Source organism: Paenibacillus sedimenti (genome assembly GCF_014534655.1).
Taxonomy (GTDB): Bacteria; Bacillota; Bacilli; order Paenibacillales; family NBRC-103111; genus Paenibacillus_E; species Paenibacillus_E sedimenti.
Map to the genome: position 1 here is coordinate 403,701 of NZ_JACVVD010000002.1, position 460,612 is coordinate 864,312.

426 protein-coding genes, 5 pseudogenes, 7 riboswitches and 3 other annotated features (1 of these 441 running past the window's edge) are annotated in these 460,612 nt (G+C 47.3%); of the genes and pseudogenes, 307 read left to right on the top strand and 124 right to left on the bottom strand.

Features of this window, described 5'->3' with window-relative positions; translation table 11 throughout:
- The 12 genes from ICC18_RS06475 to ICC18_RS06530 all read left to right on the top strand — a co-directional run.
- Window positions 1–536: the 3' portion of a hypothetical protein gene (locus tag ICC18_RS06475; protein WP_188173546.1), read on the top strand. The gene continues 859 nt to the left of window position 1, outside the view; only the last 536 of its 1,395 coding nucleotides appear in the window; its start codon lies beyond the left edge, outside the window; it ends in the stop codon at window positions 534–536.
- 166 nt (window positions 537–702) lie between these two features.
- On the top strand, window positions 703–1,692 hold the full coding sequence (locus ICC18_RS06480; RefSeq protein WP_188173547.1) for an LCP family protein: 990 nt from the start codon (window positions 703–705) through the stop codon (window positions 1,690–1,692).
- A gap of 33 nt (window positions 1,693–1,725) precedes the next feature.
- A complete protein-coding gene (locus ICC18_RS06485; RefSeq protein ID WP_188173548.1) occupies window positions 1,726–2,253 on the top strand; it encodes a site-specific integrase in 528 nt (175 codons plus the stop codon).
- 265 nt (window positions 2,254–2,518) lie between these two features.
- Window positions 2,519–2,719: a hypothetical protein gene (locus ICC18_RS06490; protein WP_188173549.1), complete on the top strand. Its 201-nt coding sequence runs from the start codon at window positions 2,519–2,521 to the stop codon at window positions 2,717–2,719.
- A complete protein-coding gene (locus tag ICC18_RS06495) occupies window positions 2,720–2,884 on the top strand; it encodes a hypothetical protein (protein WP_188173550.1) in 165 nt (54 codons plus the stop codon).
- Window positions 2,885–3,174: 290 nt separating this feature from the next.
- Window positions 3,175–5,724, top strand: coding sequence for a cohesin domain-containing protein (locus tag ICC18_RS06500; RefSeq protein ID WP_188173551.1), 2,550 nt, complete (start codon window positions 3,175–3,177; stop codon window positions 5,722–5,724).
- A gap of 265 nt (window positions 5,725–5,989) precedes the next feature.
- On the top strand, window positions 5,990–8,788 hold the full coding sequence (locus ICC18_RS06505; protein ID WP_188173552.1) for a fibronectin type III domain-containing protein: 2,799 nt from the start codon (window positions 5,990–5,992) through the stop codon (window positions 8,786–8,788).
- Window positions 8,789–9,217: 429 nt separating this feature from the next.
- Complete coding sequence (locus tag ICC18_RS06510) at window positions 9,218–9,874, top strand: CpsD/CapB family tyrosine-protein kinase (protein ID WP_188173553.1); 657 nt, start codon at window positions 9,218–9,220, stop codon at window positions 9,872–9,874.
- A 41-nt stretch (window positions 9,875–9,915) separates the two neighbouring features.
- Window positions 9,916–10,662, top strand: coding sequence for a YveK family protein (locus tag ICC18_RS06515; RefSeq protein WP_188173554.1), 747 nt, complete (start codon window positions 9,916–9,918; stop codon window positions 10,660–10,662).
- Between the two features lie 3 nt (window positions 10,663–10,665).
- Window positions 10,666–12,051: an oligosaccharide flippase family protein gene (locus tag ICC18_RS06520; RefSeq protein WP_188173555.1), complete on the top strand. Its 1,386-nt coding sequence runs from the start codon at window positions 10,666–10,668 to the stop codon at window positions 12,049–12,051.
- A gap of 34 nt (window positions 12,052–12,085) precedes the next feature.
- The gene (locus tag ICC18_RS06525) at window positions 12,086–12,940 is read left to right on the top strand and encodes a glycosyltransferase family 2 protein (RefSeq protein ID WP_188173556.1); all 855 of its coding nucleotides are present in this window, start codon (window positions 12,086–12,088) and stop codon (window positions 12,938–12,940) included.
- Window positions 12,937–14,193: an O-antigen ligase family protein gene (locus ICC18_RS06530; RefSeq protein WP_188173557.1), complete on the top strand. Its 1,257-nt coding sequence runs from the start codon at window positions 12,937–12,939 to the stop codon at window positions 14,191–14,193. The genes ICC18_RS06525 and ICC18_RS06530 overlap by 4 nt, the downstream gene beginning before the upstream one ends.
- 305 nt (window positions 14,194–14,498) lie before the next feature.
- On the opposite strand, the gene ICC18_RS06535 is transcribed toward ICC18_RS06530, so the two are convergent.
- Window positions 14,499–14,870 carry a helix-turn-helix domain-containing protein gene (locus tag ICC18_RS06535; protein WP_188173558.1) on the bottom strand — a complete coding sequence of 124 codons (372 nt, stop codon included), beginning with the start codon at window positions 14,868–14,870 and terminating at the stop codon, window positions 14,499–14,501.
- Window positions 14,871–15,048: 178 nt separating this feature from the next.
- Here ICC18_RS06535 and ICC18_RS06540 point away from each other — a divergent pair, with 178 nt between their 5' ends.
- The 21 genes and pseudogenes from ICC18_RS06540 (at window position 15,049) to ICC18_RS06635 (ending at window position 35,720) form a co-directional block, all read left to right on the top strand.
- Window positions 15,049–15,486, top strand: coding sequence for a hypothetical protein (locus tag ICC18_RS06540; RefSeq protein WP_188173559.1), 438 nt, complete (start codon window positions 15,049–15,051; stop codon window positions 15,484–15,486).
- 17 nt (window positions 15,487–15,503) lie between these two features.
- Complete coding sequence (locus tag ICC18_RS06545) at window positions 15,504–16,283, top strand: tyrosine-protein phosphatase (RefSeq protein WP_188173560.1); 780 nt, start codon at window positions 15,504–15,506, stop codon at window positions 16,281–16,283.
- 197 nt (window positions 16,284–16,480) lie between these two features.
- Entirely contained in the window at window positions 16,481–17,236 is a 756-nt protein-coding gene (locus tag ICC18_RS06550) for a YveK family protein (RefSeq protein ID WP_188173561.1), read from the top strand.
- A complete protein-coding gene (locus tag ICC18_RS06555; protein WP_188173562.1) occupies window positions 17,217–17,918 on the top strand; it encodes a CpsD/CapB family tyrosine-protein kinase in 702 nt (233 codons plus the stop codon). The genes ICC18_RS06550 and ICC18_RS06555 overlap by 20 nt, the downstream gene beginning before the upstream one ends.
- A 243-nt stretch (window positions 17,919–18,161) precedes the next feature.
- Complete coding sequence (galU, locus tag ICC18_RS06560; RefSeq protein ID WP_188173563.1) at window positions 18,162–19,052, top strand: UTP--glucose-1-phosphate uridylyltransferase GalU; 891 nt, start codon at window positions 18,162–18,164, stop codon at window positions 19,050–19,052.
- 12 nt (window positions 19,053–19,064) lie between these two features.
- The gene (locus ICC18_RS06565) at window positions 19,065–19,754 is read left to right on the top strand and encodes a sugar transferase (RefSeq protein WP_188173564.1); all 690 of its coding nucleotides are present in this window, start codon (window positions 19,065–19,067) and stop codon (window positions 19,752–19,754) included.
- Between the two features lie 23 nt (window positions 19,755–19,777).
- Complete coding sequence (fcl, locus tag ICC18_RS06570) at window positions 19,778–20,719, top strand: GDP-L-fucose synthase (RefSeq protein ID WP_188173565.1); 942 nt, start codon at window positions 19,778–19,780, stop codon at window positions 20,717–20,719.
- A gap of 25 nt (window positions 20,720–20,744) precedes the next feature.
- Entirely contained in the window at window positions 20,745–21,731 is a 987-nt protein-coding gene (gene gmd / locus ICC18_RS06575) for a GDP-mannose 4,6-dehydratase (protein ID WP_188173566.1), read from the top strand.
- 82 nt (window positions 21,732–21,813) lie between these two features.
- Window positions 21,814–22,803 (top strand): polysaccharide pyruvyl transferase family protein, encoded by a 990-nt coding sequence (locus tag ICC18_RS06580; RefSeq protein WP_188173567.1) that lies wholly within the window; start codon window positions 21,814–21,816, stop codon window positions 22,801–22,803.
- A 35-nt stretch (window positions 22,804–22,838) separates the two neighbouring features.
- On the top strand, window positions 22,839–24,101 hold the full coding sequence (locus ICC18_RS06585) for a glycosyltransferase family 4 protein (protein ID WP_188173568.1): 1,263 nt from the start codon (window positions 22,839–22,841) through the stop codon (window positions 24,099–24,101).
- Window positions 24,102–24,146: 45 nt separating this feature from the next.
- Window positions 24,147–25,514 (top strand): O-antigen ligase family protein, encoded by a 1,368-nt coding sequence (locus ICC18_RS06590; protein ID WP_188173569.1) that lies wholly within the window; start codon window positions 24,147–24,149, stop codon window positions 25,512–25,514.
- Between the two features lie 10 nt (window positions 25,515–25,524).
- Entirely contained in the window at window positions 25,525–26,619 is a 1,095-nt protein-coding gene (locus tag ICC18_RS06595) for a glycosyltransferase family protein (RefSeq protein ID WP_188173570.1), read from the top strand.
- A gap of 65 nt (window positions 26,620–26,684) precedes the next feature.
- Entirely contained in the window at window positions 26,685–27,818 is a 1,134-nt protein-coding gene (locus ICC18_RS06600) for a glycosyltransferase (protein ID WP_188173571.1), read from the top strand.
- On the top strand, window positions 27,815–28,378 hold the full coding sequence (locus ICC18_RS06605) for a WcaF family extracellular polysaccharide biosynthesis acetyltransferase (RefSeq protein WP_188173572.1): 564 nt from the start codon (window positions 27,815–27,817) through the stop codon (window positions 28,376–28,378). Before ICC18_RS06600 ends, ICC18_RS06605 begins: the two co-directional genes overlap by 4 nt.
- The gene (locus ICC18_RS06610; RefSeq protein ID WP_188173573.1) at window positions 28,378–29,607 is read left to right on the top strand and encodes a glycosyltransferase family 4 protein; all 1,230 of its coding nucleotides are present in this window, start codon (window positions 28,378–28,380) and stop codon (window positions 29,605–29,607) included. Before ICC18_RS06605 ends, ICC18_RS06610 begins: the two co-directional genes overlap by 1 nt.
- 28 nt (window positions 29,608–29,635) lie before the next feature.
- On the top strand, window positions 29,636–31,471 hold the full coding sequence (locus tag ICC18_RS06615) for a right-handed parallel beta-helix repeat-containing protein (protein WP_188173574.1): 1,836 nt from the start codon (window positions 29,636–29,638) through the stop codon (window positions 31,469–31,471).
- 716 nt (window positions 31,472–32,187) lie between these two features.
- Window positions 32,188–32,529, top strand: a pseudogene (locus tag ICC18_RS33625) (glycosyltransferase); the annotation flags it as partial.
- Between the two features lie 99 nt (window positions 32,530–32,628).
- A complete protein-coding gene (locus ICC18_RS33630) occupies window positions 32,629–34,005 on the top strand; it encodes a sugar phosphate nucleotidyltransferase (RefSeq protein ID WP_223192426.1) in 1,377 nt (458 codons plus the stop codon).
- A gap of 119 nt (window positions 34,006–34,124) precedes the next feature.
- Window positions 34,125–34,874: an SGNH/GDSL hydrolase family protein gene (locus tag ICC18_RS06625; RefSeq protein WP_188173576.1), complete on the top strand. Its 750-nt coding sequence runs from the start codon at window positions 34,125–34,127 to the stop codon at window positions 34,872–34,874.
- A 9-nt stretch (window positions 34,875–34,883) separates the two neighbouring features.
- Entirely contained in the window at window positions 34,884–35,408 is a 525-nt protein-coding gene (locus ICC18_RS06630) for a VanZ family protein (RefSeq protein WP_188173577.1), read from the top strand.
- A gap of 96 nt (window positions 35,409–35,504) precedes the next feature.
- Window positions 35,505–35,720, top strand: coding sequence for a hypothetical protein (locus ICC18_RS06635; protein WP_188173578.1), 216 nt, complete (start codon window positions 35,505–35,507; stop codon window positions 35,718–35,720).
- Window positions 35,721–35,814: 94 nt separating this feature from the next.
- On the opposite strand, the gene ICC18_RS06640 is transcribed toward ICC18_RS06635, so the two are convergent.
- Both ICC18_RS06640 and ICC18_RS06645 read right to left on the bottom strand, forming a co-directional pair.
- A complete protein-coding gene (locus tag ICC18_RS06640) occupies window positions 35,815–37,473 on the bottom strand; it encodes a right-handed parallel beta-helix repeat-containing protein (RefSeq protein ID WP_188173579.1) in 1,659 nt (552 codons plus the stop codon).
- Between the two features lie 243 nt (window positions 37,474–37,716).
- On the bottom strand, window positions 37,717–38,145 hold the full coding sequence (locus tag ICC18_RS06645; protein ID WP_188173580.1) for a DUF2621 domain-containing protein: 429 nt from the start codon (window positions 38,143–38,145) through the stop codon (window positions 37,717–37,719).
- Between the two features lie 119 nt (window positions 38,146–38,264).
- Here ICC18_RS06645 and ICC18_RS06650 point away from each other — a divergent pair, with 119 nt between their 5' ends.
- On the top strand, window positions 38,265–39,389 hold the full coding sequence (locus ICC18_RS06650) for a deoxyribonuclease IV (protein ID WP_188173581.1): 1,125 nt from the start codon (window positions 38,265–38,267) through the stop codon (window positions 39,387–39,389).
- Between the two features lie 32 nt (window positions 39,390–39,421).
- The gene (gene purU, locus ICC18_RS06655) at window positions 39,422–40,297 is read left to right on the top strand and encodes a formyltetrahydrofolate deformylase (protein ID WP_312029495.1); all 876 of its coding nucleotides are present in this window, start codon (window positions 39,422–39,424) and stop codon (window positions 40,295–40,297) included.
- A gap of 77 nt (window positions 40,298–40,374) precedes the next feature.
- Here the strand turns inward: purU and ICC18_RS06660 are convergent, their stop codons facing one another.
- Both ICC18_RS06660 and ICC18_RS06665 read right to left on the bottom strand, forming a co-directional pair.
- Window positions 40,375–41,610 carry a DUF1501 domain-containing protein gene (locus ICC18_RS06660; protein ID WP_188173582.1) on the bottom strand — a complete coding sequence of 412 codons (1,236 nt, stop codon included), beginning with the start codon at window positions 41,608–41,610 and terminating at the stop codon, window positions 40,375–40,377.
- A 16-nt stretch (window positions 41,611–41,626) separates the two neighbouring features.
- Complete coding sequence (locus ICC18_RS06665; RefSeq protein WP_188173583.1) at window positions 41,627–42,931, bottom strand: DUF1800 domain-containing protein; 1,305 nt, start codon at window positions 42,929–42,931, stop codon at window positions 41,627–41,629.
- Between the two features lie 263 nt (window positions 42,932–43,194).
- On the opposite strand from ICC18_RS06665, the gene tkt reads away from it, so the two are divergent.
- From tkt to ICC18_RS06710, 9 genes are all read left to right on the top strand, one after another.
- Window positions 43,195–45,216, top strand: a complete 2,022-nt coding sequence (gene tkt, locus ICC18_RS06670; RefSeq protein WP_188173584.1) for a transketolase — start codon at window positions 43,195–43,197, stop codon at window positions 45,214–45,216.
- Between the two features lie 89 nt (window positions 45,217–45,305).
- The gene (ppnP, locus tag ICC18_RS06675; protein WP_188173585.1) at window positions 45,306–45,623 is read left to right on the top strand and encodes a pyrimidine/purine nucleoside phosphorylase; all 318 of its coding nucleotides are present in this window, start codon (window positions 45,306–45,308) and stop codon (window positions 45,621–45,623) included.
- A 341-nt stretch (window positions 45,624–45,964) separates the two neighbouring features.
- Window positions 45,965–46,627, top strand: a complete 663-nt coding sequence (locus ICC18_RS06680; protein ID WP_188173586.1) for a GntR family transcriptional regulator — start codon at window positions 45,965–45,967, stop codon at window positions 46,625–46,627.
- Between the two features lie 38 nt (window positions 46,628–46,665).
- Window positions 46,666–47,580, top strand: a complete 915-nt coding sequence (locus tag ICC18_RS06685) for an ABC transporter permease (RefSeq protein ID WP_188173587.1) — start codon at window positions 46,666–46,668, stop codon at window positions 47,578–47,580.
- A 29-nt stretch (window positions 47,581–47,609) separates the two neighbouring features.
- Window positions 47,610–48,488, top strand: coding sequence for a carbohydrate ABC transporter permease (locus ICC18_RS06690; protein ID WP_188173588.1), 879 nt, complete (start codon window positions 47,610–47,612; stop codon window positions 48,486–48,488).
- A 79-nt stretch (window positions 48,489–48,567) separates the two neighbouring features.
- Window positions 48,568–50,127 carry an extracellular solute-binding protein gene (locus ICC18_RS06695; RefSeq protein ID WP_188173589.1) on the top strand — a complete coding sequence of 520 codons (1,560 nt, stop codon included), beginning with the start codon at window positions 48,568–48,570 and terminating at the stop codon, window positions 50,125–50,127.
- A 32-nt stretch (window positions 50,128–50,159) separates the two neighbouring features.
- The gene (gene dgoD, locus ICC18_RS06700) at window positions 50,160–51,320 is read left to right on the top strand and encodes a galactonate dehydratase (RefSeq protein ID WP_188173590.1); all 1,161 of its coding nucleotides are present in this window, start codon (window positions 50,160–50,162) and stop codon (window positions 51,318–51,320) included.
- A 39-nt stretch (window positions 51,321–51,359) separates the two neighbouring features.
- Window positions 51,360–52,172 (top strand): SDR family NAD(P)-dependent oxidoreductase, encoded by an 813-nt coding sequence (locus ICC18_RS06705; protein ID WP_188173591.1) that lies wholly within the window; start codon window positions 51,360–51,362, stop codon window positions 52,170–52,172.
- A gap of 205 nt (window positions 52,173–52,377) precedes the next feature.
- A complete protein-coding gene (locus ICC18_RS06710; protein WP_188173592.1) occupies window positions 52,378–54,225 on the top strand; it encodes a hypothetical protein in 1,848 nt (615 codons plus the stop codon).
- Between the two features lie 106 nt (window positions 54,226–54,331).
- On the opposite strand, the gene ICC18_RS06715 is transcribed toward ICC18_RS06710, so the two are convergent.
- Complete coding sequence (locus ICC18_RS06715; protein WP_188173593.1) at window positions 54,332–55,624, bottom strand: NAD(P)-binding domain-containing protein; 1,293 nt, start codon at window positions 55,622–55,624, stop codon at window positions 54,332–54,334.
- A gap of 136 nt (window positions 55,625–55,760) precedes the next feature.
- Between ICC18_RS06715 and ICC18_RS06720 the strand changes: the two genes are divergently transcribed.
- The 13 genes from ICC18_RS06720 to ICC18_RS06780 all read left to right on the top strand — a co-directional run bounded on the left by ICC18_RS06720 (window position 55,761) and on the right by ICC18_RS06780 (window position 65,687).
- Window positions 55,761–57,116, top strand: a complete 1,356-nt coding sequence (locus ICC18_RS06720) for a glucose-6-phosphate isomerase (RefSeq protein WP_188173594.1) — start codon at window positions 55,761–55,763, stop codon at window positions 57,114–57,116.
- A 172-nt stretch (window positions 57,117–57,288) separates the two neighbouring features.
- A complete protein-coding gene (locus ICC18_RS06725; RefSeq protein ID WP_188173595.1) occupies window positions 57,289–57,927 on the top strand; it encodes a YigZ family protein in 639 nt (212 codons plus the stop codon).
- Between the two features lie 72 nt (window positions 57,928–57,999).
- Window positions 58,000–58,641: a TetR/AcrR family transcriptional regulator gene (locus tag ICC18_RS06730; protein WP_188173596.1), complete on the top strand. Its 642-nt coding sequence runs from the start codon at window positions 58,000–58,002 to the stop codon at window positions 58,639–58,641.
- A 178-nt stretch (window positions 58,642–58,819) separates the two neighbouring features.
- Window positions 58,820–59,452: a CGNR zinc finger domain-containing protein gene (locus ICC18_RS06735; RefSeq protein WP_188173597.1), complete on the top strand. Its 633-nt coding sequence runs from the start codon at window positions 58,820–58,822 to the stop codon at window positions 59,450–59,452.
- 111 nt (window positions 59,453–59,563) lie between these two features.
- Complete coding sequence (locus ICC18_RS06740; protein ID WP_188173598.1) at window positions 59,564–60,448, top strand: pyridoxamine 5'-phosphate oxidase family protein; 885 nt, start codon at window positions 59,564–59,566, stop codon at window positions 60,446–60,448.
- A 68-nt stretch (window positions 60,449–60,516) separates the two neighbouring features.
- Window positions 60,517–60,882: a hypothetical protein gene (locus ICC18_RS06745; RefSeq protein WP_188173599.1), complete on the top strand. Its 366-nt coding sequence runs from the start codon at window positions 60,517–60,519 to the stop codon at window positions 60,880–60,882.
- A gap of 160 nt (window positions 60,883–61,042) precedes the next feature.
- Complete coding sequence (locus ICC18_RS06750) at window positions 61,043–62,692, top strand: immunoglobulin-like domain-containing protein (RefSeq protein WP_188173600.1); 1,650 nt, start codon at window positions 61,043–61,045, stop codon at window positions 62,690–62,692.
- Between the two features lie 141 nt (window positions 62,693–62,833).
- Complete coding sequence (gene speD / locus ICC18_RS06755) at window positions 62,834–63,640, top strand: adenosylmethionine decarboxylase (protein ID WP_188173601.1); 807 nt, start codon at window positions 62,834–62,836, stop codon at window positions 63,638–63,640.
- Between the two features lie 127 nt (window positions 63,641–63,767).
- Window positions 63,768–63,992 (top strand): DUF1128 domain-containing protein, encoded by a 225-nt coding sequence (locus tag ICC18_RS06760; RefSeq protein ID WP_188173602.1) that lies wholly within the window; start codon window positions 63,768–63,770, stop codon window positions 63,990–63,992.
- 113 nt (window positions 63,993–64,105) lie between these two features.
- Entirely contained in the window at window positions 64,106–64,414 is a 309-nt protein-coding gene (locus ICC18_RS06765; RefSeq protein WP_188173603.1) for a 50S ribosomal protein L33, read from the top strand.
- A gap of 132 nt (window positions 64,415–64,546) precedes the next feature.
- Window positions 64,547–65,026: a S24/S26 family peptidase gene (locus ICC18_RS06770; protein WP_188173604.1), complete on the top strand. Its 480-nt coding sequence runs from the start codon at window positions 64,547–64,549 to the stop codon at window positions 65,024–65,026.
- A 130-nt stretch (window positions 65,027–65,156) separates the two neighbouring features.
- Window positions 65,157–65,399: a spore germination protein gene (locus ICC18_RS06775; protein WP_188173605.1), complete on the top strand. Its 243-nt coding sequence runs from the start codon at window positions 65,157–65,159 to the stop codon at window positions 65,397–65,399.
- A gap of 9 nt (window positions 65,400–65,408) precedes the next feature.
- Window positions 65,409–65,687 (top strand): hypothetical protein, encoded by a 279-nt coding sequence (locus tag ICC18_RS06780; RefSeq protein ID WP_188173606.1) that lies wholly within the window; start codon window positions 65,409–65,411, stop codon window positions 65,685–65,687.
- Here ICC18_RS06780 and ICC18_RS06785 read toward each other — a convergent pair.
- The 10 genes from ICC18_RS06785 to ICC18_RS06825 form a co-directional block, all read right to left on the bottom strand.
- Window positions 65,671–66,045 carry a hypothetical protein gene (locus ICC18_RS06785; RefSeq protein WP_223192370.1) on the bottom strand — a complete coding sequence of 125 codons (375 nt, stop codon included), beginning with the start codon at window positions 66,043–66,045 and terminating at the stop codon, window positions 65,671–65,673. The genes ICC18_RS06780 and ICC18_RS06785 overlap by 17 nt on opposite strands.
- Before the next feature lie 2 nt (window positions 66,046–66,047).
- Window positions 66,048–66,569, bottom strand: a complete 522-nt coding sequence (locus ICC18_RS06790) for a hypothetical protein (protein WP_188173607.1) — start codon at window positions 66,567–66,569, stop codon at window positions 66,048–66,050.
- Between the two features lie 6 nt (window positions 66,570–66,575).
- Window positions 66,576–66,794 carry a hypothetical protein gene (locus ICC18_RS06795; RefSeq protein WP_188173608.1) on the bottom strand — a complete coding sequence of 73 codons (219 nt, stop codon included), beginning with the start codon at window positions 66,792–66,794 and terminating at the stop codon, window positions 66,576–66,578.
- 107 nt (window positions 66,795–66,901) lie between these two features.
- Window positions 66,902–67,345 (bottom strand): Hsp20/alpha crystallin family protein, encoded by a 444-nt coding sequence (locus ICC18_RS06800; protein ID WP_188173609.1) that lies wholly within the window; start codon window positions 67,343–67,345, stop codon window positions 66,902–66,904.
- A gap of 359 nt (window positions 67,346–67,704) precedes the next feature.
- Window positions 67,705–67,998 carry an alpha/beta-type small acid-soluble spore protein gene (locus tag ICC18_RS06805; protein WP_188173610.1) on the bottom strand — a complete coding sequence of 98 codons (294 nt, stop codon included), beginning with the start codon at window positions 67,996–67,998 and terminating at the stop codon, window positions 67,705–67,707.
- A gap of 30 nt (window positions 67,999–68,028) precedes the next feature.
- Complete coding sequence (gene wsfD, locus ICC18_RS06810; RefSeq protein ID WP_188173611.1) at window positions 68,029–69,456, bottom strand: glycan biosynthesis hexose transferase WsfD; 1,428 nt, start codon at window positions 69,454–69,456, stop codon at window positions 68,029–68,031.
- Between the two features lie 40 nt (window positions 69,457–69,496).
- Window positions 69,497–69,916 carry a GtrA family protein gene (locus ICC18_RS06815; RefSeq protein ID WP_188173612.1) on the bottom strand — a complete coding sequence of 140 codons (420 nt, stop codon included), beginning with the start codon at window positions 69,914–69,916 and terminating at the stop codon, window positions 69,497–69,499.
- Window positions 69,904–70,905: a glycosyltransferase family 2 protein gene (locus tag ICC18_RS06820; RefSeq protein WP_312029496.1), complete on the bottom strand. Its 1,002-nt coding sequence runs from the start codon at window positions 70,903–70,905 to the stop codon at window positions 69,904–69,906. The genes ICC18_RS06815 and ICC18_RS06820 overlap by 13 nt, the downstream gene beginning before the upstream one ends.
- 157 nt (window positions 70,906–71,062) lie before the next feature.
- The gene (locus tag ICC18_RS33640) at window positions 71,063–71,167 is read right to left on the bottom strand and encodes a YjcZ family sporulation protein (RefSeq protein ID WP_223192371.1); all 105 of its coding nucleotides are present in this window, start codon (window positions 71,165–71,167) and stop codon (window positions 71,063–71,065) included.
- 158 nt (window positions 71,168–71,325) lie between these two features.
- A complete protein-coding gene (locus ICC18_RS06825; RefSeq protein WP_188173614.1) occupies window positions 71,326–71,631 on the bottom strand; it encodes an ArsR/SmtB family transcription factor in 306 nt (101 codons plus the stop codon).
- A gap of 280 nt (window positions 71,632–71,911) precedes the next feature.
- Here ICC18_RS06825 and ICC18_RS06830 point away from each other — a divergent pair.
- Window positions 71,912–72,211 (top strand): annotated as a pseudogene (locus ICC18_RS06830) (VOC family protein); the annotation flags it as partial.
- A gap of 56 nt (window positions 72,212–72,267) precedes the next feature.
- Here the strand turns inward: ICC18_RS06830 and ICC18_RS06835 are convergent.
- Window positions 72,268–72,870 carry a DUF2087 domain-containing protein gene (locus ICC18_RS06835; RefSeq protein ID WP_188173615.1) on the bottom strand — a complete coding sequence of 201 codons (603 nt, stop codon included), beginning with the start codon at window positions 72,868–72,870 and terminating at the stop codon, window positions 72,268–72,270.
- A gap of 136 nt (window positions 72,871–73,006) precedes the next feature.
- Here ICC18_RS06835 and ICC18_RS06840 point away from each other — a divergent pair, with 136 nt between their 5' ends.
- Together ICC18_RS06840 and ICC18_RS06845 are read left to right on the top strand one after the other, a co-directional pair.
- Window positions 73,007–73,645 (top strand): futalosine hydrolase, encoded by a 639-nt coding sequence (locus ICC18_RS06840; RefSeq protein ID WP_188173616.1) that lies wholly within the window; start codon window positions 73,007–73,009, stop codon window positions 73,643–73,645.
- Between the two features lie 2 nt (window positions 73,646–73,647).
- Window positions 73,648–74,490, top strand: coding sequence for a 1,4-dihydroxy-6-naphtoate synthase (locus ICC18_RS06845; protein ID WP_188173617.1), 843 nt, complete (start codon window positions 73,648–73,650; stop codon window positions 74,488–74,490).
- A gap of 347 nt (window positions 74,491–74,837) precedes the next feature.
- Here the strand turns inward: ICC18_RS06845 and ICC18_RS06850 are convergent, their stop codons facing one another.
- Window positions 74,838–75,776, bottom strand: a complete 939-nt coding sequence (locus ICC18_RS06850; protein ID WP_223192433.1) for an RluA family pseudouridine synthase — start codon at window positions 75,774–75,776, stop codon at window positions 74,838–74,840.
- Window positions 75,777–76,023: 247 nt separating this feature from the next.
- Here ICC18_RS06850 and ICC18_RS06855 point away from each other — a divergent pair, with 247 nt between their 5' ends.
- The 4 genes from ICC18_RS06855 to ICC18_RS06870 all read left to right on the top strand — a co-directional run bounded on the left by ICC18_RS06855 (window position 76,024) and on the right by ICC18_RS06870 (window position 81,994).
- Entirely contained in the window at window positions 76,024–76,248 is a 225-nt protein-coding gene (locus ICC18_RS06855) for a hypothetical protein (RefSeq protein WP_188173619.1), read from the top strand.
- A 92-nt stretch (window positions 76,249–76,340) separates the two neighbouring features.
- Window positions 76,341–78,107, top strand: a complete 1,767-nt coding sequence (locus tag ICC18_RS06860) for a B12-binding domain-containing radical SAM protein (RefSeq protein ID WP_188173620.1) — start codon at window positions 76,341–76,343, stop codon at window positions 78,105–78,107.
- Between the two features lie 123 nt (window positions 78,108–78,230).
- Window positions 78,231–80,327, top strand: a complete 2,097-nt coding sequence (locus ICC18_RS06865; RefSeq protein ID WP_188173621.1) for a stalk domain-containing protein — start codon at window positions 78,231–78,233, stop codon at window positions 80,325–80,327.
- 167 nt (window positions 80,328–80,494) lie between these two features.
- Window positions 80,495–81,994, top strand: coding sequence for an IMP dehydrogenase (locus ICC18_RS06870; protein ID WP_188173622.1), 1,500 nt, complete (start codon window positions 80,495–80,497; stop codon window positions 81,992–81,994).
- 404 nt (window positions 81,995–82,398) lie between these two features.
- On the opposite strand, the gene ICC18_RS06875 is transcribed toward ICC18_RS06870, so the two are convergent.
- From ICC18_RS06875 to mnmL, 4 genes are all read right to left on the bottom strand, one after another.
- The gene (locus ICC18_RS06875; RefSeq protein WP_223192373.1) at window positions 82,399–83,364 is read right to left on the bottom strand and encodes a type I phosphomannose isomerase catalytic subunit; all 966 of its coding nucleotides are present in this window, start codon (window positions 83,362–83,364) and stop codon (window positions 82,399–82,401) included.
- Window positions 83,365–83,452: 88 nt separating this feature from the next.
- Window positions 83,453–84,031 carry a tRNA 5-(aminomethyl)-2-thiouridylate-methyltransferase MnmM gene (gene mnmM / locus ICC18_RS06880; RefSeq protein WP_188173623.1) on the bottom strand — a complete coding sequence of 193 codons (579 nt, stop codon included), beginning with the start codon at window positions 84,029–84,031 and terminating at the stop codon, window positions 83,453–83,455.
- A gap of 26 nt (window positions 84,032–84,057) precedes the next feature.
- Window positions 84,058–84,690, bottom strand: a complete 633-nt coding sequence (locus tag ICC18_RS06885) for a c-type cytochrome (protein ID WP_188173624.1) — start codon at window positions 84,688–84,690, stop codon at window positions 84,058–84,060.
- Window positions 84,691–85,046: 356 nt separating this feature from the next.
- Entirely contained in the window at window positions 85,047–85,997 is a 951-nt protein-coding gene (mnmL, locus tag ICC18_RS06890; RefSeq protein WP_188173625.1) for a tRNA modification radical SAM protein MnmL/YtqA, read from the bottom strand.
- 150 nt (window positions 85,998–86,147) lie between these two features.
- Here mnmL and ICC18_RS06895 point away from each other — a divergent pair, with 150 nt between their 5' ends.
- From ICC18_RS06895 to trmB, 3 genes are all read left to right on the top strand, one after another.
- The gene (locus ICC18_RS06895) at window positions 86,148–86,633 is read left to right on the top strand and encodes a WGxxGxxG family protein (RefSeq protein ID WP_188173626.1); all 486 of its coding nucleotides are present in this window, start codon (window positions 86,148–86,150) and stop codon (window positions 86,631–86,633) included.
- Window positions 86,634–86,757: 124 nt separating this feature from the next.
- Complete coding sequence (locus ICC18_RS06900; RefSeq protein WP_188173627.1) at window positions 86,758–86,958, top strand: hypothetical protein; 201 nt, start codon at window positions 86,758–86,760, stop codon at window positions 86,956–86,958.
- 152 nt (window positions 86,959–87,110) lie between these two features.
- Window positions 87,111–87,848 (top strand): tRNA (guanosine(46)-N7)-methyltransferase TrmB, encoded by a 738-nt coding sequence (gene trmB, locus ICC18_RS06905; RefSeq protein WP_188173628.1) that lies wholly within the window; start codon window positions 87,111–87,113, stop codon window positions 87,846–87,848.
- A 132-nt stretch (window positions 87,849–87,980) separates the two neighbouring features.
- On the opposite strand, the gene ICC18_RS06910 is transcribed toward trmB, so the two are convergent.
- The 3 genes from ICC18_RS06910 to ICC18_RS06920 are packed head-to-tail and all read right to left on the bottom strand — an operon-like array spanning window position 87,981 to window position 89,882.
- Window positions 87,981–88,169 (bottom strand): hypothetical protein, encoded by a 189-nt coding sequence (locus tag ICC18_RS06910; RefSeq protein ID WP_188173629.1) that lies wholly within the window; start codon window positions 88,167–88,169, stop codon window positions 87,981–87,983.
- Between the two features lie 50 nt (window positions 88,170–88,219).
- The gene (locus ICC18_RS06915) at window positions 88,220–89,347 is read right to left on the bottom strand and encodes an MGDG synthase family glycosyltransferase (protein WP_188173630.1); all 1,128 of its coding nucleotides are present in this window, start codon (window positions 89,345–89,347) and stop codon (window positions 88,220–88,222) included.
- A gap of 7 nt (window positions 89,348–89,354) precedes the next feature.
- Window positions 89,355–89,882 carry a phosphatase PAP2 family protein gene (locus tag ICC18_RS06920; RefSeq protein WP_188173631.1) on the bottom strand — a complete coding sequence of 176 codons (528 nt, stop codon included), beginning with the start codon at window positions 89,880–89,882 and terminating at the stop codon, window positions 89,355–89,357.
- Window positions 89,883–90,156: 274 nt separating this feature from the next.
- On the opposite strand from ICC18_RS06920, the gene ICC18_RS06925 reads away from it, so the two are divergent.
- The 5 genes from ICC18_RS06925 to rplT all read left to right on the top strand — a co-directional run bounded on the left by ICC18_RS06925 (window position 90,157) and on the right by rplT (window position 94,354).
- Window positions 90,157–91,335: a glycosyltransferase family 4 protein gene (locus ICC18_RS06925; RefSeq protein ID WP_188173632.1), complete on the top strand. Its 1,179-nt coding sequence runs from the start codon at window positions 90,157–90,159 to the stop codon at window positions 91,333–91,335.
- Between the two features lie 339 nt (window positions 91,336–91,674).
- Window positions 91,675–92,907 (top strand): glycosyltransferase family 2 protein, encoded by a 1,233-nt coding sequence (locus ICC18_RS06930; protein WP_188173633.1) that lies wholly within the window; start codon window positions 91,675–91,677, stop codon window positions 92,905–92,907.
- A 310-nt stretch (window positions 92,908–93,217) separates the two neighbouring features.
- Window positions 93,218–93,718 carry a translation initiation factor IF-3 gene (gene infC, locus ICC18_RS06935; RefSeq protein WP_223192374.1) on the top strand — a complete coding sequence of 167 codons (501 nt, stop codon included), beginning with the start codon at window positions 93,218–93,220 and terminating at the stop codon, window positions 93,716–93,718.
- 31 nt (window positions 93,719–93,749) lie between these two features.
- On the top strand, window positions 93,750–93,950 hold the full coding sequence (rpmI, locus tag ICC18_RS06940; RefSeq protein WP_188173634.1) for a 50S ribosomal protein L35: 201 nt from the start codon (window positions 93,750–93,752) through the stop codon (window positions 93,948–93,950).
- 44 nt (window positions 93,951–93,994) lie between these two features.
- Window positions 93,995–94,354 carry a 50S ribosomal protein L20 gene (gene rplT / locus ICC18_RS06945; protein WP_188173635.1) on the top strand — a complete coding sequence of 120 codons (360 nt, stop codon included), beginning with the start codon at window positions 93,995–93,997 and terminating at the stop codon, window positions 94,352–94,354.
- Between the two features lie 56 nt (window positions 94,355–94,410).
- Here rplT and ICC18_RS34730 read toward each other — a convergent pair whose 3' ends face one another.
- On the bottom strand, window positions 94,411–94,623 hold the full coding sequence (locus ICC18_RS34730; RefSeq protein ID WP_188173977.1) for a GerAB/ArcD/ProY family transporter: 213 nt from the start codon (window positions 94,621–94,623) through the stop codon (window positions 94,411–94,413).
- A 682-nt stretch (window positions 94,624–95,305) separates the two neighbouring features.
- On the opposite strand from ICC18_RS34730, the gene ilvB reads away from it, so the two are divergent.
- From ilvB to ICC18_RS07005, 11 genes are all read left to right on the top strand, one after another.
- Entirely contained in the window at window positions 95,306–97,051 is a 1,746-nt protein-coding gene (ilvB, locus tag ICC18_RS06955) for a biosynthetic-type acetolactate synthase large subunit (RefSeq protein WP_188173636.1), read from the top strand.
- Window positions 97,051–97,539, top strand: a complete 489-nt coding sequence (gene ilvN / locus ICC18_RS06960) for an acetolactate synthase small subunit (RefSeq protein WP_188173978.1) — start codon at window positions 97,051–97,053, stop codon at window positions 97,537–97,539. The genes ilvB and ilvN overlap by 1 nt, the downstream gene beginning before the upstream one ends.
- A gap of 200 nt (window positions 97,540–97,739) precedes the next feature.
- A complete protein-coding gene (gene ilvC / locus ICC18_RS06965; protein WP_188173637.1) occupies window positions 97,740–98,732 on the top strand; it encodes a ketol-acid reductoisomerase in 993 nt (330 codons plus the stop codon).
- A gap of 326 nt (window positions 98,733–99,058) precedes the next feature.
- On the top strand, window positions 99,059–100,606 hold the full coding sequence (locus ICC18_RS06970) for a 2-isopropylmalate synthase (RefSeq protein WP_188173979.1): 1,548 nt from the start codon (window positions 99,059–99,061) through the stop codon (window positions 100,604–100,606).
- Between the two features lie 104 nt (window positions 100,607–100,710).
- Window positions 100,711–101,907 (top strand): aminotransferase-like domain-containing protein, encoded by a 1,197-nt coding sequence (locus ICC18_RS06975; protein WP_188173638.1) that lies wholly within the window; start codon window positions 100,711–100,713, stop codon window positions 101,905–101,907.
- Between the two features lie 110 nt (window positions 101,908–102,017).
- Window positions 102,018–102,281: a hypothetical protein gene (locus ICC18_RS06980; protein WP_188173639.1), complete on the top strand. Its 264-nt coding sequence runs from the start codon at window positions 102,018–102,020 to the stop codon at window positions 102,279–102,281.
- A complete protein-coding gene (locus ICC18_RS06985) occupies window positions 102,278–103,105 on the top strand; it encodes a VanW family protein (protein ID WP_188173640.1) in 828 nt (275 codons plus the stop codon). The genes ICC18_RS06980 and ICC18_RS06985 overlap by 4 nt, the downstream gene beginning before the upstream one ends.
- A 170-nt stretch (window positions 103,106–103,275) precedes the next feature.
- The gene (leuB, locus tag ICC18_RS06990) at window positions 103,276–104,355 is read left to right on the top strand and encodes a 3-isopropylmalate dehydrogenase (protein ID WP_188173641.1); all 1,080 of its coding nucleotides are present in this window, start codon (window positions 103,276–103,278) and stop codon (window positions 104,353–104,355) included.
- A 204-nt stretch (window positions 104,356–104,559) separates the two neighbouring features.
- Window positions 104,560–105,108, top strand: coding sequence for a peroxiredoxin (locus ICC18_RS06995; protein WP_188173642.1), 549 nt, complete (start codon window positions 104,560–104,562; stop codon window positions 105,106–105,108).
- A gap of 84 nt (window positions 105,109–105,192) precedes the next feature.
- Window positions 105,193–105,579 carry a glycine cleavage system protein H gene (locus ICC18_RS07000; protein ID WP_188173643.1) on the top strand — a complete coding sequence of 129 codons (387 nt, stop codon included), beginning with the start codon at window positions 105,193–105,195 and terminating at the stop codon, window positions 105,577–105,579.
- Between the two features lie 119 nt (window positions 105,580–105,698).
- Window positions 105,699–105,836, top strand: a complete 138-nt coding sequence (locus ICC18_RS07005) for a hypothetical protein (protein WP_188173644.1) — start codon at window positions 105,699–105,701, stop codon at window positions 105,834–105,836.
- Between the two features lie 47 nt (window positions 105,837–105,883).
- On the opposite strand, the gene ICC18_RS07010 is transcribed toward ICC18_RS07005, so the two are convergent.
- From ICC18_RS07010 to ICC18_RS07040, 7 genes are all read right to left on the bottom strand, one after another.
- A complete protein-coding gene (locus ICC18_RS07010) occupies window positions 105,884–107,848 on the bottom strand; it encodes a glycoside hydrolase family 15 protein (RefSeq protein ID WP_188173645.1) in 1,965 nt (654 codons plus the stop codon).
- Between the two features lie 221 nt (window positions 107,849–108,069).
- Window positions 108,070–111,096, bottom strand: coding sequence for a 1,4-alpha-glucan branching protein domain-containing protein (locus ICC18_RS07015; protein WP_188173646.1), 3,027 nt, complete (start codon window positions 111,094–111,096; stop codon window positions 108,070–108,072).
- Window positions 111,093–111,719, bottom strand: coding sequence for a DUF4912 domain-containing protein (locus ICC18_RS07020; RefSeq protein WP_188173647.1), 627 nt, complete (start codon window positions 111,717–111,719; stop codon window positions 111,093–111,095). Before ICC18_RS07020 ends, ICC18_RS07015 begins: the two co-directional genes overlap by 4 nt.
- 51 nt (window positions 111,720–111,770) lie before the next feature.
- Window positions 111,771–111,989, bottom strand: a complete 219-nt coding sequence (locus ICC18_RS07025; RefSeq protein WP_188173648.1) for a KTSC domain-containing protein — start codon at window positions 111,987–111,989, stop codon at window positions 111,771–111,773.
- 89 nt (window positions 111,990–112,078) lie between these two features.
- Window positions 112,079–114,481, bottom strand: coding sequence for a sugar phosphate nucleotidyltransferase (locus ICC18_RS07030; protein WP_188173649.1), 2,403 nt, complete (start codon window positions 114,479–114,481; stop codon window positions 112,079–112,081).
- 52 nt (window positions 114,482–114,533) lie between these two features.
- Window positions 114,534–117,437, bottom strand: coding sequence for a 1,4-alpha-glucan branching protein domain-containing protein (locus tag ICC18_RS07035; RefSeq protein WP_188173650.1), 2,904 nt, complete (start codon window positions 117,435–117,437; stop codon window positions 114,534–114,536).
- A gap of 9 nt (window positions 117,438–117,446) precedes the next feature.
- Window positions 117,447–117,953, bottom strand: coding sequence for a DUF4912 domain-containing protein (locus tag ICC18_RS07040; RefSeq protein WP_188173651.1), 507 nt, complete (start codon window positions 117,951–117,953; stop codon window positions 117,447–117,449).
- Window positions 117,954–118,202: 249 nt separating this feature from the next.
- On the opposite strand from ICC18_RS07040, the gene ICC18_RS07045 reads away from it, so the two are divergent.
- Window positions 118,203–118,622, top strand: a complete 420-nt coding sequence (locus tag ICC18_RS07045; RefSeq protein WP_188173652.1) for a hypothetical protein — start codon at window positions 118,203–118,205, stop codon at window positions 118,620–118,622.
- 174 nt (window positions 118,623–118,796) lie between these two features.
- On the opposite strand, the gene ICC18_RS07050 is transcribed toward ICC18_RS07045, so the two are convergent.
- Window positions 118,797–119,756 carry a DMT family transporter gene (locus tag ICC18_RS07050; RefSeq protein ID WP_188173653.1) on the bottom strand — a complete coding sequence of 320 codons (960 nt, stop codon included), beginning with the start codon at window positions 119,754–119,756 and terminating at the stop codon, window positions 118,797–118,799.
- A gap of 179 nt (window positions 119,757–119,935) precedes the next feature.
- On the opposite strand from ICC18_RS07050, the gene ICC18_RS07055 reads away from it, so the two are divergent.
- Window positions 119,936–121,279, top strand: coding sequence for an aminotransferase-like domain-containing protein (locus tag ICC18_RS07055; protein ID WP_188173654.1), 1,344 nt, complete (start codon window positions 119,936–119,938; stop codon window positions 121,277–121,279).
- A gap of 75 nt (window positions 121,280–121,354) precedes the next feature.
- On the opposite strand, the gene ICC18_RS07060 is transcribed toward ICC18_RS07055, so the two are convergent.
- Window positions 121,355–122,131: a LytR/AlgR family response regulator transcription factor gene (locus ICC18_RS07060; protein WP_188173655.1), complete on the bottom strand. Its 777-nt coding sequence runs from the start codon at window positions 122,129–122,131 to the stop codon at window positions 121,355–121,357.
- Between the two features lie 181 nt (window positions 122,132–122,312).
- Here ICC18_RS07060 and ICC18_RS07065 point away from each other — a divergent pair, with 181 nt between their 5' ends.
- On the top strand, window positions 122,313–122,924 hold the full coding sequence (locus ICC18_RS07065; protein ID WP_188173656.1) for a hypothetical protein: 612 nt from the start codon (window positions 122,313–122,315) through the stop codon (window positions 122,922–122,924).
- Here ICC18_RS07065 and ICC18_RS07070 read toward each other — a convergent pair.
- Window positions 122,901–123,542, bottom strand: a complete 642-nt coding sequence (locus ICC18_RS07070) for a helix-turn-helix domain-containing protein (RefSeq protein WP_188173657.1) — start codon at window positions 123,540–123,542, stop codon at window positions 122,901–122,903. The genes ICC18_RS07065 and ICC18_RS07070 overlap by 24 nt on opposite strands.
- 197 nt (window positions 123,543–123,739) lie before the next feature.
- Between ICC18_RS07070 and sigI the strand changes: the two genes are divergently transcribed.
- From sigI to ICC18_RS07090, 4 genes are all read left to right on the top strand, one after another.
- A complete protein-coding gene (gene sigI, locus ICC18_RS07075; RefSeq protein WP_188173658.1) occupies window positions 123,740–124,525 on the top strand; it encodes an RNA polymerase sigma factor SigI in 786 nt (261 codons plus the stop codon).
- Between the two features lie 25 nt (window positions 124,526–124,550).
- A complete protein-coding gene (locus ICC18_RS07080; RefSeq protein WP_188173659.1) occupies window positions 124,551–125,903 on the top strand; it encodes an anti-sigma factor domain-containing protein in 1,353 nt (450 codons plus the stop codon).
- Window positions 125,904–126,425: 522 nt separating this feature from the next.
- The gene (locus ICC18_RS07085) at window positions 126,426–127,439 is read left to right on the top strand and encodes an aldo/keto reductase (protein ID WP_188173660.1); all 1,014 of its coding nucleotides are present in this window, start codon (window positions 126,426–126,428) and stop codon (window positions 127,437–127,439) included.
- 21 nt (window positions 127,440–127,460) lie between these two features.
- A complete protein-coding gene (locus ICC18_RS07090; protein WP_188173661.1) occupies window positions 127,461–128,972 on the top strand; it encodes a leucyl aminopeptidase in 1,512 nt (503 codons plus the stop codon).
- Between the two features lie 46 nt (window positions 128,973–129,018).
- On the opposite strand, the gene ICC18_RS07095 is transcribed toward ICC18_RS07090, so the two are convergent.
- Complete coding sequence (locus ICC18_RS07095; protein ID WP_188173662.1) at window positions 129,019–129,576, bottom strand: hypothetical protein; 558 nt, start codon at window positions 129,574–129,576, stop codon at window positions 129,019–129,021.
- A gap of 129 nt (window positions 129,577–129,705) precedes the next feature.
- Between ICC18_RS07095 and ICC18_RS07100 the strand changes: the two genes are divergently transcribed.
- The 7 genes from ICC18_RS07100 (at window position 129,706) to ICC18_RS07130 (ending at window position 135,659) form a co-directional block, all read left to right on the top strand.
- Window positions 129,706–131,001, top strand: coding sequence for an MFS transporter (locus ICC18_RS07100; protein ID WP_188173663.1), 1,296 nt, complete (start codon window positions 129,706–129,708; stop codon window positions 130,999–131,001).
- A gap of 25 nt (window positions 131,002–131,026) precedes the next feature.
- On the top strand, window positions 131,027–131,950 hold the full coding sequence (locus ICC18_RS07105) for a Gfo/Idh/MocA family protein (protein ID WP_188173664.1): 924 nt from the start codon (window positions 131,027–131,029) through the stop codon (window positions 131,948–131,950).
- Window positions 131,951–131,982: 32 nt separating this feature from the next.
- The gene (locus tag ICC18_RS07110) at window positions 131,983–132,957 is read left to right on the top strand and encodes a helix-turn-helix transcriptional regulator (RefSeq protein ID WP_188173665.1); all 975 of its coding nucleotides are present in this window, start codon (window positions 131,983–131,985) and stop codon (window positions 132,955–132,957) included.
- Between the two features lie 172 nt (window positions 132,958–133,129).
- Window positions 133,130–133,816 (top strand): hypothetical protein, encoded by a 687-nt coding sequence (locus ICC18_RS07115; protein WP_188173666.1) that lies wholly within the window; start codon window positions 133,130–133,132, stop codon window positions 133,814–133,816.
- Between the two features lie 76 nt (window positions 133,817–133,892).
- Window positions 133,893–134,141: a hypothetical protein gene (locus ICC18_RS07120; protein ID WP_188173667.1), complete on the top strand. Its 249-nt coding sequence runs from the start codon at window positions 133,893–133,895 to the stop codon at window positions 134,139–134,141.
- A 44-nt stretch (window positions 134,142–134,185) separates the two neighbouring features.
- Window positions 134,186–134,599, top strand: coding sequence for a DUF2569 family protein (locus tag ICC18_RS07125; protein WP_188173668.1), 414 nt, complete (start codon window positions 134,186–134,188; stop codon window positions 134,597–134,599).
- 418 nt (window positions 134,600–135,017) lie between these two features.
- Entirely contained in the window at window positions 135,018–135,659 is a 642-nt protein-coding gene (locus ICC18_RS07130; RefSeq protein WP_188173669.1) for an HAD family hydrolase, read from the top strand.
- A gap of 83 nt (window positions 135,660–135,742) precedes the next feature.
- On the opposite strand, the pseudogene ICC18_RS07135 reads toward ICC18_RS07130, so the two are convergent.
- The 5 genes and pseudogenes from ICC18_RS07135 to gcvT all read right to left on the bottom strand — a co-directional run.
- Window positions 135,743–136,096, bottom strand: a pseudogene (locus ICC18_RS07135) (MFS transporter); the annotation flags it as partial.
- Window positions 136,097–136,143: 47 nt separating this feature from the next.
- Window positions 136,144–136,557: a hypothetical protein gene (locus ICC18_RS07140; protein ID WP_188173671.1), complete on the bottom strand. Its 414-nt coding sequence runs from the start codon at window positions 136,555–136,557 to the stop codon at window positions 136,144–136,146.
- 14 nt (window positions 136,558–136,571) lie between these two features.
- Window positions 136,572–138,068 (bottom strand): aminomethyl-transferring glycine dehydrogenase subunit GcvPB, encoded by a 1,497-nt coding sequence (gcvPB, locus tag ICC18_RS07145; RefSeq protein WP_188173672.1) that lies wholly within the window; start codon window positions 138,066–138,068, stop codon window positions 136,572–136,574.
- A complete protein-coding gene (gcvPA, locus tag ICC18_RS07150) occupies window positions 138,065–139,420 on the bottom strand; it encodes an aminomethyl-transferring glycine dehydrogenase subunit GcvPA (protein WP_188173673.1) in 1,356 nt (451 codons plus the stop codon). The genes gcvPB and gcvPA overlap by 4 nt, the downstream gene beginning before the upstream one ends.
- Window positions 139,421–139,452: 32 nt before the next feature.
- On the bottom strand, window positions 139,453–140,550 hold the full coding sequence (gene gcvT, locus ICC18_RS07155) for a glycine cleavage system aminomethyltransferase GcvT (RefSeq protein ID WP_188173980.1): 1,098 nt from the start codon (window positions 140,548–140,550) through the stop codon (window positions 139,453–139,455).
- A gap of 96 nt (window positions 140,551–140,646) precedes the next feature.
- Window positions 140,647–140,753: riboswitch (glycine riboswitch) on the bottom strand.
- A 3-nt stretch (window positions 140,754–140,756) separates the two neighbouring features.
- Window positions 140,757–140,852, bottom strand: a riboswitch (glycine riboswitch).
- 195 nt (window positions 140,853–141,047) lie between these two features.
- On the opposite strand from gcvT, the gene gcvH reads away from it, so the two are divergent.
- Both gcvH and ICC18_RS07165 read left to right on the top strand, forming a co-directional pair.
- Window positions 141,048–141,440, top strand: coding sequence for a glycine cleavage system protein GcvH (gcvH, locus tag ICC18_RS07160; protein ID WP_188173674.1), 393 nt, complete (start codon window positions 141,048–141,050; stop codon window positions 141,438–141,440).
- 24 nt (window positions 141,441–141,464) lie between these two features.
- Window positions 141,465–142,058 (top strand): sulfite oxidase-like oxidoreductase, encoded by a 594-nt coding sequence (locus tag ICC18_RS07165; RefSeq protein ID WP_188173675.1) that lies wholly within the window; start codon window positions 141,465–141,467, stop codon window positions 142,056–142,058.
- A 125-nt stretch (window positions 142,059–142,183) separates the two neighbouring features.
- On the opposite strand, the gene ICC18_RS07170 is transcribed toward ICC18_RS07165, so the two are convergent.
- Window positions 142,184–143,356: an RCC1 domain-containing protein gene (locus ICC18_RS07170; RefSeq protein ID WP_188173676.1), complete on the bottom strand. Its 1,173-nt coding sequence runs from the start codon at window positions 143,354–143,356 to the stop codon at window positions 142,184–142,186.
- A 413-nt stretch (window positions 143,357–143,769) separates the two neighbouring features.
- On the opposite strand from ICC18_RS07170, the gene ICC18_RS07175 reads away from it, so the two are divergent.
- From ICC18_RS07175 to ICC18_RS07195, 5 genes are all read left to right on the top strand, one after another.
- Window positions 143,770–144,669 (top strand): LysR family transcriptional regulator, encoded by a 900-nt coding sequence (locus tag ICC18_RS07175; RefSeq protein WP_188173677.1) that lies wholly within the window; start codon window positions 143,770–143,772, stop codon window positions 144,667–144,669.
- 131 nt (window positions 144,670–144,800) lie between these two features.
- A complete protein-coding gene (gene metE, locus ICC18_RS07180; protein ID WP_188173678.1) occupies window positions 144,801–147,089 on the top strand; it encodes a 5-methyltetrahydropteroyltriglutamate--homocysteine S-methyltransferase in 2,289 nt (762 codons plus the stop codon).
- A gap of 28 nt (window positions 147,090–147,117) precedes the next feature.
- On the top strand, window positions 147,118–147,339 hold the full coding sequence (locus ICC18_RS07185) for a DNA-directed RNA polymerase subunit alpha C-terminal domain-containing protein (protein WP_188173679.1): 222 nt from the start codon (window positions 147,118–147,120) through the stop codon (window positions 147,337–147,339).
- A 193-nt stretch (window positions 147,340–147,532) separates the two neighbouring features.
- Window positions 147,533–148,477 (top strand): AraC family transcriptional regulator, encoded by a 945-nt coding sequence (locus ICC18_RS07190; protein WP_188173680.1) that lies wholly within the window; start codon window positions 147,533–147,535, stop codon window positions 148,475–148,477.
- Window positions 148,478–148,503: 26 nt separating this feature from the next.
- The gene (locus ICC18_RS07195; RefSeq protein WP_188173681.1) at window positions 148,504–148,908 is read left to right on the top strand and encodes a DUF1761 domain-containing protein; all 405 of its coding nucleotides are present in this window, start codon (window positions 148,504–148,506) and stop codon (window positions 148,906–148,908) included.
- 110 nt (window positions 148,909–149,018) lie between these two features.
- On the opposite strand, the gene ICC18_RS07200 is transcribed toward ICC18_RS07195, so the two are convergent.
- Window positions 149,019–149,456, bottom strand: a complete 438-nt coding sequence (locus ICC18_RS07200; RefSeq protein WP_188173682.1) for a DUF6376 family protein — start codon at window positions 149,454–149,456, stop codon at window positions 149,019–149,021.
- A gap of 394 nt (window positions 149,457–149,850) precedes the next feature.
- Here ICC18_RS07200 and ICC18_RS07205 point away from each other — a divergent pair, with 394 nt between their 5' ends.
- Window positions 149,851–150,822, top strand: coding sequence for an NAD(P)-dependent alcohol dehydrogenase (locus ICC18_RS07205; RefSeq protein WP_188173683.1), 972 nt, complete (start codon window positions 149,851–149,853; stop codon window positions 150,820–150,822).
- A gap of 5 nt (window positions 150,823–150,827) precedes the next feature.
- Here the strand turns inward: ICC18_RS07205 and ICC18_RS07210 are convergent, their stop codons facing one another.
- Together ICC18_RS07210 and ICC18_RS07215 are read right to left on the bottom strand one after the other, a co-directional pair.
- Entirely contained in the window at window positions 150,828–151,031 is a 204-nt protein-coding gene (locus ICC18_RS07210; RefSeq protein ID WP_188173684.1) for a hypothetical protein, read from the bottom strand.
- 15 nt (window positions 151,032–151,046) lie between these two features.
- Window positions 151,047–152,450: an FAD-dependent oxidoreductase gene (locus ICC18_RS07215; protein ID WP_188173981.1), complete on the bottom strand. Its 1,404-nt coding sequence runs from the start codon at window positions 152,448–152,450 to the stop codon at window positions 151,047–151,049.
- A 166-nt stretch (window positions 152,451–152,616) separates the two neighbouring features.
- On the opposite strand from ICC18_RS07215, the gene ICC18_RS07220 reads away from it, so the two are divergent.
- The 4 genes from ICC18_RS07220 to ICC18_RS07235 all read left to right on the top strand — a co-directional run bounded on the left by ICC18_RS07220 (window position 152,617) and on the right by ICC18_RS07235 (window position 157,675).
- Window positions 152,617–153,657, top strand: coding sequence for a LacI family DNA-binding transcriptional regulator (locus ICC18_RS07220; RefSeq protein ID WP_188173685.1), 1,041 nt, complete (start codon window positions 152,617–152,619; stop codon window positions 153,655–153,657).
- 121 nt (window positions 153,658–153,778) lie between these two features.
- On the top strand, window positions 153,779–154,291 hold the full coding sequence (locus ICC18_RS07225; RefSeq protein ID WP_188173686.1) for a VOC family protein: 513 nt from the start codon (window positions 153,779–153,781) through the stop codon (window positions 154,289–154,291).
- A gap of 192 nt (window positions 154,292–154,483) precedes the next feature.
- Entirely contained in the window at window positions 154,484–156,934 is a 2,451-nt protein-coding gene (locus tag ICC18_RS07230; protein ID WP_223192378.1) for a beta-propeller domain-containing protein, read from the top strand.
- An 81-nt stretch (window positions 156,935–157,015) separates the two neighbouring features.
- Window positions 157,016–157,675: an HAD family hydrolase gene (locus ICC18_RS07235; RefSeq protein WP_188173688.1), complete on the top strand. Its 660-nt coding sequence runs from the start codon at window positions 157,016–157,018 to the stop codon at window positions 157,673–157,675.
- A 133-nt stretch (window positions 157,676–157,808) separates the two neighbouring features.
- Here the strand turns inward: ICC18_RS07235 and ICC18_RS34265 are convergent, their stop codons facing one another.
- Entirely contained in the window at window positions 157,809–157,943 is a 135-nt protein-coding gene (locus ICC18_RS34265; protein ID WP_262495841.1) for a hypothetical protein, read from the bottom strand.
- A gap of 207 nt (window positions 157,944–158,150) precedes the next feature.
- Between ICC18_RS34265 and ICC18_RS07240 the strand changes: the two genes are divergently transcribed.
- Window positions 158,151–158,966 carry an excinuclease ABC subunit UvrA gene (locus tag ICC18_RS07240; RefSeq protein ID WP_188173689.1) on the top strand — a complete coding sequence of 272 codons (816 nt, stop codon included), beginning with the start codon at window positions 158,151–158,153 and terminating at the stop codon, window positions 158,964–158,966.
- A 227-nt stretch (window positions 158,967–159,193) separates the two neighbouring features.
- Here ICC18_RS07240 and ICC18_RS07245 read toward each other — a convergent pair whose 3' ends face one another.
- Window positions 159,194–159,952: an SDR family oxidoreductase gene (locus ICC18_RS07245; RefSeq protein WP_188173690.1), complete on the bottom strand. Its 759-nt coding sequence runs from the start codon at window positions 159,950–159,952 to the stop codon at window positions 159,194–159,196.
- 225 nt (window positions 159,953–160,177) lie between these two features.
- Between ICC18_RS07245 and ICC18_RS07250 the strand changes: the two genes are divergently transcribed.
- The 6 genes from ICC18_RS07250 (at window position 160,178) to metG (ending at window position 166,390) form a co-directional block, all read left to right on the top strand.
- Window positions 160,178–160,786 (top strand): TetR/AcrR family transcriptional regulator, encoded by a 609-nt coding sequence (locus tag ICC18_RS07250; protein ID WP_188173691.1) that lies wholly within the window; start codon window positions 160,178–160,180, stop codon window positions 160,784–160,786.
- A gap of 274 nt (window positions 160,787–161,060) precedes the next feature.
- On the top strand, window positions 161,061–161,576 hold the full coding sequence (locus tag ICC18_RS07255) for an AAA family ATPase (protein WP_188173982.1): 516 nt from the start codon (window positions 161,061–161,063) through the stop codon (window positions 161,574–161,576).
- A gap of 138 nt (window positions 161,577–161,714) precedes the next feature.
- A complete protein-coding gene (locus ICC18_RS07260) occupies window positions 161,715–162,668 on the top strand; it encodes a GNAT family N-acetyltransferase (RefSeq protein ID WP_188173692.1) in 954 nt (317 codons plus the stop codon).
- A 250-nt stretch (window positions 162,669–162,918) separates the two neighbouring features.
- Window positions 162,919–163,152, top strand: coding sequence for a ribbon-helix-helix domain-containing protein (locus ICC18_RS07265; protein WP_188173693.1), 234 nt, complete (start codon window positions 162,919–162,921; stop codon window positions 163,150–163,152).
- A gap of 30 nt (window positions 163,153–163,182) precedes the next feature.
- Window positions 163,183–164,310, top strand: coding sequence for a DNA polymerase III subunit beta (gene dnaN / locus ICC18_RS07270; protein ID WP_188173694.1), 1,128 nt, complete (start codon window positions 163,183–163,185; stop codon window positions 164,308–164,310).
- A 128-nt stretch (window positions 164,311–164,438) separates the two neighbouring features.
- Window positions 164,439–164,707: a binding site (T-box leader), on the top strand.
- A gap of 51 nt (window positions 164,708–164,758) precedes the next feature.
- On the top strand, window positions 164,759–166,390 hold the full coding sequence (gene metG / locus ICC18_RS07275; protein ID WP_188173695.1) for a methionine--tRNA ligase: 1,632 nt from the start codon (window positions 164,759–164,761) through the stop codon (window positions 166,388–166,390).
- Between the two features lie 32 nt (window positions 166,391–166,422).
- On the opposite strand, the gene ICC18_RS07280 is transcribed toward metG, so the two are convergent.
- Entirely contained in the window at window positions 166,423–167,220 is a 798-nt protein-coding gene (locus ICC18_RS07280; RefSeq protein WP_188173696.1) for a CPBP family intramembrane glutamic endopeptidase, read from the bottom strand.
- A gap of 242 nt (window positions 167,221–167,462) precedes the next feature.
- On the opposite strand from ICC18_RS07280, the gene ICC18_RS07285 reads away from it, so the two are divergent.
- Entirely contained in the window at window positions 167,463–168,332 is an 870-nt protein-coding gene (locus tag ICC18_RS07285) for a hypothetical protein (protein ID WP_188173697.1), read from the top strand.
- 45 nt (window positions 168,333–168,377) lie between these two features.
- Here the strand turns inward: ICC18_RS07285 and ICC18_RS07290 are convergent, their stop codons facing one another.
- The gene (locus ICC18_RS07290) at window positions 168,378–169,565 is read right to left on the bottom strand and encodes an ankyrin repeat domain-containing protein (RefSeq protein ID WP_188173698.1); all 1,188 of its coding nucleotides are present in this window, start codon (window positions 169,563–169,565) and stop codon (window positions 168,378–168,380) included.
- A gap of 588 nt (window positions 169,566–170,153) precedes the next feature.
- Between ICC18_RS07290 and ICC18_RS33655 the strand changes: the two genes are divergently transcribed.
- The 9 genes from ICC18_RS33655 (at window position 170,154) to ICC18_RS07330 (ending at window position 183,673) form a co-directional block, all read left to right on the top strand.
- Window positions 170,154–170,984, top strand: a complete 831-nt coding sequence (locus ICC18_RS33655; RefSeq protein WP_223192379.1) for a cache domain-containing protein — start codon at window positions 170,154–170,156, stop codon at window positions 170,982–170,984.
- Window positions 170,985–171,143: 159 nt separating this feature from the next.
- Window positions 171,144–172,415 (top strand): helix-turn-helix transcriptional regulator, encoded by a 1,272-nt coding sequence (locus tag ICC18_RS33660; protein WP_223192380.1) that lies wholly within the window; start codon window positions 171,144–171,146, stop codon window positions 172,413–172,415.
- A gap of 216 nt (window positions 172,416–172,631) precedes the next feature.
- On the top strand, window positions 172,632–174,152 hold the full coding sequence (locus tag ICC18_RS07300) for an ABC transporter substrate-binding protein (protein WP_188173699.1): 1,521 nt from the start codon (window positions 172,632–172,634) through the stop codon (window positions 174,150–174,152).
- Between the two features lie 210 nt (window positions 174,153–174,362).
- The gene (locus ICC18_RS07305) at window positions 174,363–175,283 is read left to right on the top strand and encodes an ABC transporter permease (protein ID WP_188173700.1); all 921 of its coding nucleotides are present in this window, start codon (window positions 174,363–174,365) and stop codon (window positions 175,281–175,283) included.
- Between the two features lie 14 nt (window positions 175,284–175,297).
- Window positions 175,298–176,173 carry a carbohydrate ABC transporter permease gene (locus tag ICC18_RS07310; RefSeq protein ID WP_188173701.1) on the top strand — a complete coding sequence of 292 codons (876 nt, stop codon included), beginning with the start codon at window positions 175,298–175,300 and terminating at the stop codon, window positions 176,171–176,173.
- A 35-nt stretch (window positions 176,174–176,208) separates the two neighbouring features.
- Window positions 176,209–177,873: a DUF8769 domain-containing protein gene (locus tag ICC18_RS07315; protein WP_188173702.1), complete on the top strand. Its 1,665-nt coding sequence runs from the start codon at window positions 176,209–176,211 to the stop codon at window positions 177,871–177,873.
- Between the two features lie 2 nt (window positions 177,874–177,875).
- Complete coding sequence (locus tag ICC18_RS07320) at window positions 177,876–178,922, top strand: glycoside hydrolase family 88/105 protein (RefSeq protein ID WP_188173703.1); 1,047 nt, start codon at window positions 177,876–177,878, stop codon at window positions 178,920–178,922.
- 25 nt (window positions 178,923–178,947) lie between these two features.
- Complete coding sequence (locus ICC18_RS07325; RefSeq protein WP_188173704.1) at window positions 178,948–180,171, top strand: glycoside hydrolase family 130 protein; 1,224 nt, start codon at window positions 178,948–178,950, stop codon at window positions 180,169–180,171.
- A 244-nt stretch (window positions 180,172–180,415) separates the two neighbouring features.
- Window positions 180,416–183,673: a discoidin domain-containing protein gene (locus tag ICC18_RS07330; protein WP_188173705.1), complete on the top strand. Its 3,258-nt coding sequence runs from the start codon at window positions 180,416–180,418 to the stop codon at window positions 183,671–183,673.
- Between the two features lie 71 nt (window positions 183,674–183,744).
- On the opposite strand, the gene ICC18_RS07335 is transcribed toward ICC18_RS07330, so the two are convergent.
- Entirely contained in the window at window positions 183,745–184,812 is a 1,068-nt protein-coding gene (locus ICC18_RS07335; protein ID WP_188173706.1) for an oxygenase MpaB family protein, read from the bottom strand.
- 266 nt (window positions 184,813–185,078) lie between these two features.
- Between ICC18_RS07335 and ICC18_RS07340 the strand changes: the two genes are divergently transcribed.
- Window positions 185,079–186,482 carry a sensor histidine kinase gene (locus tag ICC18_RS07340; protein WP_188173707.1) on the top strand — a complete coding sequence of 468 codons (1,404 nt, stop codon included), beginning with the start codon at window positions 185,079–185,081 and terminating at the stop codon, window positions 186,480–186,482.
- A gap of 3 nt (window positions 186,483–186,485) precedes the next feature.
- Here the strand turns inward: ICC18_RS07340 and ICC18_RS07345 are convergent, their stop codons facing one another.
- Complete coding sequence (locus tag ICC18_RS07345) at window positions 186,486–187,067, bottom strand: response regulator transcription factor (protein ID WP_188173708.1); 582 nt, start codon at window positions 187,065–187,067, stop codon at window positions 186,486–186,488.
- On the bottom strand, window positions 187,064–188,692 hold the full coding sequence (locus ICC18_RS07350; protein WP_188173709.1) for an FAD-dependent oxidoreductase: 1,629 nt from the start codon (window positions 188,690–188,692) through the stop codon (window positions 187,064–187,066). The genes ICC18_RS07345 and ICC18_RS07350 overlap by 4 nt, the downstream gene beginning before the upstream one ends.
- Before the next feature lie 221 nt (window positions 188,693–188,913).
- On the opposite strand from ICC18_RS07350, the gene ICC18_RS07355 reads away from it, so the two are divergent.
- A complete protein-coding gene (locus ICC18_RS07355; protein ID WP_188173710.1) occupies window positions 188,914–189,759 on the top strand; it encodes a hypothetical protein in 846 nt (281 codons plus the stop codon).
- Window positions 189,760–190,140: 381 nt separating this feature from the next.
- Window positions 190,141–192,093 carry an endonuclease MutS2 gene (locus ICC18_RS07360; protein ID WP_188173711.1) on the top strand — a complete coding sequence of 651 codons (1,953 nt, stop codon included), beginning with the start codon at window positions 190,141–190,143 and terminating at the stop codon, window positions 192,091–192,093.
- Window positions 192,094–192,125: 32 nt separating this feature from the next.
- Here the strand turns inward: ICC18_RS07360 and ICC18_RS07365 are convergent, their stop codons facing one another.
- On the bottom strand, window positions 192,126–192,431 hold the full coding sequence (locus ICC18_RS07365) for a WCX domain-containing protein (RefSeq protein WP_188173712.1): 306 nt from the start codon (window positions 192,429–192,431) through the stop codon (window positions 192,126–192,128).
- Between the two features lie 26 nt (window positions 192,432–192,457).
- Between ICC18_RS07365 and ICC18_RS07370 the strand changes: the two genes are divergently transcribed.
- Both ICC18_RS07370 and ICC18_RS07375 read left to right on the top strand, forming a co-directional pair.
- Window positions 192,458–192,697: a hypothetical protein gene (locus tag ICC18_RS07370; RefSeq protein ID WP_223192381.1), complete on the top strand. Its 240-nt coding sequence runs from the start codon at window positions 192,458–192,460 to the stop codon at window positions 192,695–192,697.
- 146 nt (window positions 192,698–192,843) lie between these two features.
- Window positions 192,844–193,086 carry a hypothetical protein gene (locus ICC18_RS07375; protein WP_188173713.1) on the top strand — a complete coding sequence of 81 codons (243 nt, stop codon included), beginning with the start codon at window positions 192,844–192,846 and terminating at the stop codon, window positions 193,084–193,086.
- Between the two features lie 38 nt (window positions 193,087–193,124).
- On the opposite strand, the gene ICC18_RS07380 is transcribed toward ICC18_RS07375, so the two are convergent.
- Together ICC18_RS07380 and ICC18_RS07385 are read right to left on the bottom strand one after the other, a co-directional pair.
- Window positions 193,125–193,427, bottom strand: coding sequence for a hypothetical protein (locus ICC18_RS07380; protein ID WP_188173714.1), 303 nt, complete (start codon window positions 193,425–193,427; stop codon window positions 193,125–193,127).
- 104 nt (window positions 193,428–193,531) lie between these two features.
- Window positions 193,532–193,672, bottom strand: a complete 141-nt coding sequence (locus ICC18_RS07385) for a hypothetical protein (protein WP_188173715.1) — start codon at window positions 193,670–193,672, stop codon at window positions 193,532–193,534.
- Window positions 193,673–193,901: 229 nt separating this feature from the next.
- Here ICC18_RS07385 and ICC18_RS07390 point away from each other — a divergent pair, with 229 nt between their 5' ends.
- Together ICC18_RS07390 and ICC18_RS07395 are read left to right on the top strand one after the other, a co-directional pair.
- On the top strand, window positions 193,902–194,411 hold the full coding sequence (locus ICC18_RS07390) for a GNAT family N-acetyltransferase (protein ID WP_188173716.1): 510 nt from the start codon (window positions 193,902–193,904) through the stop codon (window positions 194,409–194,411).
- A gap of 121 nt (window positions 194,412–194,532) precedes the next feature.
- Complete coding sequence (locus tag ICC18_RS07395) at window positions 194,533–194,973, top strand: NlpC/P60 family protein (RefSeq protein ID WP_223192382.1); 441 nt, start codon at window positions 194,533–194,535, stop codon at window positions 194,971–194,973.
- An 88-nt stretch (window positions 194,974–195,061) separates the two neighbouring features.
- Here the strand turns inward: ICC18_RS07395 and ICC18_RS07400 are convergent, their stop codons facing one another.
- Window positions 195,062–195,508 (bottom strand): GNAT family N-acetyltransferase, encoded by a 447-nt coding sequence (locus ICC18_RS07400; protein ID WP_188173718.1) that lies wholly within the window; start codon window positions 195,506–195,508, stop codon window positions 195,062–195,064.
- Window positions 195,509–195,770: 262 nt separating this feature from the next.
- On the opposite strand from ICC18_RS07400, the gene ICC18_RS07405 reads away from it, so the two are divergent.
- The 3 genes from ICC18_RS07405 to ICC18_RS07415 all read left to right on the top strand — a co-directional run bounded on the left by ICC18_RS07405 (window position 195,771) and on the right by ICC18_RS07415 (window position 199,095).
- The gene (locus tag ICC18_RS07405) at window positions 195,771–196,952 is read left to right on the top strand and encodes an MFS transporter (RefSeq protein ID WP_188173719.1); all 1,182 of its coding nucleotides are present in this window, start codon (window positions 195,771–195,773) and stop codon (window positions 196,950–196,952) included.
- Window positions 196,953–197,133: 181 nt separating this feature from the next.
- Window positions 197,134–198,507 (top strand): sensor histidine kinase, encoded by a 1,374-nt coding sequence (locus ICC18_RS07410; protein WP_188173720.1) that lies wholly within the window; start codon window positions 197,134–197,136, stop codon window positions 198,505–198,507.
- 15 nt (window positions 198,508–198,522) lie between these two features.
- Complete coding sequence (locus tag ICC18_RS07415; RefSeq protein WP_188173721.1) at window positions 198,523–199,095, top strand: response regulator transcription factor; 573 nt, start codon at window positions 198,523–198,525, stop codon at window positions 199,093–199,095.
- Here ICC18_RS07415 and ICC18_RS07420 read toward each other — a convergent pair.
- The 7 genes from ICC18_RS07420 to ICC18_RS07450 form a co-directional block, all read right to left on the bottom strand.
- Window positions 199,042–199,644 carry a hypothetical protein gene (locus tag ICC18_RS07420; RefSeq protein ID WP_188173722.1) on the bottom strand — a complete coding sequence of 201 codons (603 nt, stop codon included), beginning with the start codon at window positions 199,642–199,644 and terminating at the stop codon, window positions 199,042–199,044. The genes ICC18_RS07415 and ICC18_RS07420 overlap by 54 nt on opposite strands.
- A gap of 265 nt (window positions 199,645–199,909) precedes the next feature.
- Window positions 199,910–200,839: a glycosyltransferase gene (locus ICC18_RS07425; RefSeq protein ID WP_188173723.1), complete on the bottom strand. Its 930-nt coding sequence runs from the start codon at window positions 200,837–200,839 to the stop codon at window positions 199,910–199,912.
- Window positions 200,836–201,801 carry a glycosyltransferase gene (locus ICC18_RS07430; protein ID WP_188173724.1) on the bottom strand — a complete coding sequence of 322 codons (966 nt, stop codon included), beginning with the start codon at window positions 201,799–201,801 and terminating at the stop codon, window positions 200,836–200,838. The genes ICC18_RS07425 and ICC18_RS07430 overlap by 4 nt, the downstream gene beginning before the upstream one ends.
- Window positions 201,798–202,643 (bottom strand): beta-keto acid cleavage family enzyme, encoded by an 846-nt coding sequence (locus tag ICC18_RS07435; RefSeq protein ID WP_312029497.1) that lies wholly within the window; start codon window positions 202,641–202,643, stop codon window positions 201,798–201,800. Before ICC18_RS07435 ends, ICC18_RS07430 begins: the two co-directional genes overlap by 4 nt.
- A gap of 1 nt (window position 202,644) precedes the next feature.
- Entirely contained in the window at window positions 202,645–203,298 is a 654-nt protein-coding gene (locus ICC18_RS07440) for an acetyltransferase (protein WP_188173725.1), read from the bottom strand.
- A gap of 6 nt (window positions 203,299–203,304) precedes the next feature.
- Window positions 203,305–204,393: a UDP-N-acetylglucosamine 4,6-dehydratase family protein gene (locus ICC18_RS07445; RefSeq protein ID WP_188173726.1), complete on the bottom strand. Its 1,089-nt coding sequence runs from the start codon at window positions 204,391–204,393 to the stop codon at window positions 203,305–203,307.
- A 37-nt stretch (window positions 204,394–204,430) separates the two neighbouring features.
- Complete coding sequence (locus tag ICC18_RS07450) at window positions 204,431–205,612, bottom strand: DegT/DnrJ/EryC1/StrS family aminotransferase (protein WP_188173727.1); 1,182 nt, start codon at window positions 205,610–205,612, stop codon at window positions 204,431–204,433.
- Between the two features lie 90 nt (window positions 205,613–205,702).
- Between ICC18_RS07450 and ICC18_RS07455 the strand changes: the two genes are divergently transcribed.
- Window positions 205,703–205,978 carry a hypothetical protein gene (locus tag ICC18_RS07455; protein WP_188173728.1) on the top strand — a complete coding sequence of 92 codons (276 nt, stop codon included), beginning with the start codon at window positions 205,703–205,705 and terminating at the stop codon, window positions 205,976–205,978.
- 99 nt (window positions 205,979–206,077) lie between these two features.
- Here ICC18_RS07455 and ICC18_RS07460 read toward each other — a convergent pair whose 3' ends face one another.
- The 5 genes from ICC18_RS07460 to ICC18_RS07480 all read right to left on the bottom strand — a co-directional run bounded on the left by ICC18_RS07460 (window position 206,078) and on the right by ICC18_RS07480 (window position 212,701).
- Window positions 206,078–208,201: a hypothetical protein gene (locus ICC18_RS07460; RefSeq protein ID WP_188173729.1), complete on the bottom strand. Its 2,124-nt coding sequence runs from the start codon at window positions 208,199–208,201 to the stop codon at window positions 206,078–206,080.
- Window positions 208,202–208,246: 45 nt separating this feature from the next.
- Window positions 208,247–209,638, bottom strand: a complete 1,392-nt coding sequence (locus ICC18_RS07465) for an ABC transporter substrate-binding protein (protein WP_188173730.1) — start codon at window positions 209,636–209,638, stop codon at window positions 208,247–208,249.
- Between the two features lie 29 nt (window positions 209,639–209,667).
- Window positions 209,668–210,801 carry an efflux RND transporter periplasmic adaptor subunit gene (locus ICC18_RS07470; RefSeq protein ID WP_188173731.1) on the bottom strand — a complete coding sequence of 378 codons (1,134 nt, stop codon included), beginning with the start codon at window positions 210,799–210,801 and terminating at the stop codon, window positions 209,668–209,670.
- 114 nt (window positions 210,802–210,915) lie between these two features.
- Window positions 210,916–211,773 carry a carbohydrate ABC transporter permease gene (locus ICC18_RS07475; protein WP_188173732.1) on the bottom strand — a complete coding sequence of 286 codons (858 nt, stop codon included), beginning with the start codon at window positions 211,771–211,773 and terminating at the stop codon, window positions 210,916–210,918.
- A gap of 19 nt (window positions 211,774–211,792) precedes the next feature.
- Complete coding sequence (locus ICC18_RS07480) at window positions 211,793–212,701, bottom strand: carbohydrate ABC transporter permease (RefSeq protein ID WP_188173733.1); 909 nt, start codon at window positions 212,699–212,701, stop codon at window positions 211,793–211,795.
- Between the two features lie 135 nt (window positions 212,702–212,836).
- Here ICC18_RS07480 and ICC18_RS07485 point away from each other — a divergent pair, with 135 nt between their 5' ends.
- The 3 genes from ICC18_RS07485 to ICC18_RS07495 all read left to right on the top strand — a co-directional run bounded on the left by ICC18_RS07485 (window position 212,837) and on the right by ICC18_RS07495 (window position 218,096).
- Entirely contained in the window at window positions 212,837–213,517 is a 681-nt protein-coding gene (locus ICC18_RS07485; protein WP_188173734.1) for a response regulator transcription factor, read from the top strand.
- Window positions 213,514–215,100, top strand: coding sequence for a sensor histidine kinase (locus ICC18_RS07490; protein WP_188173735.1), 1,587 nt, complete (start codon window positions 213,514–213,516; stop codon window positions 215,098–215,100). Before ICC18_RS07485 ends, ICC18_RS07490 begins: the two co-directional genes overlap by 4 nt.
- Window positions 215,101–215,198: 98 nt before the next feature.
- Entirely contained in the window at window positions 215,199–218,096 is a 2,898-nt protein-coding gene (locus ICC18_RS07495) for a bifunctional diguanylate cyclase/phosphodiesterase (protein WP_188173736.1), read from the top strand.
- Window positions 218,097–218,198: 102 nt separating this feature from the next.
- Here ICC18_RS07495 and ICC18_RS07500 read toward each other — a convergent pair whose 3' ends face one another.
- Window positions 218,199–218,837, bottom strand: a complete 639-nt coding sequence (locus ICC18_RS07500; protein WP_188173737.1) for a CAP domain-containing protein — start codon at window positions 218,835–218,837, stop codon at window positions 218,199–218,201.
- A 4-nt stretch (window positions 218,838–218,841) separates the two neighbouring features.
- A riboswitch (cyclic di-AMP (ydaO/yuaA leader) is annotated at window positions 218,842–218,979 on the bottom strand.
- Window positions 218,980–219,159: 180 nt separating this feature from the next.
- On the opposite strand from ICC18_RS07500, the pseudogene ICC18_RS07505 reads away from it, so the two are divergent.
- Window positions 219,160–221,606: pseudogene (locus ICC18_RS07505) on the top strand (FAD-dependent oxidoreductase).
- 22 nt (window positions 221,607–221,628) lie between these two features.
- Window positions 221,629–221,889 (top strand): metal-sensitive transcriptional regulator, encoded by a 261-nt coding sequence (locus ICC18_RS07510; protein ID WP_188173738.1) that lies wholly within the window; start codon window positions 221,629–221,631, stop codon window positions 221,887–221,889.
- Window positions 221,890–221,948: 59 nt separating this feature from the next.
- Here ICC18_RS07510 and ICC18_RS07515 read toward each other — a convergent pair whose 3' ends face one another.
- Window positions 221,949–222,644: a response regulator transcription factor gene (locus ICC18_RS07515; RefSeq protein ID WP_188173739.1), complete on the bottom strand. Its 696-nt coding sequence runs from the start codon at window positions 222,642–222,644 to the stop codon at window positions 221,949–221,951.
- A 296-nt stretch (window positions 222,645–222,940) separates the two neighbouring features.
- Here ICC18_RS07515 and ICC18_RS07520 point away from each other — a divergent pair, with 296 nt between their 5' ends.
- From ICC18_RS07520 to ICC18_RS07560, 9 genes are all read left to right on the top strand, one after another.
- Window positions 222,941–223,330 (top strand): response regulator, encoded by a 390-nt coding sequence (locus tag ICC18_RS07520; protein WP_188173740.1) that lies wholly within the window; start codon window positions 222,941–222,943, stop codon window positions 223,328–223,330.
- A 75-nt stretch (window positions 223,331–223,405) separates the two neighbouring features.
- Window positions 223,406–224,182, top strand: a complete 777-nt coding sequence (locus ICC18_RS07525) for a putative bifunctional diguanylate cyclase/phosphodiesterase (RefSeq protein ID WP_188173741.1) — start codon at window positions 223,406–223,408, stop codon at window positions 224,180–224,182.
- A gap of 188 nt (window positions 224,183–224,370) precedes the next feature.
- Window positions 224,371–224,907: a glycerol-3-phosphate responsive antiterminator gene (locus tag ICC18_RS07530; protein ID WP_188173742.1), complete on the top strand. Its 537-nt coding sequence runs from the start codon at window positions 224,371–224,373 to the stop codon at window positions 224,905–224,907.
- Between the two features lie 154 nt (window positions 224,908–225,061).
- Complete coding sequence (locus ICC18_RS07535) at window positions 225,062–225,871, top strand: HAD-IIA family hydrolase (protein WP_188173743.1); 810 nt, start codon at window positions 225,062–225,064, stop codon at window positions 225,869–225,871.
- A gap of 24 nt (window positions 225,872–225,895) precedes the next feature.
- Complete coding sequence (locus ICC18_RS07540; protein WP_188173744.1) at window positions 225,896–226,738, top strand: metallophosphoesterase family protein; 843 nt, start codon at window positions 225,896–225,898, stop codon at window positions 226,736–226,738.
- A gap of 12 nt (window positions 226,739–226,750) precedes the next feature.
- Window positions 226,751–227,824 (top strand): ABC transporter ATP-binding protein, encoded by a 1,074-nt coding sequence (locus ICC18_RS07545; protein ID WP_188173745.1) that lies wholly within the window; start codon window positions 226,751–226,753, stop codon window positions 227,822–227,824.
- The gene (locus tag ICC18_RS07550; protein ID WP_188173746.1) at window positions 227,824–228,696 is read left to right on the top strand and encodes a carbohydrate ABC transporter permease; all 873 of its coding nucleotides are present in this window, start codon (window positions 227,824–227,826) and stop codon (window positions 228,694–228,696) included. The genes ICC18_RS07545 and ICC18_RS07550 overlap by 1 nt, the downstream gene beginning before the upstream one ends.
- 12 nt (window positions 228,697–228,708) lie before the next feature.
- On the top strand, window positions 228,709–229,536 hold the full coding sequence (locus tag ICC18_RS07555) for a carbohydrate ABC transporter permease (protein WP_188173747.1): 828 nt from the start codon (window positions 228,709–228,711) through the stop codon (window positions 229,534–229,536).
- Between the two features lie 30 nt (window positions 229,537–229,566).
- The gene (locus ICC18_RS07560) at window positions 229,567–230,889 is read left to right on the top strand and encodes an ABC transporter substrate-binding protein (RefSeq protein ID WP_188173748.1); all 1,323 of its coding nucleotides are present in this window, start codon (window positions 229,567–229,569) and stop codon (window positions 230,887–230,889) included.
- Window positions 230,890–231,495: 606 nt separating this feature from the next.
- Here the strand turns inward: ICC18_RS07560 and ICC18_RS07565 are convergent.
- The 4 genes from ICC18_RS07565 to ICC18_RS07580 form a co-directional block, all read right to left on the bottom strand.
- Window positions 231,496–232,926: a sugar porter family MFS transporter gene (locus ICC18_RS07565; protein WP_188173984.1), complete on the bottom strand. Its 1,431-nt coding sequence runs from the start codon at window positions 232,924–232,926 to the stop codon at window positions 231,496–231,498.
- Window positions 232,927–233,148: 222 nt separating this feature from the next.
- Window positions 233,149–234,483, bottom strand: a complete 1,335-nt coding sequence (locus ICC18_RS07570) for an AraC family transcriptional regulator (protein ID WP_188173749.1) — start codon at window positions 234,481–234,483, stop codon at window positions 233,149–233,151.
- A complete protein-coding gene (locus ICC18_RS07575; protein ID WP_188173750.1) occupies window positions 234,483–235,919 on the bottom strand; it encodes a sensor histidine kinase in 1,437 nt (478 codons plus the stop codon). Before ICC18_RS07575 ends, ICC18_RS07570 begins: the two co-directional genes overlap by 1 nt.
- Window positions 235,916–236,953 (bottom strand): substrate-binding domain-containing protein, encoded by a 1,038-nt coding sequence (locus ICC18_RS07580; protein ID WP_188173751.1) that lies wholly within the window; start codon window positions 236,951–236,953, stop codon window positions 235,916–235,918. Before ICC18_RS07580 ends, ICC18_RS07575 begins: the two co-directional genes overlap by 4 nt.
- Before the next feature lie 145 nt (window positions 236,954–237,098).
- Here ICC18_RS07580 and ICC18_RS07585 point away from each other — a divergent pair, with 145 nt between their 5' ends.
- Together ICC18_RS07585 and ICC18_RS07590 are read left to right on the top strand one after the other, a co-directional pair.
- On the top strand, window positions 237,099–239,141 hold the full coding sequence (locus tag ICC18_RS07585; RefSeq protein ID WP_188173752.1) for a molybdopterin oxidoreductase family protein: 2,043 nt from the start codon (window positions 237,099–237,101) through the stop codon (window positions 239,139–239,141).
- 183 nt (window positions 239,142–239,324) lie between these two features.
- Window positions 239,325–241,064, top strand: coding sequence for a methyl-accepting chemotaxis protein (locus ICC18_RS07590; RefSeq protein ID WP_188173753.1), 1,740 nt, complete (start codon window positions 239,325–239,327; stop codon window positions 241,062–241,064).
- Between the two features lie 57 nt (window positions 241,065–241,121).
- On the opposite strand, the gene ICC18_RS07595 is transcribed toward ICC18_RS07590, so the two are convergent.
- Complete coding sequence (locus ICC18_RS07595) at window positions 241,122–241,280, bottom strand: hypothetical protein (protein ID WP_188173754.1); 159 nt, start codon at window positions 241,278–241,280, stop codon at window positions 241,122–241,124.
- A gap of 189 nt (window positions 241,281–241,469) precedes the next feature.
- Here ICC18_RS07595 and ICC18_RS07600 point away from each other — a divergent pair, with 189 nt between their 5' ends.
- From ICC18_RS07600 to ICC18_RS07625, 6 genes are all read left to right on the top strand, one after another.
- Window positions 241,470–242,177: a DNA alkylation repair protein gene (locus ICC18_RS07600; protein ID WP_188173755.1), complete on the top strand. Its 708-nt coding sequence runs from the start codon at window positions 241,470–241,472 to the stop codon at window positions 242,175–242,177.
- Window positions 242,178–242,319: 142 nt separating this feature from the next.
- On the top strand, window positions 242,320–242,550 hold the full coding sequence (locus ICC18_RS07605; protein WP_188173756.1) for a hypothetical protein: 231 nt from the start codon (window positions 242,320–242,322) through the stop codon (window positions 242,548–242,550).
- Between the two features lie 24 nt (window positions 242,551–242,574).
- Window positions 242,575–242,904 carry a spore coat protein gene (locus tag ICC18_RS07610; protein WP_188173757.1) on the top strand — a complete coding sequence of 110 codons (330 nt, stop codon included), beginning with the start codon at window positions 242,575–242,577 and terminating at the stop codon, window positions 242,902–242,904.
- Window positions 242,905–243,054: 150 nt separating this feature from the next.
- The gene (locus ICC18_RS07615; RefSeq protein WP_188173758.1) at window positions 243,055–243,567 is read left to right on the top strand and encodes a TetR/AcrR family transcriptional regulator; all 513 of its coding nucleotides are present in this window, start codon (window positions 243,055–243,057) and stop codon (window positions 243,565–243,567) included.
- A 143-nt stretch (window positions 243,568–243,710) separates the two neighbouring features.
- The gene (locus ICC18_RS07620; protein ID WP_188173759.1) at window positions 243,711–244,598 is read left to right on the top strand and encodes a hypothetical protein; all 888 of its coding nucleotides are present in this window, start codon (window positions 243,711–243,713) and stop codon (window positions 244,596–244,598) included.
- A gap of 33 nt (window positions 244,599–244,631) precedes the next feature.
- Window positions 244,632–245,066 carry an ABA4-like family protein gene (locus ICC18_RS07625; protein WP_188173760.1) on the top strand — a complete coding sequence of 145 codons (435 nt, stop codon included), beginning with the start codon at window positions 244,632–244,634 and terminating at the stop codon, window positions 245,064–245,066.
- A 59-nt stretch (window positions 245,067–245,125) separates the two neighbouring features.
- Here the strand turns inward: ICC18_RS07625 and queF are convergent, their stop codons facing one another.
- The 4 genes from queF to ICC18_RS07645 form a co-directional block, all read right to left on the bottom strand.
- Complete coding sequence (gene queF / locus ICC18_RS07630; RefSeq protein WP_188173761.1) at window positions 245,126–245,626, bottom strand: preQ(1) synthase; 501 nt, start codon at window positions 245,624–245,626, stop codon at window positions 245,126–245,128.
- Window positions 245,627–245,705: 79 nt separating this feature from the next.
- Window positions 245,706–245,749: riboswitch (PreQ1 riboswitch) on the bottom strand.
- Window positions 245,750–245,844: 95 nt separating this feature from the next.
- Window positions 245,845–248,505, bottom strand: a complete 2,661-nt coding sequence (locus ICC18_RS07635) for a phosphoenolpyruvate synthase (RefSeq protein WP_188173762.1) — start codon at window positions 248,503–248,505, stop codon at window positions 245,845–245,847.
- A 402-nt stretch (window positions 248,506–248,907) separates the two neighbouring features.
- Window positions 248,908–250,164, bottom strand: coding sequence for an MFS transporter (locus ICC18_RS07640; RefSeq protein ID WP_376745611.1), 1,257 nt, complete (start codon window positions 250,162–250,164; stop codon window positions 248,908–248,910).
- A 35-nt stretch (window positions 250,165–250,199) separates the two neighbouring features.
- Complete coding sequence (locus tag ICC18_RS07645) at window positions 250,200–251,084, bottom strand: LysR family transcriptional regulator (protein ID WP_188173763.1); 885 nt, start codon at window positions 251,082–251,084, stop codon at window positions 250,200–250,202.
- A 144-nt stretch (window positions 251,085–251,228) separates the two neighbouring features.
- Here ICC18_RS07645 and ICC18_RS07650 point away from each other — a divergent pair, with 144 nt between their 5' ends.
- The 11 genes from ICC18_RS07650 to nasC all read left to right on the top strand — a co-directional run bounded on the left by ICC18_RS07650 (window position 251,229) and on the right by nasC (window position 266,751).
- Window positions 251,229–252,611, top strand: coding sequence for a GntP family permease (locus tag ICC18_RS07650; RefSeq protein ID WP_223192383.1), 1,383 nt, complete (start codon window positions 251,229–251,231; stop codon window positions 252,609–252,611).
- 24 nt (window positions 252,612–252,635) lie between these two features.
- Window positions 252,636–253,421, top strand: coding sequence for a 3-hydroxybutyrate dehydrogenase (locus ICC18_RS07655; protein WP_188173764.1), 786 nt, complete (start codon window positions 252,636–252,638; stop codon window positions 253,419–253,421).
- 177 nt (window positions 253,422–253,598) lie between these two features.
- Window positions 253,599–254,309: a CoA transferase subunit A gene (locus ICC18_RS07660; protein ID WP_188173765.1), complete on the top strand. Its 711-nt coding sequence runs from the start codon at window positions 253,599–253,601 to the stop codon at window positions 254,307–254,309.
- Window positions 254,306–254,959, top strand: a complete 654-nt coding sequence (locus ICC18_RS07665) for a CoA transferase subunit B (protein ID WP_188173766.1) — start codon at window positions 254,306–254,308, stop codon at window positions 254,957–254,959. Before ICC18_RS07660 ends, ICC18_RS07665 begins: the two co-directional genes overlap by 4 nt.
- Before the next feature lie 3 nt (window positions 254,960–254,962).
- Window positions 254,963–256,150: an acetyl-CoA C-acetyltransferase gene (locus ICC18_RS07670; protein ID WP_188173767.1), complete on the top strand. Its 1,188-nt coding sequence runs from the start codon at window positions 254,963–254,965 to the stop codon at window positions 256,148–256,150.
- A gap of 944 nt (window positions 256,151–257,094) precedes the next feature.
- On the top strand, window positions 257,095–257,733 hold the full coding sequence (locus tag ICC18_RS07675; protein WP_188173768.1) for a DUF2306 domain-containing protein: 639 nt from the start codon (window positions 257,095–257,097) through the stop codon (window positions 257,731–257,733).
- 452 nt (window positions 257,734–258,185) lie between these two features.
- Window positions 258,186–260,618, top strand: a complete 2,433-nt coding sequence (gene nirB, locus ICC18_RS07680) for a nitrite reductase large subunit NirB (RefSeq protein ID WP_188173769.1) — start codon at window positions 258,186–258,188, stop codon at window positions 260,616–260,618.
- Window positions 260,619–260,632: 14 nt separating this feature from the next.
- Entirely contained in the window at window positions 260,633–260,968 is a 336-nt protein-coding gene (gene nirD / locus ICC18_RS07685; RefSeq protein ID WP_188173770.1) for a nitrite reductase small subunit NirD, read from the top strand.
- 18 nt (window positions 260,969–260,986) lie between these two features.
- On the top strand, window positions 260,987–262,162 hold the full coding sequence (locus ICC18_RS07690) for an MFS transporter (RefSeq protein WP_188173771.1): 1,176 nt from the start codon (window positions 260,987–260,989) through the stop codon (window positions 262,160–262,162).
- 62 nt (window positions 262,163–262,224) lie between these two features.
- Window positions 262,225–264,606, top strand: a complete 2,382-nt coding sequence (nirB, locus tag ICC18_RS07695) for a nitrite reductase large subunit NirB (RefSeq protein WP_188173772.1) — start codon at window positions 262,225–262,227, stop codon at window positions 264,604–264,606.
- 9 nt (window positions 264,607–264,615) lie between these two features.
- Entirely contained in the window at window positions 264,616–266,751 is a 2,136-nt protein-coding gene (gene nasC, locus ICC18_RS07700) for an assimilatory nitrate reductase catalytic subunit NasC (protein ID WP_223192384.1), read from the top strand.
- Window positions 266,752–266,818: 67 nt separating this feature from the next.
- Here the strand turns inward: nasC and ICC18_RS07705 are convergent, their stop codons facing one another.
- The gene (locus ICC18_RS07705) at window positions 266,819–267,835 is read right to left on the bottom strand and encodes a LacI family DNA-binding transcriptional regulator (protein WP_188173773.1); all 1,017 of its coding nucleotides are present in this window, start codon (window positions 267,833–267,835) and stop codon (window positions 266,819–266,821) included.
- A gap of 284 nt (window positions 267,836–268,119) precedes the next feature.
- On the opposite strand from ICC18_RS07705, the gene ICC18_RS07710 reads away from it, so the two are divergent.
- Window positions 268,120–269,934, top strand: a complete 1,815-nt coding sequence (locus tag ICC18_RS07710; RefSeq protein WP_188173774.1) for a PAS domain S-box protein — start codon at window positions 268,120–268,122, stop codon at window positions 269,932–269,934.
- Between the two features lie 76 nt (window positions 269,935–270,010).
- Here the strand turns inward: ICC18_RS07710 and ICC18_RS07715 are convergent, their stop codons facing one another.
- A complete protein-coding gene (locus ICC18_RS07715) occupies window positions 270,011–270,892 on the bottom strand; it encodes an AraC family transcriptional regulator (RefSeq protein ID WP_188173775.1) in 882 nt (293 codons plus the stop codon).
- 134 nt (window positions 270,893–271,026) lie between these two features.
- Between ICC18_RS07715 and ICC18_RS07720 the strand changes: the two genes are divergently transcribed.
- The 11 genes from ICC18_RS07720 to ICC18_RS07770 all read left to right on the top strand — a co-directional run bounded on the left by ICC18_RS07720 (window position 271,027) and on the right by ICC18_RS07770 (window position 282,202).
- Complete coding sequence (locus tag ICC18_RS07720; protein WP_188173776.1) at window positions 271,027–272,526, top strand: L-fucose/L-arabinose isomerase family protein; 1,500 nt, start codon at window positions 271,027–271,029, stop codon at window positions 272,524–272,526.
- Between the two features lie 38 nt (window positions 272,527–272,564).
- Window positions 272,565–272,876, top strand: coding sequence for an L-rhamnose mutarotase (locus ICC18_RS07725; RefSeq protein WP_188173777.1), 312 nt, complete (start codon window positions 272,565–272,567; stop codon window positions 272,874–272,876).
- Window positions 272,877–273,073: 197 nt separating this feature from the next.
- Window positions 273,074–273,847 carry a DeoR/GlpR family DNA-binding transcription regulator gene (locus ICC18_RS07730; RefSeq protein ID WP_188173778.1) on the top strand — a complete coding sequence of 258 codons (774 nt, stop codon included), beginning with the start codon at window positions 273,074–273,076 and terminating at the stop codon, window positions 273,845–273,847.
- Window positions 273,848–273,899: 52 nt separating this feature from the next.
- Entirely contained in the window at window positions 273,900–275,387 is a 1,488-nt protein-coding gene (locus tag ICC18_RS07735) for a sugar ABC transporter ATP-binding protein (protein WP_188173779.1), read from the top strand.
- Between the two features lie 176 nt (window positions 275,388–275,563).
- Window positions 275,564–277,084, top strand: a complete 1,521-nt coding sequence (locus ICC18_RS07740) for a sugar ABC transporter ATP-binding protein (RefSeq protein WP_188173780.1) — start codon at window positions 275,564–275,566, stop codon at window positions 277,082–277,084.
- Window positions 277,085–277,108: 24 nt separating this feature from the next.
- The gene (locus ICC18_RS07745; RefSeq protein ID WP_188173781.1) at window positions 277,109–278,143 is read left to right on the top strand and encodes an ABC transporter permease; all 1,035 of its coding nucleotides are present in this window, start codon (window positions 277,109–277,111) and stop codon (window positions 278,141–278,143) included.
- A 3-nt stretch (window positions 278,144–278,146) separates the two neighbouring features.
- Window positions 278,147–279,130: an ABC transporter permease gene (locus ICC18_RS07750; RefSeq protein WP_188173782.1), complete on the top strand. Its 984-nt coding sequence runs from the start codon at window positions 278,147–278,149 to the stop codon at window positions 279,128–279,130.
- Window positions 279,131–279,356: 226 nt separating this feature from the next.
- On the top strand, window positions 279,357–280,439 hold the full coding sequence (gene rhaS / locus ICC18_RS07755) for a rhamnose ABC transporter substrate-binding protein (protein ID WP_188173783.1): 1,083 nt from the start codon (window positions 279,357–279,359) through the stop codon (window positions 280,437–280,439).
- 178 nt (window positions 280,440–280,617) lie between these two features.
- On the top strand, window positions 280,618–281,412 hold the full coding sequence (gene thyA, locus ICC18_RS07760) for a thymidylate synthase (RefSeq protein ID WP_188173784.1): 795 nt from the start codon (window positions 280,618–280,620) through the stop codon (window positions 281,410–281,412).
- Between the two features lie 34 nt (window positions 281,413–281,446).
- Entirely contained in the window at window positions 281,447–281,935 is a 489-nt protein-coding gene (locus ICC18_RS07765) for a dihydrofolate reductase (RefSeq protein WP_188173785.1), read from the top strand.
- A gap of 3 nt (window positions 281,936–281,938) precedes the next feature.
- Window positions 281,939–282,202, top strand: coding sequence for a YciI family protein (locus tag ICC18_RS07770; protein ID WP_188173786.1), 264 nt, complete (start codon window positions 281,939–281,941; stop codon window positions 282,200–282,202).
- A gap of 73 nt (window positions 282,203–282,275) precedes the next feature.
- Here the strand turns inward: ICC18_RS07770 and ICC18_RS07775 are convergent, their stop codons facing one another.
- The 3 genes from ICC18_RS07775 to ICC18_RS07785 all read right to left on the bottom strand — a co-directional run bounded on the left by ICC18_RS07775 (window position 282,276) and on the right by ICC18_RS07785 (window position 284,517).
- Window positions 282,276–282,899, bottom strand: a complete 624-nt coding sequence (locus tag ICC18_RS07775; RefSeq protein ID WP_188173988.1) for a YcnI family copper-binding membrane protein — start codon at window positions 282,897–282,899, stop codon at window positions 282,276–282,278.
- 133 nt (window positions 282,900–283,032) lie between these two features.
- A complete protein-coding gene (locus tag ICC18_RS07780) occupies window positions 283,033–283,704 on the bottom strand; it encodes a response regulator (protein WP_188173787.1) in 672 nt (223 codons plus the stop codon).
- Window positions 283,705–284,517, bottom strand: coding sequence for a sensor histidine kinase (locus ICC18_RS07785; RefSeq protein ID WP_188173788.1), 813 nt, complete (start codon window positions 284,515–284,517; stop codon window positions 283,705–283,707).
- A gap of 170 nt (window positions 284,518–284,687) precedes the next feature.
- On the opposite strand from ICC18_RS07785, the gene ICC18_RS07790 reads away from it, so the two are divergent.
- The 3 genes from ICC18_RS07790 (at window position 284,688) to phnE (ending at window position 288,230) form a co-directional block, all read left to right on the top strand.
- The gene (locus tag ICC18_RS07790) at window positions 284,688–285,713 is read left to right on the top strand and encodes a HoxN/HupN/NixA family nickel/cobalt transporter (protein ID WP_188173789.1); all 1,026 of its coding nucleotides are present in this window, start codon (window positions 284,688–284,690) and stop codon (window positions 285,711–285,713) included.
- Between the two features lie 172 nt (window positions 285,714–285,885).
- Complete coding sequence (gene phnC / locus ICC18_RS07795; protein ID WP_188173790.1) at window positions 285,886–286,659, top strand: phosphonate ABC transporter ATP-binding protein; 774 nt, start codon at window positions 285,886–285,888, stop codon at window positions 286,657–286,659.
- Window positions 286,656–288,230: a phosphonate ABC transporter, permease protein PhnE gene (gene phnE / locus ICC18_RS34735; RefSeq protein WP_223192385.1), complete on the top strand. Its 1,575-nt coding sequence runs from the start codon at window positions 286,656–286,658 to the stop codon at window positions 288,228–288,230. The genes phnC and phnE overlap by 4 nt, the downstream gene beginning before the upstream one ends.
- A 67-nt stretch (window positions 288,231–288,297) precedes the next feature.
- On the opposite strand, the gene ICC18_RS07810 is transcribed toward phnE, so the two are convergent.
- Together ICC18_RS07810 and ICC18_RS07815 are read right to left on the bottom strand one after the other, a co-directional pair.
- On the bottom strand, window positions 288,298–288,543 hold the full coding sequence (locus ICC18_RS07810; protein ID WP_188173791.1) for a hypothetical protein: 246 nt from the start codon (window positions 288,541–288,543) through the stop codon (window positions 288,298–288,300).
- A 192-nt stretch (window positions 288,544–288,735) separates the two neighbouring features.
- Window positions 288,736–289,698: a phosphate/phosphite/phosphonate ABC transporter substrate-binding protein gene (locus ICC18_RS07815; protein WP_188173792.1), complete on the bottom strand. Its 963-nt coding sequence runs from the start codon at window positions 289,696–289,698 to the stop codon at window positions 288,736–288,738.
- Window positions 289,699–289,844: 146 nt separating this feature from the next.
- Here ICC18_RS07815 and ICC18_RS07820 point away from each other — a divergent pair, with 146 nt between their 5' ends.
- Window positions 289,845–291,443 (top strand): bifunctional metallophosphatase/5'-nucleotidase, encoded by a 1,599-nt coding sequence (locus tag ICC18_RS07820; protein WP_188173793.1) that lies wholly within the window; start codon window positions 289,845–289,847, stop codon window positions 291,441–291,443.
- A gap of 76 nt (window positions 291,444–291,519) precedes the next feature.
- Here the strand turns inward: ICC18_RS07820 and ICC18_RS07825 are convergent, their stop codons facing one another.
- Entirely contained in the window at window positions 291,520–291,765 is a 246-nt protein-coding gene (locus tag ICC18_RS07825; RefSeq protein ID WP_188173794.1) for an HD family phosphohydrolase, read from the bottom strand.
- Window positions 291,762–292,082 carry a YbjQ family protein gene (locus ICC18_RS07830; RefSeq protein ID WP_188173795.1) on the bottom strand — a complete coding sequence of 107 codons (321 nt, stop codon included), beginning with the start codon at window positions 292,080–292,082 and terminating at the stop codon, window positions 291,762–291,764. Before ICC18_RS07830 ends, ICC18_RS07825 begins: the two co-directional genes overlap by 4 nt.
- 109 nt (window positions 292,083–292,191) lie before the next feature.
- Between ICC18_RS07830 and ICC18_RS07835 the strand changes: the two genes are divergently transcribed.
- The 6 genes from ICC18_RS07835 (at window position 292,192) to ICC18_RS07860 (ending at window position 296,946) form a co-directional block, all read left to right on the top strand.
- Window positions 292,192–293,004, top strand: a complete 813-nt coding sequence (locus ICC18_RS07835; RefSeq protein ID WP_188173796.1) for an alpha/beta hydrolase — start codon at window positions 292,192–292,194, stop codon at window positions 293,002–293,004.
- Entirely contained in the window at window positions 293,001–293,762 is a 762-nt protein-coding gene (pxpB, locus tag ICC18_RS07840; RefSeq protein ID WP_188173797.1) for a 5-oxoprolinase subunit PxpB, read from the top strand. Before ICC18_RS07835 ends, pxpB begins: the two co-directional genes overlap by 4 nt.
- The gene (locus ICC18_RS07845; RefSeq protein WP_188173798.1) at window positions 293,752–294,780 is read left to right on the top strand and encodes a 5-oxoprolinase subunit C family protein; all 1,029 of its coding nucleotides are present in this window, start codon (window positions 293,752–293,754) and stop codon (window positions 294,778–294,780) included. Before pxpB ends, ICC18_RS07845 begins: the two co-directional genes overlap by 11 nt.
- Window positions 294,781–294,833: 53 nt before the next feature.
- A complete protein-coding gene (locus tag ICC18_RS07850; RefSeq protein ID WP_188173990.1) occupies window positions 294,834–295,592 on the top strand; it encodes a LamB/YcsF family protein in 759 nt (252 codons plus the stop codon).
- A gap of 585 nt (window positions 295,593–296,177) precedes the next feature.
- Window positions 296,178–296,465 carry a CD3324 family protein gene (locus ICC18_RS07855; protein ID WP_188173799.1) on the top strand — a complete coding sequence of 96 codons (288 nt, stop codon included), beginning with the start codon at window positions 296,178–296,180 and terminating at the stop codon, window positions 296,463–296,465.
- A gap of 88 nt (window positions 296,466–296,553) precedes the next feature.
- A complete protein-coding gene (locus tag ICC18_RS07860) occupies window positions 296,554–296,946 on the top strand; it encodes a gamma-glutamylcyclotransferase family protein (RefSeq protein ID WP_188173800.1) in 393 nt (130 codons plus the stop codon).
- 36 nt (window positions 296,947–296,982) lie between these two features.
- Here the strand turns inward: ICC18_RS07860 and ICC18_RS07865 are convergent, their stop codons facing one another.
- Window positions 296,983–297,651: an MBL fold metallo-hydrolase gene (locus tag ICC18_RS07865; RefSeq protein WP_223192387.1), complete on the bottom strand. Its 669-nt coding sequence runs from the start codon at window positions 297,649–297,651 to the stop codon at window positions 296,983–296,985.
- A 145-nt stretch (window positions 297,652–297,796) separates the two neighbouring features.
- On the opposite strand from ICC18_RS07865, the gene ICC18_RS07870 reads away from it, so the two are divergent.
- The 10 genes from ICC18_RS07870 to ICC18_RS07915 all read left to right on the top strand — a co-directional run bounded on the left by ICC18_RS07870 (window position 297,797) and on the right by ICC18_RS07915 (window position 308,469).
- On the top strand, window positions 297,797–298,171 hold the full coding sequence (locus ICC18_RS07870; protein WP_188173801.1) for a response regulator: 375 nt from the start codon (window positions 297,797–297,799) through the stop codon (window positions 298,169–298,171).
- Between the two features lie 5 nt (window positions 298,172–298,176).
- Entirely contained in the window at window positions 298,177–299,895 is a 1,719-nt protein-coding gene (locus ICC18_RS07875) for a response regulator (protein ID WP_223192388.1), read from the top strand.
- A gap of 221 nt (window positions 299,896–300,116) precedes the next feature.
- Window positions 300,117–300,554 (top strand): nickel-responsive transcriptional regulator NikR, encoded by a 438-nt coding sequence (nikR, locus tag ICC18_RS07880; RefSeq protein WP_188173802.1) that lies wholly within the window; start codon window positions 300,117–300,119, stop codon window positions 300,552–300,554.
- A 66-nt stretch (window positions 300,555–300,620) separates the two neighbouring features.
- Window positions 300,621–302,354 (top strand): sensor domain-containing diguanylate cyclase, encoded by a 1,734-nt coding sequence (locus ICC18_RS07885; RefSeq protein WP_188173803.1) that lies wholly within the window; start codon window positions 300,621–300,623, stop codon window positions 302,352–302,354.
- Between the two features lie 82 nt (window positions 302,355–302,436).
- Entirely contained in the window at window positions 302,437–302,838 is a 402-nt protein-coding gene (locus ICC18_RS07890; RefSeq protein ID WP_188173804.1) for a DUF2203 domain-containing protein, read from the top strand.
- An 11-nt stretch (window positions 302,839–302,849) separates the two neighbouring features.
- Complete coding sequence (locus tag ICC18_RS07895) at window positions 302,850–304,496, top strand: copper resistance CopC/CopD family protein (RefSeq protein ID WP_188173805.1); 1,647 nt, start codon at window positions 302,850–302,852, stop codon at window positions 304,494–304,496.
- Between the two features lie 27 nt (window positions 304,497–304,523).
- Window positions 304,524–304,715 carry a hypothetical protein gene (locus ICC18_RS07900; protein ID WP_188173806.1) on the top strand — a complete coding sequence of 64 codons (192 nt, stop codon included), beginning with the start codon at window positions 304,524–304,526 and terminating at the stop codon, window positions 304,713–304,715.
- 179 nt (window positions 304,716–304,894) lie between these two features.
- Entirely contained in the window at window positions 304,895–306,391 is a 1,497-nt protein-coding gene (locus tag ICC18_RS07905) for a sugar ABC transporter ATP-binding protein (protein WP_188173807.1), read from the top strand.
- 16 nt (window positions 306,392–306,407) lie between these two features.
- Window positions 306,408–307,379: an ABC transporter permease gene (locus ICC18_RS07910; RefSeq protein WP_188173808.1), complete on the top strand. Its 972-nt coding sequence runs from the start codon at window positions 306,408–306,410 to the stop codon at window positions 307,377–307,379.
- A 115-nt stretch (window positions 307,380–307,494) separates the two neighbouring features.
- Window positions 307,495–308,469 (top strand): ABC transporter substrate-binding protein, encoded by a 975-nt coding sequence (locus ICC18_RS07915; RefSeq protein WP_376745614.1) that lies wholly within the window; start codon window positions 307,495–307,497, stop codon window positions 308,467–308,469.
- A gap of 54 nt (window positions 308,470–308,523) precedes the next feature.
- Here ICC18_RS07915 and glsA read toward each other — a convergent pair whose 3' ends face one another.
- The 4 genes and pseudogenes from glsA to ICC18_RS07935 form a co-directional block, all read right to left on the bottom strand.
- Window positions 308,524–309,480 carry a glutaminase A gene (glsA, locus tag ICC18_RS07920; RefSeq protein WP_188173809.1) on the bottom strand — a complete coding sequence of 319 codons (957 nt, stop codon included), beginning with the start codon at window positions 309,478–309,480 and terminating at the stop codon, window positions 308,524–308,526.
- A 27-nt stretch (window positions 309,481–309,507) separates the two neighbouring features.
- Window positions 309,508–310,428 (bottom strand): aldo/keto reductase, encoded by a 921-nt coding sequence (locus ICC18_RS07925; RefSeq protein ID WP_188173810.1) that lies wholly within the window; start codon window positions 310,426–310,428, stop codon window positions 309,508–309,510.
- Between the two features lie 118 nt (window positions 310,429–310,546).
- Window positions 310,547–312,076: pseudogene (locus tag ICC18_RS07930) on the bottom strand (MDR family MFS transporter).
- Between the two features lie 119 nt (window positions 312,077–312,195).
- Entirely contained in the window at window positions 312,196–312,642 is a 447-nt protein-coding gene (locus ICC18_RS07935; protein WP_188173811.1) for a MarR family winged helix-turn-helix transcriptional regulator, read from the bottom strand.
- Between the two features lie 200 nt (window positions 312,643–312,842).
- Window positions 312,843–313,086, top strand: a binding site (T-box leader).
- A gap of 215 nt (window positions 313,087–313,301) precedes the next feature.
- On the opposite strand from ICC18_RS07935, the gene pheS reads away from it, so the two are divergent.
- The 5 genes from pheS to ICC18_RS07960 all read left to right on the top strand — a co-directional run bounded on the left by pheS (window position 313,302) and on the right by ICC18_RS07960 (window position 319,815).
- Window positions 313,302–314,336, top strand: a complete 1,035-nt coding sequence (gene pheS, locus ICC18_RS07940; protein WP_188173812.1) for a phenylalanine--tRNA ligase subunit alpha — start codon at window positions 313,302–313,304, stop codon at window positions 314,334–314,336.
- Window positions 314,337–314,357: 21 nt separating this feature from the next.
- Complete coding sequence (gene pheT, locus ICC18_RS07945; protein WP_188173813.1) at window positions 314,358–316,811, top strand: phenylalanine--tRNA ligase subunit beta; 2,454 nt, start codon at window positions 314,358–314,360, stop codon at window positions 316,809–316,811.
- A 95-nt stretch (window positions 316,812–316,906) separates the two neighbouring features.
- Window positions 316,907–317,818 carry a cell division protein ZapA gene (zapA, locus tag ICC18_RS07950; RefSeq protein ID WP_188173814.1) on the top strand — a complete coding sequence of 304 codons (912 nt, stop codon included), beginning with the start codon at window positions 316,907–316,909 and terminating at the stop codon, window positions 317,816–317,818.
- Window positions 317,819–317,830: 12 nt separating this feature from the next.
- Window positions 317,831–318,379, top strand: coding sequence for a CvpA family protein (locus ICC18_RS07955; protein WP_188173815.1), 549 nt, complete (start codon window positions 317,831–317,833; stop codon window positions 318,377–318,379).
- An 845-nt stretch (window positions 318,380–319,224) separates the two neighbouring features.
- The gene (locus ICC18_RS07960) at window positions 319,225–319,815 is read left to right on the top strand and encodes a transposase (RefSeq protein WP_223192390.1); all 591 of its coding nucleotides are present in this window, start codon (window positions 319,225–319,227) and stop codon (window positions 319,813–319,815) included.
- A gap of 2 nt (window positions 319,816–319,817) precedes the next feature.
- On the opposite strand, the gene ICC18_RS07965 is transcribed toward ICC18_RS07960, so the two are convergent.
- Complete coding sequence (locus tag ICC18_RS07965) at window positions 319,818–320,501, bottom strand: SDR family NAD(P)-dependent oxidoreductase (protein WP_188173817.1); 684 nt, start codon at window positions 320,499–320,501, stop codon at window positions 319,818–319,820.
- Between the two features lie 167 nt (window positions 320,502–320,668).
- Here ICC18_RS07965 and ICC18_RS07970 point away from each other — a divergent pair, with 167 nt between their 5' ends.
- The 4 genes from ICC18_RS07970 (at window position 320,669) to ICC18_RS07985 (ending at window position 323,078) form a co-directional block, all read left to right on the top strand.
- Window positions 320,669–320,929, top strand: coding sequence for a hypothetical protein (locus ICC18_RS07970; RefSeq protein ID WP_188173818.1), 261 nt, complete (start codon window positions 320,669–320,671; stop codon window positions 320,927–320,929).
- Between the two features lie 80 nt (window positions 320,930–321,009).
- Entirely contained in the window at window positions 321,010–321,711 is a 702-nt protein-coding gene (locus ICC18_RS07975) for a helix-turn-helix transcriptional regulator (protein WP_188173819.1), read from the top strand.
- Window positions 321,712–321,798: 87 nt separating this feature from the next.
- Window positions 321,799–322,254 (top strand): DUF2269 family protein, encoded by a 456-nt coding sequence (locus ICC18_RS07980; protein ID WP_188173820.1) that lies wholly within the window; start codon window positions 321,799–321,801, stop codon window positions 322,252–322,254.
- 17 nt (window positions 322,255–322,271) lie between these two features.
- On the top strand, window positions 322,272–323,078 hold the full coding sequence (locus tag ICC18_RS07985; RefSeq protein ID WP_188173821.1) for an arylamine N-acetyltransferase: 807 nt from the start codon (window positions 322,272–322,274) through the stop codon (window positions 323,076–323,078).
- Between the two features lie 55 nt (window positions 323,079–323,133).
- Here ICC18_RS07985 and ICC18_RS07990 read toward each other — a convergent pair whose 3' ends face one another.
- On the bottom strand, window positions 323,134–323,508 hold the full coding sequence (locus ICC18_RS07990; RefSeq protein WP_188173822.1) for a cupredoxin domain-containing protein: 375 nt from the start codon (window positions 323,506–323,508) through the stop codon (window positions 323,134–323,136).
- 152 nt (window positions 323,509–323,660) lie between these two features.
- Window positions 323,661–324,029, bottom strand: a complete 369-nt coding sequence (locus tag ICC18_RS07995) for a phage holin family protein (protein ID WP_188173823.1) — start codon at window positions 324,027–324,029, stop codon at window positions 323,661–323,663.
- Window positions 324,030–324,245: 216 nt separating this feature from the next.
- Between ICC18_RS07995 and ICC18_RS08000 the strand changes: the two genes are divergently transcribed.
- The 22 genes from ICC18_RS08000 to ICC18_RS08105 all read left to right on the top strand — a co-directional run bounded on the left by ICC18_RS08000 (window position 324,246) and on the right by ICC18_RS08105 (window position 345,502).
- Complete coding sequence (locus ICC18_RS08000) at window positions 324,246–326,609, top strand: endonuclease MutS2 (protein ID WP_188173824.1); 2,364 nt, start codon at window positions 324,246–324,248, stop codon at window positions 326,607–326,609.
- Between the two features lie 136 nt (window positions 326,610–326,745).
- Entirely contained in the window at window positions 326,746–327,423 is a 678-nt protein-coding gene (locus tag ICC18_RS08005) for a PspA/IM30 family protein (protein WP_188173825.1), read from the top strand.
- Window positions 327,424–327,544: 121 nt separating this feature from the next.
- Window positions 327,545–327,964, top strand: coding sequence for a DUF350 domain-containing protein (locus ICC18_RS08010; protein WP_188173826.1), 420 nt, complete (start codon window positions 327,545–327,547; stop codon window positions 327,962–327,964).
- Between the two features lie 158 nt (window positions 327,965–328,122).
- Window positions 328,123–328,617, top strand: a complete 495-nt coding sequence (locus tag ICC18_RS08015; RefSeq protein ID WP_188173827.1) for a hypothetical protein — start codon at window positions 328,123–328,125, stop codon at window positions 328,615–328,617.
- Between the two features lie 116 nt (window positions 328,618–328,733).
- Window positions 328,734–330,050, top strand: coding sequence for an MFS transporter (locus tag ICC18_RS08020; protein WP_188173828.1), 1,317 nt, complete (start codon window positions 328,734–328,736; stop codon window positions 330,048–330,050).
- An 80-nt stretch (window positions 330,051–330,130) separates the two neighbouring features.
- Window positions 330,131–331,039, top strand: a complete 909-nt coding sequence (cysK, locus tag ICC18_RS08025; protein WP_188173994.1) for a cysteine synthase A — start codon at window positions 330,131–330,133, stop codon at window positions 331,037–331,039.
- A 93-nt stretch (window positions 331,040–331,132) separates the two neighbouring features.
- Window positions 331,133–331,426: a hypothetical protein gene (locus ICC18_RS08030; RefSeq protein WP_188173829.1), complete on the top strand. Its 294-nt coding sequence runs from the start codon at window positions 331,133–331,135 to the stop codon at window positions 331,424–331,426.
- Between the two features lie 135 nt (window positions 331,427–331,561).
- Window positions 331,562–332,053, top strand: a complete 492-nt coding sequence (locus ICC18_RS08035) for an Lrp/AsnC family transcriptional regulator (RefSeq protein ID WP_188173830.1) — start codon at window positions 331,562–331,564, stop codon at window positions 332,051–332,053.
- 14 nt (window positions 332,054–332,067) lie between these two features.
- Window positions 332,068–333,273 carry an aminotransferase class I/II-fold pyridoxal phosphate-dependent enzyme gene (locus tag ICC18_RS08040; protein ID WP_188173831.1) on the top strand — a complete coding sequence of 402 codons (1,206 nt, stop codon included), beginning with the start codon at window positions 332,068–332,070 and terminating at the stop codon, window positions 333,271–333,273.
- 67 nt (window positions 333,274–333,340) lie between these two features.
- Window positions 333,341–333,607, top strand: coding sequence for an aspartyl-phosphate phosphatase Spo0E family protein (locus ICC18_RS08045; protein WP_188173832.1), 267 nt, complete (start codon window positions 333,341–333,343; stop codon window positions 333,605–333,607).
- Between the two features lie 43 nt (window positions 333,608–333,650).
- Window positions 333,651–334,196 (top strand): hypothetical protein, encoded by a 546-nt coding sequence (locus ICC18_RS08050; RefSeq protein ID WP_223192391.1) that lies wholly within the window; start codon window positions 333,651–333,653, stop codon window positions 334,194–334,196.
- A 56-nt stretch (window positions 334,197–334,252) separates the two neighbouring features.
- Window positions 334,253–334,458: riboswitch (cobalamin riboswitch) on the top strand.
- Window positions 334,459–334,614: 156 nt separating this feature from the next.
- Window positions 334,615–335,634: an ABC transporter substrate-binding protein gene (locus tag ICC18_RS08055; RefSeq protein ID WP_188173996.1), complete on the top strand. Its 1,020-nt coding sequence runs from the start codon at window positions 334,615–334,617 to the stop codon at window positions 335,632–335,634.
- The gene (locus ICC18_RS08060) at window positions 335,635–336,684 is read left to right on the top strand and encodes a FecCD family ABC transporter permease (RefSeq protein ID WP_188173833.1); all 1,050 of its coding nucleotides are present in this window, start codon (window positions 335,635–335,637) and stop codon (window positions 336,682–336,684) included.
- A 110-nt stretch (window positions 336,685–336,794) separates the two neighbouring features.
- Entirely contained in the window at window positions 336,795–337,571 is a 777-nt protein-coding gene (locus ICC18_RS08065; RefSeq protein ID WP_188173834.1) for a heme ABC transporter ATP-binding protein, read from the top strand.
- A 23-nt stretch (window positions 337,572–337,594) separates the two neighbouring features.
- On the top strand, window positions 337,595–338,644 hold the full coding sequence (gene cobT, locus ICC18_RS08070; RefSeq protein WP_188173835.1) for a nicotinate-nucleotide--dimethylbenzimidazole phosphoribosyltransferase: 1,050 nt from the start codon (window positions 337,595–337,597) through the stop codon (window positions 338,642–338,644).
- Window positions 338,645–338,854: 210 nt separating this feature from the next.
- Window positions 338,855–339,421 (top strand): bifunctional adenosylcobinamide kinase/adenosylcobinamide-phosphate guanylyltransferase, encoded by a 567-nt coding sequence (cobU, locus tag ICC18_RS08075; RefSeq protein ID WP_188173836.1) that lies wholly within the window; start codon window positions 338,855–338,857, stop codon window positions 339,419–339,421.
- A gap of 39 nt (window positions 339,422–339,460) precedes the next feature.
- Window positions 339,461–340,456, top strand: a complete 996-nt coding sequence (gene cbiB, locus ICC18_RS08080; protein ID WP_188173837.1) for an adenosylcobinamide-phosphate synthase CbiB — start codon at window positions 339,461–339,463, stop codon at window positions 340,454–340,456.
- On the top strand, window positions 340,429–341,265 hold the full coding sequence (cobS, locus tag ICC18_RS08085) for an adenosylcobinamide-GDP ribazoletransferase (RefSeq protein ID WP_188173838.1): 837 nt from the start codon (window positions 340,429–340,431) through the stop codon (window positions 341,263–341,265). Before cbiB ends, cobS begins: the two co-directional genes overlap by 28 nt.
- A gap of 20 nt (window positions 341,266–341,285) precedes the next feature.
- Window positions 341,286–342,398, top strand: a complete 1,113-nt coding sequence (gene cobD, locus ICC18_RS08090) for a threonine-phosphate decarboxylase CobD (RefSeq protein WP_188173839.1) — start codon at window positions 341,286–341,288, stop codon at window positions 342,396–342,398.
- Window positions 342,391–344,001, top strand: a complete 1,611-nt coding sequence (locus ICC18_RS08095) for a cobyric acid synthase (protein WP_188173840.1) — start codon at window positions 342,391–342,393, stop codon at window positions 343,999–344,001. Before cobD ends, ICC18_RS08095 begins: the two co-directional genes overlap by 8 nt.
- Window positions 343,998–344,567, top strand: a complete 570-nt coding sequence (locus tag ICC18_RS08100; protein ID WP_188173841.1) for a cob(I)yrinic acid a,c-diamide adenosyltransferase — start codon at window positions 343,998–344,000, stop codon at window positions 344,565–344,567. The genes ICC18_RS08095 and ICC18_RS08100 overlap by 4 nt, the downstream gene beginning before the upstream one ends.
- Window positions 344,564–345,502, top strand: a complete 939-nt coding sequence (locus ICC18_RS08105) for an RluA family pseudouridine synthase (protein WP_188173842.1) — start codon at window positions 344,564–344,566, stop codon at window positions 345,500–345,502. The genes ICC18_RS08100 and ICC18_RS08105 overlap by 4 nt, the downstream gene beginning before the upstream one ends.
- Window positions 345,503–345,701: 199 nt before the next feature.
- On the opposite strand, the gene ICC18_RS08110 is transcribed toward ICC18_RS08105, so the two are convergent.
- On the bottom strand, window positions 345,702–346,319 hold the full coding sequence (locus ICC18_RS08110; RefSeq protein ID WP_188173843.1) for a pyridoxamine 5'-phosphate oxidase family protein: 618 nt from the start codon (window positions 346,317–346,319) through the stop codon (window positions 345,702–345,704).
- Between the two features lie 190 nt (window positions 346,320–346,509).
- Between ICC18_RS08110 and ICC18_RS08115 the strand changes: the two genes are divergently transcribed.
- The 7 genes from ICC18_RS08115 (at window position 346,510) to ICC18_RS08145 (ending at window position 353,726) form a co-directional block, all read left to right on the top strand.
- On the top strand, window positions 346,510–346,875 hold the full coding sequence (locus ICC18_RS08115; protein ID WP_188173844.1) for an arsenate reductase family protein: 366 nt from the start codon (window positions 346,510–346,512) through the stop codon (window positions 346,873–346,875).
- 7 nt (window positions 346,876–346,882) lie between these two features.
- Window positions 346,883–347,980 carry a site-2 protease family protein gene (locus ICC18_RS08120; protein WP_188173845.1) on the top strand — a complete coding sequence of 366 codons (1,098 nt, stop codon included), beginning with the start codon at window positions 346,883–346,885 and terminating at the stop codon, window positions 347,978–347,980.
- Between the two features lie 43 nt (window positions 347,981–348,023).
- A complete protein-coding gene (locus tag ICC18_RS08125; protein WP_188173846.1) occupies window positions 348,024–349,199 on the top strand; it encodes an aminotransferase class I/II-fold pyridoxal phosphate-dependent enzyme in 1,176 nt (391 codons plus the stop codon).
- A gap of 93 nt (window positions 349,200–349,292) precedes the next feature.
- Complete coding sequence (locus ICC18_RS08130; RefSeq protein ID WP_188173847.1) at window positions 349,293–350,429, top strand: DNA sulfur modification protein DndB; 1,137 nt, start codon at window positions 349,293–349,295, stop codon at window positions 350,427–350,429.
- Complete coding sequence (locus tag ICC18_RS08135; protein ID WP_188173848.1) at window positions 350,429–351,610, top strand: DNA sulfur modification protein DndB; 1,182 nt, start codon at window positions 350,429–350,431, stop codon at window positions 351,608–351,610. Before ICC18_RS08130 ends, ICC18_RS08135 begins: the two co-directional genes overlap by 1 nt.
- A gap of 290 nt (window positions 351,611–351,900) precedes the next feature.
- Window positions 351,901–352,809 carry an AraC family transcriptional regulator gene (locus tag ICC18_RS34965; RefSeq protein WP_446673938.1) on the top strand — a complete coding sequence of 303 codons (909 nt, stop codon included), beginning with the start codon at window positions 351,901–351,903 and terminating at the stop codon, window positions 352,807–352,809.
- Window positions 352,806–353,726 (top strand): alpha/beta hydrolase family protein, encoded by a 921-nt coding sequence (locus ICC18_RS08145; protein WP_188173849.1) that lies wholly within the window; start codon window positions 352,806–352,808, stop codon window positions 353,724–353,726. Before ICC18_RS34965 ends, ICC18_RS08145 begins: the two co-directional genes overlap by 4 nt.
- A gap of 121 nt (window positions 353,727–353,847) precedes the next feature.
- On the opposite strand, the gene ICC18_RS08150 is transcribed toward ICC18_RS08145, so the two are convergent.
- Both ICC18_RS08150 and ICC18_RS08155 read right to left on the bottom strand, forming a co-directional pair.
- Window positions 353,848–355,812, bottom strand: a complete 1,965-nt coding sequence (locus ICC18_RS08150) for a glycoside hydrolase family 15 protein (RefSeq protein ID WP_188173850.1) — start codon at window positions 355,810–355,812, stop codon at window positions 353,848–353,850.
- A 14-nt stretch (window positions 355,813–355,826) separates the two neighbouring features.
- The gene (locus tag ICC18_RS08155; protein ID WP_188173851.1) at window positions 355,827–356,852 is read right to left on the bottom strand and encodes a LacI family DNA-binding transcriptional regulator; all 1,026 of its coding nucleotides are present in this window, start codon (window positions 356,850–356,852) and stop codon (window positions 355,827–355,829) included.
- A gap of 500 nt (window positions 356,853–357,352) precedes the next feature.
- Between ICC18_RS08155 and ICC18_RS08160 the strand changes: the two genes are divergently transcribed.
- From ICC18_RS08160 to ICC18_RS34280, 5 genes are all read left to right on the top strand, one after another.
- On the top strand, window positions 357,353–358,675 hold the full coding sequence (locus ICC18_RS08160; protein WP_188173852.1) for a sugar ABC transporter substrate-binding protein: 1,323 nt from the start codon (window positions 357,353–357,355) through the stop codon (window positions 358,673–358,675).
- Between the two features lie 92 nt (window positions 358,676–358,767).
- Window positions 358,768–360,126, top strand: coding sequence for a carbohydrate ABC transporter permease (locus tag ICC18_RS08165; RefSeq protein ID WP_188173853.1), 1,359 nt, complete (start codon window positions 358,768–358,770; stop codon window positions 360,124–360,126).
- Window positions 360,123–360,968, top strand: coding sequence for a sugar ABC transporter permease (locus ICC18_RS08170; RefSeq protein ID WP_188173854.1), 846 nt, complete (start codon window positions 360,123–360,125; stop codon window positions 360,966–360,968). The genes ICC18_RS08165 and ICC18_RS08170 overlap by 4 nt, the downstream gene beginning before the upstream one ends.
- Window positions 360,969–361,077: 109 nt before the next feature.
- Window positions 361,078–361,899 (top strand): alpha-amylase family glycosyl hydrolase, encoded by an 822-nt coding sequence (locus ICC18_RS08175; protein ID WP_188173855.1) that lies wholly within the window; start codon window positions 361,078–361,080, stop codon window positions 361,897–361,899.
- The gene (locus ICC18_RS34280; protein ID WP_188173856.1) at window positions 361,806–362,438 is read left to right on the top strand and encodes an alpha-amylase family glycosyl hydrolase; all 633 of its coding nucleotides are present in this window, start codon (window positions 361,806–361,808) and stop codon (window positions 362,436–362,438) included. The genes ICC18_RS08175 and ICC18_RS34280 overlap by 94 nt, the downstream gene beginning before the upstream one ends.
- Window positions 362,439–362,718: 280 nt before the next feature.
- On the opposite strand, the gene ICC18_RS08185 is transcribed toward ICC18_RS34280, so the two are convergent.
- The 3 genes from ICC18_RS08185 to ICC18_RS08195 form a co-directional block, all read right to left on the bottom strand.
- A complete protein-coding gene (locus tag ICC18_RS08185) occupies window positions 362,719–364,467 on the bottom strand; it encodes an alpha-glycosidase (protein WP_188173997.1) in 1,749 nt (582 codons plus the stop codon).
- Between the two features lie 165 nt (window positions 364,468–364,632).
- Window positions 364,633–365,121 carry a cysteine hydrolase family protein gene (locus tag ICC18_RS08190; protein ID WP_188173857.1) on the bottom strand — a complete coding sequence of 163 codons (489 nt, stop codon included), beginning with the start codon at window positions 365,119–365,121 and terminating at the stop codon, window positions 364,633–364,635.
- A 141-nt stretch (window positions 365,122–365,262) separates the two neighbouring features.
- The gene (locus ICC18_RS08195) at window positions 365,263–365,772 is read right to left on the bottom strand and encodes a GNAT family N-acetyltransferase (RefSeq protein WP_188173858.1); all 510 of its coding nucleotides are present in this window, start codon (window positions 365,770–365,772) and stop codon (window positions 365,263–365,265) included.
- A 150-nt stretch (window positions 365,773–365,922) separates the two neighbouring features.
- Between ICC18_RS08195 and ICC18_RS08200 the strand changes: the two genes are divergently transcribed.
- The 12 genes from ICC18_RS08200 (at window position 365,923) to ICC18_RS08255 (ending at window position 382,609) form a co-directional block, all read left to right on the top strand.
- Window positions 365,923–366,150 carry a DUF7667 family protein gene (locus ICC18_RS08200; protein ID WP_188173859.1) on the top strand — a complete coding sequence of 76 codons (228 nt, stop codon included), beginning with the start codon at window positions 365,923–365,925 and terminating at the stop codon, window positions 366,148–366,150.
- Window positions 366,151–366,239: 89 nt separating this feature from the next.
- Window positions 366,240–369,437 (top strand): glycosyltransferase family 39 protein, encoded by a 3,198-nt coding sequence (locus tag ICC18_RS08205; protein WP_188173860.1) that lies wholly within the window; start codon window positions 366,240–366,242, stop codon window positions 369,435–369,437.
- 28 nt (window positions 369,438–369,465) lie between these two features.
- Window positions 369,466–370,014, top strand: a complete 549-nt coding sequence (gene ssuE, locus ICC18_RS08210) for an NADPH-dependent FMN reductase (protein WP_188173861.1) — start codon at window positions 369,466–369,468, stop codon at window positions 370,012–370,014.
- Window positions 370,015–370,331: 317 nt separating this feature from the next.
- The gene (locus ICC18_RS08215; protein WP_376745615.1) at window positions 370,332–371,165 is read left to right on the top strand and encodes a 5'-3' exonuclease; all 834 of its coding nucleotides are present in this window, start codon (window positions 370,332–370,334) and stop codon (window positions 371,163–371,165) included.
- 802 nt (window positions 371,166–371,967) lie between these two features.
- Window positions 371,968–373,656 (top strand): sensor histidine kinase, encoded by a 1,689-nt coding sequence (locus ICC18_RS08220; RefSeq protein WP_188173863.1) that lies wholly within the window; start codon window positions 371,968–371,970, stop codon window positions 373,654–373,656.
- Window positions 373,644–375,110: a response regulator transcription factor gene (locus tag ICC18_RS08225; protein ID WP_188173864.1), complete on the top strand. Its 1,467-nt coding sequence runs from the start codon at window positions 373,644–373,646 to the stop codon at window positions 375,108–375,110. The genes ICC18_RS08220 and ICC18_RS08225 overlap by 13 nt, the downstream gene beginning before the upstream one ends.
- A 96-nt stretch (window positions 375,111–375,206) precedes the next feature.
- Window positions 375,207–377,165 carry an ABC transporter substrate-binding protein gene (locus ICC18_RS08230; protein ID WP_188173865.1) on the top strand — a complete coding sequence of 653 codons (1,959 nt, stop codon included), beginning with the start codon at window positions 375,207–375,209 and terminating at the stop codon, window positions 377,163–377,165.
- A gap of 113 nt (window positions 377,166–377,278) precedes the next feature.
- The gene (locus ICC18_RS08235; RefSeq protein ID WP_312029498.1) at window positions 377,279–378,277 is read left to right on the top strand and encodes an ABC transporter permease; all 999 of its coding nucleotides are present in this window, start codon (window positions 377,279–377,281) and stop codon (window positions 378,275–378,277) included.
- A gap of 22 nt (window positions 378,278–378,299) precedes the next feature.
- The gene (locus ICC18_RS08240) at window positions 378,300–379,124 is read left to right on the top strand and encodes an ABC transporter permease (protein ID WP_188173867.1); all 825 of its coding nucleotides are present in this window, start codon (window positions 378,300–378,302) and stop codon (window positions 379,122–379,124) included.
- 1 nt (window position 379,125) lies between these two features.
- Window positions 379,126–380,118 carry an ABC transporter ATP-binding protein gene (locus ICC18_RS08245; protein ID WP_188173868.1) on the top strand — a complete coding sequence of 331 codons (993 nt, stop codon included), beginning with the start codon at window positions 379,126–379,128 and terminating at the stop codon, window positions 380,116–380,118.
- Window positions 380,108–381,085: an ABC transporter ATP-binding protein gene (locus ICC18_RS08250; RefSeq protein ID WP_188173869.1), complete on the top strand. Its 978-nt coding sequence runs from the start codon at window positions 380,108–380,110 to the stop codon at window positions 381,083–381,085. The genes ICC18_RS08245 and ICC18_RS08250 overlap by 11 nt, the downstream gene beginning before the upstream one ends.
- Window positions 381,086–381,196: 111 nt before the next feature.
- A complete protein-coding gene (locus tag ICC18_RS08255) occupies window positions 381,197–382,609 on the top strand; it encodes a HEAT repeat domain-containing protein (RefSeq protein WP_188173870.1) in 1,413 nt (470 codons plus the stop codon).
- Window positions 382,610–382,622: 13 nt separating this feature from the next.
- On the opposite strand, the gene ICC18_RS08260 is transcribed toward ICC18_RS08255, so the two are convergent.
- Window positions 382,623–383,477: an AraC family transcriptional regulator gene (locus tag ICC18_RS08260; protein ID WP_188173871.1), complete on the bottom strand. Its 855-nt coding sequence runs from the start codon at window positions 383,475–383,477 to the stop codon at window positions 382,623–382,625.
- Between the two features lie 104 nt (window positions 383,478–383,581).
- Here ICC18_RS08260 and ICC18_RS08265 point away from each other — a divergent pair, with 104 nt between their 5' ends.
- From ICC18_RS08265 to ICC18_RS08280, 4 genes are read left to right on the top strand one after another with little or no spacing between them, the layout of a single operon-like run.
- Window positions 383,582–384,355 carry an SDR family NAD(P)-dependent oxidoreductase gene (locus ICC18_RS08265; RefSeq protein ID WP_188173872.1) on the top strand — a complete coding sequence of 258 codons (774 nt, stop codon included), beginning with the start codon at window positions 383,582–383,584 and terminating at the stop codon, window positions 384,353–384,355.
- Window positions 384,356–384,388: 33 nt separating this feature from the next.
- Entirely contained in the window at window positions 384,389–385,291 is a 903-nt protein-coding gene (locus tag ICC18_RS08270; RefSeq protein WP_188173873.1) for a fumarylacetoacetate hydrolase family protein, read from the top strand.
- A gap of 3 nt (window positions 385,292–385,294) precedes the next feature.
- Entirely contained in the window at window positions 385,295–385,651 is a 357-nt protein-coding gene (locus ICC18_RS08275) for a UxaA family hydrolase (RefSeq protein ID WP_312029499.1), read from the top strand.
- Entirely contained in the window at window positions 385,648–386,808 is a 1,161-nt protein-coding gene (locus ICC18_RS08280) for a UxaA family hydrolase (protein ID WP_188173874.1), read from the top strand. The genes ICC18_RS08275 and ICC18_RS08280 overlap by 4 nt, the downstream gene beginning before the upstream one ends.
- A gap of 68 nt (window positions 386,809–386,876) precedes the next feature.
- On the opposite strand, the gene ICC18_RS08285 is transcribed toward ICC18_RS08280, so the two are convergent.
- On the bottom strand, window positions 386,877–387,851 hold the full coding sequence (locus tag ICC18_RS08285) for an aldo/keto reductase family protein (RefSeq protein WP_188173999.1): 975 nt from the start codon (window positions 387,849–387,851) through the stop codon (window positions 386,877–386,879).
- A gap of 99 nt (window positions 387,852–387,950) precedes the next feature.
- A complete protein-coding gene (locus ICC18_RS08290; RefSeq protein ID WP_188173875.1) occupies window positions 387,951–388,796 on the bottom strand; it encodes an AraC family transcriptional regulator in 846 nt (281 codons plus the stop codon).
- A gap of 177 nt (window positions 388,797–388,973) precedes the next feature.
- On the opposite strand from ICC18_RS08290, the gene ICC18_RS08295 reads away from it, so the two are divergent.
- Entirely contained in the window at window positions 388,974–390,458 is a 1,485-nt protein-coding gene (locus ICC18_RS08295; protein ID WP_188173876.1) for a tagaturonate epimerase family protein, read from the top strand.
- A 700-nt stretch (window positions 390,459–391,158) separates the two neighbouring features.
- Here ICC18_RS08295 and ICC18_RS08300 read toward each other — a convergent pair.
- Entirely contained in the window at window positions 391,159–392,070 is a 912-nt protein-coding gene (locus ICC18_RS08300) for an AraC family transcriptional regulator (RefSeq protein ID WP_188173877.1), read from the bottom strand.
- 163 nt (window positions 392,071–392,233) lie between these two features.
- On the opposite strand from ICC18_RS08300, the gene ICC18_RS08305 reads away from it, so the two are divergent.
- The gene (locus ICC18_RS08305; protein ID WP_188173878.1) at window positions 392,234–394,354 is read left to right on the top strand and encodes a glycoside hydrolase family 52 protein; all 2,121 of its coding nucleotides are present in this window, start codon (window positions 392,234–392,236) and stop codon (window positions 394,352–394,354) included.
- Between the two features lie 140 nt (window positions 394,355–394,494).
- On the opposite strand, the gene ICC18_RS08310 is transcribed toward ICC18_RS08305, so the two are convergent.
- Window positions 394,495–394,800 (bottom strand): hypothetical protein, encoded by a 306-nt coding sequence (locus tag ICC18_RS08310; RefSeq protein WP_188173879.1) that lies wholly within the window; start codon window positions 394,798–394,800, stop codon window positions 394,495–394,497.
- A gap of 55 nt (window positions 394,801–394,855) precedes the next feature.
- A complete protein-coding gene (locus tag ICC18_RS08315) occupies window positions 394,856–395,152 on the bottom strand; it encodes a DUF3055 domain-containing protein (protein ID WP_188173880.1) in 297 nt (98 codons plus the stop codon).
- Between the two features lie 195 nt (window positions 395,153–395,347).
- On the opposite strand from ICC18_RS08315, the gene ICC18_RS08320 reads away from it, so the two are divergent.
- Entirely contained in the window at window positions 395,348–396,358 is a 1,011-nt protein-coding gene (locus tag ICC18_RS08320; RefSeq protein ID WP_188173881.1) for an HRDC domain-containing protein, read from the top strand.
- A 52-nt stretch (window positions 396,359–396,410) separates the two neighbouring features.
- Window positions 396,411–396,657: a binding site (T-box leader), on the top strand.
- A gap of 67 nt (window positions 396,658–396,724) precedes the next feature.
- Window positions 396,725–397,984, top strand: a complete 1,260-nt coding sequence (gene tyrS, locus ICC18_RS08325; RefSeq protein ID WP_188173882.1) for a tyrosine--tRNA ligase — start codon at window positions 396,725–396,727, stop codon at window positions 397,982–397,984.
- 65 nt (window positions 397,985–398,049) lie between these two features.
- On the opposite strand, the gene corA is transcribed toward tyrS, so the two are convergent.
- Window positions 398,050–398,988 (bottom strand): magnesium/cobalt transporter CorA, encoded by a 939-nt coding sequence (gene corA / locus ICC18_RS08330; RefSeq protein ID WP_188173883.1) that lies wholly within the window; start codon window positions 398,986–398,988, stop codon window positions 398,050–398,052.
- Between the two features lie 412 nt (window positions 398,989–399,400).
- On the opposite strand from corA, the gene ICC18_RS08335 reads away from it, so the two are divergent.
- Window positions 399,401–399,805: a helix-turn-helix domain-containing protein gene (locus tag ICC18_RS08335; RefSeq protein WP_188173884.1), complete on the top strand. Its 405-nt coding sequence runs from the start codon at window positions 399,401–399,403 to the stop codon at window positions 399,803–399,805.
- Window positions 399,806–399,905: 100 nt separating this feature from the next.
- Window positions 399,906–400,265, top strand: coding sequence for a hypothetical protein (locus ICC18_RS08340; RefSeq protein WP_188173885.1), 360 nt, complete (start codon window positions 399,906–399,908; stop codon window positions 400,263–400,265).
- A 68-nt stretch (window positions 400,266–400,333) separates the two neighbouring features.
- Here ICC18_RS08340 and ICC18_RS08345 read toward each other — a convergent pair whose 3' ends face one another.
- The 3 genes from ICC18_RS08345 to ICC18_RS08355 form a co-directional block, all read right to left on the bottom strand.
- On the bottom strand, window positions 400,334–400,567 hold the full coding sequence (locus tag ICC18_RS08345; protein WP_188173886.1) for a hypothetical protein: 234 nt from the start codon (window positions 400,565–400,567) through the stop codon (window positions 400,334–400,336).
- A gap of 270 nt (window positions 400,568–400,837) precedes the next feature.
- Complete coding sequence (locus ICC18_RS08350; protein WP_188173887.1) at window positions 400,838–401,281, bottom strand: Hsp20/alpha crystallin family protein; 444 nt, start codon at window positions 401,279–401,281, stop codon at window positions 400,838–400,840.
- 72 nt (window positions 401,282–401,353) lie between these two features.
- Complete coding sequence (locus ICC18_RS08355) at window positions 401,354–401,584, bottom strand: hypothetical protein (protein WP_188173888.1); 231 nt, start codon at window positions 401,582–401,584, stop codon at window positions 401,354–401,356.
- A gap of 198 nt (window positions 401,585–401,782) precedes the next feature.
- A riboswitch (SAM riboswitch) is annotated at window positions 401,783–401,913 on the top strand.
- 102 nt (window positions 401,914–402,015) lie between these two features.
- On the opposite strand from ICC18_RS08355, the gene metA reads away from it, so the two are divergent.
- The 4 genes from metA to mqnC all read left to right on the top strand — a co-directional run bounded on the left by metA (window position 402,016) and on the right by mqnC (window position 406,718).
- Window positions 402,016–402,957 (top strand): homoserine O-acetyltransferase MetA, encoded by a 942-nt coding sequence (metA, locus tag ICC18_RS08360; RefSeq protein ID WP_188173889.1) that lies wholly within the window; start codon window positions 402,016–402,018, stop codon window positions 402,955–402,957.
- A 36-nt stretch (window positions 402,958–402,993) separates the two neighbouring features.
- On the top strand, window positions 402,994–404,160 hold the full coding sequence (locus ICC18_RS08365; protein WP_188173890.1) for an aminotransferase class I/II-fold pyridoxal phosphate-dependent enzyme: 1,167 nt from the start codon (window positions 402,994–402,996) through the stop codon (window positions 404,158–404,160).
- The gene (locus tag ICC18_RS08370) at window positions 404,160–405,332 is read left to right on the top strand and encodes a trans-sulfuration enzyme family protein (RefSeq protein ID WP_188173891.1); all 1,173 of its coding nucleotides are present in this window, start codon (window positions 404,160–404,162) and stop codon (window positions 405,330–405,332) included. Before ICC18_RS08365 ends, ICC18_RS08370 begins: the two co-directional genes overlap by 1 nt.
- 249 nt (window positions 405,333–405,581) lie before the next feature.
- Window positions 405,582–406,718 (top strand): cyclic dehypoxanthinyl futalosine synthase, encoded by a 1,137-nt coding sequence (gene mqnC, locus ICC18_RS08375; RefSeq protein WP_188173892.1) that lies wholly within the window; start codon window positions 405,582–405,584, stop codon window positions 406,716–406,718.
- A 73-nt stretch (window positions 406,719–406,791) separates the two neighbouring features.
- Here the strand turns inward: mqnC and ICC18_RS08380 are convergent, their stop codons facing one another.
- The gene (locus tag ICC18_RS08380) at window positions 406,792–407,862 is read right to left on the bottom strand and encodes a GGDEF domain-containing protein (RefSeq protein ID WP_188173893.1); all 1,071 of its coding nucleotides are present in this window, start codon (window positions 407,860–407,862) and stop codon (window positions 406,792–406,794) included.
- A gap of 202 nt (window positions 407,863–408,064) precedes the next feature.
- Between ICC18_RS08380 and ICC18_RS08385 the strand changes: the two genes are divergently transcribed.
- The 5 genes from ICC18_RS08385 (at window position 408,065) to ICC18_RS08405 (ending at window position 414,561) form a co-directional block, all read left to right on the top strand.
- Complete coding sequence (locus ICC18_RS08385) at window positions 408,065–409,006, top strand: putative sporulation protein YtxC (RefSeq protein ID WP_188173894.1); 942 nt, start codon at window positions 408,065–408,067, stop codon at window positions 409,004–409,006.
- A gap of 409 nt (window positions 409,007–409,415) precedes the next feature.
- Window positions 409,416–411,350 carry a threonine--tRNA ligase gene (thrS, locus tag ICC18_RS08390; protein ID WP_188173895.1) on the top strand — a complete coding sequence of 645 codons (1,935 nt, stop codon included), beginning with the start codon at window positions 409,416–409,418 and terminating at the stop codon, window positions 411,348–411,350.
- 181 nt (window positions 411,351–411,531) lie between these two features.
- Entirely contained in the window at window positions 411,532–412,203 is a 672-nt protein-coding gene (locus ICC18_RS34470; RefSeq protein ID WP_188173896.1) for a 3D domain-containing protein, read from the top strand.
- A 381-nt stretch (window positions 412,204–412,584) separates the two neighbouring features.
- Window positions 412,585–414,105: a methyl-accepting chemotaxis protein gene (locus tag ICC18_RS08400; RefSeq protein WP_188173897.1), complete on the top strand. Its 1,521-nt coding sequence runs from the start codon at window positions 412,585–412,587 to the stop codon at window positions 414,103–414,105.
- Window positions 414,106–414,183: 78 nt separating this feature from the next.
- Window positions 414,184–414,561 carry a hypothetical protein gene (locus ICC18_RS08405; protein WP_188173898.1) on the top strand — a complete coding sequence of 126 codons (378 nt, stop codon included), beginning with the start codon at window positions 414,184–414,186 and terminating at the stop codon, window positions 414,559–414,561.
- A gap of 171 nt (window positions 414,562–414,732) precedes the next feature.
- Here ICC18_RS08405 and ICC18_RS08410 read toward each other — a convergent pair whose 3' ends face one another.
- Window positions 414,733–416,022, bottom strand: a complete 1,290-nt coding sequence (locus ICC18_RS08410; RefSeq protein WP_188173899.1) for an ammonium transporter — start codon at window positions 416,020–416,022, stop codon at window positions 414,733–414,735.
- 292 nt (window positions 416,023–416,314) lie between these two features.
- Between ICC18_RS08410 and liaF the strand changes: the two genes are divergently transcribed.
- The 12 genes from liaF to ICC18_RS08470 all read left to right on the top strand — a co-directional run bounded on the left by liaF (window position 416,315) and on the right by ICC18_RS08470 (window position 428,893).
- A complete protein-coding gene (liaF, locus tag ICC18_RS08415; protein WP_188173900.1) occupies window positions 416,315–417,388 on the top strand; it encodes a cell wall-active antibiotics response protein LiaF in 1,074 nt (357 codons plus the stop codon).
- Window positions 417,389–417,396: 8 nt separating this feature from the next.
- A complete protein-coding gene (locus ICC18_RS08420; protein WP_188173901.1) occupies window positions 417,397–418,464 on the top strand; it encodes a HAMP domain-containing sensor histidine kinase in 1,068 nt (355 codons plus the stop codon).
- Window positions 418,454–419,113, top strand: coding sequence for a response regulator (locus ICC18_RS08425; RefSeq protein WP_188173902.1), 660 nt, complete (start codon window positions 418,454–418,456; stop codon window positions 419,111–419,113). The genes ICC18_RS08420 and ICC18_RS08425 overlap by 11 nt, the downstream gene beginning before the upstream one ends.
- 131 nt (window positions 419,114–419,244) lie before the next feature.
- Window positions 419,245–419,658, top strand: a complete 414-nt coding sequence (locus ICC18_RS08430; RefSeq protein ID WP_188173903.1) for a YugN family protein — start codon at window positions 419,245–419,247, stop codon at window positions 419,656–419,658.
- Window positions 419,659–419,845: 187 nt separating this feature from the next.
- On the top strand, window positions 419,846–421,417 hold the full coding sequence (locus tag ICC18_RS08435) for a S1C family serine protease (protein WP_188173904.1): 1,572 nt from the start codon (window positions 419,846–419,848) through the stop codon (window positions 421,415–421,417).
- A 110-nt stretch (window positions 421,418–421,527) separates the two neighbouring features.
- A complete protein-coding gene (locus ICC18_RS08440) occupies window positions 421,528–422,217 on the top strand; it encodes a response regulator transcription factor (RefSeq protein WP_188173905.1) in 690 nt (229 codons plus the stop codon).
- Between the two features lie 2 nt (window positions 422,218–422,219).
- Window positions 422,220–423,698: a sensor histidine kinase gene (locus ICC18_RS08445; RefSeq protein WP_188173906.1), complete on the top strand. Its 1,479-nt coding sequence runs from the start codon at window positions 422,220–422,222 to the stop codon at window positions 423,696–423,698.
- Between the two features lie 56 nt (window positions 423,699–423,754).
- Window positions 423,755–424,711, top strand: coding sequence for a 4-hydroxy-3-methylbut-2-enyl diphosphate reductase (locus ICC18_RS08450; protein ID WP_188173907.1), 957 nt, complete (start codon window positions 423,755–423,757; stop codon window positions 424,709–424,711).
- A gap of 38 nt (window positions 424,712–424,749) precedes the next feature.
- Window positions 424,750–425,289 carry a DUF2062 domain-containing protein gene (locus ICC18_RS08455; protein ID WP_188173908.1) on the top strand — a complete coding sequence of 180 codons (540 nt, stop codon included), beginning with the start codon at window positions 424,750–424,752 and terminating at the stop codon, window positions 425,287–425,289.
- Between the two features lie 135 nt (window positions 425,290–425,424).
- Window positions 425,425–426,468 (top strand): 3-deoxy-7-phosphoheptulonate synthase, encoded by a 1,044-nt coding sequence (aroF, locus tag ICC18_RS08460; protein WP_188173909.1) that lies wholly within the window; start codon window positions 425,425–425,427, stop codon window positions 426,466–426,468.
- Between the two features lie 241 nt (window positions 426,469–426,709).
- Window positions 426,710–428,134, top strand: a complete 1,425-nt coding sequence (gene glnA / locus ICC18_RS08465; RefSeq protein WP_188173910.1) for a type I glutamate--ammonia ligase — start codon at window positions 426,710–426,712, stop codon at window positions 428,132–428,134.
- A gap of 210 nt (window positions 428,135–428,344) precedes the next feature.
- Window positions 428,345–428,893, top strand: coding sequence for an NADPH-dependent FMN reductase (locus ICC18_RS08470; protein WP_188173911.1), 549 nt, complete (start codon window positions 428,345–428,347; stop codon window positions 428,891–428,893).
- Between the two features lie 64 nt (window positions 428,894–428,957).
- Here the strand turns inward: ICC18_RS08470 and ICC18_RS08475 are convergent, their stop codons facing one another.
- Window positions 428,958–429,851 carry a GNAT family N-acetyltransferase gene (locus ICC18_RS08475; RefSeq protein ID WP_188173912.1) on the bottom strand — a complete coding sequence of 298 codons (894 nt, stop codon included), beginning with the start codon at window positions 429,849–429,851 and terminating at the stop codon, window positions 428,958–428,960.
- Between the two features lie 128 nt (window positions 429,852–429,979).
- Between ICC18_RS08475 and ICC18_RS08480 the strand changes: the two genes are divergently transcribed.
- Together ICC18_RS08480 and ICC18_RS08485 are read left to right on the top strand one after the other, a co-directional pair.
- Entirely contained in the window at window positions 429,980–430,501 is a 522-nt protein-coding gene (locus ICC18_RS08480) for a mismatch-specific DNA-glycosylase (protein ID WP_188174000.1), read from the top strand.
- Window positions 430,498–431,118, top strand: a complete 621-nt coding sequence (locus tag ICC18_RS08485; RefSeq protein WP_188173913.1) for an NUDIX hydrolase — start codon at window positions 430,498–430,500, stop codon at window positions 431,116–431,118. The genes ICC18_RS08480 and ICC18_RS08485 overlap by 4 nt, the downstream gene beginning before the upstream one ends.
- Here the strand turns inward: ICC18_RS08485 and thpR are convergent.
- On the bottom strand, window positions 431,115–431,744 hold the full coding sequence (thpR, locus tag ICC18_RS08490) for an RNA 2',3'-cyclic phosphodiesterase (RefSeq protein WP_188173914.1): 630 nt from the start codon (window positions 431,742–431,744) through the stop codon (window positions 431,115–431,117). The two genes, ICC18_RS08485 and thpR, sit on opposite strands and share 4 nt — an antisense overlap.
- A gap of 358 nt (window positions 431,745–432,102) precedes the next feature.
- On the opposite strand from thpR, the gene serC reads away from it, so the two are divergent.
- The 4 genes from serC (at window position 432,103) to nrdF (ending at window position 437,863) form a co-directional block, all read left to right on the top strand.
- Complete coding sequence (serC, locus tag ICC18_RS08495; protein ID WP_188173915.1) at window positions 432,103–433,191, top strand: 3-phosphoserine/phosphohydroxythreonine transaminase; 1,089 nt, start codon at window positions 432,103–432,105, stop codon at window positions 433,189–433,191.
- A gap of 829 nt (window positions 433,192–434,020) precedes the next feature.
- Window positions 434,021–434,228, top strand: a riboswitch (cobalamin riboswitch).
- Window positions 434,229–434,423: 195 nt separating this feature from the next.
- Window positions 434,424–434,783 carry a class Ib ribonucleoside-diphosphate reductase assembly flavoprotein NrdI gene (gene nrdI / locus ICC18_RS08500; protein WP_188173916.1) on the top strand — a complete coding sequence of 120 codons (360 nt, stop codon included), beginning with the start codon at window positions 434,424–434,426 and terminating at the stop codon, window positions 434,781–434,783.
- Window positions 434,770–436,854, top strand: coding sequence for a class 1b ribonucleoside-diphosphate reductase subunit alpha (nrdE, locus tag ICC18_RS08505; protein WP_188173917.1), 2,085 nt, complete (start codon window positions 434,770–434,772; stop codon window positions 436,852–436,854). The genes nrdI and nrdE overlap by 14 nt, the downstream gene beginning before the upstream one ends.
- A 22-nt stretch (window positions 436,855–436,876) precedes the next feature.
- Window positions 436,877–437,863: a class 1b ribonucleoside-diphosphate reductase subunit beta gene (gene nrdF, locus ICC18_RS08510; protein WP_188173918.1), complete on the top strand. Its 987-nt coding sequence runs from the start codon at window positions 436,877–436,879 to the stop codon at window positions 437,861–437,863.
- Between the two features lie 143 nt (window positions 437,864–438,006).
- Here nrdF and ytvI read toward each other — a convergent pair whose 3' ends face one another.
- Complete coding sequence (ytvI, locus tag ICC18_RS08515; RefSeq protein ID WP_188173919.1) at window positions 438,007–439,053, bottom strand: sporulation integral membrane protein YtvI; 1,047 nt, start codon at window positions 439,051–439,053, stop codon at window positions 438,007–438,009.
- A 413-nt stretch (window positions 439,054–439,466) separates the two neighbouring features.
- Between ytvI and ICC18_RS08520 the strand changes: the two genes are divergently transcribed.
- Window positions 439,467–440,243 (top strand): DUF1836 domain-containing protein, encoded by a 777-nt coding sequence (locus ICC18_RS08520; RefSeq protein ID WP_188173920.1) that lies wholly within the window; start codon window positions 439,467–439,469, stop codon window positions 440,241–440,243.
- A gap of 162 nt (window positions 440,244–440,405) precedes the next feature.
- Here the strand turns inward: ICC18_RS08520 and ICC18_RS08525 are convergent, their stop codons facing one another.
- Window positions 440,406–441,119: a response regulator gene (locus tag ICC18_RS08525; RefSeq protein WP_188173921.1), complete on the bottom strand. Its 714-nt coding sequence runs from the start codon at window positions 441,117–441,119 to the stop codon at window positions 440,406–440,408.
- 143 nt (window positions 441,120–441,262) lie between these two features.
- On the opposite strand from ICC18_RS08525, the gene trmL reads away from it, so the two are divergent.
- Both trmL and ICC18_RS08535 read left to right on the top strand, forming a co-directional pair.
- Window positions 441,263–441,727 carry a tRNA (uridine(34)/cytosine(34)/5-carboxymethylaminomethyluridine(34)-2'-O)-methyltransferase TrmL gene (trmL, locus tag ICC18_RS08530; RefSeq protein WP_188173922.1) on the top strand — a complete coding sequence of 155 codons (465 nt, stop codon included), beginning with the start codon at window positions 441,263–441,265 and terminating at the stop codon, window positions 441,725–441,727.
- Window positions 441,728–441,905: 178 nt separating this feature from the next.
- Complete coding sequence (locus ICC18_RS08535; RefSeq protein WP_188174001.1) at window positions 441,906–442,160, top strand: AbrB/MazE/SpoVT family DNA-binding domain-containing protein; 255 nt, start codon at window positions 441,906–441,908, stop codon at window positions 442,158–442,160.
- A gap of 284 nt (window positions 442,161–442,444) precedes the next feature.
- On the opposite strand, the gene ICC18_RS08540 is transcribed toward ICC18_RS08535, so the two are convergent.
- Genes ICC18_RS08540 through ICC18_RS08555 form a run of 4 tightly spaced genes read right to left on the bottom strand, consistent with a single transcriptional unit; the run spans window position 442,445 to window position 447,413 of the window.
- Window positions 442,445–443,512, bottom strand: coding sequence for a phosphodiester glycosidase family protein (locus ICC18_RS08540; RefSeq protein ID WP_188173923.1), 1,068 nt, complete (start codon window positions 443,510–443,512; stop codon window positions 442,445–442,447).
- Window positions 443,512–443,943 carry a hypothetical protein gene (locus ICC18_RS08545; RefSeq protein ID WP_188173924.1) on the bottom strand — a complete coding sequence of 144 codons (432 nt, stop codon included), beginning with the start codon at window positions 443,941–443,943 and terminating at the stop codon, window positions 443,512–443,514. The genes ICC18_RS08540 and ICC18_RS08545 overlap by 1 nt, the downstream gene beginning before the upstream one ends.
- 51 nt (window positions 443,944–443,994) lie before the next feature.
- Window positions 443,995–445,626 carry a response regulator gene (locus ICC18_RS08550; RefSeq protein ID WP_188173925.1) on the bottom strand — a complete coding sequence of 544 codons (1,632 nt, stop codon included), beginning with the start codon at window positions 445,624–445,626 and terminating at the stop codon, window positions 443,995–443,997.
- Window positions 445,623–447,413, bottom strand: coding sequence for a cache domain-containing sensor histidine kinase (locus ICC18_RS08555; protein ID WP_188173926.1), 1,791 nt, complete (start codon window positions 447,411–447,413; stop codon window positions 445,623–445,625). Before ICC18_RS08555 ends, ICC18_RS08550 begins: the two co-directional genes overlap by 4 nt.
- 179 nt (window positions 447,414–447,592) lie before the next feature.
- Here ICC18_RS08555 and ICC18_RS08560 point away from each other — a divergent pair, with 179 nt between their 5' ends.
- From ICC18_RS08560 to ICC18_RS08585, 7 genes are all read left to right on the top strand, one after another.
- Window positions 447,593–448,477, top strand: a complete 885-nt coding sequence (locus ICC18_RS08560) for a carbohydrate ABC transporter permease (RefSeq protein ID WP_188173927.1) — start codon at window positions 447,593–447,595, stop codon at window positions 448,475–448,477.
- Window positions 448,477–449,313, top strand: a complete 837-nt coding sequence (locus ICC18_RS08565; protein ID WP_188173928.1) for a carbohydrate ABC transporter permease — start codon at window positions 448,477–448,479, stop codon at window positions 449,311–449,313. Before ICC18_RS08560 ends, ICC18_RS08565 begins: the two co-directional genes overlap by 1 nt.
- 170 nt (window positions 449,314–449,483) lie before the next feature.
- On the top strand, window positions 449,484–450,797 hold the full coding sequence (locus ICC18_RS08570; protein WP_188173929.1) for an ABC transporter substrate-binding protein: 1,314 nt from the start codon (window positions 449,484–449,486) through the stop codon (window positions 450,795–450,797).
- A gap of 105 nt (window positions 450,798–450,902) precedes the next feature.
- Window positions 450,903–451,898: an MFS transporter gene (locus ICC18_RS08575; protein ID WP_223192395.1), complete on the top strand. Its 996-nt coding sequence runs from the start codon at window positions 450,903–450,905 to the stop codon at window positions 451,896–451,898.
- Window positions 451,899–451,907: 9 nt separating this feature from the next.
- Entirely contained in the window at window positions 451,908–452,132 is a 225-nt protein-coding gene (locus tag ICC18_RS33690; protein WP_223192396.1) for a hypothetical protein, read from the top strand.
- Window positions 452,111–452,338 carry a hypothetical protein gene (locus ICC18_RS08580; protein ID WP_188173930.1) on the top strand — a complete coding sequence of 76 codons (228 nt, stop codon included), beginning with the start codon at window positions 452,111–452,113 and terminating at the stop codon, window positions 452,336–452,338. Before ICC18_RS33690 ends, ICC18_RS08580 begins: the two co-directional genes overlap by 22 nt.
- A 119-nt stretch (window positions 452,339–452,457) precedes the next feature.
- Window positions 452,458–453,405 carry an NAD(P)/FAD-dependent oxidoreductase gene (locus ICC18_RS08585; protein WP_188173931.1) on the top strand — a complete coding sequence of 316 codons (948 nt, stop codon included), beginning with the start codon at window positions 452,458–452,460 and terminating at the stop codon, window positions 453,403–453,405.
- Between the two features lie 10 nt (window positions 453,406–453,415).
- Here ICC18_RS08585 and ICC18_RS08590 read toward each other — a convergent pair whose 3' ends face one another.
- Window positions 453,416–454,156: a DUF2161 domain-containing phosphodiesterase gene (locus ICC18_RS08590; RefSeq protein ID WP_188173932.1), complete on the bottom strand. Its 741-nt coding sequence runs from the start codon at window positions 454,154–454,156 to the stop codon at window positions 453,416–453,418.
- 154 nt (window positions 454,157–454,310) lie between these two features.
- Here ICC18_RS08590 and ICC18_RS08595 point away from each other — a divergent pair, with 154 nt between their 5' ends.
- The 3 genes from ICC18_RS08595 to ICC18_RS08605 all read left to right on the top strand — a co-directional run.
- Window positions 454,311–455,630 carry a sn-glycerol-1-phosphate dehydrogenase gene (locus ICC18_RS08595; RefSeq protein WP_188173933.1) on the top strand — a complete coding sequence of 440 codons (1,320 nt, stop codon included), beginning with the start codon at window positions 454,311–454,313 and terminating at the stop codon, window positions 455,628–455,630.
- A gap of 369 nt (window positions 455,631–455,999) precedes the next feature.
- Window positions 456,000–457,895 carry an ATP-dependent protease PrkA gene (locus ICC18_RS08600; RefSeq protein ID WP_188173934.1) on the top strand — a complete coding sequence of 632 codons (1,896 nt, stop codon included), beginning with the start codon at window positions 456,000–456,002 and terminating at the stop codon, window positions 457,893–457,895.
- 281 nt (window positions 457,896–458,176) lie between these two features.
- A partial coding sequence (locus tag ICC18_RS08605) for an S-layer homology domain-containing protein (protein ID WP_188173935.1) occupies window positions 458,177–460,612 on the top strand: 2,436 nt, incomplete at its 3' end.

Sequence of the window (460,612 nt, forward strand, 5' to 3'; positions counted from 1 at the left end):
ATATCAACATCGAAGGACTCGTCTATAAATGCGATTCCATAGAAAGCAGCGTGAACGTAATTATTAACGACGAGTTCAATCGTGTCCGCATCATGGATTTTACGAATGACTCTTGGCATCAGAACCAAAGAAAACGTCCTATGAAACAGAAAAGCTTTCAGCTTATTACTGACAATTCATTGGACACTGTTGTAACCAAGAGGGATAAGATAGAGCTTGCCTATGGTCAGAATATAAATACGGAATTCTGGCTGCCGACGCCAGGTACCTATGTCGTATCGATTACGGTTACCAGAAATGATTTGAACCATGGCAGTATGGCCTACTATTTGGTGACCTATGACGATAAGGTTTATGATTTTGCGGATGTTCAGAAGATCGGAAACACGGTGAAAAAAGGCGATGCTCCGTTTATCCCGAATTTTAATGTTGCCGTCAACAGTCAGGGTAGAGTTTTTGTTAACGGATCAGGTCCGTCCCCTCAGATTTGGTACCTTTATTATGGTTACTATATGCTTGCGCAAACTACCTATTAACGCTAGAAAAATGCTAAAAGGACTGCCGTACGGGGCAGTCTTTAGCTTTGTCTCATAAATTTAACTAAAAATGTGAGTTTTCACACAATTTCACGCTTCAAGAACTTGTAATTGCACAAATCAAATGATACAATTTGTATCAAAATATAACGAGGATGTGCACTATGTGAAACGCTGGAAGATAGTTGTCTTCAGTTCTACTATTGCCAGTACCTTGTTGTTGGGCAGTTGCGTTTATTGGAGGCTCGAACCGAGCCGTCACTTTGATCAAAGTGAACTGCCTGTTGTTTCCATGCCAGAAGAAATACAAAATGAATCATCAGAAGCGTTAACTCATGATGGTATTCAAAACTCCAGTCTTAGTCCAGCATTCACTCCTTCATCGACGCAATCCTTTAATGTGTTGCTGCTCGGTATCGATGCACGCGGCAACGAGAATTCGCGGTCGGACGTCATCATGGTCATTCATGTCATACCTTCCGATAAAAAAGCCAATGTCCTGTCAGTTCCGAGAGATACGCGAGTTAATCTACGTAATGTGGGCTATACCAAAATTAATCATGCTCATGCACTTGGTGAAGCAAAAGGAGGGAGCCATCAAGGAACGGAAGCAACGATGCAGGCCGTCAGCGATTTTCTAAGAATACCGATTAATTATTATTTGAAAACAGACTTTAAAGGTTTCGAACACTTTATCGATGCAGTCGGCGGCGTTGAGGTCGAACTGAAGCAACAGCTGCATCTTCGCAGCACCCAGAAGGATTTGCCGGCAGGTAAGCAGAGAATAGGAGGTGCTACAGCACTCAGCTTGGTCAGAGAAAGATGGGCCTTCCCTGAGGGGGACTTCGGACGCCAGAATGCACAATATCAAGTTTTGCGAAGTATTGTACAAGAAGCTCTTGCCCCCAAAAACATGAAAAAAACCATTAGTCTTATTGCCGGCATTAAAAAGGATTTGATTGACACCAATTTTCGTGATAGCGATATCATCAGCTTAGCATGGATGTTGGAAGATATGAAAGCGTCTGATTTTCAATATTCGCAAATACCGGGCCGTAGTGGATATGACCTCGATCCGATTGAACATACTCAGTTGTATTACTGGATACCCGACATGGCGGAAGTAAAAGAGATAGTGGAAGAATTATTTTCATGATGAATGTTTACGAAAGTAAAGGAGTGAAGCTTCGTGCAAATCGTTCAACCCATACGAGACCATGAGAAGATAGAAGAGATTCAAGAAATTTTAAAAAGGCATTCAATGCGTGACTGGTTGCTGTTCACTATAGGTATTAATTCCGGCTTGCATCTCAGTGATTTACTGACGTTGAGAGTAAAGGATTTGAAAGATAAGAGCAAGGTAACGATTAGAGAAGAAAAGACAGGTAAAGAAAAGACTTTTTTTATCAATCAGCAGCTCTCCGAGAAAATTAATGAGTACGTCGCTTACATGGATGATGAAGATTTTCTCTTCCCTTCCCAACGTACAGGTAGACCCATAAAACGAATTCGAGTATATCGAATTTTGAATGAAGCGGCAAAGCAAGTAGGGCTTGAAGATATTGGGACGCACACCTTGCGCAAGACATTCGGATATCACTATTATCAAAGAACAAAAAATATATCCGTTCTCCGTGATTTGTTTAATCATTCCGCCCCGTCCGTAACGTTGAAATATATCGGAATCGGCCAGGAAAAGCAAGCATCCAGAGGCTGACTCTATAAATGATGTCGCTTTCATTCCTTGAGGTGTATTCGCTTCTGACACTCCGCCCGAGATCGTTTCTTTTGAACCTGCGGATTATTCTGTGATTACCACGAATACTTTGCATGCGGCAGTGACTTTAACGGACGATCAACCAGGTTCTCGTGTGAAACTGATGCTGCTGGATGAGAATTATCAGCTGGTTGCGGAGACATGAATTGGGGGTGGAATTAGAACCCTTTATCATACTCTGTATGTAGATGCCAACAAACGATTATTGAAACGAAATCAGGTTCCTGGTGTAATTGTCGATTTTGATGAAAATCGGATTCTATATACAGCTTATGATAAAAGGCTCCATCTGTTGGAAGGTTTGGAGGGCCGCGACACTTTGGTGTATGGGAAGACTGATAAAATCGGAGCGAAGCTGACGCCATCCGGTGTTGTGTTCACTGCCGGACTTTATGAGGACGGTTAGGTGCATACCTTGCTTTGGAACCGGGGTGTGACAACAGATACAGGCATGAACTATATCGAATTGTACTGTGATGGGGATGAACGGCTGGAAGTAAAGGGCAGTTATGTGCTTCGGCCGGGTACTCATCGGGTGGATTGGGCGATTCAGCTACGGGCAGGGCATTGAGCTTTTCTATTCAAGACATGTCTTCATACGGGGCTGATCTTAGCCTGAAGGGCGAGTTCATATTCTCCGGGGCTAACCATGGAGAGGAACTGACTGGTATATTCCGTTATACGACAGGGCGCAGCGAGATGATCATCCCGCATCAGAAGCAAGATCTTGAATGGAACTTGGTACAAAGCTGTAGGAGGTACTTTGTTTAAAATCAATGCTGACGTTGGGAAGTGACTCCATGGACAAATGTCCATGGGGTTTTTATATACGTTAATGTAGAAAGGACAAGGTGAGAGGCAATGAAAATAGGTCATCTGAGCTTTTTATTTGCGGTGCTGATCGTATTATTCTTGTCAAAAAGCACGTACGCTGAAGGGGGAATACGCATTAAAGTTTTGTTTCCAAGTGACGGACATCCCGAAGATACGGCCGTGTGGGTCAGCGCAGAGATTGCATCGGACAGTAATTTGAAAGCGGTTACTGCTAGAGTTGAGAGCAAAGAGGCTCAGCTCAAAAAGGAATGCCTGTATGAAGGGTACTGCATATGGTCGGGTTCGATTTCGCTGGAAGGGCTGGAGAAAGGATTAAAGACAGTTACCATCGAAGCGGTGAATCAGACGGATCAAACGGCTCAAGCTTCAAGGTCATTCGTTTACGACTCGCCACCGGTTGTTTCAACAAACTTTGTTAATGGGGCTGTGATTACAGAGAGTCAATTCCCTGCAGCAGTAACAACAACCGATGATAACTCTGTACCGCATATCAACATTAAACTTAAAGATACCCGCATGTATCAGGAATTGGAAAATGTGAATGGAACGGGAAGAATAGAGCATACCTTCGACTTTTCCAAATATGCCGGGCAGCGAATCATGTACGAAGTAAAAGTATCCGATGGATTTAATGATGCTTCAGGCAAACCGATGATAAGGTATAGTACGCGTGGTGAGTTATACATAGAACCCGGAGAAAGGATCAATCCGATCGATCAAGTTACGGGCTCAATCATTGACTTTAATGAAAAATTCCTTCTTTATCTGCATGCTGACGGTACTCTTTTTTCCAAAAACCGGATTTCCGGACAAAGTTCATCCGTATTTAAGTTCGAGTCGGACAAATATATTTTACGGGAAGCAGAGCTGACTTCCGAAGGAGCCGTCATTTGGATTTATGAAGAAGGCGACTCGCCGAAAGGTAGGATTTACCTCTTCAAGGGCGGTTTGTTAACGGATACGGGAATAAGTTTCCCGGATCGATGCTGTTTTGAAGATTACAAGCTCAATCTCATCCAGTCCAAGGGCAAGTATGCTCTGCTCGCATTCAATGAACCGATATGGATAAATACGGAGACCGGTGATACGGACCGGTTGACCGGCGTACAGGCAATTGCCTCGGACAATGCGATTTCAGATGACGGTCAATTTATGTTTGTGAGGGAATATATTGGAAACTCCCAAAGAGACATTTATCGTTATGTCTCCAAAGGAAAATTGGAACTCGAAGTTCAAGGCGGTGACTATCCGGCTTTTTACCAGAATTTTCCCCAATGGGATGGATATACGCTTGTATATCAACTTGCCAATCAAAAGCTTCTCAGGAAAGTAGGCAGCGTAGTTAAGGAGATATCGCCGACAGCATATTTCGATTTCAAGTTGAATAACGGATGGGTTGCGTATTTTCAAAAACCGCCAGGCAGCGGGATTCCTCAGCTGTACGAACAAGACCCGGAAGGGACTGTAACTCAGATCACCTACAGTAGTAATAATGATACGATACTTGCAGATTTGGCGCCGGATGGGAGTCTTGCCTACGCTTATCAAGGCAAATTACACATCCGTATTCCCGGCAATGAAACGCCGATTGAAGCGGGCAACAGCAATGCGCTCTTAAAAAATGTGAATGGCAAATGGTATAAAGCGATGAACCGCGATCTACTGGAGATCAAGCTGAATGATGCCGATACGATACCTCCGTCATGGCCGTCGGGAGCGCAGCTGGAAGTGACGGATGTAACGAATAGCAGTGCGAAGCTGCAGTGGCCGCAAGCGCTGGACAACGCAGGGGTAAGCCAGTATCAAATCTATCGCAATGGATTGCTGGTAGATACCGTGAACGGATCCGAGAACGGTTACCAAGCTGCAGGCCTGGCGCCTCAAACCACTTACTTATCCTCGGTGGTGGCGCTGGATGCTGCGGGCAATGCAAGCACCGGCAATCCAAGCCAGAATGTGACAACGCTGGCGAACGAACCGGTTCCGATTACGGCGATCATATTTACTTCCGGCTCTGAGATAGCGGAGGTCGGGTCTACGATCGATGTACAGATCCGCGCCAACGACGCCAAGGACTTGTACGCGTTCTTACTGAAGCTGCAGTACGACACAAGCCGATTGAAGCTAACGAAGATTGCCTACAGCAGCGAATTCGGCACGGAGAACGGCAGCGCAGTGTTCGGCAAGGACAACAATGCGCCTGCCGGACTATTGAAGCTAACAGGAGCGCAGATGGGAGCCGTACCAGGCAAAAACGGCAGTATTGGTTTAACAACATTGAGCTTTACAGCGCTCAAAAACGGTGAAACGGCCCTGAATCTGCAGCCGGAATCAGCGGTAACAGACAGTAAAGGCAGCCAGCGGAATCTCGCGGCAGCTTCATTCTACATCGCCGTCGGCGGCGGAGATTTTGATCATGACGGCAAAGTGGGACTTAGCGACCTGTTCCTCATATCACAGAAAAACGGCTTGAAGAAAGGCCAGCCCGGATATGAAGAGCAGTACGATTTGAAGCCGGACGGCGTCATTGACAGTAAAGATATTCAGTATGTTGCGAATAAGGCGGCGAAGGGTTAAAACATGTTCAAACACTCTGCAGATGGGGGTCTGCGGAGTATTTTTTTGTTATTAAATTTAAATAAATTGTGCGTGAGCTTACAAAAATTAGGAGGTTATTCGCTTTTTGTATCGAATAAAAAACATATGCACCAGGTAATTGCATTCAATGTGATACATAATGTATCAATGGGGGGTGTAGTGAATAAATAAAATCAATAAAATCCCACTGAGTTTATTACTCGTTGTACTAGCCGGATTCGTTTTTGAAAGGTGGATATTATAAATGAGAAAATCAGTACTGAGCGTGTTATTTGCATTTGTGGTTATTTTACTATTTTCAAGTAACACTTATGCAGCAGGGGGGATTAACGTCAAAATCCTATACCCAAAAGCAGTAGGCCCGGTCCCTGTTGATACCAATTTTGTTGTTGGGGCAGTAGTGAATTCATTATCTGAGATCAAGACGGTAAAAGCTAAGGTTGGAAGCAAAGAGATTTTGCTGCAAAAAGTATGCCAGCCTGCAAATGATTGCGTATGGACAGGCGAGTTTTCATTGGAAGGGCTCGAAAAAGGCAATAAGACACTTGTGGTAGAGGCAACGAATCAAAACAATCAATCCGCACAGGCTACCAGTGCAATCAAATACGATTCGTCACCGGTAGTGACCATTGAGGGACCGGAAGATTCATCAGTTATTATGTCAAACAGTCTGCGTATCGTTGTAAATGCAACAGATGATTTTTCTGTACCCGAGATTAAAGTGACGGTGTCGAGCTTTAGTGATGAAGGAATCGTGAGTACCGGTTCAGGAGTTCTTGATCATACGTTTGATGTTTCCAAATATGCAGGTCAAATTGTTAGGGTCCATATCGAGGCTTCTGATGGGAATTATGTAGACGGGAAACTGGTGCAGCGATTTGACAAATATGTCCACCTACTTGCGGAGATTAGCGATCGATTAAAGAAGGTTGACCAGGCGGCCGGGCAGATTATGGACTTTGACGAAAATCGCTTGCTGTACTTAGTATACAACTCTAACAACTCTGGTCTATATATCAAAAATCGTTCTACCGGCGATATTACATTAGTGGATTCATTAAGCGGACCTAAATATTTCGATCAAGCCAAGCTTACATCGACTGGGGCAGCTTTTTTGATCAGCAATCATGAAGATAACCAAACGCGTCTGTTTACTTGGAAAAACAATAAGCTGACAGATGCCGGAATCGGAACCCAACTTAGTGATATTTGCTGCAAACTGCAGGTCAAGGGTGACTATGTGTTTTACCCTAATATCCGGATAAACGCCGTAACGGATGAAATCATCCAAACCTTGGGGTCCCAAACGGATCTTGCGGCAAATGGAGAATATGTATATGTCAATAAGCCGGCAGGGAGTTGGCGTTCCTATATTTACCGTCATCGTTCTGACGGTCAGGAAGAAACAGTCGTTCAAGACACTAATAGTTGGGACATCAGGTTGCCCAAATGGGATGGCAATGTCGTCGTTTACTGGGGAGATGGCAGTGTTTTCAAAAAAGAGAATGGTGTCATTACGGAGCTCAGCCACAATACATCGGGGAATTATGCAATTAATCAAGGCTGGATCGCTTTTACGAAAGGATTGCCAGGGCAAACACAGCAAATTTACTTGCAGTCTCCAGAGGGTTTGGTGACCCAGGCGACCTACAATTTAATCAATACTCCAGGTATTGAAAATCTTTCGACGGATGGTACAGTTTCATTTATTCAGAACAATCAGCTGTATTTACAAACACCGCTCGATGAGCCTCCTATTTATCTGGGGTCAGCGATAGGTAAAACAAAAGTAATTAATGGCAAGTGGTTCAAAGCTATTAGTACAGTTCTATTCGAAATCAAATTAGCTCCGGGTAATTCGACGCCACCCGCATGGCCGGCACCGAATGTGCTTACAGCGGCCGATGTCACGGGGCAAAGCGCGCGCTTGCAATGGCAGCCTGCGACGGACGATGTTGGTGTGACCGCCTATAATATCTATCAAAACAGCAGCCTGCTGAATACGGTCAGTGGCGATGTATATAGCTACTCCGTAAGTGGACTGACGCCGAACACGACATATTCGTTCGAAGTCGAAGCCGTTGATGCGGCGGGCAACAAAAGCACTGTAAAGCCGGCGACATCGGTTACGACACTACCGGTTTCGACCGGTGACACGGTTGCTCCCGTTTGGCCGGCCGGCACGCAGCTTACCGTGACGGACGTAACCTACAGCAGTGCGAAGCTGCAGTGGCCGCTGGCGTCAGACAATGTGGGTGTGAGCCAGTATCAGATTCTGCGAAACAGTGAGCACATTGATACGGTAACAGGGACCGTGTACAGCTACCAAGCTGCCGGCCTGGCTCCCCAAACCACCTATGTGTTCTCTGTGGTGGCGCTGGATGCGGCAGGCAATGCCAGCACCGGCAATCCGAGTGTGAGCGTGACGACACTCGCCAACGTTCCGGCGCAGACTACGGGAATCGCGTTTTCATCCGCTTCTGAGATTGCCGAAGTCGGCTCCACGATCGATGTACAGATTCGCGCCAACGACGCCAAGGACTTGTACGCGTTCTTGCTGAAGCTGCAGTATGATACAAGCCGCTTGAAGCTGACGAAGATTGCCTATATCAGCGAATTCGGCACTGAGAACGGCACCGCCGTGTTCGGCAAGGACAATCAGGCGGCTGCGGGACTCTTGAAGCTAACCGGCGTACGGCTGGGAGCTGTACCTGGAAAAAACGGCAGCATCGGTCTAACCACATTGAGTTTCACGGCGCTCAAAAACGGTGAAACGGCACTTACGCTGCAGCCCGAATCCGCTGTGACAGATAGCAAAGGCAAGCAGCAAAATTTAGCGTCAGCCTCGTTCTACATCGCAATCGGCGGCGGGGATTTCGATCATGACGGCAAGGTGGGACTCAGCGACCTTTTCTTGATTTCACAGAAAAATGGTTTAAAGAAAGGTCAGCCAGGCTATGACGAGCAATTTGATCTAAAGCCGGATGGCATCATCGACAGTAAGGATGTTCAGTATGTCGCTAATAAGGCGGCAAAGGGTTAGTTCATAGTGGACGATTGACATTCCCAGGATACCGGGGGTGTCCTTTTTTTTTGCAGGGGTATGCACCTATGGAATACACATATTTTTTACAAAAATTAGGAAAATATTGCACGACATTTATAAAAAAAATGTTATAATTAGAATATTCCATGCAACTATTATGTTAGTAATGTCAGTTATGATACAAATTGTATCTAGTTAATGAGAAGGGGGCGGAGAGCGTGAAAATGGCGTTTTTCTCTATTAATGGAAAAGCCCTATAAAATCTAAAAGTTTATAACCTTGTACCTACGTATTATATCCCACGTTTTGTATCTTTATTTTCCGTTAATTAGAAATTATCTGCTTGACAAGATCCAATATGTATCATAAATTAGACCTATGAATCAAGATACATATCGTATCCAAACCCTATAGAGAGGTGTTTGCATGGCGCAAAAAACAATCAAGCTGCCGATCATGATCGATGTGAGTCCAAGGTCACGAATTTCCGATGCATATCGCACACTTCGTACGAATATCGAACTATATGACGAACCGGACAATCTTAAGGTGATCTCGGTAATATCTTCTTATCCTGGCGAAGGGAAGACTACGACGGCTGTTAATCTTGCAGTAGCTTTTGCCCAGGCAAATCAGAAAGTGCTCATTATCGATGCGGCATTTCGCAATCCTTCTCTACAAGATATTTTCCTGGTGCATAATCAGACTGGGCTTAGCGAAATCTTATCAGCTCGAGACGAAATCGAAGATCCGGTTCAAAGTACCCATATTCCCAATCTGTTCGTACTCACAGCGGGGCTTGCACCGGACAATCCCTCCGATTTACTTTCCAATCATACGTTCTCCTCAATTATCAACACGTACAGAGAGGTATATAACAAAATTATTATCGACACTTCGCCAATGTTCGCCATGTCCGAATCTATGCTGGTAGCAGCGAAAAGCGACGGAGTTTTGCTAGTGATTGAACATGGGAGAGTGAAAGCCGAAGTGCTGGCCAATTTGAAGACGACCTTTGATCGTTTGAACATACAGATCGTCAGTGTTGCCATCAATAAAATGAATAAGAAATATATAAGTTGAGAGTGATAGGAACAGGGTAGCGGAATTGCGGAGGGATTTGAATGGAATTAAAGGATTTATTTCACGTCATCAAAAAAAGGATCTGGGTCATTATTACCATCAATATTTTAGTTACAGGAGCAGCTGCTTTTTATTCCTTTAACTTCATAAAGCCTCAGTATGAGGCGAAGAGCAATTTGGTCGTCAACAAAACGAATGAAGCTTCAGGCGGGTTGGTATCTTACGATTCATTGATGGCCAACAAGGGATTTATTGCAACCTACAAAAGAATTATTCAGAATCCGGCGATTCTAAGTAAAGTTCTCGAGCAATACCCTGATATAGGACTATCACAGGCGGAATTAAGCGAGCGCCTCGAGGTAAGCTCGGAAGACAATACACAAATTATTACATTAGGATTTAAGGATTTTTCGTATGAAAAAGCAGCCTACATCGTCAATGCCGTATCCAAAGTATTTGTTACTGAAGTCCCGTCAATTATGAAGGTTGATAATGTCGTCATCCTCAATGAGGCTGTGGCCTTAGATAATATGGGACCTGTGACCACAAAACCGCTAATCGGTACGATCGTCGTATGGTTTGCCTCACTCGTCTTGGTGATAGGTGCAGTGAATGTGCTGGAATATTTCGATACTACGATAAAGTCGGGAAATGACGTAAGAAAAATACTAGGCGTCACTGATGCAGTAATAATTCCCAAGTTCAGCAAAAAAGATTTGAAGCAGGATCGGACTATCAATTCCAAGCAAAGCAGATCGAACAAGCAAACAATGGCGGCAGGTTCATAAACTATGGATAAGAAAACATTGATGAACAAAGTTTTGTCAGGCGGAGGGTGGGCGTTAACCGGTAAGCTGATATTCGCGGCTGCCAGCCTGCTGATCAATGCCATGCTATCCAGATTGCTTCAGCCGCAGGAGCTTGGGACCTACTTTATTGCCTTCAATATTGCGTTCTTTGGGAGTATTGTCGGAATGCTCGGTCTTAATCAAAGTATAGTCAAATTTCTAGCTGAGAATAGGCGGCTCGCGAAATACCGGGAGATGCAGAGAGCGGTTCAACTGGTTATAGGCATTGCTCTTCTGGGAGGCGCCGCCATATTTGTCTTATACATCAGCTTTCAGCATTTTCTCAACCTGAATTTGTTCCATTCTCCGCTTCTTGAACAGCTCGCTGTACCGATAGCTATATGGATACTGTGCAACATGTTTCAGCAACTGCTCGCGGAAAGCTTTCGGGGACTGGATGATATCCGCTTCGCTACAATTTTCGGCGGTCTCCTTTCCAATTTGCTACTGGTCGCTGCATTATCCCGATACTTCTTTACCGGACATCCGGTACTGTCGGATGTAATCTTTCTGGTTAACCTCTCGATTCTGCTCAGTATCGCAATTTCTTTAGGGGCTTTAATAAAGAAGCTTCGCAATCTTCCAACTGCTCCTGGACAGCGCTCAACTGTCCCGCATACAGCTGAAGCCAAACGAATTCTTGCCATTTCGCTTCCCATCATGGTTTCAGCCGTCACTTTATTTTTCCTCACCTCATCGGATATTTGGATTTTGGGTGTTTTTCGGGATTCCGATGAAGTTGCGGTTTACGGCGCTGCGACCCGATTGATTGCGCTGATTGCCCTCTGCGAAATCGTCAGCAATTCAGTTTTACCCTCTCTAATCGTCACCATGAACACAAAGGAAACCCTCCCGCAATTACAGAAACTTGGTCGGATCGTTACCACAATCTCATTGTTACCCGCAGCTGCGATTTTGTTCATATTCATGCTGCTGGGACCATGGATTCTCGGAACCATATTCGGTTCCTTTTATCAGCAAGGTTATTGGGTCCTTATACTGCTGAGCATGGGCAGAGTGATTAACGTGTGCGGAGGTGCGAATGGATTATTAATGACGCTGGCCGGATATCAGAAGACGCTGATGTACATTACATTGATAACCAGCATAATCACAGTCATAGCAAGTATACTTACGGTTTCATCCCTGGGGGCGCATGGATTAGCGGCAGTTATGCTTGTCGGATTGGGTTTACAGAACGTATTCATGTGGATTTGGGTGAAAAAGAAGATGGGTATCGTGATTCATCCGGATTTTCCATTGCTGATTGACGAAGCGAGAACATATTTGGACAAAAAAAGAGCCCAAAATGTAACAAATGTGAACTGAAACCATAAAAATGTGCTTAGAGGTGCAGCAGTATATGAAGAGAGAAACCATACCGGTATCCGTAATCATTATGACTAAAAATGAGGAAAGACGAATTCGCAGGTGCTTGGAAGGGGTTAAAGCATTTGATGAAGTATTTGTTGTAGATTCCAACAGTACGGATCGTACGGCGGATATTGTAAATGAAATGGGCGCAATTCTCGTTAACTTCACTTGGGACGGCAAGTACCCGAAGAAAAAGCAGTGGTGTCTGGAAAACCTGCCTTTTAAGCACGATTGGGTCATTTATGTGGATGCCGATGAAATCGTCACTCCCGAAGCAGAAGCGGAAATTAAAAAATTGTTCCAGAAAAAGCCTGAAGCCGACGGATATTTTGCCGGATACGACTATATCTTTATGGATAAAGTGCTGAAGTACGGCCACCGAATGTACAAATTAATTCTTTTCAACCGCAATAAGGGGAGATTCCTGGATTATGACGATTTGGACGCCATGAATATGTGGGAAGTGGAGGGGCACTACCAGCCGCAGATTTATGGCAAAACGGAAGTGCTGAGTAAGCACCTTATTCATTTCGATCATGATTCTTTATTCGATTATTTCGCCAAGCATAACCGGTATTCCGATTGGGAAGCGGTTGTCCGGAACAAAGGCCTCTTCTCGAACTTGAACGAATCGCAGATTGCCATTCGCAAAGTGCAGAAGAAAATATTCAACAAAATGCCGATGAAATGGGTGTTCGCCTTCTTGCATTCCTATTGCTTGAAGTTAGGTTTGTTGGATGGGAAAGCAGGGTTCCACTATGCGTTGGCCCGCTCGATGTACTACTGGCAAGTTGGTATCAAAATGTATAGTCTTAACAGTGCAAACAAGGATAGAGCTCTATGACCGGTTCTATCAAAAGCAGCTTGTACATTGCTCTAGCTCTTCTGATCTATGCGACGCTGAGCTCTCCGTTTCCGCAAAACCCAGGGGTATTCGAAGCTGCCGTAGCTCTTTGCCTTATGTTGTTTGTCCGGATACCGATAGGTGCTTTAATCGCTGCGGGATCTTTTCGCGGAATGGATCAGTACAAGAGCTTTCCAGTGTGGCTTCATATGCTGTTCTTCTACCTGCTATGGTGGGAGTTGATTAACGGTGCCGTGCTGCAAGGCAACAATCTGGTCGATGTGATTCGCGACCTAATCCCATTTATTTATTTATTTATGCCGCTTTTTCTACTCCCTGCCATGCAAAAGGCGAAGCTTGATTGGGGAGCGATTCTGCCTTGGATCATTTCCCTGGTTGGCGTCATTTTTTCCATTCGGTTCTACATCAAGGCGGATATCAATTTGACCGAAATCGGACGCAGGTACTTTTCCGACTATCTGCTCTACTTCCCGTATGATCCAAGTGTGATCTTCGCAGGTATATTTCTGCCGCTGATGGCGATCCAAATATGGAGAGTTAAGAGTCCAATCCGTATGATCGGCAGTATCGTGATGGTTATCGGGGGAGCCTTGGCGCTAGGATCTTTGCTGGCAGTTGCGCAGCGTGCGCCGATAGGTCTTGCAGTTGTATGCTTTACCGTCTATGCGTTAGGTGTGGCCCGTCAGTCTATCGGCAAATTGGTGTTGGTGCTGGTCTTGTTTGCTTCCGTATACATGGTAGCACAAGATCAGATTGCAAGCTCCCTGGATCTGCTGCAAGCCAAACAAAGCGAGTATGGGGCTAATGGGAAAACGGATGAAATGTTTACGATTTTCAAGGAAGTTGCGAAGGATCCTTCCGCTTTTTTCCTGGGAAGAGGTTGGGGCGGACTATTTTTTGATCCTATCTACATGGCTAAAGTATCGTATACACATTCAGTCATTACCTACTATATGTTGAAGGCGGGGGTCATTGGACTCATAACTTTCATTTTGTATTTGGGATGGGTTCTGAGCCGCATGTTGAAGGCATTTACAATGAGCCGTTTGCCTGTCATTCTAGCCTCCATAGTTCCAATGAGCATTGGTATGCTATTCCAGCCGAGCTATAAATGTTTGTCGTATGGAGTCATTTTAGCACTAGTTTGTGCCTTGCCTTCGCGCATGAAGGCGATGGAACATAAGCCTCAGGAAATCGATCAAGTAGGCAGGTTTGTCCAAATAAGCAGCTGATGTTGAAGTATTGAGTTTGTGATACATTTTGTATCTGTCGAAAAACAAAGAAAACCCGAAAAGTCGCGGGTTTTTCCAATAATCAGGGAAAATTCGCTTTGAAAATGTTCTTGACACGATACAAGATGTATCATAAATTAGGTACATAAGAGAAAATGCTGCACATAATATGATCCTAAAAAACGCTTGGAAAAGAGGTTCTTACATGAAAGAAGAAACTCCCATCACGCTTGACATATTAAAGGTGTTAGTGCAGCTAGGTCTGACAGAAGAAGCGTATCATAGCAACGAGGAAAATCAGCTCGTTACTTTAGAGAACGCTCAGCCCTCACAAAAGCTATAAATCGCTTTGCTTCCTCTGGTGTCAATTTATTTCCGTCCACGGTTAGTGAAAACTTCTCAAGAATGGCATCATCCGATAACTCCAGTTGGTCGACAAATTCCCGCACATCTTGATCAAGCACAATGTCTGATTTATTCGTTCTCCCTAATAAATAATCTATAGTTACATGAAAAAAAGATGCGATTTTAGCGATCGTATCGTAGTCAGGTTCTCTTCGGGAAGTCTCGTAATGAGATAGGGAAGCTCTCGAGATTCCTAATTTATGTGCTAATTCTTCTTGGGTCAGCGCATGTTTCTCGCGCAGTAAGGCAATCCTGTCCCCATACTTTGTCATAATCTAAATTCCTCACATTTCGATAAGCATAATAGTTTCCATTATTACCACTGTGTTAGACCTATTATACCAGTGTATGTCAGATTGGAAAACTAAAAAATTGATCTTGTTTATTTGTATGATACGTTCGTATCATTTCTTGGGGGATTTTTGCCTGTTTATGAAAGGAAGATGAAAAATGGTTGCTGCCGAAAGTAAAGAGCAAAGATATGTTAACAGGAGCCAGCCCCGAATGAAAGGGTTTATACAACTTGCAACATTGAAAGGGCAGAATGTGAACTCTAAATTAGCTCCCATTGAGCTGTTATCCATGGATCGTTATGGAATTAGATTTATCTCGCAATTAAAGCTTCCTGTAAGTCAAGATGTCGTTTGGCGCTTTCAATATCAAGAAAATGATCCAATTGCGGCAGAAGGTATATTAACTAATGGATACAGCGGGGCTTACGGCAATGAATATGAAGCCAGGTGGCTTGACGTTGGGAAGGCAGGAAGTTCGCTTCTGGAGTCTATACTTTTGAATGGGCAGTTGCATTATATTTTGTTTCAAGCTTTACAAAGCTACGTCTGTCAAGAATCCCCCGCTAAGCTTCACACAATTGATTTATTTGGTTAATGAGAGGGGGGAATATTATGTTGATCGATACCCATTGTCACATTTTGCCTGGACTTGACGACGGGGCCGGTACTATGGACGATGCCATTGAAATGGCCTGTGATGCGCTTCAGCAAGGTATACACACCATTGTGGCAACCCCCCACCACGCTAACGGTAAATATGATAATGAGGCAGAAGCTGTCGAGAATGCGGTGAATGTTCTCAATGGTGAACTCAAGCTGAGAAGTATTGATGTGACGATTCTTGTCGGGCAAGAGATTCGGCTGTTCCTGGGATTAGTAGACGAGATATTAGCTGGAGTCGTCGTCTCTTTGAACAAATCAAGATACTTATTGGTTGAACTTCCTTCTCAAGAAATACCTGCATATTTTCATGAAATGCTGTTTGAACTGCAACTGCTGAATATTACGCCTGTTATCGCACACCCGGAGAGAAATGCGGTGTTCTTGAAGCAGCCAAAGCTGCTGAAAACGCTGGTTGAGAATGGAGTTTTATGTCAGGTTACTTCCCAATCTTTATTAGGCTTATTCGGCAAGAAGGTCCAGAAGCTTGCATTTGAGTTATGCAAGGAGCAGATTGCACATTTGATTGCATCTGATGCCCATAATATGGGCTCAAGATCCTGCACACTTTCAAGGGCCCATGCTTATTTATGTGCACATTTAGGCGAAAAAAACGTAAATACATACATGCAAAATGCGGAATTATTGATTCGTAACGAAGTCATTCAGCCTTTATCCGTTGGGCGAAAGAAGAGAGAGTGGTTCCATTTTCTGTGGCCGCAATCCGTTTAGAGAATTCAGGCAGAGGATTCGACATAGCGATTCTTTTTTTGAATTAACAATGATACGAAATGTATCTTGTTACTCTGACTAATTCGTATGTAAAGAAATGAAAAATTTTGAAAATCACTTGACACTATACAAAACGTATCTTAAAGTAGAGTTATAGATACAAAATGTAACATAAATCGTTTAGGTCGGAGGTTCAGATGGAACTAGAACTGAAAGAGTATGTAAGGATTGTGAGAAGACGCCTGTGGATTATTATCAGCTTAGTGCTTATTAGCACAATGACAACTGGGATCATAAGCTACTACTTTATCCAGCCTGTATATACCGCGAGTGCCAAGTTGATCGTCAACAAGTCCGAAGACAATAAAGGAAAAGAATCTTTTGATTATGGTTCAGTAAGCATCGACATCAAGCTGGTGAATACATACAAAGAAATCATCAAAACTCCCGCAATAATGGATAGAGTCGTTGAAAGATACCCCGAAATCAACCTGTCATCGGAAGCGCTGATCAGTAAAGTGAGAGTCAGCTCCGTTAATGAAACACAGGTAATGACCATCTCCGCGCAAGATCAATCTCAAAAGCAAGCCGTACGCATCGTCAATGCGATATCCGAGGTTTTCCAAAGTGAGATATCCACCATTCTGAAGGTGGATAATGTAACGATTTTGAATCGCGCCAAAGAATCCGACCGGACGGCTCCCATAAGTCCAAACCCGACAACCAATATTGGAATCAGCTTCCTGCTTTCCTTGCTGGTATCCATCGGAATAGCCCTTCTGCTTGAATATATGGACGATACCATCAAGACCGAAAAAGATATTGAGAATTACCTTGGCATTCCAACACTTGGTGTCATTACGAAGATCAAACCCAAAGATGTGGTCAAAGGCAAATCGGCCAAACAACAAAGAGTGGTGGGTGATACAAAGTATGTCAACGTCAACCAATAGAAAAGGGATTCCTCTTATTACAAATACGAATCCAAAATCATTTATCTCAGAAGCTTATCGGACGCTTCGGACCAACATCACCTTCTCATCGGTGGATAAAGAAATGCGTCGAATTCTTGTGACATCCTCACAACCCAAAGAAGGTAAATCGACAACGGTTGCTAATCTTGCAGTAGCTTACGCACAAGAGGGCAAAAAGGTTCTTGTTATTGACGGTGACTTACGGAAACCGACACTTCACCATTATTTTCTAAGGTCGAATCGAAACGGACTCACCAATATTTTGGCGAATCAAAGCTCAGCGAAGGATGTTATTGTGGCTACGGATATTACTAATTTGTCATTTCTTCCTTCCGGTCCGGTTCCGCCCAATCCTTCGGAGCTGCTTGGCTCCAAGAAGCTGAGCCTGCTGATCGAACAATTCGAAAAAGAGTACGACCTGATCTTATTTGACTCTCCTCCGCTACTGGCAGTAACGGATTCCCAGATTCTATCAACCCTTTGCGATGGAGTTATTCTCGTTGTCCATTCCGGCAAGGTCAAAAGACAGTTAGCCAAGCGTTCGTTGCAGCAATTGGAATATGTGAAGGCAAATGTGCTTGGTGTCGTTCTTAACGACAAACTAAACTTAAAAGACGGCGATACGCCTTATTATTACTATTACGGCACAACCGACGTGTAAATAACCGTCTAGGTAATGTCTACTGCACCTTTATCACTGTAGGCACTCGATCATGCTGTGGGTGTGAAAGCACCTTAGACGTAAATCGTCGGTGGTGTGATGTGAGGAGGGGTTGAATGCCCGAATTAAAAGTGCTAGTTATTCTGTCTTATAAGGATTGAGGTTATTAACTTTTAAGACGGAATAACTAACACTTTTATTTAGACAAAAAGAGGCTTAGGAGTAGAAATGGAGGGTAACTGTATGAAACAAGTGAAGAAGGCAATTATCCCGGCAGCAGGGCTAGGCACACGATTTCTTCCGGCAACCAAAGCGATGCCCAAAGAAATGCTACCCATCGTAGACAAACCAACTATTCAGTACATTGTCGAAGAAGCCGTTGCATCAGGCATTGAAGACATCATCATTGTGACTGGGAAAGGGAAGCGGGCTATTGAAGACCACTTCGACAATGCCTTTGAACTGGAACAGAAATTACTCGAGAAAAACAAGATGGAACTGCTAGAGCAGGTGCAAAGATCGTCGAAAATGGTTGATATCCATTACATTCGACAAAAAGAACCACGTGGTTTGGGCCATGCCGTATGGTGTGCACGGAAATTTATTGGAAACGAGCCGTTCGCAGTACTCCTGGGCGACGACATTGTGAAAGCAGATACGCCTTGCCTCTTGCAGTTAATCCAACAATATGAAATTTTAGAACGCTCCGTAATTGGTGTTCAAAGCGTGCCGGATGACGAAATTCATCGATACGGTGTTATCGATCCAGCCGAGACGATCAATAACAGATTATATCAGGTCAGTAATTTTGTAGAAAAACCAAGCAAACTCATGGCTCCATCTAATTTGGCCATCATGGGTAGATACATACTTTCACCGGAGATATTCAACTTCCTGGAGAGACAAGAGGCGGGTGCCGGCGGCGAGATTCAATTGACAGATGCGATTCAGAAGCTGAATGAGTTGGAACAGGTTTTTGCTTATAATTTTGACGGAATTCGTTATGATGTCGGTGAAAAGCTTGGATTTATCTTAACTACTATTGACTATGCGCTAATGAACAATGAACTTCGCACACCATTGATTTCGGCTTTAGAGAAAATAGTGAATCGAACCAATTCTTATGCTAGATAAGGGGTATGAGTTATGAATCTATCTGATGTAGATGTGGCTGTTGAGAGAAGCCAATATCAAGCTGCTCGTTCGACAATTACAATCAAGAAAGATTTATCCTTGTACTTATTTGTCAAAAGAACTGTGGATATTGTGTTGTCGCTGTTAGGCATCATTTTCCTTATCCCGGTATTTATTATCGTGAGCATAATGATTAAAGTAGAAGACCGCAATGGTCCTGTTTTCTTTAAGCAGCTTCGTGTGGGTAAAGACGGCAAACAATTCTATATGTTCAAATTTCGTTCCATGGTCAGCAATGCAGAGGAACTGCTTGCAGCTCTATTGGAAAAAAATGAAGTGAGCGGCGCAATGTTTAAAATGAAAAACGATCCGAGAATTACAAAGATCGGAAGATTCATTCGTAAAACGAGTATTGATGAGCTTCCTCAATTATGGAATGTGCTTAAAGGCGAAATGAGCTTAGTCGGCCCAAGACCGCCGCTCCCTAGGGAAGTAGCGGAGTATACGAATTATGACAAGCAGCGCCTTTTGGTGACGCCGGGCTGTACAGGGCTGTGGCAAGTGAGCGGAAGGAGCAACATTGGTTTTGAAGAAATGGTTGAGCTGGATTTGGAGTACATTACGAACCGTAGTGTGAAGAATGATTTCAAAATCATTGTGAAGACGTTTATGGTCTTGTTAGGCTCCAAAGACGCTTATTAATTTGAAATAACATGAGGTGCCGTATGGAACTGAATAGCAAAATATATGTAGCCGGCCATCGCGGTTTGGTGGGTTCTGCGATATTGAGAAGCTTGCAGGCTAAAGGTTTTACAAATCTGGTTACGAGAACCAGTTCGGAATTGGATTTGCGAAACTATGACGATGTACTTGCCTTTTTTTTGAGAGAACAAATTGAGTATGTCTTTCTCGCGGCAGCCAAGGTTGGCGGAATCGTAGCGAACAATGAGTATCCGGCGGAATTTATCCGTGACAATCTGCTCATTCAAACTAATGTAATTGATAGTTCCTATCAGACAAATGTTAAGAAGTTGCTGTTCCTAGGTTCAACTTGCATTTATCCTAAGATGGCCCCACAGCCGCTTAAGGAAGAATACTTATTAACAGGAACATTGGAGCCTACCAATGAGCCATACGCAATTGCCAAAATCGCCGGAATTAAAATGTGTCAGTCCTACAACCGTCAATATGGGACTCAGTATATCTCAGCGATGCCGACCAATCTGTACGGGCCGAACGATAACTTTGATTTGGAGAAATCCCATGTGCTCCCGGCACTGATCCGGAAGTTCCATGAAGCCAAGGAGAAAGGGCAGCCTTCCGTAGAAATCTGGGGAACCGGCACGCCAAAACGTGAGTTTCTGCACGCAGATGATTTGGCGGATGCCTGTGTGTTCCTTATGGAGCATTATGAAGGCAACGAGATCGTGAACATAGGCGTGGGCGATGATATCTCCATCAAGGATCTGGCCGAACTGGTTAAAGACGTTGTCGGTTTCGTTGGCGATATTGTTTATAACACATCCAAGCCGGATGGAACGCCACGCAAGTTGGTTGATGTAACAAGGATTAACGGTCTCGGCTGGAAAGCACAGATTCCGCTTGAAGAAGGAATTCGTTCAGCCTATCAGTGGTTCTTAGATAATCAGTACGCAATATCAAAATAAATATCAATACTGGAGGAGCTATACAATGAAAACAGCATTAATTACTGGTGTTACAGGTCAAGACGGTTCTTACTTAGCGGAGTTCTTATTGGAAAAAGGATATAAAGTATACGGCCTTCGCCGCCGCACAAGCACACCGAATTATGAGAATGTAGAACACATCAAAGATAAAATCCACTGGATTTCCGGGGATCTGACAGACCTGGCTTCCCTAATTGAAGCAGTTCGAATCTCACAGCCTGATGAAGTATATAACCTCGCAGCCCAATCTTATGTAGCTGCTTCTTGGCCACAACCATTGACAACAGGTCAAATAACGGCGCTTAGCGTTACGAATATGTTGGAAGCTGTTCGGATTATAAAGCCCGACGCTCGCTTCTATCAAGCATCAAGCAGTGAGATGTTCGGTAAAGTCGTAGAAACCCCGCAAACGGAAACAACCCCGTTTTACCCGCGTAGCCCTTACGGTGTAGCCAAAGTATACGGGCATTGGATCACCGTCAATTACCGCGAAAGCTTCAATATGTTTGCCTGCTCCGGTATTCTGTTTAACCATGAATCCCCTCGCCGAGGTTTGGAATTTGTAACGCGTAAAGTTACGGATGCAGTAGCCCGAATTAAACTAGGTCAGCAAAAGGAATTGCGAATGGGCAATTTGGATTCACTTCGAGATTGGGGCTTTGCCGGGGACTACATTAAAGCGATGTGGCTGATGCTGCAGCAGGATGAGCCGGATGATTTCGTCATCTCCACGGGAGAAATGCATACAGTTAAAGAACTTCTCGAAGTGGCGTTCTCCTATGTTGGATTGAATTACGAAGATTACGTAGTCATCGATCAGGCTTTCGTTAGACCAGCTGAAGTTGATCTGTTGTTGGGTGATTGCTCCAAAGCAAAAGAAAAGCTGGGTTGGAGGCTTGAAGTTAGCTTCAAAGAGCTGATCCATATGATGGTAGACTCTGATCTGAAAAAGGTAGAGGCTGAAAATAGAGCAAAGCTTATTCAGGTGTAACCGGAATGAATTGGGATGGCATAGCAAATTGCCATCCCGTTTGCTTTTTCTTTCAAGTAACTAATTTTAAGGAAGGTATACCATGAAAATTATTTCCTTATTTGATACATCGATCTCCAGTTCGAATCTTGGCGATCAGATCATTATGGATGCCGTAAAAAGCCATCTTACGGAGATGTTTCGCGATTCATTATTTATTCCGATTCAAACGCATGACGTTATCTCCAAAAATTCCTATCGTTATATCAGAAATAGCGATCTGAAGTTTGTAGGCGGTACGAATCTTCTTTCCTCAAATATGAATTCTTACAGCCAATGGAAAATCAATCTATTTGACTCCATATTTATTCAAGACATTACGCTTATGGGAGTAGGCTGGTGGCAGTATCAAAATCCGCCGAACGCTTACTCGAGGATGCTGTATAAGCGAGTGCTCTCCAACAAGAATATGCACTCCGTGCGAGACTCATTTACGGAGCAGCAGTTAAGGGCAGCAGGTATTAGCAACGTGATTAACACGGCTTGTCCGACCATGTGGAGATTGACGGATGACCACTGTAAGGATATTCCAAAGGCTAAGCAGAAGGCCGTCGTCGTTACCTTTACGGATTATAATCAAGACAACGTGAATGATAAGAAACTGTACGACTTGTTAAGCAAAGAGTACGAAGCGATCTACTTCTGGACACAGGGACCGGCTGATTATGAATATATGCAAAGCATCGGCGGCAGCAAGGTGAAGTACATTCCTCCGAGCCTCCAAGCGCTGGATCATATTTTGGCTACGCTGGATTGCGATTATATCGGAACAAGACTGCATGCGGGTATTCGCTCTCTGCAGCATAAAAGAAGATCCTTGATCCTGGCGGTCGACAATCGGGCCAAGGAAATTTCAAAAGACACGGAGCTTCCTGTAGTTGATCGCAAAGATATTGCGGGCATACAGGAATGGATTACGAGGTCGGAAGGTACCAGAATTCGTCTGCCTCTTGAACAAATTAAAGCATGGAAAGATCAATTCTTCAGCGAGAGCAAAGCTGCTGCAGCGAGCCAGTTCGTATCATCCATATAAACACACGTTATGACCGGAGTAGGAGGGACCGTACAGTGAATGCACTGCTTGTGAACACGTCTGACATAGAGGGAGGGGCTGCGCGTGCGGCCTACCGTCTGCACAAAGGGCTGCAGAAGATTGGCTTGACTTCCAAGATGCTTGTGCAAAGCAAGAGCAGCAGTGACCACTCGGTATACGGCCCGCTCAGTAAAGCAGACAAAATCAGGAGCAATTTGCAGCCATCGATCGACAATTTACCGGTTCACCTGTACCGCAATCGAGTGAAATCGCCGTGGAGCATATCCTGGTTGCCCAGCAAAATTGTGCGAAGTATTCAGACGCTCAATCCCGATATCATTCACTTGCATTGGATCAATCATGGATTCGTTCCCATTCATGCGTTAGGTAAATTCAAAAAGCCCATCATTTGGACGCTTCATGATATGTGGGCTTTCACGGGAGGCTGCCATTATTCAGGCAGCTGTACCGGTTACCTGCTGGGGTGCGGTTCATGCGAACAGTTGAAGTCAACGTCCGCCAAGGATTTGAGCAGCCAGGTTCTCAAATGGAAAAGAAATGCGTGGGAAGATATTAATCTTACCGTCGTTACCCCGAGTACATGGATGGCGGAATGTGCGAGAACAAGTTCCGTCTTCAAAGATGTAAGGGTAGAGGTCATCCCTAATGGCATTGATCTGGAGCGATTTAAGCCGCTGGATAAAACGTTCGCAAGGCAAATGCTGAATCTGCCCCAAGACAAGCGGTTGATCTTATTCGGTGCCATGAGCGCGACAAGCGATCCCCGCAAAGGATTTCAGTACTTGCAGCAAGCACTGCTCGATCTAGCGGAGAAACAGTTGCTGCCGGATACGGAATTGATCGTATTTGGCTCCGATCCGCCGGCGAATCCGGTGCCGCTTGGTATGCCTGTTCATTATACAGGCAGATTGAATGATGACATCAGTCTTACTTTGTTGTACTCCGCAGCGGATGTATTTTTATCGCCGTCATTGGAAGATAATTTGCCGAACACGGTGATGGAAGCTATGGCTTGCGGCGTTCCGTGCGTTGCCTTTGAGATCGGCGGCATACCGGATTTAATAACGCATCTTCAAAACGGCTATTTGGCCAAAGCGTTTGAAGTGAACGATCTTGCATATGGAATTAAATGGGTTATCGAGCATGAAGATCGAAGAACTAGGCTGTCCCATGATGCAAGGGCAAAAGTCGAGAGCTCTTTTGAGTTATCCCATATTGCAAGCTGTTATTCTCAGCTCTACGAAGAAGTCCTTCAAGGAAGCAGAATGAGAGCTTAATAAGATAAGGGATACGCAAGAAACGAACTATTAAGGGGAATTACAATGAATCGATTGATTTACATTGCTGCTTTTCTATTGCCATTAGATAATTTTCCATTCATGTTCGGTGGAGGCTACAAGCCTGTATCCCTTATCTTTATTGCGCTCTATTTGATGATGAACCTCTTTTCCGTATTCAAGGCGAAATATAAAACTTCAGAGATATACGTTCTGCTTGTAATGATTACTTTCGTTCTGGTTACTTTCTTCCAAAATCGGTACTATCAATACGAAAATACGGGCTTAATAGATGCGTGTTTAACCATTGCTTCGGGAACTGTTATTTATTTAAGCTTTAAAATATTCGTTGCCAGACACGAGGATCCCGGTGCTTATATCAAGCTTTTTAAGTGCATGGTATACGGCTACGGCATCGCCGTTGGGATTGGCCTTCTGCAATTGATCTATATCTATGTGTTGCATATCGGAATCATCGCCAAATTCGTCGGGCTTTTCGTATCCAGAACCGGCTTTATTAGTACGGCAAGGGTTCATTTTACTTTTTCCGAACCGTCTTATATCGCTTTGCATACGAATTTGCTTCTGATCCCGGCATTCATTGCGCTGAAAAGAGCGAATCAACTGAACTGGATCATCAATAGCATCGTAATCGGACTTTTCATCGTTTCCTTATTCTCATTCTCCCTGCGCTATTATATGGACAGCATCATTTTGCTGCTGGTGTTCTTATTCCTGTATACGAAGCGCATCGTAAAGCTCAGTGTCATTACTACCTTCAGTCTGGCAAGTCTCTACTGTGTGCTGTATCTCGTATTTGTGATCAACGTTTTCAGTATCAATGCTGACCATTTCGGAAGGATCGGTTCGTTCTTGAAAAATCCGGCCGCCATTAATCAGGACGAATCCTTTTCCATACGAAGCACATTTTCAAAAGTGGCGATGGATTCTTTCAAAGAGAAGCCGATACTGGGATATGGTTTAGGTAATTTCTACTATGGTTATAAGGAAAATTATTCGGAAATCGTTGATCTGAGCTCCATCAAGCAAAAGGAGCTGCGAGACGCTGATAAAGACAAGACGCTGCATCAATACAACATGTATACGAGAGTTCTGTCTGAAATGGGGCTCATGGGGATTCTGCTTGTCGTGCCTCTCCTGTACTTTGTGTTTCACCAGCCCAAGAGAAGCTATTTGAAAATGGTGCTCATCCTTTTAGCATGGTCTCAGTTGCAATTCGATTCCTTCGCACTGATCCAAATTTACTTTTGGTTAGCGCTGATGCAGCATCCGTTTATAGCGAGTTTGGAGCTTAGGGAAGCCGTGCAGTCGCAAACGTCGCCAGTACAAACTCAAGTACAAAGACCATTGAAAAGTCCGGTTATTGCCGAAACAACATTACATTATCGTTAGGATGGTTAGGGTGGAAAAAGAAACGTTGCTTATTGCCGACTGCTTGCAGTTAGTCGATGTAAACGGACAGCCTTCCGGTCACTATTGGAAAACAGCGACGCAATATGCAGAGACGCTAAAGGAGCATTTTAACGTTCAGGTCACGGCCAGCGCGAACTATACAGATATATTGAACGGATATCCGCTGCTGCCTCTTAAACACACGATCCTGGATCATCAGACTGGAGCAGTCAACAAAATAAAACGTTTATACAAGCTGTTCGCCAACATGTTTCGCATCTTGAATTCCAAATCGTCCAAGGTGATTATTCAAGCAGTCGACATATTTGCTCTGTGCTTATGCTTGCTATTTTATTTTGGCGGCAAAGAGATTTATTTAATCCGCTACGACAATCTAAGTCATAAGAGTGAGTTAAAGCGGTTTGTATATCGTCTTATCAGCCGTAAAATAAAAGGCGTCATTTCGGGACTGGAAGACTCGATGAGCTCCTATCAAAGAGAAGGAATCGTGATTCCTGACTACCTGTTTTTCGATACCGCCGGGCAATCAGTGCATAAGGAGAAGTACGATTTTGTAACGGTAGGCATCATAAGAGATGATAAAAATATAGAAGATATTGTGGATAGCTTCATCAATACGCCGTACAGAGTATGTATCGCCGGGCGGTTTGTTGACAATAACAGGTATGAAGCTATCAAACCGAGATTGACCGACAATATCGAGGTGATCAACTCTTATATAAGCGAAGAGCAGTATAATGAGCTTTTGGAAAGCTCCAAGTTTGTTATCTTGCCATACAAAAGCAGCTACAATTCAACATCAAGCGGAGTGGTATTCGATTCCCTTTATAAGTATAAGCCGGTGATTACTTCCAACGTGGCATGCATGCAGTTCATCCGATCCGAGAATCTCGGATTTGTGTACCAGCATTCCGTTCGGGAGTATTTGCAGTTTATGGAGTCCCGCAGCATGGAAGGATTGCTGGGTGATTACAAGGTGCACATCACGTCATACATAGCTCGATTGGATCATGAAAGTAAAAACAAGCTTATTTATTTTATCAAAGGACAACCGGACTACAAGCCGGTCAGACATGCAATATAAGCGAGGTGTTTTTCTAACAGAGGTTAAGTAAGTCGGAGCAGATGAATCGTTTTGGAGGTTATCTTATGAAGATTTTAACGAATGCCACTGCATTAGATTCAAGGGGCGGGTATTCAGTCATTCACGATTTTTTGTATGAAATTTCCAACAAATCTAATGTTCTGCGAGAAAAACAAATTGAGTTAACCGCATTGGTGGCAAAGGAGAATCTCTGTAAGTATGAGACCGAGCAGCTGAAAGTGATCTATGAGCCCTATCCAAAGAAAAGCCCGATTCACAAGTGGAAATATGAAAATCGCATCCTTCCTTCATTGATTAAAGCCAACAAATTTGATTTTTACTTGTCCCTGCAAAATTCCGGATTACCCTACCTGGACATTCCGCAATACGTGCTGATTCATCAGCCGATCCCATTCTCAGATCTGAAACCAAAAGAATTAGAGTTGAAGAATTTTATTAAATATAAAGTTTTATTGCACTCCATCTACAAAAGACAGCTAGCCAATGTAGATGGTGTTTTTGTGCAAACCAGTTGGATGAAAGAAGCGATTCAGCGTAAGTACAGCTACAAAAAAAATATTCATATTATACGCCCCGCGATTCAAAGCATTGAGAACAATGTAAGTCCCCTTGGCAGTACGCACGACAAAGAATTCAGCCGAATGGAAACGAAACTGCTTTATATGACCAATCGTGAGAAATACAAAAATAATGCAATTCTTATCGAAGCCATTCAAGAATGGAACGCGCAGAACACCAATAAAGTCGTCCTATACCTGACCCTTGACGGACAAAGTACGGAGCATATACGCTACATCGGGAAAATTCCTTATGAAAGCATTTTTAAAGCTTATAAAAGCGTGGATGCATTAATATTCCCATCTTTGACAGAGACGCTGGGGCTGCCTTTGTTAGAAGCACAGGAGGCGGGCTTACCGATCCTTGCGGCAGATTTACCATATGCCAGAGAGGTTTGCGGTTCCAATGCCATCTACTTTAATCCGAGAAGCAAAACAGCTATTATGCGATCCATCGGTAATTTCCTGAAAAATCGGTATGCTCGAAACCCGGGACAGTTCCATGAAAAAAGTATCTTAACTTCGAATGATAACTATATGGACTATATCCGGATTATCCATAGTCATACCGATAAGTATCACGGTATTGCCAAGACCAATGAGATGCTAGGTGGAACATGAATAATAATGTTGAACTCAACAAATATAACCAAGATTGGTATTCAAGAGGAAGAAGTAAGCTTATTGTGATGCTGTGGTGGTTTGTACAGAGTACGTTATTCAGACTTTCCCTGCATAACATGTATGGGTGGCGCCGTTTTCTGCTAATCCTGTTTGGGGCGAAAATCGGTAAGGGTGTAAGAGTGAGAGCTTCGGCTAAATTCTTATACCCATGGAAGGTGGAAATTGGTAATCACTCCTGGATCGGCGATCAGGTGGAATTCTACAGTCTTGACTATATCAAGGTAGGAGAACAATGCGTAATCTCTCAAAAAAGCTATTTGTGCACAGGATCGCATGATATTCAAGATCCGCAGTTTGGACTTGTGACGAAACCGATTCTAATTGAGAATGGTGCTTGGGTCGCTACAGATGTGTTTGTATACCCTGGTGTTAGTATTAGAGAAAAGGCTGTGGTTGCCGCTCGAAGTACTGTAACCAAAGATGTGCCCCGGAATGAAGTGCATGCAGGAATGCCGGCGAAGTTTTTGAAATTTCGGTTTGAAGAGGGGAATCAGTAATGAAGAAAAGAATCGTATTTGTCGCCAATTACTTCTATCCGGATTTTGCATCGACTGGTCAGTTGCTCACGGAGCTGTGTCTGGAGCTTCAGAAGGAATTCGAAATTGTTGTAATCGCGGTGCAGCCCGAGCAAAACAAAGACAAGAAAACCCGATTGTTTGAAGAAGACTATCTGGAAAATATTAAGATCGTCCGGGTAAAGACGCCCGAAGTGGTAAAGACGAATAAACTCAGCAGGTTAAGGTTTATCATGGCGTATTTTATCCTATCCACGTTCGCTTTACTGACGATCAAGAAGATCGACACGATATTTACGATCTCATCGCCGCCGGTACTGGGAGGATTGATCGGAACGATCGGCAAGCTGTTCAAGCGCAGCAAGCACGTCTACAATATACAGGATTTTAACCCTGAGCAAGCTGAAGCTGTCAGCTATACGGACAAAAAATGGGTATTTGATATCGCAAGGCGAATCGATAACTGGAATTGTAAGCAATCGGATCATATCATTGTCGTCGGCAAGGATATGCAAGAGACGTTATCCAATCGTTTTCGTGGACATAATGTGCCCAGAAGCACCGTGATTAACAACTGGACGGACGAGAAAGAAATTATTCCTCTTAGCAAGGAACATCCCCGTGTCAAGCGCTTCCTGGAAGAACATCAATTGCAGAACCAATTCATTGTTATGTATTCCGGAAATCTAGGCTTATATTACGATCTTGAGAATATGATCAAAGTAACGGATGCCTTCAAGGATGAACCCTGTTTGTCTTTTGTTTTTATTGGAGATGGAGCCGTCAAGAAGAGCATGCAGCAATTCATAAAGGAGAAGAAAATCAATAATGTGCATTTTCTGCCTTTTCAGCCCAAAGAGTTTATCAAGTACTCGTTGAATGCAGCTGATGTTCATTTGGTCGTTAATCAAAAAGGTATTAAAGGCGTATCGGTGCCTAGTAAAATCTATGGCGTAATGGCAGCAGGAAAACCCGTCATCGGCGTTCTGGAGCAGGGTAGTGAAGCTCAACGGCTGATTGAAGAGAGTTCCTGCGGCCTTGTAGTCGAACCAACTGATTACATTGGTATTATTAAATCGATCAGAACCATGTACGAGATGGAGCGGCACGATATTAACGAGATGGGCATACGCGGACGCAACTATTTGGAGCAGCATCTGAAAAAAGAAATATCGATTACGAAATACAAATCTTTACTTGTGACTGTATAACGTTAATTGACGAAGGGGATAGCCCAATATGAAAGGCAAGCTCAGCAGTTCTATTCTTTTACCTATCCTACTGATCGTACTTCCCGGATGCAGCAGCAGTTTCCAATCCGGCGACAGTGCGCGCGTTTTCTATGTGTCAGTGGATGGGAACGACAACAATAAAGGAACTTTGTCCAAACCGTTCAAGACCATTGAGAAAGCGCAAGAAAAAGTACGGAAGGTAAACGGAGATATGAAGTCTGATGTTATTGTCTATCTGCGGCAAGGTACCTATACCCTTACAAAACCTCTGGAGTTTGGCGCCAAAGATTCAGGCACTAATGGCCATTCCGTCATATATAAAGCCTACCAGAACGAGAAAGTAACGATCAGCGGAGGTAAACCAGTTACAGGCTGGAGTCTTCATGATCCGGCGGCAAACATCTATAAGGCACACGTTGGCGACCTCAAGTCGCGACAGCTATTTGTTAATGGAAAAAGAGCAAAAAGGGCATCCAGCGATTCAGGGTTGCCTGATGTTGCCAAGTTGAGCGACGGCTTCTCAACGAGTGCTGTCAAACTGGCCGAGTGGAAAAATATAAAAAATATGGAACTGGTCTTCTTGGATGTATGGACAAATTCAAGAGGACTAATCGAGTCGATTGAAACGGTTGACGGAAAAGCAAAAATCAAAATGCAGCAACCTGGCTGGTCGCACTTAACGAACAAAGGCTTGCCACAATTAGGCTTGCCTTGGTACTTAGAGAATGCATATGAGCTGATCAATGAAGACGGCGAATGGTATTTGGATCAATCCAGCGGTGACTTGTATTATAAACCGCTTGCTAATGAAAATATGACAAAAGCAGATACGATCGTTCCAGTAGTGGAGACACTGGTTAGCTTGAAAGGAACCAGTGCGGATGAGATTGTACATCATATCGGCTTTGATGGGCTTACTTTCGCTTATACCACGTGGTATCAACCCAGCTTGATCGGTCATTCAGATGCTCAAGCCAATGTGACTAAAGAGAAAGTGGAAGGTCTGAAATATCATAAAGAAATGTTGATAGAAGCCAGTTTCGAGGCACAAATGGTCCAAAACATTATCATCGAAGACTGCAGGTTTGAAAAATTGGGCGGAGCCGGCTTGAATCTGACCGAGGGAAGCCAAAACGTTCGCATCAAAGGGAATGTTTTCACTGACATTTCGGGAAGCGGTATTCAAGTCGGTGAACCGGATCGAAATAACCGGGATAATTATAACCCGGAAGACCCGCGCAAGATCATAAAAAACATCGAAGTATCGAACAACTATATACGCTCGATCGGTATTGATTACCGTTCATCCATCGGAATTTATGGCACCTATACCCAGAATATGGTGATTCGGAACAATGAACTGATCGATCTTCCTTATTCTGCGATTTCACTCGGCTGGGGATGGGGAAGCCTCGACCCCACGTATAGCAAAGAGAATAAGATCGAAAATAATTATATCCATGATGTGATGAAAAAGCTATATGACGGCGGCTCGATCTATACGCAGGGAGCTCAACCGGATTCAACCATTAAAGGCAATTACATTGATAAACAGGTGCATAAAGGCGGTTCCATTTATCCGGACGAAGGAAGCGCGTATTTTACTATTTCTGATAACGTAATAATGAATGTGCCCAGTTGGCTGCAAATATGGGCGAAATCAACTCATGATAATAAGGTAACCAATAACTATTCGAATTCAAAAAATTTAACGAATACAGGCACCAATAATATTTTGGATAAAAATCAATTCATAGCGTCCGTCGAAGAGAATGAAAATGCTATGAAAATTAAAAATCAAGCAGGATTGGAATTCACGTATCAGCACTTAAGAATGAAGTGAAAAGCGAAGATGGCGTCACTGAAAGCGGATGAAAGGAGGCGGTTATTATAACGATCACCATGGCTTACTACATATCCGATTACGGGTTTGGCCATGCTTCGCGAAGTATTGCAATCATTCGAAAATGGTTGGAGCGGTTTCCCGATTCCCGAATCGTAATCTGCACCTCTTATTCACTGTCATTTCTGAAGCAGTCGCTATCAGGCTTTCCCAATGTTCAGTTCCGGCATGTCTTGAATGATTTTGGATACATTTTGTATCACGATTCATTGGAACCTGACGTGAACCAAATGAACCAAGCATACGATGAATTTGTGAAGCGTGCGCCGGAATGTATAGCTGCTGAAACAATTTTTCTACGAGAAGCCGGGATTGATCTGGTTGTAACCGATATTTCACCGTTGCCTTTTTTCAGCGCAGATCATTTGGGCATACCGAGTATCGGGATATCGAACTTTACCTGGTATACAGCCTATCGCAATATACTTCCTGCGGACAAATTGATGTTCCTGCAGCAGGCCTATCACAAAATGGACCATTTCTTCGAGCTGGCCGGCAGTAATGAACCGAGATGGGGGCGGCGAAGCAAGCGGTCTTTCGGATTCTTCTGCAGAGAAGTCGATTCAGCCGAATTGGCGAATATCACGGCTGCAGTCAAGCAAGCTGTAAAAGCGCTCGTTTATGTGGGATTCGGGATGAAAGTCAATCTGGAATCCATGCATTCCTGGAAGCTATGGGATAACGAGAACGTATCCTTTGTTGTCTCAGGCAGTCATCCGGTCGAGCACCCTAACGTTACCGTCATCCCTTCGGGTTACATTGAAACCCAACATTATATCGCGGCGGCTGACTTGATCATCACCAAAGCAGGTTGGTCTACGGCCGGGGAAGCTGTAATGAACAATAAGCCGCTCCTGATCGTTGAAAGAAATGTGCTTGAGGAAGACAAAAACACCTCGAAATATTTGATCGATCATCTGCATGGGGAATTAATTCAATGGGACCGGCTGGCTGACTTAAACTTGGATCCCGATACGATCTCTGATATGAAAAATAAGTTTCCAAGACAGAACAGGCATGAAGAAACGGTTGAGAGCATTATTGATTCTATCAAAGAAATTATAGATACAAAAAAAACGGAGAAGGAAGTGGGTAACATGAAATTAGTGTTATTATCAGGAGGCTCAGGGAAACGTCTCTGGCCGTTATCGAATGATTCGCGATCCAAACAATTTTTGAAAGTGCTTCGCAACGAGGCCGGTGATCTTGAATCGATGGTTCAGCGGGTTTGGGGGCAGGTCGATAAAATCGGTTTGTCCGGATCTGCGTACGTGGCTACAGGCAAGGGACAGCTGGATATGATTTATAGTCAATTAGGAGCGGATGCGCCGATTATTATCGAACCGGAACGCAGAGACACATTTCCGGCGATTGCTCTTGCGGCAACCTATCTCTACTCAATCGTTGGTGTGAGTCTGGGTGAAGTAGTTACGGTACTCCCAGTAGATCCTTACGTTGAAGATGACTTCTTCGTTCGATTGAAAGATTTAGAGCAAGCTGTACATGACTCATCGGCCGATATCGCACTGATTGGTGTGAAACCAACTTACCCATCTGAGAAGTACGGATACATTGTTCCGGCAGAACCGATTGGTGAAGCGGCCAATGTGGAGTATCAACGAGTAAGCAATTTCAGAGAGAAACCTCGCGAAGACCAAGCGAAACTGCTCATTGAGCAAGGTGCGCTATGGAATTGCGGGGTTTTTGCTTTTAAGCTGGATTATGTAATGAATCTTCTTATCGAGAAGGGATTGCCGATTCATTATGACGAATTGGCGAAGCAGTATCACAAGCTTGCTAAAATCAGCTTCGACTACGAAGTTGTAGAGAAAGCAGAGCGCATTTTCGTACTTCCTTACGATGGATACTGGAAGGATTTGGGTACTTGGAACACCCTGACTGAAGAAGTGAGCTACAATTTGATGGGCAAAGGCATCATTAGCGACGATTCCCATAATACGCATGTGCTTAATGAGCTGGAAATTCCGGTAACCGTAATCGGATTATCGAACATTGTTGTAGCGACCAGTGCGGACGGAATTCTCGTTGCCGAGAAATCATCGAGTCCAAGAATTAAAGACATCATGAAAAATTCCGATCAGCGTCCGATGTACGAGGAGCGAAGATGGGGTTGGTACCGGGTACTAGACTACGGAACTTTGAAAGACGGCAGTCAGGTGCTGACGAAGAAAATATTCATAAACGCAGGTAAAAACTCAAGCTACCAGCTTCACCACAAACGCAGCGAAGCCTGGACGATCATCGCCGGAGAGGGCGAGCTTATGCTCAATGATAAACTCATTGAAGTCAAGGCCGGCGATGTGATCCAGATTCCGATTAGAGCACGTCATGCGATCCGGGCGGTAACAGATCTGGAGTTCATCGAGGTTCAAACCGGGACTGAGCTGATCGAAGAAGACAATATCCGGCTTTACGCCGAGTGGGAAGAAATCGCCCTTCTTGCCGTCAGGTAGCTGCATAAAAGGATCTGTAGATGAGTTGTTGTACTCGTCTGCAGATCTTGTTTTCGTTTGCGGCGATACGGACGGGCATAGATGGTGGATAGGGTGGATGTATGAGCAAGGAGGAGTTTGTGATCAAACTGAAAGCAGCAGGACTATTGTTTATTGTGGCCGCGTCTATATTTTTGGGGGGCAATTGGTATTATCAGTCCAATCAGCCGAAAGAAGCGGTGAGTGGGCCGGCATTGTCCATTGTCGATATCATTCGTGATATTCATGTATTCAAGGGCAGCGTTAAGATTTCAACGATCGGGAGTAGCGTTACGGCCGGCGCAGGAGTTAGCCATGTCGACAAAAGCTGGAGCTCGATGCTGCGGGATGACTTGACGAAATTGGACGGCAGAATGAAAATTACGCTGACCAACAATGGGTACAGCGGCTACAGTACGGAGCAAGTTAAGAACAAAGTAGGGGCGGTCATCACTCAAAAACCGGATGTCGTAATCTTCGAGACGTGTCTGATTAACGACTTCGGACAAGCGCTGCCGATCGAAAAGACACTTGGCAATATATCGACTATTGTCGAAACTTTCCGTAAGGAATTGCCCGATGTCATCATCATTGTCATGACGCCAAATCCAAGAGTAGATGTAGGTCCCAATTCGCAAGGGCTCGATTTTGAGGATTACGTGAAGAAGACGCGTGAGTTTGTAACCGAAAAGGGTTGGCTGTTTATCGACATTTATGAAGGATTTAAAGCTCACAATGCCGACTTGAAAGTGGTGCTGAACAAGGATGGCGTACATCCGACCGAGGCCGGTTATAAGATGTGGTTTGAAATCATGAAGGATGAGTTTACAAAAAAGACTATAATAAAGTAGGTAGATCGCATGAGAGCAAATACTAGGAAGTCCAAAGGGAAAATATACTTGATCGCAGCGCTCATTATGACATGGATGGGGACGATTTATGTATTCTCGTCTCAGTCCTATGATCAACAAAACTTAAGGCCATGGCTAAAAAGCCGAATACCTAAAGAGTGGACTCATTATTTTAAGGATGTTAAATTTACATACGAGGGCACGATGATCAATGTAAGGCAAAACGGGGTATCGGAACTTGTTGAGTTTGTAATCAGAAAGCTGGCGCATGTCGTAGAATACGCCTTTTTTGGGCTCTTGGTTTACTTGCTTCTCAATTTACTTTTGAAAAAACGCCCGTTCTTAGTGTTTATGATTACTATGAGCCTATGCCTGATTTTTGCCGCGGCGGATGAATATCACCAGCGCTTCGTGTTTAGCAGAACTCCAAAAATGGGAGATATTATAATAGATGGTGTGGGTGTGGTAATTGGCGCGTCATTAGCAGCTGCTATTGTAGCAATTCGTAGAAGAATTCGAGCAAATAAGGAATAACCCCTTGATTTGTTACATATTGTAACATATAATGTTTAATGTATACATTATGTAACAATGTGCGACATTACGCAACGAAAACAAGGGGGAATAGATGTGGATGCTTTTGAAACAGTATATTGTGTGGGGTGTAATTCAATTGTAAGTAAATTCCACGCCGAATGCGTATTTAAAACAGGTTATTATAAAGTAAAAATTCCGCTGGCTCACTGTAAGTCATGCGCTCATAAGGATTGTCAGAAAGAAAATATTCTGATGGACTCACCGACCGGCTATATGAATTATAGGGTTGATCTGCCGCTTTTGGCGTAAGATCAACTTAAATAATCCCCAGAAATGGAAGCGCTATCATTTCTGGGGAGAGCTTGCTTCCAAACATGTACATTTGGAACAGCTCTGAGTTTGATTATTTAAACAGGATCATGCCGTCAAATTGAACGTCAAAATGGATCAAAGCGCCGTCAGGCGCATTCAGTTTACTTTGAACCTGAAGATGTTTTCCGTTCATACGCGGGGATAATATCTCTATGTTACCGTATTGCTCACCGCCAAGCTTTGAAGAGGTTAAGACAGATCCATTCCAAATGATCTTGTACATCTGACTTGTATGCACCATATTATGCTTCGTAACAACTGACAAGATCCCATCTGCGGAAGAACCTAATGAGAATGTATTCAATAATGGTGTATAACCTGAACTGATTTTGGCCTGCATACTAGTCCCACTATCTCTAATGTTGACCGGTACTGTGAAGGAGCTGCCGTAACCGATATCTCCGGTTTTATTACCCTGGAACGAATTGCCGGAGATCATCCAGCTGTTTCCCGACGAATACATATAAAGTCCGAATCCGCCGTTGTTCCTCGTCGTATTACTCGTCAAACGCAGGTTGTCCTGTTTGCCCCCGACGAGAATTCCATGCCCTGTATTATTTGTTACGATATTCTCCGATACGACCAGATTCGCTGTCCCTTGAGCAACAATTTTCATGCCTCCACCAGTGTTATTGCTAACCGTATTGCCGGTAATCACTGTATTGCTCGCTGAATTGTTAGGGTCGATTTCCAAATGAATACCGTAATCCGTGGCGTTATATATAGAGTTTCCGGAAATTGTTATGTAATCACCATCAAGTACAAAAATACCTGAATTAAGTCCGTTATCGGGGTTGCTCTTCACACCGTTGATAACGTTGCCGACGATCGATATGTTTTTGGCATTATCTTCAATGTGAATCCCCTCATAGCGTACGTTTTCAATGGTATTGCCGATTATTGTTACATCCGTGGCGCCTGCAATACCGATTCCAAAACCGCTCGACAAGCCGCTTCCGTACTCGGGAGGCACCGAAATGTGGTTGTTCGCGATCACGATGTTGCTGGCCTTCACCGTTTCAGGTCCGCCGGGATGGTTGATTTCGATCGCATCAGCGTAAATACCCGCGAAATTGTTCTCGACAATCCGCAAATCCTTTAAATTATTGGCATTGCGGTTAGTCAAAACCCCATATCCGACCTCTTTAAATTCATTGTTGGCTACGATCACCTGACTAATATCAGCGGCATTGATATTGACCGCCTGCGCTCTGGAACCGGTGAATGTATTGCTGCGGATTTCGATGTTTGATGATCCGTTAGCGATATCGATCATCATGCTGTCCGACATGCTTAAATTTTCCAGCCAAAGGCCTTCTATTGTAATATTGTTTTGTCTTGCCATGATCATTAGTACGGTATAGCCGAGTCCGCCGTCTGTCTTCGATATTTTGGCTGAATATCCGACAAGGTTCGTATTATTGTAGATATACAGGTTTCTTGTCGTTTTATAAGTTCCTTTTGGAAAGAAGACCGTTCCGCCGCCGGCATTTTTGGCTTGATCGAGCGCCTTCTGAATGGCTAGGCTGTCATCTGCAATGCCGTTGCCGATTGCTCCGTACTTGGCATCCATCACATTATACATCGATTTTATTTCTTCCACTGTCGCCGGTATCGCTGCGATCGACGCATGAGGACACAGGCACCACAAAAGCCCTAGACATAATAACTGACTAACAATTCGTTTCACAATCATTCTCCTTTAAGCGAGTACTTGTTAGAACCAATATAAGTGCATGGCCTCCTTCATATTATTGCAAAATTTGAGGGAAATATCGGAAATCCAACAATATCACCTATGAAATCCTCTATTTTAGCTTAACAGATTTTGCTAGATAATGGAATGAATTGTCGGACCTATATAGACGGTTATGATACAAAAAAAGCCGCTCCATATAGTCCATTGGACTCGTCTGGAACAGCTGTCATTTCATCAATTTAATAGATGCTTGTATGCGCTGTAATCGATCTGATGCTTATCCAGGAAATTGGTCAAGCTCCTGTAATCCCTACGAGGTGTTGCCAGAATGTAACCTTTGATGCAGTGTTCCCGTGTCACTTCGGTAGCCGACTCCTCCAATGCAACTTCACCGATCTTAGCGGCGATGGAATGCTTGGCGATATCACGAAATGCTGCTGGCACAGGGGAAACAAGCTGATCGAGAAATGCTTTCGAATCATCGGTCCATAAGTGACGAGAAGACTCGACATAGTGGTTCTGCCAGTCAAGCTTTGACTTACCGTCTTCTTTTGGCAGCACCTTGAGAAATTTGCGGAACATAAAATAACCGCCTACCGACATGAAAAACAGCAGGACGAACACCCAAAAAATGATAAACCACATGAAAGCGGAATTGCTCATTGTTAATTTCACCTCTATAACGATCATTACCAAATTAAATTATATCTCATTTCTAGATTTCTTGCGACTTTCTTAGTAAAATAGACAAAGAACTGATCAAATGTAAAGGAGCTAGAAACATGCCGAAAATTGGATCGCACGTTTCGTTCTCGGATAAAGGGCTGTTGAATGCAGCCGAGGAAGCCGTTTCCTACGGTTCTTCCACATTTATGATTTACACGGGCGCACCGCAAAATACCCGGCGCAAGCCGATTGAGTCCCAATACATCGAAGAGGGCAAGACATTGATGGACAAGCATGGAATTGACGAGATAATCGTACATGCTCCTTATATCATTAATCTGGGATCTTACAAAGAGGATACTTTTGAGCTTGCTGTGAATTTCCTTCAAGAAGAAATCCGCCGTACCGATTATCTTGGAGTGCGCAATATCGTTCTTCACCCTGGCGCATACACGGACAAGGATGCTGAATACGGGGTGAACCGCATTGCGGAAGGGCTCAATGAAGTTCTAGCAGGGACGAAAGATACGAAAGTGAACATTGCACTGGAGACCATGGCAGGCAAAGGCTCGGAAGTGGGCAGAAGCTTCGAGGAGATTGCCGCTATTATCGAGAAAGTAGAAGATAACGGCAGATTGACCGTATGTCTGGATACTTGCCACGTACACGATGCCGGTTACGACATCATTAATGATCTCGACGGTGTTTTGGATCATTTTGATCGCGTAGTAGGTTTAGATCGCATTGCGGTTATCCACCTGAACGACAGTAAAAATCCGCGGGGAGCCTCTAAGGACCGCCATGCCCCTGTAGGTTCCGGTTGGATCGGTTATGAAGCCATGAACAATGTCGTTCATCACGACAAGCTTAAACATTTGCCGATGATCCTGGAGACGCCTTGGATTGGCAAGGAAGATAAAACGCAGCGTCCGATGTACGAAGCGGAGATTGCACTGCTCTCCCGTAATTTGAACGGGCGTTTCGGCGATGATTTTCTTGATCATGTTGAGCGCATCGATCATTTGCTCACAAAGAAAGACATTCATCACCGCGACTTTATTTTAAATACATGGGATCTGCTGAAAACGGACGCCAAAGCCAAGAAAACGGACGGCAGAGAGCCGATGGAACGATTATATGATTTGCTTCACGAAGAGCGGTTATTCCCAGATCTTAGCGAGGAACAAATCAATCAAAGGCTGACTGTTTGGCTGGCCGGTAAAAACGCCTTGAAGAAGTAACAAGTTCGGATAGATAACGGGGGATTATAGAAGTGGAAAAAGTAGAACGAACAACAAGTAATCGCGCCAGAATGCTTATTTCTTGCCCGGATCAACCAGGCATCGTGGCTGCAGTATCACAATTTTTATTTGAACATGGTGCGAACATTGTACAATCCGATCAATATACGATGGATCCTGAAGGCGGATTGTTCTTCATCCGCATCGAGTTCGATCTGCCGGATATCGAGGAAAATATTGAACGTTTTCAGCGTGATTTTACACACGTAGCGAATAAGTTCCAAATGGATTGGAAACTGAATTTAACCAGCAGAAAGAAACGTATCTCCATATTTGTCTCAAAAGAGGACCATTGCCTCTTGGAACTGTTATGGCATTGGCGCTCCGGAGACTTGGATGTTGAGATCGCGTCGGTCATTAGTAACCATCCGGACACGCAACCACTTGTGGATTCGTTCGGAATTCCGTTTTATCATGTCCCGGTTACCGCTGATACCAAACAGGAAGCTGAAGAGAAGCAGTTGTCCATACTTGGAGACAATGTGGATGTTATCATCCTGGCCAGGTACATGCAGATCATATCGCCGTCTTTCATTCAGCATTATGCAGACAGAATCATTAACATCCACCATTCGTTCCTTCCGGCGTTTATCGGAGGAAAACCGTACGATAGAGCGCATAACCGCGGCGTTAAAATCATCGGAGCCACTGCGCACTATGTCACTGAAGAGCTCGATGGCGGACCGATAATCGAACAGGACGTACAGCGCGTAAGCCACAGGGATAACGTGGAAGATTTGAAACGAATCGGACGGCAAATTGAACGCAGCGTGTTGGCCAAAGCAGTTGCATGGCACGTAGAAGACCGCATTATTGTTCATAATAACAAAACTGTCGTTTTCTCATAGGAGTGAAAAAAGAGGCTGAACCCGGATATATGATCCGGGCTCAGCCTTTTTTGCTGTTTATATGGCTGCAGGCAGGGTTAAATGAAAGGGATTTTTTCGTAAGATTTGAAAAGAGTCCCCTGCGCATCCCCCTTAAGCCATGAATCTATTAGCGTATAGTAGATAGAGCGGAAATCTACGGAATACTTCAAATCGCCGTTATCCAGCTTGCTTAAACTCGGATATGCGCCGTACAAGCCGCCTTTGACGTTGCCGCCAAGGACGAAAACGGGTGCTGCCGTTCCGTGATCCGTACCTCCGCTGCTATTTTCCCTTAAACGACGGCCGAACTCTGAGAAAACCATGACGACGACATTGTTATTCATCTGTTGAGCCTGCAAATCTTTGTAGAAAGCGCTCAAAGAGCCGTCAAGATCGCTAAGCGTCCTATTATGCTGCTGCCATTCGTTCGCGTGATCGTCGAACCCGCCAAGCTCGGCATAGTAAACGCGTGTACCGGATTTGCCGGAGATCAGTTTGGCGATCAGCTGCATACGGCTGGCGAATTTAGAGTCAGGGTACGTGACTTGCGGCTGATATTTACTGGCCATGGACTCGATAGCCTCGGCGTAAATAAAGGCGCTTTTGCCTCTTTGGGCTGCGACGCGGAGAAATTCCGGCTTCACCGGTGCATTGTATATGTCCTTCAATATTTGTGTTAGCTTGCCGTTATCATCGGAGGCTTGCTTGGGATTGAACACTCGGAATTGCCCTAACGATTGAATGACCGGAACATCGTAGCGTTGTGTATACAAAGCTTTGTTCGCCTTATCTCCAATTTGTATGGCCGGAAGCGGGGTGGATAATTTCGACAGATCTACGTAACGGCCTAACCATCCGCTAATATATTGTTTTTCAGGTTCGGCAGTTTGCCAAATATCCATAGAACGAAAATGCGAACGATTCGGATTCGGGTAGCCTACGCCTTGGATAATAGCCATTTTTCCTTCTTTATACAAACGGTGCATTTCTTTCAGCTTGGGATGAAATCCGAGCTGATTGTCGATGGCGAGCACCTGGCTTTGCTTGTAGCCTAAGGTAGGACGAGCATCGTAATACTCGCCTGCTCCATATGGAATCAATGTATTCAAGCCGTCGTTTCCTCCGGAAAGCTGAACAACGACCAGTATCGGGTCTTTGACTGCCGGCTTGCTGACGGCTGACTCCGCAAACAAGAGCGAATCGGCATCCGTTCCGAAAACAGCACCGCCAAAACTCAGGGTTGCCAAAAGCCCTGTGCCTTTTTTTAAAAATTGTCTTCTCGTTAGTTTCATAAGCGGACCTCCTCTCTTATTTAAGCTGGGCTTCAGGGCACATGAGCAGCAGTTGTAGCAATTTGCGTTTGGCATCTACTTTCAAATTTGTAGGATCAGGGGCGGTGGCGGCATATGTAAGAAGTCCATTCAATGAAGCTTCGCTCAATTTGCCAATCCCCAGAAGTCGGCACCATTCTTTAATTATAGCCTCAGCCCCAATCGGTTTGTCCCAAGGGGCAAACCACTTGGTGACTCGTGAGGATGCGTATTCAGCAAACTGGAAGCGCGCTAAATAATAGTTCGTAGTCAACCACGAAGCATGTCCAGGCCATCCTGCTACATTGGGAGGAGCGTATAATTCTTGCCCCATTTCCTTAATGGCATATATAAAATGAATATCCAATGGTAGGGAAAGCGTTTTGATAATGGAGGTCATAAACTCGGGGGGGGATTTAACGAGAGACATAACCGTGGATTCTTGATAGAACTCATCGGACATCAAAAGCATTTTCATCGCTTCACCGATGGTTTTGGCTTGGCTTAGCTGAGATGCAAATTGCGATATCCAGGTTTCTGAAGGCTTCTCGACGGCAAAAGCTTGCAGCAGTTTGCGTGCAAGAAAGGTGTATAAAGCTTTTTGTTTGATCAGGATATCGATGATCTCGACCATCCCAAAGTTCCCTGTTTCTCCAAGAAAGGTTTTCGTTCCGCTATCAAATTGTTTGTCGTTGAAAACAACCTTATAGGTTTCCGTATTGTAGCTCCAACCGGTAAAAGCCCTCGCAGCCTCACGAACATCCTGCTCTGAATAATTGCCGATCCCCAGTGTGAATAATTCCATAAGTTCGCGAGAATAGTTTTCATTAGGGTTTCCTTTTTTGTTATAGCCCGCGTCGAGCCAGAGCATCATAGCAGGATCTTTGCTTACGGAAAGGAGGAGATCGCGAAAGGAACCGAGAGCATGATTGCGAAACATATCGATTTGCTTGAGCATGAGCGATACATTCTGTATTTTGTAGAAAGATGTAGCAAAGTGTCCGTGCCAAAATAAGGCCATCTTCTCAATCAGCGGAGCGCTCGAATTCATCATTCGATACAGCCAGTAAAGACTCTGGTCGTCCAGAAGTCCCGGTTTCAGAGTTCCTGAGCCCATTTTTAACTGCTCAATCGGGACGAGAGGCGCGGATTTTGCGGGAAGAAGAGGTCTTCCGGCAATAAGCTGATTGACTGTTTCTTCCATGCCATATGATAAACAAACGTCGATAATTTCACGATTTACGCTAAAAGCTGTCCGGTTTAATAAGTGAATGACTTCACGTTCCGTCCAAGCGGTTGACACGGTAGGCACCTCCTTGAAAAGCTGGTTTCATTAGCATATCTATGAAATTAGACGTGGGATGATACAAAATGTTTCGGGAATTTCAGAAGGAAATATAACTTTTACACGAACGATAGTTTCAATCAGCTTCATAGAAGATGAATTTAGCGGTTTAATGTGGCAAACCCTCAAAGCAAATGGTACAATAATGCAAGTTAGAAAAGTAACTTATATGTACAAATAGGCAACTGCCGAATACATAGAAATATAGGAGGGTATGTACAATGACAGCAACAAGCAAAACAATCGAACAGCTCGCGGTCGACACGATCCGCACATTAGGTATCGATGCCGTAGAGAAAGCAAAATCAGGCCATCCCGGTATGGTCATGGGTGCGGCGCCAATGGCTTATGTGCTATGGAAGCAGCATATGAAGCACAATCCTGCGAATCCGCAATGGATCAACCGCGACCGTTTCGTTCTTTCCGCCGGCCATGGTTCCATGCTGCTATACAGCTTGCTTCATCTGTGCGGTTATGACCTGCCGATGGAAGAAATCAAAAACTTCCGCCAATGGGGCAGCAAAACGCCGGGTCATCCGGAATACGGTCACACACCAGGCGTTGACGCAACAACAGGTCCACTTGGACAAGGTGTGGGTATGGCTGTTGGTATGGCTATGGCTGAGGCGCACCTCAGAGAGACTTATAACAAAGAGAACTTCCCTGTTATTGATCATTACACGTTTGCGATTTGCGGCGATGGCGATATGATGGAAGGCGTTTCTTCCGAGGCGGTTTCCCTGGCAGGTCACTTGAAGCTTGGCAAACTGATCATGCTTTATGATTCAAACGATATCTCGCTGGACGGCGAGCTGAATATGGCGTTCTCCGAGAATGTGCAGAAACGTTTCGAAGCTTACGGCTGGCAAGTACTGCGTGTAGAAGAGCAGAATGATTTGGCTGCTATTTCCAAAGCGATTGCTGAAGCGAAAGCTGATACAACGCGCCCGACATTGATCGAAGTAAAAACGACAATCGGTTTCGGCAGCCCGAACAAAGGCGGCAAAGGCGGACACGTTGGCCCTCACGGATCCCCGCTTGGCGGCGAGGAAGTGAAGCTGACAAAGCAAGCTTACGGCTGGCCGGAGGAGCCTGACTTCCTCGTGCCGGACGAAGTAAGAGCGCACTATAACGAAATCAAAGTTGCGGGTGCTGAGGCGGAGCAAGCTTGGAGCAATCTGATGGCTGACTATATCAAAGCTTATCCGGAGCTTGGCAAACAATTCAGCATGGCGGTGAGTAATGAGCTGCCTGCCGGCTGGGATTCGGAGCTGCCTAAGTACACCACAGCGGACAAGCCTCTTGCGACTCGTGCGGCTTCCGGTAATGCCATCAATGCCATCGCTTGCAAGCTGCCGCAGTTGATCGGCGGATCCGCTGACCTGGCAAGCTCGAACAATACGATGATTAAAGGCGAATCCAACTACAGCGCCAGCAATTATGCGGGTCGCAACTTGTGGTTCGGTGTGCGCGAGTTCGGTATGGGTACGGCGATGAACGGTATGGCTCTGCATGGCGGTATCAAAGTATACGGAGCAACTTTCTTCGTATTCTCTGATTACCTGCGTGCTTCCATCCGTTTGGCTGCCTTAATGAAGCTACCGGTTGTATACGTGCTGACGCATGACAGTATCGCTGTCGGCGAAGACGGCCCAACACACGAGCCGATTGAGCAGCTGCCTGCATTGCGTGTCATCCCGGGAATCACTGTTCTGCGTCCGGCTGATGCGAACGAAACTTCTGAAGCATGGCGCTATGCCCTGACTCAAAACGAGGGTCCTGTAGCGCTGGTGCTCACCCGTCAGAACCTCCCGATCCTCGAAGGTACGGTAGAAGGCGCGAAAACTAATCTTAGCAAAGGTGCTTACGTGGTATCCGATGCAGTGAGCGGCAAGCCGGATGCGCAAATCCTTGCAACGGGATCCGAAGTGCAGCTCGCTGTCGCGGCGCAAAAATTGTTGCAAGCAGAAGGCATTAACGTACGCGTTATCAGCATGCCGAGCTTAGAGCTGTTCGAGAAGCAGCCGCAAGCTTACAAAGATTCCGTCATCCTGCCGGAAGTGAAAAAGCGTCTTGCTGTCGAGATGGCTTACCCGCTTGGTTGGGAACGCTATGTTGGCGACCAAGGTTCTGTTCTTGGTATTTCCACATTCGGAGCATCCGCGCCTGGCGATCTCGTGCTGAAAGAGTATGGATTCTCGCCTGAGAATGTTGTTGCAAGAGTGAAAGCTCTGTTATCTTAAAAAAATGCGTACGCGGTGTGGGAAACGTCGTTATTGACTTCACGCCGCGTATTTCATGAGCAAGTCATTATGAGGGGGAAATACGAACGATGTCCAGCTTTGAAAATGTAACGGTGTTGACGAAAGCCAACGTATACTTCGACGGTAAAGTAACGAGCCGCACAGTGCAATTCGCAGATGGTACAAAAAAAACACTTGGCATTCTAATGCCCGGTGAGTATGAGTTCGGAACAGACGTGAAAGAAATTATGGAAATTCAGTCTGGGGAGCTGAACGTATTACTGCCAGGCAGCAGTGAGTGGATTTCTATCAACGAACAAGGTGAATTTACCGTTCCGGCGAACACGAAATTCAAGCTAGACGTAAAAACAGTGAGCGACTACATCTGCTCTTATATCAGCGAGTAACAGGTTCAAATCATTTTGACCTCCCTGGTCTCTAGTGGATAAATGCCACGAATGAGACTAGGGAGGTTCTTTGATTTTCCAAAATTTGGTTTACGTTACTTTAAGCTGGTGATCGCACATCACATCCTTCATACGTGCTTAAGCGCGGGGAAGAGAATAGAAATAAAACTCGGTGTTTGAGAATTCCATAAATACTTTTGGTTAGGTGTAAAAAAGCCTCTTGATTCTTTCGGAATCGAGAGGCTCTTTTTATTTATGAATATTTGATACAATATCAAAATTGATTCAACGGCATAATATATATTTGATCAAATATATATTATCAAGGGAGGGTTAAAGCTATGCATTTTACCGGTATGAACGATACGACATACGCCAGGGTACGTGACCGAATTCGAGAAGATATCCTGACTGGCGTATTTGCACCTGGTGTACGCCTTGTAGTTGCCGAACTGGTTCAACGATACGGAGTGAGTCAGATGCCTATTCGTGAAGCGTTACAACAGCTTCAGGGTGAAGGGCTTGTGAGTTTGCTACCGCAAAAAGGGGCTAGTGTACGCAAGTTAGACGAACATTTCATTTCAAACATGTATGACGTGCGGATGGCTATTGAAACTATGCTCGTAAGAAGAAGCATTGAATACATGACTGAGTCTCAAATTTGCGTGCTAGAACAAATACAGAACGACTATGAAATTGCCGTGGAAAGCGACAAAATGTCAGAAGCGCTTCATTTAAATGAAAAATTTCATTCTATCATCAATGTCACAGCCCATAATCCCGAAGCAGTTAAAATTATCGATCAGCATTGGGGTCTCATCGATAGCCTAAGAAGCAAATTCGGTTTCAGCAATAAACGAGTCAAAGAAATAATTAGCGATCACAGACAAATAATCGAAGCCTTGAAGCAGCGAGATGTGCAGCTAGCTGCTACAGTCACCGAAAAGCATGTAAAGGAAGCAAAGGATGATTTGATTCTACGAATGAGAACGCTTACGGAATAAATGGTAACGCCACATGCGATCGAAAGGAGTGAACCGTAATGAACAAAACATGGACGGTAATCAAGAAAGATAAACTTTTGTACCTGCTGGCCGTACCTGGCATTTTGTATTTTCTAATCTTCGATTACATCCCCATGTATGGCGTTTTGATAGCGTTTAAACACTACACGATATACGAGGGTTTCTTCGGCAGTGAATGGGTCGGATTCGAGAATTTTGAAAAGCTGTTCAGCACATACGGCTTCACCCGCGCATTGAAAAATACGGTGATTATCAGTATATATCAATTGGTGTTTGCCTTTCCGGTTCCGATTATTCTTTCTTTGCTGTTAAATGAAGTTCGGCATGCTCTTTACCAAAGGTTCGTTCAAACAACGATCTATTTGCCGCATTTCGTCTCCTGGATCATTATCGGCGGCATCTTGTTTGCCATTTTGTCGCCATCTACGGGGGTAATCGGTGAGCTTGCCAGAGCATTTGGTTACGAAGGCACCGTTACCAACCTGTTATCAAGCAAAGAATATTTCAGAGGACTGCTGGTCGTATCGAACATCTGGAAGGAGGCAGGCTTTGGCACCGTCTTGTATTTGGCGACGATAGCCACAATCGATCCACATCAGTATGAAGCAGCCAAGGTCGATGGAGCGGGAAAGTTAAGACAAATCTGGCATATCACGCTGCCCGGTTTACGAACTACGATTGTGATTCTGCTGATCTTCCGAATGGGGCAAATTTTAAACGCGGGGCTTGAACAAATTTTTGCCCTATATAATCCGCTCGTTTACGAGGTTAGTGAAATCCTGGATACGTACATTTATAAATTAGCTTTTGAAGATGCCAAATTCAGTTTGTCCACAGCTGCCGGCCTGTTTAAAGCGGCAATTGCTTTTGTTCTGGTCTTAGTAACCAATTATATAGCCAAGAAAATTGATAATGAAAGCGGTCTCTTTTAGAGGGAAAGCTGAAATAAGGAGATACCGATGTGAAGCGAACACTCAGTGAAACGTTAGGTACCGGCACCTTGTACGTATTATTGTTGTTTTTTTCACTGCTAACTCTTTACCCTTTCTGGCATGTGCTGATGTATGCTTTCAGCGACCCGAAGCAATCCATTGGGGGCGGACTTTTTCTTTGGCCTAAAGGCTTCTCCCTCTTATCATTTCAAATGCTGCTGGAAAGCGACGGTATTTTTCAAGCTTATCGAAATTCGTTATTTCGCCTCATAATCGGAACCTCCATCAACGTTGTACTCACTGCTACTTTGGCCTACCCGCTGGCGAACAAGCGATTCGTTGGAAGAATGCAGCTCACACTGTTTATCTTTTTCACGATGCTGTTTCAAGGCGGAATGATTCCGAGTTATTTGCTCGTAAAGTCGCTCGGGCTGATCAATACGCCATGGGCATTAATTCTCCCAGGGGCCATCAGTGCATGGAATTTCTTCATCATGAAAAATTACTTCCAAAGTATTTCCCCAGAAATCGAGGAATCTGCCAATCTGGACGGCTCTACCCCTCTACGTACTCTATTCTCGATTATCATTCCTATCTCCAAGCCAGTCATTGCAGCAGTTGCCTTGTTTTACGCAGTGGGACATTGGAATGCCTACTTTGATGCCGTCTTGTATATTAACTCGCCTAGCAAGCAGGTGCTTCAGGTATTCCTTAAAGGAATGTTAGCCACGAGTTCCCTGCAGCAATTGGGCGGGACTGAAAGTTTTCAATCCGGTATTGCCAGCGTGACGGAAGAGTCGATCAAAATGGCAACGGTCGTCATCTCGGTATTGCCCATGCTGATCATCTATCCATTTATTCAAAAATATTACGTCAAAGGCATCATGATAGGTTCGGTCAAAGGATAATTCCACCCGGTTTCTAGGACGGTCACCGTAAGGCAGGCCATCCTACAAATAAAGTGATCATGGGGAGGTATTCTAAAAAATGAAAGGTCATCAAAGTGCATGGCGAAAAACAGCGGCGGGATTACTTGCGGTGTTATTGCTTGGGAGTGTAACAGCATGTACATCGACACCGGGGGAGAATACGGCTAAACCGAGCAGCCCAAGCAGTCCAGCGAATGCAACGGTTTCAGAGGCTCCCAAAGAAACGCCTAAGACCTCCGTTACCATTAAGGTGCTGCACCAGCGCACAACAAACTTTCCGGAGGATAATCCCGTCAAAGCGGAGATTATCAAACGTACGGGAATTGATTTTCAGCCTATCACTGTGGAGGGCGGTGAAATTCAGAACAAGCTGAATGTAATGATCGCCTCAGGCGACATGCCGGACATCATTCAATTCGATTCTGTCAAATTGAAAGAGCTTGTTGACAACAAAGTGATTATTCCATTGGATGAGCTGCTTCAACAGCATGGTAAGAGCATCTTGGACAATAAGAAGGCCTATTTTGGAAAAAATGCAACGCTCGATGGCAAGGTTTACGCGCTTCCCATGGGATTAGGCTATCCATCAGTGCTGGCATTACGCAAAGATTGGTTAAGCAAAGTGGCGATGAATCTACCCACCACGCTGGACGAATACTATAACGTTTTAAAGGCTTTTGTGGAAAAGGACCCTGACGGTAACGGGAAGAACGATACATTGGGACTTGGAGCCACATTAGAGCAGACCATAACGCTGAATCACATTTTTGCAGCATATGGAGTTGCATTCGGAATACCTGGCAGACCTCAATATGTTAACGGAGAGCTCCTGCCCACACCACTGCAACCTGGATATTTGGACGCTGTTAAATTCTTAAATAAACTGTATAAAGAAGGACTTCTGGATCCGGATTTCCCTACGATTCCAGCTATGAAATCATTCGAAAAATTGTGGAACGGTACAATCGGAGTCTATGATTTTACACCGGTAGGCACATCTAATAACTGGGTATCCCGCTATAAAGATCCGAAGCCGGAGTGGGCTTTCACGGTACTTAAAGGACCCCAAGGCAAGGGCGGGACAGCTAGGGTCATTCGAGATACCGGAACGTTCTTTGGAATCACCAGAGCATCCAAGCATCCTGAAGAGGCTATGAAACTGCTCAATTTCTTAAATAGCGAGGAAGGCGACAAGCTCACTTATCTGGGTATTGAAGGCAAACACTACACGATGAAAGATGGCAAAGTCGAGTGGATACCTCCGTATCAAGATGCAGCGAAGCAGCGGAATGAGGGCGGATTTGCTTATAGTGCGATTAGTTACCGGATTGGCGGCGCCGAACAGATAATGTTAAATAAACCCACGCAGGATGCGATAAAATTAGGCAATGATAATGCGATGAATGACGGATATATTTACGAGAGACCTGTCGTTGAAGTTGAAATCGGAAAGATTCTGAATGATATCGAGAAAGAGATGCTGGTCACGCTTGTAGCATCCAAAGGAAATTTGGACGATGAGTATGAGAAATTTAAAAAGAAATATCTGGACGCAGGCGGCAAGAAGTGGATTGAACAGGCAACGGCCATTTATAAGAAAGAAAACAAAGTGAATTAATGTTCAATAAGTCGTATCTCATGAGGTGAACAATGAAAGTAACCGATATCCAAACCTATGTCGTTTACGGATTCCGAACTAATTGGATATTCGTTCAGGTGCACACGGACGCTGGGATTACCGGAATTGGAGAAGCGACTTTGGAATATAAAGAACAGGCGGTAGTCGGCGCGATTGATCATTTAAAAGAATATTTAATCGGGAAAAATCCGCTGGATATTGAGCAGCACTACATGATGATGTATCGGGACGCCTATTGGCGGGGAGGACCTGTTCTGATGTCGGCGGTAAGTGCAGTGGAAACATGCTTGTGGGACATTAACGGAAAAGATTTAGGCGTTCCGGTGTACCGTCTTCTAGGTGGTAAATGCCGGGATAAAGTCAAAATCTATGCCAACGGTTGGTTCGCGGGAGCGAACCAACCGGTTCAATTCGCCCAGAAGGCCAAAGAAGCAGTGCAGCGAGGAATTAAAGCTTTGAAGTGGGACCCCTTCGGAAAAGCTTACATGGAGATCACAAATGGAGAACTGGATGCATCGATAGCATGTATTTCGGCAGTTAGGGATGCGGTTGGCAACGAGATCGATCTTTTAATAGAAGGGCACGGAAGATTTAACGTTCCGACAGCGATCAAAGTCGCACGGGAGTTGGAGCCTTTTAAACCGATGTTCTTTGAAGAGCCGATCCCGCCTGATCATATGGATGGTCTAGCCCAAGTGAAACAGAAGTCGAACGTGCCGATTGCTGCAGGAGAGAGACTATATACGAAGTATGCTTTTAAAGAATTGCTGGAGAGGAAGGCGGTAGATTATATTCAACCGGATGTGAGCCATGCAGGGGGGATCATGGAATGCAAGAAAATTGCAGCGATGGCGGAGGCCTATCATTTGCCATTTGCCCCACATAACCCAAGCGGCCCGGTAGCGAATGCGACCACATTGCAGTTGGCTGCTTGTGTACCGAATTTTAGTATCCTAGAAATCATGGTGACTGATGTCCCGTGGCGGCAAAGTTTGACGAATGAGCAACTGGTTTTTGAAGATGGCTATATCTCTATTCCTTACAAAGCCGGATTGGGAATCGAGCTGAATCTGGATGAGGCAGCCAAACACCCGTATCAACCCATTCAATTAAGGCACTACAATGGACAGCTGACACAGATTCGTCCACCTGAGGCGAAGGCGTACTTCTAAGGAACACTATGTATGCACAAACGAAAGGAGATTCTTCCTTTGAGATTTCTTGGTCAATCAGTTTTGATAACAGGCGCTGCGATTCATACCGGATATGGTATTGCTGAACGGTTTATTCAGGAAGGAGCTAGGACAGTAATCAATGACCTGCATGGTGAGGATGTCAAAGCTGCAACAGGTCGGCTAAAAAGTAAATATCCGGAAGCAGAGATTTTGGAAGCGCCCGGGGACATCACCGATCCTAATGATGTAAAACGAATATTCAATGCTGTGGAACAGAAGTTGGGTACCCTTCATGTTTTAGTAAATAACGCATGTGACCAGGGGTTAGGGTATGATTTTCTGAATATGCCGTATGGACGCTTTAAACAGGTTATCGATGTGAACGTAAACGGACTTTTCTTAGTGTCGCAATATGCGGCAAGAATGATGAGACAAAGCCAAGGAGGGACTATCGTTCATATTGGATCCAACGCTTCTAAGCATGCATTGAGAAATCGAAGTGCTTACGGGGCAAGTAAGGGCGCGGTGGATGCTCTTACGAAAGCAATGGCGCTGGATCTTGCAGAATATGGGATTCGTGTGAATACGGTTGTCCCTGGGTACGTACGAACAACAAGATGGGACGGATTAACTGAGAACGAAGTGGAGCAAAGAAGGCGGAACATCCCATTAGGTAAAGAACTCCTATCTGAAGATGTCGCCAACGCGGTTTTGTTCTTTGCCGGGGAAGAATCCAGGCTGATAACAGGAGCTCGGTTAGTTGTTGACGGTGGCAGCAGCAGCCAACTTGTCCCAAAGAATTGTGAGCTTCAGATTATAACCAATACGGATATTGATGAAGAAAGATGATTGGAGGAATTGTACTTTGGAATGCAAGCTTGTTCGAGACCAAGGTATTATGAAGATCGAGATCGATCACCAAATCTGTTCTCCTTGCGCTTTTCGATCTTTCCGGCCGACAGAGAGGAATATTCGGGAATTTTATAATGCTGGCGTTCGTCTGATGAGTGTTCTAACTAGCGACATTAATTGTTCTCTGGATGTTCCTTATTCCTTGTTCGGTTCCGTATGGAACGGATACGGGGAGTATGATTTTTCAGCACTAGATCGTCAACTGGAGATGTTTATCCAACATGCTCCTGAAGCCTACTTCTTCATCATGTTTCAAGTAGACACAAGACCTTGGTGGCTTCTCGATCATCCCGAATGTCCCAATTCGTTTACTCATCTCTCACAAATTGCGGGGTACCGGAAATGGCGGGAGGATACCGCCCGATATGTACATGACTTTATGACGTATTGTGAGAGTAAGTACGGTAATAAAATTGTCGGCTATATACTCAAAGGCGGAACCACGACAGAGTGGTTCAGCACGCAGGATCATGGAGAGACGCATCCTCTCAAAGAGGAGGCTTTTCGAACGTATATGGGGAATACAAACATCCGAATTCCTAATCAGGAAGAACGAGATAGAACAAGCGACGGTGCATTCCGCGATCCGGTGAAAGATGCGACTGCAATTGCTTACTGGAAATTTCATCATGAACTGATTGCCGATACTGTGAGTTATTTTTCTAGTCATATCCAAAAAGTTATCGAGCATAAAAAGCTGCTAGGGATTTATTTCGGATATTTACTTGAATTGACCGACCACCGCTTATTGCATGAAGGGCATTTGGCATACGAATCATTATTCGATTCGCCTGATATTGACATTTTTGCTTCCCCTTCGTCCTACTGGTTTCGACAGGTTGATGGGACCAGTGCAATGATGACCATGGTCGATTCTTTAGATCTGCGGAACAAGCTGCATTTCCTTGAATTTGATCACATCACTCATTTGGCCCCACAATATGTCGAGGGTAAACCGATACCCGGCTTTGAGAGCAAATACTCAGACGAACAACAGACCATTAACGTCATGCGCAGAGATTTTGCTATGATGCTCACAAAGCGTACAGGAATTTGGTGGTTTGATATGTTTGAGGGTTGGTTCTACTCCGAAGGCATGATGCGGGAAATTCATAATATGATAGAAATTGCAAACACGTCTACTCGTTCGGGTTCTAAATCGGTTGCTGAAATCGTCGTGATCGCAGATCCGATTTCTATGTATTACGTTGGGGCTGACTCAAGGTTAAATAATGATCTCCTGTCTGCACAACGTGACGGACTTGGCAGGATGGGTGCTCCATTCGATTTGATTTCATTAAATGACATAGATCACCCGAATATGGATCATGAAAGGTATAAGTTGTATATCTTTTTAAATACGTTCCTGATGCCAATGGAGAAGAGACAATTCATCGAGCATCAATTGAAGACGCAAGGCAAGACTTTCCTTTGGATTTATGCCAGCGGTTTTGTTACTGAGCTAGGTCTTTCTGAGGAGGGGATATCTGCTACGACTGGAATTCAGGTTCAAAGGAACAAGCAGGAGGAGTCTCTAATAGATGTAGTTTTTCAAGGTGATAGTGTGATAGTTGCAGAGATGATCAGTTACGGTTTTTCACGGAAGATGGCTCCGAACTTTCAAATTATCGACAAGGATGCAGAGATTTGTGGATATTACCATAACAGTGGGTATGCGGCCTTGGGGAAGAAAAAAGTCGGAGAAAGTATGTCGATTTATTCAGGAGCAGGTAACCTGCCAGGAAACATATTGCGGGAAATAGCGAAAGAAGCGGGAGTACATATTTATTATGATGGGGATGCACCGATATTCGTAAACGACACATATATAGGAATAAATGCATTTAGTCCAGTGAGGTTTACGCTTCACTTGACTCGCGATACGGAGGTCGTGGAAGTATTCAGTAAGACACAGTATTCCAGTACTGATATGACGCTTGATTTAGAGCTCCTTGATGGCGGCATGAAACTTTTTCAATTGAAAAGATAGCGTGGCTTCGCGAAATCAAAACTGCCCTAACAAGAAAAGAACCGTCCCTTCATCATGTTCATGATTTTCGGGACGGCTCTCTATTTGTTAATCATGAATTTGGATCCTACAGCGCCCGCTCAATATTAGCCTCAATATACTGCTCCAGCTTGAGGCGCACATACGGTGGAAGGCCGGACAGCATACAGCCGTAGCGGAACTGCTCGCCGCCTGATTCGACGCGAATCACACGAGCCGTGATCGGAGGAAGCTCAGCTTCCTGTGGGAAGTGGATGACGATGAACATATCAGGAGCAAGCGGGAAGTTGGACGTGATTTGCAGGCCGCTCTCGGACAAGTCAAAGAGTGTGCCTTCGATGTTTTGCCCGGAGAAAGCCCCTTCCTGCTCCCATTGATAGATGGACAGCATCAGCTTGATATCCAGCTTCACGCGTGTATTGCGGCGGCGTTCGCGGCCGGCAAGCGGCGAAGCCGGCTTGGCAGATTCAGCAGCCTCAACGGCAGCTTTGCTCGGCCTAGCAACCGGCTGCCCCATCCAGTCCTCGTAGCACTGCACGACCGAGCTTAGATCTTGTTCGCCAAGGCCTTTGCTGAGGCCCATTTGGAACAACCCCGTGGCCGCATGCAGGAGCGGGGTCGGCAGTTGGAACTGGCCTGTCAACTCCTGCGCGAGCAGGAGATCCTTCAGCATCAGCTTCAGGGAGAACTGGTTGCTGAAATCGCGATCGACGATTTTGCCGCCTTTGAGCTCGGCTTGTCGGCTGTTTGCCGAGCCTGCGCTGACAACTTCGAGGAACTGGGCAGGGTCCAGACCTGCCTTGGTAGCAATGGCTAGTCCTTCGGACAAGCCGACCAGATTAATGCCCACCATCGTGTTGTGGGCCAGTTTGGCATAGGAACCGGAACCGGATGGTCCCATATGTAAGATCTTGCTGCCAAGTGCTTGGAATACGTCCTGGTGCTCGTCAAAAACTTCCTTGCTGCCCCCGACCATGAAGGTCAGCGTACCGGCTTCCGCGGCAGGCTTGCTGCCAGTAACCGGCGCATCAAGAAAATCGACATAATGCGCCGACAGCTCTTCCGCGAGCTTTTGGCTTGTCCGCGGCGCCACGGTGCTGCAGTCGATAATGGTGAGCGCAGGTTGCAAGCCGCTAAGAATGCCCTGCTCACTGTAGAACGTCTCCAGAAGCGCAGCGTCGTTACTGATCATCGTAATAAGTACATCAGACATTCGAGCCGCATCCGCTGGCGTATGGACCGCTTCAGCGCCCAGACGGACCAACTCGTCCGCTTTTTCAGCTGTTCGATTATATACGGTTACGGAATATCCTTTTTGAATCAGAATGGCGGCCATAGGCTTACCCATGGTACCAAGTCCGATAAAGCCGATACGTTTCATGAACAATCACCTCAAGCTTAATTTTACCATATTTTATCATGGGAAATAAGCCCTGTGAATGCCTTCTTCGCTTGCATTTGGACGGGCAAATAAGTATGCTAGGAAAAGGAAAAATATAGAGTTGGAGGAGATCATCGTGAGTAAAAAATTATACTTTGATTACAGCAAGGCCTTATCCTTTTTATCCCAGCATGAAGTGGATTATTTGTCTGGGCAAGTAAAGCTGGCGCACGAGCAGCTGCATAACAAAAGCGGCGCAGGTTCCGATTACCTGGGTTGGGTTGACCTTCCGGAGAACTATGATCGCGAAGAGTTTGCACGAATTCAAGCTGCGGCTAAGCAAATTCAATCCGATTCCGACGTTCTGGTTGTTATCGGCATTGGCGGTTCTTATCTTGGTGCGCGTGCAGCTCTTGAGATGCTGTCCCACTCTTTCTATAACATTTTGCCAAAAGATAAACGTAAAACGCCTGAGATTTATTTCGTAGGAAATAACATCAGCTCTACATATGTCACACACCTGCTTCAGCTTCTGGAAGGCAAGGACTTCTCCGTGAATGTCATTTCCAAATCCGGAACAACGACAGAGCCTGCGATTGCATTCCGCATCTTCCGTGAGCTTCTGGAGAAAAAATACGGCAAGGAAGCTGCACGTAAACGTATTTACGCAACAACGGATCAAGCTAGAGGCGCTCTCAAGACGCTTGCCAATGCTGAAGGGTATGAATCATTTGTTATCCCGGACGATGTTGGCGGACGCTACTCCGTATTGACAGCTGTAGGCCTACTGCCGATCGCGACTGCAGGCATTGACATCGAATCCATGATGAAAGGCGCAGCTGATGCGCGCCAAGATTTCTCGAACCCGAACCTGAGCGAGAACCTCAGCTATCAATATGCAGCCGTTCGCAACGCGCTGTACCGCAAAGGCAAGACGATCGAAATTCTGGTGAACTACGAGCCGTCTCTTCACTTCGTTTCAGAATGGTGGAAGCAGCTTTTCGGCGAGAGCGAGGGCAAAGATTACAAAGGAATTTACCCGGCTTCCGTGGATTTCTCGACGGATCTGCACTCCATGGGTCAGTTCGTTCAAGACGGCAACCGCATCCTGTTTGAAACGGTCATTCAAGTCGATCAAGTCGCTGATCACATCACAATCGGTACAGATCCAGATGATTTGGACGGTCTGAACTTCTTGAGCGGTCAAACGATGGACTTCGTGAACAAGAAAGCATTCCAAGGCACGATGCTTGCGCATACGGACGGCGGGGTTCCTAATCTGATCGTGACGCTGCCGGATCTGACGCCTTATACGTTTGGATACATGGTTTATTTCTTTGAAAAAGCATGCGGAATCAGCGGCTACCTGCTGGGCGTGAATCCTTTCGATCAACCTGGCGTTGAAGCATACAAAAAGAATATGTTCGCCCTGCTCGGCAAACCGGGTTACGAGAAAGAAAAAGCAGAGCTGGAAGCACGCTTGCAGCAATAAATGTTACCTGAAAACGATCACTCCTTGCGGAGGGGTCGTTTTTTTTCCATCATTTACGAGGATTGTTTTGCCATTATTTGTATGGTAAATTTTCTTTCTATATTGTCGAAGTAATCTGATGCGTGTAGAATGAAATGAAACAGATGTTTCCTTCTACCAAGAAAGGTCGGCTATGCTAGCACATTTCAAAACCATCCAATCGTACGGATCGTCGGAAATCATCATCAAGAAGTCGCGTTTCATCGGTCATGCCAAACCGGTAGAGTCAGAAGAAGAAGCTATCCGATTTATTGAAGCGATCAAGAAGGAACACAAGCTGGCCACCCATAACTGTTCTGCCTATGTAATCGGAGAAAGGGATCAGATTCAGAAGCAATCTGATGACGGGGAACCGAGCGGAACGGCGGGCAAGCCGATTCTGGAAGTGATCAAGCATCAAGGGCTCAAGAATGTAGCTGTTGTCGTTACCCGCTACTTTGGGGGAATCCTGCTTGGCGCGGGCGGACTCGTTCGAGCATATACGGACGGAGCCGTGGCAGGCATTGAAGCGGCGCAGCCGATCTACAAGGTCAACCATCGGCAAGTGCAGATCGAGGTTGACTATACGTGGTACGGCAAGCTGGAGAATGAGCTAAGAAATCAGGGTATGCTGCTTGGGGAGATACAGTTCACGGATAAGGTGATCGTGACGTGTTACCCGTTAGCGGAAGAAGCAGATTCATTTGTTAGTTGGGCAACAGACGTAACGCAAGGTCAAGGTGTTATTCATGTAGGTGAGAACGAATATATGATCCATAAGAACCTACCTTAAGAGGATGCTTAAAAGGCAGGTTCTGGCACCAAACACAATTTCATACAGAGCTGAGGACGCGGAGGGATTAGAATGGCGAGGAAAGCAGTCACGCAAGAGCTTAGCAGAGAGAGAATACTCACGGAAGCGCGAGAATTATTCAATACTTTTGGTTATCGCGCTTTAACGATGCGCAGCATCGCAAAAGCAATGGGGTACAGCCATGGCGCGTTATATTACCACTTTAACGAGAAAGCTGAATTGTTTTATGCGTTAATTAAGGATGATTTCTCCATGCTGCTGCAGCGTCAGCGGGAAATGGTGCTCCGTGAGCATGGTTTCACGGTAAACCTGCTGCAGAAGCTGATGCTGGAGTTCATCTGGTTTGGTCTGAGTAATCCGAATCATTATGAAATGATGTTCATGATCCACGAGCCTGAGCTGCAGCAATACTCACGTACGGAGCAAGCCCAGTGCCTGGAAATGTTCGCTATCGTCCTCAGACAGGTGCTTTCTGGTCAACCGGAAGCCGAGAGCAAGAAATTCACGCTTCCATGGAATTTGTTTATGTCATTACACGGCCTTATTTCGTATTGTATTCAATTTAAACTTACTTACGAGGATGCGCGTAAACTGGCGGAAGAACAAGTTCGCCTCATATGCGCAAGTCTGAATCTGGATGCGCTGGAGCAGCAGCGTCCGCATGTAACGCTCGTCAACATAGAATCTGCATAACTCATCTAGGCCTACTTAAAATAAAGCAATGAAAAAGTCCTTGTCTAAGGTTTGCTGATTCAGCAACAAGACAGGGACTTTTGATTTTGATGCCCCTCTCTCATTGACTTGTTGTCAGCTTGCCCGATTTATTCTACAATGAACAAATATATTCGGTTCAAAGGAGTTAAGCAACAAAATGCCCAAAAAAATAACGCCCACCTTTTATTTCATTGGCAATCACCCTATATTAGACTTTATAAATACAAAAATACCCGTTGACGGTCGAACTGTCGACTTGCTCGAAACGTTCGCGAATGTACTCGACTGGCTATGTAAAGCGGGCTTGTTCCGTACGGATGAAGTGATCGCTTACGAACTTAGATGGGGAAATAACGATCAAGGAACTCAAGTGCTGGAAGCCGTCACTAAGCTTCGAAGCAGTTTGCTGACGATCATCGAAAAAGGCAAGAATGGAGAAAAGGTGCCTGAGTCCTGTATCGAAAACATAAATAATCTGCTTAAAGAACAAACGGTGACAACGAAACTTATACAGAATGATAACGGATTTGTTAAAGAAAAACATGTTCATATTCAAACGCCGCTTGATATTCTTATTCCAATTGCAGAGGCGGCTGGTGATTTTTTTAGCAATTATGATCTTGCCTTAGTTAAAAAGTGCGAGAATCCGGAATGTGTGCTGTACTTTTATGACAACAGCAAAAACAGTACGCGCCGGTGGTGCAGTCAAAAAACTTGCGGCAACAGGATGAAGGTTACGGCTTACCTGGAACGACAACGGAATAAAAATGAAGCGATGGGCGAGTCTTAGAATTTAAATCTAAGGCTCGTTTTTTAATTCCCAAAATTAAACTTTACAAGTTAAAAAATCTATTTTATAATACCCATAACAACATTATGATGGTTAAAAAGAGGCGATCATATGACCGATGTCTACCATTCAGGGGAATTGACTGTACAAAAGATGGCCGGAGCCGAAGTAGCGGCGGAGCAAAACGGAAGAGGCATAAAGAAAAGTATTCCAAAGGGTGCCATAGCTTTTCTGGAAACCCAATCATTGATTATTACAGCTTCTGTTGATAAAAATGGAAGGGTTTGGAGCTCGGTTTTGACAGGAGAACCAGGATTTTTGCATGTGGAAGATGAGGAAACGTTAAGGATTCGATCGAACCCGGTTTTGAATGACCCGCTGATTCACAATCTGAATTCGAACCAAGAAATCGGCTTGTTGGTGATTGATTTTAGCAGGAGGATCAGACTAAGAATGAACGGAACGGGACGTTTCGATGAGGACCAACAACTTGTGGTACAAACCGAACAAGTCTATGGGAACTGTCCGAAGTACATCCAAAAAAGATCACTGCTTCCCAATGGTGTTTTCCATAGAAAACAGCAATTTGAACATCACTTTGTCAATTTGCCCCCTAAACAACAAGAATGGATTCGTCAATCGGACACGTTCTTCATTGGGAGTATGAGTTCAGAGGGAAAACTCGATGCTTCTCATCGGGGAGGGTCACCCGGATTCGTGAAGGTATTCAACGAACGAACGCTCATTTTTCCCGATTATTTCGGAAATTCCATGTTCAATACATTGGGAAATATTTATAGCAATCCGAGTACCGGCATTTTATTTATGGATTTCGACTTCGGACATTCCTTACAACTAACGGGGCGATCCGAGATCATTTGGGACGAAAAAGAAATCTCCCAATTTCCGGCTGCGGAAAGGCTAGTTCGCTTAGAGATCGATGAGGCTCTTTATACGGAAAATAGTACACAGTTAAGTTGGATACAGACCCAATGAAAGGTGGTGAGAGGTATACAATTGGGCCGGAAGTAAAGCAATACATTTGAAAATTAGGAGGAGTTACAATGGCAACAAACAAGTATTTGATTATCATCCAAGCGAATCAACAAGATGTGGGCAAGGCCGTACACGGGTTATTATATGGGCAAGAACTGCATGAGGAAGGTTTCGAAGTTGACATTCTTTTTGATGGTCTGGGGACGCAATGGCCCAATGAATTCAGTAAGGCGGATCATCCGTTTAACCCGTTGTTTAAGCAAGTCATGAAATCAGGTATTATCAAAGGCGGATGCCAAGCGTGCTCGGGATTTTTTGAGGTGGAGGAAGAAGTCAAAGAAGCGGGTCTTCCGCTTATAGGTGCTGAAAAGACAAGTGGACACATTCCATTCGCTCAATACATAAAAGAAGGCTACCTGCCTATTATCCTATAAAACAATAAAGCATGAACAAAGTCCCTGTTAAAGGCTGTTGGTACAGCGCATGACAGGGACTTTTTGTTATGCAGGCTTTTTTTCTATTAGAACCCCCCAAAAAATGTAAATTGCACGAAAATATATGAGGGTAAGAAAGAATGTAAGGAGGAGCGATCGAATGAAGTCAAAGGTCTTATTTTGCACAGCGATTTTAAGCCTAATGATAACGGGAGCAGCATTCGCTAAAGAAGAGCACCCGAACAAGCATGCGGAGAAAAAGACTGGCTTAGAAAATGCACTCGAACGTGGTAAAAAGAATGAAACGGCCCGGGAAGCTATACGTCGGGCAATGGAGCGAAAGCAAGGAAAACACGATGATAAAAAGTGGACGAACGAGCAGCGGGCTACCGCGGACTTGAAAGAATTGGAGATTACATTCGGCGGCACCGATTCGATAGATCGAGTCACTCAGGCAATGGCGCTGCCGCTAGCAGGAACTCATGGTTCCACGATCACTTGGGTATCGAGCGCCCCCTCGGTTATTTCCAATGACGGGCAAACTGTAATTCGACCTTCCGCAGGGCAAGGAGATGCAGTAGTAACGCTAACTGCCACAGTTAGTTACGGGGACGTCTCGCAAACCAAAACGTTTACCCTGACCGTTAAGCAACAGAACTCGGAAGCTGGGCGAGTGGCCGCAGATAAAGCGGCATTGGCCATTACATTCGGCGGGACGGATACGGCAAGCAGTGTAACACAACCGTTATCCTTGCCGCTTAGTGGAGCAAACGGTTCCACGATCACTTGGGTGTCCAGCAATGCTTCGATGATTTCGAATGACGGTAAAACGGTAAATCGTCCAACAACAGGACAAGGGGATGTCGTGATTACTCTCACAGCCACCATAACCTATGGCAGCGTTTCGGATACCAAATCTTTCTCTCTGACAGTTAAGTCGTTATTTACAAATGCTCAAAAAGTAGCCGCGGATAAAGCGCTGCTTACCATCACATTCCGAGGAACAGATACGGCAAGCAGCGTAACGCAGCCATTGACATTGCCACTAAGCGGACCAAACGGTTCCACGATCACTTGGGTATCCAGCAATGCATCCGTCATTTCGAATGACGGTAAAACCGTGCAGCGACCTTCCGTTGGAAGTGGCGACGCATCGGTAGTACTAACGGCGATCTTAACGAATGGCAGCTCGTCGGATGTTAAAACCTTCACTTTGACGGTAAAACAGCAATTGACGGGCGTGCAGCGGGTTGCCGCAGATAAGGCGGCGTTGGCCATTGTTTATGGAGGGACGGATACGGCATCCAGTATCACTCAAGCATTGACACTACCTATTGCAGGCGTCAATGGTTCGTCCGTCACCTGGATTTCGGGCAATCCATCCGTTGTTTCGAATGACGGTAAAACTGTAAATCGCCCGGCTGCCGGACAAGGGGATATAACGGTAGTTCTTAATGCAATCATCTCGGCCGGGGGCTATTCCGATGCAAAGTCCTTTACCGTGACGGTAAAACAGCAATTGACGGAAGCACAGCGGGTTGCTGCAGATAAGGCGGCGCTGGCCATCGCTTTCGGGACTTCCGATTCCGCTTCGAGCGTAAGGAGCAATATCGGTCTGCCTGTGAGTGGGCCAAACGGTTCCAATGTCGTTTGGATTTCGAGCAATACGGCAGTTATCTCTAATAGCGGTGTCGTCACCCGACCGGCTGCAGCCAGCGGAGATACCGCGGTTATCATGACGGCTGTCATTACGAGCGGCGGGTATGCCGAAACTAAAGCATTTGTGTTGACGGTAAAGCAGCTTCCTTAATACTACTTTTAACTATAGATTCAATAAACCCGTCCGGGAAGGACGGGTTTATTGAATTTAGGTGCGAAATTGACCTCCCCAGAATCAGGCAATCAGAAAATGGAAAGATTATTAATTGAACAAAGAGGAGGATGAACCCCTGTGAAACTAACACCGGAACAACGGATTACTCTGCACGGTTTTAATAACCTTACCAAATCCCTAAGCTTCAATATGTATGATATTTGTTACACCAAAACCAAAGAAGAACGGGAAGCCTACATAGCCTATATCGATGAGCAGTACAATGCGGAACGGTTAACCGGAATTTTAAAAAATGTATCTGACATCATAGGCGCACATGTGCTGAATATCGCTAAACAGGACTTTGTGCCGCAAGGAGCCAGTGTAATCGCGTTGGTATCGGAAGAGCCTGTCGTCGAAGTTCCGACGGAATCGTACGATGAATCGCCCGGACCGCTTCCTGACTCCGTTGTCCTGCAGCTGGACAAAAGTCATATCACGGTCCATACCTATCCCGAGTACCATCCTGATGAAGGGATCAGCACTTTTAGAGCAGACATAGATGTGTCTACCTGCGGGGAGATTTCTCCGCTTAAAGCGCTGAATTATTTGATTCACTCGTTTGATAACGACATTTTGACCATGGATTACCGGGTTCGCGGCTTCACCAGAGACATAAGCGGACATAAGCTATTTATTGACCACGAGATTAGCTCCATTCAGAACTACATTCCCGATGAGGTCAAAAGCCTTTACGACATGATTGATGTCAACGTATATCAAGAAAACATTTTTCATACTAAATGTAAACTCAGAGATTTCGATTTGAATAATTATTTGTTCGGGTACATGAAAGACTCGTTAAGTAAAGAGGAACAGATGGATATAACGGAAAGACTTAAATGGGAAATGGACGAGATCTTTTACGGGAAAAATATAACCTGAATAACCTCTAAACGCGGTCTGGCTGCCTTGAATGGCATCGATAGAGTTTTTTTTACAAAATCCCTTCACTACATTACAATGGAGACAGGTTAGAACTCGAACCAAGAGAAGGGATGAACGAAAAACGATGGATTTGAAAACATGGTCGGAAGAAAATGTGGAATTTATGTTTGAAGAAATAAAAAAGAAGCTGCGCATGGCTACCGGCGGGTCGATCAAAGCCTCGAACGTCAAAGAGGAAGTCTATGAGGACTTGAAGGACTTATACGATTTGGTCGTTAGCAAAGATAATTTCAGCATCAGCGAAATCGATGCAATTACTTCTGAGCTGGGTAAAATTCGTAAGGCTTAAGAAGACACCTGCGTATTTTTGCAGGCTATTGGACAGCTATACAAGCGATACCCCCAACACAACCGTACACTGTAGAGCAATGTATCTCTGGTTGCTGGAGGAGGTGGACGTTCGTGGTATCCAAAATTCGTAAAGAAGATGTTAGAAAATTGATCGGAAAACAAATCCTCGCTGTTAAAAAGGACGGAACTAAAGTTGCCGGCAAATTGGTACGTATCAGCGGCAACACGCTAATCGTTGCTCCGCAAAAAGGTAAGAAAGTCCAAACAAAAGCAATCGTTCCATTGGTTCTGTTTGATCTGCTCGCTATCGGTACTGCACCTTATGCATATGGTCCTTATGGCTATGGAGGCTTTGGCTATCCGTATGGGGGAGGCTTCTACGGAGGCGGCTTTGGCTTCGGTGGTCCTGGTTTCTGGTAATAATGATAGGAAAAACGGCTGTTCCTAAAGCAAAGAATGTCGCTTAGGAATAGCCCTTTTTTCACTTGACGAGATACAAAATGTATCTTAAAGTAACACTAAAGATCAACTGCCAGTTCGGGGATGAAAACCATGAGTAATTCGAGACGAAAGCCATCTTTTACCTCAGATGCTAATATTATAGACGTTTATAGTCTGATCAGAAAAACGCTGGCAGCGGGCAATACGATTGATATCGCTTCAGCGGGCGACAGCATGTTTCCTTTGATCAAGGAGGCAAGCATGTGTTCATTCGCACAAATTATCCCCTCCGAGTTGAAGAAAGGGGATATTGTGCTGTTTGCAAGCGCCGATCACCGTTTGATCGGGCACCGGTTTATGGGAAGAGATTCAGTCGGCAATTACATTTGCAAAGGTGATGCGAATCTGCACCCCGATGCGCCTATAGAGGAGTCTCAGCTTATTGGCAAGCTGCAATTCATACGCCGTAACAATTATGTGCTCCACGCCGACGGGTGGATTTGCTCGATATGGGGCTTCATCATCAGAAGCGTTCCACTGCTCCCCCGTTTGTTCCGTAAATACCTGCTTCTTACCTCCATTAAACAATAAGTATTCTCTCCGTTTGCATTACGCTTCACTATTTCTCGAATTCAGCACCATTCCGGTTTATTGCGAATAGGCTAACATACAGGTTTCAGCGGTATGGGCTGGAACCTACCCTTAGACAGGAGTGAGCAGCATGCCTAGTTCCATAGTCTTCAATATGATTAATGTGAACAGTTTAAATACGAATGCAAACATCGGGATCGGTGAGAATGCGCAATCCAGCTGGGATTCACACAGTAAAACAAACGTTGGCACCGGTGAAAACATCGGAGTCGTCTGTACAGCAAATATGGTGAATATCATCTATGACAATGACTTTATTGACTCACCTATCAATGATCAAGACTTTAAGCCGGCTGTTACTAACCAAGCGTAGGTGAGCTATATGTGGAGAACACCGGCTGAACTATCGGAACTAACTTTAAAGGAGCCTCCTCTTATACAGTTTGATTCCATAAATGTCTACTCTATAGAAAATTCGTCAGGTATCTTCATTGGAACAAATATGCAGGTGAACTGGTCGGCAAGCGGCAAAGAAAATAGCGGGCTGGGCTCCGTTAGCGGAGAATATAATGTGGTAACGCATAATATGAATACGGTCTACGATAACGATATCATCGATGCGCCCTACACGAAGGGAGACCTCATTATCGGTCGTGTTTAAAATCTTCTTCCGCGACTTCGGTCTCCTGGGGCTTCGCCGCTTGTGCAGCCTGCACGTTTTGTGCGGTTGAATCGAATCCGGCAGCCTGCGCTTGATTCGCAATCATCTGCTGTATCCATTCCGGTGTATCATTGTCGTTTACATTAAGCATATCGAGGAAATCCGAATCATTGAGCATAGAGCGTGTGCCGACCAGCTGATTATGGTCGCCTTCGACAGAACCGAAGCCTTGGACGGTTTTTTGGTTGCTTTCGAAGTCGGTCGGCCAGTTATTGCCCATATTGATGCAAGACGCGCTTTCCACGGATCCGATTCGGATCGAACCGATGATGAACGTTGGCGACATAAAGGATGACATGTTCAAACACCTCCTGGTTGTCTCGGCTGGGGCGTATACCGGTAGCCGGTTGAAGTTCGCTCAGTGCTTGAAGAAGCTTCTGTTGTCTCTCGTGACGGAGACCGTCCCGGATGGTGGCCCGTTCCAGGATTAACAGCGGCCGAGGCAGCGGCAGAAGCCGAGGCGGGAGCCGAGGCCGAAGGTTTATTCCCCTGCGTCTCGGTTGCTTTCTTCATCGCCGCATCCACGGCTCCTTGTTTGCCATCAGGCTTGGCGCCGAAATTGTTGCCCAGATTCAAAGAGCCGCTGAGCTCTTTAATATCAAGCTGATCTAACCGGAAGGTCAGATTCTCGAGCACAGGCTGATGAATGTGAAGCGTATCGATCCGGATTTCCGGGCGCTTTTCCGTCAGGCTGGCCAAATGTTCCTCCAGCTTTTTCAAACGTAATTCCAACTGTTGAACAGTAGTATTAGGTTCAGGAGCAGGATGCTGCGTTTGGGTCGCAGGGGAAACCGATCTATGTTTTTGAAACCATAATCCCATCAGCGTTCAACTCTTTCGTTTGGGGTGTTCAACATCATGGGTATCTTCGTCTAGGACAACGTGGGTACCGTCAGTAGCTGCATTATGCTCCCCGTTCAGCTCGCCAAGCCCCTGATTCCGTTTTAGCGTATGATTTCTCCCGATGATCAGGTTTGTACCTTTATTCACGCTGGATGTCTCTGCGATGTCATCGATATGAATAGATTGGAAGTAGATGCGCACCATGTAAATCCCCTCCGTATCTTTGTCGGTTCATTCTATGTATATGGGGACAACGAGCTATTCATTTCTTTTTTTGTAAACAAATAACGCTCAGCTGCGGAAGCTGAACGTTACGTGAATTGAATCGGGATCACTTTCTCTCCGTCTACCGGAGCAAGCGGAATTCGAATGATTAGCAGACCGTTATGATAACGGGCATGCATCTGCTCGGTTACAGCTCTGCCAGGCAGACGAATCACTCGTTCAAAAGCGCCGAAAAACCGCTCTGCGAGCAGCATTTGTTGATCGAGCACCTGATAGGGACGAACAAGCGTCCCGCGCATAAGCAGGGACTGTTCGCTGAAAGAAAGCTGGATTTGTTCCGGTGACGATAATCCGGGAACTTCGGCCACAATGACGAGCTCCTGCGGGGTCTCATACATATCCACCCGGGGACCGGTGAGCGGGATAATACTGGCAATATCTTGCCAGAAATCAGGCCCCAGCACATCCCCGGCTTGTGCGTGAAGCCCTTTCCAGTCGGGCTTGGGTGTACGGTTGCCTTTCGGGTTCAACGGGCATCACCTGACTTCTGCTAAGTAGCGCTTAAAGAGGATGTTTAAAACGTCCACTTTGACCACATCAGACGTTAGTTTGATTGGCGAATAAACCTACCTCTTAAAGCGGTCTTACTACTTGGCTTGCTTCGATATAGGTTTATTCATAACGATGTTGTTCAAGGAGTATTTCGGCATTGAATCTTGAACGAAACCCGGGAAGTCCGGTACTCACATCTCGCTCCGTTCCTCCTTCTCCGGATTTCGTCCAACCTTCTCGGTTCTGAAAGCGAACTTTTTAAACTCTTACTATAAGGGCTTGCTACTAGCATATGTGAACCCGCGGCGGAATATGGCACCCTTCCGCCGTCCAATCGCTATCGCTGCGGAGGCCGCTGCTCCGCAAGCTGCTGCTGCGCCATGCGCACGAGCTCGCGCACCATGGCGCCGCCAATCGGACCGCCGATCTTGCCGGCGTCCTCGGCGCGCAACTGCCCGTTGTAACCGGGCTGCAGCGGTACACCCAGAGTGCGGGCTACTTCGTACTTCACCAGATCGGGACGATCGGGGTTGACGTTGTAGCCCTGGGCTTTCATCACTTGGGCCTTGAGCTGTCCCAGGCCGTGTTCGGAACCAGGAACGATCGCTCGGTTGCTTCTTCTTCGAGCCATTAGGCATCACCTCTGATGGTTGGGATGTGGTTAGGATGCCCTGTCTCGAACAAATTTAACAACCTGATGGATGGCCCATACCAAAGATGCTGTAAACATCAAGTCGAAGCAGACATTAAACAGAAACAGATGCTTCTCCATGTCCGCCTCGCCGTCCCCGATCAGCGGAACAAGAAAGGCGATCGCGCCTATTGCGCCCACAGATATGAACACTTCATAAGACGCACGCCGATGCCGGGCAGGCTCGGCAGAATACAGCGCGAGCACAACAGTGTAATACAAAACCCAAAACCCAATCAAAAACCAGATCGAATGGGGCAGCAGATTCCTTTTCAGCTCGCTCCATAAGTTAAAGGAGTTGTAGATGGCGCCGGGCTCGAAGCCCGCGGCTTTTTCACGGTTACCCAGATAAGCAATATGGATCGTCATTGCGTGCTGCGCTGTAACTTGCAGCTTATCCCAATATCTGGACGGATGACTCAAGTAGAAGCGCGCTATTTTCCCATGACTGATATGCGGATAGAACGATTGCTTGAGCTCGGCGCTTTGCTGAGGGATCGGGGTGTCCGGCATAAAATAGTTCGTGCCCGCAAGTATGGCGAGCTTCTGATCTAATCCCAACGCAAGCAGATCTTTCTCAGGGCTTGGTGAATTCTTCAAGATGCCATAGAAGACGGACTGATATTGATTAATCATTCGGAGTTCTCTGGGCGCAGTTACATAGATGGCAGTAGAAACCAACACTAATAATGCGATCAGCGCTGCGCCCGTCCGTTTCCACGATTTCCGGTTCGATAAGGGTAAAAAACGCAGGGATAGCAGCGCCAGAATAATGCCTGCGGGGGCGTTTTGAATCTTGGAAGCAGCCATAAAGATGGCACTAACCATAAAAAAGACGAACCATGCGGTTCGCGGTTGTTTGATCTCGGTCAAACGAAGGGCGGCGGCCAGCGTCAATAGCAAAAAAATGAACGCCATAGGCTCTCCGAAGAAAGAGTTGAAATAAGCGGTATAACCTACATCGAAAAAGATCACGAGAAAGATCATGCTAAAGCTGTATTTGACAGCTCTTGATGAGGTAAGTATTTTCAACTGCAGCAAGCATGCAAACGCGACAAGCAGCAGAATGCTATACATAGCGCCTAGGAATCGGATGTCGAACAGCTGCCAGTTATAAAGCCGGCCTAAGAGAGTTGCAAGGAAAACGACGATGACTTCCGAGGAAATATATCCGCCAATACCTGGTGCGCTCATTGCGAACTGCTTATGAGTAAAGGCGAAGTATTTTTCTTGAAAAGGTTCAGTCGGATCCAAATAACTCAATCCCACCGAGCCCATGATACGCAAAAAATCGCCGTTATCCGCCATGCCAAGGATGGGCCCCACAAGCAGCAGAAAGCCCAAAACTCCTGCTCCGGCAAGCAGCGCAAGTGTGTCCCATTTGATTAGCTTACTCATGTTTAGCTCCTCTTCAGCTGCCAGTCCATGCCACGCGTTCCTATCGTCGAAACGTAAAATATTTATGTCCCAGGTAATTACCAATCATGTAAATACCATTTCCCGCCAAAATAGCCGCATTATGCAGCCAATAGGTATGTAAAGATGGAATTAAAGATGAAATGATATCGGCCAACTGCCAGCTTACCCCATACGAAATCCCGTAACAACTCAGAATGACTAGAGCGAACTTCCACCAGCTGCTCCGAATACTAGCCTGAGATCGAAACGTAAATGTACGATTTAACATGAAACTGACGATAGCGCCAACGGTATTACCCAGAAAAGTGGACATCCAGTAATTAAGATACAGCAGGTTAAATAAAGCGAAGCTGGTTGTGAGTCCGACTAACGTATTGAACAAGCCGACGAGGAGAAAACGGGCAAAACTGCCTGTTGCCCAGACTTTTAATTGACCCATGTCGGTTTGGCGGAAGGGACGGATGCAAGCTCCCGTTGATCCGCAATCACTTCTTTTTCAATCACGTAGAGTGGACGGCGCTTCACTTCTTTATATATTTTCCCAATATATTCCCCGATTAAACCTAACGCGAGCAGTTGAACACCCCCGATGAACCAGACGGAGAGAATGAGCGATGTCCAACCGGTAACCGTGGCACCCATGATTTTGCCGATAATCGCATACAGCCCGGCAACAACGCTCAATGCAAACAAGACGAATCCCATGCTTGTGACGAAGCGGATCGGCGTAACACTGAAAGACGTGATGCCGTCAAAAGCGAATGCGAGCATTTTTTTGAGCGGATATTTGGATTCGCCTGCGAAACGCTCTTTACGGTCATAAAACACTTTGGTCGACGGGAATCCGAGCAGAGGCACCATGCCTCGCAGAAAGAGATTGACCTCCTGGAACTTCTCCAGCTCGTCCAGCGTGCGGCGGCTCATTAAGCGAAAATCCGCATGATTATAATGAATGTTGACCCCCATCGAAGTCATCAGCTTGTAAAAGCCTTGGGCCGTCGCCCGTTTGAAGAACGTATCCGCGGTACGATCTTGTCTGACTCCATATACGACGTCGTAGCCTTCGTGAAATTTCACGATGAACTCGCGAATGGCTGCAAGGTCATCCTGCAAATCGGCATCGATGGATACGACGCAGTCGGAGTAAGATTTGGCTCTCATCAGCCCTGCTAGCAGCGCGCTCTGGTGCCCGGCATTTTTGGCGAGCTTCAGGCCGGTTACATATGAATTGGAAGCGTGAAATCGCTCGATAAGCTCCCATGTCGCATCTTTGCTGCCGTCATCCACCAGCAGCATCGTACTGGCGCTCGAAATGAGATTGTCCTGTATGAAGGCATCCAGCACACCGCTAAGCTGGAATACCGTTTCCGGCAAAACTTCTTCCTCGTTGTAACAAGGGACCACAATGGTCAAAACGGGTGTAGCCACGATTGCTTCGTCTCCATCCTCAATAGGTAATAACATGCAATGATCGTACAAGCAACATTATAGCTTAAAGTCATTGCAAAATTAATACATAGCTTGTCCGAATCTCCCGGGAGGCAAGCGGCCGGAACGGAAATCATCGTCCCAGCCGCTTTTTACATTACCAACCGAATCCGAAAGTGCTCAATACGATAACCAAGAGGATGTATAAAACGAGGACTACAGCTGTGCTAGTGTAACCAACACCAACAGTTCCACAACTCATGTTAATCCCTCCCTTCACAAAACACTATATGTCACTCATCTAGTCGGAGTATGGATGTATGCCCTGTTTGAATAAATAAATTGGTAAACGTGTCAAACATGAAGTTTCCTGCAAAACAAAAAACCGCACGCCATGCTGTACATGGTATACGGAAGTTATTAGGTATTGACTAAAGGCAAGATGGAATCCAGCAATCCTGGAAATCTGGCTTGAAGATCTTCCCTGCGCAGGGTTGTAAACCGCTGTGTGCCTTCAATACGTGTATGAATCAACCCTGATTCGCGAAGCACCTTAAGGTGATGAGAGAGGGTGGATTTAGGTATGTTTAATTCGATTGCGCCGCAACACAGTTCACCCTGTTCAGCTAATATTTTAACTGCTTTAAGCCTGATATCGTCACTTAATGCATGTAAAATAGAGGATAATTCAATATCATTCCTAGCAGGATGGTAGAGAGGTCTCATTGTAGGCAATCACCTGCCTATTATAATGTAATTCTTACAGGTAACTATATCATATTTTACGGTTGGATGAAACGAATGGAGAAGTGGTGACAATGGAGAGTATAATGGCGTCATGCAGGTTTACTTCTAAGCGGTTGGAGGAAATAAATTCATGCGTTATGAGGAACGTCAGCCAGGTGAACAACTGAAGCGATATATCAAATGCTTCTGGCATTTGGAGCGGCATTCGAGCGTATCAGTTTGGAGCTGGTCGGCATGTCCCCTAAGCAATTAAACACCGTATCCAGAGAAAGTCGGATTTACTGTGGTTCTTGAGACACAGATGGCTCCGGGAGCTTTCTGGTTAGAAGTGGCCCCGCCGGGAGCGGAATCCGCACTTGTCATTTATCCGAAAAGCATGATGAAGAACTATGAAGAGCTCAAGCCGTCAATTGTTTTCGTATGCGAAGATATTCAAAGCACGTATGATACGATGAAGGCTAATGGCGTTGAGTTTGAAGGGGAATTGTCCAAGATGCAGTGGGGTACCTTTGCTACGTTCAAGGATGAGGACGGCAATACGTTTCTTTTAAAAGGATAAGGCATAATGAGAAAACCTGTCTACGCCGGCATGAGGCAGGCAGGTTTTATTCTTTACTACGATAAGGTCTCCCATTTCGCCCACATCTCCTGTGGATTCAGCTCATAGATTTCGTTTTCACGAAACATGAATTGATGCATGATAAATTCCCGGCGAATCGTTGCGAAATCGGGATGGTATTGCTGAATGAACGCGTTCAGTTCTTTTTCCGTATACTTGCGGCCTTTCTCCAACTTGGATACCAGGTAGTTCAGCACGATCAGTTTTTTCTTGAGCTGTGAAGGGATGTGCTTTAAATCGCCTTCTGCTGTGAAAAAGTTTTTGATCACCGAGTCCTTTAGACTCTTGTCTTTATCGTTCAAAATCATAGGGACTGTACCTCCTTTGTTTTTGTAAATGAGATCCAGCGTTGCCTGGGCGCTGTTTCGGATGAAATAGTCATACAGCGAGAAGTAGATCGTATTCTTGTCTCTACGCTCGTTGATTAAGCTGGCCTCCCGCAGCTTGGCGGCATGATGGGTGATGGTAGCCGGCGTAACGCCGAGCTTTTCTGCAAGAACTTGCCCGTTAAGCTCACCATCTGCGAGCAGGATTAGCATTTTGACTCGCGTGGGGTCTGCGAGTGCTTTGTGGTAGCTGACGATTTTATCTAACTGCAAGGGGAGCACCTGCCTTCTGATTAGATGAATATCTAATTAGATAATAATTAAATTAGATGAAAGTGTCAATCTTTCACTTGTTGATGTAAAATAGTTACTATTCAAACCGTTTGTCATAAAGGGGAATTTAACCATTATGCGTGTACTTATCATGACGGCTGTGGAAGCTGAGAGTGAGGCTGTCCTTCGCGGACTTGGCGGTGACAGTCGATTTGTTGTCGGATTGGCGGGCGTTGGCATCGTAGAGGCTGCGATTAGCGCTGCAACCGCTTTGGCAGCAGCCGAGTATGACTTGGTTGTCAGCGCAGGCATCGCTGGAGGCTTCGCGGGGCGCGCTGAGGTAGGCTCGATCGTCGTCGCCAGCGAGATCGTAGCCGCTGACCTCGGTGTGCAGACGCTGGACGGCTTCAGCAATCTGGACGAGCTGGGGTTCGGCACGAACCGTGTAGAGGTCAATGCCGATACGGCAGCCCGCGTGACGGCGGCGCTGCAAGCCGCGGGACTGGCAGCGCAAGCGGGACCCGTGCTCACGGTCGCGATGGCGACGGGCACGGCGGCTACGGCTGCGGAGCTGGCTGCGCGCGTGCCGGGAGCGGCGGCCGAAGCGATGGAGGGCTTCGGCATCGCATCGGCTGCACGGCGGCGCGGTGTGCCGGTTCTCGAGATCCGCACGATCTCGAACGCGGTCGGTCCTCGCGACCGGGACGCATGGCGGATCGGTGATGCTTTGAAAGCTTTACAAGCAGCAAGTTCAGTCTTAGCGGAGGTTCTATAAATATGAAAATCGCTTATTCGCCTTGTCCGAATGATACTTTTGTATTCCATGCTTGGGCGTACGGGTTGATCCCCGGTGCGCCGGAGCTTGATGTTTTATACGCCGACATCGATGTAACGAACCGTTTGGCGGCTGAAGGCACGGGTCCGGAAGTGCTGAAGATCTCTTATGCCGCACTGCCTTGGGTGCTGAAGGACTATGCGCTGCTCCCATGCGGAGGAGCGCTTGGCAGAGGCTGTGGTCCGCTGGTGCTGACCAAGGGTGAAGTGTCGGGTATGGCGGACCCGTCCTTCTTGAAAGGCCGCCGGGTCGCCGTCCCGAGTGATCGTTCTACGGCGTACTTGCTGTTCCGCTTGTGGGCGGCACAGAACGTTCCTGGTGGCGTAGGTGAGATCATCGTCATGCCATTCCACGAAATCATGCCTGCCGTTCGCGACGGTCTCATCGACGCCGGCCTAGTCATCCACGAAGCTCGTTTCACCTATCCTTCTTATGGATTGTCGATGCTGACGGATCTCGGCAGCTGGTGGGAATCGGACACAGGTACACCGATTCCGCTCGGTGCGATCATCGCTCGTCGCTCCCTCAACCTGGAGGCCATCGCAGGCTGGGCCAGAGCCTCCGTCGAGTATGCCTGGGCGCATCCGGAAGCTTCACGCGAATATGTGATGCAGCACGCGCAGGAGATGGACCCCAAGGTCGCTCAGCAGCACATCGACCTTTACGTGAACGAGTTCACCGCGAACCTGGGCGAGAGCGGCTATGGCGCCGTCAAGACCCTGTTCGAGCGGGCTGCGCAAGAAGGACTGGTGCCGCAACTGGACTATGCGGAACTGCTTAAATAGAGAAAGCCACCTGGCGATTCATTTTTCGCTGGGTGGCTTTTGTCTTACCTCGATTTTTTCATCAATGGTTGCTTGGTTTTCCTTCAATTCTTCAATCTGTTTGCTTACCTTGCAGCTTCTCTGACGACACAAGGGGGATGCGAGCCTCAACTTCAGGTTCATCTCAACGCAGCGCGTTTTAACACGGAAAAACCGGCTTAAAGTGTCGGTTGTACGGAATCTCGGCCAGTTAAGACGATAAAACCGCGTTAAAGCAAAGTTTCAGGGGATATTAGCGGCTATTTTCAGCGTGAAAGGCTTCTTTTCCGTGCCCAGGGCCCGAACCTTGGCCCCGCTAACCTGAAACATCATTTCCGAGCATCCGTACTATCCCGAAATACTCTCAAAAACATCTTCGGAATCTCCGTCTCGAACCGCAATACTTCACCCGTTACAGGGTGTACAAAAGCCAGGACCCGAGCGTGGAGTCCAAGCCGGCCAATTGGCTTTGCTTTTGAGCCGTACTTCTTATCGCCGACAATCGGATGTCCGATATCCTGCATATGGACGCGGATTTGATTTTTACGGCCGGTTTCGAGTTGGATCTCCAGAAGGGAGTAGCTTCGATCGGATTGAATGACTTTGTAGTGGGTTTCCGCGTACTGCCCGTCGTTCGGGTACGGGCTGGAGTACATTTTGAGCGACTTGTTCTCTTTGAGCCAGGAAGAGATCTTGCCTTCCGGTTTCTTAACCGTCCCTTCAACAAGTGCCACGTAGGTACGCTCCTTCACGCTCTCCTGCCAGGTGGTTTGCAGCAGCTGCTGAACTTTCTCGCTTTTGGCGAACATCATGATACCCGACGTATCCCGATCCAATCGGTGCAAGACAAAGATCCTGCTCTTCGGATCATGATTGCGAACGTGCGCCATAACCTGGCGATAGGCCGTAAGTTCATTCTCTTGGGGATTGGCGGCGACAGACAACAGCCCGGCGTCTTTCAGAATGACGATCACATCCTCGTCCTCATGAAGAATTTTAACGCCAACAAACGGCACCTCTTCTATGACTTTGTCTTTACTGACGGTTACGGTTTGTCCGGGCTCAAGTTTATAGTTATAAGCCGTAACGGGTTTGTCGTTTACTGACACCTGCCCGCGTGCGAGTATGGATTTGACTGAGTTCCGCCCCAGACTGGAGAGGGTTTGCAGTAAAAAGGGCAGCAGCTCTGAGGCTTCCTGAACAGTGAATTGTTTGAGTTGACTTTGCCCCTTGATATGGCTTTGATTCTGGCCCTGGCTATTACTCATGACCTTGTCCCGATTCTGGTTCCGGCTATTGCCCTGAATTTGCCCTTTGCCCTTTCCTTGCGGCTTTATGGTGTTTTTTCTTTTATTCATGCGTTTTTTTCGCCTCATCATTTGTAAAGTTTCATCCAATATATCACGTTCCCAAATGTAAAAGAAACTTTCTTGCAGATTCCCAATCGTATGCACATGCCTCAAAAAGGGGATACTGACAGATAAAAGCCCTATTTAAAAAGGTGGAAATCCTCTTATGCTGCTATATCAGTTAACGCAATGGTTCGAAGAACGCACCTCGCTTCAAAAAGCTCTGCACAGCGGAGGCGCCGATAGCCCCGGCGACCTGCAAATGAGAATTCAGGCAGTCGAGGAGCAGCTCTACTCACAAGCCGAACGCTGGAAAAATGCGATTCAGGAAGCATCCTATTTACAATTCCCGTACGAAGCTCCGCATCTGGATGATGATATGGTCCTATAACGGCTCTGGCAGGGCTTCCCTTTGTATTTCCTCGTTTTTCCGTGTAGAATGAATGGGATGATGAGAACGAGAATAGAACGAGGTTAGCGCTAATGAAAGTAGTTGTATCTACCCTTAATGCCAAATTCATCCACACCTCCTTAGCTTTACGCTATTTGAAAGCGTTCTGCGAGAAGGATTTTGATGTGGAAATTACCGAATATACGATCAAAGACCCAGCGATGAATATCGTCTCCGACCTGTATCAAAAGGCCCCGGACGTGCTGGGCTTTTCCTGTTACATTTGGAATATCGAAGAAACGATTCACATTATCAAAATGATAAAAAAAATCAGACCCGAGCTTATCATTGTGCTAGGCGGTCCAGAGGTTTCCTATGACACCGACTACTGGATGGAGCGAATCCCAGAGGTGGATTTCATCGTGATGGGGGAAGGGGAAGAGACCTTCCACCAGCTGCTCACAGAGATTTCAACAACCCGCAAGTATCATTTTGTGTATGGGATCGCCTATCGCAAAGGCGAGGAAGTCGTGCTCATGCCGGGCAGACCGAAGCTGAAGCTCGATGATATTCCGTCTCCGCACCGTTTTGCGGAGGACTTGCCAAGCTTAGCGAATCGCGTCGTGTATTTCGAGACAAGCCGCGGCTGTCCGTTCTCCTGCCAATTCTGCTTATCCAGTATTGAGGTGGGCGTGCGTTATTTCGACATGGAGCGGACGAAGGCGGATTTGCTATACTTGATTGATTCCGGCGCAAAACTGATCAAGTTCGTGGACAGGACGTTCAATATCAAGCGTGATTATGCGATGGAGATTTTCGATTTTCTAATCAAAAATCATCGCGGCGTTGTGTTTCAATTCGAGATTACGGCGGACATCATGCGCCCTGAAGTACTCGATTACCTGGCTGAAAATGCGCCTCCCGGGACGTTCCGTTTTGAGATCGGGGTACAGTCTACAAACGACACGACTAATGAGCTGGTGCAGCGCAGACAGAACTTCGCCAAGCTGACCCGCACGGTACAGAAGGTCAAACATAGCCTCAAAATCGACCAGCATCTCGACTTGATCGCCGGCTTGCCGGAAGAAGACTACAACTCGTTCCGCAAGACGTTCAACGACGTGTTCGAATTAGGGCCGGAAGAGCTGCAGTTAGGCTTTTTGAAAATGCTGCGGGGCACCGGAATGCGAAACGATGCGCATAAATACGGGTATGTCTACATGGACCATGCGCCATACGAAATTCTCGGAAACGACATTCTGCCGTTCACGGATATCATCCGAATCAAACGCGTAGAGGACGTGCTGGAAAAATACTGGAACGCGCACCGCATGGACCATACGGTCAAATATTTGATCGCCCATGAGTTCACATCCGCGTTCGATTTCTTTCAAGAGTTCGGTGACTACTGGGAAGAAAGAGGCTGGCAGCGAATCGGGCATCAGCTCGAAGATCTGTTCACCCGGCTGCGTGACTTCCTGATGCACAGGGGCACGAACAACATGCACGTTATTGAAGGGCTCATGAAGCTGGATTATTTCCTGGGCCATAAATATAAACCGCGCAAAATATGGTGGGACTTCACGCTCGACAAGTCCGAGCAGAGCGCCTACCTACGGCTGCTTGCTGAGCAGCCGGAGCTCGCAGACGGAGACTTCCAACGTCTGCGGATCAGTGAAAAAGACCTCCACAAGCATGTCATGCTTGAGGTATTGCCGTTCGCATTGCAGACGTATCTGCAAAGCGGGGAAATCGACGCAAGCAGCCCGCAGCTGCTTATCGTCCACTTCCCGCCGGACGCGCAGCAGCCGGCAAGCTATTACACAATGCCGCTTCACCAAATGGCGGCAACCTTATAAAGCTTCGCCCCTATGCCAGGGGGCGAAGCTTTTTCGCATCCATAATCTGTAACTTTTTGGAAGTGTGCTGCGTCTAAACAATTAGAAGATATGCAGCACATTTGATCTGAAAAGGGGTGGATTATGAGAAGCGTTAATGGAATCCGAAGAATATTGTTGATGAGTTTGCTGGCCGTAGCGTATGGAAGCATGTCGTTAGGAACGGGTACTTCTGCCCAAGCTCAAACAGAGCCGGAAAAAAGCAAGCCGACCGTTTTGATTCAGCTGGAAAATGAACAGCGCTTGCAAGCGCCGATCCGTACGGTCGTATCGACATCGCCGCAGACGTACCGGATTACTTTTCCCGAAGCAATGGAGCATGATTCCGTAACGAAAACCTTGATAGGACAAAGCACACTCCAACAAGAGAATGCGCCAGAGCTTTCAATGCAATTCAATTGGACTAACGATAAGGAACTAACGGTTGAAGTGACTGCAATTACCAAAAACGAAGCTCCGTATCGGATCGGGGAATACCAACTGGATGTCAATAATGCCAGGACGCTTAGCGGCAGGGAGCTTAATCAACAACCGGTTTTTCACGCGATCATTCAAAGTCCTTATCAGCTTTGGCGTTATTCCGCAGACGGGAAGAATAGAGAATTGTTGGCAGCAGCCGATGAGCTTTATTCGTTTAGTAAGCTGGATAAGGAGGATCGTTACTTCCTTGGAATAAGGCCTGTCGAGTATTGCGAATGCGACGCTGAGCTCGGAAAGTTATACGCAATATTGGATGCGGAAGAAAAAAAGCTGTTGCGTTACCCGGTTGATTTGCAAACGACGTATCGGGGGATAGGAGATTTTGTCGTGGATCGTCGGGGCTTCTTTTATTCAAAGCCTTCCTCTGGCTTGGAAATTCCGCATAGTGATACCGCTCAAGCAGTTCATGTGGACGGCTATGTTCACGGAGCGAGCTTGTCGAAAGATCGCAAACAGATATTCATGGCTATCGGTGAAGAGGATCAAGAAGACAATATTTCCATCATGATCTATAACCTTGACCGAAATACATCGAAAGTGCTGGCTGAGAAACAGTACGGCTCGCCTCCGGTCGATCAAGGATTTGGCAGCCGGATGCCCGTTCAATTCGTGGATGACGGTGAATTCGTTTATTTTGTCTTGAACGACAAAGATCCTTACCGGGAGCTTCGATATGCTTACTCATGGGAAGAGAATCGGATAGAAGCCTGGAGACCGCCTGTCGATGAGACCAGTTGGTCAGGATTTCTGGCAACCGATGATAATGCTTTTCGTTATTATTATAACGCAGGCTTATATCAAGGGGATAAACCGTCCGCTGGCGTGGACGTCATTTCTTCTGCGGGCGCTTGGTTAAGCGGCACGCATCAAATGGCCTATATCGAGTACGATTATTCGAACATGGATAACCGGCAGTATACGAATACAATCAATCTAGTCGATGCGGATACGCTCAAGCAGACTACGATTCACCAAGGTCTTTATGCCGACAGTCAATTAATGGGCAGCAGCAGGGACGGGAAGTGGCTTTATGTCAATGCACGCGCCCCTCTTCCAGGCGCCCCGTTGGCAGAAAGCCGTTTTGGTCAAGGGGAAGGTAAGCTGAACGGAAAGATCCCGCTTGATTCTTCTTCGATTGCTATATATATCGATAATCGGAAGAGGATGCTTGAGCATCTTATCCACATAGATCAGACGCTGTACGTCCCACTTCGTGAGGTGTTGGAGGCAGTGGGCTGGACTATTGCTTGGGATGCGGGGCGGCAGAAGATCGTGGTTAGGTCGACGGATGGTCAAACAGCGGAACTGGTCTTGAATGATGCTAATGCGGTTTTCAATTCTTCTGTCGCTAACCTGCCTTCTCCGCCGATTCTAGTGGACGGTACCACTTATTTGCCGGCAGGAGCACTGCGAATGCTAGGTTTTAGACTTGATTGGGACGATTCGAAATATGTACTGTTTTTACAATCGATCCCATCAAAAGGCGGTATAACGAATGGTAAAGGGCAGAGATATGAAGGCGACTTGAAACAAGCGATACCATCCGGTTTCGGCATGCTTTTCAACGCAAAAGGCCAGCTGCTGTATGAAGGCCAATTCGAAGCCGGACAATACCATGGTCGCGGAAAGCTTTACGATGAAGAGGGCCGCCTGGTATATGATGGCATGTTCGAACATGGAACACGTGTATCAGATAACTAGTAGTTTAATACATGTATACGCCTAGCTGCCAGAGATGGCAGCTTTTTGGTGCTTGCTAAAAAAATCCATTGACCGCTCCCGAGGTTCAGTGATAAGATTGAAAAAATTTACCTACAGATCGAACTTAAGATCGATAAAAAATGAGAGACTTAGGAGGAATTCTTAAAGTGGCCACGTATTATTTGGAACCGTCCCGGACTTTTAGCGAGTTTCTGTTGATTCCCAATCTGACGACGAAAGATTGCACACCGGCGAACGTGAATTTGAAAACACCGCTAGTAAAGTTTAACAAGGGCGAGGAACCGCCTATTTCTTTGAACATTCCTTTTTCCTCCGCTGTGATGCAAGCTGTATCCGACCATGGGATGGCGATTGCTTTAGCACGTTGCGGGGGTATTTCTTTTATTTACGGCTCGCAATCGATTGAAGAGGAAGCGCTCATGGTGCGTAAGGTCAAAAGCTACAAGGCAGGGTTCGTCATCAGCCGTTCGAATTTGACCCCGGAACATACACTAAGCGATGTTCTTGATTTGAAGGAACAGACCGGACACTCCACAGTAGCGATTACAGAGGATGGAACAGCAAACGGTAAATTGCTAGGCATTGTTACAGGCCGGGATTACCGGAAAAGCCGGGATCCGCTCAATCGCCCCATTCATCAATTTATGACGCCGTTTGAGAAGCTGATCTACGGGAAATCGGGGATCACGTTATCCGAAGCGAACAATTTAATTTGGGATCATAAGCTTAATTGCTTGCCGATTACTGATGACGAGCAGCGTCTGGAATATCTCGTTTTCCGCAAAGATTACGATGAGCATAAAGAGAATCCGCTGGAGCTTTTGGACGAGAATAAAAGCTATATCGTCGGCGCGGGAATTAATACCAAAGATTATAAAGAACGCGTACCCGCATTGGTTGAGGCCGGCGTAGATGTTCTGGTCATCGATTCTTCGGATGGATACAGCGAGTGGCAGCGTGAAACGGTCGAGTACGTAAAAGCGAATTTCGATGTGAAAATCGGCGCTGGTAACGTTGTCGACCGCGAGGGCTTCCGCTACCTGGTGGAATCGGGCGCCGACTTCGTAAAAGTTGGCATCGGCGGCGGCTCCATCTGTATCACGCGGGAACAAAAAGGGATTGGCCGCGGACAAGCATCGGCTCTTATGGAAGTTGTTGAAGCGAGGGACCAATATTTCAAAGAAACAGGAACTTATATCCCGATCTGTTCCGATGGTGGTATCGTACATGACTACCATATAACGCTGGCATTGGCAATGGGCGCTGATTTTGTGATGTTAGGCAGATATTTCGCGCGTTTTGACGAAAGCCCGACCCGGAAACTGAAAGTAGGCAACAACTTCGTGAAAGAGTACTGGGGCGAAGGTTCGAATCGGGCGCGCAACTGGCAGCGTTACGATACAGGAGGCAAGAGTAAGCTCCTGTTCGAGGAAGGTGTGGATTCCTACGTACCATACGCAGGCAGTTTGCAGGAGAATCTGGATAAGACGATCGGCAAAATAAAATCCACAATGTGCAATTGCGGTTCCCTAAGCATAGATGAGCTGAAACACAAGGCGAGAATTACACTGGTTTCCGCAACCAGCCTTGTAGAGGGCGGAGCGCATGATGTGATTTTGAAGGAAAGCAGCTTGTCAGAGGAATAGGCCGGGCAAATAAGAAAGAGGCACTCCACCGTCATCTGAATGATGATTGCATGGAGTGCCTCTTTTACGTTGTCAGTTATATGTCGCCGTCGCCCTAAAACCACTTTAGCGCTCTTCGTTATGTATGCTTTGCGTCACCCTTAAACCCCATTAGCGCCCGGTGTTCGCTGGTAAGGAACTTTGTGGCGCTAAAGCTAGAGTGTTCGTGTGAAAGTGTAGTATAAAGACAAAAGTGCTATAAGTAGCGAATAGTCTTAATATAGAGTCATATGTTCGCTCGGAGCCTGATTGGCGCCTTTTTCTCAGCATTAGCGAACTTTATCTGCACTAATAGCGACTGTTGTTCTGTGACTGTTTGTGACGCCGCGATTAGCTGGGCATGGCATGAAGGCGGGATTGTGGGATTAAGGCAAATAGCTGCGGATCACGGTCATGCTGCCTTCCAGTGCATACTTGCCGAGATCAGCCGGCAGCAGGAAGCAATCGCCCGGTTTGGTGGAGATGCTGCCATCTGCCCATTCCAGCGTTCCTGTTCCGTCTGCGATGACCAGGATAACAAAACTTTCTTGAGATGTGCTCAGCTCCCATTTTGGGCCTACAAGCCCTTTTTCCACTGTAAAGAATGGAGATTGAGCCAATGTGAGCCATTTGCCTGTTTCGTTCATGTCCGTTTTCATACGTGTTGAGCCGGATCCCTCATAAGCGATAACATTCAATGAATCTTCGATATGGAGCTCGCGGGGCTTGCCGTCCAGTCCCGGGCGGTTATAATCGTACAAACGGTAAGTCGTATCCGAGTTTTGTTGAATTTCAGCAACAAGAACGCCTGCACCTAAGGCGTGTACGGTTCCTGCCGGTATGTAGAAAGAATCCCCAGCTTCAACAGGCACTTCTTGCAAGCAATCCAAAATGCGGTTCTCAGCTATGGCTTGCGCCAAACTTTCACGAGTCACGCCGTCCTTCATGCCGTAGATGATTTTTGCGCCTGGCTTGGCATCCAGGATGTACCACATCTCTGTTTTACCAAGCTCACCGGGAGATAGGTTCTCGTAGTGATCGTTCGGATGCACTTGCACCGAGAGGTCGTCTTCGCAATCAAGCAGCTTGATAAGCAACGGGAAGCGGCCGTTCTTTTCGGAAAAGCCTTTAGTGCCGAACAGTGCGCTGCCATACTTTTCACGGATTTCATCAAGGCCTAGACCTGCTAATTCGCCATTGATGATCTTCGTTGTTCCGTTAGGGTGGTCACCGATCATCCAGCCTTCGCCGATGGCGCCTTCCGGAAGCTGGAAGCCGAACTTCTCTAATGCTCTGCCTCCCCAAACGCGTTCTTTCATTTCAGGTTGAAATTGAAGCGGGTACGATTTCAAAGCTCTCCCTACTTTCTTTAAGTTCTCCTACAGATAACTGGTTATGCAATTTCTCTCTGGAATGTCTCTCTAGCATTATATCATGGGTCTACCTTTTTTCTACAGCTAGGAGATATGGGGCTTGCCGACTAGCATTAGCAATCTGGTAGCGTAGCACCTGGAAGGCTGCGAGCGGCAAGTCGCGCGCCCAATCTTCAACGGCGGCGGCTTCCTGTGATCCGCCATCGTGCCCGCTGTACAGCACGATGGTCACGATGCCGCCCTTGCGCAGCAGGCGGAGGGCGGCTTCCAAAGCAGGAAGGGTCGATTCCTGCTTGGTGATCGTTTGCTGATCGGCGCCGGGCAAATAGCCGAGGTTGAATGTGACTGCGGCAACCCGGCCGTGCCGCTCAGCCGGCACTACCGTTTCCATGTGCTCATGGCTGCATAAGCTCATGCGTACAAAAGAAGATGCGTCCGGAAGCTCCTTCCTTAGACGCATCTCTGTTTGATCCAGCGCATGCTGCTGGATGTCGAAGCCATATACATGGCCGCGGCTGCCGACTAACTTGGCCAGAAACAAGGCGTCGACGCCATTGCCGAGCGTCGCGTCGACAACCGTATCTCCAGGCTGTGTACGCACGCTAATTAATTGATGAGCAAAGCTCAATACCGATACAAATCCCATGCGAATCCAGTCTCCAAATGTTTATTTCATTTCTTGCCTGCAAGCCAGGCGGCTAACGCTTCTACCTCAGCGGGTTTCAGCGAGTCGCCAAAGCCCGGCATATCGCCTTTGCCTTTCATGATTTGCGTGACGATTTCATCTTTGGTTTTGTGCGAGCCGACCTTCGTCAGGCTCGGGCCAAAGTCCCCCTGCAAGCCAGCCCCGTGGCATGCCATGCAGTTATCCTTGTACAGCACCTCTGCCTTCGCAGAGGTAGCGGTTGCAGTCGCCTGCTGCGTAGCTGCAGGCGTGGGTGACGGCGCCGCGCTTGCCGGCGCCGGCGTCGGTGCCTGTGACGACGGCTTCGCCTCCGTCGTCGGCCGCTGTTGCGGCGCTGCGCTTGTCGCAGCAGCGGTCGCGGCAGCCTTCGGCTGCGGAGTCGCCGAAGGCTTCTCCGCGGCCGCTGCCGGTGTTGCTTGAGGCGACGGGGTTACCGTCGCCACCGGCACTGCCGACGCCGTTACCGTAGGCGTCGCCATTACAACCGCCGTCGCTGCAGGTGACGGCGTCTCAACCGCAACCGCCGTCGGCGTAGCTGACGGCGCTACGCTTCCGCTGCCGCATCCCGTCGCGGCAAGCACCGTTATCCCCAATAAATTGATTAGCATCCATTTGTTCATTTTCGTCCATCTCCTTTAAGCAGTAGTTTAAAAAGTCCACTTTGTCCACATCAGACGATAGTCTGATTGGCGAATAAACCTACCTCAAAATGCGGTCGCTCATCCTCGAATTACCTCGATAAAGGTTTATCTCAAAACGAAGTAATTCAAGAAGTATATCGGCATCGAATCTTGAACGAATCCGGGAAGCCGGTACTCACGTAGTGAATGCTTCCGAAGTAGTTTTACGGAAAACTTGTAGCTCCGTTCCTTCTTCTCCGGAATTCGTCCAACCTTCTCGGTTTTGAAAGCGAACTTTTTAAACCCGTATTTTAAGTTCTACTTAAAGGAAACGAAACTTTTTCCGTTTTGGTTTTCTATGCGTTCCAATGTTTGCCTTGCCATGAATTTCTACGTTTGAGTTCCGCATCGAATGCGTTCAATACTTCCCACTTTTTGAGACTCCACATCGGTCCGATAAGCAGGTCGCGAGGCGCATCGCCTGTGAGCCGGTGTACGATCATCTCGGGAGGTAAGATCTCAAGCGTATCGACGACGAGGTTCACGTATTCATCCTTTTCCAGGAAACGCAGGAGACCAGCCTCATATTGCTTGACCATAGGCGTTTTGCGCATTAAATGTAGCAAATGAATTTTGATGCCCTGCACGTCCATTTGGGCGACAGCGCGACCGGTATCCAGCATCATTTCATGTGACTCTCCGGGCAAGCCGTAAATAATATGCGCACAAGTACGGATATTATGTTTTCTGAGCTTGGCGACGGCATCCAAATAGCACTGCGTATCATGAGCGCGATTAATCAGCTCTGAAGTAGATTCATGTACGGTTTGCAGTCCCATTTCGACCCATAGATAGGTACGCTCATTTAATTCCGCCAAATATTCAATGACATCGTCCGGCAAGCAATCCGGTCTAGTTGCAATGGATAAACCGACAACGCCCGGCTGCTGCAAAATAACTTCATAATACTCTCGCAATTCTTCAACTGGCGCGTAAGTATTCGTGTAAGCCTGAAAATAACCGATATATTTCGCTTCAGGCCATTTCTGATGCTGCAGGTCGCGGATCTTATTAAACTGCGTCACGAGATCGTCGCGGCGGCTTCCGGCAAAGTCCCCGGAACCCCGCGCGCTGCAGAAGGTACAGCCGCCCGTTGCGATCTTGCCGTCCCGGTTCGGACAGGTAAAGCCGGCGTCCAGCATAACTTTAAATACCTTTTCGCCGAACATCTCGCGCATTTCATAATTCCATGTATGGAAACGTTTATCTCCCCATAACAAAGGAGAATCCTGAGTCAAAGTGTTCATATAGGGTCGTGCTCCTTTCTAGACTATTGTAGCGAAATTCATTCATGAAAGCGACCCCTGCCTTTCCAACAAGTACCCCGATAAAAGACGAATTTAAGGAGCATCATAACATTGCATCACCACTACAAGAGTGAGAGGGGATTTCATTCAATGAAAAAGCTTCGTACTGTAACGTTAGCAGTTGCTTTAACTACAGCGTTGAGCATTGGCGCGGTTAGCGCACATGCAGAAACGGCTACTACGGCGACCGGAACCACGGGAATGAACGCTGCTACAGGAACGACGACGGGAACGACCGGAGCTTGGGGAGCGGGAGCTACGACACCTTCGGCTTATACGGGGAGCAATTATGATGCCACGGTAGGGACTACTGCTACTCCTCCTACAGGTGCTACACCTACGCCCGCTGCAGGCGTAAGAGATCAGATTACGGGTTTTGGCAACAACAACAACAATATGCTGGATCGAATGAATACAATAGGCAGAAATGGTGGCAATTATGATACGAATGCTTACCGGGCCACTGCGACGACAGCAGGTGACAACGATATGGATTGGGGTTGGCTGGGTCTGGTCGGTCTGCTGGGTCTGGTCGGATTGCGGGGAAATAACCGCACAAAAGAAAATTTTAAATAAGCAGGAAACAATGGGCGCCTTCCAATATGGAGGGTGCTTTGTTCGTTTCTACTTAAACTTCCACTCATAAAGCTATTTCGGAAGAGTCACACTAACATCAAATTCAAGATGAGAGGTGAAATTGATGAAGACCGCATTACGTACAGACGATATGATATCCATCGAACTGACAGTGAAAGAAGCTTTGGCGCTTGGAAGCGGTGTGAAATTTACCGAGGATCGCATGATCTCCGCAAAAGCAAAGCGTAAAGTCCTTCAATCGTTAGAACGCAAATTGCTGCCTGCCACGTCCAAAACGATCGAATATCATACATTGGAAGTGTAATTTCCTTTTGATTTTTTCCCTGGAATCGTCTATGATTTGTATTCGATAGCTTTGAAAAGCATATCCTTACGAAGTCAGTTTTCCTACGGAAAACTAAGCGTAAGCTTACGATGCCAGTTTTCTTACAGAAAACTCTAGGGAGGCAAATATAGATGCGTTTACGGGGAAGAAAAGGGATTCGGGAAGATATCGAGCGTCAGAAGGAGCTTGTCGTCTTAAATGCCCGGGATCACAAAGGAAAATGGTCTGAATTATTTGGTAATGACAAGCCGATACACGCCGAACTCGGCATGGGAAAAGGGCGCTTCATCAGCGAGATGAGCCGCAAATATCCCGATATCAATTTCATCGGCGTTGATATGTACGATGAGTTGATTCGCAAAGCCAGCGAAAAGGCCAAAATGGCTCATGGAATCGATAGCGAAGATACCGAAAAGGAAAGCAATGAAGTTATTAGCATTCCGAATTTGAGGCTCATGCTCTTCAATATTGAACAAATAGAAGAAGCTTTCGCCGAAGACGAGCTAGAGCGCATTTACTTGAATTTCAGCGATCCATGGCCGAAAAAGAAGCATGCTCGCAGAAGATTAACGCATCCGGGTTTTGTGGAGAAGTATCAACAAATTCTTAATAGCAGCGGTGAGATTCATCTGAAAACCGATTCTCAATCGTTGTTCGAATTCTCGTTGAATTCATTTGCTGATATGGGGTTAAGAATGCGCAATATTTCATTAAACTTACATGCAGACGGCCTCAACCCTGATCATGTAATGACCGAATACGAAACCAAATTCGCAGGTCAAGGCATGAATATCCACCGCTGTGAAGTCGTTGTAGGCGAACAAGCGCTTGCCGCCCATCTCGACAACCTGCGCAAAGCGGATTCCTAAATAGAAAATATAATTGCCCCTGTATGATTGCTTCAGCAGTCGTTTAGGGGTATTTATATTATCCGTCATATCGAAAAAGGCCATAATCGATGACGATGATTTTATTGTCATTCGCACAGTAACGGATGATGATCACCCATGACCATGATCAATCACTTTTGCAAGATGCGATTTTAAGGAAGATTTAAAATTTTTGTATATCTCGGCTTCATTTATATTATTTTTTATTCCTGTTTTCGAAACCGCTACTTTTAATACGAAGCCATTTTTCAAGTCAAATGGATTCCGTTGCACGCCTGCTCCAATTTCTTCGTACCACAACGAATAAAAGCCCCTATCTCGTTGCTTTGAAGCAACAAAATAGGGGTTTTTCACCCCAACAGCTGCATGATCACATTCGAGCAGTCCGTCGAGGCCAAATTCCGCATCTTGCGCGAGATGGAAGCGCGTCTCGCCTCCACATCCGCATATCTGTCAACCAGCATGGAAAGCCAATTCTTGATCGTATCGGCAGAGCGAATCGGCTCTCCAAACCCCTGCAGCGTGAAATACTGCAGATTTTCTTCCTCTTGCCCCGGAATCGGATCGTAAAACAGCATAGGGATCGATTTAGCCAGCCCCTCAGAGCAGGTCATGCCACCAGGCTTCGTGACCAGCAAATCGGAGACCTCCATCAATTTGCCGATTTCTTTCGTGAATCCGAACAGCCGCACATTCGGGTGCTGGTAACGAGGATCGCCGGAAAGCTTCGATAAAGCTTTTTCATTGCTGCCCAAGCAGAACAGGAACTGAACCTGGTCTCTCCATTCCATCAAATGCGCGCTTAAGGAATCGCCCCCGATTAACCCCCAGCCACCGCCCATTACGAGCACCGTCGGCATTGGCTTCAACTGAAATTCTTGTCGAATCATCGTTTTGTCATGCGCTTCACGGAAGCTGGGGTGTACCGGAATTCCCGTTATTTCGACTTGAGCCTCTGCAATACCCCGGCCGAGGAGCTTATTTTTAACATCTTCCGTAGAGACCAAATACTTATTGACTTCCTCACTTACCCATGTACCGTGGGCATCATAATCGGTTATAACTGTGCAGAGGGGAGTGCTAAGACCCGCTCTTTTCAGGCGTGAAACGACGACATTGGGAAAAGGATGCGTACAAACGATGGCCTGCGGAGCCCATTGCTGGATAATCGCGGCCGTCTGTGCATAAAAAATACGATGAAGCGCCAATTGCGTCAGTCGGTTAAACGATTTCTTATATTGTGCGCGGTATAATTTTCCGTATAGTTTCGGCTGCGAGGTCACGGTTTTCTTATAAGCATGGAAAATCCATGGCGCCAGTGTCGGATGCAGGAAAGCGCCAAGCTCAAGTACCCGTGTCTCAATATTTGAGCTGCGCTGCTCTAATGTAACCGACAAGGCATGGGCGGCCTGCGTATGGCCGGCACCAAAGCCTTCCGATAAAATAAGAATCCGTTTTTTGCCGAGCGAGACGTCCATTTTCTTTTTACCCCCAAAAAGCTACAGTCGCCAAAGCCGCAGTCGTTCCGATCAGGCATCCAGCCAAGCAGTCGGAAGGATAATGCAGACCTAAGTAAATGCGCGATAATCCCACGAGAAGAGCTATCGGAACGAGAATGAGTCCTAGAATCGGCATTGCTGCAACAAATGGAATGATGACGGAAAAGATAGCCGTTGTATGTCCGGATGGAAATGAATGATCGGTTAGCGGATTTTTGCAAATAATGGTTTGCGGAAGCACGAGATAAGGTCGAAGCCGCGGGTACTTCTTTTTAATGATAGCAACGGGAATATGACTGATTGTTAGCGCAATTAGCGCTTGAATGCCTGCTATGCGTAAGGCACCTTGGCCGAACAAAGCCATGCATAAGGAGATGACGATGGTTGCCGTTGCTCCGCCTAAATGCGTTATTTTCGAAAAGAGATGATCTAGGAAAGAATGCTGTATACGTTGATTCACAAAGCAGAACATTCGGGTTTCATGATGCTGAAGCCAATGGACGACTCTGCTCATGAGTTGGCCTCCTTAAAGTTTTGCTTAAGCAAAACTAGCGTCGTAAGCATAGACTTTGAGTTTTTTCCGTTAGGAAAACATGCGTCGCAAGCATGTGCTTAAGTTCTATATGCTTCTATAAATTCATTGTAGAGAGCATTTATTAATAGAACATTAACGCTGTAACAAATTTTTCGAAAATTCAATTTAACTTTGCTTTTATATAACGTTAACAATCCCATGCTAGCATGATGTGGAATAAGGGAATTGAAGGAAAAAAAAGGGGCTGATGAGAATGAGAGTTGCCTTATTTACGGATACGTTCCTTCCAGATGTAAACGGTGTAGCAAAGACGCTTGGAAGGTGGACGCGATTTTTGGAATCCAAAGGTGCAGAATGCAAGGTCTTTGCTCCTACGAGTATGACAGAAAGCGACCATGATCCGTTTCGCGTGGAGCGATTTTACAGTATTCCCTTTTTATTGTATCCCGAATGTCGCCTTGCTATCCCCAACCCCCTGCATATTCGCAAATCTCTTCATGCTTTTGAGCCCACCATTATTCATTGTGCAACCCCATTCAACCTGGGACTGTTTGGTCTGTATTATGCACGCAAACATGGAACCCCCTTCGTTGCTTCATACCATACACACTTCGACCAATACTTAAGTCATTATAAAATTCCTTGGGTAGAACCTACACTTTGGAAGTACATGCAGTGGTTTCATCAAAGCTGCCGCAAGGTATATGTGCCTTCTGTGTCTACACGGCAGCATTTGGAAGCCAAAGGACTGCGCAATTTAGAGATTTGGAGCCGCGGCGTCGATGCGGAGCGCTTTCACCCCGATGTCAATCGTCAGCAGGTGCTCGCTTCCTACGGCGTTGACGCATCCAAGTTTATCATGCTCTACGTCGGCAGGCTGGCGCCGGAAAAAAGCGTCGAGGTCGCCATTGAGACCTTCGAGGCTCTTCCTGAGGAAATTCGCAGCAACGCTCACCTGATTATTGCCGGAGACGGACCTTCTGCGGCCTCTTTGCGCGAATGGTATGGAGAGAAAGCGGATATGACCTTTCCAGGATTCGTGCAGGGAAAAGCACTAGCTGAGTTGTACGCAGCCGCTGATTTATTCATTTTCCCTTCTGCAACGGAGACGTTCGGGAATGTAGTTCTGGAATCGATGGCTGCAGGTACAGCGGTGATTGGAGCAGCTGCTGGTGGTGTGAATGATACGATCGAGCACGAAGTTACCGGATTATTATGTCCTCCTGGCGATGTGTCGGCATTTGTCGGCGCGGTTAGAAGGTTGTATGGATCGTACGAAACCCGTCGATCGATAGCGAAGTCAGGAAGAGCATACGCGCTTCGCCAGTCGTGGGAACAAATTTTTAATAAGCTGTATACCAGCTACGAAGAGGTATGCGATATAGGAAAAGTAAGTAGCATACACAGTGATTCTGCACGAATGATTCGATAAAATAGCTGTTTCACGCAAAAGTTGTCTTTCACGGATGTTCTGCATTATAATAAACCCCGAGCTCCGCTAGTTCGTCTAAATGATGAACTTTTGGTGCACAATAAAATGAAAAACGATGAAAACAGGACTGTAACGTTCTGATTGCGAGCACATGCTGCCTGACCTTTCAACATTCCCCGTAAACCTGAAATAACTGGCTTATTTTCGGATTTTGTAGACTTTGACAAATCCGGGGAAAGAGAGGAAAATCAAGAACGGTTATTCTTCCTGTACATATTGCGCAGAAGCGTACAAATAGAGAGCTCGGGCGCATTAAACAAAAAGGGGGTTTTTTGCTTCATGTTGGACAACATTATGCTTACCTTTCAAGTCGGATTGGCATTGGTTGGAGCTTATCAATTGTTTTTGACTTTTTTTGGATGGTATCGCCCAAGAAACAAGAAAAAATTCGCACCGCAAAAATCGTTCGCGGTTCTCGTAGCTGCCCACAATGAAGAGCAGGTCGTAGGCGCGCTGATCGAAAACCTGAAATCTTTGGACTATCCCAAAGAGCTCTATGATATTTTCGTGATTTGCGATAACTGCACAGACCGAACGGCGGAAATTACCCGCAGCCATGGTGTTTATGCGATGGAGCGTCACAACCCGAACCTGAGAGGGAAAGGGTATGCGATCGAATGGATGCTGAAGGAACTCTGGAAGCGCGAGCGCCAGTACGATGCTGTCGTTATGTTCGACGCTGACAACCTCACAAGCCCGGACTACCTGATTCACATGAATAACGATTTGTGCTCCGGCTCCAGAGTCATCCAAGCCTATCTGGACAGCAAAAATCCGAACGACTCTTGGATCACCGGCTCTTACGCGATTTCGTACTATTTTGCCAATCGTTTCTGGCAAATGCCCCGCACAAACCTGGGTCTGGCCAATTACTTGGGCGGAACCGGCATGTGCTTTGAAGCAAGCCTGCTGAAGCAAATCGGTTGGGGAGCAACGAGCTTGGTAGAAGACCTTGAGTTCTCGATGCGATGCATCAAAATGGGTATTCGTCCTACTTACAATTACGAGGCCATCGTTTACGATGAGAAACCGCTAACGTTCAAAGCGTCTGCCAAACAGCGCCTGCGCTGGATGCAAGGGCATTTTGACGTGGCTAAACGCTACTTTTTCCCGCTATTGTGGCAGGGGATTAAAGAAGGAAGCTGGACGAAGATTGACGCTGCGATCTACTCGGCTAACGTATACAACTTCTTTTTTGGCGCGATTATTAGTGTGCTGCTTTGGATCAAGGCTATTACACCAGGCTGGGCAGATACGCCCATGCTTGCGGATATCAATCCGGTTTTCTTTAATACGATCAGCATAGCGATTTACGTATTGCTGCCCATCTCCATGTTCATCGAGAAGGCTCCTTGGAAAGTCTATAAATACTTGATTCTGTATCCGATATTTATGATTTCCTGGTGGCCGATCACGTTCTATGCGTTCTTCACGCAAAACAACAAGCAGTGGAGTCATACCGAGCATACGCGCGTCATTCGATTGGATGAAATGAAAAAACAAGCAAGCTAGTTGCGACTATTACATTGTGCGAAGCATGCTAGTCGTCAACAACAATCTTTATATTGACTTTTCTCAAACCAGATGATATAGTATTTCAAGTAAAAGCAGAGGCGCCCGCTTCTCACCTGCCCGACACTGGTTGGCTGGTTCGAAATGAATCATCATGCATGTAATAGGTTTGGTTTAAACCTGTTTTTGATGAAGATGTGGGCCTACTCGCGCCCGCATCTTTTTAATTTTATACGGGGCTCCCTTTATTTATAGGGGGACATGGGAGTTACATACTTTCTGGAGGTGGAACATTATTAGCAAAGACCATATGATCAATGATGAGATTCGCGTGAAGGAAGTACGCCTGATTGGGGCGGACGGAGAACAGCTCGGCATTAAGCCGACTCGTGAAGCTCTTCAAATTGCAGTGGAAGCAAACTTGGATTTGGTGAATGTGGCTCCGACGGCAAAACCGCCTGTATGCCGCATCATGGACTACGGGAAGTACCGTTATGAGCTGCAGAAGAAAGAAAAAGAAGCTCGCAAAAATCAGAAGATCGTGGATATCAAAGAGATTCGCCTGAGCGCGACGATCGATGAGCACGACTTCCAAACGAAGCTTCGCAACGCAGTGAAATTCCTCGGCGACGGGGATAAAGTCAAAGCGAGCGTGCGATTCCGCGGCCGTGAAATCGCACATGCCGAAATCGGTAAAAAGGTGCTGGATCGCCTGGCTACCGAGACGGCTGACATTTCCTCGATGGAGCGTGCTCCAAAGCTTGAGGGAAGAAGCATGATCATGATTTTAACGCCAAAAGCTACCACTTAGGCGAGCTTACTAAATTAGGAGGAACACCAACATGCCAAAAATGAAAACTCACAGCAGCTTGAAAGATCGTTTCAAAATTACCGGCACAGGTAAAGTGAAAAGATATAAATCAGGCAAAAACCATTTATTGTCCGGTAAATCCGCGCGTGCGAAGCGCGTTCTGTCTACAAACCCGGTTATGGCTCCTGGCGATGTACGTCGTCTGAAACAACAACTGTCTAACATCAAATAATTCAATTTACGAACATTATTCATACATTCAGGAGGTAGTTGACAATGGCAAGAGTCAAGGGCGGATTCGTTCGCGCTCATCGTCGTAAGAAAATTTTGAAACTGGCAAAAGGTTACTTCGGTTCCAAGCACCGCTTATTTAAAACAGCAAAAGAACAAGTGATGAAATCTTTGGTGTATGCATACCGTGACCGCCGTCAAACAAAACGTAACTTCCGCAGACTGTGGATTACCCGTATCAACGCCGGCGCTCGTCAAAACGGTCTGAGCTACAGCAAATTGATGCATGGCCTGAAATTGGCTGGTATCGACATCAACCGCAAAATCTTGGCTGACCTGGCTGTGAACGACTCCAAAGCGTTCAACGACCTGGCAACAGCTGCAAAATCAAAAGTAAACGCGTAAGCAATCGCTTCGCGTTCCAAGAAGCTTGTCCCGTTATGGGTCAAGCTTCTTTTTGTCTAAAAAGCCGTTGGTTCATCACAATGAGAAATAAAGCCATACTGCTGTAGGTCATGATATTCACTTGATGTTTTGGATAGCAAAGTAATGGTTGTGATTTCACCGAAATCACGGACATTTCGCATGGATTCATAAGCAAAATAAATGGTGAAGCATCCCCCGAGGATGCTGCCGAAAACATTGCCGAAGCAGATTCGGAGGATACCTATCAGATAGCCTGAAAACCTCGCCCGGAATTTTCTCCAATGGCACTATCTGTTCGAGGACTTTTCTTCCGCTTTCCCTGGTGACCAAAATGCTGACGGTTTCCCGTGAGCCGGCACTCCTGAAATAAGAACTAATGAGCAGTATTCCTGCAAAAGGTTTAACTCTGTTTCATCAGTAGCCCTCATTTCCTGAATTGGTATTATCTTCTCTCGGCCGTTTTTGTTTTATTCAGACAGAACTATTGACTATTGCTCGGGGGATGCATATAATTATCTCTAAATCATATTCTATATGGTGATCAACACTATCGAATCGGCTATGAAGAGGAAGAAGTTTTAAGGGCAGTTATGCTCAGAGAGCGTTGGATTTGCTGCAACCATCGCCTTAACCCCTTATGTACGAAGTCACCTCGGAGCTGTTTTCCTGAAGCATGCGAATGAAAGCATGTAGTAGGGGAAATCGGAATAGCACACGTTACCGTGCTGAGGGTATTGTTCTTCATTGATCATACCTGCTAAGGTTATGTGCTGTGAGGCACATAACAAATCTGGGTGGTACCACGGAAGCTCTAACCCCTTTCGTCCCGTATAACACGTCACGTGCGTGTTCGGGATGAAAGGGGTTTTTATTTTTTGCTTAAAGAAGATTAATTCACAAGAGACTGACTTTTTGAGAGGAGGATCACAAATGAATGTTCAAACTGAGCCTAAACGGTCAAAAGAAGAGTTGATGGAAAAGCTGAGACAGCCGGATCTGATTACAGGATCTGAAATCCTGTTGAGAAGCTTGCTGCTGGAGGGTGTGGACTGCGTCTTTGGTTATCCGGGCGGAGCCGTTTTATACATCTATGATGCGATGCACGGGTTTTCAGATTTTAACCACTTACTGACAAGACATGAGCAAGGAGCCATTCACGCTGCTGACGGATACGCACGTTCCACAGGCAAAGTTGGCGTATGTATCGCCACTTCCGGACCGGGGGCAACGAACCTCGTCACAGGAATCGCTACTGCATATATGGATTCCGTTCCACTGGTTGTTATTACAGGAAACGTAGCAACATCCTTTATCGGAACAGACGCATTCCAAGAGGCGGATATCACAGGAATTACGATGCCGATCACGAAGCACAGCTACCTGGTACGCGACGTAGAGGATTTGCCGCGCATTATTCATGAGGCGTTCCACATTGCGAACTCAGGCCGTAAAGGTCCGGTTCTCATTGACATTCCGAAGGATGTCTCCGCTAAAAAGACTGTGTTCAAACCGGTTACGGATGTAAGCATCCGCGGTTATAACCCAACGGTTCAACCGAACAAGCTGCAAGTCGACAAGCTGATCAAAGCGATCGAAGAGGCAGAGCGTCCAGTTATTATTGCCGGAGGCGGTGTCGTATACGCTGATGCCGGCAAGGAATTGGTTGAGTTCGTGAACAAAACGCGTATTCCGGTTACGACGACATTGCTCGGATTAAGCGGCTTCCCAAGTGCTCATGAGCTCTGGATGGGGATGCCGGGTATGCATGGAACGTATACGGCGAACACGGCGATCCAGAATGCGGATCTGATCATTTCGATCGGTTCCCGATTCGATGACCGCGTAACGATGAATCTGAACGGATTCGCGCCAAAAGTGAAGAAAATCGCGCACATCGACGTTGATCCTGCCGAAATCGGCAAAAACGTGAAGACGGATATCCCTTGCGTGGGCGATGTGAAAGCAGTTCTGGAATACGCGAATACCAAAGCGAAGCCTGCGAAGAGCGATGCTTGGATTACGGAGATTCAGGACAACAAAGTGAAATTCCCGCTGAAATATAACGATACGGACAATGAGTTGAAGCCTCAATTCGTTGTAGAAATGATAAGCGAGACAACCAAAGGCGAAGCGATTGTAACGACAGACGTTGGACAGCATCAAATGTGGGCGGCTCAATTCTACCGTTTCAAAAATCCTCGCTCCATGGTAACTTCCGGCGGTCTGGGAACGATGGGCTTCGGATTCCCTTCCGCGATCGGTGCGCAAATGGGGAATCCGGATAAACTCGTTGTATCCATCAACGGAGACGGCGGCGTTCAAATGTGTGCGCAAGAGCTTGCGATTTGTGCGATTCACAACATTCCGGTAAAGGTAGTTATTATCAACAACCAAGTGCTCGGCATGGTTCGCCAGTGGCAGGAAATCATCTACGACAACCGCTACAGCCACATCGACCTGGCCGGAAGCCCGGACTTCGTGAAGCTGGCAGAAGCGTACGGCGTAAAAGGTTTGCGTGCCAGAACGAAGGAAGAAGCAAGAAGAGTATGGCAGGAAGCGCTTGATACGCCAGGACCGGTCGTGATCGATTTCGTCGTACCGAAAGGCGAGAACGTCTTCCCGATGGTTAAAGCGGGCGACACGATCAGCGACATGTTAATGGGGGATTCGGAATGATGATGACTAAACATACAATATCCGTACTCGTAAACAATCAGCCAGGTGTCCTGCAGCGTGTATCCGGTTTGTTCGGACGCAGAGGCTTTAATATTGAAAGCATCACCGTCGGAGAGTCCGAAGAACTCGGACTTTCCCGGATGGTTATTGTAACCACGGGTGACGACAATACCTTGGAGCAAATTTCCAAGCAATTGTACAAGTTGATCGACGTGATTAAAGTTGTTGACTTGAGCTCGAATCCGATGGTTGCCAGAGAGCTTGCACTGATTAAAGTAAATGCGGAGCCAATCATGCGTCCGGAAATTCTCGGCATCGTTGAAACATTCCGCGCGGCGGTTGTCGATATCGGGCCTAATTCAATAATCGTGCAAGTTGTAGGAGATTCGGATAAAATAGATGCAATGGTCGAATTGCTTCGTCCTTACGGCATCCGTGAACTTTCACGTACGGGAGCAACGGCAATGATCCGCGGTTCTGTACGATAAGGGAACTTTTTTGAAGGCAATGTAAAAGCAGGCAAGCCTCCTTGAGTGGGGCTTTCAGCGGTGTACTCTTTAGCGCTTGAAAAGGCTGGTCGTTGACTTACGTCAACAGCTCGCCCATGCATCCAGGGGTAAACCGTTGAAACACCCACTCAAGGGGTAGATTATACGGATTTATCATATCAAAGGAGGATTTATTCGAAATGGCAGTTACTACTTATTATGAAAAAGATGCAGACTTAGCGGTATTGAAAGGTAAAACAATCGCAGTTGTCGGTTATGGTTCCCAAGGACACGCACAAGCACAAAACTTGCGTGACAGCGGATTAAATGTCATTATCGGTCTTCGTGAAGGCCGTTCCTGGAACACAGCTAAAAATGATGGTTTCGAAGTTGTAACTGTTGAAGAAGCTGCAAGACGCGCTGACGTGATTCAAATCCTGATGCCGGACGAAACGCAAGCTCGCGTATACCGTGAGTCCATTGCACCTAACATGAAAAAAGGCGCAGCGTTGATGTTCTCCCACGGCTTCAACATTCATTTCGGACAAATCGTTGCTCCGGAAGGTACGGACGTATTCCTGGTAGCTCCTAAATCACCAGGTCACATGGTTCGCCGTACGTATGTAGAAGGCTTTGGCGTTCCTGGTCTGATCGCAATCGAGAAAGACGCTACAGGCAATGCAAAAGCAATCGGACTTGCTTATGCAAAAGGTATCGGCTGTACGCGCGCAGGGGTTATCGAAACTTCCTTCCGCGAAGAAACAGAGACGGACCTGTTCGGTGAGCAAGCTGTCCTTTGCGGTGGCGCCACGGCACTGGTTAAAGCAGGTTTCGAAACATTGGTTGAAGCGGGATATGCTCCGGAAATGGCATACTTCGAGTGCTTGCACGAGCTGAAGCTGATCGTTGACATGATGTATGAAGGCGGCATGGCTTCCATGCGCAGCTCCATCTCCAACACAGCTGAGTACGGCGATTATGTAACTGGACCTCGCGTCATCACAGCTGAAACGAAAAAAGCAATGAAAGAAGTTCTTTCCGATATCCAACAAGGTAAATTCGCTCGCGACTTCATCTTGGAGAACCAATCCAACAATGCATTCATGAATGCAACTCGCCGCAACGAAGCCGAACACCCAATCGAAGTGGTTGGCGCTCAACTGCGTGAAATGATGCACTGGATCAAAAAGTAATAACAGTAATCATATGTTTTAATTACACAGGGAGTGATTGGGGATGGATTTCCCAATCACTCCCTGTGAATACTATAAAGACGAGTAAAGCTTTAACGATGACTTTTAAAGCTTCGAAGGAATACCAGTGGAGGGCTCAGTATTTGCTGGAGAAGCGATAGCGTTTGCCTTTGAAAATGTATCCTCTCCTATTAGGCTTTTTGTTAGATAAAGGGATACATTTTCAACAGCGATCGGAGGCGAATGCTGAAGACCGGAACGCTCAGTGGTTATTAGGTTTCTTCGGAGATTTAACGGAATCAAACAAGCTTTTAGGAGGTGACATGGTGCGTAAAATTTACATCTTTGATACGACGCTGAGAGACGGAGAACAGTCGCCGGGTGTGAACCTGAACGTCCAGGAGAAGGTGGAGATCGCGCTCCAACTCGAGAAGCTGGGCATCGATCGGATGGAAGCCGGCTTCCCGGCAGCTTCGCCTGGCGACTTGGCCGGCGTTAACGCAGTGGCCAGAGCGGTCAAGAATGCGTCTGTAATCGGCCTTTCCCGTTCAAGAGAAAACGATATTGAAGCGGTTAGAGAAGCATTGCAAGGGGCGCAAGATCCTTGCATCCATTTGTTCCTGGCGACGTCCCCGATCCATCGTCAGCATAAGCTGCGCATGGAGAAGCATCAAGTGCTGGAAACGGCTGAGGCGGCGATCAAATACGCCAAGAAGTATTTCAGCAAAATTGAGTTCTCCCTGGAGGACGCGGGACGCACCGAACTGGATTTCATCGCGGAAGTGACCGCGATGGCCATTCGCGCCGGAGCGACAGTCGTCAACATTCCGGACACCGTCGGATATATGACGCCGTACGACTACGGCAACATTTTCAAAATGCTGAAGGACACCGTCCCCGGCATTGAGAAGATTCAGCTCAGCGCGCACTGCCATGACGATCTCGGCATGGCGACAGCGAACGCGCTGGCTGCAGTGCTGAATGGTGCCGATCAAATCGAGGGCACCATCAACGGCATTGGCGAGCGGGCGGGCAATACCGCGCTCGAAGAAGTGGCATTGGCGCTGGAAACGCGCCAAGAGTTCTTCCAAGCGAAGACATCGCTTGTGCTGAGCGAGATCTACCGCACCAGCCGTTTGGTCAGCAAGCTGACAGGCATGGTGGTGCCAGGCAATAAGGCGATCGTCGGCGCGAATGCGTTCGCCCATGAGTCCGGCATCCATCAGGATGGGATGCTTAAGGAGAAAACGACCTACGAGATCATCTCCCCTGAGACCATCGGGGTCAAGGAGAGCAAGCTCGTGATGGGTAAACATTCCGGACGCCATGCGTTCCGGGAGAAGCTGATCGACCTCGGCTACGAACTCGGCGACGAGGCGGTCAATGCCGCTTTTGCCAAGTTCAAAGACTTGGCGGATCGCAAGAAGCAGGTCGAAGACGAGGATATTCGTGCTCTGATCGAAGAGAAGCTGATCGAGACGCCGGAAGTGTTCGCGCTTGGCGCCCTTCAGGTCGCCTATGGCAATCAGATGACTCCGACAGCTACGGTACACGTTCGCCTGCAGGACGGCAGTGAAGTTGCAGAAAGCGCAGTCGGCAACGGCTCCGTCGATGCGATTTACAACGCTATCGATAAAGCTACGAAAGAAGAAGTCGAGCTGGATGATTACTCCATCAAGTCGGTTTCTCACGGAAAAGACGCGCTGGGCGAAGTACATGTTGTGCTGAAGCAGAACGATGTTTCCGTTCAAGGTCGCGGCATTTCCACGGACATTTTGGAAGCAAGCGCCAAGGCGTATTTGGACGCTGTGAATAGGCTCATTGACAAGCGCAAAACGCCTACAAGCAATAGAAGCAACGTTACATTGATCTGATAGAACAGCCATGCGTGGTGCTGAGATTTACAATAACGCGACATGCACCTCACCTCGGACTGAGAGGAGGGGGGCTTTTACAAATGCGAAAGGATGCGTCCGTTATGAAGTATCGGTTTTCCAAATCACTGGACGGTTTTTCCTCCTCGGCAGTCAGAGAAATTTTGAAGCTGACGCAAGGCAGCTCGATCATTTCTTTTGCCGGCGGACTGCCCGCTGAAGAGTTTTTCCCATTGGATGCTGTAAGCGAAGCATTCAAACGAGTTATTGAAGGTGGCAAATCAGCGCTGCAATACGGTTTGACCGAAGGCTATAAGCCGCTGCGCGAATCGTTATGCCGCCGAATGGCATCGAAGAATATGCACGTGACACCGGATGAAATGATGCTGACGACCGGCTCTCAGCAAGCGATTGATCTGCTTACTCGCGTTTATATCGATGAAGGCGATATCATTCTTGTCGAGAGACCGACATATCTTGCGGCGCTTCAGGTATTCCAAGCCAAAGGCGCTAAAATCTATTCGGTAGAAAGCGATAACGACGGGATGATCCTTGAGGATCTGCAAGCCAAAATCGCACAGCACAATCCGAAACTGGTCTACGTCATTCCAACGTTTTCTAATCCGGCAGGACGTGTATGGAGTCTGGAAAGACGCCAGGGCTTGCTGAAAATTTGCCGCGCAGCCGAAGTGCTCATCTTGGAAGATGACCCTTATGGCGAGATTCAATTCAAAGAGGGTGAAAATTACCCGTCTATTTTCTCGCTAGCCGGCAAAGCTGAAGGGAACGGTGTCGTATATACGAGTACCTTCTCCAAAACAGTTGCTCCTGCTTTCCGTACAGGATGGGTCATCGCCGACCAGGAGATCATTCGCCAAATGGCACGATTCAAGCAGTCAGCCGACTTGCACTCGAGTACGATCGATCAGCAAACGTTATATCATCTTCTTGAGCATTTTGATCTGGATGCGCACATTGCGCTAATCCGTGAGCATTACGGCGAGCGGATGAGGTTCATGACGAACTTGCTCTCGGAGCTGAACTGGCCTGGGCTCAAGTGGGAAGAACCGAAAGGCGGCATGTTCATTTGGGTTGAACTTCCGGAGCAAATTAAAGCGGAAGACCTGCTCAAAATCGCGGTTCAAGAAGGCGTTGCCTTCGTTCCTGGTTCCACGTTCTATGCGGAAAATCCGCAGTACAACACGATGCGCCTGAACTATACGCATACGGATCGAGAGACTACGATCCTCGGTATGCAGAAGCTGGCTAAGGCCATGGAATCTTATTTACAAAACGCATAATGATCAGCACGGCACCCAAAGGCGAATAAGCTTTGGGTGTTTTTTCAAAAGTTGACATGGCAAATTTTACATTTTAAAGTAAATGGAGGATAGTTGAGAGGAGTGAATGCATGATGCTAAGTCAAGTATCCGATTATTTGTTCATGGGATCTTTAGTACTGCTCATTATTACTTTTTTTCTTCATGGTGCAGGGATTCGAGGATTTACAGACACAGGTGCAGGCTCAGGAGCAGCCACAGATTTGAACATGGAACACGAGCACCAAAAGTTAATGCAAAGACAGGATTCGTTGTTAAGCAGAATGATCAGATCTTATTTCTTTTGGATTGCAATCGCGGGTATTCTGGTCTCGGTGGTTTTGTCAAAACTATGAAAAACTCCCTTAAACCGATCCGTCGAAGCAAAGCAAGAATCTATTTTGGCAAAAAAGCATTTCGCCTCAAACGTTACCTTGCTTGGTATTTAGACGGGAAAACATATGCCACAATCAAGCAAAAAGAGATACTTCCCTATACGGTTTTCACACACCAAACGCCGCTGCTCAGAAAGCTTAGAGACGTAGATATGTGGCTGCAGCATAACAAAGTCATCAACCTCCGAATCGCGTCCAAACAGTTAAACGGGATCGTGATTTACCCCGGAGAAACATTTTCGTACTGGCGCTTAATCGGCAACACGACAAGAAGAAAGGGCTATGTAGACGGTATGGTTCTTTTCCATGGGCAAGTGCAGACCGGAGTCGGGGGAGGGTTGTGCCAGCTTTCCAACCTCATCTATTGGATGACGCTGCATTCCCCTTTAACCGTCACGGAACGGTATCGGCACAGCTACGACGTGTTTCCTGATTCGGGTAGGAGCCAACCGTTTGGAAGCGGGGCGACATGCTTTTATAATTATTTGGATTTGCAAATCCGCAACGATACGGATGTGCGATATCAGCTCATTGTCCGTGTAACGGATACTCATTTGGTAGGGGAGTGGCGAGCAGAAGTACCTCCTTTTCACACATACGAAATCTATGAGAAAAAGCATGCGATCACCCGCGAATTCTGGGGTGGTTATGTGCGGCATAACGTCATTCATCGCAGGGTGTTTAACCGGGAGAAGGAGCTTGTCGATGATGAATGGGTGACCGAGAATCACGCGATTATGATGTATGAGCCTCTCTTGCCGCAAGGAACGACGACAGAAACTTAATCGGAAAATATAGCTTCGAGGGCTTATAGGCGCCACCTATAGAAGTGATAGCTTTTATATCTTAGTGAGATGCCCTTTATGTGATACAATAAGGTCAGCAAATAACTATAGCAAAAAAGGAGACTTTGAGCTCCGCTCAAAGATCCCTATATTAGGAGTGAATAAGAGTCATGGCAGATGTGAAAAAAATTGCTGTAATCGCTGGGGACGGAATCGGTCCGGAAGTCGTTGCAGAAGCGGAAAAAGTATTGAAACGCACCGAGGAATTGTTCGGTTATCAATTTGAAACGGAGCATGCCTTGTTCGGAGGTATTGCGATTGATGAGAAAGGTACTCCGCTTCCGGAAGAAACGCTGAAAGTATGCCAATCGGCAGATGCTGTTCTCCTTGGAGCGGTAGGCGGACCGAAATGGGACAACAATCCGAAGGAGTTGCGTCCTGAGACAGGTCTCCTCGGTATTCGTAAAGCGCTGGGACTGTTCTCGAACATTCGTCCGGCTGTTATTTTCGACTGCTTGAAAGAAGCTTCCACACTGAAGCCTGAAGTTCTGGAAGGCACAGATTTGATCGTTGTTCGCGAGCTGACCGGCGGTATCTACTTCGGTGAGAAATTCCGTCGCGAAGGCGCTAACGGTCAAGAAGCGGTTGATACTTGCGTCTACAACGTGACAGAAGTTGAGCGTATCGCTCGCCAAGCGTTCGAAATCGCCCAAACGCGCCGCAAGAAACTGGCTTCCGTTGACAAAGCGAACGTTCTGGAAACATCCCGTCTCTGGCGCGAAACCGTTATCCGTGTATCTGCGGATTACCCGGATGTTGAGCTGGAGCACGTGCTTGTAGACAACTGCGCAATGCAGCTGCTGCGTCGTCCGTCCAGCTTCGACGTCATCGTCACCGAGAACATGTTCGGTGACATTCTGAGTGACGAAGCTGCAATGCTGACAGGTTCCATCGGCATGCTGTCCTCCGCATCTCTGGGTGAAGGCAGCTTCGGCTTGTACGAGCCGGTACACGGTTCTGCGCCTGACATCGCAGGACAAGGCGTTGCGAATCCGATCGCAACGATCCTGTCGGTTGCCCTCATGTTCCGTCTCACATTCGGCTACCACGACGCAGCCGATTCCATCGAGCGCGCCGTGAAAGAAGTGCTGGATGCGGGCAACCGCACCGGCGACATCGCTGTCGATAAGAGCAAAGCCATCGGCACTGTCGCGATGGGTGAACTGATCGTCAACGCTATGCGTAAATAATAAAAAAAGAGCTTACCGGCTGATGCAGTTGCATGCAGTTGGTGGGCTCTTTTTATGCCGGAAATGACCAGAAATGGGCTTGTTCATCATATTTTCATTTATAATAATAATTATTAATTGATATACGATCTAATTATTGACTTTCAACTAGGCGGATGATACCATTTTATACGAAGAAGATAGATTTGAGGAGGAGTCATACAAATGGCAGAACGTTTAGTTGGTAAACAAGCTCCAGATTTCACAATGGAGACAGCTTTAGGTGACGGTACAGGATTTGGCAAAGCTTCTTTGTCCGATTACAAAGGAAAATGGTTAGTATTATTCTTCTACCCATTGGATTTCACATTCGTATGTCCGACAGAAATCACTGCTTTGAGCCATGCTGCTAGCCAGTTCAAAGAGCTGGACACAGAGATCCTCGGTGTTTCCATCGACAGCATCCATACGCACAAAGCTTGGATCAATACGCCAATCAATGACAACGGTCTTGGCAAGTTGGAATTCCCGCTTGCTGCAGACATCACGAAATCCGTAGCTCGCGACTACGGCGTTCTGATCGAAGAAGAAGGTATCGCGCTTCGCGGTCTGTTCATCATCGATCCGGAAGGCGAACTGAAATACGAAGTTGTGAACCACAACGACGTAGGCCGCAGCGTTGAAGAAACACTTCGCGTGCTTCAAGCGCTTCAATCCGGCGGATTGTGCCCAATGAACTGGAAACCAGGCGATAAAAACCTGGTTGTAAAATAAGTTAGATATGTAGATGATGAAGCTCCTCTTGCTGGCATGCGAATGCGGGCGGAGGAGCTTTTTCTCAGTTGGAGGAAAGCGAACGTGTCGGTACCCGCACAATTAAAGTATACAAGGACTCACTTCTGGATTCGGCTGGAAGGAGATCAGGCAGTTATTGGGTTGACGGAGCATGGCATTGCCGAGCTGGGGATGATTCTTTTTATTGACCTGCCGGAACGCAATGCAGTTGTTAAGCAAGGCGATTTTATAGGCTCAGTGGAAACAGTGGCCGACGATGAACACGACTTACTCGCGCCTTTATCCGGCAAAGTGACGGCCGTGAATATGCTGTTAGAGAAGGCAACGCTGCTGCTGCACGAATCGACCTATGACAAAGGATGGCTCTTTACCATACATTGGAATGACGAATTAGAACTTGAGAAGCTGTGGGATGCTAAAGCGTACACGGAGGAATTTCAGCTGGAGTAGGAGCAGATGGTGTGAAAAAATATGAACGCTAGCCCCTTAGATGGGGATTTGCGTTTTTTTTTGCTTTTCTGGATTTACTTGGATTTAATAAATGAAATGGGTGGAAGGTTTTTCCGCTGATGCTCCTTATCAAAGGCTTTGGTTTGCTGCATTTCGCAAGCACGGACGTTCCTTTCGGCGCGTATGTCTTGTTATTGGTCTCCGTGCTGTTCAGCCTGCTGCTCTGGCGCAGAGCGTTTAAGGGAAAAAAAGCATGACAAAAGCCGCTCCCCCCTTTATCCGGAGAGCGGCTTTGAGCCTGCAGCTATTTTTTGACAAGCTGCTTGTATTTGTTCAAGTACTTCACGACAGTGAGCACATAGGTGGCATGTGACCAAGTGAGCGGAGCGACAGAAACGGGATCTCCCGAAAACGGATCCAGCTGCTCGGGCAGAACGCCGCTTTCCATCGCGTGCTTGACGACCCACTCCAGCGTCTTGCGCGGAGATTCGAGATCGGCGAGCGATTTGGCGCATTCAATTTCCCACTCGGCAATCCAGAGTGTACAGATGATCCAGGGATTACCTGGAACGTTGTCGATATCGGTGGAGCGCTGAAAGTAATAGTCGTGATGATAGCGGGCGGAACCTCCGACTTCGGTTTTGATCGTGAGACCGGCTTTATTGGCTTTCATCGTACGTACGACACGGTCGTCGTCAGCAGGCAGAACCCCAAATTCGAAAATGCCATAAACGGAGCTTTCGAGTGTATAATCCTTGATCCATTCGCCGTCTTCCATATACAATCCGCGAACGAAACGGCCCTCATTCTCATCCCACAAATGCTTGAGGATGCCGGACTTAATTTTCTCCGCCGTATGCTTGTATCGATTAGCACGTTCCTCATCGCCGAACAAATTGCTGAAATCGGATGCGGCTATGAGACCGCCGTAAACGGCAGAAGCCGTAAAGGTATAGATCCCGTAGCGCTCTTCCCACAGGTCGTAGCTTGGCTTCGGCAAGTTAAGCTCCTGGTCGATGTAAGTGGACATGAACCTGGCCGCTCTGCGAATCAAATTGCGGTAGAGGGACTGTGCGAATTCAAGGCTGCCATGCTTTTGGAAATCTTGCCAGAGCGCGAACAGCACGAGGGCGGTTTCGTCCTCTTGAATCGGCAGCTGAACGCGTCCGGAATGAACATAAGGATGCCAGCTGGAGCCGACGGTGCCGTCCGGATTGTATTTATGATGCAGGTAACCTTCAGGCGACAGCACGTTCGCGCAGAAATTGAAGAACGGAATGATCATGCCTTGATAGCCGGCCATGGACATGGAGTAAGCGATTAGTGCGCCGTCTCTCGGCCACATATAACTGTAATGGTCGCGATTGCTTTGCATAATATCCGAATCGTTGGCGGCAATAATCGCGCCGTTCACGTCGGTTTGCGTTCGGACGATCAGGAGGCTTTGTTTGAAAAGCCGCTGTACCTCTGCCGGCAAATCGCAGTAGTCGCGTTCGGATTTATTCGCCCATCGCTGCCAGTAAATCGTTACGCGGTCAAGCAGCTTGCCGGGATGGCTGTCTTTCACATACGTATCCAGCTTTTTGACTTCTTCGAGCGTTTTCCCCGCAGTCATCCAATAGTACAGCGTCTGGCTGGTATCCGGGGGTACGAAGAGACGGAAAGAAATGGTGCTGTCGACGGAGCCTTGCGCAATCGCATTGCCCATCAGATGCCCGTCCTCGGCATCACGCCAAGTACCCTCGGCATTGTAGAATCTTTTGACTCCGGTAGAGTATTGATAAATTCCTTCTGTTCCCGTGCTGCCGTTGAACATGAAATATCGGTCTTTCTTATAATGGAAAACCGTATTCGTAGCAGGATAATAAGCGGCCGTATCCCCAACCTCTGTCTCGTTAATGAGCAGATCCTGGTTAAAGAACATGCGTACTTCGCGTACTGTGTTTTTGTGATTCGTAATTTGAATGCGTTTCAAGTAAATATCCTCGCGCTGATGCACGCCATCATTCATGAGGAGGGTGATGCCAAGACCGGGATGCGTAGCGGTTACTTCGGTGACAAGAGAGTCTTCCACATAGGCTAACTTAAACTGCCACTCGGGGTCGTTGAGCCATACGAAGGCGCCATCCACCCATATGCCTACACGGCACTGATAGCCGCCGATATGGTTGAGCTGGCCTACGAAGGGATAATACAGATCTCGCATGTACGAATGCTGATCGAGGTTAATAAGAAATTTTCCGTTTCCGATGACCAGATGTCTAGGCAAAAAATCACTTCCCCACTCTTTGTTTGTTTCGCGACTCAGAACCCGTTACACGGGTATCCATAGAAGATCGCGTCTCTAGTATGGCTTTTGATCGTACAGAATCAGCACAGGGCTTGCCACTAGGTTACCTAATTATTACCAAGGAATCAATGATTCTTTGAAAAAATTCTGAAAATATAATCTGGGTGCGCTTACAGTTTGATAGAGTTTCACATATTTTTTCAGTATTTCCCCGTCTTGGAGGAATATACCTGAACTTGGCGCAAATCAAAGACTAATCGATAGTAAACCTCTGCTGTGGAAGTGCCGATTTCCTGCCAGTCATAAGTAGTTCGAATCTTGGCAAGTGCTGCATCTGCCAATCGCAGGGCTAATTCAGGTTGTTCCAAACAGGCTGCGATCTCCCATGCGAGGGCGCTTACATCACCGGCCGGAACCCTTCTGCCGTCAATTCCATTCGCTATTATTTCTGCAAGCCCCCCAACATCTGAGACGATAAGGGGAGTGCGACTCGCCATTGCCTCTAAAGCGACAAGACCAAATGGTTCGTAAAGACTTGGAATGACACAGAGTTCCGCGGCATCCAGCAGCAATTGTTTGTCGCTGTCATCCAGAAAACCGGTAAAATAGACGCGATTACCGAGGCCGGCTGCCAACATTTGAAGTGATTCCTGCGCAGGTCCTGTTCCGGCAATGATGAGCTTCGCTTGGGGGAATCGTTTGAGCACGAGCCGCATTGCGGAGATGAGCAGATGTACCCCTTTTTCATGGACAAGACGCCCTAGGAAGCAAATGATACGATCTTCTACGCCTGCATCTTGCAGAGCCGTAGAAAGGAGCGGGTTAACGGTCTGTACGTAAGGCTCCGGTTTACGATAAGGCAGTACGCCATTGGGAATACGGCTTACTTTGTCTGCCGGCAATGCAAAGAGCTGAAGCACTTCCTCAAGCATGAATTGACTGCAAGCGATGACACGATCGGCTTCCGTGGTCAGCTTGGCTTCGAGGTGATGAATTCTTTGCCCTATATCCGATTCGGGCTTCCCTTGATTACGGCCAAATTCGGTGGCATGAATCGTTGCGACGAGCGGGAGTCCAAGCAGCTGTTTGCTCTCTTTGGCAGCGTAATAGACAAGCCAATCATGGGCATGAATCACATGAAACGTAACGTTTTGCTGAGACAGGCGTTGGATCGTATCGGTGAAGGCCAAGTTCATTTGGAAGACCCAATCCAAGAAGCCGATCGGCTGAATGGATTGAAGAACCTGAACGCGATGAACGTGTACGCCTTCGGACAGCTCGTATTCGGGACAATCGGGCGCATGGCATGTAATGACATGGACCGTATGTCCGGAAGCGGCAAGTTGCTTGGACAAATCGCACACGGCCCTGGCAAGTCCGCCGATGATCCGGGGGGGATATTCCCAGGCAAGCATCAAAATACGCAGCGGCATGCCACTCGCAGCAAGTGAAGTTGCGTACCTTAAAACAGTCATTGAATCAAGATATGAAAATCGATCGGAGCGTGTCACAGCTAGCTGTACGCTTTCATCGAAATGATTGAACAGCTGATAGCTAAGCAAAGGGAGAAACGGAGTTTGTTGCTCCAAACGTTTAAGCAAGTCGGGGAATGTCCCCTCCGTATGGATGCTCGGAATATCTTCGAACCCGTCCAGCAATAGATGGAGTTGCTCCAAATGCGTTCTGATTCGACGGGACGCGTAATCAGTGACCGTTCCCGCATCGAGGATGAACGTCCAGTCGCTGCTTTGCGCCAGCATGAGCTCTCTCGCGGCTTGGTTCAATGCACGCTGCTGCAGCGAAGTGAGCGCGGAGGGGTCCGGGTGCTTCCGCGCGATCCGCAGCATCCGGTCCTCCGCAGCATGCAGCTGCGGATGCACCCACTGGCTGTGCGGCTGCAGCCAGACTTCGGCATAGCCGCCGCGGCCCCAGCTGGACACGGGAAGCTCCGCTTCCGTGGTCGGCGCATGGGCGGCGGCGTAGGCGCCTAACGTAGTCGTCGATACGACTACGTCCGGGTTATCGCTGCGCGCGGCATCGAGCCCGCGCAGCACGGCTTCCAGCCACTGGGGGCCTTCGTACCACCAGTGGCCGAACAGCTCGGCATCGTAGGGGCATACGATGACCGGCGGCTCTGCCGGCCGCGGCGTGCCCGCGGCCGCGGACTGCGCCTCGCCTTCGCGGGCGAGGCTGCGAAGCTGCGCCACCCGGGCGGCGATGAAATGCTCAGCATGATGCTGAGCTTTGTGCGCCGCGCGCGCCGGGTGGTAGGGCGCTTTGGCGCCACCGGCGGCCGGGCCGGTGACGCGGTGGTACTTCAAGCCCGTATGAATCCGCTGCCCGTCCGGCAGCACATAGGGCTTGATGTAATCCCACTCGGCCGGATCCTCATGGCCGAGGTCAAAGCCGATATCGCGATAGTATTCGCGATAGTCGGCATCGCTCGGGTACCCCGACGCGGCGCTCCATACCTGGGCGCCGGCTTCGGGGTCCCGAGCGAAGGCGCAGGCGCCGCCCCGCGTACGCAGGGGCGCGCCCGCCCGGGCCTTCGCCTGCGGCGTCGTCATCGCCTGCGCGTGCGCATGGGCATCGACGACGAAGTGGCGAAGGCCGAGAGCCTGCAGGTGGGGCTCCACCGCAGGCGTGTAGCCGCACTCCGGCAGCCAGATGCCTGCCGGGTCTGCCCCAAAATGCCGCCGGAACTCGACCACGGCGGCCTCGAGCTGCGCGCGCAGCGCGGCGTCGTTCTTGACCAGGGGCAAGAACGCATGCGTCGCGGCGCACGTGATCAATTCCACGCAGCCGGTGTCCCGCAGGCTGCGGAAATTCCCGATGAGATCGCCGCCCAGGCGATCGTAGAGCTCGGCCAGCCGACGGTAACGGTCGGCATAATGAATGGCAGTCGGGGCGAATTCCGGGTCGCCCCAAAGACGAAAAACCTCACGCTGAGCCAGCTCGCGTAATGATGCCAATTGCTTCCTCAGCCTCTGCTGCAGCAGCGGATCCGCCAGCATCGCGAGCAAAGGAGGGGAGAGGGATAGCGTAAGGCGGAAACGTATACCGTCTTTGAGGAGCCGGTCAAGCATGTCGATTAAGGGGAGATAGCTGTCGACGACCGCTTCGAAGAACCAGCGTTCTTCCAGGGTGACGTGCTCCTCTGTTTGCCTGACATAAGGAATATGGGCGTGCAAAACGAAAGCAACATAACCGTGAACGGCTTCGCTCAATCCGAATCGCCTCCTGGTTCCGAATCCGCCATCTTCTGTGGATGCGGATACACTGAATAGGCTGAAAATTGTTCATATTGAATGGGTTTGACAACCGTAAAAGAGATCGGGAAGGGTGAAGGAGTTGCCCGATGGTTGGCGCTGGACTCCTGAGATAATGGGTTCACGGCCACACTTTCAATTAGAGGACTCTCGACAGAGTTGGAGCGAAGGATCGGCAGGAAATATCCATCTCCGCCTACAATGCCCAAATCTGCTATGTAGGATTTACCCGGGTGAAATCCTCTGAGAAAGCAGGACTCTCCCTGTGGCAATGCAAGCTCCGAGACCTCGTTCGCCGAGCTTCCATCGAACGATAGACCGGTGATATCGTATATGCGCAAAGTAGGCTGAAGCGCCTGCCAATCGGCGCCAAAATGCTCTTGAACCATAGCGCGTTTCCTTACCGATAGCTGCCAATAAATAAACAGCACTGTCGGGGATTGGACGAGCAGATGGAGCGTATCCCGATCCGAGCGATCGAGCAAGTGGGCTGGGGTAGGAATCTGTCTCACCTTTTCTCTAGAGAGGTAATGGTTAATCACAGGTACATACTTTGTGCAACATTGTAGCATATGCGCCATGGAAACGAAAAATCTCCGCCTTGTGTAAAAGGGGAGATTGGACGATAGGATTCACTTGGCAGGCGGCTGCAAGGCGATGTTCCTGGTTTCCGTAAGCCGCATTAACGAATCATAGCGATTTGTAGCGGATACGATCATCTGATAATCATCCTGCTTTACATTGGTATAAGATGCCTGGAAACCAGTATGATATTGAACAATCATACTGGAGGATTGATCGTCATACTGGATATAAGCAATCTGTCTGGAAACACTTGGAATCATGTTCACACCGCGCTCTCCCCCATACTTGAGACTTTGAAAAAATCCATCTTCAGGAGTGTCCTGGAAGAACGGATTTTTTCTGTATCAGCATATGCCTACTGCAGCACATTTAGAATTTGTTCGCGGTAGGATTCTACAAGAGATTGTGTAATTAACGGATCAGCGGCTTGAGCGACTACCTGAAAGACTGGATCATCCGCATCCGGCAGCAATAGCACCCATCCATCCTCGTGATAAAACTTAATTCCGTCCACCAATTCAACCTGGGTGTGCTTCCCGCGTTCCATCATGCTTCGCATCACTTGACCTTTATAATCCCAAGGGCAATCGATCCTTTCCCGATGGAGATGAAAGCTCGGCAGAAGGGAGAGGAGCTTGGAGAACGGGAGTCCGGTTCTATCCAAATGCAGGATGACCAGCCCGATGGCAAACAAGGCATCGAAAAGAGGGTGCATGCGGGCGTCCCCCGTTGCTTCAAGTATCGCACGCGGCCATTCTTTCGTTCTTACAATCGTCGCCCCAAGCCCATCCGCCATACTTTCCAAAGTATGCGGGGCGCTGACCGGTGCACCAATCGTTGTACCCGGGCGGCTGTGCAGATAGCACAGGTAGAGAAACACCGTTTGCAGCTCTTTATCTACCGTTTCGCCTTGTTCGGTTATAAGCTGCAGGGTGCGTCCGTCATCTTTCAGGCAGACCCCGAGATGTGCGGCGGAAAGCGGAACGAAGTCATGCAGGGAATCCTGCATACGATTCGTCGTTACGTGAACAGCTTCCGTGCCCAGAATTTCAAAAAAGGGAACCATATACGGCTGCAGCCAGGAGCTTGCTTCGATGACGATGCGTAGAGGTTTGACCGCTTCCCGTTCATAGGCGATTTCCTTGGCTAATGCTTTAATATAGGTCACAGTCCAATGCGTTTCCTGCCTGTAACTTCCGATTTCGTCAAGTGAAGCTCGTCCATAGTCTTCCTGCCAAAAACTGTTTTCGACCCGCCGTTCTTTGGATTTCTCGATAGGCAGCCCTTCCGCGTCCATACAAGCCAGGCTGCACATATCACTTTTCATTCCAGACCAATCTACATGAATACCTCCGACTGCTCCTAGCTGGCGAATGGCAAAACCGGCCGCAGGCAGTATGGAATCGCCTAGGTCAATGACATGCGTGCCGACCGACTGCAGACCGGCTGTGATGGTTCGCTTCAACAGGCGGGAGAAGGCATGAGGGGAGCTGCCGACCGTCAATGTCTTACCTGGAGCTAGAGTCGCTCCGTAAGCCGTAGCGAATTTTGCAGCAAATTCAGGCGTGATGTCCAGATTGGGCATTCCGCTTACACCTTGGGCTTTAAATAATGACTTGGAGGCCGTATCTCCCCAAATCAAAGAAGTATGAAGCTGTGTATGCTCGCGGATTTGTTTATGAGGCCAGATCTTGACATTCGGTCCAATCCGGCTGCCCGCGCCGATGACGACATGGTTGCCTACGACTGAACCATCGCCTAAAGAGGCTGCTTGATGACTAATAATCCGGCTGGTTAGTGTAGATCCGGCCAATTCGTTGTGCTCGGCAATATGGTTGTGATCCCAAATGATGCTTCGCGCAAGCGAACTTCCTTTGGAAAGGTGATTATTCCTGCCTATGATGCAGTACTCTCCAACCTCTACATCATCCCCTAGTTTGCTTCCCTCTCCAATAAAGGCGGGACCGATGAGACGAGCGCTTGGGCTCGTTTCAACCCCGTCAGCGACATAAATGCCAGGCCGTATTTGTTTGCCGGGCAGGTCTACGCGAACTTTGCCGTCAAGCATATCGAACTGCGTCTGCCGGTACTGCTGCAAATTGCCAATATCAGACCAATAACCAGAGCTGATATAGCCGAAAAGACCGCCGTTTTCCTTCAGCATAGCCGGAAAAAGCTGCTGGCTAAAGTCAAATTCCTGACCGTGCGGTACACGTTCCAGCAGCTCAGGCTCCAAGATATAGATGCCTGTATTCACCGTATCGCTGAATACTTCGCCCCAGCTTGGCTTTTCCAGAAATCTAGCAATCCGTCCCTCGTCATTTGTCATGATGACGCCGTATTCCAACGGGTGACTGACGTGAGTGAGCAGAAGAGTTGCTTTCGCTTGTTTCTGCTTATGGAACGTCAGTGCTTGTTCCAAATCAAAGTCGGTTAACGCATCGCCGCTGATCACGATAAAGGTGTCATCCAGAAACGGCCCGGCATTCTTGACACTGCCGGCCGTTCCGAGCGGCGTCGTTTCTTGAAAATACTGCAAGTTAACGCCGAAACCTCGGCCGTCTCCGAAATAATCACGTATCACTTCAGGCTTATACTGCATGGTAACGGCGATGTCATAGATCCCATGCGTTTTCAGCAGATCAATCGTATAAGCCATGCAGGGTTTGCCGATCAGAGGCACCATGGGCTTGGGGAGATGACAAGTCAATGGACGAAGTCTCGTCCCTTTGCCTCCGGCCATAATCACAGCCTTCATTGTGATACCTCCTTTTTTAGCGCCTAATATGGACGCAGATCGTCGCAAACTATTATCCTTTGATATCAGCCCAGTCCGGCTGGTAATAGGTAAGCTTGTGGTATTCCTGCTGGATGTTCTTGGCGATCCGGCTCCATTGGTATTGCTGCTGTATAGTGTGAAAAGCGGTATCGGCCATTTTGGCAGCTTGATCCGGATGAAGCAGCATTTCAGTAATATGCCACGCGAGTGATTCTACATGACCTGGAAGCGCTTTGTAGCCGTCGATGCCGTGCCGGATAATTTCCGCTAGACCACCTGTATCGGATAGAATGAGTGGTTTGCGGTGAGCCATCGCTTCCAAGGCGACGATGCCGAATGGTTCATACAAGCTGGGTATGACGCAAATATCAGCAGCTTGATAGAGCTGTGCGCGGTAAGCATCATCGACGAAACCGGTGAACCAAACCCGGTCGCCTAAATGAGCGGCACGGTTGCGCAGCTCTTGTTCCATCGGCCCTGATCCAGCTATGACCAATCTGGCTTCCGGCACCTGCGAGAGAATGTTCGGCATGGTGTCGATCAAAACCTGAACACCTTTTTCATATACAAGTCTGCCAATGCAGAAAACGACCTTATCTTTTTCATTCAAGAAATCAGGTCTTTTCACCAAACCGGTATTCGAACTCGGGATTCGTATACCGTTCGGATACACGGCCACTTTCTCGTGCGGCAGGCTGAATATGCGCTGGACTTCGTCTTTCATATAAGCGCTGCATACATACACCCGACTGGCTTCGTAAGTGAGCTTCCACTCCGTTTGATGAATCTTGTGCTGGAGATCAGAATACAGAATCCCTTGATTTCTCCCCCATTCCGTAGCATGAATCGTGGCTACAAGCGGTATCCCATAGCTCAATTTAATTTCTCTGGCTGTATGCATGACCATCCAATCGTGCGCATGCAGAAGGTCGATTCTGCCGCCATGTTCTTTCCAGCGTACAAGATGATCGATCATCGCGAGATTCATTTCGAAGGTCCAATGGTAAAAGTGCGTATCGCCCGAGCTTTCGACCGGAAGCCGGTGAACATAAACACCGTTCAGCTTCTCAAAATAAGGCGCACCGTAATGGGACGTTGTGATGACATGCACAATTTCGCCTTCGGCGGCAAGCGCTTCGGATAACTCGTGCACGGCTCGCGACAAGCCGCCCACTTGCTTGGGCGGGTATTCCCATGAGAGCATGAACACATTAGGGCGGTGTTTGGTTTCCTTCTGCAGAGCTTTCCATTCGTTCAAATCTGGAATAATAGGGATTGGGGAAAGTCGATGGATCATGACGTAGTCCTTATAGTCGATCTCCGGGAAGCAGTTGTCTTTCTCCTCTAAAGCGGCTAATGCAACCTCATCTATCTGTTCCCGATCAATCTGATCGCATAGATGATGGAAGCAGGTCAAGTGATCCTTTGTTCGACGAACGGCATAATCGACGACTGTCCCCGAATCCATGATGAACGCCCAATCGCTGCTCTGAGCCAGCATCAGCTCTCTGGCGGCTTGATTTAGCGAGCGCTTCAGCAATCCGGTACGCAGCTTTTTATGGCCGGCCAAATGTTCGTGCTTTGTCGCCAGACGAATCATCCGCTCCTCGGCTTGATGCAGGTGGCGATAGATCCAGTCGTTCTTACCCTGCAGCCAAACTTCGGCTGAGTGGTTCCGGCCCCAACTGGATTCGTTCAATTTGCCGACATCGGCCAGCGGATATTCCTGAAGATATTCACTTGGCGTAATCATTTTCACTGTGTGTTGATCTTTGAATATTTTACGGCACAGCATCTCGATCCAAAGAGGTCCTTCGTACCACCAGTGGCCGAACAGCTCCGCATCATAGGGAGATACGATGATGGGCTTGCGATCCAGCCAGTGATGCCAGTGTTCCGCTTGCTTTTGGCGATTGAACATAAAGTTGCCGGCATGCTCTGCGGCTTTGTCTTGCGCCCAGTCCGGACGGTACGGCTCCCGATGGGTGCCTTTGCCCGTGATTCGGTAATACTTGATACCCGTATTCACTCTCTCGTAAGTAGGAAGCACGTAGGGTCGTATGTACTCCCATTCCTCGATCTGATTCCAGCCGAGGTCCCAGCCGATATCGCGGTAATACTCCCGGTAGTTAAAGTCCCCCGGATACCCTTCCTGCGCGTTCCATACCTGACTGGCGGATTCAGGGTCGCGCGGAAAGGCGGTAACTCCGTAGGGTGTCATGAGCGGAGCGCACAATTCCCGGTTGGGTTGGGGAGATGCGAAAGCGACCGCCGTAGAATCGGAGAAAAAGAAGTCGATGCCGCATTGCTTCAGAATACGGTCAATCCCTAGTGTATACCCGCATTCCGGCAGCCAAATCCCGCGCGGCTTGTGATCGAAGTGCCGCTCATAATCGCGTACGGCTGTAACGATTTGCGCTTTAATGGCTTCTTCCGTCTTCATTAAAGGCAGGAAACCGTGCGTAGCCGCGGAAGTGACAATTTCGATATATCCGGCATCCTGAAATTGTTTGAACTTGGCAATGATGTTTCCTTTGAAGCTTTCATAAAGTGCCTGCAGCTCTCGGAACCGCTCGGAATACCGTTTCGCAAGAGGGAGGAGCGCAGTGTCATTTTGCAATCTGATCTGCTCTTTGTCCGCAAGACCGACCAGTTTGTCCAGATACGTCCTATATCTCTCTTGCATCAAAGGATCGGCAAAGAGCGATAGCAGCGTAGGCGTCATCGAAAACGTAAGACGGAAATCGATACGATCCGCCACAAGCCGTTCCATAACCTCGATGAGCGGCAGGTAAGTCTCCGTCATCGCTTCGTGAAACCATCGTTCTTCCAAATAATCATCCCGATCATGATGGCGAATATAGGGCAGGTGCGCATGCAGCACAAGTGCCAAGTATCCCTTTAGTTCAGGCTTCGTTTTGATCCGGTTCATCATGCGGCAGCATCACCTCAAATAGGGAGAATAAACTTGTATATTTTCGAAAAAGTGCGGTCGAATCCGGTTGCATACATGATTGGCTTGCGCTTCAGGAACAACACTTTGTAACGGTTCGCCCCAAATAGCTTCACTATCTTTCGGCGTGGTCACGCAGTTGGAGCGAAGCAGGGGGATGAACTCGTGTTCCCATGTGTAAGTACCGATATCGACAACATGGGTTCGATCGGCTCCGAGGTCGTGAAGGTACCAATTGTTCGCTTCCGGTGAAGTCGTTACATCCCGATAAGAATGTGCGTTGCTGCCATTAAAAAAGGTGCTGGTGACGTCGTACACACGCAGCACTTTGGGCATCGTCCCATAATCGCATTCAAAATGCTGGGAGACGAGCCACCTTCGCCTGTCGCTGATTTCCCAATATACATATAGCGTGTGAGCGTCCACGACCATAAGATGAAGTAAATCTTTATGGTATCGATCAGGCAATTCAAATCCCGCGTTGGGCAGGGTTTTCAATAGGGTCTCCTCCTCGCCCGGTTATTCGTTTATCTCACCGTTTCAGGTTTCGCTTTAGGTTTGAAAATTATGCGCAGACTGCTAAAATCTACACGTTCCGGAAAAAAGGAATTACCCGTCCTTCTGACGAATATATTGGGGTAATCCGGGTAACAACGGATGCTTACGAAGCAAGTTTTGCAAATGCAAAACTCAGCACACGCTTACGAAGAAAGTTTTGCTAACGCAAAACTCTTAGGAGGGATATCCATGAGTTTTTGTTGTGGAGCCAGTATGATCGGAACAAAGGGAACCTTGAAGCACATTCGTACGCAAATTCACAATGTGCCTATCCTCTTTTGCCCGGTATGTCACCGCATTGAGGTTCATTATCTTGTGGAGAACGAATATGAGATCCTTGCGGAATATGCCCATGGCGATGGGGCTGCCGAGGTTGACTTCGTAGAATATGTAGATGGCAAGGATCATTTGCTGCACGAGAATTGCGTAAACCATGAGGGCGAAGAGCCTTTAGATATTGTACGTAGTCAAATTGACATGTCGCTTGATTTGATGAGCGTAGCCCGAAGCATCGGCGATACCGAATGGGAAGACCAGCTGAAGAAGCGTTTGAAAATGCTCAGTGTGCGCCGGGATAAGCTCAAAAACAAAAAAACCTCCAAAATGTAGGAGGATTTTGTACAACGTAACCTCCAGTTCCACGATAAAGTGGACTGGAGGTTTTTTGTTATTATTAAAGTATCGTACCTTTTATGGTAGACGCGTGCTAGCGTGAAAACATCGTTAGAGCGCGCGACGTTCTACAACGATGATGTAAACGGGCCAAACATGCTACAACTAGCTTCATCGCACTTCTGCATGGTCTGCTCGTTCCGCACGCACCATCCGCTCGACCGCTTTCTTCCGCCCCAAACGATTCGTTCCAATAACCCCTGCTATAATCAGCACCGAGCCGATCAGATGATATACCGTTATTTCTTCCCCGAGAAACAACGCCCCAGCCGCCATGGAGACCACTGTCGATAGATTGGTGAATACACTCATTTTGGAAGCTTCGATTTTGGACAAAATATAGTTTGCGGCCAGCGTCGTGACAAGCGAGGCAACCACGCCCAGATAGAGGACCGACATGATAAAGGTACCGCTGGCGAGCGGTGTGAAAAAGCGGTCGAGCGTTCCGGCAGTCGTGTGGCTGGCAAGTGAAACGACCAGAAAAGTAGCGAAGCCGATTCCCAGCATTAAATAACTTATTTCTGCAGGGCTATAGTACTTCGAAAGCGAACGGGCCAAAACACTGTATCCGGCAAACACCACGCAGGTCAAGAACAACAGGAAGATCCCCGTCAGGTTCGAGAAGTCGATGCTGCTCCCCTTCATGATAAAGATGAAAACTACGCCGAATACCGACGTGAAGATCGACAGCTTTTGTAAGAGGGTTGTCGCTTCTTTCAAAAATACGGAGGCAAGCACCATCGTCACAACCGGTGTGAAGGCATACAAAATGCCTCCCTCGGCCGAAGTGGCGTGCAGCAGTCCAAAAGCTTGAAGCGTAAAGAACCCAAGCGGGTACATGATGGCCAGCATCAATGCTTTATAAAGCGGCTTGCCGCGGTAATTCAGCTTGACCCAGCCGAACGCCACCGGGATCGACATGACCGCAAACGAAGCGGCAAAACGGTACGTTAGCGTATCGAGCGGGTGGGCGTTTTCTAACGCCATTTTGGTAAATAAAAATGAAAATCCGATAATCACCGCATTAAGCACGGCAAAGAAATAAGCGAGTTTCAGTCCTTTTTGGTTCATGATGGTTTCTTCCTTTCTTCAATTATCGGGATCGTGTTCGTGGCGCCTCATCCGTTACTTAAGGGTAAGATACTATGCTGGTCCGAACAATGTTTATTTACCAAAACTGTATCGATACAGTTGTCCGAGGTCATGTATAATGATTAGAGAAAAAGTATTATGCACGAGGGGGGGACGGCGTGAAAAAATATGATTCGATCTTATCGGATATGGAACAAAAAATCATAGATGGGCAGTACAGTCCCGGTCAAAAGCTGCCATCCGTCCGCAGCGCCGCGGAGCTATATGGATGCAGTATCAGCACGATCATACGGGCATATACGGAACTGGAAAAACGCCACTCGATTTATTCCATCCCGCAAAGCGGCTTTTATGTTGTTGAAAAACCGGGAGATTGGCGTAATCCCACAGATAGCGAAACGATTGATTTTGCTTCGGCGTCACCCGACTTGAATGTGTTTCCGTACCTGGATTTCCAGCATTGCTTGAACAAGGCGATCGATACCTACAAATATAACCTGTTTACATACGGCGAGCCGCAAGGGCTGGAAACGCTGCGCCGAACGCTAGTATCTCACTTGGCCGGCGATCAGGTGTTTGCCAAAGCGGAGCGGATCATCGTCACATCCGGCGCTCAGCAGGCGTTGGAGATTTTAGCAAAAATGCCGTTTCCAAACGGGAAAGAGATGGTTCTGGTCGAACAGCCGAGTTACGATTTATATTTGCGTTTTTTGGAGGCGGAGGGCATACCGGTTTGCACGATTGCTCGCAGTGCAGCAGGAATTGATATGCGGGAATTGGAGGAGACATTCAGAAGCGGCAGAATCAAATATTTTTACACGATGTCCAGAAACCACAACCCGCTAGGAACTTCGTTTAGCACGGAGGAGAGGAAGACGATCGCCAGGTTGGCGGGCAAATACGATGTGTACGTCGTGGAAGACGACTATATGGCCGATTTGGGAGCGGAGAGGCGGTTCGACCCGATTTACGCTTACGACCGTACCTCGCACGTCGTTTATTTGAAAAGCTTCTCGAAAATCATTTTCCCTGGTTTGAGGTTGGGTGCCGCCGTTGTGCCGGAACAGTTGCTGAAGACGTTTCAGGACTACAAAAGATACGGCGATACTTCGCTATTGTCCCAGGCGGCGCTTGAAGTGTATATCAAAAACGGGATGTACGAGCGGCACAAACACAAAATATCCAGCCAGTACATGACGCGGCTTCACGCATTGAATGAGGCTGTTAAACGGTATAACGATGCGGGATTGATTGAAGCGTCGGACGTCACCTCCGGCGTCTACATACAATTTAAGCTGCCGCGGACTGTCAATATCGACCGTCTGACAAAGCGGCTTGCGGTGAGGAATATCATTGTCGTGTCCGGTAAAAGGTATTATTTAGTAGATTACCCGGAACGGGAGAAATTTTTACGGATCAGCATTTCACGGGCGCAGCCGGAGCAAATCGATGAAGGGGTTAAGGCAATTGTCGAGGAAGTGAAACGGGGGAGCGGGTGGTAGTGCAGCAAAAAAAGGGCTGACCCGTAAGGTCAATGATAACGACCTAAGGGCCAGCCTTTGTTTCTTTTCAAAACTTTAGCGATGAAGCTCCTGCAGCAATTGGGCAAACTCCTTTTGCAAATTCCTGCTTAGCGGGATTTTTGCAGAAGTGTGCTTCAAATGAATCAGGAACCTCCTTGAAGTCGGGAATCCGCTTTCCTTCACGTACGAGGCGACATAACGCATATTGACGAGAAAGCCTTTAAATGGACTGTACAGATACGGTGTCGACTGCGCCAATATGTCCGTCAAATTCGTACTGGCTTCGATGCGGTCGCCGTTAACGAGATGAATCCTCGTCAGCCGTTTCTCCTCTTTTTCCGCATAGAGTATGGAATCTTCCGAAATAGGCAGCTGCGATTTTTGATTTTTGACCGTGATCCATTTGGATTGCTTGGGTTCGGGAGCTTGTGCGATCGAGCTGCGCTCCATTTCAATTTCCGATATAGCTTTTTGGATGGCGGTTTGAAATTTAGGAAACAGAACCGGCTTGGACAAAAAGTAAAGAGAGCCCAAATCATGAAAAGCGGTCAACACATGGTCAATATTCGTTGTGCCGCTTACCATTATAACCTTAAGCCGGTGACCGGCTTCTCTGAGTGAGTGAACCATCGAGATGCCGTCCAAGTCTCCCTGCAAACCAATATCAACAAGCAGAATATCAGGTCTGAATTCGTCATATTGCCGAAGAAAAGCTTGGCCATCGGAAACGATGGAGATCACTTCCAAGCCGCATTGTTCGCAATAGCTTTGTAACAATTTACCAGCCCAATAATTATCTTCTACAATCGCAACTGTAAAAGGGTGATTCATACATACGCGCTCCTATCATGCAGCCCATGTTTCCGGGTGGAGATGGCAACTTGGTCTCAGAAACAGCCAACTTAGTCCAATTTGAAGGCAAATCGTTTGCATTCATGTATAGTAGATCTTAGGCTTCGAAGATTGCCATTCACGTCAGGTTGGAAATGAGGGAATGCGGTTGTTCACGTGGATGAAATTTATCATTTCAAGTATTGATTTTGTACCCATGATTCTTTTTTCGTTTATTTTGTTTAGACAGAAAATACAACCGCATTGGATAGAAATTTTAATCGCCATTGTTGCAGGCGTCGTAGTCACTTATGCAAATCCGTTTCCGCTCTTATACATAGCCATACTCTTTGCGCTCTTTGCAGGTTTTCTGAAATTTAGTCCCGTTCCGGCAATGTTAATCGCCTTATCCGGATATTTGGTGTCGGTGATCGTATCTACCGTCGTCATTTTTCTCTGTGATAGGACCGGTCTTTTGACGTTTTCAAGTGCAAAAGAGGATCCCTTGACTTCAAACATGCTGCTTATGCTTGCGATTATCGCGAAATTCGGCATTATTTTCGCCATGATGAAGTTTAGGCTGGGTTTTACTTTCTTGTCGCACTATTCCAAAATCAAGCTGTGCAAAGAGAATGCAGGCTTTTATTTGTTCATTTTGACCGCTATTGTAGGTATCGTTTATCAGAACACGCTTCAGAGCAGTACACTGAGTGCTCTGATGCCTTTTCAAATGATGAGTATGGCAACGGTTATTTTTATCTACGTAACGCTACGAAAAGAGCTGGGGTTTTAACGGTAAAGAGGAGGATTCAGCCCCATTCTCCATTCGAATGCCAGTGTTAGCCGCGATAAATTCAAGAATCGTTTGATGATGCTTTTTTTGCGGAAGAGCAGCTATCGTAATATAGGGAACATCTCCCACGGTATCAAAATAAAGTTTGCCCTCAGCAGGGGCATACTTTTTTATTTTGTGCATATTTACGAATAAATGCGTGTCCAGCTTCAAGAAATCTTTTTCATTTAACAGCTCTATGAGATTTGTAAATTCCACAAGAGATTCCACGGTTTCTTCCGATACGTGTTCAGACGCATAGTAACGCACATGTTTGATTCCGAATTCAATATATCGAATCTCATCGAGCCCGACTTTCTTTGATGATACGGAAACGGGTTCTTCCTCCAAGTAACCTGCTTTCATAAGAAGATCTGTGTAAGGATATTGATAGGCTTGCGATAGTTTTCTCAAGGTGTCCGGGGATGGCTTAATGGCGTCATTCGTGGTACGATTACGTCCCAGCTCCAAATCCCGGATGTAGGCGTGGGATAAGCCGCTCTTGACGGCAGCTTTGCGCAACGACATTTTACCTCGAAGTTCCTCCAGAAACTTTCCGAAGCTATTAGTGAGTTCCAATGGAAACACCTCCAGTATTCCATTATTGTAAAGGATTGAACGTGAAATTGAAACCGCGTACGAGGTTTAATTTGCCATTAGGTGCTGTTTTGGATATGTATGTTATAATAAATTTGATTTTATTTGAATTCATAGCTATCGATACCCCCCGAATTGCCATACATAGGGACGAAAATACTATACTGTGAGGTGGAACGGTGCTACTTGTACTATTCAAAAAGTTCCTCGGAAAGAAGCATTCCGGCGGACGAAGTGATACCCAGCCCTCTCCTCTAGAGGAAACTGTTTTACAAATACAAGAAGGTGACCTGCGACTTCGGAACCAGTTTATTGCCGATTACCAGCCATTTGTGGCTAAAGTCACAAGCAGGTTCTGTAAGCGATATATTGATCCGGCAAGAGATGACGAATTCAGCATCGCGCTTGGTGCATTTAATGAAGCGATTAATCAGTATTCGCAAGCGATGGGCCGTTCTTTCCTCGGGTTCGCGGAAACGGTTATACGCCGAAGACTCATTGATTTCTTACGCAAAGAGCAGCGATTTAAAGGACAGATTCCTTACAGCTCTTTTGACCAGGAAGATGATGAAGACAATTTCATGAATCCGATTGAGGTTCATCAAGCGATTGAAGCCTACGAGAAGCAAAAGGGGCTTGAGGAACGCCGGGGTGAAATTGTTGATTTTAGTCGATGCTTGAAGGAGTTCGATATTGAATTTGCCGAATTGACCGAGGCTTCACCCAAACACGATGATTCCCGTCAAATGTTGTTTGGGATTGGTCGCACCCTTTCACAGGATGCAGAGCTTATGCGCACTCTGCTGACGAAGCGGCAGCTGCCGATCAAGGAGCTGCTGGAGCAAGTCCAAGTCTCCAGGAAGACGCTGGAGCGCAACCGCAAATATTTGATTGCTATCGCACTTATTTTTAATGGTCCATACCCTTATTTGCGGGATTATTTACATATTCGAGATGATGAGTGATGTTAGAGAAAGGGAGAAATAGCGCATGAACAAGGGAATCGTAATGGAATTAAGCGAAAACTCCATTATCGTCATGAGTCCGGACGGTCGGTTCGAGAAGCTTCCAAGAGGAACGCGGAACTGTGAGATCGGTGAAGAAATACTTTTTGCGCCGGTGAAACGGCGTATGAAAGTGCCGCAAATGGCTATTGCATCGGCATTGGCGGCAGCTATTGTCATGTGCTTCGTACTTGTCTCAACGTTGACAGGAAACGTTCCCGGCGGCCAAGTCGTTGCCTACGTGACGTTAGATATCAATCCAAGTGTGGAAATCGGCATTGATAATCAGGAAGTCGTGCAGGACTTAAGAGGGCTGAATACGGACGGAGAGACTTTAATTCAGTCTTTGGAGTTCAAGGGTAAATCGCTCGAGGCTGTTACCTCTGAAATATTGGATAAAGCCGAACAGGGCGCATTAGCCAAAGGCGAGGCAGATATTATCATCAGCAGCACGGTCGTGGAAGAAAAGGCCGCTATTAACGATGAAGCGATCGCAACGAAGCTGAAGGAACAGGTCAGCAAGCATATTGAACAAACGCATCCGGATCAGGTGAAAAACTACGAGGTAACGGCTTTCGCCGCTCCGCAAGAAGTGCGGCAAGAGGCGAAAGCGAGCGGAGTGTCTGCAGGGAAATATGCCATTTACCTGAATGCTTTGAATAACGGCACGAAAGTGTCGCTCGACGATATTAAATCCGTTTCCATTCATCAATTGGCCAAAGATAACGGCGGAATCGACAAGCTGGTGGCGCCTGACAAGCCGATTGACAAAACAACCCTCAAGAAGCTGGTTGAAGATGAGAAATCCGGCAAACTGAATGAGAAATTTCAGCAGATGCAAAAAGAGAAATCGGACGATAAAAACGACAAGAACAACGGTAAGAACAACGACAAGAACAACGGTAAGAACAGTGCGAAGCCAACAAAAACACCTCCGCCTAGGAATGATAACAATAAGAATGACAACAATGATAAAAATGACACGAACGGCAGAAATAATGATAAAGACGATGATGACGATGACCGGAAACCAACTAAGAAGCCGGACAACCGGGACGACAAAGATGACGATGATTCCAAGAAGAATCCGTCAGTGAAACCGTTACCGTCGCCAAGCGTTAAGCCTACAATTAAGCCGACTGCTTCCGTCAAACCGACACCGAAGCCATCCATAAAGCCGTCTCCCACACCGAAATCAGGTGCTGGGAGCGATTCCGATTCTAAAGGCAAAGGGAACGATCGGGACAAGGATGACGACGACAAGGATCGTCAGGGTAAAGACAACGATAAAGACAAAGACAACAAGAATAATCGAGACGATGACGATCGGAGAAATTAATTTTGCATGCATATAGGGGCTGTCCTCCAGGTCTATTTGGACCTTACAGGGCAGCCTTTTGTTTAGGATTATAGCATTTATGAATTTCGGGGATTGTCGAAAGTACTTGTTTAGTGATGATCGACATGAAGCGAAAGCAAGGAGATCGCGGAAGATGTGCATGAAAAAGAGAAAAAGGCCCAATGTTCTTTAACAACGCCCCTCTAGACGTTAAATCGAGCCGGTAACGCGAAAATGAGGGCATAGCGCCTAAATGACACAAATTTACGAACAATGTTCGAGATATAGAGAACATTGTTCGCTGGAGCCCTGATTTACCCCTTTTTCCAGCCATTAGCGTTCAAAAATTCTCAAAATAACGAACCTGTTCGTTATTTAAGTTATGTACGCTGGATCGGCCCAAGATGATATCCATTTTAAATCGGCCTGCGGGCCTTTCATGGAAAGAACGACGGAGTTGTATTACAATAAAGACATGTGCATTTATACATGACAATCTTTATTGGAAGGAGAATGTTTGCTTTGAGATATACAACTTTCGGCAAATCGGGCTATAAAGTATCCTCACTTGGATTCGGAGCTATGAACCTTCCGGGTGTACCGCTCGAACAGGCCAGAGAAACGCTAAACTATGCCCTGGATCATGGCATTAATTATATCGACACCGCAGCGGCGTACCGCAATAGCGAGGAGATTATCGGCGAGTGCATTTCACATCGCAGAAATGAATATTTCTTGGCTACGAAGACCGGAGCCAGGGATTATGAAACAGCTAAATCCGAGATAGAACGCAGTCTTACTCGAATGAAAACAGATCATGTAGACCTTCTGCAGATTCACTATGTGAATTATGTACATGAATTCAAGAAGATTATGGGCGAGGGCGGTGCTTATGAAGCAGCGCTTGAAGCCCAGCGTGAAGGCAAAGTCAGATTTATCGGAATCACGGGGCATCGACCGGATCTGTTAGCGAAATGGATTGCGAAGGGGCAATTCTCGCAGATTTTGTTTCACTTGAATTTAGCCCAGCCTTTTGCTTTGGATGAGCTTATTCCAAAGGCGACGGAGATGGATTTGATGAAGGTGGCGATGAAGCCGCTCTCGGGCGGTTTTATCCAACCGGTTGACCGTGCGATTCGTTATCCGTACAGCCAAAACGTACACGTCACCATATCGGGAATGGTGAGTATAAAGGAAGTGCAGGAAAATCTGGCTGCTCAGGAACAGGAAGTGGGCACCGAGGAGCGTCAAGAGCTGGAGCAGCTTGCCCTTGAGCTTGGCCAGCATGATTGCAGACGCTGTAATTATTGCTCTTGTCCGCTTGAAATCTCGATCCCGGATGTGATGATATCAAGCAAATTTAGGGAGAAGTTCGGGCTGCTGCCGAAAGGTGACGGATTTTTCCAAAGACAGAAGGATAGAATAATGGGTTGTGCCGATTATGAGCCATGCAAAGAAAAGCCGCTTTGCGAGGAAAAATGCCCATATCATTTGCCGATGCAGAAGGTTGTGCAGAGCGCTGCTTCTTTCTATTAAACGACAGCAAGGGGAATTGGCATGTTTGAGAAGGTTACAGAGATCACGACGAGTGCATTTACGTCGTATATGGATAATGCAAGCGGGGCAGACGCCATCGTCGTCTGCCTGAGCGAGTCCGAGCTGCGGCAGGGCGGCCTACTCGGCCAGCCGCAGCTTGACGCTGCCCTTCAGCGCCTGAGCGCGAAGGGCATCTTTACAGGCGCCTTGGGCGAGCTCGAGGCGCTGCCCACGCACGGGCTGCTGCCGTACGCGTACGTGCTCGTGGCGGGGCTCGGACCCGCCATATCACGCGATACGCTGCGCGCAGCCGCGGTCTATGCAGCGCGCAAGGCGCTCGCGCTGCGGCTCGAACGCTTGGCGCTGAAGCTGCCAAGCGGCATCGACAGCCGGTCAGCCGTCACCGGGCTGACCGAAGGGCTGCTCCTCGGTACGTACCGCATCGCGGCGTACCGGAAGAACGAGCCGGCGCGCGCGGAGCTGCGCCGGGCGGTGCTGCTCACAGAAGCGGCTGCGGATGCAGCGCTTCTGGAGCAGGCGATCGCCACCGCGCAGGCGGTGGCGGAGGGCACGAACTATGCCCGGGATCTGACAAACCTCCCGGCCAACAAGCTCGTTCCGGCTTCCCTCGCGGAGGAAGCCGCGAAGCTCGCCCGGCACTACGGCTTCGCAAGCGAAGTGCTGGACGAGCACGAGATCGCCGCCCGCGGGATGGGCGGCCTCACTGCTGTTGGCGGCGGCAGCGCCAACCCGCCGCGCCTGATCACCTTGCAGTACAAGGGTGATCCGGACTCCGCCGACGTGCTGGGCCTCGTCGGCAAGGGCGTGACCTTCGATACCGGCGGGATCTCGATGAAAGACCCTGATGGCATGGAGGAAATGATTAGCGACATGGGCGGGGCGGCGACCATTCTTGGCGCGCTGCACATCGTTGGGCAGCTGAAGCCGAAGATCAATCTGGTCGTTGTCATTCCGGCGGCTGAGAACATGACCTCAGGCAGCGCCTATCGCCCTGGCGATGTTGTAACGCTGCTTAGCGGACATACGGTAGAGGTGCTCAATACGGACGCGGAGGGCCGCATTATTTTGGCTGAAGGCGTCACTTATGCGAAGCAATTGGGTGCAAACCGTTTGATTGACGTCGCCACACTTACGGGTGCGATTCTGATTTCCTTCGCAGATGTGGCGACTGGTGCCATCACCAACGACGATCTGTTCCTGAAGCCGCTGCTGGACGCTGCTGCACAAGCAGGCGAAAAAGTATGGCAAATGCCGAACTATCCGGAATACCGGGCCATGCTCAAAAGCCATGTTGCCGACGTCCGAAATTCGACAGGCACGAACCGCTGGGCAGGAGCGATTACTGCAGGTTTGTTCATCGGATTTTTCGCGGAAGAGACGCCTTGGATTCATCTCGATACGGGCGGCACTGCCTGGCTATGGTCGGAGAAAGGTACCGAGCCCAAAGGCGGCACTGGTGTCATTGTACGTACGTTAGCCGCATATTTATGCGGGAATTCCATATATGAGTAAATGATTCTGAGCAAAAAAAGTCACCCGGCTAAGGGTGACTTTCATTTTATGCGCCGATACCCCGGCTTGCAGAAGCATGTTTCGCTTGCGGTAAACGCAGCAATTCATGGAGGTCTGCGATTCGGATAACCAGACGGTTAATTTCATTGGTCGTATAAGATAACTGCCCGGTTCGCTGCTCAAGCTGAGTCAGGGAGATGCCGATCCAGTTCTTCTTGCGTGCATGCACACTCAAGTCGTATTTCAAAACAGTCATCGAGGCTGCATAAGGATCCGGCTTCACATAAACGTCTTTCATGACGTCATCCAGATTGAAAAAGAGCTTAGCGCGATCCCATTTAACATACCCGGGTTCAAACAGAATCACAAGCAGGTTGGAATCCGCGGACTCCTTACCCTCCATCGTAATCAAACGGACAGCGCCTTTAGCCTGATTGGGCTTGATGAATTGATTAGACCGAATATCCGGAAGAAATGGTACGATGAGAAGCGGGCATACGCTTGCGATATACAAATAAATGGTTGACTGGAACACAACGGAGAGTACAATAAAAGTCAAAAAGAGCAATACGCTTATCAGAAGTCCAAACTTATTCGATTTCATAGCAATTCGATAATCCCGCCTGACATGATAGATTAGGTAGTCAAGCCCTATTTTAACATAAGCGGCCTGCAGATTGTAGCTTTAACATCAGTCATTTGACATAAGTCACAGACAGAGGAGTTTATTTTGATGAAATATCTGGATAAATGGCGGAAACCCAAGAGAAAAATATCTCCAAACCGAAGACATTTATTGGTCGCTACGATGGAGGGCTTTCCGGCTGTTATCATTTTTCAGCTATTAGGGGGGCCTTTCCTCACGGGCTATTTACTGTACTTGGGTGCTACATCGACAGAAATCGGTTTGGTTCTTGCCATTACGACTGTTGTGAATATCATTCAGATTTTGATGGCCGTCATCATGCAAAAGTTCAGCAACCGCAAACTTATGCTGATTATTTTCGGCTCCATGCATCGATTAATATGGCCTGCTGTCGGATTGATTCCATTTCTGTTTCCGAAGGATCTTTGGGTCGCCATGTACATTGTATTTTATACGGTGGCTCATTTGGGGAATGCCGCTGGGGCGGTCGTATGGACTTCATTAATTAGCGATGCGGTTCCGGCGCCGGTTCGCGGACGATATTTTGGCATTCGCAATACGATTCTAGGGGCGGTCAGCTCTTTGGCGCTTTTTGTGGGAGGGCAAGTTCTTGACCGGTTCCCCGGTGGCCAGGGCTTCCAATATTTATTTATCATCTGCGGCATATGTGCAGTGCTCAATGTGATCGCTTATTGTCTATACCCAAACCCTCCATTTGTACCTTCGATGGAAACCAATCCGGTAGGAATGATGGGCAAGCCGCTGAAAGATCGTGCTTTTCTAAGAGCAGTATTATTTCTTGCAGTATGGTTGTTCGTGCAGGGACTGACCGTGCCGTTATTTTCCTATGTGATGCTCAAATTGATGCACGTCAACTATGAGACGGTATCGCTAATAACCGTAGTCCATACGCTTGTCATGATGGGCAGTTATTATGTATGGGGTACTTTGAACGCGAGGTACAGCGCTCAGACCTTGCTTTTATGGTCGCTGCCTATTATCGCTGCCGCTTGTTTACTGTGGGGAACTCTCGTTGTTCTTCCTTCGCTCGTCGTGCTTTATGCCGTTCATATCGTACTCGGCATCGGTTTGGGAGGCTTTAACCAAATGGTGTTTGCTTTTACGATTGGAGATACCCCGAAAAGTGAACGCCCGATGTATATTGCTACTTATTCGGCACTAACCGGCTTTGCCGCATTTTTGGGCCCAATTGTTGGCGGTAAGGTATATGCGCTTATTACCGAAACGCCTGCTTGGGTGCAGGTGTATGGTATGTCTACGCTTGTTGGCATAATCTTGCTAGTGCTTGGCGTGCTGGTGGGGCGTCTTGTTTTAGGTCAAAAGGCAATTAAGGACTCGGGACCGCAAGCCATATCCGGCTGAACATTCAAACAGAGGAGAAATAACGATGACCAAAAAAAGAATCGGACTGATCGGGCTGGGAGACATTGCGCAAAAAGTGTATCTGCCGCTATTGTCCGCGAACGAACAGGTTGAAATTGCAGGTCTTATGAGCTCCACGCCAGCGACCGTCGAACGGATGAAGGCCAAGTACCGCGTACCTTTTGGAACGACGAACCTTGATGAACTTCTTGACCAAGGGCTGGACGCCGTATTCGTCCATAGTCCAACGTCAACCCATTATGATATAGCGATGAAAAGCATGGCTAGAGGCGTAGCCGTTTATGTGGACAAGCCTTTATCCAATCATTGGGAGCAATCCGTAGAGATGGCTTCTTTTGCGGAGCAGAAAGGCGTTTTGTTGGCTGCCGGGTTCAACCGCAGGTTTGCACCACTTTATTTGGAGGCCAAACAATGGCTGAAGGATGCAGGGGGCTTCGACTGGTGCTCAGCGGTCAAACATCGGATCAAGCAGCAGGGTCACGGCGCCAAAGAAACGCTCTATGACGACCTTATTCATATGCTGGATCTTTTATTATGGCTCGGAGAGAGTCCCTACGAAGTGAATACTTGTAACCAACAACTGGATCAAGAGGGTAAACTGCTTCATGCTTCTGGAACTTTAGGATTCGGTAGCGCCATCGGCACCTACAGTATGGTAAGGCTTGCAGGCGTTGACCTGGAAAAAGTGGAGCTGCATGGGAGCGGCCGTTCTGTGGAAGTAACGAACCTGGAGTCTGCCGTGTTTTATGAAAAGGGAGCGATGCCGCGAATTCGTACCTTTGGCAGCTGGGACACCGTGCTCGAGAGAAGAGGCTTTGCGGGCGTCGTCCAACACTTTCTGGACAGTTTGAATCATCCCGAAGCTTGCAGCATCCGTGCTGATCTTGTGCTGGATTCTCATCAGTTAGTTGAGCGTTTATCCCGATAGAGTCTGCTGGCAGACGGAAGGAGTCGATCGCGATGTCCAAGGCGGATAACATGCTTTCCATTCTATGGATGTTAAAATCACGAAAGCGAATGACGGCTAAGCAGCTGGCTGAGAAGTTGGAGATGAACATTCGCACGGTGTACCGATATATCGATGCCTTGTGTGCGAGCGGAGTTCCTATCGTATCGGATTCAGGTCACAATGGCGGATACAGCTTGCTAGGACAGTTTAATGAAGCTCCGCTCGTTTTCGACCTCGATGAACAGAAAGCGCTTATTCATGCGGCACAGTTCGCTCAAGAGGCTGGATACCCATACGGCGAGAAGCTAAATCAAGCTATAGCCAAGCTTAAAATGTACACCAATCAAGAGCAGCTTCATCAAATCAACCTGCATGAAAAAGGTCTCGATGTGATTCTCCCGCAAGCCGATGCCGCACAGGTGTCCATGCTTCAAGAAGTGGAAGTTGCGGTAGCTCAAAGCAGCACCCTGCATATCGAATATCAAAAAGGCTACGGTACTTCAACTGAGACCCGCCATCTGGATCCATACGGACTTGTCAGTTGGAAAAGCAAATGGTACGTCGTCGGCTATTGCCATCTCCGGGGCGAAGTTCGGAGCTTTCGCATCGATCGTATTCGAAGCATAGTTTCGACTGGGGGCACATTCGAAAAGCCTGCGGATTTCTCAGCGCGACAATTCCTGTTATCCAGCGTAATGCCGAACAACGAAAAGCCTGAGGAGCTGATATCCGTCAAAATAAGCGGCAAAGAGCAGGCGCTTAATGACTTATGCGGCCACTGGTTTCTCATCCATGGGCTTGTGGACCGTACGCGATTGGAGGCCCACTTCAAGCTGGAAGAGAAGATGGTGCTGAATCAACTGCCAGTCATTCTCCTTAATTACGGGAGATCGATTCAAATTCAGGAGCCGCAGGCGCTTAAACGGAGAATGGTGGAAGTTACGAAAAAATTATATGAGCAGTATGCGGCTCAGGTGAATGACTGAGCGTAGAATGTTAAATGATGAAAGCCTTGGGAGATCAGGCTTTTTATTTTTTTGACGAGGTACGATACACAGAGAGGAACAACTTTAGAGACAATATCAATTTACATATAAAGGAAAGTAATGAAATTTCACGAATATAAATAACCGAGCACATCTTAAAGGAGGTACAACTATGGGAAGAAAAGTAATATTTATTATTTTTCTAATAATTATTTGTACTTCACTAGTTGTGAATATACGTTTTTACTATAACATCCATAATTTTAAAGGGTCTGCCATGCAAATGAATAATAGTTTAGAACAGAGTGTAAAGCAATTATCCGATAAATTATCAAATACAAACCTGATCATTGAAAATTTGAAGTCTGAAAGTGAAAATTTAAAAAATAATAACGCTGAAATCATAGGTAAGTTACATGCACTTGAAACTGATTCCGCGATGCGGCTTGAGGACGAAACGAACATTAAAAAGATCTATAAAATAATCGATAGTTTGCCAGAAGTATCAAAAAAACTGGCTTTTATTAAAGAGTTAAGGAATGAAAAAGGAATATATTATCTAGTCTTGGATTATGTGAATTGGTTTTCTGGAGATGATGCAAAAAAAGCGGCTAAAGAAGATAACAACCCTAACGCTGCTTCCTTAAGTAACAATTTTTATATTCGAAATGAAAGAGTTGAAAATGATAAAGTAGTCCTAGGAAATGACGCAATGATATATGAATTAAATGGTGCAATGCTGAAATACATAGAATTCAATGAATTTACTTCAGAGAAATCTAATACAACTAATCGGCTATTTAATATTCTTTTCGTTAGCGACAAGCTTATATTATTAGAAGAACAATATAGACCTTAGAAATTCAATGGAATATAACAAGATCGAAAAGAATATTGAATACATATTCAATTATCACTAATAAGGGTGTGATTTCATGGGAGGTTTTATAGTTAGTTTATTTTTAGTGGTTGTAGGTTATGTAATCTTATATCTAATCATAAAAGCTGCAATCAATAATTCGGAAATGAGTAGTTTTATGCAGAATGAAATAAGGACAATAAGAAATCAGAATACTAAAAGTAATGAAGAGCTTAATAAACAATTTGAAGAAATAAAGCTATTACTTAATGAACAGAATCAATTATTAAGAGAGCAGAATACTAATGCTAGTAAAGAGAACTAAATATATTTTGCTGAAATAATTCAAAATGCACTAAAGGAGTTAATATGCAAGAGAACCAGAAAAACCTAGCGGGAATCAGAGGTTGGCTTCTATTTTATGTGATTTTTTCCATTGTTGGATTTTTGATCAATTTGTTTGGTCTCTATAACGAATTTTACATATTCAAGTTAATAGAGACATTAGAATGGAATATTGAAAGAGTATATGATGTTGGTGCTTACATTTTACTCGAAATTCTTATCGTCATATCACTATTCTATTTATTAAAAAAGAATAAGAACGGACCGCAGTTCACAATAATAACTGAATTAATAGGGATATTAATCGGTATCATTGATTTCTTTTTCTCAAATAGAAGAATAGATGAAGTGCTAGAGCTAATGCTTACAATTATTTTAGGAACAATATGGATTTTATATTTTAGATATTCAAAACGAGTTAAAGCGACTTTTGGATGAAATTAATGAACACATTGGAGAAATTTCCTTATTTTTATTAGTATACCTTGCTTCGTGCTAGGTGTTTTTCCATTACTAAACTATTTATATTTTTTGCGGATAAGTGGAATGACGTTCATGATGGGTTTGTTCAAGAAAGTAAACACAATCAGTAAGGAGAATAAAATTGATTTTACGTAAAGTATTCGTAGGGATAGGTATATCATTAATAGTTCCATGGCTTCTATACTTTATTCTCTATTTTATTCTAAAACTGTTCATCAAAGCTGACTTTCAATACCATGATAATTATTTTATAGTTATACATTTTGGGTGGATCGAATATATTGTTTGTTTTATGATTTCACTTTTTCTTTACTTTTTAGGGTTTGTCATTTATATGAAATTGAAGAATTGATGTTAAGAAAGGAGAAAAAACATGATGAAATGCATCATTTTCGATCTCGACGGTACAATTGGAAACACGTTGCCTCTATGTATTGCAGCCTTCAAAAAATCAATCGAACCGTTGGCCGGCAGGTCACTGAGTGATCAGGAGATCATTGCTACTTTCGGTCCTTCTGAAGAAGGCACGGTTCAGGCACTGATTCCGGATTATTATGAACAGGGAGTAGAGGATTATCTCAAACACTATCGTGATTTGCATATGATGTGCGAAGCTCCATTTGATGGGATTGTCGAAGTTATTGAATTTGCAAAAAATAAAAATGTCCGATTGGCTATGGTTACCGGTAAGGGAGAGAGGAGTACGGAAGTTACTTTGGAAGTATTCGGACTTCGTTCTTATTTCGATATCATCGAAACAGGTTCTCCGCTTGGACCCAGAAAGGTGCAGGGGATCGCGAAAGTTGTAGAACATCTGGGGATAGCTCCTGAAGAATGTATATATGTCGGTGACACGCCAAGCGATATTTTGTCATCAAGGGAAGCCAAGATACCCGTCATTGCTGCTGCGTGGGCGGAAACCGCGGATAAAGAACAACTGCTGGCCCTGAAACCCGATGCGTTGTTTACCACTGTCGAAGAGTTCAAGCGATACATTGAACAAGCCTGCACATAGCTATTGAACGATATGCTGTCGCACCTGAGATTTCACTAACAACCGTCTTACGAAAATGATAAAAATCAACAGAGAAATCGCTGAGCAAGAAGCAAGTTTGTCGCTTGAAGGGCCGGCTGCGCTGAGCCAAATCCAATACCGTACAGAACGGCTGAAATAATGACACCGATGAACCCATTCGAAAAGCTTAACACCAGCAAAGCGGCAGTCGTAACAACAAGAGCCGGCACAATCACAACTACGACACCGATCCGATCCGAAAGCTTACCGGCCACGGGTCTTATTAGGGTAAGCGTAATTGCGTACACCAAAAAAAATTCAGACAGTGTAAATACTCCCGCCGCCAGGCCAATCTGAGATTCGCTGCCGCCTAATTGTTTCATATATAGCGGAAAAGTCGGAAGCAGCAAATATAAGGCCATAAACAGAAATAACGCTACAAAAGTCAATTGAATAAACGGTTTGGTCCATAGTCGCTCCACGTTCATTCCTCCTTCTTGATCCGTTCGATCTCCGTGGTTATCCACTCGATATCTGCCGCGCCGACATGCTTTCTGTGTTCAAAAACTCTTAGCAGCTGAATACGCTGTTTTTCCGGACTCGGCTTTTGTGAAATGATTTGTGCTTCAAGGTTAGCCACGTACTTGTAGGTAGTTTGGAGGAACTTCAAATATTGCTCCAGACAGGCAAGTCGAACGTCTTTCGTCACATATTGAAAATAAACCATTTTGAAATGAAAATGGCGTTCTGTCTCGGCGTTGTATTCGAGCGGTTGCTCCATCAATTGTTGAAAACGCTCGCGTCCGGTTTCCGTCAGTTCATAGACTTTTCGCAGTCTGCCAATACGAAAATGTAAAAAAGTTCCTTGGCGATATTCCAAGGAACTTTTTATGAGCATCTATAGCGGCCAGTTTATCCGCAGGAGCAGTTTAAGACCGGCTTACGCGCGGCCAGCGCTTCGTCCATACGGCTGACGACTGTCGTATACGGCGCGTTTTTGACCAAATCAGGATTCTCTTCAGCTTCTTTGGCGATGGCGATCATCGTGTCGACGAAGGCATCCAGCGTTTGTTTGCTCTCTGTCTCCGTTGGCTCGATCATGATGCATTCCTCGACGTTAAGCGGGAAATAGATGGTCGGCGGATGATAGCCGAAATCGAGCAATCGCTTGGCGATGTCGAGCGTTCGTACACCATGCTTCTTCTGGCGGTTGCCGGATAGCACGAACTCGTGCTTGCAAAAGCGAGGGTGCGGCACATCGAAGTAAGGCGTAAGTCTAGCCAGCATATAGTTGGCGTTCAGGACGGCGAATTCGGATACTTTGCGCAGGCCATCCGGACCAAGCGTCCGGATGTAGGTGTAGGCGCGAACGAGGATGCCGAAGTTGCCGTAATAGCCTTTCACGCGGCCGATGGACTGCGGGTAGTTATAGTCAAAGTAGAAGCTTCCGTCATCGCGCTTCGCAACCAGCGGAGTCGGCAAGAATGGAATCAGCTTCTCTTTGACGCCGACTGGGCCAGCACCTGGTCCGCCGCCGCCGTGCGGGGTGCTCATCGTTTTGTGCAGGTTGAGATGCACGACGTCGAAGCCCATATCGCCCGGACGAGTGATCCCCATGATGGCGTTGGCGTTGGCGCCGTCGTAGTAGAGCAGTCCGCCCGCAGCGTGAACGATCTCGGCGATCTCCACGATCTGCTCTTCGAACAAACCGAGTGTGTTCGGATTCGTGAGCATGAGCGCAGCGGTGTCAGACCCGACCGCTTTGCGGAGCTCATCGAGGTTCACAAGACCGCGTTCATTCGACTTGATCGTGATGGTTTCGAATCCGGCTACAGTTGCGCTGGCCGGATTGGTACCGTGCGCGGAGTCCGGGCAGATGACTTTCGTCCGTTTTTCGCCGCGGCTTTCATGGTAGGAGCGGATCATCATGAGACCGGTCCATTCGCCGTGAGCGCCGGCGGCAGGCTGAAGCGTGACACGATCCATGCCTGTCAGGGCTTCAAGGTCGTTCTGGAGATTAAATAGCAGCTCCATCGCGCCTTGCAGCGATTCCTCAGGCTGGTAAGGATGTATTTTAGCGAAGCCCGGGAAGCGGGCGACGTCTTCGTTGATTTTCGGGTTGTATTTCATGGTACAAGAGCCGAGCGGGTAGAAACCGTTGTCGATGCCGAAATTGCGGCGGGACAGCGCAGTATAGTGACGGATGACGTCAACTTCGTACACCTCTGGAAGCTCGGCTGCGCTGTTACGTTGGAACTTGGCAGGCAGCGCCTCGTTCAGGTCGATTTCAGGCACATCGGAATCAGGCAAGGCATAAGCGATGCGTCCCGGGTGGCTCATTTCGAAAATGAGCGCTTTGCCGTTTTGATTGATGTCCGGTTGATTGATAATAACGTTGTTTTCGCTCATGCTAGCTCCTCCAATGCGGCGGCGAAGGCATCGATATCTTCGCGCGTTCTTTGCTCGGTGACGGCGATCAGCATATGGCCGGCGAACTCGGTGTAATCGCGGCCGAGGTCGTAGCCGCCGATGATGTTTCGCTGCAGGAGCTTGCTGTTCAGCTCCTGCACGTTGGTGCCATCCGGCAGCTTGACGGCGAATTCGTTGAAGAAGCTGCCGGTGAACGGAAGCTTCAGCTTACCGGCCGCGGCGAGTCGGTTCGCCGCGTAGTGGGCTTTTTGGACGTTGAGCTTACCGACGTCCTGGATGCCCTGCTTGCCCATCGTGGACAAGTACACGGATGCGCAAAGCGCGAGAAGCGCCTGGTTGGAGCAGATGTTCGACGTGGCTTTCTCACGACGGATATGCTGCTCCCGCGCTTGGAGCGTAAGCACGAAGCCGCGCTTGCCGGCGCGGTCGACGGTTTGGCCGACGATGCGCCCCGGCATGCGGCGCATCCAGCTCTCGGCGACGGCGAAGTAGCCGCAGGTCGGCCCGCCAAGCGCAGCCGGGATGCCGAGCGGCTGGCAGTCGCCGACGACGATGTCGGCGCCGAGCTTGCCCGGCGCCTCGAGCAGCCCGAGCGTGAGCGGGTTCGCGCTCACGACGAGCAGTGCGCCCGCGCCGTGCGCGAGCGGCTCCACAGCGCCGACATCCTCCAAGCAGCCGAAGAAATTCGGCGATTGGACGATGACGGCGGCGGTATCGCCGCTGAGCTTGGAAGTGAGGTCATCGAGGTCCGTCACGCCTTCCGGCGTGAGGCCGATCTCGACCACTTCCAAGTTCAGCCCGCGGGCGGTGGTGCGCAGGATCGCGCGCGCCTCCGGGTGCACCGCACGCGACACGAGCAGTTGGCTGCGCTTCGTCGCGCCGCTGGCCAGGGCGCCGGCTTCGGCCAGCGCCGTCGCGCCGTCGTACATCGAGGCGTTCGCTACGGCCATGCCGGTGAGCTCACAGATGTACGATTGAAACTCGAAAATCGCCTGCAGCTCGCCTTGGCTGATTTCCGGTTGATAAGGCGTGTACGCCGTGTAGAACTCCGAGCGTGAAATGACATGATTAATCACCACAGGGAGGTGGTGATCGTAGATGCCTGCGCCGAGGAAGCTGGCATACCGGTCGAAGTCGGCGTTGCGTCCTGCCAGACCGCGCATATAGCGCAGAAGGCCTTGTTCATCCAGCGCTTTGGACACGTTCAGTTCGCCTTGGAAGCGAACCTTCTGCGGGATATCTGCAAACATCTCTTCGATCGATGAGATGCCGATTGTCTCCAGCATTTCCTTTTGATCCTGTTCGGTAATCGGTAAATAACGATGTTTCATGATGGCTATAGGCTCCTCTCGCTTTAGGGCGGTTATGGTTTTCTTTTATAGAAAGGGGTAGCGACGACTTTCGCCTTCACTTGCGCTCCTCTGATTTCAACATTCACTTCTGTACCTTGCGCGCTGTAGGCTGAATCGATTAAAGCTAAGCCAACGTTCGTTTTGTATGTGGGAGACTGCGTCCCGGTGGTCACTTCCCCGATCTGTTTGCCGTCTGCAAAAACGGCGTAGTGTGGACGCGGAATACCGCGTTCGATCATCTCAATGCCAACGAGCTTGCGCGGCGTACCTTTCGCTTTTTGTTCGACGAGGACATCGCGCCCGATGAAATCTCCTTTATCCAGCTTAACGAAAAAGGAGAGGCCGGCTTCAAGCGGAGAAATATCTTTGGAAAGCTCTTGACCGTAAAGAGGGAGTCGCGCTTCAAAACGCAGCGTATCGCGAGCGCCTAAACCGGCAGGTACCAGATCCAGATGTTGGCCTGCACCCAGAAGAAGATTCCACAGCTTAATTGCGTCATCCTTGTCGATATACAGTTCAAAACCGTCTTCGCCGGTATAGCCCGTACGAGATACAAGTGCCTGAATGCCAGAAACATTCACATCCTGAAGGAAACGGAACGTTTTCAAAGATTGAATCGGCGCCTCAGTGACTTTAGCAAGAATCTGCTCGGCGTGAGGCCCTTGCAAGGCGAGCATCGCCGTTTCATCGGACACGTTGGTCAGCTCGACGTTACCCGTTAGATTTTGCCGCATCCAGTCGATATCTTTGTCAATGTTCGAAGCATTGATGACCAGCATATAGTTATCTTCGCCTAGCTTGTAAACAAGGAGGTCATCCACGACGCCTCCGTTCGGATAGCACATGAGACTGTACTGGCACTGGCCGATTTCCAGCTTGGAGACATCGTTGGTCGTCAAGTTTTGCAAAAAGGAGAGGGAATCGGCTCCTTTGATCAGGACCTCGCCCATATGGGACACATCAAAAAGACCGGCTTGCTGCCTGACGGCGTCGTGCTCTTTTTGAATTCCCAAGAACTGTACGGGCAGTTCCCACCCGCCGAAATCAATGACTCGCGCTCCATGCTCCGCATAAACCGGGAAGAGCGGTGTTCGTTTTAGCATGCTTATTTCCTCGCCTTCGATCCAAGTTTTTGGTCCTACGGGTATTTTGCCCAAAATGCAAAAAAGAGCAAAAAGTACGCATCACAAAATACATACTTTTTGCCCTGTCCTTTGTACCTGAGAGTTACCTCGCCAGCGCCCACGCGGCCTGCAAGTTTCCCCTTGGGTGTTCGGTTTCACCGTTAACGGTGCACCGAAGCTCTCCAGAGTTGCGTCCGATACAGGTCCTTTTGCCTGAGAGATTCACCACTGTAAGGGCTTACTCCTTCGGCGCCGCGCTGTTCTGCGGTCTCTCCCTGCATCATCATTCGCTCATATTCAGTTTCCTTCACTGTATTATTATGTGTCTAGATTGGTGCAAATTGTCAACCTGAACTTTTGTAGACGCTTATTATGTAACACGTAGTGTTAGTTTGAAATATTTTCAAACGCTCGCCTTGACTTTCAGGTTTCCATTAGATTAAGCTAAAAGCAAAATTTGCTGGTAAGCGAGGCGTGAAGCGATGAGTCAAGTACAAGCCAATTTGTTATACACCAAAGAACATGAGTGGGTAGAGAAGCTGTCGGATACCGTTGTACGCGTAGGCATTACGGATTTTGCCCAGGATCAGTTGGGAGACATTGTATTTGTTGAGCTTCCGAAAGAAGGTTCAACCGTTACCGCAGATGACAGCATTGGCAGCGTAGAATCGGTAAAAACGGTTTCGGATATTTTCTCGCCGGTATCCGGTAAAGTTACCGCTGTGAACAGCGCGCTTGAAGGATCTCCTGAGCTTGTGAACAGCGCTCCATTCGGCGAAGGCTGGATGGTAGAAGTCGAAATCTCCGGCGCTGATGCTCTGGAAGGCTTGCTTACGGCTGCTGAATACGAAGCATATATTGGCAATGACCACTAAGTTCTAAGAACTGGAGGGTTTCCCATGTTATTTGGGCAAAAGCCGCAAGAACACAATGACCGTGTTCCGCCCGGGCAAACGCTAACGCAAGGCTGGCCAGTGCTTCACTACGGGTCCGTCCCTTATTATAACGATATGAGCAAGTGGGATTTGCGGGTGTTTGGGCTTGTCGAAGAGGAGTTTGCGATTTCGTACAAGGACTTCATGGTACTCCCGCGCAAAGAGTTCGCGAACGACATTCACTGCGTTACCACATGGTCCAAGCTAGACAATGTATGGGAAGGCGTCGCTGTCGCGGACATCATGAACAAGGTGCAAGTGAAGCCGGAGGCCACTCACGTGATGCTGCATGCGGAGCATGGCTGGACGACGAACCTGCCGCTGGAGGACTTCCTCCGCGAGACGTCGTTCTTCGGCATCAAGCATAACGGACAACTGCTGACGCCGGACCACGGCTATCCGGTGCGCATGGTCGTACCTCATCTGTATTTCTGGAAAAGTGCAAAGTGGCTGCGCGGCATTGAGCTGATGCCAAAGGATAAGCCGGGCTTCTGGGAGCGGAACGGATATCACATGTATGGTGATCCTTGGGCTGAGCAACGTTACGATTTTGATTAGGGTTAAAATTATGTTAGTCATGTTGCAATTTCATCATGACTAATAAATTGAAATGACGAAGAGGCTGTCTCAAAAGGGATATTTTCCCTTGAGAGACAGCCTCTTGTGCATCTTAGTCATTTGAGTTATTTTGAATCTTTTCTGAATTCGACTTGTAAAGGATTCGAATTGAAATTCGTGAATTGATCTAAACCCCATATCCATAATGTCCCGTCTTTTTTAATGGCCGCTTCAGTTGTTAAATCATAAGCTAAAGTACTAATAGAGACTGAGGAGATATCCGTCAATCCATTGAACTGTGAAAGATCTCGCCAAACTTTTGCGGGTGCCTTTCCCAATGCATCCCAACTCTGAATGAAATATCCCAATCCCCAGACACTACCGTCTTTCTTCACAAATAGTGCATGTTCACCACCATAGTCGAAGTTTACTACGTCTGATAGTCCGGCAATTGGGAAAGGAGGGACTTCATTATCCGTTGCATCGGCATTTGGTTTAGCAAATATGCTGCGGCCCCAAGTCCAAACAGTACCATCCTTTTTTAATGCAAAATGGTCGTCGAGCCTAATAATGTCGGTCAATTCCTTCATCTGCACCAGAGGGGTCGATCTTATCAAGTCGTAAAGAGAGGCATCAGTAGTTGTGAGTTGTTTTTGATAATCCATAGTCCATACGGACCCGTCGTCTTTCAAGAAGGTGGTCTCATAGGAAATGTACATATCTTTAATGTGATCCAGCCCATCGATAAGCACTGGCTCCGATTTTAGTGAAGTACTGTTTCTTACCCAGTTAGGGCTCGTTTCAAAAATCCATACTTTCCCATTCTTATCGATGGCCATGCCTATATGTCCTAAGACGTCTATTTTGACGATATGTTCCAAATGGGGGATTGGATCGCCGAGTGCTGCAGAAATATGATCGTTTAAGTCTAATGGTGCAGTACCGGTATTGCGCTCCACAGTCCATACTGTTCCGTCATCTTTCAAGGCGAGGGTCATCCCTCCTTTTTCAACAATACTTGTAACCTTATCCAAGTTTTTGGCCTTTACCATAAGGGTAGAATTAAATCCAGGCTTTACAGAGATGGCATGATGTGCCATGCACCAAACGTTGCCTTGATCATCAAGCGCTAATGGAAAGAAGGGATCTATTACTTGGATTATCTTTGGGTCTACTTTTTGTGAAGTTTCAGTAGCTAGGACTTTTGGTGCCATTCCGGTAGAAAGCATTAGTACTGCTGCCGCCGATAAGGTTGCAGCGGATAGAGTCATTCGTTTTGACCATAAACGTAAAATCAAGGTATCAATCCTCCAAATTTGAAAATAATAAATGTAATTCCATATTTACCCATACAATTAGACGCAGCTATTATTGGAAAGTTTCGAATAAATGTACTAAATATAGGAATTACAATGGTTGCTAAGCCGATGAATGAAAATTCGAGTATCTTGAGGGGCGAATGACGGACCCTTTAGAGATAATAAAGTGGAAAAATGGACACTTTGAGATGCATATGGCGATCCCTTTCTCGAGCAAAGATACGATTTTGATTAATATCTAAATTGTTTAAGGCATGTTGCTACCGCACCATGCCTTTTTATATTCTTAAAATATGTAATAACATTGCCGTAAAAGCCTCATTTTGAATGTATAATGTAAAGAAGAATACGAGCAATCCAATCATAGGTAAATATGTAAGGGGAGTATTCCATTGACTCTACAACAATTAAAATACGTTATCGAGGTGGCGAATCAGGGCTCCATTAATGAGGCTGCCAAGCGGTTGTTTATTTCTCAGCCTAGCCTTTCAAATGCGATAAGGGATCTTGAATTAGAAATGCAGATTATGATTTTTGAAAGATCCAATAAAGGGATAACTCTTTCTAAGGAGGGGGTTGAATTTCTAAGCTATGCGCGACAGGTAGTCGAGCAGGCCGAATTATTGGAAAACCGATATCGGGGTGCTAAGCCCTCCCCTCAGTATTTTTCGATTTCCACTCAGCATTATGCTTTCGCAGTGAATGCATTTGTGAATCTGGTTAGGGAATACGGCCAAGATGAATATGAGTTTGCATTACGCGAGACCAAAACCTACGAAATTATTGAGGATGTCAAAAATTTACGCAGCGAGATCGGGATCTTGTATATGAATGAGTTTAACGGGAAGGTCATCAACAAATTACTAAAAGATGCGAATTTGCAATTCAACAGCTTATTTACGGCGAAGCCGCACATTTTCATTAGTATTAGAAACCCTCTGGCTAAGCAATCCATTGTGACAATCAAGCAGCTTCAGCATTATCCGTATCTTTCCTTTGATCAAGGTGAATATAATTCTTTCCATTTTTCAGAGGAGATTCTCAGTACGTTGACTCATAGGAAAAGCATTCGGGTGAATGATCGGGCGACGCTTTTTAATTTACTGATTGGCTTGAACGGGTATACCATCTCGACAGGGGTGCTAAGCGCCGATTTGAATGGCAATGAAATTATTCCAGTCCCTTTGGATTGTGATGAAACCATACATATAGGTTGGATTTCTCATAAAAATGTGCCGCTTTCCAAGCTAGGGGCCGCATATATTCAAGCTCTCAAGCAGGTAATAACTTAAAAACTATTGTTATAGCTATAGGCTATGACTAGGTATAGTTTAATTCAGTTACGCTATATCCAGCAATACATGATATCGTTCTTGTAAACAACCGTATGGTTCAATAAATTTTACGCAGGGGTGTTTACGAGATGATAAAAAGCAGTATATTGGGTTATCCGCGTATTGGTACGGATCGAGAATGGAAGAGAGCGCTCGAGGCATTCTGGTCAGGCAAAATCGAAGAATCAGAGTTTCACAGCCAGTTGCAGGTGATCCGTCTGAATCATTTGCGCAAGCAGCAGGAGAAGGGCATCTCCTTCATCCCGGTCAATGATTTCAGCTATTACGATCATGTGCTTGATACAGCCGCTATGTTCGGCATTATTCCTAAACGCTTTTCTTATAAGGGCGGGGCTGTACCATTGTCTGTCTATTATGCAATCGCTCGAGGGACGAAGGATGCTGCTGCAAGCGAAATGACCAAGTGGTTTAACACCAACTATCACTATATTGTACCCGAAATGGACGGGGCATCGCCGGTGCTTACCGAAAATAAACCCTTGATCGCTTACCGGGAAGCTAAGGAGAAGCTCGGTATTGAAGGCAAGCCTGTTATTCTCGGACCGTTGACATTCCTAAAGCTCTCAAAAGGGTACAGCCCATCCGAGACAGATGCCTGGCTCGACCGATTGATCCCGCTTTATGTGCAGATTCTTCAGGAGCTTTCAAATGAAGGGGTCCCGTGGGTACAGATCGACGAACCGATTCTTGTAACAAAGTTAAGCTTGGATGATGTGCAACGTCTGAAAACAATTTACGAAACGTTTGCCGCATCAGTGCCGGGCATCAACATAATGCTGCAAACCTACTTTGAATCGGTTGAGCACTATAACGACATAGTCTCACTGCCCGTCAAAGGCATAGGTCTTGATTTCGTACACGGTTTCTCAGGTAATATATCGTCGATCAGAGCGCAAGGATTTCCTAAGGACAAAGTTCTAGGTGCAGGTATCATAGACGGCCGTGGCATTTGGAAGTCTCAGCTTCGTGAGAAAATAGCACTCCTGAAGGAACTCGTTAAAATTGTAAGCCCTGAGTGTCTGGTCGTCCAATCATCGTGCAGTTTACTTCATGTTCCAGTAACAGTAAAACAGGAGACGAAACTTGCATCTGAACTGAAGGATGCTCTTGCATTTGCAGATGAGAAGCTGGACGAACTTGTACTTCTTGTGAATGCAATCACTCGAGACGGGGCCGGAATCGTAGGTGAGTTGGAAAAAAACGATCGTGCCATTGAAGCGCTCAAACAGTCGGATGAGCGCAATCGCAGCGACATTCAGCATGCCGTCGCTGCCATCAGTGATCAACCCCTGGAACGAAACCGACCTTTTTCCGAACGTCATATTGTTCAACAGAAGAAATGGCAATTGCCGATTTTTCCGACGACCACAATCGGCAGCTTTCCGCAATCCGCAGAGGTGCGTAAAGCCCGGCAGCAGTGGCGCAATGCTGAGTGGAACAATGAGCAGTATGCTGACTTTATCCGAGAACAGATCGATATTTGGATCAAGCTGCAGGAGGAAACCGGCCTGGATGTTCTTGTGCACGGAGAGTTTGAGCGAACCGACATGGTCGAGTTCTTTGGTGAAAAGCTTGCCGGCTTTGCGTTTACGCAGAACGGATGGGTGCAGTCGTACGGTTCCCGTTGCGTGAAACCGCCGATTATATTTGGGGATGTAGCGTTTACGAGGGAGATGACCGTCGAAGAAACAAAGTATGCCCAGTCGCGGACCGAATGCCCCGTTAAAGGGATGCTGACCGGACCGATTACGATAATGAATTGGTCGTTCGTCCGCGAGGACATCCCGCGCGAACAAATTGCCTACCAGTTGGCCTATGCGCTTAGACAAGAAGTGGAGGCGCTTGAACGAGCGGGCATTGGCATGATACAAGTCGATGAACCAGCAGTTCGTGAAGGGCTGCCGCTTAAGGAAGATGAACAAGCAAAATACTTATCGTGGGCTATCAAAGCATTCCGTATGGCGACCTGTACGGTAAAGGATACAACGCAAATTCACACACATATGTGTTATTGCGAGTTCCACGACATGATTCATTCGATCGAAGCGATGGATGCGGACGTAATCTCGATCGAGACATCACGCAGTCATGGTGAACTGATTCATAGCTTCGAGTTGAACACATACAAACTGGGCATCGGTTTAGGCGTATACGATATCCATAGTCCTCGTATTCCGCTCGTAGAGGAAATGACGAGTATGATTGAACGTGCCTTGCGTGTACTGGACCCTAAGCTATTCTGGATTAATCCGGACTGCGGACTTAAAACGCGCGGATTCGAAGAAACTGTCGATTCCTTGCGGAACATGGTTGAAGCCACGAGGATCGTTCGTAAGAAGTATGCTGCAATAATTTAAAAGGTTTATTATGAAAGGTGAGCTCACAATGTCAAAAAACAATATAGACGAAAATGATCTTCCGCCCGGGCTAGCCAAGCCGGCACAACGGGCACTTGCTGGCGCTGGATATTCGCGGCTTGAGCAGCTTAGCAAGCTTACCGAAGCCGATCTCCTGAAGCTGCATGGCATGGGACCAAAGGCGCTGGATCAGATCCGTCGCGCTCTTGCCGCCAAAGGTCTGTCGTTCTCTGAAGAATCTGACATATAGAGGTTCCCCTATGTGTCCATCGTTACGATCAAACGTGCCGATTTACCCTTAAGCAATTTAAATTAGGACCCACAGCTTGGCTGCTCCTGCGGGTTTCTTTTTTTTAGGCTTGATCGCTTTTTAGTAGCATTTTTTTTCAGTCCGTTTTATGGTATTCTGAGCACAAATTCATCAATGGCTAGGGGTATGCGAATTGGCGGGTCTAGATCAAGAGCAGCGCACGAGAATCAGCAAGGTTTTGGAATATATCGAGCATCATTTGGATCAAACGTTGTCGCTGGAGTATTTGGCGAAGCTGTCGACTTACTCGCAGTCTCATTTTCACAGACTATTTACGGAAATGGCAGGGGAAACGCCGGCAGATTACGTGAAACGGTTACGGCTTGAAAAGGCAGCGCATGACTTGATCTATGAGCCGAATTTGTCGGTGACGGAGATCGGACTTCAGTGCGGGTTTTCTTCTTTATCTTATTTTACAACGGCTTTTACTGAGCGGTATCAGCATAGTCCCAAGACTTGGAGAGAGGGAGCTTACCTCGAGAAATTTCCAAGGCGCTATTTACATAGCAAGAAATCTAAACAATTTAGTAGGAAAGAGCAAGAAACCAGTCCGGAAACAAGCTATACTCGATTCCAGTGGGTCGACCTCACTAAAGTACGGACGATGGTATTTCCGGAAGCTGCCATCGTTCTCTCGCACCGCTTAGGGGCGTATACGCAAGACATAATACCAACGTGGGAGGGCATTTACCGCTGGGCGGAAGCTAGGGATCTTCTATCGCAGCATAGCAGGCTGATGGGAGTGCCACGCAGCAACCCATATCTCACGCCGCCGGACAAATGCCGGTATGATTGCTGCGTTACGGTACCTCTGGGGACGACCGTCGGTAACGACATGGAGACAGGGACGTTCCAAGGGGGCAAGTTTGCCGTATACGAATTCGATGAGCCGGTCGGGTACGACAATCGCCAGCTGCTAATTGAATGCTACTCGGAGCTTTACAGCTTCTGGCTGCCTCGGAGCGGCTATCGGTATCTTGGTAATCCTGTGGAGCTCGTGCAAATTACACCAAAGGCAGGCACACTCGACATCGAGTGCCGGATTACGGCGATTACGCTGCCGATCGAACCGAAATAACGATTCATGGAAAAGGGGAAAGCATAGTGACGTTAGCTTTAACGGAGATCAACTACTGGGCGGTGCTGGTAGGGGCAATTTTTTATATGATATTTGGGGCTTTGTACTTTTCACCGATGTTGTTTGGCGGCAGCTGGACACGCTTGAACAATGTCAAAGAAGGACATATGAGCAATCCGCTCATATATGTCGCATCCACGGGTGTTGCATTCTTAAGTTCGTTCTTGATGGCGATTCTTATTCAAGGTACAGGAGCGAGCGGTCTTTTGGCTGGACTTGTGGTAGGGCTTGTAGTTGCACTCATTGTTACACTAGTTTATTTGAAAAACGCAGCCTTTGGTCTTATGTCTCGCAAAGTGTTTGCCATCGCATTTGGGGACCACATCCTGTCTTTCATCGTGCTAGGCATCCTGCACGCCGTCTGGAAATAACAACGAGTTCAAAAGATAAACGCCGAAAGAGTCCGTCCTTAGGGGCAGTTCTCCCGGCGTTTTGTATTTTGAAGGGATTTCCAGTTGTTTCAAGCCGGCATTTGAATCACTTACAATCCTAAATTATTAATTCGATTGATTAAGCTAGTTATATCATTAATTGTAGTGATGATTTGTGAATTTTGAAGTTTATCAAGTGCCAAATGTCCATTTTCCACCACTTTATTGATTTCTTGCAACAATACTTTATTTTTGTCTACCAATTGCTGATGAATATCCTTTGCAATCGAAGGGGCATTGATCAGATTAAATTGTTCGATTTCCTTTTTAAAATCGTTTAATTGATTTTCAAGCTTCTGCTTTGCTTCTGGATTCGTAGCGGCATCTTTAATCATTTGCGGTGCTTGTTCTGCAAAAGTACTTAAACGATTGATGTGTTCGGTTGCTTGGTTTACATATTCTAAAGAGTTATTTGCTTTCTCCAGAATAGAACACGCACTTAACATCAGGGTTGAAAGCATTAGTAATATCAGCATCAATTTTCTCATATTTTTTTCACTTCTTTCAGTTTTATTTTTCCGGCAGAAATAAATGTTTGTTATTATTTTATTACGTATTACTAGAATAAAGGGTTTCGCGAAGGATCGTTTAGTTATACAAATGGGGGGAATGAATGGTCATGAGCACAATCAATCATTGGATCGAAAAAGTAATACGGATGGCAGAGAACGGAGCCTTGCCTTCCATCATATAAATGCTTCTGGTAAACTCGAGCCATTTAGAATTTGGGCACAGAAGCATAACAGTTGATATGCTTACTGGGGGTTGTGATTATCTGGTAAAATGTCATTTAAACTTGACACAGTGACTGGTTTATGTTACTTTGTGTATATAAAACTTGACTTTTGGAAAATAGATCAACGAGTTAAAAGGGAGGCCCTTATGAGAGCGATCGTATGCACAAAATACGGCTCACCGGATGTTTTTCGACTCCAAGAGATAGAAAAGCCAATTCCCAAAGATCATGAAGTCCGAATCAAAATACATGCGGCTACAACTGGACCGGCAGACTGTGCTTTTAGGAAAGGTGACCCATTCATGGTCAAGCTTATTTACGGTCTAAGAAGGCCGAAATACCCGATACTGGGTGCAGAGTTGGCCGGCGAAATTGAAGCTGTTGGCAAACATGTAACGCGATTTCAAGTAGGCGACCAAGTTTATGGTCTTAGTGCAAAGACGTTCGGTGCTTATGCCGAGTACAAATGTCTGCCTGAAGATATCCCGCTGGCGATCAAATCGGCCGCGATGTCCTATGAAGAAGCCGTCGCCGTTTGTGATGGTGCACTTACTGCTTTGACATTCCTTCGCGATCAAGCAAAGCTTCGGCGTGGACAAAAGGTTCTGATTAACGGCGCTTCCGGGGCGGTGGGAATTTATTCGGTACAGCTAGCGAAATACATGGGTGCTGAAGTCACAGGAGTATGCAGTACAGCAAATGTAGAGTTGGTAAAGTCGCACGGAGCCGATAAGGTCATTGATTATACCCGGGAGGATTTTACGAAAACCGGTCAGGCTTATGACGTCATTTTCGATGCGGTGGGTAAGCGGTCCTTTGCACAATGTAAAGGCTCGCTCACGCAAAGAGGCGTCTACCTTTCCACGGTCCCTTCATTGTCCCTTCTCTTTCACATGTTAAGAACTGCGGTGCCCGGCGGCAAAAAAGCCATCTTTGTGACTGCGGGACTCATGCAGAATCAAGCCAATCTGATCTTCCTTAAAGAGCTTTATGAGTCTGGAAATATCAAAGCGGTCATCGATCGTCGATATCCATTGGAACAGGTTGCCGAGGCTCACCGCTACGTGGAAAAGGGTCACAAAAAGGGAAATGTCGTCATCACTTTGGCGCAGCCCTAGGGGTTTTACAATGGGTTTCGGATCGCCACCACCATTGTGCTGGAAGTGGAAGGAGGACTGGAAGCGATCAGGCCGCAGACGTCATTTTGGATACCCGGATAAGTGCATATACATGCTCCCATATAATAGCAAACAGCCGGTCCCTGCATCATTTGCAGAGTTCCGGCTGTTTGATTTACAAGCTGAATTAAGAACGGGATAGCGTTCATTTCGATGACACCCCGCTATTCGCACTCGTCATTGAAGGTCACGGCGCCCACGGCTACCGCCTGATCGGCACCCGCTTGCCCCGGCCGTTCGCCCAGCCACGCCCCTTGCTCCACCAACTTGCGCTGAAGCTCAGGAACCGGCACCTCGCGGAAGCCGATGCGTGCGAAGCTCGCCATCGCTGCCGCAACGCCCGCCGCCTCGCCCATAGCGAAGCAGTTCGGCATAACGCGGAGCGATCCTTGCACAGGGCGGTCCGAAGAGACGGATCGTCCGGCCACGATCAGATTGGACTTGCCATGCGGAAGCATGCAGCGATAAGGGACGCCATGCGATTTGCCTTTCGGCAGATGCTTGATCGTCATCGTGCTGCCGGCATTGGCAAGGTGGATATCGATAAAGTATGAATTCCGCGCAATATCGTCCTCGAAGCTGCGCATCGACAGGAAGTCCTCGACAACCAGCGTATAGTCACCCTGAATCCGGCGCGTTTCGCGAATCCCGATCTGGTCGCCGGAGTGGACGAGATGAATGTGCTCAAAGCCCGGCACATATTTACGCAAAAAGCGCATCTGCGTATCGATCAGTTTGCGGCCCTCGATGGCGGCACGGGTCAAATCTTCCGCTTTCGTGCCGTCAATGCCAAATACATGGCCAAAGTTGAAACCGACGACGGAATCGGTAATCCAGGCCATGCCCGAAATCCGTTTGCGCCCCTCCGGAAGATCCCCGTTGCGCTGCGCTTCCATGACCGTTCTCTCCAGCTGGTTGCGCTCGCCGGTTTCCTCTAGAAACTGCTCGAAGCGGGCTCTGTCTGCCCCAGTGACGACATAGCACATCGTGCCCGGCTGCAGCTCGCCCTGCTCGCCGCCGACCTGGAAAGGAACGCCGGCCAGCGCAGCCAAATCCGCATCGCCCGATGCGTCGATGTACAGCTTGGCTTGGATTACGGAGCGCCCGGATTTGTTGCTGATGACCAGCCCGCTGATGCGGTCGCCATCCAGCAGTACTTGATCGGCTACGGTGTGGAATAAGATCTTCGCTCCACTAGCGAGTACCTCAGCGTCGTAAACGCGCTTAAGTGTTTCCACATCGATGGGAACCCAGTCCAGCTGCTCTTTATAACTTTGCAAAAATTTCTCTCCGGCAGCTTGCTTCATCTTCTCGAGCAGATCAAGCCCAATACCGCGAATGACTGGTTTTTCACCGTCCGTATACGGACAAAAAGCAGGTACAAGTGCGGCTGTGCCCATCCCGCCGAGGTAGCCTCTTTGCTCGATTAGCAGCGTGCTGGCTCCGTTCCGGGCTGCGGCAATAGCTGCCGCAATTCCCGTTGCGCCTCCGCCAACGACGACGACATCCGGGGTGTGGTTGACAGGCAGGCTTTGCGAAGGGATCGTAACGGTTTGTTGATTTTCCATCGACATGGCGAACTTCCTCCTCAATTAAATGGATGCTGTTGCTTTTTATTATAGATTTCTGGCATGGCGGAACTAGTTTAATTTTTGTTTAACTTAAAAAGCCAAAGTGATATGATGAGCAACATATACCTGAATCTTTCTCCTGTACATGGAGGTGAAATACGCAGTGCCTACCCGTAAGCGAGTTACAATGAAAACGATTGCAAAAGAGCTGGGTCTGACGATTCAGACCGTTTCGAAAGCGTTGAAGGGAAAGCCGGGCATGTCCGAAGCGACCCGCCAGCAAATTGTGCAGACCGCAGAGAAGTTAGGCTACTATACAATGGATCAAATACGCAGCCTGAGGCTGGACCGCATCGCTCCATATCCGAACGAGCGGCTGCGCTTTCTGCTGGTGCAAACCGCAGAGTCCGTGGCGTACAATCGCCTTTTTCTGCAGGGGCTTCAAGACCGGTTCATTACTTTCGGACACCGGATTGAGCTGCTCATGCTTCCGCGAACGATCAAAGAAGCGCACATGCGCGATTGGATCGAAGAAAGCGGCATGGCCTATGCGGACGGCGTCTTTATCGCGCCGAGCATTATGCCCAAAGCGTGGGAGCCCGCTTTATTCGAGCTGAAAGTACCGCGAATTTTGCTGAGCTTTCCTCCGCCCTGCGTGAAGATTGACAGCGTGATCTGGGATGTCTACGAGGCCACATTTCAATCGGTCGCCTACTTGCGCAGTCTTGGACATGAGCGCATTATGTATGTGGGCGATACTCATGCGCAGCGGGGATTTATTTTGCGCTGGCAAGCTTTTTGCCATGCGATGAGCTTGCACGGTATTGAGATTGATCCCGCCATGCACTCCATTCATGAACGGAGCGGCCTTTCGCAGTGGCGCGAGGAGCTAAAGGAGCAAATGCGGCAATACGCGCCTAGCGCTATTATTTGCGGCATCGATCACGAGGTTTCAGCCGTTTACGACTTATGCGGCGAACTCGGGTGGCGCGTGCCTGAGGATGTATCCGTGGTCGGATTTTTGAACGAACAATCCGAAGCTTTGCCGCTCTTCACCCGGCCGCTTTTGCCAATTCGCGAGACCGGCTATCGCGCAGCCGACCGGATGCTCTGGCGTATAGCCAATCCGACGCTGCCTTTTGAACATATTCGCATTCAGGGCGATTTCTTTGTAGGAGGCACGACCGCCCTGGCGGGAAGCTAGGTGAAATGGGAGGGTCAACATTAAATAGCAATCGATAAGAAACCAAGACTCATTTTTGATGTTAATATTTGCTACAGAAATACTTTCTTGCTGGAACATAAAAAATAAGGAGTTGAAATTTGTGAAGAGCAAAATCCAAAAAATCACGCCAAACTTGTGGTTCGATTCACAAGCCGAAGAGGCGGCGAAGCTTTACACTTCTATTTTTAAAAATTCCAAGATTGGAAGAATCACTCGCTATGGAAAAGAAAGGAATGAAATTCACGGAATACCAGAGGGAACAGTAATGACCGTGGAATTTCAACTGGAAGGACAAGAATTCGTAGCATTAAATGGAGGTCCGCAATTCAAATTCACAGAGGCAATTTCATTTATCGTCAATTGTGAGGATCAAGAAGAATTGGATTATTATTGGGAAAAACTCTCCGAAGGCGGAGACGAAAAAGCTCAAGTGTGCGGTTGGCTGAAAGATAAATACGGCGTTTCGTGGCAAATTATTCCTGCCACTCTAACCGAGATGATAAGCGACCCCGATCCGGAAAAATCAGAAAGAGTTATGAATGCTTTGCTCCAAACGAAGAATAAAATTGACATAAAAACTTTAATGCAAGCGTATGAAGGCCCACTTTACTAAGGGTTTAAGTTTAACAAAATAAAATGGCTGCCAGCTTAGTTGGCAGTCATTTTATTTGTGGGGATTTATGGTAAGTCTAGCGTGGCAATTCTCCTTCCGAATTCCCCGCAACACCTGCAACATTCTAAACAGGCAGCACGTCTTAGAATAAAGAAAATAAGGGTGATGAAAAATTTTAAGGAGGAATGTACGTTGAAAAAATGGCTTCCCGCTTTGCTCATCGCCGTACTGTTGGTCACTTTTTTTCCGCGAACCGCGATAACCGGTACATCCGCATCGAATGAGAATGAGCTGGCTGTAAATATCTCCCTTTTCGGCGAGCCGATGAAAGTAGAACGTCCCCCCATCCTCGTCGACGGAGTCACCCTAGTTCCTCTTCGCAGTATCGCTGAAGCGCTTGGCGCCGAACTAAAATGGCATCCGGATCAAACGATCGAGATGAAGCAAGGCACAACACGAGTTCAGCTCGCGATTGGTTCGCTGTCCGCCCAGAAGAACGGCCAGCTTTTCACCCTGGAAACGGCCCCGCGTCTCGTCGGCAGCTACACCATGGTACCGGCCCGATTTATCAGCGAATCATTCGACATGCTCGTAACATGGGATCGTGCAACCTACACCGTGAACATCAACCACCTGCAGGCGCTCCCGACGGTCGGCTCGTTGGACAATCTTCGCGCGCTGCTTGAAAAAGCGCAGGGTACACAAAGTGCCATATATGCATTTGCGACTAAAGCCGACAGAGCAATATCGGTTCAAGAAGAAGTAACGAATAAAAGTGCAGCGCCAAGCGCGTCTGGCGCAGCCGCGCAATCCGAAGCGAAAGCCACGGCGGACTATTCCTCTACCAATACGCAAGTGGCCGGAGTAGACGAAGCCGATATCGTCAAGACCGACGGCACGTACATTTACCATGTAAACCGAGAGCAGCAAAATGTGCTCATTTCCAAGGCGTATCCGTCTACCGAAATGAAGCTCGTCAGCACGCTGGATTACAAAGATTTTAACCCGAACGAACTGTACGTTGATGATAAGCATTTGATCGTAATCGGTAATGCAAACCAACGCTACGATCATCTGCCGGCTCCTTCTGTATCGTCTTCAACTGCAGCTGAACCTAATACTGCCTTAGAGAAGAAAAGGATGATTTATCCCGTCTACTCCCGCCAAACGGTCAAAGCTTACATGTACGACATCGCCGACAAAGCGAACCCGAAGCTGGTCCGTGATCTGGAACTCGACGGCTCTTACGTCTCATCGCGTAAAATCGGCTCCTCATTGTACTTGATTGCGAACCAATACGTCGACATGTACCATCTTATGAAGCAGAACGATTTGGAATCGGCACCGGTCGATCAAGGCCAACAAGGACAAGGTGCAAATCCGAACGTTCCGTTTTACAAAGATTCCGCAATATCACAGGACTTCCAAACGATCGATTACAAAAATATTTACTATTTCCCTGATTCCGTTGCAAGCAATTACATGCTGGTCGCCGGGCTTGATTTAAACAAGATCGAGCAAGGCATGAATGTCTCTGCCTATCTCGGCTCCGGACATAATGTGTATGCTTCCAACCAAAACTTGTTCGTAGCTGTCACTAAATATGCGCCTGTTCAAAGGGAGCCATTGACGGATAAAGATGGAAGCGCCCCGGCCGATCGTAAGCTTATTTATCCGACATATGAGCCGAACACGTCGGTGTTTAAATTTAAGCTCGATCAGGGCGCCGCCAAATATGTCGCACAAGGCGAAGTGCCCGGAACGGTGTTAAATCAATTCTCGATGGATGAGAATGACGGACATTTACGGATTGCCACGACCAGGGGCAATATGTGGGCAACCGGCGAAAAAGATATATCCAAGAATAACGTCTACATCCTTAACGAGGCGATGCAGCAGACCGGCAAATTGGAAGACATCGCCCCGGGAGAGCGTATTTACTCGGCACGCTTCATGGGCAGCCGCGCGTACATGGTCACTTTCAAAAACGTCGATCCGCTATTCGTACTGGACCTGAGCAATCCGTCTGCTCCGAAGATTTTGGGCGCTTTGAAAATTCCGGGCTATAGCGACTACTTGCACCCGTATGACGAGAATCATCTGATCGGCTTCGGCAAAGAAACGATCGAGACGACACTCAAAGGCGGACAGGGCGTTCCGGACCGGACAGCAGCTTTCTATCTCGGCATGAAGGTGTCCCTGTTCGACGTCACCGACGTTTCGCGCCCGGTGGAAAAGTTCAAGGAAGTGATCGGCGATCGTGGCACCGAGTCCGAATTGCTGCATAATCATAAGGCACTGCTGTTCTCCAGGGAGAACAATTTGCTAGCCTTCCCGGTGAGGGTCATGGAAGTAGAGGGCAATAAGACCGACCTGAACGGAATGCCGGCTTACGGCCAATTCAGCTACCAAGGCGCCTACGTGTATAATCTCGATCTGCAAAACGGTTTCAATCTGAAAGGGAAAATCACGCATATGACCGAAGAGGATCGACTCAAATCAGGCAACAACTGGTTCGATAGCAAACGTAACGTAGAGCGGATCCTATACATCAAGGACACCTTGTACACACTATCCCCCGGCATGATTAAGACGAACGATATGCTTACGCTTAAAGAAAAAGGCAGCTTACTGCTGCCGTAACCGCCTTGGTTGTCTGTGGCGAGATTTCAAGATCTCGTTACAAAGTTGATGAGTACGACGTTTATTGAAGGGGCTGAGTATTTGAGTATTCAAGCGGTGCTCTTTGATTTAGACGGTACGTTATTGGACCGTGATACTTCTCTTGCCTTATTTGTTCGTGACCAGTACGACCGGTATTCCCAATTTCAAGTAGTTGAGAAAGATATTTTTGTGCAACGTTTTATAGAGCTGGATAATCATGGATATGTTTGGAAGGATAAGGTTTATCAGCAGCTAATTGATGAGTTCTCCATACGGGGAGTAGAATGGACAGACCTTTTAAGTGATTATTTGAATTGCTTTCAAAAGCATTGTATCGGGTTTCCTAATTTGGTGAATATGCTTACTCAGCTAAAGAGCAACGGAGTACGGATAGCACTTGTTTCTAACGGTTATGGACAATTCCAATCTGATAATTTTAAAGCACTGGGTATTAGTCATTTATTCGATGAGGTTCTTATATCAGAGTGGGAGGGATTACGAAAGCCCGACCCGGCAATTTTTATTCGGGCATTATCTAAACTCGGAGTGGAAGCAGAAGAAGCTATATTTGTAGGAGACCATCCTGAAAATGATATAAGAGCGAGTCGAGCTGTTGGTATTAAAGCAGTTTGGAAACGAAATAATCCAAAATCTCCTGATGTTGATGCCGATGTAATTATTGATGATTTAGGAGAATTAACTCAATACGTACTAAGCTAGCGGGAAACGAGAACTCTATAATAAAATTAAGCAGGCTGCCGGTTTTTCGATCGGCAGCCTTGCTGTTTTATCCATGTAGGCGAGGCTATTATGGACTCCGTTCATGATCAATCCTCAGATCTATGGGATCCGATTATTTGTTATTTAAGTTTCGCAAGACCGGGTCTTGTATAGTCTGGGCATCCTTTTTTGCTTGTTTTTTCTTGCTTTTATTATCAGGGTTTCCTGATGTGTACCGGGCAGCATCCATTCCGTCCATAATGTTCATAAGATCACCTCCTTTTACTTGTATCATTCCATCAAAGTGGTATATTTCATGTAATTGGATATCTAATTTAGTAACAAAGTGTATATTTTCTTAACCATAATGTCTGAATATCTTATGCTTCTGAGAGAAAAGGATTATTGGGAATTATAGGGAATTATATATCAATTGTGATTATCTTGAAGTGTAGCAATGAAAGGGGTTATCAATATGGATAGTATAAAACTCCCCCATAAAAAGTTTAACGCAAAGAGACCAGGTGCCCTTGTTGGTACAATTACGGAAGTGTCGGAATATCTTAGATTGCTATATGCATGGATTGGAAAGAGTAGGGACAACAACAGGACTTGGACATCTCAGGATTTTTCAGGAAACAGTCCATATGTGGCTTGCTCTGTATGTTACGGTACCGGGGCTGTCATCGGCGATATAGATCCCAGTCGTATGATTGCACCCGAGCTGTCACTTAAACATGGAGCCGTGCTTTTATGGGCTGGTACTAATTGCGGACCCGTGACGATGATCAAAGAATTGGCCAAGATGATCGGGATTGACTTCGAGAGGCCACTTGCCGAGCAGGATAAAAGGTTTACCGATATTTTGCTTTACGGATACGATAGGGAACCTGTTTCATATGTTCACAAAAATAAGCAATTGAAAGGGTTTTATCGTGGATGTGTTCTCGATTTGCGATATATGCGTGATGCAGGTACGACCAGCAAGGGAAACCATAGGGCGATTGTTTTTTTCTCCCGACAAGTCAAGTGCCCGGAGTGTAATGGAAGCAAGTTGAACCCTGAGAGTTTAGTTATAACGATAGAAGGTCAGTCCATTGTAGAGGTTTCGAAATTGCCAATAGCAGAATTACTACTGTTTATTCGCAATATTCCTACTTCGCTTGACGAACATGAATCGAAGATTTCTAGTGAATTGATAGATGAGATTGAACTGCGACTGATCTACCTCAATAAAATTGGCCTCAAGGTACTGCCCCCGATCAACGATAGAATTCAATTTTCCCCATAACAGTTTAATAATTTGGTGAAAAGCATAGACCATCATTATATTGTTGATAGTTTACCTCTCCCCGGACTTGTCTAATTCGCTGAGAAATGGAGCAGGCGCCGCGGCGACCTGCTCCTAATTTTGAAGTAACGGGAAGCATTGTCTATCAGCAACTCCAAATACGTATCAGAAAAAAAACTGCCAGCCAATAAGATTGACTGAGTGTTTCGTGTCAAGATCTGTTAATCTTAATAAGCGGTCCAGCCAGCATCGGCCGTTACAACAGTGCCGTTTACGAAGCTTGCATCGTCGGAGGCGAGGAACAACGCCACTTTTGCGATCTCTTCCGGCTCGCCTGCGCGAGGGTTGAGGTTGATACCAGCCATCGCTCTTTCCATACCGAATGGGTTCGGGCTCGTGATGGATGTGCCAATGTTGGTATTGACGCCGCCTGGCGCAATGGCATTACAGCGGATACCTTTTGGCGCATATTGGAAACCGACGTTCTTCGTAAGGCCGACGACAGCATGCTTCGCAGCTGTATAAGCCGCGCCAGCACGGGAGCCCATCAAGCCACCTGCGGAAGCGATGTTGACGATGACGCCGCTTTGTTTCTCCAGATAGATCGGAATAACTTTGCGGATCGTTCTCATCGGGCCCGTTGTATTGATTGCGAAGACGCGGTCCCACAGCTCGTCCGTCAGGTCTCCGGCTGGCACGAAGTTGTCCATAATGCCGGCGTTATTGACGAGAATGTCTACCGTGCCGTATTTCTCGACGGTTGTATCAATAAGCAACTGGACGTCTTCTTCTTTAGAGACGTTAGCCGCAATCGCGAAAGCAGTACCGCCTTTGGCGGTTATCCCGTCCACAACGGCTTGCGCGGCTTCAATGCGAAGGTCGGATACGGCAACTTTAGCCCCTTCTGCAGCGTACAATTCTGCGATTGCTCTACCCATGCCTGAAGCGGCACCAGTGACAACGGCAACTTTTTCGGATAATCTCATGACGAAATCCCTCCATCGTTTTTCATAAATAATTTAATTTCAGTAAACAAACCATCCCGGCTGTTCCGAAGAAATAATGAACAAATGTTCAATAGAGAACATCCGTTACTTCGAGTATAATGAAGTGATGAAAGGAATTACAATCAGTAAAAGTGGCGAGTTTGTCAGATAACGAACAAGTTGACTGAATTTGTTCAATAATTCTTAAAGAAAGGAATAGCAGGCATGACCGACAATGGCAAAAAAACGGACCGCCGTATCGTCCGCAGCAGGGCGGCATTAAGGCAAGCGCTGCTGACGCTAATGGAGGACAAGCCGTTCACGGCGATATCCATTACGGAAATCGTGGAGCTTGCGAATTATAACCGCGGGACGTTTTACTCCAATTATGAAAGCAAGGAAGCGCTGATCGACGATATTATTTCCGACCTGATAGAGAAATTATTGCTCTCCTTCCGCGCGCCGTACGAGAAGATGGAGTTCTTCCGCGTCGATCAGCTGCAGGCGCATTCCGTTATGCTTTTCAAGCATATTTATGAGCATTCCGAGATATACACCGTGTTCATGAAGAGCGACATGCTGATGGCACTCCGGGAGAAAATGTTCACCGCGCTGAAGAAGATTTCCACGGAAGAGCTTGTCTATACGAATAAAGACATCGATGAAGAGCTATTGACGATCTATTCGCTCCACGCGTTGCTGGGTCTTATATTCCACTGGGTGGAGAGCGGATTTAAGCATCCTCCAGCATACATGCAGGAGCAGCTGGTGAAAATCATTAACTATCATCCGACTGTTGCGAAGACCGCGATCGAAGAATCGACGAAGAGGTAACGAATATACCGCTTGAATGCAGGAATAATTGGCATTTTATTAAGTCTAACCTTCCTCCTAAAGGTAAGATTGTAGACAACGAGGCAGGTCCAGGTAAATACTCGATGGAGTTAGCGAAACTTGGATATAACATACCACTAACTGATTTAACACCAAGGTTAGTTAATGGCTGAAGACCCCTACACAGGAAAAAAATATAATGATTAATTTAGCATCTTCAAAGCTGTTTTACAGAATTAAAGAATAACAACATTCACAAAAAGCGGGGATCAATCTGAACGGGAATATTCCGAACAAAATACATATCATAGGCTCAGTCGGAAGCGGAAAAACCACACTTGCTAGAAATTTATCCCGTAAGTACAGCATACCGCATTATGAATTAGATAACGTGGTTTGGAAAAGACATAGATCTGAGGATATAAGAAGATCTGACGAAGAACGAGATGAGTACCTGGACAATATAATCCGTTCTAACCGATGGATTATAGAAGGTGCTCATAGCAATGATTGGGTTTTCAAAAGCTTCCATAATGCCGAATTAATCATTTTCTTGGATACCCCGTATGCGTTAAGAATAATTAGGATTATTAGAAGATTTATCTTGCAAAAACTAGGGGTTGAAAAAGCGAACTATACACCAACAATTAATATTTTCATGAAGATGTTTGAGTGGAATGCTGGATTCGAAAAAAATAGTAAACCGATGATTTTGAATATGCTCCGTCAGGATAATATGAAGTCTTTGATTTTAAAGGATAACAATATTGTTGACCAATACTTTAAATGAAGTTCAAGAGCACATCTAACCATGGAATTTGGCTTTCATTTTGATTAACGATGGAGATGCTTTCAACATCGTTCAGCTAAGGAAGAACAAGAGCTCAAACCAAACGTAATTGATTACCCTCTAAGGAGATTACCCTATATGACGAAAACGACCTTCCGCATCCGCCGCCCCTTTATGGATGACGCACAAGCTGTTTGCGACCTAGTGGCCGCCTGCGATACCGAAGACCTCGGCGCGCCCGACATTGTTCTCGACGACGTCCTAGACATGTGGTCACGCTTCGATCTCGAGAACAATGTTTGGGTCGTTGAAGACACAGACTCTGTATTAATCGGATACGCCTTCCTAGAGGAGGACAGCGAAGAGAAGCTGTTCAGCTGTGGATGCGTGCTGCCCACTGCTCGCGGTCGAGGCGTCGGCTCGGCGCTCGTCGCGGCGCTCGAAGCGCGCGCTGCGGCACTTCGGAATGAATCCGGCGTCTCGAAGCGCCTACAAAGCATGATCCCGACGTTATGCGAAGATGCCGTCCGCCTGCTGGAGGCTCAAGGCTTCGCTCCGGTCCGGTACTTCAAGCGCATGGGAATCCGTTTGGATGCCGAACCGGCCGCGGCCGCGCTGCCTGAGGGCTTCGCAATCGAGCCGTTTGTGAAGGGTCGCGACGAACAAGCCGTCTATGATGCATATGTAGAATCGTTTGCCGACCACTGGGATTTCGCGGTTCCTCCCTTCGAGAAATGGGTCGAAAAGACGCAGCTGCCTACCTTCGACGGTCGATGGTGGCTGATAGCCCGCGACCCGAAAGGCGTCGTCGCTGGCTTTGCGCTCGGCCGCATGCGCGAAGACCTGCTTTTTATCGAGCAGGTCGGCGTACGCCGGCCGTTCCGTGGCCGCGGTCTTGCGCTCGCGCTGCTGCAGTGCGTGTTCGAGACATCTTATCGCGCCGGGCAGCAGCTCGTCTCGCTGGGCGTCGACGCCGCGAACCCTTCGGGCGCCTACCGCCTCTATGAGAAGGCCGGCATGAAGCCTGACCACGAAATCAGCATCTATGAAAAGTCTTTCCCTTTCCGACCGAATGAAATCAGCTACCATTGAACAATGCCGGATCACTATTCCGGCCAGGTCACCGGTTTATCCAGAATAACTAATAAAAGACGGCACTCTTTCACATTTTTGTGTGATAAAGTGCCGTCTTTTGACTTTTGTGGATGGCAACGACCGCACAGCTGCAAAGGGATAAGATATTCTGATTATTATTTGCCGTGTCAGCCTCTAGCAAGTATGATAAAATAAAAATAACGCATTTTGAATAAGGTTACCAAATTCAATATAAGGGGCGAAGATATTGAGCAAAAATAATATCAAAGTCGGTTTATCAAATAAGGAAGGTCAGTTAGGCTTTTTATTTACAAAAGGTGGTCTTCGGGAGGGTGCAGGAAGAAAGAGTATTGGTGCAACTAAGAAAGTATCACTAACCTTATCGGACGAGATGTGGGGAAAATTAGAAAAGCATTGTACGGATCATAAATTATCTCGCTCGGAAGTTATTCGTAATATCATTGAATCTTATTATTCATAATCATTTACTTTCGAAAGATAGGTGAGGTCTTTGCTAGTCAATGTAACAAAAGATTCTCTTGTTAACGCTCTACAACATGTGTTAAAGGCTATATCAGTGAATAGCCCAATGCCTATATTAGCAGGAATAAATATTCAGGCAAATGCCAATGGTTTAATTTTTACAGCAAGTAATACAAGTATGACAATACAATATAGGATTCCCCAAGATAATAGTTCTATGACCGTACAAAGAACTGGCGGTATCGTAGTGCCAGCACGTTATTTTAACGAGATCATTCGTAAACTTAATGCTGGATTAGTAACATTTGAAATGAATGAGAATCTGATTCTCACGATTACATCAGAGAATTCTCAAATTCGTTTATGTGGAATGGACTCTGCGGATTTTCCGTCAATTCATTTTTCAGATCATCATTCTTCTAATAAGATTCAAATCAATAACGCTTTATTGAAGTCAGCCATTAAACAGGTGGCAATTGCTGCTTCTACGTCCGAAACTAGACCCGTATTAACAGGTGTCTCTTTTGAGTTCAATGGTGCTTCACTCAACCTGGTAGCTACGGATGGAATTCGTCTTGCCTCCCGAACATTACATATCGGAAAAAGCGCAAACACCAGTACAAATGTCATTATACCTGGCAGAAATCTATTTGAAGTACATAAAATGTTAAGCGATGAAGATGACATAACAGAAATTGAAGTGGGTACGAATCAAATAAGATTTATAACAAATGAACTGCAAGTTCAGTCTGCTCTCATTGAGGGAGTTTATCCATCTATACAAAATGTAATCCCTCAATCTTATTTATCTGAAGTAACAGTTGAGACATCAAGTTTATTACATGCTGTTGAACGCGTCGCTATATTAGCTGGTGAAAGTATAATACGGCTAGTTGCTACTACCCATAAATTAGACTTGCTATCCAGAACTGCGGAAATTGGAGATGTTCAGGATGAAGTTCCTTTAACAGAAATGATAGGGGAGGATTTTATCATATCCCTGAACGGTAAGTTTTTTATTGATATACTTCGTTGCATGGATAATGAGTACGTCAGATTAAGGTTTACAGGGAAGGCAAGTCCAATTGTCATATTACCTGCTGATGCACGTTTGTCTACACTGTTCTTAATTACTCCTGTCAGGACTCACAATTGAATATTCTTGCTATCTCATTTTCATACCTTAAGATTCAATCAACAACGCGCAGCAGGTCCACAACAGCTCTTCAAGTACTTATTGATTTTTGGGAATTAATAATTATAATGGTTATAATAGGAATATGGAATGAAGCAACGATGAGAAAGAGTAGTTGGACTCTGTTCTTTTTTACAGAGAGCTCCGGTAGCTGAAAAGGAGTAAAGAAACGTCCGATGAACATGGTCTCAGAGCTGTGCATTGAACCCTCCTGGGAGGAAGTAGGCTGCACCGGGCGCACCCGTTAACGTGCCAGGGTATAATCACTTTATCTGGTGACGTACCTGTGAAGGCCGGTAACCGTGAGGGATCGGTAAATTAAGGTGGAAACACGTGAGCTTAAGCTTTCGTCCTTTTTGGGGACGGGGCTTTTTTTGTTTTCAAAATTTATTTTCAGGAGGAATTAGAAATGAGCATTTTTATCGGAGGGGCATGGCCTTACGCAAACGGATCACTTCACTTAGGGCGGGTGGCAAGTATGATACCTGGTGACGTAATTGCCCGATATTTTAGGATAAAAGGAGAAGAGGTGCTATATGTATCAGGGAGTGACTGCCATGGTACACCTATTTCGATTCAAGCTAACAAAGAGGGTATATCCCCTAAGATGATTGCTGACCGGTACCATAATGAATTTATTGATTGTTTCCGAAAAATTGGATTTTCATATGACCTATATACTCGGACTGACGCCCCTTTCCACCATGAAGTGGTACAAGAGCTGTTCAATCAGCTGATAGATAGTGGTGCCCTGTATAAAAAAGCAGTCGAACAAACCTACTGTAATGCCTGCGAACGCTTTCTGCCAGACCGTTATGTAGAAGGGAACTGTCCTCACTGCGGAAGTGTGGCAAGAGGAGATCAATGCGATACCTGTTCGACTTTATTGGATCCTTTGGAACTCCATCAACGTAAATGTAAGTTATGTAACGAGACACCATCTTGTCGATTTTCGGACCACTATTTCTTGGCGCTATCCAAATTTCAGAATGAGCTGGAATTCTTTGTTGAAAAGTCCACCGGCTGGAGGGAGAACGCTATTAGGCTGACAAAGCGTTATTTGGAAGAAGGGCTGCAGGACAGGGCAGCTACCCGGGATTTAGATTGGGGCGTGGATGTACCATTGGCAGGTTTTGAAGGAAAAAAGATATACGTCTGGGTGGAAGCTGTCAGCGGATACCTTTCTGCTAGTAAGCAGTGGGCAAAACAATCTGGTGAATCATGGGAGAAGTTTTGGATTAAAGAGGGTGTTAAAGCATACTACATTCATGGTAAGGATAATGTCCCATTTCACACGTTGATATGGCCAGCAATCCTACTCGGTATAGGGAATTTGCACCTGCCTGATCAAATTGTCTCTGGCGAATTTCTTACATTAGAAGGCAGGAAATTTTCAACCAGCCGGAACTGGGCAGTATGGGTTCCCTATATATTAGATAGGTATGAACCGGATTCTGTACGATATTTTTTAATCGCAAACGGACCTGAAAATCGAGACACAGATTTCTCCTGGAGAGAATTCATATACAGCCACAATGGAGAGTTGCTTGGAGCTTATGGAAATTTTGTGAATCGAAGTTTGGTGTTTATTGAGAAATTTTTTGATGGAAGGGTCCCTAACGGTGTAATGGAAATACAAATAAAACTGCAAATCGAAGAATTGTATACCATTTGCGGTAGTTTGATCGAGAAGGGAAGACTCAAAGAAGCGCTTGAGACAGTATTTGCATTCATTCGAAGCTGCAATAAATACTTTGATGAACAAAAACCTTGGATACAGATAAAAGAAGATGCAGAGTTCTGTGGCTCTATTCTCTACACCTGTGTTCAAATCATTGCTAATTTATCGACTCTTCTGGAACCGTTTGTACCTTTTTCCTGTAAGAAGATTCGAAGTTTTCTTAGCTTGGATGAGCCTGCTTGGGGCTATTTTGAGAGCCAAGCAAGTATAGAACTAACACAAGTGGAAGTGTTGTTCCAGAGAATAGACGTCAGTCAGATTGAATATGAGATTAAGCGGCTAACAGCCATTGAAAAGTAGAATTATTGTCTTTAACGGGCAGATTCAGCAAATCAGAAAATGATTCCCGCGAGAGCAAACAGGATATTCATCAAAACATGCAGCAGGATGATCGGCAGCAAGCCTTTTGAACGGATGGCTACGTTGCCCATCATCATTCCGCATAAACTGAACAAAGCGCAAATCGTCCACGGAAATCCAATGGAGTAATGATAGCAACCGAAGGCGACGGAGGAAAAGACAAGCCCCATTCTTTCGCCACAAAAATCGATCATTCTGGGCAGGATCAGCCCCCGCCAAAGCAATTCTTCAAGGACAGCATTCACTAAAGCGAAGCACATCCCATACAGGAGCAGCCGTCCTAAATCCTCACGCCCGAAGTCAATTACAAAGCTAAATCCAGCACATATGATAGCCGAGGCGATCAGCAGAAACCGCCAGATGGGGTCCTTGATTCCCCACGAAACCGGCGGCGTCTGTATCGTATTCGTAAAGCTTCCAATGGTGAAATAATCCGTCTTCGGCGCAAGTATTCTCTTATAAATCCATAGCGGTACAACGAATCCAAGCAAGCTGAACCGGGAGAGCACGATCTCCAGCTCTCTTGATTGATCTGCATAGCCGAGAATCCCGGCCTTTGCGAATTCAGCCGCCTCAAATCCCAGCATATAAATGCCGGTAGTCAGAAGAAGGTATGATTGTTCCCGTTGAACTAGGATGCAGCATCCCAATATAAGGGCAGCCAACATCAGACCAGCAGCGACAGGAACCAACTGTATGACTATAACCGCTATGATAAAGACAGCAGGCCATGCAAGATAGATATGACGCTTGATCGAATCGTTCATCATTCCCTCCCGGGTATTGTATCGATTATCTATAGCATACATGCAAAGTTCCCATCCGTCAGGTGAGATTCGTCATCGTCTCAGTTGACTCAACTTTCTTCATACGAAACCTATAAAAATATATTAGCAGCAACAGAAAAAGAAGTGAACTGGACTTATGTATTATGGGATCGCCCTTTACGCATAACCAAGTGAAAATTAACAAATAATAGCAGAAATCGAATTCTGGGGAGAGTATGCATAGGATGTTGTATCTGGTTACCTTGGGCGTTACTTCCATTTGGATGATGACATTGCTTTGCAAGAGACAGCTTTCATGGCATTCCATTGTAGCAGCATACGTAATCGGTGTTTCTTGCGCGGATTTGTTTGAGGGGTTGTTTAACCTGATTCTAGGGCTTTATAAATTTCCGACTCATTTGAGTACGAATCCTTTTTATGAAAACGAATTCGGTGTTATATTCGCCGATTTCTTAATTCTTCCTTTTACGTTCATTATTTTTGTTCATTATGCCGCCAAGACTAAACACCCATGGAAAGTATCCATTCCATTCGCAGCAGGATATATCATCATGGAGTGGATTTACTTGAAGTTTGGGTATATGAAGTACATACATTGGAACATCTTCTTTTCCGCCTTTTTCTATGTGGCCGGTTTTCGTTTTGGTGCCTACCTCGCTCCACGTATCTCAAGCTACAATCCGCCCGTTCCCTATCGCGTCCGACTGCTTTGTTTTTCACATATGATCCTCATGTGGGTAAGTGCTGTATTCGCATTGCCTTTACTCGGGATGTATCAATTAAAACCCGGCTTGTTTAAAGACTTCATGACCGACTGCCGGTTTACGGAAATGGCCACTGGAGATATCCTATCTGTACTCATTACCATTTTCATTCCAATAACTCCACAGAAGCTAAAGCCGCTGGTATTTGCCTTTATAGCTTTAATCGGAGCATCTATCGCAATTTTCACTTATTGCAAAGGATGGTTGATATTTTACAATTGGAATCTATTTTTGGCCATATTACGTTTTGTCGTTCCTGTCGGCCTGATTATGCTATACGATCGTTGGGAGTCGTCCTTTAAAAGCGATAAAACCAAGATTGTGAAATAGTTAAGGCTAGAAAAAGAGCCCGCCAGTAAAATGGCGAGCTCTTTTCTACTTTGCCCCGTGTTCAATAAGCATTTTTTTAATTTCTGCCGAAATATCAGGTTCACTAATAACCTTAATAATCATTAATGGTGTTTGACCTTCCGGACCTTCCGGTAACCTTACATCTACATTCGCGCCAGCATTTAATAAATATTCAACTGTTTTAACTGTATCACTTGTATAATGTCCAAACATAGGTCTAAGAGCTGATAAAAGTGGTGTATACCCATTAATACCTACCCCATTTGGATCTGCTCCTTTATCTAAAAGGAGTTTAACTAAATCCGGTCTACCTTTAGATGCTAGTAAAATTAATGCAGTGGTACCATCTTTTGCTTTAATTTTCACATCTGCTCCAGCGTCGATTAATGGATTGATTAGATCGATGGCATAATCACTTGAATAAATTAAGGCAGTTTTACCGGAAGCTTTATCTTGTAGGTTCACATTCACATTCTGTTTCAAAATGTAGGGTAGGATGTAGGACCGCAAATCATTGTTGTATGGTGAAGACCACTTTATAAAATCCAGCAGCAAGAATTCCTTTTCCTTTGCTGTAAGGGTATTAATAATCCTCTCGATTTGGGTACTATCTTGTTGCATTGCTGCTTCAAAAAGTGACTTGACATGAGACTTCATTGCAGGATGAGTATCTTGCACTTTCAACAGTACGTTGGAGAAATTTGTTACATCCGATGAACTGCGAGTGTCTAATTTGTTTATTCCTGGATTAAAATCACCATCAATTTTCACAGTTCCCAGAAGCTTGTTTGATATGTCATAAAACTCAAGATCAGCGTTTACGTATTCGGGTTCACTCGTGTTGAGCGTAAGATGGCCCGTTACTTTCGTAGAGTCTAAATATTTGTCATAAGTCGTTGCTATCAGATTAGACACGGAGACAATGGTATTGTTCTTGTCTTGAATGGGTGGATTCCCAAAAGCAAGGGAGATCGTTTGGGTATTATCATCATAACCGATATTGATACCAGTGTTTTCAGCTACGTAACGGATTGGTACATAAGCGTGGCCGTTTACGTTAAGTATTTGATATTCACTATCTAGCTGCTTCTCTGTCCCGTTGATTTTGATTTTTGCAGGAAATAACAGCGCTTGGATACTATCCGCAGCATATGTTGCAGTAGATAAAGTAATCATTATACCAATGGCCATCCCAAATAAAACTTTTTTCATTATGCATACACCTCCATAATTTTTCACTTTTTAATATAAACTCCCATTAAACCCAGAAAGTTTCTCCTGTGGAAATTTTAATTCCATTAAGGAAAACAAATTCTGTTTTCAATATGTCTAACTTATTATGGAATTGATTATTTTTAAAGGAGTATAGATTATGAGGCTTATATTCCCTTACTTGGAGGAAAAAATGTAATCGACATTTATTTAAACAATGACGATAATAATGTAATGAAAGATAGTGAGAACTTTGGTCCATTAGCAATTTTGAAAGCAACCCTTTTGGTAGTAGTACTTATTCATTAGTGGGATTGTGAGATGTTTGGTGCTTCTGCAGACGTTGGTGTAAAAGAAATCGAGGAAAACAAGCGAATCCTCATCGAATTTGGTGACAACACCACGGTCGAGTGGATTTTTGCTCCTCGGGCAGGAGGGGTTCGAACGGCAGAAACTCACCTACAGTCTGTAATGAGTGTATCGACTCATGTAATAAAATTCGTACTTCATTGATAAGATTCATACTGGACAAAGCGGGAATCCTGTCATATTGTTCTTCGTGGGATCATTGAGAAAGAAGGGGATGCCATGTGGAGCCGGATAAAGCCTAAGAAGATGTATTTAAACATATTTTTGTATTCCTGCATTGCCGTGAGCCTGCTTACCCTAGTGTTCACTATGTTCCTAAGTCAGCAGTTCGTTCGAAACGCAATTGATGAAATGGACAAGTCTAATCAAGAGAAAATGAAACAAGTCATTAAAACCTCGGAATTTACCTTGCAGAAATTACGTCAGTTTGCTTTGAGAGTCTATTCGGATGAAAGTATTGCACTTTGGTTGCACATGGAGAAGAACGATTATTCCCCATTGGCATTGAATAAAGCCGCGACTAGTGTAAGGGAATTCATGAGCAGCGAGCCTTTCATTCAGGGTATTTATTTAATCAACTTCGATCTTGACCAAATCTACACCTCAGAATCAAGTATCTATTCGACGCAGGATTTTTATGACCAAATGATGTTGAACTACATTAAGGGTCAAAAAACGCCGTATCTGCAGTATGTTAACCATGAGGTGGAAGGCGAATCGTTTCTGGCACTTGTCGTACCGGCAGCCGGCCCTAATCAGAACTATCAGGGATTTGTAGCGATTCTTTTCAGTAAATCATTGTTAAATGAGAACATGCTGCAGATATCGGAGGAAGATCAGAACAAAATTTATATTGAAGGCAAGAATAAGGAGTTCATTCTGGGGAATACAGATCCTGCGTTAACGAAAGAACTACTGGTCATGGATAAATCGGCAGCAGAACAGAAGTGGAAATGGAAGTCCGGCAATGAGACTTGGTCCATTCAGACAGAACGGTTGCCTATAGAAGGATGGAATGTTTATCACTTATCGCCGATTTCTTTATGGTAAGCAAAGGTAACCAAGATCCGGATCGAAATTATCGGTTCTTCGATCTTTTTGCTGTTAACGCTGCTGTTATACTTGTATTGGCAATCATACCGCAGTTTGAAGCCTCTTAGCGATTTGGCTCTTCAAATAAAATGCAAGCTAGGCAAAGAGCATCCTATCATGCAGACCATGAATGCCAATAATGAGATGGCGTGGATTCATTCCGGTTTCCATTCACTCGTTGAGAAGATCGAACAATTGGATTTATCGATCAAGAGCAGCAAAGCTTTGGTGAAAGATGATTTCTTGCGCCAATGGATTCTTAATTCGAAATCTTCCAAACCGATTGAAGAGTTTATTAGAATCGAAACCCAAATTCTCAGCACGGGATCGTTCCGCATGGCTATCATTCGACTGGAGTCGTATGGACGCTTCGATGAGCATTATGATTTCGCTTCGCGAAAATTATTGCGTTTTGCCATGGGAAACATTATGGCCGAAGTCCTTGCAAATCACGGGTATGCAGCGGAAACGGTCGATTTCGGTTCCGATCACATCGTGGCGCTCATTTCCTCACCTGCTTTAGAGGACGACATGGTTCAAGCAATCGGAGCGATGGAGGACGTACGGGTTCAGGTACGGCAATGGCTTAAGCTGGAAGTGCATGCAGCTGTCAGTTCTGTACTCGATGTTGAGGAGAACCTGCCAATTATTTATACCCAACTCTACGAATTAACGTTAATGAAATTCATTAATGATGAGGACAGGGTGTTTACCTCCGAAGATTTGGAGCGGTATGAACGAGGCAAAGACAGTGATCTCGACGAAGCCTTGCTAAAGCAGGTTATTCACTCGGTCCAGCTCAAGAATGAAAAGGCGCTTGAAGGATATTTTGATGAGCTTACCTTGCATATGCAGGAGCTAAGCTATGAGGAATGCAAGCTGCAGCTTACTCACATCATCTATTCGATCATGAAAAGTTTTAAGAACCAAACAACATTTCACGGGATGAAGAGCATCCATTCCTTCCTGGAGCAATTTGCAACCCTTGGGGAAGTAAAATCGTGGATATATCAGGAGATGCTGCTGATTATAGACCGGCACCGCAAGAAGAATGTTTCCAGCCGAAAGGAAGAGGTCGCTGCAGAGATGATCGAATATGTGCGAAACCATCTTCACAATCCGATGCTCTCCGTGGATGACATCGCTGCTCATGTATCCATGTCGGTGAACTATGCCAGACAAATATTTAAGGACCATTTCCATTGCTCATTGTCCGATTTTATTACAAACCAACGGATAGAGCATGCCATCAAGCTGCTTACAACGACCGATTGGACCGTAGCGGATATAACGGAACAGTCCGGATTTCAAACCAAGAGCACCTTCTTCTCAACGTTCAAACGAGCAACCGGGATGACGCCGAACCAATACCGAATGGAAAAAACATAAGAAAAAGTATAAAATTCGTACTCCGTTTGTTGAAAATGTTGTACTCTCCTGATTTGTGATAATTCGTACTGTTTGATAGATACCGGACTATACGGAGCCTGCGCAATCCGTTTATGATACAAACACGAAGCCGAGCAAGCGGGATGCACAAAGCCAAAAAGCAAACCATCGGTATTTCACTATGCTCGGTTTGTCACTTAATTTGGAGGGGTTACAATGAAGAAATTAAGCAGTAAAGGTACCTTGTTATTAGCCGTGTCGCTTATATTAGCGGGAACATTGGCTGGTTGCGGTTCGAAACAGGGAGAGCCATCCGAAACAGGCACACCGGCAGCCTCCGCGGCTGCAAAATTGAATCCGGTTACACTGAAAATCATGTTCCCTGGAGATCCGCCGGCTAACTGGAGTGAAGTCAAGGGAGAGCTGGAAACCCGTCTGTCAAGTTCACTTCATGTAAAACTTAATGTGGTGTTCATTCCATGGGCGGATGTCCTCCAGAAACGTCAAGTCGCATTGTCCTCTGCGGAAGACTACGATTTGATTTGGGACAATAATCCCGTACAAAATATAGCTGCCGGTCTCTACGAACCGCTCGACGCACTCATCGAGAAATATGGGGCTGAAATCAAGAGTACCCGCTCCCCGCAGTTGCTGGAAGCCAACAAGGTGAACGGCAAATTATATGCAGTTCCGCTTGAAGTGAATTTTATTCGTCCTTGGACGTTTGTCATTCGCAAGGACATTCGGGAGAAGCTGGGTGTTGCTCCGATTAAGAGCTATGACGAATTGATCAAATTTATGTACACTGTGAAAGAGAAGGCCCCGGAGATCACGCCGTTCATTCCTAACGGTTCTGAACATGTAGGTGTGAGATTGGCAAGTATGTTGGATCCGAAAGCTAACCTTGCACCTGTATTAAATTATGCTGGACTGTACACCAAAGGTAATGATGGAAAGGTCTATAATATCTTTGATGACATGGACCCTAATCTTATGAAGAACTTTGAGCAAAATCACAAGCTCTATAAAGATGGGATTATTGCCAAAGATGCCCTTCTGCTTAAAAACGCGGAATTTGCCAAAGGAAAGGCAGCGGTAACCACATTTTTTGATTTCGGAGTCTCTCTTAGCACCCGTACAGCTTTAGAAAAGTCAGTTCCGGGAGCCGCTGCGGAAGCGTTCAGCTTGTATGACCCTAACATGAAGCTGAGCTCGACGTTCAAAGCAGGCAACTACATTGCCGTTCCTGTTGTCAGTAAAAACAAAGAACGTGCGATTCAATTCGTTAATTGGCTGAATCAGAAAGAAAATTATGACCTGCTCGCATACGGAATCAAAGGAAAGAACTGGGAGGATGCAGGCGAAGGCCTTTATAAACCCATCAAAGAAAGTCCTTATGCCGGTATTCCTTTTGCATGGGGATGGAACTCCAAACTGGATCGTATTGACGCTAGTATGGCTGAAGATGTCATCAAGCTGAATAAGTGGCAGCGCGATCCTAATAACTTTACAACGGACATTCTTTCTGGATTCACTTTCGACCCAAGCCCGGTATCCAATGAAGTAGCACAACTGAGCAATACGAATAAAGAACTATTTGAGCCGATCATTCTGGGTGTACAGGAGCCGAAAGAGGGTTTGGCGAGGTTTAAGGAAAAGGCGTATGCGAATATGAAGAAAATCCAGGTTGAGTATCAAAAGCAGTTGGATGCGTATCTGGCCAGTAAGAAGAAGTAAGTGAATTTAGCCCTTTCGCTTCCCATAGGAAGCCGAAGGGCATTTTTTTTTCCGGCTTTTCATTGGTAAACTCCGAACTTCCATGAGTGATAGAATTCACACCTCCATAGAGTGTTACAGTTCAAACTCATTGATAAAAGCAAGACTATACGCGCAGCTTCACGAATGCGTAATATTCAGGTAGACACGAAAGGAAAGGTGAGCCTGAACATGAGTATGATGCTGGAACTCAGGAAGAACAAATGGCTGTATGCTATGGCGCTTCCAGTGATTGTGTACGTATTTATTTTTTCTTATTTACCGATGTCCGCACATATATTGGCGTTTAAGCAGTTTATCCCTGCTAAGGGGCTCTGGGGAAGCCGGTGGGTAGGATTTGACAATCTCAAGTTTTTTTTCACGGGTCCGGATTGGTTGGCGGTTACGTTAAATACGGTATTTTTGAACCTTTTGTTTATTACGGCAGGCACCGTATGCTCTTTATTAATTGCTCTGCTGTTAAATGAAATTAGACAAGTATTTTTTAAGAAAGTAACGCAATCTCTCGTGATTTTGCCGCATTTTATTTCCATTATTGTCGTAAACCTGATGGTCTTGAATTTCTTTAACGGACAGGACGGCATGATCAATCAAGTGTTGAGGGATTTCGGATTTGAGACGGTCGATTGGTTTCAGACACCTTCGGTCTGGCCGATGCTGTTAACGATCATATTCGTATGGAAAGGAGCCGGGTGGGGTTCCATTATTTATCTTGCGACCATAACCGGGTTCTCTGAAGAGTATTATGAAAGCGCGAGAATCGATGGTGCGAAGCGATGGCAGCAGATCTGGCATATTACCCTGCCGCTGCTCCGGCCGACCATTATCGTACTGACACTTTTAGCGTTGGGACGAATCTTCTACGGTGATTTTGGTTTGATTTATGGAATTATTGGAGACAATTCTCTGCTCTTCAAGGCTACGGATGTCATCGATACTTACACGTACCGGTCTTTGAGGGATGTCGGAAATATGAACAGCTACAGCAATGCGGCTGCAGTAGCCCTATTCCAGTCGGTCATGGGTTTTATCACCATTCTTTTCTTCAATTGGGTTGTCCGGCGGGTTGATAATGACTCGAAGTTATTCTAGAGAGGAGCTTCTGTATGTTAGTGAAACAACGGGATGCATCCCAATGGGCCGTGTCCGTCGTGGCATATGTATTCATAGGTTTTTTTGCCCTGCTATGCTTTATTCCCTTCTGGCTTGTGTATATCGGATCGTTCACAGCGGAGCATCTGATTGTCAAAGGCTTTCAAATGTTCCCTACGGAATTTACGCTTGATTCCTATCGCTTCTTATTTGAAGGCAGTCAGGTATACCGAAGCAGCTTTGTTTCCATTTTTGTTACTGTGGTTGGGACTATCGGAGCCGTACTCTTAACTTCCATGTTCTCCTACGTTGCCGCTCATCAGAAGGTGAAGTATCGGAATGTCCTTTCCTTTTACATTTATTTCACGTTGCTGTTTGCACCCGGCCTGGTAGGCTATTACTTGCTCATCTCCAATTGGCTGAATTTGCGGGACTCGTTATTGGCGTTGATCTTGCCGCACTTGTTCTCCGCATTCAACGCATTCTTGATGACCTCCTATTTTCGCACGCTTCCTTTCGAATTAAATGAAGCAGCGACCGTGGATGGAGCGCATGAGCTGTACATCTTTTTCCGGATCATCTGGCCGATCTCCATGCCTGTGATCGCAACGATTACGCTATTTTATGCGCTTTCCTATTGGAATGATTGGTTTAATGCGCTGATGTTTATTGATGATCCGCAGAATCATCCGCTGCAGATGATGTTAAGAAGAATCGTATCCAATTCGCAGAACCTGGATTATTTAAATACGAATGTAAACATTCCGGTTTCAGCATCAGGCGTACAGCTTTCGACGGTATGTATCACGATTGGGCCGATCATTTTCTTGTACCCGTTCCTGCAGCGCTATTTCATCAAGGGTATGACGATTGGCGCAGTCAAGGGGTAGTTTAAAGCGTTCACTACTTAATTTGCGGAGGAAAAATGATGTCATCTCACAGCAATAATGAGCATTTATTGGCAAGTCTTTCGGAACGGGAAGCTTCTTACAATCCCGCAGTAAAACTGCTGTATGGACCAATGACGAAAACATACCATACAGCTCTTAAAAAAGATTCCTATCCTTATGTGCACCACACCTATTCGTCTGTTGTCTATGCGCTGGATTTGTTGGATAGCGGGCTGCCTGTTTATTCGGAACGGGCGGCTGAAATACTGCCGGTTATCCTGCAAATGCAAGACAGGCGTCAGGATAGCCCTACCTATGGGATTTGGCCTTATTTTTACGAGGAGCACTTGGACCAGATGGAAGCTCCGGATTGGAACTATGCCGATTTCATCGGCAAGAAGCTGGTCTTCGTGCTGAAGCGCCATGGGAATCGCTTAAATGAAGAGCTCAGGCAAGGATTGAAGGAGGCAATTGGGTATGCTTGTCAAGCGATCATGAAACGGGATGTCGGCCCTGGCTATACCAATATAGCGGCTATGGGGGCTTTCGTTACACTCGTAGGCGGCGAGGTCATTGGACAAGAAACACTGGTACAATATGGCAGGAATCGATTGCAGCGTCTTTATGATTACACCATGCGGCTGGGCACCTTTGTTGAATTTAATAGCCCTTGCTATACGCCGATTACGATCGAGGAGCTTCAACATATTCATGAGGAGGCTAAGGACTCCATTTCCATCAAGTTATCAGAGCGGCTGCTTCACGTCGCATGGAAAATGATGGCTGAGCGTTACCACCCGCGTACGAAGGAATGGGCAGGGCCGCATAGCCGCTCCTATTCTCCTATGCTGGAGAACTATCCTGACCCGCGAGCGCATCGTTGTCCGGAGGAACTATTACCATATTTTAGTTCCGAAGAGGAACGTTACTTCCGTTGCCCTATATTCGATGAAGAGGAAATGGGGTATCAGAGCTATGCCACCACCTACATGCATGAAGCGTACTGTTTAGGTTCTTTCTCAAAGGACATGATGTGGAACCAACGCCGGAATCTGATTGCTTATGTGGATAACAATGGCAAGGCGGCCTATGTACAGCTGCGTTTTTTGAAAGATGGCAAGGACTTTTCGTCGGCTGTCTTTACGGGGGTGCAGGATAAGAGCGATATCGTATTCGGGATCAATATGGCGCTCGATTTCGGGGATTGGCACCCGGTATTGGATCCTGTCAACGGTGTATTTGAGGCGGAGGATATAAGGATCCGTATAGAAATCGGAGGTTACACCGAAGGTCTGGATCGTTTATCCGGCGACAAGCATGATTACGATGCTGCAGTTGTCATCGGTGGTCAAACTATGCGGGTCAAGCAGTTATCCGCCTTTTCGGACATGGGAGAGCCCCGTATGGCGATCACCCGATCAGAGCAGCAAGGTACCCTAAACATCGATTACATCATCTATGAAGGACAGAGGAAAGAATTCGATTTCCATAAATGGAATCAAGCGGCATGGGTATTTTTGTTTACATTGTCGGCACGAGCGGAAGAACTGCAAGCCGGCAGTGAATATAACGATGGCTCGCTATACGCCTGGTGCGAGAAGCAAGGGCGGAAGATGGGCATCGCCATCCCGGTGAAGCCGGACCGAATCGGGCAGCTATTCCGAAGTAATGAAGTCTCATTTATGGCAGAGGATGTGTAGAAATGAAACGTGTGCGCAAGCAGGCATGTGAAGAGGCGGCGAGCCGAATTGTATCTTGGATGTTGAAAGGGCAGCCAGGCGATTGGGGCATGGATATTGACAGCTGGGATTGGAATCCCGGTGTCGGAATCATTGCGATACTCGAATATTACGAATGCTCGCAGAAGCCGGAGGTTCTCAGCGATTTAATAAAATGGACGGAGCGCAATAGGCATCAGTCCGATAAGCATAAGGTCATTAATTCGATGGCCCCGTTTACGATTTATCCGAGACTGTACGAACTGACGGGAAATCCATACTATCTGAATAAAGCCATTGAAATTGGCGATTGGATGCTGAAAGAAGCACCGAAGACGAGAGAAGGGGCCTTCGAGCACACGGTCACCGAGCCAGAAGCGTTTTCGGAGCAGGTTTGGGCGGATACGATCTTCATGGCGGTGCTATTTCTCGCTCGATTGGCTCGAGTAACAGCGAACAATAAGTACGGAGAAGAGGCGCTTGTCCAGCTTCGGCTTCACTTCAAGCTGCTGCAGGACGAGAAGACCGGCGTGCTATTCCACGGTTGGGATTGCGGAAGGAGCAACCATATGTCTGCGGCCCGGTGGGGGAGGGCGAATGCGTGGATCGCACTGGCAACACCCATGATCTTGCAAGATCTACGGGGCATGCTGAACGTGCCAGAGCTTCTTATGGAACGCTATCTTCGTTTGCTTCGGGGTTTGAAAACCTATCAGTCGGATAACGGATTATGGCCGGTTGTTGTTGACCGCCCGGATTACCGCTGCGAGGTGTCCGGAAGTGTCGGGATTGCCTGCAGTTTTATTAAAGCTGCGAATCAAGGATGGGTCGATGCGGAATATCGGGCGGCTGCCAACTTGACTTTGGAGCAGCTGCTCGATTCCATCGATGATAATGGACATGTAGGCGGTGTATCAGGCGGAACCCCGGTCTTGCCGTCCGAAGAGGCTTATGACGCTTTCGAGATTCGATCGACACAGTACGGTCAAGGTCTAGCTCTCTTTCTTCTTACCGAATATCTGAACTCATAAACTCAAAAAAAGGAGGAATAGCTGCGTGAAGCCATATTTCCGATATTCCCCGCAGCCGGTGCTCGAACCGGTTCCCGGCTGTGAATGGGCGAGCAAAATGGTGCTCAACCCGGCTATTGTAAAAGATCCGGATTCCGATAATCTGCATATGCTTTTTCGGGCTACTGGGCCATGGTCTCAGAAGCGCAAAGAAGGCAAGCACGACCCGTATCCGATCTTTCTGGGGTACGCGGTAAGCAGCGACCTGGGCAAGACGTGGGATGCCGATTTTTCCAGGCCTGCACTTGCTCCTGCTCTGAATGAGGGGTTCGAAGACATCTACATTACGGACATCCACGGTAATAGGGTGCGCGATTATTCCAACGGCTGCATCGAGGATCCGCGCATTTTTCCAGTGGAGGGGGAGCTGTATCTTTCCGTGGCATGCCGGATGTTTCCGCCGGGCCCGTATTGGCTTATTGATCAGGAGCCATCGATTGATACGCGCAACGACTATGTGCCGGAGTGGGTGAATGAGGGTGATGATGCATTCAGCGCTGCGGCGCGCACCAACAATACCGTAACCGTCCTGTATAAGCTGGATTTGGATATGCTGAAAGCAGGCCGCTATGAAGAAGCCTTTATCTATGTATGCCCATTGACGGAAGGCCATGTAAGCGATAACCGCGATGTCTTTCTGTTCCCCGATAAGATGCGGATTGATGGGAAAATGCAATATGTCATGCTTCACCGTCCGATGACGCCTGCATGTTTCCCCCAAGGATCCCAAGTAAAGAAACCGTCAATCTACCTCGCTGCTGCGGAGAAATTGGAGGACTTCGCAACGGACCGGGCAACCCACAAGCTGCTGGCAACCAGCCAATTTCACTGGGAGGACAACCGGATCGGAGCAAGTTGGGCACCGCTCAAGATTTCAGCTAACGAATGGCTCATTTCTTATCATGGCAAGAAGGATATCCACTTTGGCTACACACAATCCTTCCTGATCGTACGCGAGCAGGATAACGACTTCCCGATTGTGACGCATCGATGCTCTGAGCGCTTAATGTACGCACAGCAGGCTTGGGAGATGCCGAGCGATTATCCTACGCCGTGCTTGTTTACAACAGGCGGAATTATTACAGGAGATGAACTGATTATGTCTTATGGCGCTGCAGACCAGAAGGTGGGCATTTCTTGGGTGAATTTCACGGAGTTGGTGGAGTATGTTAAGCAATTTGACGCTAAAGGCCGGAAGATTGAGGATTAAGATTAACGAGCCATGTATGGAATCGGTGCATCAATCGAGGATTTTACGATTGAAGCCGATTCAAACCAAAATCATGGAAGCGCTTTTACGGTGAAGAGGGATATTGAGAATTTGAAAGGAGGTGAGCTATATGTAGCACCATATTCAAACGATTCAAAACATGCAGAAGTCTTAGGGTAAGTATGTTATTCTTGTTCGCTGGCGCGCTCATCAAAACTTATTCAGGAAGAAAGAAGGAGGTTAAATGATGGGAAAATGGTGTAGATGGTATCCAACTCGTATTTTGACACTATTTCTGGCACTCATAATGGTAGCAACGTTTATACCTGCAGGAGGTGTTCTTGGGGCAGGGACGCTTCTTAAAACCGGAAATTATTACTTTAGTCATGCTCCGAATGGCGGCAATTCTCCTGACAAAGGTGCAACCGGACTGGTATCCTCAACCAATGGCGTACTGCTTGACGGATCAACCTCAACCTATGCCGGGTGGCAGGGGAGCGCGACTTCCCCAGGGACAGTACAAGTCGTATTTGACCTGCTTAAAGATTACCCGTTGGACAGCATAAATTTTGTACTAAATTCACCAAACAGCTTTTGGGGATTTAAAGAGTTTACGGTAAAATACCGCCCTGAGGCTGTAACGGATTATTACTATATTGCTGCCAAACACATCAGAACACCAGGAATAACCTCAACGAGCCCAAGCTCAACCTGGAATTATTCGGTTAACATACCGATGTCGAACAAGACGGCCAGATTTATTGTCATTGATATTAAGCGTCCTCATGCCTTTCAGCATATCCCCCTCACCGAAGTTCAAATTTATAAAGGGACCGGACAGGAAGGCGTGAATCCCGGACCTGCGCTCACTACGGAGCAAATGGCTCTCGAACTGAAAAAAGACGGCTTAATGGCAGACAAGTACGGGCAGTGGGTTTATGAAACGTGGCCTGGAAAAGTAAACTCCGACGAGCAGCTGCAGCAGGAATATATGAATGAGGCGAATGAACTGTCAAACGTTTCTCTGGACCCTGCCAAATTCGATCAGTTCGGCGGAATTAAAAGCGGAGAACAATACGCAAGCACCGGTTATTTCAGACTTCAACAAATCGATAACAAATGGTGGTTTATTACTCCGGATGGGAATAAATTTATTCTAAAAGGCGTGGATGCCACAAGTATATGGGAGTGGGGATATGGGACGCCGCTTAAAAAAGCTGACGGTACCCCGAGACGGGTGTTTGAGGAACTTCCTGATCCGGTTGCCTATGCTCCTGCCTATGTGAACGATTCCAATGGTGAAAGAGTAAGCTTCGTCATCGCCAATGTGATGAAAAAATACGGCAGCAACTATGAGGCGAAATGGGAGGACATTACAAAGAAGCGTTTGATTAATTGGGGCTTTAACGCTTTTAGCAAGTGGACCAGACCCAAAAATGTAACGTTTCCATACATTCAAGTCTTGCAAGACCCAGGTAGTTTAAGAAGGATTCAATGGACATACGATGTTTTTGATCCGCAGAGTGAATCCATCATAGAAGGCGCATTGACTACCCAGCTTCAGAATGCGAAGAATGACCCGTGGCTAATCGGTTATACCTACGATAATGAGGCTGGATGGACAACCGATATCGTAAAAGAGGTACTGACGTATACTTCAACATCTCCTGCTAAAAGCGCTTTTGTGGATTTCCTTGCACCACGGTACAACAATGACATTGCCGCCGTCAACCAGCTTCTGGGTACAAGCGCCGCATCGTTTGCCGCACTGAAGGATATTTCGATCAATATTGCCAAGGTGCCTGCTGCGGATGTATCGGAATATATCAAGCTGGCATCCAGAGCTTATTTCTCAACCGTCAAGAATATAATCAAAAAATATGATACAAATCATCTGTTCCTGGGATCGTCTGTAGTTCCCACCTGGCGGACCAGTCTGGATTGGGATTCGGCGGCTATGGAGTTTGTAGATGCTTTTTCTGTAGACAATTACACGAACGATGCAAGTTGGATTTCCAGATATGAAGCTTTCGGCAAACCGCTGTTGAATCTGGAATATACATTTAGTACTACCCAACGCGGTTTGTCGCCTGTCAATACGGCTACTACTGCAGCAAGTATAGCGGATAGAGGTTTGGCCTTCAAATCCTTCGTGGAAAGTCAAACATCACATCCGTTGTTTATTGGCTCAGGTTGGTTTTCGTACTATGATCAAGCGGTTACATGGCGTAAAGACGGTGAGAATTTCAATATAGGCTTAGTAAACCAACAGGATCAGCCCTATACAGATATGGTAAATATCATGAAGACCGTCAATGCCGGTTTGGAAAATGTACATGCTTACGGGATGAACCTCGCATTGGACAGGCCTGTTACGGCCAGTTCATCCAAAACTGATTCTTTAGCTGCCGGGAATGCATTCGACGGGAAGACGAATACGAGGTGGGGATCGAACTATAACGACAATGAGTGGATATATACGGACCTCGGCACAATCAAGACGGTGAGCAGGGTTAGACTAAACTGGGAGACGGCATTCGGTAGAGAATACAAGATACAGGTGTCCGAGAATGCTGTAGACTGGATTGATGTATACAATACCTATACAGGCAATGGAGGAATAGACGATATCTCTTTCTCGTCAACCAGCGCAAGGTATGTAAGGATGCTGGGTATAAAAAGGGGTACCGGTTACGGATATTCACTGTGGGAATTCGGAGTATATGCGCTGCCTGGACCTGCGCAAGATGATACTCCGCCGGTTACGACCGATGATGCGCCTTCCGGTTGGAAGAATACGGATGTAACGGTGACGCTTACCGCTACGGATAACGAAAGTGGAATTTTACAGACGTTCTACAGTGTTAACGAAGCAACCTATAAGGAAGGTTCGATTGTGAACATTACGGAGGAAGGGATTCACAAGATCAATTATTATAGCGCCGATAAGTCCGGCAACGAAGAGACAGTTAAGTCGGTAGAGGTGAAAATAGATAAGACACCTCCACAGCTGGCGTATACCGGGAGAACATCCGTTTATCCGTATGAAGAACTTCATTTGGATGTCGAAGCTCTTGATTCATTGAGCGGATTAGATATCATTTCCGCAACTTGGGATGGAGCTTCCTTGTTACTCCCTGCTAGGATTGAGGCATCTGAACTCACGATCGGCGACCATGTTCTGAGGGTAGCAGCACAGGATGCCACAGGCAATCGCGTCGAGTTAGAGGCGGGGATTGAAGTTGTGATTGATATCGGACATATGAAGGAATGGTTACAGTTCGCGTACGATAACGGCATGATCACGAACAGTGGGATTTACCAATCACTGCAGGCCCATGCTTCTGCGATCATGGACACGATTGATAAGCCACAGCCTACAATATCGAAAATCGAAGCCATGGAAATGGAGATTTTATCGCAAGCCGGCAAGTCCATTCATCATGAATTTGCCGAAAAATTACTCGCGGGGCTAAAGATGTTGAAAGAACCATACATGTAGAATGGATTGTCGGACATTTATGCAGAAGAAGCCTGCCTCGTCATACGAGTGCGGGCTTCTTGCGGGTCACGCTATGCGATGCCTCCGTGCGTGCCAAGGCGCAATGCTTGAAGCTGCCAGGCCTCCCGCAGCTGAGTCGGGATTTCGAAAGGAGCGCGGTGATAGCCTGAGATGTTGAAAGCCTCTTTATTCAGGAGAGACATTCCGAGCTTGTTGATAACGGAGGATTCAAGAATTCCTGATAGGAGGAAGTTTTTCTTCATAAGGAAACCCCAATTGGTCTTCGGAACTTCCATCCAATCTGCAACCTGATCACCTACCAGATGACGGATAAGGGCAGGAATAATGCCATCAAACCGTTCTCCCGGAATCAAGTTCGCGTGCATGTCGATAAGAGCTTTTGTCATATGAACGCCCTCCGGTGATGGCCCGTGATGTCTGCGTGCAATCGATTCGGCGACTGCTTGCGACTCAGCCATCGTTTCAGGGATAATATCCGGGCGGATTCCCAATTCCTCGCCGACAACCCGCCAAAAGTAAATATAATCCTCAGCTTCCTGCACGGACACATCGACACCCAGCATCCTTAAGGAATGGATGACGACATAGGAAAAGGTCATAAGCGTACCGAGCAGGTCTTCCTGACAGATCGGTACCCCGAGCTCGTGTTCAGCCCATTTGCCGGTTCGTCTTATTAAATGACGGACGGCGGCATGGATAAACCGGACCTTATGAATGGCCTTGATTCCTTTCCCGCCAGCAGTAAGTCCGCCCGGGGACATGGCCAGAATCACGAATTGCCCGGTCTCGGCAATGCGATGATAAGGATTTTGACCTAACCGGTAAGTGTATGTTAGTGTCTTAACGCCCTTGATACCGGCATAACATTGAACCAGGGCCGCAGTTGCCAGGACGAGAGAGATGGCGACCCCGTTTTTCATAAAAAAATCCGATGCGCGGTCTATTCGCCCATAATCTACCCAATCCGGAAGCGATGCGTTATCGCGCAGCCAATCTTCAATGTTGTCTGGGAGCGCAGCGGGGATCGCCTGATCATTATGAACCAGATTTCGCAGAAGTTGGTTAACTGCATCCATCTGACCGGTATGCATAAGCTCCGCAACGATTTGATCGGGCACCGGATCCCCCTCCGTGCGTGACTTTTCTAATATTTGATCAAGAATAAGCAAGTCAGACCATCCTTCCATCCTTATAGTTGTTCATGTTAACTGGTAATGCCTTGATTAGTATTATAGGAGTCAATGCATGTATTGTAGAGGTTGAACTTTTATCCCCCTGCCAAAAAATAGCTTGACCCTTTTTTCCGCCCTAGGGTAAGATCATGGAATGGGGAAATGGTATATGACGTGGGGTGAGGCGTATCGTTCTGTATGTGTTCATGTTCTTGTCTCTTTGGACAGTGGGATTTACTCTGCTGATCAAAAATAGGAAGAGCGCCTTCTCACGCTCAATGGGCTATTCCTTCCTGGCGGCGGGAACGCCCAGCTTCGCCTTCTCGATTCATCTCGTATTTATTCCGCTTCTGGAACGGCTTGACTTATTGACGCCGTCATTACGGAGGCTGCTGGAATGGATCAGTATCCCCGCCATTCATACATATTGGTATTCGTTCGCCTACTTCATTCTCATCAGCGCCATCGTGTTTTCTGGTTTTTTTTCCACAAAGTCGACCCGCATTGCCACCTTTCTTCTAATCATTCCGGTTCTCGTCATGATAGGGGTTACCGCTGATTTCAATATACCTTTCGAATTCGAAGTGAAGAAGGTTCGTCTTTTTTTTGCTTTATATCTCATAGCTGCGTTTCTTCTCTATTTCGCAAGCTGCATCAAGGAACAAGACCACCTGATGCGCAAGAATCGTTACCGTACGACTGTATTAGTCGTAAGTGCTACAATGCTGGCCTATTTGAATGATTTTATAGGCATGGTTCGATTCTCTTTCGGTTCAGGCCCTTTTCAGATCGAAAGCAACGGGATGTGGAAGTTTAACTATCTGATCATTCTGTGGGTTGTGGCGTATTTCTTTTTTTACGGAGTCAAATACGGGTTTATGGGGATTAAGCTGCGGATTGAGGATCACAAGCATGACTATTCGATGCGCCACCTAACGGAAGGCACACAAATCTTGAATCACGCCATCAAGAACGAACTCCAGAAAATCAATTATTTAAACGCGCGCGCCATGACGCTGATTGATCGGGATCAGAAAGAGCAGACGAGAGACGCCTTGCGAAGCTTAAGCCGCGTATCCGATCATTTGCTGGATATGATGAACCGCTTGAAAGATAAAGCCGAGGATATCGTCCTGCAGGAAGGCGAACATCGGCTCTCGGAATTAATCGATCAGACACTCGCAACCATCAAACCGCTTTTGGAGAATGGAAACAGTTTCCATATCGGGCGGCAATACGATGTGGATGGCTTGGTTGTCTGCGATGCGACGCATGTTCGGGAGCTGCTCAGCAATGTATGCTTGAACGCCATCGATGCTTTGCCGCGTGAAGACGGTTGCATTCGCATCACGACAAAGTACGTGAAAAATAGCCTGTATATTTACGTGAAGGATAACGGCAAGGGCATACCCGAAGAAAATCGCAAACGGATATTCGATCCTTTTTTCACAACCAAGAAAAATACATCCAGCTACGGACTAGGTTTAAGCTACTGTTACTCCGTTATGAACAAACACGGCGGTAAAATCGGCATCGCAGAGAGCGAAATCGGAAAGGGAACCACGCTCTATATCAAATTTCCGGGACGAAGGTTCCGGATCGACACCGGGAGATGAAGGTCATCTCCCTTTCTTCATGAGCTTGTTTTTGATGCTCTTGATTTGCGTTTTAATCGTGCTTACCGACTTATTCAGCGCCTCGGAAATTTGCGTCTTGTTCATGCCCTTTTCTTTTAAATCGTAGATTTCCCTTTCCGCAGGAGTAAGCTGGTTTAATTGGATTTCCTTCACCAGGATGGGAGCGGCATCGGAATGAATGGAAGGCTTGCCCGCATAGGCATCTCTAATCGCTTGCACGATATCCTTATAGTTGGATTTGGTAATAAAATTATTTGCGCCATGCTGGAACGACTTCACAATCACATCTCGATCTTGCAACGAGGTCAGCATAATGATTTTCAGATCATTGAGGTCGGAAAGCGCTAATTCCCGGGTCGCCTCAAGTCCATCCAGACGATTTTCCGTCAAGTTGATGTCCATGAGGACGACGTCAATCTCCCCGCTGCTACCTTTCAGGAGTGCCTCCTCCTTGGTACTGGCTATATGATTGACTTCAATGTCTTCCTCTTCATTGAGGTCGGCGGCTAACGTTTGCTGCCAGAACGGATCGTCTTCCACCAGCATCACTCTAATCTTGTTCATCCGGTTTCCTTCTCATCCTTTCGTTCCGTATTGCGGCCTAACGAAGAAAGAAGATGGTGAAGCCGATGCGCTTGATCGCTTCTTACGCTCACCGCCTGTACCGTCGTTTTCGCTCTTATGCTTTCTGTGACCCGTTGTCCTTTTTGTGTATGACCGAAGCAAGCGCCCTTACCTAACGATCCCATCCATTTCTCGGTACCCTTCTTATTCGTATACTTCTCAACTTCTCCGTCCGAAATGACGAACACATAGTTTCCGATGGAGCCTTCAGTTACGATCACTTCCCCCGGCTGGAAAACATGATGGCTGATCTCATAATCGTCCGAATCATTCACACTCATCTCTACGATATCACGTCCTACCAGAGGGCCGATTAACCAATCCGAAATTAACCTTAATTTTCGATCCCATGTGGGGATCACGCTGAGCAGCATGAGCCGCCAGATCAGCCAGCAAATGAAGCCTTTGAATTCGATACCCTTATATTCGGCGACAGCCGTCCGTCTTCCTATCGATACCCCCTGACCGAAGCCGCGGAAGTTAAAGGGAAGGGAGGGCTGTTTAGACAAGGCGCGAACGATATTTTTACCGATATGAGCCCCTTCTTTTAATGCAAAAATACCGACCGGAGGGCATTGGCCGCCAAGAGGGTGAGGGACGGAAGCGCAATCGCCTCCTGCCCAGACATAATCATAACCGGCGACTTGGAGTGCTGAGTCCGTGATGATTTTGCCACGCGCATCCTTAGGGACAGCCAGGGAGTCAAGTATGGGAGAAGGCTTCGTACCGACAGCGCTAATGATCGTTTTGGCGGGAATGCGCATACCATTGGAAAGTCCGACCTCATTCGGAGTCGCCCAGATCACTCGGGTATTCGTCATAAGTTCTACACCCAATTTTGCCATATGCCGTGTCGCATATTGGATTAACCGTGGATGACCTTGGCGAGTTCCAGGTGCGCCCTTGCCTCCATAGAGCTCAGGCAATATCGATTCACCCGGATGTACTAATACTACACGACATTCTTCTCTTTGAATATTCCGGTATTCCTTCAACGTAAGGAGCCGGATATAATCCGCCAGCTCCCCTGCCAGTTCCGTTCCCGAGAAGCCGCCTCCGGCCACGAAAAAGGTAAGCATCCGTTTCCTTTCCTTCGGATCCCGTTCAATATCGGCCAGCTCGAACATCGTCAAGATATGGTTCTTAAGACGAAAGCAATCATCGTAGGTTTTCAGTTTAAAGGCGTGTTCGGCAAGACCGGGATAGGAGGAGAGGTTATCGACCGATCCCAAACAGAGCACGACATGATCGAATTCCAATTCAAAGTGCTTCCCGTCCAAATGTCGGCTGGTTACGACCTTGCGCTCAGCGAGGTAAATCTGTTCAATCTCGCCGACGTGAACTTGGGCCGGGGAAAATATTCGGCGTATGGGGCTCAAAATTTGACCGGCTCCAATACGGCCGGTCACCATTTCCGTAACAAAGCCATGGAAGACATGATAATTCTCCCTGCTGACTACCGTAACTTCGATATCTCCCTTATGGATGGCCTGCCGTAAGGTACGTACCGCATTAATGGCCAAATAGCCGCCTCCTAGAATAAGTACTTTGGCTGGCTTTGTCATCAGACTCCCCCCATATGTGTTGCGATCTTCTACTGTCTCTATGTAGCAGTATAAAGAACATTTCATAAAAATAGGAGGTGGAACTTTCATCATCCCCCGAGTACCGGAATAGGGGATAAAATTTCAACCTCCCGCTTCCAGCCTTTCTGCTTCATAATGATGGCATACGACAAGATGCTGCAAAGAAGACTTAACTTAAGCCGTGATGGAGGGAATTTCGAATGGAAGTGCAATTGTCTGAAGAGCGTGTGCTGAGGCTCGTTCCCCAGCTTACATTGGATGATGCCCGAATCTTGGTAGAAAACAAGAAAGTGCACCTGGTTGCCGGGACTGTAGGCGCCCTCTTTACCCGCCCTAAGCCCGAAGAGATTACGCTCAGCTACTCCGAACTCCGGTACGAACCGTTTTGGCAGGTAACCGCATGTACGCATATGGTTTATGAACGTCAGCGCATGTTTACGGTAAGCGCCAGTGGCCCGGAGGTGAAGCAGATTACGCTGCTCGGGCAGCAACAGCCGACTCAGCCCCAGCCCAAAGGCTCACCGACTATCGTTCTGAGCGGCGTCGAGCATTGCGAGGAAGACCAGCGGCTGCGCCGGATGTTTACCGGAGACGGTACGAACAAGCAAGATCTGGAGAGGTATCTTAGTTTTGGGAGCGAAGAAGTGATTGACCTGGCGTCCTATTCCTGGGACGGGGCCTGTATGCCTCCAGATACCAAAGCGGGGGCCATCATTCGTCAAGTCATCACCGAGATCGTCCGCCCCGTCAAGGCGCAAGTGATCCATACGGAGAACGTTTCCGTCGAAGAGATCCAACTATTCTTCCGTCCTGTGTACGCTTTCGAATACTTATGGGCCGCAAAAAACAAGCGTGTTGTCATTGAGTGTGACGGTTTAACCCGCGATTTGACCAATGGCGGAAAAACATTTAAGAAACAAATCAAATCGCTCCTCGACCGCGATCTGTTGTTCGATATTTCAGCCGATGCGGTGGGAACGTTCGTTCCTGGTGGCGGGATTTTCGTGAAATTGACGAAAGCAGCGATGAACTTTAAGCAGAGTTGAACGGAAGTTATATATAATCTTGACTTCACCTTTTCAATTAAGCTATAGTATGGGTATCCTCAACTAAGGAGAGATTTTGATGTCGGTGAGCGTTCTTAACTAAAAAATTCCATAAAGAGGTTTTCTAAAAGTCAGACTCAACTTGCTGTTTCAGCAACGTTGTATTTCGTTATGGCTTAATGACTACCTCGGGATTAGTTAAGAACATCGGATATCATACAATGCCTTAGGTATAATTCCTATCATTGCGCCCCCATCCGTGCTGTGTTCAGCGCGGATTTTATTTGTATCGGGCTCTTTTTTAGGTAATCGAAAAAAGGGCGGAGAATGACGTATGTTCATTCTTCGCCCTTTTTATTTTTTTATAAGGAGAGATCATGCATGAACGAAAAAGCTTTGCTGCGTTTGGAATACGGTAAAATCAAAGAAATTCTACGGGGATATGCCATTTCGTATTTGGGAAAAAAGCATATCGAGGAGATGATGCCCATCACTTTTAGCAAAGGGGTGCGAACCAAATTGAATGAAACGGCGGAAGTCAAGTCCTTACTTGAACACGGAGCCAGTGTGCCAATTTCCTCGCTGGAAGGAATCGAACAAATATTAATGTTATTGGGAACGGGCTATGTGTTCAGCGAAAAAGATTTCTCTTGCATCCATCAATTCATTACCAGTTGCACGCAGTTAATAAAGTACATGGCATCAAAAAGTGATCTTGCGCCTACGATCAGTTCCTACGCGGCCTCCATGTTTGACATGGAAAAATTGAAATCGGAAATTGAACGAAGCATTCGAAACGGGCAAGTGACCGACACGGCCAGTAAGGAGTTAATGAAAGTTCGTAAACGGATTACTGTATTTGAAGACAGGCTGAAGACGAAGCTGGATTCTCTGATGAACAAACACCGTTCCATCCTGCAGGAGAACATAATTAGTACACGCAATGGGCGATACGTGCTTCCCGTCAAGAAAGAACATAGAAAGCAGGTCAAAGGTACAGTGCTGGATGAGTCGGCTAGCGGCCAAACGGTATACGTGGAACCGGCTGAACTGATAAGCATTCAGTTTGAGCTTTCAGGACTGAAAGCAGAAGAAGCACGGGAAGAAATTAAAGTCCTGAGCGATTTAACCGCTTTGACAGAATCTTTTAGTCATGAAATTCAAGTGAATGTAGAGACGGTAGGCACCTATGATTTTCTAATTGCTAAGGCTAAATATGCTTTGGCTATCGGAGGTTCCAATGTCGAACTAAACGAGGACGGAATCATTCAATTACTGGACGCAAGGCATCCTTTGCTCGGTAAACACATGGTTCCCCTCAACTTCGAAATTGGGCTTAAATACAAATCGCTTATCATCACAGGACCGAATACGGGCGGAAAAACATTGGCGTTAAAAACAGTCGGTTTATTAACCGTTATGGTGCAGTCGGGCCTATTGGTACCAGTACTGGAAGGCAGTCTGTTTTCAGTATACAAGAACGTGGCCGTAGATATCGGAGACGGGCAAAGTATTGAGCATGCGCTCAGTACATTTTCTGCACATATTCGAAATGTCATCGACATTTTGGAGATCGCCGATCACTCTACGCTAGTGCTGATTGATGAAATGGCTTCCGGGACGGACCCAGGGGAAGGTGTAGGATTATCCGTGGCGATTTTAGAGGAGCTGCATAAAAGGGAAGCGACCGTTGTGGCGACGACGCATTTTACTGAAATCAAAAACTTCGCTTCATCTACCCCGGGTTTTGAAAATGCACGTATGGAATTTGATGCGGCAACGCTTCAGCCCTTATACCAGTTACGAATAGGGGAAGCAGGCAGTAGTTACGCCTTTTTGATTGCTTTGAAACTAGGGATACCGCTCGACATTATTAACCGATCACGCGAAATTACCGCCAACGGACTATCGAATAACTCGATGACGACGGGCGAGCTTTTGCCTGCTGATAGTAGGAGACCAAACCGACCGAATGAAGCTCTTACGTTTCCAACGCATCGGGACCATGATACAGAAGTTGACATTGGTGAAAAGAATCCAGTGAGTGAAAGAAGTTTGCAACTCGGTGATCTTGTGTACGTTCCTTATTTAGACCGCCGCGGGATTGTTTATGAAACTGAGGATTCCAGGGGTCAAGTAGGGGTGATGATCCAGAAACAGAAATTAAAAATCAATAAAAAGCGGCTTAAGCTGCAAATTGAAAATAAGGATTTGTATCCGGAAAACTATGATTTGGACATTGTTTTTGAGTCCAAAGAAAACCGGAAAGCGCGGAAACTGATGAATCGTAAACACATGAAAGGGCTAACGATTGTAATAAAACCGGAGGAATGAAATTCAACCCTGGCTCTACGGATCTAAAAAGACTAATCATATTTGGACATGATTTCCGCGAACAGCCTTTTCATATATAGTACCAGCTCTGGAGGATGCTTTACTGTCGCTTCGTTGCCCAATCCGATGAAAAATCTGGCATAAAAAGCGAGGTCGCTTTGAGGAATTGGACCTTCCAGCCACCCGGTGCCATCCTCCCGGATATGCAAATGGGAGCCCAGCCATAATACGGCCTCGCACATCTGGACGCCTTTTTGGCTCAGTTCCGCATAAAGCCCGGTCGACTCCTTCTCCGTTTGGAAAAACGACTCTTTATTTCCAAGATGTACATGCCGCAAATCCATAGGCTCCGTAGTTCCCGCTTATGGTAGGGTTGCTGAACAGTTTAAATCCGACCATCCGCGGCACCATTTCAAGTCTGGCCACATCAACCATGAATGCTGCGACAACGTTTGGAGCTTGGATGGCCGGAATGCTTTATGCAATGTTTAACGGTTATTCAGCTGTAGGTATTTTTACGGGGATCTGCCTGGCGTGCTCGCTGCTCGTATTTATCTCAAGCGGGGTTCTGTCGACTCAAGCGGAAAAAGCCGAATCAAGATGATGAAATCGCAACTTTGAGTCCGGATGTTCTAGTAGTAGCTTTAGTTCATGACACTCAAAGAGTAATACTTTCCTCTCTTCTAGCACACACTCATTTAATCTAAAGACCATATAATAGATTACTAATGTTTGAGAGGAGGAAGCCATATGGACACTTCAAATAAATATCGGGTTTGCAAAAATTATATCGGACGAAGAGTTTTGATAAAAACTACACAAGGAACCTATAAAGGTACTATAGTGAAGGTTGACAAGAATAAAGTTTATTTAAAAACAAGCCGGTACAAAAATAAAGCACAAGTCTCGTTTATCCCATTTATCTTACCGCTTGTTTTGTTTGATTTATTAGTCATCATTCTGTTGGATTCAAAACCATTTCCTCGAATATGAACCTAAATCTAATGTGAAAGAGAACCCCGGAAGGTTCTCTAATTATTATTATTATTATTACTTCCACTATCAGTGGTACCACTGCTGCCGCTGTCGGAACTTCCACTAAAACTATTGTCAAATCCTCCGCCACCACTGGTCGAATCATCATTTTCGTATGAATGATGGATATCCATGTGAAGCTGGTGATGATCGTGGTGATCATCGTGGAGATGAGGCGCCTCATGGTTAAAGTGTGTATTTGAATTGTGATTGCTGTCTCCTGATCCTGTAGCGTACTTAATCAAAGAAAAAATAACGCCAACTATGATTAACAAAATGAATATACCAAGAGGCTCCATAGTACCATTCCTCATCTTTGTGGAAGTATTTAACATTTATTATTTTCGTTGTAATTCGTTAAAATCCTCTAGCATAAAATAATACGAATCTTAGGAAGGCCACTTTATTTAGTGGCTTTCTTTGCTTCATGATCTTTAATCATTTTGTTTAACTGGTAAAGCCCTTTGTAATTCATTTTTAGATAATCAATGATCTCCCCTTTTTTTCTATTTGTCATTTCTTTAGCCTCATTCACAACATTCATTTCTACACCTCGGTATTTTATTTTTGCAGTAAAGAAATTTTATTCATGAATTAGCATTTTATTCCATGTTATCTAGTTATGGCTGGACTTGTGAAAAGAAAAAAACCTATCCCATAAGGAATAAGCTTTGTTTGCAAATTAATATCCTACCCTTGTGCAAGCTGTCAGGAGAGCTGTTTTTTTTGTTATAATCATGAATATCCTATTATAAGTGTTGGGGGCATCTACCATGAAAGTGCTAGAAACAGAACGGCTGATTCTTCGTCACCAAACCATCGAGGATGCGGCTTTTATCTTTGAGCTTTTGAACGATCCTTCTTGGATCCGGTACATAGGCGATAGAGGCGTGAGAACCATCGATGACGCGCGAAACTATATTTTAAAAGGACCAATAGACATGTATGCCCGTTTGGGTTTCGGATTTTACTTGACGGAGTTGAAGGATGGGGGCATCCCGATCGGTATCTGCGGACTGGCTAAAAGAGATTTCTTACAAGATGCAGATGTTGGGTTTGCTTTTCTTCCTAGGTTTTGGGGGAAAGGGTATGCATTAGAGGCTGCTTCCGCAGTGATGGCTTATGCAAAATCCGTTTTGGGGCTGAACCGCATTGTGGCTATTACCTCTGAAGATAATCAGGCGTCGGCCAAGCTGCTAGAAAAGCTGGGGTTGCATTTTGAAGGCATGATTTCATTTGAGAATACCGATGAAGAGGTACGTTTATTTGCGATTCACATCTAAAATGGGGGGCTACGAAAGTCGATCGCTGGAAACTTCAATAATAATTATTATTTACCAATTAATCCCACGATGGTTCGGGTAATATTAATAGTAAAGTATAATAGTCATGGAGGAATCACAATTGGAATTTGACAAGCAAACTGAGAATGCAATCGCTTGGGCAAGAAATCACATGGATTCGAATGATTATCGACTGCGCTGTCTTGCTTTCGTTGAAGATGCTTATGAAAGAAGCAACGGAATTGAAATGTGGGGAGGCAGCGACGCCAACGAATCAGCAGAACTGTACGAAGTTCACGCGAATATGGGTTTTCCGCCGAAAGGAGCCTTTGTTTTTTATTCCTGCTCCGGTTTGGTCGAAGGTGAACTTAAAAACTGGGGACATGTTGGTTTATCTCTTGGCAATGGGGATGCCATACATGCATGGGATAAAGTTAGAATAGATAACTATTTGGAAATCGAGAGTCTTGCACCGGCTCAGGGATGGACCCAACCTAAATTTATTGGATGGGCTCCTGTTGAAAGGATATTAGCAGGGGCACATAAGAAACATTGGGAGTAAATGGATATATTTGTGGTACTAGGAGTGGGTATTGCTTTAGTAAAAAAGCTGCTGGAGGACTTTGGAGACGCTAGAGGGCCGAAATCGCTTAAACTATGGAATAGTTAACCCAATCCTTTTGAACGCCGCCCATTTTATCAAAGAAATGTTGAGCTCTTATATTCCCAGGAGCAGTTATCCAAGTCATGTGAGCATAGCCATGATCCCTAGAGTAACTTTGACATTGTAAAAACAGTCGTGATTCAACGTCAGTATCTCTGAATGGCTCAATTACAAAAAGGTCGTTCATTATCGTAACTTCATTTGCTTTCATAGTGCTGAATGTAAAGTATAAGGTAGCAAAGCCGACTAACTTTCCGTCTAGTTCCGCTACGAATTGTATGCCTTTCTCCTTCTCTAAAAGAGTATGAATTAATTGTTGTATTTTTTCAGTAGAAGGCCAAGGATTCTGATAAAATCCGACAACGTATTCATACATTAACTCCGTTAGACGGTTTACGTCATCCGCTGAAGCGTTTCTAATAACAAGTGACATGGTTAATCCTCCCATAATATATGTATTGAATAATTATACTGTAACGTGTATTAATATGCAACACGATGGTTAAAAACAGTCACAATTGACCCGCCAACTTCCGTAACATATGATGGGAGTAATACCTAAATAATGAAGGAGACCCAAACATGATCGCATTCGCAAGACCTCCTTGCTAAGACGTAACACTTAGTCCATCTCGAGCACCCCCAGTTCTGATTGAGCCCCGTGAGCCCAAACAGATCTTGGAGAGGAGCTCCTCATGGACTATACAGCCAACCTTCGGAAGCTATATGCGCTCCGATTCTTTTCCAGCCTCATCCCGGCCTACGTCATCGAAAGGCTATTCTGGGAGGAGCGGGGCATGACCATTCAGATGGTCGTATATGCCGAAATTATTTATGCCCTGACGATCGTCCTCTTGGAGGTTCCGACCGGTATGATGGCCGACAAGTGGGGCCGGAAAAAGATGCTGATGCTAAGCGCACTGCTCGGGTGCAGCGAGTTTGCGATCCTGATATTCGCGACGGAATTCTGGCACTTTGCCTTGGTCGTCTTTTTGGCTGGCGTCAGCCGTTCGGCCAGCAGCGGCTCGGAGAATGCGCTGCTCTATGATTCCTTAATGCTGCAAGGGAAGGCGTCTTCGTTTGAAAAGCAACTAGGCGGTTTGAACGCCATCGACTTCGTATCTGCGATGCTCGCCGCTCTATGCGGAAGCATGCTCGCCGGTCGGTTCGGTCTGGAGCTGAACTATTGGATATCGCTCGGAAGCGCGCTGATCGCCTTGCTCCTAACGATACTGCTGATCGAGCCGGCTGCTGATGGAGACGACACACCAGCCGAGGAAGCGATTCCATTCAAGCAATATGTAGCTGTTTCCCTACGCTTCTTCGGAGCGAACCCGAACGTCAGCATAGTGGTGCTCTCCGGCATGGCGACAGGCACAGCCATAGGCTTCATCGATGAATTCTGGCAGTTGTACGCGAGCCGATTGAAGATACCGGTTGTCTACTTCGGCGTGCTATCCGCTGTGCTCATGCTCCTGCGGCTGCCCGGCAATCTGCTGGCCCATGCGCTGTTAAGACGTTTCAGCTACAGGACGCTGCTCATCAGCGTAACAGCCGTATTCGCCATCGGCTTCACCTATACCGCCGTAAGCAAGGACTACATCAGCCTCTTGGCGATGCTGGTCATCTGCTTGTTCTCCGGCGTGATGGAGCCGCTCGTCACCGGCTACTTGCACCACCGGATCGATTCCTCCATGCGGGCGACGATCGATTCATTCCAGTCGTTAGGGCTGAATTTGGTGCATATTCTGGCGGGGTTCGGCTTCGGCTACTTCTCATCCCGGTATGATGTGTTCGGCGGTTATGGCTTCATTGCGCTCATGTGCAGTGCATTCCTCGTTTGGTTCATCGTCGCATCCCGTAAAATCAAGCAATAGACAGAATAACACCCAGGCCGCCAAATTCTTATTGGAGTGGTCCTGGGTGTTATTACTTTCTCATAATGCAATTAGGCAGTAAAAAATATGATATTATGTTTACAGGCATTAACAAGCATTACCGTAGGATAGAATAGGGACTCTATACTTTTGATAGATGCTCTGATAAAAGGGGTGTCTCATGTTTTTCATTTTATGGCCGTTGGCCATCTTTTTACTGTATCAGAATTGGAAAGACAAGTATGTGTTTTGGATCAGCCTCTTCCTGATCGCGGGGGGCGGTGGAAGCTACTTTTATCTCCTGCAAACGACCGTGGTTCCATCTCTGGGCTCATCAAAAGCTCTTGTAGATTTTTCTGTGGTTGTGACCATGTATGGGTACTACTACGCGATGCCTTATTTTTTCCTGATGAGTGCAATGGCCTTGTTTCGGGGAAAGCGATGGCGGGGTGGCCTCCTCGTCTTGCCGCCTGTTATATTTGCAGCGCAGCAAGGGGTCCAGCATTTGCGGCAAGTTGACGTGGAAAGCATTCGTCTGTGGGCGATCCTTTACCTCGGTACCGCATGCTGCCTCTATATTGCCGCATGGATAAAGGAAACGGAGTGGCTGCCTCGGCGCAACTTGTTTCGACTGACTATGATATTCCTGCCGATCAACCTTTGGGTTCTTACAAAGGAATTTTTATATACGAACAAGGTTGTCCTCCTGGACAATGGCATTCTTCTCGATAACCCGGGTTGGCAGTTGAAGGGGAACCCGGTAGAACTCTGGCTGCTCCTGCTGCTTGTCTTCTACAGTGTCCGTTATGGAATTCTCGGTATCAAAGTCCGAATTGAGCGCCAGCGGATGGATTCCTCGCTGCGCACGATTTCAAGCGGCACAACCCTGATCAATCACGCCATTAAGAACGATGCCCATAAGATTGATTTTTTGCTCGAGCGAATCGAAAACCATGCTCGCTCCGGGAATATTGAAGAAATCCCATTCTATACAGCCCAAATAACACAAGTGACCCGACAGCTGCAGCAAATGTCTGAGGGAATTAAGGAAAAGTCGGATGAGATTGTTCTGGTCGAGCAGGAAACTGAAATTGTTGAGCTTATCGAAGGAGTGCTGCAAGGGCTAGAGCCCCAGCTGACAGGCAAAGGCATTCTCGTTGAACGACAATTTACATGTAGAGCATACGTTCGCTGCGATCCCCGCCATCTGAACGAGGCGATATCAAACTTGGTTGCCAATAGTATCGAGGCCATGGAATCAGATAGGGGATTGCTGCACATTTACGTGGGGATACAGAAGCGTCGGTTAGTCATCGATATTGCGGACAACGGTAGAGGAATTGATCCCGCTAACCAGTCCCAAATCTTTGATCCTTTCTTTACCACCAAGAAACATTCAAACCAAAACTACGGGCTCGGCCTCAGCTATTCCTACCATGTCCTGCATAGACATGGAGGCATGCTAAGCTTACTTGAAAGCCGCATCGGTCATGGAACGACCTTTCGCTTGCAATTGCCGAAGCAAAGGGTGGTCAGGCGGGAGCCGATACAATAATGAAGGAGTCGCGTTATGGATAAAATCCGAGTGCTTCTGGTTGAGGATGACCCTTTCTGGATTGAGAATATTTCCCGTGAGCTGCGCGTGGAAGCCGATATCGCATGGGCAGGGACAGCGTCTACCCGGGAAGAAGCGGTTCAAGTCGTTGCACAAGAGGCTATAGACGTTGTGCTCATGGATATCAACTTAACAGAGAATCGGCTTGACGGAATTGAAGCGGCGCAGGATATTCGCCGAGAATTTGGCGATCGCATCCCGATTATTATGCTTACCTCGCTGAAGGAGAAGGATGTCGTCATGACTTCCTTTAAGTCGGGGGCCGTTAACTACATTACAAAGGCCAGTTATCCGGACATTGTGGAAGCGATTCGAGCTGCACATCGAGGCCGTGCGTCTATTCACCCTGATGCAGCTGCGATCATGCGTCAAGAGGTAAAACTCATGGATCTCTCCCCATCTGAGCGAGAAATCTATGAGCTAAAGCGGCAGGGATATAACAAGACGCAAATTTCAGAGAGATTGCATAAGTCGCTAAACACGGTCAAAACCCAACTCAGAAGTATCCGAAATAAGTTGTTTCCTTAAGTTCCCCCATACATAAGAGGTAAGAGTAAAATAGGCGGCAGCAAAGACAATCGGAGTTACATAAATGCCGAAGGGGAGCAGGAAGCCGAACGGGCCCGCCATCAGGGCGATACCGAGCGTTTTTCTGCGCGGCAGCTTGGAGAGCAGTACCGAGAGACCGAACAGCACAGTGCTGAGCGGGAAGAACATCATTGTGATGCCGATGATTTCTCCGAGCGGAGACGGGATCATATTGCCGGTAACGGCTTCCGGGGCGTATTCGTTGAGAATCGGCTTGAAAAAGCCGCTTGCCATTTTCATGAAAACCATAAAGACAAAACTTATCATCATGAGCAGAGTGGCCACTAGGCCCAATTTACCGAGTTTATCCGAGTTGCCTGTGTAGATTCCTGCCATACCGATCAATAGCAGGGTCTGCGCTAGCACGTCAACAGTTGTGACGAACGTTGAATCCCCGAAAAATCCGAACCATAGGGGTACGGTCGCGAATATACAGGCTCCGACTGCGCCTACCAGGGCAAAACTTTTGATTCCTTGTTCCATTCTCATTTATTATTCCTCCTCATTGGTTATACCTGGATCATAAGGGAGAAGAGGATAAGGCGGGAGGATGAACATTATTAACCCCCTAGTCTGAACATTAAACTTAACCTAGCTGTCTGCTCTTCTAGCCCTATACAAATCAAAATAGGCATCATCCTGTATACGGATGATGCCTTTCTGTGCGTACGCCAGCATGGGTACTATCTCTAGGGTTCAAGTCCCGAATGGCTGCCTTCAGGTATACTTTTCCACTAGCGTGCCTGCCCGCTCCTCATTTCAAATACCGCTTCAGTTCATCGGCGAATTGTTGCGCTCTGATTTCCGTTGAATGTTGAGACCGGACCATTTGATAGCCCCGGCGGGCAATTTCTTTTCTTTCCTCCTCATGCTTCAGGTAATATTGAGCTTTACGGATGAAATTGTCTTTATTAATCTCGACATAGGTAACCCCATCAATAAACCCAAGATCTCTCAGCTCCTTAGAACCGTTAGCGAGCAAGAGGGTATTGCATGCGAGAACCTCAAAATATTTGGCAATGGGATAGTTATAAATCAAATGATCCGTAAAAAAAATTTTGGCGCGGTTAATTTCCTTAGCGAAACCGTCTGCAATGAAAATTTTTTGTTCTTCTTGCTTGGTGAAATTTCTATATCCGGGATGGCTGTGATAAACAAATCCTTTCACATATTTCATCTGTTTATAGATCTTAAACCGGAGCGGGTATACATTCTTATTGATGGCACCCATCAATAAATAATCGATCGTTTTTTTATAACCGTAATCTTTAAATACAGGAGTGTACACATGATGCGGCAGCCATCTGAAGCGATCTGCAAGCTGGGGATAATCCCGCAAGAAGGCATTGCGGTAATGAGCAAATACCAGGTCGATCTTATTCTTTTTGACAAAGGAAAGAAGCAGCTCTTTATTTCTGTGCAGATCCATGAACGACAGGCCCTTTGGAATATTGATTTTACTTAGTCCTGTAATGGGTCCATGATTCAAGATAAACCTTTCGAGGTTGTCTATATAAATAAAATCGGGAGCAAAATTGGCTTTAGCGAGAATTTTACTGATTGGGCCGCCTTCATTCACATACTGGACGCGAATATCGGGCAATTTGGCTAATTTTTGTTTGAAAAATTCCGCAGCCCTTTGATATGACATGGTTCTATCCGTAGTAAAATAAATGATCTTCATATATTTTCTCTCCCTGTACGGCCGGTTGAACCAATCAGCGCACGAATATAGTCTATGAATTGACCTACTCGGATTTCCGTGGTATGACGCTTTCTGATCAGTTGATACCCTCGTAAAGCGATCTTCTTTCTTTCCTCTGTATGACGCAGGTAATACTTAGCTTTGGTATGAAAATTGTTCTCATTAATTTCTACAAATGTTTCTTTATCGATAAATCCCAAATCACGGAGCTCCCCGGAACCTGAAGCGAGCAGCAGGGTGTTGGAGGCGGCGACTTCAAAATATTTCCCTAAGGGGTAATGATAGACCGAATCATCGGTAAGAAAAATTTTGGCCCGATTAATTTCTTTGGCATAAGTGTCATTTAAAAACAATGTCTTTTGTTCCTTGTCCGAAAAATTGCGGTAGCCTGGATGCTTGTGATGAACAAATCCCGGTTTACCGCTCATGTCCTGAGCGATCCTGCTGCGCAGAGGGTAATTCGAATCTATTTGTCCCATCAATAGATAATCAATTGTTTTCTTCAGCTTATAATCCTTAAAAACGGATGTATAGACGTGCTGCGGCAGCCATCTGAACTTATCCGCAAAATGGGGGTAATATTGATAGAATGCATCTCGATAATAAGAAAAGATGACATCGAACTTATTTTTCAATACAAATTTTGTGAATTTTTTTCTGTATCTATGGAGGTCTACTTGCATAATTCCTTTAGGAACCCGGATTGAGTCTAATCCCAGGATAGGTTTTCCGTGTTTAACGATTTTTTTATAGTCATCGATATAGATAAAATCGGGGGAAAATTGAAGCTTTTTGATGATATCGTTAACATGGCCCCCATTCTTCACAAAATGAACAAGGACATCCGGATGTTCCGCTAATACCCGTTTAAAATATTCGCGGTTTTTAAACGTATAGTCCGATAAATCTACCGTAAAATAAAGGATTTTAATCTTTTTCATCCTCTTTGAACCCCCGGCAAGTTCAACATGGCTCTAACTTCATTCGCTGCCGCAATAGGCCGGTCAAAGGCTTTTGCCAGTCTGGTAACCTGCTCAATTAGGGACATGTTCGTAGCCAATTGCTTACGTTCTCTATCAAGCCAAATATTATCTTCCAGGCCGACGCGCACTCCATCCGCCAAAATAACAGCGAGGGCATTCATCGCTTTTTGATTATCACCTATACCTGTAATCGAGTAATAAGAGTCCGCGGGCAGCTCGGAAATGATGATGCCGGCATGCATCAGAGTGGCCTGCGCACTGGCTATATTCCCAAGCAGAATATTGAAATAATAAGGCGGTTCCAATATTCCTTTACGAATTAAATAGTTTGCAAAATTGACCATACCCAAATCGAATATTTCCAATTCAGGCTTGATCCCTTTTTCTGTCATCATTTTTGCTAGTCTCATAATCGTTTCGGGGCTATTGACACTGGCGCTTTGCGCAAAATTTAGGGAACTTAATGTCAAGCTAGCCATATCAGGCTTGAGTTTGCCTTCCAGATTAAGGACATCAGAACGCTTCTCAAACTCTTGAAAATTCCTCCCGCTGGTAGAAACGACGATAATCAGCTCAGGCTTCTTCTCTCTGATTCCGGAGATGATATCAGCATAAACTTCTTTTTGATACGTTGGAGCACCATGATGATCACGGGCATGCAAATGAACCATCGATACGCCCAGTTTTTCGGATTCAATGACTTCCGCAATGATCTCCTCCACACGTACAGGTACATGGGGAGTCATATCCTTTGTTGGAATCATACCTGTCGGAGCGAAGTTTATGATTAATTTTTTCACCTTAACCGTCTCCTTTGACGAAATTCATAGGTTTGGCAGGTACACCGACTACTGTGCAATTCTCAGCCACATCACGGGTGACTACAGCTCCGGCGCCTACGACGGAATTTTTCCCGATGGTAACACTTGGCAAGAGGGCAGCGCCCAATCCGATGAACACCCTTTCCTTTAAACAGCTATACCCGCCTATGCTGACGCCGTGGGCAACCTGTGAAAAATCGGATAAGACGGTATTATGGCCGATGGACACCGATTTGTTGATGATGACGTGATTCCCTATCTTGACTTCGGGATCGATGACGACGCCGGGGAGAATGATGTTGCCGTATCCCAAACTGGCAAATGGTGAAATGACAGATTTGGGGTGGATGGCATTCATATAGATGAAATGGTTGTACTTTTTAAATGTTTGTTGCCTGATGGCATTGTTTGCGATAGCAATAATAAACTTTGAGTTTTCTGAAATTCCTTTTTGACTCAAGACGGTATCCATCGGACCGAGTATAGGGACGCCGTATCGGGATTGTCCGATCATTTGTTCATTATTATCGATAAATGCTATAGGCTCTTGGAATTTGCAAGCCAATAGAATATCCAATGTCATGATGCCCAAGCTGCCAGCGCCTATGATATATAGGGTTGCCGTATACTCCACCCGATTTCATCCTCCCTGCACAATTTCCCATAATAAGGCTCTGATTTCATTGGTTGAAGTCAGCGAATTTACATGCGAGATTATTTCTTCCAATTTGTTCAGCATGGAAGATAACTGATCTTTACGCAAAGTATCAGAGGGCTTAATGACAAGTATGCGATTGTGCTTAGTAGCTTTCATTTCTTCCTCATCGTTTACGATTTCCTCTATCATCTTCTCACCGGGACGGACCCCGGAGTAGGTCACGTGAATATCCTGATTTGGCTGTAATCCTGACAGCTGAATTAATTGATGGGCCAAATCCAAAATTTTCACAGGTTGACCGATATCGAGAATGAAGATTTCCCCTCCTTTGGCGTAAGCACCCGCCTGAATCACGAGCTCTACAGCTTCGCGAATGGTCATAAAAAAACGAACCATATCCTGATGCGTAACCGTTACGGGACCGCCCTCCAGAATTTGCTGTTTGAATAATGGAACGACACTCCCCTGGCTGCCGAGGACATTGCCGAAACGAACGGCAACGAATTTGGTTGGACTGATCGCATTCATAGTGTGAATAATCTTCTCTGCGACTCGTTTTGTAGCTCCCATAACGCATGCAGGTTTCACAGCCTTATCCGTAGATATCAGCACAAATGTATCCGCTCCATATTCATGTGCGCATTCAGCTACATGCTGCGTGCCAAATATGTTGTTTTGTACCGCTTCCGTGGGATTGGCTTCCATAAGAGGGACGTGTTTGTGAGCTGCGGTGTGGAAGATGATAGAGGGACGATAGACTGAGAATATATCCGCAATTCTTTTTTTATCTCGAATATCCGCAATAATAGCCTCAATTGAAACATGAGAATATTTGCGTTTCAATTCATGCTCAATCGCATAAATACTGTTTTCATCATGATCTAATAATAGTAATTGCGCAGGATGAAACTGAGCGAGCAGCCGGCACAATTCCGACCCGATTGAACCGCCTCCGCCGGTGACCAGAATATGTTTCCCGGTAACATAACCGGCAATTTCCTGCAAATCGATGTCCACGGGCTCTCTGCCCAACAGTAAAGCTGCTTCTTCATCTCGAAACAAATGACTCATATCGATACCCCCACAGTCGTTAGCAGTGATCTGAACATTATGAGAGTCTGTTAAATATGCTATTCAAACGATCTATCACTCTTAATTGATCTTCTTCAGATAAACTGGATCCTGAAGGTAAACATAGTCCGCTGGCAAATAAACGGTCAGAAACACTCTCATCGATGGAATGAGGGTAATAATCGTAATCCTTATATAAGGGCTGAAGGTGCATTGGTTTCCAAACAGGCCGGGACTCAATGTCTATTTCCGCTAAGGACTCTATGATTTGCATGGGTTTGAGGCTAGTCCAACTTATATTCACGGTCAAAGCAGTCAGCCATCTGGTAGACCGGCCGTATGGGGCTTCGGGCATAAATTCAATGCCTTGAACGCTAGACAATGCTTTCAAATAGCGATCGAAAACCATTCTCCGCGCTTGAATGCGCTCTTCCAGCACCTCCAGCTGGCCAACTCCAATAGCAGCGAGCACATTGCTTAAACGATAGTTATATCCCATATGACGATGTTCATAATGCACAGCAGGATCTCGAGCTTGAGTAGCCAGGAAACGTGCTCTATCCAATAATTCACAGTCATCGGAGACCAATGCTCCGCCGCCGGATGTCGTAATGATTTTATTTCCATTAAAAGAAAAAACGCCGAGCTTTCCGAAGGTTCCGCTAGCCTTGCCCTTATAAGTGGCGCCAAGGGACTCTGCTGCATCCTCAATCACTGGCACTCCATATTTGTTGCAAATCGCGAGCAGGGGATCCATATCTGCGCTTTGACCGTAAAGATTGACGATAATAACTGCCTTTGGCAAATGCCCTTTATGCTCAAAATGCCCAAATGCGCGTTGTAATGCGGCAGGGGACATATTCCAGCTATCCGGCTCGGAGTCGATGAAAACCGGTATCGCCCCTTGATAGATGATCGGATTGGCGCTGGCTACAAAAGTTAAAGTCGAACAGAACACAATATCCCGTTGCCCCACATCCAAAACCTGAAGAGCAAGATGTAGGGCGGCAGTGCCGGACTGCAAGGCTACTGCTCCGGCAGTGCCGGCATATCGGGAAATTTCCTTCTCAAAAGTTTGGATAAGCGGACCTACCGGTGCAATCCAATTCGTGGAGAAGGCCTCCTCAACATAGTGTCGTTCATTTGAGCCAAGATGCGGAGGGGAGAGATGGATCCGGCTATAGTTCTTTGTCACAAGTATTCTGCCCCTCTCCTTCATAGACTTGAAATCTACAATATCCTATGCTAGGAAACTAAAATAGTATAGGCAAAATTAATAGCTCATTTGTGGATTTTATAGTTTTGGGCAGTGAAGCGTGAGTGTTCGGTTATTAGAATCGGCAGGTCCAGCGCCTTAAGCGATACGCTCGCAACAAGCGATTGGCTGAAGCGGTATTTGACGTTCTGCTTCAATAATGACTGCCGGCCGGACTTATTTACTTTTCATTGCTATCATGGAAACGACCGATATTCACGTCGATATCGTCAACTACTATTCCCGCTCGGTGATTATGCAGCGCGCGTCAATCCGTTGAAGGACGGCGAAACCCATCCGGTCTATAAAGCGATAAAACTGATCAAATGACCGCAAAGGCGCTGAAGGGCGTTTGTTTAGCAATAGGGGCAATCCTGCATTTGACAAAGTAAAGCCCCCTGTCATCGACCATAACAGGGGGCTGTGTTATCAGTAAGTTATTTTATCGGTAGTTGTGCTGCCTAGCAGTCTCCGGTAACCGGGTAAAAATTCCTCGTAAATGTTCACCATGTATTGGGTAGTGTTGATGGAAAGATCATTGATGTCAATCTTCCACTTCTCGGTTTCGGAGCCGACTTCCCAACCGGAATCGCCTGCATCCTCCGGCTCCAATGCATAAGTCTTCTCATGGATGTGATCCCCATTCCCATCAAGAAGCTCAACGATTATTCGCCTTTTGTTCATTTCCGAGACGACGCTCAAATCTTTCTGCAGCGTGTAGTCGAAGGAAAAGCTGAACTCGAAGATTGCCCTCTTATCGTTATAGAACCAGTAAGGTCTGTCAATTTCGGTGATCTTCAGTGTATAGGGGTATAAGGCAAGCTCGTTCAAATTGTCCGCCGGCTTGTCGCTTTTATCCGGCAATCGGAACACGGTTGCCTGAAGGAAGGAGTCGGGCGTGTCCTTTGAGCCGGAGAGTTTGCCGCCGGTAACGGCCAGCCCAAGCATAAGCTTCAACCCCTTTGTATCCGCTCCTTTGGGCAGAGCTGTCCATGCCGTGAGGGATGCGTTTCCTTGGGGTATGACCCTCTGATCGGTTACTTCAACCTCAGCCGGATATACGGTTCCATCCGCCGTCATAAATTGAGCAACCCACTTGGCAACGGGGTTGTACCGCTTATCACGATTCACCGCATCTACCCGGACTGTTATTAAATGTCCGGTGGTGCTTTCGTATGAAGTCGGTGCCGTCGCCGTATAGGCCCATTTTCCGCCTATCCCTGACATGTCGGTTTCCTTGCCTGCGTCTATTTCTTTTGCGGAAACGGCCGATTGTTTGCTCCACTCTGTCCGGTGGACGGTTTGGGTTTTACCGTCCGAAACGATGGTTTCCTGAAGCAGGATATCCCATGACCGGACAATTTCTTCATGATCCAGATTCGCTTGCAGGAACAGCCGGATCGATTGACCTGGCTGAAGCAGCCTGAGCGAATCGGTTCGCACCGTTTGAGCTGGCCATTCTTCCGTATCGTCGGCCAGGAACGTCCCTTGAAGCTGGGGGACTGGAACCGCCGCATCGGAGACGTTGGTCAGCGTAATGGCTGCGGAAATCAGATCCCTGTCGTCCCACGGCCAACGATGTAGGGATTCCAAGGCGGCGGTGAATTTGCCTTCCGCCGCCGTGACGGTACGGGTTTCCCCGGCTTCTGTTCCTATCGCGTCTGCGGGTATCGGCAGGTATGCGGCGGGAACATGTACTTTTGCGGTATTGCCCGCTTCCGATATGGTACGTGTCAGCACCAATCCGGCGTGCGACAAATCGCTTTCGGCCGGCAAAGTAGCGGTCAGGATAAAAGAGATATCCGCTCCCGGCTCAATAGTTTGCCCTTCCGGCCTTCGGTCCGGCGCCATGGAGTATACATGGTCCTCCGAGGTCTTCAGCCAAAAGCTCCATTCCGGAAGCTCGGCAGGGATGGTATCGGAGTTCCGAAACGTTATCGTCCATGTGGCTTCATTGTTCTTGCCCGAACTTCGCCATGCAACACCGGATATGGAGCCCTGAAGACTGGCGTTTCGTGCGTTCACTTCAACCTCTTTTTCTTCATGACGGGCTGGAGCGTCAGATAGCGCCACCGAGCCGAGCGGGACAATAAGAGAATCCGAATCGAAATCCCATCGGCCTGCTTCCAGGATAAGTCCGCCGGCATCGATACCGTTTGCCACGGTGCCGTAAAACCGGTATACCCCGACTGCCCCCGCAGGAACGATCTTACGGTCCTGATCCTCCGGAAGCAGCTTGAAGTCCAAGACGTTTCCGGAACGGGTCTTAACCACGAAGTAATATTCATCTAATAGCAAGTCCGCGCCGCCGCCATTTCGGATGATCACTTCGAACGAGCATACGGATGGTGCATCATGTTTGAACAACCTGGTGTTGCTAACTTCCAGAACCTGCTCCGTCCCGAGCACGATACGGGGACCGCTGCTCTCTGTAACAGGAGCGGCCTCCGGTTTATCCGCTGCCGCTGCAGTCATCGGCCGAATTGAAGCCGCAACCGCTGAAAGCGCCAGAACCGCTGCCAGTCCAAGCTTGGCCCATAAAGTCCATTTCATTGCATCTCCACCTTTTTCTTCTCTCCCGGCTCTGCAGTGCCGACTCTATTCGTTCAAATATGTGGTAACCCGGTTTTGGATCATGCTTGCGGCATCTTTGGCGGTTTTCCCTTTAGTGAAGAACGATTGGGATTCTTCCTTCACGATCTTCATCACGTTGGGATCTCCTGCGGCAAAGCTGTCAGTTTTCTCTACGAGGTCCAGAATCGATTTCAACTGCTCCTCACTAATCGCTGCCGACGGAGATGCTCCGTTAGGTCCACTTATCTTTAATCTGCCGCTTGTGAGCTGTTCGATCGATTGCCTCAGCTGTTTTTCCAAAGAAGCCTTGTGAACCGCAAATCCTTGCATAGCTGGCTTGGATTGGACGTTTTCCGACAGGATAAATGAAAGGAACTTCCAGGCCTCTGTTTTATTCTTCGATTTTTCATTGATTCCAAACATTAGATCGGAAGAGAACGAAATTCCCCCGCTGCTTCCTCCGTCCGATGGAGTGCTGTACACTTTTCCTTTGCCGCCGTACATCATTTGCGGCATGAACAGCATTTCCATGGGCGTTTGCATGCTCATGGTGTTAAATACGTTTTTTCCGGCATCCGACATATCGGCCTGTTCCAGGATCAGCCCCTTGTCGTACATGTCGCCAATCTGCTCCAGCAGATCCGTAAATTCCTTCGTATCGAACGTCGCTTTTTTGCCCGCTACGTACTGACTGTACTGGCTCTGCACAATGTCCGAAATAAGATCTGTTTTGGGTTTGCCGGTCCAAACCGCCGTCGCACTTCCTCCGGCTTGGACGGCTTGCCGGCCTATGTCCAGCATTTCCTTCCATGTCCACTTGGAGTCGTCAATCTTGATGCCCTTTTCCGTAAGCAGCGGAGCGTTGCCCAAGGTTATGTTCGTCTTGAAATGGACGGGGAGAGCGTAGGTTTTCCCGCCGATTTTTACGGCATCGAATACGCCCGTATAATATCCCGATGTTTGGAAGCCGCTATCTTTTTTGATCAAATCATCCAAATTGGAGAGCAGCTTTTTGTCGGCATACTTATCGTAGGGGAGTGATTCCAAAGCAATCAGATCGGCTCCTTTGCCGGACATCAGCTCTGCATTGACGCCGGTCCGGTACTTCTCCAGGTCGGCCTCATTGGTTTTATCTCCTCCGGGTCTTTTTATATTCATCTGCTTATTTTCGCTGGCGGGGGTCGCAATATAAGCGCGGATGTCGATATCGATGTCAGGGTTTGCTTCCTCGAAAAGGCGTTCGGCCTCCTGCAGGAAGGCATCTTTCTTCAGGACGGAAACCGTCACCGTCGTTTTGCCGTTCTTTGCCGAAGGAGAGGCGTTCACTTCCGCGGGCTTGGAATCACTGCCGCATGCGGTCAAGGGCGCTGTGAGCAGTAGCGAAGATAAAACCATCGTTGTCCAATTTTTTTTCATCTTGATCATCTCCTTGAATATTTTGTATTTTAATTCAGCCGAACCAGGTCGCCATCACTAATCGGCTCGCTCGATTCGGTAACAATCTTGTCATCCGGCATGATCGTGCCTTTCAAAACAGCGTTCGTCTCATCCGAATCCTCGGTGTGGACATACTTTTTAACGACACGGAACTCGTTGCCGAGCGGACTCTTTGATTCTTGAATCGTAAAGATGTATTCGCCCTGTGAATCTGTCTTGACGGCTGATTTCGGCACCATCAGTCGCGGCATCCCTACTTTTTTGGTTAATTGGAATTCCGCCTGCTCGCCGCCGGTCAGCTTGGGGTCATCAATATCCAAAGTGACCTGTTTCATGTTGGAGGTATTGCCGCTCTGAGTCTGGTTTCCTCCCGAATCGGCTTTCTCGATGGCGGACACTTTGCCTTTAACGTTACGGGGTTCGGTTTCTTTGATCCGCACGTCGATGGTCTCGCCGGTTACAATGCGATTGGCGGAATCTGCGTCTACGCTAGTTTCAAGCTCCCAACCTTGAGACAGGTCGGATATTTGGACGACAGCTTTGCCTTGGGAAGCGGATAGTCCTTCGTCGGCCTGAAGGTCGGAGATCAGTCCATCGAACGGCGCAGCCAGGGAGCCCTTATCCGAAATATCTTTTTGGATACTAGCTATCTTGCGGGCTTGGATGGACATATCCAGCTTTAGAGATGCGATCTGCCGCTTGCTATCTTCAAGTTTGGAAGCTTCGCCCCCGATCCCGTTCAGTTTCAAAGCGTCTTGCAATTTCTCCAGATCCAGCTGCTGTTTGGCAAACCGATCTTGTTCATCGGCCAGATTCTTTGCTGCAGAGGAGGAATCAAAGACGATTAGTTGTTGTCCTTTTTTAACGGTATCGCCTTCGTTAACCAGTACTTCCTTCACCTCCCACCCCGACTGATCGTACAGGGACACGGTTCGTTTCGGGCGGATGGTGCCTTCTCCCTCGATTTCGTAAGAAAGTTGGCTGATCTGGGGCTTTTCGACGGACACCTTCGGTATTGTCATTTGTTGATACGTATTGGAGAAAAAGGTGAGCAGGAGCAAACATCCCATAAATATGCCCGCCGCCCATCGAATTGTCTGTTTTCGTCTGGCACGGATCACTTCGTCCGCAAGCCCTATCATGGGTAAACCTCCTTGTAATTCCCACCAAAGTGAAGCGAAGCTCTGAAGTATATTCCGGGTATTTTGGCGGGGGCCCAGAAACCAAAAACCACTACTTCACTTTGGTGGGATTTTTTAGCCTTTGATCCCCGTCAATTGAATGCCTTCAATGAGTTCGTTCTCCCCATGCAAATACAGAAACAGGATTGGGGCCATATACAGCGACGCCGCAGCAAACGCCACACCCCGGTCGCCTTCATTAATACGGGAAAGATAAACCGACAACGGCTGCTTGAGCGTATCTTGCAAAAACAACAGCGGCTGCTCCACCATGTTCCAGTTGTCTACGAAGACAAGGATTTGCAGAGCGGCGATGCCGGGCATGGACATGGGAACAATAACGCGGGTAAAAATCGTTCCGTGCCCCGCCCCGTCGACCTTGGCGGCTTCAATGTAAGCCCAAGGGATATTGGACATAAATTGGCGCAGCAGGAAGACGCCGAATACCGAGAATATGCCGGGAAGTATGATAGCGGAATAGGTATCAAGCAGTCCCAGCACATCCATCGCGATAAAGTTGGGGACGAGCGTAACTTGGAACGGCAGCAGCATGGTGATGATATAGAGAAAAAATAGCGCGTCTCTGCCACGGAAACGCAGCTTGGCAAAGGCATAGGCAGCCAGGGCCGCTACGATGGTTTGCCCGGCAACGATGGGAATCGTCAGAATCACGGAGTTCCAGAACATTTCCAAAAATTGCGGCTTGTCGAGCAGGATATGCTTGAATTGGACGAGCGTAACAAAGTCCGGAATCCACTTCAAATTGGCGTAATCGCCCGCTTTGGCCTCATTTCCTATGGCGTCGTAATTGACCGCGATCTCGTTTTCCGACATGAAGGAGTTGGTAATCGTAACGGCAAAGGGCGTCAGCATAAGAAGTGCGATACAGACAAGCGCTGCTGTCAGTAAGCTTTTTTTTGCTGCGGAAAGCATGGGATCACCTCCTGAGAGCTTATTCGATGGAATGCCGGAACCGCCTGTCTGCTTGAAATAATAGAACAACCAGTGCGATGATCCCCACCGCCATGATGTAAGCGGCTGACGTCAACTTTTGATAATCCAATGAGAGGAACATGTTGTTCATGTAATGCTGGAGCATATAGATGCTGTCATGGGGGTATTCACCCGCCATCAGGTAAGTCTCCCGGAATACCTTGAAAGAGCCGACGACAGACATGATGGTGACGAAGAACAAGGTCGGAATCAAATACCGCAGGGTAATGCCGAAAAACTGCCTGAATTTGCCCGCGCCGTCGATGCTTGCCGTTTCATAATAGTCCCGCGGAATCGTCTGAAGTCCGGCCAGCAGCAGCACGATATTATAGCCCGCATTTTTCCAAACGTACATCAGGATGATGACAGCCCGGGCCTCACTGCTTTCCATCCAGTTGACAGGGGCATATCCCGATTCAGTGAGCAGGCTGTTCAACCACCCGTGGGTATCGAACAATACCTGCCAGAACAACACGACAGATGCTACCGGAACCACAAGCGGTAGAACAAATGCGGTTCGAAACCATCTGCGGAGCGGGAGGGAACGGTTCAACAGCACGGCAATGGCCAGGGAGACGACGAGGAGAAGCGGCACGCCGATTCCGGCGAAGTAAGCGGTATTGACGGCTGCTTTACGGAATGATTCGCTGTTCCATACCTCCCGGTAGTTGTCCGTTCCCACGAATGTGCCGTCCACCGGACTGTCCATCAGGGAATAATAGATCCCTCCGATAAACGGAATTAGGTAAAACAGAGCAAACCCGATGAGACTGGGCGCCAAAAAGAGCAGCGCGGCTGGTCCGTCCCTGTCCGGGCCGGATAACCGCCGGAAGATGGCCGACCTTTTAGGGCGCACTTGCTGAAGCATATACACCCTCCTTTCTTGTGTGATATGTCCTGCTTTCGAAAGTCAGTTTATCAGCCGTTTATGATTCTTGTGTGACAAGAAAGAGCTTTTTTGTTTTAATGGGGTAAGACACGGGTTGCAGGAGGGAAGGAACCTATGAGAACCGTTATGGTTGTGGAGGATGAACCTCTCATGCGGGAATTGATCGCCGATTATATGAAAGACGAAGGGTTCCGGGTGGTAGAAGCGAAGAATGGGGCGGAAGCATTGGATAAGTTTGCCCAAACACCCGCGGATGCGGTCGTATTGGATGTGATGATGCCTTATTTGGACGGATTCGGCGTATGTCAATTTCTCCGGAAAACCTCCGATGCGGTGATCGTCATCGTAACGGCGAAATCGGAGGAAACGGACAAGCTTTACGGATACGAGCTGGGCGCAGACGATTACGTCACTAAGCCGTTCAGCCCCAAAGTCCTGGTTGCGAAGGTGAAAGCGCTGCTGAAAAGAGTGGGGAACCATGGTGAAGCCGATACTGTGATCGTTTACCGGGTGGAAGGGCTTGAAATCCGGGAGCAGTCCTATGAGCTGCTGGTTGACGGGCAGCGGGCGGACTTGACGCCAAAGGAATTCGAATTGCTGCTGTATTTGTATAGAAACCGGAATTTCGTGCAGACCCGGGAAGCCTTGCTGAATGGAGTATGGGGTTACGAATATGACGGGGATACCCGCAATGTGGATGCCATCATCAAACGGCTTCGCCAAAAAATGGGTCCTTATGCCGGCCTCATACACACCGTACGGGGCAACGGCTATGTGCTCAGGGTGCGGTCATGAAGTGGCGGGGGATTTCGTTCAAGCTGTTTGCCGTCACAAGTTTGGTGTTCGTCGGTTGTCTTACAGTCATGATGCTGCTCCAGCTCACATTCTTCGAGCCCTATTACGTTCGCGATAAAACGGGCGGTTTTCTTCGGGATTTTGAACAAACCCGGCAGCGGTTTTTGAAGGAGACTCCTGACGGCACTATGGTTCCGCCTTATTTCACCAAGCTTGAGGAGCAATATTATGCGGTAACCGCCATATTGACTATTTCCAAATATGGAGATTTGCAGGTATCTGCCGGCAAGGGCATTGGCAGAGATAAAATATTCCTCCGCCTCCACATACCGCCTGGTTCGATGAACCGGGAAACGCTGCCGATTGCGCAGCCGTTCCCGAATGTGGAGCTGGATAAGCTGGTATCCAGTCTGTATCAATGGTTCCAAAATCCGGAGAAGCGGGAAGAAGTCCTTTTGCAAAACCAAACGATTTCATTCTTCACAGATGTAAAGCTGCCCACCGGATCCAACAGCCGCCAGTTTGTGGTCATTTCTCCGCTTAACGTAAAGAATGGGGAAGGAACAGTGATGGCCTCCGTTTCCTCCCTGCAGCCGGTCGGCGATGCGGTTTCCGCTTTCCGCGGATTTTACTCCTACTTTTATTTGTTGGCGACTGCCGGAGCATTGCTCCTTGTTCTGCTGTACTCGCGGATGATTACAAGACCCCTTCGGGCACTGAATCAAACGGCACAGCGGATGGCGAAGCTGGATTTCAGAGAAAAAAGCGGCATTCGCCGGAACGATGAGATCGGCAGCTTGTCTGATACGCTGAACTTCCTCTCTGAGAATCTGGATCATGCGCTTCATGAACTGCACACGGCGAATGCGAAGCTTCACGAAGACATCGAGAAGGAAAAGCGGTTGGAGCGGCTGCGCCGGGAATTCGTTGCCGGGGTCTCCCATGAGCTGAAGACGCCTATCAGTTTGATCGCCGGTTTCGCCGAAGCGCTGCAAGACAATGTGGGCGACGGCAGGAAGCGGGACCGTTACGCTGCCGTTATCCGGGAGGAGGCGTCACGGATGGCCGGCATCGTAAACGATATGCTGGATCTGACCCAGATGGAAACGGGACAGTACCGGCTTCAGTTGAATGATTTCCGGCTTGACGATACGGTGCGCCATATAGCGGTCAAGCTTCAGGAGCATCCTCACAGCGTTGGAAAGAACATCGAACTGGACCTGCTGCCGGTCACGGTAAAGGCCGATCGGTTCCGCATCGAGCAGGTGCTCACGAATCTCCTGGGCAACGCGTTGAGGCATACCCGCGATAACGGCAGGCTTGGGATCAGGATGGAACAGCAGCCGAAGGAAATCCGGACGGTCGTCTGGAACGAAGGCGAGCAGATCCCTGAAAATGAGCTGGTTCATATCTGGGATCATTTTTACCGGGTAGAGAAGTCCAGGGAACGGGATTCCGGCGGAACGGGCATCGGTCTTGCCATTGTCCGGCAAATTCAGCAGCTGCACGGCGGGCAGTACGCAGTTCGTAATACGGCCGGCGGTGTGGAATTCAGTTTTACGCTACCGGTCTGTGAAATCTGAACTTCCATTATTTCGACAAATTTTGCAGGAATCTTATGAGGAGAGGGCGAACTACTACTTGTTACCGGTTCACTAGCTGAAGTAAGGAGGGCATGGCCTTGCGGGTTCATCAACTTCAATATCGAGATTGCGACCATTTGATCGGTTGGATGGATGAAAGAGAAATCAGAGACTCTAAACAACTACTCGTTCAAGTCTATACCTACACCGTACATAGCGAAAGCATTGCGAATTTAATTTCGCTTTTACATACGAATCTGCCACAAGCAACGCTTATTGGCTGTACATCCGATGGGCAAATTCTGGACGGGCAGGTCTGCGAGCGTTCCACAATTTTGTCCTTTATTCAATTCGAAAAAACGGATCTTCATTCATCGCTCTTTGAGTTTACGAAGGAAACGGATTGCTTTGAAAACGGCAGAGCTTTCGCCAATCAATTGGTAGTAGCAGATACGAAAGCTTGTATTGTCTTTACCGATGCTATTTCCAACCCGGAGGATTTTATTAAAGGTATCGAATTCGAGGCTCCTCATGTCGTTCTGGCCGGCGGAATATCAAGGAATATGCTGGGACAAACAGCGCTGTTCTCCAAGCAAGGCCTCATCACCGAAGGAGCTGTCGGCGTTTCATTATCGGGTCAAGATTTGCTGGCCAATAATTCATATAGCCTGAATTGGAAGCTGATCGGGAAAAACTTCAAGGTTACGCATGCTGACGGCAATCGCATCTATTCGATCGACAATATGAGTGTGATTGATTTGTATAGAAAGTATCTCGGCGAAAAAATTGCTATGCAGATCACGGAAAAAAGCAGCCAATTCCCGCTCATTCTGAAGCGAAACGGCATTCATATCTGCCGTGACGTTCTTGCTGTCCATGAGGAAGGTTCGGTTACTGTATCGGGTCATTTGTATGAGGGGGAGATCGTCCGTTTCGGGTTTGGCGACCCGGAATTAATCGTGGACGGATCGAAACAGCTGATTGAGAGCATGCAGGAAATCTCTGCAGAAGCCATTCTCATCTATTCTTGCGAAGCGCGGCGTCGCTTTATGTTTAATTCGATTGGCTACGAGCTTTCCCCATTGCAGCAGGTTGGCCCCAACATAGGCTTCTTTACCAGCGGAGAATTTTACCATCATGAGCAAAAGAATATGATTATCAATCATTCCATGACGCTATTGATGCTGTCAGAGAATCCGCAAGTCATGCCTAAAGGCAACATCTTCTTGCAGCAGCATGAACAGGAGAACCAATGGGGTGAGCTGGATGCCCTGAGGGCGATGTCGCATTTGGCGCAGGTTTCAACGGATGAATTAATGAAGCTGAACGTATCGCTTGAAGCATCCGAGCAGCGTTACAGATCGCTTGTCCAGTATAATCCGGATGTTGTATATTCGATTGATGCGAAGGGGACTTTGTTGTCGCTGAATCCAACCTTCTATGATTTGCTTGGTTATGAAGAAGACGAGGTGTCTTCCTTGTTCGAGGTTGTGGATGCTGCAGAAAGCTCCCGTATTCAAGAGTCCATTACGTATGCGTTTCAAGGCCATTCTCAAACCTTTGAGCTGTCGCTCATGAGAAAGGATCGAACGATGATTCCGTTTATGATTACCCAAATTCCGATCGTGGTTAATCAGGAATTCGTCGGCGTCTACGGCATTGCCAAAAATATATCGGAGCGTAAAGAAGCCGAGGCGCGTATCACGTTCATGGCTTATCATGATGTATTGACGGAGCTGCCGAACCGAACTCTCTTATACAAACAGTTGAACGATTTACTGCAGGAGCGCTCAGGTAATAGGCAAATGTTTGCCGTTATGTTCATAGACCTGGATAATTTCAAAGAGATGAATGATTCTTTCGGACATTTCGTAGGGGATGATATCCTTAAGCGTTTTGCCGGGAAGCTGCGGCAGCTCGTCACGGAGAAAGGGCAGGCGGCGCGATTTGGCGGCGACGAATTTGCGGTCATTTTGGATATGAATCAGATCCGTGAAATTGAAGACGTGGCAGGTCAAGTGGTTGAATATTTCAAGCGGGAGCCGATCATTCTGGAGGGCACGGAGCAGTTTATCACCACTAGCGTCGGCTTAAGCTTGTACCCGAACGATGGCGATACACCTGAATTATTGCTGAGAAATGCAGATTTGGCCATGTATAAAGCGAAGCAGTCCGGGAAAAACCGATACCTGTTCTACGTGAACGAAATCAGCGATGAACTGCGTGAAAAACGTCTGCTGGTCAGCGATCTAAGGAAGGCGATAGCGGAAGATGAGCTGGAGGTTTATTATCAGCCCTTAATCGATCTGAAAACGCAGCATGTGATCGGTTCCGAAGCCTTGGTTCGCTGGATGCATAAGGAACTGGGACAGGTATCGCCGTCAGTTTTCATACCGATCGCCGAGGAATATGGATTGATTGATATTCTTGGCTATTGGGTATTGAAAACAGCTTGTATTCAAAATGTGCGCTGGAAAGACAAGTACGACATGCCTCTCATCATTTCTGTAAACGTGTCGTACCAACAATTTCAGCGGAACGATTTTGTAGATGTTGTAAAAGAAGTGCTGCAGGAGACCGGTTTGGACCCGGTACGGCTGCATTTGGAAATTACCGAGAGCACCGCTTTAATCAATTTAGAGCATACCCGGCTTATACTTCGAAGATTGCAGCATTTGGGTGTTTCCATCTCCATGGACGATTTCGGGACAGGGTATTCTTCGTTAAGCTGTGTCAAAGATCTATCGATTGACAAATTAAAAATTGATCGTTCCTTTATTACGAATATTTCAACCGACGTGCGGGACGCGGCCATTGTCAAAACCATCATAGCCTTGTCACGAAATTTGAACATGAAGGTGCTCGCGGAAGGTGTTGAAAGAAAAGAACAGCTGGATAAACTAGCTGAATATGAATGCGATGAAATTCAAGGCTATCTGTTCAGCCCGCCTTTGTCGTCAAGAAAGTTTGAGGAGTGTTTCCTTGCTCCTGGATAGAGGTGTATAAAAGAAAACAGACCCCATTCTCTATATGAGAGATGGGGTTTTTCGTTGCGGACAAGAAGCGGTTAGCGGTACCCGCTATTGACCGCTGTTTTATTAGTTGCTGATAAATTCTTGTACCCATTCATTTTTGTAATAGCCGACGCCGATCTTGGTGAAATTCGGGCTAAGAATATTTTGGCGATGCCCCGGACTGTTCATCCATGCCTTCATCACGTCTTGCGGAGTTTTTTGCCCCATGGCAATGTTTTCTCCGGCGTACTTGTACTGGATGCCATATGCGGACATCATTTCAAACGGAGAACCGTAAGTTGGGGATGTATGATCGAAGTATTGGTTGTTGTACATATCCTTGGCTTTATCCAGCGCCATTACAGCTAATGACTTGTCAACGGCCAGCGGCTTCAATCCGGCTTTGGTGCGTTCCTGGTTCACTAAAGTAACCACTTGATCCGCGTAAGAAGACTGACTGCTTACAGGATTCGTTCCATTCGTTCCATTTGAAGTATGGCCCGGAATGTTCAGAATCATGCCTGGCCAAATGATATTCGGATTGGCAACTTGTGGATTCTGAGCGATTAGAGCGCTAAGTGAAACGCCATGCTTTTGAGATATGGTCCACATGGTATCTTGGCTTTTAACCGTATAGGCAGCGGCGGAAGCCGAAGCTGCCCCGGAGCCGGCAATGATGCCTAAAGCAAGTAGACCAGGCAGTACAATTTTCTTAACATTCATGTGTGAATCCTCCCTTTTTTGGCCTGCGAGGTTAGCTGACGGGTTCGGGTCAAAGAGTAATCACCCTGCCAATCCGGTTGGCTTCACCCCAAGTAATGGTTCCCCCGCGCTTCTGAAGAAGAAGCTTCGGCCGTTCGTTGGTACCCGCAAAGTAACAGAATCGCACTGCCCTTCAAAGGTGTGTTCTATTTTAGCACATGTGAAAGTTAGGATCGCCCCTCAAATATTGCCAATTTAAAAGATCATTCAGCTTGACAAAATACCCGGTGGGGTATATATTATACCCAGTGGGGTATTATGAATTTCGGAGGGGAGTAACCAAATGTCGAGAAATATTGTTATCGTTGGCGGAGTTGCAGGCGGTGCTTCGGCTGCAGCCAGATTAAGAAGGTTAAACGAAGAGGATCATATTCTCATGCTGGAGCGGGGAGATCATATATCATTTGCGAATTGCGGCTTGCCTTACTATATTGGCGAGACGATTCAGAATCGGGACAAATTGTTCTTGCAAACTCCCCAGAGCATGGGTAAACGGTTTAACATGGATATTCGGGTTCGATCCGAAGTTATGAGTATTGACCGTGATACTAAGCATGTTAAGGTTAAGCAACTTGATTCAGGTGAAGAAATCCAATATCCATACGATGTATTGATTTTGTCTACAGGTGCTAGACCTATTATTCCGGAAATTCCGGGGTTGGCTGAAGCAAGCTCAGTATTCACCCTGAGAAATATTCCGGATACCGACCGGATCAAAGCTTTCGTGGATAAGCAAAAGCCAGCTCACGCAACAATTATCGGCGGCGGCTTTATCGGCGTAGAAATGGCCGAAAATCTTCGGGAACGCGGTATGAACGTTACGCTCGTGGAAAGAAACGGACAGATCCTAGGCCCGCTGGACCCGGAGATGGTAAAGCCGGTCGAGCAGCATATGCGAATGAATGGCGTAGAGCTTGCCTTGAATGAGTCCGTAGTGGAAATAAAAGAACATGGACGTAACGTGGTGCTATCCTCGGGCAACCGAATTCAAACCGATATGATTTTGCTGGCGATCGGTGTCGTGCCGGAAAGTGAATTGGCCTCTGCTGCCGGCCTTGAACTCGGAGTGCGTGGCGCCATAAGAGTGAATGCGCAACTTCAAACAAGTGATCCGTCCATTTATGCGGTTGGAGACACGATTGAGGTCAAGGATCGGATTCAAGGCTTCGAAACGACGGTCCCGCTGGCGTGGGGAGCTAACCGTCAAGGAAGATTGGCCGCGGATCATATCAATGGAAGGCAAATCAGCTATCTCGGCGCATTCGGGACTGCAATTGTTAAAGTGTTCAACATGACCGCCGCGGTAACCGGCAATAGTGAGAAAGCACTTCGTAAACAGGGCGTTCCTTTCGAAGCGATTCATATCCATCCTAGCTCTCATGCAGGCTATTATCCGGGCGCCTCGCCGATTTCGCTCAAGCTGTTATTTGACAAGAAGAACGGTACGATTTATGGCGCGCAAGCGGTTGGGGCAGATGGGGCCGATAAGCGGATTGACGTCATTGCAACGGCGATGCGCGGAGGGCTGAAGGCATGGGATCTTGCAGATATCGAACTTGCTTATGCACCGCCTTTCTCCTCGGCGAAGGATCCTGTGAATATGGCTGGCTATGTAGCGTCGAACATTATTGATGGTTTGGCAGAAACTATTCAATGGCATGAAGTCAACAGCTATGTACAGAGCGGCGGACTGCTCATTGATGTTCGGGATGCGATCGAACGGGAAGCGGGTTTTATTCCTGGCTCCGTGATATTCCATTGAATGAACTCCGTGAGCTGATCAAAGAGTTGCCGCAAGGAACGCCTATCGTCGTATCCTGCCAAGTCGGCCAGAGGGGTTATGTTGCTGCGCGCCTTCTGCAGCAGTACGGTTATCAGGTTAGAAACGTTGATGGAGGTTATAGAACGTACTCAGCCATGTTTGGCGAAGCTTCCTTGCCTGCCGCATCAAAAGAAATGCCCGCACCTGAATTAAAAGTAGAATCGAATACCACTCCGAGCCTTGTAGTTGACGCTTGCGGAATGCAGTGTCCCGGCCCTATAATGCGGGTATATGAAACGATACGCGTCATGAAGACGGGCGAGAGAGTTGAAGTGCGAGCGACCGACTTTGGCTTTGCGTCCGACATTGCCAAATGGTGCGAGAAAACGGGCAATGCTTTAGAGTCGCTTGATACCTCGGGCGGTAAGGTCATAGCCACTGTCCGCAAAGGGAACTCTGCCCCGACGGACACCAGGACAAACATTACGGCACAAGTAAATTCAGGTGCTACAATGGTCGTGTTCAGCGGTGATTTGGATAAAACGATGGCTGCTTTTATTATCGCATCCGGTGCTGCCGCAATGGGTAAGAAGGTAACGATGTTCTTCACTTTCTGGGGGTTGAACGTGTTGCGCAAAGAGGACGCTCCCCTTGTTCGTAAAGACGGCATGGAGACGATGTTTGGACTGATGATGCCCAAAGGAACGAAGTCCTTGCCTCTGTCCAAAATGAATATGGGCGGGCTTGGCCCCAAGATGATTCGTCATGCGATGGAGCGCAAAAACGTGGAGTCTCCGGAGTCCCTGATGCAGGGCGCGCTCCGTTCAGGTGTAAAATTGGTTGCCTGCACGATGAGTATGGACATTATGGGCATCAAGCAAGAAGAATTAATCGACGGCATTGATTACGCGGGGGTAGCCAGCTATCTGGGCGATGCCGAGGACGCGGGCTTAAATCTTTTCATTTAAAATCATGAAAGTGGTGGCAGGCATGGAGTACGATAATAGCATTAAAAATCGGTTAAAGCGGATCGAAGGGCAAGTTCGTGGCGTCTTATCGATGATGGAAGAAGGCAAGGACTGCAGGGAAATTGTCACACAGCTATCGGCAATTCGAACGGCTGTAGACCGTACAATCGGTACGGTGATAGGGGCCAATCTGGAGCATTGCATACAAGAAGAATTGGAAAAAGGCAACTCACCGAGTCAAGTGATACAAGAAGCGGTTGAGCTGATTGTAAAAAGCAGATAGGCAGCGAAATTAATAATGCAGCCGACTCCTTAGGGAGAACGGGCTGCATTTTTTTACTATCATTTAACGAATTTATAACCGACGCCCCACACTGTTTTAATATATTGGGGATCTTTGGGGTTCTCTTCGATTTTTCTCCGTAAATTTGTGATATGTACGTCAATAGACCGGTCGTTGATACAGGAATCATAGCCTCGAAGCGCGTTGATGAGTTCTTCTCTGCGAAATACTCGCTGCGGATGCTCGTAGAATAACCGAATAAGCTCAAATTCGGAGAATGTCATCTCAATCGATTCGCCGCGCACAAGCAGCATTCTAGTCTCCAGATTCATGTCCAAGTCACATTTGAGCGGTTGATCAACCGGCAATGAAGCGGCTCCGACAGCAGCAGCTTGCTTGGATCGGCGCGATACAGCCAGTATGCGAGCCTTCAATTCATGCATGCTGAACGGCTTGCATAAGTAATCGTCAGCACCTACAGTGAATGCCTCCACTTTTTCGCTTACCTTCGCATTGGAGGAAATGATTATAATCGGAACCTCGGTTACTTGACGAAGGGAATTGCACAGATCCGTTCCTTCAAAATCAGGTAGTGTCAAGTCGAGCAGGATGACATCCGGACTAAACTCGTTTAACTCAGCCACGCCATCTTGCCCGGTACGGGTTCGCAGTACATGGAAGTCCTCTTCTGTTAGATACATGCATATCATTTCACCGATTATATCATCGTCCTCGATTAATAGAACTTTTATCATTAAGATTCCTCCATAATAGATCCTTCTCATTTTTACTAGTTCTATTTAACGGGTAAACGCTAACATTTTACTCATAATTCTATTATACTGTGTCGATTTTTAAGAGTAAATCGCATAAAGCGTGTATTTTTTCACACTTTCTCACAAAATGTTAGCAAATTATTAGTAGGATTACTTTGAAGAATTAATAGAAATTCTGGTAGAGACCTAATAATTGGAAAGTATGATTACAATAGCATCAATATGGCGAGTATCGTGGACAGGATAAACTGTGCATTCGGAGGGGCTGGTTGCTAATGGGATCGAAATATCAATATGGAGTTCTACTTGTTGGTCACTCTCACTCGGGCCATCATCTACAGATGGCGAAGGCGTTATTCGAGCAGGATTCACAGTTTGTCGTTACCGGAATGGCCGCTAATGGAGAAGTAGCGTTGACGTGTATCACAGCATACAGGCCGGATTTGGTGATCATTGATCTGGATATGCCTGAGTTGGATAGTTTGAGTACCATTCATGCCATAATAAGTCATTGCCCTATTCCTGTCGTTACGTTAAGCATGAATACGACCGAAGGCTCCATGATCACGATCCAAGCTATACGTATAGGCGCCGTAGATTATTTTCATAAAAACATCCTGTTTCAAGATCCGGTATCACCCGATATATCGGCATACTTCTTGTAGCGGTGTGTCATTGCCATTCAGAACGGGGTACATGGTGTCTACGTTCCTGCCCCGAATCATCAGATTCTTAAACGGATGGAGCTTGAGGCTTATTTACGGAGAGCGATTGGGCAGCAGGAGTTCCATCTTGTCTATCAGCCTATTGTCGATTCCCATACGAATCAAATTGCCGGTCTGGAATGCCTGATCCGTTGGCATCAACCGCAGCTGGGTTATATTTCCCCCGCAGATTTTATTCCCATTGCTGAAGAAACCGGCCTCATTCATGAGATTGGGGAATGGGTGCTGATGGAAGCCTGCAGGCAAAATATGATTTGGCAGAACGCCGGATTACCTAAATTGCCGGTCGCCGTCAATTTATCCAGCCGCCAGTTTAAGGATTCACGGCTCAGCCGGAAGGTCCAAAGCATTCTGGAAGAGACGGGACTGCCGCCTCAATACTTGGAGCTGGAAATTACCGAGAGCATGAGCATGGATGTCAAAACCGCATCGGATGCCCTGAATGAGCTGAAGAAGCTAGGCTTTAAGGTGGCTATGGATGATTTCGGTACGGGATATAGTTCGCTGGGGTATCTCAAAGATTTCCCTATCGATAAGATGAAGATTGATCAGGCATTCATTAAGGGATTGAAGCAAAGCCCAGTTAATGCGGCTATTGTACATACGATGATCGCAATGGCGCATAAATTGAATCTTCTGGTTGTCGCCGAAGGGGTCGAGACGGAGGAGGAACTGCAGGTGCTGAAGGAGTACGGATGCCAGCTCGTTCAGGGCTATTATTTCAGTCCTCCTGCGAATGCGGAGAAAATCGGGGAGATTTTACATAAATATGCGCTTACAATCACTCCCTGACCTATGATGAATATCATGACAGAAGTAGAGGCTGCCTTAGATCAGCAAGACATTATGCTGATTCGCGAATGGAATTCAGTCATAATCTTCATAGCTTCTTTACATAGGATTGATATTACGATAATAAAAGAGGTTTATCCTAATAGTAGCAACAAAGTTTTCATAGACTTGGAAAAGAGGACTTCCCTTTGAAAAGTTATCCTATTATTGCATCTATCACGGAAGCAGACCAAATAGCGAAGGCACTAAAAAGCGGAGTCCAAAGAGTTAACCTGATGACGGGAACGATCAACAACTTGCGGGAGATCATGGAGCAGCTTCATGATTCCGGTAAACAGGTGTTCGTCCATATTGAAATGGTTGGCGGCATAGGAAGGGATGCATCATCCATTCAATATTTGGCCGAAGTGTTCCAAGTCGACGGCATCGTTACAACCAAGAGCAACGCGGTTGCAGCCGCGAAGCAGGCGGGAATACGAAGCATTCAACGTATATTTGCGATCGATTCCTACGCGGTGGAGACGGCTGTTCGCATGGTCAAAACGTGCGATCCGGATGAAGTCGAGCTGATGCCCGGACTCATGCCGAGAGTGATTCGAGACGTGAAGCAAAAAATCAAACAGCCTCTTATAGTCGGCGGACTAATCAGGTATGAAGAGGAAATCGGGCAAGCCCTGGACAACGGTGCGGATTTTGTATCGATCGGGGACAGCCGCTTCTGGTAAAGAACTGAATAAATATGAACCTCCGGGTGGAGACGATGAGAAAACCCAGTGGTCAGAAAAATCAACATGCCTTTATGGATATAAGGGGGGATTTTCTGCTGCTGGTTTTTTTGTGCGCAAATAAAGCGAATTAAGGTGCTAGGGAGATCGTTACATGAAGGATTTATTGACTTCGTTTGATGCTTATTGTTTTGACTTGGACGGAACGATTTTTGTTGGCGACTCTCTGCTCCCTGGTGTCCTATCGACGATTACGGAGCTGCGCAAGAGCCATAAGAAAATTATGTTCCTGACGAATACGTCCACGCAGACGCGTTATGACTGCCAAAAACGACTGGAGCGAATGGGACTGTTTAGCGATGTGGAAGAAATCATAACGGCATCCTATCTTGCAGGTGTGTTTTTCAAGGAACATGCCCCGGACGCATCGGTCCTGGTAATCGGCGAAAGGGCTATGGAAGAGGAGCTGCAGTTTTTCGATGTAAGCACAACGGTTGATCCTTTAGAGGCTTCGCATGTTCTAGTTGGGCTTGACCGGGCATTCAACTATGAAAAGCTTCATATTGGCATGAAGGCGGTTCGCCGTGGAGCCAAGCTGATCGCTGCCAATCCGGACCCCTGCTGTCCTATTCCCGGGGATGTCATACCGGATACGGGGGCGTTACTCAAAGCACTTGAGGTTGCAAGCCAAACCGAAGTCGAGCTGGTCATCGGTAAGCCGTCCATATTTTATGCCAATCAAGCCTTGCAAAGACTCGGTATCCCCAGCGGCCAATGCCTAATGGTTGGAGACCGGTTAGAGACAGACATTCTTCTCGGCATGAACAGCGGTATGAAAACTGCGCTTGTTCTGACTGGAATTGCCACTAGGGACGACATTGAAGCTAAGAGCATCAGACCCGACTATGTGATAAACACATTGAGCGAACTTATCGTAGGAAAGAACTTAATCCTAAGGGACTGACCAAAAAACGGGAGGTAGGAAACTATGCGTTTAGTGTTGATGGGAGATTTTCATTACTCCAGGATGGTAGATGGTACAGAAGAGATGTTGGATGCAAGAGACACGGTATATACATCGATGCTCGATCAATTCCTTGCTATGGATGGAGATGTCCATATTTCTCTGGGCGATCTTACGCATGAGGGTTTTCCGGAGGAATTCCGCTATGTGTTTGACCGGATTGACCGCAGCGGACGCCCATTTATCCATGTACTAGGCAATCACGATACGTACTCGATTCCGAAAACTGAGATCCTCGCTATTACTGGCCAAAAACGTTATAGTGCCCTTGAAACAGATGGAGCCTTCTTAATTTTCCTCGATTCGACCAAAGAGATGAACAAAGAATGTTGGGGAGGGACGATGGATGCCGAACAGCTGGAATGGCTGCAGGCGCAGTTAGAGGCATCAGGCGAAAAACCAGTATTCGTATTCGCCCATCACCCCGTATATGATACAACGACGCGTTCCAAGCTGGATAAATTATCGATACATCCGGAGATTGATATGAAAGCTGTACTACGTACAAAGAAAGGTCCCGCTTTCTACTTCTGCGGCCATAATCATGCAAACTCCATAGTCCTACAAGATGGATGGCACTTTATTCAGACCGCCGCATGCCTTGATATTCCTGCTTTTCGTGTGGTGGAGCTCAAGGATGGCCAAGTGCGAATCGACCTTGTGAAATTAAACGAAGCTGCAGAGTTGGAGACGCATATCACACGATTCCATACGAACATGCGGGGATTCAAACCTTCTCCGGATGCGCGTGGAGAAGAATCGGACTGGAACTTATCGGTTGACCTTTTGGAAACCACTGCAAAGTAGAGGTGAATAGCATTGGCGGAAATCAGATTGCATCATATTGAGAAAAGCTATGGCCAAGAGAGCGTCGTACAAGATTTGAATTTGACGATCAAAGACGGATCGTTCACGGTTCTGGTAGGTCCTTCCGGATGCGGGAAATCCACGACGCTGCGGATGATTGCCGGATTAGAGAAGCAGTCGGGCGGGGAGATCTGGATTGGCGATCGCTGTGTCAATCACGTAGAACCAGGCAAACGAAACGTTGCAATGGTGTTCCAGAACTATGCCTTGTATCCGATGATGACGGTGAAAGAAAATATCGAGTTCGGGCTAATCAACCGCAAAGTGCCGAAAGCTGAGAGGGAGCGGCTCATTCAAGAGATTACGGAAATTGTCGGTCTCACCGATTACCTGCATAAGAAGCCGCAGTCATTGTCCGGAGGCCAGAGACAGCGGGTTGCTTTGGCGAGAGCCATGGTCAAAAGCCCGGCGGTCTTTCTGATGGATGAGCCCTTGTCCAATTTGGACGCCAAGCTGAGGAATCAGATGCGGACCGAGCTGATCCAGCTGCATAAACGGCTGGGGGCCACATTCGTGTATGTCACGCACGATCAAGTGGAAGCCATGTCGATGGGCGATCAGATCATCATTATGGACAAAGGCCGCGTACAGCAGGCGGACAGTCCGATGAACATTTACAATGATCCGGCGAACCGGTTTACAGCTCAATTTATCGGAACGCCTCCGATGAATATACTGCCCTGCTCGGAACTAGAGGGGATGGCACCCAAAGCTGACGGTGCTTACAGCCACGCGGGCTTCAGGCCGGAGAAAGCGGTTATTACCCCGGAGAAAAAACAGGGCTGCCTTCATATTCCGGCCCGCATAGTAACGCGCGAAACGTTAGGCGCTGAGATCATCTACCAGATGGCATCCAAAGCAGGCACGCTGTATGTCAAAACCTTCCTCAAACCGCTCGAGTATGCTGCTGACGTTCATGTTTCGGTGCCTTATGCCGATCTGTATTATTTTGATCGGGCCGGGAACCGATTGCCGGATGGGGAGCCCGCCGAGCTGAAGACACTTGTTGCAGGAGGAACGTATTAATGCCTTTATGGTATCGGCTTCGCCCATATATCATGGTCTCGCCTGCAATCATCATTTTTACAGTCTTTTTCATATATCCGATCTTCTACATGATCTATTTAAGCTTTCATTCCTGGGATTTTGTCAGTCCGGAAAAGGATTTCGTCGGGTTCGACAACTTCGTTGAGCTCTTTGACAGCAAGGAGTTCCGGCAGGTTCTATTCAACAGCTTGAATTATACGATGCTGACCGTTTCCCTGACGATTATCATTTCTTTGATTCTTGCTTTGTGGCTGAACCGGAAGGGATGGGTGTATGGTGTGGTCCAAGGGGCCATCTTCAGCCCGCATATCATCTCGCTGGTGTCGGTATCGCTTGTCTGGATGTGGCTGATGGATCCGCAGTTCGGGTTGCTCAACTGGATTCTTCAATTATTCGGCATACAGAAGCTGGAGTGGCTTAGTAGTCCGAAAAGCTCCTTGCTTTCTCTCGTTATCGTTGCTGTATGGAAGGGCATCGGCTTCAATTCGCTGGTCTTTATAGCCGGGCTTCAAAGCATACCGAAGGATATGTACGAAGCGGCCGATTTGGACGAATCGAACAGGTGGAGGACCTTTTACAAAATTACGGTACCCATGCTGTCTCCGACCCTATTTTTCTTGATCATCATCAATTTGATCGGTTCGTTTCAGGTGTTTGAGACGATTGCCATCATGACGAAAGGCGGACCGGTGAACTCGACGAATACGCTCGTGTTTTATATTTACGAATACGGCTTCCGCTTCTTCAAAATCGGTTACGCTTCTGCGGCTGGAGTCGTGCTGCTGGTCGTCGTGGGCGTGCTTACGCTGCTTTATTTCAAGCTGCTGAGCCGAAAAATTCATTATCGATAGGAGGCAGGAAACATGCCCATCACCAAACCAGTTTACAGAACGTTGAATGTGCTGGGGCTGATCATCCTGATCGCAATATTCGCCCTCCCTTTCGTTTGGATGGTGTCAACGTCACTTAAATCATTCTCCGAGACGGTCATTTTCCCGCCGAAATGGATTCCCAAGGAGATCAGGTGGGATAATTTCGCTCTGGCTTGGAATTCAGGGCCGTTCCTGAAATATTTTCTCAATAGTGTTCTGGTTTCAGTCGGTATTCTTATCATGCAGTTTGCAACGATCATCTTCGCCGCATATGCGTTCGCGAGGTACCGATTTAAGGGAGACCGGATCTTATTCGGTGTCACGATGATCACCTTGATGATCCCGAGTCAACTGATCTTCTTGCCTGTATATCTGCTGATGAGCAAATGGGGGCTGTTGAACTCGCTGCTTGCCTTGATCTTACCTTTTTCTTCGAGCGCCTTCGGGATTTTCCTGCTCAGACAATCGTTCAAGCAAGTGCAGGACGAGCTGCTCGAGGCGGCAAGGCTGGATGATGCCAGCGAATGGAAGATCATATACAAAATCATGCTGCCGATGGCCCGGCCTACCTTGGTCACGTTCGCTTTATTCAGCTTTATCGCGCACTGGAACGATTATTTTTGGCCTTTGGTCATGACGACCACCGAAGCGGCAAGAACGCTGCCGATCGGCATCGCGAAGATCCGGGAAGTCGATGGAGGAACGGCATGGCATATTTTGATGGCCGGGAATTTGATCCTTGTCATCCCGATCCTCATCGTGTTTTTTATTGCGCAGCGGCAGATTATCAAAGCATTTGTATATACAGGAGTTAAATAAAATAACTATATTTGGAGGGTTCTAAACGATATGAAAAAGTTAGCAACGATCGCACTTGCTTCATCCCTGGTTTTATCGATGACGGCTTGCTCCGCAGGCTCCAAACAGACTGCCGGCACGGATGCGTCCGCCGGACATAGCAATGCCGCCGCTACTACGGCACCGAAGAAAAAAATCGAAATTAATTACTGGTATTCCTGGGGCGACAAAATCGGCGAAAACAACGAAAACCTGGTCAAAAAGTTTAATGAATCCCAAGAAGAAATCGTCGTGAAAGCGAACTTCCAAGGCACGTATGACGAGCAGCACGCCAAAGCGCAAGCCGCATTTGCAGCAGGCAATCCGCCGGAAGTGTGGCAGAACGAAATTGCCTCGATCGGGGTATTTGCTAAAGCGGGCATGACGGAAGACTTAACGCCTTTCGTGAAAAAAGATCAAGTCGATATGAACGACTTTATCCCAGGTCTCATGGGCAACTCGTACGTAGACGGCAAGCTGCATGGACTTCCTTATTTGCGCAGTACGCCGCTGCTGTACTTGAATCGAACGCTTTTGAAGGAAGCGGGCCTCGATCCGAACGGTCCGAAGAATTGGAAGGAATTCGAGGAATACGCCAAGAAAATTACTGTGCCGGACAAGCGTGTCGGCATCACAATGCCGGTCGATATCTGGTATTATGAAGCATTTGTCGCGCAAAGCGGCGGTAAAATGATCAGTGAAGACGGCAAAAAAGCCGAGTTCAACTCGGAAGCGGGGATCGAGCCGGTCAAGTTCTTGCTGAAGCTGAAAGAATCAGGCGTGGCGAAAATCCCTACGACAGACGATGCGGGGAACGTGGCGAAGCTTGACTTCCAGAATCAAAGATCGGCTATGCTGTTCTCTTCCACAGCTGATTTGACCAAGCAAATGCAGGTAGCCAAAGACGCCGGCTTCGAATTGGGAACGAGCTTCATGCCGGCTAACAAAAGCTATGGTGTACCGACGGGCGGCGCCAATCTGGTCATGTCCGCGAAGCTTTCAAAGGAAAAGCAGGAAGCTGCCTGGAAGTTCATCAAATGGATGACGGCCAAAGAGCAAACGATCTATGCCAGCTCCTTCACAGGGTATTTGCCTAGCCGGGTTAGCGCCGTAAACAGCGACGAAATGAAGAAACTTTATGCCGAGAAGCCGCTGTTTAAAGTAGCTGTTGATCAGTTGGAATACGCAAGACCTCGTCCGATGCTGAAGGTATACCCGGAAATCGCCAAAATCGTCAAGGACCAGATCGCGCTGGCTGTCACGGATCCCTCAAACACGGCAGAAAAAACGATAGCAGAAGCGGGCACGAAAGCAGATAAGCTGTTGAATAAGTAATGGATAAGAGGTGTACCTAATGGTCTGATGAGGCCAGGGACACCTCTTGTTTGATTGGCATGGGGAGGTGATGGATTATATAGGTTACATCAAAGTGCGAGGAATATCTAGCCGGAGGTTACCTTTGCGGATGGCGGTACGGTGACATCGATCGCGGGGAACGGTCAAAAAATAGCAACTACGATTATACACCTGACTGTCCACACGGCTCCTGTTTGTCGAGCCGAATAATGCTCCAGAAATTGCTCATATGCTTTGCCTTAAAAAAGAGCGGAACTGCGAAAGTTCAGTAATCACAGAAACAACGATTCTGTATGAAATTTCATATAAAATCGGGCTCTTCGCTTCAATTAGAGCTTTTGTGTATGTTTTTTCGTGTATAACTATGGAAATTACCGTTTGAAGGACAAATCTATATGATTTTTCGAGTACATATATGGGGGAACGATAGTTTCGAAATGATCGCTAATTGTCAAAGCCAAAAATTAAAAAACGCCCTCATGCCAGAATGGCAAAAGGACGTTCTTCGTCTTTGGAAAATTATAACATAACAACAACGGGCAGAGTGTTGCGCAAATTCTCGGGAATATTTTGTTCTACGCCGGATCAACCTTGTCTTAAAGGCACGGCACCTTTGCTGCTGGTAGTTTCATCTTTACTACCCTCTGACCACAGCGATTCGATTTCTTCCAACGACTTGCCCTTCGTCTCCGGAACGACGCGCCAAGTGAAGAAGAACGTGAACAGTGACAGGATGCCGAAGATCCAGAATGTAACAGACGGTCCTGCGGAGCCAAGCAGCGGCGGGAATGACTGGGACACGACATAATCGGCGGCCCATAGCGCCATGGAGGCTATTGCTGTTGCTTTACCGCGGATACGGTTCGGGAAAATCTCGGAGAGCAGCACCCAGACGACCGGACCGAGGGAGATGGCGAATGATGCAACGAACAGCAAAATGAAGATCAGCACAAGCGTTCCGGAAGGCTCGCTGCTTTGGAAAGCGAAGCCGATCACAATGAGACTTATGGCCATGAAGGCTGAACCGGTCAGCAGCAGTACTTTGCGTCCGACTTTGTCGATGAGCCACAAGGAAAGAATCGTGAACAGAAAGTTGATTAAGCCTACGAGTATCGTCTGAATCAGCGATGCATTCGTTCCGGCGCCCATCTCTTTGAAGATTTCCGGCGCGTAATACATGATCGCGTTAATGCCGGTCACTTGTTGGAGGACGGCCAACACGACACCAACGATTAAGGCGATGCGCAGTCCTGGGCTGAATAGCTGGCGGATCGAAGTATTTTTCTCTTGTTCGAATGATTCTTTGATGTCGAGCACTTCTTTACGCGCCAAATCCTCGCCATGAATTTTCAGCAGAATCGGCAGCGCTTCTGCTGGTCTTCCTTGCTTAATCAACCAGCGCGGGCTTTCGGGAACGAAGAACAGCAGCACCAGGAAGAGCATCCCCGGCAGGACGCCTACGCCGAACATCCAGCGCCAAGCAGTGCTGATATCCCAAGAATCATCGCCATAGTTAGCAATGGCGAGATTGACGAAGTACACAAGGAAGATACCGGTTACCGTTGCAAATTGATTCAGTGCAACGAGACGGCCGCGGTATTTGGCCGGAGCGATTTCCGCGTTATATAGGGGGCATAGGGTAGACGTAATGCCGATACCAAGACCGCCAATCATCCTAGCGATGATATATCCGGTGAATGTATCTGGAATTGCAGATCCGACAGAACTGATAATAAACAACAAGGCAGCTGCAATCAGCACTTTTTTGCGGCCGAATTTATCGCTAAGCACCCCGGATGAGGCTGCGCCGATAATACAACCGATAATGAGACTGGATACCGCCCAGCCGACTTCCACCTCGTTCAGGTCAAACCGCTTCTCCATGAAGCCGATTGCACCTGAAACAACGGATGTATCGAAACCGAATAAAAGACCGCCAAGCGCGGCTACCATGGATACGAGCGTTACAAATTTTAAGCTTACCTGATCGTTTTGTTGATTCGTTGTCGAGCTCATCATGACTAATCTCCCTTCGTTTAACCGTATGAAACGAGATTCATTATATCACGGGGTAAACTGGGGTTTGTGGACAATCACCAGCACTTATTTGTGCGATTTACGTCCAGTATGCTGCCTCGCCCATGCAAGGTGCGGAGAAAAGTGGAGACTAGCATTAATTTGCTCTGAACAGCGCAAAAAAGTCCATGCCGCATTGGCATGAACTGGATAGCAGCGCATTTATTTAGGCTGTACGCGGTATTCGGTGGGCGTGACGCCGGTTACTTTTTTGAAGACGCGGCTAAAATAATTCGGGTCTTTATAACCGACCTCGAAACAGACTTCTTTGAGGCTGAACGCACCTGATTCGATGAGCTCTTTCGCTTTTTGTATGCGTAAACCGGTAACGAAATCGATAAAGGTTTCGCCGAACTGCTGCTTGAATACTTTGCTGAAATAGTGGGGGTTCAGATGGATAAATTCGGCTACTTCTTCCAGGGACAGGTCCTCGGTGAATTTATTCATGATATAACGTTTGGCTTTATCCAGCACAGTTACCGTTTGCTGCTCACGTTCTTCGCGTATCCGCTGCAGCGCGGAAACAACGTAGGAGCGATGTGTAGGATCTCCGTTTGCAGAAGATAAAGCGGCTCCGCCGCGTGCTCCCTGTTTAAGCTCATGGAAGTGGCAAACCGCCAAGCTGGTTTCGAAATAAGTGGAAGCAAGGACAGCTTCAAAATAAGATTTACGCATCCCTTCAGCTCCGTTATAAGCCGATCCGATACCTACCGAAATCGTAATACCCAGCTGAGTTTCGGCCATCGCGCAAAGCTTTTCGCCATACAACGTCATGGTTTTGATCCAGACCTCATCATGCAGCTCAGGACTTTTCCTGATGAAAATCGCCATGTGCTGCTCGATTAATGAGCTTACGATGCAGGGAGGCAGGTGCGTTTTGGCGTAGCTGCGCATCGCATCGAAGATTTTCTTCTTATCCAGCGAACGCATAGGTTCGGAAAAAGCAACCACAACCGCGCAGCCTTGATCGAGGGGAAAATCCAGCCACTCCGCTAATTGCCCGGCTCCCGTCTCCAGCACTTGATCAACCATGAAAACGAAGGCCAGCTCATTCTCGACTAAGGGCAGCAGCTGCGAGACTTTATCGCGAAGCTCAAGCTGCTCGGTGCGCTTCCGCTTCTCCGTGTCCAGTTCCCCAATCAACTGCTGCAAAATGTGTACGACTTGCTCCCGTCCCGCCGGTTTGACGATGTATTCTTTCACGCCCAGCGTCAGCGCCTCCTTCGCGTAGGCAAAGTAATCGTAGGCGGTCACCATCACCATTTTGGCGTCAGGAAGCCGCTCTTTAATTTCCCGCAAAGCGGCCAGCCCCTGAATGCCGGGCATATTGACGTCCATGAAAATAATATGAGGACGGTACTCTTCTGCGCGCTCGATGGCAAGACGGCCATTTTCGGCATGAATGACTTCGAAAGTATCCGGCATCATGCGATGAACGATCCACTCCAATCCTTCCCGTTCCAGCGCTTCATCATCCGCAATCAACAACCGATACATTAGTCGGAGCTCCTTTCTAAAGGGATTCGCAGCGTAACCGCCGTTCCTTTTCCCGCTTCACTTTGAATTTCAACCAGATCGGTGCGATCGTAAAAAATCTGCAGCCGCTTAAATACGTTTCTCGTACCGAGCCCAGTGGATGGTTTGTTATCGTCCCCGCCTAGATTTCCCGGTTCCAGCTTTAGTAATGCTTGGCGGACTTCCTCACGCATGCCGGTTCCGTTATCCGATACGGTGATGCGAACATAGTCGGCATCCCGCGAGATTTCAAGACGAATGACCGCGCCTTGCTCCATGCCTTCGATGCCGTGTACGAATGCGTTTTCGACAAGCGGCTGAACGGTTAGCGCCGGAATGTGCGTTTGCAAAACGTACTCGTCGATGTCCATGACGAATCTTATCCGGTCGCGGAAGCGGGCTTGCTGAATGCTGACATATTGCCGGACATGGTTCAGTTCTTCCCGCAAAGTGACAGGCGCATCCAATTTGCTTAACCTGTAGCGTATAAGAGATGACATGGATACGATCAAATCGCTGGTTTGCTCCGCACCTTCAAGCAGGGCCATTTTGGAAAGTACGTTCAACGAATTGAACAAGAAGTGAGGATTGATCTGACTTTGCAGCGCTTGTAGTTCCAGCTCTTTGACCAGGCGGTCTTTTTCCGAATTGGCTTTCTCCTTCGCCATCAATACTTTCAGATTGCTTACCATCTGGCTGAAGACATCGGATAGAATGCCGAGCTCGTCACTGGAACGACTGGGCAGGGGGTCCATATGCAGATTTCCTTTGGAAATACGCTGCGCGGTGCCGACAAGTCTGCTGACCGGTCCCGTAACGCTTCTGGAAATCCAAACCGCGACGACTATACTCATCACGGTGTTCACGATGAACACGGCCAACCCCCACCTATTCATTCGTTTGTTTTCTTGTTGAATCTCCCGGTAAATGGGCTGATAGTAGCTAAGCTCCAAATCGACAAGACGCTGTCCTTCGTCACGGATGAAGCTTGCAGTTTTCTCGGCGTCCATATAGTGGGTTAATGCATCGCTCGGCTTGTCGCGAAGGCCTGTGGCCTCAAGGGAAGCATGCTCTTGATCCATGAACGTATCCAGCATATGGATGTAACCGGTGACGTCCGAACCATGCGGAGAGGTTTTGGACTGCTGCACAAGAGCAGATCGAAGCTCTTTTAACTGTGCCTGAGCCTGTAGGCTGCTCGTTTTACCTTCTTCGGTGGCATGAAGCAGGTAACCGTAGAGGGTACGCAGACTATCGTCCGTATACTGGACCGATTGCTTATACACCAGGATGCGATCCATCATGACATCATAGCTCTTCTGGACAATCTTCGTATTTTGAAACAAAAAAAACGCAACTGAATTCGTAAGCAGCACCAGCAGAGGGATGAACAACAGAAGCTTCATACGGATCGTCATGGCGTCGGCTCCCTTGAGGTTTCCGTCATGAGATCCGGCTTCGAAAGCAATCGCTTAACGGAGAGACCTGGAGAATTTCGGTCAAGCACTGTCGTATCTGTAAAATTTTGCGGCTGCACAACTTTTCCCAGAAAATATTCGTTCAGCAGAGCTATGGCTTTGTATCCCATATCGTGAGGCTGCTGGACAATGGTGGCGGCGATCTGTCCAGTCCGTATGCCTTCGACCGTCTCCGGAACATCATCAAAAGCAAAGATGCGCACTTCGCGCGGCCGAATACGCACAGCGGCCTCCTGAATGCCGGCACCGTCCAAAGCGCTGAAGCCAACCATGTAGCGGATTTGCGGGTTTTGCTTAAGCATCGTCTCCGCTTGTCCGGCAGCTTCCAGCCGGGAAATACGAGATGACTGCACATCGCTGATGGCAAGTCCGGGAAACTTACCGATGACCGACCGAAATCCCTCCAACCGCAGCTGTTGATTGGCTGCTTGTTCGCTGCCGATCAGCACGCCAATGCTGCCTGCATGACCTGCTGCTTGGGCAACAAGCTCGCCCATTCGTTCGCCTGCCTCGCGATTATCGGTTCCGACATAGGACAGCCTGCGGCTGGCGGGCTCGTCCGTATCGACCGTAATGACGGGAATGCCTTGCGCTGCGGCTTTATCGATCAGGGAGCGGTAGTACGGATCGCCTATACCTTGCAGCACGATCGCATCAGCTTTCACGGCAATGCTCTTCTCCAGCAGCTTCGACTGCTCGGATGGATTGATCCGATATGGGCCGTCGTATGCAAGATCCATCCCATATTGCCCGGCTGCTTCTTTTGCGCCTTGTTCTATGGCACGCCAGTAAGGGTTATCCAATTCCTGGGAAATAAGGATGACGCGGCGATGGCTAGTTTCCTGTGTATGACCGGTCTCTAACGGTCTGACCAGGTTCTTAATCCGTGAAGTGGAGTTAACAAACAGTAAAAGTAAACAAGCGAAAGCGATAAATAGAAGGGCCAGACCCCAGTTCCATTTGCGATTCAACATCGAGAAGGCTCCTTGCTCACTATAAAGATTGGCTTCATTATACAAAAATAATGATTCAAACCAAAGTGAAATGGAGCGAAGTGCTTCCGTCTCAACAGAATTAGGTATATAGTAAAAATAATTACTTGTTTAAAAAGGAGTCCCTATGCCTACGATGACCGAACAGCTTAACGGCATTTTCCCGTCGGTATGCTCACTGGATTGTCCGGATCAGTGCGGCCTTCTGCTTCATAAGCAGGACGGGAAAATCGTCAAAATAGAGGGAGACCCCTCCCATCCCGTTACCCAAGGGGCCATCTGCAACAAAGTCCGCAACATGACGGCGCGGATTTATGATCCGAAGCGGCTGCAATATCCGCTAAAGCGCATAGGCCGCAAAGGCGAGAACAAGTTTGAGCGTATCACATGGGATGAAGCGATAGACACGATTACATCAAAATGGAAAAAGCTCATTGACGAAGTGGGCTCCGAATCTATCATGCCGTACAGCTTCTACGGCAATATGGGCCGGATCGGTACGGAAGGAATGGATCGTCGCTTCTTCAACCGGATGGGGGCAAGCCGATTGCTGTACACGATTTGCCAGTCGGCAGGCACTGAAGGCTACAATTACACGATGGGCGGCAGCTACGGGATCGATCCGGAGGATACGATCCACTCGAAACTCATCATCATGTGGGGGATCAATGCGGTCAGCACGAACATGCATCAGGTCGTTCTCGCCGAGAAAGCGCGGAAGAACGGTGCGCAAATTATCGTCATTGATGTCCACAAAAACCAAACCGGCCGCTGGGCCGACTGGTTTATTCCGATTTTACCGGGTACGGATGCGGCGCTTGCGCTAGGGATTATGCACATCTTGTTCGCTGAGAAGTTGGTGGATGAAAATTTCCTTCAGCAATATACGGTTGGGCATGAAGAGCTGCGTCAGCACGTTCGGCAGTATGAACCTGCTGTCGTCGCTGCGATTACCGGAGTGCCTGTCCAAGATATATACCGTCTGGCCCGTATGTATGGTCAAACCGCGCCCTCGTTCATTCGTATCGGGAATGGGCCGCAGCATCATGACAATGGCGGTATGTGTGTAAGGACGATTGCCTGCCTCCCGGCATTAACGGGACAATGGCTGCATCACGGCGGCGGCGCCATCAAAGGGAATAGCGGGTATTTGGAGCACAATGCGGCTGCACTGCAGCGGCCGGATCTGCTTACAAAGAAGACACGGCAAATTAACATGAACCTGCTGGGGAACGCTTTGCTGGAGCTTGATCCGCCTATCCGTTCGCTATATATCTATAATTCCAATCCTGCCGTTGTTGCGCCGCACGCGAACAAAGTCAGGGAGGGGCTTCTGCGGGAAGATTTGTTCACGGTCGTCCATGATCTGTTCCTTACGGAGACTGCGATGTATGCAGATATTGTACTGCCGGCAACGTCTTCTTTTGAAAATACGGACTTCTATAAGTCCTATTGGCACCATTATGTGCAAATTCAACAGCCCGTTATCGCGCCTTATGAGGAAAGCAAAGCAAATGTAGATGTCTTCCGTCTGTTAGCGAAGGCAATGGGCTACGAAGAACAGGCGCTTCAAGAAACGGATGAGGCGATGATTCGCCAAGCTCTGGACAATCCAAAGAATCCGCATCTGGAAGGGATCACGTATGAAGGGTTACTTACGACCCAGTTTGCAAAAGCGAAAACGAAACCACTTTTTCCTGGCCGATTGAAGACGCCTAGCGGGAAGGTCGAGCTGTATTCCGCTAAAATGGAGAAGCTGGGTTACCCGCCTCTGCCGACTTACACGCCGCTGCCCGAGAAAGGGAAATTGCCGTTTCTTTTCGTTCCGGCACCGAATCATAACTTCTTGAATTCGACATTTTCGAATAATGAGAAGCATGCGCGCATGGAGAAAATGCCCAAACTGCATATGAATGCAGCGGATGCAGCACGGCTTGGCCTGGTCCATGGCGACACGGCCCGGGTATGGAATGAGCGCGGGGAGTGCGAGCTGGTCGTATCTGCGGGTGAGGATGTGCTTCCCGGCGTCGTCGTCAGCCAAGGACTTTGGGCGGATTCGCCTGATAGCAAAGCACTCGTCAACGCCCTTACGCCTGACCGTGTGGCGGATATGGGCGGCGGGGCGACGTTCTTTTCCGGGCGAGTGAATGTGGAGAAGCTGATCTCGTGACGTAACGAAATTTTAGAGTTGGCCACCTTACATAAGAAGAGGGTGGCCTTTTGGCATTTTACACAAAAAGTATCCTAATGTCGAAAAATAGGGGTTATTTTTATATACATTTTACGAATCTATTGTACTATTTAGATAGAGAGATATTTGAACAAAAGTAAAGAGATAGAGGAGAGGAATTTCATGCGTGTACGACTGCCGCGAATGACAGTAGGTAAGAAGTTGTTTTTTTGTTTTATCATTGTTCTGCTGCTCACCGCTGTTGTAGGTTGGATGAGTCTGACCAACATGAAGTTGATTCAGAACAAAAGCGAAGAAATCAGCAAGCAGTGGATGCCAGGTGTTGAAGCTGTCAATGTGATCAGCTATTTGACTGAAAATGTGCACTCGCTGGACATGCAGCTGTTTATCCTGACGGATCAGGCGCAGCTTCAAACTACGGTGACTCAAGCGCTAGCAGGGATTAACAATGTGGACGAGCGGCTCAAACAGTTCGGGGAATCGCTCACGGATGAGCAAGAAAAGCGGAACTTTGAAGCGTTCAGCAACCAATGGAATACATACAAGGGCTTTCATGAGAAATTCGTGCAGCTTAGTAAAGAAGTCAATCTTAGTAAAGGCTCCGGCAATAGGGATAAAGAGGTTCAGGCCCTTTTGAATGATTCGAATAAAGTATTTGTGAATTTAAAGAAATATTTGGACGTTCTTGTGCAAATCAAGCATGAAGGTGCGGCTGCAGCGTCCGAAAACAGCTCGGTCATTTATCGAACCGGACAAACGAACATGCTCTACGTGCTTGGTATCGCTGTTCTTGTCGGTCTGGCATTGGCGTTCCTAATAACCTACAACATTTCTAAACCGGTACGGCTTGTCTCCCAAGCCCTTCAGGCTGTGTCTCTCGGCAGCTTGACTGAACGCGATGTGAAAGTGAGAAATAAGGACGAGATCGGCGAGCTGGTCGGGTCGTTAAACCGGATGAAGACGAATGTCAGAGATATTTTGCATCAAATTCGGGATGCCTCTTCCTTAGTGGCGGATTCATCGAAAGAGCTGCTAGCCCATTCGGAGCAAACGTCACAGGCTTCCAATCAAGTGGTTGAGGTCATGCAGCAAGTAGCGAGCGGAGCTGAAATACAAGTGCAGAATTACGAAGACACCCATACGGCCATGACGGAAATGTCGATGGGAGTTGGGCGAATCGCCGAGGCTTCGTCCGAAGTATCGGATATTTCAATGGAAGCTTTTCGTGAAGCGAAGCAGGGCGAGCAAGATTTGCAGGCGCTCATTACGAGCATGAACGGCATGAGCGAAACGGTCGGAAGGGCGAATAGTGTTATTCAAAACTTGGAGAGTTATTCCCAGCAAATCGACAATATGATTGGCCTGATGGGCGGCATAGCGAAGCAAACGAATCTGCTTGCTTTGAATGCGGCGATTGAAGCGGCGCGTGCCGGCGAAGCGGGCAAAGGCTTTACGGTCGTTGCCGGGGAAGTGCGCAAGCTTTCGGAGCAGTCCGCTCAATTTGCGAATCAAATTACGGAGCTGATCGGGCAGATGCTCAGCAATACCGGGGTTGCCGTCCAGACGATGCACGAATGTCTGCAGGAGGTGGATTCGGGTAAAGAGATGGTACATACCGCTGAGGCGTCATTCCATCGCATTTTTCTGGCTTCCGAGAAAGTGGCGGTCCGCATTCAAGAGGTTGCAGCAGCAGCTCAAGAGATGGCCGCCACTTCGGAAGAAGTGTCAGCATCCGTCGCGGAGACGAGCGCTCACGCTAGAAATTCGTCCACCTATGCGCAGCATGTGGCCGAAACCGCTGAGCATCAGCTTACTTCGCTGAACGACATCACGCAATCCGCTGGCAAGCTGAACGGCATTGCCGAACAATTGCACACGGCAGTTGGAAAGTTCAAACTTTAACTATTAACAAAGCCCGATCCAAGTGGAATCGGGCTTTCGTTTGTTTTGCTTAGCCTATTATTTTTCTGCAGTGCTGGCGGAGGATTGATTTTCTTGGAATACCTCTGCTGCTTCCTCTGCGGAAAACTCCGTATCGTTTTGGCCTGGAACCGGTAACTTATTTAAGTCAGTCGTCTGGACATCCGCCTTGGATGCCTGATTATTTTGATTGGTCATGCCTAAGCACCTCCTTCCTAAAAATAACAACAACGTATAGGTTTGCGCAAAATAAAATTTTTATGCAATATTTACCCGGGTGGTAAATTTGGACGAGTGGAATGTTTATTGTTGTTGACCCTTACACTAATGTCATTATCCTCATGGTATAATTGACAAAACTGAACTTTAGCAGGAGCAGATGAACCTATGACATATGAAGAAGTGATGGTCAGGCTGGAAGAGCTGGGGACTGAGCAAACGAAGAAAACATTTCTTCGGCATGGCGCTAAGGAGCCTTTGTTCGGAGTGAAAGTCGGCGATCTTAAGAAGCTGGTCAAATTCGTCAAAAAAGATCAAGAGCTTGCCTTAGCGCTCTATGATTCCGGCAATCATGATGCGATGTATCTGGCTGGACTTTCGGTCAATCCGAAAACGATGACGAAAGAACGGCTTCAAAAATGGGTTCAAAAAGCGTATTGGCATATGCAGGCTGAATATACCGTTGCAGGAGTCACGGCGGAAAGCTGCAGCGCCCTCGAGCTGGCCGGAGAATGGATCGAATCACCGGAAGAAATGATCGCTGCATGCGGGTGGAGCGCTTATGCCAACTATGTAAGCATGACGCCGGACGAGCATTTGGATTTTGCCGAGATAGGGCGCCTCTTAAAGCGAATTAGAACGACCATTCATACCGAAAGAAATCGTGTACGCTATGTAATGAACAGCTTTGTGATCGTGGTCGGAAGCAGCTGTGAGCCTCTGCATGATGAGGCTATGAGCGTAGCTCGCGAGATTGGGACTGTTACTGTAGATGTTGGTCAGACGGCTTGCCAAGTTCCTTTAGCTGTCGATTACATTAACAAAGTAGAAGCTGCGGGCAAGCGAGGAACAAAGAAGAAAACTTGCATTTGTTAAGGATCGCGGGAAAGGATATAGCTATTGCAGGATCGGTCGACGGCGGCTGTGAATGTGATAGCTTTTTTGCATAAAACAGCAGATGCGAAGAAATAGTAGATGGTGTGAGCAAACCTTTGAACAGAAAGAGAGGAAGACATGCATGAATCAGCAATCACAAGGTAACCAGTCCCAGACAACCTCGGACCGCAATGTGCTTACGGATAAAGAGCTTCATTATTTGAAGGATTTTTTGTCTTGGGAACTGATGGCGATGAAAAAATGCAATGATACGGCCAATCGTTGCACCGATCCGCAAATTCAAACCCTCATCAGGCAAACCGGGCAAAAGCACCTGAATCACTATAACTCGCTGCTAACGCATCTTCATTAATTGGATTCAAAGGAGGTTATCAATATGACGGTTGAATTAGCCATGCCCCAATCGGGACAGCTGCCGCAGGTCAAAGGTCCTGAAATGAATGACCGTGATTTTATCAATGAAATTTTGACGCATGAAAAGTATTTGTCTGCCAGTTATAATACTGGACTCCTGGAAATGCAGAATCCCAAGCTCCACGCAACAGTTCAAAGCATACTCAGCGATACGCACAACAGCCAATATCAAATTTTCGACCAGATGTTCCAGAAAGGCTGGTACAAGATGAAAGTTGCGGATCAACAGGAGATCCAGCAGGTGAAAACGCAATTCACCAGCTATCAAACGCAGTTTCCGACCTTTCAATGATTGGTTAGATTCTAATAAAAAGCGAGATCAATGAGCACCCTCTGTGCTCTTGATTTCGCTTTTTTGTACTACCTTGCGCATGATACCCTTGACTTTTGCTCCATACTTGCATATTATTTATTTATCGATAAATAAAGAAAGGTGGTAGTTATGGTCGTCCGCGAAGATCGCAAAGAACAAATCATGGACAAAGCCGTAGGGATATTCGCGGAGTTGGGGTATTATAAGGCAACAACGGCACTAGTGGCCAAAGCGGCTGGAGTTACACAGCCCTATGTGTTTCACTTTTTTAAAAATAAGGAAGAGCTCTTCAACGCTGTCATCGACCGGGCAGTCAGCCGGATTTACGAAACCTTTTCCCAGGTTGAAGCTCCTGCCGATCAATTGACGAAAACGATGGGGCACGCGTTCATGCAAATCATGTACGCTCATCGGGATGAAATTATGCTGGTCATGCAATCGCACGCTATTTCCGAGCCCGTGATTCGAGAGCATGTCAGAGAGAAACACCGGATCATTCATAAATCCATTATTGCGAAATTTGAAAAAGCCGGGATTCCGAACGCTGAAGAGGCAGCCAGTCAATTTTATGGCATGGGCTACCTGATCACGGTATCGGAAGTGTTGGATTTGCCTGAATTGCTTTGCTTTAAAGATCAATGAAACCTAGTTCACCAAAATGACCCAGCAGCATAAGCAATAAAAAGGCAGCAATGATACTGCCTTTTTATTCCCTCAATAATTTATTTATTAATAAATAAATCATTTCCCGAATGGAAAGAAAATCAGAAAGGAATGATCATTGGATGAAGAAAACGATTAACAAAACAGCCGAGGCAACGGAGATGAAGTTGTTCGCTGGAGAAAAACTGCTTGTCATTCTCAGTCTTATTGGCTTTGCACTTGCCGCAGGCATCGCCCTGTACATCAGCTTGTATGGATCGGTCATTTTGCCGGAAGGTGACGTGGAGCGAGCGTTTTCGTTCAATGCTGCCATTGCGATGTTCATTTTGTCCATAGCGGCGATATTACCGATATCTGGACTAAGCTCCAGCAAACGAAAAAGTATTCGCTGGTTTTTCATACCGGCTACCTTGTATGCTTATGGGATCGAAACCATACAGCACTTTCGAGGTTTTAATCCTCGTTTTTCACGTGCAGGATCTATCATCGACAATGTAGCGGGCATTTTATTCGGTATCGATTCGCTGTTGATCATTGTAGTGACCGCACTGTTCGCCATCCCGTTCTTTCGCCGAAAACGCCCGCACGAACGACCGCTTGTTGTACTCGGTATCCGCTATGCGTTTGTTTCGACCATGGTTGCTTTCGCCGCAGGTCTGTGGATGATTGTGGAGCAAGGCCGCTATACAGGAGCGGCAGGTAATTTGATCGTCCTTCACGGTTTAGGATTTCATGCGTTGCAGGCATTACCATTCCTCGGGTGGCTGCTTGAGAGGGCACGTTCGGACGTGCAGCGTGCGAGACGCATGATCCATACCGGTAGCATCGTTTGGTCGATCTCAATACTTCTGGTTGGCCTGCAAACCGCCCTTGGACGCACCGTTTTTGAATGGACGCCACTGCCTCTCCTTGCCGGAGCCGCCTTGATCGTCTGGCTAGCCGCTTTTGTTATCGCCGGTCTTGAACTCTTAAGGTCGACGAAGGTGTCAGAAACACCGAATCCCCTTTAAAACTAATTTTGCCTGGAGAGGAGGACCTTCAATATGTATGAAAAATTGTTTGCCCTCGCTAGTATTGCTACGCCGTTCTGGTTGCTTATGATGCTGCTTCCATCATGGAGGGTCACACGGTTTCTGGCGAATTCGGCCATTTTTCCTATCTATCTTGCTGTACTGTACGCTGTCGGGATCGTCGCGGCGATCGGAAGCATGGGCTTTGGCTTTATGCAGGATTTCGGTTCGGTGGAAGGTGTCATCCGGCTGATGTCTAACCCGGACTTCGCCTTGCTCGTCTGGCTGCATATTCTCTGCTTCGATCAGGCGGTCGGCCATTACGTCTATCGGGATAATATGGAACATCGGTATGTTCCGCTTCCGGTGCAGTCAATCCTCTTATTTCTTATTCTTATGTTCGGTCCATTCGGGTTCTTGTGTTATCTTGCACTGCGAGCGATACGGAAACGGGCGAAAGTTAGGTAAATCATCATTGTAAAAAGACAAACAGGCTGCCGCGGCAGCCTGTTGCTTTTACAATCTATTTATCGGTTATCGATTTTTTCCGGATACAAATCATGGTTTAACAATCGATGCTCGGCCATCGCCTCGTACTTCGTTCCAGGCTTGCCGTAGTTGCAGTATGGATCAATGGAAATACCGCCACGTGGCGTGAATTTTCCCCAAACCTCGATGTAGCGCGGGTCCATCAGATCGATCAAATCATTCATAATGATATTCATGCAGTCTTCATGGAAATCTCCATGATTCCGGAAGCTGAACAAGTACAGCTTGAGCGATTTGCTCTCCACCATTTTAATGTTCGGGATGTAGGAGATGTAGAGTGTTGCAAAATCCGGCTGCCCTGTAATCGGACAAAGACTGGTAAATTCCGGAAAGTTGAACTTGACGAAATAATCGCGGTTCGGATGCTTGTTGTCGAATGCTTCCAACAACTTTGGATCATAGCTGAAAATGTACTTGGTTCCTTGATTGCCGAGCAACGTAATATCTTTCAAATCTTCACGGCTTCTGCCTGCTGACATGGGTATATCCCCTTTCTTTTCTGAACGAAAAGAAGACATTCAAACTAAAAAATACGAAAAAAACGACACCTGTGGTACGTTTTCCTTAGTTTTTTAACGAGGGAGTTTGCGAACCTCTCCTAGCAGCATGATTATGCTTCTAGATTTGTCTTCTTTAGTTTTCTCTTGAAACTGTATCATAATCGAGTGAAAAATGCACGCAAATGAATATTGGGAGTCTATGGCAGTATTTGCACGAACCCATTGGTTCCATCAACCCGGATATAAGCGCCGTCTTTAATCAGTTCCGTAGCTTTTTCAATTCCAACAACAGCTGGAATGCCATATTCACGGGCAATCACCGAACCGTGTGTCATCATGCCGCCGACTTCCGTAATGAGTCCAACTACCGAGGTAAATAGCGGAGTCCATCCGGGATCCGTATAGGGCGCGACTAGAATTTCTCCGGGATTCAGCTTGGCATCCTCCGGTTTGAGAACGACCCTCGCAATTCCTTCTATAACCCCCGCAGAAACCGGTGTCCCCAAGAGAGCTCCTTCCGGTGCTTGAACATCACGCAGTTTGCCGGTAATGATCTCTCCTTCACTGGTCATTACGCGGGGAGATTTCAGTTTGTGATATAGCTCATGCTGCTTTTCTCTTGCTTCCACGGTTTCTTGAATATTTACTGAATATCGGTTCTCTAACAATGCGATAAGTTCTTCCAGATTCAAATAAAATACATCCTCTTCACGCCTCAGTATACCTTTTCCGACAAGAATGCGCGCTTCTTCCATAATACCGCGTTTGTATATATCCAGAAGGATAACCAGCGTAAATTTGTGATGCTCTCGCATACCCATCAGATTACGATACTGCTTGACTAACCGGGAGATCCTGCCTTTCTCCATAGAACCAAACATCGAAACAATCTCTTTCGCCGCCAGTTCTGCCTCCATTTCACCTTGTTTGAATTTCTTCCTGTGTTCCCCAAAAGACGATGTCCGGATATTGCTGATTATGGAAGGTACAAGCTGTGTAGGTTCCTCTCTCCATCTCGGTTTCGTAATATCGATTTCACCGACACATCGCATGCCGTATTTTTTCAAGAAGCGTTCTATTTCACGTTTAAACTCGGCTCCGCCGGGAAGTTCAATCAGGTCTTCATAAAAACGGCTGTTCGTTGCTTTTTGTAAATAATCGATAACCTCAGGGTAATTTCTGATCTTATCGGCAAGGTCGCCTATCTCCTGACCGATTTCAGTTGTGACATTGCCAGGCAGGGATTTGTACAATTGGCTTAATAAGAAAGCAGCTCGCTCATCGCCAACCTTTTTCTTCAGCTTCTTCTCGAGAGATCCAGCCGCGAGAACTCCTGTGACGAGGTATACGGCAATCTTAGACAGCACGCTGGATATCATATTTCCCATGCCTTGCTGAATCAGGCGAATCCGGTCCGCCCCTGACGCGGCAAATATATCCTGCTCGTTTTCCTTCATAATATGCTCAATAAGGGCTTCTGCATTATTTTTAGCCTTTGTAGGGTCTTTCACTAACAAGTTGTTGACAACCTTCATAGCGGTTGGAAGGATGACCGGTGCCAATCTCTTAATAACCCGTAATATTTCCTTCTTCGGTAAGGAAGTATGACGAAATTCTTCACGCTTCGTTACTTCAGATAAAGCGGATGCCATTAATTCATCCATCCCTTTTAATACGGTAAGTATTCTGTTTCGAGCGGGTTCTACGGAAAGGACTCCTGTAAAATCGGCAAACGCCCTTCCGCCTGCATCGTGAAATATCTGTTGTTCCGAAGAAGCAGGGTCTTTCCTTATTATATTGAGAACGTTACTTACAAGCGATATGGCCAAAGGCTTCATCGGATCGGTCATCATTTGGATATAGCCAAAATTAATGTATACATGCAATTTATGATCTGTAACAGGCGGCACCGGATATAAGGATGTAATGGGCCGACTCTGCAGAACATAAAACTTCCCTTCGGCATATCCCCATTCAATGTCTTGCTCTGAACCATAATGGGCCTCGATTTTCTGACCTAATTTTTCCAGCTCGACAATTTTATCATCAGGTAAAGCCTGTATTTCTTGTTCGGCTAAAGGGAGATTCTTAGTAATAGTCCCTCCGGCAGGAACAGCATAGATTGCAATCTCCTTCTTCGAAATTTGTTTTTTAATGATTCTGCCTGACCTGACTTGGTACAAATCCGCAGTGACCAAGCCTGATACGAGGGCTTCACCCAATCCGAAGCTTGCATCTATGGAAACGGTTTTACGGTGACCCGTGATGGGATCTGCCGTAAACATAATTCCGGAAACTTCAGGGAAAACCATCTCTTGAACCACAACAGAAAGAAAAACGGTACGGTGCTCATATCCGTTTTTCGTACGATAGGAGATTCCACGGTCGGTGAACAATGAAGCCCAGCAATTTTGTACGGATTTGAGAAGCTGCTCCAGCCCACAGACATTCAAATACGTATCCTGCTGTCCTGCGAATGAGGCAGTCGGCAAGTCCTCGGCCGTTGCACTGGAGCGAACTGCATAAGCTTTTCTTGTAACTGATTGTTCCCATGCATTTGAAATAGCTGATTTAATATCGTCAGGCATAGAAATAGAGGTCAGATGCTCCCGAATCCGCTGTCCCCATATCCGAATTTGCTCCAAATCATCATGGCTGATCCGACCAAGCTGATCGAAAAACTCGTCCATCTCTGTACTTGTTTGTATAAACGTACGGTAAGCATAAGTCGACACACAGAATCCTTGAGGAACCGGTAAACCGGCTTTCGTCATTTCACCGAGATTTGCACCTTTTCCACCCACGTAAGGCAAATGGGATTTATCGATTTCATTGAAGTTCAGAACATATTTCTCCATAATCAATGATTCCTCCACAGGCAGAAATTTTTCAATATCCATCAAAAACAAGGGTCCAATCCTCATAACTTCATCTTTTACATGGATTAAGATCTCTTTTATTATAAATAAGGGATCGGATTGGGGCAGATCAGAAATACTTAGAATTTGACTGATTCAGAGCCAAATGGAACAGCAGGAGCTGTGAGGGCTGTACCTTAACGAACAAAGTCTATAATCAAGGAACTTCAAGACGCTGTTATTGTAATAATAGTATGTAAAATAAGCATAAAGACCAAAGGTCTATGAACAGCGAACATTGTTCGTTATTTATAGACTTTTGGTCGTTCGAAGGCTATTTTGTTGATTCCTTACATTATTGCGTCATTTGGTTCTCTATTTGCGACTCTTGTTCTTTACACACTATAATACCTCGTCACGCTTCCTCAGCCAACGATACAGCATAAAGCTCACAATCGAGCACAGAAGCGCACAACCCCCGATGAACACATACCCGGCTTGAAGCCCCTTGATCAACCCCTCATTCGGATGAGCGGCATCCGAGAACATGAGCTTGAATCCATCCGTGATGGCTCCTACCAGAAAATTGCCGATAACGCTGGCGATTCCCATCAAGGTAACGGTGAAGGTAATGGCCGTATCGCTTCCATTAGGGTAACGTTTGGCCAAAAAGGCCATGACGGTCGGATAAATCGGTGCGATACCGACTCCAGCGAGTGCAAAGAGGAATGCACCGGAAGGACCGACAGCAATAGCTGCCAGCGAACAAATGCCGGAAAACGCCGAAAGTACGATGAGTGATACCACGAAGCCTATTTTATCTGTAAGCGGACCTAGCACAAGTCTTGCCAGTGTAAAACAAAGGAAGAATAAAGAAAGCATGCCGGCTGCGGAAGTCATTTCCCATTGATAGGCTTTTTCCAGAAAATTGACGAGCCAGCTTCCGATGGATAGTTCGGATACGACGCCAAAGGACAGAATGACGACCATGAACCAGGCTACGGGATCACGGGCATAGGCTTTTAATGTAATTTGATGCTCTACAGCAACATCATCGCCTGGAAATCGGGTAACAAGGGCTGGTATCATGGGGAGTGCAGCTAACGACAGCATAAGCAGATACATCCCGCGCCAACCTAATTCAGTTCCAAAAAGGGCAGCACCCATTAAGCTGGATGCAATGACTGGTGCGACGATAGAGCTCAGACCATAAAAAAAGTGAGCTAAATTCATCATCATGCCTGTATTTCTAACAAAAATACGCGCCCCCAGTATGGCTAACGCGATCTCAAGCATGCCGTTGCCGATGTACATGAAAAAGTAAGAAGAAGCGAAGGAAAAAAAGTGCTGAGATAAGGCAATGAGAATGCCGGAAACAACCATGAAGCCGAAAGCGATCAAGCTCGTCAGCTTCAGGCCATATTTACGGGCCATTACCCCTGTGAAGCTGCATGCGAGCAAATAACCGAGAGAGTTTAGGGAGAGCAACGAGCCAATTTGCCATTCATCCAAGGCAAAATCGGTCTGTATGCGCGGAATGGCTGGCCCTTTAATATTTTCAGAAAAACCGAATATCAGAAATCCGGTAAAAACGATAACCAATAGCAGGTAGTAGTTCTTGCCTGATACGATAGATGAAGCTTGCTGATTTGCATTCACCTGAAAAGTCCTCCATTACAAGTTGTGACTTTCGCTTATTCAGCCGTAAGCCCGCTGATAAATGACTTGAATTCCCGCATCGCGTAGGACTGGTATTTAACTTTATGGCTGATGACGACTAACTCCCAAGGGATGGAGGGATCGGTTAGCTCTACCGTTGTGCAGTCCGGATTCACGATCTTGCTGCAAATCGCTTCCGGCATGATGGATATGCCCAAATTCGCGGCTACCATTTCTGCAAGCAAATCCCACTGTGAGCTTTCGTACACAACATCCGGATCGAAGCCGATGCTCCGACAAGCGCGTATGACGTGATTCCTGACCGCATAGCTGTTCGGGAACAAAATGAAAGGTTCGTTTCTCAGCTTCTGCAAGGGAACGGAAGGCTGCTGTGCCAGCGGATGCTCACGGTGCAGAACGAGCGCCAGCTTTTGATTCAAGAACGGAAGAATTTCAAATGCTTCAGCATCGACCGGTGACACGACGACTCCCATTTCCAGACTCCCGTCGAGGACTAGTCCTTCTACTTTTTTGGCGCCCTCCTCCACGATCTGAAAGTATATATTCGGGTACAGCTTCTGAAACTTCGCAATGACACGCGGGAAAAAGACAGAGCTAATGACGGGCGGCAGCCCGATTTTGATCGTGCCGGTTTTCAGGTTGGAAGCATCTTCTATCGCAGTATATAAGTTCTGAACAGATTGCATAATGATTTGAATTTGTTCAACCGCAGCGATCCCGGCGTCTGTCAGCTTCACATATTTGCCGGTTCGGTCGAATAAAGTGACGCCGAGCTCCTCCTCGAGGCCTTTGACCATTTTACTTAAAGTAGGTTGGGTTAGATGCAGGTTTTCTGCGGCTTTCGTAAAATTTTGCTGCTTAGCGATTTCCAGCAGATACGATAATTGCCTTAAATCCATCAGGGATCAACTCCGACCCATAGATAATTTGCATGGTAATGATTCTATCTATGAATTTTACCTCTGGTCAGGGTCGATGTAAACTGAATACTAAGAACGAATGTAAGCGTTTTATATTTATCGACAAAGAGGAGCAGTGAACAGATGGTGTTCATTCAAGTTGTGGCGATTCTTTTGGCTTTAGGATTGCTCATGTTTTTTGCTTACAGGGGTTACCCGGTCATTGTGTTTGCCCCGATTTTTACCCTGCTAGCCGTATTGATTTCAGGCTTGGCCCTGATGCCAAGCTACACGGAAACGTACATGGTGAATGCAGCTAACTATGTAAAAACCTATTTCCCCATCTTCCTGCTAGGGGCCATATTCGGTAAGGTCATGGAACTTAACGGGGCCGCGTCCTCAATTGCTCAGACGATTGTCAAAGGCTTGGGCTCCAAACGTGCTATTTTGTCTGTCATTTTGGCTTGCGGCGTGCTTACTTACGGTGGCGTTTCGCTGTTCGTAGTTGCGTTTGCCGTCTACCCTTTTGCCAGCGCCATTTTCCGTGAAGCGAACGTGCCGAAACGATTAATCCCCGGAACGATTGCGCTCGGTGCTTTTACCTTTACTATGGATGCGCTTCCAGGAACGCCGCAGGTGCAGAACATAATTCCTACTCCGTATTTCGGAACAGATGCATACGCAGCGCCGGTGGTAGGTATTATTGGTGGCGTACTCGTGTTTGCGGCAGGCCTCTATTGGCTGGAACGCCGCCGCAAGCAGGCCGAACTGGCCGGAGAAGGCTACGGCACAGGGCATAAGAACGAGCCGGAAGTGCTGACGGATCAAAAGTATCCGAACATCTGGCTGGCCATCGTTCCTCTGCTGCTTGTGCTGGTGTTCAACTACTTGCTTAGCCGTGGCTTCCTGACCGTAAACAATTGGTACAGTGCAGAGCTGCTGAAAACTTTTAACATTGCCAATGTCAAAACCGTTTCATCGACCTGGGCCTTGATTATCGCGCTTGTTATCGGTATTCTGGCTGCGATTTGCATTAATGTTCGCCGTGTTCATAACCAGCTGGCGGCCGGCTTGACCGCTGCAGCAATGGGTGCTTTGCTGGCGATTTTCAATACCGCATCCGAGGTTGGTTTCGGGAATGTCGTGAAAACGCTGCCAGGTTTCAAATTGATCCAGAACTGGATTTTGGGATTAAGCTCTCATCCCCTAATATCCGAGGCTATTTCCGTTAATATTCTTGCCGGCGTTACAGGCTCAGCTTCAGGCGGGTTATCCATTGCGCTTGAAGTGATGGGCAAGCAATATCTGGCATCAGCGCAAGCGGCTGGCATCAGCCCCGAATTACTGCATCGGATTGCGTCCATGGCATCCGGCGGTATGGATACACTGCCTCATAACGGAGCGGTCATTACGCTGTTAGCCATCACAGGCTTGACGCACAGGCAATCGTACAAAGATATTTTCGCGATTACCGTAATTAAGACGTTGGCGGTATTTTTACTTGCTGTAGTGCTCTCGTTATTTTAATAAGTTTAGGAAGGGGCAATTGCTATGACAATGTTTTTGGATAAAAGAGTCGCCTTGGTGACGGGAGCGGCAAGCGGCATCGGTCTGGAAATCGCCCGTAATTTTGCACGGGAAGGCGCTTCGGTCGTCATTTCCGATGTTCGCGGAGAGCAGGCGGAGTCGGCGGCGGAGCAATTAAAGCAGGATGGTTATAACGCGATGGGCATTCGCTGCGATGTGACGCAAGAGGAGCAGGTGGCCGGAGCGATTGCGAAGGCCCGGCAAACGAATGGAAGGCTCGATATTTTGGTCAATAATGCCGGCTTGCAGCATGTGGCTCCGATTGAGGATTTCCCCGTGGAGAAATTTGAATTCATGCTCAAGGTGATGGTGACCGGCGCATTTATCGGCATTAAACATGCCTTCCCGATCATGAAGCGCCAAGGCTTTGGCCGCATTATTAATATGGCTTCGATCAACGGTGTGATCGGTTTTGCCGGAAAAGCCGCCTACAACAGCGCCAAGCATGGCCTGATCGGGTTGACCAAGGTTGCCGCTCTGGAAGGTGCTGCCCACGGCATTACCGTGAATGCGCTTTGCCCGGGTTATGTAGATACACCTCTTGTAAGAGGACAGCTGGAGGATTTGGCGAAAACGCGGAACGTCCCGCTTGAAAGCGTGCTGGAAGAAGTCATCTACCCGCTAGTGCCGCAAAAACGGTTGCTCTCGGTGGAAGAGATCGCGGACTTTGCGATGCTGATCGCCAGCGACAAGCTGCGAGGCGTAACGGGAGCTTCTTTGTTAATTGATGGCGGATACACGGCGCAATAATGAGTTTTTTTGGGATAGAGAGAGGATCAGTATGAGTATAAAAGTTCGCTTTCAGAACCGATTTCGAAGATGAGCGACCGCGTTTTGAGGCAGGTTTATTCGCCAATCAGACTGTCGTCTGATGTGGGCAAAGTGGACTTTTTAAACAACCTTATTTGGAGGAGAGGAGAATGGGGTATGAACAAGCTGGTTTCATCTATGAGGGAAGCCATACGGGATATTCACGACGGCGCTACTCTTATTGTTGGAGGCTTCGGGCTCTGCGGGATTCCGGAGCATTTGATAGCGGTGCTGAAAGAACAGGGAACAAGAGAGTTGACGGTGGTTAGCAACAACTGCGGTGTCGATGATTGGGGACTGGGGCTGCTGCTGGCCAACAAACAAATTAAGAAAATGATTTCGTCTTACGTTGGAGAGAACAAAACGTTCGAAAAACAGTTCCTGAGCGGCGAGCTGGAAGTCGAGCTTGTTCCGCAAGGGACACTAGCCGAGCGCATTCGCGCCGGCGGTGCTGGGATTCCGGGCTTCTACACAGCCACCGGTGTCGGCACGCTAGTCGCGGAGGGCAAAGAGCACCAGACGTTCGATGGACGAACTTATATATTGGAACGTGGCATTGTCGGCGATTTTGCCTTAGTCAAAGCCTGGAAAGCGGATACGATGGGCAACCTCGTCTTCCGCAAAACTTCAAGGAACTTTAACCCGTTAGCCGCAACGGCCGGGAAAGTGACGATTGTGGAGGCGGAGGAAATCGTTGAAGCAGGCGGGCTGAATCCGGATGAAATCCATTTGCCGGGTATTTACGTACAGCGCGTCGTACATGGCGGAGCTTACGAGAAGCGGATCGAGCGCCGAACAGTGACGGCTAAGGAGGCAGGATCCAGATGAGTGATGAGCGCAGCACAATTGTTAGGCGGGCCGTGCAGGAAATTAAGGACGGCATGTACGTCAATCTGGGAATCGGCATGCCGACGCTGGTCGCAAATGTTATACCCAAAGACATGACGGTCATGCTGCAGTCTGAGAACGGACTTCTTGGCATAGGTCCTTATCCGTTCGAAGGCGAGGAAGATCCGGATTTGATCAACGCAGGCAAAGAAACGGTTACAGCGGTTAGCGGCGCGTCGTTTTTTGATAGCGCTGAATCTTTTGCGATGATTCGAGGCGGACATATCGACCTTGCCATTCTTGGCGGGATGGAGGTTGCTGAGAATGGAGATCTCGCGAACTGGATGATTCCCGGAAAAATGGTTAAAGGCATGGGCGGCGCCATGGATCTGGTCAGCGGTGCCAAACGGATCGTGGTCATTATGGAGCACGTGAATAAACAAGGCGAATCCAAGGTGAAAAAGAGCTGCACGCTTCCTCTCACGGGGAAATCGGTAGTGAACCGGCTGATTACGGATTTGGCTGTTTTTGATTTTACGGATCGGGGCATGGAGCTTGCCGAGCTGCAGCCTGGGGTAACGATAGACGAGGTTCGGGCGAAAACGGAGGCTGAGTTTCTATGGAGTGCCGAAAAGCAGAGAGAGGAGTAAATTATGAATCAGGAAGTCGTAATTGTAAGCGCCGTTCGTACGGCGATTGGTAGTTTTCAAGGTGCTTTATCGGATATATCCGCGCCGGAGCTGGGCAGTATCGTGATCCGAGAAGCGCTAAGCAGGGCCGGAGGACTCGAGGATACGCAAGTAGATGAAGTGATCATGGGCAATGTCCTCCAAGCCGGACTCGGTCAAAATCCGGCCCGGCAGGCTTGGTTGAAGGCCGGATTCTCGGCATCCGTTCCCGCAATGACGATTAATAAAGTGTGCGGATCCGGTCTTAAATCCGTCATGCTCGCCGCACAGGCCGTTAGACTCGGCGATGCGGACATCGTCGTCGCAGGCGGCATGGAGAACATGAGCCAGGCGCCGTACCTGCTGCCCGGCGCCCGCAGCGGGTTGCGCATGGGCGATGCGGCCATGGTCGACTCCATGATCCGCGACGGTTTATGGTGCGCCATGTGCGACATTCACATGGGCATCACCGCCGAAAACATCGCAGAGCGCTATGCGCTCACCCGCGAAGAGCAGGACGCTTTCGCTGCCTGGAGCCAGCAGAAAGCAGAGCAAGCTCTTACCACGGGACGCTTCGCGGACGAAATCGTCCCGGTCATGATCCCGCAGCGCAAGGGCGAACCGGTCCGCTTCGCGACCGATGAGTTCCCGCGCGCTGGCACAACCGCGGACACGCTGGCGAAGCTTCGCCCAGCTTTCCTCAAAGACGGCACCGTGACGGCGGGCAACGCCTCGGGCATTAACGACGGCGCCGCTGCGCTCGTCGTCATGTCTGCGGCTAAGGCGAGCGCGCTGGGGCTGAAGCCGCTCGCCCGTATCAAGGGCTACGCGCATTCTGCGCTGGACCCATCGGTGATGGGTCTGGGCCCCGTCGAATCGACGCTGCGGATACTCCGGAAGACGGGAGTATCCATCCACGATATCGACTTGTTCGAGCTGAACGAGGCCTTTGCTGCGCAGTCCCTCGCTGTGAGCCGCGATCTGGGCGCTGCCCGGGATCGCATCAACGTCAACGGCGGCGCGATCGCCCTCGGCCATCCGATTGGCGCCAGCGGCGCTCGCGTGATCGTCACGCTGCTCCACGAGCTGGAGAAGCGTAACAGCAAGCTTGGTCTGGCCGCACTGTGCATCGGCGGCGGCCAAGGCGTCGCCATACTGGTGGAAAGAGCATAGCGCATTTCGCTATATTATTTTTGGAAAAAGATCGTTTGAAACCCGTTCAGGGGATTCGAACGATCTTTTTTATTTATTTGGGGGAACTAAATTGCGTGCTAGAGATCCTCACTGATGAAAAGTATTCATCATTATAAGTTATGAATTGGTTTGGAGGCCAATGTAGCCGGTTCAGATATAAAATGTGCATGTTATTTGTAGGTTATGCCCATTAGCCGGCAGTCGTCCTGTAAAACATGCAGGTTATTCGAGCAATATAGCTTGAAATCGGGGTGAAATGAGGAAATGACATGCAGGAAATGCAGGTGGTGGGCTAAAAATGGGGGGCGGCGGAAACACATGTAGGAAATACAGGTTGTGAATTGGAAAATAGCGATGCTCAGAAGTCGATTGCTTAGGTGCCAGGCGGGCATCCGGGAGTTTTTAGCCCATTTCGCTGCCACACCTGCTGCCGAAATAACGCCATGCGGATTTAAAAATTAGGCTCTGTTAAACTTTTTTGTTGATTTTCTTTATTTAAGTAACGGGCCTTAAAAAAGAGCGGAACTGCGAATGTTCAGTAATCACAGAAACAACGATTCTGTATGAAATTTCATAGAAAATCGGGCTCTTCGCTTCAATTTAATGCTTTTGTGTATGATTTTTCGTGTATAACTATGGAAATTACCGTTTGAAGGATAAATCTGTATGATTTTTCGAGTACATATATGGGGTAACGATAGTTTCGAATTGATCGCTAATCATTTGAGTGGTTTATCTCATGGTTAGAAATCAACAATGAAGAATAACAAAGCCAAAAATTAAATAATCGCTTATAAATTGTTTTATACTTTTTTTAGATTTAGTTTAGAGTCCATTTAGATATATCAACTATAGTTAATTGGGGAAGCGTTCTCGCTACGATATTTGTAATTTCGAACTTCAGACCGAAAAGGATGATGTCCATGAAGTTATCTAAAAGCAGGTGGCTCTTAATCATTGTTTCTCTTGGAGTTATAATTCCATTTATGGCTCCTTATTTAACATTCGATCCATCTATGAGCCGTGTGCCGATTACCTCGACCTCGATCCAATATCCTGTACTTGTAGGCCATATCCTTTTTGCTTTTATTGCTTTGGTATCAGGATTTTTTCAATTTATTGATCGCATTCGAATCCATAAACCTATTATTCACCGATATCTTGGAAGGATTTATGTATGCAGTGTTTTTATTAGCGGGTTGCTTGCTTTGGTCGTTATTTTCTATATTGAAGACTTCTCAAAAGCCATTTCCTTTCTTGCATTATCTCTAATATGGCTGTTTACGACCTGGAAAGGGTATCGTACTGCAGTTAGAAAAAGGTTTGACGAGCATAAGAAATGGATGATTCGAAGTTTTGGAATGACATTGGTGGCGGTAAGCGGAAGAGTATTGGTTCCGGTTTTACTTTTTGCCTACTACACATTAAATGTATTTTCCCTTCCAGGAGGGAGAGAAAAGATGATTGAAGAAGTTCTGAATGTTAACATTTGGGCGGGTATAATTCTTAATTTCATTATTATTGAGTGGATGATTCTTAAATCAAGTAAAACTCAAAAATGATAAACTTAACGTCAAATCCAATTTATTTTTAGTGTGGAAAGCGGCAAAACTTTTATGGCAACCCATTGGGGTTGCCTTTTTTCTTCCGAAAAAATTACTATTCAAAGGTTCATTGTGTCAATAAACATGACATAAAATCGCTTTCATGAAGTGCTCTATTGGACCTAATGTTCGTTTTTTCCATGATATGGTTGCATATTCTCCCAAAAAAACGAACAAAAATTTTATAAAACTTATTAAAGTTCGGTTAATTGACCGCACATTGTTGAGATAGCTAAGCAATATCACAAATTTTTGTTGAAAAATACAAGTTCCTGAGTTACATTATTAATAAATATTCGTATGTTAGATAATTTAACGTTATTGATCTGAACGAGCAACTTGATTTAAGGTTTTAGGTTTTAACTTGACACATCATGTTACATATTTCCTTCGCAGGAGCGTGAATCATCATGAAGAAAAAAATTGTTTTGGTAGGAAACGGAATGGCTGGAGTCAGCTGTATCGAGCAATTGCTTAAGCTAGCACCGAACCGCTTCGAAATTACGATCTTCGGAAGCGAACCGCACCCGAATTATAATCGCATCCTGCTATCGTCGGTTTTGGCCGGCGATGCCGATATGAAGGATATTGTGATCAATGATTGGTCCTGGTATGAAGAAAATCACATCACGCTGCACACAGGGCATACGGTTAACAAAATCGATACGGAACGCAAGCTTGTCAGCACGGATAAAGGGGTCAGCGTTCCGTACGATGAACTGATCGTCGCTGCAGGGTCGCTGCCTTTCATGCTTCCGCTGCCTGGCGCGGATAAAGAAGGCGTTATTGCCTTCCGGGATATAAAAGATTGCGAGACAATGATCGAAGCTGCGAAAAAGTACAAGAAAGCCGTCGTCATCGGCGGCGGTTTGCTCGGACTGGAAGCGGCGCGCGGCTTGCTGAACCTGAACATGGAAGTATCGGTCGTTCATATTAACGAATACTTGATGAATCTCCAGCTTGACAGAACGGCATCCTTGCTGCTGCAGCAAGAATTAGAACGGCAAGGCATGAAATTCCTGCTTAAGAAGAACAGCGAATCGATTCTCGGTAAAAAACGCGTATCGGGTCTCCGTTTTACCGACGGTACGGAAGTCGAAGCCGACCTTATTGTCATGGCCGTAGGAATTCGTCCTAACATTGCGCTGGCGAAAAACAGCGGCATCGAGATCAATCGGGGCATCGTCGTCAATGACTTCCTCGAAACGAACTTGCCTAATATTTACGCCATCGGCGAATGCGCCGAACATCGCGGAGTAGCCTACGGTCTGGTTGCTCCTCTGTATGAGCAGGGTGCAGTACTAGCCAAGCGGCTAGCCGGTGCAGAGACCGCAGGCTATCAAGGTTCCGTAGTGTCAACCAAGCTGAAAGTATCGGGTGTGGATGTATTTTCGGCAGGTGAATATGCGGATAAGCCGGATACTCGCGCGGTTCGCGTACAGGATGATTTTGAAGGGATTTATAAAAAAGTCGTCATTAGAGACGGCAAAGTGATAGGCGCCGTATTGTTCGGTGACATCAGCGACGGATCCCGCCTTTTCGCCATGATTCGCAACGGCGAAGATGTAACGGGCAAAGAAAAGACAGTGCTTCTTGGCGAAGGCGGGGGCAAAGCAAAATCCGGGGCAGACCTGGTGGCAGCGATGAGCGACGACGAGATCGTGTGCGGCTGCAACGGCGTATCCAAAGGTGCGATCGTGGGGGCTATCCAGGAGAAAGGCTGTTCGAGCGTTAATGATATCAAAGCATGCACCAAAGCTTCCGCTTCTTGCGGAGGCTGTAAACCGCTAGTTGCAGATGTGCTTACTTATGTACTCGGAGCAGACGGAGTGAAAACCGTTAAAGAAGGCATCTGCGGTTGTACGACGCTTGGACGTGATGAAGTGGTTGAAGCGATCCGCGGTATGAGATTAACGACATCTAAAGAAGTCATGAACGTGCTCGAATGGTCCAACACGGAAGGCTGCTCCAAGTGTCGTCCCGCGCTCAATTATTATCTTGGCATGGTATGGCCGGAAGAGCATGAGGACGAGAGAGAGTCCCGTTTTGTAAACGAACGAAATCATGCGAACATCCAGAAAGACGGCACGTACTCGGTTGTTCCGAGAATGTACGGCGGCGTAACGACTCCGAAAGACTTGAAGAAAATTGCAGAAATCGCGGAAAAGTACGAAGTGCCGCTTGTGAAAGTGACAGGCGGACAGCGGATCGACTTGCTCGGTGTGAAGAAGGAAGACCTGCCCGGCATGTGGGCGGATCTGGATATGCCTTCAGGCTACGCGTACGGCAAGTCGCTGCGTACGGTGAAAACATGCGTTGGCTCTACGTTTTGCCGCTTCGGAACGCAAGATGCCATCGGTATGGGCATTCAGCTTGAGAAGAAGTTCGAACGGCTATACACGCCTGCAAAAGTGAAAATGGCCGTCTCGGGCTGCCCACGCAACTGTGCGGAAGCGACGATTAAAGACTTTGGCGTTGTCGCGATCGACGGGGGTTGGGAGCTTCATGTCGGCGGCAACGGAGGGACTAAACTTCGCGGAACTGATTTGCTCTGCAAAGTGAAAACGGAAGAAGAAGTGCTGGAATGGTCAGGTGCTTACCTGCAATATTACCGGGAAACAGGCAAGTATAACGAACGGACCTCCGAATGGTTGGAGCGTATCGGTTTGGATACGATCAAGGCTGCGCTGGAAAGCAAAGAAGACCGGATCGAGCTCGTGTCCCGCATTGAGAAGACGCTGGGTCTGATGAAAGATCCGTGGAAAGAAATTATTGAAAAGCAAGAGCTTAACAAAACGTTCGTACCGATGGAAGAGCAATCGGCAGAGTCGATTTTGAAATAGAGGGGATGAGTCATATGAAACGGGTTCATGTTGGCAACATTTCGGAAATTGCGGAGAAAAGATCGAGGGTTGTCCGGATCGGGGCACTGGAAATCGCCGTATTCAAGCTTTCAGGCGGTACCATCAAGGCCATTGAGAATCGCTGTCCGCACAAAGCGGGTAAGCTCTCCGAAGGAATCGTGTGCGATCATCACGTATTTTGTCCGCTGCACGATTGGAAAATCGATCTGCATGACGGGCTTGTTCAAGCTCCGGATGAAGGCTGTGTAACGAGCTTTCAAGTAGAGATCGATGATGCAAGCGGAGATATGTATCTATACATTGCAGAGGAATGTATCAAGGCATCCTAGCCTGGGGAGAGGAACGCGATGCGACAAAATGGATCTGCCCTTGCGCTAGGGTTATCGACAATGGCTATGATGGCTTCGTTCGTCATCTGGAGCGTGTTTTCTCCGATTGCCGGACAAATCCAGGAGCTGTATCATCTTAGTACCATTCAAAAAAGCGTACTGATTGCCGCGCCGGTTCTTCTCGGATCGGTTCTGCGAATCCCGATGGGGATTTATACGGATCGTTTCGGCGGTAAAAGAGTCTTCGCTGCAACGATGCTGTTTCTTGTGATTCCTCTGTTTCTGGCCGGTTGGGCCCATTCCTATTGGCTTCTGCTGTTATGTGCCGTGTTTATCGGGATGGCGGGGACGACGTTTGCGATATCCCTGACTTATGTATCCAGATGGTTCCCTCCGGAGAGGCAAGGGCTTGTGCTTGGTTTGGCGGGACTGGGCAACTTGGGCGGAGCTGCGGCGAGCTATACATTGCCTTTTGTATTTAACAGCTATGGATTGCAATGGGTGTTTTGGAGTCTGGCGATCATGATTGTGATCGTGACCATAATTTTCTCGATCGGCACGAGAGATTTGCCCCCGCCGGCCAAAGTGAAGACATTCAAGCAATCGATGATTGTACTGAAGGAACGATCGACTTGGTATTTATCGATCTTTTATTTTCTGACTTTCGGCGGTTTCGTTGCTTTCGGAGCGTACTTGCCGACATTTCTTAAAGATTTATTTCAATTATCGGCGACGGACGCGGGCATGAAAACGGCGGGATTTGTCTTGATCGCCACGCTCATTCGCCCGTTAGGCGGATATATGGCCGACCGTATCGGTTCGCGCAGGGTTCTGACGGCCGTGTTTGCCGGAATCATTATTACATCGCTTGCCATGGCGGCGACCTTGCACCAATTTGCCGGATTCAGCGTGAGCTGTCTGGCGGCAGCAGCTTTACTCGGAGTGGGGAACGGGGCCGTGTTCAAGATGGTTCCCGAGGTCTCTGCGGGCAATACGGGAGCGGTCACAGGCATCGTCGGAGCTGCAGGCGGTGTGGGCGGTTTTTTCCCGCCGATCGTACTCGGCATTATTAAAGATTTAACAGGCGCTTATACGCTTGGGTTCGTTATGCTTATGCTTTTTGCCTGTGTTTGTCTCTGGCTGAACCAAGCGACCAAGCGCATGGCGATAGCCAAACAAAGCGCCGCGGCTTGAGTAAGCGGATGATCCGGAGCGGGAACGGAATTTCAGCAGGGGAATGTGGAGGTTAGGCATACATGGGGAAACAAAAACTTGTCTTAATCGGTAACGGTATGGCCGGTGTGCGCTGCATAGAAGAAATTCTGGCGCTTGCTCCAGGCCGCTTTGAAATTACGATTTTCGGTGGCGAGCCGCACCCGAACTATAACCGCATCATGCTGTCCAAGGTGCTTCAGGGCGACACGACGGTGAATGACATTACCATCAACGACTGGCAGTGGTACAAAGACAATAACATTACGCTCTATGCGGGAGATCCGGTCGTTAGCATCGATACGGCAAAGCGCAGGGTAACGAGCGAAAAAGGGGTTGCTGTCGAGTACGACCAGTTAATTCTCGCAACCGGTTCTTTGCCGTTCATGCTTCCGCTGCCGGGGGCCGATAAGCCGGGTGTGACGGCCTTCCGGGACATCAGCGATTGCAACAAAATGCTGGAAGCTTCCAAATCGTACAAGAAAGCCGTCGTGATCGGCGGCGGACTGCTCGGTCTGGAAGCGGCCCGCGGTTTGCTCAACTTGGGCATGGAAGTTCATGTGGTGCATATTTTCAATTATTTGATGGAGCGTCAACTGACCCCGACGTCAGCAGGTATGCTGCGCAAAGAGCTGGAAAAGCAGGGCATGCGCTTCCTGCTTGAAAAACAGACGGAAAAAATTATCGGCAAAAAACGGGTGGAAGGACTCCTGTTCAAGGACGGAAGCAAAGTAGAGGCCGATCTGGTCGTCATAGCGGTTGGTGTGCGTCCGAACATTAAGCTTGCGGCGGATAGCGGCATAGAGACGAATCGGGCGATCGTTGTAAATGATTATATGGAAACGAATGTGCCCGGTGTTTATGCGGTCGGAGAATGCGCGGAGCACCGCGGAATGGTATACGGACTCGTAGCGCCGTTATATGAGCAGGGCAAAGTGCTGGCGAAGCGGATTTGCGGCGCTGAAACCGAAGGCTATCCGGGATCGATCTTGTACTCGCAGTTGAAAGTATCCGGCGTAGAAGTGTTCTCTGCCGGGGAGATCCGCGATGCCGAGATTACCACTTCGGTTAAAGCGATCGACGGAATTCGCAACACGTATAAAAAAATTGCCGTTCGCGACAACAAAATCGTTGGAGCGGTATTGTTCGGAGACAGCAGCGAAGGCAATAAGCTGCTCGGTTATATTAAACAGAATGCAGACGTATCCGTGTTGGAGGAAGCGGCGGCAACGGGCGGCGGAGCGGATGAGGCTTATGCGGACTCGCTATCCCCTAACGCGACCGTGTGCTCCTGCAACGGCGTGACGAAGGGCGCGATTCTCGACGCGGTTCGCGAGAACGGATGCGAAAGCGTCGACGACGTTCGCGCGTGCACGCGGGCGTCGAGCACGTGCGGCGGTTGCAAGCCGCTTGTGGCGTCGCTGCTGCAGCTGGCGCTAAAGAGCAAGGACGCGCCGGCTGCGCCGAAGGAGACGGTGTGCGGCTGCACGGCGCACAGCCATGACGAGCTGCGCGCAGCGGTGCGCGGCGCAGGATTTGCTTCAGCGCGCGAGGCGATGAGCGCGCTGGGCTGGAGCAAGGCGGACGGCTGTGCAGTGTGCCGTCCGGCCTTGCAGTATTACGTCGGCCAGGCGCTGAGCGCTGCGGCTGCCGACGCGAATGCCGGAGCGGCTGCGCAGCCGGCTCCGGCGGCGAGCCTGCTCGCGGACGGCACGTATGCCGTCACGCCCCGCATGTACGGCGGCGTGACGAGCGCCGGACAGCTGAGACAAATTGCGGATGTGGTCGACAAGTACGACATTCCGCTTGTGAAGCTCACCGGCGGCGCGCATCTGGATCTGCTGGGCATCGATGCAGATCGGGTGGACTCCGTCGGTGCGGAGCTCGGACAGCCGGCAGCGTCGCCGGCTTTTGGCAAAACCATCGATTCCGTGGCAACTTGCGCAGGAATCGTCTACGATCGCGGCGCTCTGCAGGATTCCGTCCGGCTGGGCGCCAGCCTCGAACGCAGATTGGAGCGCCTGCAAATGCCTGCTGCGGTTAGCGTTGCTGTCTCCGCAAGCCCTCTGCACCGCGCTGGGACGCTTGCCAAGGATCTTGGCATAGTCGGCGCGCCAGGCGGCTGGGAGATCTACGTTGGCGGCAGCAGTGGCATGAAGCTCCGCAAGGGAGAGCTGCTGTGCATGGAGCCTTCGGAAGAAGCGGTACTGGAGCTGTCGGCAGCATACCTGCAGTGGTACCGTGAAGAGGCGAACTACGGCGAAACGACAGCACAGTGGATAGAGCGCATAGGCATTACACAGCTGCGGGAAGGATTATTTGATCTCCTGTTCCGCGCGGAGCTGATTGCAAGAATGAACCTCGAACAGCAGTTTTCCGAACATCAGCAAGTAAATCCGCAGCCTCCGGCTGCTTTGATAAGGTGAGCTGAGCGTATGAGTCGATTAGTAGAGCAAGAACAAGCTGGCAGCAGTTCTCTTCGCGTGATGGATACACAGTGTCCATTTTGCAGCGTACAGTGCAAGATGCAGGTTATTGAAGATCAGGGCGCTGATGGGGGGCGCCCGGTCTATACGGTTGTTCCCAAGCCGAATCTCGCTTCGGAAGGACGTCTTTGCATAAAAGGCATGAACGCTTACCAGCACGTGTTGACAGGCGAACGGATCCTCCATCCGATGGTAAAGAAGGAGGGGCAGTTCATCCGTATATCGTGGGAGGACGCGTATGAGCTTATGGTAAGCAAGTTTGCTGAGCTTCGCGGGGCGTATGGCAATCATACGGTCGGACTTTACGGCGGCGGTTCACTGACGAATGAATCCGCCTATTTGCTGGGCAAATTTGCGCGCGTTGCGCTGCAGACGAAGTACATTGATTATAACGGAAGATTTTGCATGTCGGCTGCGGCTTCGGCAGGAGTAAAAGTGTTTGGCATCGACCGCGGTTTGACGAATCAGCTTTCGGATATTGAATTGGCCGACTGCATCATATTGGCCGGGACGAATATAGCGGAGTGCCAGCCGACGCTCACGCCTTATTTTACAAGAGCGAAGGAGAAGGGCTCCTATATCATTGCAATCGACCCGAGGGAAACCGGTACGACTCGTATCGCGGATCTTCATCTGAGAGTGAAGCCGGGCATGGATGCGACCTTGGCCAATGGGATGCTGAAGGTTCTGCTTGATGAAGGTCTGATAGATGAGGCCTTCGTTCAGCAGCGCACCAAAGGTTTCGCAGAACTGAAAGCGCATCTGAATGCGCTCGACCTGAAGGAGATTGCCGAGTTAACCGGCGTATCCGCCGAACTGATCCGCAAAGCTGCGCTGGCTTACGGCAAAGCGGCAACCGGCATGGTATTCACGGCAAGAGGCGTAGAGCAGCAGACCGACGGGCATATGGCGGTCCGCAATTTCTTGAACCTCGTTTTGCTAACGGGTAAAATCGGCAAGCCCGGCTGCGGCTACGGTGCTGTCACTGGTCAAGGAAACGGTCAGGGCGGAAGAGAGCACGGGCAGAAGGCCGACCAGCTCCCGGGCTACCGTCTTATCGAGAATCCTGAAGACCGCGCTTATGTCGCCGGCGTGTGGGGAATTGATCCCAGCGAGCTTCCTAGCAAAGGCGTCTCTGCCTATGAGATGATGGAAAAAGTTTACGAGCAGGAGATTCGCGCTTTGTTCGTCATGGGCTCCAATCCGATCGTCTCCAACCCGAATGCCAACTTCGTGGAAGAAGGCCTGAAGAAGCTCGATTTTCTCGTAGTCGCCGACTTCCTCATGTCGGAGACTGCGCAGCTCGCAGACCTGATTTTGCCTGTGTCCGCATATCTCGAGAATGCGGGGACGCTGACGAACCTCGAAGGACGTGTGCTGCTGAGGGAAGCCGGCCGTCCTGCGCCGGGCGAATCAAAGCATGATTGGCAGATCCTTTGCGATTTGGCCGACAGATTAGGCAGAGGTTCATTCTTCAACTTCGCAAGCGTAGAAGACATCTTTAACGAACTCCGGTTGGCTAGCCGTGGTGGTGTAGCGGACTACTATGGCATCACCTATGACCGTTTGCGGAAGGAAGAGGGCGTATACTGGCCTTGTCCGGAGCCGGAGCATCCCGGCGCCAAGCGCTTGTTTGAATCTTCATTTCCGCTCCCGGAAGGCAAAGCGCTGTTGACTCCTGTGGAGAACCATCTGCCGAAGGAACTGGTCAGCGATGAGTATCCATTGTACCTGACTACCGGTCGTGTGCTTACGCACTATCTGACCGGCGTGCAGACAAGAAGAAGCCATTCTTTGGCTGCGCGTGATGTGGAGTCGTTCATGGAAATTCATCCGCGAACAGCTAAAAAGTATCGCATTGAAGATGCCACCCTTGTGAAGCTGGAATCCAAACGAGGCGTCATCTACGTACGCAGCCGGTTCAGCAGTGATATCCGTGAGGATACGGTATTCGTGCCGATGCATTGGGGCGATACTCAAAACGTCAATAAAATTACGCATGACGCGCTTGATCCGACCTGTAGAATGCCTGGTTTTAAGGTGTGTGCAGTAAACGTAAGCCCGTTAGTTACGGAATACGCCTAATATTATGGCCTTAAAAAAATGGATAGAGAGGCAGAATCATTCTGACCACTCTATCCATTATTCATTACTATGACTTCCTGCGCGTCGACTCACGTATTATCAATTGCGGCTGCATCCGCTTTGTCTCCCATGAGCGTTCCATGCCGTGGATGCGCTGCATCAGCATCGTTGCAGCGGTCACACCGAGCTCGAACGTGTCAATATTAAGCGAGGTGAGAGGTGGTGAGGTGTAAGCAGCAAGCGGGAACTGATCAAAGGTAACGATGCCGATTTCGTCCGGCACCTTCAATTTATGTTCGTGAATCGCCTTCAAAGCGCCGAATGCCGTGTAGTTGTTAATACAAACAACCGCATTAGGAGGCGTTTCGAGGGAAAGCAATTCTCTCATCAATTTATAGCCGTTCACTTCGTTCGCATAGCCCGGTTTAATATATTCATTCACGAAAGGCTTGCCATATTTCGCAAGAGCCTCTGTAAAGCCTGTTAGTCGTTTGCTGAAAATAGGCTCATTGGCCTCTCCGCCAACGAAAGCGCAGCGACCATAGCCTTGGAAGATCAGATGCTCGGTAATCAGCTCACCGCCTCTCTGATTGTCGATATCGACCCAGCTCATATCGGTGAAGCCAGGCAATTCGCCGATGGAGATAAAAGGGAAACCGGCTTCATTAAATGTTACCGCCATCTGTTTCGTTAGTAAGGAGTTGTCCAAAATGAAGCCATCTACCCGTTTATTGAAAACAAACCGATTCATCAATTGAAGGTTATCATGCGAATGATAATTGCAAATCGTCAACTCGTAGCCTAGCGGACCTATAACACTTTCTACGCCACCGATAATGTTATAAAAAAAGTAATTGAGAAAATCGTCACGTCTAGACATGTCTACAAGCAAGCCGACATTAAAGCTGCTCTTACGCGCAAGCTGCGTAGCAATACTGCTGGGGGTATAGTTCATTTCACTCATAACCTGACGTACTCTGCGCTTCGTTTCCTCCGATATGCTCGGAGCGTCATTCAGCACCTTAGATACGGTTGACTTCGCAACATTTGCTGCCTTGGCTATGTCGTTGATGGTTATTTTCATGGCGCCAATCCCCACTCCTATAAGCCTATAATGTTCACTGCCGATTATATACCATCTTACCACAGAAGCATGCAAATTGTTTTGGATATCTTAAATCAATTTTCTTGTTTTTTCCATTTAACTTTCTTTAAGTTTTGCATGATTTCGGATGTTATAGCCAAGTTAACGCTCGCATTATATACTGACTATGTATTTGAACGTTTCAATTAACATTGCGACTGGTAAACGCTTCCATTAAGGTTTTTTTTAGAATATCCTAGTAGGGTAGGGTGGAATGAACCAAGATGACGACTATAGGAAACCCTGTTAATGATCCGCTGTTACCCCTAATTGAATATGTGCCAATCGGAGTTGTGATGATTGGGAAGGATGGTCTGATCAAGAGAGTAAATCCAATTTTTTGCGAATTTATTGGGTATACAGAAGCGGAACTGTTGCAGATGAACGTACACGATTTTACGCATCCGGATGATAGGGAGTTAAGTCAGAACCGTGTTTCCGCTATCGAGCATTCTTCCAGTACCTTTAAATTGGAAAAACGGTATTTGCACAAAGAAGGTCACGTCATATGGGGACTTGTTCAGGGATTAAAAAAAACAAGCAGTGATGGATCCCCGGAACAGCCATATTATGTAGGATTTATTCAGGATATTACGCAATTAAAGCGACAAGAGGAAGAACTGAGGGCAACTAAAGAGAAATATGAATCTCTAATTCATAACTCCTCGGATGCCATTGTGATCTATGATTTAGAAGGTCATGTAATGAAAATCAATGAAGCTTTCACGCACATGTTTGGCTGGCAAGAGCACGATGTATTGGGTGTCCAATTACCCATTACCCCACCTGACAGATTGCAGAATGTGCAAGAGATTATTCGAAAAGTAGTTAGTGGTGAAATCATTCACAATATGGAAATGGTGAAAATGTGTAAGGACGGAACGCTCCTGGAGACGAGTATGTCGCTTTCGCCTATTCGCAGCGCGCAAGAGAATGTCATCATGCTGGCAGCCATCTTTCGTGATATCACGCTGCAGAAGGCACTGTGGCTTCAGGCTAAAGAGCAGGAGGAATCGTATAAGCAGCTGCTTGCCAACTGGCCGGATGCTTTTATGATCTTGAAGCAAGGCGTATGGGTATACAGCAATCCGGCAGGCTTACTGCTTCTTGGCGCAGAACGGGATGAGCAAGTGATCGGCCGGTCTGTGTTTGAGTTTCATCAAGCTGATGAATATGAACATATCCAATTGAAAATCAGTCAGGTGCTTCAAGGAGAAATCCACCGCAGTGAGCTGCAGAAATTTAAACGTTTGGACGGCAAAATCATCGATGTGGAAGTGACACGCATTCCTGCTGTCTATGAACAGGAGCCGGCCATCCATGTACTGATTCGCGACGTGACCGAACGCGTCAAGACGGAAGAGCTGATGCGCGTATCCGATAAATTGAATGCTGTAGGACAACTGGCTGCCGGCATCGCCCATGAAATCCGTAATCCATTGACCGCCATTAATGGGTTCGTACAACTGATGCAAACCAGGTATCCTGAGGCGCATCATTACTTTGACATCATCAAATCAGAAGTGGAACGCATCGATTCGATTACTAGTGAGCTCTTGCTCTTAGCGAAACCGAGTCTCAAGTCTTCTATGGCAGAGGATGTATGCGAGCTTTTGAACCAAGTATGCCCTCTCCTTGAGACTCAGGGAATCATGAGTAACGTGCAAATCATACGCGACTACAAGGTGGCACCGTTACCCGTTATGTGTGATGCCAATCAACTGAAACAAGTTTTCATTAATTTGCTCAAAAATGCCATTGAAGCCATGCCTGCTGGCGGACAAATAAAGATTGTTGCAGATCTTGAAGGGGATGAAATCCAGATTACCATCATAGATCAGGGACCGGGCATTCCCATTGAGCTGATGAACAGGATCGGGCAGCCCTTTTACACGACCAAACCGAATGGCACAGGCCTGGGGCTTGTGGTGAGCTACAACATCGTTCAAAATCATGGAGGAAGTATCACTATAGCGAACATGCAGAATGAAGGAGCTGCTTTCACCATAAAGCTGCCATGCGTCCGTAAGGAGGTATGAAGCAAAAAAAGGTCCATGAGTCGAAATGGTTATCACTTCGATTCATGGGCCTTTTCAAGTCAGATTTATATGGATGTCAGGGCTGCCGCCAGCTTTTCCGAAAATCTAACGGCGTCATCCCCTCTCTTTGTTTAAATGTTTTAATGAAAAAGCTGGTTTGATTATAGCCGGCATGTTCGGCAATCTGTCCAATGCTTAATCGCGAATATTTCAGCATGTCTTTAGCTAGCGACAATCGAACGTTAGTCAAATATTCGTTCGGCGAATACCCGGTGTATTTTTTGAATTCCCGAGCCAAATGGTACTTATTGAAGTTATGGTATTCGGCCAAATCATCCAAGGTAATTTTTTTGCTGCAATTTCGTTCCATTTCATTCATGATTTCGAGAATATACGGAGGAAACAGCGCTGTATGCTCTTCCGAATGTCTATGAATACTTTGGAGCAGCAGTTCGGTCAGTATTTCCAAAATCCACTTGGAGCTCAGGATGTCGGTATGAATACTACGGCGACCATGTGCTTGGAGCAGTTGATCGAACAGCGAAGGCAGCGGCGAGTCTTCGTTAAGTTCATGAATCGGACCGCCGGCGTTTTTGGAAATGAGTTCAAAATAGCTTTGACTGGTCCCGCCGTTAAAATGAAGCCATACCGTCTCCCATTGCCCCGGTGTACCGGTTTGGTAAACGTGCCGTTCCTTGCAATCGATCAAGAAAATGCTATTTGGTGAAAGTTTGTAGCCCTTGCCGCGATAGTGCAGCTGTCCGGATCCCGTTTTGGTCAGTAACAATAAAAAGGAATGATATTGCTCGCGGTCTGTATAGTAATTGCCGTTCGCGTAAAAATGTCCAACCGCCTGGACGTAAAAAAACATCGACTGCGCTAACAGACTTGGCGTAACTTCGATATTTACGGATTTCGGGTCGAGATCCCACTCAACCAGCAGCGGGTATTTACGCATAGAAATCACCTCAATTGATGAACAGCAAGATAGTCGTATTTTATCTCAATATTATGTGATGTTTTCCGATTTGTAAACGTGTACAATCGGTGCTATCCGGATTCATGATCCTCATAGAAAGAAGGTTTTGACTCATGTTATTATCACCGATTAAACCTGCAAAGCGTGCCCGCATTGGCCTTTATTCGATTGGATTGGAAGCGTATTGGAATCAATTTCCCGGCCTGCGGGAAAGATTGACTGAATATGGTGCGTTTTTGGAGCGGCAAATGTCGGCGTTCGGGGATGTATTCAATTTCGGTTTGGTCGACAATGAGAGCAAGGGACGACGTGCCGGGGAATGGTTTAACGAGAATCATGTAGATCTCATATTTTGTCACGCCGCTACGTATGCGACGAGCTCTACGGTGCTGCCCGTTCATCAACTGTGTACGAAGCCGGTTATTATTTTGAACCTGCAGCCAACGACCCGAATCGACTATGAGCGGACGACGACCGGTGAGTGGTTAGCTCACTGCGGCGCTTGTCCGGTACCGGAAATCTCGAATGCGTTCAATCGAGCCGGTATCCCTTTTCGCGTTATCAATGGACTTCTGGGATTGGATTATACGCCTGCGATTTCGTTAACGAACGAAAATACAGCTAAGCGGCCTGAATCGATTCTTGCCTGGAAACACATCCAGGAATGGATTCGAGCTGCTTCTGTCATCCGGACGCTTCGTCATTCCCGATTCGGATTTCTAGGCAACACGTACAGCGGTATGCTTGACATGTATAGTGATTTCACGATGATTCAAGCGCAAACGGGCGTTCATGTTGAGGTGCTGGAGATGTGTGACTTGGATCGCATGCTAGCCACGGTTACCGAGTTGGAAATTCGCGGGAAGCTTGAGGAAACACAGCATATTTTTGAAATCAGCGGAGATTCGCCTTCAGACCCTATAGCCAAAAGACCGACAGAGGAGCAAATGCGGTGGGCTTGCCAAGTAGCTGTAGCACAGGAAAAGCTGGTGAAGGCTTATGATTTGGATGCTCTCAGCTATTATTATCATGGAGCGCCGGGCGGAGCATACGAAAAGCTGCAGAGCGGGTTTATTTTAGGACATTCGCTTTTAACGGCTCGCGGCATTCCGTGTGCGGGTGAAGGCGATCTAAAAACCGCTGTGGCCATGAAAATTTGCGATATTTTGGGAACAGGCGGAAGTTACTCGGAAATAGTGGTCGTCGACTATGAAGATCAAACGATCCTTCTAGGTCACGATGGTCCTTTCCATATCGCGATTTCCGATGGGAAGCCGATTCTGCGAGGCATGGGACTGTATCACGGCAAGCAAGGCACGGGCATTTCCGTTGAGGCGAAGGTGAAATCAGGCCCGATTACAACACTGAATGTAACCCAAACCGGCGATGGCCGACTCAAGCTGATCATCAGCGAAGGGGAATCTACGAACGGACCCATTATGCAAATAGGAAATACGCAGACACCCGTGCGCTTCCGTAAGGATCCCGACGCTTATATGGAGCAATGGTTCCAAGAGGCGCCTACACATCACTGTGCGATGTCGATCGGCCATAACGCTTCTTTGTTCAAAAAGGTTGGTGAATTGTTATATTGTAAACATGTGACTTTATAGCCATACCGAACCAGAATACGAAATGGAGATGAACAAATTTGGAACATATTTCATTTGTATTGCGAATTGATCCTTTGGACGAAGAAGCGTATATGAAACGTCATGAACATGTGTATCCTGAGCTTGAGCAAGCTTTCGGACAAGCTGGCATTCATCGATACCACATTTACTATCATGAAGGTACTCTTTTTGCTTATATGATGGTGGATAATTTCGAAAAGGCTATGAAGCGGCTTGCCGATCATCCGGCCAATGTCAAATGGCAAGCCTACATGGCGGATTTGCTTTTGCCCTGGGAAAACGGTGAAAATGTGAAGATCATTAAAGAGGCGTACAGTTACGTGAAATAACGTTCAGAGAACTAACTCGATCACTATATGTAAAGCTAACGGCTAACGCTGCGTCACCATGGCGCATTGTTAGCTTTTTTGTTTTGGGGGACATTGAGTGTGCATTTAAAAAGAGAACAAACATAAACGAAAGAAACATGCTATAATAAACCCAATCGACAATATTTGTACTTTCCATCCTATAAGGGGTTTTTATCATGTTTGCCATTGAACGGTTGAATAAAATTAAAGAGCTGCTCTTACAACAGAAACGTGTTGATGTGTTCGAACTTAGTGAAAAATTCTCCGTAACGGAAGTTACGATTCGAAGAGACCTTGATAAGTTAGAGCAGACGGGCTTTCTTGTTAAAACATACGGCGGCGCCGTGTTGAATGATAAATTGAATTCGCTTCCAACAACAACCGCTGATACGGATCAGAAATATGCGGAAGAGAAACGGATGATCGGCAAAATTGCGGCCCAAATGGTTGAGGACGGGGAAGCGATTTTTTTGGGTGCAGGTTCGACATGTCTGGAGATTGCCAGGAATATTAAAGATAAAAAGGTGACCGTGCTAACGAACGATCTGGCGATCGGCCTTGAACTTAAAGACGCCTCAGGGCTGAAAACGATTGTGATCGGTGGAGATTTGGTTCCTTCATCCACCATGCTGGTTGGCGGCTTCGCTTTGCAAATGTTAAGAGGCATCTATGTGAACAAAGCGTTTATCGGCGTAAAGGGCGCGCAGTTTGATTCCGGTTATACGGTAAGTCATTATGATGAAGCTATGATCCTGCAGGAAGTAGGGAAAATATCAAGCGAGATCATCATCGCAGCGGATTATTCGAAGTTTAATTTAAAAGGCTTTGCAAGGCTTGGCGACCTAACGATGGCTAAAAAAGTAATCACGAACACCCAAATTCCCGGTGCTTACAAAAAATACTACTTCGAACAGGCGGTTAAGCTGTATACAACCTTTGAGTTTAAGTAAGACACTGTTTTTCTAACCGTTTATTCTAAAGAGAAGAAAAGGGGCAAGCAGGGTGGAAAACTTCTTACAGATGAAAGGAATAACCAAGCAGTTCAATGACAATGTCGTACTGAACGCCATCGATTTCTGCGCGGATGCAGGTCAAGTACATGCATTGATCGGGGAGAACGGAGCTGGAAAATCAACACTGATGAAGGTGCTAGCAGGCTTGTATAAGCCTGATGAAGGCGAGATTTTGATAGGCGGCGAGCAGGTGTTCATTTCGAATCCTAAGCAATCGCAGGAGCTGGGAATTGCAATGATCTATCAAGAGATCCGATTGTTTCAAGATCTGGACATCGCTGAAAACGTATTCATTCGAAGAGAACCGATCAAGAAGTGGAATCGGCTTATTGATTGGGATAGGGCATACAGTGAAACCCGCAAATATTTGAGTGACTTCGGATTGAACATTAATGTCCGCACGCCGGTCAAATCGCTCAGCTCCGGTCAGCAGAAGTTTGTTGAGATCATTAAAGCTTTATCGCAAAACGCCAAAATCATTATCATGGATGAACCGACGGCGGCCTTGACGGAGCAGGAAATCCAGACCTTGTTCAAAGTGATCCGCGATTTGAAAAAGCGGGGCGTTGCGATTATTTACATATCCCATCGGATTGAAGAAATTATTCAAATCGCCGATCAGGTGACGGTCATCCGGGATGGAGAGTCCGTTCAGACGTGCAACGTCGATGAAATGGAGCTTAATGATATTGTCAAAGTGATGGCCGGTAAAGAACTGGAGGACCGGTTCCCGAAGTTGAAGGTGAAGTTAGGAACAGAAGTGCTGCGCTTGGAAGATGTGTCGTATTACGGGCGTATTCGCAACATTAATCTCGATGTTAAACGAGGAGAGATTATCGGTTTGACCGGGCTGAGCGGCTCCGGGAGACGGACGCTTGCGAAAGTGCTGTTCGGCATTAATGAACCCTACGAAGGGAAAATTGTTCTGAAGGGCAAGACCTATACATCGATAACCCCCCATATGGCGAAGAAGAACGGACTATGTTATATGACGGGCGTTAATTCAGAAGAAGGTCTTCTGACCGACTCGTCAATCGGGGAAAATATTACGCTTACGAATCTGGAACGAGTCTCCAGTTTTGGCTTTCTAAGTGCGGAGAAGGAGAGAGGGTTGACCCAAGATCTGATCGAACGCTTGGAAATCGAATCCAGTGAATCGGAGAATGTCAGTAATTTGAGCGGGGGCAAACAAAAGAAAGTGATTTTTGCAAAATGGCTGTTTGCAGGCGCAAAAGTGCTGATCATTGACGAACCGACAGCGGGTATCGATATCAGCTCGAAAATCGACATTTACAACATGATGAATGAGCTGGTCTTGTCCGGCGCTTCCATCATTATGATTTCATCCGATTTATCGGAAATTATGGGGATGTCCGACCGGATTGCCGTCATGTATAACGGCGAGATCCGGAAAATGTTTCAGAGAGAAGAGGCGACGCAGGAGCAGATTCTGTACTACGCCTCGGGGGGCAAATAGGCGAGAGACTCCGAAGCCTCATAGATCTATTGTCTATGAGGCTTTTTTATGTATACGGATAATGATCATAAACGAACATAAAAATAAATAAAAGAAAATAAAATCATAGACTTATTTGGTTCGGTGTGGTATATTCTACTCACAGATAAGAATATTCAAACGGGTAGGGGATAACAATGAGTGAATATGTTCTTGAATTGAGAGCGATTACAAAAACATTCCCGGGAGTCAAAGCTCTTGATCACGTGCATTTCCAGCTCCAAGCAGGGGAAATTCATGCTTTGATGGGCGAGAATGGCGCAGGGAAGTCCACTTTTATTAAAGTGATCACAGGCGTTCACCAGCCGGATCAAGGGGACATTTTTGTAAACGGTAACAAAGTTGTTTTTCATAATCCCAATGATGCCAAAAGATATGGAATAGCAGCCATTTACCAGCATGTGACCTGCTATCCGGATCTAAGTGTAACCGAGAATATTTTCATGGGGCACGAAAAAGTACATAAAGGAACAAAAAGAATCTTATGGAACGAGATGCATGCGGAAGCTAAAAAGCTGCTCGATACATTGGGAGCGAATTTTGAACCTAAAACGCAAATGGGGACGCTTAGTGTGGCGCAGCAGCAAATTGTAGAAATTGCGAAAGCGCTCTCAACCAATGCGAAAATAATTATCATGGATGAGCCAACCGCAGCTCTGACCAAACGTGAGAGCGAAGAGCTGTACCGAATTACCGAGCAGCTGAGGGACAGCGGTGTTGCGATCATTTTCATTTCGCACCGGTTTGAAGATATGTATCGCTTGGCCAGCAAGGTTACGGTGTTTCGAGATTCCCGGTATATCGGTTCCTGGGGCGTGAATGAAATATCCAATGAAGACTTGATCGTAGCGATGGTGGGGCGTGAAATTGCGCAGCTCTATCCCAAAAAAGAGGCTATAATCGGCGAAGAATTGCTCCGCGTGGAAGGACTGGGAAGAACAGGCTATTTTGCGGACATTTCGTTTCAATTGCGCAGAGGAGAGGTTCTTGGACTTACCGGATTGGTTGGGGCCGGTCGTACGGAAGTGAGCCAGACGCTCTTCGGGATCGAGCAAGCCGATCAGGGCGGTATTTATGTAAAAGGAACAAAAACGAACATTCGAAATCCGCAAGATGCGATCAAATTGGGAATCGGTTATTTGCCGGAGGACAGACAGAAACAAGGGCTTGTGCTGGAGTGGGATATCGGGCGGAACATTACGCTCTCGAACATTGGCCATTATGCCAGAAGAGGTTGGCTCAACGAGTCGCAAGAGTCGCAAGTCTCGAAGTCGTTAGCGGAGAAGGTAAGCGTAAAAGCGCAGAGCATTTTCGACCTTGTCAGCTCGCTGTCGGGGGGCAATCAGCAAAAGGTCGTTTTTGCCAAGCTGCTTACAGCAAATCTGGATATTTTGATTCTGGATGAGCCGACGAAGGGGGTTGACGTCGGAGCCAAATATGCGATTTACGAGATTATCAATGATTTGGCTGCTCAAGGCTACGGCATTATTCTTATTTCGTCGGATATGCCCGAGGTGATCGGTATGAGCGATCGGATCATCGTCATGCGGGAAGGAAGAATAACGGGGCGGTTGGATAAAGAGCATGTGACGCAGGAAGCGATTCTGGAAGCTTCTATGAGCAGCCAGCCTTTACAAACCCATGTCGGCATCGGTTAATCAAGGGGGAGGAGGAATCCAGACATGAGTCAACAAGCCATAGAGAAAAGAACGTTCAGCCAAACAGGTGAACAAAGGACCCTCGGTGCGCAGATCGCAAAGTTTCGTGAGCTCGGCTTACTGTCCTTCATCATCATTCTATCGATCATTGTGCAGTTGAACAATGCCAGTTTTCTAACATTGGAGAACATTAATGATTTAATTACGAACACAGCAATTCTAAGCATACTGAGCGTTGGCATGATGCTTGTTATCATCACGAGGGGAATCGACCTTTCGATCGGCGCTACCCTCGCGCTTTCCGGGATGATATCGGCCATGACGGTCAGCGCTTATCCGGGAATGCATCCGATGCTGGTTATCCTGCTCGGTACGTTAGTGGGCATCGTGAGCGGCGTCATCATCGGGTTTTTGATTTCGAAAACCGGCGTGCTGCCGATCATTGCAACTTTAGGGATGATGAATGTCATACGGGGTCTCACCTTTACGGTAAGCGGCGGGAAATGGGTAAGCGCCCATCAAATGCCCGATAGCTTTAAAGCCATTGCAACGGGTTCTGTTTTAGGCATCAATACACTGATCTTTATTGCGATTCTGATCTACATCGTGTTTTACTATTTCATCAATCATACGCGAACGGGCCGGCAGATTTATGCGGTGGGAAGCAACCCTGAATCCGCTAAAATCAGCGGAATCAATAACGATAAAATATTATGGATGGTCTACTCGATTATGGGCGGACTGGCGGGACTCGCAGGCGTGCTTTGGGTATCCAAGTTCGCGTCGGCTCAAGGGGATACGGCTTCCGGTTACGAGTTAAGCGTCATTGCTGCGTGCGTACTGGGAGGCGTCAGCATTGCCGGCGGATCGGGGAAAATATCCGGTATCATTCTGGGATCGATCCTGCTTGGTATCTTGAACAATGCACTGCCATTGATCAACGTCTCTCCATTCTGGCAAATGGCGATTCAGGGCACGATCATCCTTATCGCTGTACTCGTAAATGCATTGGTGAAGAGAGGCGTGGACCGCAATCACCTCATGAGGAGGAAGATTTAACGAATGGAACTGAGAACGATTCAAGCTAAGAAAGATTTTAATTACAAGACCTTCTTCCTTCAGTGGGAATGGCTTCTAATCCTGATATTCATTCTGGTTAATATTCTGAATGCAAATTTATCCCCTTACTACATGAATGTAGATAACCTGCGTGACGCGACGATGGGATTTCTCGATAAAGCATTTATCGTGCTGCCGATGGTGTTGGTTATGATTCTTGGCGAAATTGATATCTCCGTTGCCTCTACAGTGGCGCTTTCATCCGTGATTATGGCGGATCTGTATAGTCATGGCGTTCCAATGGGGCTTGCCATTCTCATCAGCTTACTGGTTGGAACCGTATGCGGGCTCATTAACGGATTTCTCATCGTCAAGTTTAAGGAGCTCTCGTCGGTTATTATTACACTGGCTACGATGATTATTTATCGTGGAATTGCTTACATGCTCTTGGAAGATCAAGCGAAGGGGCAATTCCCGGACTGGTTCAGCTTTTTCGGGTGGGAATATGTCGGCGGCATTCCTTTCATCCTGATTGTTTTCATCGTTTTCGCGGTCGTCTTCGGGTTGCTGCTTCATAAGACAACATTCGGCCGACGTATCTACGCGATGGGCAATAATATGACGGCAAGCAGATTCTCAGGCATTCAAGTCGATAAAATCAAAATCATCGTTTTCGCGTTGACAGGATTGATGGCTGCAGTAACCGCGATCTTCCTGACTTCCCGAATGGGAAGTACGAGACCGAACGTCGCAACAGGCTATGAGCTTGATGTGATTGCTATGGTTGTGCTTGGCGGAATTAGCACGGCAGGAGGCAAAGGGAGAATGATCGGCGCGATTATCGCTGTCTTCCTGGTTGGTATGCTCAGCTACGGATTGGGTTTGGTCAATGTTCCTGCGCAAGTTTTGCTTATCATCATCGGTTTGCTGCTTATCTTTGCGGTCGTTATTCCGAAATTGAAGATCAAGAAGCTTCGCAAGGTTTAATCGGGTTATACAACGGCAGGCAAGACGAAAGTAGAATACGTGCTCAAGGGTGAACAACTGAAAATCATATCAGCGGCCTGTCTACTGTTATGCTTTGGTTTTCACCCGCTATAATATATAGTTTACCCGGGGATAGTATATATGTTAATTGCGCAAATATCTCTCTTTCGACGAATGCCGCTGATTATGTATAAATGAGAAAACAAAAAAAGGGAGGATTTCATTTATGAAAAAAGTATTTGCTACATGCTTGACTGCCGTACTTACATTGTCGCTTTTGTCCGCATGCGGTCAAACGACGACAACGAACAATGCGAAAGAGAGCAGTGCTCCGAAACAGACGGAGGCGGCGAAACCTGCCGACAATGCTTCGGGCGGCAAGAAAAAGTATGCTATCATTTTCAAAAATACGGGGAACCCATACGGCGAAAAACAGATGGAGGGTTTCAAAAATGCGATCACCGAGCTGGGGGGCGAGGCAATCCTCAAAGCGCCGGACCAACCGACTGCCGAAGCGCAGATTAAAATGATTGAAGAGCTGATTTCCCAAAAAGTCGATTCCATCTCGATCGCAGGCAATGATCCGGATGCGCTTCAACCCGCATTAAAAAAGGCGATGAATGCCGGAATTAAGGTGCTTTCTCTTGACTCCGCTGTAAACTTCAAGAGCCGTTTGGTTCATATTAATCAAGCAGACCCTGAGCGAATCGGGCGTGTGCAAGTGCAAGCGATCTCCGAAATGATCGGCGGAAAAGGCGAAATTGCCGTGCTTAGCGCCACTTCCCAGGCTACGAACCAAAATACGTGGATCGAATGGATGAAGGAAGAACTCAAAGATCCGAAATACAAAGACATTAGACTGGTTAAAGTGGCCTATGGAGACGACCTTCGCGATAAAAGCGTATCCGAAACCGAAGCGCTCCTTAAATCTTTTCCGAACCTGAAAGGCATCATCTCTCCTACGACTGTCGGTATTGCTGCAGCAGGTAAAGTGCTCACGGACAAAGGCCTAAAAGATAAAGTGCAGCTGACAGGTCTTGGTCTTCCAAGTGAAATGGCCCAATATATCGAGAGTGGCGTCAGCAAGTGGATGTATCTCTGGAATCCGATTGATGTTGGTTACCTTGCAGGTTATACAGCCGATGCGTTGGTAAAAGGCACGATTACAGGTAAAGAGGGCGACAAATTTAAAGCCGGAAGATTAGGCGATAAAGCTATTGTGAAGGATGGAGACGGCACTCAAATTATGCTTGGCGACCCGTTCAAATTCGATGCTTCCAATATTGCCGAGTGGAAAAAGGTTTATTAATCAGATATTTTCTATTATTTACAAACGATGAACCGTCCGTGATCTTCCGGACGGTTTTTTTCCATTGCCGGAGGCGCGTAAACGGTAATTCCGAATTGGTGGTCTCTCTGTTATAATGGTTTGAGATGCAAAAAAATCGCGGCGGATGCAGAAAGATTCATAATTGATGAGGTGACTGATGAAAGCGTACTTGGAATTACTACAAGACATTCTGGACCATGGTGTTAAAAAAGAAGACCGCACGGGAACCGGCACGATATCCGTATTCGGCAGACAGCTGCGCTTCGATTTAACCAAAGGTTTTCCATTGTTGACAACGAAAAAATTGCATATGAGATCGATCGTTCATGAACTGCTTTGGTTTTTGAGCGGGGTTACGAATGTAACCTATTTGCGTGAAAATGGCGTGACCATTTGGGACGAATGGGCGGATGAAGAAGGGAATCTGGGCCGCGTATACGGCGCGCAATGGAGAACGTGGCAGGCGCCCAATGGACAAGTCATTGATCAGATTTCCGGGCTGATTCATCAGATCCGGACGAATCCCGATTCGCGCAGGCATCTGGTCAGCGCTTGGAACGTTGCAGAGATTGAAACGATGGCATTGCCGCCATGCCATTACGCTTTTCAATTTTATGTGGCGGACGGTCGTTTGTCCTGCATGTTCCAAATGCGATCCGTGGACACTTTCCTCGGTCTGCCCTTTAATATTGCTTCTTACGCGCTTTTGACCCATATGATCGCTCAGCAGTGTGATCTTGAAGTCGGGGATCTGATATGGACGGGCGGAGATGTTCACATCTATTTGAACCATTTGGAGCAAGTGAATCTCCAACTGACTCGCGAGCCGTACCCAAGCCCTGAACTTAAGATCCATAGAAAGCCGGAGTCGATCTTCGATTACAAATTTGAGGACTTTGAATTTGCAGGTTATCAATCCCATCCGGGGATTAAAGCTCCGATCGCGATTTAGTTAGCCTGGCAGATGTAAGGAAAGGAGGATTTCGATGAGCATTTCATTTATTTTTGCCATGGATCGGAATCGAGCTATTGGCGTAAACAATAAGCTTCCGTGGTACCTTCCTGCTGATTTGAAGTTTTTCAAATCGGTGACGATGGGACATCCCATCCTGATGGGTCGGAAGACGTATGATTCCATCGGTAAGCCGCTGCCAGGCAGACGGAATGTAATTCTGACGCAGAATCGTCAGTTTCAGGCTGAGGGCTGTGAAGTTGTTCATTCGGTGGAGGAAGCAGTTGAAGCGTTCCGTGACGAAGAACTGTTCGTGATCGGCGGCGCAGAAATTTTTCGCTTGATGACGGATGTGGTTGATCGGATGTACATTACCTACATTGAGCATGAATTTGAAGCGGATACCTATTTTGGGGAAATGGACATGTCGGAGTGGACGCTTGTCTCCAGCGAGCAGGGCGAACGCAACGAGAAAAATCCGTACGAATATTATTTCCGAATCTATGATAGAAAGAAGGCGTAGCCTGTGAAATATTTTGCCGTATTGCTGCCGATGAAGGATGAGGAGCTTAGCAAAGAGCACAGACCTGCTCACCTCACCTATCTTGAAGAGCGAAGAAGCGATGGGAAAATTTTCGCAAATGGGCGATTCGTGGACGGCTGGGGCGGTCTCGTTATCTACAAGGCGGAGACAATGGAAGAAGCGAAGCAGCTTGCAGAAGCGGACCCATTCGTTAAATTAGGCGCAAGACATTGCGAAATCCATGAATGGGATATTGTCATTAGTTAAAAAAAAGCCCCGGCGCGTCTCCGGTGCATAGAGAAAGCCCTGATCCAGGTTATAGGTCAGGGCTTTCCGATTGCTATCTCCGTTTTTTTACAAGCGAAATGATTAAGGACAGCGCGCCCAGTATAACAGCCGCAATGGATAAGTACAAGGATGTGTTCCCGGATGCAGTTCCTGTACCGGCCGTACTTGCACTCGCCCCGCCTGCAGCGGTATGGCCATGGCTGTCTGCAGCAGCGCCGGCAGCTTTCGGTTTTACAGTTGTTACAGAAGCGGGCTTATCAGCGCCTTCTGCGCCAACCCATTCAACAACGCTGCCGTCTTTGTAGGTTTGATAAGCTTTCCATACGATCTGCGTAGCGGTATCGGCTACTTTACCTTGCATATTGAATTCGCCGAATTCCGTTTTGGATAATCCGTCGCCGGTTGCTGTCCAAGTGACTCCGGTAATTTTGCCGGATGTATCTTTGGCCAGCTCGTATGTCCAGCCTGGTTTCGGTTCAAAACGGGAGATGGCTACCGAATCAAGCGGGAATTTTACTTCAACCTTAACGGTTGGAACATCTTTCTCGGTGGGTACGCGAACCGTAAATTTCTCATAGCTTCCTTGGGTCGACTCTTTAGGCGATACCGTTACATGGGCGCTTGCAATCCCGGCTAGCAGCATGGAGCCGGCGAGTAAAATTCCTACATTAAACATCAATTTCTTTAACACTTTATTTCTTTCCCCTTTCGAATCAGCTCTTATCATGTTCTCCATCTTACCCGAATCCCAAGCAAAAGAGTATGACTCAACTGGGCTATTTTTTGATATTTAGGGTTGTGGGGTTAAGCTAATATTGTCTTTTTCGTGTCAACCCGAATTTAACGGCGAAGGCGGTAAGCTGCACGCGATTCTCCAGCTGGAGCTTTTCCAGAATGTTCTTCATATGATTCTTTACCGTATGCTCGGAAATAAGCAGCTTCTCTGCAATCTGCCGGTTATTGAAGCCGTCGGCAACATAGGAGGTAATCTCCTGTTCGCGCGAGGTGAGCATGTTGGGGTTAGGACCGTCTATCGGTGACCGGATCGGGGCGCGAAACCGCTGAAAGAGCTTGTCTGCCATCTGTCTGGCCACCTCCGAATTATCATCCAGCAGCGCATGAAGATAAGTAAGCCATTCGTCGGGGTCCATGTTTTTGAGCAGATAGCCTTGTGCACCGAATTGCAACGCTGTGAAGAGGTCTGCTACATCATCGGAAACCGTGAGCATGACGATCCGGATAGATCCGTTCAATTGCTTAATCCGGCGGGTTGCTTCGAGACCGTTGACGGGCGCCATATGAATATCCATCAGCACGACGTCAGGTTCGACTTCTCTGCATAGAAGCAGCGCTTCTTCGCCATTGCATGCTTCGCCGACTACGTAGAAATCGGAATCGGATTCCAGCATGCTGCGTATGGCTTTCCTCGCCAAGGGATGATCGTCCGCGATGAGAACGCGATATGGCTGTTTGCCTGACATTTAGGAATTCCTCCTTAATGAATGAACATGAAGCTCTGTACCGGTAGCTTGCTCATCGGTTCCTGAAGAACGAATTTCAATCGTTGCTGCGAGCTCGGAAGCCCGTTTATGCATCAGCTCAATGCCGTATTTCTTATTCAAGACGGCGCGCTCCTGTAAGCCGCAGCCGTTATCCGTAATGTGCAAGCGCCACTCCTCAGGACTTGCATCAAGAATAATGGATGCGCGCGTTGCCTTGGAATGCTTGCGAATATTGGTAAAAGCCTCCTGAATGATACCGAACAGCTGCACTTCTTCTGTGGAATTGAAGCTTCCCTCAGCAATAGTGATCCGCGTCCTCAGCTCAATTTCCGTCACCAATTGCCAATCTTGCAGCCACTTGTGCAGGCGCTGGGTGAAGCCGGAGCCTTCCTCCGGAGGTGTCCGCAAATTAAAAATCGCCTGACGCAGCGAGTTGTCAATCTCGGATACCGCTGCTTTCGCTTCCTCCAGATGGCCTTGCTTCAGCTTTACATTAAGGAAAAAGAGCGTCTGCGCCAAATCATCATGCAACTCCCTGGCCAGCCGTTCGCGCTCTTCGTAGACCGCTCTGCGGGATTCGCCTGCCGTCAGCTTTTCATTGTTCCGTTCGATGCTTTGAAACATCCAAGAAGCAAAAAGATAGGAGAGCAGGAACGTAATAACGGTAATCGTGAAATTCCCGGCTTCCATCGTTAAATAATTAAGCAGAAATTCATGTCGTATATACTCAAAGCCGCCAATGATCAGAACCGGCAATAAGATCGCAAATAATTTCAGCGTGCGCAGAGACATCGGCTGTTCAGCTCCTTTTTCGCATCTGTATTTGGCATGGCTTCTATTATAACAGGTAAAATGTTAGAATTCTTCACAAAAACCCAGGCAAAACCTTTTCAATCATGCACACGTGTGCTACATTATTAATAAATCGTAGCACGATATGGAAAGGCATGGTGGGAGAAGGAATGTGGAAAGCAATCATGCAGCAGAAAAAAAGCTGGATCGGGTATGTTGGTTTTATTATACTCCTGCACGTTATAGGCATCATTGGTTTGTATAGCGTTGCCAAGACCTCGCCGACTTTCTGGGCTATCGGCTTATTGGCATACACCCTCGGCATGCGTCACGCTTTCGACGTTGACCACATAGCCGCCATCGACAACACAGTACGCAAGCTTGTTCAGCAAAAGAGGAATCCGCTTGGCGTTGGATTTTACTTCTCGCTCGGACACTCATCCGTTGTTTTCCTGATGGCCATCGCAACAGCTTTCTCCGTCCAGTGGGCAGAGCGGGAACTGCCATGGATGCAGCGTTTTGGCGGCGTGATCGGCGCCTCTGTATCCGGAACCTTCCTCGTTATTATCGGTATCTTGAATTTGCTCATCCTCATTAATCTGTATCGTTTGTTCCGCAAATTCCGGACTGGTCAATTTAAGGATGACGAGTTCGAAGAACTGCTTCAATCCAGAGGGCTTATTGCACGAATGATCAAACCGCTATTCGCTTTTATCGGCAAAAGCTGGCATGTCTATCCGCTCGGGTTCTTGTTCGGTCTTGGCTTTGATACCGCCAGCGAAATTGCGCTGCTGGCCATCTCGGCGAATGCGGCGAAGGAAGCTATTCCATTCATTGGCGTGATCTCTCTGCCGGTGCTCTTTGCCGCTGGAATGAGCTTGTTCGATACGGCAGACGGCATGTTCATGACGAAAGCTTACCGCTGGGCATTTCATACCCCCGTCCGCAAGCTGTACTACAATTTGACGGTCACGACAATAGCCGTAATCGCGGCTCTCGTTATCGGGGTTGTGGAGCTGGGGCAGGTTCTGTCTGAAGAAATCGGAATGGAAGGCGGCTTCTGGACCTGGCTGCAAGACCTCGATTTTGGAATGCTTGGCTATATGCTGGTTGGTTTATTTATTCTGGCCTGGGCGGTTTCCGTTGGCATCTGGAAATGGTTTAGGATTGAAGAGCGCTGGAGTGCTAAAGTATGATAAAGAAAGAAGTAAGATAGTCCGGTAGTCATATTGGGCTATCTTTTTTTGTTCTAACAAACAATCTTATGTAAATATTTAATAAAGATGAAATGGCAAAAAAGGATTTTGCCGAATCACGTTGAAAGTAGTCATCTGATATTTTTAGACCATTAGAGAAAGTAGGATTTGTATGATTCAGTTTCAGCACGTTTCTAAGGTGTATCCTAACGGTACCGTAGGACTGAACGATATTAACCTCACGATTAATCCCGGAGAATTCGTGGTCATCGTAGGACTTTCGGGAGCGGGAAAATCGACCTTGCTTCGTTCCATTAACCGCTTGCATGAGATTACAGACGGCCAAATAATGATCGACGGGAAATCCATTACAAATGCGAAAGGCGTCGAATTGCGTCGCATGCGCAGAAATATCGGGATGATTTTCCAAACCTTTAATCTGGTTAAAAGGTCTTCTGTACTGCGCAATGTGCTATCTGGTCGTGTAGGCTATCATTCGACTTTGAGAACTGTATTGGGCCTATTCCCCAAAGAAGACATTGAGCTTTCCTTGAAAGCACTCGAGAGAGTCAACATTCGGGAAAAAGCTTATTCGCGCGCCGATGAATTATCCGGTGGTCAACAGCAGCGTGTTTCCATCGCAAGAGCGCTTGCGCAGGAAGCCAAACTCATTTTGGCGGACGAGCCTGTTGCATCTTTAGACCCGCTTACAACTAGACAAGTCATGGACGACTTAAAACGAATTAATACAGAGCTGGGAATTACTACGGTTGTTAACCTTCACTTTATTGACCTGGCAAGGGAGTATGCGACGCGCATTATCGGGTTAAGAGCCGGTAAAGTCGTGTTTGATGGTCCTGTTGCAGAAGCCACGGATGCAGCGTTTTCAGAAATTTATGGCCGCGCTATCAAGAAGGACGAGCTTCTGGGGGTGCAGGAAGGATGAGTTCCACGACCTTCAAGAGGCCCCCTCGCACGAAGCTGTACATCACCGTAATCCTTATGCTTCTTTTCCTCGTAGGGAGCATTTATCAGACAGAAGCAACCTTAACCAAGCTCATAACCGGAACACCGGAAATTATAAAATTCGTAGGTGAAATGTTCCCGCCGGATTGGCAATTTTTCGCGGATATCTGGAAACCGATGGCACAGACACTTCAGATGTCAATCCTGGGTACGTTCGTTGGAGCGTTGTTTGCCTTCCCAATGGCCTTAATTGCAGCGCGTAACGTGACGACATCGCCATGGTTGTTTTACCCGGCCAGATTCATTATGAATCTGTTTCGTACCATCCCGGATTTATTGTATGCGGCTCTGTTTGCGGTACTCGTTGGTTTCGGACCGACAGCGGGCACTCTCGCGCTTATCTTCTTTACCTTCGGGATATTGTCTAAACTTTCTTATGAGTCAACCGAGGCTATTGATCCGGGACCGCTTGAAGCGATGACAGCCGTTGGCGCCAACAAGCTTAAATGGATTCGCTTTGGCGTTATTCCGCAAGTTGCTCCTACTTACTTGGCACATTTGCTATACACATTTGAAGTCAGTATCCGCGCCTCGGCGATCCTCGGTTTGGTCGGTGCCGGCGGTATCGGTTTACTGCTCAAAAATACGCTCGATTTGTTCCGTTACGATCAAGCCTGCGCGATCGTCATCTATACCTTATTGGTTGTGGTTATGATTGATTTGGTCAGTACCCGATTCCGCAGATATTTGCTAAAGGGCAGCAGCAAGCCTGTATCGCAATCCAAAATTCGCATCTATATGGCACTTGGATGGGCTATAGTTATCGCTTTGTTAATATGGGCATTGACAGGTCTTGAACTGACTGGTTTCCAGCCGACAACATGGATTCTTACAAAAGCAATGATAAGCGGATTGCTCCAACCGGATTGGGCCTACGTCTACATACCGGAAGGCGAAGATCTCCTCCGCAGTTTGTTAGAAACGTTATCCATTTCATTCTTAGGGAATTTCGTATCGGCGGTCGTCTGTCTTCCGGTTGCTTTCTGGGCCGCTGCAAATATGAGCCGATATCGTGCGGTTTCCGGATCCGGCAAATTGTTCCTTAGTGTAGTGCGAACGATTCCTGAAGTGATAATGGCCTTGATTTTCATTAAAGCAGTAGGACCTGGTGCATTCGCAGGCGTGATGGCGCTTGGGCTTCACTCTGTTGGAATGCTGGGTAAGTTGTACTCCGAAGCGATCGAGAATATGGATATGGGGCCAACGGAAGCGATGACAGCAGTTGGAGCTAATTTTTGGCAGAAAATGGCTTTTGCTGTAATCCCTCAGGTCATTCCCGATTTTATCAGCTATACGTTATTCCGCTTTGAAATCAACGTGCGTTCGGCGACATTGTTAGGGGTAATTGGAGCCGGCGGTATCGGTACGCCGTTGATCTTTGCTATCAATGCACGGGTGTGGCCGCGGGTCGGTATTATCATCATCGGTATCATTATTACCGTATCGGTCATTGACTATATTTCAGCATCACTCCGTAAACGGATTGTGTAAAGCAAAGGACGCCGCGAATGCGGCGTCCTTTTGCCATAGTTGGAACAGAAAAGTAAAAAACACGAGCTTAACTTGTTCGTCCCCCTTGTATAAGGTAAAGGGATCTGCCTTCACGTAAGACCTGCGGGATTAAGGCAGCTTCAGCGTTGCCCTCCAACACTTCAATATGTTCGATCAGTTCAATTGGGATAAGGATATTATTGATTTTCAATAATCGAAAAGCCTGATAATAACTAGAAATGACCCCTCTGATGTCGTCTTTGCCGTAACGGATGGAAACCATTTTTTTACAACCAATTAGCATGTTAAACATCCAATTTTCACCTCTCTATGTTATATGACAAGTCCAAGTAAACATTTGTCATGCAAAAGTAAAAATATTTTTTGTAAATCGAGGACGTGCCACCATCCATAGTATGCGGTGGAGGAGACGAAAAGAGCAAAAAAATGCCTCCGCATGACCAGATCATCATGCAAGAGGCATTTTCATTAGAAGGGCTCTGTATTATTTCAAGCCCATTTCTTTGTTCACGCTGCGAACGATATCGAATTTGGAATCTTCAGTAGCTACATAACCCTTGTGGGAGTATACATCGAAAATGATTTTTTGACCTTCCGGATCGGTACCAATCGCGATGAAAGCGTCTTGGATTTTCTTTTTCCAAGCAGCATCCATATCGGAACGAACAGCGATCGTATCATTCGGAATTTTATCAGAGAAAGTAAGTACTTTTGTTTGTTTAAATACATCCGGGTAGTCTTTCACCATGTTGGCACGGATATCTTGGAATACGCCTACAGCGTCAACTTGACCGTTCAGCAATGCGATAATCGCTTTGTCATGGCCTTGGAATTGTACGCCAGTAACGTCTTTAACAGGATCTACGCCAGCTTTTTTCAGTACGAACCCTGGATATACATAACCTGCTGCGGAAGTAACACCTTGCCAGCCGATTTTCTTACCTTTCAAATCTGCTACGGATTTAATTGGAGAATCAGCTTTTACAACGATCATTGATTTGTAGAAGTCCACAAGCTCTTTAGTAGGTTGACCAGTAGCGTCATCTACACCAAAGCGTTGCGCTTGTACAAGCAGGTCTGCCGCTTTACGATTGTCGTGAGCGACAACGTAGTTGCTCGGAGGCAGGAAGCCGATATCCACTTGTTTAGAAGCCATGGCTTCAATTACTGTATTATAATCAGTTGAGACAGAAACCTTAACGGGAATGCCTAGCTTGTCTCCAAGCAATTTTTCCAAAGGTTTTGCTTTTGCTTCAAGTGTTTCTGCATTCTGGGAAGGTACGAATTGTACTTTTAATTCTTTTGGTACGAAGCCTGCTGCCGCAGCCGGTGTTGCTGAAGCTTTTGCAGTTGATGGGGCGCTAGTCTCTTCTTTTTTTGCACACCCTGCTGCAATACCTGCTACTACGACTAAAGACATACTGATTGCTGCAAACTTTTTCAACATGTTTTGACCTCCGTATAATTATTTACAATAGTACAAGATGTAATATAACATTAACACAGAAGATATGGAAGATGGTGTAAAGTATTTGTTAATGTGACAAAATCTCTGTCAATTGTTACAAAATATTGTCATTGAGGAGCGGGGTTATGGAAAGGCAAAAAAGCTCAGAGAAATGCGTGATTTCCATACTGGAAACGAGTGATCTGCACGGCAGCATGCTGCCCATTCACTATGCAAATAATCAGCCAAACGACGTAGGCTTGTCGAAAATTGCCGCATTAATTGCGAAGGAACGGAGCAACAATGATCAGCACGTCATCGTGATTGATAACGGAGATCTCATTCAAGGCACACCGCTTGCTTATCATCATGCAAGATTGGATAATACACCGGTTGATCCGATGGTCCTGGGTCTTAATTATTTGAAATATGATGCTGCAGTAATAGGCAATCATGAATTTAATTATGGGCTTGATGTCCTATTAAAAGCTGTGCGCGAATCACAATTCCCTTGGCTTTGCGCAACCATTGCGGATGCTTTAACGGGTGAGCCTTTTTTAGGTAAACCTTATGTAATCAAAGAGCTTCCGAATGGTGTCCGAATTGGCATTCTAGGACTGACGACCCCATATATTCCGAACTGGGAAAATCCGAACCACATCCAAGGGCTCCGATTCGAGGATGCCGTGCAAACCGCATCGAAGTGGGTTCATGTGCTAAAAGAGCAGGAGAAAGCGGATCTGGTTATCGTTTCATACCATGGAGGCTTCGAAAGAGATATGGCAACAGGTGAGCCGACGGAACCTTTGACGGGAGAGAACCAAGGATATCAATTATGCATGGAAGTGGAAGGCATCGATGTGCTTCTTACCGGACACCAGCACCGCAGCATTGCCGGAACGGAAATCAATGGCGTTGTCATTGTGCAGCCTGGGAGCGCGGGAGCGACGCTTGGGAAGGTACAAGTGGAATTGGTGCAAAGTGAAGGTAAATGGATCGTTGCCTCTAAGAAATCCGAATTGCTGCCGGTTGCAGGCGTTCATGCCGATCCTAAGTTGACCGAACTTGTCAGCAGCTATGAAGCGAAGACACAGGAGTGGCTGGATCAGCCGATTGGCAAGCTGACGGGGGATATGCGGGTCCAGGATCCTATGCAAATTCGCTTGAAGGACAGCGCATTGATCGAATTTATTAACCGTGTACAGATGGAACTGTCGGGTGCCCCTATTTCGAATACGGCATTATTTGATAATGTCTCGCCCGGTTTTCCTGCCGACATTACGATGAGGGACATCGTCTCTAACTATATTTATCCGAACACCCTCAAGGTTATTCGAATTTCCGGTCAGGACATCAAGGATGCGCTGGAACAATCTGCGGAATATTTTGAGCTGGCGGCGGATGGAACAGTTCAGGTAAGCGCTAAATTTCGCGACCCCAAACCGCAGCATTATAACTACGATATGTGGGAAGGAATCAGCTACCAAATTAATATTTCCCGCCCTGTGGGCGAGCGTGTCATTAAGCTTGATTACGAAGGGGAGCAGCTGGATTTAACGGCTTCTTTCGATGTTGTGATGAACAACTACCGCGCTGGAGGCGGCGGCAATTACTTGATGTTCCAGGACAAGCCGGTTATCAAGGATATTCCGACGGATGTAGCCGAGCTTCTGGCGAATTACATCATGGAACGAGGCACCATTGAAGCAACGGTGAATCACAACTGGGAAGTTATTTGGGACTAACAATAATAAAAGCCGTCAACAGGCGAAGAGCATAGGCTCCTTGATTGTCGACGGCTTTTGTATGATGTTGTTGCGTTCAACGTTCGCGAATGTACTCTCGATCACCAGATCGAGGGTTATAATAAACTCTGTAGGTATAGCCGTCTTTGGGATCGATAAACACTTCCGGTGTCCAAACAAAGCCGTTTGACGGTTTATTGGATTCGGCTCCTTCTTTACTTTTATATCGCTTATCGTAAACGAGCCAGCCAAGCAGAAAGAGAAGAATAAAGCCAATGAACCACAATCCATATACAAAAAATAAAGGAATTAGACCATTCATAGCCTTCGTATCCGAACTGCTGTTCCGTAGGCGACGATTTCACTCATGTTCTGCCCGATATCACCGCTGTCAAAGCGCATCATGACGATGGCGTCAGCGCCCATGGCCGCTGCATTTTTCACCAATCTGTCCATGGCTTGGCGACGTCCGTCTTCAACCATTTGCGTGTACTGTGTGACTTCCCCGCCAACAAGCCCTTTCAAAGATGCGAGGATATCGCCGCCGATGCCTCTGGCGCGAACGACAACACCGAATGTACTACCCAGCACTTCCGTTACTTCATACCCTGCGATACTTTCTGTTGTAGCTACAATCATTAGATAACCGCTCCTTTTCAATTGGATAACCTTTGAAATTTGTCTTTGCCAGATGAATCGGTTTCGCTATTATTATCTTAGTACGAAGAAGCGAATAGGGGGTTTCATTATGAATTTCAATGTGAATAAGAATACGATCGAATTGTGGCCCGGAGCATCTACGGATAGCATCGGGGATGAGAACCGAGGTTGTCCGAGTTTGACCTTGTACCCTGCTGCCGGCGAAGGCTTGAGCTCTGCCGTCATAGTATGTCCAGGCGGGGGATATCGTAGGCGTGCAGATCATGAAGGCGAGCCTATAGCTAAATGGTTAAATGGACTCGGTATTTCCGCATTCGTTCTTAACTACCGAGTGTCGCCTCATCAGCATCCGACTCCGTTGCAGGATGCGCAGCGAGCTATTCGAACCGTCAGACATCATTCTCAGGAGTGGAATATAGATCCGAATCGTGTCGGCATCTTAGGTTTTTCTGCGGGAGGTCATCTGGCATCTACAGCCGGCACGCTGTATGAAGCTGGAGACATGCGATCACCAGACCCCATCGAGCGGCAGAGCAGCCGGCCTGATTTGATGGTCTTATGCTATCCGGTCATCACTTTTGGTGAGTTCGCGCATGAAGGGTCTAAGCTGCTTTTGCTTGGAGAAACACCGGATGACACGCTGGTAAGCTTGCTGTCGACGGAGAAACAGGTGACAGCAGATACCCCGCCGACATTTCTCTGGCATACAGCCGACGATGCTGCGGTCCCAGTCGAAAATAGTTTACTTTTTGCGGGAGCGCTTAGTCGCCATAAGGTGCCATTTGAGCTGCATGTGTTTGAAAGCGGCCGGCATGGACTTGGTCTTGCTGAAGATCATCCCGAAGCGAAGATTTGGCCGGATCTTTGCGCTGTATGGATCAAAAAGCAAAATTTTGCATGACAAACATTTCTTATGAGTGCTACGCGTTAGGTGAATCCGCCATCGTAGTTCAACTGGGTACGAGGATTGATCCAACAATTCATGAGCAGATTCGTCAGCTTGCGGCTTACATAGAAGCAAACAGCTTTCCTGGGTATCGGGAAATGGTAACAGCTTATACAACCATAACGATCTATTATGATAGTTTTGCTGTGTATACAGATCAAGCAAATACAGGTTCACACACAGGGCTGCTGCCGTATGAACGGGTGCTTTCATATATTCAAGCGACGATAAGAGAATTTGAGCAAAAAGACATGACCGTTTTTCATGAACCTCATAGAGTGGTTGAAATTCCTGTCTGTTACGGGGGCTTGTATGGGCCTGATTTAGAGGAAGTTGCCTTCTATCACGGTATTTCAGCTGAGGAAGTGATTCACCGCCATACGTCTCAGGTCTATCCGGTCTATATGATTGGCTTTGCCCCGGGATTTCCCTATTTAGGCGGTATGGATGAACGAATTGCAACTCCGCGCAAAAAGGTACCGAGAGAGAGGATACCGGCGGGCTCGGTAGGCATCGGCGGCAGCCAGACAGGCATATACTCGCTGGAGACGCCCGGGGGTTGGAATCTGATCGGCCGGACGCCGCTGGCTTTATTCCAGCCGAAAGCGAGCAATCCTACTCTTCTAAATGTCGGAGATCGGGTCCGTTTCGTACCGATTACCGGAGAGCAATATGACCAGCAGGCAGAAAGGGACGAACTGAATGAGCTTTGAAGTCAGGAAGCCGGGACTGTTTACAACCTTACAGGATGCAGGACGTTACGGATACCGTAAAGACGGTGTCATAACATCGGGGCCCATGGATGGGTTCGCGCACCGGACGGCTAATCTGCTTGTTGGCAACGCCGCCAATACAGCCGCTTTGGAAATGACCCTGCAAGGAGCGATACTGTATGCCCGTAAGGATATGCTGCTAGCGTTATGCGGCGCCGAAATGGAAGCGGAGATCGATGGTGAAAAAGTGCCGATGTGGCGTCCTTTCTTGATCCGAAGCGGATCACAACTAAGTATTCATTATGCGGTTAAGGGATGCAGATCTTATCTTGCAGTAGCAGGGGGATTCGACGTTGAAACCGTGTTGGGCAGCCGAAGCACCTATTTGCGTGCCGGATTAGGCGGGTATGAAGGTAGAGCGATTAGAACCGGAGACATATTGGAGGCAGGTGCAGCTGAGCCTAACTTAGCACGTATGCTACGAGCCATGGGCAGCCTGAGCATATTGGCGAATATAAACGAAACGCTTATTGCGCCATGCTTTGTGAGCCCGGCGATTCACCCTGATTACCAAGAAAATCCTGTGGTTCGTATTATACGCGGAAGAGAAGCTGTGAAATTTTCAGATGAGAGTGTCCAAAGGTTCTTTCAAGAAAGCTATACCGTTACTCCGCAATCCGATCGTATGGGCTATCGTCTCGATGGCGTGAAGCTAGAGCTTAGGGACAGTGCTGACAGTGAGATGATCTCCGAAGCTGTTGTTCCGGGAACCATACAAGTGCCGCCTGGCGGACAGCCAATTGTTCTAATGTCCGACTGCCAAACGACAGGAGGCTATCCCCGTATTGGACAGGTCATTCATGCAGATCTTCCGCTCGTCGCTCAAGTGAGACCGGGCGGTCAGCTTCGCTTTCAAGAGATTAGTTTACGTGAAGCACAGGAGCTGCTGCTCCTTCAAGAAATGGACTTGCGCAGGCTGCAAGCCGGTTTGAAGGCGTGGGCAAGGGATCGGGGATAGGAATGTAAGTCGATATGGAATCGAACCTAACAGGGAAAAGAAGGGGGATGATCGTGTTGCACATCGATATCAATTGCGATATGGGCGAAGGCTTCGGGGCCTATCGCCCAGGCCGCGACGCGGAGCTGCTCGACTACGTCAGCTCCGCCAACATCGCCTGCGGGTTCCACGCAGGCGATCCCGCCACCATGCGCAGCACCGTGCAGCTGTGCCTGCGCAAAGGCGTCGCGATCGGGGCCCATCCGGGCCTCCCCGATCTGCAGGGCTTCGGCCGCCGCGAGATGGCGATCTCGCCGGCCGAGGCATACGAGCTGACGTTGTATCAGCTCGGGGCGCTGCAGGCGTTCGTCCGCGCCGAAGGCGGACGCCTGCAGCACGTCAAGCCGCATGGCGCGCTCTATCACATGGCGGCGAAGCGCCATGATCTAGCCGCGGCCATTGCGGCTGCGACGGCGAGCGTCAGCGCGGAGCTGACGCTCTTCGGCCCACCCGGCAGCGAGCTGCTGCGGGCGGGCGCCGCCGCCGGGCTGCGCACCGCGAGCGAAGCTTTCGCGGACCGCACCTACCGGCGGGACGGCACGCTTACGCCCCGCGAGCAGCCGGGCGCGCTGGTGGCCTGCGCCGCGGAGGCTGCGGCGCAGGTCGTGCGCCTCGTCCGCGAGGGGAAGGTCCTCTCCCTGGAAGGGGAGGACCTGAGCATGCACGCGGACACGATTTGTATCCACGGCGACGGGGAACACTCCGTGGAGTTCGCGCGCGATATCCGCGCGCTGCTAGGCAGCAGCGGCATCGCGGTCAAGTCGCTACGTTAGCCGCAGCATGCTCCAGATAGATAAAGCCATGGCTGGAGTGATTTATGCAATCAATGGGAGAGAATATTTATAACCATTCTTTCGCTTGAGAAACGACCGATAATATGAGTAAATATAGAAGTAGCCGGCCGGCTGATTCCTTAGGAAAGGAGTGATCAAGGTGATTACAACAGCAGAGGTGGTCTCTGCGTAAGCAGAGGCAATCGTTCTACGGAGGCCGCAAGGCCTCCGAAATAAAATTTTACATAGCGAGTAGACAACGAGAAGTTTTTTACATATAATGAGAAATGTACCACTAACAAAAACTGGTGAAAGGAGTGTTTGATAATGAACAACACAATGACAGTAGCGATGATTGCGGCGGCCGCAGAGGTACTCGTCTCCTAACTGAATATCATTCATCGAATAACCGTTCACCTGAATTTGTATAATTGCATATACAACCGACAGGCACGATTATGGTCGTGTTTTTTTTATTCCATTTTTCGAGAATGGTATGAGGTTTAGGGGTCATGAAGATACTCTCTGCAAATTTAATTAGAGCAAAGTTAACTTTGATCGAACAATTTGAGGAGGTTCTCATCCATGAGTTACAAGAACGGGAAGGACGTTCTTCCCCCTAACCTATTGAAACAATTACAAGAATATATCCAAGGTGAAATCGTATATATCCCTAAGAAGGAGCAAAAACGCGCCGGCTGGGGAGAAAATAATGGAACACGTATTATTATAGAACGCAGAAATCGGGAAATTTTCCGCATGTACCAGAACGGTTCTACCGTTATGGAACTGATCAAGGTCTTCCATCTATCGGAAGACAGCATTCGCAAAATTATCGTGAAGACACGTGAATTAACGGCAAACCAAGCGTAGAAGCAGCGACCATTGAGTTGCTGCTTTTTTCTTTTTCTGCCGTTTTACTATGTTATATTTAGCGTATTCGGTAATAGGGGGAGAGATCATGATTTCAGTTTTTGTTTACGGTACGCTTTTAGTTGGAGAGAGCAATCATCAGGTTGCGGCTCCTTTTGTCCTTTCCGTGCAGCCTGGGGCGGTTCGCGGCCGTTTGTATGATGTCGGACTCTACCCTGCATTAGTCCTGTTCGAAGACGGTCAGAACGATGCGCAGGATCATTTCGTTGTCGGTGAATGGTTGGAAGTCACGGAAGAAGGACTGAAAGCCATGGACATGCTCGAAGATTATTATGGACCGGGAGCGGCATCCAACGAATATGAACGGGTGTGGGTCAGGGATATGAACACCTCAAGAGAGGGCTGGGTTTACATTTGGGAAGAGACAAGCGGTCTTAAGGAAATAGAGAGCGGCTCTTGGAAAGAACATCGTGCACGATGAAAAAAGAGCCAGTAATCGGCTCTTCTAATAAATATCTCAACCTTTGGCAATCTCAAAAAGGCGTTTCTTGATGTTATCCGTACATACGCCGCCATGATAGGTGATGATAGTCGCTATGTCTAAGGCAAGCAGTTTGGCAACTGACTTCAGTGCTGTCGGCATGTCCGGTGTAAAGTTCGGATTCGGAGGCATTATGGTCCCATCTTGTGAGGTCAGTGCATCCCCGCTAATCAATGTCTTGCTAGGCTTATGATACAAGCTGATATGATCCGGAGTATGGCCAGGGGTGTAGAGGACTTGAATGCCGCCGCAATAAGGGAGCACGTCACCATCCTGCAGGGTAACATCTACTTGGGTAGGCGGGACGAGCCTTTTACTTTTTATCGTAGGCACTTCCCCCAAGATGTACGGCTTGGCAAGTTCGTGTGCGAGGACTGCGATACGTCCCTCTGACGCATTGACCAGATCCGGTAAGCTCCCGATATGATCCATATCGTGATGCGTGATGATGATTTTGGTCAGTTTTTCAAAAGGAAAGTCTGCTTCTGCAAGTGCTTTGTGAATGACTTCAAGCTGGCCGGGGATCCCCGTATCCACGAGAATCACATCGTTCTCATCCCATAGCAGTGCGGCATGAACGACAAATGGATTTCCATTTGCGTCCATTTCTAATAAGAGTGGTTTAATTCCTGCGCATGGTGCCAATCGTTCCACCTCCAACCTGAATACTAATCTAGTTATTCTTATTGTAATGGTTGAAATTCTGAAGATCAATTTTGAACAAATCGGTTCCTTGCTTCGACACAAAATGCTATAATTAGTCATAATTCTACAGGTTGAGGAGAACGCCATGTCTTTTCAAAAAATATTGCTCGCTGACGATGAAATCTCGCTTCGCTTTCTGCTTATGGAAACGCTCTCCGATGAAGGTTACGAGATCACGGAAGTTGAAGACGGTCAGCAAGCGATAGAGCAATTGCAAAAAGAATCTTACGATTTAATTATTCTAGATTATATGATGCCGGAGCGGACGGGCGTTGAGGTCTGTGAATGGCTTCGTCGGAGCGATAATGCCAATCGGGACTTGCCTGTCATTCTTTTGACTGCCAAGGCGCTTGAGAAAGATAAAGAGAAAGCGAAAGCGGCAGGGGTCACGACCTATATCGTGAAGCCTTTCAGTCCTCTTCAGCTGCTGGATACGGTTCAACAATTGCTGGAAGGGTGAACGCCATGCTCGATTCAGATAAAGATGCCAGAATTATGAGGCAGGGAAGAAAGCTGTTCATACGTGAGTTTCAAAAACAACTGGAACAGCTGCAATCTTTGCTTATGAATATCCCGGATTCCCCGGAAGTGGACGATATGCAGCAGTTTTATCGGATCGTCCATACGCTGAAGGGAAGCGCACCCGTTTTTGGGTATCAACGCATCGGCAAACTAGCCGAAGACCTTGTACGTGCTTGGGAATGGACGCAGTCTCTTACACCAGCAAGCGAAGGCACCCTGTTGGTCATGTCGACAATAGCAGAAAGCGCAGCTGCGAGTCAAGTCGCTTTGCGGCAGATGAACATGGAATACAACATCTGTTTGACGGAGCTTCAAATGGACGACCAGCAAAACCCAGGCGGTGGTTCTCTGCTCGGGACGCTAAAAAGCCGGCTGCTGCTTGTTGATGATGATGAAGTGCTGCGTTCGTATTTGACCCGCAGGCTTCAAATGGACGATTGTATCGTCGATGAAGCGTCTGACGTGGAAACAGCCAAGAAGTTGCTGCGCGAGCACACGTATGACCTCGTTACGTTGGATTTGATGATGCATCCTCAGTCCGGGTATGAATTGTTTGAGTTTCTTAAGGAAGACCCGACCTTAAAGTGGCTTCCGCTGATCGTGCTTTCAGGGCGCAATGACTTGAATGATAAGGTTCGTTGTTTCCAACTGGGCGCCGATGATTATGTAATGAAGCCTTTCCAATATGAAGAGCTGGCGGCAAGAATCTATAGTCTGTTAAAAAGAACCAAAAATTTTGAACAGCTTGCTTTTCGGGACCCGCTTACCGGGGTGTTCAATCGGCGGTATTTTGATCTTCAAATTGGGATGGAGCTGCAGCGCATAGAGCGTTATCCGGCTCCGATTTCTCTTGTTTTCATAGATATTGACCGGTTTAAAAGTATTAATGACGGCTACGGCCATCATGTCGGCGACTTGGTCCTTCAGGGCTTGGCGCACTTGCTGCAGGTCAATTTGCGATCGACGGATTTGCTGGCGCGCTTTGGCGGCGAGGAATTCGTGATCGCCCTTCCGAATACGACGGCTGAGCAAGCGATACAGATCATGCAGGGCATCCTAGATAAAGTTCGGTTAAAACCGGTTGCCCAGTACGAAGGACACTTGTTCTCTATCACATTCTCTGCAGGTATCGCCGCATGGGAGCCGGGATTGCCTGTTGCGGAGTGGATTAGCAAAGCGGACGAAGCGATGTACCATGCCAAGCAGCAAGGGAGAAATCGCGTAGTTGGCGCTCAAGAATGCATAATTTCAGATGGATCTTCCCAAACATCAACAAGCCCCGCTATGAAGAAGCGTTTGCTCATCGTTGATGACGATCCGATTCTGCGGTCAATCTTAACATCGCACTTGGAGCATTTACCGATAGAAATTACGCATGCTCCGGATGGGGAAGAAGCGCATCGCTTGCTTCAAGAACGTACGTTTGATGCATGCATCTTGGACGGGATGATGCCTAAGCTGGATGGCTTTCATTTGCTGGAGCTGCTGAAGAACAATTCGAACCCGGTACAGCGTGAGCTGAAGGTACTGATGCTGTCGGGGAAAAAGAAGGAAGACGATCTTGTTAAAGGATTTCAGTTGGGGGCGGATGACTATATGACGAAGCCGTTCTCGCTGGTCGAGCTTGAAGCGCGGGTCAAACGCTTAATGCAGCTAGAATAAAAGAACCCCATAAAGTGACGTGGTGCCTTCGAATTAACAAAAGGGGAGCCGGGTTTATGCCCACTCCCCTTTTGTTGTATAGATCGTTTTGCCCACGAGATTCCATGTCGAGCAAGCGGTACCTAAATGGGTTTTCGCCTAGGCTACTTTCTGCTAGAGTAGAGTGTATAAATGTGATCCATCGAATTAACTATACACGTATAAGGAGAGGGGCTGTACCGATGTCTGATAAAGAGGCACTCGTACGTTTCGGTATCTCGATGCCGCAATCCTTACTCGATCAATATGACCGGCTTATCGCCTTGCAAGGCTATGATAACCGCTCCGAGGCCATCCGGGATTTAGCGCGGAAAGCACTGCTCGCATCGAGTGCGATGCAACCGGACGAAACGGTTGCCGGAACGATTGTCATGGTTTACGACCATCATGTGAGTGACTTGCCGATCACGTTAATGGAGCTTCAACATGATTACCATCATGAGATCATTTCAACCATGCATATCCACTTGAACCACCAACAATGTTTGGAAATTTTAGTTGTCCGCGGTAAGGTGCATCAGCTGAGAGAACTGCAGCAACGCATTCAAGTGCTCAAGGGCGTCGGGTATGCGGAGCTGTCCGTCACGCACGTGGATGAGCATCATCACGAACAACATTAACCCAAACGGGGTTCTGGAACTCCTTCATTACATCCTTAGCATGCTGCTTACAATGGAGTTGATAACTTGCGGGTACGTACAATCCCTATACTTTTATTCCTCGTATTCATGCTGTTTTTCAGTCTCCTTGGAGCTCCAGTGGCGAGCGCAAGCGGTATTCTGGAACTGAACGATTCCAAAAATGAATACGATTTGACCCCGTATATAAGTGTGTTAGAAGACAAAGAAAATCGTCTGGTCGTTTATGATTTTTTACAACCAGAAATGTCTGATCGTTTCGTAGAATCAACAGGTAACACGCTGAGTTATGGCTATTCTTCATCTAATTACTGGGCAAAATTGAAGATCCGCAATATTTCTAATAAAGAAGATTGGCTATTGGAAATCGCATATCCCCCCATGGATTCCGTTGAGATGTATGTGATGGATGGATCCAACACCGTCGTCCAAAAGCATGCGGGAGACGATAACCCATTTCCCAACAGGGAAGTGAAAAATCGTAACCTTGTGTTCAAAGTCCCAATTAACCAAGGGGATACGTTAGAGCTGTATCTGCGCTTTCATAGCCAAGGTTCCATGGTAATGCCAATGAAGATCATACACCCGGTCTATTTCGCGCAAAAGGAGCAAACGTCCTATTTGCTGCTTGGCGGATATTACGGAATTATCATCATTATGTCGATATATAACAGCTTTCTGGCATTTTCCTTCCGGTCAAAAGTGTACCTTTATTTTGCTTTGCACTGTACCTCGTCTTTACTGATGTTCTCTACCTTGAACGGGATTTCTTTTCAATTCATATGGCCGGAAGCGGTGTGGTGGAATTCACGGGCGGCGGTTTGTTTCCTTTGTTTAAGCCATATTGCTGCGCTGCTGTTCGCAAGGAATTTCCTGCCGATTCGTTCCATATCGAGTAAGTTGAATCCCCTGTACAATCTGTTTATAGGCTTTGAAATCCTTAACATTTTTCTACTGGCGGTCAATTACACGCTCGCGTTACAAGTCTCGATGATCAAAATATTGTTATACCATCTTCTTATGGTTGTCCCGGGAATCCAAAGCCTGCGGGCCGGCTTCAAGCCTGCTTGGTATTATCTGTTCGGGTGGGGTATATTTTTGATTTGCGCGATACCGACCATGCTTACAGACGCAGGATTCATTCCGATGTCACGCTGGACCATATTTGGTGCGCAGATCGGTTCGACGCTGGAAACGTTAATCTTATCCTGGGGGCTTGCGAATCAGATTCAAAGGATGCGCAAAGAAAAAGACCTGGCTGTGGAGCAAATGCAAGAAAGCCGCAAATTGGCGGAGTCTGATTTTCTAACAGGGCTGTACAACAGGCGCTACTTCATGAACATGTTTGCTTCTAAATTAGGGTCAAACGAACACGATTCTATGGCATTCCTGATTTTGGATGTGGACCATTTTAAGCAGATTAACGATACGTATGGACACGATGCCGGAGATATCGTCCTGCAGAAAATTGCCGCAGTCCTGAAACAATGCTTTCGTCAAAGCGATATCATCAGCAGATTTGGCGGTGAAGAGTTCATCGTGCTTATGGCGGATACGAATATCCATCAAGCCCGGTATAAGGCCGAACATTTGCTGGTTATGATCCGCAACTCCCCTTTTGATACCGGTAAGGAGCGGATATATTGTACGATTAGCATCGGGATTACTGAATGGAAGAAAGGCGACAAGGATGATTTTCAACATGTGCTTCGTAAAGCCGATGCGGCGCTCTATGAAGCAAAGCGATTGGGAAGAAACCGGATATGCTTGGCGGATTCGTAGTTCCGTCCATTTTTTGCTAAGATTAGTTAAGTTGATGCTTACGAAGCTAGTTTTCTTGCGAAAACTCTAAGGAGGTGCGCTCATGTCTCGTAAATATTTCACAGTAGAAGAAGCCAACGGAATGCTCCCGACTGTCGATCAGGAATTAAGGAAGATCCAAGCATTGAAATTCGAGTTCGAAGACAAATATATGGAGCTCCGCAGAAGGAAGAATGATGCCGCTGGGGAAATGGGAGGAGAGAAAGATCCGTTCTTCTTCATGGAGGCAGAGCTTGAGTTCTTACAAATTGAAGCGCGCAGTCTTATTCAGGGCTTTCAGCTCAAAGGCGTGGAACTCAAGGATATTGATACGGGTTTAGTTGATTTCCCGGCGTTGATCGATGGCGAAGAAGTATTGCTTTGTTGGAGGCAGGGAGAAGAAGCCATTGAGTATTATCATAGCAAGCACGAGGGGTTTGCCGGGCGCAAGCCGATATCGGAATAGAGGAGTTCATCATGCGATTAAATCGTGGTTTCAAATGTATCCGGCTTCGGCCGGCCGTTCTTTTATTTATGCTCGCTGCGGCAATGATTTGTTCGGTTATTGCACCGCAGCAGGCTTCTGCACACGCTTCCTTGGTACAGGCAACACCTGAAGCGGACAGCAAGCTGCAGGAGTCGCCCGCAGCGGTAACCATCACATTTAACGAACGTTTGGATGAGGGGCTTTATTATATTAAGGTCTTTGATCATACAGGTGACGAGGTTACGCGCAATAAGGCGCAGATGAACGCAGAGCAAACCGGCATTGAGCTTAAGCTGCCTAAGCTGCAAGAAGGCGTTTATCTGATCAGCTATCATGTTATTTCGGCGGACGGACATCCGGTAGGCGGAAGTTACCCGATTACGATAGGCAATCCTCCGCAAGAAGATGCTCTTGATTTGCCAAGAGCTTCTATAAGCCATCAACATGGCGGCGCGGGTCCTTTGAGCACAAAAGAGATGCTTCAATACGCATTTCGCGGTGCATGGTATTTGATGGTTTTGGCGTTAGCCGGCTGGGTTTGCTGGTTAAGGCTGCCGGGTCATAACGGAGCTGAAGTTAGGAAATCGCTGGCTTCATGGACCTTAAATATACAACGCGCTCAGCTGCTTGCACTGCTTCTGCTCATTTTTACCCATATTGAAGACCTGCTGGGCGGCGGGGGCGCCGAAGAAATATGGAAGCTGTTCAGCGCTACGAATGTCGGTATTTCCTGGCTGCTGCTTTTAGCCCTATCTTTTATAGGGTTCGTACTCGTTGGCCGATTCGTTTGGCTGGATATTCTATGGGCACTTTGTTTATTGGCTGCAAAAAGCTTCAGCGGCCACGCGGCATCCTTTTCCCCGGCAGGGGTAACGGTAGGGTTGGATTTCATCCATCTGGCAGCTGCCGCTCTGTGGGTTGGAGGCTTGGTGCTGCTTATGGTGAAATGGAGTCAACATCAGGAGATAGGTTCCTTTATGCGGACATTTTCGAACATGGCCCTTATCTCCATCCTTGTGCTGACGATAACCGGATCTGTTTCCGTGCTGATATTCTTACCGAACTTAAAATACTTACTATACGGTTCATGGGGGATCGTGCTGCTGTTGAAAATCGGAGCGGTGCTGCTGGTTGTGGTCATCGGTTTCGTACTTCGCACATTCATCCGAAAAAAGAAGGAGCAGCAATCACACCTTTGGTTGAAGATTGATTTGACCTTCATGGTCATCATTATGCTGCTGGTCGGCATTCTCACTTATGTGGCGCCCATCCCGGCGAATACGCCTTTAACGTGGCATCAGATGGGTGAGAAAGTGCACGTGTCTGCGGATATTACACCTAAAGTACAGGGGACGAATACCTTTGTAGCCAAAGTATGGCTGCCTGAACAAGCTGGGACACCGAAGCAAGTGCTGATGATTCTCCGTTATCAGGATGACGAAGAGATTGCTCCGATTTCAGTGCCCATCGTACCGTTTGAGGATAAGACGCAAGAGGAATCTTACGGCTTCAAGAAATATAGTTACAAAGTTTCCGGTGCTTACCTACCGTTCCGTGGGAATTGGGACTTGGAGATGCGCGTCATGGATAAGGAAGATAATGAAACGGTGTACCACAAAACATTTATCGTATATTAGCAATGAAATGAAAGCAGGTGGCCTGGGATGGCTTGGCACAATGTTTTGGATACGGAGCAATTGACTGTGAAGCTGGATGATCAGGATGCAGCGGCGCTGCAGGAAATCAATGATGGCGGCATCTCGCCGAATTATGTAACGATCCGTTTGGCGGAAGCCGAAATCGATGAGTTGGTAACGGCGTTACTGCAAATCAAGCAATCGATTCAGCGGTTTTAAAAGAACGGTTGAACAAGGATCATCCTTGCTCAACCGTTTTTATTTTTCTCTCCATTCCCCCTATCTCGTTTGCAGAAAAATAGATTATTCAACTTTTTTAAGGAAGAAAATTAACCTAGTATTTCCGGCCCCCCATATATAATAAGCTCATACAAAGAAATGACCTGGGGGGAGAAACGATGCAGCATGCATTAGTGCAGATGGAAGGGATCGAGAAACGATTCCCGGGCGTACATGCTTTGAATCAGTGCCGTTTCGAGTTGCTGCCAGGCGAAGTGCATGCCCTGGTAGGCGAAAATGGAGCCGGCAAGTCGACGATGATGAAGATTTTGACCGGCGTCTATCAAAAGGATGAAGGCACGATTCGGTACAAGGGAAATGAAGTCGATATTCCCCATACCAAAGCGGCGCAAAACATAGGGATCAGCATCATCCATCAAGAGCTTCATCTGATGCCGGATTTGACAGTCGCCCAAAACATCTTTATCGGAAGGGAGCCGCGGAAGAAAGTCAGGCTGTTCTTGGATGAGGAAGCGCTGAACAACCAAACGCAACAATTGTTCGAACGCATGAATCTTCAAATGGATCCAAGGACCAAGGTGGCTGATCTAACCGTAGCCAAACAGCAGATGGTCGAGATTGCGAAAGCGCTCTCTTTTAACTCTGAAGTGCTGATCATGGATGAGCCGACGGCCGCTTTAACGGATGCTGAGATCGACGATCTGTTCCGCATCATCAAGCAGCTTCGCGCAAACGGTGTTGGAATCGTTTACATCTCGCACCGTATGGATGAGTTGAGGCGGATCACAGATCGGATCACCGTTATGCGGGATGGCTGTTATATTGATACCGTTTCGACGAAGGATGTCACGATCGATCAAATTATTGCCATGATGGTCGGACGAGAAATTCAGAATGCGACCAAACCATTCATTGAAAAGGTTAGCGATGTGAACGTGCTTGAGGTCAAAAACCTAAATCGCGGTTCGATGGTTAAAAATGTGAGCTTTCATTTGAAAAAAGGCGAAATACTCGGCTTTGCCGGACTGATGGGCGCGGGACGAACGGAAGTCGCACGTGCGATCTTCGGAGCGGATCCGTGTGAATCCGGAGAGATTTGGATACACGAACAGCAAGTCTCGATCCGCAATACCAATGATGCCGTAAAGCATGGAATCGGTTACTTGTCCGAAGACAGGAAACAATACGGACTTCTGCTCGAGATGGATGTGAAAAAGAATATTGCTTTAGCGACGTATAACCACTTCAAAAGCAATTTTGGTTTCATGAATGATTCCAGAATCCGTCAAAACGCGGAGCATTACGCGGAAACCTTGAGAATAAAAACACCATCGGTGGATCAAACGGTCAAAAATTTATCGGGCGGCAATCAACAAAAGGTCGTAATCGGCAAATGGCTGACCCGGGATTGCCAAATCCTCATTTTCGATGAACCGACAAGAGGCATTGACGTTGGCGCGAAAACGGAAATTTATCGCCTGCTGGAGGATTTGGCTGCCCAAGGGAAGTCGATCATTATGATTTCCTCGGAATTGCCGGAAGTGCTTCGCATGAGTCATCGGATCATGGTTATGTGCGAAGGCAAGATCACAGGAGAACTAAGCAGCGAAGAAGCGACCCAAGAGAATATTATGAAATTTGCGACAGCACGTTAATAGGGGGAATACCGGAATGAAAGCGATTATAGCAAGACAAGCGTCAACTGGAAGCGCTACTCAGAAAATATTGGCATTCGCAAGCTTGATTGCGCTCGTACTCATATTCTCTTTGTCTTCAAGCAACTTTTTGCAGTTCGATAATGTGATCGGGATTATGCTTTCAACAGCCGTTATCGGCATTTTGGCTTTAGGCTCTACGTTCGTTATTATCACCTCGGGGATTGATCTCGCGGTCGGAACGGTCATGACGTTCGCTTCTGTAATGGCCGGTGTCATGATCACGGTATGGGGATTGCCTATGCCGCTTGGCGTAATTGGCGGTATTGCTGCCGGAGCTGTGTGTGGTCTAATCAGCGGATTAGCGGTTGCAAAAATGCAAATACCGCCATTCATCGCCACCTTGGCCATGATGATGATTACCAAAGGACTTTCCCTCGTTATCTCGGGAACGAAGCCGATTTATTTCAATGATACTCCGGCATTTTCGAAAATAGCGATGGGCTCGATCATTCCCGGCATCGAAATTCCAAATGCGATCTTGATCTTTTTTGGGATTGCGATATTGGCAAGCATCTTGTTATCCAAAACGATTGTCGGCCGATTTACCTTTGCGCTGGGCAGCAACGAGGAGGCAACCCGCCTATCCGGTGTAAATGTAACCGCCTGGAAAATTGCCATCTATACGATTACCGGTGTATTTAGCGGGATTGCCGGGATTGTTATGGCATCAAGGCTGAATTCGGCGCAGCCCGCTTTAGGTTCAGGATATGAGCTGGAAGCCATCGCGGCTGTCGTCATTGGAGGAACATCTCTCAGCGGCGGCAAGGGTTCAATTCTTGGCACAGTTATTGGCGCGTTAATTATGAGTGTGTTGACCAACGGCCTTCGGATTCTTTCTGTTAAACAGGAGTGGCAAACCGTCATTGTCGGTCTTGTTGTCATACTGGCCGTATATGCCGACATTATGCGCCGTCGCAAAAAGTAAATTGAATTCGGTATGACTTCCTTTCAGGAATTTAATACAACCAAACATACGTTAGGGGAGAATAAGGATGAAAATGTTATCAGCTAGAAAGAAAATGATTTCTGCAGCAGCTTTCATGTTACTCGCTACGACTGTACTGGCGGCATGCGGTACGACCAAACCCGCACAAGCTCCGGCGACAACGGGAGCGGCAGCTACAACGGCTGCTAAAGCAGGTACTGAGAAAATGTACATTCCTGTTATTTCCAAAGGTTTTCAGCATCAATTCTGGCAAGCCGTGAAATTAGGCGCAGAGAAAGCAGCGAAAGAATTTAATGTGGAGATCACATTCGAAGGACCTGAAACCGAGCAGCAAGTGGATAAACAAATCGAAATGCTGCAAGCTGCGCTTGGCAAAAAACCTGCGGCTATCGCTTTTGCAGCGCTGGACAGCAAAGCGGCGTCCCCTTTACTGGAAAAGGCAAAAACGTCTAAAATACCGGTCGTCGGGTTCGACTCCGGCGTAGATAGTGATATTCCCGTAACTACAGCCGCAACGGATAATAAAGCCGCGGCAGCGCTAGCCGCAGACAAGATGGCTGAGTTAATCGGCAAAGAAGGCGAAATCGCGGTCGTTGCACACGACCAAACGAGCCGCACGGGTGTTGATCGCAGAGACGGGTTCACCAACCGGATCAAAGAGAAATATCCGAATATCAAAATCGTCGATACCCAATATAGCGGCGACCAATTGAAAGCGACGGACTTAACGAAAGCTATTTTGCAAGCGCATCCGAACGTCAAGGGCATTTTCGGTACCAATGAAGGTGCAGCGATCGGTGTTATCAACGGCGTAACGGAATCTAAAAAGGACGGCAAGGTCGTTATTGTCGGCTATGACTCCGGTAAGCTGCAAAAGGATGCGATCCGCAGCGGTAAAATGGCTGGAGCTATCACCCAAGATCCGATCGGTATCGGGTACTGGGCGGTGAAAGCTTCCGTGCAAGCGGTCAAAGGTGAAACGGTTCCGAAGAGCATCGATACCGGCTTCCATTGGTATGATAAAACCAATATTGATTCGGCCGAAATTAAGCCGCTGCTATACGATTAAAATCAAAAAACCTTCCAGAGCCATTAATCGGCTCTGGAAGGTTTTTCTATGGAGCTAGAACAAGCTCCAATCGAATTCTTGCGACAGCTTGCCAAGCAGGTGAACGCCGGCAGTGCTGTTGCCTTTGTTGTTCAACGCGGGTCCGACCACACCGATGCCGTAGCGTCCCGGTACCATGGTGAGAATACCGCCGGACACGCCGCTTTTGGCGGGCAGCCCGACGTTCATAGCGAATTCGCCGGATGCGTTATACATGCCGCAGGTAAACATGAACGTCTTGGCGATTTGTACAAAACGGCGTGGGATCAATCGCTGATTCCGGATCGGATCGAAGCCGTTATGAGCCAGTACAAGCGCCATTCTTGCCAAGTCGGCGCAGCCCACTTCAACCGAGCAATGGCTGAAATAAACCTCAAGGACATCCTCGACATCATGATGCAAAACACCGTTGTCCTTGAGGAAATAAGCCAGCGAACGGTTGCGGTGAGCGGTGTCGGATTCAGACTTGTGGACGTCCTGATTAATATCCAGCGTCCCATTGTCAGCAACCTCCCGAAAAAAATGGAGAATGCGGTTCGTTTGCTCATCCGGGCTGCTGCCTGCAATGAGTGAAGAAATGGCGATAGCGCCCGCATTGATGAGCGGATTGAAAGGAATGCCCGGCTCGACCAGCTCCAGCTTCAACATGGAGTTGAAATCGTCTCCAGTAGGCTCCATGCCTACCTTGGAGAACACGACCTCTTCGCCGCGATCGATCAGCGCCAAAATCAACGTAAATACTTTAGAAATGCTTTGCAGCGTAAAGCGGTATTCATGATCGCCGCTTTTTGCGGTATTGCCTGCGGCGTCCATAATACAGATGCCGAGAACATCCTTCGGCGCGCTTGCAAGCTCCGGAATATAAGCTGCTACATTTCCATCTTCGGTGTACTTTTTGCTTTCCTCGAGCCATTCCGGTAAATGCTTATTCAGATGTTTCCAAGTCTCGGCATGCTGGTTCTCGATGCTCATAAAAAGTCGTTCCTTCCTTGTCCCGTCCTATGCCTTCCATGCTTGAGGATGGTTGTCGCTGATGAGCTCTGTTGCGCTTGCGTTTGCGATCACTTGCTCCGGATTTTTGCAGCCTGGAATAACGGAAGTCACAGCATCATGCTTCAAGCACCAGGCGAGCGCCCATTTGGCCATATCCATGCCTTCAGGCACTTCTTCTTTCTGTATGCGCTGCACTTCTTCCAACTTCAGGCGCGTTGCCTCCTGATCGTGACGATGGCGTACATCCGTTGCGCCAAAGACGGCACCCGGCTTGTACTTTCCGCTTAGATAGCCGCTTGCCAGCGGAACCCGAGCCAGAACTCCCAGATCCTGACGCTGGCAGGATGGAAATACGAGCTCTTCAGGAGCTCTATCCAGTCGGTTGTAGACGACCTGAATGGCCTGAGAATTCACTTTGCTTGAGGCATCCGTTTGATGGATATTGGCGTTACTGCCAATAGAGGTCCCCAAATGGCGGATTTTTCCTTCTTGAATCTGTTTGTCTAAAGTCGTCCAGAGCTCGTCATTATCAAAAACCGCATCGGGTCCGGAATGAAATTGGTATAAATCTATGTAGTCCGTTTGCAACGCTTTAAGTGACGCATCAAGCTGCTTAACGACATCTTCAGCACTAAAGCTGTCCGTACGAGTGAAGCGATCATGGAAATGGTGCCCGAATTTTGTAGCAACCACCCAATCTTCGCGCTTACGCCGCGATAAATAACAGCCGATGAAAGATTCTGACAAGTGGTCCCCATAACATTCTGCGGTATCAATCAGGTTGATGCCAAGCTCTGCTGCCTGATCCAAAATAGCATCAGCCTCAGCTTGCGTATAGTCCAAACCCCATTCTCCGCCGAACTGCCAAGTCCCAACGCCAACGATGGAAACCTTTAATTCCGTCTTTCCGAGTCTGCGATATTTCATAGCGATTCACTCTCCTTTTTAAGATCATTAAACGATATAGCTTGCTCGATGTCAAAAGAAACTCGCTGAACAAAATGCTCCTGCCTCAAGAAGAGGATAGGAGCATTTGCCATGTCGCTTATGCAAGACCTGTGGAAACTTCCGTTTCGGATTTGGACTTTTTGGATTTACGATCGGATATTTGGATATTCCCGATGAAGAACGTGAGCACCGCACCGAGAAGAACGAACACTAAGCCGATAATGAACACCTGGTGAAGTGAGGTGACAAGCGCTTCTTTCAAAATAGGAAGCATATGTTCCACGAATTCCTTCGGCATTTTTGCCAGCGTCTCAGGGCTGAGGAGAGAAGAATATAAGCCCTGCGGGTTCTTATGAATCATATCCGTCATTTGATTCGCCATCTCACTTGCTTGTTCCGGCAATTGTTTGACGACGGGCGTTAAGTTTTGCTCCAGCAGAACAGTCGATTTATGATTCATGACAGCGCCAAGGATCGTCATACCGAACGTACCGCCGATTTGACGGAAAAATTGGCTGGATGATGTAACAACGCCAAGCTCGGATTTAGGGAAGCTTTCTTGCAGGGCGAGCGTCAAGATCGGCATAACCAAACCCATTCCTAAGCCCAATATAAGCATGTAGCTGGATGCAAGAAGCTTGCTAGTTTCCATACCCATTGTACTGAGCAAGTAGAACCCTGCTGCCATGATAAGCATACCAGTTAGCATTTGCTTACGTACCCCGATCTTACTGATAAACTGACCGGATACCATACTTGCAATAATCATTGTAATCATCAATGGCGTCATCACCGTACCGGATGCTGAAGCGCTAATACCAACGATACCTTGCATGAAGAGCGGTACGAACATGATAGCGCCGAACATACCGACAGACATCAGGAAGCCAACACCGTTGATCGTCGTAAAGGTTCGATTTTTGAACAAGCGAATCGGAAGAATCGGCTCTTTGGCTTTGCTTTCAATAAAGGCGAAGGAGACTAGAGACACCACAGCCAGTACGAAAAGGCCAATGATTTGCCAAGATCCCCAGGCATATTCATTTCCGCCGAACGTCAAGGCGAGCAATAAGCTTACTACACCGATAATCATCGTTAAAATACCAGGAATATCAATTTTCACGCCGCCAGCGGTTTTATGTTTAGGCAGAGCGATAGCAATTAAAATAACGGCTAAGATTCCAACAGGCAGATTGATATAGAAAACCCAGCGCCAGTTCAATGAGTCAACGATCCAACCGCCGACTTGGGGGCCGACAACGGTAGCTAGTCCGAAGATGGCACCGAAAACCCCTTGCCATTTGGCACGCTGTTTACCCGTGAACAAATCCCCGATAATAATCATGGCCATCGGCATCATAATACCGCCGCCAATTCCTTGCAGGCGCGGAACCAGATGAGTTCCGTCATGTTTTGAGCTAGACCGCACAGCGCTGATGCACCGATAAAAATAATTAAACCAGTTACATAAACGACGCGGCGTCCGATCAAATCGGCAAGCTTACCCGCGATAGGTACGACTACAGTTGAAGTCAGCATATAAGCTGTCGTCAGCCAAGCCATGAGACCCAGTCCGCCGAATTCACCTACGATTTGCGGCATCGCCGTTCCGACAATGGTCCAGCATGGCGATAATAAGTCCTGTTAGCAGTAAACCTCGGTTTTTAAGTGCTGGAGTCGTTTTCTCTTCTAACGGACTACCCGTATTTGTTTGTATGTTTTCCATGTGTACGACTTCCACTCCTTTTAAATTTCTGTTTTTGAATAAAATGCCGCCAGCTTCTCAAAAGCTTCCACAAGAGTAGCGAGTTCTTCCGGCGGAAGCTGAGATAAGCCGCGAGCCAAAACTTCTTTGTGAACATCTTCTGCTTTCTTCAAAACCTCTTCGCCAAGAGGGGTCAAATCCACTAATACGATCCTTCGATCCGATTCGTGATGCTTACGTATTACATGGCCGCTTTGCACAAGTCGATCAATCATGACCGTAATTGCACTTGGTTTCACGCCCATTTTCTCGGCAAGAAGTGTTTGTTTCGGCGTACTCTCTTTTCTAATCATGTATAACATGAAAAATTGAGGCATCGTCAAATCGGATTCCAACTTTGCGAATACCGCATGACTGATCCTTCGATGTGTTAACTCAAATGCGGTGCGGAATCGATCCATATCCGACGATAGCAGCTTCTCTTCCATAGCGTCACTCCTAACCTATCCTAATGATACTTAAATGAGGAAATAATTAAATTAAATAAATATTAAATCATATAATATTTAAATTGTTTAAATAAATAATACAACGCAGACATCCAAGTAGTCAATTGAAAAAATGCCCAAGCTCATCCTCCGACTTGCATATCGTGCGTATCTTGCATATAATAACTGATAAATATACGTGAAATGCTTTGACGGAGAAGAGTACGCAGTGCTTCTTGACAGGGAGGGAGAGCCGGAGATTGAGAGCTGTCCCCGAGAATCAGGCTGCTGAAGTTCGCTCCCGAGCAGTCCTTTGAACGGAAGGTCATCATCTTCTTAAGTAGAGGGAACCGGACACACAATCGTCCGTTATCTGGAATGAAGTGAGATTCGCCCCCAAGGTGAATCTAATTAGGGTGGTACCACGGCTTTTTCGTCCCTTGTCCGGGATGGAGAAGCCTTTTTTTGCGTTTATTTAGTTATTTAATATTTTTCGTGGTCCCCACAAAGTAATGTATAAACACTTATCGAAGTAAGTCGAAGAAGCTTGACCGCTTTAAGCGGAAAGTTTAGACGCCGACCGGACTGTTGCTCGATGCGGACGGACTATGCTTCGAAGCAGCGCGTCACTTTGCGGGGTAATATTAGGAGGGATTTGGATGAAAGAGCGGTTAGAAGCTTTAAAGCAAGAAGCACTGCAGGAACTTAGCGGCGTGCAAAGCCAGCAGGAGCTGAACGACCTGCGCATTAAGTATCTGGGTAAAAAGGGTCCTTTGACCGAAATTTTGCGCGGCATGGGCGCATTAAGCGCTGAAGAAAGACCGGTGATTGGTCAAGTAGCGAACGATGTTCGTGCAGCAATCGAGACCGTCATTGAAGAGAAGCAAGCTGCCTACCAGCAGCAGGAGACAGAAAATCGTCTACGCGCGGAAATGATCGACGTCACGCTGCCGGGACGACCATCACAGCAAGGAGCTGTCCATCCTTTGAGCAAAGTCATTCAAGAAATTGAAGATATTTTCATCGGGATGGGCTATACCGTTGCGGAAGGTCCGGAAGTTGAGCAGGACTACTACAATTTTGAAGCGTTGAACTTGCCAAAAGATCATCCGGCACGCGACATGCAGGATTCGTTCTATATTACGGAAGAGATCCTGATGCGCACCCAAACTTCGCCCGTTCAAGTCAGAACGATGGAAAAACGCAAAGGTGAAGTGCCGATCAAAATCATTTGCCCGGGTAAAGTATATCGCCGTGACGATGATGATGCGACACATTCCCATATGTTTACGCAAATTGAGGGACTCGTCATCGACCGTAATATCCGTATGAGCGACCTCAAGGGTACACTGCTTCAGTTTGTTCAAGAGATGTATGGAAAGCAGACCAAGATTCGTTTGCGTCCCAGCTTTTTCCCATTCACCGAGCCTAGCGTCGAGGTTGACGTCAGCTGTGCGATGTGCGGAGGCGCTGGCTGCCGGACTTGTAAGCAAACCGGCTGGCTCGAAATACTTGGAGCGGGCATGGTGCATCCGCGCGTACTGGAGATGGGCGGCTATGATCCGAAGGAATATACCGGATTTGCTTTCGGTATGGGCGTTGAGCGGATTGCGATGCTGAAATACGGCATCGAGGACATTCGCCATTTTTATACGAACGATCTGCGGTTCTTGAAGCAGTTCTTGCATATATAGGGAAGAGGAGTTGTTGGAACCATGAAGGTATCTTATCAATGGTTATCGGAATATGTGGACGTATCCGGATATACAGCGGAGGAATTGGCGGAAAAGCTGACCCGAAGCGGAATTGAAGTCGATATAGTTGAGGATCGCAATAAAGGCGTAACGAATGTACTGGTTGGTTTTGTAAAATCCCGCGAAAAACACCCTGACGCAGATAAACTTAGCGTTTGTATCGTCGACGTAGGTCAAGACGAAGACCTGCAAATCGTTTGCGGCGCCAAAAATGTGGACGCCGGACAAAAGGTACCTGTGGCCGTCGTTGGAGCAGTGCTTCCTGGCGGACTGCAAATCAAACGCGCCAAGCTGCGCGGCGTCGAATCCCAAGGCATGATCTGTTCAGCCAAGGAACTCGGGCTGAATGACAAAATGCTGCCGAAGGAAATTCAGGAAGGCATTTTGGTCCTTCCGGAAGATACGGCCGTCAGCAGTTCTATTCTAGATGTGCTCGCAATCAACGACAAAGTGCTGGAGCTCGATCTGACTCCTAACCGTTCTGATTGCTTAAGCATGCTTGGAGCCGCCTATGAGATCGCCGCAATCCTGGGCCGGGACGTCAAGCTGCCCGATTCGGAAGCAGCGCTGCAAGCCGCTGGATCGGCTGCAGGCAGAGCCGCTGATCGCATCAGCGTGAATATCACAGCGACCGAGCAGTGCACGCACTACGCGGCTCGCCTGATCGAAGGCGTACGTATCGGCACCTCGCCGCTGTGGATGCAAAACCGCTTGATGGCGGCAGGTATCCGCCCAATCAATAACATCGTCGACATCACGAACTTTGTGATGCTGGAATATGGACAGCCGCTTCACGCATTCGATGCGGATCGGCTCAATAATGGTCACATCGACGTTCGCCTTGCCCAACCGGGCGAAAAGCTCGTCACTTTGGACGATGTGGAACGTACGCTGGAACCACATATGCTGCTTATCACCGACGGCACGAAGCCGGTTGGGATCGCCGGCGTTATGGGCGGCGCCAACTCCGAAGTGACCGAAGGCACAACGCGGATCCTGCTCGAATCCGCGAAGTTCGCTGGCAGCTCCGTGCGCCGCACCTCGCGCCAGCTGGGCCTTCGCTCCGAAGCGAGCCTTCGCTTCGAAAAAGAAGTGAACCCGGAAGCGGTGCTTCCGGCATTGAACCGCGCTGCTGCCCTGATGGCCCAGTATGCGGCGGGTCAAGTCGCGGACGGCATCGTCGAAGCCGCGAGCGGCACCCACAAACCGGTCCGCATCGAGCTCGACACGGACCGTGTCAACAACTATCTCGGTACCGGCTTATCGCTGCCCGAGATCGCTCAAATCCTGGACCGTCTGAATTTCACTCACGTACAGACGGGCGAAAAACAGCTGCTCGTACACGTGCCGAGCCGCCGTGGAGACATCACCCGGGATGTCGATTTGATCGAAGAGGTAGCACGCCTCTTCGGATACGATAACATCCCGACAACCTTGATGAGCGGCGTGACGACGCCTGGCTCGTTGACCAAAGAGCAGTCGATCCGGCGCATTGCGCGGAATCTCCTGACCCAAAGCGGGCTGCATGAAGTCATAACGTACTCCTTCACGCATCCGGACCAAACGTCATTGCTGGCAGGTTTGTTCCCTGCCGCGAAGCCGGTCTCGCTCGCGATGCCGATGAGCGAGGACCGCAGCGTGCTGCGCACCAGTCTGCTTCCGCAGCTGCTGGAGGTTATCAGCTATAACCGTAACCGCAGCATGGACGATGTAGCGATCTTTGAAATCGCAAAAGTGTACACAACTGAAGAACAGACACTAGCTGCTCAGCCACAAGAGAAACATCTCTTGTCCATTGCATTAACAGGCAAACGCCGTCATTCTCATTGGGCGCAAAAAGCAGAATCCGTTGATTTTTACGACATCAAGGGGATCTTTGACCGTCTCGTGAGTTACCTGGGTATCGAAGGGCTTGAGTATGTATCTGCGGCACCAGCCGGTTTCCACCCGGGTAGGACAGCAGAGCTATATCTGAACAGCGCGAACGGCAAGCAGCTTATCGGTCGGGTTGGACAGTTGCATCCGGCACTGCAGCAGCAGCGTGATCTCGATGATACGTATGTGCTGGAGATCGAGTTACCACCGCTAGTGGCCGCAGCAAGCGATACGATTGTTTACAAACTGCTTCCTAGATACCCGGCTATCGGGCGTGACCTGGCAGTTGTGGTGAATGCGAATGTACCTGTCGGCCATATGGAAAACACAATTCGCCGCGTAGCCGGAGAGTTGCTCGAATCCATTCAAGTGTTTGATATCTACACGGGTGAGCGTCTGGGCACCGGACGCAAAAGCGTTGCGATCGCACTCGTTTACCGTCACGCTGAGCGGACCCTGCTCGATGAGGAAGTGACTGAACTTCACGCTAAAGTCGTTGCGGCGCTTGAACAGGAATTTGAGGCCGAGTTAAGAAAATAGTGTGACTTTCAGCATATTGGCAGGAAAACAGGCTGGTCTTATCGAATTTGATGTCGATAGGACCAGCCTTTCATCTTAAGGGAGGAAAAAGAAGCGTGAGCTCTGAAGAAAAAACGAGAATTACCGTTGATATATATGGCAACCAATACAAATTAATGGCCAGCACAAGCACAAATTACATGAAGCGTGTGGCCGAATACGTGAACGATCAAATGTTTCGCATAGCGAAAGGTTATCCTCGTCTGGATTCCCAACGAATCGCCGTACTTGCAGCCGTGAATATGGCAGATGAGTGTTTCCGCATGAACGAAATGGTCGAACAGCTTAACAAAGCTCACAAAGAACAAGAAACCTCACTAGCAGGCTATGAGAAATTGCTTCAAGCTTACAACGAACTGAAGCAGGAGCATGAGAAACAAAGCTTGCTGATTCAGCAGCACCAAACGGATAGGGAGACACTTCTTCAACAGTACCGGGAGGAAAAAGAAACCTTAGTTCAGCAGTACCAGAGGGAGAAAGAGGCACTCATTCAACAGCATCTGGCTGATCAAGAAGGACTAACACATAAGTATTCTCAAGAAAAGCAGAGCATCGTAGAGCAGTATCAAGCCGACAAAGAAACGGCCACGGCTCAGCATCAAGAAGAGAAAACCAGCATCATCCAGCAATTCCAAGAACAGCAGGCCGGTATCGTGCAGCAACTCAATGAACAAAGAACCAGTATCATTCACCAATACCAAACGCAAATCGACGCTTTACTTGAACAGCACCAAAAAGATCGAGAAACGCTCGCACAGCGCTTAATTGACGAAAAAGAGCAGCTGCTCGCACAAGCGCAGAGAGAAAAAGAAGAGCTTATGCAGCAAACGCTTCACGACGAAGCGCTTCAGAGGGAGCTTCACAGAGTGCAGGATGAATACAAGGAACTGCGTGAAGAGTATGCCAAACTCCAAACCGAATACAATGAATGGATCCAGTTAGTTGAAACCGATACCCCTGGAAGGTAATGGCGAGTGGCGATGAATACCTTAGATTACGTCATGTTGGCTATTGTAGCCTTAGGTCTGCTCCTAGGTTATTTGAGGGGATTGATTGCCCAGATCGTTTCGATTTCAGGTTTTATCCTCGCCTATTTAGTTGCGTTCTATTTTTACCGGGACTTTGCCCCCTTGCTCCGAAACGCGGTCTCAATTCCTACATACCAGAACTATCAAAAGTATGAATTCATCGTAAAAGGACTGAACCTGGATACCTATATATTAAATGCTATTGCCTTTGCCATCCTATTTTTTGGCGTCAAATTCGCACTCGTCATCATAGGCAGAACCTTGAATGTGATTGCAAAAGTCCCGGGCCTTAACTTTATCAACCGCTGGAGCGGCGCCCTGCTTGGACTGGCCGAAGCGCTGCTGATTATCATCATTGCCGTTAATGTCATGACAATCGTACCCTCGGACGGCCTTCAAAAGCTTCTTGCCGATTCATCCATTGCCCCTTACTTAATCAACGAACTGCCCAATGTTGCAGGGAAACTTCAAGAGCTTTGGAAACAGGGTATTCCAACATAAAAGCTGCCCCTCCTTTTGAGATTGAAGGTGGCGCAGCTTTTGTTAATTTGATTACAAAAAGTAAGCGAGTTACTGAAATATCGTGGGACTGAGGGGGGATTCATACTTCGAAAAGCAGTTTTCTGTAACATCTGCAAAAACTGAACTTCACATTATGAAAAGACACAATGAAACTTGCAAGTAGTACCGGGTAAAAATCTCTCATTTAATCCTAACACTCAAGCCCCCCAAAAAATCCTGATGAAACCTTGACCCACACGGATCCAACCCACACGAGCCCAGCCCATACGGAACCAACCCATTCGGAACCCAGCCCATACGGAGCCCAGCCCAAACGGGGCCCAACCCACACGGAACCCAGCCCATACGGAGCCCGACCAACACGGAACCCAACCTATACGGAACCCAACCTACACGGAACCCAACCCACACGGAACCCTACCCATACGGAGCCCAGCCGACACGGAACCAACCACACGGAGCCCAGCCGACACGGAACCAACCACACGGAGCCCAGCCGACGCGGAACCAACCCACACGGAGCCCAGCCCATACGGAACCCAACCCACACTGAACCCAACCCAACCCGAACCCCCCCCCCCCCCCCCCCCCCCCCCCCCCAACCCCCCCCCCCACCCCACCCCCAACTTAAGCCTCGGTCATTTTCAAAAATCAATTACACTACTCAATCTTCATTTTTGTAGTTATTACAGAAACTAAGCAATTCAAGTTTAAAACATGTATAATTGGGAAAATGTTCTAAAAATAGATTTACATAAGAACTTATGTTTGGTATAATTAAAAAAAGAAACAAATGTTCCTATTTTTGTGTTCGAGGTGAAATCATGGCTTTTCTCTTTTTTGATTCGTTTGAGCAGGATTTCCGGACGGAGTCGGACTGTGAGGACTATTTAATGAAAAAGCGTTGGTCTAACGGATTTTGCTGTCCGAACTGCGACAATAACACTTTCTACAAAATTCAGACACGCAATTTATTGGAATGTAAAGAATGCAGTGTTCAAATATCATTAACAGCAGGGACTGTTATGCACAATTCCAAGTTATCTTTATTGCTTTGGTTTCAGGCCATACAAGCTCTTATTCGAAATGATCAAAACCATACGATATCATCGTTAGCTAAGTTGTTAGGCGTGAATTATCGTACAGCCAAGTTATTAATTGCTAAGATTCAATTGGCCTTACATAAAGATCAAACCCAATTAGGTTCCAACGCTCAGAAATCACAGAGAGCGGATATTCAACATGAAAATAAGCACTCAGCCACAAAGAAAGGTGCCGTAAATCTCCGCAAGTTCTACTTCCAAAATTCCAGAAGCGTTACATTTCCTGAGGAGATTTTGTTCACCAAGTGGATGAGTGCTTTCTTATCCGTTCGCTTATTTCCTATATTTTTAAAATGTTACAAGGTGTTGTGACTCTATAGAGACCCGGCTTCGACCAGAGTTCCATTCAAACTATGTGCTGGTAATGAGGCCAACTTGACCAAATCCGGGGTCACAAGGATAGGGTCTCTTCCGGTAGCATGCATTTCAGTACGAATTGTACCTGGGTTGAACATATTGCAAAGGATATCTTTTTGATTCGCTTCATCGGCTACTGTTCGCGTTATTGACTCCAGTCCTGCTTTGCTGGCACTATAGGCTGCAAAACCACCTGCTCCGTTAACGGCTAAACCTGATGTGATGTTGATTATTCTACCGTAATTGTTCGTTTCAAAAATAGGGAGGCATTCTCTGATTAACAGGAAAGCACCTGTCAGATTGTTGGCGATATGATAGTTCCAGCTCTCTAATGATGTTTCTTTTGTTTGTCCAGCCTCAAACACAGCCGCGTTATTGACGAGAATATCAATACGCCCATAACTTTGCATTGCTTCTGCAACCAAATGCTGCACGTCTGCTTCCAGAGAAACATCAGTTTTTACGGCTATGCTTTTCCCGCCAAAAGATAAGATTTCTTGATGGACTTCCAACAATTTATGAAGTCTTCTCCCACAAATAACGACCTGCGCGCCTTCCTTGGCAAAGGCGATCGCCGTTGCTTTGCCAAGCCCGCTGCCTGCACCTGTTATTATTGCTGTTTTACCGTTCAAGTCCCTCATAATTCATGCTCCTTTACGATCATTCTTATTGGACTTAATAGTACCAGAAGGGATGAACGAAGAGAAATCAGACTTTCTTATGCGCCGTTTGAAAAAATATTATAGCATCTTGGCATGCTTTGGATTATTTCTTAAAATAAGGATAACGAAGCTGCAGGAGGAACACGATGATCCAATGGCCTACAAAGCTGATTCAATTTATGGAACGCCCTGTTCCTAAGTTTAGCCATATCGCGGCGATGACGCATGGCATGCCACCTGTGAATTGTCGAGGATACGGCTTTCATATAGATATAGAAAACGGACTTGCCGTTGTTTATTTGTTACGGAGTCAGTGGTTAAAGCTGAATGAATATCTGCGAAAACAAAAATGGCTGGCTGTACTCGTAACAGCTGGAACAGATAATGAATCTTATCAGTCGCCGTAAGTTTTGAAGTGAAAGAGGTTTACCTGCAAACTCCGGGTCCTCAAGCAGGAATCCTTTTAACCGTGAGGAGTCAATAAAAGGTGCTGCCGTCACAAGTTCTGCCTGCTTTCCAAGGCGTCTTTCCTTCAACCATTGTTACAAGCTCCTTGAATGGGATTCCAAACATAACGAACCTGTCAAGAGTATGGCACTTAGATCATGAACACGTTGCCATCGCAAATCAACTTTTACTTAAGACCGCTAGCAACCTATATGTAAATCCACTAGCACTCATAAAAATTGTGAATCCGTACGATCTGCAGCATTGGGAGTTGACCGTGAGCTACATTCGTTCGAATGTAGAAGACCCGCTTGTTGAAAGCATGCGCGATGATATTCGTACCGTATCTTGGATGGCGGGTATACCTAACTCAGATAATGTGCGATCAGCAATGATTTTTAATGTATTATCCGTCAGGAAATGTTTAGAGGAGACGCAACATTTGACGGTAGTTCCAGAGCTGTTCGTCAGACAAGTGATTGAACGCAGTAAGCTGGAATGGGCGAAGTCGACGGATCCTTTTCATACGGTGCTGAGCGCCCGTGAACGTCAAGTATCGCAATATGTTGCCAAAGGACATACGAATGCTGAGATAGCTAAGGCTCTTTTTGTTAGCCCACGAACGGTTACGACTCACATGGAGCGGATTTTTCAAAAGCTGAACCTGACTTCCAGGTCAGCATTAACCCGATATGTCGTCGAAAAAGGCTTGCTTACAGACAATGATAGCGGAACTCCCTGAAAATACGTAATCATACCGATACAACAACCGTTTCTCACTGTATATCATGAGATTTGTAGAAACAATCAAATGAAAGCGGTGTTGGAAATGGAATGGTTAGTTGTGATTCACGTATTATCGGCTATTATCGGTTTAGGGCCAGCCTATGCTTTTCCCTTCATACTGCGGAATACTTCTTCCGTCATTGAGATGGAGAGAGCGCTTGGCTACGTCGCGCGGTTGGAAGTTTTTCCGAAGGTGTTCGGTACTCTTGCTATTCTTTCAGGTCTCTGTTTATTTTGGCTTGGTTCTTATGGTTCTTTCTTGCAAATTTGGATTATTGGGACACTAATCGTCTATATCGTTATTGAAGTTCTCATTATCGGGTTCCTGAACCCAAATGCTAAGAAGCTTCATGAATCGCTCTCCATGCCGGATAAGACTTCACATGGAGCGCCTCCCTCCTCTGTGACCTTGATGTATTTACGGGTTCGGAACCTTCATATGTGGGCATCGGTTCTTAGCATAATAATATTTATTCTGATGATCATCAAACCGCATTGAGGGGGATAATAGAATCTATGATTAGCTCTCAGATGCAAAGCGAATATTTGAGATGTCTTAAAATTGAGCCCCAAAAGCCAAGCATGGATTATCTGCGAAATTTGGTCAAGACCCATCTTGAACGTTTCCCATTCGAAAATATTAGCAAAATTCGCTATTATTTGCACCAATCTTATAACGGATTAGCCTGGCTGCCGGAGCTGGGAACATTTCTTAACAATTTCGCGGCCAAAGGGTTGGGAGGCAATTGTTATATTTTAAACACGCACTTCGGCCGTTTGCTTCACTCATTAGGATATGAAGTGGATATCGTTAAAGCAACAGGCGGAAATACACACTTAGCACTTAAGGTTACATTGGAAAATCAATCCTATTACGCAGATGTCGGCTATGGAGCTCCATTGTTTGAACCGATATCCCTGAAGGAGCAGCCGCGGTTCACCCGAGAAGTGGAGATTACGAAGCTTGGCGTGCGGCAATTCATGATCGACCGTCGAATGAACGGTCAAAGTTTTGTTACGAAACAAATCGAATGGGAACCGGTTGGTCTTGAACATTTTGGTGAGGCTATAACAAATTCATTAAGAGATGAAGATGATAACCCGTTCATGCGAAGAATTGTAGCAACCGTATTTAAGCAAGATACAGCTTATTCCGTAATGAATCAAAAATTGTTCATTAAAACGAATCAGGGAACGGAAGTGCATGAATATACACATAAAGGCGAGTGGCTGGATATGATGCTTGTTACTTTAGGCTTCGAGCCTTACGTCGTAGAGGAAGCACTTGAATTTCTTAGCGATCGAGGCATCCGATTCTGGTGAAACTCCAATCTGTCTGTAAATCAAAAAGAGCGCCCATTGCGGGTGCTCTTTTTGATTATTCAACAATAAGAACTGATTTCATACTGGCATGACCTTGACCGCACATAATGGAACAAATAATAGGAAAGGAACCGGTCTTATCTGGTGTAAACGTGACGGTTTTCTTGCCGTTATCCAGACTTACTTTGAAGTCTTTGATCTGAGCGCCGTGCGTACCTTTTGCATTATCGAGCGTGATCGTCACGGGCTCCCCTTTTTTTACACGATATTCTTTTTGATCGAACTGCCAGTCGGTTGCTTTGAGTGTAACTTTTTGTCCGGATGCCGCGGCCGTATCCGTCGATTGTGGTTCTGCGGAATTTTTACTACCGCATGCAGCTAATGCCATAGCCAAACTAATGCCCATTATAAGAACGAGTAGCTTTTTCATTATACCCCTCCGTAATCATGATTCATACACAAGTATTGTACACGACCGATTCTAAAAAAGCAGTGACAAAGTAGTGAAATAAGAATGATTGCATAAGAAAAGATCAGCCCGGCGATTGTACTCGCAGCGGACTGATCTTTTGGGAGCTTTAGTTATCGATGACCATCTCTTCCAGTGACTCCATGTTCAAAAGGCGTCTTCACAGGAATAAACAAGTCGACGATCCCGATCACTAAAGCGGCTAAAATGGCACCTATCAAAGTTGTGGATACGTTGGTTACGATAAATTGAGCGACCCAAATGACAAGCGCACTCACTATAAAACCAACAATTCCTCTGCCAAAGGGAGTAATTCTTTTGCCGAAGATCCCTTCAATGATCCATGCGGCAATTGCGATAACCAGTGCTAGGAAAAAAGCGCTCCAGAATCCGCCGACCTGAAAGCCTGGCACTAGCCAACTGACAAACATCAAAACCAAAGCTGATACAATAAACCTGACAAGATGTCCAAGAAGATTCATCCAGGATACCTCCTTTAATGGGTTCTTGCTGTACGGCGCTTGGTGTAATTTGAAGGTTTGCGACTCCTTTTGGCAGGACAAATAGGTGCACAGCTTAGTGTATCCGAAATCTTTGGAAATATGGGCGGTAGCATCTTCCATATAACGATTATCTCCGTAGCTAATCGAGTTGGCTTTGGTTTATAATATAGCGTAGAGAAAAGAGGTTGGAGACAGTTGAACAAGAAAATTATAAAAACATTAGAATACCAAAAGATTTTACATAAACTAGCTCATCACGCATCAACTTCCCTTGGTAAGGATGTTGTGGAGCAGCTGGAGCCAATCGGAGATTTCGAATTGGTCAAGCTTCGCTTGCAGGTCACTGACGAGGCAGTGAATGTAGAGAGGCTGAAGGGGAACGCTCCATTTGGCGGGATTAGGGACATTCGTGCTTCTCTGCATCGTGCGCGTATTGGCGGTATGTTGAACCCTGCGGAATTGCTCGATATTTCAACGACGATGTTTGGATCACGGAGACTCAAGCGATTCGTTCTAGCGGTTCACGAAGAGTATGCGATTCCTATGCTGAAGGAACAAGTTGAACTGCTGACTGAGAACAAGCCACTCGAAGATAAGATTAACAGCTGTATTGATGAAAATGCGGTCGTTGTCGATAGCGCCAGTCCGGAATTAGGACGTGTACGTAGTGAGCTCAGAACCGGCGAGGCAAGAGTACGTGAGCGTTTGGAGCAGATGATTCGCAATTCATCCGTGCAAAAGATGTTGCAAGACGTGCTAATAACAATCCGTAACGACCGTTACGTCATACCGGTGAAGGCAGAGTACCGTTCCAGTTTCGGCGGAATGATTCATGATCAATCCGCATCGGGTGCGACGTTATTTATCGAACCGGAGTCAATCGTTCAATTGAACAATAAAATTCGTGAGCTCAAGCTTAAAGAAGAAGTTGAGATTGAGAAGATTTTGCGCGCTCTTACCGGGCTTGTTGCTGAACAAGTGGATCTACTGGTATCGGATGTAGAACTGCTCGCACAGTTGGATTTTATTTTTGCGAAAGCCGGTTTGGCCAGGGAGCTGAAAGCGACACAACCGAGGTTGAATGATCGAGGATTTATTAAGATCAAACGAGGCCGACACCCGCTCATCGCGGCAGATGTGGTTGTACCTCTTGATTTGGAGTTAGGGAATAATAACACCCAAATTATCGTGACAGGACCTAACACCGGTGGTAAAACCGTATCGCTTAAAACAGTAGGCCTTCTGAGCTTGATGGCGATGTCCGGACTGTTCGTCCCCGCGGAGGAAGGAAGTCAGCTATGTGTCTTTGATGCCATTTATGCCGATATTGGCGATGAACAGAGTATTGAACAGAACTTAAGTACGTTCTCCAGTCATATGACGAACATTATCAGCATATTGCGCGATATGACGCCAAAAAGCTTGGTGCTGCTCGATGAGCTCGGGGCGGGAACCGATCCGGCAGAGGGCTCGGCTTTGGCTATTTCGATTCTGGATTACATTCATCAAATAGGCTGCAGAATTATTGCCACAACCCATTATTCGGAACTGAAAGCTTATGCGTATCAAAAGCCGGGCACCATCAACGCCAGTATGGAGTTTGATGTGCAGACTTTAAGTCCGACGTACCGACTGCTTGTGGGCGTTCCTGGACGGAGTAATGCTTTTGCGATTGCGGAGCGGCTGGGCCTCTCACGCCGCATTATCGAACATGCGCGCGCTCAGGTAGGCGAGGAGGATCTGCGCGTTGAATCGATGATCGCGTCGCTCGAGGAGAACCGCCTGATCGCGGAAAGCGAGCGCCAAAGCGCAGAGCAGCTGCGGCGGGAGGCCGATGAGCTGCGCCGCAGCCTGGAGGCGCAGCAGGCCAAGTTCGACGAGCAGCGCGACAAGCTGCTCGAAAAAGCCGAGCGCGAAGCGCGCGAGGCTGTCTCCAAGGCGCGCCGCGAAGCGGACGAAGTCATCGCCGAGCTGCGGCGCATGGCGCAGGAGGAAGCCGGCGGGGTCAAGGACCACCGGCTGATCGAGGCACGCCGCCGGCTGGACCAGGCGGCGCCGGAGCTGCGCGAGAAACGCGAACCTCGCGCGGTCAAGAAGCGGCCTGAGCGGATCGAGGCCGGCGATGAAGTACGGGTCGTGAACCTCGGCCAGAAGGGTCACGTAGTGGAGATCGTCAGCAGCACGGAAGCGACCGTGCAGCTGGGTATCATGAAGATGAAGGTCAACATGTCTGACCTTGAGAAGATTGGCTCAGCGCCGCAGAAGAAGCCGGCGCAGCAGACCGCTACGACCGTCAAACGGTCGCGTGATGATAACATAAGGACCGAGCTGGATATGCGCGGCCTCAATCTGGAAGAAGCGCTCATCGAAGCGGATCGCTTCCTGGATGAGTCCTTCTTGGGCAATCTCGGCCAGGTATATCTCATCCATGGCAAAGGAACGGGCGTACTTCGTACAGGTATGCAAGATTACTTGCGCCGTCACAAACATGTAAAAAGCTACCGGATGGGTAACTACAACGAAGGCGGCGCCGGTGTCACAGTTGTCGAATTGAAATAACCTAATACAATTTTCTAATTATTTTGAAACCCCGTCTTTGCGATCACGTATGTAATGTGTGTAAGCACCGGTGAATATAAAAGAATTTGCAACACCAATCCATAGACGATTTTCAAATATTAGGAGGAATTCACAAATGGGAATTTTCAAAAGACTTCGTGATATGACAATGGCTTCGATCAACGACTTGCTGGACAAAGCAGAAGATCCTGTGAAAATGCTGAATCAATTTTTGCGCGACATGGAAGAAGACATTCTTGAGGCGGAATCTGCTGTAGCTAAGCAAATAGCCATCGAGAAAAAATTCAAACAGCAATACGAAGAGTCGGAAGAAATGGTTAATAAGCGTACCGAGCAAGCAATGAAAGCGTTGGAGAGCGGTAACGAAGATTTGGCCCGCCGCGCACTGCAAGATAAAAAAGAGCATCAAGAGCGTTTCGACGAGCTGAAGCGTCAATACGATGTGGCGAAAACGAATGCTGACCAGCTTCGCAACCAATTAAGCGAAATGAAAGACGAGTTCAGCAAAATGAAAAACAAAAAAGATTTGTTGGTAGCTCGCGCCGAAACGGCGAAAGCGCAAAAACAAATCAACCAAGCGATGTCCGGTTTCGGTACGGATAATGCGGCGAAAGGCTTCGATCGCATGAGCGAGAAAGTGCTTCAAATGGAAGCAGAAGCTCAAGCAAGCGGCGAAATCCGCGCCAAAAACCGCAGCCTCGACGACGAGCTGGATCAGCTTGGAAAGTCTGACGGCGTAGACGACGAATTAGCTGCACTCAAAGCAAAGCTTGCTGAAAAAAAACAATCCTAATGTTATACTAATGTATATACCTGCGAGAGACTGAGACAAACTCAGTCTCTTCTACCATATATAGGGATCTTTAAACGATGTTTAAAGTCTCACCTTGTGTAGAGGAAAGGCAGGAGTCGATATGAACGAAGAGGTGGATGTATTGCTCAGTAACCCGTATTTAGCTACACTTGCGTTTTTTGCAGTGGCCGTTATCGCGCTTGTGGTGTTCCTGACGATTTTCGAGTTAGTCACCAAATATGACGATTGGGCAGAGATCAAAAAAGGGAATTTATCCGTAGCGATGGCTACGGGGGGCAAAATTTTCGGTATATGCAACCTATTCCGGTTTGCCATATTGAACAATGACACAATGATTCATTCGCTTATCTGGGCAGGATACGGTTTTCTGTTATTGCTTGTGGCTTATTTTATCTTTGAATTTTTAACGCCTTATTTTAAAATTGATGAAGAAATACGAAAAGACAACAAAGCCGTAGGTCTCCTTTCGATGATGATATCGATCTCGCTGTCCTATGTGGTAGGAGCCTGCGTAACCTAGTATCGTCGTTTACAATGATACTGCATCCATACTTAATCGTGGGGGCTTGAACGAATGAAATACCTGTGGGGTACCTTGTTTGCTATTGCATTTGTATTTATGGCGGCAGGGGTTTATTATGTATTGAAGTATGCATGAATCATGTGGAGGATTAGGAAATGAGTACCAATGAGGAAGTCGTTTGTCCCTGGTGCCAGACGGAGATTGTTTGGGATCCGGAAATTGGACCTGAAGACGAATGTCCGCACTGCTTTAACGAATTGAATGATTACCGCAGTATTCAGCTGACGGTCAAGCAAACAGGTCAACCGCTCCGTTTCCAGGAAGATTTGGAGCAGGGCGAGGATTTATCTGTAGCATGGGATGATTCAGATGAGCCGCTGGACAGCTATGGGGAAGCAATTCAGCGCATTACCGATGAACAAGAAGAAGCTCCGGAGTGCTCGGGCTGTCACGAATTTATGCTGCTGGCCGGCAATGAGGTTATCAGCGAGAACTCCTTTATACCACACATCCCGAAAACATTAGGCAGCGCCTTTTTAACAGGTCCGATAACGCTTAACGTTTATGTCTGCCCGTCCTGTTTTAAAGTGGAAAAAATTCTATCCGATACCGATCGCTTATTGATGGTAGAACGAATCAAAGAGGAATAGTTTAGAAGCCGAATCCGTCTGCGGGTTCGGTTTTTTCTATGCACGTCATATTTTCACCTGATTGGGGAAGCTTAACAAGAGCTATTTTCAATCCCAGGGGAAAGGTGAGGAGCAGCATGCTGCAAGGTCAGAGCGGACAGCGGGTTCATCCAGGGCGGGTGAAGGATTCGTCCAAAGGCAACTACTTTGAAGGTCGCGGTCGTGGAATTGATGCGGCTAAGAAACAAGGTAAACAAAAAAGGAGGCTTGATTCCCAAACCATTTTACTATTGGTCGTTCAGATGCTATTCAGTATTGCGAATGCACTATCAGGCACCTTTGTAGGTGTGTATTTGTGGAAGGCTAAAAATGACTACGCTTTAATCGGCTGGTTTACATTGTCAACTCATTTAACGATGGCCGTCACGTTCTGGTTAGCGGGCAAATGGGTAAAAGAGCACAATAAAATGAACTGCCTACGCGCAGGCGTGGCGGTTTCGGCGTGTTTTTATATGCTAGTTCTATTGCTTGGAAGCAACAGTTATCATTATTTTGTCGGTCTTGGAATGGTGCAGGGCATATCGTCCGGCTTCTTCTGGCTCGCTTTTAACGTCGTATACTTTGAAGTAACGAATCCGGACAACCGGGATCGATTTAATGGCTGGGCGGGACTTTTGGGATCAGGAGCGGGTATTTTGGCGCCTTGGATTTCGGGGATGCTCATCGTCGGACTCGGTGACGTTACCGGATATCGGCTCATCTTCTCGATTTCGTTAGGTATCTTTGTTCTTGGTGTTATCGTCAGCTTCTTTCTGAAAAAGAGGAAGATACAGGGAACCTACGAATGGTTTCTTCCTGTTCGCTGCCTGAAACAAGCGGAAACGCCATGGAAGCGAGTTTTTCTGGCTTTGGTAGCGCAGGGCTTTCGAGAAGGGGTGTTTGGCTTCATGATCGGTCTTTTGGTCTACATTGCAACAGCCAGTGAGGCGAGCTTAGGAAGGTTTATACTCATCACTTCAACAGTATCCTTGATCTCTTTTTGGATGGTGGGAAAGTTTATCAAACCACGTTTGCGTAAAGGTACTATGCTTGTAGGCGCAATTATGATAGTTGCTGTCATCGTTCCATTTTTCTGGAAAATGAATTATACCACTCTGCTCATATTCGGTATAGGTGCGGCATTGTTTCTTCCTTTGTACTCAGTACCTATGGTTTCAGCTGTATTTGACCTTATCGGTGCAAACGAGTCTAGCGCGAAGCAGCGGGAAGAGTATGTCGTTCTCCGAGAGCTTGGGTTGAATACAGGTCGCGTGCTCGGCGTTCTGCTTTTCATCAGTGTGGTATCTTGGAGCACAGCACCTTTGGTATTAACTGTGCTGCTTCTGCTCATTGGCAGTTCCTCGCTGGTCAGTTGGTTCTTCATGCGCAAGCAGCTGACCCTAGCGAAACCTTGACATTCAAGAGATATCCGATAAAAATGTGGATATAAGTATTGCATTGGGAAAAGGAGGGGAAACCCTTGGCGCATAAAAAGATGGTGAACAGCGTTACTGAGCTGATCGGGGATACCCCCGCCGTGCGGATTAACCGCTTGGTACAGGAAGGCGATGCCGAGCTGTATGTGAAGCTCGAATATTTCAATCCGAGCGGCAGCGTGAAAGACCGCGCCGCGTATAATTTGATTGCGCAGGCGGAGAAGGACGGACGGCTCCGGCCCGGCGCGACCATCATTGAGCCGACCAGCGGCAACACGGGAATCGGACTTGCGATGAACGCCGCTGCCAAAGGCTACAAAGCCATTCTTGTCATGCCGGATAACATGACCAAGGAGCGGATCACTCTGCTCAAGGCCTACGGAGCAGAGGTCGTGCTTACGCCCGCGGCGCAGCGGATGCCGGGGGCGATCGCCAAAGCGGTGGAGCTGCGGGATCAGATTCCAGGCAGCTACATCCCGCAGCAGTTTGAGAATCCGGCGAATCCGGACATTCACCGGACGACAACAGCACTGGAGATCATCGAGCAGATGGACGGACGGCTCGATGCGTTTGTTGCCACCTCGGGAACAGGGGGAACGATCACGGGGACGGGCGAGGTGCTAAGGGAAAGGCTGCCGGGGATCCGGATTTACGTTGTGGAGCCCAAAGGCTCCCCGGTGTTATCCGGCGGCAGCCCAGGACCGCATAAGCTCGTGGGAACGAGCCCGGGTTTTATCCCGGCCATCTTGAACACGAGCGTTTATGACCAGATCATTCAAGTAGCTGATGAAGACGCGATTCAAACAACGAAAGATATGGCTAGCAAGGAAGGTATTCTGGTGGGACCTTCAGCGGGAGCCTCGGTCTGGACAGGTCTGCAAATCGCTCGTAAGCTAGGATCGGGTAAAAGAGTGCTTTGCATCGCGCCGGATACAGGCGAGCGGTATTTGAGCATGGATATTTTTTAATCATCATTTTTCATAATATGTTTATTGAATAAAAATTCAAGATTGAGTATAATTATAGATGTAAAAGGGTTGAAGTTGAAAGGTGGTTATATTGTGAAATTAGCCTACGTGAATGAGGTTCCGCAAAAAGATCAACTCGCTGAGTTTATACAAGCATATACAAACGAATGCATAACTTCAGGGATGCAGTATCCTGGGGATTTGAGCCTTCAGAGCCCGCAGTGCGTCATTTCCGTATACGACGAGAACGAGTTGGTCGGCATTGGCTGCTTGGAAAACTCCATGCATATCCATGTGCGCCCGACCTATAAACATCGTGAAATTGAGAACACGGTTCACAAGCTGCTGCAAGCCGAATCGAAGTTTTACGTCACACAAGTCAAGTAAATAACTGTTCATGCATGGCGGCCATAAGATTGATGCTTATGGCCTTTTTTTGTGCCCACACATTGAATTCGGACAGCAGTTCATTGTAAGATTGTAAGATGACATATTAACCATCAATGAAAGGTAGGTTTAACCATGGATACTTTGAAGCTTAAAATTCTCGAACTACTGAAAGAAGATGCGCGACGCAGCGCGGCACTGATCGCCACCATGCTTGGAACGGCGGAGGCCGATGTGGCGCGAGCGATAAGCGAGATGGAAGCGGATAAGGTCATCGTCAAATATGCGACAGTGGTGAACTGGAGCAAAGTAGATGACGAAAAGGTTACCGCCCTGATTGAAGTGCAAATTACACCGGAACGCGGACGCGGGTTCGATGCGATCGCGGAACGGATTTATTTATATCCGGAAGTAAAATCAGTTTATCTCATGTCTGGCGCTTATGATTTGCTGGTGGAAATCGAGGGAAGCTCGCTCAAGGAAGTCGCATCTTTCGTTTCTAATAAGCTGTCGCCGATTGACCGTGTGCTTTCGACAAAAACGAATTTTATTTTGAAAAAATATAAACAGGACGGCATTATTTTCGAGGATCAGGAAGATGATCATCGCATGCTCGTCTCGCCATAAGGAGGCGCTAGGCCATGATCAAAGATGAAACTACGATCCCGCAAGTGATAAGCAAGTCCATGAAAGACTATCTGGCTCCTGCGGTGCGCGAAATCCCTCCTTCCGGCATTCGCAAGTTTTTTGACTTGGTTAGCAACAGCAAAGAGGATATCATCTCTCTTGGTGTGGGCGAGCCTGATTTCTCAACGCCATGGCATGTCCGTGAAGCCGCCGTATACGCTTTGGAGCGCGGCCGTACGAAGTACACGCCTAACTCAGGGATTCCCGAGCTCCGCGAAGCGATCGCCGAGTACTTGCATACTTCATTCAAGGTGAAGTACGAGCCATCTGACGAAGTGCTGGTAACGGTAGGCGGCAGCGAAGCTATCGACTTGGCTTTGCGGGCATTAGTCACGCCCGGGGATGAGATTCTAATCCCGGAGCCTTGCTACATTTCTTATTCGCCTATTACAAGTATTAGCGGAGGAAAGCCTGTCGGCATTGAGACGTTTGCCAAAGATCAGTTTAAGCTGACCGAAGCGTCTCTTCGTGCAGCGCTGACTCCACGCTCCAAAATATTAATTCTTTGTTACCCCAGCAATCCGACCGGCGGCATCATGACGTACGAGGATTGGCTGCCGATCGCCAAAGTGGTCGAAGAGAAAGATCTGATCGTTATTTCCGACGAGATTTATGCTGAGCTGACATACGGCCAAAAGCATGTCAGTTTTGCCGCTATGCCAGGCATGAAGGACCGCACCATTCTCGTCAGCGGTTTCTCCAAAGCATTTGCCATGACAGGCTGGCGTATGGGGTATGCATGCGGTCATCAAGACCTCATCTCAGCCATGACCAAAATTCATCAATACACCGTAATGTGCGCACCTGTAATGGGACAGGTGGCTGCCCATGAGGCGCTGACAAACGGTTTGGAAGAGAAAGACCGGATGATGGAATCTTACAATCAGCGACGCCGGTTGGTAGTGAAAGGATTTCGGGAAATCGGACTTGAGTGTCATGAGCCGCAAGGTGCGTTCTACGCGTTTCCAAGCATCGTAAATACGGGCTTAACTTCTGATGAATTTGCCCAGCGTTTGCTCTATGAGGCTAAAGTAGCCGCAGTGCCCGGACACGTGTTCGGACTAGGCGGAGAAGGGTTTTTACGTTGTTCCTATGCCTATAGTGTCTCGCAATTGAATGAAGCACTAGAACGAATCGGAAATTTCCTCAAAAAAATGTAAAAAAGAAGTAAAAATATATTTTCATTGGGCTCAAAAACTGGTATTCTTGAAGTAAGGAGGGATGAGCATGGCTTTTATGGAATATCAACTAACTACGTACAGCAAGCATTTGCATATTCGCGAAAACGAGTCCGAACAGCGCTGGTTATTCAAGCATGCGAAGAAATCCAAATCCCTTATTTCCTTGGAAGAAGAAATACATTCTCTGAGACGAATGCTGGAACAAATGGTCGTCGACGGAAGAGCAATGACTTCGGATTCCGTTGTTGAACTTAGCACCGTACTCGATCATAAAATTAATGAATATATGAATAAAGGGAAAAAAAGTCGGTGATAAACCGACTTTTCTCATGTCATACGGAGGGACTATATTCAACATGAATATTTTGAAATTTATGAAAGTCAAACTGTTTCTTGTCACGATGGTCGCACTCATGGTTATGCTGGCTGGTTGTGGCGGACCGAAGCCGGATGTTTCTATCTTTATAATGGGCCAGAACGGTTTCCCTGCCGAAATTGGGTCCAAGCTTGAAGACTCGCTTAAATCCAAAGTCGGGGAGATACCGACTGTGAAGATCGTTACTTCTCCTATTTTCTCTATGGAAAAAATGATTGTCGAGCTGGCTGCAGGGGGCAATGGTATTTTCGTCCTGCCGGAAGAACAATTTAACGTACTATCGAAGCAGGCTGGTTTTGTGCCTTTGGATGACACCATCCAACCTGAGGATTATCCGAACGGCGTTATTGAAATCGCCGAGGAAGGCAAGCCTGCCGAAAAGCATCTCTACGGCATTCCGCTGGCGGACAATAAGTGGATGAAGGAGCAGGGATTCAACGGTAAAGGTCTTGTGGCGTTCATTCCGCAAAATGCCGAGAAAATCAACGAAGCGAAACAAGTGCTCAAAATCATCGCGCAGAAGTAACAAGTCTTGTACTACGAATGAATCTCATCTATAATCGACAAAGAGATTACTAGTCAGTAAATCATGCAGCCATAGGTGCTGGCAGACTCATAATTTAAAGAGTTTGCCGCTTAATAGGGAAGCCGGTTAGATTCCGGCACGGTCCCGCCACTGTAATCCGGGAAATGTCCTCGATATGCCACTGTTCTGCTTCTAGCCGGATGGGAAGGTGAGGAAGTTAATGCCCGTAAGTCAGGAGACCTGCCCATGGTGCCGTTCACGACATCCTTCGAGGAAAAGGATCGCGTTAAATCAGGAGGCGACTTTTTGTTGCCGTATACCGCGATTTATCGTCCCCTCTGTTCCTTAGGAACGAAGGGGATTTTTTGTTGGGGGATCTGTTCGTTGAGTAAACATAGAGAGAGGGATTAACCAGATGATGACTAAGAAAAGATGGAAACAAGCGCTATTGCTCAGTACGGCAATGGCAGCTGCTGTCAGCCTTGCAGGCTGCGGCAAGAATGAAGCGCAGCCGGAGATTTCCGATCCGGCCAAGATTAGTTCAGGGGCGACCAAAGCTCCTACGGCGACGGCGTCGCCATCAGCTGCCGCTATGAAGACGCAGTATCCACTCAAAATTAAGGATGCGACCGGTAAAGAGTTTACCTTTGAAAAGGCGCCGGACCGTATTGTATCGGTTTCGCCCGCAGAGACAGAAGGCTTGTTTGCATTAGGATTAGATGACAAAATCGTCGGTGTTTCCGATTTCGATGATTATCCAGAAGCGGCAAAATCCAAGCCCAAAATGGGCGGGATTACAAAGCCGAATCAAGAGGCGTTGATCGCTGCGAACGCAAGTGTTGTGATTGCAGGTGTTTCGATGAAAGCAGATACGGTAGAAAAGCTTCGTACGATGAACATCAATGTGTTCAAAGTAGAGCCCAAAACATTGGATGACGCCATTGCGGATATCCAAACTTTTGGCCTAATTACCGATCGTCAGGAGCTAGCGGAAAAGGTTGTAGCCAAAATGAAAGCGGACCGTCAGAAGGTCGTTGATGCCGTGAAAGACGTGAAACCTGAACAGAAGAAAAAGGTGTACATTGAATTCAGTCCAGGCTGGACAGTGGGCAGCGGCGAGTTTATGGATGAGCTGATCAAACTTGCAGGCGGCGTCAATGTTGCTGGAGATACAAAAGGCTGGCATCAAATCAGTGAAGAGAAAATTATTCAGCAGAATCCGAATGTGATACTTTATGCCAAAGGGTTCGTCGATGATAAAAGTAAGAAACCGCTGGATGAAATTATTCGCGCACGCAGCGGATGGGATCAAATCGACGCTGTCAAAAACAAAAAAGTCATTGGTATAGATCATAACCTGCTAAGCCGTCCTGGTCCAAGAATGACCGAAGGACTGCTGGAAATGGCGAAAGGTATTTATCCCGAACTGGTGAAATAAATGAAAAGAAAATTAATGCTATGGGGAGGAGTAGGAGTCATACTCCTTCTTCTTTCTATTCTGATCAGCTTATCAATTGGAACAGCACATCTTCCGCTGCTCCAGATCGCTGGTATTCTCGGTAAACACCTTCCTTGGCTGGGCGGGTATATCGACGCGAACTGGCAGCAGTCTTCGGAGCAAATCATTATGAAGGTGCGATTTCCCCGCGTCTTGTTAGGCATTCTCGTTGGGGCTGCGCTGTCCGTCGCAGGAGCGGCGTTTCAAGGAGTACTGCGTAACCCGCTTGCTGATCCGTATGCGCTTGGTGTGTCATCGGGGGCCTCGGTGGGGGCGGCCTTTTTAATCTATTTCGGTCTGCATTATGCTTGGTTTGGCGCTTGGTCGATCCCTATCGTCGCGTTCGGAACCGGTCTCATTTCTTTATTGCTTGTTCTACGGCTTGCTAGAATCGACGGGAAGCTGAAGATGGAGACGTTAATTTTATCCGGCGTGGTTATGCAAGCTTTCTTGGGGGCGATCGTCTCGTTCATGGTATCCATTTCCAAGCAAGTCATCAATGAAATTGTGTTCTGGCTAATGGGCAGCTTGGCCATGAGAGGCTGGTCTTTCGCGCTGATGATGTCTCCCTATTTGCTAGTTGGATTTGTGGTGCTCATCAGCTATGCCAGATCATTAAATTTATTGGCGCTTGGCGAGCGTCAGGCCGCTCATCTCGGTGTCCATGTGGAGAGGACGAAGCTCATTGTACTGATCGTAGCTACTTTGATCACGGCGGCCGCTGTATCCGTAGCAGGCGTTATCGGCTTTGTCGGATTAATCGTGCCGCATTTGGTACGCCTGCTGGTGGGTCCTGATTATCGTTTAATTTTGCCGCTGTCCGCGATTGGCGGAGGTATTTATGTGCTTTGGGCAGATACGCTGGCAAGAACGCTGCTTAGTCCGACGGAAATCCCGCTCGGGGTTATCACAGCTTTTCTGGGAGCGCCATTTTTCGCTTACTTGCTTCATAAAGATAAGAAAAACTTCCATCGAAGTATTACAAAGTAGCCAGACCGCTTTTAGAGGAAGTTTTTCATGCCAATAAGAATTTCGTTTTCCGACCAATCGGAAACTTATAAATTCTTATGTGGTAAGAAAACGTTAAGAGGTTGATCAGCATGATTGAAGTTAAGCAGCTTTACCGAAGCTTCAGAGGACAGAAAGTACTGGAGAATATCAGCTTTGAGGTTAAGCAAGGAGAGTTTTTTGGTATTATTGGGCCTAACGGAAGCGGGAAGTCAACGCTGCTTCGCTTAATCTCAGGCGTTGACCGCGTTACTGCCGGGGAAGTTCGGCTCCAGGGGCAGCTGGCTTCGTCGTACTCCCGTAAAGAATTGGCGCGATGGCTGGCAGTGCTGCAGCAGGACGCTTTGCCTCCAATCGGGTTTACGGTCAAAGAGGTTGTGGAGATGGGGCGTTATCCCTTTCAAAACTGGCTCGGTGAGGACTCGGAAGAAGCTGAGCCGCTCATCGCAAGTATTATCGATAAGCTGAATCTGGAGCCGTTGGTTCATCGAACCATCGAACGGTTAAGCGGCGGCGAACGGCAGAGAGTCGCTCTAGGCAAGGTCATGGCGCAACAGCCGCGGCTGCTTATGCTCGATGAACCGACAACATTTCTCGATATCGGCTATCAGGTTCAGATGATGGATTATATTAGGGAGTGGCAGTGCGAATCTCAACTGACCGTAATCGCTGTTCTTCACGATTTAAATTTGGCGGCTCAGTACTGCAGCCGGCTGATGGTTGTCCATCAGGGCAAGATTGCCGCCATCGGAACGCCTGAGGAAATCATTACCAGCGGGTTGATCGCAGAGGTGTATGGAACGGTACCGATCGTTTTACAGCATCCACGCAATCACGCACCGCAGATTTTATTACAGCCGGGAAAATAGACAATGGACGGGGGGACTGAATCATGAGTCATTTGGAACAAATTGTTGAAAGCATAAAGCCTGTACATCAAGAGTTTATCGATCTGGCGAGCAGGCATTTGGATCAACTGACCAAACCGCCCGGAAGCTTGGGGAAACTGGAAGATATCGCTCGCCAGATGGCAGGGATAACGGGTGAAGTGATGCCTGAATTTGAGAAAAAGGCGGTCATTGTCATGGCTGGCGATCATGGCGTCTGCGAGGAAGGCGTCAGTGCATTTCCGGCTGAAGTTACGCCGCAAATGGTGATGAATTTCTTGAACGGCGGCGCTGCCGTTAATGTACTCGCCAGACACGCCGGAGCAGATGTCTTTTGCGTAGATATTGGAGTAAACGCGGATCTGGAGCATCCGGATCTCGTTGCCCGTAAAGTGAGGAAAGGAACGCGTAACATGGCTCGCGAGGCGGCAATGACTCATGAAGAATCATTGCAAGCGATTATTGAAGGCGTAGAAGTGGTGGATGACTACGTAAGTAAAGGTTACTGTCTCTTCGCGACGGGGGATATGGGCATTGGCAATACAACGGCAAGCGCAGCGATCCTCTGCGCGCTGACCGGGCTTGATGCAGGCTTTGCCGTAGGCCGGGGAACGGGGATTGACGACGCGAAATGGCTGCATAAGCAAGCGGTGGTGAAGAAAGCGTTAGAGGTGAATGCTCCTAACGCCGAGGACGCCCTTGATGTGTTAGCGAAGGTCGGGGGACTGGAGATCGCCGGCCTGGTCGGGGTGATTCTCGGCGCAGCGAAGAACCGCTGTCCTGTCGTCGTCGACGGCTTCATCTCGTCGGCGGCAGCGCTTGTGGCGAGCCGGTTAGCACCGCTGAGCGCGTCCTACATGCTCGCCTCGCACTTGTCGCACGAGCAGGGGCACGGCAGGATGCTCGAAGCTATTGGCCTCGGAGCGATGCTGCAGATGGATATGCGCCTGGGGGAAGGCACAGGGGCGGTGCTTTGTTTTAACCTGGTCGATGCCGCAGGCAAGATCATGAAGGAAATGGCGACATTCGATAGCGCAGGCGTGTCGCGTGGTTAAGTAAGAATATAAGTTTAAAAAGTCCGCTTTCAGAACCGAGAAGGTTGGATGAAACTGGAGAAGGAGGAACGGAACGTAGTGATTTGCTACGTGAGTACCGGAGTTCCCAGGTTCATTCAAGATTCGATGTCGGCATTACTTCATGAAATTCTACGTTATCAAAGTGGACTTTTTAAACAACCTTTTAGGAGAAGGAGGCGGGGTGAAGTCATGGCGATTTTGGTAACGGGCGGCGCGCGAAGCGGCAAGAGCTCTTGGGCGGAGAAGCTCGCGATGCGCAGCAGCGAGAGCGGCATTTATATCGCGACCTCCCACATCTATGATGAGGAAATGCGGGAGCGGGTCGGTTTGCATCAGCAGCAGCGGCTCGCCTCCGGGTATCCCTGGGATACCTGGGAAGAGCCTTATGCGCTGCGGGAGCTTCTGCTCCAGCTGCAGGAGACAGGCGGCAGCGCGCAAGCTGCAGTCTTGGTCGACTGTTTGACGCTTTGGCTCTCCAACTGGCTGCTTCGCTATGAAGGAGTGCCTGATGCCGCCGCTCTCGTCATGAGGCAGGTTGATGAGCTGGTCGAAGCGGTGTCCTCCTACAGCGGACAATTGGTGCTCGTCACTAACGAGGTCGGAAGCGGCATCGTTCCCGAGTATCCGCTGGGGCGGAGCTTCCGGGATTTAGCCGGACGGATGAATCAGCGTCTGGCTGAAGTTTGCGATCAAGTTTTCCTCGTGACAGCGGGGATTCCGATAGAGTTAAAAAGCAGGGCTTACCGCTTGGAGTAATCGATGGATACAGCGGTGAGCCCGGAACGGTGATATGCAATGTGGTTATATACTTGGCAGGAAATCGTCGCCATGACGGCGGCTGCTATTCTCATAGATTGGATCATCGGCGATCCTAAATGGCCGACACATCCGGTCATTCTGATCGGACGATGGATTCGCTTTATGGAGCGAAAGCTGCGAAATGATAACGAAGGGCAGGATATGAGCGAAGGCGCCAATACGCTTAAAGTAAAAGGCGTCCTGCTCATGCTCTCCACGGTGCTTCTCAGTTTTTGCGTCGTACTGGCCCTTGTACTTGTCGCTCGTTCGATTCACGAGTGGCTGGGCTACATGGTCTCCACGTGGTTTATTTCCACGACGATAGCGGTCAAAGGGCTAAAAGATGCAGCTTACCTCGTCTATAGCCCTCTGCGCAGCGGCAATTTGGCGGATGCCCGTAAATATACGGGCTACATCGTAGGCAGGGATACAGAGCATCTCGGTGAGGAAGAACTGACGCGAGCCGTCGTGGAAACCGTGGCGGAGAACATCGTGGACGCGGTCATCTCACCGTTGTTTTATGCGCTGCTGGGCGGCGCTCCGCTTGCGATGTTCTACCGGGCATCGAATACGCTGGATTCGATGGTCGGTTACCGAAATGACCGGTATCGTCATTTCGGTTGGGCGTCGGCACGCTGGGACGACGTGATGAACTGGATCCCGGCCCGGCTGACCGGCCTCCTGCTGATCTTCGTCGCCCTGCTGCAGCCGGGGCTCTCAGCGAAGCGGTCAGCGGCAGCGATCCGCCGCTTCGCGCACCTGCACCCCAGCCCGAACAGCGGAATTCCCGAGTCGGCGGTAGCCGGAGCGCTCGGGATTGAGCTGGGCGGGCTGAACGTCTATGGGGGCGCGCCCAGCGAGCGCGCCCGCCTTGGCTGGCCGCTGCGGGAGCGGACGCAGCGGGATATTGTCTTCGCCGTACGGTTGTTGTACGGCGTCAGCTTTGTGGTAATGGGAGGACTGCTATGCGTACTGCTCGTATGGTTTTTGTAGATTGGCTGCATGGATGCATAGCAGCCTTTCAATTTTTAACGAGATTGCCGATTCCCGTGCAAATCGAATATAACGTTCAGGTGTTTCGCAGAAGTGTCATTTTTTACCCCTTAGCGGGTCTGGTGATCGGCGGTTTACTCCTTCTGGCAGGCGAAGGGTTGCGACTCATTTTCCCTCCGATGCCGGCAGCCGTGCTGCTTCTTGCATTATGGGTCCTGCTTACAGGCGGTCTTCACCTGGATGGGCTGATGGATACGGCAGACGGAATTTTGAGCCATAGACCGCGTGAGCAAATGCTTGAGATTATGAAGGACAGCCGGGTAGGCGCGATGGGCGTTATCGTGTGCGTGCTTGTGTTGCTCCTAAAATTTGCACTTCTATTCAGCATGTTGGGCAGTGAGCAGTCCGGGGATTGGAAGGCGTCCAGCGTGCTTCTTATGATCGTACCGATCTGGAGCCGATGGTTTATGGTTGTTGCGATTTTCGGCTGGCCTTACGCCAGAAGTGAATCAGGGCTTGGAAGTTTGTTTCGTGGCGTTACCGGAGGATATGTGGCTTGGTCGACAATCGCAGGCTTAGTGGCGTCGTTCGCAATTACATTCCTTGGATATGGAAGATTGACCGAAGCTCTGCCCTGTCCGTCTCTTTGGGTTATTATTGGTGGATTTGCTGTTGTAACTTACCTTCTGGGCTGCTTGATCGCATTGTACATAAGCCGTAAACTAGGCGGTTTGACCGGGGATACATATGGGGCATTGAATGAACTGTTGGAGGTTCTGCTGCTGCTTGGAATTACTGCTTTATTTTAAAGTGAAAGGAGAGAGTCGCCATGCTGGAACGATTCGGACACGGAGGGGATCTATGGACTGCGGAAGAGGCATTCGGTCGACCGAAAGAGCAATTTCTCGATTTCAGTTCCAATATGAATCCTCTCGGGCCGCCGCCATCGGTTGAACAGATTTTGAAGCGCCAGTGGCGGGAGTTGGTCAAATACCCGGATCCTGCAGTTCGAGAGCTGCGTTCCCGTTTAGCTTGCAAATATGACATTCCCATCGAAAGTATTCTCGTCGGGAATGGGGCTGCAGAGCTGATCGATTTGACTGCAAGGGTATTGAACCCTTCCGTTACAGGTTTGGCAAGGCCCTCCTTTAGTGAGTATGAGGAGGCCATTCTCAAATCGGGTGGAGCGATTCGTTCCATTCCTCTTCATGCGCGGCATGGATTCGTTCTTCAAGAGCAGGATGTGGAGGAGGCATGCCGAGTATGTGATCTGTTCTTTCTAGGACATCCGAACAACCCAACCGGCAGGCTAGTTCCGCAAAAGATTTTGAATCAGCTTGCGCAGAGCCGTCGCAACCTGGTCATTGACGAGGCGTTTATGGATTTTGTGCCGGATGAACAATCTTATTCCATGCTGAAATACGCTGCAACGAGTAAAAATGTTTTTGTCATTCGCTCTATGACGAAATTTTATTCAATACCTGGTATTCGTCTGGGCTTCATGGTTGCGCATCCGGAATGGATCGAGAAGCTGAAGGACTTGCAGGTTCAATGGAGCGTCAATTATTTAGCTCAGCAAATCGGTACGGCGGTTCTGGGCGATGAGGATTTTGAGCAGGCGAGCAGGGTTTGGCTGCAAGCTGAGAAGATTTGGTTAACGGAGCAGCTTCAGCAACTAGGCCTTGAAGTTAACGATAGCGATGTGAACTTCCTGCTTTTTTCTTTCCCTGTCGAGTTCGGAATCGATGTCAAGCAAGCGCAGCAGTATATGGGACGTCAGGGCATATTAATCCGTAATGCCTCCTTGTTCGAAGGACTTGACCGACGGTACTGCCGGGTTGCGATTCGGCTTCGCGAGGACAACGAGCGATTAGTCGAGGGAATACGCATGATGTTGGAAGAGCTCGGCACCCAACGGAATCGAGGACAAAGAGATGAATAATTTAGCTTCGCAAGCCGCGACTTTAATGATTCAAGGCACTGCCTCGGACGTGGGCAAAAGTATTCTGACGGCCGCATTGTGCCGCATTCTCGTTCAGGATGGCTGGTCGACCGCACCGTTCAAATCGCAAAATATGTCGCTCAATTCCTATGTCACATTCGACGGCAAAGAAATCGGACGCGCTCAAGGCGTTCAAGCGGATGCCTGCAATATATTAGCGACAACGGATATGAATCCCATTCTGCTGAAACCGAAGCAGGACATGGTCGCGCAGGTTGTTGTGCACGGCAAGCCTTTCTCCGATCTGGATGCACGGACATACCGGGAATCGTATTTGCCCCATGCAGAGCAGATCGTGAAGGATGCCCTCGCTCGTCTGCGCAGCGCATACGATGTGGTAGTGCTCGAAGGCGCCGGAAGCCCGGCAGAAGTCAACCTCAAAGATCGCGACATCGTGAACATGAGGTTGGCCGGTTGGGCGGATGCTCCGGTGCTGCTTGTTGCGGATATCGATCGAGGCGGCGTCTTCGCTTCGATTGTCGGTACGCTTGAGATTTTATCGCCGGAGGAAAGAGACCGGGTCAAAGGTTTTATCATCAATAAATTCCGCGGAGACGTCAGCCTGCTGAAGCCGGGTCTGGATTGGCTGGAGGAGCGGACCGGCAAGCCTGTGCTCGGCGTTATCCCCTATTTGCCTCAGCTTGGCATTGAGGATGAAGACTCCGCCTCGCTGGATTCTAAAAGAGCGAAGCGCCATTGGCAAGAGAACAGGCATGCCAAAACAGACGACCAGCTCGATATAGCGGTCATACGATTGCCACGACTATCGAATTTTACGGATTTCGATCCTTTGCAAGAGGAGCCGGATGTACATTTCAGATATATTTCGAATGTGTCCGAGTGGGGGCAGCCGGACGTTATTTTGCTGCCGGGCAGCAAGAATACGATGGACGATTTGCGCTATCTGAAAGAATCGGGTCTAGCGGATCGCATCATTCATTTTGCTGCAGCCGAGAATGGTTGGGTCACAGGCATTTGCGCCGGGTATCAAATGTTGGGCATAAAGCTTTTAGATCCGCAAGGATACGAATCAGACCATCCGGAACTTGAAGGTTTGAGGCTTCTGCCGACGGAAACCTTGTTTACTTCAGAGAAGCGTACCGTCCAGGTTCAGGGGAGCACCACGCTATTTGCTGATCAAGGTTTGGACATTGCCATCGACGGTTACGAAATTCATATGGGGCGAACGAGTTATGTGGAGGACGCCCATCCTCCTTTCCACATTCAAGCCCGAGCTTATGATACAGCTACAGGCTCTATCAGCAGCGGACTACACGGAGATGGTGCAGCCGCAAAAGATGGACGAATCTGGGGAACCTATTTGCACGGTATTTTGCATAATGATGATTTTCGTCGAGCTTGGTTGAATGCGATTCGCTTGCAAAAGGGACTGATACCTGTTACTGGCGGGCTTCGCTTCAAGGAACGCAGAGCAGCAGCCTTCGACAGGCTTGCTGAACATGTGCGCAGTTACTTGGATATGCAGCGCGTTTATGAGATTATTGGAGGAGTAACAGCTACTATGGAGGAGGGTAAACGATGAAAATTTATACGCGTACAGGCGATGCAGGTCAAACGGGAGTCATTGGCGGACGTGTCGATAAAGATGATGCTCGGGTAGAAGCATATGGTACGGTTGATGAGCTCAATTGTTATCTGGGTCAAGCGATGAGTTTTATGGATCCTGACAAATACTCCGATTTGTTAGCAGATATGCTGCAGGTACAGCACGAGCTGTTCGATTGCGGTTCTGACTTGGCACTTTTGAAGCAAGAGCTGCGCCCTTACAAAGTGAAGGCCGAGATGGTCGATGCTCTGGAAGTCTGGATCGATAAGTACGATGCGGAGACGCCGGATATTACCCGTTTTATTTTGCCGGGCGGCAGTACGGTTTCGTCAACGCTTCATATTTGCCGTACCGTATGCCGTAGAGCGGAGCGCCGAGTGGTTACATTAGCCCGTACCCAAGAAATTAACCCGGAAGTACGCCGTTATTTGAACCGGCTATCCGATCTGTTCTTTACCATTGCCCGTACGGCTAACCATCGAGAAGGTGTGGCTGATGTGGAGTACGTGCGCAGCGCTGAGGTGTTTAGACGTAAATCATGAGTTACTACGAACCTCTTGTTTATATCGTACCGCCTGAGGAAGATGGCTTTGTTCTGAAGACGATTTTGCAAAAAAGGCTTATGGTTTCCCGTAAGCTGCTATCCCGGCTCAAATTGACAGAGCAAGGCATTACCGTCAATGGCGTACGCCAATACATTAGTATAAAAGTCAATGCCGGAGACCGGGTTGAGGTTCGCATGGAGGAGGAGCAATCCGAGGATATTTTGCCTCAGGATCTTCCGCTTCACATTATCCACGAAGATGAGCATCTGCTAATCGTAGCCAAAGATGCAGGCATCATCGTGCATCCGACGCACGGTCACTATGTGAATACCATTGCCAATGCGGTCGTTTATCACTGGCAGCAAGCAGGCATCACCTGCCGATTCCGTCCGGTGCACCGACTTGATCAGGAAACGTCAGGCGTGCTGGCAATTGCCAAGAACCCCTACGTGCATCAGCAAATTTCTGAGCAGATGATTCAGCATAAAGTGAAAAAGGAATATCTTGCCTTTGTATGGGGCGTGCTTAATGAACCAAGCGGCACGATCAATGGGCCTATCGATCGAGACCCTGAGCAACCGCATGTAAGGATCGTCACGCCAGGCGGTTATTCCGCAGTAACCCATTACGAGGTCGTGGAACAATTCGCTTATGCGGCTTTGGTGCGCATATGGCTGGAAACAGGCAGAACACATCAAATCCGCGTACATATGAAATATTTGGGCCATCCGCTGATCGGGGATAAAGTGTACACGCTGCCTGCTTTCGAAGGAAGCAAAGCTGCGGCAGAAGCCGCTGAACGGCTTGATCGGCAAGCGCTTCATGCATTCAGACTCGGCTTTGTGCATCCCGGAACCCGGGAGTGGGCGGAGTACAACGCTCCATTGCCTGTGGATTTAGCCGCTCTGCAGGCCTGGCTGCAGGGAAATTAGAACCGTCAAAAACCATCAGGGTTTACTGATGGTTTTTTTAGTGATAATTCAAAAATGGCTGCCTAGGATCCGTTGTCAGAACCAGTGTCGTTGAACAGATGGATTGGTGGTTGGTGGGCACTTGTAGCGACCGAATGTCGCTAAGTGGTCGGTCGGTTTCCCATAGCGCACCCCGGAATTCCACGTGATGGTACATCGGTCACGCCTGATGGAACGGGCAGTATTTGCGCATCAGCTCGGCCGTCTCCACATCGTCAGGGCGTCCGCGCTCGGATAAGTCGTGGATGATGCTTTCGCGGCGTTCCTCGGTCAGATTTTGCCCGAATTTAAACTTGGCGGTTAGCTCATGGATGGTGAGGCGTACGACAGAAACGCCTTTCAGCTCACCACGGTAAGCTGGATCTTCTGGGGTTATCGGCGAGTAACCGCCCTCGGGCTGAAGTTTCTCCATAAGTGCGCCAAGAACCTCGGCTTTCTCTGTCAGATCCTCAGTCGGCTCTGCTTCACCCCGAATATGAACCGATTTGAAGTAGGATGTGGCGGGACAGGCCTGACGCGGGTCGGTGAAGTAAGAAGGGATGATGGCGTACTCTTTGGCTACGGCGAAGCTGGCTTTACCTGAGGCTGCGATTTCAGTCATCTTGCTTCCTCTTCTGGAGCCGTGAAAATAGATGTGGCCATTTAAATAAACAAAATTAACGGGCGTCAAATGAGGCCAGCCGTCTTCCCCGCTCGTGGCTAAATATCCATAAGACATTTCTTGCAAAAATTGTTCGACATCTTGCTGGTCCTGGACAGCGAATTCTTTTCTTCTCATGGTTGATTCTCCTTCTGTTTTTAAACATGATACAAAAGGATTGGTCGATTCATAAGATCCAATTTTAATCATTTTGTATGTACCATTGTTGTAGGCAATGAGTTTGCAATACTTGACTTTCCGCATCGATTAGCCCAAAATTTTATACAACCCAATTTATAGACATCATCTCTTAAAGGAGCTTACCACCATGGGAGTAAAAGTATTTTGTTACGATAAATGCGGCACATGCCGCAGCATGTTGAAATGGCTAAAAGCGCACAATGTAGATATTACAGAAAATGTACCCTTGTTTGATACTCCGCCATCTGCGGTAGAACTGGACAATCTGCTTGCCATCAGCGGTCTGGAGATTAAGAAGTTTTTCAACACATCCGGTGAAGTGTACAAGGAAATGGGACTGAAGGACAAGCTTTCGGGCATGTCGCAAGAGCAAATGCTGGAGCTGCTTGCTTCAAACGGCAGGCTTATTAAGCGCCCTATTGTTACGGACGGTAAGAAAGTGACAGTCGGCTTTAAGGAGCCGGAGTTTGAGGCGGTATGGGCGAAAGGGTGATGTAGGTTTGGAGCAGAAAAAGAAGCCAGAAAATAAGAGGTCGCCATGGGCTCTCGGGGGGCTGGTCGCTGTCCTGCTTTCCCAAGGAAAGCTCATTTTGGGCGTACTTAAGCTTGGAAAAGCCGGCGGTGCTGTCATCAGTATGTTTATCACGATCTGGGCCTATGCCTATCTCGCGCCGTTACCGTTTGCCATAGGGATCGTTCTCATGATCCTGATTCATGAGCTCGGGCATGTCTTTGCCGCGAAAATGAAGGGTCTACCGGTCTCGGCACCTGTATTCATCCCGTTTCTGGGCGCTCTGATCACGATGAAAAAACATCCGACGGATGCGGCTACGGAGGCTTTTATTGGTATCGGAGGGCCCATTTTGGGCACGGTTGGCGCGACGGCTGCTTTTGCGCTAGGGGTATACATGGATTCGCCAGTAATCGTTTCGGTCGCCTATTCGGCTTTTTATTTGAATCTAATTAACTTGCTGCCCATTCACCCGCTAGACGGCGGACGTATTTCAACGGCTGTCACTCGATGGTTATGGGTCCTTGGCTTGGTCGGCGGCTTAGTGTTTATTTACTATTTGAACAACAATACGAGCCGGATTATTTTCTTTATCATCTGGGCCATGTTTGCCTGGGATTTATATAAGAAGTATGTCAAATTCAGAAATCGGGAAGAAATCGTCTCGGTTTCATCGCGTTTTGAGTTTCATGCGGAGCATTTGCTGCAGCAGGGATACATCATTCCAGGCGAAAATCATAGCCGCGAGTTAGATTTTACTACTTATACCGAATTACAAGGGGCTATGGAAGGCCGTCAAACGATCGTCATGTATTGGCAGGGAATCGGCTTTGAAGGCCATGCTTATTTGCCTGCGCAAGCATTGATCAAAAAGGTTCAAGCCGTCAAAGTAGAACGCATTCAAAAAGAGGGCGGCTTTTATTTAGGCTTGCAGGTGCAAGTCGATTTCACGCCTCTTGGTCAGCATGATCGCTACTATGAAGTGGAGACCAAGACTCGTTGGAAGTTTGGCGCAGCCTACCTTGGGCTTGTTTTGTATTTACTGTATATGATTCGACTTGTTCATCAGGTCGGTATCATTGATTGAATTCATTAATGCCATTAATTCATTCATAATGAGGTTGTGTACTATGAAACTTACAGGTTCGAAGAGGTTAAGTCTGTTAGGCTCGGCTATTTTTTCAGAGGTGGAAGAATGGAAGAGAGAGGTTATGAACCAAGGGGTAGACGTCATAGATTTAGGAATAGGCAGTCCTGATCTTCCCCCTTCAGATCGGGTTATTGAGGCTATTACGCAGGCTGTCCGCAATCCGAAGTTATATGGTTATCCATCCTCAGAAGGAAGCTTGGCGTTTCGTGAAACCGTTGCTAGATGGTATCAATATCGGTTTGGTGTTGCACTGGATCCGGCACATGAAATATTAACCTTGATGGGTTCACAGGATGGGCTGGCTCATTTGGCGCTCTCGCTATGCGATCCGGGGGATGTGGCGATCGTCCCTGATCCGGGATATCCCATTTATTCCGCAAGTTTAGTCTTAGCGGGTGTGGAACCTTATTTGCTGCCGCTGCGGGCTGACAACAATTTTCTACCGAAGCTTGAGGACATTCCGGAAGACCTGGCTGCAAAAGCCAAGTTCATCCTGCTCAACTACCCGAGCAATCCATTGTCTGCTGTTGCAGATCGGGCTTTCTTTGAGCAATTGATTGCCTACGCCAAGAAACACGAATTGCTTGTCGTACACGATTTGGCTTACTCCGAAATGGCTTTTGACGGTTACAAGCCTATGAGTATTTTGGAGATAGAGGGAGCGAAGGAAGTTGCCGTCGAATTTCATTCGCTGTCTAAAAGCTTCAACATGGCGGGATGCAGAATTGCTTTTTTAACGGGAAATGCAGATGCCGTGAAGGCATTGAAAACTTTGAAGTCGAATATTGATTATGGCGTTTTTCAAGCTGTTCAAGCCGCTGGAATTGCAGCGCTCGAAGAAGACATGGAGAACGACCATACAGTAGCTGGTGTCTATGAGCGAAGACGAAATGTGTTCCTGGAGGCACTAGCAGAGGTGGGGTGGACCATTGCACCCCCGAAAGCGACAATGTTCATCTGGGCGCCCGTTCCAAAAGGCTGGACGTCTCGACAAATTTCCCGGGAAATGCTGTATCAGGCAGGAGTTGTCGTGATCCCTGGCGATGCATTCGGAGCAGAAGGGGAAGGCTTTGTTAGAATTGCATTGGTGCAAGAAGAAGCCAGTCTACTGGAGGCAGCAAAACGAATTGGACAATGGCTTCGCACGATAGAATGAAATATAGAGATTTTGGTAAAAATAGGAGAATGAGAGACATCGACTGATATGCATAAAAGTTCACAATTCTTTTCAACTGAAAGGGGTACGCATATGGATGCTATTTCTTCATTATCTGAGCTCTTAGCGGAGCAAAAGCCTTCTTCGTTCGTAGAAATTCCAGGAGTACTGGGGCAAACGTTTGGTCAATCCACGATTGCCGCCACCTTGCCCATGAGCAAGCTGTTCTCCATTTATGAGGTCGATTTGGAAGTGCAGCGCGCGATAATTCCGCGCAATCTTTCGAAATTAATCGATTACGTGAATTTGTACCTGGAAGATCGCCAACCGATCTACTTCCCGGGCATCATCTTCTCGGCAAGAGGTGCAGGTCACTATGATGAAGAACATCAAGTTCTTCGTCTGCAACCGATTGAGAAGCTGTACGTTGTCGATGGTCAGCACCGTTTGGCCGCCTTCCAGCGTATTATGGAGACATTGCAAAGCCAGATGGCACGCGCCAAAGATCGCCGTGAGTACGACAAAATGGAAGAGATTACGGAAAAATTGCGTCGATTGTACGCATTCCCAATTTCGACCATGACTTACTTAGACATTAACGCCAGACAAGAGCGTCAGTTATTTTCCGACATTAACAAGCTTCCTCGCAAACTTGGCGGAAACTTGGCGGTGCTTCGCGACCAACGAAGATTTTATCATGTTGCTGCGACCGAGCTTGCTTCCAAAGCTCCGGCCATGCAAACATTGACGGTCGATATGTTCTCAGAACGGGGCAAATCGCCTGAATATTTATTTTCGTATCATTTGCTGATCGAAATATTGATTGCGCTGTTTGAAGGCCGCATGAAGTCGGGCGCGCGGAATAACGGTTATCAATATGATGACAAAGAGCTGCAGGATCATGTTTCCTTGGCTGGAACATACTTCAACGGCTTGCTTCATTATTTGCCGACGCCTTCGAAAGGCGAGTTGGTTTGGTCCGAAAACATTCAAATTGCCTTAGCGTTGTTCATTCACGAAGAGTCAACCAAAACCGGCAAATTCAACCGCTATGCGCTGGAGCATGCGCTTAAAATTCTTCCGCACATGAATTGGAACAGCATTTATGCGGGTGATGAGAAGGATCGCTTGCCAAGACGGACCCGCATCATGAAAGCGTACCAACACATCAAAAACTTTTATCAAGAGAAGAACGTGTTTCTCATCAGTGATAAGGAGGATGTGGGCTAATGGAAGGATTACGCCTCAAGATGACGATCCACCCGTTTTGCGAGAAATTCGGACTCTCGACGGTCGCGCTGCGTGTACAGGATTTGCTGAATTATACAATGATCGATCCGATGGTTCAGCGCAAACTAAGCAACATGCAAAGACGGAAAATCTCTACCTATCTGCAAGAGCGCGAATTGGATCATGTATTTTTTGGCCCGGTGACGCTTTCTTTAAGAGAAGTGAATCAGCTGGCTAAGGGCGATAAGGAGTTCCTGCTTAAGCATGGCTCCAAGCTGAGTATTTTGGATGGGCAGCATCGTATTCTGGCGCTCGGTTATGTGAACGAACAAATGCAGAAGGAAGTCAGACGGTACGAGAAGAAGTTAGCTATATTAAAAATTAAGCAGCGGAAGTTTCCTGAGGATGCAGAGCTCAGACAAGAGGTTGAGGAAGCTGAAGGTACCGTCAATCAGCTGGAGAGCAGACGCCTGGATCTAATGGAAACACAGCTCGCTGTGCAAATCTATATCGGCTTAACGGAAGAAGAAGAGCAGCAGCTATTCGGCGATATTAACTCCAAAGTGCAGCTTGTTAGTAAAGAGCTTGGACACTCGTTCGACTCGATTGATCCGCTCAATCTGGTTATTCAACAGGTTGTCGATCATAATGTGTACTTGAAAGCTGCCGGTGTCGAGCGCCGCAGCAATTTGACTTCGTTTAACCGCAACTTCACATGCTTCAGTTGGCTGTATGCGATGGCTACGATGTTGTTTTCAGGCAGAATGCAGCCTTCTTACGAGCTTCAGCGAAAAATTCGCCACGATCCTTCAACGTACGTGGAAATCTTGCACCAGTTTTTCAATACGGTTCTGCCGCTGATGCCGGAGCAACCGGGACTAGCGCAGTATACGTCTGCAAATCGTGTTGTTCAGGAAAGCATTGCGCTTTACGCCAACCGTTTCTTGTTCCCTAATGGCCAATACAACGAAGAGTGGACGCAGTCCCTGCAAATTCTGGACGGCTTCGATTGGTCGCATGGTAATGAAGAGCTGATCTACGTGTTCGGATCCTTGGATAACGGCAAGATTAATCTGATTCATGAGAAGTCCCTGAAAAAGCATGTCAAGCTCGTTCAATTCTTCTTAGAGGGTACGGATGCGGATAGTGCCGGTGAAGAAGAAGTCGCATCACCGGCATAATATAGTGAAATAAGAAAAACCTTTCTCTCTCAACGAATCGTTGGGTAGGAGAAAGGTTTTTTTGTCGCCAAAAGAAACAGAATATATGTGTCCCTCTATCCATTCGTCCAAGTTTGGGAAGCGGGATTTGGACCGCAAGGAAGATGAGCATTCAAAGTCGAATAAGAAAAATAGATGGGTCAATTCTTTTATTCTTGTAAAAAGTTTCTGATGGACTCAATTTCGCAAAATATATCAAAAATATTCGGTAGAAATGATGTACAGTAGTGGTATCTCCATGGAGGCATTAAATGAATTACATTGCATCGGTAACCAAAGCGATAACCTATATTGAAAACCGTCTGATGGATAAAATCACAGCCGACGAAATTGCGAAATGGGCAGGATATTCCCCTTATCATTTTCACCGAGTCTTCCAATCCGTCACACGATGCACCGTCTCGGATTACATCAGAAGGCGGAGATTGACTCATGCAGCGTACGATTTGTTCGATTCTGATCTTAGAATCGTAGAGATCGCAATCAAATATCAATTTGAATCCCAGGAAGCCTTCACCCGCGCCTTTCAAAAAATGTTCTCCATCTCGCCGGGACGGTTCCGCAAGCAAATAAACATGAAAGACACGATGTTTCGGATGATGGAGATGAAAGCGTTGGATGAAACCGGGATGCGACATCTGCATGACGACGTAACCCTTGACCCCTTGATGGTCAACAAAGAAAAACTCCATTTGGTTGGTATGGAAATAAAGGGACTTAATTCCCGTGAAATCGGAAAGCTGTGGAACGGTTTCAGGCAACGAGCTGCGGAAGTCACTAGAAGAAGAGATCCCGAATCAGCCTTTTACGCGTTAATTACGCTAACCGGTGTTGAATGGGAAGTTTCTTACACGGCCTGCGTCGAGGTCACCGAAGAAGGGCAGATTCCTGAAGGGATGGTCTATAAAGTCCTTCCGCAAATACATACGTCGTATTCACGCATCGGGGCTCGTTGGATAGGTTACCGGATACGTTCTATTACATCTATAACACATGGTTACCGAAATCGGGAAGAATACGCACGAATGACCCCGAATTTGTACGTTACGATCATAAATATTTGGGTCCCGCGAATGATGATTCGGAATTTGATATTTATATCCCCGTTGGTCCGGAAACGTGACTGGAGCAAAGTTCGAGAAAGGAAGTATAGTGGATGATAGGAAACACAAAGGATACGTTTGGCTATGCAGGATGCCGGGAAGTAAGAATAGAGGATAGCTCCGTAGATCTTACATTTCCCATGACAGTGATGTATCCAGCGGGCAGTCCCGAACAAGTAGAGCGATTGGGGCCCTACCTGTTGGAATTGGCCAGAGATGCAGAACCTATGGGAGGGAGATTTCCACTAATTATCATCTCTCACGGTACCGGTGGTTCGCCGCTCGTATACCGGACCCTGGCGCGTCATTTAGCGCGCAACGGTTTTATCGTCGGCATGCCGGAGCATCCGTACAACAATCGAAATGACAATAGTTTGGAAGGGACCGTACAGAACCTTGCTTACAGACCTAGACACCTTAGTATGGCGATTGACTGGTTTTTCGAAAATAAGATATTTACGGATAAATTAAGACTGAATGCCGTGTCAGTCATCGGGCATTCTTTGGGCGGTTACACGGCATTGGCAGCTGCCGGCGGCATGCCGATATCGTTTCCTCATGAATCCTCGGATGGAAAGCCGCAGCACATTGAGGTTACACCGGATAACAGAATCAAGACCCTAGTTCTACTGGCGCCGGCGTCGGTCTGGTTTCGAGCTGAAGGAGCTTTGCGTGCGGTTAACCTTCCCATCTTGATGCTGGATGCAGAGAAAGATCCGTACACTCCCCCTTTTCATGCACAAATCATATTGGGTGGTGTTGCCGATCTGAAGAAGATACAATATAGAACAGTCGAAAACGCCGGACATTTCTCTTTTCTGAGCCCCTTTCCGGAATCAATGAAGACCCCGGCATTTCTTCCATCGCAAGACCCTCCCGGCTTTGATCGCGAACATTTCCATGAAACGCTTCATGCAGACATTTTGGCTTTTCTAAATACCCATAGCGACGGAGGGGAGCCATACCCAAATTAACAGCAGGAAAGGCAGTTTGGGAAGCGGGAAATAAAGTCAATAGCAAGTCCAACCGATGCGTATAAAATGAAGGGGCTGTCCCTCAGCAGCTAAGATGCTGGAGGGACAACCCCATTTCATTTTATTGATTTTGCAGTTGGTCGACCTCTGCAAGCATCGAAACAGCCAGGATAAACATGGCGTGCGACCAGGTTAAAGGCACGACCCATGCGGTCTCGCCGGTGACTTTGTCGATTTGCTCCGGCAGCAGACCCATATCGGTACGATGATCGACGGCCCATTGCAGGAGGGCTCTTGCTTCCTCGTATTGGCCGCGGGCAATGCGATAGTGGCTCAGCCATAGAGTCGTCAGAATCCAAGGGTTCCCTCCGATGTAATGGTCGTTCTCGTAGCGCTTGATACCGCCAACCCCAGGTACAGTCAAGGCTTTCTCGATCGCTTCCGCGGTTTGAACCATCATCGGATCATCAACCGGGAAGGCGCCGAATGGTACGGATACGCCTAGCAGAGAGATGTCGATGATCGGATCGTGCTCGAGCTGGTATGTCGCGTAGCCCTTCGCATTCGTCGTGACCGACGTCGGCACGCCGGCCGCCTGCGCCTCGCGGTACACAGGCTCGGTGACCGCCAGTTTCAGACCGCGGTAGAACGACCCGCGGTCCTCGTTCCAGCAGAGTTCACGGATGCGCTGCTGAATGCCTTCGGCGGCTATCGACCACGCGGCCGCCTCGGTTTCAAGCCCACGGAGCTGCGCAAACGCTGCGGCTGCGCTTAAACCTCCGTACACGGCTGCGGCCGAGTACGTGTGCTCCGCCAAGCGCTCCTCCCAGAGGTCGCGGCTTGGCGCCGGCAAACCGGTTTCCTCGTCCAGGTAGCGGACGAGGAAATCGGCTCCCTTCGCAACGGCGGGCCATACCCGCTCGGCGAAGGCCGGGTCCTGGATGTGGCTGTAATGCTGCCACATCCCCCACAGGATCGACGCGCCCTCGTCGATCTGCAGCCCCCATGACGGTGCAAGTCGACCGTCATGGTAGTGCCGTTGCTGCCAGGACCCGTCGGGGTCCTGGGCCGTCAGCGTCCACTCGTAGAACTGAGTGGACAAGTCGGACAGCCCGACACGGTCGAGGGCTGTCGTAATAAAGGCGGCGTCGCGGCCCCAGCAATACGAATAGCCGCCGCAGCGGGTGAAGCCTTCGTCGAACTCAGGCGCGGCAACGACGCTGCCGCTTTGTTCGTCGGACATCAGCTTCATTGTGAGCAGCGAGCGCTCGTAGAGCTCGCGGATGTCGTCGTCATCAGTCTCCGGAGCCGGAACAGCATCGGCAAGAAATTGCCGCCAGTATGCGGACGTCTTCTCATACCAATGCGAAATCGGCTGGCTTTTCGCCTTTAACAGCACCTCGGCCGCTTCCTGACCCGTGGAGCCGGCTGCAATATACACTGGAACTTCAACCCTCTGCCCCGGCGCTACATCAACGAACCTCCAGCTCAGCGCGCCATCTGGAGTCATATCGATATCATTACCATTCAGCGCACCTGATTGTGCCGTCTGCCAAGCATGACCTGCTTGATATCCAGTGCAAACGTTTGAACTCGAAAGCGAAAAAATATAAGCATGGCGCATGTGCGTCAAAGCATCCAAAGACTCGTCAAATTGTGTTGTGTGATAATAATTGGTTTCCATAGAACGGAACGAGGAGAAATAAATGAATTGGAATGAGACAGGCGCTGTACCCCGGTTTATGAAACGGTATTGACGCACATAAATATCCTCTTGCGGGACTGCGTAATCCAAAGATTCTACAGCAACTGGAAGCTTGGCAGATTCAGCCTGCACACGGAAAATATTCGTGCGTGCCACATATCCGGCTTCGTGCTTCCAACCAAATTCGGTACTATCGAACCAGCTCGTTTGTTCCGTAACACCATCGATGTACAAGCCTGTGCGGATTTCATCGACATGCTGCGGATAGTCAATATGAGGCCACCATAAACGGAATAACCGTCCAGTTCGGCCTAAAGAGGCCAGAAATCTGGAATTCCCGGCGATAGCGTCAATCAGGTATGGCTTTTTGTCTTGATGCATGAGAGGACAACTCCTTAACTTTGTATAGAATGAAGAGAGGATTCACGAGCGACCAATCGATGTGGAATGATGATGTGGTGATGGTGAATGGATTCTCCCTTAACTGCCCGGATTAATGTTTGTGAGGCTGTATACCCCAGTTGATAAATGCCGATATCGACGGAACTGATCGGCGGGGACGCCAGCTCTGACATTGAGATGTTGTTAAATCCAACTAAGCTGAGATCGCTCGGCACCTTATAACCAAGTTCGGTCAACCCGCGAAGGACGCCAAAAGCAACGATATCGTCGATAGCGACAAGCGCAGTCGGACGTTCAGGTAAATTCATAAAAAACGACATCGCCCGGTAACCGCTTTCTTGCAAAAATTCACCTTCCACAATCCATTCGGATTGGATCACGAGATTTGCTTCCTTCATCGCTTGAACATAACCTTCCATCCGGTCTTTGGAAACGATGAGATTCGGTGGGCCGCTTACAAACCCAATTCGTTTATGGCCTTGAGCAATGAGATGACGGGTAGCGTCATAAGCGGCTTGAACGTTGTTGTTATCGACAGAGAGCACTTCCGGAAAGTCCTCACTCCGTCCTACAAGCACGAAAGGAAACTTCTGTTCTTTGAGAAATCCGATCACAGGATCCGATTTGCGTGAATACAACAAAATAACTCCGTCGACTCTCCGACCCTTGACGAGCCTGGTCACGGCCTCAACTTCTTCACTCTCCGTAGTGCCTGTGGTCATCATAAGATCATACCCGCTGCGGGTTGATTGCGTAACGACGCCGCGTATGATCTCCGAGAAGAAGAGATTGAGAAAGAGCTCTTCCGCGGAACGTGGCAGGAGAATCCCTATGGTCTGTGTTGTCTTGGACACAAGGCTTTTGGCCATCACATTCGGATGGTAGCCCATCTCCTGCATAATGTCCTTGACCTTGCGAATGGTGGCTGGACTAATGCGCGGGTGCCCGGAAATAACGCGGGAGACGGTGGACGGCGAAACTCCTGCTTTTTTTGCTACGTCGACTATCGTTACGGACATATGTTTAATCCTCCAGTGCAAACGATTGAGCACATTCAGTGATGCATTCATCCTCTATGTTAGCCTATTTGTGCAGAAAAAGTAAATATGACATTCTAAGAGCTTTAAAAATTAAATCAAGATGAATATATCAATGAGTTTAGTATGTATGACAGAAGGGAAACTATGTGCAAATGTGCAAAGATTTCTTAGCATTATAACGAAAAACTTAGATATTCGAGGAAAACTAAAGAAATATGAGTGCTATTTAGGGAAACTCGCTATATTCGGTTTGTGCAAACGTTTTTACAAAAGATTTGGAGTGGTGTATGATGATGGCAGGAATGAATGAAGCGTTTGCAAAAGTTTCGGTTGTGCAGATTCGGTTCTTTTTCCACACGAAATGAATTCGAATCCAACGTTTCTACAAATTAGTACAAACGTTTGCACAAAAAGATTCTTTGTAATCGGTATCATGGGATTTAATGTCATTATTTACACATTTGAGAGGGGTATACGAAATGAAATTGAGTAAATCCATGTCTATGTTTGCTGCGGTAACTGTAGTGGCTATGTCCGTAACCGCATGCTCTTCCGGCTCAAAACCGGCTGAAACAACGAAGCCTGCTGAAACGGCAGCAGCTGGAGATGCAACAGCGGCAACTGCTGCATCTCCAGCTGCTGGCGGAACAGCAGAACTGAAACCGGAAGCCGGCGCTAAGTTGAAAATCTGGGACAGTAAAGACGAGAGAGCATTTACAGATGAAATGATCAAAGAATTCACAGCCAAATATAATGTGCCGGTTGAACTTGAAGAACTTGCACCTCCTAACGTAGTCACTCGTCTTCAAACAGACGGTCCTACAGGCCTTGCAGCTGACGTTATGATTTTCCCGCATGACCACGTTGGCCGCGCCGTTGCGGGCGAATTGCTTTTACCTAACGATGTGTTTGGCGATGTAACGAAGAAAGAAAACACAGAGAGCGCAATTCAAGGTATTTCTTATGAAAATGTATTATTTGGATACCCGCGCGCAGCTGAAACATATGCGCTTTACTACAACAAGGACCTCGTGAAGGAAGCTCCCAAATCTTTCGATGATGTCATCGCATTCAGCAAAACATTTAACAAAGACGGTAAGTACGGCATTATGTGGGAAACCGGCAACTTCTACTTCAACTATCCGTTTATCGCTTCCAGCGGCGGCTACCTGTTCGGTAAGAACGGTACAGACAAAAACGATATCGGTATTAACAATGACGGCGCTGTAGCCTCAATGAAAGTGTACGCGAGTCTGAAGCAAGTTCTTCCTGTAAAATCTGCTGATATAACAGCTGATATCAAACGCGGTAAGTTTACAGGCGGTGAAGTTGCTATGGACATTAACGGTCCTTGGGAACTAGCAGGGTACAAAAAGGCGCTAGGCGACAAACTTGGCGTTGCTGATATCCCGACGATCGCCGGCAAACCTGCTGTTTCCTTCTCCGGTATTAAAGCTTGGTATGTAAGTTCCTTCACGAAATACCCGAATGCAGCCAAGCTGTTCGCCCGTTTCGCTTCGACGAAAGACGCACAACTGAAGCTTAACAAATTGGTTGGATCCGTGCCGACGAATAAAGATGCACAAAACGATCCGCAAATTAAAAATGATCCATATGTATCAGGTTTCGTAGGCCAGTTCAACCATTCCGTACCAATGCCTTCCATTCCTGAAATGAACAACGTATGGGCACCTGCAGGCGCAGCGCTCACTGAAGTATGGGATAACGGCAAAGACCCTAAAACTGTTCTCGACAATGCTGTAACGCAAATCAAAGATTTGAACAACGGAGCAAAAAAATAAGATAAGTCTTCTTAGTCTTTCATGATGTTCACCCGCTGATCAACCTGGCGGGTGAACCTTAATTTTTTGCGGAAAGGAGATGGAGTCGGCCAATGTCAAACCATAAAGGCGCCGTTACAGCATTAAACGGGCAGGCCCAAAGGGTCTCATCCCATGGAAAAGTAGCAGCCATCCTATCTGTTCTCAGTTTAGGCTTAGGTCAATTATATAATCGTCAATTTATAAAAGGTTTGATTTTGCTTTGCATAGAAGCGGTCGCGATCATCTATTTTAAGAGCAATTTGATTCGTGGGATCTGGGGAATCGTTACATTAGGCGAAACACCCAGACATTTAAACAAGGCAACAGGAAAATTCGTCGATGGGGATCATTCCATTTTCTTGATGATTCAAGGATTGATCACCATTCTTGTATTAATCGTGATTATCGCTATTTATGTCATGAACATTCGGGATGCCTATCGGATTGGCAAGGAACGAGAAGCGGGTAAAGTCCCTAATAACATCGTAGGCTCTTTCAAATATATTTTGGATAAAAAGTTTGCAGAAGTGTTCCTAACGCTTCCTGGATTAGGCATCTTGTTCTTTACCATTATGCCGATTATTTTCGGGATGATGATTGCGTTCACAAACTATTCATCTCCCGATCATATTCCCCCAGCGAAACTGGTCGATTGGGTTGGATTTGATACATTTAAAGATCTTATTACGTTAAAAACGTGGAGCCATACGTTTTATGGCGTACTGACATGGACCATCGTTTGGGCGGTGCTTTCAACCATCTCCACCTTTTTCGGCGGTTTTCTGGTTGCGCTCATTATTCAACAAAAAGAAATTCGCTTCAAAAGCTTGTGGCGCACCATGCTGATCATTCCTTATGCAATTCCGCAGCTCATCTCCTTGCTTGTTATGCGCAATCTATTTAATGGACAATTTGGGCCTATCAATCAGTACCTTTCCTATTTCGGATTGGGTAAGGTTCCATGGCTTTCCGACCCTTTTTGGGCGAAAGTTACAGTAATCGTCGTCAATATGTGGGTAGGTATCCCCGTTTCGATGCTCCTCATTATGGGGGTTCTCGTAACAATCCCGCGTGATTTCTATGAAGCGGCAGAAGTGGACGGTGCTTCGGTGTTCCAGAAGTTTCGGATTATTACGTTTCCGATGGTTATGTTTACATGCGCACCGATCTTAATTACACAATTCGCCGGGAATATCAACAACTTTAATGCGATCTTCCTGCTTACAGGCGGAGCTCCGGTCAAGGGGGACTACCAGTATGCGGGAGCAACGGATTTGCTGGTGACCTGGCTCTACAACCTGACGCTAAGCCAATCCAGATACAATATGGCTTCGGCGCTCGGTATTATTATCTTCGTTATGATTGCAGCATTCTCGATTTACAATTACCGCAGAACACGTTCGTTTAAAGAGGAGGACATGATCCAATGACAGGAAGAAAATTAGCAACTTGGCTGCGGGTCGGATTCAGCTATGTGTTCCTTATAGCGGCTTCGATATGTGCTCTTTATCCGGCTGTGTGGGTATTGTTCGGATCGCTCCGACCGGGAAAATCACTTTATAGCAAATCTTTTATACCCGAGAGCTTTACGCTTGATCACTATAAAGAACTCTTTACCTCAAGCAGTTTCCTCTTTGGCCAGTGGTATATGAATACGCTGAAAATCGCGTTGCTATCGATGGTTTTCGGAACGATTTTAGTCTTGTTAACAGGCTATGCGTTATCGAGATTCCGTTTTAAGGGACGTAAAAATATTTTATCCTTGCTGCTTATCTTGAGCTTGTTCCCAGGATTTTTGAGTATCATTGCTTTATTTATTTTGTTGAAACAACTGAATTTGCTCGATACGCAGCCTGCACTGATTCTTGTATATGCTTGCGGTGCTCCACTGCTTGGTACCTTCATCGCGAAGGGATTTTTCGATACGATCCCGCGCAGCTTGGACGATGCAGCAAGAATTGATGGTGCGAACAATATTACTATTTTCACACGAGTCATGCTTCCATTATCCAGACCCATGCTGACTTATGTTGCATTGACGCAGTTTGTCGGTCCTTGGGTCGACTATATTTTCGCCAGCTTTGTACTTCGCAGTAGAGATAAATGGACAGTAGCCGTAGGTTTGTATGACCAAGTCTCCAGTAACCAGAACCAGAATTTTACGATCTTTGCAGCGGCATCCGTGCTGATTGCAATACCGATCGGTCTGTTATTTATGTACCTGCAGCGCTTTTTAGTTGAAGGCTTAACCTCCGGAGCAAGTAAAGGATGAGGCTGCGTGAACGGAATCGTGCTGCGCGGCAGCTTTCGATGATGATCCTCGGAGGAGCGCTGGGGATGGCATTGGCGACTTCAAAGGGATTGAGCAGAAGCTCGATTACTTGAAGCAATTAGGGATAGAAGGCATATGGCTGATGCCGATCAATCCTTCGCCCAGCTACCATGGGTATGATGTGACGGATTATTACAAGGTGAATCCTGATTACGGTACGATAGAGGACTATCGGGATCTCCTTAAAGCGGCTCACGAGCGGGATATTATAGTGATTATGGATTTGGTCGTGAACCATACGAGCGTAGGGCATCCCTGGTTCCAAAGCGCAGCCAAAGGAAAGGACAGTCCTTATCGCAACTGGTACACATGGGCAGAGGATGCGAATTTAACAGCATCAGGGGCTAGCGCGAAAGGCGGAACGGCTTGGCATGAGAAGGACGGCAATCACTACCTGGGTGTGTTTTGGCAAGGAATGCCGGATTTGAATTTCGATCATCCCGATGTTCGCAAAAAGATGATCAAGATTGGCAACTTTTGGCTGAAGCAAGGTGTGGACGGCTTCCGATTGGATGCAGCGAAGCATATCTATGAGGATTTCCAGACGTCCAAGGCGGATAAGGATATTTCCAAGAAAAATCAGGCTTGGTGGCAAGAATTTCGCAAAGGTTTGGACACAAGCAAAGGGGCTCCCTATATCGTCGGCGAGGTATGGGACAGTACCTCGGTCATATCTCCCTATCTGAATCGTGCTTTCGATTCTTCGTTTAATTTTGATTTATCTGACATGATTATAAGCGCTGCACGGAGCGAAAAGTCATCGAACTTCGCGGGTACTTGCGCCGGAGTTATTCGATATTCAAAAAGGAATCCGAAAGCCGGTTTGTCGACGCGACGTTTATCAATAATCACGACAAGGATCGGATTATGAGTTTGCTGCAGGGTAACACGGATCAGGCGAAAATGGCAGCTTCGCTGCTGCTGACGCTGCCTGGAAATCCTTTCATCTATTATGGCGATGAAATCGGCATGAAGGGTTCGGGGCGCGATGAAAACAAGCGGGAACCGATGCAATGGTATGTGACAGGCAAAGGGGCTGGGCAGACCAGATGGGAGCCTGCAGCTTCGAATCGTGGCGTTACATCTGTAGAAATGCAAACGAAGGATGCGAATTCCTTATTCGCGCACTATCGGCGGATGATTGAACTGCGCAAGAAAGAACCGGCGCTGAAAAACGGAGATATTCTGGAATTTAAGTTCAGCAATCCGGAGATCATTTCCTTTGTTAGAGCAACAGCTGAGGAAAAAGCACTCATTCTGCATAACGTTTCAGGCCGTGATGTAGAGGTTGATCTGGAAGGCGGTCAGGCTGGCGCATTCTCTAGGTTTTCTTTTACCAGCAATGAGGAGGTTGCTTTGAATGGGTCAAAGCTTAAATTACCTCCTTACAGTACGGTTTTGCTGAAATAGCCAAGGAACGTGTGGATATAGCAGTGACAATCGGTATTTAAAATAATAAACAACCTGTGGCTGAGCCACAGGTTGTTGTATTTTGTACAGCATAATTAAAGTGAGTACTGCCTGCTATGAAAGTTTGTTGCATTTTCTACAACTAAAAGCCAACCCATCTAACTTTTCAGCCATGTTGGCTGCATTTTGTTGTATATTTTGCAACAATGTTCATTATGGATGCCCCCATCCAGGTTTTTGTTGTATGAAATACAACAAAGCCTGGCTTGTGGGCATCCCCTTACTCCGCGCGCAGCACGGCGAAGCCATACGGCGGAAGCTTCACCTGAAGCTTCCCGCCCTCCGGCGCCGCCACGGCCGCGCCATAGAGCGCGCTCGTCCAGACTCGCTCGTGGCTCAGCTTGACGCTCAGCTTCGCCGAACGTCGGTCCGCGTTCACAAGAATGAGCATATGCTCATTCCCGTGAACGCGTTCAAGAGCAAGCCGCGCATCGCCCGGCTTGGCGTGCAGGAAGCGCACTGCGCCTGTGCGCAGCGCTTCGCTGCTTGTCCGCAGGGCGATGAGCCTGCGGTAGAACTCGAACAGGTCGCGGTCCTGTCGGGACGCGTCCCACTCCATGCAGCGGCGGCAGTCCGGATCCCCGCCGCCGCTCATGCCCACCTCGTCGCCGTAATAGATGCACGGCGTGCCGGGAAAGGCAAATTGAAGCAGCGCAGCCAGCTTCATTCGCCGTTTGTCCTCACCGCACTGCGTGAGCAGGCGAGGCGTATCATGGCTGTCGAGCAGGTTGAACGCTGCCTCGTTCGCCTGCTGCGGGTAGCTCGCCAGCAGCGAGCCTACCGCATTGGCGAAGCCGGCGCCGTCCAACTTGCCGTTCGTCACGAAGTCGAGTACCGCATTCGTGAACGGATAGTTCATGACGGCGTCGAACTGGTCGCCCTGCAGCCACATCATCGAATCGTGCCAGATTTCGCCGAGGATGTAGGCTTCAGGATTGGCGCTTTTCACCTTGTCACGGAACAACCGCCAGAAACGGTGATCGACTTCGTTGGCCACATCCAGGCGCCAGCCATCGATGCCGATTTCTTTGATCCAGAATTCAGCAACTTCAAGGAGGTAGGCTTTAACCTCCGGATGCTCCGTATTCAGCTTCGGCATGATCGGTTCAAAAGCAAAAGTCTCATACGTCGGAATGCCATCTTCGACACGCAGCGGCCATTCCTTTACATGGAACCAGTCCGCGTATGGTGAAGAGGCTCCTTTTTCCAGCACGTCGATGAAAGGAGGGAATGTCTTGCCGCAATGATTGAACACGGCATCAAGCAGGATGCGAATGCCCCGTTTATGGCACTCATCGACTAACTGTTTGAGCGTTTCGTTCGTTCCGAATTGCGGGTCGACCTTCAGATAATCCCGTGTATCATACTTATGATTCGTCGTCGCTTCAAAAAGCGGAGTGAAATAGATCGCATTTACACCCAGCTCAGTAAGATGGTCAAGGTTCTGGATAACGCCTTGCAGATCCCCGCCAAAGAAGTTCGTCGGCGTCGGCTTTCCGCCCCAAGGCTCTACGCCTTCAGGATCAAGTGACCGATCCCCATTCGCGAATCGTTCAGGGAAGATTTGGTAGAAAATCGCTTCTTTGACCCAAGCCGGAGGCGTGAAAATATCAGCAGGATTCAGAAACGGATACTCGAACATACCGGTAGAGTCTTTAGGCTCTTTGCGCACGAAGCCTTGCTCCGTCAGCCACAGCTTCTCTTTGCCTGACTGCAGCAGGAACGCGTATCGAAGCCTGCGGAAAGGCGGCTGGACGGTTACTTCCCAATAGTCGAACAGGGCGTCGCGTGTCAAAATCTTCATCTCTATGTACTCAGAGGTTTTCTCCCAAGCGTATTTATCCCCCGATAAGGCGAACACCTTTTTAACGTCATCGCGTTTGGTTCGAATCCTCAGGTGAACGGTCTTCCCGTCATAGGCATAAGCCCAATTTAATTTCGGACGGTGGTAGACCGCCTCAATAACTATAGACATGTTGATAGTCTCCTCTCAGCAGCGGCAAAAACCAACGCAAAAAAGGCACATCCTGCGAATCATGTTACGATTCCGAGGTTGTACCTGTAGGTAGCATTGCCTTTAAGTTACGTTAATTATACTAAAAATTCAGAGGCTAGTAAAACGCTTTTCCTTCATTTACGAATTGACCATAAACTCGATAACGGGGTATGAAATGACATGCCGGTCGCGATAAGTTGAAGCGATGACATCGTCATTGGCACTTACAATTCCTCGCTGTAAAATGGCAGCTTTGAACCCGCGTTCGATCGCTCCGTTATACGTAGACAGCACGCAATATTCCGCTGAGTTGCCGGCGACCACGACGAATCCGATTTGACGATCGGCCAAAATCTGCTCCAGCTCCGTTTTCCAGAAGGCATTGGAATATATTTTTGTTACAATCAGTTCTTCCTGTTCTCTGTTGATTTCAGGAATAAAGTCCAGAAGTTCGGCACTGACAGCGCCGGCCTCTTCAACATCCTGAATGTGGATGATCGGATGCCCCTTCGCCCGAAGGATCTTAGCGACATAATTGATATACTCGCAGGCGCCCGCTACTTTGTTGTGTTCCAGGTTTTGCAGGAAATGCTTTTGCATGTCGACGACTAAAAGTGCGATTTTCATAAATTCCCTCCTAGATTAAGTCTTTAAAATTGAAGCATGATTTTCCTGCATGAGCTTCTTCAAATCATCTGAAATACCGTTCAATAGCCATACCCATGTTGATAATCTCCTTTTATGCAAAAGAATGCCTATTTTCTATTTTTAGATTTGTTTGAAGTAGATGATGGTATCATGCAATTTCCCGTCATTGGATCTTGCATAATTCGGAATACGACCAGCCTCGATGTAACCTGTCGATCTATACAAATGGTTAGAAGGATCACCGGATCGGGTGTCCAGTACTAACAAACTTCTTCCTGCTTCTTTGGCCTGCTCTTCCGCGATTTGCATCAGCAAACGCGCAATGCCTTTTCTTCTCCCTAAGGGATGTACCATTAATTTAGCAATTTCAGCTCGATGCCCTGCATTTTGTTTTAAGGCTAGATGCAGCTGTACGGTTCCGATCATACGGCCATCGTTAACAGCAATCCATAAGTGAACGCCGGGTTGCACAACCTCTTGCCAATAGGTCACGGCATCTTCCAATATTAATGGCGGTAGAAAACCAATCGACGCGCCATCTTCGACAACAGCTATTAAAAGTTCACTTAAGTTATTTAATACGGTTTGGTTCATTGCTTTTACTTCAATGATTTCAATACCATTCTTCATCTATACACCTCAGGCAGGTAATCTTAGTTCAATTATATTTATATTTTACCTTTATTTACATAATCGCACAAGTGTTCTTGTTTCGGTGTCTTCATCTTTGTCCATACTGCATAATGTTAGCCACTTTACCGGCAGGAGGGCATTGGAACGATGTTGGCCGTTCATCAACGTATGGCGGAGTTATGGACATTGCGCAGAGCGCGGGAGCTGACGCAAGCGGAGCAGGATGAGCTGATGCTGTGTCTGGAAGCGAACGCGACATATGTGTGGAATCGATTAAAGCTGGAAAATTTATCGCTTTGCGCCTCGCTCACGGCAGATTACGATTGGCTCCATGAGATATGCGAGCGCATCGAAAAGCTTGAGCCAAAGCACTGACCGTGGAGTCGGTGCTTTTTTCCTTTTCTGTGGCAATTGGGACGAGTATAATGGGAATAGTCATGTTTGGGGAAAAAGGAGAATTCTGCATGTTAAGCTTGTTCAAGCAGCTGGGGAGCTCCCCAAGAAGAATGCTGATCTTGGGTATTCTCCTGTTCGCAGCACTGCTGTTGCGGCTGGTGATTGCGCCAATCTGGTTCGGCTATGATACCGATGTGCGGACGTTCATGGCATGGGCTGACCGCGCTTATACCGTAGGTCTATCAGGACTATACGCGAATGCCAAAGATTACTTTATTGATTATCCGCCAGGATACATGTATGTGCTTTATTTGGTAGGTATGCTTCACCATAAGCTCTCCATTCCATGGGAAAGCCCGCAATCGCTAATCATTTTAAAGCTTCCGGCCATGTTAGCCGATTTGTTAACGGCTTTCGTGATTTATCGTCTCGCCGAAAGCGGAAAGGGCAGTGCCAGAACGTGGCTTCAAGCGTTTGGCCTTGCCGCTTTGTTTGTCTTTAATCCTGCCATTTGGGTGAATTCAGCGATCTGGGGACAGGTGGACTCGTTTTTCATGCTGTTTATTCTCGCCACCTTTTTGCTGCAGCAAGAGGGGAAGCTGCCGCAAGCATCGGTTTTTATGGCATTAGCACTGCTACTGAAGCCGCAGGCTTTGCTGTTTGGCATCTTTTTGCTGATCGATGTGATCCGCAAACGAAATATGATGGTACTTCTGTTGAGTGTTCTAAGCGGTGCAGCAACGATAGCCGTATTGGCGCTTCCTTTTGCGATAGGAAGAGGGTATGGTTGGCTGTTTGAACTATATTCAGGTACTTTAGCTTCTTATCCCTATGCCTCGTTAAATGCGTTCAATCTCATGGCGCTGCTCGGCGGCAACTTTGTTGATATGACCACTGGTGTGCTGAACATCTCCTATCAATGGATTGGCTTGGTACTGATGGGACTGTCCATTATATACGCCTGCTATTTGTATATGCGCAGCAGGGGTCAGCGCGGGGCATTGTTGTACATCTCGTTTTTGTTTATTACCGCGGTTTTCATATGCATGACCAAAATGCATGAGCGTTATTTGCATTATGGTCTGCTGCTGGCTCTTGCCAGCTTTTTGTACATAAAAGATCGCAGAATTCTCTGGTTGTTCATCGGGTTTAGTTGCACTCATTTTGTAAACGTAGCGGATGTGCTCTTGCGCAGTTTCCATCAGGATTATCACATTCCGCGCTACGATTCGCTCATGCTGATCATTTCAGCGATCAATGTCATTATATTCGGATATGCATGTTTATTGGGATGGAGGCTTTTCGTGGGATCACATCATGATCAGGGGGCGGAGCAAGTTATCCCGCATGCACCTGAAAAAGCAGAACTTAAGTTTTCTGAACGCTGGGACGCGATTTTCAAACCTCGTGAAGACGGGATCGAAAGAAGCGGCAAAGGGCGTTTTTTTACCAAAAAAGATATGTGGTACTTAGGAAGTCTAGTACTTGTATATACCCTTATTGCGCTGTTTAACCTTGGCGGTCATAAGGATCCTGTTACGTTTTGGAAGCCTGCCAAATCAGGGGAAGCGGTCATCGTCGATTTAGGATCGGCACATAACCTTACGCGAATTAACAGCTTCGCAGGTGTAGGGGAAGGCGCTTATTCGTATTGGTTCTCCATGGATGGCAAGGATTGGAGCGGCCAGATTGCGGTAAAGTCTGATCATACGAAAGTTTTTACATGGAATACGGTAGAGCCTAAGCTGAATGCGCGATTTGTGAAAATAACGATCGATGCACAGGAGAGCGCTGCGCTGCATCTCCACGAAGTTGGTATTTTCGGGAATGGAAGTTCTGCCATTTTGCCGGTGCGGCAAGTCATAGAGCAGGATGTGAACGCATCAGATGAAGGGAAGCCTGCTTTTCTGTTTGATGAACAGGGCGTAGTACCGTACACGCCTACGTATATGGAGGGCTCGTACTTCGATGAGATTTATCATGCGAGAACAGCTTATGAACACCTCCATAAAATTGAGCCTTATGAAAGCACGCACCCGCCGCTTGGCAAAATTCTCATCTCTATCGGGATCTATGTATTTGGCTTAAATCCGTTTGGCTGGAGAATCGTCGGCACCCTGTTCGGTATCGCGATGATCCCTGTCATGTATGTGTTCGCCAAACGGATGTTCGGACGCTCGGAATTTGCTTTTATCGCTGCGTTCCTGCTTACATTCGACTTTATGCATTTTGCTCAGACGCGAATCGCGACGATTGATGTGTACGGCGTATTCTTCATCATGCTGATGTTCTACTACATGCATCGCTATACGACGCTCAGTTTTTATAGGGAACGTCTTTGGGCGACGCTTGTGCCCCTTGGATTATCCGGCTTGTTTTTTGGCATAGGAGCTGCATCCAAATGGATCGTGATTTATGGCGGAGCAGGACTCGCCCTGCTCCTGCTTTTATCGCTGCTTGAGCGCTTTAGCGAGTATCGATTTGCCAGGCGATTGCTGCGCGAAGATGCGGCCATTGCGGAACCGGCAGCCACTGCTGCCCCTGATCAGCTACAGCTGACTGACGAGCAGCGGAGCCGCTTGCAGCTTGTGCAGCGCCTCTTCATGAAGTACACGCTTCTTACGTTGGTCTGGTGTGTGCTTATGTTTGTCATCGTTCCACTTGGCGTCTATACGCTATCTTATATTCCGTTCATGATGGTGCCGGGTCCGGGGCACGATTTGAAAGACGTCGTCACCTATCAGGTGCATATGTTCAAATATCACTCGGATCTTGTCGCGACGCATCCGTTCTCGTCTCCATGGTGGGAATGGCCGATGATGCTAAGGCCAATTTGGTATTATCAAGCAAAGCTGATGCCGGAGGGCATGCTGTCCAGCATCATTTCTTTTGGCAATCCGCTCGTTTGGTGGCCAGGCTTCATTGCGGTAGTGCTTTCGTTTTATGTAGCTTTCAAAAGGAAAGACAGCATCCTTCGCATGCTGTTGATCGCCTACTGCTCGCAGTATTTGCCATGGATTCTTGTGCCGAGGCTAACTTTTATTTATCATTATTTTGCAATGGTTCCATTCCTCATCCTCATATTGACCTACTATGTGAAGGAGTATTTGGAGGAAGGGCAGCTTCATAAAAGGAGATGGGTGTACGGATATTTGGCAGCGGTGCTCCTGTTGTTCGTTATTTTCTATCCGATCCTATCCGGGATGGTCATTCCCGCGAAATATTCGTTCTTCCTCCGCTGGCTGCCCGGTTGGAATTTCTTTTAGACAACTATTTAAATGGAGAGTGATTCACATGGCTAAAGTTGTTATTATTTCTGGTAGTCCGACACCAACGTCCCGCTTGCACGGCGTTATTGAAGTCGCCAAAACCGAACTGCTGGAAGCAGGCTTGGAAGTAGAATGGATTAAAGTCCGCGATATCCCGGCGGAAGATCTGATGTACGCGAAGTTCGACAGCGAAGCGATCGTCAAAGCGAACGCGATTGTCGCTGAAGCCGATGCTGTATTCGTTGCTACGCCTGTATACAAAGCTTCTTACACCGGCGTATTGAAAGCATTTCTCGATCTTCTCCCGCAAAAAGGTCTCGAACGCAAAATCGTGCTCCCGCTTGCAGTAGGCGGAACGATTTCACATCTGCTTGCGATTGATTATGCTTTAAAGCCCGTACTGTCATCGTTAGGTGCCCAAAACATTCTGCAAGGCGTGTACGTGCTGGATAAACAAGTGACTTGGGGCGATCAGGGACAAGCCATTTTGGAAGATGAAATCTCAACGCGACTTCACGAATCCGTCTCCGAATTTATTCAAGAGATCAAGTGGCATACAAGCCGCCAAGCTTAATTCAATCAGGCTTTTGAGAAAAAACTAAGGCTGCGGCTTTCTTTTCTCCAAGAATGAAAAACATCATTAGAGGATACGATTAAACCGACTCGGGTAGCTGCAACGATGATAAGCATCGTTACAGCAACACTGAACACCATCAACTCGCCCTTCCCATCTTAAGACGCCTTAACCGTCACTAGCAGCTTTTGCCAGTGGCGGCTTTTTGCGTGCTGAGCTCAGCCTCCCGTGTTATAATGTTAATAGCATTCATACATATTTAGGAGTGATCTGATTTGTCTCAAACATCCTCTGGTTCTGTGCTGCTTGTTGATGGCATGGCACTTTTGTTCCGCGGGTTTTATGCAACTTCCTCAGGCGGCTATATTATGCGTACAAATTCCGGCACGCCGATTAATGCGGTATATGGTTTTCTTAAGTACATGCTCGACGCCATTCAAACTTTTAAGCCTTCACATGTGGTATGCTGTTGGGATATGGGCAGCAAAACATTCCGTACCGAGAAGTTCGAAGCTTATAAAGCAAATCGCGGAGAAGCACCGGAAGAGCTGATTCCTCAGTTCGATCTGGTGAAGGAAGTGACAGCCAGCTTCAACATTCCGAACGTTGGCGTTTTCGGATACGAAGCGGATGATTGCATTGGCACACTGGCCCGTTCATACAGTTCTCAAACGAAAGTTCAAATTCTGACAGGCGATCATGATATGCTGCAGCTGGTTGATGAGAACACGGAAGTCATTATTATGAAAAAAGGGCACTCCAACTATATGGTCTACACGCTCGAGACACTAATGGAGGAGAAGAGCTTGACGCCACCTCAGATCATCGATCTGAAAGGGCTGACGGGGGATACTGCGGACAATTATCCGGGCGTCAAAGGCATCGGCGAGAAGACAGCGACCAAGCTGCTCGTGGAATATCAGACAATCGATGGCATCCTGGAAAATTTGGCCGCCCTGCCAAAGGGGGTTCGTGCGAAGATCGAAGCGGAGCTCGATATGCTGCACCTGTCGCGCGATCTGGCTACAATCCGCCTGGATGCTCCCGTTGCTTGCGCATTGGAAGATTGCGAATGGGCGATGGAGCGGGATAAAGTGATCAGTAAATTCGAGGAGCTCGAATTTAAAGGTTTGATGAGGCTGATTGGCTGAAGACAGCCAATGATATAGGAAGGGACGAGGCTATGAGAGGCCTTGTCCCTTTTTTGTTCCCAATAGGAAATTTTAACTTCGTTAAAGCACTAAAGTGCTAAACAAACTTTCCTATTGGCGATAAAAATTTCCGCTGAACGCGGTCGCTCATCTCTCAAACAATCCCCTCTGTTGTCCGAAAACGCCCAATTACGGAGAAAGAAGTATCAGCCAAAATATCTGCAGTCCGATTTTACCTAGTAGGAAAATGATTATTCGATCACATGGTCGGTATAGTCGTCGTAAGTGGGAAAAATGGGACTGCATTAGCTAATTTCCTAACCAGCTATACATAATTGGGTGAAATCGAACTACAGCTACTCCTATTACAACAAAGGCGGTTTTCGAGTCGGATCAACCCTCCAAGCGTGTGTTCTGGCTGAAACGGAGCCGATGTCTCCGAATAGATGCCCAATCATCTGTTGAAAAAGCTGTTGCCATAGTCTCGAACGTTCATTTACATCGTCAAGGCTGATTCTGGCGATTAACCAACTATCGTTCAACAGATGCATGTGCCGAACCCATTGGTTGGTGCCTCGCCTTTACGCCTGTTAAGGTGCATCTCCTTTTATCAGCGAAACGATTAACTGGCAATAGTACGGCTGCTCTGTACGTGTGCAAAATAAAAGCAATCCAGGACAAATTTTGTTCATTTCAATTAAATCCTTATTTTTTGAAAGGGGTTACAATTTATTTAGGAACCTCATTTGCAAAGGGAGACTCATATGCAAACTTTATATGGAGATCTTGAAGGCAATGAACGATGATCAGATTACTAAAAATGCGCTCGCTCAAATCGAAGATCATTCTTTTTTTTATTCTTTTTGCCAGTATTGTGATGATCCTTCAGATTGGAATCTTTCAGCATTGGATCGGCGCCATTATTTTGGATAAATCGGATGCCTACTTTGAAGAAACCGTTCATCAGGTCGGTAAAAGGGTAGAGCTTCAATTAAAGCAATTTAACTCGTTAGCTGTGGGAATGAGCAACAATCAGGTCATGAAAAATTATTTATCCGATCTCAAAAAGCAAACGATTAATTACAACATCGCCAAATATAAAATCAGCAATGAAATAATAAGAACGACGAATATGGAATGGATCGACAATATATACATTTTCCCGGTCCGCTCACAGCCGATTAATTTATACTACAGCATAGCTATCTTTGAAGTCGATCCTTCTATAGAGAAGCTGCTGAATGAAGGGTTCGGCAGCAATCCGGATGAAGTGAAATGGATGGATATACAAACGAAGCCGCCTCATACATTATCCGCGCTTCTAATGATCCATGAGGAAGACAATTTGGGCTTACTGAAAATTGACCTTAATGAAATCCTTTTTAGTGACATTCTGGATGAAGTTCATCTGGGGAATGAAGGCACGGTCTACCTCACGAAAGATAATATCATCATTTACGCCAAAGACCGTGAGTTTGTAGGCAAACCGGTATCGGCTCTGGACAATCGTCAAATTACCAGGGTGGAGTATGAACTGGAAGAAAAAAGCTGGAAAATTATCGGCGCTGTGCCCCAAACTGAAATTTTGCATGGAATCGATCAATTCAACCGGATCTTCATGTTCATGGTGATTTTAATCTTGGCGGCCATTATGGCATTTGCGATAGCGACAGCCCAGACGGTTTTACGGCCACTGAAGAAGATTATGAGAGGGATGGAGAGTGTTCAGCAAGGTAATTTGCAAGTCGTTTTGCATCATAAAAGCAATGATGAATTCAGTGCTATTTTTTTCCATTTTAACTATATGGTGGATCGGGTAAATAATCTGATTGAAACGATATACCAGCAGCAGACGCAGAATCGGAAGGCGGAGCTGCTGAGCTTGCTTTCCAAGCTCAACCCCCATTTCTTATACAACTCATTGGATATGATTTATTGGAAGGCCATTATAAAGGGAGAAGAGGAGATTGGGGGGATTATCGTGGCCCTTTCCAATATTCTCAGGTACTCCATTTCGCATCAAAATGAGTTTGTGACAGTTACCGAGGATATAGAGCAGTTGGAACATTATTTGTTGATACAAAGAATGAGATTTGAAGAAAAATTGCGATACGAATTTCAGATTCAACCGGACCTTGCACACTATAAAATTCCTAAATTAGCCATTCAGCCGTTAGTGGAAAATGCCATGAAATATGCGTTTCAAGATATGAAACATGACGGCTTGATACGAATCCGGGGCTATTTGGATGAGAATGATTTGATTTTTGAAGTCATCGACAACGGGGTAGGTATGACGGAAGAAAAGGTTCGGAGACTTGTATCTATATGTGAATCCGAAAGCGAGGAGGGGGGGCTGGGGATTCGGCTTGTGCATCAAAGAGCTAAATACATCTATGGAGAGAATTATGGCATACACATTGAAAGTGCGATCGGGAAAGGCACAACAATTAGGGTTAGATTAGGGGGAACCTTGATATGCTCAAAATGATGCTCGTTGATGATGAAAGAACCGTTTTGCAAGGACTTTCGCATATTCTGTCTAAATACTGCCCGAGGTATGAAGTTGTAAGCATGGTACAAAGTGCATCAGAGGCACTGAACCTTTTAGAGAACGTATACGTCGATGTCGTCATTACGGATGTCAAAATGCCGGATATGGATGGCATTGAACTGACGAAGAAGATCCGTACGTTATACCCGCGGACTGAAGTTATTGTACTTAGCGGATATGACGATTTTGAGTTCGTCAGACAGACGATGAAGAATGGAGCCTATGATTATTTATTAAAGCCGTGCAACTATCAAAGTATATTGGACCTTTTGCTTAAACTTGAAGAAGATTTGCTGAAGCTTGATGCGAGTGTAGCGACACCGGGCAAGAAAGAGTGGCATGACACATATGCCGGCTACGATAATCTGAAAATCGCCGTTGTCTCTACTCAAGGGAGCGCAGATTCGAATTTTTCGGAGCTGCTCAACCAAGAATTGAAAAAAGGGACCATGCCGAAGGAGCTCGTTACACGGATAAAAATGAATGAGCACTTCGTCATTCTTTTTCAGCATTCTATGGAAGTATCCGACAATAAGCAAAGGTTTTACGGATACCGCCAAAGCCTACAGCGAAAAGGTTATACCACGTATTGGGCCATCCGCGATTGCGGACGTAGCTCGGAATGTTTGCTGGAAGCGTACGAAGCTTGTACGGAAATGATTGAATTCTTGCAATTCAATGAAATGGCTGCCGTGCTGGATGCTGATATGCATCACAAGTATTTGGACAGGCATAAAGCTCAGGATCTAAGCCAATATGTGTCATGCGAAACCATTATGAAATACGTAATGAGCGGAGATCATGAGAAATTACAGCACTATTTGGAAATAAATTGGAATCTGCTATGCCGCAGCGACTTGTATTGGGATCCTAAGCAGTTGAAGAACGCCACATTGAAACTATGCATTTATTTGGAGCATCAATTGAAAGACAATGGCCTGAAGCCATTAAGCGGGGAACTCGAGGATTATGTTGATAGAATAAAGATGTTAAGCACATTCCGAACTCTCTTCGATTGGCTGAAAAGTTATATCATGAACACGATAGCGAATCTTCATGGTGAAGAACCTGCGCCGCAGTACATACAAACTGTCAAGAAATATATCGAGAAGCATTATATGGACGATATTTGCTTGAAGACCGTTTCGGATACCGTGTTTCTCAATCCATGGTATTTTAGCACGCAGTTCAAGAAATATATGAACATGACCTTTAGCGAATACTTGAATCAAGTCCGAGTGCGCATGGCGAAGCTATTTTTGAAACAAAGAGATCTCAAAGTATATCAAGTGGCGGAAATGGTCGGTTTTCAGGATGCCGCTTATTTTAGCACTGTCTTTAAAAATTTGGAAAACATGAGTCCGAAGGATTACCAGAAAACGGTTTCATAATAGTGCTAATGCTTTTAAAAGAAATCCAAGATTATTAAAATTTTTATTTTTTTCCCGGTGATACAATCTAATAAATCGTACAAAGGAGGAGTCGAAGTGAGAAAAAGACAAGGATTCATCAGTGTGCTGTTAATGATGATGTTGCTTGTGAGCGCTTGCAGCGAGAATACGGCCACCAATACGTCATCTCCGGCAAGCACGGGCACGGGGCAGCCTGCGGCAACTGCAGCAAGTTCAGGAGACGGTAAAATGACAGACGTTGGTACGCCAAGGAATCAAACATTGATTGTGGATATCTTGAGCGGTAAAACCGCTGACCCGGACCTGGTCAATCCGTACGTACCGGGAGCGGTGCCTATGGACGCAGGGTTCCACCAGCTGATTTTCTCGAGCCTATGGGAAATTAATACAGTCAAGGGGGAACAAATTCCCGACTTGGCGGCGACATTTCCGGAGCCTCTGGACAACACGAACACGAAATTCAAATTCAAGATTCAAGAGGGGTTAGCATGGTCTGATGGCGTAGAATTCACTGCTGATGACGTCGTGTATACGTCAGAAATGATTCTGAAAACAAAGGAACTCGGTTATAGCGGTTACTACGGCAGCTTAGTGAAAAGTATGAAAGCGCTTGATAAACATACGATCGAAGTAGAGACGGTCAACCCTGAAACGAGATTGGCCCAAAAATTAGGGGTTGTCATCTTTGGAACGGCCTTCAAAGTCGTACCGAAGCATATTTGGGAAAAAGAAGATCCGACGAAATTCAAATTCACCAACCCGGTTGGTCTTGGACCGTATAATTTGAAATCGCGCGATCCGCAAGGGAACTGGTTCCTGTATGAGAAGCGCAAAGACTGGCAGAAGAGCGATATCGGTAAAATCGTAGGCGAGCCTGGTCCGCAATACATTCTCTTCAAATTCTTCGGACCGGAAGAAAAACGGATTATCGCTTCCATTCAGCATGATATGGACATTTTGCAGGACATTACGCCTGAAAGCTGGGATGTGCTTCGTCAAAAGAACAAAACGGCACTCGCCTGGTATGAAAACTTCCCGTATGCGGATATGGACGACCCGTGCGAAAGAGGCATGTCCTTCAATACATCGAAAGCACCTTACGACAATCCTGACGTAAGATGGGCGATGGCGCTGATGACGGACATTAAGAACGTATCCATGGCCACATTCGGAGGCATGCTCCGAGTTTCGCCGATTCAGCTGCCGCCGATTTCCGTCCTGCAAGAAAATTACCATAAACCGATGGTGAGTTGGCTCAAAGACTTCCAATTGAGCGACGGTTATAAACCGTTCGACGAAAGCTACGCCAAAGACATGGTGGAAATGCTCAAACAGCAAGGCATCAAAGGATTGCCGACAGATAAAGAAGCTATTGATACGTTCGGTGTAGGCTGGTATAAATACGATCCGGCTGAAGCAGGCAAGCTGCTTGAAAAAGCAGGATTCAAGAAGCAAGGCGACAAATGGATGAAACCTGACGGAACGCCATGGAAAGTGACGATCAACGCGCCGGCTAACTTTGAAGTCGAGTCCATGAGATTGGCGTTTGCCGTTGCGGACAGCTGGAAAAAGAACGGTATTGACGCCAACGTGCAGCAAATGGATGGAGCAACATTCTGGGATAGCGAATCTACAGGCGCATTCGAAGTAGGATCCTACTGGCCGGCTTGCGGTTTGCTGCCTGACAGTACCGCAAACTTCCAAGGCTGGCACAAACAATACATCGTAGAGAACGGTAAGCAAGCGCCAGGCAACCGCAACCGTTGGGCTAACGATCGAGTAAGCTCTTTGATTGACGAGCTCGCCGGTATGCAGAGCAGCGATCCTAAAGTGATTTCACATATTACCGAAATCAACAAAGAATTCGTGAAAGGGATGCCGTTCATCCCGATGTTCGGAACCTCGAAGTTCGTTCCTGTCGATACGTATTATTGGAGCGGCTTCCAGACATCCAATAATGCATTTGAAGGCCCTTGGTGGTGGTGGTCCCAGTTCAAGTTCTACACCCCTCACTTCAAACCAACCGGCAAGTAATGTGATTGCCTGAACCACGAAATAGGTCGCATACCGGGCACGGATGGCTGCCTGGTATGCGATTTTACCATAATGGCGAATTTAGGCGCGATAAAGAGAGGAGAGTGACGCCTGTGGGATTTTATAAGTTCCTGCTTTCCAGACTATTAACGTTTATCTTAGTCGTCTTTATCGGGATTACGACCGTATTTTTTGTACCGAGATTTTTACCCTCGGATCCCGTTGAAGCCTTTATCGGGCGGTTTACCGCCAAGTCGGCTTTTTTGGAGCCGGCGGCGATCGAATCGATACGCAAAACTTTGAACGAATCGTTCGGTCTTCAAGGCTCGATATTTGAACAATACTTTGGATTTATTAAAAGAGTCATTTTCACGCAAGATTTCGGACCTTCCTTAGCCAATTACCCGACGCCGGTGAATGAGCTGATCGGACGTGCACTGCCTTGGACGATGGGGCTGCTGCTTATCTCCACGTTGCTTTCCTGGCTTATTGGCAATGCGATCGGCCTCTTGGCTGGGTTCCGCAAGGAGAAAACATATTCCAAAATTTTGGAAGCGATCTCCATTACCTTATATCCGATTCCTTATTACATTTTTGCTTTAATTCTGATCATGCTGTTTGCGTATATCATCCCCATCTTTCCGCTTTCGGCGAATTTTATGGGGAGCGGTTTTTCGTGGGAGCATATCAAGAGCCTGCTTGTGAACTCAGCTTTGCCTGCACTATCGATTATCCTGGTCGGAACAGGTTGGTGGGTCATCAGTATGAAGACGCTGTCCAGCGGAATTGCGGAAGAAGATTATGTGCATTTTGCCCGTTTGAAGGGGCTGAAAGAAAGAAAAATTATGACCAGGTACGTGCTGCCCAATGCCGCACTTCCGCAAATTACGTTTTTGGCGCTGCAAATTGGAACGATTTTTAACGGCGCTTTAATTACGGAGTTTTTATTCGGTTATCCCGGAATTGGCACCTTGATCTTTAACGCCATTCTGCAATCGGATTATAACTTGATTATGGGGACAATAACCATATCGATTATTGCCGTGGCAGGTGCGACTTTTATTATAGATTTATTGTATCCGTTCCTGGATCCCCGGGTGCGTTATAAGTAGTGCGGATTAGGAGGAAAAGAGAATGAAAAATTGGAACTTTCGTCTAAAAGCGGGAGCGTTCGTCTTGGTCATCTTTCTGATTATAGGATTTATCGTCCCGCTGTTTAACACTGGCAATCCGATTGAGTGGGGGACGTATCCGAAAAACTTGAAACCAAGCTCGAGCCATATATTCGGTACGACGAATCTGGGTCAAGATACGTTTTGGCTGCTCGCGAAGTCGATTCAAAACTCGTTTATTATCGGCATTATCGTTGCTTTTTTCGCGACGGTGATCGGGGCGCTGCTTGGCCTCTTGGCCGGATTTAAGGGCGGCTTTCTCGATAGACTGATTACACTGCTCACGGACTCCTTTATCGTCATTCCGTCTCTGCCCATATTGATTTTATTAGGCAGCTTGATGAAAGGCAGAGCTTCATTAATTTATATCGCTTTGGTGTTAATTATTTTTAACTGGCCATGGCCTGCCAGGCAGCTTCGCTCTATGGCTCTATCGTTGAGGGAGCGGGAATTTATTCATACCGCTGTTTTTTCGGGCTCAAGCACGATCAAAATTATCGTAAAAGAAATATTTCCTTTTGTCGCGGGCTGGTCGATCGCCAATTTCGTCAATACGATCCTTGTTGCCATCGGTTCCGAGTCGGGTTTGGCCGTTATCGGCATGTCCAGCAATGAAAAGGCGACGCTGGGTACGATGATATATTGGGCCAACCAGCATCAGGCTATGTTAGCCGGACGATGGTGGTGGATCGGATCGCCGGTCATTGCCATCGCCTTCATTTTTATCGCCTTGTTCCTGACGATGACGGGATATCAGCAATATTCTGCGTTACGGAGGGGGAAATAACATGCTGCGGTTAAATCATGTAAGCGCGCAATACAACATGCTGGACGAATACGTCAAGGCAGTGGATCATGTTGATTTTGAGGTCAGGAAAAATGAAATATTCGGCATTGCCGGAGAGTCAGGCTGCGGGAAATCGACATTGCTCAAAGTCATGTACGACTTGATCGCCTACCCCTTGGAAATTTCAGAAGGCTCGGTGGAACTGCATTCGACAGACAAACAGGGCAAGACGACGGTTTATACCAACGGCGAGATTCACAAAAGCTGGTGGAAAGTCATTTCATATGTGCCGCAGGGTGCGATGCATGTCATGAATCCGGTGACCAAAATCAAAAGCCAATTTTTTGACGCCATCAGCAAATACCATGACAAAAAAAGCAAAAAAGAGCTCGAAGCGGAAATTGCCGGTTATTTGAAAGAATTGGAGCTTTCGCCTGAAGTGCTGAATGCATATCCCCATCAGCTGAGCGGAGGGATGCGGCAGCGCGTTCTAATCGCGCTTGCGACATTTTTGCATCCGGACATTGTGCTGGCCGACGAACCGACAACCGCACTGGATGTTGTTGTTCAGCGGGGTATTTTAACGATGCTCTCCAAGGTGCAAAAGAAGATGAAAAATTCAATGGTCATCGTCTCCCACGATATGGGGGTTCATTATCAAATCACGAACCGAATGGGTATTATGTATGCCGGCCAAATGATTGAAGTCGGGCCTACGGAGCAAATCTTTAACAACCCGCAGCATCCCTATACGAAAATGTTGATCAATGCGCTTCCTAAAGTAGGGGATAACAGCCAGAAGGAAGGCATTCCCGGTACTCCACCCAGCTTGAAAAATCCTCCTGCAGGCTGCAGATTTGCCGCAAGATGCCCGCTCGCCGAGGACATATGCCGAACGCAGGAGCCGGCCCAGTTTAATGTCGGGGAGGATCATTATGCCAGCTGCCATTTGCTGAATGATTGGATCGTGGAGGGGAAGAGACATGGCGCATAACATTTTGGAAATCAACAACCTTTCGCGACAATTCAAAATCGGGGGCATGCTGCTAGGCAAGAAAATTGTGGCTGTCGATAAGGTCGATCTGAAGCTGCCCGGCGACAAACCGCAAATCATGAGCATCGTGGGTGAATCCGGCTGCGGGAAAACGACACTCGCCAGAATGATTTTACGCTTGCAGGAACCTTCGTCTGGCGACATTCGATTAGACGGTACTCCATTGTCGCATTATGACAAGCGTCAGCACCGGAAAGAGTTTCTAAAGAAGGTACAGCCCATTTTTCAAAATCCATTCACTTCATTCAGCATGAGGAAAACGGTGGATACCTATTTGTTTGAAACGGCATTAAACCTGGAAATTGCCAAGACTAAGCAAGAAGCGCAAAGGATCGTCAGTGAAGTTTTACATTCGGTAGGGCTTGAACTTAATCATATAAGCGGGAAATACCCGAATCAATTTTCAGGGGGAGAACTGCAAAGAATTTCCATCGCAAGGGCATTAATTCCGAAACCGAGTTTAATTGTAGCGGATGAGCCGGTAGCGATGATTGACGCATCCCTGCGCATGAATATCGTGAATTTGTTTAAAAAGCTCAAGGACGAGTACAAAGTTAATTTCATATACATTACTCACGACCTTTCAACGGCTTACTATGTCAGCGACTATATTGCGACAATGTACCGCGGACAGCTCATCGAATTCGGCGACGCCAGAAACATATTAAACAAGCCGTCACACCCTTATACGGAGTTATTATTGGATTCAATACCAAGAGTAGGAAAAAAATGGAACGAGGATATGGTGCTACCCGATATGGAAGACAAGGAATATGGGCTGAACGGCTGTAAGTTCGCAAACCGATGTATGTATGCCCAAGATATTTGCCGCTCCATTGATCCGAATAAAGTGTATATCGATCCGGAGCATATGGTTCTTTGCTTTAAACATAATGATTACAAGTGAAAGAAGAACTTAATTTTGTGCAAATTTGAAGTAACTTTCTCTATATCTGTTCGGCATCCGATTTTTTATAATGAGGGCGTAGCTGATAAAACAAGGAGGTACACCCTAAGTATGGAGCATAAAGCGCCTTTATTATTAACGGATGAGCAGATGAGAAAGTTTATTACAGATGGTTTTTTGATTTTAAAAACGGATTTCTCGCGTGAGTTCCATCGTCAATTGCTTGAACAATTGAACTACGTTTATGAACATGAAGGAAATCCGGGCAATAATTTGCTGCCCCGGATCCGTGAACTTCAACAGGTTTTCGATCACCCGGTCGTAACCGGAGCTTTAACGAGTGTGCTCGGACCCGATTATATGCTTCATGCGCATCGTCACGGTCATTTTAATGCTTCTTCGAAGGCAGGCGGATGGCACAAAGACAGCTATTGGGGTTACCAAAAAATACGGAACCACCATCCATGGTGGGCGATGATCATGTATTTCCCGCAAGATACGTCCATAGAGATGGGACCGACCGGTATTATGCCGGGAACGCAAAACTATGAGTCAAGAACTTTTGTGTCCGATGAAAATAAGGAAGAGGCGCTAGCCAGCGGTGAAGCGGGAACGTTTGCGTTGATCCATTATGATATTTGGCACCGATCGACGCCGAATGTGCTGGGCAAAGAACGGTATATGCTAAAGTTTGAGTTTATGCGGACACAAGCGCCGACAAGTCCCAGCTGGAATCATATGGATAAAGAGTGGAAGCTGCCGGCACTTGTTGGGGCGCCCTACATGGCGCAGGAAACGATGTGGGAAGAGACCTGGAACTGGTTGTCCGGCAGAGTCGGCAGCATTGCAAATACTGTGAAGGAAGATGCAGAATACGTTCAGCAGCTTGCTGTGGATCTGCGGGATGCATCGGAGCCGAACGCGCTGCATGCGGCTTATGAGCTTGCGCGTTGCGGAAAGCTCGGCATAGATGCGCTGCTGCAAGGCATTCATCACGAAGAGATCGGGGTTTCGCGCATTTCTGCTTATGGATTATCCGTATCCGGCATCGATGCGGTCCAAGGATTGTCTGAAGCGCTGGATAGCAAGCGAATCGAGACGGTGATCCATGCTGTATTTGCCTTAGGTGAATTAAGAAGATTAGCTGCAGTGACCGTGAATAAGCTGATCGGCCTTCTTGAGCATCCTTCAAACAAAGTGCGGCAAGCCGTTGTTGAAACGCTGGGCATGATCGGCGGACCGATCGATGCGATTGTTGCCGGTTTGATCCGATGCTTAAAGGATGAAGACGTGCAGGTCCGGTTTACCGCAGGCTTGTCGCTTGCGCGAATAGGGGCTCCGGCGGAAGCGGCCGTACCGCAATTGCAAATCGCTTTGGACGATGAGAACCGCTATGTGCGCGCCCATGCGCTCGAGGCGCTGCGCTATATCGGAACGGAGGATGCGAAAGATGCGTTAATCAAGCATCTCTTCAACTCCCGCTGGTGCTCGAACACGACGCCGCAAAGCACGTTCTATCCTTAATCGTTTGCTCATATTACTTAGTTTGAGGATTTAACATCAATTCCCGATAGGTGCTGGGGGCGTAGCCGCTGTGCTCTTTAAACATTCGAGAGAAATAGGCTAATTCCAGACCTATCGAATCGGCAATCGAGGATATGCTCAGATTGGTGAAGGTCAATAGATGCACGGCTTTTTCCAAGCGATGTTTGTTGATGTATTGGATCGGGGAGAGTCCCGTAAAATTTTTGAACACATGAATAAAATAGTTCGGTTGAAAATGCGCAATGGCGGCAAGTTCTTCTACGGTCATATGATGGGAAGCGTTGTCCTCGATATATTGAAGTACCGCGCTCATCTTATCAAACGTAGAGCTTGTTTTCATATTGAATCTGGTATGGTCGCATAGTTCGATGAAAGTAGATATGATCTCCAGCAGAATCGAGCGAATACGCAACCCGGAAGTTAGATCATCCCTGTGCGCATAGTCAATGAGACGTTCAAAATGCCCCTTCATCTCCTTCGCATCTTTTACCGTTACAACGTAGGAGGAGGGATTGACGAGATCAAAGAGCTGCAGATCTACCAGTTTAGAAGTGAAGTGGCACCAATATTTGCCCAGCGTGTTCTCGCTGACGGTTCCATAGGATTGAAGGACACCCGCAGGCAGAATATAGAGTTCACCCGGCTTTGGGGAGTACTCTTGGCTGCCTATTTTTAAATAACCCTCTCCCTCCATGATGTAGTACATTTTATTGAAGTTCGGTGTGTAATCATAGTCATGCCAGGAGAGAGGCACTTTGGTATAAGCTGCAATGGATAGGTCAAGCTGTACATTTGCTAGGTATTGGTTCTGATATTGGTTCGAGCCAAGTCCGGTTATATTGCCCATTGGTTTGCACCATCCTCTGGTCGGATCGATCTAAAAAAATGCTATGCCGGATTGTACCTGTTGTCAAGAAAGGATTTGAGGGATAACGTTTGGAGGCGGGACATATGAGATTATCGGGAAAAATTGTGCTGATCACCGGCTCCGGCTCAGGAATCGGGAGAAGCTCCGCGCTGCTGTTTGCACATGAAGGCGCTGCCATTATCGTCAACGATCGGGATGCGGACAAGGGAGAGGAAACAGCCGGAGATATCTGTAAAGCCGGGGGCGAAGCGATTTTTATTCAAGCGGATGTGACGGACCCCGAGTCCGTTAAGACGATGGTGGACTTCGCCATCAAGCAGTACGGACGTATTGACGTGTTGTTCAACAACGCAGGCGTCAGCGGGGTAGGGGCGCTTCATGAGGTGGAGCCGGATGCGTGGGACCGGGTCATGAGCGTCAACATCAAAGGCGTATATTTGCCTAGTAAATATGTGCTTCCTCATATGATGGAGCGAAAGTCGGGCAGCATCATTAACATGTCTTCCTGCATCGCGGAGATCGGATTGGCCCGCAGGGCTTCCTACGCAGCGACCAAAGGAGCCGTGCTCGCTCTCACCAAATCGATGCAGGTCGATTACGTGCCTTACGCGATACGAGTGAATGCACTGCTTCCTGGCACCATTCTTACGCCATTCGTTGAGAATTACCTAAAAACCTCCTACGATGACCCGGAACAAGCGATCGCTGCACTGAAAACCCGTCAATTGAGCGGCGATTTGGGCAGTCCGGAGGATGTGGCGCGAGCGGCATTATTTTTGGCCTCGGATGAATCGAAATTTATGATGGGCTCCCCGCTGTATATCGACGGGGGCGTCGTATTCGGCAAAAATGCCTAGAAAAATGGCAATGGAGGAGAGAAGAAAACGGTTATGAAATTATTGACGTTCATTCAAAACGGTCAAAACCGACTAGGGATCAAAACGGATCGCGGCGTTCTCGATGCGGCAAAGATTGCGCAAGCTTTAAGCCTCACCGATACTCCGCTAACTGTTCATGAAGCGATAGAAGGAGGAGGCAAAGCTATTGCCTCTTTGCAGCGTTTGGCGGATCTCGCGCCGGCGGAACCGGCAGCAGGAGCGGATTATTGGCTGGACGAAGCGGAGCTCGAGTGGGGCTCTTGTGTGACGCATCCCGGGAAAATTATTTGCGTAGGCCTGAATTACCGCAAACATGCGGAGGAGACGAAGGCGGCGATTCCGGAATATCCGATTCTGTTCAACAAATTTGGCAATGCCCTTACGGGCCATAACGAAGAGGTTATACTGCCCGAGGTTTCGCAGCAAGTGGACTACGAGGCCGAGCTTGTCATCGTGATGGGCAAGCAAGCGAAAAACGTATCGAAAGAACAGGCCCTCAGCCATGTATTCGGGTATTGCAATGCGAATGATCTCTCCGCCCGCGACCTGCAGATGAGAACGAACCAGTGGCTGCTGGGCAAAACCTGCGACGGGTTTGCGCCGCTCGGACCGTATCTGGTTACTGCTGACGAAGTCGGCAACCCGAATGATCTCTCCATCCGTTGTACGGTTAACGGAGAGGTGCGACAGCAGTCCAATACGTCGGATATGATTTTCCATTGCGACGAGATTGTCAGTTATATCTCCAGGCATTTCACCTTAATGCCCGGCGATATTATTTTGACGGGAACGCCGGAGGGCGTCGTGCTTGGCTATCCGCCCGAGAAGCGGGTATACCTGCAAGAAGGCGATGTTGTCAGCGTTGAAATTGAAAAGTTGGGGACACTGACGAATCGGATGGTTGCCGAGGCTTAAACGATGTTAAGAATTCTTTTGCGGGGTGAGTTCATGGCTGGCGACATTCATGCGGGGGCTGACGCCCTCGTTGTCGATATCCGCGATCATGTGGCAACGGCTTTGCGGGATTTGGCGGAAGGCGATACGGCATCCATCCGGCTAGGTGAAGAGCTGATTTCGGTCAAGCTCCTTCAAAAGATCACGTTCGGCCATAAAATCGCAATTGCCCCCATGGCGCAAGGGAGCGAAGTTCGTAAATATGGGGAGGTCATCGGTCGCGCAACCGAGGCCATCGATGTCGGCATGCACGTGCACGTACACAATGTTGAAGGAATCCGCGGACGAGGCGATCAGGCGGACAGGGAGGGACAGGGATGAGAACGATACCTGCTTATTTGCGCCCGAACGGCGATATCGGCATCCGCAATCACTTGCTGGTTATTCCAACGGTGATCTGCTCGAACCAAGTGTGCAGCCGTATCGTACAGTCGGTGCCTGATACCGTGGCGATCCCGCATCAGCACGGATGCAGTCAGATCGGCGCTGATAAAGACAGAACCTTCGATGTGCTGGCGGGAACGGGGAAAAACCCGAACGTGGGCGGCGTCATTATCGTCAGCCTGGGGTGTGAGGTGGTCGATCCCGAGCAGCTTGCCGAAGAAATTCGGAAGACGGGCAAGCCTGTTGAATTTTTCGATATTCAATCGGTAGGCGGCTCAGTGAAGGCCATTCAGTACGGCATTGAACTGGCAAGACGAATGAGAGCGGAGCTCGACGAGCAGCGGAAAGCGGAGGTGCCGATCGGCAAGCTGAAGGTCGGCGTCAAATGCGGAGGTTCTGATGCGACTTCCGGTCTTGCTTCCAATCCGGCACTCGGCGCAGCGGCCGATTTGCTGATCGCCGAAGGCGGCGGCATCGTCATTGGCGAGACGACGGAAATCATCGGAGCGGAGCATGTACTCGCGGAACGCTGCGCGTCGACGGAAACGAGGGAGCAGCTGTTCTACATCGTAGAACGCTTCGAGAAGGAAGTGGATCGGATGGGGGCCGACATGCGCGGAGGCAATCCGAGCCCTGGCAATATAGCCGGCGGCCTCACTACGATCGAGGAGAAGTCGCTGGGGTGCATCAGCAAATGCGGTACAGCCCCGATCGAAGGCATTATCGAATATGCAGAGGAGATCCCGGAGGGAGGACTTTTCTTCATGGACTCCCCGGGTAACGATATCGAGTGCGTCTCGGGCATGGCTGCCGGAGGAGCCCACATCGTGTGCTTCACGACGGGGCGTGGGACGCCGACTGGCGCGGCCGTCGTACCTGTCATCAAAATTACCGGAAACCATAAGACCTTTCGGCATATGGAAGATAATATGGATGTGGATGTCAGTGATATTTTGAACGGAACCTTCAGCTTGCAGCAGGCGGGAGAAAGGATCTGGCAGGAAATCGCGGAGGTCGCGGGAGGAAAGCTGACGAAGGCGGAAATCCTGGGCCATCAGGAGTTTAGCATAAACCGCATTGGTCCGAGCTTATAACGGGATATGAATGATTATGAACAATAAAAAGGGACAGAGCGCTAGGATAGGGCCCTGTCCCTTTTTATTTAACGCGCAGGCGCGAAACCGGCGACTTGCTTCAAAATACCCTCGATCTGCTCAATCGTTTCCGGTTCAAGCCGAACGTTCACGGCTTTTACGTTCTCCGCGATTTGGTCCGGTTTCGTTGCTCCGATTAAAGCCGAGCTTACATTAGGTTGACGGAGCACCCATGCCAGTGCGAGCTGTGACAAAGATATTTCAAGCCGTTGAGCGACTTGGTTCAAGTCCTCGACACACTGAAGCACCTGATCGTTCAGGTAGCTTTTAATAACGCCATTTACTGAATCGTTGGCCGCACGGCTGTCCGTAGGAAGCGGTTGACCCGGTTTGTATTTACCCGTAAGAATGCCTTGTGCAAGAGGAGAAAACACAATTTGTCCAAGTCCTTTACGCTCTGAAACGGGAATGACTTCCCGCTCGATATAGCGCTCGAACATGTTGTAAATCGGCTGATTCGAAATCAGAGGACGCAGCCGCAGCCGTTCTGTGATACCTGCAGCCTCGGCAATCTGTGCGGCGCTCCACTCGCTTACGGCGGCGTAGAGGATTTTTCCTTGTGCGGTCAGATCGTCCAAAGCGCGTAACGTTTCCTCAAGCGGCGTATTCGCGTCGTATCGATGGCAGAAATACAAATCCAAGTAATCGACGCCCAAACGCTTCAAGCTCGCTTCGCATTGCTCCATGATATGCTTGCGTGACAAACCGCGGTCATTAGGCCCTGAATCCATCGGGAAATACACTTTTGACGAAAGCACATAGCTGGATCTTGGGTATGCTTTGAGCGCTGCTCCCATTGCTTTCTCGCCTTCGCCCCGGTTGTAAGCATTTGCCGTATCAAAGAAATTGATCCCGCTTTCAAATGCTTTTTCCATACACGCGTCAGCAGCTTTTTGTTCTGCGGCTGTGCCATAAGTCAGCCAACTGCCAAGTCCGATTTCGCTCACCTTCAAGCCGCTGTTTCCTACGTTTCTATATCTCATCATGCCATCCACCCTCTCACCTGATCGTTCTGGTGTCATTATAATTGAGGTCTGGAAAGCTGACAATGAGGCACTATTTTTTCAGTAAGTAACCTCCAATTAAGTAAGTGAAGATTGACGGTAGCGAAGCGGAGTCGTTTTGGTAATATGCCGGAATACCCGCCCGAACTGTACCAACGAACCGAAACCGACTTGCTCGGCAATCGTAATCACCTTTATTTTAGTGCTCGTAAGCAGTCTCTGCGCTTCTTGAACACGAACCAGATTGATATATTCAACAAGCGAAAATCCGGTAATTTCTTTAAACATCCTGCTTAAGTAGGCGGGGCTGATTTCAAATTGCAGAGAGAGGTCATCCAAGCGAATGGGTTCCGAATAATGCACATTAATGTGCCGTACGATGGTTGATATTTTCCGATGAAGCGGGCTGACGTGATCCGGAGATGTAACGGGATGCGTGCGGATAAAACGTGCCGTAAACATCAGGAGCTCTACGAGATAGTGCTTGAGTGCAAAATTTTGTCCGAGCAGCGGTTCTTTGGCCTCATGTATCAATTTGCCAAGAATGTCTTCCGCCATACGCCGGGTAGGCAGGTCTAACCGAATGACCGGAGAGCCATGGGTAAAAGCTTCCAATAAAAATGGCGCATCCTCCAGCAAACCCTCAAGAAAGCTGTCGCTGAAATTTACGACCACTCTCGCATGTCCCAATTTCTCGGAATCCGAAGTCGCATGCAGCTCACGCCGGTTAATCAGCACCAGATCGCCCGGAAGAATAAGATAAGAGCGGTCGCGGATGAAATACATGCGCTCGCCTTCATACAAATAATAAAGCTCATACATTTCGTGCATGTGCTGCGTTCTTTCGAACGAGCCGGAACGATGAATATGCTGGATATAAAAGGGCCCGTCCTCTTCATTGCCGAAAGTGACCGTGCGAGACATGAAACCTGCTCCTTTGGATGAAGTATGTGTTTGCAGTATACCATGATTTCAGTGAAAAATATGAATAGTTTTAATGAAAAATAAGAAAAGATGATGAGAAAATTTACGTTAATTGCGATACGATGAACTTATCATGATGCAGTAAACGTTTGCACAAAATAAGGGAGGATTACCGCAATGAAACAGCTTATTGAGGCGTTACAATCAGGCAATTTAGCCGCAATCAATACCTCAGACTTAAAAGTGTATGCTTCATCTTTCACAGAAGTTGGAGGCACGAAGTTGCTTTTAGTTCGATCAAATACTGGGAAAAAACTCGTCGCTGTAGGCAAAGGCGAAATCTATGATCAATTAATCGGAGAGAGCGTGGATGGGGGCAAAATTTGTCCGCTTACCCATGAAAACCGGCTTACGCTAAACCAATTTTTGCCATATACGGCTCCTCAAGCATTCGGAACGCAAGTGGCTACGATGGGACTCGGAGACCGGCTTGGCATCGCCAGCCCGGGCCACATCCAAACGCTTCGCGGTAAAGATATCCGCCCTGTTCTAGCTCAGCAAAGCATCCGTGAGTTGGCGCTAACAGGCCGGACCTACGAAGATGTGCTGGATGCGGCAGCTTATGCCGTTTTTCAAGAGGGATACAGGGACGGTTATGGCGCAGACGGGGATCACTTGAAGAAGGAAGAGGACATTGAGTACGCGCTGCGTTTAGGTTTTACGATGCTGACGCTGGACTGCTCAGAGAAGATCGATAACACGATTGACGGTCTGACCGATGCTGAAGTAGCTGCCAAGTATGAAAAGCTTCCGACCAGCCTGCGCAGCCGATATGAGGAACGTTACCTGCAAGCGACACCTAATGTTCCTGGCGCGAGCTTAACGTTCACACGACAATCGCTCATGAAGGATGTACTGATCTATGATGCAGCGATCGACTTCATGGAAGCTATTTTCCGAAAATATATTACAACGCTGGATCGGGCGGTCGATTTTGAAATATCGATCGATGAAACGGCTACCCCGACATCGCCGGAGGCGCATTTCTTAGTGGCGAATGAGCTTCGTCAGCGCGGCGTAACGATATTCAGTATGGCGCCGCGCTTCTGCGGGGAGTTCCAGAAAGGCATCGATTACATCGGCGATATCGCACAATTTGAAAAAGAGCTCGCGAGCCATGCCGCCATCGCGGTTCACTTCGAATACAAATTGAGCATTCATTCCGGCAGCGATAAATTCAGCGTGTTCCCGCTGATCGGCCAATACACGAACGGCTTGTTTCATTTGAAAACGGCAGGCACAAACTGGCTCGAGGCCGTCCGCGTTGTGGCGAAAGTCAACCCTTCCTTGTACCGCCGTATGCACCAATATGCGCTGGATCACTTTGAGGAAGCGACTGCTTACTACCATGTGACGACGGATATAAACGCAATTACTCCGCTTGCAAGCGTGAGCGATCCACAATTGCCGGAATATATGAACGAAAATAACGCTCGCCAGCTGCTGCACATCACGTATGGCTTGCTTCTGCAAGCCAAAAATGCCGATGGCAGCAAACAGTTCGCAGACGAGTTCTTCCAGACCCTTGCCGAGCAAGAAGAGTCCTTCGCCGAGGGCTTGAAAAAGCACATAGGCAAGCACTTGGAGCTGCTGGGTAAATAAATCATAGAGCCGATCTCTTAAATCAGAGGTCGGCTCTATTTTTTAGGCTTTGTTATTCTTCATTGTTGATTTCTAACCATGAGATAAACCTCTATCGGGGTCTTTCGAAGATGTGCGACCGCGTTCAGCGGAAGGTTTATTCGCCAATAAGAATTTCGTTTTCCGATCATCGGAAACTTATAAATTCTTATGTGGTAAGAAAAACCACCTAAACAATTAGCGATCAATTCGAAACAATCGTTCCCCCATATATACTCGAAAAATCATACACAAAAGCTCTAATTGAAGCGAAGAGCCCGATTTTATATGAAATTTCATACAGAATCGTTGTTTCTGTGATTTATGAACCTTCGCAGTTCCGATCTTTTTTAAGTCCCGTTACTTAAACAAAGAAAATCAACAACAAAGTTTAACAGAGTCTTTTTTTTAATAAAATGAAAGTTTTAAAAGCAGGCTTTCAAAACCGAGAAGGTTGGACGAAACTCGGAGAAGGAGGAAACGGAGCGTAGTTTACTACGTGAGTACCGGACTTCCCGATTTCGTTCAAGATTCGACGTCGAATAATCCTCCTGAATGTTCTTCGTTTTGAGATAAACCTTTATCGAAGTCATTCGAAGATGAGCGACCGCGTTTAGAGGTAGGTTTATTCGCCAATCAGACTATCGTCTGATGTGGACAAAGTCGTTTTTTTAAACCTCCTTTAGAAGGAGAGGTGGCGGTAGGCGGTGGGGGACATGCCCGTCCACCGTTTGAATTGCTTGCTGAATTGCGACAAATCCTTGTAACCGAGCTGCTCGGCGATTTGTTCCACGGATTGTGTGGGATCCATGAGCAGAAGTTTGGCTTTACGAAGCTTGATGGTGCTTAAATACTGGCGCGGGGAAATGCCGTAAGCTTTCTGAAACACGCGATTGCAGTGAGTAGGGCTGTAGCCGAGCTGTTCTGCAATCTGTTCAATTCGAAAAAGTTCACGATCGTCTGAGCGAACCGAACCGTCGTTCATCCAAGCCTCCTCGATAGAGGCTGCAATCCGGGCTGCCAACTCCGATGCAGCGGGTTGCGAGGAAGATTGCTGTTCTTCTTGAAGCAGTACCTCGCATAATGCTGCGAACAAGCGGAAAGAAGCATGCATCGTCAGCAGCTTCTGGTTCAATTCGCCAGCGGATTCGTCGCCCGCCATATTGGCCACATCCTGAAGAATGGGACGAAGGATCCGCTCAAGCGGACTGCCCGCAGGGTACAGCACCTTTCTCATTTGATTCAATTGTTGGCGAAACCAAGGGTCGTCCACTTCCATATGCACGCATACATACTCCATGGTGCCACCGTCGGCAGCACCGAGGCTGGCATGTGTAGAGCCCGGCAGAATCCACAGCAGATCGCCTTGTTTTTGCTGATAATCTTTCCTGTCGACCTGCATATGCTGAGTTCCTTCAAGCACCAGATTTAGCTCATACAGCGCATGCCGATGCTCGGGAAACGACCACTGGGCTTTGACTTTGCGTCGGTGTGCGGCGAACAAACGGAACGAAACTTGCAAATCAGGCAGCATGCTGCCGCTTACCATATGATCAAGACCGGAGGGTAAGGATTCATGAGTGGGACGTACCAACGTTCGCTCGCTCCTTTGAAGGTGTTGTCGATTCCCAGTATTATATCATGAAGAAGGAATATCATGTTTGTTTTGTCCAAATGAAAGCGAGTTATGCCCATTGGATAAAGATTTTTCCGGACATATGATTAGGGCATATAGGTATAGAAGGGAGCACTTAATAATGCCAGCTAATCAATTTTTTAACGCGCATCACGCTCCAGTGGGAGCGTTTGCAAGCTTTACTCTCGGATTTCCGGGCAAAAGCGGAGGATTCGATTTGGAGCAAGGACGCCCGCCGGGGCAAAATATATATATCGGTCTCGAGTCCGCCAAGGGTGGTACTTACGAAGCTCTGCCTTTTTTTGAATATGGGGAAGATGAGAGTCAGCGTTACGATATTGAGAATCCCGATCCGAACCCGAATAAGCCGAAGATCGTCTTTCCATTTGCTCGTGATGCGATTCGAAGAGACTTTCATGTAAGCACAGATACTTGGAAAGCCGGCGATCTGGAGTTCCGTATCATTTCACCTGCTCAATCTGTGCCGGATCCGACGACTGCTAGTGATGAGGAGCTTAGACTGGCTCTTGTTCCAGCCGTGCTCGCTGAGATTACCGTAGACAACACGAAGGGGACTGCAGCCCGCAGAGTGTTTTTGGGCTATCAGGGTTCCGATCCATACAGCTCCATGCGCAGACTGGACGATACGCTGGACGGCATTGCAGGTGTCGGGCAAGGACGAATCACGGCCATTGTTTCCAATGATCCCGATGTTCGATCCGGCTTGCACTTCAGCATTGAAGACATCCTGACTGTGAAGCCGATGGAGAATCTAACCTTCGGTCTCGGCACAGTCGGCGCTCTGTTAGCAGACACGCCAGCAGGCGAGAAGCGGACTTATCGTTTCGCGCTGTGTTTCCACCGTTCCGGCATCGTAACGGCAGGTTATGATGCTTCATACTTGTATGCACGTTTGTTCAAAAACATTGAAGCAGCAGCAAGCTATGCTTTGAACCATTACGAAGAGATCTCTGTACTCGCGCAAAAATCAAATGTTAGCATTGATTCCTCCAAACTATCGGAAGATCAAAAGTTCATGTTATCCCATGCGATTCGCAGCTATTACGGCAGCACGCAGCTCCTTGAAATGGACGGCGACCCGTTCTGGGTCGTTAATGAAGGCGAATACCGCATGATGAACACGTTTGATCTCACAGTCGATCAGCTGTTTTATGAGTTGGCGCTCAACCCGTGGACGGTTCGCAATGAACTTGATATGTTTTCCAATCGATATAGTTATGAGGACCGGGTATGTTTTCCGGGGGACCCCACGGAGTATCCGGGGGGGATCAGCTTTACGCATGATATGGGTGTCGCAAATACACTTTCCAGACCGCACTATTCCTCCTATGAGTTATATGGACTGGACGGCTGCTTCTCTCATATGACGCATGAGCAATTGGTGAACTGGATTTTGTGCGGGGCTGTCTATGTGGAGCATACGGGAGATCAGCAGTGGCTGCAGAACAACTTGTCTCTGTTTGAGCAGTGCCTGCAAAGCATGTTGAACCGCGACAACCCGAACCCTGAGCTGCGCAACGGCATTATGTCGCTGGACAGCACGCGCACGATGGGCGGAGCCGAGATCACAACCTATGACAGTCTGGACGTTTCCCTCGGTCAGGCTCGCAATAACATTTACATGGCGGGAAAATGCTGGGCATCCTACGTGGCAATGGAGCGTATTTTCAAACAAAACGGCCGTGAGGATCTGGTCCGAACGGCAGGTGATCAAGCGCTCAAATGCGCTCGCACATTAGTAGGGTTCGTGACGGAGGAGGGATACATTCCGGCCGTTGTCGGCGAAGGGAACGACTCGAAGATTATTCCGGCCATTGAAGGCCTGGTATTCCCTTACTTCACGGGCAACAAAGATGCACTCGACGAGACTGGCCGATACGGGTTCTACATTCAAGCGCTGAAAAAGCATCTCGATACAGTACTTGTGACCGGAACATGTTTGTTCCCGGACGGCGGCTGGAAGCTCTCTTCGACGAGCAATAACTCCTGGCTCAGCAAAATATATTTGTGCCAATTCGTTGCGCGCCAAATTTTGAATCTTCCATGGGATGAAAAGGGGGCTGCGGCAGATAGCGCCCATGTTAGCTGGCTCACGCACCCGACCTTATCGGTTTGGAGCTGGAGCGACCAAATCATTTCCGGGGAAATTCAAGGCAGCAAATACTATCCGCGCGGTGTCACAAGCATCTTATGGCTTCAAGAGGAACAATATCGCGCCTAGCGCGGTTATAGTGTCCAACTTGCATCTTTTCACGGCTGTAATAGCCCGAAATAAGACCGTTACAGCTCAACTTTAAAGAAATAGGCTGACCTATCAGTAGTTAGAGCTACTAAAGGGTCAGCCTCTTCTTTTACTTATGATTACTTTTCGTTACTGGGTTCGTTACGCAAATCGTCTTCATCCGGATATGCCCGCGGGATATCTTGGTGAAAATCCCGATTCTCGTAAGAATAGGTGTTGGACGGCCGCTGATCTTCGCGCCATGGCGTGCTCTTGCCGAGCGATTCCGTAATCAGGTCCGATCCGTAAGGCCCGTCGGGAAATTCCTCGGCAGTCAGGTCGTTGCGCTGCGACTCGACCGTCTTTAGATCGGTGTACTCGTCCCTGTATTCATCAATGAATCCTTTGGATTGTTTCTTCTCTTGTTCATCGAAATCCTTGCTCATGAAAAAGCCTCCTGTCCATTTGCCAGTGCTTTTTCCATTTTCCCCAACGATGAACTTAAATATCCGTGAAATGGATCGAACCAATTACTTGGGACAAGAAGGCATTCAGCTCTTGTGCTTCTTCCTCTGAGATTTTATATGCATATTCCAAATAGCCTTCTTCGGCTAAATCGTCCGGACCCATGACGGCGCTGCGTCCTGTTTGCAAATCAATCACGAGCTTCTTGCCATAATAGCGGGTTGTAGTCATAATTGCGAGATCAAAGCGATGCATCGATTCGCCGCCGATAAAACAAACGAAACGAGTCGTCGTTTCCTCCGAATGGTCGTATAAAAAGTCAAAATCAGACATGATGGCCCTCCATCCTCTTCCTGGTATGCACCTATTATACCTGAAAATAGCTCGGCAACAAAACACCTCTTGCGCCCATCTGACAGACATGGTATGATTTGGATATTCGAAAGGGAAGCACCTTTTCTACATGACGTAGAAGAGGTGCTTTTTGTTTTTCTGAATCTAATTCTAATTGAGCATGGAGGAGATGGAATGAACGTAGTATTTTTGAACACTTTGGAAAAGGAAGCGGGGGATAGTCGGGTTACGTCGGCGCAAGTCTCGATTGGAGAAGCACAGGGGATCTGGCATGTCTACTGGAGCGAGCCGGATACGGGGGGCCGAATGGCACAGGACCAGTGGTACCAAGGCGTCAGTTGGGATGAGATGCTGGGCGCTTTCCGGCAAGGTCTTCGCGATAAAATGCGAACCGGTTTTCGGCCCTTGGTGAGCACGGACTTGGAATTGGCGCAACGGTCGGGTAAAGCGAAATTGACGCAGATGCTTACGTTTTACAGTGAGGAGAATCCGAATGAGGAGATGTTTGAGAGCTTGCGGGCGTGGAGACGGGAACAAGCAGCACGTGAGGGCAAAGCGCCTTATATCCTGGCGACCAATCGCGTGCTGCGCATGATCTCGGTCTTCCTTCCGCAGAATTCAGACGAACTGCTGCAAATACCCGGATTCGGCGAGCAAAAGACGTCCATGTACGCCGCCGATTTACTTAAGCTTACAGCAGAGCACCAGCGTTCGCATGGCTTTCCATTGGATTGGGTCGCGAATAGCGTTGACACTTCAAAGTTTGAAGCTTGGCTGATCGCTCAGAAAGAGCAAAAGCTTCGCACAGAGCTCGACCGGGAAGTCAGCAAGCGCAAGCTGCTCGAAATCGTCACTAGCGGCGGAAATCTGGCTGATCTGCAGAAAGCTTTATCCATGCCTCGCAGGGAGCTGCTGATGTGGGTGGAAGAACTCGAGCGGGAGGGCTACGATATGGATTCGCTTGTGGAAGCGGAACTTGGCTCCGTATCCGAGGAGGATCAGATCAAGGCATGGAGCGCATTCGAGGCAGAAGGCGATCGCTATTTGAAACCTGTGCTGCAGCGCATCGCTTCTGCTGAAGAACTTAAAGGCAAAGAGCTGGACCGCGCCTACGAGTGGCTTCGCTTGCTCCGGCTGCGTTTCCGCCGCGAGAAGGATAATGCCGCTGTACAGGCAGCGAGCTAGTATTGACACGCTTTGCGGAATGTGTTTAAATGAACACTAAATTTAACATACAATCAATGCGATGACGGATATGGGGTTACCCTGAGTAGGAGAAATGCCGCTGCTTCAGAGAGTCGGTGGAAGGTGCGAACCGGCGCAAGCGTGGATCCGAATTACAGTCCTGAGTTGGAAAAGGGAACATGCGCAAGTATGGCATTAGTAGCTTTTACCCGGCAGTAACATGCCGTTATGATACTAAGTGAAAGAGATTATTCTCTTTAATTAGGGTGGTACCGCGAGACAACCTTCTCGTCCCTTTGTGGGGCGTGGAGGTTTTTTTGTTTTTAGGATTGGATTATTAGGGACTTAGTAGAGGAGGCTCATTTAATGGTTACATGGGATCAACTGACAAAAGAGCAGCAGGGTGAAGTCGATCGTCAATGGCATATCGTTCGCAGGGGCACTGCACAAATCGTTCCTGAAGAGGCGCTGAAGCAGAAAATTATGAATGCTGTCCATACGGGCCAGCCGTTAAAGGTGAAACTCGGCCTGGATCCATCGGCGCCGGATATTCATATCGGGCATACGGTCGTACTGCAAAAGCTGCGCCAGTTTCAGGAGCTTGGGCACGAGGTGCAGCTCATTATCGGTGACTTCACAGGAAGGATCGGCGATCCGACAGGGAAGTCGGAAACGCGCAAACAGCTGACAGAGGAGGATGTGAAGCGAAACGCGGAGACATACCAGAAGCAGTTGTACAAAATTTTAGAGCCAGGCAAAACGAAATTCTACTACAATTCCTCGTGGCTGGGTGAGCTCAAATTCGATGATGTGCTCAAGTTAGCCGGTAAAGTCACTGTTGCCAGGCTACTCGAACGGGATGATTTTGCTAAAAGGTATGCGGGCAATCTTCCTATCCATTTACACGAATTTTTCTACCCGCTCATGCAGGCCTATGATTCCGTTTCCTTGCATACGGATATCGAACTCGGCGGCACGGATCAAACGTTCAACATCTTGATGGGTCGAACATTGCAAGGGGCATATGAGATGAACGACGGGCAAGTTGCTATGTTGATGCCGCTGCTCGAAGGGCTCGACGGTGTGCAGAAGATGAGCAAGAGCTTAGGAAATTACATTGGTATTGATGAGTCGCCGAACGAGATTTACGGCAAGACGATGTCCATTCCTGACAATCTGATGCTAAAATACTTCGAACTCACGACATCCATTGGAAATGATGAGCTCCGGGAATTGGAGCAAGGTCTTCAGGCAGGAACGGTACATCCCAGGGATGCGAAAATGCGGCTCGCAAAAGAATATGTCCGCATGTTCCACGGAGCTGGGGCAGCTGATGAAGCGGAGCAGCATTTCATTGCCGTATTCCAAAAGCGGACATTGCCTGACGAGATCGAAGCTGCTCTACTGCAATCCGAAGAGCTGGAAGACGGAGCGATCTCGATGGTCAAGCTGCTTGTCACCCTTGGCCTGCAAGTATCCAATGGTGAGGCAAGACGCAGCATTGAGCAAGGCGCTGTCAGAATCAACGAGCAGAAAATTACGGATATCCATGCATTAATCGTGCCGCAGAACGGCGATATTGTACAAATCGGCAAACGTAAATTTGTCAAATTAGAGTTGGTTTAGGCATGGGAAAAGGACCATTCCTTTAGCAATTCTACATTGCTACGGAATGGTCCCCAATCGTCCATTTACAACCAACCTTTTTTACGGAAAAATACGTACATCCCGATTCCAAGAAAGGCCATAATCACCAGACTTATTGCATCAGCGTGAGGAATATGAAGGAATCCGAGTATATCATCGAAATTCATTCCGAATACCCCGGTGATGAACGTGAGCGGAATAAAGATCGTCGTCACCGCGGTAAATACGCGCATGATTTCATTTGCCCGGTTAGCGACGCTGGACTGATAAGCTTCTCGCAAGTTGCCCATCAGATCGCGAAGCGTATCGAACGTATCGACGATTTTCACCGCATTTTCATAAATATCGCTGAAATATTTTTGCAGCTGATGGTCAATCAGCTTAAGTTCTTTTTTTCCAAGAGTTCCTATTAAGTCGCGCTGCGGGACGAGCACTTTTTTGAGCCACAGGATTTCGGACCGCAGCCCGATGATCTCATTCAAATGCGTCTTCTTCGTTGCCATAAGAATATCTTCTTCCAGCTTCTCAATCTTATCTTCGATACGGTCACCGACCGTTACGTAATTATCGACGACAAGATCGGCCAGATGGTAAAGGAATCGATCGGGACTGTTCACTTCTTCTTCCCAAAGGAACGGCTTCAATGCACGAAGCTCATTAATCTTTTGCTTGGTAACGGTTATAATTACATGCTTGTTTAGAAAAATATTAAGTGCGCGTAAGAAAATCTCTTCGTCATCAAATCGGATGCTGTTAATAACAATAAAATAGTGCGAATCGTAAATTTCAATCTTAGGACGCTGTTCTTCCTCGCTCAAGCAATCCTCCACGGCCAGATCATGCAAATGAAACAAGGGCTGAAGAACTTCCAGATCTTCAATCCCCGCGTCAATCCAATAAAAGCCGTTCTCCGGAGGTGTAAGCGCGACGGTCACATCCTCGATCAAAGTAAATACGCCGTTTTGTACCCATCGTGTTTTCATCTGATCCACCCCTTCGAATGGAACCAGCCGGTAAATCTCCTATCGTAATCAGGCTACGGATGGATGGAGAACCGACTGTAGTCCCGCCATATAAAATTGTTCACTTACTCTGCAGCTTCTACTCCTCGGGTCTCCGTCCATACGTATGCCCCCCTTTTCCGTCCGTGTCGAATACTTGTCTAGTATAACCCTTCATTTTACGCGTTTCAAGCCGAAAAGTTTGGATTGATGAAGCTATTCCTTTTAAAATAGAGTATGGTAATAAGGCATGTCTGGTTCATGGGTGAAACAACGGTTGCCCAACGTCTCAGGGCGATGTATGATCATATTTATTAGGAATGGTTAAATAACTTTACTCATAAGCAAAATTTCTTGTCATATAAATACATATAGGATGGGAGTATGATCCATTATGTCGGTATTTAAGAACCGGATCCAAGAACTTCGAATGAAAAAAGGCACTTCTCAAGACGAACTTGCTGCTTTTTTGGGAAGAAAGAGAGCAACCGTGTCCAATTATGAATTAGGAAAAACCGAGCCTCAGTACGCGGATCTAGTGAAAATCGCTGATTATTTTAACGTAACTGTTGATTACTTACTAGGCAGACCAGGCGCTGAAAAGCATTACTTCGCTTCTAACAGTTCTAGTGCTCTTCCAATAGAAGAGCAGTCCTTGCTTGACCAATTTTTGAAAGATACAGAAGCGTTGCTGCGTGAAAAAGGAAATTTGGACGAAGATAAATTGGCCTATTCGTTAAAATTTATGGAATTTACATTTTTAGAAGATCTTGAGGAAAGTAAAAGAAGCAAAAAATAGCAGTAAAACACCTAAAATTTTCACTTTTCCCATTTTCTTATTTATTTTTCGTGATATAATAATTTCCAGTAATGTCCTATTTTTGAGGGAGTTGATTTGTTTGGATCATATAGAGGATTTATACAAAGGTATTGGGGAACGATGCCCTTATAAATTAGCCAAACATCAAGGGGTTAAGCTTACGTATCTCGATGATCTTGGTGACATCTGTGGACTATACAAACAAACTACACCAGAAAGTTATCGTATTTTTTTGAATGCTAATGTAGATATCGAGATGCAGGAGAATGTGGTTCACTTATTGATTGAACATCATAATACAGAGCTGAAAGGCATGCAACGCCTTATACTTAAGAAAGACCTGCAAATGCTGCAGCATTTGGGCCAAGAAATTCGCAAAGCCGATACTTATATTGCCGACATCTTCCTTCAAGGGTTCCTTGGTATCCATAACAAATAAATATTTTAATTGAAAAAAATGCCCAATCCCTTGATAGCAAGGACCTGGGCATTTTTGCGTACGAAGAGCTATTGCGTAACGACGTTGTTCAAAATTTTCTCTTTCATTGCCATGTAGGTATCAATGATCTCCGAGTCGCCGCATTTTAACAATTCTTCTTCATTCTCGGCCCCGTAGATATGACTTAGAAGCTGAACAGCCACTTCGGCCTGCGAAAGCGTTGGCTTGGACGTTTCAAGCAACGCGGAGTATCGATGCAAGGAAGCAAAAGCCGCGAAGCTATCCGATGATTTAACAGACATGATATGACCTCATTTCGTTGTTAAGATTAGTATTTAGAATGTTGGTAATTTTAAACCTGTCTCACCCCGGGTTTTCAAAGAGTATCGTAATGATACAATTTGTATCATTTTATCATATTGCTTATCCAATAGACAACTTTTCCCTCCTTTTCTAAAGTATACAAGATCATTTGCGAAAAAATCGGCCAACTTCAAGTCATCTTCAAAACAAAAATCGGGCCCCCCTCAGCCATCTTAAACCGGCTTTCGGGACAGCCCTCACCAAATGATTTAGCGGAAATCTACATCGATTCTTTTTTTGACATCCGGTTTCGTTTTGGGCATGCGGATCTCAAGAACTCCGTTTTTATAAGTTGCCTTGACACCTTCGGATGCCACGGTAGCCGGCAAACCGATGGAACGTTGAAAATGTCCGACAAAGCGTTCTTGCCTGTACATATTCTGTTCTTTGACTTCATTGGCTCTGTTGATGCTGCCGCTAATTGAAAGAACATTGTTTTCGATATCTATATTTACATCTTCTTTCTTTTTGAGTCCCGGTATATCGCATGTTGCGACGACTTCATTATCCGTTTCATGGACATCGACGCTTAAATTACCAAAAGAATGTCCAAAGCTTGATCTAAAGGCCGGAAGGTCGGTTGTGAAAAAACGATCAAATTCCCGCCTCATATTTTCGAGATGACGAAACGGTTCATAAGGTACTAAAGGCATTTGAATGCTCAACCTCCTGTGATAGTTGTATAATTTTAGCAATTTTAGATGAACTCATTTATCATAAATTATTCAAAAATATCTTGATGAAATTTGATATGGCGGAAACGATTCGTTAACCTCCCATGATTCCACAATACGATGGGCGGTGTGGAAATCGTATCCTCTCCCCATCAAATATGTGATGGCTGCAACCTCGAACATGGAGTGAGTGACCGATGTGTACTTCTTTTCATGTAAACCATATTGAACGACCGGATAAATGCTTTCGAGCACATAATTTCTTAATGTATGATCTATCATTTTTTCACCTTTCCTTTTACAAATTATTTTTTGGTGGTCTGGGCATTTACTACAGTTTCATGCTATTCGCCCGGATGCAGGAAGGAACCGGACAATCGCCCAATACTCATCTCAAAAGTGGTCACAGATGGGCTTGCCAAATCCCTTGACAACAGAGCATTTTATAGTATTATTAATAACAACTGAATAGGTTTTACTTTCTTATCAAGAGTAGGTGGAGGGACTAGCCCGATGATACCCGGCAACCGACAAACCTTTGAGCTAACAAAGGAATGCACGGTGCTAATTCTTGCGGAAACGCTGTACGAAGCGAATCTGGGAGATAAGAGTGAGGACATGACTTTGAATTTCTATGACCTTTCTCTGATTCCGGAGAAGGTCATTTTTGCTTTCACCAACAACCCAAACAAGTGACAAAAGGAGTGAACAGGATGCCGATCAAGATTCCTGACAACCTGCCAGCCAAAGAAATATTAAATCAAGAAAACATCTTCACGATGGATGAATCTGTCGCGTATCATCAGGATATTCGTCCACTTCGCATTGCTTTGTTAAACTTGATGCCGACGAAAGAGACAACCGAAACACAATTGCTGCGCTTAATCGGCAATACCCCTTTGCAGGTGGAATTCGTGCTTCTGCATCCCAAGACTCATACTTCCAAAAACACTTCCGCTGAACATCTGGAATTGTTCTATAAAACGTTTGAAGACATTCAAGACGAGAAGCTGGATGGCATGATCATCACGGGTGCGCCTGTTGAGCAAATGGAGTTTGAAGATGTGAATTACTGGGAAGAATTGACGCAGATTCTCAACTGGAGCAAGGAGAATGTCACTTCCACACTGCACATTTGCTGGGCCGCACAAGCTGGCTTGTATCATCATTTCGGCGTACCGAAATATGCGCTGGATAACAAGATGTTCGGTGTATTCCCTCACACGGTGAACGTGCAGAATACGAAGCTGCTGCGCGGCTTTGACGAAGTTTTCTATGTGCCGCAGTCACGTCACACTGAAGTCCGCCGTGAAGATATCGAGAGATGTCCGGATTTGGAGATTTTATCCGAATCGGAAGAAGCCGGCGTATATATCGCAGCAACTCGCGATGGCAAGCATATATTCGTTACCGGGCATTCGGAGTACGATGCCTGCACGTTGAAATGGGAATATGACCGCGATGTGAATAAAGGGCTCGAAATTGCCGTTCCTAAAAATTATTACCCTAACGATGACCCAAGCAGACAGCCTTACAACACTTGGAGAGCGCATGCGAACCTGCTGTTTTCCAACTGGCTGAACTATTACGTGTATCAAGAAACGCCGTTTGATCTGAACGCCGTCAACAAAAGTCTTGCTAGCGCACAACTGTAAATTGAATCGTACCCCACGAAGGAGGAGCTCTTTGCAATGAAAATCGAAAGTCGTCTCGCCCAAATCGGATCTCAAAATGAACCTGGTACCGGTGCTGTCAGCTTCCCGGTCTACCAAGCAACCGCCTTCCGCCATCCGAAGCTCGGACAAAGCACCGGATTTGATTATGCACGCACCAAAAGTCCGACCCGTAAGGTGCTTGAGGATGCCATTGCTCAGCTTGAATCGGGAGATGCAGGCTTTGCCTGCTCTTCGGGTATGGCTGCACTGCAAACGATTTTTGCATACTTCAGCCAAGGCGATCACTTGATCGTTTCTTTGGATCTCTATGGCGGGACATACCGTTTACTTGAGAAAATCATGTCGCGATTCGGCGTGACGGCTACTTATGTGGATACCAACGATCTGGATGGCCTTGAGGCCGCTTGCCAGCCGAATACCAAAGGGCTAATCATTGAGACGCCGACGAATCCGCTTATGATGATTACGGATCTCGAGCTTGTCTGTACATGGGCCCGTAAAAAGGGCATCGTGTCGATTGTCGACAACACGCTATTGACCCCGTTCCTGCAGCGCCCGATCGAACTTGGCGCAGACATTGTGGTACATAGTGCCACCAAGTATCTCGGTGGCCATAATGACGTGCTCGCCGGCCTTATCGTAACCAAAGGCAAGGAGCTTTCCGAGCAGATCGCGTTCCTGCATAACTCCATTGGCGCCGTGCTTGGACCGCAGGATAGCTGGCTGCTCATGAGAGGGATGAAGACACTCGCGCTTCGCATGGAGCGTCATGAGTATAATGCAACGGCCATCGCCAAGTTCTTGCTTGCGCATCCCCTTGTCGATGAAGTGTTCTACCCGGCATTAGAGAGCCATCCTGGCTATGCCGTACAGAACAAACAATCGAGCGGCAACACCGGCATCTTCTCTTTCAAAGTGAAGGATGCCAGGTTGATCGAACCGATTCTGCGTCATATACAGCTGATCGCCTTCGCGGAAAGTCTCGGGGGTGTAGAGTCCTTGATGACCTACCCGGCTGTGCAAACCCACGCGGATATTCCTCTGGAAATCCGCCAAAAAGTAGGCGTTGACGATCGCCTGCTGCGTTTCTCGGTAGGTATCGAGCACGTCGACGATCTGATCGCAGATCTGACGAATGCGTTCAATCTGGCGCAGGCGGAGCTTGAAGGAGGTGCTCTGTAATGAGCGCATCCAAGGACGATAAACGTAAACCGCACGGCAAGTTTGCTACGAAGCTTATTCACTTCGGTGCGGAAATCGATGAAGCGACGGGGGCATCCAGCGTGCCCTTGTATCAAGCTTCAACGTTCCATCAAGCGGATCTGGAAGTTTCGCCTGAGTATGACTACACGCGTTCCGGTAACCCAACGCGCCAAGCGCTGGAGGATTATATTGCTTTGCTGGAAGGCGGCCACCGCGGATTCGCTTTCTCTTCCGGTATGGCTGCGATATCGTCGGCACTTATGCTGCTTTCCCAGGGCGATCACGTTATTTGTACAGAGGATGTTTACGGTGGCACTTATCGCTTATTGACGACGATTATGAATCGGATGGGCGTAGAATCCACTTTCGTCGATATGACGGATATCGAGCAGGTAAAAACAGCGCTGCGTCCTAATACGAAGGCTGTATTTATGGAAACGCCGTCCAACCCGACGCTCAGAATTACGGATATCGGCGAGATTACGGCATGGGCTAAAGAGCATGACCTGCTTACCATGCTGGATAACACCTTCATGACGCCTTATCATCAGCGTCCGATTGAGCTAGGCGTTGATATTGTGCTGCATAGCGCTACGAAGTTTCTTGGCGGTCACAGTGACGTCCTTGCGGGCTTGGCCGTAACTGCCGACTCAAGCCTGGGACGCCGAATGAAACAAATTCAGAACGGCATGGGCAATGTGCTCGGCATCCAGGATTCATGGCTTCTCATTCGTGGCATGAAGACGCTCAAAGCACGTATGGAAGTATCGGAGAAAAGCGCTCGCCGACTTGCGCAGTGGCTATCCGAGCAGCCTGATATCGATTATGTCTATTACCCGGGACTGCCGAACCACCCGCGCAAAGAGATTCATGAGAAGCAGTCGCTTGGCTACGGTGCGGTTGTTTCCTTTGATGTGGGTTCTGGCGAGAAAGCAAAGAAGCTCATGAGCAAGGTACGTATTCCGCTGGTCGCAGTGAGCTTGGGTGCTGTGGAAAGCATCTTGTCCTATCCGGCGATGATGTCACATGCTGCTATGCCGAAAGAGGTGCGTTTACAGCGTGGCATTACAGATGGACTTGTCCGGTATTCGGTGGGGCTTGAGGACATTGAAGACATCATTGAAGATTTGGAACAAGCGCTTAGGAGCTAATGAGGAGCCTTGTGCGAATAGAAAGGTCAACAAAGTCAAGTAAAGCAGCGGCATGCTGCTTTTTTGCCGTTTTCGTGAATATTCGGTTAAGCCCCCTCCAAAATCCAGGGAATTGCCGTGACGGTACGAGACGATTATGTTACGATAGAAACAAGCAGATTCCACCAAAAGTGAAGAAATCCTTCGAAGACTATTCCTGTTACTTTTGGGGGAGCCCCCGTAAAATAAACACAAAAGGAGTGAGTAATCGTGAAACCGATTGATCGCATCTTACAAAAATCACTTTCGGGCGGACGAATCGATGTGGAAGAATGCATCACGCTGTTCGAGTCCGATCAAATAGAGAAGATTGGCGATACAGCCAACCAAATTATGAAAAAATGGCATCCGGACCCGATCACTACGTTCGTTATTGGCCGAAATATTAACTACACCAATATCTGCGATGTATATTGTAGATTTTGCGCGTTTTATCGCGCCCCGGGATCGGCTGAAGGTTATGTACTCCCGGATGAAACGATATTCCAAAAAATTCAAGAAACTCTTGATGTAAACGGGACAGAGATTCTTATGCAAGGCGGTACGAATCCGAACTTGCCTTTCAGTTATTACACGGATCTCTTGCGTGAAATTAAAAAGCGTTTCAACATTACGATGCACTCTTTCTCGCCGGCTGAAATCATGAAAATGAAAGATGTTTCAGATGGTTTGTCACTGGAAGAAGTCGTACGCCAATTGCATGAAGCAGGACTGGATTCCCTTCCAGGCGGCGGCGCCGAAATTCTGGATGATCGTACAAGACGCAAGATCAGTAAGCTGAAAGGCTCTTGGCGAGATTGGATGGACGTCATGCAAACCGCGCACAAACTGGGCATGCACACAACAGGCACCATGGTTATCGGTTTCGGTGAGTCGATGGAAGAGCGTGCGCTCCACATGTTGCGCATTCGTGACGCACAGGACGATGTGCTGCTCCAGAAGCTGAATACGCCTGGCTTCCTTGCGTTCATTCCTTGGACATTTCAACCGGACAATACGAACATGAAAGCGGAGAAAGTGACGCCTGAGGAATACTTGAAAACGCTGGCGATCAGCCGTATCATGCTTGATAACGTACCGAACTTCCAGTCGTCATGGGTGACGATGGGTCCAGAAATCGGTAAGCTTACACTCAGCTACGGCTGTAACGATTTCGGCAGCACGATGATCGAGGAAAATGTGGTATCCGCGGCGGGTACGACGCACAAGGTTAACGTCAGTTCGACACTGCAAATTATCCGCGAAGCGGGTAAAATCCCGGCGCAGCGCAACACGAAATACGAAATCCTGCGCGTGTTCGACGACGAAAACGTAAAAGTGGATCGGGATTTTGTGATGCAAAACTAGCTTTTTGGACATTTAGCTACGAATGATATAAAAACGCTCTTCTCACTTTCATAGAAGGTGAAAAGAGCGTTTTTTAGTTTGTCTTCAGCAGCGGAAACGTATGGATGACGGTTTTGTTTTTACCTGTCTTCTTGGCTGTATAGAGCGATTGGTCTGCTCCGCCAAAGAACTGCTCTTTACCCATTCCTTTGCTATATTCGCAAAGGCCGATGGAGATGGTCACAGCTTGGCCGCTAAGCTCGTCGTATTTGGTCTGAGAAACATGCCAGCGGATCCGTTCTAGAATTTCATAAATTCCATCCGTGCTCTTTTCAGTGAAAATAACCGCGAATTCCTCGCCGCCGTACCTAGCGGCAAAATCATTTAACCCTACGCTTTTTTTCAATATTCCGCTTACGCTGGTCAATACGGCATCGCCGGCCCGATGTCCGTAGGTGTCATTCACTTTCTTGAAATTATCGATATCAAGTACGGCAAGATGGATGCACAAGTGACCGGACTCGCTTTGTTCAATTAGTTTTTCCAAATATTCATGAAAAGTAATATGGTTGTAGAGGTCTGTCAGCGCATCCGTCTTGGACAGCTTATCCATAATGATATTTTTAATCATAAGCTCTTGTTTGAGTTCAGTCGTGGCATGCAGGTTAGCAAGAATTTCTACGCCGCGCTTCATAATACCGAATGCGATGAGAGTTGCTAATCCAAGGATTGGAATAGCTGCAAGTAAATCCGAGAGGTTAAAAAGGATTGTTAGGGACAGCAGGGAAAGAACGACTGAAATTAGAAATTTTGCGCGTTGAAAGTAAAAGATGGATACCAAAATGGGGATCAACACATAGAGCGGCGCCATTTTCACATCGTAGTTGAAATAAATGATTGTAAACGTCAGAAAGGAACCGCCGATTAAGATGAAATAATCAAGCGTTTGTTGCGATAATCTATAGGCAGCTTCCATTCCAGCCATGATAAGAACCATGATTAGCGTGGGAATTAAGATATGATTGGCGGTGATATGTTCTTGGGTTTCCACTTTGAGAAAGTAAAAAAACTCAACAGGAATTTGAATAAGGACAAGACCCCAATAAATGTGAAGCAGCTTGCGGTTCCAGTTCTGTTTGTCTGGAATATATGCGTTAATATGCATCTATACTCACTCCACTAATATCCTACTCAAGAACTACTGTAATATATATCATAACATGAATAAGGAAAGGATTGGAATAACTTTCCGTAAAGTTCGACAGGACCTGAGCAAAAGGAAATGGCAAATTGTTCGTTGTATATCTGATTCCGATCGACCATATACTTGTAAGAGGATACACCTACAGCCGGAAAGGAGTGAGCCCATGGATTGGTTTACGATTAAGATGATGAGCGTCAATGAGTCATATGTTCGTTTGCTAAGCTCTCAGATTGAGAATGAGCTGCGGCTTTTACATAGCGTACAAGGCGGTTTGACCGTTCACTATGATTTGTATGATAATTACGCGCATATTCGTGGTGTAGTGATGATCCAAGAGCAGGAAACAGTGACTTTGCGTAAGGAAATCATGGAAGCACTTGCCGGTGTACTTGCTGAGCATATAATGGCCGAGAAAGAATTGCAGATCCTTCGTCAACTGATTATAAAAGAATTTAAATACGAGGCCAAGGAAGATCTGGAGCCGATTGAGGGTTATTGTAAACAGTTTTTATACGGAGAGGCTGATTCGGGAGAATCCAGCGCACCTAATTCCGAAGAGGGAAGGCTTCGCAGAAAACAGCTGCTTGTCCAGCCGTTAATGCAATACTTGGACGAGAATTCAGAACTCAATTTGGAAGGTTTTCTAAAATTCCGGGTTTTTGATTATTTGGAAGAGCTAAGAGAAATTGCTGAATATGCCATTGACGAATTTATGATGGATCGTCAATACCAAGAGTTTATTTCGCTCTTGCAGTACTTTGTGTATATTCAAGAGGCGAAGATTCCGGCTGCCCACCTGATTCATAAGGGAGGCCATGAGTTTGTCATTTTAAATGATAAGCTGGAGCCAATCGATGCCAACGAATTCGATGCTACTTTTAAACTTGAAGTGCTGGAGAAAGATATTAATTTTGAGGATATGATTGTAAGCACGCTGATCACGGTATCTCCTGCGAACATATATATTCACACCAGAGATCCGGAAATGACCGTCATTAAAACGATTCGGCAAATATTTGATGATCGGACAACAGTTTGCTCCTATTGCCGCACCTGCCATACGTATTTGGGAGAGGTTAAAAAGCAGGACCAACTATCCCCTTGACCTTGCCCGGTAAGCCAATTATAATAATGAACGAAGGCGTTAAGATCAAAGACATGAACTATCGAGAGTGAACTGCCCAGAGAGAGGAGACCCGGCTGAAATCTCCTTCAGTGAATCGTTAGTTTACCCCTTTGTAGCCGTGTTGTGGAACTTGGCCTGCTGCAGGCTGATAGTAAACGGCACCGGAATCATTCCCGTTATCGAATGCTGATGAGGATTCGACTTCCATTTATTTATGGATAACTAGAATCGAATTAGGGTGGAACCACGAGCTGAGCATACTCGTCCCTTTTGGGATGCAGTGTGCTTTTTTGCGTTCAATATTACATTTTGGGGCCTTCGCAAAGTAATAGGACTATGCTGCGAAGCATCACTTCACTTTGTGGGGTACACTTAGGAGGACCAGAACATGGTTGTACAAGTAAAATTACCTGATGGAGCTATTAGAGAGTATGCGGTCGGAACGACGATTGAGCAAGTGGCGGAATCCATTTCATCCGGCTTGAAGAAAAATGCGATTGGCGGCAAAGTTAACGGAAAATCCGTCGATTTATCCTTCTCCTTGGAGCAAGATTCCGATGTGGAAATTTTGACTCTAGATACTGAAGCGGGTCTTGAAATGTACCGTCACAGTACTGCACATTTAATGGCCCAAGCGATCAAGCGTATTTACGGTGAGAAAGCCGTGAAGCTGGGGATCGGTCCGGTCATCGAGGACGGGTTCTACTACGATATCGATCTTGAAACGCCGTTAAGCTCTGAGGATTTGGTGAAAATCGAAAAAGAAATGGAGCGCATCACGCAGGAAAATCTGGCGATTACTCGCCGTGTAGTGTCCCGAGAAGAAGCGATCCGCATTTTTACTGAGATGGAGGATCCATATAAGCTTGAGTTGATTCGTGATTTGCCGGAGGATTCGGTACTCACGATCTATGACCAAGGTGAATTCTTCGATCTTTGCCGCGGTCCTCACTTGCCTTCTACAGGCCGGATCAAAGCGTTCAAACTACTCAGCGTAGCAGGTGCTTACTGGCGCGGCGATGCAAAAAACAAAATGCTGCAGCGTATTTACGGCACTGCCTTCCCGAAAAAAGCGCAGCTGGATGAGCACCTGCATTTGCTTGAAGAAGCGAAGAAACGCGATCACCGCAAACTCGGCAGGGAGCTCAAGATGTTTGCTTTTTCCCGGGAAGTTGGACAGGGTTTGCCGCTCTGGCTGCCTAATGGTGCAAAACTGCGCCGTACAATGGAGCGTTATATCGTTGACTTGGAAGAGCGCCTAGGCTACCAACACGTATACACGCCTGTGCTCGCAAACGTAGAACTGTACAAAACTTCAGGTCACTGGGATCACTACCATGAAGATATGTTCCCGAAAATGGTCATGGACAACGAGGAGCTCGTACTTCGTCCGATGAACTGTCCGCATCATATGATGGTGTACAAGAGTGATATGCGCAGCTATCGCGATCTCCCGATCCGTATTGCTGAGCTTGGAACGATGCACCGCTACGAAATGTCGGGTGCTCTGACAGGTCTGCACCGCGTCCGCGCGATGACTTTGAATGATGCGCATATTTTCTGCCGTTTGGATCAAATCAAGGAAGAGTTCTCCCGCGTTGTGAATTTAATTCGCCAAGTGTACGAGGATTTCGGGATCACGGACTACCGTTTCCGCCTGTCGTACCGCGATCCGAAGGATACCGAAAAATACTTCCAGGATGACGAGATGTGGGAAACTTCCCAAAGGATGCTTCGTGAAGTCGTTGAGGAACTAGGTTTGCCGTTCTACGAAGCTGAGGGTGAAGCTGCATTCTACGGGCCTAAGCTCGACGTACAAATCAAAACAGCGCTGAAGAAAGAAGAGACTCTCTCTACTGCACAGATCGATTTCTTACTACCTGAACGCTTTCAGCTTGAGTATATCGGTGATGATGGACAGAAGCATCGCCCAGTCGTTATTCACCGCGGCATTATTAGTACCATGGAGCGCATGACAGCCTTCTTGCTTGAGAACTTTGCAGGAGCGCTGCCAACCTGGTTGATGCCGGTTCAAGCCAAAGTCATTCCGGTATCCCCGGCATTCGAGGAATTCTCTAATAAAGTAACTGAGCAATTGCAAGCTGCGGGCATTCGTGTGGAAGCCGATATCCGCAATGAGAAGCTAGGCTATAAAATCCGGGAAGCGCAGCTGGAGAAAATTCCTTTCATGCTCGTAGTCGGTGAAAATGAAGTGACCAACAATAGTCTGTCCGTTCGCAAGCGCGGTCAAGGCGATTTGGGCACGCACCCGATTGCGCAAGTGATTGAAATGATCGATGAGGAAATCCGAAAAAAACAATAAATTTAAATCATAATCACGAAAAAAGCAGAGGAGCCAAGCTTCTCTGCTTTTTTCGTGATTTTTGGGGATGGCATGCATAAATCAGCATAATTGGGAAACCTTAAACAGTGGGTCTGCATCTAGACGTATACGTGTGAAAGGAATTGGACAACCTGCTATAGTAGGGGAGGTATCAAAAATTATGTTGACCGAATTGTTTAGCCAGTCCAAATGGTTCAGTATGTTGATGGTTGTTAATGTGTTGCTCGCGATTTTCGGACAAGATGAAACCAAAATCAAAGTAGCGGAGCCTCAGCAGGAAGTTCGTCCCATTACAAACAATGTTACCCATATAAAAGCTCCACAGGAAATCGATTCTTTGGTCATAAATGAGCCAGCCGCGCTACAGGTCACTCATGAACAACAACAGCGAGTCAATTACCGCTTTGTACCCAAGCTTGACTCAGACTTGTCTAAGCTTAAGGCAGTCGAAGTTGTAGCTACGGGTTATTTCGCAGGTAAAGAATCTACAGGCAAGAATCCGGATCATCCTGAATATGGAATTACCTTTTCAGGCATTAAAGTCAAGCGGGACGACAAAGCATTATCCACCATTGCAGCAGATCCGTCTGTGTTTCCGCTTGGCACCGTCTTATTTATTCCCGGTTATGGATATGGTGTCGTTGCAGACACCGGCAGTGCCATCAAAGGGAAAAAAATAGACCTTTATTTCGACACGAAAGATGCTGTGTATAAGGAATGGGGCAAGAAGACGGTAAAAGTATTTATCGTAAAAAAGGGTAACGGCAAAGTGACTGAGCTGATTTGGAATCAGCTGAAGGATGAAATAATTTCGCCGACAAAAGCACTCTAATTGATTCCAGCAGCCGGAATTTCCCGTCATAACATCCCCAATCCGGGAAATAATACGTTTTAGGGGAGGTGATGGGACATGGCAAAGAACAAAAACAATAAAAACAAACAAGCTCCAGACGTAGAGTTTGCTGCGGAAACATCAGTACCTAACAAGCAGCAAAATAATCAGCTAAACCAAACAAATAAGTAATCCCAAAAGAACATAAGTAATTTTTAAGAAGGGCCCCGCAAGGGTCTCTTCTTTTTCGTTGTTGTCGAACCGGTTTCATCATGCTCTGTCTGAAAAAAAGACCTGAGAAGGTCTTTTTTTCGTATGCATTATTCGATATAATGTAACAAAAAATAACATGGTTTTTTTGGGAAGGGGTGCCAGTTGCTTATGAAAGTAGACACGAAACGGATCAGTTGGTTCTACGGTGTCATTATTTTAGGTAGCTCGGTAAGCGGATTAGCGATTTGGATGCCTTCTCGATGGTTGACTGCTGCTTTATTGGCGGTTTTTTTGTTTATGGGCGTCTATTCATGGTTACACAGCAGAGGAACAGCGAATGATAGTTTACATCATGCCGATCAACAAGATCAGATCCTGACGTTTGTTCAAGAATCTCAAGTCGTGGCCGATCGCTTGGCTGGAGCTGTTGAAGAGATGAACCGTTCCATTGGACAATTGACCTACATTGCCGACGCCTCCATTCAAGGGGAAGAAGAATTGAAAGCTCGCAGCAACCAAGCGGTCGAGCAGCTGCAAGAGGCTTTTGCCGCGATCCAGCAAGTGGCAGCAGCGGCTGAGCAGATTTTGGATTCCTCCGTACATATGCATCAAGAAAGCGAACAAACCAAAGATACGGTAGTTGACGTATGCCGATCGCTGAACGCTACAGATGAAGTGATGACCGATTTGCATCTAAATAACGATACGATGCAGAAGAAGATTCAGGATTTAACTATTCATACATCCAAGATTGAAGAGATCAATACTTTTATCGCGGAGGTCGTTTCCCAGACTTCATTGCTGGCTCTCAATGCATCGATTGAAGCAGCGAGAGCGGGGGAGCACGGTCGCGGGTTTTCGGTCGTTGCCCAGGAGATCAAGAAGCTGGCCGCTCAAAGCCATGAAGCGGTAACAAGATCTTCCGAGATTCTTACCTCCATCGAAAGCGGCGTCTCTCAAGTCGTTACGGCCGTTGCCGCTGAGAAACAGTCTGTCGAGCACGGAATTTCAGAAATGAAAGTGATGAAGGAGAAGATCGATACGATTTTCTCATTGATTGTTCATGTGAACAATCTCGTATCCAGTACGACAAGCTCAACCAAGCAGCAATCCGCATTAGTATCAGGTACGACGAGTTCACTTGGCCAAGTCGTCGATTTAATGAACGAGACGATGGCAAGTGTTGAGCATACGGTGGAACAAATGAAGAAACAACGACGAGAGGTGACGATGCTGCAGAATACGAATCGCAATCTGGATCGTACCTCTACAGAACTGATCGAGGCCATTCAAGCTGTTGGGGTGCAAAAGAAATCAGGGTCCGTCAATGTCAACGCGCATGACATGAAGCAAATGCTTAGTTCCCTTGTGCTAATACCTGACATTACTTCATTGGACGAAGCGAAGCATAAGTCACATCTCAGCGAAGTGCTACAAAGAACGAACGGTATTGAAGCTATCTGGTCCAATCGTGCCGACGGCACCTTCATCTTCTCGCTCCCGGAAGCGGGGCTGGTTAATGCCAAGGGCCGGGATTGGTGGAAGTGTGCGATGAATGGAGAGCTCTTCGTTTCGCAGGAATACGTGTCAGCTATTACCAAAAAACCATGCATCACATTGTCTAAAGCAATTTTGGATGATCATGGAGCCCCTATCGGCGTCGTCGGTATCGATTTAATGCTGAAATAGTAGTTCTCAAAACTTATATTTTAGTGTAAAATAAGATTACTGTGATGAATGTTAACATGGGGAGACAGGTGAATTATCATGTTGAATGCTTTGCGATCAGGCGTGAAAACTCAAGGTGCGTCAAGGCGAGCTGCAGAAGTGTATCCTTTCTTGGAAGCTTATATTTCTCGCAAGGAGCAGCAAGTTGCTGAAATTGAGCAAGTCGTTGAGCGCTATGAGATGAAAAGAATGAAGGAAGAGCGGGCTTATCAGTCGATGTCATCGTTGCGCCGTATGTTTTCTGGCAGGAAACCTGACCATCATCTTGCCGTTGAATATATTCATTATGTCAAGAAGCCGATGGAGCAAGTGAAGAAACTCCGTGCTGAAATTGAGCAAGCGCGTATGATATTAAATGGATCGATGCCGAATGATGTCATCTCCGTTCCTCAAGAGATTGAACAAGAATTGTCTTAACATAGGAAAGAAACAATAATGAGGCTGCCCCTTCAGTAGTTACATCACTAGAGGGGCAGCCTCATTACTATTTCGCTCGTGGAAAGCGAGACTGTCTGATCAATAAAAGAAGCGGCCGACCTATCAGTAGCTGGAGCTACTGTCGGACAGCCGCTTTTCGTTTGCGTTGTTTCACTTTTCGCTTTTCAGTTGTCCCAAGTCCAGGAAACCGTCTTCTTGACTATAAGCGGGAACGCCGTGGATCCCTACATCTAGACCAACAAGCTCCTCGTCCCGGCTCACGCGAAGCGGCGTGACGAGTTTAATGACTTTCAAGAATCCCCATGTTAGAATGAAGCCCCAGATGCAGATCACGACAAGCCCTAAAGCTTGCACGCCTAGAAGTTCAAAGCCTCCTCCGTAGAACAGCCCCGCGGTCCCTTCTCTGATCGCATCGGGTTTTGCGAACAAACCTACCGCAAGCGTACCGATACTGCCGCTAATTCCGTGCACGGGGAACGCGCCGACTGGGTCATCGATCCTTCTGGCCTCCAGGAACTCCGTCGCATAGACCATCGCGATGCCGCAGATCGCTCCTATGAGGATGGCTGCAGCGTTGCTAACGAAAGCGCAACCGGCGGTTATGCCGACGAGACCAGCCAGAGCTCCGTTGATCACCATCGGCGGATCCGCTTTGCGATAGCGCATCATGGTGAACAGGATGCATGTCGCGCTTCCGGCCGCAGCAGCCAGCATCGTCGTAACGGCGATATGACCAATAGAGCTGTTTGTTGCGCTAAGCGTACTTCCCGAGTTGAATCCGAACCAACCGAACCAAAGGATAAATGCACCTACAGACGCCAGCGGTAAATTGGAGGGAGGGACGATGTTGGCTGTACCGTTCGCAGAGAACTTACCAATTCGAGGCCCGATGATCATGGCTGCTGCAAGTGCGGAGAAGCCGCCCAATGCGTGGATAACGGCAGAACCTGCGAAATCTACCATGCCGAGTTTGCCTAACCAGCCATTCACAGCCCAGACCCAGTGCCCGGCTACCGGGTAAATGATACCTGTCATGGCAATTGTATATAAGATGTACGCACGGAAGTTAATGCGTTCTGCAACCGCGCCAGAGACAATGGAAATGACGGCGATAACGAAAGCGCATTGAAACAACCAATATGTTTCATGTGAGATTGTTAATTGAATATGTGTTAAATCTCCTCCCATGAAGAAACCGGTTGTACCAATGAATCCTCCTACGTCTTTCCCATACATCAAAGCGAAACCGATGAAGTAAAAAACAAGTGCTCCGAAAGCAATATCTACAAATACTTTCATGATGATGCTTACTGCATTCTTCTGTCGAACAAAGCCTGCTTCCAATAAGGCAAAGCCGCCTTCCATAAGTAAAATCATAGCTGCTGTCAGGACAACCCATATGGTATCCAAACCGCTGGAAAGCTGTTGAATAGCATCCATTCTTTCATCTCCCCTTGCGTCGTAAGCGCAGGCATATATTTACCTGCTTTCATAGCAACAATTATACGGTTCTGATGATAAACATGTCAACGAAATACGTAAGAATACATAACATCAATGACCGAATGTTCGTATCTAACATGATGACATGTAAGTTAAGCTCTGAACTATTTCTAAAAACTCAGTCTAGAGACCGAGGACACCTTCAATCCCTCGTCTCTTTTCATTCCTGTCCGCATCCTTTAGACTAGAAGTATCTTAACAACCATGTACACAAATGGAGGAAGCAAGTATGAATCCGCATATGTTTCAGCGCATTATATGGGGGCTTGTCCTCGTCACGGCAGGCGTGTTCTTTCTGCTTGATCAGACGGGGCTAATCACAATCGATCTTGCGTATATGTTTTCCACTTATTGGCCGGTTATCCTCATTTTTTTCGGCTTGACGGGTTTCGCAGGACAGCAAAGGTATCATTGGGGCGGAGCGTTCTGGTGCTTCATACTTTGTGCCGTCGGCACGGTATTCCTCTTGAAAAATTTGAATCTGATGACTATATCCGTGAAAGAATTGTTTCAATATCTTTGGCCTGTCGCATTAATCTTGTTAGGGCTCGGCGTCATTTTCAAATCGGGAAGAAGAAATTCGCATGACTGGCAAACGATCCATGACGCCAAGCATCAAGCGAGAGAAGCAAGACACGAAGCTAGGCGTGAGCAGCACCGGAAACATCGAAATCCGTGGGACAATGACAACTGGAGCGGAACGACGCCGGATCGTTCTTCAGAAAAGGCAAGTGAAGTCAAAAGAGATTTGAGCGAGGAAGAAAAGGCGGTATTGAAAGATATTCACGGAGAGTTTGACGTGAACAAGCATCGTACAGACTGGGATCCAACCGAACCGCCGGCGAAGATGGATTCGCCTCGCAAGCCGCACTACCAGCGTGAACGCAAATATGACGATTTTGTCCGCAATGTGGATTCCGGCGAAGTGATGCACAGGCATGGCTTTATCGGAGATGTTCGCCTGGGCCAAGAACCATGGGAGCTGAAGCCTCTCCAAATCTCTCATTTTATCGGGGACTCAGAGATAGATCTGACACGTGCCTCCATTCCTTTAGGGGAAACCCCGATTAACGTTACAGCATTTATAGGCGATGTGAAAATATTCATCCCTAACGATATCGACGTTGAAGTGCGCGTGATGGCCAGCTCGTTTATTGGCGATATGAAGGTCTTGGATCGGCGTGAGAGCGGATTTCTTCGCAACGTAAGAACGCAAACTTCTCATTATGAGGAAGCGGAGCGCAAACTGATCGTCACAACAAGCATGTTTATTGGAGATATTACGATAAAAAGGATAGGTTGAGACACGGTATGTACAAATTGCGCATGTTTAACATGAAATGGCAGCTGCTTAATTATTTTCTCATATCTAGTTTGATTACCGTATCCAGCATCTATATTGTCCTCGAATATTTCAAGGAAGAGTTGACTTCCTGGGAATTTAGGCTTTGGTTTGCCGCCGCCATCCTTGTTGCATGTCTGACTGTCGGTTATATAGCTACGAAAAGATGGCAGCGCAAAGTCGACGAGCTTCACCTCGCGATGCTTGAAATATCCAAAGGCAATTTCGCCAGCCGCATTGAACTTGAACCAGTCGAGCCCTTTTTATATTTATATGAAGCTTTCAATACAATGGCTTCTGCCGTCCAAGAACGTGTACAATTGCTCCAGAAGTTCGGCGAGGCGGAAGCGATCCGCGATCAAGAGCTGACGGAGAATGCGGTCATGGAGGAAAGACGCCGTCTTGCACGGGACCTTCACGATACGGTTAGTCAGGAACTTTTCGCGATCCATATGTCCGCTTCTTCGCTGCCGAAAATTTTGGAGAGAAACCCGGATGCCGCATCAGGGGTAATGAATCAACTGATTCAGATGTCTCATCATGCGCAGAAACAGATGCGCGGATTAATTTCACAACTAAGACCGATTGAACTGAATGACATGAGCTTACAAGAAGCTCTGGAGAAATGGTTTCCGGAATATTGCCGGACCCACGAACTTCAGGGCCAACTTGATGTTGTGGTTGGCGAATCCATGTCGGAGGCAATTGAGCATCAGTTTTTTCTTATTATCCAGGAAGGGCTTGCAAATGTGATTAAACACGCTTCGGCGAAGCAGGTTAGATTGGCGATTCATGAGAGAGAGCATCAATACGTGCTCCAACTGCAGGACGATGGACAGGGATTCGAACGGAGCGATATTCCTTCAGCTTCCCATGGGCTATCGACGATGAGGGAGCGGGCGCAAAAGCTTGGCGGTGAAGTGGAAATTGACAGTAAACCGGGCGCTGGAACGAGAGTTCGTGTAAAAATTCCGCGATTTGCGGAGGAGCCGAGCGGATTGACTTTGGTAAGAGAGGATGAGCGGAATGAGCACTAATATTCAAATAATGATCGTCGATGATCACGATATGGTCCGAGTAGGGCTGCGAACTTATATTTCACTAGAGCCTGGTTTAGAAGTCATTGGAGAAGCAAGCAATGGAAAAGAAGCATTGGATAAGTTAGATCAATGGAGCCGCGAGAGCTCGCAGCAATTACCGGATATTATCCTAATGGATCTAACGATGCCCGTCATGGACGGAATATCGGCTACGAAGCTTGTTTGTGAGAAATATCCTCAGATGAAGGTCATCATGCTGACAAGTTTTCTGGAAGAGGCTAAAGTTGTGGAAGCAGTGGAATCGGGCGCGATCAGCTACATGCTCAAAACCGTTTCTTCTGATCAGCTAATCCATGCGATTCAAAGTGCTTACCGAGGGATGCCTGTTATGAATTCAGAAGTTTCGTTGGCCCTGACCAGAGGGATTAGACAGCGTAACGCGCAGCCTGAAGAGGAAGGGCTGACTACGCGGGAAAGGGAAGTGCTTCTGCTCATAGCGGAAGGCAAAAGCAATAAAGAGATTTCGGAAGAGCTTTTTATCAGCATTAAAACGGTCAAAACGCATGTAAGCAATTTGCTCATGAAGTGTGAATTGGAGGATCGCACCCAACTGGCTATCTTCGCTCATCGCAAAGGATGGGTCTAATAAAAGGGAGATCCTGCACATAAAAACTACATTTTGGCACACTCTATGGGTAAGCATCAATACTATGAGCGCCTAAGCTTATGCTTACGATGCCAGTTTTGTCAAGACAAAACTCTAAGGAGTGTCAAGAAATGAAACCATTATCATCATCGCTTACGCAGGTGCAAGAGTCTTTTGACAGCGTACGTGACCACCTGCATGAATTTGAGTTCGCTTTAGGCGGAAACTGGGACTACGATCATGGTTACTTTGACCGTAATTTAGATGAAGCGAATAAGGTTTGGCTCCGGATTCCTTTTCAGATGGTAACAGGAAGAATCGAAGGGGATACGGAAGCTACTGATGCCATCGTAAAGATGGGAACGCCTTTTGTTTTGAAGCATGTTTACAATGAAGGGCTTGACCAAGGGGCGGAAGCAGAAACCTACGGAGCTCTCATCGATCAGTTTCAAACCCCGCTGAATCCCGATGCGGAAATCGAGGACAAATGGGTTGAGAAAGCGGAAGGACTGCTCAAGAGGGTCGAAAAAGCATGGATTCATTGAAATAGGTCAGAATCCTGCAACAATAATAATGATTTCTGTTTTTTACCTCCAATTTATCGTTTTTTAATATTGGTTTAAGGTTGTAGGTGCATGATAGAACCATAGACAGCAAGACCTACTACTTCAATAAGAAACTATGCACAGCATGCACTTATAACTTTTAAACGAACATGTGGAGGTAAGGACGATGGAAGACAATAAAAAAGATTACAGCGACTTCTTTAAGCCGCAGAACAATGATAGCAACGACAAAGGGCAAGAAGCAAAACAAGAGCCGGATCAAAAGAGACCTTCTTACTACTACTCTTATGGTCCTTACAAATCAGCTTTTAATGAGAATAACGAAACGGATCAGCTAACCACCTCAGCGTCGGGTTCTGAAGGAACATCCAGTGTTGAAGTGACACCGCCCAAGAATTTACGTCCTTTCAGTTTCCAAACGGATGCAGGGGCACAGCAAGGGCCGGGGCCTTGGGATTACACTGCTAAGAAACGTTCATCTGCAAAAAGTATTTTCGCGGCTTTTATGGCCGGCGCCCTGGTCATAAGCGCTCTCATGTTTACGGCGGACAAAACGAATTTGTTCACAGGAAACGAGAAGCCGCTTGCATCTAGCGGCTCCACGACAACAACGGCGACGAGCTCGAACGGCAACAGCGGCGATGTGAAAAATGTAGGACTTGACGTTGCTCGTCCGAACAACATTTCTGAGATCGCTCAAAATGCCGGCCCGGCAATCGTCAAAATTGAAGCGTTTGTAAAATCGAAAAGATCGTCCCGCAGCAGCGGCAACTCCTTGTTCGACGATCCGTTCTTCCGTCAATTTTTTGGCGACAATGGCGGAGGCGGTACCGACCAAAATCAACAGGATTCCGGCAACGGAGATTTGCAGGCGGCAGGGATGGGAACAGGATTTATTTTCGAGAAAACGGGGTATATCCTGACGAACGAACACGTGATCGATGGCGCCGATGAAGTTCAAGTAACCGTACAAGGGTACGACAAACCATTCACAGCCAAAGTGCTTGGAACCAGCTATGATTTGGACTTGGCGGTACTCAAAGTCGAAGGAGACAAAGACTTCCCTATTCTTCCGCTCGGCAAGGCAGAAGACGTGAATGTCGGCGATTGGGTTGTTGCGATCGGTAACCCGTACGGTTTTGACCACACGGTTACAGTAGGCGTACTGAGTGCCAAAGAGCGTCCGATCAGCATTCCGGATTCTAAAGGAACCCGCGAATACAAACACTTGCTGCAAACGGATGCATCCATTAACCCGGGCAACTCCGGCGGACCGCTGCTTAACTTGAACGGCGAAGTGATCGGTATTAATACCGCCGTAAGCTCCCAGGCGCAAGGTATTGGATTTGCGATTCCAACAAGCACGATCTCATCCGTCCTGGACAATTTGAAAAACAACGTCGAAATCCCTAAAGAACCGGTTCCTTACCTCGGCGTAGGGCTTCAAGACATCGGCAAAGATTGGGTTAGCGAATTGAAGCTTTCGAATACAGACGGTGCATTGGTTGGCAGTGTGCAGCGCAAAAGTCCTGCATTCCAAGCGGGCCTGCGTCAATATGATGTGATCGTGGACATCAACGGCACGAAAGTGAAAAACTCGCAAGAGTTAATTACCAAAGTACAGGCTGCAAAAGTTGGCGACAAAGTGACGCTAGGACTTATTCGTGACGGCAAGCGCTTGGAAGTGCCGGTCACGATTGGCGATAAAAATACACTCACAGAAAGCGCAGCAAAATAATTAGCATTTAATCAGGAAGTGGAGTCCCGCGGCCGCAAGCTTGCAGGCTCTGCTTCTTTTTGCTTCATCATAATTTTTGCTACAATGGAAGAAAGAAAGGCGGTTATGCGATGAGAGAACAAATTTTGGTTATAGATGATGATGAAAAAATTACGTCTATGTTAAGACGCGGACTTGCATTTGAAGGGTATTCCGTTACTACGGCAGGGAATGGTTCGGAAGGGTTGAAGCAGATGCTCAGCAGTGAACCCGATCTGATTATTCTCGATGTGATGATGCCGCAGATCGATGGTTGGGAAGTCGTTCGTCGTGTCCGCGAAAGCGGGAGCGAGGTCCCCATTTTAATGCTAACGGCTAAAGATGAGATTAGTGATCGCGTGAAAGGACTTGACCTGGGAGCGGACGACTATTTGGTTAAGCCGTTTGCGCTCGAAGAACTGTTGGCACGAGTGCGTGTGCTTCTGCGTCGTAGAACGGAACGGCCGGAGCAGCCGACAAACAGGCTTAATTATGAGGACGTCACGTTAGATTTGGATACGCGCGAAGTTTTTCGTGAGGATAAGCTTGTTGAGTTAACAACCAAAGAGTTCGATCTGCTTCATTTATTTATGTTGAATCCGAAGCGGGTGTTATCCCGTGATGTCATTATGGAGAAGATATGGGGCTACGACTATAGCGGTGAATCCAACGTCCTTGAGGTTTATATAGCGTTGCTTCGCCAAAAAACAGAAGAGTATGGGCATAAACGAATCATCCAGACCGTCCGGGGAGCGGGTTATGTGCTGAGAGGAGAATCATAAACATGTCTCTTCGCCTCCGGCTAACGCTTTGGTACTCCGGCATATTGGCGGTTACGATGTTGTTGTTTGGAATCGTTTTATATTTTTTCTTGAATTACTTTTTGTACGGCCAGGTTCGTCAAGAATTAAAAAGGGATGCGGACGCTACTTACTCCCGCGTACAGAAAAGCTTCGCCCTCTCGCTGAAAGGGCTCGTCATTGATTTGGAGCTGGAAAATCGCGACATCTATTCAACGAATACATTCCTGCAATTATATAATATCCAGCTTAAATCGTATAACCGTTCTGCGAATTTGCAATATTATGACGTTACATTACCGATCACGAAGGCGACCATCGATAAATTCAAAGGAACGGATGCCTATTTCGAGAAAACGAAGGTGGTCGGTCAAGACTTTCTCATTTATAACCATGCCATTTACGAGAATCCGGACAATCCTGTAAATTTGATTGGCGTCTTGCAGGCAGCTGTTCCCGTAGGAAGCTATGAACGAACCGCGGTATCTTTACGATATACGCTGATTATTTGGGCGATCTTAACGATCATCGTTGCTGCTTCAGTAGGATGGTTCCTTGCGCGAAAAGCGCTCAAGCCGATCGATCAAGTTATAGAAGCAGCGAATCAAATCGAAAGCGGGGATGATCTGGAGAAGCGAATCCTCTACGACGGGCCGAAAGACGAGATCGGCAGATTAACCGATACGATCAACGGCATGCTTTCCCGCATACAAGTAACGTATTCAGAGCTCGATCAGGCTTACCGTGCGCAGCGGCGATTCGTATCCGATGCTTCCCACGAGCTGAGAACACCGCTAACGACGATTCGCGGCAATGTCGATTTGCTCGAGAAGATGTGGAAACAGACATCGGGCAACACCCAGCTTGCTACCGCTGATCAAATGCAGATGTCACTGGAAGCGATGCATGATATTGCCGGCGAGGCCCAGCGGATGAGTCGGCTGGTCAATGACCTGCTCGCTTTGGCGCGTGCAGATGCCGGCGTGATGATGGAGAAATCGCAAGTAGAGATGCTGCCGCTAGTTCAAGAAGTTGTAAGGCGCGCTCAATTTCTGACGCATACCGCCGAATGGCAAGTGGGCAATCTTGATGTGCTTCAGGATGCGATCGTCTATGGCAACCGCGATTATTTGCAGCAGCTGATTTTTATCTTCATTGAGAATGCATTCAAATATACGCGTGAAGGTTCAGTTTCGCTTGATGCGACCCGTAACGACGGTTTTGTCGGTATCCGTATCGCAGATACAGGGATCGGTATGGACAAAGAGGATGTCCCTCACATCTTCGATCGTTTCTACCGTGCAGATCTTTCTAGAGGGCAAACGAGCGGTACAGGCCTAGGTCTCTCCATAGCCAAGTGGATTATCGACGAACACGGCGGTTCAGTCGAAGTGACAACCCGCAAAGATGAAGGAACTACCTTTATGATTTGGCTGCCCGCCAGCTTCCCTCTCTCTATGTAATTCGGTATAATGTGAAGGAGATCGTTTAAACAAAATTTTCGGAGCAGGTGGAAGAAATGGAAGTTGTCAAAATATCACCAAGAGGCTATTGCTATGGGGTTGTAGATGCCATGGCTTTAGCGATGCAAACCGCCAAAAACCTTAATCTGCCAAGACCGATCTATATATTGGGCATGATCGTTCATAACTCGCATGTGACGGACTTTTTCAAAGAAGAAGGCGTCATCACATTAGATGGGGAGAATCGGCTTGAAATTCTGGAGCAGATCGAGCAGGGGACCGTTATTTTCACCGCTCATGGCGTATCCCCTGAAGTCCGCCGCAGAGCGAGAGACAAGGGATTGACAGTCGTCGATGCTACATGCCCGGATGTGACCAAGACACACGATTTGATTCGCGAGAAAGTGGCCGACGGCTACGATGTCATCTATATCGGAAAGAAGGGGCATCCGGAACCGGAAGGCGCAATCGGTGTCGCTCCTGAGCATGTGCATTTGATTGAGAAATTGGAAGAAGCAGAGCTTTTGAACATTGGGTCCGAGCGCATTATTATTACGAATCAGACGACCATGAGTCAATGGGATATCAAACATATCATGAATCGCTTGCTGGAGCTCTTTCCCAAAGCAGAAATTCATAATGAAATCTGTCTGGCGACCCAGGTTAGACAAGAAGCAGTAGCGGAACAAGCCAAAGAAGTGGACCTTGTCATTGTAGTTGGCGATCCGAAAAGCAACAATTCGAATCGCTTAGCGCAAGTTTCGGAGGAAATAGCGGGTGTCAAAGCGTATAGAATATCTGATATCACTGAACTGAACCGCACATGGCTTACGAACGTTCGCAAAGTCGGGGTTACATCAGGGGCTTCTACACCAACCCCGATCACCAAAGAAGTGATCACTTATTTGGAAAGTTACGACGCCAAAGATGAAAGCAGTTGGGAAATCAAACGCACAATAAACATGAAGAAGCTCATTCCGGCTGTAAAATCCAAAGCCGCGAGCAGTGAGTGATTGCCTAACTATACTACTCGATAGGATTGAGACCCAGCATGCAAAGCGCACAGATGGTGAAAACGAAAAAAGCTCGCTACAATTGGAAAAGCACCAAACGTTGGTTTAAGTATAAATATTTGCTGCTGCTTCGGGCCAAAGGCGGTCCCTCTAAAGTAGCGCGCGGCTTCTCGATCGGTTTGACCATCGAGATGTTTACACTGCCTACCGCTGGATTCGCTTTCGTGCTTATATTCCCGCTCGTATATTTATTAAGAGCTAATTTACCGGCGGCATTAATTGGTTTTGTGTTCGGCAAAGTGATTTATATTCCATTTTCTATTTTAAATAAGCAGGTCGGTAATTGGTTGGTGCCGAAGTATTTTAAAATTTATCTCATTACACATTTGCCCGATATGCTTTCTCATATTATTAAAAGCGGTTTGGATCTCATTGTAGGCGGGATGGCCGTCGGAACAGTTCTGGGCATCATTGCGTATTTCCCGATTATGATGCTGCTCAAGTCTCACACGAATCGCCGGAAAGAAAAGCGTAGAGTCCGCAAGGCACAGCTAGCCCCTTCAAATACAATTGAATAACGCAAAGAAATTAATGCTTGACGAAAATTCGTCAAGCATTGTATATTTACTTTAGTGATTAAAAGCGTAGAAGCGAACAAGCGTTGAAGTGTTTAAGTGTCGTTCATTACTCATTATATAGGAGCGTGTATCCGCATGATCGTTATTACATCTAATAAAACATCCGATGAGCGTATTCAAGAGATCGTCCAGCTTATTGAAAAACAAGGTGTGCAGGCGCATGTATCCAAAGGCGAAGATCGTACCGTAATCGGCATCATCGGCAAAGCCGATCCTAAATTAGCAGAACAGCTGCGCCAAATGTCTGGAGTTGAACAAGTCGTGAAAATCTCAAAATCATATAAATTAGCAAGCCGTGATTTCCATCCGGCGGATACCGTTATCAATATCAAAGGAGTCGAAATCGGCGGCGAGCAGCTCGTTGTTATGGGCGGTCCTTGCGCAGTAGAAACACCTGAACAAATCGATGAGATCGCACGTCTGGTGAAAGCCGCAGGCGGTCAAGTACTTCGCGGCGGCGCATTCAAGCCAAGAACAGGTCCTTACAGCTTCCAAGGCGTGGGCGTTGAAGGTCTTGTGATGATGGCCGAAGCCGGTAAAAAGCACGGACTTCTCACGATTACTGAAGTTATGACGCCGGAATACGTGGATGTATGTGCGGAATACGCAGATATCCTGCAAGTTGGAACACGCAACATGCAAAACTTTGATTTGCTCCGTAAGCTTGGAACGATTCAAACGCCAGTACTCCTGAAGCGCGGCTTTAGCGCGACCTACGATGAATTCCTGAATGCGGCCGAGTACATTCTTGCCGGCGGTAATCCGAATGTTATGCTTTGCGAGCGTGGTATCCGGACTTTCGAAACCTACACACGTAACACACTCGATCTATCTGCAATCCCTGTGTTGAAGCAATTAAGCCACCTTCCCGTTATCTCCGATCCAAGTCACGGAACAGGGCGCAGAGAATTAGTAGTACCAATGACCAAAGCTTCCGTAGCTGCGGGCGCGGACGGTCTTATCATTGAAATGCATACGGATCCGGACAATTCGATGACAGGCGATGGCGTCCAATCTTTATTCCCTGATCAATTCGCACAGCTGCTTGCTGACCTGGAGAAATTATCTCCGCTTCTCGGTAAGAAATTCGATACGAAAAAAGAAGCGATCTTCGCTTAATATGGCTTGCCCTTCACGGGGACTGGTTCTCTTCTGTTAGAAGATACCAGTCTCCTTTTGGCGTACATAGGTCAAAAATGTGAATAGTGTAAGATTAGCTTACACATCTATAAAAAATACCTGACATAAGTATTGACTGTGTTGGATGAATAGCTATATAATATGTGCAAGATAACAACCAAAAAGATGAACAATAATCATGCAAAGTACGTTGAATGTACGGAAATGGGAGGTATTTTTAATGTCAGTTCAAAACGTGTTGAACCTTATCAAGGAAAAAAACATCGAGTGGGTAGATTTTCGTTTCGTAGGTCTTTCCGGTAAAGCACAGCATATTTCTTTACCTGCAACAGAAGTTGACGAAGAAACTTTCGTGAACGGGGTAGCTTTTGACGGTTCCTCCATCCCAGGATTCCGCGGTATTGAACAATCTGACATGGTTATGGTGCCAGATACCGAGACTGCATACGTAGATCCTTTCACAGCACATCCAACTTTGGTTATTATGAGCAACATTCATACTCCTGAAGGCGATCGTTATGACCGCGACCCGCGCAGCATCGCTCAAAAAGCGGAAGAGTACCTGCAAACAACGGGTATCGGTACGCAAGCATTTTTCGCACCAGAGTCTGAGTTCTTCATCTTTGATGATGTTCGTTATGAAAATGGCATGAACAAATCCTACTTCGAGGTTGATTCCGAAGAAGCGGGTTGGAATACTGGCCGCAAAGAAGAAGGCGGTAACCTCGGTTACAAAGTGCCGGTTAAAGGCGGTTACGTTCCAGTAGCTCCAGTCGATTCCCAACAAGACATTCGTTCCGAAATGTGTCGTCTGCTTGCAGAAACGGGTCTTCGCATCGAGCGTCACCACCACGAAGTGGCTACAGCTGGTCAAGCTGAAATCAACTTCCGTTTTGATGCTTTGACTAAAACAGCAGACAACCTGCTCAAATACAAATACATCGTTGCTAACACAGCTAGACAATACGGTAAAGTGGCAACATTCATGCCTAAACCGCTGTTTGGCGATAATGGTAGCGGTATGCATGTGCATATGTCCATCTTCAAGGAAGGCGAGCCTTTGTTCTATGAAAAAGGCGCTTATGCCAACTTGAGTGAACTGGCTATGCATTATATCGGGGGTATCCTGTATCACGCTCCTGCGTTGATTGCGATCACAAACCCAAGTACAAACTCTTTCAAACGTCTGGTTCCTGGTTACGAAGCACCGGTTAACCTTGTATTCTCCAAAGGTAACCGTTCCGCAGCAGTTCGTATTCCAATCGCAGCTGTGACACCTAAAGGTTGCCGTATCGAGTTCCGTACTCCGGACAGCACAGCGAACCCTTACCTTGCTTTCGCAGCTATGTTGATGGCGGGTCTTGACGGTATCAAAAAGAAAATCGATCCTCGCGCTCTTGGATACGGTCCTTTCGATACTAACATCTATGAATTGTCCGACGCTGAAAAAGCGGAAATCCGCAGCGTGCCTGGAACATTGGATGAAGCTTTGGATGCTCTTGCAGCGGATTCCGACTTCTTGCTTGAAGGCGGCGTATTTACTCAAGACTTTATCGATAACTACATCGAGTACAAACGTGGAGAAGCGAAAGCCGTTGCGATCCGTATTCACCCGCACGAGTACAACTTGTACTTCGATTGCTAATTCTTTAGCACTCATACCGATTATATAAACAAGCTGTTCCTTCAGTGGTATCCACTGAGGGGACAGCTTTTATTTTTGCCTAATCTATGAGACTAAAGTCGTAGACGATGTTTATTAATAATCATTCTAATTACTGATGTTACTTTCGATAAATACTGATATACTAAGTTTATAAACAAAACGAGAAAGAAACAGGAAAGGAAGGTTCACATGAACATCGTTATCATAGCAGGAAGTAATCGTAAAGAAGCGACAAGCACAAGACTGTCCGAATATATTCAAGGTCTAATGAAGCAAGCGGGAAATCAGGTGAGTTTAATCGATTTATATCTATCGCCGGTGCCTTTCTATTCGCCGGATGAAGACCATGAAGATCATCAAGGACTTGCGAAATTGAAACAAGCGATGAGCGAAGCAGATGCCGTGGTATTGGCAACCCCTGAATACCACAGCGGGATTTCGGGAGTGCTCAAGAATGCCCTTGATCATTTGGGACAGGAGCATTTTGAAGGAAAGGCGGTTCTGTCCGTCAGTTCTGCAGGCGGATCCGTTGCCGTAAGTTCTCTTACGCAGCTTCATACGATTGTTCGTAATTTGCATGGAATTAACAGCCCGGAGTGGATATCCATTGGCGGGGATCAGAGAAAAAGCTTCCAGACAGGTGTAACTCCAGCCGAAATTCAGCCCAATGTTGAAAATCGGATTCAGCGCGTGGTTGGTTCGTTTCTAGAACTAGCTAAACTAGTGAGTAGAAAATAAAGCATCAATACAGCCATTGCAGTGTATAAAGAAGAAAAAAGCCGGGGAGGAATCCTCCGGCTTATTAAAGTTGTTGATCCATATAGACCTGCTCCATGTGCTTAGTAAAGCCTGCATTAAGCAATGCATTGACAACAGCAACACATGAACTGGACAGATTCATCGTCATTCGTTTGCATGCGCCCAATTGAGGAGCGAATACTTCGTAAAGCAAAAAGTTAATGATTTCGGTCTCGTAGCTGGAGTTCGGTGCCGATTCGCATTGATAGAGAATAATAGCAGTTAATTCACCTTGTTCATTATAGTTCCTTCTAAATAAAGAGTAGCCAATTACGTCACCTGAGCTTGAATCGCAAACAAGAAGGAGTTCTCCGCTGCGAAGGCTCTCCCATTGGGTTTGCCAAGCACGATCTCCGCGATACATGGGGACGAAGGCGAGCTCAGCTGGGGAAGCTTTTTTCAGGGTAAAAGCAGGTGTAGGACTGTTTGATGCAGATGTGAAAGATCCTTTAGGCAATTCCTCTGTATTTTGGAGAATGAGCAAACGATCTTTGAGTTGATAGCCCATCTTTTCATATAGTTTGATGGCGCGTTCATTTTCGGAAATTGCTTCCAACGTTGTTAGGTGTACGCCTTGCTCTTTATACAAACGGATAGACCGCTCTACAAGAAGTTTGCCGATTCCTTTGCCGCGGTAGTCCGGGATGATGCCTGTCCCTCCGTTCCAGGCCTTCTTTTGCCCTTGATACGTTCGAAAACCGTTGGCAACAAAACCGATCGGAGATTCTCTATCAAAAGCGACAACGGAGAGGTCAAGCGATATCCCCTCATTAGCAGAACGCTGAACAAAGGAATCAACGGTTAAGGTAACGGGGACAAAATATTGCTCGAAGCCCTTGTTCCAGAGAGAGACGGCGTCTTTTAATGAAAGATCGCTAAAAGTACGGAATGAAATCATGGTTGTTCACGCCTTTCGCCTTAGTAAAATATGATTCATTTAATAGTTTAGCATGCCTCTGAAATTAATGGTAATATATTGAAATAAAGCGAGAAAAGTAAGCAAAGGAGGGAATGGACCGATTGGACATCAATCCGATTTCAGATCATCTGCAAGAGAATCTTCGAATTCTATTTGTCGGCTATAATCCTAGCATTCGTTCCGGAGAAACCGGACATCACTATGCGAATCCAAACAATCGGTTCTATCGGATTCTGCATCAAGCCGGCCTAACGCCACGATTGTATAAGCCGCAGGAAGACGGGGATTTACTGCAATTAGGGTATGGGTTCACGAATATTGTCGCTCGACCGACGTTGACGGCGGCTGAGATTACACCTGAGGAGTATAGAGAGGGAAGGGTAATTCTTAGGAATAAAATCGAGACTTACCGTCCGCGCGTTGTATGTTTTGTAGGTAAAGGCGTATATGAGCAGTTTAGCGGCAAACGCGGAATGGCTTGGGGCGTTCAGCCTGAGCCTGTGGTGGCTGGCGTCATTGAATATGTATGTCCTTCTTCCAGCGGGCTTGTTCGAATGAAGCTGGAGGATATGGTGGAAATTTTTAGAGGGATGCTGGCATATAGCCAGGCGGAGAGGAGCACGACATGAATATTCCATGGCTGGATTGGGCGAAACAAATACAGGCGATTAGCCAGGCGGGGCTTGAATATGGCGAAAATGGCTATGACCTTGAGCGTTACGAGGCGCTGCGCAGCATTAGCGTGGAGATGATGAGCTATTTCACCGATACGCCGATCGATAAGGTGAGGGAGCTGTTTGCAAGCGAAACCGGCTATGCGACGCCAAAGGTGGATATAAGGGCCGTTGTGCTTCACGAAGACAAGATGCTGCTTGTGAAGGAACGCGCCGACGGCGCCTGGTCTTTGCCTGGAGGCTGGGCGGATATCGGCCTCACCCCGTCCGAGGTCGCCGTGAAGGAGACCAAGGAGGAGGCCGGTTACGATGTACAGCCGCTTCGGTTATTGGCGGTTCTCGACAAGAAGCGCCACGCGCATCCGCCGTCGCCCAACCACGTGTACAAGATATTTATCTTGTGCGAGTTGGTGGGCGGGGAGGCGCTGGACGCCGGTCTGGAAACGACCGGCGTAGGCTTTTTTGGCGAGAGCGAGCTGCCGCCGCTCTCGGTCGAGCGGAACACCGCCGGCCAGCTTCGGCGGATGTTCGAGCTCGCCCGCAGCACCGCTCCGCAGGTGCTGCTGGATTAGCCGCGCGCGTGTCCCCCCAGGGGGAACACGCCTAGCGGCTCGTAGGCCGGCGACCGGCCCAAGTGGCTGCGGTAGAGGACGATGTCCTCTACCCGCCACGCGGGCCAGCCGCCGGCTGGCGGATCGACCGCGAGCGCAGCGCGGTCGAACGGCCCTGCCGCCGCCGCTGCGCGGTAGCGGCGGGCCAGCGTGATGTGCGGCCGGTAGGCGCGAGCCTCGGCCGCGAAGCCGTGGCGGGCGCAGGCGCCTACGACAGCGCGCTGCAGCTGCGCCAGCGTGGCCAAGTCGCCGGCAACGCCCGCCCACAGGATCGACGGCGCCGCCGGAGGGCCGAACACGCCGAGGCCCTCGGCGCGCAAGGCGAGCGGCGGCGTCGCCGCGGCCAGCTGGCGCAGATCGGGCGCCAGCGCATCCGCAATCTCGGCGGACGTGTCGCCGAGAAATTGCAGCGTGATGTGGACGTCCTGCGGATGCGTCCACTTACTGAAAGGCAGCTTCCCCTGGAGGCTGCCTTTCCATATGTCCAGCTCCCGCTTCGCCGCTTGCGGGAGCTGTATGCCTACGAATAGCCGATAAGCAGCAGAGTCGGTTGATGATGAATCCGGGTTTTTGGTAAAAGATGACATGGTCAAGTGAGACTCCTTTTTCCGACAATTTCATTAATCCTTTGGTCAATTCATCTCCTAGCTTTTCCAACTGATGTTTTACTTGATGCATGGGGATAATCTTGCTATCATAGCCATAACACAAATAGAGGATGTTTAAAAAGTCCACTCTCATAACGAAGTTAATCAGGATGTTATTTCGACATCGAATCTTGAAAGAACCCGGGAAGTCCGGTACTCACATAGCGGATGCTTGCGATGCAAGCTTTCCTATGGCAAGCTCTTAGCTCCGTTCCTCTTTCTCCGGGTAACGGCGGGCCTTCCCGGTTCTGAAAGCGGACTTTTTAAACACACATTAAAAGCAAAGGTGTGGTCATTCATGGGAAATCGGGCCTACAATTTTAATGCAGGGCCTGCGGCGCTTCCGCTTGAAGTGCTGCAAAAAGCGCAGGAAGAGATTGTCGAATTCAAAGGAATCGGCATGTCGATTATGGAAATCTCTCACCGCAGCGCGGAATATGAGCAAGTACATAACGAAACGCAACAATTGCTGAAGCAAATTTTCGGTATCCCTGACGGTTATCAAGTTCAGTTTCTGCAAGGCGGAGCCAGCACGCAATTCGCGATGATTCCTATGAACTTCCTGAAACAGGGCAAGGTTGGCAGTTACGTACTTACCGGCGCGTGGGCGGAAAAAGCGGTGCAGGAAGCCGGTTTATTTGGCGAAGTGGCGATCGCGGCAAGCTCCAAAGAACAAAAATTCATGAAAATCCCGGAACTGAGTGAAATCAACATTCACCCGGATTCCGCATATCTTCATGTGACATCCAATGAGACGATCGAAGGCGCGCAGTTCCAAAGTTACCCTGACACTGGCAGCGTTCCGCTGATTGCCGACATGTCCAGCGACATTTTGAGCCGTCCGGTCGACGTGTCGAAGTTTAGCATGATCTATGCCGGGGCACAGAAGAACCTGGGTCCTTCCGGTGTGACTGTCGTTATTTTGAAAGAGGACATGCTGCAAGATTTGCCTAAAACAATTCCTACTATGCTGCGTTATGAAATTCACGGCAAAAACAACTCTCTGTACAATACGCCTCCTGTATATTCCATTTACATGGTGAACCTTGTTTTGAAGTGGATCCAAGAACAAGGCGGACTTGCCGTTGTGGAAAAAAACAATCTTGAGAAATCAGGCTTGATCTATAACGCAATCGATCAAAGCGGCGGTTTCTACCGTGGCCCTGTTGATAAAGGCAGCCGTTCGACGATGAACATCACGTTCCGTTTGGCGGATGAAGAGCTGGAGAAGAAGTTCATCAAGGAAACCGAGCAAAACGGTTTTGTTGGTTTGAAAGGACACCGCAGCGTCGGCGGACTGAGAGCTTCCACCTACAATGCAGTTCCTTACGCATCTTGTAAAGCGCTCGCTGATTTTATGAACGATTTCCAAAAACGTAACGGGTAAACAAAGCACATGGCGATGATCCATCGCCCCTGCAGCTATTCACGACGCCCTCAAGCGGCCGTGAATAGCTTTTTTGTTGTTTAGGAAGTTATCTGCCTGCCTTGCTTCAACATCGTCCATTGTTCGTAAATTAACGACTTTGGTGACGTAAAAAGTAAGGGACTAATGCGAAGGATTAGAATAGAGAACAAAATACCATATTTTACGTACAAGGTGCGTTATTTAAAGAACTATGTTCGATTGAGGTGTATTTTAACAATTTATCCAGTAATTAACGTATGACTGTACGCTAATAGCGACCTGTGTTCTTTGTTTTTGCCTGCCTTCAATTTACCATGCACTCCAGCCTCACTGTTCTCTCTGAACTAATCTCTTCTGCCATCCCACCAGCCTCACTGTCCTCTCAGATCCATCCTCTTCAGCATTAACCCTCTATCTCTTGCTCTCAACTATTTCTCTTCTGCCCTCATTCGCTGTGCCCCCATTCAATTATCTCCGGATCTTTTGTTCTTTAGCTTCCCATGGAGGAAAAATGGACACGATCACATGTTAGGAAAATTGGATAAAAATAGCGTGAATGTAAGCTTGTTTTCTTGACATCATTAATGATAAAATCAGCAGTCCAAGCATTAATTTTGTGAGATTTATCACAGAACTCCTGTACATTTGCAACATTCGACAAAATCAGATTTTCACTCAAAAAAAATTCAAAATTTTTGAAGTGCTTTCATCCCGCGACCTTGCTGGGTTTCGGAGTTTTGGCATTCCGAATAGACCTTTTTCCTCATTGACAAACACTATATCTTGATATAAATTTGAAACTATCAACTACATATCGTTATGAAAAGGTGTTATCACGTTTCATAGAATCGTGGTGACCTAACAGGGAAGTACGGTGCAAAGCCGGCGCGGTCCCGCCACTGTAAGGAGGAGCTAGTGTTCGAAAAACCACTGGTTTTGTCGAAATGACAGACTGGGAAGGCGAATACACAGCTAAGAATCCGAGCCAGGAGACCTGCCTTTTCTAGTGACACACCCCTACGGTAGATAGGAAGGTGTCTGATTCCCACTTGCGCGACAAGCGTTTATTTTCGCATGTCTTTCTGTGGCGTATTCGGCCCTTTTTCACTCCGAGTGCGTCCTTTTTATTTGCGTATGTCATAGATGTTTACATAAGAGTTTCATAATGATTGAACGTTTAGATAGAGTTGCTACGAAGGAGACGAATCCCTATGCTGATTGCTTACGATTCAAAGACGGGTAATGTTCGCAGATTTATCGCCAAACTGCAAATGCCGGCGGTTCAAATTGAGGACGCTATGAAGATGGACGAGCCTTTTGTGCTTGTGACGTATACAACCGGGTTTGGTCAAATTCCACCGAAGGTTGCTTCCTTCCTAGAAGAAAATCACCCGAATCTGATCGGCGTAGCAGCCAGCGGCAATCGTAATTGGGGAGACGGCTTTGCGAAGAGTGCAGATACCATCTCAGCTTTATACGATGTACCTGTGTTAACGAAATTCGAATTATCCGGAACCAAACATGACGTAGAACGCTTTGTACAGGGGGTAAATGCAATTGCGGCACATTGAGCTTAATAACTTATTAATGCAACGCGGAGCGGACGGATTTTTCCAATTGGAGAAAGATAAGGAAGCCGTTCAAGTGTTTATGGAGGAAGTTCATCGCAACAGTCTCACATTCCCGGACACCTCTTCCAAAGTACGTTATATGATCGATAATAACTACTACGAGGATGTTTATAAGAAATACACCGAATCGGAAGTAGAAGAAATCTACAGAGTGACTCATGAATCTGCGTTCGAATTCGCCTCATACATGGCGGCTTCGAAATTTTATACAGACTATGCTTTGCGAAGCGACGATAAGTCGCTGTATCTGGAGCATTATCCGGATCGGGTCGCAATTGTCGCGTTGTACTTGGGACGCGGTGATGTACATACAGCTCGTGCACTTGCAGTATCGATGATGGAACAACGCCTGCAGCCGGCGACGCCGACTTTCTTGAATGCCGGTAAGAGCCGCCGCGGCGAAATGGTGTCCTGCTTCCTACTGGAGATGGACGACTCGCTGAACTCGATCAACTATGTGCTCGCGACTTGCATGCAGCTCTCTAAGATCGGCGGCGGCGTAGCGGTCAATCTTTCCAAGCTTCGCGGTCGCGGAGAATCCATCAAAGGCGTCGAACATGCGGCGAAGGGGATTATGCCGGTACTCAAGTTGATGGAGGATGCGTTCTCATATGCCGATCAAATGGGTCAGCGTAAAGGCTCCGGAGCAGCGTATTATAATATTTTCGGCTGGGACGTTATGGAGTTCCTGGACAGCAAAAAAATCAATGCCGACGAGAAGTCCCGTCTGAAGACGTTGTCGATCGGTCTTATCGTACCGAACAAGTTCTATAAGCTTGCTGAAGAAAACCAACCGCTCCATGTTTTTGCGCCATATACGGTGTATCAAGCTTACGGCAAGCACATGGATGACATGGATTTAGATGAGATGTACGATGAATTGCTGGCTAATCCGCGTGTCAAAAAGAAAGTCGTCATGAGCGCGCGCGACATGCTGGTCAAAATTGCGACAACACAGCTGGAATCCGGCTATCCCTATATGATGAACCGATCGAATGCGAACAAGGACCATGCTTTGAAAGAGATCGGAACTATTAAAATGTCCAACCTGTGCACGGAGATTTTCCAGCTGCAGGAGACTTCGGAAATCAATGATTACGGACAGGAGGATCTGATTCTCCGTGACATTAGCTGTAATCTTGCATCTATGAATATTGCGAATGTGATGGATCGCAAAAAGCTGCGTGAAACGGTACATGAAGGCATGATCGCGCTAACAGCGGTAAGTGACATGACAACCGTTGCGAACGCGCCAGGCGTGGCTAAAGCGAATCGCGAACTGCATTCAGTCGGGTTAGGTGTAATGAACCTGCATGGCTACCTATCCAAGAATAAGATTGCTTATGAAAGCGACGAGGCCAAAGATTTTGCCCGTACGTTCTTCATGGCAATGAATTATTATTCGATCGAACAAAGCAAGGAGATTGCCAAAGCGAAAGGTCAAACGTTTGATGGCTTCGAGCTTTCGGAGTATGCGAATGGCGCGTATTTCAATAAGTATTTGAATACGGATTATCAGCCGGTTACCGATAAGGTGAAAGAGCTGTTTGAAGGCATGCACATCCCAACGCAAAACGACTGGCATGCCTTGAAGGAAGAGGTTCAGAAGCACGGTTTGTATCATGCTTACCGTTTGGCGATAGCTCCAACACAGAGTATTTCTTACATCCAAAACTCGACTTCCAGCGTCATGCCGATTGTGGAGCCGATCGAAACACGGACGTATGCGAACTCAACAACTTACTATCCGATGCCTTTCATGCAGCGTGATAATTTCTTTTACTATAAATCAGCGTACCAAATGGACCAGTTCAAGATCCTCGATCTCATCGCAGAAATTCAAGCGCACGTGGATCAAGGCATCTCAACGATTCTCCACGTCAATAGTGACGTAACGACTAGACAGCTTGCCAGGTATTACCTGTATGCAGCACATAAAGGACTTAAATCGCTCTACTACACGCGAACCAATCAGCTCTCCGTAGAGGAATGCGTCAGCTGCGCGGTGTAATTCGGAAGGGGATTGAACATAGATGAGCACAAGCACGATCGATAGCGCGGGCACGACTAAAAGGGCCGTCAACTGGAACCGGCCTGACGACGATTTCACGATTACATTTTGGAATCAAAACATTATGCAGTTCTGGACGGACGAGGAAATTCCGCTTTCTGATGATAAAATGTCCTGGATGACACTGAACGGCGCAGAACGCGATCTATATATGAAAGTGCTTGGCGGGCTTACGCTGCTCGATACGATGCAAGGCGGCGTCGGTATGCCGAAAATCCTGGAGCATGTGGATGGACTGCAGCGCAAAGCGGTGCTAAGCTTCATGGGGATGATGGAGCAAATCCATGCGAAGTCGTACAGCAGCATTTTCACAACGCTGTCGACGACGGAGGAGATCAACGACATTTTCCTCTGGGTGGAGCGCAACCCGTATTTGCAGTTCAAAGCGAACACGATCTCCCGTTATTATGACAACATCGGTACGCGCAAAGAGCTATATCTTGCCATGGCGGCTTCCGTACTTCTTGAAAGCTATTTGTTCTACAGCGGCTTCTACTATCCGCTTTATTTGGCCGGACAGGGGAAAATGACGAGCAGCGGCGAAATCATTGATTTGATTTTGCGGGATGAGAGCATTCACGGTTTGTACGTTGGCGTCTTGGCACAAGAAGTTTATGGCGAGCTTAGCGCCAAGGAACAAGACGAAGCTTATGAGACGCTATGCGCCTTGCTAAAGGAGCTTCATGCGAATGAAGAGAAATACACTGAGAGCTTATACGATTCCATTGGGTTAACGGAGGATGTCAAAGCATTCCTGCGTTACAATGCGAATAAAGCCTTCATGAACCTGGGGCTTGAGCCGATGTTCCCGGAAGAGGAAATCAACCCGATTGTCCTCAACGGACTCAGCACGAAAACCAAGCAGCACGACTTTTTCTCGAAAAAAGGCAATGGTTATGTGCGCACGATTCACGTGGAGCCGCTGACCGATGATGACTTTACTTTTTAGAGAGCGTAACATCAAATGAATGAAAAAATGCAGCTTGAATAAGAATGAACCGCTCATACCGGCATGGTTTGAGCGGTTCATTCTTTGTATGTACTCATTGTTACTTTGTGGCAGCGTCGATGTTTTCACCAAAAAGAGACTGTTTATTCCAGCTTTATCTGTATCTTTAATAGATCTGCATTTCTCATCGCCTGAAAAACAATAACGACTAGTGGTCCCAAAAACAGGCCGACCACGCCGATCAATTGAAATCCTATATATAAACTGACGAGTGCCGAAATGGAACCGATGCCTACAGAGTGGCCGAGCACCTTCGGTTCCACGATGCGACGAATGACGGTAATAACGAAAAATACCGTCACAAGCCCAATGCCTAAATAAGGATGGCCCGTCGAAAAATTGTAGACAGCCCATGGCACCAAAACTGAACCGGCACCAAGTATGGGGAGGATATCAACGATAACAACGAGCAAAGAAATCGCCAGCGGATACTTCACTTGAAGGATCATCAGACCAATCAAAGTGAGGATATACGTCATAAAACTTAATATCAATTGCGCTTTTATGAAACCCAAAACGGAGCGGTGCAGGCTGTTAAGAATATGCTCCATTCTGTGCCTGGACGTTTTTTCAAAAAGAGCAAGCAAAGAGCTTTTTAAACGAGGCAATTGATAGCTGAACAAATAAAGTGCCACCAGAAATACTATAAAATAAATAAACAAATTCGGGATCATTTTGATAACTCCGAGAAAAACGCCTGAGACGGCAGAGATACCCGATCTGGCAGCTTCTACAAAGCTGGACGTCAATTTGCTTAATCCGGTTTGCAACTGTTCCGCCATTTCCGGAGGAAGGGTTTCATAAAACAGTTCCGTTCGAGTGATTGTGTTGTTGATATACAGGTTCAACTCATTGATATAATCCGGGATGTTCCCCCAATACTCACGCAACTGTGCAGACACCTGGACGCCAAGAAAAACAAATCCTCCCAGCATGATCAGAAGAAAAGCTGTACAGGTAACAGTTGCAGCAGCTAAACGATTCAGACGGGCATATTTCATGATCAAATCATTGATTGGTTCTAAAAGTATGGCGGCAAGCAAAGCAAGTAAAAAAGGAGAGCCTATCGTAAATAATGCGAAAAGCAAAACCAAACAAACGAAAAAAAATACAATAGATTTCATGGCCATGACGTCCCTCTTTCGTATTAGCTATACAGATGAAACGAGTGTGAACAAAGCAATCCAATTCAGGAATAGAATTTGCTTCCGTTGTTGTCCTGGACGGGCCAGCCAATCGTCAAAAGCAAATGCGGTGGCAATAAAGAGTAAGCCGCTGAAAGTAAGTTAATAATCATTCTAAGCCACTGTCAAAAGAATATTTTATATGAACATTCATAAAAAAAGTTCTTACGAACCTATACTACATTAATTAAACCTGTCTGCAAAGTTTATTTTTATCCGTAATGGTCGAAATAACGCGAATTATCGTCGTGCAAACCGTCTAGAAAGACAATTCTTTTTTTTCGCGCCCTTTGACATTCTTATAGTAAAGTCTTATGATTGGTTCAATTGAGCTTATAATTGGAACGGGAGGTTCGCCTATGGAGACGTTTTACTTAACAAGAAAACAAATGGGCGCCTTGCTTTTGTCATTAAGAGGGATTACGGATAAAACACCGCTCGCTACTTTGCAGGAAGCGTGGGTGAAATCGCATAAAACGGATATCGAACACGGCAAATCGCTTGGGGCATTTATCTCCACGTCGTTGCCGCCTGTTTTTGAGAAAATCATCAAGATGAAACAAACCAATCAAGGATTTTCTCTTACGGATATTGTTTCCTTGGGGAGTCAAATCGAATACACTCATTTTTCAATCACTTCCGTACAAAATTGGGTCAAGAGGGACTTTAAAGACTTGATCGGACCGCCAAGAATAGGCAAGAAGTATTCGATAGATCAGACGGCCATTTTGTTCATCATTGATGATTTGAAGGCCACTCTTGACTTCGAGTCGATCCGGAAGCTGTTGACGCTCGTTTTCAACGACCCGCAAGACGTTGCTGATGATTGGATCAGCCCGCTTAAATTGTATAAGGCGTATTCTTCGATTTTCGAAGAACTTGACCAAAACAACGACCAAGTGCTCGACCTCTCCGGTCACGATAGCGGAATACGAAATCATGATCATATGTTAGAGAATTTGATCAAGCAAAGAGTAGACGAATATGCCGGCACGCTGGAAGGGTTGAATGACGAGCAGAAGGAGGCTGTAAGCAATACCATTTTCATTGCGATGGTTTCGGTGCAAACGTCGTATTTTCAGTCTTTGGCGAAACGATTTTTAAATGCTACCTTATTTTTGCAAAGATTAAGTTAGAGATGTAATCAATAAAAAATGGGTGCCTATCGGCACCCATTTTTATCGATAAAGTAGGAGTAAGCGGTTGATGATGACTTTAAATAAGAGGTTAAAAAGTTCGCTTTCAGAACCGATCATCATGATTAACTTCGTTATCAAAGTGAACTTTTAAACCTTCCGCTAGGCGAGTGATTCTTTGACGGCTGGTTCTGTTAGCTTGTAGCCAACATTCCTGATGGTCATAATATATTCGGGGTTACGCGCATTGTTCTCAATTTTGTCGCGCAAGTGAGAAATGTGCACATCGACGATACGCGTATCGCCAAGGAAATGATAATCCCATACGCCGTGCAGCAGCTGTTGGCGGCTTAGCACTTTACCGCGATGTTTGCAGAGGAAGAGCAGCAGTTCAAATTCCTTCGGTGTCAGCTCGATAGGCGAGCCGCCCACCATAACTTCGCGCTGATCCGCTTTGATGGAGATTTGGCCAATGTTAATGGGGGCATTCTCCGTTGTAGACGGCAGCGTCTGGATGCGTCGCATAATCGCTTGAATACGTGAAATGAGCTCCTGCGGGCTAAACGGCTTCGTCATGTAATCATCGGCTCCGTTATCGAGTCCGGCGATTTTATCGGTAAGATCCTGCATAGCTGTAAGCATAATAATCGGTACAAGGTTATTCTGGGCTCTTAACTTGCGGCAAACTTGAAATCCGTCCATTTTAGGCAGCATCAAATCGAGAACAATCAGGTCGGGACGGAAGGACTGGATTGCATCGAATACGGCTTCTCCATCAAAAACGCATTGCACCTCGAAGCCTACAAGCTTCAAGTTAAATTCTATGAGCATGGAAATTGAAGGTTCGTCATCCACGACTAATATTTTCTTTTTCATCGATGATTTGGCTCCTTTATCGAATGATAAGTCTATTATGTCAAGACTCTATCATCGACATATTAAGATAAAGTTAACGCAGTGTAAAATTGATTTCCAGGTTGTCTTATAATAGGATAGAGTGTGAGGTGAAGACATAAGCGATGGCTTTTCATATTGTACTAGTAGAACCTGAAATTCCAGCCAACACAGGCAATATATCCCGCACGTGCGCAGCAACGGGCACGTATCTGCATCTGGTTAGACCGCTTGGCTTTCAAACGGACGACAAGACGCTGAAACGCGCCGGACTGGATTACTGGCACTCCGTCAAGCTGGAGTATCATGATTCCTTTGATGAAGTGCTTCAAGCGTATGCGGGGCATCGGTTTTTCTTTGCGACGACCAAGGCGAAGAAATGCTATACGGACTTTACATTTCAAGACGGCGATTTCCTGGTATTCGGTAAAGAAACGAAGGGGCTTCCCGAGGAGTTGTTGAGACGGCATCCGGAGACGCTGCTGAGACTGCCGATGTCTGGTGCGGTTAGATCGTTAAATTTATCAAATTCCGTTGCCATTATGCTGTATGAAGGCTTGCGGCAGACCGGATTTAAGGGACTTACTTGAGCTTACAACTCGTTGAAAGCTCTTCCAACACGATTTGTCAGGATGAGAAAGTTTTCATTTTGAAAATAGAAGGAATTTCTCAGAAGACGGCGAATACCTACGTTATCAATGCGTTTAGATATTTCAGACTGGTTCTAGAGGCATGAAAACGTGAGCGGAAGAGAGGTGAAGTCCTATGATGAAACCAGCCGGTGTAGTTCGTAAAGTCGATCAATTGGGACGTATTGTTCTGCCTAAATCGCTAAGGAAGCGATACCAAATGAACGAGGGGGATCCTGTAGAAATTCTTGTACAGGGTGACCATATTATTCTTGAAAGATACCGTCCGAAATGCGTGTTCTGTGGGAACATGGATGGAGTCAGCGAGTTCAAGGAGCGTCATATTTGTAATGTGTGTCTGACTGAAATGAATATGCTGAAAGCTAAAGTATAGGCAAATCAGGTGAAAAAGAAAAAGCATCGCTTCTCCCTTGGAGAAAGGCCGATGCTTTTTTGTGTTGCCGTTTTTTAGAGCCCTTTTGTCTTATCTTCGTTATAGGAAGCCGTCATCATTGCGACGATAAATAGAGCAAAAGTGGTAATAACGAGCCAAAATGTAGATGACAATCCGAACATATGCTGCACCTCCTACAGGTTTGAAGAACGAAATTACATATAGTTAAAATTTATTATACCCAACGAGACGTAAAAAAGAAACGAATAAAGTGTGAATTTTCGTCATTTGAAAAATAGAAAGTGTGTAGCGAGCGGCCTGAGCTTGCCATCTGACGGACGATTGATGACGCTGCCACCCCAAATCAAGGTTGTAGATCCGCCCCCATCCAGATTATAAGCGTCCACGACGCCTAACTGCAGCATCTTATCCTGAAGTTCTGCGAGTGTGGCCCCTGAATTGCCGCTCTCGTCATGACCGTCGGTAACGATAAACAGCAGTTGATCATTCTTATAGTTCGCCATGATCGTACGAGCCGCCCTGGCCGGTGAACTTTGCCACTGATACGGAATAGAAGTTTTGCCGCCGTTTTTAAGCAAGGTCGGTACGAACGTCGATCCCATGAGCGGACTCAACTTATCCAGTTCTGCTTGACTTCTGAATTTGCCGCCAATCAGCTTGCGATCCTTGTTCAACCCGATGAAGACGGTATCGTTATTACTGGGGAAGAACCCGTTTAAGTATTTCCCGTTGATAACGGTCGTATCCAGCGGAAAGCGCCTGCCTTTGCTGTCATCGGCAAAGCCGCCTGCATTCACGCCGGCGATGGCGCCGTATCGGGAAGCTGCATCCAGCGTCGTTTCGCTGGAGCCCATCTTATCTTTGCCGAGCACGAGCTTTATTGCCTTGTCGCTTTTTAGATTAACCTTTAGCGCATAACCTTTGTAATTGTCATCGTTAAGCGTAAATAGCTTGAGGTCAATATTGCCCGAAGACGCCTGCTTCATAGGCGTACCCAGCTTTGCCGTAATACGGGCATCATAAATGATGCCTGGCTTAGCGGCCCCGGCTGCAGCATTTTGAAGCATGCCGCTTACTTCCGCGGTACTTTTCTCATACAGTTCAAAGTATTTCTCAATAATCGACTTGGTTTGCACCGCGTCGCTGTTCGCAGTCACAAGTTTGGCGTTTAGCAACTCGGTTTCCTGCTGCAAGGAAAATGAACTGGCGCCGGGCCTTGTAAGATCTGAGATATGTACATTTGCGTTAATCATGAGCAACCAAATGAGCATCCCCAAAAATGGGGCACAAGCAAGTAAGAAGACACGATTGATTTGTTGAATCGGATTCATTACTTTAACACATCCAGGTTTTTTTGCAATTCATCCAGCTTTTTCTTCACATCGGCGAGTTGTGTGTACAGCTGGTTGCTATTGTCTGTCTTGCTATTGGCGCTATCTTTGGTGAAAGCGAGCAGCTCATTGAGCGAGTCGACTTTTTTCTGTAAGGTCGTCATGTCGGCTGTCACGCTGTCTTTCAATTGAGCGATTTGCTTTTGATAGTCTTCTTGGATGACCTGAAGCTGCTGCTGGGTTTGCTGTGCGATATCGGTTGCGATTTCCTGTCTCAAATGCTCTGTGTACAGCATGGCTGCTGCCACTCCGATTGCGATCAGCATGACCCAGCCCAAGAATAAATACACATACGTTTTCCTTTTTACCTTGGCAGCCTTCGAAGCGCGAGGAAAAGAATTCGCAGTCGTGGTTTCGATGGGCATGTTCATGTTAATCACCTCTATCTACCATTATACCATATTCCAGTTTTTATCAGAAATTTAGCTAGATTTCGAGTTTTTCCGGTACTCGTTCGGGGAAATTCCCACTTGTTTTTTAAAAACTTTGCTGAAATATTTCTCATCCTGATAGCCGACCATTTCGGCGACCTGCGAAATACGAAGATGCGGATTTTGCAGTAATACTTTTGCTTTATCCATCCGAATTTGGCCTAGATAATCGGATAAGTTGACTTCGAACTCCTGTTTGAACTTACGCGAAATATACTCGCGGCTCAAGAAGAAGCGGTTCGCGATATCCTGCAGCGTAATATCCTCGTGATAGTGCTGATCAAGAAAAGCAGCGATTTCAAAAATCACGTTTTTGTCCTTCTGCTGATTCTCAAGCAATCGTTTGGACAGCTGAACCATGCTGCGAGTCAGCTCCTGCTGCCAAAGCGGCAGGGATAGAATACCGTGTTCGTCAAGCGGGACAATCAAGCTAGCGGGCTCGCTAGCGAGCATCTGCTTGACCTCTTCTTCAGTCTTGCTGGGGAAAAACTCATGCACCCATCGGCGCGTCATAACCGTGTATTCACGCCACCAGTGATCAAGCTGCTCCAGCGTAATGTAGTCGATTTGCTTCACCGCATCGATCCATTGTTGAACGGATTCCTCAATCTGCTCGCTGCTGCCGCTGCGAATCGCAAGGTGTATACGCTCCTCATAATGGCTAAAGGACAGCGCACGATGTACAGATTTTGCCGCAGGCTTGAGCGTGCTGTGAATCCAGGTGTTTTTAGCCATCAGATTCCGCTGTCTCAACGCCTCCCGGGCCTCCCGATAGGAGACGGATAAGTCGCGGGGAAACGGATGTGAGCCTCCGATACCAAAATCGACACGGCTTTTCAACGTAATCCGCATGCCTTCATTAATTTTCGTCAAGAAAGATTCGGCATCACGCTGTTCTTTCCATAAAAAGAGCACGATCTCATTATCGCTGTTCCAATAGCGGAATGCGAAACCCCGTTGATCGCTGCGGAGAAACTCGTTGCAAATGTTAACGAGCGAGAATAACAGCAGATCGAGGTTGGAACTGAACTTATTTTTCAAACTTCGCTCCATCGTATCGAGCGAAAGAATGGCGACCCGGCAGTAACGCGTATCTCGGGATAGTCCCAGTTCCTTTTCGAGCTGTTCGGCGGAACTTTCGTAAGTCGAAGGCTCCGCAATTAAATTCGAAAGCAGCTTGTCCCAGTAAACAGGTTTAATCCGGTTCATCTCAATATTTCGATTGACGTTCAACTGGCGGTGCTCTTCATCTTTAGTCCACGCATGAATGGCCTTGGACAATGCTTCATTCAGCTGATCGGCATCGATCGGCTTCAAGATATAGTCGGTACCGCCGTATTTGACGGTATGGCGCAATAAAGAGAAGTCATCGTGCCCGCTGATGACGATCGTCTTGCTATCCGGCGCGTTCGTTTGCAGCCATTCGAGCAGCTCGACGCCATTCATAACGGGCATCATCATGTCTGTCATGATAATCTCCGGCTTTTCTCGCTCGATTAACTCCATGGCGGCTTCACCGTCCGGAGCTTCGAGAATGGTTTCGATCCGGTGCTCCTGCCAGTTCACTAGAAGGCGTATCGCATCCCTAACGTGTTTTTCATCGTCGACAATTAGTGCTTTCATTGGTTAGCTTCCTTCTGTATGGGAATCGTAATGATAATTCGCAGACCATGAGGTTCAGCGTGTTCAATTTCCAATCTGGCTTCATCCGTGAAATAAAGCTTTATTCTCGTAAGGACATTGCTAAGTCCGATGCTTGCTTCGTCCGAAATGGGAGGGGCGTTCAGCCTGTTTTTGACCTCCCTCATCCGTTCTTCAGTCATTCCTACGCCGTTATCCTCCACAGTTATGACGAGTAAATTGCGGTCCACTTCCACCGTTATTGCCGATTGGATGCTTAATAAGCCCGTACTTGAACCCGGTTTAAATCCATGCTTGAAATAATTTTCGACAAGCGGCTGCAGCATCATTTTGGGGACGGTTATGGCGTATGTGCTCTCTTCGATCCGGTATATGATTTCAAACTGATGTTCAAAGCGCTGTTTTTGCAGCTCCAGATAGGATTTGATATGATCGAGTTCTTTACGCAAAGGAACGACGGATTCGCTTGTGTTCATGCTATAGTGCATCATTTTGGCAAGTGATGAAATCAGCGCATAAATTTTAGGCGCATCGTGCTGGAGAGCAAGCGTTCCGATGGACTGAAGCGCGTTATTGAGAAAGTGAGGGTTAATTTGCGCCTGCAGCGCCATAAGCTGGTTGGATTTGTTCGCAAGCTCAAGCCGATATTCGCGCATCACCATTTGATTTAAATCCTGCATCAAAGTATGGAATCGATTGGCAAGGATACCTAGCTCATCTGTCCGGGTCAGCTCAATATCGGTGTTCATTTGCCCGGATTGAATTCGTGTAATATAACGAATAAGCTTTTTGATCGGAGCTGTAAAACGAATGCTGATAAAGACTGTGCCGGCAATTACAATGACCAGAAAAAGCGTAAGGACAAGGGAATTGATTAAGGTCAATTGTTTCGCATTTTTTGTTAACTGCTCATATGGCAGGCGTTTGACGATAGTCCAATTCACTGAGTCAGTCATCATTTTCTCATAGACATTCATTCCTGCGTAAGGGCCTTTGGTCCACTCATAGCTGCCTTTATCAGCCTGGCTGTGAATCGCTTCATCGGCCCAAGTGCCGCTTACAGGTTGTCCCCATTTCGATGGATCCGGACCGAAAACGATAAAACCGGATTCATCAAGGATGTACAATTCTTCCTGGTCGTGGGTAAATAAGTTTTGGCATATTTCCGAAATTAAATTGAGCTCAAGATCGATCACCAGTTCACCGATGGAGGTGTTGTTCGGCGAGTACATGATTTTGCGATGCATAGACAATACAGGTGAAGGAGCAAAATAAACTGAAAGTGGAATGCCATAGCTATTGCTTTCATGGGTGGTTTCGAAATAGACGACCTTATCTTCGGGAAAAGGACGCAGATTTTCGAATTTACCGCTCGAGCTCCGTGGAATGTCGCTGACCATCAAGTAAGAACGGTCACTCGTGGCCGCGTATAGATAAATTTGCTTAATTTCTTTAATGGAGTGGGACATGACCTGGAGTCCGACGGAGATATCTTTTTCATTTAAATAATCAATGTCGGTTTCCCGCTCCAAAATGGTGTAAAGATTTTCATTCGTATAAATGGTAAGAGAAGCTTGAGCGACGCTATTCAAATAGTTAATGAGATTGGTCTTTCCTTGTGAAATCAAGACGGCGCTGCTATTAATCGTATCTTCAGTCACCTTCTGCTTGGTAAAGAAATACGAAACGACAACAGAAGTAATAAATGGAACCAAGGTGGCCAAGAGCAAAAAGAGAATTAATTTATTGCGTATGCTATTACGGATCAATGCGCATCATCTCGGTTTCTTAGAGGTGTTTTTCCCCTACATTGTAGCAGGAGAGGTCAACAAATTCCACCTAATGCATCACGATATTCTGTGTTTTGCACAGAGTAAGGAATTTATACTTAAAAGGTAGATTACTCTTATTTATCCTACAGTTATTATACGTAAGGGGGAAAATTCCCATGAAAAACAACAAAGGGATGTCAGGACTATTCCAGCAATGGGTGTTTGTTGGCCCGGCGCTGATCTTTTTCACACTGATTGTCGTTGCTCCTTTTCTCATGAGTATTTATTATTCGTTTACAGAATGGAACGGGGTATCGGCAACAGTGAAGTTCAACGGTTTGGACAATTTCAAGCATATTCTGTTCGATGACCGAGATTACCGCAACTCGTTCTGGTTCACGACAAGATTGACCGTGACCAACGTGATTCTTACGAATCTCGTCGGTTTTCTGCTTGCTTTGCTGCTTACGCAGGCACTGAAAACGCGAAATGTGCTTCGTACGGTTTTCTTTATGCCGAACGTCATCGGCGGACTGCTTCTCGGTTTCATTTGGCAGTTCATTTTTGTCAAAGGTTTCGGAACGTTAGGAGAATTGACGAACATCGGCTTTTTCCAACTTCCGTGGTTGGGTGATGCGCCTACCGCTTTTTGGGCCATTGTCATCGTCAGTGTATGGCAAGGTGCCGGCTACTTAATGATCATTTACATTGCGGCTCTTTCCAATGTGCCTAAAGATATGATTGAAGCTGCATATATCGATGGAGCTACGCGCACGCAGGTGCTTCGCAATATTATCGTCCCGCTCATTATGCCGGCTGTTACAGTCTGTCTCTTCCTAACGATTTCCTGGTCGTTTAAAATTTTCGACATCAACTTCTCATTAACCAAAGGCGGACCGTTCAATTCAACGGAATCCGTATCGATCAACATTTACCAAGAAGCGTTCCGTAATAACAACTACGGTTTGGGAACGGCAAAAGGATTAGTATTCTTCATTGTTGTTGCCATTATTTCGACCATCCAAGTCATGTATACGAAACGCAAGGAGGTTGAAGCCTAATGGAAACTGTAAAAAAATACTCAGCCCGGCTATTCACGCTTGAAGTGCTAGGCATTGTGCTTGGACTGCTATTCTTGATTCCTTTTTACTTCGTTGTCGCGAACTCGCTGAAAACATTTCCGGAATTAGCTGCGAATACAGCCAAACTTCCTAAAGAATTGTACTTTGGCAACTATACGAAGGTTTGGACGATCATGAAATTTCCAAGCGCGTTTCTGAATTCCCTGATCATTACCGTACTGAGCAATGTAGGACTTGTCGTGATCAGCTCCATGGCCGCTTATCGTATGGTTCGAAATTCCAGTAAATTTAACAATTTAGTTTTTATTGCTTTCGTTGCAGCCATGGTTATTCCGTTCCAATCCATCATGATTCCGCTTGTGAAAGTTGCTAGTGAAGTTGGACTTATGGACAGTAAGCTCGGTTTGGTTATATGTTATTTTGGATTTGGGGTATCGCTAAACGTATTTTTGTACCATGGATACATTAAATCCATTCCTTTGGAAATTGAAGAATCTGCGACAGTCGACGGAAGTTCGCCTTATGGGGTATTTTGGAGAATCGTTTTCCCGCTGCTGAAGCCTATGTCTACGACTATTGTCATTCTAAACAGCTTATGGATCTGGAATGATTACTTACTTCCTTCACTCGTTTTGAACAGTCCTGAACTGAGAACCATCCCGTTAGCAACGTTCTCATTCTTTGGTCAGTATACGAAGCAATGGGATTTAGCTTTGGCAGGCTTAACACTCGGCGTATTGCCAATCGTTATTTTCTTCCTGGCGATGCAAAAGCATATTGTCGAGGGCATTACAGCCGGTTCCGTAAAAGGTTAACAATTTTGCAAATCTGTTCAAAATCTTCCACCTTTATGTTCAATATTCTCTGTGTTCCGGGTTTAAGTAAGTGTTTACAATAAACCATGTAAGAGTTTTCAAAACACGAAATTCAAGAATTGAAAAACTCTGTATGCAGATTCAATCAAAAAAAGGGAGGCTTCACCTAAATGAAAAAACTGACAATGATCAGTATGGCAGCTGTGCTTTCACTATCCGTGATTGCAGCAGGCTGTGCTACAAAAGAAACTCCTGCTCCAGCGGCTTCTCCGGGCGCAGCAACACCAGCTCCAGCCGAGGGCGGTAAGCAAGTTACAATTAAAATGTTTCAATTTAAAGTAGAGATTGCCGATCAACTTGGCAAATTAATTCAAGAATATCAAAAACAAAATCCAAACGTGAAAATCCAAGTGGACACCGTTGGCGGCGGCGCAGACTATGGTGCAGCATTGCTGGCGAAGTTCAACTCGGGCGACAAACCGGATATTTTCAACAACGGCGGTTTCTCGGATTTGGATAAATGGATCGACAATCTGGAAGATCTCTCCGATCAACCTTGGGTTAAAGATCTCGTAGACGTAGCGAAAGAACCAATGTCGAAAAACGGCAAGCTGTACGGCCAGCCGTTAAACTTGGAAGGCTATGGCTTCATCTACAACAAGGATCTGTTTACGAAAGCGGGCATCACCGAGCTTCCTAAAACATATTCCCAACTGGAAGATGCAGCGAAGAAGTTGCAAGCCGCCGGCATTACTCCATTTGAGAACGGTTATGGCGAATGGTGGGTTCTGGGTAACCACTTCGTGAACTTGCCGTTTGCAAACCAAAAAGATCCTAATGCCTTTATCGATGGTCTGAACAAAGGCACAGCTAAAATTCCAGGCAACGAAGCGTTCAACAACTGGACCAAATTGTTTGACCTGACATTGCAATACGGCAACAAAAATCCGCTGCAAACCGACTACAACACGCAAGTAACTGATTTCGCTACAGGTAAAGCGGCTATGACACAACAAGGTAACTGGACGCAAGTACAAATCACCAAAACAAATCCGGACCTCAAAATCGGTTTCTTGCCAATGCCGATCACTGACGATGCAGCAGCAACCGATAAGCTGTACGTAGGCGTACCAAACAACTGGGTTATCAACAAAAACTCCGCTGTTAAAGACGAAGCTAAGAAGTTCTTGAACTGGCTTGTAAGCTCGGATGTAGGTAAAAAATACATCACAGAAGAATTCAAATTCATCCCTGCGTTCAAAACGATTCCTGCTGATGAAAAAGTATTAGGACCACTTGCTGCTGACATTATCAAATACAGCAAAGAAAACAAAACGCTAAGCTGGAACTGGTTTAAATTCCCGGGCGGCGAAGCTTCCAGTAAAAAATTCGGCGATATTATGCAGGGATATGTCGCGAAGAAGTATACGAAGGATCAAATGCTGGATGAATTCCAGAAAACATGGGATAGCCTTAAGAAGTAACTCCATATTAATGAATTATAAAGCCTCAGCGTCAATGCTGGGGCTTTTTGCCGTTTAACAGGAAGCCCGTTAGGCTGTTACAATGGTTAAGACTGGAGGGTTAGCATGAACGTGGGAATTAGAACATGGCTGCAACTGAAACGGAATCCGCTTCCACAAGACAAACAATTGTCTCGTGAAGCAATCATTTCCTTAATTATTCATTCAACCTTTCAATTCGGCGCCTCGATGTCGGGCGTTTTCTTGAATCTATATTTATGGCGTCTCACGCAAAGTCTAGCTGTTAATGGTACATATAGTATGATTGTTTTCATACTGACACCGATCGGTTTTGCGATAGGCGGCTGGATGATTAAAAAGAAAGACCGCATGGTCTCCTACCGGTTGGGTATCATTTTAATCGCGCTCTTTTATTTAAGCGTTATCCTTGCACAAGAGAGACTGGTAGAATACTATGTTCTCTTTGCCATTTTTAATGGATTGGCCGCGGCTTTTTATTGGGTAGGTTATCTTACATTGATGTACGATGTTTCGACCGAACAAAACCGGATCCGTTATTTGGCATTTAACATGATATTTTTTACGGCGGCGACATTGGCAGGACCTGCACTGGCAGGTTTTATCATCCGGCTTCAGGAAGGCCTCAGCGGTTACACGATCGTTTTTTCCATCGCTTTCTTTATGTTTCTATTAGCGACTTTAATTTCATTGAAAATCAAAGCATCAAGCAGTCATCATAAAGTCTATTACTTGAAATATACGGGACTTATTATGAAGAAAGATCGAGCTTGGATGAAATCATTGCTCGGATTTTTGGGCATGGGACTGCTGCAGGGAACGATGCTCTTTTTACCTAACATTCTTCTGTTTAAAGTAGTGCCGCGTGAAGATGTCGTAGGTTACTTAGGCGTTCTCTATTCCAGCCTTAGCATTGTGATGGGGGTATTCATCTCCAAATATGCGCAGGCAAGCAAAGCTCGTATCTATCTAGCGATTTCGACAATTGGTTATTTGATTGGCGCAACATTGCTGCTGGGGAGCATCAATTTATGGTCTGTAGTAAGTTTTATGATTTTGTACTCGATCTTCTCGCCTTTGTAAGGAAATACCATGACGGGCTATTACTATGGGCTTATCGGCAAGCTGCCATTAAAAGGTGAATTAAAGGTTGAAAGCGTGGTTGTTCGCGAATTTTTCTTGAATGTTGGCAGGGTGATATCGATTTTTTGTTTAATTTCGATCGGCGGCGAGCTGGATGGAGGATGGATTCCTTGGATACTTATTGCGGCTTCGCTTACTCAGGTTGCTTTGGTATGGTCTGTGAAAAAATCGTGATGATGAGAACCATAGCGGGAGTTCAACAAGTCGGCTTTCAGAACCGAGAAGATTGGACGATATTCGGAGAAGGAGGAACGGAGCGAGATGTGAGTACCGGACTTCCCGGATTCGTTCAAGATTCGATGTCGAGTCAGCATCTTGATCAGCTTCGTTATGAGATAAACCTTTACCGAGGTTATTCGAAGAGGATCGACCGCGTTTAAAGGAAGGTTTATTCACCAATCCGAATTTCATTCTGATGTGGTCAAAGTCGAATTCGGCATGGAAGCGTCCTCTCCAGGGTATCCTAACCTATAGCATGGTGGGAAAAGAGGCGCAAAGGATGAAGAATTACGACAGCATTATTGTAGGCGGAGGTATCGCCGGACTTCAAGCGGCCATTCAACTGGGCAGATACGAGTATAAGGTGCTCGTTATTGATGCCGGGTATGGCCGCTCTACATTATGCCGCAGCTATCACAACGTACTGGGCTGGCCGGATGGCGTCTCGGGTGAAGAGCTGCGGAGGGTCGGTCGACTTCAAGCAGAACGGCTGGGTGTACATTTTGTACAAGATGAAGTAGTTCAGGCTGTATCCAAAGGAAAACCGGGAGACGGCTTCGAGGTGTGGGGGAAATCAGGCAAAGGGTATGATGCAACTACGTTGCTGCTTGCCACAGGGCTGCTCGACCGTATGCCGGAATTGCCGGGTCTGAAAAGCTGTCTAGGGCTGACGGTGTACGTTTGCCCGGATTGTGACGGCTATGAGGTTATAAATAGACGAACCGTTGTGATGGGATCCGGGGATGCAGGAGCGTACATGGCGCTTACGCTAAGCAGGCGGACTCAAGATATTACTTATGTAAATCACGAGCAAAGAGCTGTGAAGAGCGAACTCCTCGCTGAGCTGCAGAAAAAGGGGATCATTTATGTGCCGGAAGATGTACAAGAGGTTATCGCTGAAGAAAATGGAAGTATTCGGGGTATTTGGCTAGTGAGTGGAAGGCAGATCGAAGCGGAGCGTGGATTTATCGCATTTGGCGGTAATGAGGTAAAGTCGGACTTGGCCAGGCAGTTAGGGGCGGAACGGTTGGAGAATCGCCATATTGTGACCGACCCCCGCAGCAAAATGACGAGCGTACCCTTCGTATGGGCTGCGGGAGATGTCGGTGTCCATGCGGAGCAGGTGACGATTGCCATGGGAGAAGGCACTCAAGCGGCCATCTGGATGAACAAGGCGCTTCTAATGAAGGAAGAGAAGAACACATATAAAGTCATGGTACGGTCGTAGTCGGGGGGCATCAGGTGATAGTGACAAAAGTATCAGGCATGTTTGTCTCATTCTTAGGGATCGAGGCTATAACGTGTGCGTACTCAGTTAGTGCTTTCTCGCCAAGCGGTGTTATATGGTAAATGCCCCGGCTTTGGCGCACATACCAGTGGTAGAAGTTTTTTTGTAGCAGCGAACTGACGTCTTTATTGCCGGTTAACTCTCGCAATTTACGTGGGCTAAGGGGACCTAGTTCGCGCATGAGATAGGCGCAGTGCAACGATTTCTCTCGATAAGCGGTCATTAGCTTCTGCTGCGTGCTGCCGCCGACGTTATAATCGCCGCTGCGTTCATGAAATTCATGAATGACTTGTTGGGAAGCGCGTTTGTTATGGCGCAATGTATAGGGAATAGGCTCGCAGACGACATCGACTGCGGGCTTTTTGCGTTTATAGAATTGGACGGTCATAACCCCCAGTCCGAGCATTCGGCATAATCGCCGAATATCTTCCCATGCCAGCCGGTGTGGAGCTCGTCCCTTGTTCGGAAGCTCGAAGGCGACATAAACTTCCTGAGTTAGTCGCAGTCGATCGATCCCTTGTACAAGAAGCGGGATGTTGAAGCTTTTTTTCAGCTCTACGATTACTGGGGGTTCATCGCCGCGAATGGCGACCAGGTCGCAATGTTTCACTTCGCCGCGAACGGTATAACCCCGTTCTTCAAAATATTGTTTAATAGGAGTGTAAAGCTCCGTTTCGGTTTGGATAGGCATCTTCGTTAGGCTTCCCCCAGACTTATCATATGTAACAACCTCTAATGAGAGCAGTCAGGATGTGTATCATTATAGCACAGGTTTTGATAGAATAGGATGGGACAACTTGTACGTACATGTTAATATGCAAACGTAAATCAGGGAGGATGAGAGAATGAGTTCGATCCAAAATGATTTGACAATGGATAACTGGTTAGGGCGAACCTTTGATTGCACATGCGGTCAAAAGCATGAGGTGCCGATCCGGCACATCGTGATCGAGCGAGGCGCGATGGAGCAATTGGCCGGCTATGTGAAAGAAGCCGGTTACAGCCATGTGACGCTTGTGGCGGACGGGAGGACGCAGCAAGCGGCGGGAGAGAAGCTGCGCGGTCTGCTGGAAGCCGAGCGAGTGCATGTGTCCGTCAGCGTGATCCGTGTGAACACGCTGGGGGAAGTCGCTGCCGACGAGGAGGCGATCGTGCAGGTACTGCTCGATACGCCGCTTTCGTCGCAGGCGCTTGTCGCTGTGGGCGCTGGCACCGTCCACGACATCGTGCGCTTCGTCAGCCACCGGACGAAGCGGCCGTTCTTGTCCGTGCCGACGGCGCCGTCCGTCGACGGCTTTGCGTCCGTGGGCGCGCCGCTGATCGTCCGCGGCTTCAAGCAGACGATCCCCGCCTGTGCGCCCGAGGCGATCTTCGCCGACCTCGCGCTGCTGGCGGAGGCGCCGCAGGCGATGGTCGCCGCCGGCCTCGGCGACATGCTCGGCAAGCACACGTCGCTCGCCGACTGGTCGCTCGGCCGCGTGCTCCTCGGCGAGCACTACTGCGAGCTGAGCGCTCGTTTGACGCAGGAGGCCGTAGAGCTGTGCACGGCCCATCTGGACGAGATCGCGCAGCGCACCGATCTCGGCATGCGCAAGCTCATGGAAGGCCTGATCCTATCCGGCCTTTCCATGCTGCTGGTCGGCCATTCCCGGCCGGCCTCCGGGGCGGAGCACCATCTCTCCCACTATTGGGAGATGGTGCTCCTTCAGCAGCGCCGCAGAGCGCTGCTGCACGGCGCGAAGGTGGGCGTCGCGACCGTGCTTATGGCGCAGCGCTATCAGGCGCTACTGGGGCTCACGGCGAGCGAGGCCGCCGCGCGCCTTGCGCAAAGCGCCGTCCCCAGCGAGCAATCGGATGCGGTACGCATCCGGCAGGCCTATGGGGACATGGCGGAGCAGGTCATCGCCGAGAACTTCCCGGCGGATGGCCAAGGTTTGGATGCGCGCGAGCTGAAGGCGCGCATCGCGGAGCGCTGGGGCGATGTGCAAGCCATCGCCCGCGCGGTCCCTGCCCCCGAGCAGCTGAGCGCTTGGCTCGAGGCTGTGCAGGGACCGGTGACGCCAGAGCAGCTCGGCGTGGAGCCTGAGCTGCTGGAGGCGTCATTGCAGGATGCGCTGTTCGTGCGCAACCGGTTCACGATCCTGCGCTTACAGCGTTTGCTGTAAGCTTCAATGTCATCATTTCTGCATATTTCCGACTGCAATCAGACGGAAATATGCTTTTTTTTATGCATTCTTTATTTCCGTTCGTCCTGTGCATTATGGTTTTACTGAAGCGGTGTATCGTTTAGTCTCTTCTTCAACTCGGAAGGATCAGCATCTCATCGCGGTTGTCCTTCATTCCAAAGAAACGAATGTTGGTTGGATTTGCAAGCTTTATTGCGGTACGGTTTTGAAAAATTCATGAAAGCGTGAAAACTGTTTCTCTTAAAAATTTCGGGAAACTTATCCTCCATGGGCGCATAGGATTGTAATACACAATTCACCATCACGTGCTGACCTGATTCATAAAGGCGGCAGTGAAAGGAGGTACCCATGGACATATTCAAAAGGATTACGGAGCATCGTACGGAGAAGGAATTGCTGGCCTGGACCGGTACGTTCGCGGAGTACATAGACTTGGTTCGCAAAACACCTGGCCTCGCGAAAACCGCGCACTCCAGAGTATATGAGATGATCGCTTCCCAAGGCATTAATGATCAAAGCGGCCATAAGTCCTACAAATTTTTCAACTCGGAAATATTCGGTCTTGATCGAGCCATTGAGAAGTTAGTGGAGGAATATTTTCACTCTGCGGCCCGTCGATTGGATGTTCGCAAGCGCATATTGCTGCTGATGGGTCCTGTCAGCGGTGGTAAATCTACAATTGTGACTATGCTGAAACGCGGTCTGGAACAATTTTCTAAAACTGATTTAGGTGCAGTTTATGCCATCAAAGGGTGTCCGATGCACGAGGATCCGCTTCATCTTATCCCTCAAGAATTGCGTTCTGAAGTGGAGAGGGAACTCGGTGTCCGGATCGAAGGAACATTATGCCCATCCTGTCAAATGCGTCTCAAAACCGAGTACAACGGCTGCATCGAAGACGTGCTTGTCGAGCGTGTTCTCATCTCGGAAGAAGGGCGTGTCGGTATCGGTACTTTCAGCCCGTCTGATCCGAAATCACAGGATATCGCCGATCTGACGGGAAGTATAGATTTCTCCACGATTACGGAGTTCGGTTCGGAGTCCGATCCGCGCGCCTACCGTTTCGATGGGGAACTGAATAAAGCGAACCGCGGTATCATGGAGTTCCAGGAGATGCTCAAATGCGATGAGAAATTCCTATGGAACCTGCTTTCATTGACGCAAGAAGGCAACTTTAAAGCTGGGAGGTTCGCGTTAATTAGTGCGGATGAGTTAATCATTGCGCATACGAACGAAACCGAGTACAAATCGTTTATCGCCAACAAAAAGAACGAGGCCCTGCAGTCGCGGATGATCGTCATGCCGATCCCGTATAACCTGCGCGTGTCCGATGAAGAGAAGATTTACTACAAGCTGATTGGACAAAGCGACATGTCGCACATTCATATTGCACCGCATTCTTTGCGGGTAGCCGCCATCTTCTCTATACTTACCCGCTTGAAGGAAACGAAGAAACAGGGCATGGATCTGGTCAAAAAGATGCGCATGTACGACGGCGAAGTGGTCGAAGGCTACAAAGAAGCCGATCTGAAGGAAATGCAAAATGAATTTATCGAGGAAGGCATGAGCGGCATCGACCCCCGGTATGTCATTAACCGGATTTCCAGCGCTCTCATCCGCCAAGATCTTCAGTGCATTAACGCGCTAGATGTACTACGTGCCCTAAAAGACGGGCTAGATCAGCATCCATCGATTACGAAGGATGAGCGGGAGCGCTACCTCAATTTCATCTCCGTTGCCCGCAAGGAATACGATGATATCGCGAAGAAAGAAGTGCAAAAAGCGTTCGTATACTCCTTCGAGGAGTCGGCCAAAACTTTGTTCGACAATTATTTGGATAACATCGAGGCCTACTGCAACTGGGGCAAAATCAAAGATCCGTTGACCGGCGAGGAAATGGATCCGGATGAGCGGCTGATGCGCTCTATCGAAGAGCAAATCGGCATTTCCGAGAATGCGAAAAAAGCGTTCCGCGAAGAAATATTGATCCGCATCTCCTCCTATTCACGCAAAGGGCGGAAGTTCGATTACAGCAGCCACGAGCGTCTGCGGGAAGCGATTGAGAAGAAGCTGTTCGCCGATCTGAAGGATATCGTGAAGATCACCACTTCAACGAAAACACCGGATGAAAGGCAGCTGAAGAAAATTAATGATGTGACAAGGCAATTGATTGACGAGCACGGGTACTGCCCGGTATGCGCGAATGAGCTGCTGCGTTATGTAGGAAGTCTTTTGAATAGATAAATAAATCGATCGATTTAAAGCTATGGACGTTGTCCACGGCTTTTTTTGTTTGCGGAGCGGGACGAACTCAAAGTAATACTATAGAACTATTCCATCTGTGCCGTGAAGGGAATTAATTGCACAAAAATACAAAATAATCCATAAACATCGAACTTTATGCGATTTTAGTCCGATCTTTATGAGAAATTTATATTTTTTTTGTAATATTATAGAGAATTTTGTCGTATATATCATAATTCTTCAAGAATCAACTACCAATGACAAGAGTCTAGGAGGACTAAATGAATCAATCTAGAAACAAAATGATGAAAAAAATGCTTCCAGTATTAGTAAGCTCCGCAATGATGGTTTCCATGTTGGGAACAGCCGCGGCATCTGCTCCATCGGATATCAACGGACACTGGGCTGCTAAGCAGTTGAACGAATGGCAAGGTAAAAGTTGGATTCAAGGCTACGCAGACGGATCCGTAAAACCTAATAATACCGTAACTCGTGCGGAATTTATGGCGTTTATCAATAGGGCGTTTGGGCTTACAGCTACAGCTGAAGTTACTTTTAAAGATGTTAATAAATCCGGTTGGGAATACGCTGAAATTGGTAAAGCAGTTAAGGCTGGATACATCAGCGGTTATGATGACGGAACCATTCGTTCCGGGAATGAGATTAGTCGTCAGGAAGCAGCTAGTATTATCGCGAAGCTTCTCAATTTGAATACATCGGATGCAGAAAAGGTACTTGGCAAATTTGCTGATTCCCGGAAAATTGCGCTTTGGAGTAAGCATGCCATTGCAGCACTTTCTGAGAAGGGCATTATCAATGGCTATGAGGACAGCTCTTATCGTCCTGAGGCCTCCATTACCCGTGCTGAAGCTATCGTAACTATTGACCGAGCGCTTGCAGCAAGAGCGACTGTTTACGATAAAGCAGGTACATATGGTCCAGAAAGCGGAAAACAGACGATCGAAGGCGACGTTGTCATCACAGCACCAGGCGTTACTTTGAGAAATGTAACTATCACAGGAAACTTGGTGTTAGCTGAAGGAATCGGCAGCGGCGATGCGTTCTTGGAAGGTGTTACCGTTAAAGGTTCGACAACCGTAAAAGGCGGGGGCGAAAACTCCGTTCACTTTAAGAATACGGTGCTAGTCACTGTTATCGTTAATAAAAAGGACGGCAGTGTTCGTATCGTTGCTGAAGGTTCAACAACTGTTCAGCATGTGACTGTACAATCCAGTACGAAAATTGAGGAGTCGGGCGTTACGGGTAACGGCTTTAAAGACGTAGATTTGGGTGCTGAGCTTCCAAAGGACTCCAAAGTTACATTGGTCGGGGATTTTGAAAACGTAGATGTTGCAGCAAAATCAATCTTTGTTGAAGTGCCGAGCGGGTCTATCAATAAATTCAATGTAGGCAACAATGCCGGAGATTCATCCATTAATTTGAGCAAAGATGCTAAAATCGTGACGCTTGTTCTGGATGCAATCGCGAAGGTACTCGGAGACGGTAAAGTCGAGAAGGCGACAGTTAACGATGGCGCGAAAGGCACAACTTTCGACAAGAAGCCGGACACGCTTGATGGTTCACAGAAAGATAGCACGAATGTTAATACGCCTACTACTGGAGGCGGCGGTGGTGGATCTAGCAGCAGTGGGGGATCAAGTGACAGTGGATCAGATAATGAACCAGGTGGGACTGTAGTTCAAAGTGCTGAGATAAAAGCTAGTTTGATTTCAACTTTTAACTACAAAGATGGAACCGATTATGTAGTAATTTCAAATAATCCGTTTGCTACTGACGGAAAAATCTTTACAGTCCCTCAGGGAGCCACTGTGAAAGTATATGATGCAGCAGTTGATGGTATGGTGATTGGTTCAAAAACGATAACAGAGCTGTCTATTGATTACAATACACCTACAGTAGTTAATATTGCAGATGGTTTTGGTTCTTCAATTGACAATGTCTACGTAACAATTACCGAATCTGGAAAGTCAGAAAGCATTCGAGTAGCTCAATCTATATTAAAAACAGTTCCAAATGCACCTGATCCGGTATCTGACAATCTTGAGATTGTTAATCGTTCTACAGGGGTTGATGAGTTATTCCTGGATGTTCCGAATGGTGTTTCAGTTATTTTCTATGATGAGAATAAGAGATACATTCCTGACCAACAAATGATAGATATAAATCATTATAAAATTGTCGGCGGCTTTAATACAGCACATCAAAAAATTTATTTAGTCTTTGAACGAAGAGAAGGAAATGCCGTAGCTGAAAGTCCGCTTACTGAAGTAGATATTCCAGCAGCTAATCATGCTCCGCAAGCTAAAACTCTGAGCAATCTCGAATTAAAAATCGGTATGGGATCGAAAACTATTAATGTTTCTGATTTGGCAACAGATCTGGATGGAAATACACTTAGTGTGACTAGTGCTACTTACAACATTGCTGGGAAAGTTAATATTGAATTCAATTCTGGAGCAATTACTGTATCACCAATTGCAGTAGGTCATGTGGAAGTAAACGTTACAGTAAAAGATATTTATGGAGAGAGTGTTAACGTAAATATTCCGGTAGAGGTTATTGATTCTATTATTTTAACGCCGATCTCTGACTTGGCAAACACAAGCAAAACGGATACAACGGCAGCATTTAGCTTTGCAACGCCAACGGGAGCAACAGCAGTTAAGGTGCAACAATCTACAGATGGCGGAACAACC

Bases quoted from the DNA above. Each gene is read 5' to 3' on its own strand.
- ICC18_RS06500 (WP_188173551.1), top strand. From the start codon at position 3,175: ATGAAAATAGGTCATCTGAGCTTTTTATTTGCGGTGCTGATCGTATTA.
- ICC18_RS06505 (WP_188173552.1), top strand. From the start codon at position 5,990: ATGAGAAAATCAGTACTGAGCGTGTTATTTGCATTTGTGGTTATTTTA.
- ICC18_RS06510 (WP_188173553.1), top strand. From the start codon at position 9,218: ATGGCGCAAAAAACAATCAAGCTGCCGATCATGATCGATGTGAGTCCA.
- ICC18_RS06515 (WP_188173554.1), top strand. From the start codon at position 9,916: ATGGAATTAAAGGATTTATTTCACGTCATCAAAAAAAGGATCTGGGTC.
- ICC18_RS06520 (WP_188173555.1), top strand. From the start codon at position 10,666: ATGGATAAGAAAACATTGATGAACAAAGTTTTGTCAGGCGGAGGGTGG.
- ICC18_RS06525 (WP_188173556.1), top strand. From the start codon at position 12,086: ATGAAGAGAGAAACCATACCGGTATCCGTAATCATTATGACTAAAAAT.
- ICC18_RS06530 (WP_188173557.1), top strand. From the start codon at position 12,937: ATGACCGGTTCTATCAAAAGCAGCTTGTACATTGCTCTAGCTCTTCTG.
- ICC18_RS06535 (WP_188173558.1), bottom strand. From the start codon at position 14,870: ATGACAAAGTATGGGGACAGGATTGCCTTACTGCGCGAGAAACATGCG.
- ICC18_RS06540 (WP_188173559.1), top strand. From the start codon at position 15,049: ATGGTTGCTGCCGAAAGTAAAGAGCAAAGATATGTTAACAGGAGCCAG.
- ICC18_RS06545 (WP_188173560.1), top strand. From the start codon at position 15,504: ATGTTGATCGATACCCATTGTCACATTTTGCCTGGACTTGACGACGGG.
- ICC18_RS06550 (WP_188173561.1), top strand. From the start codon at position 16,481: ATGGAACTAGAACTGAAAGAGTATGTAAGGATTGTGAGAAGACGCCTG.
- ICC18_RS06555 (WP_188173562.1), top strand. From the start codon at position 17,217: ATGTCAACGTCAACCAATAGAAAAGGGATTCCTCTTATTACAAATACG.
- galU (WP_188173563.1), top strand. From the start codon at position 18,162: ATGAAACAAGTGAAGAAGGCAATTATCCCGGCAGCAGGGCTAGGCACA.
- ICC18_RS06565 (WP_188173564.1), top strand. From the start codon at position 19,065: ATGAATCTATCTGATGTAGATGTGGCTGTTGAGAGAAGCCAATATCAA.
- fcl (WP_188173565.1), top strand. From the start codon at position 19,778: ATGGAACTGAATAGCAAAATATATGTAGCCGGCCATCGCGGTTTGGTG.
- gmd (WP_188173566.1), top strand. From the start codon at position 20,745: ATGAAAACAGCATTAATTACTGGTGTTACAGGTCAAGACGGTTCTTAC.
- ICC18_RS06580 (WP_188173567.1), top strand. From the start codon at position 21,814: ATGAAAATTATTTCCTTATTTGATACATCGATCTCCAGTTCGAATCTT.
- ICC18_RS06590 (WP_188173569.1), top strand. From the start codon at position 24,147: ATGAATCGATTGATTTACATTGCTGCTTTTCTATTGCCATTAGATAAT.
- ICC18_RS06600 (WP_188173571.1), top strand. From the start codon at position 26,685: ATGAAGATTTTAACGAATGCCACTGCATTAGATTCAAGGGGCGGGTAT.
- ICC18_RS06605 (WP_188173572.1), top strand. From the start codon at position 27,815: ATGAATAATAATGTTGAACTCAACAAATATAACCAAGATTGGTATTCA.
- ICC18_RS06610 (WP_188173573.1), top strand. From the start codon at position 28,378: ATGAAGAAAAGAATCGTATTTGTCGCCAATTACTTCTATCCGGATTTT.
- ICC18_RS06615 (WP_188173574.1), top strand. From the start codon at position 29,636: ATGAAAGGCAAGCTCAGCAGTTCTATTCTTTTACCTATCCTACTGATC.
- ICC18_RS33630 (WP_223192426.1), top strand. From the start codon at position 32,629: ATGAAATTAGTGTTATTATCAGGAGGCTCAGGGAAACGTCTCTGGCCG.
- ICC18_RS06630 (WP_188173577.1), top strand. From the start codon at position 34,884: ATGAGAGCAAATACTAGGAAGTCCAAAGGGAAAATATACTTGATCGCA.
- ICC18_RS06645 (WP_188173580.1), bottom strand. From the start codon at position 38,145: ATGAGCAATTCCGCTTTCATGTGGTTTATCATTTTTTGGGTGTTCGTC.
- ICC18_RS06650 (WP_188173581.1), top strand. From the start codon at position 38,265: ATGCCGAAAATTGGATCGCACGTTTCGTTCTCGGATAAAGGGCTGTTG.
- ICC18_RS06660 (WP_188173582.1), bottom strand. From the start codon at position 41,610: ATGAAACTAACGAGAAGACAATTTTTAAAAAAAGGCACAGGGCTTTTG.
- tkt (WP_188173584.1), top strand. From the start codon at position 43,195: ATGACAGCAACAAGCAAAACAATCGAACAGCTCGCGGTCGACACGATC.
- ppnP (WP_188173585.1), top strand. From the start codon at position 45,306: ATGTCCAGCTTTGAAAATGTAACGGTGTTGACGAAAGCCAACGTATAC.
- ICC18_RS06680 (WP_188173586.1), top strand. From the start codon at position 45,965: ATGCATTTTACCGGTATGAACGATACGACATACGCCAGGGTACGTGAC.
- ICC18_RS06685 (WP_188173587.1), top strand. From the start codon at position 46,666: ATGAACAAAACATGGACGGTAATCAAGAAAGATAAACTTTTGTACCTG.
- ICC18_RS06695 (WP_188173589.1), top strand. From the start codon at position 48,568: ATGAAAGGTCATCAAAGTGCATGGCGAAAAACAGCGGCGGGATTACTT.
- dgoD (WP_188173590.1), top strand. From the start codon at position 50,160: ATGAAAGTAACCGATATCCAAACCTATGTCGTTTACGGATTCCGAACT.
- ICC18_RS06715 (WP_188173593.1), bottom strand. From the start codon at position 55,624: ATGAAACGTATCGGCTTTATCGGACTTGGTACCATGGGTAAGCCTATG.
- ICC18_RS06725 (WP_188173595.1), top strand. From the start codon at position 57,289: ATGCTAGCACATTTCAAAACCATCCAATCGTACGGATCGTCGGAAATC.
- ICC18_RS06730 (WP_188173596.1), top strand. From the start codon at position 58,000: ATGGCGAGGAAAGCAGTCACGCAAGAGCTTAGCAGAGAGAGAATACTC.
- ICC18_RS06735 (WP_188173597.1), top strand. From the start codon at position 58,820: ATGCCCAAAAAAATAACGCCCACCTTTTATTTCATTGGCAATCACCCT.
- ICC18_RS06740 (WP_188173598.1), top strand. From the start codon at position 59,564: ATGACCGATGTCTACCATTCAGGGGAATTGACTGTACAAAAGATGGCC.
- ICC18_RS06745 (WP_188173599.1), top strand. From the start codon at position 60,517: ATGGCAACAAACAAGTATTTGATTATCATCCAAGCGAATCAACAAGAT.
- ICC18_RS06750 (WP_188173600.1), top strand. From the start codon at position 61,043: ATGAAGTCAAAGGTCTTATTTTGCACAGCGATTTTAAGCCTAATGATA.
- ICC18_RS06760 (WP_188173602.1), top strand. From the start codon at position 63,768: ATGGATTTGAAAACATGGTCGGAAGAAAATGTGGAATTTATGTTTGAA.
- ICC18_RS06770 (WP_188173604.1), top strand. From the start codon at position 64,547: ATGAGTAATTCGAGACGAAAGCCATCTTTTACCTCAGATGCTAATATT.
- ICC18_RS06775 (WP_188173605.1), top strand. From the start codon at position 65,157: ATGCCTAGTTCCATAGTCTTCAATATGATTAATGTGAACAGTTTAAAT.
- ICC18_RS06780 (WP_188173606.1), top strand. From the start codon at position 65,409: ATGTGGAGAACACCGGCTGAACTATCGGAACTAACTTTAAAGGAGCCT.
- ICC18_RS06785 (WP_223192370.1), bottom strand. From the start codon at position 66,045: ATGTCATCCTTTATGTCGCCAACGTTCATCATCGGTTCGATCCGAATC.
- ICC18_RS06790 (WP_188173607.1), bottom strand. From the start codon at position 66,569: ATGGGATTATGGTTTCAAAAACATAGATCGGTTTCCCCTGCGACCCAA.
- ICC18_RS06795 (WP_188173608.1), bottom strand. From the start codon at position 66,794: ATGGTGCGCATCTACTTCCAATCTATTCATATCGATGACATCGCAGAG.
- ICC18_RS06805 (WP_188173610.1), bottom strand. From the start codon at position 67,998: ATGGCTCGAAGAAGAAGCAACCGAGCGATCGTTCCTGGTTCCGAACAC.
- wsfD (WP_188173611.1), bottom strand. From the start codon at position 69,456: ATGAGTAAGCTAATCAAATGGGACACACTTGCGCTGCTTGCCGGAGCA.
- ICC18_RS06815 (WP_188173612.1), bottom strand. From the start codon at position 69,916: ATGGGTCAATTAAAAGTCTGGGCAACAGGCAGTTTTGCCCGTTTTCTC.
- ICC18_RS33640 (WP_223192371.1), bottom strand. From the start codon at position 71,167: ATGAGTTGTGGAACTGTTGGTGTTGGTTACACTAGCACAGCTGTAGTC.
- ICC18_RS06825 (WP_188173614.1), bottom strand. From the start codon at position 71,631: ATGAGACCTCTCTACCATCCTGCTAGGAATGATATTGAATTATCCTCT.
- ICC18_RS06840 (WP_188173616.1), top strand. From the start codon at position 73,007: ATGCGTGTACTTATCATGACGGCTGTGGAAGCTGAGAGTGAGGCTGTC.
- ICC18_RS06845 (WP_188173617.1), top strand. From the start codon at position 73,648: ATGAAAATCGCTTATTCGCCTTGTCCGAATGATACTTTTGTATTCCAT.
- ICC18_RS06850 (WP_223192433.1), bottom strand. From the start codon at position 75,776: ATGAGTAATAGCCAGGGCCAGAATCAAAGCCATATCAAGGGGCAAAGT.
- ICC18_RS06855 (WP_188173619.1), top strand. From the start codon at position 76,024: ATGCTGCTATATCAGTTAACGCAATGGTTCGAAGAACGCACCTCGCTT.
- ICC18_RS06860 (WP_188173620.1), top strand. From the start codon at position 76,341: ATGAAAGTAGTTGTATCTACCCTTAATGCCAAATTCATCCACACCTCC.
- ICC18_RS06865 (WP_188173621.1), top strand. From the start codon at position 78,231: ATGAGAAGCGTTAATGGAATCCGAAGAATATTGTTGATGAGTTTGCTG.
- mnmM (WP_188173623.1), bottom strand. From the start codon at position 84,031: ATGGGATTTGTATCGGTATTGAGCTTTGCTCATCAATTAATTAGCGTG.
- ICC18_RS06885 (WP_188173624.1), bottom strand. From the start codon at position 84,690: ATGAACAAATGGATGCTAATCAATTTATTGGGGATAACGGTGCTTGCC.
- mnmL (WP_188173625.1), bottom strand. From the start codon at position 85,997: ATGAACACTTTGACTCAGGATTCTCCTTTGTTATGGGGAGATAAACGT.
- ICC18_RS06895 (WP_188173626.1), top strand. From the start codon at position 86,148: ATGAAAAAGCTTCGTACTGTAACGTTAGCAGTTGCTTTAACTACAGCG.
- ICC18_RS06900 (WP_188173627.1), top strand. From the start codon at position 86,758: ATGAAGACCGCATTACGTACAGACGATATGATATCCATCGAACTGACA.
- trmB (WP_188173628.1), top strand. From the start codon at position 87,111: ATGCGTTTACGGGGAAGAAAAGGGATTCGGGAAGATATCGAGCGTCAG.
- ICC18_RS06915 (WP_188173630.1), bottom strand. From the start codon at position 89,347: ATGGACGTCTCGCTCGGCAAAAAACGGATTCTTATTTTATCGGAAGGC.
- ICC18_RS06920 (WP_188173631.1), bottom strand. From the start codon at position 89,882: ATGAGCAGAGTCGTCCATTGGCTTCAGCATCATGAAACCCGAATGTTC.
- ICC18_RS06925 (WP_188173632.1), top strand. From the start codon at position 90,157: ATGAGAGTTGCCTTATTTACGGATACGTTCCTTCCAGATGTAAACGGT.
- ICC18_RS06930 (WP_188173633.1), top strand. From the start codon at position 91,675: ATGTTGGACAACATTATGCTTACCTTTCAAGTCGGATTGGCATTGGTT.
- infC (WP_223192374.1), top strand. From the start codon at position 93,218: ATGATCAATGATGAGATTCGCGTGAAGGAAGTACGCCTGATTGGGGCG.
- rpmI (WP_188173634.1), top strand. From the start codon at position 93,750: ATGCCAAAAATGAAAACTCACAGCAGCTTGAAAGATCGTTTCAAAATT.
- rplT (WP_188173635.1), top strand. From the start codon at position 93,995: ATGGCAAGAGTCAAGGGCGGATTCGTTCGCGCTCATCGTCGTAAGAAA.
- ilvB (WP_188173636.1), top strand. From the start codon at position 95,306: ATGAATGTTCAAACTGAGCCTAAACGGTCAAAAGAAGAGTTGATGGAA.
- ilvN (WP_188173978.1), top strand. From the start codon at position 97,051: ATGATGACTAAACATACAATATCCGTACTCGTAAACAATCAGCCAGGT.
- ilvC (WP_188173637.1), top strand. From the start codon at position 97,740: ATGGCAGTTACTACTTATTATGAAAAAGATGCAGACTTAGCGGTATTG.
- ICC18_RS06975 (WP_188173638.1), top strand. From the start codon at position 100,711: ATGAAGTATCGGTTTTCCAAATCACTGGACGGTTTTTCCTCCTCGGCA.
- ICC18_RS06980 (WP_188173639.1), top strand. From the start codon at position 102,018: ATGATGCTAAGTCAAGTATCCGATTATTTGTTCATGGGATCTTTAGTA.
- ICC18_RS06985 (WP_188173640.1), top strand. From the start codon at position 102,278: ATGAAAAACTCCCTTAAACCGATCCGTCGAAGCAAAGCAAGAATCTAT.
- leuB (WP_188173641.1), top strand. From the start codon at position 103,276: ATGGCAGATGTGAAAAAAATTGCTGTAATCGCTGGGGACGGAATCGGT.
- ICC18_RS06995 (WP_188173642.1), top strand. From the start codon at position 104,560: ATGGCAGAACGTTTAGTTGGTAAACAAGCTCCAGATTTCACAATGGAG.
- ICC18_RS07005 (WP_188173644.1), top strand. From the start codon at position 105,699: ATGCTCCTTATCAAAGGCTTTGGTTTGCTGCATTTCGCAAGCACGGAC.
- ICC18_RS07020 (WP_188173647.1), bottom strand. From the start codon at position 111,719: ATGGCGCATATGCTACAATGTTGCACAAAGTATGTACCTGTGATTAAC.
- ICC18_RS07030 (WP_188173649.1), bottom strand. From the start codon at position 114,481: ATGAAGGCTGTGATTATGGCCGGAGGCAAAGGGACGAGACTTCGTCCA.
- ICC18_RS07035 (WP_188173650.1), bottom strand. From the start codon at position 117,437: ATGATGAACCGGATCAAAACGAAGCCTGAACTAAAGGGATACTTGGCA.
- ICC18_RS07045 (WP_188173652.1), top strand. From the start codon at position 118,203: ATGAGTTTTTGTTGTGGAGCCAGTATGATCGGAACAAAGGGAACCTTG.
- ICC18_RS07050 (WP_188173653.1), bottom strand. From the start codon at position 119,756: ATGAACCAAAAAGGACTGAAACTCGCTTATTTCTTTGCCGTGCTTAAT.
- ICC18_RS07060 (WP_188173655.1), bottom strand. From the start codon at position 122,131: ATGAATCACCCTTTTACAGTTGCGATTGTAGAAGATAATTATTGGGCT.
- ICC18_RS07065 (WP_188173656.1), top strand. From the start codon at position 122,313: ATGAAATTTATCATTTCAAGTATTGATTTTGTACCCATGATTCTTTTT.
- ICC18_RS07080 (WP_188173659.1), top strand. From the start codon at position 124,551: ATGAACAAGGGAATCGTAATGGAATTAAGCGAAAACTCCATTATCGTC.
- ICC18_RS07090 (WP_188173661.1), top strand. From the start codon at position 127,461: ATGTTTGAGAAGGTTACAGAGATCACGACGAGTGCATTTACGTCGTAT.
- ICC18_RS07095 (WP_188173662.1), bottom strand. From the start codon at position 129,576: ATGAAATCGAATAAGTTTGGACTTCTGATAAGCGTATTGCTCTTTTTG.
- ICC18_RS07100 (WP_188173663.1), top strand. From the start codon at position 129,706: ATGAAATATCTGGATAAATGGCGGAAACCCAAGAGAAAAATATCTCCA.
- ICC18_RS07105 (WP_188173664.1), top strand. From the start codon at position 131,027: ATGACCAAAAAAAGAATCGGACTGATCGGGCTGGGAGACATTGCGCAA.
- ICC18_RS07110 (WP_188173665.1), top strand. From the start codon at position 131,983: ATGTCCAAGGCGGATAACATGCTTTCCATTCTATGGATGTTAAAATCA.
- ICC18_RS07115 (WP_188173666.1), top strand. From the start codon at position 133,130: ATGGGAAGAAAAGTAATATTTATTATTTTTCTAATAATTATTTGTACT.
- ICC18_RS07120 (WP_188173667.1), top strand. From the start codon at position 133,893: ATGGGAGGTTTTATAGTTAGTTTATTTTTAGTGGTTGTAGGTTATGTA.
- ICC18_RS07125 (WP_188173668.1), top strand. From the start codon at position 134,186: ATGCAAGAGAACCAGAAAAACCTAGCGGGAATCAGAGGTTGGCTTCTA.
- ICC18_RS07130 (WP_188173669.1), top strand. From the start codon at position 135,018: ATGATGAAATGCATCATTTTCGATCTCGACGGTACAATTGGAAACACG.
- ICC18_RS07140 (WP_188173671.1), bottom strand. From the start codon at position 136,557: ATGCTCATAAAAAGTTCCTTGGAATATCGCCAAGGAACTTTTTTACAT.
- gcvPB (WP_188173672.1), bottom strand. From the start codon at position 138,068: ATGAGCGAAAACAACGTTATTATCAATCAACCGGACATCAATCAAAAC.
- gcvPA (WP_188173673.1), bottom strand. From the start codon at position 139,420: ATGAAACATCGTTATTTACCGATTACCGAACAGGATCAAAAGGAAATG.
- gcvH (WP_188173674.1), top strand. From the start codon at position 141,048: ATGAGTCAAGTACAAGCCAATTTGTTATACACCAAAGAACATGAGTGG.
- ICC18_RS07165 (WP_188173675.1), top strand. From the start codon at position 141,465: ATGTTATTTGGGCAAAAGCCGCAAGAACACAATGACCGTGTTCCGCCC.
- metE (WP_188173678.1), top strand. From the start codon at position 144,801: ATGATAAAAAGCAGTATATTGGGTTATCCGCGTATTGGTACGGATCGA.
- ICC18_RS07185 (WP_188173679.1), top strand. From the start codon at position 147,118: ATGTCAAAAAACAATATAGACGAAAATGATCTTCCGCCCGGGCTAGCC.
- ICC18_RS07200 (WP_188173682.1), bottom strand. From the start codon at position 149,456: ATGAGAAAATTGATGCTGATATTACTAATGCTTTCAACCCTGATGTTA.
- ICC18_RS07205 (WP_188173683.1), top strand. From the start codon at position 149,851: ATGAGAGCGATCGTATGCACAAAATACGGCTCACCGGATGTTTTTCGA.
- ICC18_RS07210 (WP_188173684.1), bottom strand. From the start codon at position 151,031: ATGAACGCTATCCCGTTCTTAATTCAGCTTGTAAATCAAACAGCCGGA.
- ICC18_RS07215 (WP_188173981.1), bottom strand. From the start codon at position 152,450: ATGGAAAATCAACAAACCGTTACGATCCCTTCGCAAAGCCTGCCTGTC.
- ICC18_RS34265 (WP_262495841.1), bottom strand. From the start codon at position 157,943: ATGAACATTATGGACGGAATGGATGCTGCCCGGTACACATCAGGAAAC.
- ICC18_RS07240 (WP_188173689.1), top strand. From the start codon at position 158,151: ATGGATAGTATAAAACTCCCCCATAAAAAGTTTAACGCAAAGAGACCA.
- ICC18_RS07245 (WP_188173690.1), bottom strand. From the start codon at position 159,952: ATGAGATTATCCGAAAAAGTTGCCGTTGTCACTGGTGCCGCTTCAGGC.
- ICC18_RS07250 (WP_188173691.1), top strand. From the start codon at position 160,178: ATGACCGACAATGGCAAAAAAACGGACCGCCGTATCGTCCGCAGCAGG.
- ICC18_RS07260 (WP_188173692.1), top strand. From the start codon at position 161,715: ATGACGAAAACGACCTTCCGCATCCGCCGCCCCTTTATGGATGACGCA.
- metG (WP_188173695.1), top strand. From the start codon at position 164,759: ATGAGCATTTTTATCGGAGGGGCATGGCCTTACGCAAACGGATCACTT.
- ICC18_RS07280 (WP_188173696.1), bottom strand. From the start codon at position 167,220: ATGATGAACGATTCGATCAAGCGTCATATCTATCTTGCATGGCCTGCT.
- ICC18_RS07285 (WP_188173697.1), top strand. From the start codon at position 167,463: ATGTTGTATCTGGTTACCTTGGGCGTTACTTCCATTTGGATGATGACA.
- ICC18_RS07290 (WP_188173698.1), bottom strand. From the start codon at position 169,565: ATGAAAAAAGTTTTATTTGGGATGGCCATTGGTATAATGATTACTTTA.
- ICC18_RS33655 (WP_223192379.1), top strand. From the start codon at position 170,154: ATGTGGAGCCGGATAAAGCCTAAGAAGATGTATTTAAACATATTTTTG.
- ICC18_RS33660 (WP_223192380.1), top strand. From the start codon at position 171,144: ATGCAGACCATGAATGCCAATAATGAGATGGCGTGGATTCATTCCGGT.
- ICC18_RS07300 (WP_188173699.1), top strand. From the start codon at position 172,632: ATGAAGAAATTAAGCAGTAAAGGTACCTTGTTATTAGCCGTGTCGCTT.
- ICC18_RS07305 (WP_188173700.1), top strand. From the start codon at position 174,363: ATGAGTATGATGCTGGAACTCAGGAAGAACAAATGGCTGTATGCTATG.
- ICC18_RS07310 (WP_188173701.1), top strand. From the start codon at position 175,298: ATGTTAGTGAAACAACGGGATGCATCCCAATGGGCCGTGTCCGTCGTG.
- ICC18_RS07315 (WP_188173702.1), top strand. From the start codon at position 176,209: ATGATGTCATCTCACAGCAATAATGAGCATTTATTGGCAAGTCTTTCG.
- ICC18_RS07320 (WP_188173703.1), top strand. From the start codon at position 177,876: ATGAAACGTGTGCGCAAGCAGGCATGTGAAGAGGCGGCGAGCCGAATT.
- ICC18_RS07330 (WP_188173705.1), top strand. From the start codon at position 180,416: ATGATGGGAAAATGGTGTAGATGGTATCCAACTCGTATTTTGACACTA.
- ICC18_RS07345 (WP_188173708.1), bottom strand. From the start codon at position 187,067: ATGAACAAGATTAGAGTGATGCTGGTGGAAGACGATCCGTTCTGGCAG.
- ICC18_RS07350 (WP_188173709.1), bottom strand. From the start codon at position 188,692: ATGACAAAGCCAGCCAAAGTACTTATTCTAGGAGGCGGCTATTTGGCC.
- ICC18_RS07355 (WP_188173710.1), top strand. From the start codon at position 188,914: ATGGAAGTGCAATTGTCTGAAGAGCGTGTGCTGAGGCTCGTTCCCCAG.
- ICC18_RS07360 (WP_188173711.1), top strand. From the start codon at position 190,141: ATGAACGAAAAAGCTTTGCTGCGTTTGGAATACGGTAAAATCAAAGAA.
- ICC18_RS07370 (WP_223192381.1), top strand. From the start codon at position 192,458: ATGGTAGGGTTGCTGAACAGTTTAAATCCGACCATCCGCGGCACCATT.
- ICC18_RS07375 (WP_188173713.1), top strand. From the start codon at position 192,844: ATGGACACTTCAAATAAATATCGGGTTTGCAAAAATTATATCGGACGA.
- ICC18_RS07380 (WP_188173714.1), bottom strand. From the start codon at position 193,427: ATGGAGCCTCTTGGTATATTCATTTTGTTAATCATAGTTGGCGTTATT.
- ICC18_RS07385 (WP_188173715.1), bottom strand. From the start codon at position 193,672: ATGAATGTTGTGAATGAGGCTAAAGAAATGACAAATAGAAAAAAAGGG.
- ICC18_RS07390 (WP_188173716.1), top strand. From the start codon at position 193,902: ATGAAAGTGCTAGAAACAGAACGGCTGATTCTTCGTCACCAAACCATC.
- ICC18_RS07400 (WP_188173718.1), bottom strand. From the start codon at position 195,508: ATGTCACTTGTTATTAGAAACGCTTCAGCGGATGACGTAAACCGTCTA.
- ICC18_RS07405 (WP_188173719.1), top strand. From the start codon at position 195,771: ATGGACTATACAGCCAACCTTCGGAAGCTATATGCGCTCCGATTCTTT.
- ICC18_RS07410 (WP_188173720.1), top strand. From the start codon at position 197,134: ATGTTTTTCATTTTATGGCCGTTGGCCATCTTTTTACTGTATCAGAAT.
- ICC18_RS07415 (WP_188173721.1), top strand. From the start codon at position 198,523: ATGGATAAAATCCGAGTGCTTCTGGTTGAGGATGACCCTTTCTGGATT.
- ICC18_RS07420 (WP_188173722.1), bottom strand. From the start codon at position 199,644: ATGAGAATGGAACAAGGAATCAAAAGTTTTGCCCTGGTAGGCGCAGTC.
- ICC18_RS07425 (WP_188173723.1), bottom strand. From the start codon at position 200,839: ATGAAGATCATTTATTTTACTACGGATAGAACCATGTCATATCAAAGG.
- ICC18_RS07430 (WP_188173724.1), bottom strand. From the start codon at position 201,801: ATGAAAAAGATTAAAATCCTTTATTTTACGGTAGATTTATCGGACTAT.
- ICC18_RS07445 (WP_188173726.1), bottom strand. From the start codon at position 204,393: ATGAGTCATTTGTTTCGAGATGAAGAAGCAGCTTTACTGTTGGGCAGA.
- ICC18_RS07450 (WP_188173727.1), bottom strand. From the start codon at position 205,612: ATGAAGGAGAGGGGCAGAATACTTGTGACAAAGAACTATAGCCGGATC.
- ICC18_RS07460 (WP_188173729.1), bottom strand. From the start codon at position 208,201: ATGAAATGGACTTTATGGGCCAAGCTTGGACTGGCAGCGGTTCTGGCG.
- ICC18_RS07465 (WP_188173730.1), bottom strand. From the start codon at position 209,638: ATGAAAAAAAATTGGACAACGATGGTTTTATCTTCGCTACTGCTCACA.
- ICC18_RS07470 (WP_188173731.1), bottom strand. From the start codon at position 210,801: ATGATAGGGCTTGCGGACGAAGTGATCCGTGCCAGACGAAAACAGACA.
- ICC18_RS07475 (WP_188173732.1), bottom strand. From the start codon at position 211,773: ATGCTTTCCGCAGCAAAAAAAAGCTTACTGACAGCAGCGCTTGTCTGT.
- ICC18_RS07480 (WP_188173733.1), bottom strand. From the start codon at position 212,701: ATGCTTCAGCAAGTGCGCCCTAAAAGGTCGGCCATCTTCCGGCGGTTA.
- ICC18_RS07485 (WP_188173734.1), top strand. From the start codon at position 212,837: ATGAGAACCGTTATGGTTGTGGAGGATGAACCTCTCATGCGGGAATTG.
- ICC18_RS07490 (WP_188173735.1), top strand. From the start codon at position 213,514: ATGAAGTGGCGGGGGATTTCGTTCAAGCTGTTTGCCGTCACAAGTTTG.
- ICC18_RS07500 (WP_188173737.1), bottom strand. From the start codon at position 218,837: ATGAATGTTAAGAAAATTGTACTGCCTGGTCTACTTGCTTTAGGCATC.
- ICC18_RS07510 (WP_188173738.1), top strand. From the start codon at position 221,629: ATGGAGTACGATAATAGCATTAAAAATCGGTTAAAGCGGATCGAAGGG.
- ICC18_RS07515 (WP_188173739.1), bottom strand. From the start codon at position 222,644: ATGATAAAAGTTCTATTAATCGAGGACGATGATATAATCGGTGAAATG.
- ICC18_RS07520 (WP_188173740.1), top strand. From the start codon at position 222,941: ATGGGATCGAAATATCAATATGGAGTTCTACTTGTTGGTCACTCTCAC.
- ICC18_RS07525 (WP_188173741.1), top strand. From the start codon at position 223,406: ATGGAGCTTGAGGCTTATTTACGGAGAGCGATTGGGCAGCAGGAGTTC.
- ICC18_RS07535 (WP_188173743.1), top strand. From the start codon at position 225,062: ATGAAGGATTTATTGACTTCGTTTGATGCTTATTGTTTTGACTTGGAC.
- ICC18_RS07540 (WP_188173744.1), top strand. From the start codon at position 225,896: ATGCGTTTAGTGTTGATGGGAGATTTTCATTACTCCAGGATGGTAGAT.
- ICC18_RS07550 (WP_188173746.1), top strand. From the start codon at position 227,824: ATGCCTTTATGGTATCGGCTTCGCCCATATATCATGGTCTCGCCTGCA.
- ICC18_RS07555 (WP_188173747.1), top strand. From the start codon at position 228,709: ATGCCCATCACCAAACCAGTTTACAGAACGTTGAATGTGCTGGGGCTG.
- ICC18_RS07560 (WP_188173748.1), top strand. From the start codon at position 229,567: ATGAAAAAGTTAGCAACGATCGCACTTGCTTCATCCCTGGTTTTATCG.
- ICC18_RS07565 (WP_188173984.1), bottom strand. From the start codon at position 232,926: ATGAGCTCGACAACGAATCAACAAAACGATCAGGTAAGCTTAAAATTT.
- ICC18_RS07570 (WP_188173749.1), bottom strand. From the start codon at position 234,483: ATGTATCGGTTGTTGATTGCGGATGATGAAGCGCTGGAACGGGAAGGA.
- ICC18_RS07575 (WP_188173750.1), bottom strand. From the start codon at position 235,919: ATGACGATCCGTATGAAGCTTCTGTTGTTCATCCCTCTGCTGGTGCTG.
- ICC18_RS07580 (WP_188173751.1), bottom strand. From the start codon at position 236,953: ATGTTGAATCGCAAATGGAACTGGGGTCTGGCCCTTCTATTTATCGCT.
- ICC18_RS07585 (WP_188173752.1), top strand. From the start codon at position 237,099: ATGCCTACGATGACCGAACAGCTTAACGGCATTTTCCCGTCGGTATGC.
- ICC18_RS07590 (WP_188173753.1), top strand. From the start codon at position 239,325: ATGCGTGTACGACTGCCGCGAATGACAGTAGGTAAGAAGTTGTTTTTT.
- ICC18_RS07595 (WP_188173754.1), bottom strand. From the start codon at position 241,280: ATGACCAATCAAAATAATCAGGCATCCAAGGCGGATGTCCAGACGACT.
- ICC18_RS07600 (WP_188173755.1), top strand. From the start codon at position 241,470: ATGACATATGAAGAAGTGATGGTCAGGCTGGAAGAGCTGGGGACTGAG.
- ICC18_RS07605 (WP_188173756.1), top strand. From the start codon at position 242,320: ATGAATCAGCAATCACAAGGTAACCAGTCCCAGACAACCTCGGACCGC.
- ICC18_RS07610 (WP_188173757.1), top strand. From the start codon at position 242,575: ATGACGGTTGAATTAGCCATGCCCCAATCGGGACAGCTGCCGCAGGTC.
- ICC18_RS07615 (WP_188173758.1), top strand. From the start codon at position 243,055: ATGGTCGTCCGCGAAGATCGCAAAGAACAAATCATGGACAAAGCCGTA.
- ICC18_RS07620 (WP_188173759.1), top strand. From the start codon at position 243,711: ATGAAGAAAACGATTAACAAAACAGCCGAGGCAACGGAGATGAAGTTG.
- ICC18_RS07625 (WP_188173760.1), top strand. From the start codon at position 244,632: ATGTATGAAAAATTGTTTGCCCTCGCTAGTATTGCTACGCCGTTCTGG.
- queF (WP_188173761.1), bottom strand. From the start codon at position 245,626: ATGTCAGCAGGCAGAAGCCGTGAAGATTTGAAAGATATTACGTTGCTC.
- ICC18_RS07635 (WP_188173762.1), bottom strand. From the start codon at position 248,505: ATGGAGAAATATGTTCTGAACTTCAATGAAATCGATAAATCCCATTTG.
- ICC18_RS07645 (WP_188173763.1), bottom strand. From the start codon at position 251,084: ATGGATTTAAGGCAATTATCGTATCTGCTGGAAATCGCTAAGCAGCAA.
- ICC18_RS07650 (WP_223192383.1), top strand. From the start codon at position 251,229: ATGGTGTTCATTCAAGTTGTGGCGATTCTTTTGGCTTTAGGATTGCTC.
- ICC18_RS07655 (WP_188173764.1), top strand. From the start codon at position 252,636: ATGACAATGTTTTTGGATAAAAGAGTCGCCTTGGTGACGGGAGCGGCA.
- ICC18_RS07660 (WP_188173765.1), top strand. From the start codon at position 253,599: ATGAACAAGCTGGTTTCATCTATGAGGGAAGCCATACGGGATATTCAC.
- ICC18_RS07665 (WP_188173766.1), top strand. From the start codon at position 254,306: ATGAGTGATGAGCGCAGCACAATTGTTAGGCGGGCCGTGCAGGAAATT.
- ICC18_RS07670 (WP_188173767.1), top strand. From the start codon at position 254,963: ATGAATCAGGAAGTCGTAATTGTAAGCGCCGTTCGTACGGCGATTGGT.
- ICC18_RS07675 (WP_188173768.1), top strand. From the start codon at position 257,095: ATGAAGTTATCTAAAAGCAGGTGGCTCTTAATCATTGTTTCTCTTGGA.
- nirB (WP_188173769.1), top strand. From the start codon at position 258,186: ATGAAGAAAAAAATTGTTTTGGTAGGAAACGGAATGGCTGGAGTCAGC.
- nirD (WP_188173770.1), top strand. From the start codon at position 260,633: ATGAAACGGGTTCATGTTGGCAACATTTCGGAAATTGCGGAGAAAAGA.
- ICC18_RS07690 (WP_188173771.1), top strand. From the start codon at position 260,987: ATGCGACAAAATGGATCTGCCCTTGCGCTAGGGTTATCGACAATGGCT.
- nirB (WP_188173772.1), top strand. From the start codon at position 262,225: ATGGGGAAACAAAAACTTGTCTTAATCGGTAACGGTATGGCCGGTGTG.
- nasC (WP_223192384.1), top strand. From the start codon at position 264,616: ATGAGTCGATTAGTAGAGCAAGAACAAGCTGGCAGCAGTTCTCTTCGC.
- ICC18_RS07705 (WP_188173773.1), bottom strand. From the start codon at position 267,835: ATGAAAATAACCATCAACGACATAGCCAAGGCAGCAAATGTTGCGAAG.
- ICC18_RS07710 (WP_188173774.1), top strand. From the start codon at position 268,120: ATGACGACTATAGGAAACCCTGTTAATGATCCGCTGTTACCCCTAATT.
- ICC18_RS07715 (WP_188173775.1), bottom strand. From the start codon at position 270,892: ATGCGTAAATACCCGCTGCTGGTTGAGTGGGATCTCGACCCGAAATCC.
- ICC18_RS07720 (WP_188173776.1), top strand. From the start codon at position 271,027: ATGTTATTATCACCGATTAAACCTGCAAAGCGTGCCCGCATTGGCCTT.
- ICC18_RS07730 (WP_188173778.1), top strand. From the start codon at position 273,074: ATGTTTGCCATTGAACGGTTGAATAAAATTAAAGAGCTGCTCTTACAA.
- ICC18_RS07740 (WP_188173780.1), top strand. From the start codon at position 275,564: ATGAGTGAATATGTTCTTGAATTGAGAGCGATTACAAAAACATTCCCG.
- ICC18_RS07745 (WP_188173781.1), top strand. From the start codon at position 277,109: ATGAGTCAACAAGCCATAGAGAAAAGAACGTTCAGCCAAACAGGTGAA.
- ICC18_RS07750 (WP_188173782.1), top strand. From the start codon at position 278,147: ATGGAACTGAGAACGATTCAAGCTAAGAAAGATTTTAATTACAAGACC.
- rhaS (WP_188173783.1), top strand. From the start codon at position 279,357: ATGAAAAAAGTATTTGCTACATGCTTGACTGCCGTACTTACATTGTCG.
- thyA (WP_188173784.1), top strand. From the start codon at position 280,618: ATGAAAGCGTACTTGGAATTACTACAAGACATTCTGGACCATGGTGTT.
- ICC18_RS07765 (WP_188173785.1), top strand. From the start codon at position 281,447: ATGAGCATTTCATTTATTTTTGCCATGGATCGGAATCGAGCTATTGGC.
- ICC18_RS07775 (WP_188173988.1), bottom strand. From the start codon at position 282,899: ATGTTTAATGTAGGAATTTTACTCGCCGGCTCCATGCTGCTAGCCGGG.
- ICC18_RS07780 (WP_188173787.1), bottom strand. From the start codon at position 283,704: ATGTCAGGCAAACAGCCATATCGCGTTCTCATCGCGGACGATCATCCC.
- ICC18_RS07785 (WP_188173788.1), bottom strand. From the start codon at position 284,517: ATGTCTCTGCGCACGCTGAAATTATTTGCGATCTTATTGCCGGTTCTG.
- ICC18_RS07790 (WP_188173789.1), top strand. From the start codon at position 284,688: ATGTGGAAAGCAATCATGCAGCAGAAAAAAAGCTGGATCGGGTATGTT.
- phnC (WP_188173790.1), top strand. From the start codon at position 285,886: ATGATTCAGTTTCAGCACGTTTCTAAGGTGTATCCTAACGGTACCGTA.
- phnE (WP_223192385.1), top strand. From the start codon at position 286,656: ATGAGTTCCACGACCTTCAAGAGGCCCCCTCGCACGAAGCTGTACATC.
- ICC18_RS07810 (WP_188173791.1), bottom strand. From the start codon at position 288,543: ATGTTTAACATGCTAATTGGTTGTAAAAAAATGGTTTCCATCCGTTAC.
- ICC18_RS07815 (WP_188173792.1), bottom strand. From the start codon at position 289,698: ATGTTGAAAAAGTTTGCAGCAATCAGTATGTCTTTAGTCGTAGTAGCA.
- ICC18_RS07820 (WP_188173793.1), top strand. From the start codon at position 289,845: ATGGAAAGGCAAAAAAGCTCAGAGAAATGCGTGATTTCCATACTGGAA.
- ICC18_RS07825 (WP_188173794.1), bottom strand. From the start codon at position 291,765: ATGAATGGTCTAATTCCTTTATTTTTTGTATATGGATTGTGGTTCATT.
- ICC18_RS07830 (WP_188173795.1), bottom strand. From the start codon at position 292,082: ATGATTGTAGCTACAACAGAAAGTATCGCAGGGTATGAAGTAACGGAA.
- ICC18_RS07835 (WP_188173796.1), top strand. From the start codon at position 292,192: ATGAATTTCAATGTGAATAAGAATACGATCGAATTGTGGCCCGGAGCA.
- pxpB (WP_188173797.1), top strand. From the start codon at position 293,001: ATGACAAACATTTCTTATGAGTGCTACGCGTTAGGTGAATCCGCCATC.
- ICC18_RS07845 (WP_188173798.1), top strand. From the start codon at position 293,752: ATGAGCTTTGAAGTCAGGAAGCCGGGACTGTTTACAACCTTACAGGAT.
- ICC18_RS07855 (WP_188173799.1), top strand. From the start codon at position 296,178: ATGAGTTACAAGAACGGGAAGGACGTTCTTCCCCCTAACCTATTGAAA.
- ICC18_RS07860 (WP_188173800.1), top strand. From the start codon at position 296,554: ATGATTTCAGTTTTTGTTTACGGTACGCTTTTAGTTGGAGAGAGCAAT.
- ICC18_RS07870 (WP_188173801.1), top strand. From the start codon at position 297,797: ATGTCTTTTCAAAAAATATTGCTCGCTGACGATGAAATCTCGCTTCGC.
- ICC18_RS07875 (WP_223192388.1), top strand. From the start codon at position 298,177: ATGCTCGATTCAGATAAAGATGCCAGAATTATGAGGCAGGGAAGAAAG.
- nikR (WP_188173802.1), top strand. From the start codon at position 300,117: ATGTCTGATAAAGAGGCACTCGTACGTTTCGGTATCTCGATGCCGCAA.
- ICC18_RS07890 (WP_188173804.1), top strand. From the start codon at position 302,437: ATGTCTCGTAAATATTTCACAGTAGAAGAAGCCAACGGAATGCTCCCG.
- ICC18_RS07895 (WP_188173805.1), top strand. From the start codon at position 302,850: ATGCGATTAAATCGTGGTTTCAAATGTATCCGGCTTCGGCCGGCCGTT.
- ICC18_RS07900 (WP_188173806.1), top strand. From the start codon at position 304,524: ATGGCTTGGCACAATGTTTTGGATACGGAGCAATTGACTGTGAAGCTG.
- ICC18_RS07905 (WP_188173807.1), top strand. From the start codon at position 304,895: ATGCAGCATGCATTAGTGCAGATGGAAGGGATCGAGAAACGATTCCCG.
- ICC18_RS07910 (WP_188173808.1), top strand. From the start codon at position 306,408: ATGAAAGCGATTATAGCAAGACAAGCGTCAACTGGAAGCGCTACTCAG.
- ICC18_RS07915 (WP_376745614.1), top strand. From the start codon at position 307,495: ATGTTACTCGCTACGACTGTACTGGCGGCATGCGGTACGACCAAACCC.
- glsA (WP_188173809.1), bottom strand. From the start codon at position 309,480: ATGAGCATCGAGAACCAGCATGCCGAGACTTGGAAACATCTGAATAAG.
- ICC18_RS07925 (WP_188173810.1), bottom strand. From the start codon at position 310,428: ATGAAATATCGCAGACTCGGAAAGACGGAATTAAAGGTTTCCATCGTT.
- ICC18_RS07935 (WP_188173811.1), bottom strand. From the start codon at position 312,642: ATGGAAGAGAAGCTGCTATCGTCGGATATGGATCGATTCCGCACCGCA.
- pheS (WP_188173812.1), top strand. From the start codon at position 313,302: ATGAAAGAGCGGTTAGAAGCTTTAAAGCAAGAAGCACTGCAGGAACTT.
- pheT (WP_188173813.1), top strand. From the start codon at position 314,358: ATGAAGGTATCTTATCAATGGTTATCGGAATATGTGGACGTATCCGGA.
- ICC18_RS07955 (WP_188173815.1), top strand. From the start codon at position 317,831: ATGAATACCTTAGATTACGTCATGTTGGCTATTGTAGCCTTAGGTCTG.
- ICC18_RS07960 (WP_223192390.1), top strand. From the start codon at position 319,225: ATGGCTTTTCTCTTTTTTGATTCGTTTGAGCAGGATTTCCGGACGGAG.
- ICC18_RS07965 (WP_188173817.1), bottom strand. From the start codon at position 320,501: ATGAGGGACTTGAACGGTAAAACAGCAATAATAACAGGTGCAGGCAGC.
- ICC18_RS07970 (WP_188173818.1), top strand. From the start codon at position 320,669: ATGATCCAATGGCCTACAAAGCTGATTCAATTTATGGAACGCCCTGTT.
- ICC18_RS07980 (WP_188173820.1), top strand. From the start codon at position 321,799: ATGGAATGGTTAGTTGTGATTCACGTATTATCGGCTATTATCGGTTTA.
- ICC18_RS07985 (WP_188173821.1), top strand. From the start codon at position 322,272: ATGATTAGCTCTCAGATGCAAAGCGAATATTTGAGATGTCTTAAAATT.
- ICC18_RS07990 (WP_188173822.1), bottom strand. From the start codon at position 323,508: ATGAAAAAGCTACTCGTTCTTATAATGGGCATTAGTTTGGCTATGGCA.
- ICC18_RS07995 (WP_188173823.1), bottom strand. From the start codon at position 324,029: ATGAATCTTCTTGGACATCTTGTCAGGTTTATTGTATCAGCTTTGGTT.
- ICC18_RS08005 (WP_188173825.1), top strand. From the start codon at position 326,746: ATGGGAATTTTCAAAAGACTTCGTGATATGACAATGGCTTCGATCAAC.
- ICC18_RS08010 (WP_188173826.1), top strand. From the start codon at position 327,545: ATGAACGAAGAGGTGGATGTATTGCTCAGTAACCCGTATTTAGCTACA.
- ICC18_RS08015 (WP_188173827.1), top strand. From the start codon at position 328,123: ATGAGTACCAATGAGGAAGTCGTTTGTCCCTGGTGCCAGACGGAGATT.
- ICC18_RS08020 (WP_188173828.1), top strand. From the start codon at position 328,734: ATGCTGCAAGGTCAGAGCGGACAGCGGGTTCATCCAGGGCGGGTGAAG.
- cysK (WP_188173994.1), top strand. From the start codon at position 330,131: ATGGTGAACAGCGTTACTGAGCTGATCGGGGATACCCCCGCCGTGCGG.
- ICC18_RS08035 (WP_188173830.1), top strand. From the start codon at position 331,562: ATGGATACTTTGAAGCTTAAAATTCTCGAACTACTGAAAGAAGATGCG.
- ICC18_RS08040 (WP_188173831.1), top strand. From the start codon at position 332,068: ATGATCAAAGATGAAACTACGATCCCGCAAGTGATAAGCAAGTCCATG.
- ICC18_RS08045 (WP_188173832.1), top strand. From the start codon at position 333,341: ATGGCTTTTATGGAATATCAACTAACTACGTACAGCAAGCATTTGCAT.
- ICC18_RS08050 (WP_223192391.1), top strand. From the start codon at position 333,651: ATGAATATTTTGAAATTTATGAAAGTCAAACTGTTTCTTGTCACGATG.
- ICC18_RS08055 (WP_188173996.1), top strand. From the start codon at position 334,615: ATGACTAAGAAAAGATGGAAACAAGCGCTATTGCTCAGTACGGCAATG.
- ICC18_RS08060 (WP_188173833.1), top strand. From the start codon at position 335,635: ATGAAAAGAAAATTAATGCTATGGGGAGGAGTAGGAGTCATACTCCTT.
- ICC18_RS08065 (WP_188173834.1), top strand. From the start codon at position 336,795: ATGATTGAAGTTAAGCAGCTTTACCGAAGCTTCAGAGGACAGAAAGTA.
- cobT (WP_188173835.1), top strand. From the start codon at position 337,595: ATGAGTCATTTGGAACAAATTGTTGAAAGCATAAAGCCTGTACATCAA.
- cobU (WP_188173836.1), top strand. From the start codon at position 338,855: ATGGCGATTTTGGTAACGGGCGGCGCGCGAAGCGGCAAGAGCTCTTGG.
- cbiB (WP_188173837.1), top strand. From the start codon at position 339,461: ATGTGGTTATATACTTGGCAGGAAATCGTCGCCATGACGGCGGCTGCT.
- cobS (WP_188173838.1), top strand. From the start codon at position 340,429: ATGCGTACTGCTCGTATGGTTTTTGTAGATTGGCTGCATGGATGCATA.
- cobD (WP_188173839.1), top strand. From the start codon at position 341,286: ATGCTGGAACGATTCGGACACGGAGGGGATCTATGGACTGCGGAAGAG.
- ICC18_RS08095 (WP_188173840.1), top strand. From the start codon at position 342,391: ATGAATAATTTAGCTTCGCAAGCCGCGACTTTAATGATTCAAGGCACT.
- ICC18_RS08100 (WP_188173841.1), top strand. From the start codon at position 343,998: ATGAAAATTTATACGCGTACAGGCGATGCAGGTCAAACGGGAGTCATT.
- ICC18_RS08105 (WP_188173842.1), top strand. From the start codon at position 344,564: ATGAGTTACTACGAACCTCTTGTTTATATCGTACCGCCTGAGGAAGAT.
- ICC18_RS08110 (WP_188173843.1), bottom strand. From the start codon at position 346,319: ATGAGAAGAAAAGAATTCGCTGTCCAGGACCAGCAAGATGTCGAACAA.
- ICC18_RS08115 (WP_188173844.1), top strand. From the start codon at position 346,510: ATGGGAGTAAAAGTATTTTGTTACGATAAATGCGGCACATGCCGCAGC.
- ICC18_RS08125 (WP_188173846.1), top strand. From the start codon at position 348,024: ATGAAACTTACAGGTTCGAAGAGGTTAAGTCTGTTAGGCTCGGCTATT.
- ICC18_RS08130 (WP_188173847.1), top strand. From the start codon at position 349,293: ATGGATGCTATTTCTTCATTATCTGAGCTCTTAGCGGAGCAAAAGCCT.
- ICC18_RS08135 (WP_188173848.1), top strand. From the start codon at position 350,429: ATGGAAGGATTACGCCTCAAGATGACGATCCACCCGTTTTGCGAGAAA.
- ICC18_RS34965 (WP_446673938.1), top strand. From the start codon at position 351,901: ATGAATTACATTGCATCGGTAACCAAAGCGATAACCTATATTGAAAAC.
- ICC18_RS08145 (WP_188173849.1), top strand. From the start codon at position 352,806: ATGATAGGAAACACAAAGGATACGTTTGGCTATGCAGGATGCCGGGAA.
- ICC18_RS08150 (WP_188173850.1), bottom strand. From the start codon at position 355,812: ATGCATCAAGACAAAAAGCCATACCTGATTGACGCTATCGCCGGGAAT.
- ICC18_RS08155 (WP_188173851.1), bottom strand. From the start codon at position 356,852: ATGTCCGTAACGATAGTCGACGTAGCAAAAAAAGCAGGAGTTTCGCCG.
- ICC18_RS08160 (WP_188173852.1), top strand. From the start codon at position 357,353: ATGAAATTGAGTAAATCCATGTCTATGTTTGCTGCGGTAACTGTAGTG.
- ICC18_RS08165 (WP_188173853.1), top strand. From the start codon at position 358,768: ATGTCAAACCATAAAGGCGCCGTTACAGCATTAAACGGGCAGGCCCAA.
- ICC18_RS08170 (WP_188173854.1), top strand. From the start codon at position 360,123: ATGACAGGAAGAAAATTAGCAACTTGGCTGCGGGTCGGATTCAGCTAT.
- ICC18_RS08190 (WP_188173857.1), bottom strand. From the start codon at position 365,121: ATGAAAATCGCACTTTTAGTCGTCGACATGCAAAAGCATTTCCTGCAA.
- ICC18_RS08195 (WP_188173858.1), bottom strand. From the start codon at position 365,772: ATGAAGAATGGTATTGAAATCATTGAAGTAAAAGCAATGAACCAAACC.
- ICC18_RS08200 (WP_188173859.1), top strand. From the start codon at position 365,923: ATGTTGGCCGTTCATCAACGTATGGCGGAGTTATGGACATTGCGCAGA.
- ICC18_RS08205 (WP_188173860.1), top strand. From the start codon at position 366,240: ATGTTAAGCTTGTTCAAGCAGCTGGGGAGCTCCCCAAGAAGAATGCTG.
- ssuE (WP_188173861.1), top strand. From the start codon at position 369,466: ATGGCTAAAGTTGTTATTATTTCTGGTAGTCCGACACCAACGTCCCGC.
- ICC18_RS08215 (WP_376745615.1), top strand. From the start codon at position 370,332: ATGGCACTTTTGTTCCGCGGGTTTTATGCAACTTCCTCAGGCGGCTAT.
- ICC18_RS08220 (WP_188173863.1), top strand. From the start codon at position 371,968: ATGATCAGATTACTAAAAATGCGCTCGCTCAAATCGAAGATCATTCTT.
- ICC18_RS08225 (WP_188173864.1), top strand. From the start codon at position 373,644: ATGCTCAAAATGATGCTCGTTGATGATGAAAGAACCGTTTTGCAAGGA.
- ICC18_RS08240 (WP_188173867.1), top strand. From the start codon at position 378,300: ATGAAAAATTGGAACTTTCGTCTAAAAGCGGGAGCGTTCGTCTTGGTC.
- ICC18_RS08245 (WP_188173868.1), top strand. From the start codon at position 379,126: ATGCTGCGGTTAAATCATGTAAGCGCGCAATACAACATGCTGGACGAA.
- ICC18_RS08250 (WP_188173869.1), top strand. From the start codon at position 380,108: ATGGCGCATAACATTTTGGAAATCAACAACCTTTCGCGACAATTCAAA.
- ICC18_RS08255 (WP_188173870.1), top strand. From the start codon at position 381,197: ATGGAGCATAAAGCGCCTTTATTATTAACGGATGAGCAGATGAGAAAG.
- ICC18_RS08260 (WP_188173871.1), bottom strand. From the start codon at position 383,477: ATGGGCAATATAACCGGACTTGGCTCGAACCAATATCAGAACCAATAC.
- ICC18_RS08265 (WP_188173872.1), top strand. From the start codon at position 383,582: ATGAGATTATCGGGAAAAATTGTGCTGATCACCGGCTCCGGCTCAGGA.
- ICC18_RS08270 (WP_188173873.1), top strand. From the start codon at position 384,389: ATGAAATTATTGACGTTCATTCAAAACGGTCAAAACCGACTAGGGATC.
- ICC18_RS08275 (WP_312029499.1), top strand. From the start codon at position 385,295: ATGTTAAGAATTCTTTTGCGGGGTGAGTTCATGGCTGGCGACATTCAT.
- ICC18_RS08280 (WP_188173874.1), top strand. From the start codon at position 385,648: ATGAGAACGATACCTGCTTATTTGCGCCCGAACGGCGATATCGGCATC.
- ICC18_RS08285 (WP_188173999.1), bottom strand. From the start codon at position 387,851: ATGAGATATAGAAACGTAGGAAACAGCGGCTTGAAGGTGAGCGAAATC.
- ICC18_RS08290 (WP_188173875.1), bottom strand. From the start codon at position 388,796: ATGTCTCGCACGGTCACTTTCGGCAATGAAGAGGACGGGCCCTTTTAT.
- ICC18_RS08295 (WP_188173876.1), top strand. From the start codon at position 388,974: ATGAAACAGCTTATTGAGGCGTTACAATCAGGCAATTTAGCCGCAATC.
- ICC18_RS08305 (WP_188173878.1), top strand. From the start codon at position 392,234: ATGCCAGCTAATCAATTTTTTAACGCGCATCACGCTCCAGTGGGAGCG.
- ICC18_RS08310 (WP_188173879.1), bottom strand. From the start codon at position 394,800: ATGAGCAAGGATTTCGATGAACAAGAGAAGAAACAATCCAAAGGATTC.
- ICC18_RS08315 (WP_188173880.1), bottom strand. From the start codon at position 395,152: ATGTCTGATTTTGACTTTTTATACGACCATTCGGAGGAAACGACGACT.
- ICC18_RS08320 (WP_188173881.1), top strand. From the start codon at position 395,348: ATGAACGTAGTATTTTTGAACACTTTGGAAAAGGAAGCGGGGGATAGT.
- tyrS (WP_188173882.1), top strand. From the start codon at position 396,725: ATGGTTACATGGGATCAACTGACAAAAGAGCAGCAGGGTGAAGTCGAT.
- corA (WP_188173883.1), bottom strand. From the start codon at position 398,988: ATGAAAACACGATGGGTACAAAACGGCGTATTTACTTTGATCGAGGAT.
- ICC18_RS08335 (WP_188173884.1), top strand. From the start codon at position 399,401: ATGTCGGTATTTAAGAACCGGATCCAAGAACTTCGAATGAAAAAAGGC.
- ICC18_RS08345 (WP_188173886.1), bottom strand. From the start codon at position 400,567: ATGTCTGTTAAATCATCGGATAGCTTCGCGGCTTTTGCTTCCTTGCAT.
- ICC18_RS08350 (WP_188173887.1), bottom strand. From the start codon at position 401,281: ATGCCTTTAGTACCTTATGAACCGTTTCGTCATCTCGAAAATATGAGG.
- ICC18_RS08355 (WP_188173888.1), bottom strand. From the start codon at position 401,584: ATGATAGATCATACATTAAGAAATTATGTGCTCGAAAGCATTTATCCG.
- metA (WP_188173889.1), top strand. From the start codon at position 402,016: ATGCCGATCAAGATTCCTGACAACCTGCCAGCCAAAGAAATATTAAAT.
- ICC18_RS08365 (WP_188173890.1), top strand. From the start codon at position 402,994: ATGAAAATCGAAAGTCGTCTCGCCCAAATCGGATCTCAAAATGAACCT.
- ICC18_RS08370 (WP_188173891.1), top strand. From the start codon at position 404,160: ATGAGCGCATCCAAGGACGATAAACGTAAACCGCACGGCAAGTTTGCT.
- ICC18_RS08380 (WP_188173893.1), bottom strand. From the start codon at position 407,862: ATGCATATTAACGCATATATTCCAGACAAACAGAACTGGAACCGCAAG.
- ICC18_RS08385 (WP_188173894.1), top strand. From the start codon at position 408,065: ATGGATTGGTTTACGATTAAGATGATGAGCGTCAATGAGTCATATGTT.
- thrS (WP_188173895.1), top strand. From the start codon at position 409,416: ATGGTTGTACAAGTAAAATTACCTGATGGAGCTATTAGAGAGTATGCG.
- ICC18_RS34470 (WP_188173896.1), top strand. From the start codon at position 411,532: ATGTTGACCGAATTGTTTAGCCAGTCCAAATGGTTCAGTATGTTGATG.
- ICC18_RS08400 (WP_188173897.1), top strand. From the start codon at position 412,585: ATGAAAGTAGACACGAAACGGATCAGTTGGTTCTACGGTGTCATTATT.
- ICC18_RS08405 (WP_188173898.1), top strand. From the start codon at position 414,184: ATGTTGAATGCTTTGCGATCAGGCGTGAAAACTCAAGGTGCGTCAAGG.
- ICC18_RS08410 (WP_188173899.1), bottom strand. From the start codon at position 416,022: ATGGATGCTATTCAACAGCTTTCCAGCGGTTTGGATACCATATGGGTT.
- liaF (WP_188173900.1), top strand. From the start codon at position 416,315: ATGAATCCGCATATGTTTCAGCGCATTATATGGGGGCTTGTCCTCGTC.
- ICC18_RS08420 (WP_188173901.1), top strand. From the start codon at position 417,397: ATGTACAAATTGCGCATGTTTAACATGAAATGGCAGCTGCTTAATTAT.
- ICC18_RS08425 (WP_188173902.1), top strand. From the start codon at position 418,454: ATGAGCACTAATATTCAAATAATGATCGTCGATGATCACGATATGGTC.
- ICC18_RS08430 (WP_188173903.1), top strand. From the start codon at position 419,245: ATGAAACCATTATCATCATCGCTTACGCAGGTGCAAGAGTCTTTTGAC.
- ICC18_RS08435 (WP_188173904.1), top strand. From the start codon at position 419,846: ATGGAAGACAATAAAAAAGATTACAGCGACTTCTTTAAGCCGCAGAAC.
- ICC18_RS08440 (WP_188173905.1), top strand. From the start codon at position 421,528: ATGAGAGAACAAATTTTGGTTATAGATGATGATGAAAAAATTACGTCT.
- ICC18_RS08445 (WP_188173906.1), top strand. From the start codon at position 422,220: ATGTCTCTTCGCCTCCGGCTAACGCTTTGGTACTCCGGCATATTGGCG.
- ICC18_RS08450 (WP_188173907.1), top strand. From the start codon at position 423,755: ATGGAAGTTGTCAAAATATCACCAAGAGGCTATTGCTATGGGGTTGTA.
- ICC18_RS08455 (WP_188173908.1), top strand. From the start codon at position 424,750: ATGCAAAGCGCACAGATGGTGAAAACGAAAAAAGCTCGCTACAATTGG.
- aroF (WP_188173909.1), top strand. From the start codon at position 425,425: ATGATCGTTATTACATCTAATAAAACATCCGATGAGCGTATTCAAGAG.
- glnA (WP_188173910.1), top strand. From the start codon at position 426,710: ATGTCAGTTCAAAACGTGTTGAACCTTATCAAGGAAAAAAACATCGAG.
- ICC18_RS08470 (WP_188173911.1), top strand. From the start codon at position 428,345: ATGAACATCGTTATCATAGCAGGAAGTAATCGTAAAGAAGCGACAAGC.
- ICC18_RS08475 (WP_188173912.1), bottom strand. From the start codon at position 429,851: ATGATTTCATTCCGTACTTTTAGCGATCTTTCATTAAAAGACGCCGTC.
- ICC18_RS08485 (WP_188173913.1), top strand. From the start codon at position 430,498: ATGAATATTCCATGGCTGGATTGGGCGAAACAAATACAGGCGATTAGC.
- thpR (WP_188173914.1), bottom strand. From the start codon at position 431,744: ATGTCATCTTTTACCAAAAACCCGGATTCATCATCAACCGACTCTGCT.
- serC (WP_188173915.1), top strand. From the start codon at position 432,103: ATGGGAAATCGGGCCTACAATTTTAATGCAGGGCCTGCGGCGCTTCCG.
- nrdI (WP_188173916.1), top strand. From the start codon at position 434,424: ATGCTGATTGCTTACGATTCAAAGACGGGTAATGTTCGCAGATTTATC.
- nrdF (WP_188173918.1), top strand. From the start codon at position 436,877: ATGAGCACAAGCACGATCGATAGCGCGGGCACGACTAAAAGGGCCGTC.
- ytvI (WP_188173919.1), bottom strand. From the start codon at position 439,053: ATGGCCATGAAATCTATTGTATTTTTTTTCGTTTGTTTGGTTTTGCTT.
- ICC18_RS08520 (WP_188173920.1), top strand. From the start codon at position 439,467: ATGGAGACGTTTTACTTAACAAGAAAACAAATGGGCGCCTTGCTTTTG.
- ICC18_RS08525 (WP_188173921.1), bottom strand. From the start codon at position 441,119: ATGAAAAAGAAAATATTAGTCGTGGATGACGAACCTTCAATTTCCATG.
- trmL (WP_188173922.1), top strand. From the start codon at position 441,263: ATGGCTTTTCATATTGTACTAGTAGAACCTGAAATTCCAGCCAACACA.
- ICC18_RS08535 (WP_188174001.1), top strand. From the start codon at position 441,906: ATGAAACCAGCCGGTGTAGTTCGTAAAGTCGATCAATTGGGACGTATT.
- ICC18_RS08540 (WP_188173923.1), bottom strand. From the start codon at position 443,512: ATGAATCCGATTCAACAAATCAATCGTGTCTTCTTACTTGCTTGTGCC.
- ICC18_RS08545 (WP_188173924.1), bottom strand. From the start codon at position 443,943: ATGAACATGCCCATCGAAACCACGACTGCGAATTCTTTTCCTCGCGCT.
- ICC18_RS08550 (WP_188173925.1), bottom strand. From the start codon at position 445,626: ATGAAAGCACTAATTGTCGACGATGAAAAACACGTTAGGGATGCGATA.
- ICC18_RS08560 (WP_188173927.1), top strand. From the start codon at position 447,593: ATGAAAAACAACAAAGGGATGTCAGGACTATTCCAGCAATGGGTGTTT.
- ICC18_RS08565 (WP_188173928.1), top strand. From the start codon at position 448,477: ATGGAAACTGTAAAAAAATACTCAGCCCGGCTATTCACGCTTGAAGTG.
- ICC18_RS08570 (WP_188173929.1), top strand. From the start codon at position 449,484: ATGAAAAAACTGACAATGATCAGTATGGCAGCTGTGCTTTCACTATCC.
- ICC18_RS08575 (WP_223192395.1), top strand. From the start codon at position 450,903: ATGAACGTGGGAATTAGAACATGGCTGCAACTGAAACGGAATCCGCTT.
- ICC18_RS33690 (WP_223192396.1), top strand. From the start codon at position 451,908: ATGACGGGCTATTACTATGGGCTTATCGGCAAGCTGCCATTAAAAGGT.
- ICC18_RS08580 (WP_188173930.1), top strand. From the start codon at position 452,111: ATGGTCTGTGAAAAAATCGTGATGATGAGAACCATAGCGGGAGTTCAA.
- ICC18_RS08585 (WP_188173931.1), top strand. From the start codon at position 452,458: ATGAAGAATTACGACAGCATTATTGTAGGCGGAGGTATCGCCGGACTT.
- ICC18_RS08590 (WP_188173932.1), bottom strand. From the start codon at position 454,156: ATGCCTATCCAAACCGAAACGGAGCTTTACACTCCTATTAAACAATAT.
- ICC18_RS08595 (WP_188173933.1), top strand. From the start codon at position 454,311: ATGAGTTCGATCCAAAATGATTTGACAATGGATAACTGGTTAGGGCGA.
- ICC18_RS08600 (WP_188173934.1), top strand. From the start codon at position 456,000: ATGGACATATTCAAAAGGATTACGGAGCATCGTACGGAGAAGGAATTG.